General features: G+C 68.1%; 445 protein-coding genes, 4 tRNA genes, 9 pseudogenes and 4 riboswitches (2 of these 462 only partly in view). Of the genes and pseudogenes, 303 read left to right on the forward strand and 155 right to left on the reverse strand.

The annotated features are described in order from the left end of the window. Positions 1-70, reverse strand: partial view of a hypothetical protein gene (locus tag C6I20_RS16955; RefSeq protein ID WP_162891039.1) — the start only. 428 nt of this gene lie to the left of the window's left edge; 70 of the gene's 498 nt are visible here — the first part of the coding sequence; the start codon lies at positions 68-70; its stop codon lies beyond the left edge, outside the window. Between the two features lie 166 nt (positions 71-236). Continuing rightward, positions 237-3,470, reverse strand: coding sequence for a fused isobutyryl-CoA mutase/GTPase IcmF (gene icmF / locus C6I20_RS00275; RefSeq protein WP_118394135.1), 3,234 nt, complete (start codon positions 3,468-3,470; stop codon positions 237-239). Positions 3,471-3,582: 112 nt separating this feature from the next. Here icmF and C6I20_RS00280 point away from each other — a divergent pair, with 112 nt between their 5' ends. Next, entirely contained in the window at positions 3,583-4,086 is a 504-nt protein-coding gene (locus C6I20_RS00280; RefSeq protein WP_118394136.1) for a MarR family winged helix-turn-helix transcriptional regulator, read from the forward strand. A 15-nt stretch (positions 4,087-4,101) separates the two neighbouring features. On the opposite strand, the gene C6I20_RS00285 is transcribed toward C6I20_RS00280, so the two are convergent. Further along, positions 4,102-5,976, reverse strand: coding sequence for an acyl-CoA dehydrogenase (locus C6I20_RS00285; protein ID WP_118394137.1), 1,875 nt, complete (start codon positions 5,974-5,976; stop codon positions 4,102-4,104). A gap of 75 nt (positions 5,977-6,051) precedes the next feature. Next, a riboswitch (cobalamin riboswitch) is annotated at positions 6,052-6,188 on the forward strand. Positions 6,189-6,251: 63 nt separating this feature from the next. On the opposite strand from C6I20_RS00285, the gene C6I20_RS00290 reads away from it, so the two are divergent. From C6I20_RS00290 to C6I20_RS00325, 8 genes are read left to right on the forward strand one after another with little or no spacing between them, the layout of a single operon-like run. Beyond that, the gene (locus tag C6I20_RS00290) at positions 6,252-7,028 is read left to right on the forward strand and encodes a hypothetical protein (protein WP_118394138.1); all 777 of its coding nucleotides are present in this window, start codon (positions 6,252-6,254) and stop codon (positions 7,026-7,028) included. A gap of 56 nt (positions 7,029-7,084) precedes the next feature. Beyond that, positions 7,085-8,494, forward strand: a complete 1,410-nt coding sequence (locus C6I20_RS00295; RefSeq protein ID WP_162891040.1) for a prenyltransferase/squalene oxidase repeat-containing protein — start codon at positions 7,085-7,087, stop codon at positions 8,492-8,494. Positions 8,495-8,514: 20 nt separating this feature from the next. Then, on the forward strand, positions 8,515-9,576 hold the full coding sequence (locus tag C6I20_RS00300) for an energy-coupling factor transporter transmembrane component T (protein WP_256372168.1): 1,062 nt from the start codon (positions 8,515-8,517) through the stop codon (positions 9,574-9,576). Continuing rightward, positions 9,573-11,156 carry an ABC transporter ATP-binding protein gene (locus tag C6I20_RS00305; protein ID WP_118394140.1) on the forward strand — a complete coding sequence of 528 codons (1,584 nt, stop codon included), beginning with the start codon at positions 9,573-9,575 and terminating at the stop codon, positions 11,154-11,156. Before C6I20_RS00300 ends, C6I20_RS00305 begins: the two co-directional genes overlap by 4 nt. After that, positions 11,153-11,995 carry an ECF transporter S component gene (locus C6I20_RS00310; protein WP_254052192.1) on the forward strand — a complete coding sequence of 281 codons (843 nt, stop codon included), beginning with the start codon at positions 11,153-11,155 and terminating at the stop codon, positions 11,993-11,995. The genes C6I20_RS00305 and C6I20_RS00310 overlap by 4 nt, the downstream gene beginning before the upstream one ends. After that, positions 11,992-12,558 carry an antibiotic biosynthesis monooxygenase gene (locus C6I20_RS17265; RefSeq protein ID WP_118394142.1) on the forward strand — a complete coding sequence of 189 codons (567 nt, stop codon included), beginning with the start codon at positions 11,992-11,994 and terminating at the stop codon, positions 12,556-12,558. Before C6I20_RS00310 ends, C6I20_RS17265 begins: the two co-directional genes overlap by 4 nt. Next, positions 12,531-14,048, forward strand: a complete 1,518-nt coding sequence (locus tag C6I20_RS00320) for a cobyric acid synthase (RefSeq protein ID WP_371682651.1) — start codon at positions 12,531-12,533, stop codon at positions 14,046-14,048. Before C6I20_RS17265 ends, C6I20_RS00320 begins: the two co-directional genes overlap by 28 nt. Beyond that, on the forward strand, positions 14,045-14,785 hold the full coding sequence (locus tag C6I20_RS00325) for a cobalt-precorrin-6A reductase (protein WP_118394144.1): 741 nt from the start codon (positions 14,045-14,047) through the stop codon (positions 14,783-14,785). Before C6I20_RS00320 ends, C6I20_RS00325 begins: the two co-directional genes overlap by 4 nt. On the opposite strand, the gene C6I20_RS00330 is transcribed toward C6I20_RS00325, so the two are convergent. Continuing rightward, on the reverse strand, positions 14,733-15,683 hold the full coding sequence (locus C6I20_RS00330) for a cobalamin biosynthesis protein (RefSeq protein WP_118394145.1): 951 nt from the start codon (positions 15,681-15,683) through the stop codon (positions 14,733-14,735). The genes C6I20_RS00325 and C6I20_RS00330 overlap by 53 nt on opposite strands. A gap of 50 nt (positions 15,684-15,733) precedes the next feature. Here C6I20_RS00330 and cobU point away from each other — a divergent pair, with 50 nt between their 5' ends. After that, the gene (gene cobU / locus C6I20_RS00335; protein ID WP_118394146.1) at positions 15,734-16,264 is read left to right on the forward strand and encodes a bifunctional adenosylcobinamide kinase/adenosylcobinamide-phosphate guanylyltransferase; all 531 of its coding nucleotides are present in this window, start codon (positions 15,734-15,736) and stop codon (positions 16,262-16,264) included. Between the two features lie 131 nt (positions 16,265-16,395). On the opposite strand, the gene C6I20_RS00340 is transcribed toward cobU, so the two are convergent. The 12 genes and pseudogenes from C6I20_RS00340 to C6I20_RS17730 all read right to left on the reverse strand — a co-directional run bounded on the left by C6I20_RS00340 (position 16,396) and on the right by C6I20_RS17730 (position 27,633). Further along, on the reverse strand, positions 16,396-17,151 hold the full coding sequence (locus tag C6I20_RS00340; RefSeq protein WP_118394147.1) for an adenosylcobinamide-GDP ribazoletransferase: 756 nt from the start codon (positions 17,149-17,151) through the stop codon (positions 16,396-16,398). Further along, complete coding sequence (gene cobT / locus C6I20_RS00345; RefSeq protein WP_118394148.1) at positions 17,148-18,176, reverse strand: nicotinate-nucleotide--dimethylbenzimidazole phosphoribosyltransferase; 1,029 nt, start codon at positions 18,174-18,176, stop codon at positions 17,148-17,150. The genes C6I20_RS00340 and cobT overlap by 4 nt, the downstream gene beginning before the upstream one ends. Next, positions 18,173-19,036, reverse strand: a complete 864-nt coding sequence (locus C6I20_RS00350; RefSeq protein WP_118394149.1) for an energy-coupling factor ABC transporter ATP-binding protein — start codon at positions 19,034-19,036, stop codon at positions 18,173-18,175. The genes cobT and C6I20_RS00350 overlap by 4 nt, the downstream gene beginning before the upstream one ends. After that, the gene (gene cbiQ / locus C6I20_RS00355; protein WP_118394150.1) at positions 19,033-19,791 is read right to left on the reverse strand and encodes a cobalt ECF transporter T component CbiQ; all 759 of its coding nucleotides are present in this window, start codon (positions 19,789-19,791) and stop codon (positions 19,033-19,035) included. Before cbiQ ends, C6I20_RS00350 begins: the two co-directional genes overlap by 4 nt. Beyond that, positions 19,788-20,129, reverse strand: a complete 342-nt coding sequence (locus C6I20_RS00360; protein ID WP_118394151.1) for an energy-coupling factor ABC transporter substrate-binding protein — start codon at positions 20,127-20,129, stop codon at positions 19,788-19,790. Before C6I20_RS00360 ends, cbiQ begins: the two co-directional genes overlap by 4 nt. Position 20,130: 1 nt before the next feature. After that, complete coding sequence (locus tag C6I20_RS00365; RefSeq protein ID WP_118394152.1) at positions 20,131-20,826, reverse strand: energy-coupling factor ABC transporter permease; 696 nt, start codon at positions 20,824-20,826, stop codon at positions 20,131-20,133. 45 nt (positions 20,827-20,871) lie between these two features. Next, a riboswitch (cobalamin riboswitch) is annotated at positions 20,872-20,946 on the reverse strand. Between the two features lie 58 nt (positions 20,947-21,004). Continuing rightward, positions 21,005-21,466, reverse strand: a complete 462-nt coding sequence (locus C6I20_RS00370) for a histidine phosphatase family protein (RefSeq protein WP_118394153.1) — start codon at positions 21,464-21,466, stop codon at positions 21,005-21,007. After that, the gene (gene cobA / locus C6I20_RS00375) at positions 21,463-22,209 is read right to left on the reverse strand and encodes a uroporphyrinogen-III C-methyltransferase (protein WP_371682671.1); all 747 of its coding nucleotides are present in this window, start codon (positions 22,207-22,209) and stop codon (positions 21,463-21,465) included. Before cobA ends, C6I20_RS00370 begins: the two co-directional genes overlap by 4 nt. 42 nt (positions 22,210-22,251) lie before the next feature. After that, positions 22,252-22,527 (reverse strand): annotated as a pseudogene (locus tag C6I20_RS17775) (NAD(P)-dependent oxidoreductase); the annotation flags it as partial. Further along, the gene (locus C6I20_RS00380) at positions 22,446-24,935 is read right to left on the reverse strand and encodes a cobyrinate a,c-diamide synthase (protein ID WP_118394155.1); all 2,490 of its coding nucleotides are present in this window, start codon (positions 24,933-24,935) and stop codon (positions 22,446-22,448) included. The pseudogene C6I20_RS17775 and the gene C6I20_RS00380, both read right to left, overlap by 82 nt. Before the next feature lie 38 nt (positions 24,936-24,973). Then, positions 24,974-25,588, reverse strand: coding sequence for a cob(I)yrinic acid a,c-diamide adenosyltransferase (gene cobO, locus C6I20_RS00385; RefSeq protein ID WP_118394156.1), 615 nt, complete (start codon positions 25,586-25,588; stop codon positions 24,974-24,976). Then, complete coding sequence (locus C6I20_RS17730) at positions 25,588-27,633, reverse strand: magnesium chelatase subunit D family protein (protein ID WP_118394157.1); 2,046 nt, start codon at positions 27,631-27,633, stop codon at positions 25,588-25,590. The genes cobO and C6I20_RS17730 overlap by 1 nt, the downstream gene beginning before the upstream one ends. A 45-nt stretch (positions 27,634-27,678) precedes the next feature. Next, a riboswitch (cobalamin riboswitch) is annotated at positions 27,679-27,812 on the reverse strand. A gap of 129 nt (positions 27,813-27,941) precedes the next feature. On the opposite strand from C6I20_RS17730, the gene cbiE reads away from it, so the two are divergent. Next, on the forward strand, positions 27,942-29,933 hold the full coding sequence (cbiE, locus tag C6I20_RS17780; protein ID WP_371682652.1) for a precorrin-6y C5,15-methyltransferase (decarboxylating) subunit CbiE: 1,992 nt from the start codon (positions 27,942-27,944) through the stop codon (positions 29,931-29,933). Here the strand turns inward: cbiE and C6I20_RS17785 are convergent. The 6 genes and pseudogenes from C6I20_RS17785 to C6I20_RS00425 form a co-directional block, all read right to left on the reverse strand. After that, positions 29,885-31,403: pseudogene (locus C6I20_RS17785) on the reverse strand (precorrin-2 C(20)-methyltransferase). The gene cbiE and the pseudogene C6I20_RS17785 sit on opposite strands and share 49 nt — an antisense overlap. Beyond that, the gene (locus C6I20_RS00410) at positions 31,400-32,044 is read right to left on the reverse strand and encodes a precorrin-8X methylmutase (RefSeq protein ID WP_371682668.1); all 645 of its coding nucleotides are present in this window, start codon (positions 32,042-32,044) and stop codon (positions 31,400-31,402) included. Before C6I20_RS00410 ends, C6I20_RS17785 begins: the two are co-directional and overlap by 4 nt. A gap of 52 nt (positions 32,045-32,096) precedes the next feature. After that, positions 32,097-32,450, reverse strand: coding sequence for a hypothetical protein (locus C6I20_RS17280; protein WP_216822953.1), 354 nt, complete (start codon positions 32,448-32,450; stop codon positions 32,097-32,099). Then, entirely contained in the window at positions 32,390-32,923 is a 534-nt protein-coding gene (locus C6I20_RS17285) for a hypothetical protein (protein ID WP_216822945.1), read from the reverse strand. The genes C6I20_RS17280 and C6I20_RS17285 overlap by 61 nt, the downstream gene beginning before the upstream one ends. Before the next feature lie 38 nt (positions 32,924-32,961). Next, a complete protein-coding gene (locus tag C6I20_RS00420) occupies positions 32,962-33,348 on the reverse strand; it encodes a hypothetical protein (RefSeq protein ID WP_118394101.1) in 387 nt (128 codons plus the stop codon). Then, a complete protein-coding gene (locus tag C6I20_RS00425) occupies positions 33,345-33,806 on the reverse strand; it encodes a (2Fe-2S)-binding protein (RefSeq protein ID WP_118394159.1) in 462 nt (153 codons plus the stop codon). The genes C6I20_RS00420 and C6I20_RS00425 overlap by 4 nt, the downstream gene beginning before the upstream one ends. Positions 33,807-34,128: 322 nt before the next feature. Continuing rightward, a riboswitch (cobalamin riboswitch) is annotated at positions 34,129-34,259 on the forward strand. On the opposite strand from C6I20_RS00425, the pseudogene C6I20_RS17790 reads away from it, so the two are divergent. The 3 genes and pseudogenes from C6I20_RS17790 to cobF all read left to right on the forward strand — a co-directional run. After that, positions 34,255-35,652: pseudogene (locus C6I20_RS17790) on the forward strand (cobaltochelatase subunit CobN); the annotation flags it as partial. Its footprint overlaps the riboswitch before it by 5 nt. A gap of 107 nt (positions 35,653-35,759) precedes the next feature. Next, positions 35,760-37,881: pseudogene (locus C6I20_RS17795) on the forward strand (cobaltochelatase subunit CobN). Then, positions 37,881-38,651: a precorrin-6A synthase (deacetylating) gene (gene cobF / locus C6I20_RS00435; RefSeq protein ID WP_216822946.1), complete on the forward strand. Its 771-nt coding sequence runs from the start codon at positions 37,881-37,883 to the stop codon at positions 38,649-38,651. Before C6I20_RS17795 ends, cobF begins: the two are co-directional and overlap by 1 nt. 16 nt (positions 38,652-38,667) lie before the next feature. Here the strand turns inward: cobF and C6I20_RS00440 are convergent, their stop codons facing one another. Continuing rightward, positions 38,668-39,297 (reverse strand): class I SAM-dependent methyltransferase, encoded by a 630-nt coding sequence (locus C6I20_RS00440; RefSeq protein ID WP_118394160.1) that lies wholly within the window; start codon positions 39,295-39,297, stop codon positions 38,668-38,670. Next, on the reverse strand, positions 39,284-39,856 hold the full coding sequence (locus C6I20_RS00445) for a hypothetical protein (protein ID WP_162891041.1): 573 nt from the start codon (positions 39,854-39,856) through the stop codon (positions 39,284-39,286). Before C6I20_RS00445 ends, C6I20_RS00440 begins: the two co-directional genes overlap by 14 nt. Positions 39,857-39,887: 31 nt before the next feature. Between C6I20_RS00445 and C6I20_RS16960 the strand changes: the two genes are divergently transcribed. From C6I20_RS16960 to C6I20_RS00465, 4 genes are all read left to right on the forward strand, one after another. After that, positions 39,888-40,079: a hypothetical protein gene (locus tag C6I20_RS16960; RefSeq protein ID WP_162891042.1), complete on the forward strand. Its 192-nt coding sequence runs from the start codon at positions 39,888-39,890 to the stop codon at positions 40,077-40,079. 105 nt (positions 40,080-40,184) lie between these two features. After that, positions 40,185-40,532, forward strand: a complete 348-nt coding sequence (locus C6I20_RS16965) for a hypothetical protein (protein WP_162891043.1) — start codon at positions 40,185-40,187, stop codon at positions 40,530-40,532. Continuing rightward, entirely contained in the window at positions 40,457-41,488 is a 1,032-nt protein-coding gene (locus C6I20_RS00460) for an HNH endonuclease signature motif containing protein (protein ID WP_162891044.1), read from the forward strand. Before C6I20_RS16965 ends, C6I20_RS00460 begins: the two co-directional genes overlap by 76 nt. A 59-nt stretch (positions 41,489-41,547) precedes the next feature. Continuing rightward, positions 41,548-42,948: a recombinase family protein gene (locus tag C6I20_RS00465; protein WP_118394164.1), complete on the forward strand. Its 1,401-nt coding sequence runs from the start codon at positions 41,548-41,550 to the stop codon at positions 42,946-42,948. Between the two features lie 182 nt (positions 42,949-43,130). Here the strand turns inward: C6I20_RS00465 and C6I20_RS16970 are convergent, their stop codons facing one another. Next, positions 43,131-43,661 carry a hypothetical protein gene (locus C6I20_RS16970; protein WP_162891045.1) on the reverse strand — a complete coding sequence of 177 codons (531 nt, stop codon included), beginning with the start codon at positions 43,659-43,661 and terminating at the stop codon, positions 43,131-43,133. A gap of 1,361 nt (positions 43,662-45,022) precedes the next feature. On the opposite strand from C6I20_RS16970, the gene C6I20_RS00475 reads away from it, so the two are divergent. Beyond that, entirely contained in the window at positions 45,023-45,316 is a 294-nt protein-coding gene (locus C6I20_RS00475; RefSeq protein ID WP_118398383.1) for a putative quinol monooxygenase, read from the forward strand. Positions 45,317-45,449: 133 nt separating this feature from the next. On the opposite strand, the gene ligD is transcribed toward C6I20_RS00475, so the two are convergent. After that, positions 45,450-46,412, reverse strand: a complete 963-nt coding sequence (gene ligD / locus C6I20_RS00480) for a non-homologous end-joining DNA ligase (protein WP_118394166.1) — start codon at positions 46,410-46,412, stop codon at positions 45,450-45,452. A 25-nt stretch (positions 46,413-46,437) separates the two neighbouring features. Further along, the gene (locus C6I20_RS00485; protein ID WP_118394167.1) at positions 46,438-47,277 is read right to left on the reverse strand and encodes a hypothetical protein; all 840 of its coding nucleotides are present in this window, start codon (positions 47,275-47,277) and stop codon (positions 46,438-46,440) included. A gap of 45 nt (positions 47,278-47,322) precedes the next feature. Between C6I20_RS00485 and C6I20_RS00490 the strand changes: the two genes are divergently transcribed. After that, the gene (locus C6I20_RS00490) at positions 47,323-48,360 is read left to right on the forward strand and encodes an NADP-dependent oxidoreductase (protein WP_118394168.1); all 1,038 of its coding nucleotides are present in this window, start codon (positions 47,323-47,325) and stop codon (positions 48,358-48,360) included. Between the two features lie 25 nt (positions 48,361-48,385). Here the strand turns inward: C6I20_RS00490 and hrpB are convergent, their stop codons facing one another. Both hrpB and C6I20_RS00500 read right to left on the reverse strand, forming a co-directional pair. Then, positions 48,386-50,905, reverse strand: coding sequence for an ATP-dependent helicase HrpB (gene hrpB, locus C6I20_RS00495; protein ID WP_118394169.1), 2,520 nt, complete (start codon positions 50,903-50,905; stop codon positions 48,386-48,388). A gap of 38 nt (positions 50,906-50,943) precedes the next feature. Then, positions 50,944-52,158, reverse strand: coding sequence for a hypothetical protein (locus tag C6I20_RS00500; RefSeq protein WP_118394170.1), 1,215 nt, complete (start codon positions 52,156-52,158; stop codon positions 50,944-50,946). A 161-nt stretch (positions 52,159-52,319) separates the two neighbouring features. On the opposite strand from C6I20_RS00500, the gene C6I20_RS00505 reads away from it, so the two are divergent. The 7 genes from C6I20_RS00505 to C6I20_RS00535 are packed head-to-tail and all read left to right on the forward strand — an operon-like array spanning position 52,320 to position 59,345. Next, positions 52,320-53,513: an efflux RND transporter periplasmic adaptor subunit gene (locus C6I20_RS00505; RefSeq protein WP_118394171.1), complete on the forward strand. Its 1,194-nt coding sequence runs from the start codon at positions 52,320-52,322 to the stop codon at positions 53,511-53,513. Further along, positions 53,510-54,199, forward strand: coding sequence for an ABC transporter ATP-binding protein (locus tag C6I20_RS00510; RefSeq protein ID WP_118394172.1), 690 nt, complete (start codon positions 53,510-53,512; stop codon positions 54,197-54,199). Before C6I20_RS00505 ends, C6I20_RS00510 begins: the two co-directional genes overlap by 4 nt. Further along, complete coding sequence (locus C6I20_RS00515; protein ID WP_118394173.1) at positions 54,196-55,419, forward strand: ABC transporter permease; 1,224 nt, start codon at positions 54,196-54,198, stop codon at positions 55,417-55,419. Before C6I20_RS00510 ends, C6I20_RS00515 begins: the two co-directional genes overlap by 4 nt. Before the next feature lie 20 nt (positions 55,420-55,439). Further along, positions 55,440-56,258, forward strand: coding sequence for a DUF5666 domain-containing protein (locus C6I20_RS00520; RefSeq protein WP_118394174.1), 819 nt, complete (start codon positions 55,440-55,442; stop codon positions 56,256-56,258). Next, the gene (locus C6I20_RS00525; protein ID WP_118394175.1) at positions 56,255-57,937 is read left to right on the forward strand and encodes an HlyD family efflux transporter periplasmic adaptor subunit; all 1,683 of its coding nucleotides are present in this window, start codon (positions 56,255-56,257) and stop codon (positions 57,935-57,937) included. The genes C6I20_RS00520 and C6I20_RS00525 overlap by 4 nt, the downstream gene beginning before the upstream one ends. A 38-nt stretch (positions 57,938-57,975) precedes the next feature. Beyond that, a complete protein-coding gene (locus tag C6I20_RS00530) occupies positions 57,976-58,362 on the forward strand; it encodes a MerR family transcriptional regulator (protein WP_118394176.1) in 387 nt (128 codons plus the stop codon). Next, positions 58,359-59,345: an aldo/keto reductase gene (locus C6I20_RS00535; protein ID WP_118394177.1), complete on the forward strand. Its 987-nt coding sequence runs from the start codon at positions 58,359-58,361 to the stop codon at positions 59,343-59,345. Before C6I20_RS00530 ends, C6I20_RS00535 begins: the two co-directional genes overlap by 4 nt. Here the strand turns inward: C6I20_RS00535 and C6I20_RS00540 are convergent, their stop codons facing one another. Then, positions 59,346-59,981: a DUF2461 domain-containing protein gene (locus C6I20_RS00540; RefSeq protein ID WP_254052194.1), complete on the reverse strand. Its 636-nt coding sequence runs from the start codon at positions 59,979-59,981 to the stop codon at positions 59,346-59,348. 176 nt (positions 59,982-60,157) lie between these two features. On the opposite strand from C6I20_RS00540, the gene C6I20_RS00545 reads away from it, so the two are divergent. After that, positions 60,158-61,090, forward strand: a complete 933-nt coding sequence (locus C6I20_RS00545; RefSeq protein ID WP_118394178.1) for a DUF559 domain-containing protein — start codon at positions 60,158-60,160, stop codon at positions 61,088-61,090. 97 nt (positions 61,091-61,187) lie between these two features. Here C6I20_RS00545 and C6I20_RS00550 read toward each other — a convergent pair whose 3' ends face one another. Next, the gene (locus C6I20_RS00550; RefSeq protein WP_118394179.1) at positions 61,188-62,147 is read right to left on the reverse strand and encodes an NADPH:quinone oxidoreductase family protein; all 960 of its coding nucleotides are present in this window, start codon (positions 62,145-62,147) and stop codon (positions 61,188-61,190) included. A 99-nt stretch (positions 62,148-62,246) separates the two neighbouring features. On the opposite strand from C6I20_RS00550, the gene C6I20_RS00555 reads away from it, so the two are divergent. Continuing rightward, positions 62,247-64,766 carry an RNA helicase gene (locus C6I20_RS00555; protein WP_118394180.1) on the forward strand — a complete coding sequence of 840 codons (2,520 nt, stop codon included), beginning with the start codon at positions 62,247-62,249 and terminating at the stop codon, positions 64,764-64,766. Between the two features lie 11 nt (positions 64,767-64,777). On the opposite strand, the gene C6I20_RS00560 is transcribed toward C6I20_RS00555, so the two are convergent. Together C6I20_RS00560 and C6I20_RS00565 are read right to left on the reverse strand one after the other, a co-directional pair. After that, the gene (locus C6I20_RS00560) at positions 64,778-66,100 is read right to left on the reverse strand and encodes a cytochrome P450 (protein WP_118398390.1); all 1,323 of its coding nucleotides are present in this window, start codon (positions 66,098-66,100) and stop codon (positions 64,778-64,780) included. Positions 66,101-66,102: 2 nt separating this feature from the next. Next, positions 66,103-67,566, reverse strand: coding sequence for an NAD(P)/FAD-dependent oxidoreductase (locus C6I20_RS00565; protein ID WP_118394181.1), 1,464 nt, complete (start codon positions 67,564-67,566; stop codon positions 66,103-66,105). A 78-nt stretch (positions 67,567-67,644) separates the two neighbouring features. On the opposite strand from C6I20_RS00565, the gene C6I20_RS00570 reads away from it, so the two are divergent. Next, the gene (locus tag C6I20_RS00570) at positions 67,645-68,253 is read left to right on the forward strand and encodes a TetR/AcrR family transcriptional regulator (RefSeq protein ID WP_254052195.1); all 609 of its coding nucleotides are present in this window, start codon (positions 67,645-67,647) and stop codon (positions 68,251-68,253) included. A 31-nt stretch (positions 68,254-68,284) separates the two neighbouring features. Here the strand turns inward: C6I20_RS00570 and C6I20_RS00575 are convergent, their stop codons facing one another. Further along, positions 68,285-68,776, reverse strand: a complete 492-nt coding sequence (locus C6I20_RS00575) for an inorganic diphosphatase (protein ID WP_118394182.1) — start codon at positions 68,774-68,776, stop codon at positions 68,285-68,287. Positions 68,777-68,853: 77 nt separating this feature from the next. Between C6I20_RS00575 and dacB the strand changes: the two genes are divergently transcribed. The 11 genes from dacB (at position 68,854) to C6I20_RS00630 (ending at position 78,300) form a co-directional block, all read left to right on the forward strand. Further along, positions 68,854-70,263 (forward strand): D-alanyl-D-alanine carboxypeptidase/D-alanyl-D-alanine-endopeptidase, encoded by a 1,410-nt coding sequence (gene dacB / locus C6I20_RS00580; protein WP_118394183.1) that lies wholly within the window; start codon positions 68,854-68,856, stop codon positions 70,261-70,263. A gap of 40 nt (positions 70,264-70,303) precedes the next feature. Next, positions 70,304-71,350 (forward strand): zinc-dependent metalloprotease, encoded by a 1,047-nt coding sequence (locus tag C6I20_RS00585; protein ID WP_118394184.1) that lies wholly within the window; start codon positions 70,304-70,306, stop codon positions 71,348-71,350. 5 nt (positions 71,351-71,355) lie between these two features. Further along, positions 71,356-72,309, forward strand: coding sequence for a tRNA lysidine(34) synthetase TilS (gene tilS / locus C6I20_RS00590; RefSeq protein WP_118394185.1), 954 nt, complete (start codon positions 71,356-71,358; stop codon positions 72,307-72,309). Positions 72,310-72,313: 4 nt separating this feature from the next. After that, complete coding sequence (gene hpt / locus C6I20_RS00595; RefSeq protein WP_118394186.1) at positions 72,314-72,871, forward strand: hypoxanthine phosphoribosyltransferase; 558 nt, start codon at positions 72,314-72,316, stop codon at positions 72,869-72,871. Positions 72,872-73,003: 132 nt separating this feature from the next. After that, positions 73,004-75,013: an ATP-dependent zinc metalloprotease FtsH gene (gene ftsH / locus C6I20_RS00600; protein ID WP_118394187.1), complete on the forward strand. Its 2,010-nt coding sequence runs from the start codon at positions 73,004-73,006 to the stop codon at positions 75,011-75,013. After that, positions 75,010-75,576 carry a GTP cyclohydrolase I FolE gene (gene folE, locus C6I20_RS00605; protein ID WP_118394188.1) on the forward strand — a complete coding sequence of 189 codons (567 nt, stop codon included), beginning with the start codon at positions 75,010-75,012 and terminating at the stop codon, positions 75,574-75,576. Before ftsH ends, folE begins: the two co-directional genes overlap by 4 nt. A gap of 7 nt (positions 75,577-75,583) precedes the next feature. Continuing rightward, positions 75,584-76,414, forward strand: a complete 831-nt coding sequence (gene folP, locus C6I20_RS00610) for a dihydropteroate synthase (protein ID WP_174232960.1) — start codon at positions 75,584-75,586, stop codon at positions 76,412-76,414. After that, positions 76,411-76,845, forward strand: coding sequence for a nuclear transport factor 2 family protein (locus C6I20_RS00615; RefSeq protein WP_118394190.1), 435 nt, complete (start codon positions 76,411-76,413; stop codon positions 76,843-76,845). The genes folP (C6I20_RS00610) and C6I20_RS00615 overlap by 4 nt, the downstream gene beginning before the upstream one ends. Positions 76,846-76,848: 3 nt before the next feature. Next, on the forward strand, positions 76,849-77,223 hold the full coding sequence (folB, locus tag C6I20_RS00620) for a dihydroneopterin aldolase (protein ID WP_118394191.1): 375 nt from the start codon (positions 76,849-76,851) through the stop codon (positions 77,221-77,223). Next, positions 77,220-77,783: a 2-amino-4-hydroxy-6-hydroxymethyldihydropteridine diphosphokinase gene (gene folK, locus C6I20_RS00625; RefSeq protein ID WP_118394192.1), complete on the forward strand. Its 564-nt coding sequence runs from the start codon at positions 77,220-77,222 to the stop codon at positions 77,781-77,783. The genes folB and folK overlap by 4 nt, the downstream gene beginning before the upstream one ends. A 13-nt stretch (positions 77,784-77,796) precedes the next feature. Further along, entirely contained in the window at positions 77,797-78,300 is a 504-nt protein-coding gene (locus C6I20_RS00630) for a DUF3180 domain-containing protein (RefSeq protein ID WP_118394193.1), read from the forward strand. Positions 78,301-78,310: 10 nt separating this feature from the next. Here C6I20_RS00630 and C6I20_RS00635 read toward each other — a convergent pair whose 3' ends face one another. The 4 genes from C6I20_RS00635 to C6I20_RS16975 all read right to left on the reverse strand — a co-directional run bounded on the left by C6I20_RS00635 (position 78,311) and on the right by C6I20_RS16975 (position 83,678). Continuing rightward, positions 78,311-79,963, reverse strand: coding sequence for a DUF885 domain-containing protein (locus tag C6I20_RS00635; RefSeq protein WP_118394194.1), 1,653 nt, complete (start codon positions 79,961-79,963; stop codon positions 78,311-78,313). A 108-nt stretch (positions 79,964-80,071) separates the two neighbouring features. Next, on the reverse strand, positions 80,072-81,214 hold the full coding sequence (locus C6I20_RS00640; protein ID WP_118394195.1) for an NADH-quinone oxidoreductase subunit D: 1,143 nt from the start codon (positions 81,212-81,214) through the stop codon (positions 80,072-80,074). Beyond that, the gene (locus tag C6I20_RS00645) at positions 81,211-82,749 is read right to left on the reverse strand and encodes a polysaccharide pyruvyl transferase family protein (protein ID WP_118394196.1); all 1,539 of its coding nucleotides are present in this window, start codon (positions 82,747-82,749) and stop codon (positions 81,211-81,213) included. The genes C6I20_RS00640 and C6I20_RS00645 overlap by 4 nt, the downstream gene beginning before the upstream one ends. Then, positions 82,746-83,678: an SAM-dependent methyltransferase gene (locus C6I20_RS16975; protein ID WP_162891046.1), complete on the reverse strand. Its 933-nt coding sequence runs from the start codon at positions 83,676-83,678 to the stop codon at positions 82,746-82,748. Before C6I20_RS16975 ends, C6I20_RS00645 begins: the two co-directional genes overlap by 4 nt. Before the next feature lie 36 nt (positions 83,679-83,714). On the opposite strand from C6I20_RS16975, the gene C6I20_RS00650 reads away from it, so the two are divergent. From C6I20_RS00650 to C6I20_RS00680, 7 genes are all read left to right on the forward strand, one after another. Continuing rightward, positions 83,715-85,178, forward strand: a complete 1,464-nt coding sequence (locus tag C6I20_RS00650) for a glycosyltransferase family 2 protein (protein ID WP_162891047.1) — start codon at positions 83,715-83,717, stop codon at positions 85,176-85,178. After that, complete coding sequence (locus tag C6I20_RS00655) at positions 85,070-86,203, forward strand: Rossmann-like and DUF2520 domain-containing protein (RefSeq protein ID WP_256372160.1); 1,134 nt, start codon at positions 85,070-85,072, stop codon at positions 86,201-86,203. The genes C6I20_RS00650 and C6I20_RS00655 overlap by 109 nt, the downstream gene beginning before the upstream one ends. A 2-nt stretch (positions 86,204-86,205) precedes the next feature. Continuing rightward, positions 86,206-87,039: a pantoate--beta-alanine ligase gene (gene panC, locus C6I20_RS00660; protein WP_118394198.1), complete on the forward strand. Its 834-nt coding sequence runs from the start codon at positions 86,206-86,208 to the stop codon at positions 87,037-87,039. Between the two features lie 2 nt (positions 87,040-87,041). After that, a complete protein-coding gene (panD, locus tag C6I20_RS00665) occupies positions 87,042-87,476 on the forward strand; it encodes an aspartate 1-decarboxylase (protein ID WP_118394199.1) in 435 nt (144 codons plus the stop codon). 4 nt (positions 87,477-87,480) lie between these two features. Continuing rightward, a complete protein-coding gene (locus C6I20_RS00670) occupies positions 87,481-88,260 on the forward strand; it encodes a type III pantothenate kinase (protein ID WP_118394200.1) in 780 nt (259 codons plus the stop codon). Between the two features lie 123 nt (positions 88,261-88,383). Further along, entirely contained in the window at positions 88,384-89,841 is a 1,458-nt protein-coding gene (gene lysS, locus C6I20_RS00675) for a lysine--tRNA ligase (protein ID WP_118398396.1), read from the forward strand. A 144-nt stretch (positions 89,842-89,985) separates the two neighbouring features. Continuing rightward, complete coding sequence (locus C6I20_RS00680; protein WP_118394201.1) at positions 89,986-92,496, forward strand: ATP-dependent Clp protease ATP-binding subunit; 2,511 nt, start codon at positions 89,986-89,988, stop codon at positions 92,494-92,496. Positions 92,497-92,551: 55 nt separating this feature from the next. Here the strand turns inward: C6I20_RS00680 and C6I20_RS00685 are convergent, their stop codons facing one another. Beyond that, on the reverse strand, positions 92,552-92,878 hold the full coding sequence (locus C6I20_RS00685) for a multidrug efflux SMR transporter (protein WP_118394202.1): 327 nt from the start codon (positions 92,876-92,878) through the stop codon (positions 92,552-92,554). A gap of 68 nt (positions 92,879-92,946) precedes the next feature. Here C6I20_RS00685 and C6I20_RS00690 point away from each other — a divergent pair, with 68 nt between their 5' ends. Continuing rightward, a complete protein-coding gene (locus tag C6I20_RS00690; protein ID WP_118394203.1) occupies positions 92,947-93,486 on the forward strand; it encodes a TetR/AcrR family transcriptional regulator in 540 nt (179 codons plus the stop codon). 3 nt (positions 93,487-93,489) lie between these two features. On the opposite strand, the gene C6I20_RS00695 is transcribed toward C6I20_RS00690, so the two are convergent. Further along, entirely contained in the window at positions 93,490-94,386 is an 897-nt protein-coding gene (locus C6I20_RS00695) for an A/G-specific adenine glycosylase (RefSeq protein WP_118394204.1), read from the reverse strand. A 102-nt stretch (positions 94,387-94,488) separates the two neighbouring features. On the opposite strand from C6I20_RS00695, the gene C6I20_RS00700 reads away from it, so the two are divergent. Next, positions 94,489-95,178, forward strand: a complete 690-nt coding sequence (locus C6I20_RS00700; protein ID WP_162891048.1) for a hypothetical protein — start codon at positions 94,489-94,491, stop codon at positions 95,176-95,178. Between the two features lie 42 nt (positions 95,179-95,220). Continuing rightward, a pseudogene (locus C6I20_RS00705) lies at positions 95,221-95,493 on the forward strand (hypothetical protein); the annotation flags it as partial. Here the strand turns inward: C6I20_RS00705 and disA are convergent. Genes disA through C6I20_RS00730 form a run of 5 tightly spaced genes read right to left on the reverse strand, consistent with a single transcriptional unit; the run spans position 95,484 to position 100,299 of the window. Continuing rightward, a complete protein-coding gene (gene disA, locus C6I20_RS00710) occupies positions 95,484-96,593 on the reverse strand; it encodes a DNA integrity scanning diadenylate cyclase DisA (RefSeq protein ID WP_118394207.1) in 1,110 nt (369 codons plus the stop codon). The pseudogene C6I20_RS00705 and the gene disA sit on opposite strands and share 10 nt — an antisense overlap. Positions 96,594-96,632: 39 nt before the next feature. After that, positions 96,633-98,009, reverse strand: a complete 1,377-nt coding sequence (gene radA / locus C6I20_RS00715) for a DNA repair protein RadA (RefSeq protein ID WP_118394208.1) — start codon at positions 98,007-98,009, stop codon at positions 96,633-96,635. Positions 98,010-98,044: 35 nt separating this feature from the next. Continuing rightward, positions 98,045-98,830, reverse strand: a complete 786-nt coding sequence (locus C6I20_RS00720; protein ID WP_162891049.1) for an alpha/beta fold hydrolase — start codon at positions 98,828-98,830, stop codon at positions 98,045-98,047. Between the two features lie 43 nt (positions 98,831-98,873). After that, complete coding sequence (locus C6I20_RS00725; protein WP_118394210.1) at positions 98,874-99,512, reverse strand: VOC family protein; 639 nt, start codon at positions 99,510-99,512, stop codon at positions 98,874-98,876. 43 nt (positions 99,513-99,555) lie between these two features. Further along, on the reverse strand, positions 99,556-100,299 hold the full coding sequence (locus C6I20_RS00730; protein WP_118394211.1) for a hypothetical protein: 744 nt from the start codon (positions 100,297-100,299) through the stop codon (positions 99,556-99,558). Between the two features lie 62 nt (positions 100,300-100,361). Here C6I20_RS00730 and C6I20_RS00735 point away from each other — a divergent pair, with 62 nt between their 5' ends. From C6I20_RS00735 to C6I20_RS00745, 3 genes are all read left to right on the forward strand, one after another. Further along, positions 100,362-101,273, forward strand: a complete 912-nt coding sequence (locus C6I20_RS00735) for a Ppx/GppA phosphatase family protein (protein WP_118394212.1) — start codon at positions 100,362-100,364, stop codon at positions 101,271-101,273. A gap of 24 nt (positions 101,274-101,297) precedes the next feature. Beyond that, entirely contained in the window at positions 101,298-102,083 is a 786-nt protein-coding gene (locus C6I20_RS00740; protein WP_254052197.1) for a sugar phosphate isomerase/epimerase, read from the forward strand. Between the two features lie 274 nt (positions 102,084-102,357). Further along, a complete protein-coding gene (locus C6I20_RS00745; RefSeq protein ID WP_118394214.1) occupies positions 102,358-103,002 on the forward strand; it encodes a LysE family translocator in 645 nt (214 codons plus the stop codon). A gap of 5 nt (positions 103,003-103,007) precedes the next feature. Here the strand turns inward: C6I20_RS00745 and C6I20_RS00750 are convergent, their stop codons facing one another. Continuing rightward, entirely contained in the window at positions 103,008-103,961 is a 954-nt protein-coding gene (locus C6I20_RS00750; protein ID WP_118394215.1) for a bile acid:sodium symporter family protein, read from the reverse strand. A 38-nt stretch (positions 103,962-103,999) separates the two neighbouring features. Between C6I20_RS00750 and proC the strand changes: the two genes are divergently transcribed. The 6 genes from proC to C6I20_RS00780 all read left to right on the forward strand — a co-directional run bounded on the left by proC (position 104,000) and on the right by C6I20_RS00780 (position 108,892). Next, positions 104,000-104,806 (forward strand): pyrroline-5-carboxylate reductase, encoded by an 807-nt coding sequence (gene proC / locus C6I20_RS00755; RefSeq protein ID WP_118394216.1) that lies wholly within the window; start codon positions 104,000-104,002, stop codon positions 104,804-104,806. A gap of 9 nt (positions 104,807-104,815) precedes the next feature. Next, positions 104,816-105,991, forward strand: coding sequence for an acetoin utilization protein AcuC (locus C6I20_RS00760; protein ID WP_118394217.1), 1,176 nt, complete (start codon positions 104,816-104,818; stop codon positions 105,989-105,991). A gap of 159 nt (positions 105,992-106,150) precedes the next feature. Beyond that, complete coding sequence (locus C6I20_RS00765; protein WP_118398399.1) at positions 106,151-106,336, forward strand: helix-turn-helix domain-containing protein; 186 nt, start codon at positions 106,151-106,153, stop codon at positions 106,334-106,336. A gap of 202 nt (positions 106,337-106,538) precedes the next feature. Continuing rightward, a complete protein-coding gene (locus C6I20_RS00770) occupies positions 106,539-106,640 on the forward strand; it encodes a 30S ribosomal protein bS22 (RefSeq protein ID WP_019143756.1) in 102 nt (33 codons plus the stop codon). A 6-nt stretch (positions 106,641-106,646) separates the two neighbouring features. After that, complete coding sequence (locus C6I20_RS00775) at positions 106,647-107,630, forward strand: NAD-dependent epimerase/dehydratase family protein (protein ID WP_118394218.1); 984 nt, start codon at positions 106,647-106,649, stop codon at positions 107,628-107,630. After that, complete coding sequence (locus C6I20_RS00780; RefSeq protein ID WP_174232935.1) at positions 107,627-108,892, forward strand: lysophospholipid acyltransferase family protein; 1,266 nt, start codon at positions 107,627-107,629, stop codon at positions 108,890-108,892. Before C6I20_RS00775 ends, C6I20_RS00780 begins: the two co-directional genes overlap by 4 nt. A gap of 148 nt (positions 108,893-109,040) precedes the next feature. On the opposite strand, the gene C6I20_RS00785 is transcribed toward C6I20_RS00780, so the two are convergent. From C6I20_RS00785 to C6I20_RS00795, 3 genes are all read right to left on the reverse strand, one after another. After that, positions 109,041-110,093 (reverse strand): DUF5667 domain-containing protein, encoded by a 1,053-nt coding sequence (locus C6I20_RS00785; RefSeq protein ID WP_118394219.1) that lies wholly within the window; start codon positions 110,091-110,093, stop codon positions 109,041-109,043. A 97-nt stretch (positions 110,094-110,190) separates the two neighbouring features. After that, positions 110,191-110,895: a sigma-70 family RNA polymerase sigma factor gene (locus C6I20_RS00790; protein WP_118394220.1), complete on the reverse strand. Its 705-nt coding sequence runs from the start codon at positions 110,893-110,895 to the stop codon at positions 110,191-110,193. A 46-nt stretch (positions 110,896-110,941) separates the two neighbouring features. Continuing rightward, positions 110,942-111,826 (reverse strand): HAD family phosphatase, encoded by an 885-nt coding sequence (locus C6I20_RS00795; protein WP_118394221.1) that lies wholly within the window; start codon positions 111,824-111,826, stop codon positions 110,942-110,944. 52 nt (positions 111,827-111,878) lie between these two features. Between C6I20_RS00795 and C6I20_RS00800 the strand changes: the two genes are divergently transcribed. From C6I20_RS00800 to hemB, 7 genes are all read left to right on the forward strand, one after another. Next, positions 111,879-113,450, forward strand: coding sequence for a class I adenylate-forming enzyme family protein (locus tag C6I20_RS00800; protein WP_118394222.1), 1,572 nt, complete (start codon positions 111,879-111,881; stop codon positions 113,448-113,450). Further along, entirely contained in the window at positions 113,447-113,713 is a 267-nt protein-coding gene (locus tag C6I20_RS00805; protein WP_371682653.1) for a glutaredoxin family protein, read from the forward strand. The genes C6I20_RS00800 and C6I20_RS00805 overlap by 4 nt, the downstream gene beginning before the upstream one ends. A 118-nt stretch (positions 113,714-113,831) precedes the next feature. Then, positions 113,832-114,515, forward strand: a complete 684-nt coding sequence (locus C6I20_RS00810) for a redox-sensing transcriptional repressor Rex (RefSeq protein WP_118394224.1) — start codon at positions 113,832-113,834, stop codon at positions 114,513-114,515. Next, entirely contained in the window at positions 114,512-115,807 is a 1,296-nt protein-coding gene (locus C6I20_RS00815) for a glutamyl-tRNA reductase (protein WP_118394225.1), read from the forward strand. The genes C6I20_RS00810 and C6I20_RS00815 overlap by 4 nt, the downstream gene beginning before the upstream one ends. Continuing rightward, positions 115,804-116,727, forward strand: coding sequence for a hydroxymethylbilane synthase (hemC, locus tag C6I20_RS00820; protein WP_118394226.1), 924 nt, complete (start codon positions 115,804-115,806; stop codon positions 116,725-116,727). The genes C6I20_RS00815 and hemC overlap by 4 nt, the downstream gene beginning before the upstream one ends. Positions 116,728-116,773: 46 nt before the next feature. Then, positions 116,774-118,384: a uroporphyrinogen-III synthase gene (locus C6I20_RS00825; protein ID WP_118398405.1), complete on the forward strand. Its 1,611-nt coding sequence runs from the start codon at positions 116,774-116,776 to the stop codon at positions 118,382-118,384. 2 nt (positions 118,385-118,386) lie between these two features. Next, the gene (gene hemB / locus C6I20_RS00830; protein ID WP_118394227.1) at positions 118,387-119,364 is read left to right on the forward strand and encodes a porphobilinogen synthase; all 978 of its coding nucleotides are present in this window, start codon (positions 118,387-118,389) and stop codon (positions 119,362-119,364) included. Positions 119,365-119,428: 64 nt separating this feature from the next. Here hemB and C6I20_RS00835 read toward each other — a convergent pair whose 3' ends face one another. Next, a complete protein-coding gene (locus C6I20_RS00835; protein ID WP_162891050.1) occupies positions 119,429-120,640 on the reverse strand; it encodes a lytic transglycosylase domain-containing protein in 1,212 nt (403 codons plus the stop codon). Between the two features lie 176 nt (positions 120,641-120,816). On the opposite strand from C6I20_RS00835, the gene hemL reads away from it, so the two are divergent. The 8 genes from hemL to C6I20_RS00875 all read left to right on the forward strand — a co-directional run bounded on the left by hemL (position 120,817) and on the right by C6I20_RS00875 (position 128,813). Then, the gene (gene hemL, locus C6I20_RS00840) at positions 120,817-122,142 is read left to right on the forward strand and encodes a glutamate-1-semialdehyde 2,1-aminomutase (RefSeq protein WP_254052198.1); all 1,326 of its coding nucleotides are present in this window, start codon (positions 120,817-120,819) and stop codon (positions 122,140-122,142) included. Between the two features lie 10 nt (positions 122,143-122,152). After that, on the forward strand, positions 122,153-122,803 hold the full coding sequence (locus C6I20_RS00845) for a histidine phosphatase family protein (RefSeq protein ID WP_118394230.1): 651 nt from the start codon (positions 122,153-122,155) through the stop codon (positions 122,801-122,803). Beyond that, positions 122,800-123,405 carry a TlpA disulfide reductase family protein gene (locus tag C6I20_RS00850; RefSeq protein WP_118394231.1) on the forward strand — a complete coding sequence of 202 codons (606 nt, stop codon included), beginning with the start codon at positions 122,800-122,802 and terminating at the stop codon, positions 123,403-123,405. Before C6I20_RS00845 ends, C6I20_RS00850 begins: the two co-directional genes overlap by 4 nt. Further along, a complete protein-coding gene (locus C6I20_RS00855; RefSeq protein WP_118394232.1) occupies positions 123,402-124,154 on the forward strand; it encodes a cytochrome c biogenesis CcdA family protein in 753 nt (250 codons plus the stop codon). Before C6I20_RS00850 ends, C6I20_RS00855 begins: the two co-directional genes overlap by 4 nt. Further along, on the forward strand, positions 124,151-125,710 hold the full coding sequence (locus C6I20_RS00860) for a cytochrome c biogenesis protein ResB (RefSeq protein ID WP_118394233.1): 1,560 nt from the start codon (positions 124,151-124,153) through the stop codon (positions 125,708-125,710). The genes C6I20_RS00855 and C6I20_RS00860 overlap by 4 nt, the downstream gene beginning before the upstream one ends. After that, positions 125,707-126,648 (forward strand): c-type cytochrome biogenesis protein CcsB, encoded by a 942-nt coding sequence (gene ccsB, locus C6I20_RS00865; RefSeq protein WP_118394234.1) that lies wholly within the window; start codon positions 125,707-125,709, stop codon positions 126,646-126,648. Before C6I20_RS00860 ends, ccsB begins: the two co-directional genes overlap by 4 nt. A gap of 207 nt (positions 126,649-126,855) precedes the next feature. After that, positions 126,856-127,758 (forward strand): ABC transporter ATP-binding protein, encoded by a 903-nt coding sequence (locus C6I20_RS00870; protein ID WP_216822955.1) that lies wholly within the window; start codon positions 126,856-126,858, stop codon positions 127,756-127,758. Next, positions 127,755-128,813, forward strand: coding sequence for an ABC transporter permease (locus C6I20_RS00875; RefSeq protein WP_118394235.1), 1,059 nt, complete (start codon positions 127,755-127,757; stop codon positions 128,811-128,813). Before C6I20_RS00870 ends, C6I20_RS00875 begins: the two co-directional genes overlap by 4 nt. 25 nt (positions 128,814-128,838) lie before the next feature. Here C6I20_RS00875 and C6I20_RS00880 read toward each other — a convergent pair whose 3' ends face one another. Beyond that, a complete protein-coding gene (locus C6I20_RS00880; RefSeq protein WP_118394236.1) occupies positions 128,839-129,111 on the reverse strand; it encodes a PLDc N-terminal domain-containing protein in 273 nt (90 codons plus the stop codon). Between the two features lie 69 nt (positions 129,112-129,180). Between C6I20_RS00880 and C6I20_RS00885 the strand changes: the two genes are divergently transcribed. After that, entirely contained in the window at positions 129,181-129,447 is a 267-nt protein-coding gene (locus C6I20_RS00885; protein ID WP_118394237.1) for a DUF4229 domain-containing protein, read from the forward strand. Continuing rightward, positions 129,428-130,510 (forward strand): PLP-dependent cysteine synthase family protein, encoded by a 1,083-nt coding sequence (locus C6I20_RS00890; RefSeq protein WP_118394238.1) that lies wholly within the window; start codon positions 129,428-129,430, stop codon positions 130,508-130,510. The genes C6I20_RS00885 and C6I20_RS00890 overlap by 20 nt, the downstream gene beginning before the upstream one ends. Positions 130,511-130,615: 105 nt before the next feature. Here C6I20_RS00890 and C6I20_RS00895 read toward each other — a convergent pair whose 3' ends face one another. Next, the gene (locus tag C6I20_RS00895; RefSeq protein WP_371682654.1) at positions 130,616-131,179 is read right to left on the reverse strand and encodes a metallophosphoesterase family protein; all 564 of its coding nucleotides are present in this window, start codon (positions 131,177-131,179) and stop codon (positions 130,616-130,618) included. After that, a complete protein-coding gene (locus C6I20_RS00900; protein ID WP_118398414.1) occupies positions 131,112-132,017 on the reverse strand; it encodes a 1,4-dihydroxy-2-naphthoate polyprenyltransferase in 906 nt (301 codons plus the stop codon). The genes C6I20_RS00895 and C6I20_RS00900 overlap by 68 nt, the downstream gene beginning before the upstream one ends. Before the next feature lie 51 nt (positions 132,018-132,068). Between C6I20_RS00900 and C6I20_RS00905 the strand changes: the two genes are divergently transcribed. Both C6I20_RS00905 and C6I20_RS00910 read left to right on the forward strand, forming a co-directional pair. After that, a complete protein-coding gene (locus C6I20_RS00905) occupies positions 132,069-132,632 on the forward strand; it encodes a hypothetical protein (RefSeq protein WP_216822956.1) in 564 nt (187 codons plus the stop codon). Continuing rightward, positions 132,629-133,666, forward strand: a complete 1,038-nt coding sequence (locus tag C6I20_RS00910; protein WP_118394239.1) for an AMP-binding protein — start codon at positions 132,629-132,631, stop codon at positions 133,664-133,666. Before C6I20_RS00905 ends, C6I20_RS00910 begins: the two co-directional genes overlap by 4 nt. A 3-nt stretch (positions 133,667-133,669) precedes the next feature. On the opposite strand, the gene C6I20_RS00915 is transcribed toward C6I20_RS00910, so the two are convergent. Then, positions 133,670-134,329 (reverse strand): SDR family oxidoreductase, encoded by a 660-nt coding sequence (locus tag C6I20_RS00915; RefSeq protein WP_118394240.1) that lies wholly within the window; start codon positions 134,327-134,329, stop codon positions 133,670-133,672. A gap of 37 nt (positions 134,330-134,366) precedes the next feature. Between C6I20_RS00915 and C6I20_RS00920 the strand changes: the two genes are divergently transcribed. The 5 genes from C6I20_RS00920 (at position 134,367) to C6I20_RS00940 (ending at position 140,925) form a co-directional block, all read left to right on the forward strand. Beyond that, positions 134,367-135,311 (forward strand): o-succinylbenzoate synthase, encoded by a 945-nt coding sequence (locus tag C6I20_RS00920; RefSeq protein WP_118394241.1) that lies wholly within the window; start codon positions 134,367-134,369, stop codon positions 135,309-135,311. Next, positions 135,308-136,876, forward strand: coding sequence for a 2-succinyl-5-enolpyruvyl-6-hydroxy-3-cyclohexene-1-carboxylate synthase (gene menD / locus C6I20_RS00925; RefSeq protein ID WP_118394242.1), 1,569 nt, complete (start codon positions 135,308-135,310; stop codon positions 136,874-136,876). The genes C6I20_RS00920 and menD overlap by 4 nt, the downstream gene beginning before the upstream one ends. Before the next feature lie 69 nt (positions 136,877-136,945). Next, complete coding sequence (locus C6I20_RS00930) at positions 136,946-138,529, forward strand: GMC family oxidoreductase (RefSeq protein WP_118394243.1); 1,584 nt, start codon at positions 136,946-136,948, stop codon at positions 138,527-138,529. Beyond that, on the forward strand, positions 138,526-140,043 hold the full coding sequence (locus tag C6I20_RS00935) for an aldehyde dehydrogenase family protein (RefSeq protein ID WP_118394244.1): 1,518 nt from the start codon (positions 138,526-138,528) through the stop codon (positions 140,041-140,043). Before C6I20_RS00930 ends, C6I20_RS00935 begins: the two co-directional genes overlap by 4 nt. Before the next feature lie 123 nt (positions 140,044-140,166). Further along, positions 140,167-140,925, forward strand: a complete 759-nt coding sequence (locus C6I20_RS00940; protein ID WP_118398420.1) for an SGNH/GDSL hydrolase family protein — start codon at positions 140,167-140,169, stop codon at positions 140,923-140,925. 6 nt (positions 140,926-140,931) lie between these two features. On the opposite strand, the gene C6I20_RS00945 is transcribed toward C6I20_RS00940, so the two are convergent. Beyond that, positions 140,932-142,188, reverse strand: coding sequence for an isochorismate synthase MenF (locus C6I20_RS00945; protein WP_118394245.1), 1,257 nt, complete (start codon positions 142,186-142,188; stop codon positions 140,932-140,934). Between the two features lie 33 nt (positions 142,189-142,221). Between C6I20_RS00945 and C6I20_RS00950 the strand changes: the two genes are divergently transcribed. The 17 genes from C6I20_RS00950 to C6I20_RS01030 all read left to right on the forward strand — a co-directional run bounded on the left by C6I20_RS00950 (position 142,222) and on the right by C6I20_RS01030 (position 160,924). Then, positions 142,222-142,920, forward strand: a complete 699-nt coding sequence (locus C6I20_RS00950) for a demethylmenaquinone methyltransferase (protein ID WP_118394246.1) — start codon at positions 142,222-142,224, stop codon at positions 142,918-142,920. 172 nt (positions 142,921-143,092) lie between these two features. Beyond that, positions 143,093-144,241, forward strand: coding sequence for a HoxN/HupN/NixA family nickel/cobalt transporter (locus tag C6I20_RS00955; RefSeq protein ID WP_118394247.1), 1,149 nt, complete (start codon positions 143,093-143,095; stop codon positions 144,239-144,241). A gap of 122 nt (positions 144,242-144,363) precedes the next feature. Then, positions 144,364-144,723 carry an NADH-quinone oxidoreductase subunit A gene (locus C6I20_RS00960; RefSeq protein WP_118394248.1) on the forward strand — a complete coding sequence of 120 codons (360 nt, stop codon included), beginning with the start codon at positions 144,364-144,366 and terminating at the stop codon, positions 144,721-144,723. Positions 144,724-144,795: 72 nt separating this feature from the next. Next, positions 144,796-145,350, forward strand: a complete 555-nt coding sequence (locus C6I20_RS00965; RefSeq protein WP_118394249.1) for an NADH-quinone oxidoreductase subunit B family protein — start codon at positions 144,796-144,798, stop codon at positions 145,348-145,350. Further along, on the forward strand, positions 145,350-146,099 hold the full coding sequence (locus C6I20_RS00970) for an NADH-quinone oxidoreductase subunit C (RefSeq protein WP_118394250.1): 750 nt from the start codon (positions 145,350-145,352) through the stop codon (positions 146,097-146,099). The genes C6I20_RS00965 and C6I20_RS00970 overlap by 1 nt, the downstream gene beginning before the upstream one ends. After that, a complete protein-coding gene (locus C6I20_RS00975; protein ID WP_118394251.1) occupies positions 146,096-147,424 on the forward strand; it encodes an NADH-quinone oxidoreductase subunit D in 1,329 nt (442 codons plus the stop codon). The genes C6I20_RS00970 and C6I20_RS00975 overlap by 4 nt, the downstream gene beginning before the upstream one ends. Beyond that, complete coding sequence (nuoE, locus tag C6I20_RS00980; protein WP_118394252.1) at positions 147,424-148,212, forward strand: NADH-quinone oxidoreductase subunit NuoE; 789 nt, start codon at positions 147,424-147,426, stop codon at positions 148,210-148,212. The genes C6I20_RS00975 and nuoE overlap by 1 nt, the downstream gene beginning before the upstream one ends. Next, positions 148,205-149,530, forward strand: coding sequence for an NADH-quinone oxidoreductase subunit NuoF (gene nuoF / locus C6I20_RS00985; RefSeq protein ID WP_118394253.1), 1,326 nt, complete (start codon positions 148,205-148,207; stop codon positions 149,528-149,530). Before nuoE ends, nuoF begins: the two co-directional genes overlap by 8 nt. Then, entirely contained in the window at positions 149,527-151,941 is a 2,415-nt protein-coding gene (locus tag C6I20_RS00990) for an NADH-quinone oxidoreductase subunit G (RefSeq protein WP_118394254.1), read from the forward strand. Before nuoF ends, C6I20_RS00990 begins: the two co-directional genes overlap by 4 nt. Further along, entirely contained in the window at positions 151,938-153,179 is a 1,242-nt protein-coding gene (gene nuoH, locus C6I20_RS00995) for an NADH-quinone oxidoreductase subunit NuoH (protein ID WP_118394255.1), read from the forward strand. Before C6I20_RS00990 ends, nuoH begins: the two co-directional genes overlap by 4 nt. A 31-nt stretch (positions 153,180-153,210) precedes the next feature. Continuing rightward, a complete protein-coding gene (nuoI, locus tag C6I20_RS01000) occupies positions 153,211-153,801 on the forward strand; it encodes an NADH-quinone oxidoreductase subunit NuoI (RefSeq protein WP_118394256.1) in 591 nt (196 codons plus the stop codon). Then, positions 153,798-154,568, forward strand: coding sequence for an NADH-quinone oxidoreductase subunit J (locus C6I20_RS01005; protein ID WP_118394257.1), 771 nt, complete (start codon positions 153,798-153,800; stop codon positions 154,566-154,568). Before nuoI ends, C6I20_RS01005 begins: the two co-directional genes overlap by 4 nt. Then, a complete protein-coding gene (gene nuoK / locus C6I20_RS01010) occupies positions 154,565-154,858 on the forward strand; it encodes an NADH-quinone oxidoreductase subunit NuoK (protein ID WP_118394258.1) in 294 nt (97 codons plus the stop codon). Before C6I20_RS01005 ends, nuoK (C6I20_RS01010) begins: the two co-directional genes overlap by 4 nt. Before the next feature lie 11 nt (positions 154,859-154,869). Further along, entirely contained in the window at positions 154,870-156,747 is a 1,878-nt protein-coding gene (gene nuoL, locus C6I20_RS01015) for an NADH-quinone oxidoreductase subunit L (protein ID WP_118394259.1), read from the forward strand. Next, positions 156,744-158,291, forward strand: coding sequence for an NADH-quinone oxidoreductase subunit M (locus tag C6I20_RS01020; protein ID WP_118394260.1), 1,548 nt, complete (start codon positions 156,744-156,746; stop codon positions 158,289-158,291). The genes nuoL and C6I20_RS01020 overlap by 4 nt, the downstream gene beginning before the upstream one ends. After that, positions 158,288-159,910, forward strand: coding sequence for an NADH-quinone oxidoreductase subunit NuoN (gene nuoN, locus C6I20_RS01025; protein WP_118394261.1), 1,623 nt, complete (start codon positions 158,288-158,290; stop codon positions 159,908-159,910). Before C6I20_RS01020 ends, nuoN begins: the two co-directional genes overlap by 4 nt. Positions 159,911-159,934: 24 nt before the next feature. Further along, on the forward strand, positions 159,935-160,924 hold the full coding sequence (locus C6I20_RS01030) for a polyprenyl synthetase family protein (protein WP_118394262.1): 990 nt from the start codon (positions 159,935-159,937) through the stop codon (positions 160,922-160,924). Positions 160,925-160,957: 33 nt separating this feature from the next. Here C6I20_RS01030 and rarD read toward each other — a convergent pair whose 3' ends face one another. Beyond that, positions 160,958-161,863: an EamA family transporter RarD gene (gene rarD / locus C6I20_RS01035; protein ID WP_254052200.1), complete on the reverse strand. Its 906-nt coding sequence runs from the start codon at positions 161,861-161,863 to the stop codon at positions 160,958-160,960. A 106-nt stretch (positions 161,864-161,969) separates the two neighbouring features. Here rarD and C6I20_RS01040 point away from each other — a divergent pair, with 106 nt between their 5' ends. From C6I20_RS01040 to C6I20_RS01090, 11 genes are all read left to right on the forward strand, one after another. Next, positions 161,970-162,563, forward strand: a complete 594-nt coding sequence (locus C6I20_RS01040; protein ID WP_118394263.1) for a bifunctional 2-polyprenyl-6-hydroxyphenol methylase/3-demethylubiquinol 3-O-methyltransferase UbiG — start codon at positions 161,970-161,972, stop codon at positions 162,561-162,563. A 92-nt stretch (positions 162,564-162,655) separates the two neighbouring features. Next, positions 162,656-163,021 (forward strand): NADH-quinone oxidoreductase subunit A, encoded by a 366-nt coding sequence (locus C6I20_RS01045; RefSeq protein WP_118394264.1) that lies wholly within the window; start codon positions 162,656-162,658, stop codon positions 163,019-163,021. Between the two features lie 32 nt (positions 163,022-163,053). After that, positions 163,054-163,596 carry an NADH-quinone oxidoreductase subunit B gene (locus tag C6I20_RS01050; protein ID WP_118398426.1) on the forward strand — a complete coding sequence of 181 codons (543 nt, stop codon included), beginning with the start codon at positions 163,054-163,056 and terminating at the stop codon, positions 163,594-163,596. Next, entirely contained in the window at positions 163,593-164,129 is a 537-nt protein-coding gene (locus C6I20_RS01055) for an NADH-quinone oxidoreductase subunit C (RefSeq protein ID WP_118394265.1), read from the forward strand. Before C6I20_RS01050 ends, C6I20_RS01055 begins: the two co-directional genes overlap by 4 nt. Continuing rightward, entirely contained in the window at positions 164,122-165,090 is a 969-nt protein-coding gene (locus C6I20_RS01060; protein WP_118394266.1) for a complex I subunit 1 family protein, read from the forward strand. The genes C6I20_RS01055 and C6I20_RS01060 overlap by 8 nt, the downstream gene beginning before the upstream one ends. Continuing rightward, the gene (locus C6I20_RS17800) at positions 165,087-165,644 is read left to right on the forward strand and encodes an NADH-quinone oxidoreductase subunit I (protein ID WP_118394267.1); all 558 of its coding nucleotides are present in this window, start codon (positions 165,087-165,089) and stop codon (positions 165,642-165,644) included. Before C6I20_RS01060 ends, C6I20_RS17800 begins: the two co-directional genes overlap by 4 nt. Then, complete coding sequence (locus C6I20_RS01070) at positions 165,641-166,138, forward strand: NADH-quinone oxidoreductase subunit J (RefSeq protein WP_118394268.1); 498 nt, start codon at positions 165,641-165,643, stop codon at positions 166,136-166,138. The genes C6I20_RS17800 and C6I20_RS01070 overlap by 4 nt, the downstream gene beginning before the upstream one ends. Beyond that, positions 166,138-166,440 (forward strand): NADH-quinone oxidoreductase subunit NuoK, encoded by a 303-nt coding sequence (gene nuoK, locus C6I20_RS01075; protein ID WP_118394269.1) that lies wholly within the window; start codon positions 166,138-166,140, stop codon positions 166,438-166,440. The genes C6I20_RS01070 and nuoK (C6I20_RS01075) overlap by 1 nt, the downstream gene beginning before the upstream one ends. Beyond that, positions 166,437-168,116 (forward strand): NADH-quinone oxidoreductase subunit L, encoded by a 1,680-nt coding sequence (locus tag C6I20_RS01080; protein ID WP_118394270.1) that lies wholly within the window; start codon positions 166,437-166,439, stop codon positions 168,114-168,116. Before nuoK (C6I20_RS01075) ends, C6I20_RS01080 begins: the two co-directional genes overlap by 4 nt. Further along, positions 168,113-169,600 (forward strand): NuoM family protein, encoded by a 1,488-nt coding sequence (locus C6I20_RS01085; protein WP_118394271.1) that lies wholly within the window; start codon positions 168,113-168,115, stop codon positions 169,598-169,600. The genes C6I20_RS01080 and C6I20_RS01085 overlap by 4 nt, the downstream gene beginning before the upstream one ends. Beyond that, positions 169,597-170,997: an NADH-quinone oxidoreductase subunit N gene (locus C6I20_RS01090; RefSeq protein ID WP_118394272.1), complete on the forward strand. Its 1,401-nt coding sequence runs from the start codon at positions 169,597-169,599 to the stop codon at positions 170,995-170,997. The genes C6I20_RS01085 and C6I20_RS01090 overlap by 4 nt, the downstream gene beginning before the upstream one ends. An 85-nt stretch (positions 170,998-171,082) precedes the next feature. Here the strand turns inward: C6I20_RS01090 and C6I20_RS01095 are convergent, their stop codons facing one another. Beyond that, positions 171,083-171,574, reverse strand: a complete 492-nt coding sequence (locus C6I20_RS01095; protein WP_118394273.1) for a YajQ family cyclic di-GMP-binding protein — start codon at positions 171,572-171,574, stop codon at positions 171,083-171,085. A 180-nt stretch (positions 171,575-171,754) separates the two neighbouring features. Between C6I20_RS01095 and C6I20_RS01100 the strand changes: the two genes are divergently transcribed. From C6I20_RS01100 to C6I20_RS01135, 8 genes are read left to right on the forward strand one after another with little or no spacing between them, the layout of a single operon-like run. Beyond that, complete coding sequence (locus tag C6I20_RS01100) at positions 171,755-172,537, forward strand: ABC transporter permease (protein WP_118394274.1); 783 nt, start codon at positions 171,755-171,757, stop codon at positions 172,535-172,537. Further along, a complete protein-coding gene (locus tag C6I20_RS01105; protein WP_118394275.1) occupies positions 172,534-173,346 on the forward strand; it encodes an ABC transporter permease in 813 nt (270 codons plus the stop codon). The genes C6I20_RS01100 and C6I20_RS01105 overlap by 4 nt, the downstream gene beginning before the upstream one ends. Then, the gene (locus C6I20_RS01110; protein WP_118394276.1) at positions 173,343-174,503 is read left to right on the forward strand and encodes an MCE family protein; all 1,161 of its coding nucleotides are present in this window, start codon (positions 173,343-173,345) and stop codon (positions 174,501-174,503) included. The genes C6I20_RS01105 and C6I20_RS01110 overlap by 4 nt, the downstream gene beginning before the upstream one ends. After that, complete coding sequence (locus C6I20_RS01115; protein ID WP_118394277.1) at positions 174,500-175,558, forward strand: MCE family protein; 1,059 nt, start codon at positions 174,500-174,502, stop codon at positions 175,556-175,558. Before C6I20_RS01110 ends, C6I20_RS01115 begins: the two co-directional genes overlap by 4 nt. After that, positions 175,555-176,526: an MCE family protein gene (locus C6I20_RS01120; protein ID WP_162891051.1), complete on the forward strand. Its 972-nt coding sequence runs from the start codon at positions 175,555-175,557 to the stop codon at positions 176,524-176,526. Before C6I20_RS01115 ends, C6I20_RS01120 begins: the two co-directional genes overlap by 4 nt. After that, on the forward strand, positions 176,523-177,722 hold the full coding sequence (locus C6I20_RS01125; protein ID WP_162891052.1) for an MCE family protein: 1,200 nt from the start codon (positions 176,523-176,525) through the stop codon (positions 177,720-177,722). Before C6I20_RS01120 ends, C6I20_RS01125 begins: the two co-directional genes overlap by 4 nt. After that, positions 177,722-178,861, forward strand: coding sequence for an MCE family protein (locus C6I20_RS01130; RefSeq protein ID WP_162891053.1), 1,140 nt, complete (start codon positions 177,722-177,724; stop codon positions 178,859-178,861). The genes C6I20_RS01125 and C6I20_RS01130 overlap by 1 nt, the downstream gene beginning before the upstream one ends. Beyond that, the gene (locus tag C6I20_RS01135) at positions 178,858-180,048 is read left to right on the forward strand and encodes an MCE family protein (RefSeq protein ID WP_118394280.1); all 1,191 of its coding nucleotides are present in this window, start codon (positions 178,858-178,860) and stop codon (positions 180,046-180,048) included. Before C6I20_RS01130 ends, C6I20_RS01135 begins: the two co-directional genes overlap by 4 nt. 16 nt (positions 180,049-180,064) lie before the next feature. Here the strand turns inward: C6I20_RS01135 and C6I20_RS01140 are convergent, their stop codons facing one another. Genes C6I20_RS01140 through C6I20_RS01150 form a run of 3 tightly spaced genes read right to left on the reverse strand, consistent with a single transcriptional unit; the run spans position 180,065 to position 182,785 of the window. Next, on the reverse strand, positions 180,065-180,415 hold the full coding sequence (locus C6I20_RS01140) for a DoxX family protein (protein WP_118394281.1): 351 nt from the start codon (positions 180,413-180,415) through the stop codon (positions 180,065-180,067). Further along, on the reverse strand, positions 180,415-181,476 hold the full coding sequence (locus tag C6I20_RS01145; RefSeq protein WP_118394282.1) for a lipocalin-like domain-containing protein: 1,062 nt from the start codon (positions 181,474-181,476) through the stop codon (positions 180,415-180,417). Before C6I20_RS01145 ends, C6I20_RS01140 begins: the two co-directional genes overlap by 1 nt. A 34-nt stretch (positions 181,477-181,510) precedes the next feature. Continuing rightward, on the reverse strand, positions 181,511-182,785 hold the full coding sequence (locus C6I20_RS01150) for an oxygenase MpaB family protein (protein ID WP_254052201.1): 1,275 nt from the start codon (positions 182,783-182,785) through the stop codon (positions 181,511-181,513). A gap of 135 nt (positions 182,786-182,920) precedes the next feature. On the opposite strand from C6I20_RS01150, the gene C6I20_RS01155 reads away from it, so the two are divergent. The 3 genes from C6I20_RS01155 (at position 182,921) to C6I20_RS01165 (ending at position 185,127) form a co-directional block, all read left to right on the forward strand. After that, positions 182,921-183,505 (forward strand): TetR/AcrR family transcriptional regulator, encoded by a 585-nt coding sequence (locus C6I20_RS01155; RefSeq protein WP_216822957.1) that lies wholly within the window; start codon positions 182,921-182,923, stop codon positions 183,503-183,505. Between the two features lie 62 nt (positions 183,506-183,567). After that, positions 183,568-183,649, forward strand: a tRNA-Tyr gene (locus C6I20_RS01160). 455 nt (positions 183,650-184,104) lie between these two features. Continuing rightward, positions 184,105-185,127, forward strand: coding sequence for a Fic family protein (locus C6I20_RS01165; protein ID WP_216822958.1), 1,023 nt, complete (start codon positions 184,105-184,107; stop codon positions 185,125-185,127). Between the two features lie 272 nt (positions 185,128-185,399). Here C6I20_RS01165 and C6I20_RS01170 read toward each other — a convergent pair whose 3' ends face one another. Further along, positions 185,400-188,825, reverse strand: a complete 3,426-nt coding sequence (locus tag C6I20_RS01170; RefSeq protein ID WP_118394283.1) for a bifunctional proline dehydrogenase/L-glutamate gamma-semialdehyde dehydrogenase — start codon at positions 188,823-188,825, stop codon at positions 185,400-185,402. Positions 188,826-188,940: 115 nt separating this feature from the next. On the opposite strand from C6I20_RS01170, the gene C6I20_RS01175 reads away from it, so the two are divergent. Beyond that, positions 188,941-189,873, forward strand: a complete 933-nt coding sequence (locus tag C6I20_RS01175) for a LysR substrate-binding domain-containing protein (RefSeq protein ID WP_118398441.1) — start codon at positions 188,941-188,943, stop codon at positions 189,871-189,873. Between the two features lies 1 nt (position 189,874). Here C6I20_RS01175 and egtD read toward each other — a convergent pair whose 3' ends face one another. Both egtD and egtB read right to left on the reverse strand, forming a co-directional pair. Continuing rightward, entirely contained in the window at positions 189,875-190,852 is a 978-nt protein-coding gene (egtD, locus tag C6I20_RS01180; protein ID WP_118394284.1) for an L-histidine N(alpha)-methyltransferase, read from the reverse strand. Continuing rightward, the gene (egtB, locus tag C6I20_RS01185; RefSeq protein WP_118394285.1) at positions 190,849-192,135 is read right to left on the reverse strand and encodes an ergothioneine biosynthesis protein EgtB; all 1,287 of its coding nucleotides are present in this window, start codon (positions 192,133-192,135) and stop codon (positions 190,849-190,851) included. The genes egtD and egtB overlap by 4 nt, the downstream gene beginning before the upstream one ends. Before the next feature lie 295 nt (positions 192,136-192,430). On the opposite strand from egtB, the gene C6I20_RS01190 reads away from it, so the two are divergent. After that, a complete protein-coding gene (locus tag C6I20_RS01190; protein WP_118394286.1) occupies positions 192,431-192,655 on the forward strand; it encodes a tautomerase family protein in 225 nt (74 codons plus the stop codon). A gap of 48 nt (positions 192,656-192,703) precedes the next feature. Continuing rightward, positions 192,704-194,320 carry a helix-turn-helix transcriptional regulator gene (locus C6I20_RS01195; protein ID WP_162891054.1) on the forward strand — a complete coding sequence of 539 codons (1,617 nt, stop codon included), beginning with the start codon at positions 192,704-192,706 and terminating at the stop codon, positions 194,318-194,320. Positions 194,321-194,444: 124 nt separating this feature from the next. Here the strand turns inward: C6I20_RS01195 and C6I20_RS01200 are convergent, their stop codons facing one another. Further along, positions 194,445-197,429: an EAL domain-containing protein gene (locus tag C6I20_RS01200; RefSeq protein ID WP_118394288.1), complete on the reverse strand. Its 2,985-nt coding sequence runs from the start codon at positions 197,427-197,429 to the stop codon at positions 194,445-194,447. A 53-nt stretch (positions 197,430-197,482) separates the two neighbouring features. Then, positions 197,483-197,644: a hypothetical protein gene (locus tag C6I20_RS16980; protein ID WP_162891031.1), complete on the reverse strand. Its 162-nt coding sequence runs from the start codon at positions 197,642-197,644 to the stop codon at positions 197,483-197,485. Between the two features lie 89 nt (positions 197,645-197,733). Between C6I20_RS16980 and C6I20_RS01205 the strand changes: the two genes are divergently transcribed. From C6I20_RS01205 to C6I20_RS01230, 6 genes and pseudogenes are all read left to right on the forward strand, one after another. Continuing rightward, positions 197,734-198,645, forward strand: a complete 912-nt coding sequence (locus tag C6I20_RS01205; protein ID WP_118394289.1) for an alpha/beta fold hydrolase — start codon at positions 197,734-197,736, stop codon at positions 198,643-198,645. 4 nt (positions 198,646-198,649) lie between these two features. Next, on the forward strand, positions 198,650-199,675 hold the full coding sequence (locus C6I20_RS01210; RefSeq protein ID WP_118394290.1) for a quinone-dependent dihydroorotate dehydrogenase: 1,026 nt from the start codon (positions 198,650-198,652) through the stop codon (positions 199,673-199,675). Between the two features lie 60 nt (positions 199,676-199,735). Continuing rightward, positions 199,736-199,808, forward strand: a tRNA-Thr gene (locus C6I20_RS01215). Between the two features lie 28 nt (positions 199,809-199,836). Beyond that, positions 199,837-199,910, forward strand: a tRNA-Met gene (locus C6I20_RS01220). Between the two features lie 56 nt (positions 199,911-199,966). Beyond that, positions 199,967-200,137 (forward strand): 50S ribosomal protein L33, encoded by a 171-nt coding sequence (rpmG, locus tag C6I20_RS01225; RefSeq protein WP_056399328.1) that lies wholly within the window; start codon positions 199,967-199,969, stop codon positions 200,135-200,137. A 70-nt stretch (positions 200,138-200,207) separates the two neighbouring features. Next, positions 200,208-201,245, forward strand: a pseudogene (locus C6I20_RS01230) (UDP-N-acetylmuramate dehydrogenase); the annotation flags it as partial. 3 nt (positions 201,246-201,248) lie between these two features. Here the strand turns inward: C6I20_RS01230 and C6I20_RS01235 are convergent. Genes C6I20_RS01235 through C6I20_RS01255 form a run of 5 tightly spaced genes read right to left on the reverse strand, consistent with a single transcriptional unit; the run spans position 201,249 to position 204,968 of the window. Further along, positions 201,249-201,695, reverse strand: a complete 447-nt coding sequence (locus tag C6I20_RS01235) for a DUF4190 domain-containing protein (protein ID WP_118394292.1) — start codon at positions 201,693-201,695, stop codon at positions 201,249-201,251. Positions 201,696-201,744: 49 nt separating this feature from the next. Beyond that, positions 201,745-202,122 (reverse strand): DUF4190 domain-containing protein, encoded by a 378-nt coding sequence (locus tag C6I20_RS01240; protein ID WP_216822959.1) that lies wholly within the window; start codon positions 202,120-202,122, stop codon positions 201,745-201,747. Positions 202,123-202,148: 26 nt separating this feature from the next. After that, positions 202,149-202,496: a DUF4190 domain-containing protein gene (locus C6I20_RS01245; RefSeq protein WP_118394293.1), complete on the reverse strand. Its 348-nt coding sequence runs from the start codon at positions 202,494-202,496 to the stop codon at positions 202,149-202,151. Further along, on the reverse strand, positions 202,493-203,530 hold the full coding sequence (locus C6I20_RS01250) for an adenosine deaminase (protein WP_118394294.1): 1,038 nt from the start codon (positions 203,528-203,530) through the stop codon (positions 202,493-202,495). Before C6I20_RS01250 ends, C6I20_RS01245 begins: the two co-directional genes overlap by 4 nt. A gap of 43 nt (positions 203,531-203,573) precedes the next feature. Continuing rightward, the gene (locus C6I20_RS01255; RefSeq protein WP_118394295.1) at positions 203,574-204,968 is read right to left on the reverse strand and encodes an NAD-dependent malic enzyme; all 1,395 of its coding nucleotides are present in this window, start codon (positions 204,966-204,968) and stop codon (positions 203,574-203,576) included. Between the two features lie 155 nt (positions 204,969-205,123). Here C6I20_RS01255 and C6I20_RS01260 point away from each other — a divergent pair. The 21 genes from C6I20_RS01260 (at position 205,124) to C6I20_RS01365 (ending at position 229,505) form a co-directional block, all read left to right on the forward strand. Further along, positions 205,124-205,196: transfer RNA gene (locus C6I20_RS01260), tRNA-Trp, on the forward strand. 32 nt (positions 205,197-205,228) lie between these two features. Continuing rightward, a complete protein-coding gene (secE, locus tag C6I20_RS01265) occupies positions 205,229-205,450 on the forward strand; it encodes a preprotein translocase subunit SecE (RefSeq protein ID WP_118394296.1) in 222 nt (73 codons plus the stop codon). Between the two features lie 16 nt (positions 205,451-205,466). Next, complete coding sequence (gene nusG / locus C6I20_RS01270) at positions 205,467-206,327, forward strand: transcription termination/antitermination protein NusG (protein WP_254052202.1); 861 nt, start codon at positions 205,467-205,469, stop codon at positions 206,325-206,327. Between the two features lie 57 nt (positions 206,328-206,384). Next, the gene (rplK, locus tag C6I20_RS01275) at positions 206,385-206,813 is read left to right on the forward strand and encodes a 50S ribosomal protein L11 (protein ID WP_118394298.1); all 429 of its coding nucleotides are present in this window, start codon (positions 206,385-206,387) and stop codon (positions 206,811-206,813) included. Positions 206,814-206,949: 136 nt separating this feature from the next. Further along, a complete protein-coding gene (gene rplA, locus C6I20_RS01280; RefSeq protein WP_118394299.1) occupies positions 206,950-207,663 on the forward strand; it encodes a 50S ribosomal protein L1 in 714 nt (237 codons plus the stop codon). A 371-nt stretch (positions 207,664-208,034) separates the two neighbouring features. Then, complete coding sequence (locus C6I20_RS01290; protein ID WP_162891055.1) at positions 208,035-208,862, forward strand: hypothetical protein; 828 nt, start codon at positions 208,035-208,037, stop codon at positions 208,860-208,862. Positions 208,863-209,103: 241 nt separating this feature from the next. Beyond that, positions 209,104-209,766 carry a 50S ribosomal protein L10 gene (rplJ, locus tag C6I20_RS01295; RefSeq protein ID WP_118394302.1) on the forward strand — a complete coding sequence of 221 codons (663 nt, stop codon included), beginning with the start codon at positions 209,104-209,106 and terminating at the stop codon, positions 209,764-209,766. 54 nt (positions 209,767-209,820) lie between these two features. Beyond that, on the forward strand, positions 209,821-210,201 hold the full coding sequence (gene rplL / locus C6I20_RS01300) for a 50S ribosomal protein L7/L12 (RefSeq protein WP_118394303.1): 381 nt from the start codon (positions 209,821-209,823) through the stop codon (positions 210,199-210,201). Positions 210,202-210,477: 276 nt separating this feature from the next. After that, the gene (locus C6I20_RS01305) at positions 210,478-211,437 is read left to right on the forward strand and encodes an ABC transporter ATP-binding protein (RefSeq protein WP_118394304.1); all 960 of its coding nucleotides are present in this window, start codon (positions 210,478-210,480) and stop codon (positions 211,435-211,437) included. Continuing rightward, on the forward strand, positions 211,434-212,210 hold the full coding sequence (locus tag C6I20_RS01310) for an ABC transporter permease (protein WP_254052203.1): 777 nt from the start codon (positions 211,434-211,436) through the stop codon (positions 212,208-212,210). The genes C6I20_RS01305 and C6I20_RS01310 overlap by 4 nt, the downstream gene beginning before the upstream one ends. Positions 212,211-212,213: 3 nt before the next feature. Next, on the forward strand, positions 212,214-213,059 hold the full coding sequence (locus C6I20_RS01315) for an ABC transporter permease (RefSeq protein ID WP_118394306.1): 846 nt from the start codon (positions 212,214-212,216) through the stop codon (positions 213,057-213,059). Positions 213,060-213,061: 2 nt separating this feature from the next. Beyond that, on the forward strand, positions 213,062-214,501 hold the full coding sequence (locus C6I20_RS01320) for an MCE family protein (protein ID WP_118394307.1): 1,440 nt from the start codon (positions 213,062-213,064) through the stop codon (positions 214,499-214,501). After that, a complete protein-coding gene (locus C6I20_RS01325) occupies positions 214,498-215,604 on the forward strand; it encodes an MCE family protein (protein WP_118394308.1) in 1,107 nt (368 codons plus the stop codon). The genes C6I20_RS01320 and C6I20_RS01325 overlap by 4 nt, the downstream gene beginning before the upstream one ends. After that, complete coding sequence (locus tag C6I20_RS01330; protein ID WP_118394309.1) at positions 215,601-216,602, forward strand: MCE family protein; 1,002 nt, start codon at positions 215,601-215,603, stop codon at positions 216,600-216,602. The genes C6I20_RS01325 and C6I20_RS01330 overlap by 4 nt, the downstream gene beginning before the upstream one ends. Beyond that, positions 216,599-217,792: an MCE family protein gene (locus C6I20_RS01335; protein ID WP_118394310.1), complete on the forward strand. Its 1,194-nt coding sequence runs from the start codon at positions 216,599-216,601 to the stop codon at positions 217,790-217,792. Before C6I20_RS01330 ends, C6I20_RS01335 begins: the two co-directional genes overlap by 4 nt. Before the next feature lies 1 nt (position 217,793). Next, positions 217,794-219,137 (forward strand): MCE family protein, encoded by a 1,344-nt coding sequence (locus tag C6I20_RS01340; RefSeq protein ID WP_118394311.1) that lies wholly within the window; start codon positions 217,794-217,796, stop codon positions 219,135-219,137. Further along, positions 219,134-220,375, forward strand: a complete 1,242-nt coding sequence (locus tag C6I20_RS01345; protein WP_118394312.1) for an MCE family protein — start codon at positions 219,134-219,136, stop codon at positions 220,373-220,375. The genes C6I20_RS01340 and C6I20_RS01345 overlap by 4 nt, the downstream gene beginning before the upstream one ends. After that, positions 220,372-220,953: a hypothetical protein gene (locus C6I20_RS01350; RefSeq protein WP_118394313.1), complete on the forward strand. Its 582-nt coding sequence runs from the start codon at positions 220,372-220,374 to the stop codon at positions 220,951-220,953. The genes C6I20_RS01345 and C6I20_RS01350 overlap by 4 nt, the downstream gene beginning before the upstream one ends. After that, positions 220,950-221,849, forward strand: a complete 900-nt coding sequence (locus C6I20_RS01355; RefSeq protein ID WP_118394314.1) for a hypothetical protein — start codon at positions 220,950-220,952, stop codon at positions 221,847-221,849. The genes C6I20_RS01350 and C6I20_RS01355 overlap by 4 nt, the downstream gene beginning before the upstream one ends. Before the next feature lie 308 nt (positions 221,850-222,157). Continuing rightward, entirely contained in the window at positions 222,158-225,622 is a 3,465-nt protein-coding gene (gene rpoB / locus C6I20_RS01360; RefSeq protein ID WP_118394315.1) for a DNA-directed RNA polymerase subunit beta, read from the forward strand. 64 nt (positions 225,623-225,686) lie between these two features. After that, positions 225,687-229,505 carry a DNA-directed RNA polymerase subunit beta' gene (locus C6I20_RS01365; RefSeq protein WP_118394316.1) on the forward strand — a complete coding sequence of 1,273 codons (3,819 nt, stop codon included), beginning with the start codon at positions 225,687-225,689 and terminating at the stop codon, positions 229,503-229,505. A 66-nt stretch (positions 229,506-229,571) separates the two neighbouring features. Here C6I20_RS01365 and C6I20_RS01370 read toward each other — a convergent pair whose 3' ends face one another. Next, the gene (locus C6I20_RS01370; protein ID WP_162891057.1) at positions 229,572-230,123 is read right to left on the reverse strand and encodes a cutinase family protein; all 552 of its coding nucleotides are present in this window, start codon (positions 230,121-230,123) and stop codon (positions 229,572-229,574) included. 211 nt (positions 230,124-230,334) lie between these two features. Continuing rightward, complete coding sequence (locus C6I20_RS01375; protein WP_162891058.1) at positions 230,335-231,447, reverse strand: acyltransferase family protein; 1,113 nt, start codon at positions 231,445-231,447, stop codon at positions 230,335-230,337. Positions 231,448-231,508: 61 nt separating this feature from the next. Here C6I20_RS01375 and C6I20_RS01380 point away from each other — a divergent pair, with 61 nt between their 5' ends. Then, positions 231,509-231,985, forward strand: a complete 477-nt coding sequence (locus C6I20_RS01380) for an NUDIX hydrolase (RefSeq protein ID WP_118398444.1) — start codon at positions 231,509-231,511, stop codon at positions 231,983-231,985. On the opposite strand, the gene C6I20_RS01385 is transcribed toward C6I20_RS01380, so the two are convergent. Further along, positions 231,949-233,109 carry a hypothetical protein gene (locus tag C6I20_RS01385; RefSeq protein WP_118394319.1) on the reverse strand — a complete coding sequence of 387 codons (1,161 nt, stop codon included), beginning with the start codon at positions 233,107-233,109 and terminating at the stop codon, positions 231,949-231,951. The two genes, C6I20_RS01380 and C6I20_RS01385, sit on opposite strands and share 37 nt — an antisense overlap. 150 nt (positions 233,110-233,259) lie before the next feature. Here C6I20_RS01385 and C6I20_RS01390 point away from each other — a divergent pair, with 150 nt between their 5' ends. The 8 genes from C6I20_RS01390 (at position 233,260) to tuf (ending at position 243,374) form a co-directional block, all read left to right on the forward strand. Next, entirely contained in the window at positions 233,260-233,994 is a 735-nt protein-coding gene (locus tag C6I20_RS01390; RefSeq protein ID WP_118394320.1) for a GntR family transcriptional regulator, read from the forward strand. A gap of 42 nt (positions 233,995-234,036) precedes the next feature. After that, complete coding sequence (locus C6I20_RS01395) at positions 234,037-235,326, forward strand: hydroxyacid-oxoacid transhydrogenase (RefSeq protein ID WP_118394321.1); 1,290 nt, start codon at positions 234,037-234,039, stop codon at positions 235,324-235,326. Then, positions 235,323-238,154: an FAD-binding and (Fe-S)-binding domain-containing protein gene (locus C6I20_RS01400; RefSeq protein WP_254052204.1), complete on the forward strand. Its 2,832-nt coding sequence runs from the start codon at positions 235,323-235,325 to the stop codon at positions 238,152-238,154. Before C6I20_RS01395 ends, C6I20_RS01400 begins: the two co-directional genes overlap by 4 nt. Positions 238,155-238,170: 16 nt before the next feature. Next, complete coding sequence (locus tag C6I20_RS01405; protein WP_162891059.1) at positions 238,171-238,896, forward strand: maleylpyruvate isomerase family mycothiol-dependent enzyme; 726 nt, start codon at positions 238,171-238,173, stop codon at positions 238,894-238,896. Positions 238,897-239,074: 178 nt separating this feature from the next. Beyond that, on the forward strand, positions 239,075-239,449 hold the full coding sequence (rpsL, locus tag C6I20_RS01410; RefSeq protein ID WP_118394323.1) for a 30S ribosomal protein S12: 375 nt from the start codon (positions 239,075-239,077) through the stop codon (positions 239,447-239,449). After that, positions 239,449-239,919 carry a 30S ribosomal protein S7 gene (rpsG, locus tag C6I20_RS01415; protein WP_118394324.1) on the forward strand — a complete coding sequence of 157 codons (471 nt, stop codon included), beginning with the start codon at positions 239,449-239,451 and terminating at the stop codon, positions 239,917-239,919. The genes rpsL and rpsG overlap by 1 nt, the downstream gene beginning before the upstream one ends. A gap of 59 nt (positions 239,920-239,978) precedes the next feature. After that, positions 239,979-242,090, forward strand: coding sequence for an elongation factor G (gene fusA, locus C6I20_RS01420; protein ID WP_118394325.1), 2,112 nt, complete (start codon positions 239,979-239,981; stop codon positions 242,088-242,090). Between the two features lie 90 nt (positions 242,091-242,180). Further along, the gene (tuf, locus tag C6I20_RS01425; protein ID WP_118394326.1) at positions 242,181-243,374 is read left to right on the forward strand and encodes an elongation factor Tu; all 1,194 of its coding nucleotides are present in this window, start codon (positions 242,181-242,183) and stop codon (positions 243,372-243,374) included. A 102-nt stretch (positions 243,375-243,476) separates the two neighbouring features. On the opposite strand, the gene C6I20_RS01430 is transcribed toward tuf, so the two are convergent. Further along, a complete protein-coding gene (locus C6I20_RS01430; protein ID WP_118394327.1) occupies positions 243,477-244,088 on the reverse strand; it encodes an acyltransferase in 612 nt (203 codons plus the stop codon). 244 nt (positions 244,089-244,332) lie between these two features. Between C6I20_RS01430 and C6I20_RS01435 the strand changes: the two genes are divergently transcribed. Then, a complete protein-coding gene (locus C6I20_RS01435) occupies positions 244,333-245,247 on the forward strand; it encodes a cation diffusion facilitator family transporter (protein ID WP_118394328.1) in 915 nt (304 codons plus the stop codon). 13 nt (positions 245,248-245,260) lie between these two features. Here the strand turns inward: C6I20_RS01435 and C6I20_RS01440 are convergent, their stop codons facing one another. Genes C6I20_RS01440 through C6I20_RS01480 form a run of 9 tightly spaced genes read right to left on the reverse strand, consistent with a single transcriptional unit; the run spans position 245,261 to position 254,674 of the window. Beyond that, entirely contained in the window at positions 245,261-246,439 is a 1,179-nt protein-coding gene (locus C6I20_RS01440; protein WP_118394329.1) for an acyl-CoA dehydrogenase family protein, read from the reverse strand. 22 nt (positions 246,440-246,461) lie between these two features. Then, complete coding sequence (locus tag C6I20_RS01445; protein WP_118394330.1) at positions 246,462-247,556, reverse strand: MCE family protein; 1,095 nt, start codon at positions 247,554-247,556, stop codon at positions 246,462-246,464. Next, positions 247,553-248,662: an MlaD family protein gene (locus C6I20_RS01450; RefSeq protein WP_118394331.1), complete on the reverse strand. Its 1,110-nt coding sequence runs from the start codon at positions 248,660-248,662 to the stop codon at positions 247,553-247,555. The genes C6I20_RS01445 and C6I20_RS01450 overlap by 4 nt, the downstream gene beginning before the upstream one ends. Beyond that, positions 248,662-249,756 (reverse strand): MCE family protein, encoded by a 1,095-nt coding sequence (locus tag C6I20_RS01455; RefSeq protein ID WP_118394332.1) that lies wholly within the window; start codon positions 249,754-249,756, stop codon positions 248,662-248,664. The genes C6I20_RS01450 and C6I20_RS01455 overlap by 1 nt, the downstream gene beginning before the upstream one ends. Then, positions 249,753-250,724 carry an MCE family protein gene (locus C6I20_RS01460; protein ID WP_118394333.1) on the reverse strand — a complete coding sequence of 324 codons (972 nt, stop codon included), beginning with the start codon at positions 250,722-250,724 and terminating at the stop codon, positions 249,753-249,755. The genes C6I20_RS01455 and C6I20_RS01460 overlap by 4 nt, the downstream gene beginning before the upstream one ends. Next, positions 250,721-251,737 carry an MCE family protein gene (locus tag C6I20_RS01465; protein ID WP_118394334.1) on the reverse strand — a complete coding sequence of 339 codons (1,017 nt, stop codon included), beginning with the start codon at positions 251,735-251,737 and terminating at the stop codon, positions 250,721-250,723. Before C6I20_RS01465 ends, C6I20_RS01460 begins: the two co-directional genes overlap by 4 nt. Then, on the reverse strand, positions 251,734-253,011 hold the full coding sequence (locus C6I20_RS01470; protein WP_118394335.1) for an MCE family protein: 1,278 nt from the start codon (positions 253,009-253,011) through the stop codon (positions 251,734-251,736). Before C6I20_RS01470 ends, C6I20_RS01465 begins: the two co-directional genes overlap by 4 nt. Then, entirely contained in the window at positions 253,008-253,847 is an 840-nt protein-coding gene (locus tag C6I20_RS01475; protein ID WP_118394336.1) for an ABC transporter permease, read from the reverse strand. The genes C6I20_RS01470 and C6I20_RS01475 overlap by 4 nt, the downstream gene beginning before the upstream one ends. Further along, positions 253,844-254,674 (reverse strand): ABC transporter permease, encoded by an 831-nt coding sequence (locus tag C6I20_RS01480; RefSeq protein ID WP_118394337.1) that lies wholly within the window; start codon positions 254,672-254,674, stop codon positions 253,844-253,846. Before C6I20_RS01480 ends, C6I20_RS01475 begins: the two co-directional genes overlap by 4 nt. Before the next feature lie 190 nt (positions 254,675-254,864). Here C6I20_RS01480 and C6I20_RS01485 point away from each other — a divergent pair, with 190 nt between their 5' ends. The 25 genes and pseudogenes from C6I20_RS01485 to map all read left to right on the forward strand — a co-directional run bounded on the left by C6I20_RS01485 (position 254,865) and on the right by map (position 268,643). Beyond that, a complete protein-coding gene (locus C6I20_RS01485) occupies positions 254,865-255,584 on the forward strand; it encodes a MerR family transcriptional regulator (protein WP_162891060.1) in 720 nt (239 codons plus the stop codon). Between the two features lie 327 nt (positions 255,585-255,911). After that, a pseudogene (gene rpsJ / locus C6I20_RS01490) lies at positions 255,912-256,219 on the forward strand (30S ribosomal protein S10). A gap of 14 nt (positions 256,220-256,233) precedes the next feature. Then, positions 256,234-256,890: a 50S ribosomal protein L3 gene (rplC, locus tag C6I20_RS01495; RefSeq protein ID WP_118394339.1), complete on the forward strand. Its 657-nt coding sequence runs from the start codon at positions 256,234-256,236 to the stop codon at positions 256,888-256,890. 4 nt (positions 256,891-256,894) lie between these two features. Beyond that, the gene (gene rplD / locus C6I20_RS17805; protein ID WP_118394340.1) at positions 256,895-257,926 is read left to right on the forward strand and encodes a 50S ribosomal protein L4; all 1,032 of its coding nucleotides are present in this window, start codon (positions 256,895-256,897) and stop codon (positions 257,924-257,926) included. Further along, the gene (rplW, locus tag C6I20_RS01505) at positions 257,923-258,228 is read left to right on the forward strand and encodes a 50S ribosomal protein L23 (RefSeq protein ID WP_118394341.1); all 306 of its coding nucleotides are present in this window, start codon (positions 257,923-257,925) and stop codon (positions 258,226-258,228) included. Before rplD ends, rplW begins: the two co-directional genes overlap by 4 nt. Before the next feature lie 13 nt (positions 258,229-258,241). After that, positions 258,242-259,069 (forward strand): 50S ribosomal protein L2, encoded by an 828-nt coding sequence (gene rplB, locus C6I20_RS01510; protein ID WP_118394342.1) that lies wholly within the window; start codon positions 258,242-258,244, stop codon positions 259,067-259,069. A gap of 17 nt (positions 259,070-259,086) precedes the next feature. Next, positions 259,087-259,368 carry a 30S ribosomal protein S19 gene (rpsS, locus tag C6I20_RS01515; protein ID WP_118394343.1) on the forward strand — a complete coding sequence of 94 codons (282 nt, stop codon included), beginning with the start codon at positions 259,087-259,089 and terminating at the stop codon, positions 259,366-259,368. After that, entirely contained in the window at positions 259,365-259,823 is a 459-nt protein-coding gene (rplV, locus tag C6I20_RS01520; RefSeq protein WP_118394344.1) for a 50S ribosomal protein L22, read from the forward strand. The genes rpsS and rplV overlap by 4 nt, the downstream gene beginning before the upstream one ends. Further along, positions 259,823-260,674, forward strand: a complete 852-nt coding sequence (gene rpsC, locus C6I20_RS01525; RefSeq protein WP_118394345.1) for a 30S ribosomal protein S3 — start codon at positions 259,823-259,825, stop codon at positions 260,672-260,674. Before rplV ends, rpsC begins: the two co-directional genes overlap by 1 nt. After that, positions 260,674-261,093: a 50S ribosomal protein L16 gene (gene rplP / locus C6I20_RS01530; protein ID WP_118394346.1), complete on the forward strand. Its 420-nt coding sequence runs from the start codon at positions 260,674-260,676 to the stop codon at positions 261,091-261,093. The genes rpsC and rplP overlap by 1 nt, the downstream gene beginning before the upstream one ends. Beyond that, the gene (gene rpmC / locus C6I20_RS01535; RefSeq protein WP_118394347.1) at positions 261,093-261,317 is read left to right on the forward strand and encodes a 50S ribosomal protein L29; all 225 of its coding nucleotides are present in this window, start codon (positions 261,093-261,095) and stop codon (positions 261,315-261,317) included. The genes rplP and rpmC overlap by 1 nt, the downstream gene beginning before the upstream one ends. Next, entirely contained in the window at positions 261,314-261,601 is a 288-nt protein-coding gene (rpsQ, locus tag C6I20_RS01540; protein ID WP_118394348.1) for a 30S ribosomal protein S17, read from the forward strand. Before rpmC ends, rpsQ begins: the two co-directional genes overlap by 4 nt. A gap of 10 nt (positions 261,602-261,611) precedes the next feature. Then, positions 261,612-261,980, forward strand: coding sequence for a 50S ribosomal protein L14 (rplN, locus tag C6I20_RS01545; RefSeq protein ID WP_019143636.1), 369 nt, complete (start codon positions 261,612-261,614; stop codon positions 261,978-261,980). A 1-nt stretch (position 261,981) separates the two neighbouring features. Further along, a complete protein-coding gene (gene rplX, locus C6I20_RS01550; RefSeq protein WP_118394349.1) occupies positions 261,982-262,344 on the forward strand; it encodes a 50S ribosomal protein L24 in 363 nt (120 codons plus the stop codon). A gap of 2 nt (positions 262,345-262,346) precedes the next feature. Beyond that, a complete protein-coding gene (rplE, locus tag C6I20_RS01555; RefSeq protein WP_118394350.1) occupies positions 262,347-262,907 on the forward strand; it encodes a 50S ribosomal protein L5 in 561 nt (186 codons plus the stop codon). A 1-nt stretch (position 262,908) separates the two neighbouring features. Beyond that, positions 262,909-263,094, forward strand: a complete 186-nt coding sequence (locus C6I20_RS01560; protein WP_056209415.1) for a type Z 30S ribosomal protein S14 — start codon at positions 262,909-262,911, stop codon at positions 263,092-263,094. A 94-nt stretch (positions 263,095-263,188) separates the two neighbouring features. Then, the gene (gene rpsH / locus C6I20_RS01565) at positions 263,189-263,596 is read left to right on the forward strand and encodes a 30S ribosomal protein S8 (RefSeq protein ID WP_118394351.1); all 408 of its coding nucleotides are present in this window, start codon (positions 263,189-263,191) and stop codon (positions 263,594-263,596) included. A 15-nt stretch (positions 263,597-263,611) separates the two neighbouring features. Further along, entirely contained in the window at positions 263,612-264,154 is a 543-nt protein-coding gene (gene rplF, locus C6I20_RS01570) for a 50S ribosomal protein L6 (protein WP_118394352.1), read from the forward strand. Positions 264,155-264,156: 2 nt separating this feature from the next. Next, positions 264,157-264,540: a 50S ribosomal protein L18 gene (gene rplR / locus C6I20_RS01575; RefSeq protein ID WP_118394353.1), complete on the forward strand. Its 384-nt coding sequence runs from the start codon at positions 264,157-264,159 to the stop codon at positions 264,538-264,540. 28 nt (positions 264,541-264,568) lie between these two features. Continuing rightward, the gene (rpsE, locus tag C6I20_RS01580; protein WP_118394354.1) at positions 264,569-265,186 is read left to right on the forward strand and encodes a 30S ribosomal protein S5; all 618 of its coding nucleotides are present in this window, start codon (positions 264,569-264,571) and stop codon (positions 265,184-265,186) included. Beyond that, complete coding sequence (rpmD, locus tag C6I20_RS01585) at positions 265,186-265,368, forward strand: 50S ribosomal protein L30 (protein ID WP_118394355.1); 183 nt, start codon at positions 265,186-265,188, stop codon at positions 265,366-265,368. Before rpsE ends, rpmD begins: the two co-directional genes overlap by 1 nt. Before the next feature lies 1 nt (position 265,369). Next, positions 265,370-265,813 (forward strand): 50S ribosomal protein L15, encoded by a 444-nt coding sequence (gene rplO / locus C6I20_RS01590; RefSeq protein WP_118394356.1) that lies wholly within the window; start codon positions 265,370-265,372, stop codon positions 265,811-265,813. A 124-nt stretch (positions 265,814-265,937) separates the two neighbouring features. Further along, positions 265,938-267,242, forward strand: a complete 1,305-nt coding sequence (gene secY, locus C6I20_RS01595; RefSeq protein ID WP_118394357.1) for a preprotein translocase subunit SecY — start codon at positions 265,938-265,940, stop codon at positions 267,240-267,242. Continuing rightward, positions 267,242-267,805 carry an adenylate kinase gene (locus C6I20_RS01600; RefSeq protein ID WP_118394358.1) on the forward strand — a complete coding sequence of 188 codons (564 nt, stop codon included), beginning with the start codon at positions 267,242-267,244 and terminating at the stop codon, positions 267,803-267,805. Before secY ends, C6I20_RS01600 begins: the two co-directional genes overlap by 1 nt. 16 nt (positions 267,806-267,821) lie before the next feature. Continuing rightward, positions 267,822-268,643, forward strand: a complete 822-nt coding sequence (gene map / locus C6I20_RS01605; protein WP_174232936.1) for a type I methionyl aminopeptidase — start codon at positions 267,822-267,824, stop codon at positions 268,641-268,643. A gap of 7 nt (positions 268,644-268,650) precedes the next feature. On the opposite strand, the gene C6I20_RS01610 is transcribed toward map, so the two are convergent. Both C6I20_RS01610 and ddaH read right to left on the reverse strand, forming a co-directional pair. Beyond that, entirely contained in the window at positions 268,651-270,498 is a 1,848-nt protein-coding gene (locus C6I20_RS01610) for a CHAP domain-containing protein (RefSeq protein ID WP_162891061.1), read from the reverse strand. A gap of 90 nt (positions 270,499-270,588) precedes the next feature. Further along, entirely contained in the window at positions 270,589-271,446 is an 858-nt protein-coding gene (gene ddaH, locus C6I20_RS01615) for a dimethylargininase (RefSeq protein WP_254052205.1), read from the reverse strand. Positions 271,447-271,591: 145 nt separating this feature from the next. Between ddaH and C6I20_RS01620 the strand changes: the two genes are divergently transcribed. The 9 genes from C6I20_RS01620 (at position 271,592) to rplQ (ending at position 276,813) form a co-directional block, all read left to right on the forward strand. Next, positions 271,592-272,059, forward strand: coding sequence for an Lrp/AsnC family transcriptional regulator (locus C6I20_RS01620; protein ID WP_118394362.1), 468 nt, complete (start codon positions 271,592-271,594; stop codon positions 272,057-272,059). A gap of 64 nt (positions 272,060-272,123) precedes the next feature. Then, a complete protein-coding gene (locus C6I20_RS01625) occupies positions 272,124-273,029 on the forward strand; it encodes a serine hydrolase (protein WP_118394363.1) in 906 nt (301 codons plus the stop codon). A 140-nt stretch (positions 273,030-273,169) separates the two neighbouring features. After that, positions 273,170-273,391 carry a translation initiation factor IF-1 gene (gene infA, locus C6I20_RS01630; RefSeq protein ID WP_007078610.1) on the forward strand — a complete coding sequence of 74 codons (222 nt, stop codon included), beginning with the start codon at positions 273,170-273,172 and terminating at the stop codon, positions 273,389-273,391. A gap of 40 nt (positions 273,392-273,431) precedes the next feature. Then, positions 273,432-273,545 carry a 50S ribosomal protein L36 gene (rpmJ, locus tag C6I20_RS01635; RefSeq protein WP_118394364.1) on the forward strand — a complete coding sequence of 38 codons (114 nt, stop codon included), beginning with the start codon at positions 273,432-273,434 and terminating at the stop codon, positions 273,543-273,545. 176 nt (positions 273,546-273,721) lie between these two features. Continuing rightward, positions 273,722-274,090 carry a 30S ribosomal protein S13 gene (gene rpsM, locus C6I20_RS01640; RefSeq protein ID WP_118394365.1) on the forward strand — a complete coding sequence of 123 codons (369 nt, stop codon included), beginning with the start codon at positions 273,722-273,724 and terminating at the stop codon, positions 274,088-274,090. A 6-nt stretch (positions 274,091-274,096) separates the two neighbouring features. After that, positions 274,097-274,492 carry a 30S ribosomal protein S11 gene (rpsK, locus tag C6I20_RS01645; protein ID WP_118394366.1) on the forward strand — a complete coding sequence of 132 codons (396 nt, stop codon included), beginning with the start codon at positions 274,097-274,099 and terminating at the stop codon, positions 274,490-274,492. A 29-nt stretch (positions 274,493-274,521) separates the two neighbouring features. Beyond that, the gene (rpsD, locus tag C6I20_RS01650; protein ID WP_118394367.1) at positions 274,522-275,130 is read left to right on the forward strand and encodes a 30S ribosomal protein S4; all 609 of its coding nucleotides are present in this window, start codon (positions 274,522-274,524) and stop codon (positions 275,128-275,130) included. A gap of 73 nt (positions 275,131-275,203) precedes the next feature. Beyond that, positions 275,204-276,214: a DNA-directed RNA polymerase subunit alpha gene (locus C6I20_RS01655; RefSeq protein WP_118394368.1), complete on the forward strand. Its 1,011-nt coding sequence runs from the start codon at positions 275,204-275,206 to the stop codon at positions 276,212-276,214. Between the two features lie 50 nt (positions 276,215-276,264). Next, entirely contained in the window at positions 276,265-276,813 is a 549-nt protein-coding gene (gene rplQ / locus C6I20_RS01660; RefSeq protein ID WP_118394369.1) for a 50S ribosomal protein L17, read from the forward strand. Between the two features lie 78 nt (positions 276,814-276,891). Here rplQ and C6I20_RS01665 read toward each other — a convergent pair whose 3' ends face one another. The 4 genes from C6I20_RS01665 to C6I20_RS01675 form a co-directional block, all read right to left on the reverse strand. Then, positions 276,892-277,512, reverse strand: a complete 621-nt coding sequence (locus C6I20_RS01665) for a class I SAM-dependent methyltransferase (RefSeq protein WP_371682673.1) — start codon at positions 277,510-277,512, stop codon at positions 276,892-276,894. A 27-nt stretch (positions 277,513-277,539) separates the two neighbouring features. Next, on the reverse strand, positions 277,540-277,662 hold the full coding sequence (locus tag C6I20_RS17705) for a hypothetical protein (RefSeq protein WP_256372162.1): 123 nt from the start codon (positions 277,660-277,662) through the stop codon (positions 277,540-277,542). A gap of 82 nt (positions 277,663-277,744) precedes the next feature. Beyond that, entirely contained in the window at positions 277,745-278,542 is a 798-nt protein-coding gene (gene truA / locus C6I20_RS01670) for a tRNA pseudouridine(38-40) synthase TruA (protein WP_118394370.1), read from the reverse strand. Between the two features lie 74 nt (positions 278,543-278,616). Beyond that, positions 278,617-279,912: a citrate synthase gene (locus C6I20_RS01675; RefSeq protein ID WP_118394371.1), complete on the reverse strand. Its 1,296-nt coding sequence runs from the start codon at positions 279,910-279,912 to the stop codon at positions 278,617-278,619. Positions 279,913-280,154: 242 nt separating this feature from the next. On the opposite strand from C6I20_RS01675, the gene rplM reads away from it, so the two are divergent. From rplM to C6I20_RS01700, 5 genes are all read left to right on the forward strand, one after another. Further along, positions 280,155-280,598 carry a 50S ribosomal protein L13 gene (gene rplM, locus C6I20_RS01680; RefSeq protein WP_118394372.1) on the forward strand — a complete coding sequence of 148 codons (444 nt, stop codon included), beginning with the start codon at positions 280,155-280,157 and terminating at the stop codon, positions 280,596-280,598. 74 nt (positions 280,599-280,672) lie between these two features. Continuing rightward, positions 280,673-281,119 carry a 30S ribosomal protein S9 gene (rpsI, locus tag C6I20_RS01685; RefSeq protein WP_371682674.1) on the forward strand — a complete coding sequence of 149 codons (447 nt, stop codon included), beginning with the start codon at positions 280,673-280,675 and terminating at the stop codon, positions 281,117-281,119. 8 nt (positions 281,120-281,127) lie between these two features. Beyond that, the gene (gene glmM / locus C6I20_RS01690) at positions 281,128-282,474 is read left to right on the forward strand and encodes a phosphoglucosamine mutase (RefSeq protein WP_118394374.1); all 1,347 of its coding nucleotides are present in this window, start codon (positions 281,128-281,130) and stop codon (positions 282,472-282,474) included. A gap of 75 nt (positions 282,475-282,549) precedes the next feature. After that, positions 282,550-283,194, forward strand: a complete 645-nt coding sequence (locus tag C6I20_RS01695; RefSeq protein WP_118394375.1) for a maleylpyruvate isomerase family mycothiol-dependent enzyme — start codon at positions 282,550-282,552, stop codon at positions 283,192-283,194. Continuing rightward, complete coding sequence (locus C6I20_RS01700; protein WP_118394376.1) at positions 283,191-284,180, forward strand: GNAT family N-acetyltransferase; 990 nt, start codon at positions 283,191-283,193, stop codon at positions 284,178-284,180. Before C6I20_RS01695 ends, C6I20_RS01700 begins: the two co-directional genes overlap by 4 nt. Before the next feature lie 6 nt (positions 284,181-284,186). Here C6I20_RS01700 and coaA read toward each other — a convergent pair whose 3' ends face one another. Beyond that, positions 284,187-285,128, reverse strand: coding sequence for a type I pantothenate kinase (gene coaA / locus C6I20_RS01705; protein WP_118394377.1), 942 nt, complete (start codon positions 285,126-285,128; stop codon positions 284,187-284,189). 97 nt (positions 285,129-285,225) lie between these two features. Between coaA and glmS the strand changes: the two genes are divergently transcribed. From glmS to C6I20_RS01760, 11 genes are all read left to right on the forward strand, one after another. After that, complete coding sequence (glmS, locus tag C6I20_RS01710; RefSeq protein WP_118394378.1) at positions 285,226-287,070, forward strand: glutamine--fructose-6-phosphate transaminase (isomerizing); 1,845 nt, start codon at positions 285,226-285,228, stop codon at positions 287,068-287,070. After that, complete coding sequence (locus tag C6I20_RS01715) at positions 287,070-287,423, forward strand: holo-ACP synthase (protein ID WP_118394379.1); 354 nt, start codon at positions 287,070-287,072, stop codon at positions 287,421-287,423. Before glmS ends, C6I20_RS01715 begins: the two co-directional genes overlap by 1 nt. Next, entirely contained in the window at positions 287,417-288,814 is a 1,398-nt protein-coding gene (locus tag C6I20_RS01720) for a bifunctional ADP-dependent NAD(P)H-hydrate dehydratase/NAD(P)H-hydrate epimerase (protein ID WP_118394380.1), read from the forward strand. Before C6I20_RS01715 ends, C6I20_RS01720 begins: the two co-directional genes overlap by 7 nt. Further along, a complete protein-coding gene (gene alr / locus C6I20_RS01725) occupies positions 288,811-289,932 on the forward strand; it encodes an alanine racemase (RefSeq protein ID WP_118394381.1) in 1,122 nt (373 codons plus the stop codon). Before C6I20_RS01720 ends, alr begins: the two co-directional genes overlap by 4 nt. Beyond that, positions 289,929-290,906, forward strand: coding sequence for an alpha/beta fold hydrolase (locus tag C6I20_RS01730; RefSeq protein ID WP_118394382.1), 978 nt, complete (start codon positions 289,929-289,931; stop codon positions 290,904-290,906). Before alr ends, C6I20_RS01730 begins: the two co-directional genes overlap by 4 nt. Further along, positions 290,903-291,880 (forward strand): tRNA (adenosine(37)-N6)-threonylcarbamoyltransferase complex ATPase subunit type 1 TsaE, encoded by a 978-nt coding sequence (gene tsaE, locus C6I20_RS01735; protein WP_118394383.1) that lies wholly within the window; start codon positions 290,903-290,905, stop codon positions 291,878-291,880. Before C6I20_RS01730 ends, tsaE begins: the two co-directional genes overlap by 4 nt. Before the next feature lie 33 nt (positions 291,881-291,913). After that, the gene (gene tsaB / locus C6I20_RS01740) at positions 291,914-292,549 is read left to right on the forward strand and encodes a tRNA (adenosine(37)-N6)-threonylcarbamoyltransferase complex dimerization subunit type 1 TsaB (protein WP_118394384.1); all 636 of its coding nucleotides are present in this window, start codon (positions 291,914-291,916) and stop codon (positions 292,547-292,549) included. Then, positions 292,546-292,980: a GNAT family N-acetyltransferase gene (locus C6I20_RS01745; protein ID WP_118394385.1), complete on the forward strand. Its 435-nt coding sequence runs from the start codon at positions 292,546-292,548 to the stop codon at positions 292,978-292,980. The genes tsaB and C6I20_RS01745 overlap by 4 nt, the downstream gene beginning before the upstream one ends. 45 nt (positions 292,981-293,025) lie before the next feature. Then, positions 293,026-293,415, forward strand: coding sequence for a DUF5709 domain-containing protein (locus C6I20_RS01750; protein ID WP_118398453.1), 390 nt, complete (start codon positions 293,026-293,028; stop codon positions 293,413-293,415). 64 nt (positions 293,416-293,479) lie between these two features. Continuing rightward, positions 293,480-294,244, forward strand: coding sequence for a 1-acyl-sn-glycerol-3-phosphate acyltransferase (locus tag C6I20_RS01755; RefSeq protein WP_118394386.1), 765 nt, complete (start codon positions 293,480-293,482; stop codon positions 294,242-294,244). Continuing rightward, positions 294,241-294,543 carry a DUF427 domain-containing protein gene (locus tag C6I20_RS01760; RefSeq protein ID WP_118394387.1) on the forward strand — a complete coding sequence of 101 codons (303 nt, stop codon included), beginning with the start codon at positions 294,241-294,243 and terminating at the stop codon, positions 294,541-294,543. Before C6I20_RS01755 ends, C6I20_RS01760 begins: the two co-directional genes overlap by 4 nt. A gap of 17 nt (positions 294,544-294,560) precedes the next feature. On the opposite strand, the gene C6I20_RS01765 is transcribed toward C6I20_RS01760, so the two are convergent. Beyond that, on the reverse strand, positions 294,561-295,061 hold the full coding sequence (locus tag C6I20_RS01765) for a DUF664 domain-containing protein (RefSeq protein WP_118394388.1): 501 nt from the start codon (positions 295,059-295,061) through the stop codon (positions 294,561-294,563). A 63-nt stretch (positions 295,062-295,124) separates the two neighbouring features. On the opposite strand from C6I20_RS01765, the gene tsaD reads away from it, so the two are divergent. Beyond that, positions 295,125-296,165 (forward strand): tRNA (adenosine(37)-N6)-threonylcarbamoyltransferase complex transferase subunit TsaD, encoded by a 1,041-nt coding sequence (gene tsaD, locus C6I20_RS01770; protein ID WP_254052206.1) that lies wholly within the window; start codon positions 295,125-295,127, stop codon positions 296,163-296,165. A 43-nt stretch (positions 296,166-296,208) separates the two neighbouring features. On the opposite strand, the gene C6I20_RS01775 is transcribed toward tsaD, so the two are convergent. From C6I20_RS01775 to C6I20_RS01795, 5 genes are read right to left on the reverse strand one after another with little or no spacing between them, the layout of a single operon-like run. Further along, positions 296,209-296,892: a hypothetical protein gene (locus C6I20_RS01775; protein WP_162891062.1), complete on the reverse strand. Its 684-nt coding sequence runs from the start codon at positions 296,890-296,892 to the stop codon at positions 296,209-296,211. Positions 296,893-296,919: 27 nt separating this feature from the next. Beyond that, the gene (locus C6I20_RS01780) at positions 296,920-297,777 is read right to left on the reverse strand and encodes a biotin-dependent carboxyltransferase family protein (protein ID WP_118394390.1); all 858 of its coding nucleotides are present in this window, start codon (positions 297,775-297,777) and stop codon (positions 296,920-296,922) included. Then, a complete protein-coding gene (locus C6I20_RS01785; protein ID WP_118394391.1) occupies positions 297,774-298,358 on the reverse strand; it encodes an allophanate hydrolase subunit 1 in 585 nt (194 codons plus the stop codon). Before C6I20_RS01785 ends, C6I20_RS01780 begins: the two co-directional genes overlap by 4 nt. Continuing rightward, the gene (locus C6I20_RS01790; protein WP_118394392.1) at positions 298,355-299,071 is read right to left on the reverse strand and encodes a LamB/YcsF family protein; all 717 of its coding nucleotides are present in this window, start codon (positions 299,069-299,071) and stop codon (positions 298,355-298,357) included. Before C6I20_RS01790 ends, C6I20_RS01785 begins: the two co-directional genes overlap by 4 nt. A gap of 41 nt (positions 299,072-299,112) precedes the next feature. After that, entirely contained in the window at positions 299,113-300,267 is a 1,155-nt protein-coding gene (locus C6I20_RS01795) for a class I SAM-dependent methyltransferase (RefSeq protein WP_118394393.1), read from the reverse strand. Between the two features lie 234 nt (positions 300,268-300,501). Here C6I20_RS01795 and groES point away from each other — a divergent pair, with 234 nt between their 5' ends. The 3 genes from groES (at position 300,502) to C6I20_RS01810 (ending at position 303,992) form a co-directional block, all read left to right on the forward strand. Beyond that, positions 300,502-300,795, forward strand: coding sequence for a co-chaperone GroES (groES, locus tag C6I20_RS01800; protein WP_118394394.1), 294 nt, complete (start codon positions 300,502-300,504; stop codon positions 300,793-300,795). Positions 300,796-300,878: 83 nt separating this feature from the next. Next, positions 300,879-302,483 carry a chaperonin GroEL gene (groL, locus tag C6I20_RS01805; RefSeq protein ID WP_118394395.1) on the forward strand — a complete coding sequence of 535 codons (1,605 nt, stop codon included), beginning with the start codon at positions 300,879-300,881 and terminating at the stop codon, positions 302,481-302,483. 72 nt (positions 302,484-302,555) lie between these two features. Next, positions 302,556-303,992, forward strand: a complete 1,437-nt coding sequence (locus C6I20_RS01810; protein ID WP_118394396.1) for an RNB domain-containing ribonuclease — start codon at positions 302,556-302,558, stop codon at positions 303,990-303,992. Here the strand turns inward: C6I20_RS01810 and C6I20_RS01815 are convergent. After that, on the reverse strand, positions 303,989-304,594 hold the full coding sequence (locus tag C6I20_RS01815) for a TetR/AcrR family transcriptional regulator (protein WP_118394397.1): 606 nt from the start codon (positions 304,592-304,594) through the stop codon (positions 303,989-303,991). The two genes, C6I20_RS01810 and C6I20_RS01815, sit on opposite strands and share 4 nt — an antisense overlap. 108 nt (positions 304,595-304,702) lie before the next feature. On the opposite strand from C6I20_RS01815, the gene guaB reads away from it, so the two are divergent. From guaB to C6I20_RS01865, 10 genes are all read left to right on the forward strand, one after another. Then, positions 304,703-306,214, forward strand: coding sequence for an IMP dehydrogenase (guaB, locus tag C6I20_RS01820; RefSeq protein WP_118394398.1), 1,512 nt, complete (start codon positions 304,703-304,705; stop codon positions 306,212-306,214). 66 nt (positions 306,215-306,280) lie between these two features. Then, positions 306,281-307,402 (forward strand): NYN domain-containing protein, encoded by a 1,122-nt coding sequence (locus C6I20_RS01825; RefSeq protein WP_118394399.1) that lies wholly within the window; start codon positions 306,281-306,283, stop codon positions 307,400-307,402. A 26-nt stretch (positions 307,403-307,428) separates the two neighbouring features. Next, on the forward strand, positions 307,429-308,535 hold the full coding sequence (locus tag C6I20_RS01830; protein WP_118394400.1) for a GuaB3 family IMP dehydrogenase-related protein: 1,107 nt from the start codon (positions 307,429-307,431) through the stop codon (positions 308,533-308,535). Then, positions 308,532-308,999, forward strand: coding sequence for a GNAT family N-acetyltransferase (locus tag C6I20_RS01835; protein ID WP_118394401.1), 468 nt, complete (start codon positions 308,532-308,534; stop codon positions 308,997-308,999). Before C6I20_RS01830 ends, C6I20_RS01835 begins: the two co-directional genes overlap by 4 nt. Beyond that, positions 308,999-309,805, forward strand: coding sequence for an MOSC domain-containing protein (locus tag C6I20_RS01840; RefSeq protein WP_118394402.1), 807 nt, complete (start codon positions 308,999-309,001; stop codon positions 309,803-309,805). Before C6I20_RS01835 ends, C6I20_RS01840 begins: the two co-directional genes overlap by 1 nt. A gap of 107 nt (positions 309,806-309,912) precedes the next feature. Next, positions 309,913-311,037, forward strand: coding sequence for an iron uptake system protein EfeO (gene efeO, locus C6I20_RS01845; protein ID WP_118394403.1), 1,125 nt, complete (start codon positions 309,913-309,915; stop codon positions 311,035-311,037). Positions 311,038-311,055: 18 nt separating this feature from the next. After that, positions 311,056-312,336, forward strand: a complete 1,281-nt coding sequence (gene efeB / locus C6I20_RS01850; protein ID WP_118394404.1) for an iron uptake transporter deferrochelatase/peroxidase subunit — start codon at positions 311,056-311,058, stop codon at positions 312,334-312,336. A 60-nt stretch (positions 312,337-312,396) separates the two neighbouring features. After that, positions 312,397-314,127, forward strand: coding sequence for a GMC family oxidoreductase (locus tag C6I20_RS01855; RefSeq protein ID WP_118394405.1), 1,731 nt, complete (start codon positions 312,397-312,399; stop codon positions 314,125-314,127). Positions 314,128-314,410: 283 nt separating this feature from the next. Then, positions 314,411-315,970, forward strand: coding sequence for a glutamine-hydrolyzing GMP synthase (gene guaA / locus C6I20_RS01860; protein ID WP_254052208.1), 1,560 nt, complete (start codon positions 314,411-314,413; stop codon positions 315,968-315,970). Between the two features lie 127 nt (positions 315,971-316,097). Beyond that, a complete protein-coding gene (locus tag C6I20_RS01865; protein WP_254052209.1) occupies positions 316,098-316,577 on the forward strand; it encodes an SRPBCC family protein in 480 nt (159 codons plus the stop codon). Here C6I20_RS01865 and C6I20_RS01870 read toward each other — a convergent pair. Then, positions 316,574-316,876, reverse strand: a complete 303-nt coding sequence (locus C6I20_RS01870; protein ID WP_118394407.1) for a hypothetical protein — start codon at positions 316,874-316,876, stop codon at positions 316,574-316,576. The genes C6I20_RS01865 and C6I20_RS01870 overlap by 4 nt on opposite strands. A 296-nt stretch (positions 316,877-317,172) precedes the next feature. Between C6I20_RS01870 and C6I20_RS01875 the strand changes: the two genes are divergently transcribed. Next, positions 317,173-318,648: an FAD-dependent oxidoreductase gene (locus C6I20_RS01875; protein WP_216822961.1), complete on the forward strand. Its 1,476-nt coding sequence runs from the start codon at positions 317,173-317,175 to the stop codon at positions 318,646-318,648. Here C6I20_RS01875 and C6I20_RS01880 read toward each other — a convergent pair. Then, positions 318,645-318,857: a CDGSH iron-sulfur domain-containing protein gene (locus C6I20_RS01880; RefSeq protein WP_118398463.1), complete on the reverse strand. Its 213-nt coding sequence runs from the start codon at positions 318,855-318,857 to the stop codon at positions 318,645-318,647. The two genes, C6I20_RS01875 and C6I20_RS01880, sit on opposite strands and share 4 nt — an antisense overlap. Further along, positions 318,854-319,798, reverse strand: a complete 945-nt coding sequence (locus C6I20_RS01885) for an iron-containing redox enzyme family protein (RefSeq protein ID WP_118398466.1) — start codon at positions 319,796-319,798, stop codon at positions 318,854-318,856. The genes C6I20_RS01880 and C6I20_RS01885 overlap by 4 nt, the downstream gene beginning before the upstream one ends. A 275-nt stretch (positions 319,799-320,073) precedes the next feature. Between C6I20_RS01885 and C6I20_RS01890 the strand changes: the two genes are divergently transcribed. Next, complete coding sequence (locus C6I20_RS01890; RefSeq protein WP_118394409.1) at positions 320,074-321,570, forward strand: gamma-glutamyltransferase; 1,497 nt, start codon at positions 320,074-320,076, stop codon at positions 321,568-321,570. Between the two features lie 7 nt (positions 321,571-321,577). Beyond that, positions 321,578-322,594 (forward strand): glycerophosphodiester phosphodiesterase, encoded by a 1,017-nt coding sequence (locus C6I20_RS01895; RefSeq protein WP_254052210.1) that lies wholly within the window; start codon positions 321,578-321,580, stop codon positions 322,592-322,594. Here C6I20_RS01895 and C6I20_RS01900 read toward each other — a convergent pair. Genes C6I20_RS01900 through C6I20_RS01910 form a run of 3 tightly spaced genes read right to left on the reverse strand, consistent with a single transcriptional unit; the run spans position 322,545 to position 324,224 of the window. After that, positions 322,545-322,805, reverse strand: coding sequence for a PspC domain-containing protein (locus C6I20_RS01900; protein WP_118394411.1), 261 nt, complete (start codon positions 322,803-322,805; stop codon positions 322,545-322,547). The genes C6I20_RS01895 and C6I20_RS01900 overlap by 50 nt on opposite strands. Further along, positions 322,780-323,022 carry a hypothetical protein gene (locus C6I20_RS01905; protein WP_162891063.1) on the reverse strand — a complete coding sequence of 81 codons (243 nt, stop codon included), beginning with the start codon at positions 323,020-323,022 and terminating at the stop codon, positions 322,780-322,782. The genes C6I20_RS01900 and C6I20_RS01905 overlap by 26 nt, the downstream gene beginning before the upstream one ends. A gap of 29 nt (positions 323,023-323,051) precedes the next feature. After that, positions 323,052-324,224: a PspC domain-containing protein gene (locus tag C6I20_RS01910; protein ID WP_162891064.1), complete on the reverse strand. Its 1,173-nt coding sequence runs from the start codon at positions 324,222-324,224 to the stop codon at positions 323,052-323,054. A gap of 130 nt (positions 324,225-324,354) precedes the next feature. Between C6I20_RS01910 and C6I20_RS01915 the strand changes: the two genes are divergently transcribed. The 3 genes from C6I20_RS01915 to zwf all read left to right on the forward strand — a co-directional run bounded on the left by C6I20_RS01915 (position 324,355) and on the right by zwf (position 327,746). Beyond that, complete coding sequence (locus tag C6I20_RS01915) at positions 324,355-325,593, forward strand: ATP-binding protein (RefSeq protein WP_118394414.1); 1,239 nt, start codon at positions 324,355-324,357, stop codon at positions 325,591-325,593. Then, a complete protein-coding gene (locus C6I20_RS01920; RefSeq protein WP_118394415.1) occupies positions 325,590-326,231 on the forward strand; it encodes a response regulator transcription factor in 642 nt (213 codons plus the stop codon). Before C6I20_RS01915 ends, C6I20_RS01920 begins: the two co-directional genes overlap by 4 nt. A gap of 78 nt (positions 326,232-326,309) precedes the next feature. After that, positions 326,310-327,746 carry a glucose-6-phosphate dehydrogenase gene (gene zwf, locus C6I20_RS01925; RefSeq protein ID WP_118394416.1) on the forward strand — a complete coding sequence of 479 codons (1,437 nt, stop codon included), beginning with the start codon at positions 326,310-326,312 and terminating at the stop codon, positions 327,744-327,746. Positions 327,747-327,750: 4 nt separating this feature from the next. Here zwf and C6I20_RS16985 read toward each other — a convergent pair whose 3' ends face one another. The 3 genes from C6I20_RS16985 to C6I20_RS01935 are packed head-to-tail and all read right to left on the reverse strand — an operon-like array spanning position 327,751 to position 328,751. Further along, on the reverse strand, positions 327,751-327,912 hold the full coding sequence (locus C6I20_RS16985; RefSeq protein WP_162891065.1) for a hypothetical protein: 162 nt from the start codon (positions 327,910-327,912) through the stop codon (positions 327,751-327,753). Positions 327,913-327,945: 33 nt separating this feature from the next. Further along, positions 327,946-328,302, reverse strand: coding sequence for a GntR family transcriptional regulator (locus C6I20_RS01930; protein ID WP_118394417.1), 357 nt, complete (start codon positions 328,300-328,302; stop codon positions 327,946-327,948). Beyond that, complete coding sequence (locus tag C6I20_RS01935; protein ID WP_118394418.1) at positions 328,299-328,751, reverse strand: GNAT family N-acetyltransferase; 453 nt, start codon at positions 328,749-328,751, stop codon at positions 328,299-328,301. The genes C6I20_RS01930 and C6I20_RS01935 overlap by 4 nt, the downstream gene beginning before the upstream one ends. 71 nt (positions 328,752-328,822) lie before the next feature. On the opposite strand from C6I20_RS01935, the gene pcrA reads away from it, so the two are divergent. Together pcrA and C6I20_RS01950 are read left to right on the forward strand one after the other, a co-directional pair. Then, positions 328,823-331,171, forward strand: a complete 2,349-nt coding sequence (gene pcrA / locus C6I20_RS01940) for a DNA helicase PcrA (RefSeq protein WP_118394419.1) — start codon at positions 328,823-328,825, stop codon at positions 331,169-331,171. Between the two features lie 461 nt (positions 331,172-331,632). Beyond that, entirely contained in the window at positions 331,633-331,851 is a 219-nt protein-coding gene (locus C6I20_RS01950) for a hypothetical protein (protein WP_118394421.1), read from the forward strand. A 167-nt stretch (positions 331,852-332,018) separates the two neighbouring features. Here C6I20_RS01950 and C6I20_RS01955 read toward each other — a convergent pair whose 3' ends face one another. After that, positions 332,019-332,759 (reverse strand): M23 family metallopeptidase, encoded by a 741-nt coding sequence (locus C6I20_RS01955; protein WP_118394422.1) that lies wholly within the window; start codon positions 332,757-332,759, stop codon positions 332,019-332,021. A 217-nt stretch (positions 332,760-332,976) separates the two neighbouring features. On the opposite strand from C6I20_RS01955, the gene C6I20_RS17290 reads away from it, so the two are divergent. Next, complete coding sequence (locus C6I20_RS17290) at positions 332,977-333,261, forward strand: hypothetical protein (protein WP_216822962.1); 285 nt, start codon at positions 332,977-332,979, stop codon at positions 333,259-333,261. On the opposite strand, the gene C6I20_RS01965 is transcribed toward C6I20_RS17290, so the two are convergent. Beyond that, positions 333,218-334,108: an alpha/beta fold hydrolase gene (locus C6I20_RS01965; protein ID WP_118394423.1), complete on the reverse strand. Its 891-nt coding sequence runs from the start codon at positions 334,106-334,108 to the stop codon at positions 333,218-333,220. The genes C6I20_RS17290 and C6I20_RS01965 overlap by 44 nt on opposite strands. 140 nt (positions 334,109-334,248) lie before the next feature. Here C6I20_RS01965 and sucC point away from each other — a divergent pair, with 140 nt between their 5' ends. Together sucC and sucD are read left to right on the forward strand one after the other, a co-directional pair. After that, on the forward strand, positions 334,249-335,415 hold the full coding sequence (gene sucC / locus C6I20_RS01970; RefSeq protein ID WP_118394424.1) for an ADP-forming succinate--CoA ligase subunit beta: 1,167 nt from the start codon (positions 334,249-334,251) through the stop codon (positions 335,413-335,415). Between the two features lies 1 nt (position 335,416). Beyond that, positions 335,417-336,298, forward strand: coding sequence for a succinate--CoA ligase subunit alpha (sucD, locus tag C6I20_RS01975; RefSeq protein WP_118394425.1), 882 nt, complete (start codon positions 335,417-335,419; stop codon positions 336,296-336,298). A 61-nt stretch (positions 336,299-336,359) separates the two neighbouring features. Here sucD and C6I20_RS01980 read toward each other — a convergent pair whose 3' ends face one another. Further along, entirely contained in the window at positions 336,360-338,168 is a 1,809-nt protein-coding gene (locus C6I20_RS01980) for a hypothetical protein (protein WP_118394426.1), read from the reverse strand. Between the two features lie 68 nt (positions 338,169-338,236). Here C6I20_RS01980 and C6I20_RS16990 point away from each other — a divergent pair, with 68 nt between their 5' ends. The 3 genes from C6I20_RS16990 to purH are packed head-to-tail and all read left to right on the forward strand — an operon-like array spanning position 338,237 to position 341,539. Further along, entirely contained in the window at positions 338,237-339,451 is a 1,215-nt protein-coding gene (locus tag C6I20_RS16990; RefSeq protein ID WP_162891066.1) for a DUF6350 family protein, read from the forward strand. Continuing rightward, positions 339,354-339,989: a phosphoribosylglycinamide formyltransferase gene (gene purN / locus C6I20_RS01990; RefSeq protein WP_371682655.1), complete on the forward strand. Its 636-nt coding sequence runs from the start codon at positions 339,354-339,356 to the stop codon at positions 339,987-339,989. The genes C6I20_RS16990 and purN overlap by 98 nt, the downstream gene beginning before the upstream one ends. Then, the gene (purH, locus tag C6I20_RS01995; protein ID WP_118394429.1) at positions 339,986-341,539 is read left to right on the forward strand and encodes a bifunctional phosphoribosylaminoimidazolecarboxamide formyltransferase/IMP cyclohydrolase; all 1,554 of its coding nucleotides are present in this window, start codon (positions 339,986-339,988) and stop codon (positions 341,537-341,539) included. The genes purN and purH overlap by 4 nt, the downstream gene beginning before the upstream one ends. A 70-nt stretch (positions 341,540-341,609) precedes the next feature. Here the strand turns inward: purH and C6I20_RS02000 are convergent, their stop codons facing one another. Continuing rightward, positions 341,610-342,251, reverse strand: a complete 642-nt coding sequence (locus C6I20_RS02000) for a TetR/AcrR family transcriptional regulator (RefSeq protein WP_118394430.1) — start codon at positions 342,249-342,251, stop codon at positions 341,610-341,612. A gap of 66 nt (positions 342,252-342,317) precedes the next feature. Here C6I20_RS02000 and C6I20_RS02005 point away from each other — a divergent pair, with 66 nt between their 5' ends. Continuing rightward, positions 342,318-343,169: a bifunctional methylenetetrahydrofolate dehydrogenase/methenyltetrahydrofolate cyclohydrolase gene (locus tag C6I20_RS02005; protein ID WP_118394431.1), complete on the forward strand. Its 852-nt coding sequence runs from the start codon at positions 342,318-342,320 to the stop codon at positions 343,167-343,169. Further along, positions 343,166-343,441 carry a DUF3017 domain-containing protein gene (locus C6I20_RS02010; RefSeq protein ID WP_118394432.1) on the forward strand — a complete coding sequence of 92 codons (276 nt, stop codon included), beginning with the start codon at positions 343,166-343,168 and terminating at the stop codon, positions 343,439-343,441. Before C6I20_RS02005 ends, C6I20_RS02010 begins: the two co-directional genes overlap by 4 nt. A 69-nt stretch (positions 343,442-343,510) precedes the next feature. Here C6I20_RS02010 and C6I20_RS02015 read toward each other — a convergent pair whose 3' ends face one another. From C6I20_RS02015 to aqpZ, 4 genes are all read right to left on the reverse strand, one after another. Then, a complete protein-coding gene (locus tag C6I20_RS02015) occupies positions 343,511-344,500 on the reverse strand; it encodes a malate dehydrogenase (protein WP_118394433.1) in 990 nt (329 codons plus the stop codon). A gap of 108 nt (positions 344,501-344,608) precedes the next feature. Next, on the reverse strand, positions 344,609-346,111 hold the full coding sequence (locus tag C6I20_RS02020; RefSeq protein WP_118394434.1) for a catalase: 1,503 nt from the start codon (positions 346,109-346,111) through the stop codon (positions 344,609-344,611). 27 nt (positions 346,112-346,138) lie between these two features. Continuing rightward, positions 346,139-346,582 (reverse strand): Fur family transcriptional regulator, encoded by a 444-nt coding sequence (locus C6I20_RS02025; RefSeq protein ID WP_118394435.1) that lies wholly within the window; start codon positions 346,580-346,582, stop codon positions 346,139-346,141. Between the two features lie 66 nt (positions 346,583-346,648). Continuing rightward, positions 346,649-347,356, reverse strand: a complete 708-nt coding sequence (gene aqpZ / locus C6I20_RS02030; RefSeq protein WP_118394436.1) for an aquaporin Z — start codon at positions 347,354-347,356, stop codon at positions 346,649-346,651. Between the two features lie 136 nt (positions 347,357-347,492). Here aqpZ and C6I20_RS02035 point away from each other — a divergent pair, with 136 nt between their 5' ends. Next, positions 347,493-349,727, forward strand: coding sequence for an NADP-dependent isocitrate dehydrogenase (locus tag C6I20_RS02035; RefSeq protein ID WP_371682675.1), 2,235 nt, complete (start codon positions 347,493-347,495; stop codon positions 349,725-349,727). Between the two features lie 40 nt (positions 349,728-349,767). Here the strand turns inward: C6I20_RS02035 and C6I20_RS02040 are convergent, their stop codons facing one another. Further along, positions 349,768-350,151 carry a hypothetical protein gene (locus tag C6I20_RS02040; RefSeq protein WP_118394438.1) on the reverse strand — a complete coding sequence of 128 codons (384 nt, stop codon included), beginning with the start codon at positions 350,149-350,151 and terminating at the stop codon, positions 349,768-349,770. Positions 350,152-350,318: 167 nt separating this feature from the next. On the opposite strand from C6I20_RS02040, the gene C6I20_RS02045 reads away from it, so the two are divergent. Beyond that, a complete protein-coding gene (locus C6I20_RS02045; protein WP_254052211.1) occupies positions 350,319-351,494 on the forward strand; it encodes an MFS transporter in 1,176 nt (391 codons plus the stop codon). Here the strand turns inward: C6I20_RS02045 and C6I20_RS02050 are convergent. From C6I20_RS02050 to C6I20_RS02065, 4 genes are read right to left on the reverse strand one after another with little or no spacing between them, the layout of a single operon-like run. Beyond that, complete coding sequence (locus tag C6I20_RS02050) at positions 351,484-352,452, reverse strand: sulfate/molybdate ABC transporter ATP-binding protein (RefSeq protein ID WP_118394439.1); 969 nt, start codon at positions 352,450-352,452, stop codon at positions 351,484-351,486. The genes C6I20_RS02045 and C6I20_RS02050 overlap by 11 nt on opposite strands. Beyond that, positions 352,442-353,269: a sulfate ABC transporter permease gene (locus C6I20_RS02055; RefSeq protein ID WP_118394440.1), complete on the reverse strand. Its 828-nt coding sequence runs from the start codon at positions 353,267-353,269 to the stop codon at positions 352,442-352,444. Before C6I20_RS02055 ends, C6I20_RS02050 begins: the two co-directional genes overlap by 11 nt. Then, positions 353,262-354,098 carry a sulfate ABC transporter permease subunit CysT gene (gene cysT / locus C6I20_RS02060; RefSeq protein WP_118394441.1) on the reverse strand — a complete coding sequence of 279 codons (837 nt, stop codon included), beginning with the start codon at positions 354,096-354,098 and terminating at the stop codon, positions 353,262-353,264. Before cysT ends, C6I20_RS02055 begins: the two co-directional genes overlap by 8 nt. After that, complete coding sequence (locus C6I20_RS02065; protein ID WP_254052212.1) at positions 354,095-355,132, reverse strand: sulfate ABC transporter substrate-binding protein; 1,038 nt, start codon at positions 355,130-355,132, stop codon at positions 354,095-354,097. Before C6I20_RS02065 ends, cysT begins: the two co-directional genes overlap by 4 nt. 326 nt (positions 355,133-355,458) lie before the next feature. Here C6I20_RS02065 and C6I20_RS02070 point away from each other — a divergent pair, with 326 nt between their 5' ends. The 3 genes and pseudogenes from C6I20_RS02070 to C6I20_RS16995 all read left to right on the forward strand — a co-directional run. Beyond that, positions 355,459-355,839, forward strand: a complete 381-nt coding sequence (locus tag C6I20_RS02070) for a hypothetical protein (protein WP_162891067.1) — start codon at positions 355,459-355,461, stop codon at positions 355,837-355,839. Continuing rightward, positions 355,836-356,150: pseudogene (locus C6I20_RS17810) on the forward strand (DUF222 domain-containing protein); the annotation flags it as partial. The gene C6I20_RS02070 and the pseudogene C6I20_RS17810, both read left to right, overlap by 4 nt. Before the next feature lie 71 nt (positions 356,151-356,221). After that, positions 356,222-356,418: pseudogene (locus tag C6I20_RS16995) on the forward strand (polyphosphate kinase 2); the annotation flags it as partial. On the opposite strand, the gene purU reads toward C6I20_RS16995, so the two are convergent. The 5 genes from purU to galK all read right to left on the reverse strand — a co-directional run bounded on the left by purU (position 356,419) and on the right by galK (position 362,057). Further along, positions 356,419-357,264: a formyltetrahydrofolate deformylase gene (gene purU / locus C6I20_RS02080; RefSeq protein WP_118394444.1), complete on the reverse strand. Its 846-nt coding sequence runs from the start codon at positions 357,262-357,264 to the stop codon at positions 356,419-356,421. A 40-nt stretch (positions 357,265-357,304) separates the two neighbouring features. Continuing rightward, positions 357,305-358,822 carry an MFS transporter gene (locus C6I20_RS02085; RefSeq protein ID WP_118394445.1) on the reverse strand — a complete coding sequence of 506 codons (1,518 nt, stop codon included), beginning with the start codon at positions 358,820-358,822 and terminating at the stop codon, positions 357,305-357,307. Between the two features lie 141 nt (positions 358,823-358,963). Then, on the reverse strand, positions 358,964-360,094 hold the full coding sequence (locus C6I20_RS02090; protein ID WP_162891068.1) for a GNAT family N-acetyltransferase: 1,131 nt from the start codon (positions 360,092-360,094) through the stop codon (positions 358,964-358,966). Next, a complete protein-coding gene (locus tag C6I20_RS02095) occupies positions 360,091-360,939 on the reverse strand; it encodes a prephenate dehydratase (RefSeq protein WP_118394447.1) in 849 nt (282 codons plus the stop codon). Before C6I20_RS02095 ends, C6I20_RS02090 begins: the two co-directional genes overlap by 4 nt. Positions 360,940-360,959: 20 nt before the next feature. Next, positions 360,960-362,057, reverse strand: coding sequence for a galactokinase (galK, locus tag C6I20_RS02100; RefSeq protein ID WP_118394448.1), 1,098 nt, complete (start codon positions 362,055-362,057; stop codon positions 360,960-360,962). Positions 362,058-362,110: 53 nt separating this feature from the next. Between galK and trpS the strand changes: the two genes are divergently transcribed. Both trpS and C6I20_RS02110 read left to right on the forward strand, forming a co-directional pair. After that, the gene (gene trpS / locus C6I20_RS02105; protein ID WP_118394449.1) at positions 362,111-363,133 is read left to right on the forward strand and encodes a tryptophan--tRNA ligase; all 1,023 of its coding nucleotides are present in this window, start codon (positions 362,111-362,113) and stop codon (positions 363,131-363,133) included. Next, entirely contained in the window at positions 363,130-363,654 is a 525-nt protein-coding gene (locus C6I20_RS02110; protein WP_118394450.1) for a 2'-5' RNA ligase family protein, read from the forward strand. The genes trpS and C6I20_RS02110 overlap by 4 nt, the downstream gene beginning before the upstream one ends. 13 nt (positions 363,655-363,667) lie before the next feature. Here the strand turns inward: C6I20_RS02110 and C6I20_RS02115 are convergent, their stop codons facing one another. Next, the gene (locus tag C6I20_RS02115; RefSeq protein WP_118394451.1) at positions 363,668-364,573 is read right to left on the reverse strand and encodes a LysR substrate-binding domain-containing protein; all 906 of its coding nucleotides are present in this window, start codon (positions 364,571-364,573) and stop codon (positions 363,668-363,670) included. A gap of 86 nt (positions 364,574-364,659) precedes the next feature. Here C6I20_RS02115 and C6I20_RS02120 point away from each other — a divergent pair, with 86 nt between their 5' ends. From C6I20_RS02120 to C6I20_RS02195, 16 genes are all read left to right on the forward strand, one after another. Next, positions 364,660-365,382, forward strand: coding sequence for a succinate dehydrogenase cytochrome b subunit (locus C6I20_RS02120; protein ID WP_254052213.1), 723 nt, complete (start codon positions 364,660-364,662; stop codon positions 365,380-365,382). Between the two features lies 1 nt (position 365,383). Then, positions 365,384-367,336, forward strand: coding sequence for a fumarate reductase/succinate dehydrogenase flavoprotein subunit (locus C6I20_RS02125; RefSeq protein WP_118394452.1), 1,953 nt, complete (start codon positions 365,384-365,386; stop codon positions 367,334-367,336). Then, positions 367,333-368,079 (forward strand): succinate dehydrogenase/fumarate reductase iron-sulfur subunit, encoded by a 747-nt coding sequence (locus C6I20_RS02130; RefSeq protein WP_118394453.1) that lies wholly within the window; start codon positions 367,333-367,335, stop codon positions 368,077-368,079. Before C6I20_RS02125 ends, C6I20_RS02130 begins: the two co-directional genes overlap by 4 nt. Before the next feature lie 111 nt (positions 368,080-368,190). Continuing rightward, a complete protein-coding gene (locus C6I20_RS02135; RefSeq protein WP_118394454.1) occupies positions 368,191-368,601 on the forward strand; it encodes a MarR family winged helix-turn-helix transcriptional regulator in 411 nt (136 codons plus the stop codon). Then, positions 368,598-369,896, forward strand: coding sequence for an MFS transporter (locus C6I20_RS02140; RefSeq protein WP_118394455.1), 1,299 nt, complete (start codon positions 368,598-368,600; stop codon positions 369,894-369,896). Before C6I20_RS02135 ends, C6I20_RS02140 begins: the two co-directional genes overlap by 4 nt. Next, on the forward strand, positions 369,856-370,290 hold the full coding sequence (locus C6I20_RS02145) for an SRPBCC family protein (protein ID WP_118394456.1): 435 nt from the start codon (positions 369,856-369,858) through the stop codon (positions 370,288-370,290). The genes C6I20_RS02140 and C6I20_RS02145 overlap by 41 nt, the downstream gene beginning before the upstream one ends. Before the next feature lie 59 nt (positions 370,291-370,349). Further along, positions 370,350-371,522, forward strand: coding sequence for an amidohydrolase (locus C6I20_RS02150; protein ID WP_162891069.1), 1,173 nt, complete (start codon positions 370,350-370,352; stop codon positions 371,520-371,522). 137 nt (positions 371,523-371,659) lie between these two features. After that, entirely contained in the window at positions 371,660-372,733 is a 1,074-nt protein-coding gene (locus C6I20_RS02155; protein WP_254052214.1) for a BMP family protein, read from the forward strand. Between the two features lie 113 nt (positions 372,734-372,846). Next, complete coding sequence (locus tag C6I20_RS02160; protein WP_216822964.1) at positions 372,847-374,358, forward strand: ABC transporter ATP-binding protein; 1,512 nt, start codon at positions 372,847-372,849, stop codon at positions 374,356-374,358. Then, positions 374,355-375,446, forward strand: a complete 1,092-nt coding sequence (locus tag C6I20_RS02165; protein ID WP_118394458.1) for an ABC transporter permease — start codon at positions 374,355-374,357, stop codon at positions 375,444-375,446. Before C6I20_RS02160 ends, C6I20_RS02165 begins: the two co-directional genes overlap by 4 nt. Further along, a complete protein-coding gene (locus C6I20_RS02170) occupies positions 375,443-376,693 on the forward strand; it encodes an ABC transporter permease (protein WP_118394459.1) in 1,251 nt (416 codons plus the stop codon). Before C6I20_RS02165 ends, C6I20_RS02170 begins: the two co-directional genes overlap by 4 nt. Before the next feature lie 22 nt (positions 376,694-376,715). Beyond that, positions 376,716-377,135 (forward strand): cytidine deaminase, encoded by a 420-nt coding sequence (locus C6I20_RS02175; RefSeq protein WP_118394460.1) that lies wholly within the window; start codon positions 376,716-376,718, stop codon positions 377,133-377,135. Next, positions 377,132-378,319, forward strand: a complete 1,188-nt coding sequence (locus tag C6I20_RS02180) for a cytochrome P450 (RefSeq protein ID WP_118394461.1) — start codon at positions 377,132-377,134, stop codon at positions 378,317-378,319. Before C6I20_RS02175 ends, C6I20_RS02180 begins: the two co-directional genes overlap by 4 nt. Then, positions 378,316-379,599 carry a thymidine phosphorylase gene (locus C6I20_RS02185; protein ID WP_118394462.1) on the forward strand — a complete coding sequence of 428 codons (1,284 nt, stop codon included), beginning with the start codon at positions 378,316-378,318 and terminating at the stop codon, positions 379,597-379,599. Before C6I20_RS02180 ends, C6I20_RS02185 begins: the two co-directional genes overlap by 4 nt. A 10-nt stretch (positions 379,600-379,609) precedes the next feature. Beyond that, positions 379,610-380,065: a MaoC family dehydratase gene (locus C6I20_RS02190; protein WP_118394463.1), complete on the forward strand. Its 456-nt coding sequence runs from the start codon at positions 379,610-379,612 to the stop codon at positions 380,063-380,065. A 12-nt stretch (positions 380,066-380,077) separates the two neighbouring features. Further along, complete coding sequence (locus tag C6I20_RS02195) at positions 380,078-381,160, forward strand: adenosine deaminase (protein ID WP_118398484.1); 1,083 nt, start codon at positions 380,078-380,080, stop codon at positions 381,158-381,160. A gap of 73 nt (positions 381,161-381,233) precedes the next feature. Here the strand turns inward: C6I20_RS02195 and lon are convergent, their stop codons facing one another. Next, positions 381,234-383,558 (reverse strand): endopeptidase La, encoded by a 2,325-nt coding sequence (gene lon, locus C6I20_RS02200; protein WP_118394464.1) that lies wholly within the window; start codon positions 383,556-383,558, stop codon positions 381,234-381,236. Positions 383,559-383,706: 148 nt separating this feature from the next. Between lon and C6I20_RS02205 the strand changes: the two genes are divergently transcribed. Next, a complete protein-coding gene (locus C6I20_RS02205) occupies positions 383,707-385,887 on the forward strand; it encodes a thiamine pyrophosphate-dependent enzyme (protein ID WP_118398487.1) in 2,181 nt (726 codons plus the stop codon). Positions 385,888-385,890: 3 nt separating this feature from the next. Here the strand turns inward: C6I20_RS02205 and C6I20_RS02210 are convergent, their stop codons facing one another. The 4 genes from C6I20_RS02210 to deoC are packed head-to-tail and all read right to left on the reverse strand — an operon-like array spanning position 385,891 to position 389,697. Next, a complete protein-coding gene (locus C6I20_RS02210) occupies positions 385,891-386,451 on the reverse strand; it encodes an ATP-binding protein (RefSeq protein ID WP_254052215.1) in 561 nt (186 codons plus the stop codon). An 8-nt stretch (positions 386,452-386,459) separates the two neighbouring features. After that, positions 386,460-387,320 carry an aldehyde dehydrogenase family protein gene (locus C6I20_RS02215; protein WP_118394466.1) on the reverse strand — a complete coding sequence of 287 codons (861 nt, stop codon included), beginning with the start codon at positions 387,318-387,320 and terminating at the stop codon, positions 386,460-386,462. Beyond that, complete coding sequence (locus C6I20_RS02220) at positions 387,320-388,759, reverse strand: aldehyde dehydrogenase family protein (RefSeq protein WP_118394467.1); 1,440 nt, start codon at positions 388,757-388,759, stop codon at positions 387,320-387,322. Before C6I20_RS02220 ends, C6I20_RS02215 begins: the two co-directional genes overlap by 1 nt. Before the next feature lie 5 nt (positions 388,760-388,764). Further along, positions 388,765-389,697, reverse strand: a complete 933-nt coding sequence (gene deoC, locus C6I20_RS02225; RefSeq protein WP_118394468.1) for a deoxyribose-phosphate aldolase — start codon at positions 389,695-389,697, stop codon at positions 388,765-388,767. A gap of 275 nt (positions 389,698-389,972) precedes the next feature. Between deoC and C6I20_RS02230 the strand changes: the two genes are divergently transcribed. Beyond that, on the forward strand, positions 389,973-392,219 hold the full coding sequence (locus tag C6I20_RS02230; RefSeq protein ID WP_118394469.1) for a 5'-nucleotidase C-terminal domain-containing protein: 2,247 nt from the start codon (positions 389,973-389,975) through the stop codon (positions 392,217-392,219). A gap of 72 nt (positions 392,220-392,291) precedes the next feature. Here C6I20_RS02230 and C6I20_RS02235 read toward each other — a convergent pair whose 3' ends face one another. The 3 genes from C6I20_RS02235 to C6I20_RS02245 are packed head-to-tail and all read right to left on the reverse strand — an operon-like array spanning position 392,292 to position 395,498. Continuing rightward, positions 392,292-393,911 (reverse strand): phospho-sugar mutase, encoded by a 1,620-nt coding sequence (locus C6I20_RS02235; RefSeq protein WP_118394470.1) that lies wholly within the window; start codon positions 393,909-393,911, stop codon positions 392,292-392,294. 10 nt (positions 393,912-393,921) lie between these two features. After that, positions 393,922-394,707 (reverse strand): NAD(P)-dependent oxidoreductase, encoded by a 786-nt coding sequence (locus C6I20_RS02240; protein WP_118394471.1) that lies wholly within the window; start codon positions 394,705-394,707, stop codon positions 393,922-393,924. Beyond that, positions 394,707-395,498 carry a purine-nucleoside phosphorylase gene (locus tag C6I20_RS02245; protein WP_118394472.1) on the reverse strand — a complete coding sequence of 264 codons (792 nt, stop codon included), beginning with the start codon at positions 395,496-395,498 and terminating at the stop codon, positions 394,707-394,709. The genes C6I20_RS02240 and C6I20_RS02245 overlap by 1 nt, the downstream gene beginning before the upstream one ends. Before the next feature lie 74 nt (positions 395,499-395,572). Here C6I20_RS02245 and C6I20_RS02250 point away from each other — a divergent pair, with 74 nt between their 5' ends. The 5 genes from C6I20_RS02250 (at position 395,573) to C6I20_RS02270 (ending at position 401,566) form a co-directional block, all read left to right on the forward strand. Further along, complete coding sequence (locus tag C6I20_RS02250) at positions 395,573-396,943, forward strand: NAD(P)H-quinone dehydrogenase (RefSeq protein WP_118394473.1); 1,371 nt, start codon at positions 395,573-395,575, stop codon at positions 396,941-396,943. Between the two features lie 135 nt (positions 396,944-397,078). After that, complete coding sequence (locus C6I20_RS02255; protein ID WP_118394474.1) at positions 397,079-399,586, forward strand: fibronectin type III domain-containing protein; 2,508 nt, start codon at positions 397,079-397,081, stop codon at positions 399,584-399,586. Beyond that, a complete protein-coding gene (locus C6I20_RS02260) occupies positions 399,583-399,873 on the forward strand; it encodes a hypothetical protein (protein ID WP_118394475.1) in 291 nt (96 codons plus the stop codon). The genes C6I20_RS02255 and C6I20_RS02260 overlap by 4 nt, the downstream gene beginning before the upstream one ends. Beyond that, complete coding sequence (locus tag C6I20_RS02265) at positions 399,870-401,135, forward strand: SpoIID/LytB domain-containing protein (protein WP_118394476.1); 1,266 nt, start codon at positions 399,870-399,872, stop codon at positions 401,133-401,135. The genes C6I20_RS02260 and C6I20_RS02265 overlap by 4 nt, the downstream gene beginning before the upstream one ends. A 59-nt stretch (positions 401,136-401,194) precedes the next feature. Then, positions 401,195-401,566: a phage holin family protein gene (locus C6I20_RS02270; protein ID WP_118394477.1), complete on the forward strand. Its 372-nt coding sequence runs from the start codon at positions 401,195-401,197 to the stop codon at positions 401,564-401,566. Between the two features lie 83 nt (positions 401,567-401,649). Here the strand turns inward: C6I20_RS02270 and C6I20_RS02275 are convergent, their stop codons facing one another. Then, on the reverse strand, positions 401,650-403,428 hold the full coding sequence (locus C6I20_RS02275; protein ID WP_118394478.1) for a biotin carboxylase N-terminal domain-containing protein: 1,779 nt from the start codon (positions 403,426-403,428) through the stop codon (positions 401,650-401,652). 127 nt (positions 403,429-403,555) lie between these two features. Between C6I20_RS02275 and C6I20_RS02280 the strand changes: the two genes are divergently transcribed. Continuing rightward, positions 403,556-404,722: an acyl-CoA dehydrogenase family protein gene (locus C6I20_RS02280; protein WP_118394479.1), complete on the forward strand. Its 1,167-nt coding sequence runs from the start codon at positions 403,556-403,558 to the stop codon at positions 404,720-404,722. Positions 404,723-405,024: 302 nt separating this feature from the next. Here C6I20_RS02280 and C6I20_RS02290 read toward each other — a convergent pair whose 3' ends face one another. The 4 genes from C6I20_RS02290 to C6I20_RS02305 all read right to left on the reverse strand — a co-directional run bounded on the left by C6I20_RS02290 (position 405,025) and on the right by C6I20_RS02305 (position 408,119). Continuing rightward, the gene (locus C6I20_RS02290) at positions 405,025-405,618 is read right to left on the reverse strand and encodes a nucleoside triphosphate pyrophosphatase (protein WP_118394481.1); all 594 of its coding nucleotides are present in this window, start codon (positions 405,616-405,618) and stop codon (positions 405,025-405,027) included. Next, on the reverse strand, positions 405,618-406,274 hold the full coding sequence (locus C6I20_RS02295; RefSeq protein ID WP_118394482.1) for a hypothetical protein: 657 nt from the start codon (positions 406,272-406,274) through the stop codon (positions 405,618-405,620). The genes C6I20_RS02290 and C6I20_RS02295 overlap by 1 nt, the downstream gene beginning before the upstream one ends. A gap of 91 nt (positions 406,275-406,365) precedes the next feature. Beyond that, positions 406,366-406,626, reverse strand: coding sequence for an acyl-CoA carboxylase epsilon subunit (locus tag C6I20_RS02300; protein ID WP_216822965.1), 261 nt, complete (start codon positions 406,624-406,626; stop codon positions 406,366-406,368). After that, positions 406,623-408,119 carry an acyl-CoA carboxylase subunit beta gene (locus C6I20_RS02305; RefSeq protein WP_254052216.1) on the reverse strand — a complete coding sequence of 499 codons (1,497 nt, stop codon included), beginning with the start codon at positions 408,117-408,119 and terminating at the stop codon, positions 406,623-406,625. The genes C6I20_RS02300 and C6I20_RS02305 overlap by 4 nt, the downstream gene beginning before the upstream one ends. Positions 408,120-408,266: 147 nt before the next feature. Between C6I20_RS02305 and C6I20_RS02310 the strand changes: the two genes are divergently transcribed. From C6I20_RS02310 to purE, 5 genes are read left to right on the forward strand one after another with little or no spacing between them, the layout of a single operon-like run. Continuing rightward, the gene (locus C6I20_RS02310; protein ID WP_118398493.1) at positions 408,267-409,076 is read left to right on the forward strand and encodes a biotin--[acetyl-CoA-carboxylase] ligase; all 810 of its coding nucleotides are present in this window, start codon (positions 408,267-408,269) and stop codon (positions 409,074-409,076) included. Positions 409,077-409,088: 12 nt separating this feature from the next. Beyond that, the gene (locus C6I20_RS02315) at positions 409,089-409,601 is read left to right on the forward strand and encodes a PH domain-containing protein (protein ID WP_118394484.1); all 513 of its coding nucleotides are present in this window, start codon (positions 409,089-409,091) and stop codon (positions 409,599-409,601) included. Beyond that, positions 409,588-410,577 (forward strand): adenylate/guanylate cyclase domain-containing protein, encoded by a 990-nt coding sequence (locus C6I20_RS02320; RefSeq protein WP_118394485.1) that lies wholly within the window; start codon positions 409,588-409,590, stop codon positions 410,575-410,577. Before C6I20_RS02315 ends, C6I20_RS02320 begins: the two co-directional genes overlap by 14 nt. A gap of 9 nt (positions 410,578-410,586) precedes the next feature. Next, positions 410,587-411,714, forward strand: a complete 1,128-nt coding sequence (locus C6I20_RS02325; protein ID WP_118394486.1) for a 5-(carboxyamino)imidazole ribonucleotide synthase — start codon at positions 410,587-410,589, stop codon at positions 411,712-411,714. Beyond that, positions 411,707-412,222 carry a 5-(carboxyamino)imidazole ribonucleotide mutase gene (purE, locus tag C6I20_RS02330; RefSeq protein WP_118394487.1) on the forward strand — a complete coding sequence of 172 codons (516 nt, stop codon included), beginning with the start codon at positions 411,707-411,709 and terminating at the stop codon, positions 412,220-412,222. Before C6I20_RS02325 ends, purE begins: the two co-directional genes overlap by 8 nt. On the opposite strand, the gene C6I20_RS02335 is transcribed toward purE, so the two are convergent. Further along, the gene (locus C6I20_RS02335; protein ID WP_118394488.1) at positions 412,219-412,833 is read right to left on the reverse strand and encodes a pyridoxamine 5'-phosphate oxidase family protein; all 615 of its coding nucleotides are present in this window, start codon (positions 412,831-412,833) and stop codon (positions 412,219-412,221) included. The two genes, purE and C6I20_RS02335, sit on opposite strands and share 4 nt — an antisense overlap. A 10-nt stretch (positions 412,834-412,843) precedes the next feature. Beyond that, positions 412,844-413,437, reverse strand: coding sequence for a hypothetical protein (locus tag C6I20_RS02340; RefSeq protein ID WP_118394489.1), 594 nt, complete (start codon positions 413,435-413,437; stop codon positions 412,844-412,846). Between the two features lie 102 nt (positions 413,438-413,539). Between C6I20_RS02340 and C6I20_RS02345 the strand changes: the two genes are divergently transcribed. Next, positions 413,540-414,691: an acyl-CoA dehydrogenase family protein gene (locus tag C6I20_RS02345; protein WP_118394490.1), complete on the forward strand. Its 1,152-nt coding sequence runs from the start codon at positions 413,540-413,542 to the stop codon at positions 414,689-414,691. Positions 414,692-414,780: 89 nt separating this feature from the next. Here the strand turns inward: C6I20_RS02345 and C6I20_RS02350 are convergent, their stop codons facing one another. The 6 genes from C6I20_RS02350 to C6I20_RS02375 form a co-directional block, all read right to left on the reverse strand. Further along, complete coding sequence (locus C6I20_RS02350) at positions 414,781-415,743, reverse strand: EamA family transporter (protein WP_118394491.1); 963 nt, start codon at positions 415,741-415,743, stop codon at positions 414,781-414,783. A 77-nt stretch (positions 415,744-415,820) separates the two neighbouring features. Next, on the reverse strand, positions 415,821-416,585 hold the full coding sequence (locus C6I20_RS02355) for an SDR family oxidoreductase (protein WP_118394492.1): 765 nt from the start codon (positions 416,583-416,585) through the stop codon (positions 415,821-415,823). Beyond that, a complete protein-coding gene (locus C6I20_RS02360) occupies positions 416,582-417,397 on the reverse strand; it encodes an acyl-CoA dehydrogenase family protein (protein ID WP_118394493.1) in 816 nt (271 codons plus the stop codon). Before C6I20_RS02360 ends, C6I20_RS02355 begins: the two co-directional genes overlap by 4 nt. Then, positions 417,387-418,634, reverse strand: a complete 1,248-nt coding sequence (locus C6I20_RS02365; RefSeq protein WP_118394494.1) for a CaiB/BaiF CoA-transferase family protein — start codon at positions 418,632-418,634, stop codon at positions 417,387-417,389. The genes C6I20_RS02360 and C6I20_RS02365 overlap by 11 nt, the downstream gene beginning before the upstream one ends. After that, a complete protein-coding gene (locus C6I20_RS02370; RefSeq protein ID WP_216822966.1) occupies positions 418,631-419,764 on the reverse strand; it encodes an acyl-CoA dehydrogenase family protein in 1,134 nt (377 codons plus the stop codon). Before C6I20_RS02370 ends, C6I20_RS02365 begins: the two co-directional genes overlap by 4 nt. Continuing rightward, positions 419,757-420,539, reverse strand: coding sequence for an IclR family transcriptional regulator (locus C6I20_RS02375; protein ID WP_162891070.1), 783 nt, complete (start codon positions 420,537-420,539; stop codon positions 419,757-419,759). The genes C6I20_RS02370 and C6I20_RS02375 overlap by 8 nt, the downstream gene beginning before the upstream one ends. A 314-nt stretch (positions 420,540-420,853) precedes the next feature. Here C6I20_RS02375 and C6I20_RS02380 point away from each other — a divergent pair, with 314 nt between their 5' ends. From C6I20_RS02380 to C6I20_RS02430, 11 genes are all read left to right on the forward strand, one after another. Then, a complete protein-coding gene (locus tag C6I20_RS02380; RefSeq protein ID WP_216822967.1) occupies positions 420,854-421,498 on the forward strand; it encodes an ABC transporter permease in 645 nt (214 codons plus the stop codon). Then, a complete protein-coding gene (locus C6I20_RS02385) occupies positions 421,495-422,646 on the forward strand; it encodes an ABC transporter ATP-binding protein (RefSeq protein WP_118394497.1) in 1,152 nt (383 codons plus the stop codon). The genes C6I20_RS02380 and C6I20_RS02385 overlap by 4 nt, the downstream gene beginning before the upstream one ends. Continuing rightward, the gene (locus tag C6I20_RS02390; protein WP_162891071.1) at positions 422,627-423,421 is read left to right on the forward strand and encodes an ABC transporter permease; all 795 of its coding nucleotides are present in this window, start codon (positions 422,627-422,629) and stop codon (positions 423,419-423,421) included. The genes C6I20_RS02385 and C6I20_RS02390 overlap by 20 nt, the downstream gene beginning before the upstream one ends. A 43-nt stretch (positions 423,422-423,464) precedes the next feature. Next, positions 423,465-424,433: a glycine betaine ABC transporter substrate-binding protein gene (locus C6I20_RS02395; protein WP_118394499.1), complete on the forward strand. Its 969-nt coding sequence runs from the start codon at positions 423,465-423,467 to the stop codon at positions 424,431-424,433. A 48-nt stretch (positions 424,434-424,481) separates the two neighbouring features. Next, complete coding sequence (locus C6I20_RS02400; RefSeq protein ID WP_118394500.1) at positions 424,482-426,065, forward strand: thiamine pyrophosphate-binding protein; 1,584 nt, start codon at positions 424,482-424,484, stop codon at positions 426,063-426,065. Continuing rightward, on the forward strand, positions 426,062-427,510 hold the full coding sequence (locus C6I20_RS02405; RefSeq protein ID WP_118394501.1) for an aldehyde dehydrogenase family protein: 1,449 nt from the start codon (positions 426,062-426,064) through the stop codon (positions 427,508-427,510). Before C6I20_RS02400 ends, C6I20_RS02405 begins: the two co-directional genes overlap by 4 nt. Next, positions 427,510-428,649 carry a succinyldiaminopimelate transaminase gene (gene dapC / locus C6I20_RS02410; RefSeq protein ID WP_118394502.1) on the forward strand — a complete coding sequence of 380 codons (1,140 nt, stop codon included), beginning with the start codon at positions 427,510-427,512 and terminating at the stop codon, positions 428,647-428,649. Before C6I20_RS02405 ends, dapC begins: the two co-directional genes overlap by 1 nt. A 61-nt stretch (positions 428,650-428,710) precedes the next feature. Next, complete coding sequence (gene fabG / locus C6I20_RS02415; protein ID WP_118394503.1) at positions 428,711-429,451, forward strand: 3-oxoacyl-ACP reductase FabG; 741 nt, start codon at positions 428,711-428,713, stop codon at positions 429,449-429,451. A gap of 43 nt (positions 429,452-429,494) precedes the next feature. Continuing rightward, positions 429,495-430,703 carry an acetyl-CoA C-acetyltransferase gene (locus tag C6I20_RS02420; protein WP_118394504.1) on the forward strand — a complete coding sequence of 403 codons (1,209 nt, stop codon included), beginning with the start codon at positions 429,495-429,497 and terminating at the stop codon, positions 430,701-430,703. A gap of 64 nt (positions 430,704-430,767) precedes the next feature. Further along, positions 430,768-432,048, forward strand: coding sequence for a Glu/Leu/Phe/Val dehydrogenase (locus C6I20_RS02425; protein WP_216822968.1), 1,281 nt, complete (start codon positions 430,768-430,770; stop codon positions 432,046-432,048). Next, positions 432,045-433,049 carry a zinc-binding dehydrogenase gene (locus C6I20_RS02430; protein WP_216822969.1) on the forward strand — a complete coding sequence of 335 codons (1,005 nt, stop codon included), beginning with the start codon at positions 432,045-432,047 and terminating at the stop codon, positions 433,047-433,049. Before C6I20_RS02425 ends, C6I20_RS02430 begins: the two co-directional genes overlap by 4 nt. A gap of 42 nt (positions 433,050-433,091) precedes the next feature. Here the strand turns inward: C6I20_RS02430 and C6I20_RS02435 are convergent, their stop codons facing one another. Further along, positions 433,092-434,327 carry an NADH:flavin oxidoreductase/NADH oxidase family protein gene (locus C6I20_RS02435; protein WP_118394506.1) on the reverse strand — a complete coding sequence of 412 codons (1,236 nt, stop codon included), beginning with the start codon at positions 434,325-434,327 and terminating at the stop codon, positions 433,092-433,094. 159 nt (positions 434,328-434,486) lie between these two features. Here C6I20_RS02435 and C6I20_RS17815 point away from each other — a divergent pair, with 159 nt between their 5' ends. From C6I20_RS17815 to C6I20_RS02445, 3 genes are read left to right on the forward strand one after another with little or no spacing between them, the layout of a single operon-like run. Then, positions 434,487-434,588 carry a VOC family protein gene (locus tag C6I20_RS17815; RefSeq protein ID WP_162891399.1) on the forward strand — a complete coding sequence of 34 codons (102 nt, stop codon included), beginning with the start codon at positions 434,487-434,489 and terminating at the stop codon, positions 434,586-434,588. A gap of 36 nt (positions 434,589-434,624) precedes the next feature. Beyond that, entirely contained in the window at positions 434,625-435,686 is a 1,062-nt protein-coding gene (dapE, locus tag C6I20_RS02440; RefSeq protein WP_118394507.1) for a succinyl-diaminopimelate desuccinylase, read from the forward strand. Continuing rightward, positions 435,683-436,426, forward strand: a complete 744-nt coding sequence (locus C6I20_RS02445; RefSeq protein ID WP_118394508.1) for a TIGR00730 family Rossman fold protein — start codon at positions 435,683-435,685, stop codon at positions 436,424-436,426. The genes dapE and C6I20_RS02445 overlap by 4 nt, the downstream gene beginning before the upstream one ends. Here C6I20_RS02445 and folP (C6I20_RS02450) read toward each other — a convergent pair. After that, the gene (gene folP / locus C6I20_RS02450) at positions 436,423-437,340 is read right to left on the reverse strand and encodes a dihydropteroate synthase (RefSeq protein WP_118394509.1); all 918 of its coding nucleotides are present in this window, start codon (positions 437,338-437,340) and stop codon (positions 436,423-436,425) included. The two genes, C6I20_RS02445 and folP (C6I20_RS02450), sit on opposite strands and share 4 nt — an antisense overlap. Here folP (C6I20_RS02450) and C6I20_RS02455 point away from each other — a divergent pair. After that, entirely contained in the window at positions 437,312-437,878 is a 567-nt protein-coding gene (locus C6I20_RS02455; protein ID WP_305765009.1) for a DNA-3-methyladenine glycosylase I, read from the forward strand. The genes folP (C6I20_RS02450) and C6I20_RS02455 overlap by 29 nt on opposite strands. 92 nt (positions 437,879-437,970) lie before the next feature. Continuing rightward, the gene (locus tag C6I20_RS02460; RefSeq protein ID WP_162891072.1) at positions 437,971-438,567 is read left to right on the forward strand and encodes a hypothetical protein; all 597 of its coding nucleotides are present in this window, start codon (positions 437,971-437,973) and stop codon (positions 438,565-438,567) included. Positions 438,568-438,569: 2 nt separating this feature from the next. Here the strand turns inward: C6I20_RS02460 and C6I20_RS02465 are convergent, their stop codons facing one another. Next, positions 438,570-439,370 carry an enoyl-CoA hydratase-related protein gene (locus tag C6I20_RS02465; RefSeq protein ID WP_118394511.1) on the reverse strand — a complete coding sequence of 267 codons (801 nt, stop codon included), beginning with the start codon at positions 439,368-439,370 and terminating at the stop codon, positions 438,570-438,572. A 107-nt stretch (positions 439,371-439,477) separates the two neighbouring features. On the opposite strand from C6I20_RS02465, the gene C6I20_RS02470 reads away from it, so the two are divergent. Continuing rightward, on the forward strand, positions 439,478-439,639 hold the full coding sequence (locus C6I20_RS02470) for a DUF3117 domain-containing protein (RefSeq protein WP_082530405.1): 162 nt from the start codon (positions 439,478-439,480) through the stop codon (positions 439,637-439,639). Then, positions 439,639-440,004, forward strand: coding sequence for a hypothetical protein (locus C6I20_RS02475; RefSeq protein WP_118394512.1), 366 nt, complete (start codon positions 439,639-439,641; stop codon positions 440,002-440,004). Before C6I20_RS02470 ends, C6I20_RS02475 begins: the two co-directional genes overlap by 1 nt. 21 nt (positions 440,005-440,025) lie before the next feature. On the opposite strand, the gene C6I20_RS02480 is transcribed toward C6I20_RS02475, so the two are convergent. Next, complete coding sequence (locus C6I20_RS02480; RefSeq protein ID WP_118394513.1) at positions 440,026-440,652, reverse strand: O-methyltransferase; 627 nt, start codon at positions 440,650-440,652, stop codon at positions 440,026-440,028. A gap of 138 nt (positions 440,653-440,790) precedes the next feature. Between C6I20_RS02480 and sigE the strand changes: the two genes are divergently transcribed. From sigE to C6I20_RS02495, 3 genes are all read left to right on the forward strand, one after another. Then, positions 440,791-441,357 carry an RNA polymerase sigma factor SigE gene (gene sigE / locus C6I20_RS02485; RefSeq protein ID WP_118394514.1) on the forward strand — a complete coding sequence of 189 codons (567 nt, stop codon included), beginning with the start codon at positions 440,791-440,793 and terminating at the stop codon, positions 441,355-441,357. Continuing rightward, positions 441,357-442,199: an anti-sigma factor gene (locus C6I20_RS02490; protein ID WP_118394515.1), complete on the forward strand. Its 843-nt coding sequence runs from the start codon at positions 441,357-441,359 to the stop codon at positions 442,197-442,199. Before sigE ends, C6I20_RS02490 begins: the two co-directional genes overlap by 1 nt. Before the next feature lie 136 nt (positions 442,200-442,335). Beyond that, positions 442,336-445,956: a hypothetical protein gene (locus tag C6I20_RS02495; RefSeq protein WP_118394516.1), complete on the forward strand. Its 3,621-nt coding sequence runs from the start codon at positions 442,336-442,338 to the stop codon at positions 445,954-445,956. A 67-nt stretch (positions 445,957-446,023) separates the two neighbouring features. Here C6I20_RS02495 and C6I20_RS02500 read toward each other — a convergent pair whose 3' ends face one another. Continuing rightward, complete coding sequence (locus tag C6I20_RS02500; protein ID WP_118394517.1) at positions 446,024-446,344, reverse strand: sec-independent translocase; 321 nt, start codon at positions 446,342-446,344, stop codon at positions 446,024-446,026. Positions 446,345-446,353: 9 nt separating this feature from the next. Next, positions 446,354-447,493: an Mrp/NBP35 family ATP-binding protein gene (locus C6I20_RS02505; RefSeq protein WP_118394518.1), complete on the reverse strand. Its 1,140-nt coding sequence runs from the start codon at positions 447,491-447,493 to the stop codon at positions 446,354-446,356. Between the two features lie 79 nt (positions 447,494-447,572). Here C6I20_RS02505 and C6I20_RS02510 point away from each other — a divergent pair, with 79 nt between their 5' ends. Continuing rightward, on the forward strand, positions 447,573-449,255 hold the full coding sequence (locus C6I20_RS02510) for an ABC-F family ATP-binding cassette domain-containing protein (protein WP_118394519.1): 1,683 nt from the start codon (positions 447,573-447,575) through the stop codon (positions 449,253-449,255). 33 nt (positions 449,256-449,288) lie between these two features. Here C6I20_RS02510 and C6I20_RS02515 read toward each other — a convergent pair whose 3' ends face one another. Next, positions 449,289-449,795 (reverse strand): DUF1003 domain-containing protein, encoded by a 507-nt coding sequence (locus C6I20_RS02515; RefSeq protein ID WP_118394520.1) that lies wholly within the window; start codon positions 449,793-449,795, stop codon positions 449,289-449,291. Next, the gene (locus tag C6I20_RS02520) at positions 449,788-451,050 is read right to left on the reverse strand and encodes a magnesium transporter MgtE N-terminal domain-containing protein (protein WP_118394521.1); all 1,263 of its coding nucleotides are present in this window, start codon (positions 451,048-451,050) and stop codon (positions 449,788-449,790) included. The genes C6I20_RS02515 and C6I20_RS02520 overlap by 8 nt, the downstream gene beginning before the upstream one ends. Positions 451,051-451,153: 103 nt before the next feature. Between C6I20_RS02520 and C6I20_RS17565 the strand changes: the two genes are divergently transcribed. Next, the gene (locus C6I20_RS17565) at positions 451,154-451,669 is read left to right on the forward strand and encodes a hypothetical protein (RefSeq protein WP_254052218.1); all 516 of its coding nucleotides are present in this window, start codon (positions 451,154-451,156) and stop codon (positions 451,667-451,669) included. Here the strand turns inward: C6I20_RS17565 and C6I20_RS02530 are convergent. Next, a protein-coding gene (locus C6I20_RS02530) for an FdhF/YdeP family oxidoreductase (protein WP_118394522.1) crosses the window boundary here: on the reverse strand, positions 451,587-453,121 show its 3' portion. Its footprint extends 835 nt past the window's final position; only the last 1,535 of its 2,370 coding nucleotides appear in the window; its start codon lies beyond the right edge, outside the window; its stop codon occupies positions 451,587-451,589. The genes C6I20_RS17565 and C6I20_RS02530 overlap by 83 nt on opposite strands.

Consider the following 453,121-nt stretch of genomic DNA (forward strand, 5'->3'; position numbering starts at 1 on the left):
GCAGCAGTAGCGCAACCACGACGATCGCTGCCGCAATTGCCAGCCATACCCACCAGTCGACGTCGGACATGTCATCTCCTCCTCGGGGCGTGGAGGACCTGAGTGGCCCTCCCACACCGATCGCGTACCCATCACGCGTCGGATCATGCGAGAGCCACGCCAGCTCGATGAGCGACTGATGGGTGTGGGCGGGCGAACCGCGGCTTCGGGGGAGAGGAGCCGGGAGGCCTGGTGGGTCAGACGTTCCTGCGGTACTGGCCGCCGACCTCGAAGAACGCCTCGGTGACCTGCTGCAGCGAGCAGACCCGGGCGGCGTCCATCAGGACGGCGAACACGTTCTCGTCGTTGATCGTCGCGAGCCGCAGCCGCTGGATCGCCTCGGCGGCATCGTTGGCGTGCGACTCCTGGAAGCCGCGGACCCGCGTGAGCTGTGACTCCTTCTCGGCCTCGGTCGCGCGGGCCAGCTCGACGGTCGGCGGCTCGGTCTCGGACTCCGGCTTGCGGAACGTGTTGACGCCGATGATCGGCAGCGAGCCATCGTGCTTCTTGTGCTCGTAGAGCATCGACTCGTCCTGGATGCGCCCGCGCTGGTAGCCCGTCTCCATCGCACCGAGCACGCCGCCGCGCTCGTTGATCGCGTCGAACTCGGCCAGCACGGCCTTCTCGACGAGGTCGGTGAGCTCGTCGGTGATGAACGCGCCCTGCGTGGGGTTCTCGTTCATCGCCAGGCCCCACTCCTTGTTGATGATCATCTGGATCGCGAGGGCCCGGCGCACGGACTCCTCGGAAGGAGTCGTGACGGCTTCGTCGTACGCGTTGGTGTGCAGGCTGCTGGCGTTGTCGTAGATCGCGATGAGCGCCTGGAGCGTCGTGCGGATGTCGTTGAAGTCCATCTCCTGCGCGTGCAGCGAGCGGCCCGACGTCTGCACGTGGTACTTCATCTTCTGCGAGCGCTCGTTGGCGCCGTACTTCTCCTTCATCGCGATGGCCCAGATACGGCGCGCGACGCGGCCGAGGACGGAGTACTCGGGGTCCATGCCGTTGGAGAAGAAGAACGACAGGTTGGGCGCGAAGTCATCGATGTCCATGCCGCGGGCGAGATAGGACTCGATGTACGTGAAGCCGTTGGACAGCGTGAACGCGAGCTGGCTGATGGGGTTCGCCCCGGCCTCGGCGATGTGATAGCCCGAGATCGACACGGAGTAGAAGTTCCGCACCCCCTCGTCGATGAAGTACTGCTGGATGTCGCCCATCATCCGGAGCGAGAACTCGGTCGAGAACAGGCAGGTGTTCTGGCCCTGGTCCTCCTTGAGGATGTCCGCCTGAACCGTGCCGCGGACGTTCTGCAGCGCGTACGTCCGCAGGTCGGCGTGCTCGGTGTCGGACGGCTCGCGGCCCTCGCGCTCGCGGAAGGCATCGACCTGCTGGTCGATGACGGTGTTGAGGAAGAACGCCAGGACGGTCGGCGCGGGGCCGTTGATCGTCATCGACACCGAGGTCGACGGGGCGACCAGGTCGAAGCCGTCATACAGCGCCTTCATGTCATCGAGCGTCGCGACCGAGACGCCCGAGGTTCCGACCTTGCCGTAGACATCGGGGCGCGGGTCGGGATCGCGGCCGTACAGCGTGACCGAGTCGAATGCGGTCGACAGCCGGGTCGCGTCGCCGTCGTGCGACAGCAGCTTGAACCGGCGGTTGGTGCGGAACGGATCGCCCTCGCCGGCGAACATGCGTGCGGGGTCCTCGCCGTCGCGCTTGAACGGGAAGACGCCCGCCGTGAACGGGAAGTAGCCCGGCAGGTTCTCCTTGCGCCAGAAGCGCACAAGCTCACCGTGATCGGTCGTCTTCGGCAACGAGACGCGCGGGATCTTGTTGCCCGACAGCGACTCGCGGGTCAATTGGGTGTGGATCTCCCTGCCGCGGATGGTCGTGACCATCTCGTCGCCTGAATAGGACTCGACGACCGACGGCCACGCGTCGATCCGGTCGGTGATCTCGGCCGGCACGGCCTTGCGGGCTTCTGTCACCAACGCCTCGAGCTCGGCTTTCGAGTCGGTCGACAGGGCGTCCTCGCCGGCCACGAGATCGAGGCGCTGGGCCCGGCTCGCCGACTGCGCGAGCGACTCGGTGTCGGCGTGGAAGCCGCGGATCGTCTCGGTGATCTCGGAGAGGTAGCGCACGCGATCGGACGGGACGACCTGTCGGATGCCGCTGGAGTGCCGCACGTCGACGGGGGGCAGGATTCCTTCGACGATCGGCAGGCCCTGCTCGGCGAGGCTGTCGCGCAGGTGCTGGTACAGCGCTGTGACGCCGTCATCGTTGAAGGTTGCGGCGGAGGTGCCGAAGATCGGCATGTCCTCGGGCTTCTTGCCGAAGGCCTCGCGGTTGCGCACCATCTGGCGGCCGACGTCGCGCATGGCGTCCTTGGCCCCGCGGCGCTCGAACTTGTTGATCGCGACGGTGTTGGCGAAGTCGAGCATGTCGATCTTCTCCAGCTGTGACGCGGCACCGAACTCTGGCGTCATGACGTACATCGAGGCGTCGACGTACGGCACGATCGCGGCGTCGCCCTGGCCGATGCCGGGCGTCTCGACGATGACCAGGTCGAAGCCAGCGGCCTTGACGACCGCGATGACGTCCGCGAGTGACTCGGGCAGCTCGTGCGAGCCACGCGTCGCGAGCGAACGGAAGTAGGCTCGCTCGCCGTCCAGGGCATTCATCCGGATGCGGTCGCCGAGAAGTGCGCCGCCGCCCCGGCGACGGGTCGGGTCGACCGCGATCACCGCGATGCGCAGCTTGTCCTGCTGATCGACGCGGAAGCGGCGGACGAGCTCGTCGGTCAGCGAGGACTTGCCCGAGCCACCGGTGCCGGTGATCCCGAGCACGGGAGCGGTGTGTGCGTCGGCCGCTGCGCGGATGCGATCCAGCTGGTCGTCGGACAGCGCGCCAGCCTCGGCGTACGTGATGGCGCGGGAGACTGCCGAGCGATCGCCGGCGATGACGGCCTCGACGTCGAGCTCTCCGAGCTCCAGCAGGCTGAAGTCGCAGTCCTTGACGACCGTGTTGATCATGCCGACCAGGCCCAGGCGCTGACCGTCCTCGGGCGAGAAGATCGTGACACCGCTCTTGCGCAGCCGGGCGATCTCGTTCGGCACGATGACGCCACCGCCACCGCCGACGACGTGGATGTGGCCGGCGCCCTGCTCGCGCAGCGACTCCACGAGGTACTCGAAGTACTCGACATGGCCGCCCTGGTAGGACGAGACCGCGATGCCCTGGACGTCTTCCTCGATCGCCGCATCGACGACTTCCTTGACCGACCGGTTGTGTCCGAGGTGGACGACCTCGGCACCCTGGGACTGCAGGATCCGGCGCATGATGTTGATCGAGGCGTCGTGGCCGTCGAACAGGGCGGAGGCGGTGACGAACCGTACCGGGTTCGTCGGAGTGTGCAGGTCCTGCTGGTTCATGCGTCCTCGATCTCGGTCGTCGGGCGGTCGTGCGAATTCCCTAGGTCTTAAAATAGTCGGGCATCCAAGTAATTGCCAGTCCGAGTGATGCACGTCCCCTACGATGGTGCCCATGCCGCGCGACCCGAAGCTGCCGTTCGACCCGATCGAGCGCGCCTCCGAGCTCTGGACCAAGCACATCGGAGACCCGACCTCGATGCGTCTTGCGACCTCGATCATGCGGGTCCAACAACTGATCATCGCCGAGCTCGACGCGGCGCTCAAGCCCTATGGAATCACCTTCGCGCGCTACGAGGTGCTGGTTCTGCTGTCGTTCAGCTCGACCGGCCGGTTGCCGCTCAGCAAGATCGGCGAGCGGCTCATGGTGCACCCCACCTCCGTGACCAACGCGATGGACCGGCTCGAGGGCCAGGGCCTGGTCAAGCGGGTCGCCGACAGCACCGACCGGCGACGTACGTTCGCCGAGCTCACACCCGAGGGTGAAGCAGTCCTGGCCAAGGCGACCGACACGATCATGTCGATCGACTTCGCGGTCAAGGGTCTCGACGCCTCCGAGCAGGACAAGACGTACGAGCTGCTGCGCAGCCTGCGGCTCTCCGCGGGCGACTTCGACTGACGGCCCGGCGGCTGCTCAGTCGACGAGCATCGCCGCGCCGAGAGTCTCCTCCGGGACGCCGAATCCCTCGATCAGGGTCAGGGTGTGTGGGCGCAGCTTTTCCAGCAGCTCGTTGACCAATGTGGTCACGGTCTTGGCCCGCGTGTCGGCCAGCCGGTTGTGGCCCATGAACCACGCGAGGTCCTCCTCGATCGAGGTCAGCGCGTACAGCGAGCACACGTCGCGGAGCAGCTCCTGGGCCTCCGGGCTCTCGCAGCGGGCGATTCCGGCGGTGAACGCCTCGAGCACGATGCGCTCGATGTGGACCCGCCCCGCACGGATGACGTGGTCCTGGGCGGAGTTGAACACCGTGAAGGCCTCGGCCTTGTCGCTCCCCGCGCGGCGCAGGCGACGGGCGGCGGTCTCGAGCACGTGCTCCTCACGGTCCTCGAACAGGCTGAGCTGGGTGCCGCGGTCGAGCAGGTCGTGGTCATCGTCACTCTTGCCGGGGCGGGCATCGATCAGTCGCTGGATCAGCTGCGACGCGGCGGTGCGCTCCTTGACGACATCGGCGACCGTGCTGGCCGCGAAACGTACGAGCCCGACCGGATCGAGTCCACCGACCTCGGCGGCGTACGCCGTGAGCAGCTCCTTGGCCACGAGTTGGAACAGCACGTGGTTGTCACCCTCGAACGTCGTGAAAACGTCGGTGTCGCCCTTGAGCGTCGTGAGCCGGTTCTCGGCAAGGTAGCCCGCGCCGCCGCAGGCCTCGCGGGCCTCCTGGATGGCCTTGGTCGCATGCCACGTCTGGGCTGCCTTGAGGCCTGCGGCCCGGCTCTCGAGCTCACGCTGCTGGTGCGGCGGGGGCGGCTCCTCCGAGCTCTGGATGCGGTCCATGCGCGCCACGAGCTGGTTCTGGGCGAAGCGATAGGCGTACGACCGGGCGATCAGCGGCAGAAGGCGTCGCTGGTGCATCCGGTAGTCCATCAGCAGCACCTCCTGACCTGGCTCGGAGCTGAACTGGCGCCGCTTCAGGGCGTAGCGGCCGGCGATGCTGAGGGCCACCTCGGTTGCCGCGCTGGCCGAGCCGCCCACGCTGACCCGGCCTCGCACCAGCGTGCCGAGCATCGTGAAGAAGCGGGCGTTCGCGTTGTCGATCGGCGAGGAGTAGGTGCCTCCCTCATCGACGTGGCCGTACTTGTTGAGCAGGTTCTCGCGCGGGATGCGCACCTGGTCGAAGACGAGGCGACCGTTGTCGACCGCGCCGAGGCCACCCTTGTGCTTGTCGTCCGACGTCGTGACGCCGGGAAGGTCGTTGCCCTTGTCGTCCCGCAGCGGCACGAGGAAGCAGTGGACGCCGTGGTTCTCACCCTTCGTGACGAGCTGGGCGAACACAGCCCCGACCTGCGCGTGCGCGGCGGCTCCGCCGATGTAGTCCTTGCGCGAGGAGGGTGTCGGCGAGTGGATCACGAACTCCTCGGTCGCCGGATCGAAGGTCGCGGTGGTCTCCAGACTCTGCACGTCGCTGCCGTGGCCGGTCTCGGTCATCGCGAAGCAACCGAGGATGTCCAGGTTGATCAGCCCGGGGATGTACGCCTGGTGGTGCTTGTCGGTGCCGAGGTTCTCGATCGCCCCGCCGAACAGGCCCCACTGCACGCCGGCCTTGACCATCAGCGAGAGGTCGAACTGCGCCAGCATCTCGATGCCGGTCACCGCCATGCCGGGATCGCCCGTGCCGCGTTGGCACCGGCGGGATCGGCACGAGCTGCTGCGGACCCGTGCCCGGGCCTGGTCGAGCGTCAGGTCGTGGTCGAAGGCCAGATCCAGGGCTGCGAGGTCCTTGCGGGACTGCTCGCGCACGTGGCGCCACTTGCCGTCGAGAGCGATGCGGACGTCGTCACTGAGTGCCATGGAGAAACCGTACTCGGATCGCGGGCTCGCGGCAGGGGATGCGCACCGTATCGCTCCGGAGGGCGTCGAAGTGTTAGATTTCACCTGCCATTCGGCACAACTCCATTCGCCCGCATGCCAGGGAAAGCCGGTCAAATTCCGGCGCTGACCCGCAACCGTAGGCCACCGAGAGGTGGTGAGCCGGAGCACCTGCTGTGGGAGACACCAATCCACGCTGTCGAGGAACAACACGTGACGGGCATCGAGCCTCTCCGTGCTGCAGCGAGAAGGAATCCATGCTGACGCGTATCCGGCGTATCCGGCGTATCCGGCGTATCCGGCGTGTGCTGCTGGCTCCGATCGTGATGCTCCCGGTCGCCGTCCTGGTCTCCGTCGTGCCGGCCAGCCCTGCGGCCGCCGCCGCGTGCTCGTCGGGCACGGGAGTCACCGTGGTCGTGGGATCGAACGTGCAGTGTGTGGGAGGCGGCGGCCGCTCGGCTGGGTCGGCACTGTCCGCCCGCCACTCGGTGACCCGGGTGCAACGCCAGCCCGGGTTCATCTGCCAGGTGGACGGCTATCCGTCCAGCTCCTGCGTCAACACGCCACCGGCCGATGCGTACTGGGGGGTGTTCTGGTCCGACGGCAAGTCCGGCCGGTGGTCATACGCCTCGGTCGGCGTCGACTCGCTCAACATCCCCGCGGGAGGTTGGGTCGGGCTCGCCTTCCAGACCTCGTCGTCGCGCACCTCGCCGGGCGCGACTCCCTACGTCAAGCCGGCGCCGCGCACGACGTCCCCACCGGCGAAGTCGCCCTCGACTCAGCAGTCGGCCACGCCGGGCAAAACCGCCCCGCCGGCTTCCACGGCCACGCCGAAGGCTGGTTCCACGTCTTCGTCCACGCCGGCACCGACGGCGACCGCTGACGCTGCGGACGAGCCGGTGAGGTCCGCGTCGCAGACCGTGCAGCGCGGGTCCGGGACCGCGGGCTGGGTCGCGGCCGCACTCGCCGTCAGCCTCCTGATCGGGATGTGGACGCTCCTGTGGCGGCGCCGCGCCCGAGCGGGGTCGAGCTGATGACCGCGCCGGCAGCACTGCTCCTCCCGACAGTTCGTCCCGACCAGAAAGCCCTCATGTCCCGTCGCATCGTCCGTCGCCTGCTCGCCCTCACCGTCGCGATCCCGCTGGCCGTCCTGACGGTCTCCCCGGCCGCGGCGGCTCCCACGCCAGCCGCCAGCTCGGCCGCCGCGTGGTTGAGCGGCGAGCTCACCGGCGGGCTCGCCCACAATCCCAACTACGGGGGGTTCGACGACTACGGCCTGAGTCTGGACATCTTCTTCGCACTCGACTCACTGGGTGCCGAGCAGGGAGCCGCGGCCTCGATCCTCGATGCCGTCGCGAGCAATCCGGCGGCGTACATCGGCTACGAACCGTCCATCTACGCGGGGGCGCTCGGCAAGCTCGCGACGGCGGTCGACCTCGGGGGCCGGGACCCACGTGCGTTCGGAGGAGCCGACCTGATCGACCGGGCGGAGAAGCGGGTCATGCTCGACGGACCGGCCGCGGGCCGGGCCACGGATGCCTTCGACCCTGAGGACCCGTGGGGCGGCGACTACTCCAACTCGATCGGACAGGCGTGGGTCGTCCGTGCCCTGGCCGCAGCCGACAGTCCGCTCGCCGACGATGTCACCGACTACCTGATCAAGCAGCAGTGCGACGACGGGTCGGTGCGCGTCACGATGAGCGACGACCCGTGCACTGCGGGCTCGGGGACCGTCGATGGCACAGCCTTCGCCGTCCAGGCCCTTGCGGTCGCCGACGAGAAGGGTCAGGCCGGTCTCGCCGACAGCATCAGCGCGGGTGTCACCTGGTTGCTGGGTCAGCAGAAGTCCGACGGCTCATTCGACGACGAGGGCAGCGCCAACACCAACAGCACCGGGCTGGCGGCGGCGACGCTGGCTCAGGTTGGCCAGAAGACCAGCGCCCAGAAGGCTGCGGCGTGGATCCTGAGCCGCCAGGTCACCACCAAGAACTCCTCCGGCACTGCGCTCAAGAAGCAGATCGGGGCGATCGCCTTCGACCAGGCCGCGCTGACCGCCGGCAAGGCTGACGGGATCACCGATGCCACGAGCGACCAGTGGAGACGCGCCTCTGCCCAGGCTGCGATCGGCCTGAACATCGCGATCCCCGCGACCCCGGACGACTCGACCGCGGGCGGGTCGACGACGGGCGGGTCGACCGCGGGCGGTTCGGCGTCGAGCGACTCGTCCACCAGTGGAGGCACAACGACGGGCGGCCCGGCGGCGGCCGGTGTCGCGGTGGGAGCGGCGGCCGAGCCCGAGCCCACGCCGACCCCGACGCCCGAGCCGACCGCCACGCCGACCCCGGTCGACGACAGCGCGGACACCGTTGTCGCGGAGCCGACCAGCGCATCGACGGATGGCTCGATGACGGGCTGGATCGTGGCCGGCATCGCCGCGGTGCTCATGCTCGGCACCGCCGGAGCGGTCGGGATCGGCCGGCTGCGAGGCGGAGGCGTCTGATAGCCGTCCACCCGCGTGACCTGCACCCGGGGGCTTGGTGGATCTGGGCTCTCGGGCTGTCGGCTGCCGTCTCACGCCTGACCAATCCGTGGCTCGTGGCACTCATCGTGCTGGTCGCGGGATTCGTGGTGCTGGCGCGGCGGACGGATGCGCCGTGGGCGTTGTCGTTCCGGTTCTACCTCTACCTCGGTCTGCTGATCATCGTGATCCGGGTCGTGTTTCGGATCGTGTTCGGCGGAGCTGGCGGCGGGCACGTCCTGTTCACGCTGCCCGAGGTCCCGCTCCCGGACTTCGCCGCAGGCCTGCGACTGTTCGGCCCCGTGACGTCGGAGTCGCTGCTCGCCGGGCTCTACGACGGTATGCGCCTGGCCGGGATCATCATTTGCGTCGGCGCTGCTAATGCGCTGGCCAACCCCAAGCGCCTGCTCAAGTCGATGCCGCCGGCGCTGTACGAGATCGGGACCGCGGTCGTCGTGGCGATGTCGGTGTTCCCCCAGCTCGCCGAGAGCATCCAGCGGGTGCGGCGGGCGCGCCGGCTGCGCGGCGACCCCGGCTCGGGGATCGGTGCCCTGCGTCGTCTGGTCGTGCCCGTCCTGGAGGACGCGCTCGAGCGTTCGATGGCGCTGGCCGCCGGCATGGACGCCCGGGGCTACGGGCGCACCGGAAGCGCGACCCGCCAGGAGCGGCGGCTGACCGGCGGGCTGATGCTGGCGGGACTGCTCGGGCTGTGCGTCGGCACCTACGGTCTGCTCGACTCGACCGCACCGAAGCTGCTGACCTGGCCGATGCTGGTGCTGGGGGTCGGACTCTCCGTGCTGGGATTTGTGACCGCGGGCCGGCGGGTGCAGCGCACGCGCTATCGCCCCGACCGCTGGCGGGCGGGTGAGGCGGTGTGTGTCGTGTCGGGCGTCGCCACGGTCGTGTTGACGTACGTTGTAGCGAACCGTCAGCCCGAGGTCGTCAATCCTGGCCTGTCGGCGTTGCCGCCGCTGTCGATCTCGGCGCTGCTGGCTGTCATGATCGGGATCGTGCCGGCCTTCCTGACGCCGCCTCCCGCCCTGGAGTCGGAGGTGGTCCGATGATCGAGCTGCGTGGCGTGTCGTTCCAGTACGACGGGGCCTCCCGTCCGGTTCTGCGCGGCGTCGACCTGACGCTCCCCGAGGCCGAGCTCGTGCTGGTCGCGGGTCGCACCGGATCGGGCAAGTCGACGCTGCTGGGGATGTTCAACGGACTGGTGCCGCACTTCAGCGGGGGGACACTCGAGGGTCATGTGCTGGTCGACGGCGAGGACATCCGTCGCCGGCCACCGCGAGAGCTTGCGGACGTGATCGGCTACGTCGGCCAGGACCCGCTCGCCGGATTCGTCAGCGACATCGTCGAGGACGAGCTCGCGTACGGCATGGAGCAGCTGGGCCTCGACGCGCGGACGATGCGTCGCCGGGTCGAGGAGACCCTTGACCTGCTCGGCATCGCCGCGCTTCGGTCGCGGCCGCTCCGGACGTTGTCGGGCGGACAGCAGCAGCGGGTCGCGATCGGCGCGGTGCTGACGATGCACCCGCGGGTTCTGGTGCTCGACGAGCCGACGTCTGCGCTCGACCCGACTGCCGCCGAGGAGGTGCTCGCGACGTTGGCGCGACTGGTCGACGACCTCGGCCTGACGGTCGTGCTGGCCGAGCACCGCCTGGAGCGGGTCATCCCGTTCGCGGACCGACTGGTGCTGGTCGAGGGCGGCCGGGTGCGCGATGGCGCGCCGGTCGACCTGCTTGTCGACTCCGAGGTCGCCCCACCGCTGATCGAGCTGGGCCGGCTCGCCGGATGGACCCCTTTGCCGCTCTCGGTGCGCGAGGCGCGTCGGGCCCGTGGATCGCTCGGGGAGCTGACACTGGACCCCACCCCGCTGCCCGACGCCGACGAGCCGGCCCTCAGCGCGACCGGCATCTCCGTGGCGTACGGCACGACGATCGCGGTGAAGGAGGTCGACATCGTGGTACCGGCGGGCCGGGTCGTGGCGCTGATGGGACGTAACGGCTCGGGCAAGTCCTCGCTGCTGTGGGCGTTGCAGGGCACGGGGCGTCGTCGCGCCGGGACCGTCGATGTCGACGGCTCCGATCCGGCGAAGCTGTCCAGCGACGACGCCCGGGCACTCGTCGGACTCGTGCCGCAGACGGCGAGCGATCTGCTCTACCTGGAGTCGGTCGACGAGGAGTGTGCAGCGGCGGACGCGCAGACCTCGGTCGAGTCAGGATCGTGCCGCGGCATCCTCGACCGGTTGGCACCGGGCGTCCACGGCGCGTCCCACCCCCGGGACCTCTCGGAGGGTCAGCGACTCGCGCTCGTCCTGTCGATCGTCCTGACTGCCGAGCCGCGCGTCATCGCGCTGGACGAGCCGACCCGCGGGCTGGACTACACGGCCAAGCGTGAGCTCAGCCAGATCCTGCGTGACCTCGCCGCCAAGGGCCACGGCGTCCTGCTGGCGACCCATGATGTCGAGTTCGTGGCGCAGGTCGTCGACTCGTGCGTCGTGCTCGCCGAGGGCGAGGTCGTGTCGTCCGGCCCAACCGCCCGGGTGCTCGCGGAGTCGCCCGCGTTCGCGCCGCAGATGTCCAAGATCCTGGGCCCGGGCTGGCTGACCGTCGATCAGGTTGCCGAGGCGATGGCATGAGCATGACCCAGCAACGCAACGCTGCGGTGCCGATCAGCCGCCGGTCCATTGCGGTCCTGCTCGTCGCGTCGCTCGCCGGCCTGATGATGTTCGCCTGGCCGCTGCTGCTCAACCCCGACCCGGCCTCGGCGCGGGTCGATCCGCCGTTCTTCTTCCTCCTGCTCCTGCCGCTCGTCGTGGGCGTCGTGGTTGCCGAGCTGACCGAGGGCGGTATGGACTCCAAGGCGCTCGCGATGCTCGGTGTGCTCACCGCGATCAACGCCGCGCTGCGCGGGCTCGGCGCGGGCGTTGCTGGCGTCGAGATGGTGTTCTTCCTGCTGATCATCGCGGGCCGGGTGTTTGGCGCCGGCTTCGGTTTCGTGCTCGGCTGCACCTCGCTGTTCGCCTCGTCGCTGCTCACCTCGGGCGTGGGTCCGTGGCTGCCGTTCCAGATGCTGGCCTCGGCCTGGATCGGGATGGGCGCAGGGCTCCTGCCACGCCGGATCTCCGGGCGGCTCGAGATCGCGATGCTCGTGGCGTACGGCATCGTCGCGGCCTATGCCTTCGGCATCTTGATGAACCTGTCGGGCTGGCCGTTCATCCTGGGCATCGAGCTGCCGGGACATGAGGGCTCGCTGTCGTACGTCGCCGGCGGGCCCCTGCTGGACAACGTGCACCGCTTCGGGATCTACACGCTCCTGACCTCGACCGGCAGCTGGGACACCGGCCGAGCGATCACCAACTCGATCGCGCTCGTCGTGCTCGGGCCGGCGGTCCTGGCCACGCTGCGCCGCGCCGCCCGGCGAGCCCGGTACGGCCCGGTGGCCACGGCATCGCCCGGCCCTACGCTGGAACCATGACCGGACCCGTCACCGTCTCGATCACCCGACAGGTCGATCCCTCCCAGGCGGACCAGATGCTGGCCTGGCTGCGGGCCGGCATAGAGCTGGCGGAGCGGTTCGACGGATTCCTCGGATCCGGGTGGGTGCGCCCCGACGTGGCCTCGACGCAATGGCACATGCTCTATCGCTTCGCATCGCAGGAGGCACTCGAGGCATGGGAGCTGTCGGCCCAGCGACGCTGGTGGCTGGACTCCGCCCAGGGTTTCGTCGACGAGTCGTCCCGCGAGCACCGCACCGGCATCGAGGGCTGGTTCGACGAGCCGACCAGCGTCGACGTGCAGGACCTGCGGGCGCCGGCCGTCGCTCCACCGCGGTGGAAGCAGATGTGCGCGATCTTTCTGGTGTTCTTCCCGCTGAGCGTCGCCGCGAACTACGCCGGCAAGGACCTCGCGGCCGACTGGTGGCTGCCACTGCGGGTGCTCGCGACGGTTGCGGTCATGACGCCGGTCATGACGTATCTCGCACTACCGTGGATCACCCGCCTGCTGCAACCGTGGCTCAACGCGGCGCGCCGCCCGTGAGCGGCTCGCTCCTGGTGGCCGGCACGACGTCAGACGCCGGCAAGAGCATCGTCACGACCGGGTTGTGCCGGGCGTTTGCCCGCCGCGGACTCAAGGTCGCGCCGTACAAGGCGCAGAACATGTCGAACAACTCGATGGTCTGTCAGGGGCCGGACGGGATCGCGGCGGAGATCGGTCGGGCGCAGTGGATCCAGGCGCTCGCGGCTCGCGCCACGCCCGAGGCCGCGATGAACCCTGTCCTGCTCAAGCCCGGCGGTGACCGCGCGAGCCACGTCGTCGTGATGGGCCAACCGGCCGGGGAGATCTCGTCGGCGGAGTTCATCGGTGGCCGGACCCACCTCGCGTCGGCGGCCCACGCGGCGTACGACGACCTGGCCGCCCGCTTCGAGATCGTCGTGAGCGAGGGCGCCGGCAGCCCGACCGAGATCAACCTGCGGGCCGGCGACTACGTCAACATGGGTCTGGCCCGGCACGCCGACATCCCGACGATCGTGGTCGGCGACATCGACCGGGGCGGGGTGTTCGCCGCGATGTACGGCACGGTCGCGCTGCTCGAACCGGCCGACCAGCGGCTCATCGCCGGCTTCGTGGTCAACAAGTTCCGCGGCGACGAGTCACTCCTGGCTCCGGGACTCGACCGGTTGGCCGAGCTGACCGGGCGACGGGTCTTTGGGGTTCTCCCTTGGAGCCCTGACCTCTGGCTGGACTCCGAGGACGCGCTGGACCTGCAGGGCCGTCGATCGGCCGACCGCGAAGCGGGTCTGCGGGTCGCGGTCGTCAGGCTGCCGCGGATCAGCAACTTCACCGATGTCGATGCTCTGGGCCTCGAGCCCGACGTCGACGTCGTGTTCGCGAGCCGTCCCCAGGACCTCGACGGCGCTGACGTCATCGTGCTGCCGGGCACGCGGGCCACGATCTCGGACCTGGCCTGGCTGCGATCGCGGGGGCTCGACCGGGCGATCGTCCGGCACGCGGGTGCTGGACGTGCGGTGCTCGGCATCTGCGGTGGCTTCCAGATGCTGGGCCGGACCGTGAGCGATCCTGACGGGGTTGAGGGCTCGGCCGACGCCTCGGTCGACGGCCTCGGCCTGCTCGACGTCACGACGTCGTTCGCTGCCGACAAGGTGCTTCGCCTGCCGACCGGCACAGCGCTGGGCACCGAAGTGTCGGGCTACGAGATCCATCACGGCCGGATCACGCCCGGGGGTGACGAGTCATTCCTCGGTGGGGCCCGCTCGACCAACGTTTTCGGCACGATGTGGCACGGCAGCCTGGAGTCCGACGAGTTCCGCCGCGCGCTGCTGGGCGAGGCGGCCTCGCTGGCCGGTCGGTCGTACGAGCCCTCTGACGTGAGCTTCGCGCAGCGACGCGAGGCACGGCTGGACCTGCTCGGCGACCTGATGGAGCGTCACCTCGACGTAGACGCCCTGCTCACGCTGTCCACCGCCGGGGCGCCGACTGGCCTGACTGTCCTGCCCCCGGGCGCATGACCGTCCTGGTGCTCGGCGGGACGGCCGAGGCGCGCGAGCTGGCGGTGCTGCTGCAGGACGCCCAGGTCCGGTTCCTGTCGTCGTTGGCGGGTCGGGTCGCGCGACCCCGGCTGCCGGTCGGTGCGGTCCAGATCGGTGGGTTCGGCGGGGTGCCGGGCCTGCGGTCGTACCTCATGGAGATGCGCATCGCAGCGGTCGTTGACGCGACCCACCCGTTCGCGACGGGCATGAGCGCGAACGCGCTGGCTGCGTGCACCGCGGACGGCATCCCGCTGCTCCGGCTCGAGCGCCCGGGCTGGGCCGGAGCGGTCGGCGCAGACCGTTGGCACTGGGTCGACGACCACGACGCGGCGGCTGCCCTGACGGCGACGCTCGGGCGCCGGCCCTTCCTCACAGTGGGGCGGCAGTCGTTGGGTCGGTTCGTCGGGCCGCTGGCCGAGCAACGGGCGCTGGTCCGCGTGGTCGACGAGCCAGACCTCGCGCTCCCGGAGCCATGGACGTTGCTGCTGAGTCGCGGGCCGTACGACCTGGCTGGTGAGCGCGCGCTGATGGCCGATGTCGACGTGCTGGTCACCAAGGACTCCGGGGGCAGCCACACCTGGGCCAAGATGCAGGTCGCCGACGAGACGGATCTGCCGGTCGTGATCGTCCGCCGTCAGGCCACGGCGGCCGGGGCCGAGGTCGTCAGCGACCCGAGCGCCGCGGCCGCGTGGGTCGTCGCGCGATCAGGACGCTGACCGCGAGAGCGCCGAGGCCTACCGCGTCGGCCAGACGTACCGCCCGGTCGATGTCGTCGGGCAGGGCGACGGGTCCGTCGCCGAGCGTCGGCCGGTGCTCGACCCGGTCCCCGTACGTGTTGGTGCCGCCGAGCTGGACGCCGAGGGCGCCGGCGAATGCCGCCTCGACCGGGCCGGCATTCGGGCTGGGGTGCCGGCGGGCGTCGCGGGTCCAGATGCGCAGGGCCTCGGTGGGACGACCGCCGACGAGGGGGGCGAAGGTCGCGGCGAGGAGCGCGGCGAACCGGGCTGGCACGAGATTGAGCACGTCGTCGAGCCGCGCCGAGGCCCAGCCGAACTCACGGTGGCGGGGGCTCAGGTGGCCGACCATCGCGTCGAGCGTGTTGGCCGCGCGATAGGCCAGCAGCCCGCCGGTGCCGCCGAGCGCCCCGGCCAGCAGGGGTGCCACGACGGCGTCCGAGGTGTTCTCCGCGACCGACTCGACGGTCGCTCGGGAGATCTCGCGGACGTCCAGGTGCGAGGGATCGCGACCGACCAGATGGGTGAGCTGCTGGCGGGCTGCGGGCAGGTCGTCGGCGTCGAGCCAGCACTGCACCTGGGTTGCCTCCCGCCCGAGTGAGCGCCCGCCGAGCACCGACCAGGTCGCGGCGGCCGTGACGACTGTCCGGAGGAGGGGCCGGGCCGTGGTCGTCCGATCCGTGAGCAGCCCGGCCACGGCCGGGAGCCCGACGAGGGCGGCGGTGTAGGCGACCCCTCGACCGCGGTCGTCACGATGCACCCGGCGCTCGACGGCGTACGCGATGGTGCCGAAGCCGGCGACGGGATGGAACCGCGAGGGATCGCCGAAGGCCCGGTCCGCGGCGAAACCGAGGACGAGTCCTGCCGCGCGTGCGCGCATCGGGCCTCCTGAGTGGGTCGGTAGGGTGAGATTGACACTAACGAGGTGCGATGAAGGTCCTGATCACGGGCGGCGTCCGTTCCGGTAAGTCATTCCATGCCGAGTCGCTGTTGCTGGCCGAGCCGCGGGTCACGTATGTCGCGCCCGGTCCTCCGGCCGATGCCGACGCCGATCCAGAGTGGGCCGCACGGATCACGATCCACCAGGATCGCCGCCCTTCGCACTGGACCACGGTCGAGACGACCGACCTCGCCACGGCCATATCGGAGGCAGAGGGGGCCGTGCTGATCGACTGTCTCGGCACCTGGGTCACGGCGATGATCGACGAGCTCGACGGCTGGGCCTCGGTCCGCGAGGACTGGGAGCCCGTGCTGTTCGAGCGGCTCGACGAGGCCCTGGCGGCGATCTCGGCGCACGACGGCACGGTCGTCGCGGTGACCAACGAGGTCGGCATGAGCGTCGTCCCCGAACGCCGCTCCGGGCGAGTCTTCCGTGACGTGCTCGGCACCGTCAACCAACGCGTCGCCGAGGAGTGCGAAGACGTCCTGCTGGTCGTTGCTGGACGTGTGCTCAAGCTCTGACCACCCCTGCAGCGGTTTACCAGGTTCTCCAGGTAACTCATCACTTATCCAGGCTGACGACGACTCCTCCGGGTGAATTTGCCCGGGGAAGAGAGGGTTTACCAGGTTCTCCTGGTAAACCGCGGATGTCGTCAAGAGGCGGCGACAAGCAGGGCCGCGAGGCTGATCTCGACGCAGGCGCCGAAGATGTCACCCGTCACCCCGCCGAGGCGGCTCATGGCGCGACGGATCACGGCGGTCACGATGAGCAGCGCAACGCCGGCGCACACGAGCCCGCGCCACCACGGCTCGTCGACCAGCACGAACGCGCCGCACATCAGGGCCGTCAGAACGGTCCACGACGCCACCGTCACCACGGGGTGGATGCTCTCGACGTACGTCGCCCCGAGGCCGTCGCTGCGGGCGCCGGGCACACCGCGCATGCACGTCACGACGACGGCCCCGCGCGAGACGCACACCAGCAGGGCGGCGAGCCAGGGCCCGTTCGGCATCGCGGCGATCGACACCAGCGCGCCGGCCTGCGCGCCGAGCACCACGACGAGCGCACCCGCTCCGGCCGGGCCTGTGTCGCCGGTCTTCATGACCGCGAGGGAGCGCTCGCGGTCGTACGACGCGGTGAGGCCGTCGGCGGTGTCGGCGAGTCCGTCAAGGTGGAACGCCCGACTGCCCAGAGCCAGCGCACCGACAGCGACCGCGGCGACGCCGAGGGGAGCCAGCGACAGCTCGCGCCCGCCCCACAGGACGAGCGCGACGAGGAGGCCGAGCGGCACGACGGCCAGCGGTGCCAGCACCATCGACGGACCGGTGATCTCCCGGGCGGCGCTGCGCGGGGGCTTGACCGGGATCGCGGTCAGGGTGCCGACAGCGAAACGCCAGGACTCGATCATGCGAGCTCGGAGAGCAGCAGGACGTCAGCGAGCAGCAGGGCCGCCGAGCGGATCAGCGGCACCGCCGCGACAGCGCCGCTTCCCTCACCGAGCCGCATCCCCAGATCGAGGACGGGCTCAAGACCCAGCTTGTCCAGCGCCAGTATCTGCGCGGGCTCGGTCGAGCGGTGCCCGGCGGCGAACCACGCAGCGGCCCCGGGCGCGAGTCGGTCCGCGACGACTGCGGCGGCGACCGAGATGACGCCGTCAAGCAGCACCGGGACGCCGGCGCGAGCGGCTGCGGCCATGAATCCTGCGGCCGCGGCCAGATCGGCACTGCCCAGAGCCGTCAGCATCTCGACCGGGTCGGCCGACCGGTCGCCGGCGCGGTCGAGGGCTTGCTGGACGATCGCGACCTTGTGATCGAGCGCTCGCTCGTCGATCCCGGTGCCGCGGCCCGTGACCTCGACGGCCGGGAGCCCCAGCGATGCGGCAATCAGGGCCGCGGCGGGAGTCGTGTTGCCGATGCCCATGTCGCCACTGATCAGCAGCTGTGCGCCCGCCGCGATCTCCTCGGCGGCGATCGATTGGCCTGCTGCGATGGCCTGGCGGGTCTCGTCGGGCGTGAGCGCATCCTCGAGGTGGATCGCGCCACTGCCGCGGCGCACCTTGTACGCCGTGACCTCGGGGGCCACACCGTGCAGGTCGTCATCGACGGCGATGTCGAGGACCCGGACGGTCACGCCGTGCTGGGCAGCGAGCACCGAGACACCGGCCCGGCCGGCGAGGAACGTGCGCACCATCGCCGGGGTGATCTCCTTGGGGAAGGCCGACACGCCGTGGTCGGCGACACCGTGGTCGCCTGCGAAGATCACGGCTCTGACCCGGTCGACCGGCGCAGGCGGGACTTGGCCCTGCGTCGCGGCAACCCAGACGGCCAGGTCGCCGAGTCGTCCGAGGGCGCCGGGCGGGGTCGCGAGGCCGGCGAGACGTTCCGCGGCGGCATCGCGTAGGGACTTCGAGGGGGGTGTCACGGGGGTGGTCATGTGCGCTCCTGGTGGGATGGGCGGGCCGACGCGTGCTCGCGCACCGCGGCATGGATCTCGGCCAGTGACGTGGCGCGGGTCTCGGTCGTCACGAGGCCGTCTGCGGCGAGACGACGGCTCAGGTCGAGCGGCCAGGGCATCCGCAGTCGGGCCGACTGCAGCAGCTCGGCATCTCCGAGCAGCTCGACCGGATCGCCCTGGACGATCATCCGGTCGTGCGCAACGGCGACGGAGTCCGCCCACGCGACCGCGAGCGAGACGTCATGGGTCGACAGGACGACCGTCGTGTCGTGCTGCTCGAGCCGCTCCAGCGCGACCATCAGCTCGTCGACGCCGGCCGGGTCGAGCCCGGCTGTCGGCTCGTCGAGCAGCAGCACGCACGGGCGCATCGCCACCGCGCCGGCCGTCGCGACGCGCTTGCGCTCGCCGTACGAGAGCTGGTGGGTCGGCCGGCGGCGCAGGTGCTCGATGCCCAGCAGGGACAGGGCCTCGTCGACACGGGAGCGGACCTCTGCGTCATCGAGACCCAGATTCATCGGACCGAAGGAGACGTCCTGGAAGACATCTGCGGAGAACAGCTGGTCGTCGGGATCCTGCAGGACCAGTTGCACTTCTTGGCGGTGGCGCCGTAGTCCCTTGCGGTCGTACGAGATCGGCTTGTCGTCGAGCAGGACCTGGCCGGCATCGGGACGGAGGCTGCCGGCCAGGCAACGCAGAATCGTGGTCTTGCCCGAGCCGTTGGCCCCCAGGAGGGCCAGGCGCGTCGCCGGAGCGATCTCGAGGGTCGTGCCCGCCAGGACGGTGCCGGTCCCGGTGTAGGCCACCGTCACGGCATCGGCGCGCAGGCTGCGATGGCTCATGCGGCGATGCCCGTGGTGAGGGCGGCGAGCGACACGAGGGCGACGAGCGTTGCGCCGCCCGCGACGAGGAACGCCGGAGAGCTTGGCGTCGGATCGTCGAGCGTGCGCAACGATGCCGTCAGCTCTCGGCCTGCGAGCCCCTGCTCGAGCCGTCGGGCGCGGGACCACGACCTGGTCAGGATGGCGGCGGTCAGCATCCCGGCTGAACGCAGCGATCGCCGCAGCGAGCTGTAGCCCAGCCGCGCGGCCTGTGATTCTCGAATCGTCCCGACCGAGTCGAGCAGAATGAACAGCATCCGGTAGATGAGCCCCGCGACCTCGACGCACGCCTCCGGCAGACGCAATCGGCGCAGGCCGGCCAGCAGGTCGACCATCGGGGTCGTCATCGCGAGGAGCAGCATCGCCGATGTGCCGGCGATCGCGTGGCCGGCCACACCGAGGGCACGATGCGTGCTCTCGGCGGTCACGGTGAGTCCCAGCCCGTCGCCCGTTGTGAGCACGACGGCCACCGAGATGCACCCGATCACGATGAACAGTGCCGGTCCCCGCAGGGCTCGGGCCACGAGTCCTGCGGGCGTGCCCGCCCGGGTGACGAGCAGCCCCAGGGCGACCGCAGCAACCAGCGGGCTGGTCGGCCAGGGCGGCAGCACCGCGGCCGTCAGCAGCAGTCCGAGGCTCAGGCACGCCTTGTCACGCACCGCGCGTTCGCGCCACCGGCTCGACCAGGCGGCATCGTCGATCGCGAGGCCCTTCATGGTTGGCCGGGCGTGGGCGAGGACGCTCGGGCGATGATCGCCTCGGCCCGCCGTCGACCTCGCAGCGCGCCGAGGCAGTAGCCGAGCGCCATCCCGCCGAGTGCGGCCTGGATCGCGAACAGCCCCGACTCGACCTCGCCGGATGAGGGGGTGAAGACCGAAGTGAACCACGGCTCGTAGTCGGGGTTGTCCTTCTCGATCTGCGAAGTTGCCGCGCTGTCGCTGCCGACGAAACGGTCGCCGGAGACGCTGCGACGTGAGTCCAGGACGAGGGCAACACCGACGATCGCGACGATCCCGGTGATCAGCAGCATCGTGATGGCTGTGGAGCGACGCATGTCAGGCCCCCGTCGTTTCGGTCGGGCTGGGCGCTGGCGCCTTGAGCACACCGAGCCGGATGAGCTCAGGTGCTGCGAGGTCGCGCAGCAGGCGGAAGACCAGCACGCCGAGCAGGCCCTCGGCGATCGCCAGCGGGATCTGGGTGACGGCGAAGATCGACAGGAACTTGGTCGCTGCGCCGAGCACCCCACTGCTGGGGTCGGGGAAGGCCAGAGCCAGTTGCATCGACGTGACGCAGTACGTCGACAGGTCGGCCAGGGCCATGGCCGCGAAGACCGACGCCGACAGGCCACCGCCGATCAGCCCGACGAGCCGGTAGGCGCCGTAGCCGACCCACGGGCCGACGACCGCCATCGAGAAGGCGTTCGCCCCCAGGGTCGTGATGCCGCCGTGGCCCAGGAGGAGGGCCTGGAACAGCAGGACGACCGTGCCCAGGAAGGCCATGACGGGGGGTTTGAAGAGCACCGCCCCGAAGCCCGTCCCGGTGGGGTGGCTCGAGCTGCCCGTGACGGACGGGAGCTTGATGGCCGACAGGACGAAGGTGAACGCCCCGGCGGCTCCGAGCAACAGCTTGGTCTCGGGATCGTCCCGCACCTGGCGGACGACGGACCGGCCGCCGTGGATGACGAACGGGGCTGCGGCCAGGGTCCAGACTGCGGCGTGGACCGGGGGCAGGAAGCCTTCGGCGATGTGCATGTAACTCTCCTAGGATGACGCGTCCAGATGAGCGAGGCAGCGGTGAAGTCTCTGACTTCCGGATCGTGATTCGACCCGGTCACAGTGGCGCGACCGTCCCGGATTTTCGCCGGGTTCCTTGCACCGTTGCCTTGAGCTCGCTCAGTTTGGCACAGAGTTGAGGGTGGGAACGGGGTGTTCATGTGGCCGGCAGGCGGACGGTCACCTCCTGGTTGTCCGGGTCGATGTGTGTGATCGAGCCGTTGGCAGGGAGCTCGGGGCGTTGCCCGCTGAGCAGGCCCACGGCGAGGCCGATCGTGTCGCCGTGGCTGACCACGACGGTGTGGTCGGGGAGGTCGCGGTCCAGGATTTGTCGCACCCTGACGAGCACTCCGACCATCGACTCCTCGAGCCCCTTCTCCAGCAGCATGGCGTCCTCCTCGACCTCGAGCCCCAGGCGTGCGGCGATGATGTCGGCGGTCTCGCGCGCTCGGACGGCGGGCGAGGTCAGGACGCGTACGACGCCGTGCCCCACCAGTGCCTCGGCGGCATCGGTGGCCTGTTCACGACCCAGCTCGGTCAGCGGAGGACTCAGCTCGTGGCCCTGCATGCGGTCGATGACGTTCCACGTGGACTGGCCGTGGCGTACCCAGAAGATCATGCGCGGTGTCCATCCGTGAGGCCGGCAATCTGCGCCACGTCGCCGATGACAGCGACGGCGGGCGGTTTGATGCCGGCTGTGGTGTCGGCGATCGTTCCGAGGGTCGCCCGGACGACGTGCTGACTGGGCAACGAGCCGTCGGCGACCACCGCCGCGGGTGTGTCGGCGGGGAGTCCACCGGACACCAGCGCGGCGCAGATCGCGCCGAGCGTACGGACGCCCATCAGCACGACGATCGTCGTGCCGGACGCGGCGAGCGCGGCGTAGTCGATCGTGGATTCGGGGTGCCCGGGCGGGACGTGGCCCGAGACGACAGTGAATCCCTGGGTCAGGCCGCGATGCGTGACGGGGATGCCGGCCAGGGCTGGCGCGGCGATCGCCGAGGTCACTCCGGGGATCACGCGAGTCTGGATGCCCGCGTCATGACAGGCCAGCAGCTCTTCGCCGCCACGCCCGAACACGAAGTTGTCGCCGCCCTTGAGCCGCACGACGTGCCGGCCGGACTTGGCCTGCTCGACCAGGATCTGGTTGATGTCGGCCTGGCTCGTCGAACGTCCGCCGGGGATCTTGGCGACGTCGACGACCTCGACGTCCGGGCGGGCCCAGGCCAGCGCCGCCAGCGGGGCGAGTCGGTCGGTCACGATGACGTCGGCGGTCTCGATCGCGGCCCGCCCGGCAACCGTGATGAGGCCCGGATCGCCGGGCCCGCCGCCCACCAGCGTCACGCTGCCGGTGCCCAGGATGCGACGCTCGTCGGGGTCCACGACCTGCTGGGTCAGCACGATGCCGGCGCGACTCACGTCGGCCAGCTCGACCTCACGGGCGTGCCACGTGATCAGTCCACGATCGGCCAGATCCTCCAACGACGCGGTCACGCGCGATGCCACCACCGTGACAACGGCGCGGGCATCCAGCAGGGCAGCGGCCTGACCCGCGGCACGGGCGTCGCCGCCGACCACGAGTGCCGGGGTCCCGGGGGTCACGTCCATGGCTCCTCGATCCTGAGCGTCGCGAGCAGCTTGCGGGTCGTCTCGGGTCGACGGACCGCGATGCGTATCCATGAGTCGTCGAGACCGGGGAACGTGTCGGCCCGACGTACGGCATAGCCGACTTCCCGGAGCCGGTCGTGGGCGCCGAGACCGACCCTGGCGAGGACGAACGGGGCCGCCGGTGTGACGTGCTGGACGCCGAGCTCGGTCAGACCGTCGGTCAGGACCGCGCGGTGCTGGACGATGCGGGTCGTGCGTCGCGCGGCCTCCGCGAGTGCCTCGGGCGTCGACGTCGCGAGCATCGCTGCCAGAGCGGTCGACGAGACCGACCACGGCGGCTGGTGCCGGCGCAGGTCAGCGAGCAGGTCGGGAGCACCCAGGACGTAGCCGGCCCGGATACCCGGGATCGACCAGAGCTTGGTCAGGCTGCGGACGACCAGGAGGCCGGGCAGGGGAGCGCCGGCGACCGAGTGGCGTTCACCCGGTACGGAGTCCATGAAGGCCTCGTCGACCACGACGACCCGTCCTGGCCGGAGCAGCTGCCGCACGGTCTGCTCGGCGTGCAGCACGCTGGTCGGGTTGGTCGGGTTGCCCAGGACGACCAGGTCCGCGTCCTCGGGCACCGCGGCCGGATCGAGCACGAAACCGTTGCCGGCATCGGTCAGGACGTGCTCCGGCGTGTGACCTGCTGCGGCAAGCGCCACGTCGGGCTCGGTGAACTGTGGATGCACCACGAACGGGCGGCGCCAGTCCCTGGCCCGGGCGATCAGCCCGAAGGCCTCGGCCGCGCCCGCCGTGGCGAGGGCCTCGTCCGGCCGGCGGCCGTGGCGCCGGGCAATGGCGTGCTCGGCGTCGATCGGGTCCGGATAGGCGCCGATGTCGTCGAGGCTCGCGCGCAGTGCGGTGTCGAGCCAGTCCGGACGGGGTCCATCGTGGATGTTGACCGCGAAGTCCACGAGCCCCTCGGCCAGCTCCCGATCCCCATGCCACGTCCAGGCCTCCGGCCTGGTGCCGGACTTCGTCCGCCCTGCGCTCCGCGCAGACGTGTGACCTCGCTCTGCTCGGCCCTTCGTCCGCCCTGCGCTCCGCGCAGACGTGTGACCTCGCTCTGCTCGGCCCTTCGGCTCGCTGTGCGCCGTGGTCGTTGTTGGGTGGTAGGCGTGGACGGCTTCGGCGAAGCGTTGGGCCATCTGCGGGTGGCCGGCCCAGTGCGTGTGGACGTACGACGCGTGCAGCGTCGCGGTGCCGAATCCGTGCGGCTTCCCGTCGACGAGCCACGCGGGGTCGCCGGCGGCGGGAGTGACGGTCGTCCGGTGGAACTCGTGCCCTGTCACCCGGGTCCCCGCGACGCCGGTGAGCTGGTCGGCGGGCACGATCGCGGTCCGGTACGACAGGGTCAGCTTCGGCGTCATGATCGCGTCGGCGTCGAGCGCTCCGACCATCGGCATGCCGTCGACGGTGCGGCACAGGTAGAGCAGTCCGGCGCACTCGGCGTGGGTCGGCATGCCCGACGTGACAGCAACGCGGAGCGCTTCCCGAAGGGGCGCGTTGGCGGCCAGCCCCGCGGCGTGGACCTCGGGAAACCCGCCACCGAGATACAGGCCGGCGGTGCCGTCGGGCAGCGCCTCGTCGGTGAGCGGGTCGAACGTCACGACGTCGCAGCCGGCGGCACGCAGGAGCTCCTCGGTCTCGGCGTAGCGGAAGGTGAAGGCCCGTCCGCCAGCCATGGCGACCACAGGGCGGGATTCCTGGGGCTCGCCGACAGGACTGATCTCGCGCCCGGCGTCCCACGGCTCGGCGTCGAGGGCGGGAGCCGTGCGGGCCAGGGCGAGCAGCTCGACCAGATCGATCTTCTCGGCGATCTGCGCGGCCAGCCGGTCGAGTGCGTGGGCGGCATCGTCTCGTTCGTCGGCCGGCACGAGGCCGAGATGCCGGGACGGCGCGACGATCCCGTCGTCGCGCTGGAGCACCCCGAGAACCGGGAGGCCGGTGGACTCCAGCGCGCTGACGACCTCGGTCGCGTGGCGTTCGGAGCCGGCCTTGTTGAGGATCACGCCGACGATGCGGACCGACGGGTCGAACGCGACCATGCCCTGCACGAGTGCGGCGATCGACCGCGAGGCGTGCGAGATGTCGACGACGAGCACGACCGGCGTACGCGTGACGGTCGCGACGTGAGCGGTCGAGGCGAATCCCTCTCCACCGATCTGCCCGTCGTACAGCCCCATGACGCCTTCGATGATCGCCAGGTCGGCGCCGCCGGCACCGTGGAGCAGAAGCGGGACGAGTCGCTGCTCACCGACCAGGTGCGGGTCGAGGTTGCGGCCGGGCTTGCCGGTCGCGAGCGCGTGATATCCCGGGTCGATGTAGTCGGGTCCGACCTTGTGGCCCGAGACGTCGTGGCCGGCCCGGGACAGCGCTGCCATCAGGCCCGTGGCGACCGTCGTCTTGCCGTGGCCCGATGCCGGAGCGGCGATCATGAGCCGCGGCAGACTGGTCGTGGCCGAACGACCCTCGCCTACCACTCGATGCCTCGCTGACCCTTCTGCCCGTTGTCGAACGGGTGCTTGACGTGGGTCATCTCGGTGACGAGATCGGCGATCTCGATGAGTCGCGGGTCTGCGTGACGGCCCGTGATGACGACGTACTGGCGACCGGGGCGGTTGGTCAGGGCCTCGACGACGTCCTCGACGTCGATCCAGCCCCACTTGGTGAGGTAGGTGAACTCGTCCAGCACGTAGAGGTCGTGGGTCTCGGTGGCGAGGCGGCGCTTGACCTCGGCCCAGCCCTCGGCGGCATCGGCGGCGTGGTCCTCGTCGGTGCCCTCCTTGCGTGACCACGACCAGCCGGAGCCCATCTTGTGCCACTCGACGGGCCCGCCCTCGCCGGTCTCGGTGTGCAGCTCGCCGAGGCGCTCGAGGACGGTCTGCTCGCCGATGCGCCACTTGGCGGACTTGACGAACTGGAAGACCCCGACGTTCCAGCCCTGGTTCCACGACCGGATCGCGAGGCCGAACGCAGCGGTCGACTTGCCCTTGCCGTTGCCGGTGTGGACCATCACGAGCGGGCGGTTGCGACGCTGCCGGGTGGTGAGACCGTCGTCGGGGACCGTGAGCGGCTGACCCTGAGGCATCAGGCGGCTCCCTTGACGACGTCGGTCAGCGCGCTCGCGCTCACCTCTCCCAGCGGTACGTACTCGGCCAGCAGATGATCGGCGAGCCGGCGGGCCAGACCCATCCGGAACGAGCCGGTCTCGCAGTCGATGACCAGGGCAGCCACGCCGGTCGCGCCGAGGTGTGCGGCGACCCGGTGCGCGCGGGCCACGGCGTCGTCGCCGTACGTCGCGCGGCCGTCGGTGATGACGACCAGCAGCGGACGACGTCGCGGATCGCGTACGCGTTCGAGCCGGAGGACGTCGGCGGTCTTGAGCAGCGCCTCGGCCAGCGGCGTACGTCCACCGGCGGGCAGCTCGGCCAGCCGGGTGGCGGCGATGTCGATCGAGCCGGTCGGAGGCAGCGCCAGCTCGGCTCCGTCCTGGCGGAAGGTGATGAGTCCGACCTTGTCGCGGCGCTGGTAGGCGTCCATCAGCAGCGACAGGATCGCGGTCTTGACCTGCTCCATGCGCTTGCGGGCGGCCATTGATCCGGACGCATCGACGCAGAACAGGATCAGGTTGGACTCGTGACCTTCCTTGACCGCGAGCCGCAGGTCGTCGGCGCGGAACGCGAGACCCTGGCCCGTACGTCCGCGGGTTCGCTGGTGCGGGGCAGCAGCGCGGATCGTCTCCATGAGGTGGATCGAGCCGCCCTGGCCCGCACGCCGTTCGGCGCCGATTCGTCTGCCGGAATCGGTGATCGCGCGCGACCGTCGTCCGGACTCCCCGGCCCCCGTGCCGCCAACTGTGAACAGCCGTGGCCGGTAGGGCTGCTCGGCGCCGACCGTCGTCGTCTGACCTTCGCCCTGAGTGTGACGTTCGCGGGGCAAATCGTCTTCGGCATCCGCGTTGACGTCGCTCTCGGCCGGACCTGAGCCTGGCTCGGAGGGTGGCTCGGACCCGGAGGTCTGGGACTCGGACGTCGAGGGGGCTTCGGAGCCCGGAGCTTCGGAGGAGTCGGCTTCGGGGGTGTGGGTCTCGTCCTCCGGGTCACCCTCTGGCGGGGGCGGGGGTTCGTCGTCGCCGAGGATCGCGTCGAGCAGGTCCTCGTCGATGCCGGGTGCGTCGAACGGGTTGCGACGGCGACGGTGCGGCAGGGCCAGACGAGCCGCGGCACGCACGTCCTCACGCCGTACGTCGGTCCGCCCGTGCCACGCGGCGTGCGCGGCGGCGGCGCGGGCCGTGACGATGTCCGCGCGCATGCCGTCGACCTCGAACGCGGCGCAGATCTCGGCGATCTTGAGCAGCGCCCAGTCGCTCAGGTGGACCTGCTCGACGAGTTTCTGCGCCGACTGGATGCGGTCGGTCAGGGCTGCCTCGTCCTCGGCGAAGCGCTCGCCGAACGCGTCGGGATCGGTCTCGTACGCCAGTCGTCGGCGGACGACCTCGACCCGGGTCTGCGGATCTCGTGGCGCGGCGACCTCGACGGTCAGCCCGAACCGGTCGAGCAGTTGTGGTCGGAGCTCGCCCTCCTCGGGGTTCATGGTGCCGACCAGGACGAACCGGGCGGCGTGCTCGACCGAGACGCCGTCGCGCTCGACCGTCGAGCGGCCCATCGCGGCGGCGTCGAGCAGCAGGTCGACCAGGTGATCGTGCAGCAGGTTGACCTCGTCGACGTAGAGGATGCCGCGGTGCGCGCGGGCCAGCAGCCCGGGCTCGTACTCGGTGACGCCCTCGGACAGTGCCTTCTCGAGGTGCAGCGATCCCAGCACCCGGTCCTCGGTCGCGCCGACCGGCAGCTCGACCAGGCGCACGGGCCGGGTCTCGACCTCGGCGTCAGCGGCGAACGGTCCGTCGGGCGACAGCGGGCTGCGCTCGCGAGGGTCGGTCGAGAACCGGTCACCCGCGATGACATCGATCGGCGGCAGGACTGCGGCCAGCGCGCGGACCATGGTCGACTTCGCGGTGCCCTTCTCGCCGCGCACCAGGACTCCACCGATGGCCGGCGAGATCGTGGACAGGGTCAGGGCCAGCGCCATGTCGTCGGAACCGACGACGGCGCAAAACGGATAGTGCTGTGGCATGTGGGGCTCCCGCTCGACTGCCGACGTACGGCGGACGCGGCTGCGCCCACCTGTCAGGCGCGAGGCCGGTCTTCGGACTTCCCAGATCTAGGTCTGGGTCACCGCAGCGGGCCCTGTGCCGGATTCTCACCGGCTTCCCGATTCTCCCCTTGCGGGGCACCTCGAGCCTTGTGGTCGCAAGAGTAGCGGCCCGCCTCGGCGGCCGATCGGCCCGTCTCGTCCGGGCGAGCCATCGCCCACGTCGGCAGGCGGACCGGTCGCCGGGTGGCGGTCATGGTCACCCGGCGCGGCAGATATCGTCACCCACCATGAGCACTCAGGTCACGGTCGTCGGTATCGGCGCTGACGGATGGTCCGGCCTGGTGGCCCATGCCCGCGAGCTGGTCGAGGCCGCGGACGCCGTCCTCGGCGGCGGGCGGCACCTCGCGATGCTTCCTGAGCGTGGTGACCAGATCCGCGAAGCGTGGCCGTCGCCGCTGCGCGACGCGCTCCCGGCCCTGCTGGAACGCTTCGACGGTCAGCGCGTCGTCGCGCTCGCCTCGGGCGATCCGCTGGTGTCGGGCATCGCCACGACGCTCGTCGAGGTGCTCGGCGCCGACGCCGTCGAGGTTGTCCCGGCCCTCTCGTCGGTCGCCCTGGCTCGTGCCCGGATGCGCTGGTCGGCCGAGTCGACCGAGGTCGTGACACTGGTCGGCCGGGACCCGCACCTGGTCGCCCGCTCGCTGGCGCCGGGGCTGCGGCTGCTGGTCCTTTCGTCGGACGAGACGACCCCGGGCGAGGTCGCGTCGCTGCTGACCTCGGCCGGATACGGCGGGAGCCCCATGAGCGTCCTGGCCGATCTCGGCTCGGCGGCGGAGTCGCGTACGGACGGGATCGCCGCGGCGTGGGGCAGCCAGCCGGTGCCCGCGCTCAACGTCATAGCGGTCGAGCTGGTCAGCTCCGGCGCCCGCGCGCTGGGCTTCACCGCGGGCCTGCCCGACGACGCCTACGACCACGACGGCCAGATCACCAAGCGCGATGTCCGCGCCTCGGCGATGGCCCGGCTCGTGCCGATGCCCGGCCAGCTCCTGTGGGACGTCGGCGCCGGCGCAGGCTCGGTGGCGATCGAGTGGATGCGTGCACACCCGACCTGCCGGGCGGTCGCGGTCGAGGCGAAGGACGACCGAGCTGCACGCATCACCGGAAACGCCGAGACCCTCGGCGTTCCTGCACTGCGGGTCGTGACGGGCCGCGCCCCCGAGGCGCTGGAGGGCCTGGACGCGCCCCACGCGATCTTCGTCGGCGGGGCTCGACCGTCGACGGCGTCCTCGAAGCCTGCTGGGAGGCGTTACGTCCCGGGGACGGCTCGTGGTGCACGGCGTGACCCTGCAGACCGAGTCCGTCCTCGCGCTGCGCTTCGCGCGCCACGGCGGCGAGCTGACCAGGCTGCACGTCGAGCACGCGGCACCGATCGGCACGTTCACCGGGTGGACACCCGCGCGTGCCGTCACGCAGTGGGCCGTGACCAAGAGCGACAACCAGGAGGCCGGCGCATGACCGTTCACTTCGTCGGTGCCGGACCGGGCGCAGCGGACCTCCTGACGTTGCGTGCCGTGGCACTGCTCAACGTCGCCGACGTGTGCGTCTACGCCGGCACGTACCTCGACCACGCAGTGCTGAGCCACTGCCCCGAGGGCGTGCAGCTGGTCGACACACAGGACCTCGATCTCGACCAGATCATCGCGCGCATCGTCAACGCGCACGCCGCGGGCCTGGAGGTCGTACGCCTGTGCAGCGGCGACCCGTCGGTCTACTCGGCGTTGCACGAGCAGGCCCGCCGGCTCGACGCGCACGGCGTGCCGTGGGACGTGACGCCCGGCGTCCCGGCGTACGCCGCCGCGGCAGCCCGCCTCGGTGCTGAGCTGACGGTCCCGGAGGTCGTGCAGTCGGTCGTGCTGACCCGCACGCAGGCGCGATCGACCGCGATGCCGGACGGCGAGGCGCTGGCGGGATTCGCGGCGACCGGCGCGACCCTCGTGCTGCACCTCGCGATAACCCGCACCCGGGCGCTCGCCGCCGAGCTCGCCGAGTCGTACGGCGCGGACTGCCCGGTCGCGGTGGTCGGCAACGCGAGCCGGCCGACCGAGGTCGTGCTGCGCGGCACGCTCGGCGACATCGCCGACCAGGTCGAGGCCGCCGGACTGCGGCAGGCTGCCGTCATCCTGGTCGGCAAGGCGCTGGCCGAGGACGTACGCGGTGGTGAGTCCTACCTCTACGACCCCGCGCGTGACCGCTCGGCGAAGCGTGGCGTCCAGACCTGACCTGCCCCGGTCACCCGGGTGCCGGACGCGCCGATGATCAGCAGGCACTTCATGTCGATCGAGCTGGCGTCCAGATCGGCCAGCGTCGTGACGGTCAGTGACTCCTCGGCCCGGCCGACGTCGCGCCCGATCACCACGACGGTGTCCGGCGAGCGGTGCTGGAGCAGCAGCGCCTGCGCATCGGCGACCTGGGTCGTGCGCGAGCGCGAGGCTGGGTTGTAGATCGCCAGCACCAGATCAGCCTCGGCGACGGCGCGCAGCCGCTGCTCGACGAGTGACCACGGCTTGAGCCGGTCCGACAGGCTCATGACCGCGAAGTCACCGCCGATCGGAGCGCCGGCACGGGCCGCGACGACCTGCACCGCGGACATTCCGGGCACGACCCGGATCGGCACGCCGGCGTACGCCTCGTCCTCGGCGGCCTCGAACACGGCTGCCGCCATGCCGAAGATGCCGGCGTCGCCACCCGACACGACCGCGACCCGCTCGCCCGCGAGTGCCAGGTCGAGCGCGAGTCGGGCCCGGTCGACCTCGACGGTGTTGCCCGAGGCATGCCGGGTCAGGCCCTCGCGCTGCGGGACCCGGTTGACGTACGGCCCGTAGCCGACCACGTGCTGCACGTCCGCGAGCACCTCGGCGACCTCGGGCGTGATCCACCGGTCGGGACCGGGTCCGAGCCCGACGACCAGCAGCTCGGCGGGGACTCGGACTCGGTCAGGACGCGCTCGGGAGGGCCGGCTTGGTGTCGCCGGGCACGACGATCAGCGAGAAGTACGGCACCGAGTCGGCTTCGACGTCGGCGACCGGGAGCCAGCGCTCCTGCGGCATCGAGGCCCGCTCGACGTACAGCGCGCCGTCGAGCCGGCCGGCCTGCCGAAGGGCCGAGACGACGGCCGGGAACGTGCGGCCGAGCTTCATGATGATCGCGCCGTCGGTGTCGGCGAGGCGACGAGCGAGCTCGGCCTCGGGCAGCGTTCCGGGCAGGATCGTCAGGACGTCGGTCAGTCGCACCAAGGGCGAGGCGACGGTCGCGGTGGCGGCGGCGAACGCCGGGATACCGGGCACGACCTCGGTCTCGAAGCGGTCCGCGAGCCGGTCGTGCATGTACATGTACGAGCCGTAGAACAGCGGATCGCCCTCGGCGAGGATCACGACGGTCCGGCCGACCTCGAGGTGGGTCGCGAGCCGCGCCGCGCACTCCTCGTAGAACTCGGCCATCGCGCCGGCATAGCCGCCGGGGTGCTCGGTCGTCCCGGTTGTCACGGGATATTGCAGGACTTCCTCGATCACGCCGTCGGGGAACTGTGCCGCGGCGATTCGGCGGGCGTTCGACGACTTGCCGACGCCCTGGTGATACGCCACCACATCGGCCGAGCCGATCAGCCGGGCCGCCTTGAGGGTCATGAGCTCGGGATCGCCGGGACCGACCCCGACGCCGTAGAGCCGTCCCGCGCCGGGCCGGCTGGTCATTCGCGCTCCTGGGCGAGCGCGTTGAGCGCCGACGCGGCCATCGCGGACCCGCCGCGGCGTCCGTGCACCGTGAGGTACGGGATGTCCAGTGCGAACGTGGCGAGCGCCTGCTTGGACTCGGCCGCGCCGATGAAGCCGACCGGGGTGCCGATGATGGCGGCCGGGCGGGGCGCGCCGTCGAGCAGCAGCTCGAGCAGGTGGAACAGCGCGGTCGGCGCGTTGCCGAAGGCGACCACAGCGCCGTCGAGCCGGTCGGCCCACAGCGAGACCGCAGCGGCGGAACGGGTCGTCTCCCACTCCTGGGCCAGCGCCGGCACCCGCTCGTCGCGCAGCAGGCACAGCACCTCGTTGTCCTTCGGCAGCCGCGCCCGGGTGACTCCGGAGGCGACCATCGTGGCGTCGGTCAGGATCGGGGCGCCGGACTCGAGCGCTCCGCGGGCGGCGGCGACGAGATCGGGATGGATGTCCAGGTCGCGGGTCAGGTCGACCTGGCCGCACGCGTGCACCATGCGCACCGCGACCTTCTCGGCGTCTGCGGGCAGGTGGACCAGCTCGGCCTCGCTGCGGATCGTGGCGAAGGAGTCGACATAGATCGCGGGGCCGTCGTCGACGTACTCGAAGTGGCGGGTCGGACGCTTGATGCTCACTGGCTCTCCAGGTCGGGGATGGCGATGCTGCGCCATGGCGTCACGATCACCTCGGTGCCGGCGCGATCGAGGACTTCCGTGGCGATCTCGGGGTGATGAGGCCTTCCGGCACCGCGAGGTGCTCGGTCAGCCGCTCATCGTCCTGCGCGATGATGCCGTACGGCAGCGGGAGGGCCGTGACGTGGGTGCGCAGATCGCGGGCGAAGTGGGTGCCCAGCAGCTCCGCCCCGGAGTCGGGCAGCTCGTCGACGTGCCACAGGGCGGTGTCGCCCTCGCCCCGCCGGTCCAGGAAGTCCCGGGCGTACGCCAGCAGCGTCTCGGGCGCCCGGTCCAGCGGGGTCAGCGGACCCCAGTGCTGTGATCCGATGCGCAGCTGGACGGTCTCGTGATCGACCGCCATGAGGCCCAGGTCGAGTGATCGTTGGGCGACATCCCCGCGCCCGTCGTCGAGGACGAACAAGAATCGGCCGGCGAGGTCGCCGAAGGCCGGGTCGTCGCACAGCAGTCGGTCCAGCTCGCGCGCCGTCGACCGCAGATCGGCCTGGCCCCCACCCGTCCGGTCAACGGCGACACCATGATGTTGCGCACCAGCTCGTGGCTCGGCGACGGGAGCAGCCCGGTCGCGGTCAGCGCCGAGACGAGCTCGTCGGGGACGGATCCGTCGGTGTGCGCGATGCCGCGCAGCTGAAGGTTGGTGCGCTTGGTCAGGTGGATCGTCCCGTCGGCGAATCGGTCCGCGATCTCGACGAGCGCGCGCAAGGCGGTGGTCGGCAGCACGCCGCCGATCAGCCGGACGCGGATGAGTGCGCCGTCGTCGGCGATCCACGGCCGCAGCACACCCGGGCAGCGGTCATGGTGGGAACGTTTCGTCACCGGGTCATCGTGACACGAGCGTCTCCGCCGACCGCGGGCTAGCGCTGCGCCCGACGGCGGGCGCGATCGAGACGCGCCTTGACCCGTTTGGCCTCGAACTCGCTCGACGGGACCACCGCGTCGAGGTTCGCGTCCTTGAGCAGGGTGGGGAGCCCGATGTCGACCGACGGGAAGGCCTCGACCGGCTCGCCCCGTGAAAGCACGATCCACACCGGCTCGCCACCGTGCTGCTGGCGGAGTACGGCGCCGTCGAGGACGGTCGCCGCCTTGGCGAACGCCTTGCGCCGCTGCAGCTGTGACTGCGCGGTCTTGGCCGCCGTCTCGGCCGCCGGCTTGCCGGCCCGCTCCCAGGCGACCTTTGCGTGCGGGCCGTACTTCGCCGCGAGTCGGGCGCCGTTCTTGGCCGTGGGTCCGATCCAGCTCATCGTGGTCCTCCCGGAGTCTGTGGCCCCATGCTGCCACGCGGAGCAGGCGACGGGGCGCGGTCGAGCACGCAGTCGCCACACACGCCGGCGCTGGGCAGGCGGTAGAACAGGCAGCACGACCGCCGGACGAATCCCGGCCGTACGCCGTGCAGGTCGCCGGTTCCGTGCAGCACGCCCTGGTCCAGCAGCCCGCCGATGATCCGCCCGCCGGCGGCGGCCCGGTCGGGTCGTGCGGCAGCGAGCATCGTCTGGGCGCCCGAAAGGCTCGACGCGACATTGCCCCACAGCACCTGGGTCGAGAGCGCGAACGTCGACGCGAACGCCGCCAGGATGGGGGCGACGATGGGCGCGAGGATTCGGCGGTCGAGCTCGTGTGCGAGGTCGGCGGAGGAGGCGCCAGTGCCGGTGGAGGTGCTGGCGAGCGGCCAGGGTCCCCCGGTGACGGGTTGCCACCACATGTTGCCGAGTCGCAGGTCCGGGACCCGGCGGGCGAGTGCCGCGCAGCCGAAGGCGGGGACACCAGTCGGGCGGCCAGACCGAGGAACACGATCGACGCGGTGGCCCGCTCCTCGACCTCCTCGACCGGCACGCCGGACCGATCGGCGAGCAGTTTGCGGGTCGTCACGACGCGCTCGATCAGCACGTCGGGCCGTTCGGCCAGCTCGGCGAGGGGACGCCAGCCCGAGCCTGCCGACCACCGGCCCATGCCGAAGAACGGACCGAGCTGCGCGGCGAGGTCCAGAGCGGCGTCGTCCATGCCCGCGATTATCCCTGCTCGACTCCCAGTACGCTGACCGTGTTCGCCTCGCCGCGAGCTTCAGGAACCCGGTGCGAGTCCGGGGCGGTTCCGCCACTGTGTACGCCGAGCGAGCTCGGCCAGCCAGACACTGACCGCGGCGAGTCCCAATGTTGGGGCGTGAAACCCCCTGGAGGAGCTCGCATGACGCGCATCGCCCTGCTGTCCACGTCCGACACCGATCTGCTGTCGGCCCGCGCGAGCGGTGCGGACTACACGTACGCCAACCCGGCCCGACCCGGGCACCAGGAGATGGCCGCGGCGATCGAGGCCGCAGACCTCGTGGTGGCCCGCATCCTCGGATCACCGCAGGACCTGTGCGAGGGCTTCGCCCGCATCCGCGCGACCGGCAAGCCCATGATCGTGCTGGGCGGCGAGCAGTCGCCGAACGCCGAGCTGATGGAGCAGTCGACCGTGCCGATCGGCATCTGCGCCGACGCCCACGTCTACCTCGCGGAGGGCGGCCCGGCCAACCTGGCCCAGCTGCACGCGTTCCTCTCCGACACCGTCCTGCTGACCGGCGAGGGCTTCGAGCCGCCGGCCGTGCTGCCGGAGTGGGGGTCGCCGAGCGTCCGGTCGTGGCGCCCGATCTGCCGAGGATCGGAGTCCTGTACTACCGGGCGCACGAGGCTTCTGGCAACAACGGCTTCGCGCACTCCCTCGCCGACGCGATCGATGCGACCGGCGAGGCGGTCGGCGTGCCGATCTTCAGCTCGTCGCTGCGGGCCGCGCCGGACGACCTGTTCGTCGAGCTCGCAAACCTCGACGCCCTGATCGTCACGGTGCTCGCCGCCGGCGGCACCAAGCCCGGCACCGTGAGCGCCGGCGGCGACGACGAGGCGTGGGACGTCGAACGCATGAAGGCGCTCGACATCCCGATCCTGCAGGGCCTGTGCCTGACGTCGAGCCGCGCCGACTGGGAGGCATCCGACGACGGCGTGACCCCGCTGGACTCGGCCAGCCAGATCGCGATCCCGGAGTTCGACGGCCGCCTCATCACGGCACCGTTCTCGTTCAAGGAGATCGACCGCGACGGCCTGCCGCGCTACGTCGCCGACGCCGAGCGGTGTGAGCGGGTCGCCGGCATCGCGGTCGCCCACGCCCGCCTGCGCCACGTGGCGCCCGCTGACCGCAAGATCGCGATCATGCTGTCGGCCTACCCGACCAAGCACTCGCGCGTCGGCAACGCGGTGGGTCTCGACACCCCGGTCTCGGCCGTACGCCTGCTGCGCGCGATGCGCCACGCGGGCTACGACCTCGGCGCCCCCGGCGACATCCCCGGGCTCGACCTCGAGGACGACACCGAGGCCGGCAACGCCCTGATCCACGCCCTGATCGCCGCGGGCGGCCAGGACGAGGAGTGGCTGACCAACGCCCAGCTGAGCGACAGCCACGTGCGGATCGACGCCGACGACTATCGCGCGTGGACCGCGCACCTACCCGCCTCGTTGACCGACGCCATGACGCAGACGTGGGGCCCCGCGCCCGGCGAGCTGTTCGTCAATGACGCGCAGGAGATCGTGCTGGCGACGATCACGGCGGGCAACCTGGTGATCCTGATCCAGCCGCCCCGCGCTTCGGTGAGAACCCCGTCGCGATCTACCACGATCCCGACATGGCGCCGTCGCACCACTACCTCGCGGCGTACCGCTGGCTGGAGAACCAGCCGGAGCGTGGCGGCTTCGGCGCCCACGCCGTCGTGCACCTGGGCAAGCACGGGTCGATGGAGTGGCTGCCGGGCAAGAATGCCGCGCTTTCGGCCGCGTGCGCGACCGATGCCGCGATCGGCAACCTGCCGTTGATCTACCCGTTCCTGATCAACGATCCGGGCGAGGGGGCGCAGGCCAAGCGCCGCGCGCACGCCACGATCATCGACCACCTGATCCCGCCGATGGCGCGGGCCGAGTCGTACGGCGACATCGCCCGGCTCGAGCAGCTGCTCGACGAGTACGCCAACATCGCCGCGATGGACCCGGCCAAGCTGCCGGCGATCCGCGCCCAGATCTGGACCCACATGCGGGCCGCCCAGATGCACCAGGACCTCGGCCTGGAGGAGCGCCCCGACGACGAGGAGTTCGACGACTTCATCCTGCACGTCGACGGCTGGCTGTGCGAGATCAAGGACGCCCAGATCCGCGACGGTCTGCACATCCTCGGTCAGGCGCCCGAGGGCGAGGCGCGGGTCAACCTCGTGCTCGCGATCCTGCGCGCGACGCAGATCTGGGGTGGCGAGACCGGCTCGCTCCCGGGGCTGCGCGCTGCATTGGGGCTCAAGGAGGGCGAGTCCGCCACGGCGGTTGACGCGATCGAGGTCGAGGCCAAGGCTCTGGTGCAGGCCATGGAAGACGGCGGCTGGGATGCGGCAACCGCATCGACCCTCCATGACGACGCAGCCGTGATCGGCATCCTGGAGTTCGCCGCGACCGAGGTCGTGCCGCGGCTCGCCAAGACGTCCGACGAGCTCGACGCGATCCTGCACGCGCTGGACGGCGGCTTCATCCCGGCGGGACCCTCCGGCTCGCCGCTGCGGGCCTGGTCAACGTGCTGCCGACCGGCCGCAACTTCTACACCGTCGACCCCAAGGCCGTGCCGTCGCGACTGGCCTGGGAGACCGGCCGGGCGATGGCCGACTCCCTGATCGAGCGGCACCTGGCCGACACAGGGAGTACCCGCGCTCGGTGGGCCTCTCGGTGTGGGGCACGTCCGCGATGCGCACATCGGGCGACGACATCGCCGAGGTGCTCGCACTGATCGGCGCCGAGCCGGAGTGGGACGAGGCCTCGCGACGTGTCAACGGACTGCGGATCGTGCCGCTCGACGAGCTGGGACGCCCGCGCATCGACGTCACGGTGCGCATCTCGGGCTTCTTCCGCGACGCGTTCCCCCACGTCATCGCGATCCTCGACGACGCGATCCGTCAGGTCGCCGACCTCGACGAGCCCGATGACCGCAACTACGTACGCGCCCACGCGCAGCGCGATCTCGCCGAGCACGGTGACGAACGCCGGGCCACGACCCGCATCTTCGGCTCGAAGCCCGGCTCGTACGGCGCGGGCATCCTGCAGGTCATCGAGGCCGGCAACTGGCGCGACGACAACGACCTCGCCGAGGTCTACACGGCGTGGGGCGGCTTTGCGTACGGCCGCGACCTCGACGGTGCACCCGCCGCCGACGACATGCGCGCCAACTACCGCCGCATCGCCGTCGCGGCCAAGAACATCGACACCCGCGAGCACGACATCGCCGACTCTGACGACTACTTCCAGTACCACGGCGGCATGGTCGCGACGGTCCGCGCGCTGACCGGCGCGGAGCCCAGGGCGTACGTCGGGGACTCGACGACGCCCGACGCCGTGCGGACGAGGACCCTGCAGGAGGAGACCACGCGGGTCTTCCGTGCCCGCGTCGTCAACCCGCGCTGGATCGGAGCGATGCAGCGGCACGGCTACAAGGGTGCGTTCGAGCTCGCCGCGACGGTCGACTACCTGTATGGCTTTGATGCGACGACGGGTGTCGTGCACGACTGGATGTACGAGACGCTGGCCAAGGAGTACGTCCTGGACGAGGCCAACCAAGCCTTCATGAAGGACGCCAACCCGTGGGCGCTGCGCGGCATCATCGAGCGGCTCAACGAAGCGGCCGACCGCGACCTGTGGGCCGACCCGGATCCCGAGGTTCTCGCCGCGATGCAGCAGGTCTACCTCGACGTCGAGGGCGATCTGGAGGATCGCGGCTGATGCGCAGGATCCGGGTCATCGGCATCGGCTCGGGCGGTCTCGACCAGGTCACCGTCGAAGCCGTGCGCGCGATGAACGAGGTCGCCTACTTCCTGGTCACGGACAAGCGGGGCAAGGACGGCGCGCCGGACCCGCTGGTCGTGGCACGCGGCGAGATCCTCGCGCGGCACCTCGACCACGAGCCCGTGCTCGTCATCGTCGACGACCCCGAACGGGACCGCAGCGCCGACGGCACAAGGAGCGCGGCCGACTACGACCGCGCCGTCAGCGACTGGCACGCGGCGCGCACCGACGCGTGGGAGCAGGCCCTGCTCGATCACGACGGCGACGCCGGATTCCTGGTCTGGGGCGACCCGGCCTTCTACGACTCCGCCATCCGGATGCTCGACCGGGTCCTGGCCCGTGGACGGGTCGAAGGCGAGGTCGACGTGCTGCCCGGCATCTCGAGCCTGCAGGTGCTCGCTGCCCGTCACCGCATCGTGCTGCACGAGGTCGGCCAGCCCGTGCATGTGACAACAGGCCGCCGGCTGGCCGAAGCGGTCGAGCAGGGTCAGCCCAATATCGCGGTGATGCTCAACCGCTCGCTGGAGCCGCTCGATGACCTGCCGGACTGGCAGATCTGGTGGGGCGCCAACCTCGGCACGGAGCACGAGCGGCTCGTCGCTGGCCGGGTCGATGACGTGCGCGCCGAGCTCGAGCGGGCCCGGGCCGAGGTCAAGGCTGCTGCGGGCTGGGTCATGGACGCCTACCTGCTGCGTCGCCCGTCCTGACCGACGGCGAGGACCATCAGGGCTGCGCAGTCCCGGTGACGAACCAGCCGAATGGTCGGGACGGCCACAACCCGGAGGCGTAGCGCTGCTTCAGGTCCGGAACGGTGAATCCGGCTTCTGCGAGCAGTCCGGGGATGTCGCGGTTCAGGTGGCACCCACCCGCTGCGCGACCCCACGTGGGCTGGATCGTGTGCTGGATGCGGGCGATCCGCTTCGTGGGAGCGAGTGAGTGCTCCACGAAGTGCAGGGTGCCGCCGGGTCGAAGCACCCGCCGGGTCTCGGCCAGGGCGTCGGCGAGGTGCGGGATGGTGCACATCGTCCACGTGGAGACGACGGCGTCGACACTGGCGTCGGGGAGATCCAGACGGGCGCCGTCCAGGCCGATGCGGTCCACCGGACGTCCGAACTCGATGATGCGATCCTGGGCGATCTCCCACGCCCGGTCGGACGGTTCGACGGCGAGGACGCGCGTGACGCCGTCACCGTAGTGGCCCAGGTTGGTACCCGAGCCGAAGCCGATCTCGAGCACCTCGCCGGAGAGCTCGCCGCACACGCGTTCGCGCCAGCCCCCGGTCATCCGGTCTCCGAGGACGATGTCGATCAGTCGGGGGAGGACGTGCTCGTCCCAGCGCTCAGCAAGGTTCATGGGTCAGTCTCGCGTACGACGATGCGCACCCGCGTGCGAGGATCGGCGGATGACCGCCCGACCTGTCGTGATCCTGGATGACGTGGCGCTCCCGGGTGGCCCCGTCGACGACGCGCTGTTGGGTCCGTTGCTGCTGGCGCAGGGGATGGACGGAGCGGACGAGATCGTCCGGATCCACCGGCCCGAGCCGACCGCGGCCTTCAGCCGGCGGGACTCGCGTCTGCCGGGCTTCGAGCGAGCGGCGGAGGGTTGTCGCGCCGCGGGCTTCACGCCCGTGATCCGTCCGCAGGGGGGCAAACTGGCGGCGTACCACCGAGGCAGCGTCGTGATCGATCACGTGGTCCGGGTCGCCGATCCCACGACGGGCCTGAAGGGCCGGTTCGAGCGGTTCTCCCGCCTGCACGCCGACGTCCTGACCGGCTTCGGTCTGGATGCACGGATCGGCGAGCTGGCGGGGAGTACTGCCCGGGGAGTTCAGCATCAACGCGGCCGGCACCACGAAGATCGTCGGCTCGGCCCAGCGCATCACCCGCGACGGCTGGCTGTTCAGCACAATCATCCAAGTCTCAGACTCGGCCTCGATCCGGGCCGTGCTCACCAGGGCGTACGTCGACATCGGTTACGACCTCGATCCGTCGACGATCGGATCGATCGAGGACTACCGGTCCGGGGTCACGTCCGAGGCGGTCCAGACGGCTCTGATTGAGGCGTACGGCGCCGGAGCCGTGCGTGCACCGCTCTCACAGAGCATCCTCCAGTCACTGTCGACCGGGTCTCCTTGAGCCTGACATTTCTGCTGTCATCCCAGTGAAATAGTTGGGTCGAGCGCTTGATTTTCACGGGTCGAATCGGTTAGAATCGAACATACGTTCTAGTCGACTCCGGAGGTGGTCACCGTGCTGGTCGAGCAGCTCTCCTCGGTCTCCGACGACCTCGCCGGGCTGGAGCCGTGGCGTTCCACGGGCGCCGAGGTGCGTGAGCTGGTGACCTCGGTCCAACGAGCCAGGACCTGCCTGGACGCGGCGATGTCCCGGCTGTCCGGTGCCGCCGATGACATGGGGCTGCCGACCGATGACGGCGCGACGTCGATCACGACCTGGTTGGCCAACCTGACCGGGATGTCCAGGGCGAGGCTGCCAGGCTGGCCGGGCTGGCACGGGTGTCCACCGATCACACCGAGACCACCCGGGCCGCATGGGCCGCGGGTCGGTTGTCGACCGACCAGGCCAGCGTGATCATGAAGGCCATCGATGCGCTGCCCGACTGGGTCGACGACGAGCCGCGCGCCGACGCCGAGGCCCATCTGATCGCCCTGGCCGCCGAGCACAACCTCGACGACCTCAAGCGACTGGCCAACCATGTGCTGGAGGTCATCGATCCCGACGGCGCCGACGAGGTCCTCGGCGAGAAGCTTCGCCGTGAGGAACAGCGCGCCTGGGGTGCGACCAGGCTGTCGATGAGCCGCCGGGGTGATGGCACCACGAAGGGGTCGTTCACGGTCCCGGACCACGACGCCGACACGCTCCGCGCCGCGATCGAGGGCATCATTGCCCCGCGCCGCAACCGGGCCAACGCCGATCGGCACGGCCTGGACGTCGGCGACTTCGCGGCGCTGCCGCGGGACCACAAGATGGGGCTGGCGTTCATCGAGCTCGTCGGGCACCTGCCCACCGAAGCGCTTCCCAAAGCCGGCGGACTGGCCGCGACCGTTGCCGTCACGATCGACATCGACGACCTGCGCACCGGACAGGGCACCGCGACCAGCACGTCAGGCACGACGATGTCCGCGACCCAGGCCCAGCGGTTGGCCTGCAATGCCCAGCTCGTCGCCCTCTACCTAGACAGCGAGTCCCGCGTCATCGATCACGGCATGACGAGGCGGCTGTTCGACCGGCACCAACGCCTCGCCCTGGCCGTCCGTGACGGTGGCTGCGTCTGGTCGGGATGCGACCGGCCGCCGGCCTGGTGCGAGGCGCACCACCTCGACTTCTGGTCCGAGGACGGGCCGACCGACCTGGACAACGCAGCCCTGTTCTGCCACTTCCACCACTTCATGCTCCACGAAGGCCAATGGACCGCCCGCATGGCGAACGACGGCATTGTCGAAGTGATCCCACCGGTCAGGGTCGACCCACACCAGGCACCCCGACGCCACGCCAGATTCACCCGACGACAACCCCGCGCCGCATGACCAAGACCCGAGCCAGGTGAACACAAGCCGGCTTAACAGCAGTTTGTTAATGTACCTAGATGATTCGCACGGCGATGTACGCACGCATTTCTCAGGACCGGCACGGCGACGGTCTGAGCATTGAGCGACAGCGTGCTGATTGTGAGAAGGTTGCGGCCGATCGCCAGTGGGCGATCACGGGCGAATACGTGGACAACGACATTTCGGCCTATTCCGGCAAACTGCGTCCGGGCTTCGAGGCAATGTTGGCCGACATCGAGGCGGGCCAGTTCGATGCAGTGGTGGCGTATCACCAAGATCGGCTAACGCGACGCCCTGCGGAGTTTGAGACGTTCTTGGCAACTTGTCAGCGTGCGGGAGTGAAGTTGTTTGCGACGGCTCGAGGCGACACGAACATTGGCGAGGGTGACGGCATCATGACGGCCCGCATTTATGCAGCGGTCGCAGCCAATCAGTCAGATGCGGCATCGCGCAGGATCAAACGCAAGAACGAAGAACGAGCAGCAGCGGGCATGCCTCATGTGACGGGCCAGCGTGCGTATGGGTACGAGTTGGACAAGATGACAGTAGTTGAGTCAGAGGCGATCGTGATCCGCAAATTGGTGTCGAAGTTTCTGGCTGGGGACTCGCTGATCTCGCTGGCGCGTTGGTTGCAGGCCGAGGGGATCAAGACCGCGACGGGCAAGCACGAGTGGCGCGTGCCCACTGTTCGGAACTTGTTGTGGACTGGTCGGATCGCTGGCCTGTTGGAACGCAATGGGGAGTTGGTTGGCCCGGGGAAGTGGCCAGCGATCATCACTGTGGCGCAGCACGAGCAGATTCGTCATCGCCTGACCCAGAACGCTCAGACCAAGCGGCGCAGCCCGAGGCGGTATCTGCTGGCTGGAAAGGTCTACTGCGGTGCATGCGGCACGAAGATGGTTTCCTCACCTGACGGCGACCGAACCCGCTACGGGTGCCGCAAGGGTCCCGATCATGGCGGGTGCAACAAGGTGTTCATCGCTGGTGGTGCACTCGATGATCTGATCGCTGATGCGGTGTTGACGCGGTTGGACGCTCCTGAGTTGGCAAAGGCGCTGGCTGAGCAGCCCGACGATGATGCTGAGGCAGTGGCGCTGACCCGACAAATCGTGGCCGACACCGAGCATAAGAATCAGCTGGCACAAGCGTTCGGACAACGCTTGATCGACCAAAGCGATTGGTTCAACGCATTGAAGCCGATAGTGGAACGGTTGGAGGTAGCCAAGATGCGTTTGGGCCGACTGAACTCCCACAACGGTTTAGCTCAGCACGTCGGCAACGGTGCCAAGCTGCGCGAGGCTTGGACCACGCCGGAGATGACGTTGCAGACCCAAGCCGCGATTGTGGCATCGATCTTGGACCGAGTGATCATCCTGCCTGCTACGCAGCGATCGAACCGGTTGGACGTGAGCCGAGTTCGGCCGGTTTGGTCGCTATGAGGCGCGTCGGGCGCGGTCCGTGCTCGGCGCTGGCGCGCCTTGCGCGCGGTCCGTACCCGCCCCGCCCAGTAGCCGGCCGACCCGTGACAGAACCTCGAGGTCACTGACCACAACCGCAACGCCAGAAGCCAGGCAGGACGCTTCGAGCCAAGCCATGAACACGTCATCTGGGATACGCCGCTCTAGTCCCATTGGTACGACCTCGCTGGAGGCGCGAGCCAATTGGAGGCGTCGTCCGACGACCATCGAAAGATCGGTCGTGAACCGATAAAGTCACACGCAGCATCCAGCGCCTGACCCTCGTGCGTCCCCGTGAACTCAACCGCTCGGGGGTGGAACCCTTGGGCAACCTCATATCGGTGCAGACCACCGAGGTCCGGTCGGTCAAAAGTCTTGGCGAGATACTTCGACAGATAGCCAGCTGCAATCCGGGAGGCTTCGACCTCCGGAGCACCATGGCGGATTCCCGAGTGCCGATTGATGAACACATGGCCGTGCCCCCACACCCGCCGTATCAACGTTTGGCGAACGAATCGACCCACACCGAGATGCAGGTGCAGCCTTTCCTCGTCCTTGTGCCATTCCGGCACCCAGACGTACGGGAGAGGCCTGCCACCGAGTTCGCGCCGGATCGATCGGATGAATTGCGCAACGTCGTCCCGTGCTTGACGCGGATCGAGGCAAAACGGCGGCGCATGCGTCAGCGTGACCATCCGGTCGAGTCGATTTGCCACTGCATACCGGCGCAATTTTGCTCTGGCACGGCGAGCAGCCTCGGCTCGTGCCCGCTGCGGATCTGCGGCGTAGCCCGGCGGAACGTACATGCGAGGTGACCGAAGCGACGGACGGAACACGCACGACGCTTCAAGTGCGTCGGGATACAACACAAGACGCCAACCGGCGTCAGGGGTGAACAACTTGGAATTGGGAAGCACAAGAACCTGCCATTTGGCGCGTCGGGATAGGACCCGATCTGCGAAAAAGCTCTTCGCTTTGCCAATGGCGGCGCGCCGCCCCGCATCTATTTAAATACCGACTGGCCTCTGCCCCCGCGTGGGGCCCGCGTCGCTCCGAGGAAGAACTTCATTTTTAGGTTGGTGTGCTCGGCTGGATCGTCAGCCGATGTCGGTTTCCACTACCCAAGCTAGCCGACCGGCCCGACAAAATGGCGATACGAGTTACGTTGCTTTATCAAGTCAAGAGCGGCCCTCCGGGCCGCCAAGCGGGCCTACGGCCCGCCGGACGCGCGACGTCACGAATGCCGCCCCTCCAAACGCCGCAAACCCCGGCGGCGTTCGGAGCCTCTGCGACACCCCCCGCACACCCGCACCGCCGCGCGCCCGGAACCGCTGTGGTCGGGTCACAGACGCGGGCTTGACGACACGGCTGGAATGCAATCGACGGATCTCGAATCGACGCCTGTTGCCAGGTGTCCTTGCGGGAACTAGTCCTCGCTCAAGCCAGGGGTGGAGCAGACCGCAATCAGTAGCCCATCTGAGGCTTGGAATCGAGCGATTGTCTGCTGCCAAGGCTCAGTCCGGGTGGGATGGACGAGGGTGTAGCCGCGACCTACCAGTTCCTGGGCGGCACCTTCGACGTCTGCTACCTCGAATTCGATTGTTGCCTGAGGAACGGGGTGCGAATCGGGCCACGCATCTTTGCCAAAGCAGGACTGTGCGGCGTCACTGAGAGGCCAGACTCCCAGGTGCTTTGCTCCTGGGATCGACTCTGAGTAAACGTACTCTGAGTCAGGCATTCCTGGCGGAGGCTGCAACGGTAGGCCCAGTGCCTCCACGAACAAGTCCTTCTCGGCCCCAGGATCAGTGGTAATGACGGAGAAGCCGGCAACGAAGAGGATGTCCATTTTCTAAATATAGGTCCCACGCAGACCGCGGCACCGACGTCCTTGGTCCGCCTTAGATCCCTGGAGCGGCCTGCGATCGAACGAGGGACGATTTCCACTAGGTGTATTGGGAGTTTGCAGGCTTGGCGATCAGATACTGGGCCCACGCGCCTGGTCGGGCGCGGCGCGACTCACCGAACACTCTTTGGCTCCGCAGCTAGAGTGCACTCGATGATCATCATTGCCGGACATATCCGTGTTGCCGCCGCCGAACGGAACCGCTATCTGAGTGCGGTGGAGGGTGTGGCCGCTCAGGCCCGAGCGACGACGGGATGCCACGACTTCATTCAATCGGCAGACCCAATCGAACCTGAGCGGATCAACATCTACGAACGCTGGGAAAGTGATGAGGATCTGATTTCATTCCGGACCTCCGGCAACGATGAGAACGAACCGCCAAGTCTGCCCGACGTTCTTGGTGCTGAGGTTTCGAAGTACCGGATCTCTTCCGTCGAAAGCCCGTAGCCCATCACACGCCACCAGGTGTATTGGGAGTTTGCGGGCTTAGCCGTGAACTGGGCCAGTCGGCGGTCGCACATTCGGCCATTCGGCGCCTGAAGGCCGACTCACTCACCGCTGACTGTTGGCGGCAAGAGCCTCAGTCGGGATCCACCGGCGGCTCGGCGCCCTCGTGCTCGTCGCGGTCGGCCCACTCCAGCAGCGGCACGAGGTCGAACACCGCCTCGTCGATCCCGGCGTGCAGGTCACCGATCTCGGCGAACCGGCCCGGCACGGTCGCGATCGTGAAGTCGTGCGGATCGACGTCGTCGACCTCGTCCCAGCGGATCGGTGTCGAGACCCGACCGTCGGGGGCTCCGCGCACCGAGTACGCCGCCGCGATCGTGTGGTCGCGGGCGTTCTGGTTGTAGTCGACGAACAGCTTGGCCGGGTCGCGATCCTTGCGCCACCACGTCGTCGTGACGTCATCGGGGGCCCGCCGCTCGACCTCGCGCGCGAAGGCCAGCGCCGCCCGGCGTACGTCGTGGAACCCGTGGTCCGGCGCGATCCGCACGTAGACGTGCATCCCGGATCCACCGGACGTCTTCGGGAAGCCCGTCGCGCCGAGCTCTGCGAGCACCTCCTCGGCGACCCGGGCGACCCGACGCACCGTCGCGAAGTCGCACTCCGGGCCCGGGTCGAGGTCGATGCGCCACTCGTCGGGCTTCTCGACGTCGGCGCGCCTGCTGTTCCACGGGTGGAACTCGACGGTCGACATCTGCACGGCCCAGACGACCGCAGCGAGCTCCGTCACACACAGCTCGTCAGCGGTCCGGTCGTAGCGGGGGAACGTCACCCGCACGGTCTCCAGCCACGGGGGCGCGCCGCTGGGCACCCGCTTCTGGTGCACCTTGTCGCCGCTCAGTCCTTTGGGGAAGCGGTGCAGCATGCACGGCCGCTCCAACAGCGCGTTGACGATGCCGTCGCCCACCGCGAGGTAGTAGTCGACGAGGTCAAGCTTGGTCCAGCCGTGATCAGGGAAGTAGACCCGGTCGGGGCTGCTGACGCGAACCACACGGGAGTCGACCTCGATCTCCACGGCGGGAGCGGACGCCTGGGCCATGTACCAACGGTAGGCCCACGATCGCCTAGGGGCGAGGTACGCCGGTGGGATTGGGGAAGACCGCGGCCCCGGATGCCTCGAGCGCCCGGGCGAGCTCAAGCAGCGGCTGCTCGATGGTGATCGTGCGCCCCGTCGCCTCGCGGTCCAGCCCGGCCGCGCAGACGCGGTCGGTGGCGTCCTCGATCTGCTGACGGGCCGAGCGTCCGCTCTCGGTGATCGTGCCGTCGGCGTCGACCCAGCCGCGGGTCGCGAGCCGGCTGGTCGCGGCGGCCCAGTCGTCCTCGGTCCAACCGCGCATGCCCCGCTGCTGCTCCCCGACCAGCCCGGCCGCGATCGCCAGGGCGTTGGCGGTCACGCCGTCCAGGCCTGCAGCGGTCAGGACCGCGATGTGGCAGTCGCCGCGGTACTCCCGGATGACCGTCGCGGCGTGCCACAGCAGGCCCGCGTCGTCAGCGGGTTCCGGCAGCGAGAAGTGGGCCGCGGCGAGCGGCTTGCCGGCGAAGTCGATGCCGCGGGTGATCAGCGACAGCTCCTTGGCCAGGCGGGCGGTGTCGGCCTCAGCCAGGGCGGGGGCCAGCGCGTCGCGGGCGATGTCGTACCGGACGGCGAGGATGTCGTCGCGGGAGGCGAGCCCCCAGGCGTCCGGCAGGGCACGGCCGACGATGCTCGGCGAGAAACCGTGGAACGTCGCGACGACGAGCGCCGGAGGCGGCGTGCCGAGGGCCGCGGAGCGAGACGCCATGTAGCCCATCCAGTAGCCCTTGAGTCCGATCGCCGCGAAGCGCTCCTTGGCATCCGGGGCGAAGTAGACGACGTCGTGGATGGCCTCGATCGAACGCCAGAAGGTCGGGGTGGTCTCGGTCATGCCGCCACGGTATCGGTGTGGTTCCCGCCAGTAGGCTCGACGGTGATGACTGACACCACGCAGAACACCCGAATCCTGCTCGCCTCGCGCCCCCACGGCGAGCCCACCTCCGACAACTTCCGCATCGAGACCGCTCCGATGCCGCAGCCCGCCGACGGCGAGGTCCTGCTCCGCACCGTCTACATGTCGCTCGATCCCTACATGCGTGGCCGCATGAACGACGCGAAGTCGTACGCGGCTCCGGTCGAGCTCGGCTCGGTCATGGAGGGCGGCACGGTCGCCGAGGTTGTGGAGTCCCGCGACCCGTCGCTGCAGGCCGGCGACATCGTCCTGTCCCACCTGGGTTGGCAGTCGCACGGTGTGCAGCAGGCCAAGCACGTCCGCAAGCTCGACGCCGACCGTGCCCCGATCTCCACGGCCGTCGGTGTCCTGGGCATGCCGGGCTTCACGGCGTACGCGGGTCTGCTCGAGATCGGCAAGCCGCAGCCCGGTGAGACTGTTGTCGTCGCCGCTGCGGCCGGACCCGTCGGCTCGGCCGTCGGCCAGATCGCCCGCATCAAGGGCGCTCGTGCGGTCGGCATCGCCGGCGGACCCGAGAAGGTCGCCTGGCTCAAGGAGCTCGGCTTCGACGTCGCCCTCGACCACCGCTCACCGACCTTCAAGGAAGACCTCAAGGCCGCAGTGCCCGACGGCATCGACGTGTACTTCGAGAATGTCGGCGGACACGTGTGGGACGCGGTCCTGCCGCTGCTCAACACGTACGCCCGGGTGCCGGTCTGCGGCCTAGTCGCGCACTACAACGAGACCGCGCTGCCCGACGGACCGGACCGTTCGGCCCGGCTGATGTCCTCGATCCTGACCAAGAGCATCACGGTCCGCGGATTCATCCAGACCGAGTTCGTCAAGAGCCACTACAAGCAGTTCCAGGCCGACGCGGCCGAGTGGATCGCCGACGGCAGCCTGCGCTACCGCGAGGACATCGTCGAGGGTCTGGAGAATGCGCCCGACGCCTTCTTCGGCATGCTCACCGGCAAGAACTTCGGCAAGCTCCTGGTGCAGGTCGGGGCCGACCCGACCCGCTGAGACGAACGGTGCTGCTGCGGCAGACTCAGGTGGGGCCCGGTCGTCGGCGACCGGGCCCCGTCGTCGGTGGCGCCGACCACGGATCCTCCGGCCAGGCGTGCTTGGGATAGCGGCCGCGTAGCTCGGCCCGTACCTGTTGGTACGGCCCCGACCAGAACGACTCGAGGTCGGCCGTGACGGCGGCCGGGCGACGCGCCGGCGTGAGCAGGTGCAGCAGCACCGGGACCCGGCCGTCGCCGATGCGTGGCGTCGCCGACCAGCCGAACGCCTCCTGGATGCGGACCGACAGCACCGGCTGCTCGCTCCCGGTGGCGCCGTACTCGACGCGCACCGCGGAGCCGCTCGGCACCGTGAGCCGCTCGGGCGCGAGCTCGTCGAGGCGGCCCGCGGCGGGCCAGGGCAGCAGGCGACGCAGGGCCGACAGCATGTCGATGCGCCGCAGGTCGCGCGTGCTCCGGACCCGGGCGAGCTCGCCGCCGAGCCAGGTCTGGATCGAGTCGAGCAGCGCCGCGTCGCTGACATCGGGCCACGGTTCGCCCAGCGCGTGGTGCAGGAAGCCGAGCCGGGCGCGCAGGGCGGTCGCGGCCTCGCTCCACGGCAGCATCGCGAGACCGTCGGTGGCCAGCGCATCCTGCACCGCGGCAGCCACCTGGTCGGGAGCCGGATCGGTGATCGGCGCGGACGAGAGCTCGACCGCGCCGAGCCGAGTGACACGACGAGCGACGAGCCTGCCTTCGGTCCAGGTGACCTCGTCGACCTCGCGCCACAGGCTTGCGGCGGCTTCCAGGGCAAGGTCCTCGTCGAGGGGAGCGGCCGACCGGATCTGGGCGTCGGTGGCCCGGGGGCGCCGCTCAGCGTCGGCGATCGCGATCCACGAGACCCCCGTCAGCGCGGGATCGCCGCGCCGGAACGACGCGCCGGTCCCGCCCACCATCAGATAGGCCGATCCGCCCGGCCGAAGGCGTGCGATGCGACCGGGATGGGCCAGCGCGACGACGGCACCCACGGCCAGGTCGTCGGTCAGCTCGGTACGGTCGACCCGTTGCACCGAACGTTCGAGACGTCCGGCGGTGTCCTTCCACGATCCCGTGCCCTGACCACCCCGGCGCATGGCCCGGAGCGCCGCGACGAGATCGCCTCCCGGGGCGCGGACCTCGTCGGCCAGCAGGGCGACGACCTCGGCCGATCGACGGGACCCGACCAGCGCGGCGCCGTCGAGCAGGGCCCGGGCCAGTCGAGGGTCGACCGGGACCCGGGCCATCTGCCGGCCACGGTCGGTGATCGCGCCGGACTCCTCGACGGCGCCGAGCCCCAGCAGTGTCTGGCGTGCCGCGGCCATCGAGGCGACCGGCGGTGGATCGAGCAGGGCAAGGCCCTCGCCGTCAGGCGCTCCCCACGCAGCGAGCTCGAGTCCGAAGGCGGTCAGGTCGGCGACCAGGATCTCCGGCGCCGGATGGTCCGGCAGGTGCGCGTGGTCCGCGCGAGCCCAGCACCGGTGCACCGCACCAGGTGCTTCGCGGCCGGCCCGTCCGGCCCGCTGCTCGGCCGATGCCTTGCTGACGCGGACCGTCACGAGGGCCGGCAGGCCGCGGCGCTGGTCGGTGCGCGGCTCGCGCGACAGGCCTGCGTCGACCACGATCCGTACGCCGGGGACGGTCAGGGACGACTCCGCCACCGCGGTCGACACCACGATGCGGCGACGCGCACCCCGCGACAGGGCGAGGTCCTGCTCACGGGTCGGGAGGCGACCGTGCAGGGGCAGTACGTCGACGTCATCGACACCCGACAACCTGCGCACGAGTCCTGCGACCTCACCGACACCGGGCATGAACGCCAGCAGGTCGCCCTCGTTGGTCGCGAGCGCATGCCGCACGGTCGCGGCGACATGGTCCAGGAAGCGCGGGGGGACACCCCGCTCGTCGGTCGGCAGGACGCCGGGTGGCGGCGGCGCCCAATGTGTCGTGATGTCGTACAGGCTCCCGGGCACGGCGACGATCGGGACCGGCCGCTCGCCACCCAGCACGGCGGCCGTCCGTTCGGCCTCGATCGTGGCCGACATCGCGACGAGGCGCAGGTCCTCGCGCAAGGTGGCACGTACGTCGAGCAGGAAGGCCAGGGTCAGGTCGGCGTCGAGCTGACGTTCGTGCACCTCGTCGAGGATCACCGCATCGACGCCCGCGAGCTCGGGGTCGCGTTGCAACCGCCGCAGCAGCACCCCGGTCGTCACGAACTCGATCCGCGTGTCCGCCCCGACCTGGCGATCGCCGCGGACGCTGTACCCGACGGTGTTCCCGACCGGCTCGCCCAGCAGGCCCGCAAGCCGGCGCGCTGCCGCGCGTGCGGCAATGCGCCGTGGTTGGGTGACCACGACACGGCCGGCCACCTGGGCTGCCACGGCCGGCGGGACCATGGTCGTCTTGCCGGTGCCCGGCGGAGCCTGCACCACGACCACGCCGTCGCCGGACAGCGCTGCCTGCACGGCAGCGAGTCCGGCGACGACCGGGAGATTGGGTGGCTGGGCCAGCAGACGCTCGATCGGATCCATGGCCACCGACCCAGTCTGACCCGCCGGGACGGCGCTGCCTACTGCAGCGTCATCTTGGGCTCGCCGAGTGAGGTGAGGCCGGTGCCGGTCCGCACGCAGCTACCGCTCTTCGGCGTACCGGAGTTGTAGGCCTGGCGCACGCACGACCGGGTGGCCATCTGGCCCCAGTAGTTGGGGTGCAACGACTCCTGGATGTAGTACGGGCTGCTGCCCGAGGTCGTGACGGTCCGGATCTGGTTGACCCACTCCGTCCGGTCGACGGCCGTGGGCGCGGTCCAGTTGGCAAGCCCGACCTCCTCGTACAGGCCGACGCCGCTCTCGCACAGCCGGCGACCGTTGAACGTCGACGTCAGGTTGAGCGTCCTGGCGTTGGTGATGCCGGCCTGGCTGATCGCACCGGTCACGGTGTTGTTGATCGTCGGGAGTGCCGTGGAGTTGGCCCAGTTGGCGTCTGCGTCCCAGAAGCCGCAGCCGCCCGTGCTCTGCCGGGTGTATCCGCTCTGGCTGTAGCGGAAGCCCGAGGCATTGGGGATCGGCGAGGGGTAGTTCTGCACCAGCAGGGTCCACGAGCTGTCGGCATAGCCGGCATTGCGCATCGCGGTGCGGATGTTGGCGTAAGCGGTGGCGATCCTGGTCTTGACCGCGGCGACGTTGCTGCTGGTGAAGTTGGCCTTGACGCTGTTGTCGTCGTAGCAGTAGTCCTTCCACCATGACGGCGAGCCGAGGAAGTCCACGACGCACGACTGCACGACGTCGGCGAAGTTGAAGTCGTTGCCGCCGATCGAGACCGTGACCATCTTGACGCTATGGGTCGCCGCGAACTGCTGCAGCATCTTGGCCTGGCCGAGCTTGCCGCCCCCGTTGTCGTAGAAGTCCAGACCCGGCTTGAACTCGCTGCCGTTGGTCGTTGCCGCTGTCGCGCCGGAGCACGCGAGGTTGAGCCCCTGGACTCCACCGCCGAGGTAGATCTCGGCGGACTTGCTGCGGTGGCACCGGTTGATCTGCTCGGCATTGTTGGCGGCGTTGTCGAAGTACGCCGTGCTGCCCAGCCGGTCGGCTCGGGACGCGCTGTTGTTGGACGAACCGGCCCAGCGGCCGGCCTCCCCGGAGATGTACGAGTCGCCGACCGACACGACGTACGGCGTGCCGGATCCGGGGCCGTCGGCCTGCGCGGCGGACGGGATGAAGGTCGAAGCGGCGAGTGCGAGACTCACTGCTGCGACGAGTGGGCGTGCTCGGGTGAACAGCGACATTGCGGTGCCTCCTAGGCGGACGTGCTCCCTCCGACCCAGCGGGCCCGGACCGAACCTAGTGGTGCAGGTCACACCGTGTATATAGCGCGATGGCACGAATTCACAGGTTCCACACATGTTCGGGCCAGCGGAGTCACTGACCGGCCCCCGAACATCAGGGTGTGTCCCTATCGTTGAGTCCTCGTCATCTCGCCTCCCGGCTCCGGCCGAGATCTCGGCGCCAATACATCGCCACCGGCATCGCGGTGGTCCTCGTGCTGGGTGGTGCGGGTTACTGGGGATTCGGTCGAGCCGACAGCGCCGTTGCGAACTCGGTCATCGCGACCGTCGCGACCGGCACCTTCCAGCAGACCGTCACGGGCTCGGGCACGATCCAGCCGGCGCGGCAGGACGATCTCGCCTTCGGTGTCTCCGGCCGGGTGACCAGCGTGCGGGTCGAGGCTGGCGACAAGGTCGGCAAGGGCGACGTCGTGGCCAAGCTCGACACCGTGTCGCTGGACGCCGCGCTTGCCTCGGCGGAGGCTCAGCTCGAGGCCGCAGTGACCACTGCGGCGAACGACGGCAGCGAGTCGAGCACCCAGCGGGCGGCCAACGATGCAAGCCTGGCCAGCACACGAGCCGACGTGGCGCAGGCCGAGGACGACCTTGCTTCCGCGACGCTGCGCGCGACGTTCGCCGGGACGGTCGCCAGCGTCGACGTCGCGGTGGGTGATCAGACCAGCGGTTCCTCGTCATCGACCTCGGGCTCAGGAGGCTCTGCCCAAGGTGCGGCGACGACGACCTCGACCGCCGCCGTCACGGTCATCGACCCGACGACGTTCGTGGTCGAGGCGGAGGTCGCCGCGGCCGACGTGACGAGCGTCAAGAAGGGCCTGCAGGTCACCATCACGCCGACCGGGGCGACCGAGCCGGTCTTCGGCACGGTCGAGGACGTCGGGCTGATCGCGACGACGAACAACTCCGGGGTTGCTGCGTTCTCCGTGACGGTCGCGGTGACGGGGGAGCAGAAGGATCTCTACCCCGGGACGACCGCTGACATATCGATCATCGTCAAGCAGGTCGACGACATCGTGACGGTGCCGACGCAGGCGCTCACGACGACGGACGGTAAGACGTACGTCACGAAGGTCGACGGCTCATCGAGGAAGAAGACCGCTGTCACGGTCGGCGAGACCTATGGCGCATCGACCGAGGTGAAGACCGGCCTGGTGGTCGGCGACCAGGTCGAGATCACCAGCATCGCAGTCAACCGCGTGGGCAACACCGCGGGCGGGGGAGGAGCCGGAACTGGCCAGCGAGGTCAAGGCGGCGGGGACTTCCCGGCCGGTGGCCGCCCCGGCGGAGCCGGCCAGTGAGCGCGATCATCGAGCTCTCGCAGGTCTGGAAGTCCTACGAGACCGGGGCGGTACGCGTCGACGCACTGCGTGGGATCGACGCCACGATCGGCGAGGGAGAGTACGTCTCCGTGATCGGGCCGTCGGGTTCCGGCAAATCGACGCTGATGCACATCCTGGGTTGTCTCGACACACCCACCAGCGGTGAGTACCACCTGGCCGGCCAGGACGTGTCGACGATGACCGAGGCCGAGCTCGCCGAAATCCGCAACCGGCGGATCGGGTTCGTGTTCCAGCAGTTCAACCTGCTCGCGAGCATGGCGGCCTGGCGGAACGTCGAGCTGCCGCTGGTCTACGCCGGTGTCCCGCGACCTGAGCGCCGCGAACGAGCACTGGCCGCCCTGGCCAGGGTCGGTCTCGCCGAACGGGCTGACCACAAGCCCGGTGAGCTCTCCGGAGGCCAGCAGCAGCGGGTCGCGGTCGCACGTGCCCTCGTCACCGAACCGGCTCTGATCCTCGCGGACGAGCCGACCGGCAACCTCGACTCGGACTCGACCCGCGACATCCTCGAGCTGTTCGACGAGCTGTCGTCCGTTGGCCGGACCATCGTGCTCATCACTCACGAGCACGACGTCGCGGCTCGGGCTGGCAGGCAGCTTGTTGTCCGCGACGGGGAGATCATGCCGATGACGGTGGGTGCGTCATGAATTGGCACGAGACAGTCCGCACGGGGGCCGAGGCCGTTCAGGCGCACCGCCTGCGATCCGTCCTCACGATGCTCGGCATCATCATCGGTGTCTCGTCGGTCATCCTGACGGTCGGGCTCGGCCAGGGCGCGCAGGACGAGGTCAAGTCGCAGATCGACTCGCTGGGCAGCAACCTGCTCGTCGTGTCGCCCGGCAGCACGACGTCGTCCACGGGGGTCCGTGGTGGCTTCGGCTCGGCGTCGACGCTGACGATGTCGGACGCCCTGGCCATCGACGACTCCTCGGTCGCACCCGACGTCAAGCGGGTCGCGCCGGTGACGACGTCTTCGGTCGCCCTGGTCAACGGCACGACCAACTGGACCACCTCGCTGGTCGGGTCGACCGTCGACTGGCTTGAGGTGCGCAACCGCACGCTGTCCAGCGGACGTTTCCTGACCGCGGGCGAGGTGGAGTCGAGTGCGCCGGTCGTGGTGCTGGGCGCCGACACCGCTGGCAAGCTGTTCACCAGCTCGCCGGTAGGCGAGACGGTTGCGATCAACGGCACCGCGCTGACTGTGATCGGGGTGCTCGCGACCTCGGGCTCTTCCTCCGCAGACACCAGCCAGGACGACACCGCGGTCACCTCGCTGGGCACCGCGGGCTCGGTCGCCGGCACCGGCGGGGTGTCCATCTCCTCGATCTATGTCGAGGGGGTGTCCGAGCAGACCCTCGGTGCGGCATACCAGGAGATCAACGCCCTGCTGCTGAACCTGCACGGCGTCCAGAGCGAGGACGCGGATTTCACGATCACCAGCCAGGAAGCGTTGATCGAGACGGCGAACTCGACCAACCGCACCCTCACGGTCCTGCTCGGCGGGGTCGCCGGAATCTCCCTGCTCGTCGGGGGGATCGGCGTCATGAACATCATGCTGGTCTCGGTGACCGAGCGGATCCGCGAGATCGGACTGCGCAAGGCGCTCGGCGCGACACCCCAATCGATCCGACGACAGTTCCTCGTCGAGGCTTCGATGCTGGGCTTCGCAGGCGGGATCTTGGGAGTCCTGCTCGGCGTCGCCGGGGCGTACGCGCTTCCACCCCTGATCGACCAACCGGTATCGATCTCGCTGCTGGCGACCTTCACGGCACTTCTCACAGCCCTCGCGCTCGGCATCGGCTTCGGGGTCTACCCCGCCAGCCGCGCCGCGCGTCTCACCCCCATCCAAGCGCTTCGCAGCGAATGAACCCCACCAGGAGTTACCCCATGAGACGTACCATCGCCAGCTCTGTCCTGCTTTGCACGATCGGACTCGCCGCAGCAGGATGCGGAGGGTCCGACTCCACGAGCGCAGCCGCCGACGACCAGCAGGCCGCGGGTCAGGGCGCCGCTCGCGGCGCAGGCCAGGGTGGGTCGGGCCTGGTCAACGCGGTTTCTGGCAGCACGGCCCAGGTACAGGGCCGGACTTCGCAGGTCGCGGTCTCGTGGACCGACAGCACGACGTTCACCCAGCAGGTCAGCGCCGAGGCGGCGGACGTGACAGTCGGATCGTGCGTCGTCGTCTCCGCCAGCGAGTCCACCGACGCCGCATCGACCGACACCATCGCGGCAGCCACCGTGCGGGTCACCGAGGCCGTCGACGGCTCGTGCACCGTGGCAGGCGGGACGGGCGGACGCGCCGGAGGTGGTCAGCAGGGCGCGCAGGGTGAGGATTCGGCAGATCGACCCACCGACCGACCGACCGACCGGCCGAACGGCGCTGCCGGCGGACGTGCCGGTGGTGGCCTCGCCTCGGGTGAGGTCACGGCGGTCTCCGACACGGGCTTCACGGTGGCGTCGCGGCAGCCGGGGTCGGATGGTGCGGCGACACCTGTCACGGTGACGACCTCGTCCGACACGAAGTACACCGCGACGGCGGCCGCCAAGGCCTCCGACGTCAAGGTCGGCATGTGCGTCACGAGCCTGGGCGAGACTGACGACACCGGCGCGCTCACCGCGACCAGCATCGCCGTTGCGGATGCCGTCGACGGCGAGTGCGCCGTCGCCGGCGGCGGTCGGCCGGGTCAGACGGCGGACCAGTCATGAGGGGCCGCGCGCTGACCGCGATCGCGGTGGCCGGTGCGGTCCTCCTCGCAGGAGGTGGGGTCGCCTACGCGCAGGTGCAGGGTGGCTCCGGCTCGTACCGCACGGCGACCGCCGCTGCCGGTGATGTGGACCGGACGATCGAGCTGTCGGGCACGATCTCGGCCTCGGCCCGGCGGGACCTGTCCTTCGGTGTCGCCGGCACGATCGCCGATGTCTCCGTCGCGGCTGGAGACACGGTCCGGTCCGGCGCCGATCTCGCGAGCCTCGATCCGACCGCCTTGGAAGCATCGGTCACCCGGGCGAAAGCCGCCCTGGCGAAGGCTCTGGCCCAGCTGGAGTCCGACCAGACGAGTCAGTCCGAGACCGTCTCGGCCAGCGTCGCGACGACGAGTCAGAGCTCCGGCTCCAGCGCGTCGAAGGACTCGGCTGCGGCCGCCCCGGCGAGCCCTGCGTCGCCGTCGCCAGCCCTGAAGCAGGCCCTGGCCCAGCTCGCGGTGCAGCAGCAGGCGGTGACCGAGGCGAAGACAGCGGCCACCTCGGCCATCTCTGCCGCGAAGGAGGCGCTGGTCGCCCAGGTTGCGGCGTGCGAGATCTCGACGACCGAGGACTCGACAGATCCTGATTCGTCGGAGGACTCGACGGATGCCGGCAGTGGGGACGGGACCGAGGCGGACGCCACCGCAGCACTCCCCACCGAGTGCACTGCGGCCCTCGACGCGGTCCAGGCGGCGCAAGACGTCGTGGCGGATCGGCAAGACGACCTCCAGGCGGCGCTGGAGAGCCTCTCCAAGACTCTGACCGATGCAATGGCTGCCGTGCAGGACTCCTCGAAGTCGGCTGGCTCCTCGAGCACCCCGTCGGCCGGTGCGTCTGCGAGTGCCGATGTCTCGGGTGCGGACACCTCGAGAGCGTCCAGCGACTCCTCGTCCGCAGGAGGTGGCGGATCCGGTGGTGCGGTCGTCACGGCGGCCACCCTGGCGCGGGACCAGGCCGCGATCGACACCTCGCGGGCCGCCCTGACGGAGGCCGAGCGGTCGCTCGAAGCGGCCACGATGACGGCGCCGTTCGCGGGCCGGGTCCTGTCGGTCTCGGTCGAGAAGGGTGACGCCACCGGAGCGAGTGACGTCGTGATCGTGATCGTGGGCAACGGTGACACGACCGCGACCACGACGGTCACGACCGACCAGATCCCGGACGTCGCCAAGGGGCAGGCCGCTCTGGTGACGCCCGCGGGTGCGACGGAGCCCGTGGAGGGCACCGTGACGTCGATCGGCCTGTTGCCGGACAGCAGCAGCGACACGACGACCTATCCGGTCACGATCGACCTGACCGGCACGGTGGCTGCCCCCGAAGGGTCGACTGCCGGCATCGCACTGGTCACCGGAACGGCGAAGGGTGTCGTGACGGTCCCGTCGTCGGCGGTGTCGACCGTGCGGGGCACGGCGGTGACGGTCCTGAGCGATGGTGAGCCGGTTCGTACGACCGTGACGGTCGGCGTCGTCGGATCTGCGCGGACCGAGATCACCTCCGGTCTGAAGGCGGGGCAGGAGATCGTGCTGGCGGATCTTGACGTCGCGTTGCCGTCGGGTGACGGGGCGACGACGCTGCCCGGCGCAGGCGGGGGTCGCGGAGGTCCGGGCGGTGCCGGTGGTGCCGGCGGGGGAGGCCGCGGCAGATGACTTGACCTGGAGCGCGCTCCAGGGGTCATGCTGGGTGCATGACAGTGACAGACGTCCCCGCTGGGGGGCTGACCATCAGCGGCGCCGCCGAGATGAGCGGATTGAGCGTCGACACCCTGCGCTACTACGAGAAGGAAGGTCTGTCGCTGCACCGGCCCGAGCGATCGGCGTCGGGCCAGCGGCGCTACACCGAGGCCGACGTCCGCTGGCTCGGCACTCTCGTGATGCTGCGCAGGACCGGGATGCCGATCCGTGACATCCGCCGGTTCGTCGACCTCTACCGGGTCGACGACAGTGAGCCGGAGCGGCTCGCGATCCTGCAGGCACATCGCGAGCACGTGCTCGAGCAGCTCGCCGAGGTGCAGACGCACCTCGCGGCGATCAACCGCAAGATCGACTACTACCAGGATCAGGTGAACCAATGAAGAGCACGACATGGGGCAGTCAGGGACTCGAGGCGTCGGTCCAGGGGCTGGGCGCGAGGGGGATGTCGGCGTTCTACGGTGAGCGCGATGACGTCGAGTCCGCCGCGACGCTGAACCGGGCCCTCGATCTGGGGATCACCCTGATCGACACCGCCGAGATCTACGGTCCGTGGACCAACGAGATTCTGATCGCCTCGGCGATCGGGCACCGGCGCGACGAGTTCGCGATCGCGACGAAGTTCGCCTCCGAGATCTCCGAGGCGGGTGAGCGGGGACCGGTCAACGGGAGCCCGGCCTACGCGCGGACTGCGCTCGAGCGTTCGCTGCGCCACCTCGGCATGGAGACCATCGACCTGTACTACCTGCACCGGATCGACCCCCATGTGCCGATCGAGGAGACGATCGGGGCGATGGCCGAGTTCGTCACGGAGGGCAAGGTTCGCTATCTGGGTGTCTCCGAGGCGGCACCCGACACGATCCGTCGTGCCCACGCAACGCACCCACTGACCGCGGTGCAGACCGAGTACTCGCTGTTCGAGCGGAGCCCCGAGGTCAACGGTGTGCTCGACACGACGCGTGAGCTCGGCATCGAGTTCGTCGCGTACTCCCCGCTGGGGCGCGGACTCCTGACCGGCGCGATCGCCTCGGCCGACGAGCTCGCGGCTGACGACTTCCGCAGGGCTAGCCCGCGATTCGCCGACGGCAACATGGCCCAGAACCTCGCCGTGGTCCAGCAGGTCAGGGCGCTCGCCGAGGCCAAGGGGGTCACGCCGGCCCAGCTTGCGCTGGCCTGGCTGGCGCACCAGGACGGGGTCGTGTCGATACCAGGAACGAAGCGGCGCAAGTACCTCGAGGAGAACGCCGCGGCCGTCGACGTGGACCTGTCCGGCGACGAGCTGGCGGCCCTGGCTGATGCGGCGCCGGTCGGAGTGAGCGCGGGTGAGCGCTATCCCGAGGCGGGCATGAAGCAGGTCCACATCTGATCAGCCCTTGGCGTGGCGCAGGACCCAGTCGACGAAGGGGCCTGCGTCGCGCCAGTCGGCGCGCACCCGGTCCAGCAGCTCCGGGGTGTGGATGATCGGCTCGAAGCCGTAGTCCTTGGACAGATTCATCGACTTGTGCCGCAGGAGCGCGATGCGCGGATGGTCGACGTCGTAGCCGCGGGGCGCGGTCTTGAGCCTGTCGCCGCCGAGCTCCCACCCGTGGGCCTGCATCGTGGCCAGGATCTCCTCGAGCTCGCCGCCGCGCCGCTTCTCGACGATCGCGTCGCGGATGCTGGCCAGGCGCGCAGGGGACGCGTCGTAGTAGCCGACCCCGACCCGCACACCGGGCGCCCCGACCTGCACGTAGTAGCCCGTCGACGGGCCCTTCGGCACGAATGCGCCCTGATGTGTCTTGTAGGGCGTCTTGTCCTTGGCGAACCGCACGTCGCGGTAGGGGCGGAAGATCTTCGGGTCCCCGAACTCGTCAGCGAGTGCCGTGGTCAACGCCTTCATGGGGGCGGCGACCGCGGCATCGTACGTCGGCTTGTGGGCCTCCCAGAACAGCTTCGTGTTGTCCATCTCGAGATCGTCGTAGAAGTCGAGGGCAGCCTCGGGGAAGCCAGTGAAGTCGGGCACATTGTCGAGGATACGGACCCCCGACCCGCCCTCCCCAAGATGTGGGCACTTCCCGGGTTTTGGGGGCGACCGTTTCCCCGAGACGTGCCCGCATCTGCGGTTGTGCACACATCTGGAGGCGCTGGTAGGTCGTCAACAGGCTGGGCCGGGCAGGCTGGTTCCGTACGCCCTGGCGGGTGACGGTCGACGTCATGTACGCGATCCCGCCCCATCTGCTCGACGGCCCGTTCAGGGTTGCGGACGCCGTGGGTTCCGGACTGCCGGAGGACGTGCTCCGCGGGGCGCGATTCACCCGCCTGCTCAGAGGCGTCTACGTCCGGGCTGGTCACCCGATGAACCTGCCCACCTGGCTCCGGGCTGCGCTTCTCGTCCTGCCCGCCGACGCCGTCGTGAGCCACGTGACGGCGATGCATCTCTACGGACTCGACGTCGGGCCAGCCTGGCCGCTCCACTTCTCGACGAATGGATCCACCCACACGCGGCACCAGCAGCTGCGACTTCATCGTCGCAAAGGACGGCTGACACCCCACGACATCCGCGGCCTGCCGGTCACGGGACCCGATCGGACGTTGGTCGACATTGCCACGAAGGTCGGGCTCGTCGAGCTGATCCAGGCGATCGAATGGATGCTGCACCAACGCCTCACGACGCTCGACGAGCTGGTCTCGTACGCGCACGCCCGGCACCTCGACGGCGTGCGACGCGTGCGCAGGTTGCTTCCCCTGGTGAGGGTGGGGGTGGAGTCGCCACTTGAGACCGTTGTGCGTCTCATGATCGTGTTCGCGCGGCTGCCCGAGCCGGAGTGCAACGTGCAGATCCGGTCTACCGATGGTCGGTTCCTGGCGCGCGGCGATCTGGTCTACCTGCGCTGGAAGGTCTTGGTCGAGTACGACGGCTGGCAGCACGAGCGCGATGGGGGTCAGCGGCAGCACGACCGCGAGCGGCGCGAACGACTCGAGGCAGAGGGCTGGCGCGTCATCGTGGTGACCGCCGAGGACCTGAAGGACAAGGCCGAGGTCGTCCGGCGGATCCATGCTGCGCTGGCGCAGCGCGGCTATGCGGGCTCGGCGCCGGTGCTCAGCATCATGTGGACCCGCTGGTTCGCTTGACCCACCGCACGATGTGGGCACATCCCAGATGTGGGCACTTCCCGGGTATTCCGCGCGGCGGAATCCCCGGCTTGTGCCCACATCTTGCGGAGGGCGGTCAGGGGACGAGCAGGACCTTGCCGGTGGCGCGGCGCTCGTCGAGCGTCAGCAGCGCTTGGGCGGTCTCCTCGAGCGGGAACGTCGGGCCGACGACAGGCTGCAGTGCTCCGCTCTCCAGGTGCGGGACGAGCGCGGCCCACTCCTTGGCGATGTGACCGGGACGCTTGAACACGTAGGCCCCCCATCCGACGCCGACGACCGAGACGTTGTTGAGCAGCAGCCGGTTGACCTTGACCGTCGGGATCTCGCCGGCCGTGAAGCCGATGACCAGCAGGCGTCCGTCGTCGTCCAGACAGCGCAGCGAGTCGGTGAACCGGTCGCCGCCCACGGGGTCGACGACGATGTCGACGCTGCCGGTCTCCTTGACGGCGTCCTTGAAGCCCTCGGCCAGCACGAACTCATCCGCTCCGGCCGCGAGCGCGATGGCGCCCTTCTCGGCGGTCGAGGTCACGGCGACGACCCGGCCGGCACCGAACGCCTTGGCGACCTGGATCGCGGCGGTGCCGATGCCTCCGGCCGCACCGTGCACGAGCACGGACTCGCCAGCCTGCATGTTCCCACGCTCGATCAGGGCGAAGTACGCAGTGCCGTAGTTGAAGATGATCGAAGCGCCCTGCTCGTACGAGATGGCGTCGGGCAGCGGGAATGTCATGTCCGCCGGTGCCAGCGCCTCCTCGGCGAAGCCGCCGAGCATGCACAGTGCGGCAACCCGGTCACCCGGCGCGAACCCGGATCCGTCCGGCGCGCTGATGACCTCGCCGGCGATCTCGGCACCCGGCGTGAACGGGAGATCTGGCTTGAGCTGGTAGAGCCCACGGCTCTGCAGCACCTCGGGAAACGCGACGCCGGCGGCGCGCACGCGGATCAAGACCTGGTCGGGACCGGCCTCGGGAGACGGGAGGTCGACGACCTCGACTGCGGAGGGACCTTCGAGCGTGGTGATCTGGACTGCCTTCATGTCCGCGACCCTAGCGCACCAACTAAGCGGATGCTTAGTTGCGAGGTTCTGCGCCGATGCCCGCGGCGTGGCTCACGACCCGCAGGGGACAATGCAGGGATGCGCCTCATCGACCTCCTGCCGTCCGGCACGACGACCGACGAGGATGTCGTCTACGACGCGATCACTCAGTGGGTCGACGACCGCGGACTGACCCTCTATCCCGCGCAGGACGAGGCGATTCTGGAGTGCGTCGCCGGGTCCAACGTGATCCTCGCGACGCCGACCGGGTCAGGCAAGAGCCTCGTCGCAACCGGGGCGATGGCCGCCGCGCTCGCACGGGGGGAGTGCAGCGTCTACACCGCGCCGATCAAGGCGTTGGTGAGTGAAAAGTTCTTCGACCTGTGCGAGATATTCGGTGCAGACAACGTCGGCATGGTGACGGGTGACGCCGCGGTCAACGCCGACGCCCCGATCATCGCCGCCACCGCCGAGATCCTCGCCAACATGGCCCTGCGCGAAGGTGCCAGTGCCGACATCGGGCTCGTCGTGATGGATGAGTTCCACTTCTATGCCGACCCTGATCGCGGCTGGGCCTGGCAGGTCCCGCTGATCGAGCTGCCGCGCGCACAGTTCCTGCTGATGTCGGCGACGCTCGGCGACACGACGAAGCTCGAGGCCGATCTGGCCAGGCGTACGGGCCGCGAGACCACGGTCGTCGCCTCGAGCGAGCGGCCCGTGCCGCTGGTCAGCGAGTACGTCACCTCGCCCGTGCAGGAGACCCTCGAGCAGCTGATTGAGACGGGTCAGACGCCGGTGTACGTCGTGCACTTCACCCAGCTCTCGGCCCTCGAGCGCGCGCAGGCGCTGACGAGCATCAAGGTCGCGACCCGCGAGGAACGCGACCTGATCGCCGAAGCGCTGGGCGACTTCCGGTTCTCGTCGGCATTCGGCAAGACACTCTCTCGGCTCATCCGGATGGGCGTCGGCGTCCACCACGCGGGCATGCTGCCCCGCTATCGCCGGCTCGTCGAGACGCTGACCCAGCGGGGCCTGCTCAAGGTCGTGTGCGGCACGGACACCCTCGGCGTGGGCATCAACGTCCCGATCCGGACCGTCCTGTTCAGTGGGCTCTCGAAGTACGACGGCACCCGGCAGCGGCAGCTCCAGGTGCGCGAGTTTCAGCAGATCGCCGGCCGGGCCGGTCGCGCCGGCTACGACACGATCGGTCACGTCGTCGTCGAGGCGCCCGAGCACGACATCGAGAACGCCCGACTGGTGCGCAAGGCCGGTGACGACCCGAAAAAGCTGCGCAGGGTCAACCGCAAGAAGGCCCCTGAAGGATTCGTCTCGTGGGGTCAGGGCACCTTCGAGAAGCTGTCGACCGGCACACCTGAGTCGCTCGTGTCCCGCATGAAGGTCAGCCACGCGATGGTGCTCGACGTCATCTCCCGACCCGGTGACGCGCGGGCTTCGCTCGAACGGCTCCTGCGCGAGAGTGGCGAGACCGAGGAGTCGCAGGATCGGATGCTCGCCGAGGTCGACGAGATCATTGCGGCGTTGCTGGCCGGGGAGGTCGTCGAGAGCATCGACCCACCCGACGCGGAGGGCCGTACGCTCCAGCTGACGATCGACCTGCAGGCCAACTTCGCCCTCAACCAGCCGCTGTCACCGTTCGCGGTCGCCGCGTTCGAGCTGTTCGACCGGGAGTCGCCGACGTACGCGCTCGACATCGTCTCGGTCGTCGAGTCGACGCTGGATGATCCGCGTCCGATCGTCAATGCTCAGCGGCATCGCGCGCGGGGCGAGGCGATCAACGAGATGAAGATGGACGGCATCGAGTACGACGAGCGGATGGAGCTGCTCGAGGAGATCACGCACCCCAAGCCACTGGAGGAGATGCTGACCGCGGCGTACGAGACGTATCGCGGTGGTCATCCGTGGGTTGCTGACCACGAGCTCCGGCCCAAGTCGGTCGTCCGCGAGATGTGGGAGCGGGCGATGACGTTCTCCGAGCTGATCGGCGACTATCAGCTCGCGCGATCCGAAGGGATGGTCCTGCGCTACCTCTCGGACGTCTACAAGACCCTGGGGCGGACGGTCCCCGAGCGAGTCCGCAATGATGAGCTGGAGGACCTGACCGAGTGGCTCGGCGAGCTCGTACGGCAGACCGACTCGAGCCTCCTGGACGAGTGGGAAGAGCTCATCAATCCCACGACTGACCCGGCCGAGGTCCGCGCCAAGGCCGACGGCAACGCTCCCCCGAGGCCCGTCACGGGCAACGCGCGGGCGTTCCGCGTCCTGGTCCGCAATGCGATGTTCCGCCGGGTCGAGCTCGCGGCCTTCGGCCGGTGGACCGCGCTGGCCGAGCTCGACGGCGAGGACGGCTGGGACGCCGCCGCGTGGATGGAGGCGATGGCGGCCTATCGCGAGGAGTACGACTCGATCGGCACCGGCCCGGGCTCGCGTGGCCCGGACCTGTTCATGGTCGAGGAGGGCGCGACAACCTGGACCGTCCGGCAGACCTTCGACGACCCCGAGGGTGACCGGGACTGGGGCATCACGGCCCAGGTCGACCTGGCCGAGAGCGACGAGATCGGCGAAGCCGCCGTCACGGTCCTCGAAGTCGGCCCGCGCTGATCACATCCCACTCAGCGGGAAGTGAGCTGCAGCGGGGCCTTGTCACCGGGCACGTTGGTGATGTTGCGCAGGTAGTTGGGGGCAGGCTTGGTCGCCGACACCTCGTAGCGCTGCAGCACCTCGCGCAGCACGACGGTGCCTTCCATCAGCGAGAACGCCGCACCGATGCACCGGCGCACGCCGCCGCCGAACGGCAGCCACATGTTGGGTGAGATCTTCTCGTCGATGAAGCGCTCCGGGATGTACTCGTGCGCGTCGGCCCAGTTCTCGTCGCGGCTGTGGGCCAGCATGATCGACGGCGCGACGGTGACGCCCCGGGGCAGCAGCCGGCCACCGACGACCTGGTCGCTCTTGAGAGTCCGGGCCACGAAGTCGATGATCGGGTGCACCCGCATGGCTTCCTTGAGGCAGGCCTCGAGGTACGCGTCGTCGCCGGTGTCCGCGGCGACCAGCGCCTTGGCCAGGACGTCCGGATGGCGACCGAGCTCGTGCAGCGTCCAGGACAGCGCAGACGCGGTGGTCTCGTGCCCCGCGAGCAGCAGCGTGATGAGCTGGTCGCGCAGCTCCTCGTCGGTCAGCGGCTGCTCGCCCGTCCCGTCCTCGGACGGCTCGGCGCCGACGCGCAGCAGACGTGACAGGACGTCGTCGCGACCCTCGAGGTCGTGTGCCTGGCGCCGTTCGGCGATCTCGGCGTAGAGCAGCTTGTCGACCTCGACCTGATTCTTGAAGTACGTGCTCCACGGCGGGAACTTGGTCAGCATCGGATACGACCAGGCCAGCAGCGTCTTGGCGCCGATGTTGACCATCGTGTTGACCTTGGGCCGCAGCACTGCGAGGCGTTCCTCATCGGTGACGCCGAACACGACCTGCAGGATGATGTCGAGCGTGACGGCATTCATCCGATCGAGCGTGACCAGCGTGTCTCCGTCGCGCCAGGAGTCGATCTCGACCTTGGCGATGGCCTCGACCAGCGGGCGGTAGCCCCGCATCGACGGGCCGGTGAAGGCGGGCATCAACAGCTTGCGAGCCCGCGCGTGCTCGGCGTCGTCGGTGAGCAGGACCGAGTGCTTGCCCATGACCGGCTTGAGGATCGCATTCGCCTCGCCCGCATGGAACTGTGACGGGTCGGAGGCGAAGATCTCCTTGACGTCGACGGGGTCGCTGAAGATCACGAGCGTCTCCGGACCGGGCAGGAGCCGCATCGAGAACGTGTCGCCGTACTTCGCATGCAGCTTGGGCATGTCGGAGTAACGGTTGCGCAGGAACTTCCAGGTCGTGAGCCACGGTGGCGTGGTCGGACCGTCGGGGATGTCGTACGCGGGGGAGTCGCTCATGGTCAGGCCGCCCGTTCCCACGCGAAGTCGGGCGCGTTGATCTTGCGGGTCTCCCACCAGTACTGGAAGGTGAACTTGGGCCAGATCGTGCGGTTCTTGCCCTGGCTGTCGAGGTACCACGACGTGCACCCACCCTGCGTCCAGATGCCCTTCTCGACGAGCTTTTGGATCTCGACGTTGAAGGCGGTCTGGGCCTCCTTGGTGGGCTCGGCGGCGACCGCGCCGCGGCGATCCATCTCGTCGAGCATCAAGATGATGAACTTGGTCTGCTGCTCGATCATGAAGACCACCGAGTTGTGGCCGAGAGCTGTGTTGGGGCCGAGCATGAAGTACAGGTTCGGGAAGCCGTTGATCGTCATGCCCATGTACGTCTCGACGCCGTTGTCGCGGAACTGCGTCGCGAGGTCGACGCCGTCCTTGCCCTTGATGTCGAGGTAGTCGAAGGCATCGATGACGTGGAAGCCCGTGCCGTAGATGATCACGTCGGCCTCGTGCTTGACGCCGTTGCTGTCGATCACACCGTCGCTCAGGATCTCCCGGACGCCGTCGGTGTTGAGCTCGACGTTGTCCCGCATGAACGTCGGGTAGTACGTGTTGGACTGCAGGACGCGCTTGCAGCCCAGCCGGTAGTCCGGCGTCAGCTTGGCCCGCAGCTCGGGGTCCGGGATCGAGGTGGCGAGGTAGCGCTTGACGATCTTCTCGGCGAACGGCAGCACGTTGAGGTGGCCGTTGAACGCGATCGCGCGAGCCTCGAGCGTCCAGTAGAGGGCGTTGCGGTACGCCCGCTGCGCTCCCGGGATCGTCCCGAAGGCCTTCTTGCGCCACTCGGGCGTCGGCTTGTCCTTCTTGGGCAGCACCCAGGCCGGTGTGCGCTGGAAGACCGTGAGCTGGTCGACCTCCTGCGCGATGATCGGGACGAACTGGATCGCGCTGGCGCCCGTGCCGATCACGACGACCTTCTTGCCCTTGAGGTCGACAGAGTGGTCCCACTCGGCGGAGTGGAACCTGGGTCCCTCGAAGGAGTCCGCGCCGGCAATCTCCGGGACATTGGGGATGTGGAGCCCGCCGACGCCCGCGACGATCACCCGCGCCTGGTAGTCCTCACCGTTCGTGCGGATGGTCCACAGCTTCTGGTCCTCGTCCCACGTCGCGCCCGTGACCTCGACGCCGAAGCTGATGTAGGGGCGGATGCCCTGCTCGTCGGCAACCTTGCGCATGTACGACCAGATCTCCTCCTGGCCGGAGAAGCTCTTGCTCCAGTCGGTGTTGAGCTCGTACGAGAACGAGTACATGTGGCTGGGGACGTCGCACTCGCAGCCGGGGTAGGTGTTGTCGCGCCACGTGCCGCCGACGTCGTGGGCCTTCTCGAGGACGACGAAGTCCTCACGCCCGGCCTTGCGGAGCTTCATGGCGGCGCCCATGCCGGAGAAGCCGGTGCCGATGATGACGATGTCCTTTTTGATCACCTTTCAGATACTATCGGTATCTGAGCATGATGCAAGACTGTTTCGGACCAAGTGGTCCGACGGGCGAGGGAGTGGCGAGTGACGGTGGACGGCGTGCGGATCAGCAGGGCGGAGCGTCAGGCGCAGACGCGCGAGAGCCTGATTGCTGTCGCCCGGGAGATGTTCTTGTCGGATGGCTACGCAGCGACCTCGCTGGACAAGGTCGCGGTGCGCGCCGGCTTCTCCAAGGGCGCGGTCTACTCCAACTTCGCCGGCAAGGAACAGCTCTGCATGGCGGTGCTCGACAGCATTCACGAGGAGCAGATCGAAGGCGTCGTCATGGCGTTCACCGCCGACACCGATCTCGACGGGCGGATCGAGGCCTTCGCGGCCTGGGCCAGAGAAGGCCTGGGCCAGCCGCGCTGGACGGCCCTCGAGGTGGAATTCGGCGCGATCGCGCGGCAGAGCCCCTACGTCGCGACCGAGCTGGTCAAGCGGCACCGCGAGATCCGCGCGGCGATCGCCGACCTCGTCCGCCAGGTGACGGCGGAGGCCGGTCTGGGTGACTCGGTCGACGCTGACCACGCCGCGACGGCACTGCTGAGCCTGGGCATCGGTCTGGGGACGCTACGGTCGCTGGACAGCACGATCGACGTCGGAGTGTTCGCCGACACGATGCGCGCGCTCCTCAAGAGCTCGACCGGCTGACCAGAGGCCGGCGGCCGAGCGGTGGCGTGACTCAGTAGCCGCCGTTGGCCTTGAAGCGGTCGTACGAGGCCTGGATCTCGGCCTCGGCCTCGATGCGACCGGTCCAAGTGGATCCCTCGACCGACTTGCCGGGCTCGAGGTCCTTGTAGACCGTGAAGAAGTGCTCGATCTCGAGCCGGTCGAACTCGGGCACGTGGTGGATGTCGCGCAGGTGCTCCTGGCGAGGATCCTTGGCGGGGACACACAGGACCTTGTCGTCGCCGCCGGCCTCGTCGGTCATGCGGAACATGCCGATCGTGCGGCACGAGATGACGCAACCCGGGAACGTCGGCTCGGACAGCAGGACGAGCGCGTCAAGCGGATCGCTGTCCATGCCGAGGCTGTCGTCGATGAAGCCGTAGTCGGCCGGGTACTGCGTGGCGGTGAACAGCGTGCGGTCGAGGCGAATGCGATGCGACGCGTGGTCGACCTCGTACTTGTTGCGGCTGCCCTTGGGGATCTCCACGGTGACGTCGAAAATCACTGGTGCCTCCGGCGGTTGAATTTTGGCTGCGCGTGCCATGCGGCACCGCGCGATGTGTTCTCTATAGTCTGGCCCATGTGGCCGCTCCGAATGAAACCAGGGTCTCGCGGCCCCGCGGTGGCATCCTCATCCCGGCCGTCGTGCTGGCTCTTGTCGTGGCGCTCGGCATCGTGCTGTGGCAGCGCGGCTCCCTCAACGCCCTGATCTGCGACGGCGACTGCGGGCCGTCCAACGTCATCCCTCCCGCAATGCTCACGACGGACTCGACCCCTGACCCTGAGGTGGTGGTGCAGGCCAGCGCCGGTGATCTCGATCCGGCCAAGGTCGCGGCAGCGATCAAGTCCGGGCTGGGCGCACCCGTGCTCGGATCCCGGGTGGGCTATTCCGCGATCTCTCCGGCAGACGGACGCGAGATCGCGTCATCGGGCACGACGGCCTACATCCCGGCCTCGACGACCAAGGTGCTCACGAGCTTCGCCGCGCTGTCCCTGATCGACCCGCAGACGACTTTCGCGACCCGTGTCATGCAGCAGGGCGACCGCATCGTGCTGGTCGGCGGTGGCGATCCCTATCTGGTGACGAAGATCAGCAAGAAGCCCGATCGGGCGGTCAAGGCCGACCTGACGACGCTGGCCCGACAGGTGGCCGCAGCGTTGAAGGAGTCGGGTTCGACGACCGTCCGGCTGGGGTTCGACGAGTCGTTGTTCACCGGACCGGCAGCGAGCCCCACGTGGGAGCCGTCCTACGTCAGCGAGAACATCGCGACCCCCGTGAGCGCACTCTGGGTCGACCAGGGGGTCGAGGGCGGGGTGCGCGCGAAGGAGCCGGCCGCGGCCGCGGCCAGGAAGTTCGCTGGGCTGCTGTCCGACCGAGGGATCACGGTGTCGGGTGATCCGGTGGCCGCCGAGGCTCCCGCCGGTGCCGCCACGATCGGCGTGGCAGACAGCGCGACCGTGGCAAGGATCGTCGAGCGGCTGGTGCGCACCAGCGACAACGAGGCCGCCGAGGTCATGCTGCGCCAGCTGGCCCTGGCGGCCGACCAGCCCGCGACGTTCGACGGTGGCACGGCCGCGGTGACGAACGTCCTGGAGGCTGCCGACGTCGACACAGCAGGTCTCGTGCTCCGCGACGGCAGCGGCCTGTCCCGGTCCAATCGCATCGCGCCGCGAACCCTGGCCGAGACGATCAACGTCGCGGCGACGACAACCCGCACATCAGGACTGCTCCCGGACCTGCCGGTCAGCGGCTTCACCGGCACCCTGGTCGACCGATTCGCGCGGCTCACGACGTCGTTGGGCACGGTCCGGGCCAAGACCGGGACCCTGTCCGGCGTGCACTCGTTGGCCGGTTTCGCTCTCGACTCCGGCGGGCGTCCGGTCGTGTTCGCGCTGATGGCCGATCGCACCGACCGGGCCGAGCCGTTGGCGGCCCAGGCCGCGCTGGACCGCGTCGCGGCGTCGATCGCGGCATGTGACTGCGGGGCCTGAGTCAGCCTCGCGGCTACCGCTCAGGCCGTAGGTTGGTCGCATGATCGATTGGAAGTTCGCTCTCTCGACGGCGACGAAGCTGTCGAAGCCAGGCCCCGTCGTGTCGGAGGCCGAGGTCGCCGAGGCGGTGGCGGAGCTCCGGGAGGGAGCTGCCCGGTCCGAGGCGCCGGTCCGCGAGTTCAGCGATCTGCACGCCACGTCCGCCACGGCACCGGTTCTCGTGATCGATCGGCCGCGTTGGATCGAGGCCAACCTCGACACGTTCCGGCTCGTCATGGACCCCGTGGCAGCCAAGCTCGCCGAGTCCAACAAGATGCCGACCGGGATGGCCCGGACGGTCGGCGAGAAGATCAGCGGTGCCGAGCTCGGCGCCCTGATGTCATTCATGTCCTCCAAGGTGCTGGGACAGTTCGACCCGTTCTGGAGCGGCCCCGATGGGGAAGCCGGCAGGTTGCTGCTGGTCGCGCCCAACATCGTGCAGGCCGAGCGCCAGCTCGACGTCGATCCCCACGACTTCCGTCTCTGGGTGTGCCTGCACGAGGAGACGCACCGGGTGCAGTTCACGGCTGTTGACTGGATGCGGGGCCACCTGCGGTCGTTGCTCGACGAGTTCGTGGACGCGACCGACCTCGACGCCTCCGCGTTGTCGTCGCTGGTCACCGAGGGGCTGGGCGAAGCGATCCGGATCGTCCGGGGTGACTCCGAGGCCTCATTGGCCGAGCTGTTCCAAAATGACAAGCAGCGCGAGATCGTCGACAGGATGACCGGCATCATGTCGCTGCTGGAGGGCCATGCCGATGTCGTGATGGATGGGGTCGGGCCCGAGGTCATCCCGACCGTGGCGGACATCCGCCGCAAATTCACCCAGCGGCGCAAGAGCGCCGGAGGCCTCGACCTCGTCCTGCGGCGGCTGCTTGGTCTCGACGCCAAGATGCGGCAGTACCGCGACGGTGCCGTGTTCGTGCGCGAGGTCAACGAAGTCGTGGGCCTCTCGGGATTCAACGCGGTCTGGGCCGAGCCCGCCAACCTGCCGACCGCCACGGAGATCCTCGATCCTGCGTCGTGGGTCTCCCGCGTGCACGGCTAGATCGTATGGGCGGCGCTCTGGACCGCGCGGTCGCGACGGGTCGCAACCTGGTGCGTGCCGCGCTGCTCGACCTCGGACCCGGCAGCCGGCTCGTCGTCGGGGTCTCGGGCGGGGCCGACTCGCTGGCGCTGGCGGCCGTGACGGCGTTCGTGGCCGATCGGGCGTCGTACGAGCTGATCGCCGTGATCGTCGACCACCAGCTCCAGTCCGGATCGGGCCAGGTGGCTGCCACAGCCGCTGGCCAGCTCCGCGACCTCGGTGTCGAGACCGAGGTCGTGCGTGTCGACGTCGGTCGGCACGGCGGTCCTGAGGCCGCGGCCCGGCGAGCTCGGCACGAGGCGCTGCAGCGTTCGGCGCCCGATGCGGTTCTGCTCGGGCACACGCTTGACGACCAGGCAGAGACCGTGCTGCTCGGACTGGGCAGGGGATCGGGACCGCGCTCGATCGCCGGGATGCCGCCGAGCGACGGGATGACCCGCCGGCCGTTCCTGGCGCTGCGCCGCGCCGATACCGAACGCATCTGCCGTGCGCATGGCCTGCAGTGGTGGACCGATCCGCACAACTCCGATCCGGCCTACCGCCGGTCCCGCATCCGCGCCGAGGTCATGCCGGTCCTCGAGGATGTCCTGGGCGGCGGGGTCGCCGAGGCCCTCGCACGTACGGCCGAGCAGGTGCGGGCCGACGGTGCGTACCTCGACGCGCTCGCAGCGGACGTCAGCTGCCCGCTCGAGGTCTCGACGCTCCTGGCCCTCGCGCCGGCGATCCGTTCGAGGGCCCTGCGCCGCACCGCGCTCGAAGCAGGCGTCGACGGCTCCGCGTTGACCTCGACGCATCTCGGCGAGCTCGACCGACTCGTCACCGACTGGCGCGGGCAGCAGCGGATTGAGCTGCCCGGCGGGCTCGCGTGCGTACGGGTGGGGGATGTCCTGTCGTACGTCAGGACCCCTGTGGGAGGCTGAACCCGTGGACCAGACACATGTCGCAGACGACCTCGAGCTCGACCAGACCCTGTTCACGGAAGAGCAGATCGTCTCCCGACTCAAGGAGATGGCCGTTCAGATCGAGATCGACTACGCGGGCAAGGACATCCTGCTCGTCGGAGTCCTCAAGGGCGCGGTGATGGTCATGGCCGATCTTGCCCGCAGCCTGGACCGGCATGTCGAGATGGACTGGATGGCGGTGTCGTCCTACGGGTCGGGCACCAAGTCGTCCGGGGTGGTGCGGATCCTCAAGGATCTCGACACCGATCTGGAGGGTCGGCACGTCCTGATCGTCGAGGACATCATCGACACCGGACTCACGCTGTCCTGGCTCATCACCAACCTGCGGTCGCGCGGCCCGGCGTCCGTCGAGATCGCGACGCTGCTGCGCAAGCCCGACGCGCAGCAGATGGACGTCGAGGTCAAGTACGTCGGTTTCGACATCCCCAACGCATTCGTCGTGGGCTACGGACTGGACTTCAACGAGAAGTACCGCAACCTGCGCTGCATCGGCACCCTCGCGCCACACGTCTACTCCTGACACGGCTGTCCCTGCACTGATTTTGGGGAACCATCGAGCCCGGACAACTCGTTCCACAGGTGGACGGTGCTGCGTGTACCGTCTCCTTACCGACAAGCGCACAGGAGGAGTGGACCCGCTCCACGCCCGTACATGAATTTCAAACGCCTCATCAAGGGCCCCTGGCTCTGGATCTTCGTCATCACCCTTGTCGTGATCGCGATCGTGACCGCTTCCTCGAGCGCCGACGGCTACAAGACCGTCAAGACCGCCACCATGGTCAGCTACCTGGAGGACGGCAAGGTCAAGGATGTCACCTTCATCGACGGTGACCAGCAGATCCAGGCGACGCTCACCGACGGCAAGAAGGTCAAGAGCAAGTACCTCGGCGAGCAGGGTGCGCGACTCGTTGAGCAGGCTGAGACGGCGGTGGCGGACAAGAAGCTCAAGACCTTCGACGTCGAGGTTCCCAAGTCCAACCCGTTCCTGAGCCTGCTGATCGGCATCCTCCCGGTCATCCTGATCTTCGTCCTGATCATCTACATGATGAACAACGCGGCGGGCGGCGGCGGCCGGGTCATGCAGTTCGCCAAGTCCAAGGCCAAGCTCATGACCAAGGACACGCCCAAGACCACGTTCTCCGACGTCGCAGGCTGCGACGAGGCGATCGAGGAGCTGAGCGAGATCAAGGAGTTCCTCCAGGAACCCGCGAAGTTCCAGGCGGTCGGGGCCAAGATCCCCAAGGGCGTCCTGCTCTACGGCCCTCCCGGCACCGGCAAGACGCTGCTCGCGCGCGCGGTCGCGGGTGAGGCGGGCGTCCCGTTCTACTCGATCTCCGGCTCGGACTTCGTCGAGATGTTCGTCGGCGTCGGCGCCAGCCGGGTCCGCGACCTGTTCGAGCAGGCCAAGGAGAACGCCCCGGCGATCGTCTTCATCGACGAGATCGACGCTGTCGGCCGGCACCGTGGCACCGGCATGGGTGGCGGCCACGACGAGCGTGAGCAGACCCTCAACCAGCTGCTCGTCGAGATGGACGGCTTCGACGTCCGTGGCGGGGTCATCCTGATCGCGGCGACCAACCGTCCCGACGTCCTGGATCCTGCGCTGCTGCGCCCGGGTCGTTTCGACCGGCAGATCGGCGTCGAGGCGCCCGACCTGGCCGGACGCACCCAGATCCTCAAGGTCCACTCGCGCGGCAAGCCCATCGCACCGGGCGTCGACCTGGAGGCCGTCGGCAGGCGTACGCCCGGATTCTCCGGCGCGGACCTGGCCAACGTGCTCAACGAGGCCGCTCTGCTGACCGCCCGCAACGGCGCCAAGACGATCGACAACGCCGCGCTGGACGAGGCGATCGACCGGGTCATTTCCGGCCCGCAGAAGCGCAGCCGGCTGATGAACGAGAACGAACGGCGCATCACGGCCTACCACGAGGGCGGCCATGCCCTCGTTGCCGCGGCGCTCCCGCAGAGCGATCCCGTGCACAAGATCACGATCCTGCCGCGGGGCCGGGCGCTGGGCTACACCATGGTGCTGCCCGACGAGGACAAGTACTCCCAGACGCGCGCCGAGCTGCTCGACAAGCTCGCCTACATGATGGGTGGCCGCGCGGCCGAGGAGCTGGTCTTCCACGACCCGACCACGGGTGCCGGCAACGACATCGAGAAGGCCACCGGCCTGGCCCGCGCGATGGTGACGCAGTACGGCATGACCGAGCGGCTCGGCGCGGTGCGTCTCGGCGAGAACGAGGGTCAACCGTTCCTCGGCCGCGACATCGGGCACGCCCGCAACTACTCCGAGGCCGTTGCGGCCGTGGTCGACGAGGAGATCAACAAGCTGATCTCGTTCGCCCACCAGGAGGCGTTCGACATCCTCAACGAGAACCGGCACGTGCTGGATGCCCTGGTCACTGAGCTGTTGGAGAAGGAGACGCTCGACAAGGCGCAGGTCGCCGAGATCTTCAAGCCGTTGCAGCGCCGCGCGATCCGCCCGGCCTGGACCGGTTCTGACACCCGCGTGCCGGACACCCGTCCGCCCGTCGACACGATCGCCGGTCGGTCCTACAGCGGACAGAACGGCACGCCCATCGTGGTCGGACCCGACGCAGGTGTCGACGCTCCGCCGCCGGCCGGGCCTGACGTCCACGGTGACCCGGGGCTTTCGTGACGGTTGACCGGCCGCGCGCCGAGGCGGCGATCCGGGAGCTGTTGATCGCGGTCGGGGAGGATCCCGACCGCGAGGGCCTGCGGGACACCCCGGCGCGCGTCGCCAAGTCGTACGAGGAGCTGCTCGCCGGGCTCGACCAGAGTCCGGAGGACGTCCTGACCGCGGTCTTCGAGGTTGGTCACGACGAGCTCGTGCTGGTCAAGGACATCGAGATGTGGTCGATGTGCGAGCACCACCTGGTGCCGTTCTTCGGTGTCGCCCACGTGGGCTACATCCCGACCGACGGCGGCCGGGTGACGGGCCTGTCCAAGCTCGCGCGGGTCGTCGACGTGTACGCCCGTCGCCCGCAGGTGCAGGAGCGGCTCACGACGCAGATCGCGGACGCGCTCATCACCCACCTCAATCCCCGCGGCGTCATCGTCGTGATCGAGGCCGAGCACCTGTGCATGACGATGCGGGGTGTCCGCAAGGGCGGCGCGAGGACCGTCACGAGTGCCGTGCGCGGTCAGCTGCGCGATCCGGCGACCCGCGCGGAGGCCATGGGCCTCATCACGGCACGCTAGTGGTGTGATGCTTGGACTGCCTGACGACCGCTGCCTCGTGATGGGGGTCGTCAACGTGACGCCTGACTCGTTCTCGGACGGGGGCAGGTGGCTCGACGCGGACACCGCGATCCGGCACGGCATCGATCTGGTCTCCGAGGGCGCCGACCTGGTTGATGTCGGGGGCGAGTCGACAAGACCCGGGGCGATCAGGATCGATGGCGATGAGGAGCTGCGCCGGGTCATCCCGGTCATCCGCGGCCTGGTCGCGGAGGGCATCGCGGTGTCGGTCGACACGATGCGGGCATCGACTGCGCGCGAGTCGCTGGAGGCCGGCGCGTCGATCGTCAACGATGTCTCCGGAGGGCGGGCCGATCCCGACATGATGGCGCTGGCGGCGCAGACCGGATCACCGATCGTGTTGATGCACTGGCGCGAGCACTCCGCCGTGATGCAACAGCACACGCACTACGACGACCTCGTCGAGGACATCACCCGGGAACTCGTGGTGCAGGTCAACGCGGCGGTGCACGCCGGCGTCGACCCCGAGCGGATCATCCTCGATCCCGGCCTGGGCTTCTCCAAGACGGGTGACCAGAACTGGACGGTCCTGGCACGCCTGGATGCCTTCGTGGCGCTGCGCCACCCGCTGCTCGTGGCCGCGTCCCGCAAACGATTCCTGGGTGAGTTGCTGTCCGATGGTGACGAGCTGCGGCCCACCGACCGCCGTGACGATGGAACCGCCGCGATCACCACGCTGGCCGCCCGGGCGGGGGCCTGGTGCGTGCGCGTTCACGACCCTGCAGCCTCGGCCGATGCCGTACGCGTGGTCGCTCGACTCGGTCGCGAGGCGCGATGAACGCGACCGTGCTCGCCGTCCATGGGGCGTTCTACGACGCCGTGGAGACCGGCGACGTCGACCTGATGGCCTCGCTCTGGGTCGACGACGCAGAAACGTCATGCGTCCACCCCGGCGCGCTTCCCCTCCGCGGGACGGCGCAGGTCCTGCGCTCGTGGACCGTGCTGATGGCCAATGTCGGCTACATCCAGTTCTTCCTGACCGACATCCAGGTCGTGACCTTCCCGCGTGGCGCGGACGAGCCCACGACCGCGTTGGTCAGCTGCACCGAGAACATCCTCTCCGGCGAGGGGTTGGTCTCTCCCGAGGCATTCTCGGGGGGCAAGGCGGTGTGCACCAGCATCTTGGTCAGCCGGCCGGGCGGGTGGAAGTTCTGGTCCCGCCACGCCTCGCCGATCGCCGAGCTCATCGTCCCTGACACGAAGGACTGATCCATGATTCCCGACGGACTCGACCGCATCGACCTGCGCGGGATCTCCGCCCATGGGCATCACGGGGTGTTTCCGGAGGAGCGCCGCGACGGGCAGAAGTTCATCCTCGACGTGAGCCTCGGGCTGGACCTTGGACCCGCCGCGCGTGAGCACGACCTGACCAAGACGGTGCACTACGGAGTCCTGGCACAGCAGGTGCATGACGCCATCGTGGGGGAGCCGGTCGACCTGATTGAGACGTTGGCGCTTCGTGTGGTGGACTTGTGCCTGGCCGAAGAGTCGGTCCGATGGGCTAGCGTGACGGTGCACAAGCCGGAGGCGCCCATCAAGGTGGCGTTCGACGATGTCGCCGTGACGATAGAGCGGAGCAAACTGTGACCGAAGCGCCAACACCGTACGTCCTGGACGCGGACACCATGACCGGCGGGATGCGACCCATCCGCCAGGCGGTCCTGTCGCTCGGCTCCAACCTGGGCGATCGGCACGGCAAGCTTCAGGGTGGAGTCTCGGCACTCGAGGACACCCCTGAGGTCACCGTCGTCGCAATCTCCTCGGTCTACGAGACCGATCCGCTGGAGGCCACCGCGCAGTCCGGCAAGTTCCTCAACGCCGTCGTGCTGATCGACACGACCCTGACGGTCCACACGCTGCTGGACCGCGCGCTCGCGATCGAGGACGCATTCGGTCGCGAACGCTCCGAGCAGGGTGCGCCTCGCACGCTCGACGTCGACCTGATCGTGGTCGGACCCCGTGTCGCCGACGACGAGTCGCTCAAGCTGCCGCACCCCCGTGCGCACGAGCGTGGATTCGTGCTCGTCCCGTGGCTCGAGATCGACCCCGAGGGCGAGATCCCCGGCAAGGGCTTCGTCGCCGATCTGCTGACCGGAGTCGACACCTCGGGTGTCCACAAGCGCGAGGACCTCGAGATCATCCTGTGATCACCTCACCCTCATGAATCGGGTACGTCCGACCTCGGCGGTGCTGATCGCGGCGCTGATCGGAACCGGTCTGGTCGTCGGCCGGCTGGTGCCACCGCTGATCGTCCGTTTCGACGGCAGTGTGCCGCGGTTGAGCTGGGCGGCGCCGTTGACGCTGTTCCTGGCCGCCGTGCTGGTCGGTACGCTGGCCTGGAACACCTGGCAGAGCCTGCACAAGAAGCAGCAGCGGATGACGGCGGACCATGGGATCAGGATGTTGGCGGTCGCCAAGTCGTCCGCCGTCGTCGGATCCCTCGTGGCGGGTCTCTACGGCGGGTTCGCGCTTGCGTTCGTCGAGGCGTTGGACTCGCCACTGGGCCGGGAGCGGGTCGTCCGTGGTGGTGCCGCGGCGATTGCCAGCGTCCTGCTCCTGATCGCCGCCGTGCTGCTCGAGCGGGCCTGTCGGCTCCCCGGCGACGACGATGAGGGCAAGGGCGGCAAGGTGTCCAAGGGCCCCCCCGACCCGACGCCCGCCTGACCCGACCGGGTCAGGCCAGCAACGACTGACGCAGCGTGTCGAGGCCGATGCTGCCGACCGACAGGGCGCGGCGGTGGAACTCCTTGAGATCAGGGCCATTGGCGGCGACGTACGCGTCGCGGAGCTGTTCCCACATGCGTTGTCCGACCTTGTACGACGGGGCCTGGCCGGGCCAGCCCAGATAGCGGTTGGCCTCGAAACGGATGAAGGGCTCGTTCATGTTGACGTGCTGGGACAGGAAGCCGAAAGCGTCGTCGCCGGTCCACGTGCCGGATCCGTCCGGCTTGGGCTTGCCGAGGTGCACGCCGAGGTCGACCACGACCCGGGCTGCGCGCATCCGCTGCCCGTCCAGCATCCCGAGCCGGTCGGCCGGGTTGTCGAGGTAGCCCAGGTCCGCCATCAACCGCTCGGCGTACAGAGCCCAGCCCTCCCCGTGTCCAGAGTTCCAGTTGATCCGGCGCCAGCCGTTGAGCTCGGCCCGGTTGTACGTGGCGAGACCCAGCTGGAGGTGGTGCCCCGGCACACCCTCGTGATAAACCGTCGTGAGCTCGCGCCAGGTGTCGAACTCGGTGATGCCCTGCGGGACGCTCCACCACATGCGGCCGGCGCGCTGGAAGTCGTCGCTGGGCGGGGTGTAGTAGATGCCGCCCTCCTGGGTCGGCGCGATCATGCACTCGAGCCGACGCATCGGCTCGGGGATGTCGAAGTGCGTACGCCCCAGGTCCGCGACGGCTCGGTCGCTGGTCTCCTGCATCCAGGCCTGCAGGGCCTCGGTGCTGTGCAGCTTGTGTGCCGGATCGGTGTCGAGGTGGGCGATCGCCTCGGCGACCGTCGCGCCGGGCTTGATCTGGTCGGCGATCGACTCCTGCTCCCGGACCATCCGGGCGAGCTCCTCGAGCCCCCACTCGTACGTCTCGTCAAGATCGATCTCGGCTCCGACGAAGTGGCGTGACGCGATGGCGTAGTGCTCGCGACCGACGCCGTCGGCGACCGGGGCGCGCGGCGCCAGCTCGCGCTCCAGGAAGTCGGCCAGGACCGCGTACGCCTCGCTGGCCGCCTGCGCGCCCGACTCGAGGTCCGTCCGGAGGGCCGGCGGCACGTCCGCGCGGGCCGCCAATGCCGTGAAGAAGCTGTCGGCTCCGGCCTGCTTGCGGGCCTGGGCCGCGACCTCGCGCACCTGGCGGAGCGCGGGTGTGTTCTTGGCCGCGATGCCGATCCGTAGCGAGTCGAGGTAGCCGGCCATCGCATCGGGCAGGTTGTGCATGCGGCGCGCGACGTGTGACCAGTCGTCCTCGGTCTCGGTGTCCATCAGGTCGAAGATGTCGCGGAGGTCCTGACCCGGCGAGGCGATGACGTTGAGGTCGCGCTGCCAGAAGCCGGCCTCGACCTGCTCGATGTCGAGCTCGATGGTGCGGATCAGCTCGGCCCTCGTGACGGAGTCGACCGCGTCTACCGGGTCCGTCCTGCGTACGCGCGCCAGCATCGACCGGGCCGCGTCGACCGCCTGGCCTACGCCGTCGGGGGAGCGATCGGTGTAGTCGGACTCGCGTCCGGGGCGGCCGAGGTGGACGTGCAGCTCAGGCTGGAGGTCGAGCAGGTCGTCGAGCCACTCCTCGGCGAGATCATCCATGGGGGTCGGGATGCGGGGAGTGGTGTCGGCCATACCCCAACCCTACGACTCCCCCGGTCCCCGCTGGGCCTGACGTTTCTGTTGCAACACGCCGGTGTGCCCCCGCAGAAACGTCAGGCTCAGCGGCGAGGTGAGGTGTGGCTACTTGTCGATGTCGCCGACGACGAAGAACATCGAGCCGAGGATCGCGACGAGATCGGCCACGACGGTGCCGCTGACGATCTCGGGCAGCACCGCGACGTTGTTGAACGAGGCAGAGCGCAGCTTGAGCCGCCAGGGAGTCTTCTCTCCGCGGGAGACCAGGTAGTAGCCGTTGAGCCCCAGCGGGTTCTCGGTCCACACGTATGTCGACCCCTCCGGCGCCTTGAGGATCTTGGGCAGGCGCACGTTGACCGGTCCCGGCGCGATGTCGGCCAGCCGGGCGATACACGCATCGGCCAGGTCGAGAGAGACCTTGGTCTGCTCGAGCAGTACCGCGAATCGCGCGTAGCAGTCGCCGTCGGTCCTCACCGGCACCCGCAGGACGTCCTGCAGCTCGCCGTACGCGAGGTACGGCTCGTCGCGCCGCAGGTCCAGGTCGAGACCGGAGGCGCGGGCGATCGGCCCGGAGACGCCGTAGGCGTGCACGAGGTCGGCGGAGAGCACGCCGATCCCCTGGGTGCGGGCGCGGAAGATCTCGTTGCCGAAGATCAGGTCCTCGAGCTCGTCCAGGCGGGTCCGGACCGTCGCGATCGCCGCCGAGGCTCGTCCCGTCCAGCCGGCCGGGATGTCCTCCTTGAGGCCGCCGACCCGGTTGAACATGTAGTGCATCCGACCACCGGAGACCTCCTCCATGACCTCCTGGATGGTCTCCCGCTCGCGGAACGCATAGAAGATCGGTGTGATCGCGCCGAGCTCGAGCGGATAGGAACCCAGGAACATCAGGTGGTTGAGCACCCGGTTGAGCTCGGCCAGCAGCGTACGGATCCAGGTCGCCCGTTCAGGGACCTCCATGCCGAGCATGTCCTCGACCGCCAGGACGACGCCGAGCTCGGAGGAGAAGGCGCTGAGCCAGTCGTGCCGGTTGGCCAGAACGATGATCTGTCGGTAGTCGCGGACCTCGAAGAGCTTCTCGACGCCACGGTGCATGTAGCCGATGATCGGCTCGCAGGCCATGACCCGCTCGCCGTCCAGGGTCAGCCGCAGGCGAAGAACGCCATGGGTCGCCGGGTGCTGCGGACCGATGTTGAGCACCATGTCGGTCGTCGCGAAGCCGGCGCCGACGCTGGCGGTCACCTCGGTCATGCGCGCCGGAGTGCCGAGACGACAGCGCGCTTGATTCGGGCGAGCAGCCCCGCGAGCGTCCTGTGCTCGACCTTGGTCAGGTGCAGGCGCAACGCGGCGATATCGGCCGAATGCTTGGTGATCTGGTCCTTCTGCTTCGCGATCTGAGTCTTCTGGCTGGCGATCAGTGCCTTGTGGTCCGAGAGCCGGGCGTCGGTTGCCCGAACCCGACGATCGTGGAGGCTCCCACCGCCGCGCCACTCCGGATAGGGGGAGGGGTGCTGGTAGGCCTGTTCGTGGCGGGTGATGTCAAGCACCATTCCCTCCCGCAGCCACTGCAGCCGCGAGGCGATCTCCCCGCCGTCAGGGGCGACCAGCGGACGAACGGGCGCTGGGAACCTTGCAGCCGTGAGGCGTTCGTCGAATTCGCCGGTTCCTGCGCCGTCCTGCCAGATGTGCGCGAGCCGGTTGCGCTCGAGGAATGCGGTGTAGCGGTCGAACCTCTCGGGCATCGCGGCGTTGAACTTGCTCATGTCGGTCGACTCGTACAACTCCTCAGCACGGAGGTCTGCGGTGAACTCGGGCATCAGCGTGAACGGCATCTGGTGGTACTCGGCCAGTTCGATTGTGCGGGAGTCGTGCGCGAGCAGCAGGGCTGGCGTTCCGCCGAGCAGCGCGGCGACGTTGCCGTGAAACCGGGTGCCGTACGCGAAGTCATGGTCCGCGAGGAAGTCATACCAGGTCCAGGTGTCGAGGAACAGCCGCATCCGGTCGGCCTGGTAGATCGGGTGGTTGAGGTGGACCGGCACGAGCGGATCGTGGACGTGTGGAAATGGGACCCCCCACAGCATCAGCCGTAGGTCGTTGCTGTCCTGTCCGATGTAGGTCAGGTGGGGGTGGCGCTCTGTCTGGGCGGTCGCGAACGCGCCGATACCGGGCACCTCGGGCGTCAGGTTGAGGGCCAGCCGACTGTCTTGCGTGATCGCGTCAACCTTCTTGTCGACCGTGAAGTCGCGACCGTGCAGAAACAGCGATGGGCAGCCGATGACGTCGACAGCCTCGTCAGCGAAGCCGAGCCCGCGCAGGTATGACCGGGTGAACTCGCCGCGTACCCCGATCGAGGCCGAGCGGTCGAGCACGAGGCTGACGAACTTCTTGACTGAGTCAGAGATTGGTTCGAGTGACTCGGCACCCAGGCCGTGTGCGGCCTGCGCCCCGATGCCGGTGACGGTGACGGGGATCGTGAGCTGTTGGAGCAACTCGCTCAGCCGGTCGAGCCGCGGTGCGAACTCGGGGCGGAAGGCGTTGGCCATGGGGATGACCAGATGGTCGAACTCGGAGTTGATCCGCTCCGCGTCCCCCTCCTGGGGCGGCTGGCGTTCGGACAGCGTCCCGTTGGAGACCAGCTCGGCGCCATCGATCGACAGAGCCTTCCACACCGAGTGCTGGAACAGGTAGTTGCCGCTGTTGCTGTTGAAGACGTCCTGGGTCAACGTCGATTCGGCTGCGACAGCGGTGAAGGGGTCCTTGCCGGATCGGATCAGCAACCGAGTCATGGGCTCAGTGTTCCACGTCCGAGCGGACCTGTGACCAACCACCAGAAGTCGCCGAGACCGCCGCTCGCGAGGAGCTCGCCGGCCTCTCCGGCGGCGGCGAGTCGGCGCAGGTAGGCCGAGGGATCGGTCCGGGCCAGGTCGAGCGGTGGTCGACCGGCATCCACACCCAGCCCGGCCAGCACGTCGCGCTGGCGGTGCAGGGTCGCTCCCGCGGCGTGAGCCACCGCGTCGACAGCGACGTGCGCCGTGACGTCACGACTGCCATCGGGCACGACGTCGACCTCGCGTCCCGCGGCGTACGAGCGGAGCGTCCCGAACGGGGGGCGGTCCGCGCGCCGGTGGCCGTAGTCGATCGCGACCGCGGTGCCGTCGACCCGCGCCACGGCATCGGCCCACGCGGCGTCTCTCGTCGCGCCGATCTCGGCTCGCTCTCCCGGCTCGGACAGCGGCCACCACGTGCGGAGCCACTCCGAGTCGCACTCACCGCCGAACGTCTCGGCACCTGTGTCAGGGTCGACCAGGACGTGGCGCACTCGACCGTCCTGGGCCATCTCGACCACATCACACGGGATGTTGTCGAGCCACTCGTTTGCGATCAGCAGACCCTCGATTCGATCGGGGAGGGACGGCAGCCAGGAGATCGAAGACGGCAGGGTCTCCGGCCGGTCGGCGACCTCGACGCCGATCAGGCGCACGTCCGCGCCGACCAACGGCAGCAGGGCGGTCAGCAGCTCGCCGCCTCCGGCGCCCAGGTCGACGACCGTGCGCGCACGGGTGCGCGCGATCAGCTCGGCGACGGCCGCGGCGAATCCGCCGAGGTGCGCGCTGGTTCGGAAGTGTTCCGCCGGTCGCGAGGTGCGGAAGAAGCCGTCGTCGGCATACAGGGCCAGGTCCCACGCCTCGCGCCACGGGAGCGGTCGCTTCGTCATGGGATCAACCTAGAGACTCGTCGTTATGCTCAAGAGGTGGCACGACTCCGAAGGCGCGTCCGGCGCGCCATCGCGCGGCCGCTGGACCGTTGGAGGCAACGATCCGGGCCGCTGCTCAGCATCGTCGTGCCGGTGCTCGACGGAGCCGCGACGCTCGACGAGTGTCTGCTGTCGGCCCGGCGCCAGGACCATCGTCGGGTCGAGATCATCGTGATCGACGACGGCTCGACCGATGACAGCCTGGAGCGGGCTCGTGCCCATGCCCGCGCAGATCGGCGGGTGGCAGTCCTCAGCCAGCCTCATGCGGGCGTCGGCGAGGCGAGACGTGCCGGGGTCGAGCGGGCCACGGGAGCGTTCCTGACATTTCTGGATGCCGACGACACTGTGACCCGCCGCGGGCTGCGCGCCGCGATGGAGGTGCTCGAGTGGACCGGCTCGGACGTTGCGGTGATGCCCTACCAACGGCAGGAGGGTGCCGTGATCGCGCCGCCCGATCCGTGGATCGAGACGCTGCACGCCCGCCCGGCCCGTCACGTCACGCTCCAGGAGCGCCCGGACCTGCTGCTCAACGAGATCGCGTGCGGCAAGATCTTCCGTCGTGCGTTCTGGGTCTCCGCAGGGCTCTCGTTCCCGACGGTGCTGCTGGCGGGTGACCAGTGCGTCACGGCGAAGGCCTACCGCGACGCACACGGCATCGACATCTCCGAGGTCGTCGGATACACGTGGCGCCGACAGGAGACCTCGATGTCGCAGGGCCAGGTGACCGCCGAAGCGGTGGGCGCTCGACTTGATGCCATCGATGCCGTCCTGGCGCTGCTCGAACCGATCCCGCAGATCAGGGCCGAGCGCGCGCTGCAGTACCTCCGCCACAACGTCGCGGGCGCCGTGCTGATTCTCGAGCAAGCTGACGATGACTACCTCGAGGCGCTGGTCCGGCGCGTGCCGGCGATCGTCGAGGCTGCGCCATCGGATCGTTACGAGACCGAGGTCCCCGCCGAGTACCGAGTGCTCTACGCCCTGCTGGCCGTTGGAGACCGGGCCACGATCCGGCGGTACGTCCAGGCCGAGGGGATGCAGCCCGAGATGCACCCGACCGGCATCGAACCGGCCGGCCTGACGGCGTACCTCCCCGGCTGGGGTCACGACCCGGTGCCGCCCGAGGCCTATGTCCTGACTGCCGGACAGGCCGAGGTGCAGGCGGTCGTGCGGACCGTCCACCAGGACGGGACCAACCTCGTGCTCGGCGTCGAAGCCTGGTTTCCCGGTGTCGACCTGGTCGAGCCCCTGCTGTCGGTCAAGACCGACGGGGACCTCGTCGACGTCGTGCAGTGGGGCGAGCCGCATGTGTCGACGTCCCGCCAGGGTGCGCAGAGGCGCTATCCCGGATCGGGGTGGTCCGTGACGCTCAGCGGCGTGGCGCGGCGTGCGCCACGGCAGATCACCGTGACGCTGACGGACGGGGCGCGGGAGGGGACGACGACGACGCGGATCCCGGCCTGACTCCGCCGGTATGTGATCCTCGGCACACCTCGAAGCACTGTCGCCGATTCGTGCCGACGGTAGGCTGGACTCGTCAGTTTGTCTGGTACCCGCTTGCGGGACTGGAACGAAAGGCATCACACATGACGCATCTGTCCTTGGGCGTGATCGGAGCCGGAAGAGTCGGCGCGGTTCTCGCAGCACGATTCCGTACGGCCGGCTACCCGCTGGTGGGCGTCAGCGGACGCTCGCCTGCCTCCCTGCTCCGCATCAGCAACCTCCTGCCGGACGTGGACGTGCTGACCCCGACCGAGCTGGCCCGGGCGAGCGACATCCTTGTGCTCGCGGTGCCCGATGACGACCTGATTGCGGTCGCCGAGGAGTTGGCCGCCTCAGGTGCCGTGCGACCCGGCCAGTACGTCCTGCACACCAGCGGCCGCCACGGTCTGGACGCCCTCGCGTCCCTGACCCGGCTCGGCGCGCGTCCCATCGCGTTCCACCCCGCTATGACCTTCTCGGGCACGCCGGTCGACCTGGATCGTTCGCCGGTCTTCGGGCTGACCGCCGACCCGGCCGAGCGCCCGCTCGCCGAAGAGCTCGTCGCTGCGCTCGGCGGCACCCCGATGTGGGTCGCCGAGGCCGATCGCGCGCTCTATCACGCAGCGCTGGCGCACGGAGCCAACCACCTGGTCACGCTGGTCGCGCAGTCGATGGACCTCCTGCGCACGGCCGGGGCCGACGATCCCGCAGCCGTTCTGCGCCCCCTGCTGGCCGCGGCTCTCGACAATGTCCTGGCCTATGGTGACGCGGCCCTGACCGGCCCTGTCGTTCGCGGTGACATCACCACGATCCGCGCCCACGTCGACGCGCTCGCCGCGGCGGACGTCGATGACGCAACCGTCGACGCCTACCTCGAGCTGGCCCGTGCGACTGCGGGTCGGGCCGAGGTCGACGGCCGGCTCGCCGCGAGTCAGGCCAGCACAATCCGCCAGGTCCTCGACGAGGCCGACTGGGACACGCTCGCCGAGATCGCCGCCGGGATCTGACCGTGACCGGTCCGATCATCGCGCGTACGCGCGCCGAGCTCCTGGCTGCCCATGGTGGCTCGAGCGTCTCGTTCGTGCCGACCATGGGGGCGCTGCACGACGGGCACCTCCAGCTGCTCGAGCACGCGCGTCCGCTCGGCGAGACGCTGGTTGCCTCGATCTTCGTCAACCCGACGCAGTTCGCGCCGGATGAGGATTTCGACGCCTATCCGCGCACGTTTGACGCCGACCTCGATGTCTGCGCGCGGGCCGGGGTCGACGTGGTCTTCGCACCCTCGGTCCCGACGATGTACCCGGCCGGCCCCGGCGACAGCATCTCGGTCGATCCGGGGCCCCTCGGCACCGTGCTCGAGGGCTCGGCTCGGCCGACCCACTTCCGCGGCGTGCTGACCGTCGTCGCGAAGCTCTTCGGACTGGTGCGACCGGATGTCGCGGTGTTCGGCGAGAAGGACTACCAACAGCTAACCCTCATCCGGCACCTGTCGCGCGAGCTCGCGCTGGGTGTCGACATCGTCGGCTGCCCGACCGTGCGCGAGCCGGATGGCCTGGCGATGAGCTCACGCAACCGCTACCTGTCGGAGGACGACCGGAAGCGTGCGGCCTACGTCTCTGCTGCCCTGCGCGCCGGTGTCTCGGCCGGGCCGCGCGGCGCCGAGTCCGTGCTCGTCGCCGCGGCGGCGGTGCTCGAGACCGCCGGGATCAACCCGGACTATCTCGTCGTCACCGACCCCGACCTCGGCCCGGCGAGGCCCGGCGCCGAGGCCCGGTTGCTCGTCGCCGCCCGGGTCGGCACCCCACGCCTGCTCGACAACACGTCCCTCACGCTAGGAGCCTGACCATGATCCGCACCATGATGAAGTCCAAGATCCACCGCGCGACCGTGACCCAGGCCGACTTGCACTACGTCGGCTCGGTGACGGTCGACCGGGACCTGCTCGACGCTGCGGACCTGCTGCCCGGCGAGCTCGTGCACATCGTCGACATCGACAACGGCGCACGTCTGGAGACCTACACGATCGCGGGCGAGCGGGGCAGTGGCGTCATCGGCATCAACGGAGCCGCCGCGCACCTGGTCCACCCCGGGGACCTGGTGATCCTGATCGCGTACGCGCAGCTGACCGATGCCGAGGCCCGGAAGCTCGAGCCCAGCGTCGTGTTCGTCGACGCGGACAACAAGGTCATCGGCACCGGCAACGACCCCGCTGAGGCGCTCCCAGGCAGTGGGCTGACCCGGGGCGACATCGTCAACAACCCGCTCGTGGCCGCCCGGTGACCCCATGACCCTGCTCTGTCTGGACGTCAGCAACAGCCACACGACGATCGGCGCCTTCCATGATGCGGACCTGATCGCGCACTGGCAGGTCTCCTCGGACGAGCGGCGCACCGCAGATGAGTGGCAGATGCTCGTCACCGGGCTCGTGAGTCAGGCCGGCATCGGCCGGGTCGTGGCGGTCAGCCTGTGCTGCACCGTGCCGGCGATCCTGGTCGAGCTGCGCGCCATGCAGGAGCGCTACTGGGCCGATCTCCCGGTCGCGATCGTGGGCCCCGGTGTCAAGACCGGCGTCCCGATCCACACCGACAACCCCCGCGAGGTCGGTGCCGACCGGATCGTCAACGCCCTGGCAGCCGTAGAGCTCTACGGCGGACCGGCCATCGTGGTCGACCTCAACGGCACCGCGACAATCTTCGACGTCGTCGATGAGTCCAACCGCTACATCGGCGGTGCCATCGCGCCCGGCGTCGAGCTCTCCCTCGACGCGCTGGCCCGCCGCGGCGCGCAGCTGCGGAGCGTCGAGCTGGCCCTCCCGCGCGACGTCGTGGGCAAGAACACCGTTGAGGCGCTGCAGTCCGGTGTGGTCTACGGCTTCGCCGGCCTGGTCGACGGGATGGTGACCCGCATCATCGACTCTCTCGACGTAGACCCCGACCACGTCACGGTGATCGCGACGGGGTCCTTCCCGGACGCGGTCGTCGACAACTGCTCGACCATCACGGCCCGCGATCCGTGGCTGACGCTGACGGGCCTCCGGCTGATCCACGAGAAGAACCACGACTGAGCCCGGGCGCCAGCCCGGCGATGGACGGTGGGCCGACTCGCGGTCATCGAGGCGCCGATAGGCTTGACCCTTGTGAGCGACGCGACTGCAACCCCGAGCCCCGAGGACGACCTGCCTGAGCAGATGCGGGTGCGGCTGGAGAAGCGGCAGCAGCTCGTCGACCGCGGCGAGGAGCCGTACCCGGTCGTGGTCGACCGCACCCACACGCTGAAGCAGATCGCCACGGCGTACGACGCCGAGACGCTGGGCACCGACACCCAGACCGGTGATGCCGTGTCGGTCGCAGGTCGGGTGATCTTCGTGCGAGGCACCGGCAAGCTCGTGTTCGTCGTGCTGCGTGAGGGCGACGGCACCGAGCTCCAGGCGATGTTGTCGCTCGCGGGAATCGGCGAGGAACGGCTGGCCCAGTTCAAGGCATCGGTCGACATCGGCGACCACCTTGCCGTCACGGGAGAGGTCATCACGAGCAAGCGCGGCGAGCTCTCCGTCATGGCGACGTCGTGGCAACTCGCGGCCAAGACGGTGCGGCCGCTGCCCAACGAGCACTCGCCGCTGTCCGACGAGGCCCGCAGCCGCATGCGCTACGTCGACCTGATCGTGCGGCCCGAGGCGCGCGACAACGTGCGGGTCAAGGCCAAGGTCCTGCAGTCCCTGCGATCGACCCTGGATGCCCACGAGTTCATCGAGGTCGACACCCCGGTTCTGCAGCACACCAACGGTGGCGCCGCGGCCCGCCCGTTCCAGACCCACACCAATGCCTTCGACGAGGACATGCTGCTGCGGATCGCGATCGAGCTCGACCTCAAGCGTGCGCTGGTCGGCGGCGTCGACCGGGTCTACGAGATCGGCAAGACGTTCCGTAACGAGGGCGTCGACAACACCCATAATCCCGAATTCATGATGCTCGAGGCCTATCAGGCCTATGGCTCGTACGACACCATGGCCGAGCTGACTCGCAGCCTGGTCGTCAACGCCGCCCGCGCGATCGGCAAGACCGTCGTGGAGGGGCGGGACGGCTCGCCGATCGACCTCGAGGGCCCATGGCGGCACGCGACGGTCCACGAGCTGGTCTCCGACGCCACGGGCGCCACGGTCGACAACGACACCCCCGTCGAGACCTTGCTGGCCCTGGCCGCGCAGCACGAGGTTGCTCTGCAGCCGCACTGGGTCGCCGGTGACATCGTGCTCGAGCTCTACGAAAAGCTCGTCGAGCACACGCTGATCCAGCCGACGTTCGTTCGCGACTATCCCGAGGCCGTGCGCCCGCTGGCCAAGAAGCACCGCACGAAGCCGGGGCTCGTGGAGGCGTGGGACCTGATCATCAACGGCGTCGAGCTGGCCCCGGCGTACTCCGAGCTCAACGACCCGGTGATCCAGCGTGAGCGGCTCGAGGAGCAGTCGCGGCTGGCGGCTGCCGGCGATCCCGAGGCAATGGACGTCGATGAGGACTTCCTCCGTGCGTTGGAGTTCGGCATGCCCCCCGCGGGTGGCATGGGGATGGGCGTCGACCGCCTCGTCATGCTGTTGCAGGGCATCGGTATCCGCGAGGCGATTCTCTTCCCGCTGTCCCGCGCCGAGTGACCTGACCCGGGCGGTCTTTCTGCCCACAGCGAACGAGGGAACGTCCTGCGCGTGGTGTCGGTTGAGTTACACATATGGACATCGGTGCATGCGAATTTCCATACCTGACTAAACTGAACCGATAGTCCAGCAGAGGGGGACGCCATGTTCGAAAGATTTACCGACCGTGCTCGTCGCGTGGTCGTGCTTGCCCAAGAAGAGGCACGCATGCTCAGCCACAACTACATCGGCACGGAGCACATCCTCCTGGGCCTGATCCACGAGGGCGAGGGTGTTGCCGCCAAGGCTCTGGAGAGCCTCGACATCTCGCTCGAGGCCGTCCGTGGCCAGGTCGAGGACATCATCGGCCAGGGACAGCAGGCCCCGAGCGGGCACATCCCCTTCACGCCGCGCGCCAAAAAGGTGCTGGAGCTCAGCCTCCGCGAGGCGCTGCAGCTGGGCCACAACTACATCGGCACCGAGCACATCCTGCTCGGTCTGATCCGTGAGGGCGAGGGAGTTGCCGCCCAGGTCCTGGTCAAGCTCGGAGCCGACCTCAACCGCGTGCGCCAGCAGGTCATCACGCTCGTCAGCGGCTTCCAGGGCAAGGAGGCGGAGGCAGCGGGCGCGCCCAGCGAGTCCGCACCGAGCACCTCGGCGGTGCTGGACCAGTTCGGTCGCAACCTGACGCAGGCTGCCCGCGAGGGCAAGCTCGACCCGGTCATCGGCCGGGACGACGAGGCCGAGCGCGTCATGCAGACCCTGTCCCGACGCACCAAGAACAACCCGGTGCTCGTCGGCGAGCCCGGCGTCGGCAAGACCGCCGTCGTCGAGAGCCTGGCCCAGGACATCGTCCGCGGCGATGTGCCCGAGACGCTCAAGGACAAGCAGATCTACACGCTTGACCTCGGTGCGCTCGTGGCCGGCTCGCGTTACCGCGGTGACTTCGAGGAACGCCTCAAGAAGGTCCTCAAGGAGATCCGCACCCGCGGCGACATCATCTTGTTCATCGACGAGATCCACACCTTGGTGGGTGCCGGAGCCGCCGAGGGCGCGATCGACGCTGCCAGCATCCTCAAGCCGATGTTGGCCCGTGGTGAGCTGCAGACCATCGGTGCCACGACGCTCGATGAATACCGCAAGCACTTCGAGAAGGATGCGGCCCTCAACCGTCGCTTCCAGCCGATCCTCGTCGAGGAGCCGTCGGTGCTCGACACCGTCGAGATCCTCAAGGGTCTGCGCGATCGCTACGAGGCGCACCACCGTGTCTCGATCACCGACGAGGCCCTCGTGGCCGCGGCGACGATGGGCGACCGCTACGTCTCCGACCGGTTCCTGCCGGACAAGGCGATCGACCTGGTCGACGAGGCCGGCGCCCGCCTGCGCATCCGCCGCATGGCGACCCCGCCGGAGCTCAAGGAGTTCGACGAGAAGATCTCCGACGTCCGCCGCCGCAAGGAGGGGGCCATCGACGCACAGGACTTCGAAGCCGCTGCCGCGCTGCGCGACGAGGAGAAGAAGCTCATCAACGCCAAGGGCGAGCGTGAGAAGGCCTGGAAGTCCGGCGACCTCGACACCGTTGCGGTGGTCGACGAGCAGCTCATCGCGGAGGTCCTGGCCAAGGCCACGGGCATCCCGGTCGGCCAGCTCAGCGAGGCCGAGTCCAGCCGTCTGCTCAACATGGAGGAAGAGCTCCACAAGCGCGTCATCGGTCAGGATCAGGCCATCAAGGCGCTGTCGCGGGCGATCCGTCGCACGCGAGCAGGCCTGAAGGACCCCAAGCGTCCCGGTGGATCGTTCATCTTCGCCGGGCCCTCGGGTGTCGGCAAGACGTGGCTGTCCAAGGCGCTGGCGAACTTCCTGTTCGGCGACGAAGACTCGCTGATCCAGCTCGACATGTCCGAGTACAGCGAGAAGCACACCGTCTCGCGCCTGTTCGGCTCGCCTCCCGGCTACGTCGGCTACGAAGAGGGTGGCCAGCTCACCGAGAAGGTGCGCCGCAAGCCGTTCTCGGTCGTGCTGTTCGACGAGATCGAGAAGGCTCACCCCGACATCTTCAACTCGCTGTTGCAGATCCTCGAGGAGGGCCACCTCACCGACGGCCAAGGTCGAGTCATCAACTTCAAGAACACCGTCATCATCATGACCACCAACCTTGGTGCGCGTGAGATCTCCAAGGGCGTCAACCTGGGCTTCAGCCAGGCCGGCGACGTCGCGGGGTCCTACAACAAGATGAAGGAACGTGTCTCGATCGAGCTCAAGCAGCACTTCCGGCCTGAGTTCCTCAACCGAGTCGACGAGATCATCGTCTTCCCGCCGTTGACCGAGGACGAGATCCTGCAGATGGTCGACATGATGATCGACTCGCTCGAGAAGCGTCTGGCCGAGAAGGACATGACGATCGAGCTCACGACCGAGGCGAAAGATCTGCTCTCCAAGCGTGGCTTCGACAAGACCATGGGTGCTCGACCGCTTCGCCGCACGGTGCAGCGCGAGATCGAGGACGTCATGGCCGAGAAGCTGCTCTATGGCGAGATCCGTCCCGGCCAGCTCGTGCTGGTTGGCGTCGAGGGTGAAGGTGTCGACGCGGTCTTCACGTTCGAGGGCCGCGCCAAGGCCGAGCTCGAGCTGGAGATGCCCGACGTCCCGCCGGCCGTCGAGGCCGGCGCCGAGTAGGCACGCACGGCACGACGAAGCCCCCGTAGCGCCCGCTGCGGGGGCTTCGTCGTGCTCAGTGCGACGTCTGGACGTTCAGCAGCACGACCCCGGAGATGATCAGCGCGATCGCTGCGACTTTGGCCGGACTGACCGGCTCGTCGAGGAACACCACACCGACCACCGCGATGGCCGCGGTTCCGAGTCCGGCCCAGATCGCGTACGTGATCGAAACCGGGATCTGCTTGACGACGAGGGTCAACAACCAGATCGACACGGCGTATCCGCCGACGACGACCGCGGTCCATCCCGGATTGCTGAATCCTTCGGCACGGGGGAGCGCGGCGGTGGCGAAGACCTCGGTGGCGATCGCGACCAGCAGCAGAGCTGCGGCGACGTACATGATGTGATCCCAGACTTTCTGTAGCGCTTGCTACGCACTGGAGCGTAGCAGATGCTACGTTTGGTGCGATGACCAAGAAGGAGCAGCTGACCGAGGCCGCGACCGACTATGCCCTCGAGCGCGGGCTGATCGGGTTGAGCCTGCGGCCCATGGCGGCTCAGGTGGGCACGAGCGATCGCATGCTGATCTATCACTTCGGCTCCAAGGACGAGCTCGTGGCGGCGGTGCTGGATGCCTCCAACGCACGCTCAATGGCATATATCCGGGCCATGCCCCCGGCCGGGTCGCTTCGGCAGGCGATCCTCGATCTCTGGTCGTCCTACACGCAGGACGTGGAGGTCCAGCGCTGCCAGCGGATGTACGTCGAAGCCGCCGCGCTGGGCCTGCTGGGACGTGAGCCGTACGCCTCCTTGATCAGGGCATCCAACATCCTCTGGATCAAGACCCTGGCGGACTATCTGGCGCGCTCGGGGGTGCCAGGGGACCGGACTACGCGGATCGCGACCCTGGTCGACGCGACGTTCAACGGGGTGTTCCTCGACCGTCCGCTCGACGGGGACGCCGAGTCTCGCCGGATCATCGAGGACCTCGCAGACGCTCTGACCTGAGCCTCAACCGGGCAGGGCGTAGCGATCCCCCGGGAGCGGCTCCACCAACCCGTCGGCGACGAGCCCGTCCAGAGCGCGCCCCCGCTGCGGTGCATCGGGCCAGACGTCGTCGAGCGCCGCCCGGGGGACCGGCTCCGACGACTCGCGCAGCACCGCCATGAGCGAGCCGCGGCACTGTCGGTCGGTGCCGTCCCATCCCTGACCGGGCCGGGCCGGGCCGTCGTACGCCGGATAGCCTGCGGCACGCCAGCGGCACTGGTCCGCGACGGGGCACTCGCCGCACCGCGGTGTCCGGGCCGTACAGACCAGTGCCCCGAGCTCCATCGTGGCTGCCGCCCAACGATCCGCACCGTGCAGGGGCAGCAGGTCGGCGCCGAGATCGCGCTCGGCACGGCTGACGGACGGGGCCGGGAACTGCTCGCCGGTCACGACCCGCGCGAGGACCCGACGGACGTTGGTGTCGAGCACGACGTGGCGTCCACCGAATGCGAACGACGAGACGGCCGCGGCTGTGTAGGAGCCGACTCCGGGCAGGGCCAGCAGGTCCTCGATCGACTCTGGCACCTGACCGCCGTGCCGGTCGACGATCGTGACGGCTGCGGCGTGCAAGCGAAGTGCCCGCCGTGGATAGCCGAGCCTGCCCCAGGCGCGAAGGGCATCCCCCGTGGTGGCAGCCGCGAGCAGAGCAGGGGTGGGCCAGCGCTCGACCCAGGCCGCGTAGACCGGGAGGACCCGCGAGACGGGGGTCTGCTGCAGCATGAACTCTGAGACCATCACATCCCACGGCGACTCGGTGCGCCGCCATGGCAGGTCCCGGGCAGCGGTGTCGAACCAGCTGGTCACGTCTTCGTGCAGTCGCGCCCGATCGGCGATCGGGACGCGGGTGGCGGGAGGGCTCATGGCGTCTCGATCCTCCCACGCAGGCGGTGGCGGCCCGGTGTCACCAGCCGCGACACCCGCATCGTCCGCCGGGGCGAACGATCGGCCGGATATCGTGTTGTCGTGAGCCAGCGACGGTTGCCCGCCGAGATCTACTGGCGACGGCGGCTCCTCCTGCTGGCGGTGCTGATCGGCCTGGTGTGGGTCGTGCTCCGGCTTGTGGGCGGGGACGACAAGCCGGATGCGGCCCCGGGGCCCGTGGCGACGACCACCGCGAGCGCAGCGCCGGCCGCCGCGCCGCTGACAGATGGCACGATCGAGGTGACTCTGGTCAGTGCGAGCCGATCCTGCGACCCGGAAAAGATCCGGATGAGCCCCACCGTCGGCTCCGGTCAGCTCACCCGCGGGCCGGTCGAAATCGGTCTCGTGGTCAGCTCGACGGAGAAGACCGCGTGCACCCTGACCCCAGAGGACGCCGATCTGGTGGCGGTCATCAGTGCCAACAAGACGGCGATCTGGGACTCAACCCTCTGCAAGGTTTCGCTGCTGGAGGATCCTGTGGCGATCTCGCCTCGCTGGTCCTCCCTGGTCACGGCGACGTGGTCGGGCCGAGGCTCGGGCACGAGCTGCTCCGACAAGGAGGGCTATGCCAGTCCCGGTGGCTACACCGTGCAGGTGGGAACCCTGGGAGGCGAGCCGGGCAAGGCGACGTTCACCCTCAAGGCCCGTCCGACGCCGAAACCGACGAAGACAACGCCCACACCGACCAAGAAGACCCCGACCGCCAAGAACACCACCAAGCCCAACGACTAGTGATGACCGGGCGACTCATCGTCCTCAACGGGCCCTCCCAGTGCGGGCAAGAGCACGCTGGCGCGGGCCCTGGAGGCGGCCCTGCCGGATCCGTTCTTGTTCTTCGGTCTGGACTTCTTCCTGCTCGGTGACGTCCTTCCACGCACGGCTGGGCGAGAGGTTCGTGACCGGGCCAGGCTCCGCCCGAACGTCCACGACGGCTTCTACCGCTGCGTCCGGGCGCTCGCCGTGGGCGGCAACGACGTCGATGGTGGAGCGCTGCTGGAGACGACTGTCTCGAGTGTGGTCGAGGCGTGGCAGCAGCGTCAGACGTAGCGCTCGAGGATGCTCGACTCGGCCAGACGGGAGAGTCCCTCGCGGACGCCCCGGGCACGTAGGTCGCCGACTCCCTCGACAGTCTGCAGATCATCGATGCTTGCCGCCAACAGCTTCTGGAGTGAGCCGAAGTGCTCGATCAGGCGGTCAACCACCGTGATCGGCAGCCGGGGGATGCGGGCCAGGAGCCGATATCCGCGCGGTGCCAACGGGCTGTCCAGCGTCTCGCCGCTGCCGATGCGCAGGGCCCGTGCGACTCCGCCCAGATCAACCAGGTCGGTGGACTCGATTGCGGCCAACTCGGCCAGCACGGCCTCGGGAGTGCGTCCACGGCGTCCGCTGGGCATGTAGTCCCGGATGATGAGGCCGCGCTCGGCATCCACGCCGCTGATGAGCTCTTCGAGCTGCAGGGCCAGCAGGCGACCATCGGAGCCGAGCTCTAGGACGTAGGTGTCGATCTCACGGGCGATCCGGCTGACCATTTCGAGGCGTTGGGCTACCGCCGAGACGTCGCGGACCGTGACGAGGTCCTCGATCTCCAGGGCCGAGAGCGCGTCGGAGACCTCGTCGAGCCGGTTGCGATAACGCTCAAGGGTCTGCAGGGCCTGGTTGGCGCGGCCGAGCACTGCGCCGGTGTCCTCCAGGACGTGCCGCAGGTCTTCGAGGTAGAGCGCGATGATGTGCATCGAGGCCGACACCGAGATCACCGGCACTCCGGTCTGCCGGGCGACGCGGTCGGCGGTGCGGTGTCGTGTGCCGGTCTCCTGCGTCGTGATGGAGGGATCCGGCATCAGGTGGACGCCGGCCATCAGGATCCGGGTGGCGTCGCGGTCGAGGATGATCGCGCCGTCCATCTTGGCCAGCTCGCGCAGCCCCGTCGCGGTGAAGGGGACGTCGAGGGCGAAGCCGCCGGTGGACATCGCCTCGATCTGGCGCTCATTGCCGACCACGATCAGGGCTCCCGTGCGTCCACGCAGGATGCGTTCGAGACCTTCGCGGAGGGAGGTGCCGGGCGCGATCGAGGTCAGCGTGGCGCGCAGACGTGCCGAAGCATCCGCTGCCGCTGCGGCCGCGGCTGACCGCTCAGCGACTGTTGCCATGCTCAACCCCTTGATCCCGAGATCCCAGTGTAAGCGGACTCACGAGGTTGCTGTGACACCCAGACAGGCCATCGCAGATCGAATATCACTGACCGCGGTGATCGTCATGCTGCTCGTGAACCCGTCAAGACCCTCTGAGCCCGCGGGCACCACAGCGCGACGAAAACCGATCCGCTCGGCCTCGCGGAGCCGGGCGGCGAGATTGCTGACCTTGCGGACCTCGCCGGCCAGGCCCACCTCCCCGATCGCGACCAGATCGGCCGGCACCGCGGCCTCGCGCTCGGCCGATGCCGTGGCGATTGCCACGGCCAGGTCGACAGACGGTTCGACGAGCCGGGCGCCACCGACCGTGGCGGTGTAGACGTCGAGCTGTCCGAGATTGATCTTGCAGTGCTTGGTGAGGACCGCGAGGATCATCGCAACCCTGGACGAGTCGAGGCCGCTGGACGTGCGGCGAGGAGAGGGAGTCGATGATGCCACGGTCAGCGCCTGGACCTCGGCAAGCAGGGGCCGGCGGCCCTCCATCGTCACCGTGACGCAGGTGCCGGGGACGGGTTGCTCGTGGCGGGAGACGAACAGACCGGTCGGGTCGGGCACCTCGACGATGCCATCGTCGACGAGATCGAAGCAGCCGATCTCGTCGACCGGGCCGAACCGGTTCTTGACCGCCCGGAGCAGCCGCAGGCGTGAGCTGCGATCGCCCTCGAACTGCAGGACGACGTCGACTAGGTGTTCCAGGACACGAGGGCCGGCGACCGAGCCGTCCTTGGTCACGTGCCCGACCAGCAGGGTCGCGATGTTGTCGCGCTTGGCGCGTTGGATGACCGCGGACGCGACCTCGCGGACTTGCGTGACGCCGCCCGGTACACCGTCTACGTCGGCCGATCCGATGGTCTGGACCGAGTCGACGATCAGGAGCCCCGGCTTGACGGTCTCGACATGGGTCAGCACGGCACCGAGGTCGGTCTCGGCGGCGAGGTAGAGATTGTCGTCGACTGCCCCTGTGCGCTCGGCACGCAGCCGGACCTGGGCGGCGGACTCCTCACCCGAGACGTAGAGCGTGCGGCGCCCGGCCCTGGCCCAGCGGGCGGCCACCTCGAGCAGCAGGGTCGACTTGCCGACTCCGGGCTCGCCAGCAAGCAGCAGCACTGCGCCGGGCACGACACCACCGCCCAGGACCCGGTCGAGCTCGCCGATGCCTGAGGTCGTGGAGCGCGCGGACTCGATGCGGACCTGGCTGATCGGCACGGCCGGCGTGACGACAGCGGCAGCCTGGGTGCGACCCGTCCGCACCGGCGCGGCCACGTCGACCGTGCCCCAGGCCTGGCACTCGCCGCATCGACCGACCCACTTGCTGGTCGTCCACCCGCAATCCGCGCAGACATAGCCGGGGCGGACGGTCTTGGTGGTCGCCATGTCGCCAGCCTAGGGGAGCCGTCTGACAGTCCAGGTCAGGCAAGCAGGAACGGCAGCATTCCCGGCACGACGACCTCGGGGCCGGCGTCGTGGCGGGCGCCGACCAAGTGCTCAAGACGGCCGTCGGGCAGCGCGGCGACGAGCTGGTCGGCGGCATCGAGCATGAACTCGAGATCGGCACCGCCCACGAGCACGAGGGTCGGGACGGAGACCCGGCTGGCGAGGTCGCGCGGCACGACCCCTCCGATCGCGTCCCCCATCGCCGCGGAGTCGTACGCCAGGGACGACCCCACTGCCTCCATCGCCGGCCATCCCGGTCCGTTGCGCATTCCGGTGATCGCCTGTTCCGGCAGCCCGACCTTCTGCATGAATGCTGCGACGGCATCGCCCGGACGATCGTCCGCGAGGGTCTCGTGCAGGTGGACGTGCCAGTCACGCGCCGCCTGCTCCATGCTCGGAGTGCTGTAGGGCGCGTCGTGCATCACGAGTCGGGTGACACCGATTTCGGCGGCGGTGGCGTGCAGGGCAAGCGCGGCACCTGAAGAATGCCCGTAGAGCGCTGCTGACCCGCCCGCTGCGGCGACAAGCGCTTCGACGTCCTCGACCTCGCGTTCGACGGCGTACGGCGGGGGCGCCGCCATGTCGTCGCTGTCACCGCGACCCCGACGGTCGACGGCGAAGACCGTGAAATGCGCAGACAGCGTCTCGGCCAGCGAGGCGAGGATGCCGCGCGTGCAGGTGGCGCCCGGCAGCAGGATCAGCGCCGGGCCGGAGCCGATCCGGTCGTACGCGATCGCGGTGCCGTCCGCTGAGGTCGCCATCTCCATACGATCGACTGTAGGCCGACCTGACGGTGCCGACCAGTCAGATGCGGATGTCGCCCGCGGGTGTGGAGAACTGGGCGGCGATGATGCCGGGTGTCCCGTGGGGTGCGACCCAACGGACCTCGATGTCGTCGAGGGCCTCGACTGCGGGCTCGCCCAGGTAGTCGGCGAGCCGCTTGGGGTCGCCGGCGATCTCCAACGCGGTCAGCGTGATCTCGGAGGGGGCGCCCTGCGAGGGGTGCTCCTTGGCGTCGATGTCCCAGTTGATCACGAAGGGCAGCTGGGGATCGGCCTTCATCCCGCTCGTGCCGATCTGACGCCACTCGAGGTTGAAGCCGTCAGGACGGCGACGGTTGCCCGGGACGGCGTGCCGGCCCATGCGGTGCTCGACCTCGCTCATGTCGTCGACTGACACGCACCAGCCGAGCCAGCCACCGCCAGCGTCCGACCGCTGGCGCACGGCCTGCCCGAAGGCGGCCTTGTCGGCGGCAGGGTGGTCCAGCACCTCCACGACCTCGAGGTACTGGGCGTTCTTGAGCGGAAGGATCATGTTGCGGGTGCCGAACCGTGGGTGGGCACCGCCATCGATGAACTTGGCGTCGAGCAGCCGGCCGAGCTCTGCAGTCGTGCCAGCAAGGCCGTCTGGGCCGACGGCGAAGGAGACGTGGTCGAGGTGCATACCGCATTGTTGCCTGCGTCACGATTCGACCGGGGCAGGGGGGTCAGCGGTGAGGGTCGGCCACGTGTGGTGTATTGGCGCCGCCGACCTCGTGATCCCTGCAATGGCGGGCCAGCTCGGCATATCCGGCCTCGCCCATGAGCTCAGTCAGCTCGTCGCGGTTGGAGACGTAGACCGGCTCCGTGCCGACGTGTGCCTCGGTGTTGGACGAGCAGTACCAGTCGAGGTCGGCGCCGCCGGGACCCCAGCCCGCTCGGGTGTACTCGCCGATCTGTGTCTCGGTGTACGTCGTGCCGTCGCCACGGTCGACCTCGCGGAACTGTCGGCGCAGCGGCAGCTGCCAGCACACGTCGGGCTTGGTGGTGTGTGGCTTGACGTCCTGCTCGAGGGCGAAGCCGTGCAAGGCGCAGCCGTAGCCGCCCTCGAAGCCGCGTGAGTTGTGGAAGATGCACGCGCCCTGGAACGCCCGGGTCTTGAGGTCGCCCTCGTCGTCCTTCTCGGTCCAGCCGCCGCGGTGGCCCTCGTCATGGCGCTCCCAGTGGGCAGGGGTCAGCTTCTCCATGACCGCCTCGACCCGCTTGGCGTCGTCGTCGTCGGCGAAGTGGGCCCCGAGGGTGCAGCAACCGGCTTCGGGGCTCGATTCGTAGATGCCCGGGCAACCCTCGCCGAAGATGCAGGTCCACCGGGACGTGAGCCAGGTCAGGTCGCAGCGGAAGACCTCGGCAGGGTCTGCGGGATTGGCGAACTCCACGAACGAACGGGGGAATCCGAGCTCGACTTCAGGCACCGGGTGAGTCTAGACGGCGTTGCCGAGCGTTCCGGCAGATCCGGCGGTGCGAGAATGTGCGCATGCGCATGGGCGTCCTCGACATCGGATCCAACACCGGTCATCTATTGGTGGTGGACGCCTTTCGTGGTGGCCCGCCCGTGCCGGCCTACTCCTACAAGGAACCGCTGCGGCTCGCCGAGCACCTCGATGCGGACCAGGCGGTCACCCCGGAGGGTGTGTCCAGGCTGGTGAAGTACGTCGTGGATGCGCGAGGGGCGGCCGAGGACAAGGGCTGCACCACGATCCTCGCGTTCGCGACCTCAGCCGTACGAGATGCGGTCAACGCCGACGACGTCATCGCCGAGGTCAACCAGGCCAGTGGGCTGGACCTGCAGGTCCTGTCGGGCGCGGACGAGGCCCGCGTGACCTTCTTGGCAGTGCGCCGGTGGTTCGGTTGGTCCGCAGGCCGGCTCGGTGTCTTCGACATCGGTGGTGGCTCCCTGGAGATCGCCGCTGGCGCCGACGAGGTTCCCGACGTGGCCCAGTCGATGGCCCTCGGCGCCGGACGGCTCACCCGAGAGTGGTTCGAGGCGGATCGCACTCAGGCCGAGGTCCGCCTGCACGTGCGCTCGACGATCGCGGACGAGGCGGGCGCGGTCCTGCGTGGAGGAGCATTCCATCGGGCGGTCGCGACCAGCAAGACATTCCGCTCCCTGGCCCGAATCTGCGGAGCCCCCTCCTCCAACGAGGGTCAGTACGTCCGACGGATCCTGCGCAAGCAGGACCTCGCCGCGCTGGTCAAGGAGCTCGCGACGATGTCGACGGACGCCATCGCCCAGCTCCCGGGTGTCTCGCCGGACCGGGCACACCAGATCCGCGCGGGCGCCATCGTGGCCGAGGCGACGATGGACCTGTTCGACCTGACCGAGCTGGAGATCTGTCCCTGGGCCATGCGCGAGGGCGTCCTGCTGGAGTATCTGGACGGTCTCTAGAGGGTCCGGACTAGCCTAGAGGACGTGTCCCGTCCCCTTCGCGTCTCGATGTCGACGTCCTCGGTCTATCCGGGGTCGACCGCGAGCGGGTTCGAGCTCGCCGCCCGGCTCGGCTACGACGGTGTCGAGGTGATGGTCGGTATCGACGACGTCAGCGCCGACATCACCGCGATCAAGGCGCTGAGCGCATTCCACGAGATCCCGGTGGTCTCGATCCATGCGCCGTGCCTGCTGGTGACGCAACGTGTCTGGGGCAGCGACCCGTGGGGAAAGTTGCACCGCAGCGCCGATATGGCGCACGAGGTCGGTGCCTCCGTCATCGTCGTGCACCCACCATTTCGCTGGCAGCGTGACTACGCGCGGGGGTTCGTCGAGGGCATCGCCGACCTCGAAGCGCAGCACGGCATCACGTACGCCGTCGAGAACATGTACCCCTGGCGCACCGGCAAGCGGGAGTTTCAGGCGTACGCGCCGGGCTGGGACCCGCTCGAGCAGGACTACGCCCACGTCACGGTCGACCTGTCGCACAGCTCGACCGCGGGGGAGGATCCCGTGCAGATGGCCAAGGCGCTGGGCGACCGGCTCGCGCACGTCCACATCGCCGACGGTTCGGGCTCGGCCAAGGACGAGCACCTGATCCCGGGTCGGGGGACGCAGCCGTGCGCAGAGTTCCTGTCCCACGTGGCGGCGTCGGACTTCGACGGCGAGATCGTGGTCGAGATCAATACCCGCAAGGCCAGGGACCAGGGTGATCGCGAGGCCGACCTGATGGAGGCGCTGGCGTTCACACGCCTCCACGCGGTGGTCTGAGCACGAGTTCTCCCGGCTGATCGAAGCACCGCACGGCGTCGTTGGCGGGACCTCGATCGATCGCCCCAGCAGGTTTGCGCCGGGCTGCTGGCTCTCGGAGGGGCCCTGTTCGTGGCCGAGAAGGTGTTCGGCGACCGGGACCGTCCCCGGGACCGTCCCCGGGAGCGGGAGCGGAAGCGGGAGCCAGGCACGCCGGCACTCGGCAGCGGACCGGCCTGACGGAACAGCCGCTGACAGATCTGGACGCCCTGCCTCGACGCACTACGATTCGGGCATGATCACCGTCGACCAGCTCGTCACGTTCGGGCTCGCAGCGTTCATCCTGATCGCGATTCCGGGTCCCAGCGTGGTGTTCGTGATCGGTCGAGCGCTTTCGTACGGGCGTGGAGTCGCCCTGTTCACGGTGCTGGGCAATTCCCTCGGCCTGCTGATGATCGTGCTGCTCGTGGCGCTCGGGCTCGGGGTCGTGGTGCAGGAGTCGATCCTTGTGTTCACGATCCTCAAGTTCGCGGGGGCTGCGTATCTGGTGTGGCTCGGCGTCCAGGCGATCCGCCATCGTAAGGCGTTCAGCGTGAGTGACTCAGGGATCGGCGCGGTCGCCCCGCTGGGCTGGTCTGTCGTCGTGCGGCAGGGCTTTGTCGTCGGTGTCTCCAACCCCAAGGGCTTCATGATCTTCGGGGCCGTGCTGCCGCAGTTCATCGTCCGAGACAGCGGTCACGTGCAGACCCAGATGCTGCTGCTCGGACTCATCGCGGTCGCGATCGGCGTGCTGTCGGACAGTCTTTGGGCGGTCATCGCGAGCCAGCTGCGCTCCTGGTTCAACGGCTCACCGAGGCGCGGCGAGGCGCTCGGCGCGGGGGGCGGGACGTCGATGATCGGGCTCGGCGTCGGGCTGGCGGTCACCGGCAACCACCACTGACGCCGTCACGCGGGCTTGGTGCGGGCGAGGCGACCGGCGATCACGGCGCCCGTGATGATCTGCATCTGGTGGTAGAGCATCAGCGGCAGGACGATCAGCGCGACGTCGCCCCCGGCGAACAGGACCGAGGCGATCGGCAGACCGCTCGCGAGGCTCTTGTTGGAGCCGCAGAACAGGATCGGTATCCGGTCGGCGCGGGCGAAGCCGAGAGCCCGACCGATCAGCACGGTCCAGCCCATCGCGATACCGAGCAGCATCGCGCACACCGCCGCGACCGCGAGCACCGACCAGATCGTCAGCGATGACCAGACATCGGCCTCGGCACCCTCGCTGAAAGCGACGAACACGACGAGCACGATGCTGCTGCGGTCATACAGCCGGAGCCGAATGTCGTGCCGGGCGACGACGTCGCCGATCAGCGGGCGGAGGAGTTGCCCGAGCACGAACGGGGCAAACAGCTGCAGCACGATGCGGAGCACCGCGCCGGCGTCGACCCGGGCGTCGGAGGTCATCAGCAGGGCCACGAGCGCCGGAGTCAGGAAGACTCCGATCAGGTTCGACATCGAGGCGCTGACCACGGCGCCGGCGACGTTGCCGCCGGCGATCCGGGTGTAGACGACGCACGACTGGACGGTCGACGGCACCAGGCATAGCAGCAGCACTCCGGCGGCCAGCCCCGGTGTCAGGAAGCCGGGCTCGAGCAGCTGTGCACCCAGTCCCAGCACCGGAAACACCACGAAGGTCGTGCCGAGCACCACCGCGTGAAGGCGCCAGTGCCGGATCCCGGCGAGGGTCTCTCCGGTCGACAGTCGGGCGCCGTACAGGAAGAACAGCAGTCCGATCGCGACCATGGATGCCAGCTTGAGCGCGTCGAGGCCGTTCCCCGTGGCGGGCACGAACGAAGCGACCACCGCCGCGACCAGCAGCGCGATGATGAACGGATCGGGTCGCAGGCGCACCCCCCGACTCTAGGTCGTGGCGATCTAGACTCGGCGGCATGACTCAACGGATCGCAATCCTCGGTGCCGGTGTGATGGGCGAGACCCTCCTGGCGGCCATCCTCAGTGCAGGTCACACGACCGCGGACGTGGTGATCTCGGAGAAGCGCGAAGAGCGCGCCACGGAGCTCCGTGACACGTACGGCGTGGCAGTGACCGGAAACGCCGACGCCGTGCGGGATGCCGATGTGGTCCTGCTGGTCGTCAAGCCGCAGGACGTGCCGGCGCTGCTCGCCGAGATCGCCGACGCGGTACGTCCTGGCGCGACGGTCGTGTCGCTGGCCGCCGGGGTCCGCATCGACACCATGACCGCGGCACTGCCTGCCGGTGTCGCGGTGATCCGCGCGATGCCCAACACGCCCGCTCTGGTGGGGGAGGGCATGTTCGGCATCTCGCCGGGACCGGGCGCCAGTGACGATCAGGTTGCCGCAGTCGTGGCACTGCTGGAGTCCGGCGGCCGGGTCGTCGTGGTCGACGAGTCGCAGCAGGACGCTGTCACCGCGGTGTCGGGATCCGGACCGGCGTACGTCTTCTACCTGGCCGAGGCGATGATCGCCGGCGGGATCGCCCAAGGCCTCGATGCGACCACCGCGCGCCTGCTGGTGCAACAGACCCTGGTGGGGTCGGCCAAGCTGCTGGCCGAATCCGACGAGACGGCCGAGGAGCTCAGGCGGCGGGTGACGTCCCCGAACGGCACGACGCACGCCGCGATCGAGACCTTTGACGAGCTCGGGGTGAACGATGCTGTGATCGCCGGTGTCGCCGCAGCGGCAGCCCGATCGATCGAGCTCTCCGGCCCGGCATAGGCTCGAGTCATGACCGACCGCGCCTGCGTCGTCTTCGACGAGCACCTGACCGAGTACAACTTCGGTCACTCGCACCCCATGGCGCCGGTCCGCATCGAGCTCACGATGGGCCTCGCTCGGGAGCTGGGCATCGTCGACGGCCTCGACGTCGTGGGTGCGTCGGCGGCGACCGACGATGAGCTCAACTTGATCCACACGGCCAACTACATCGAGCGCGTGCGCAAGCTCAGCGACCACCCGACCCACGCGGACTCGACGATCGGACTGGGCACCGAGGACAACCCGGTGTTCGCCCACATGCACGAGGCCAGCGCCCTGATCGCCGGTGCGAGCGTCGAGGCGGCCAGACGAGTGTGGACCGGCGCAGCACCGCGGGCGGTCAACATCAGCGGCGGACTGCACCACGCGATGCCGGGCAATGCCAGCGGCTTCTGCATCTACAACGACGTCGCCCTCGCGATCCGCTGGCTCCTGGACAACGGTGCGCAGCGGGTCGCCTACGTCGACGTGGACGCGCACCACGGTGACGGCGTGCAGAAGATGTTCTGGAATGATCCGCGGGTCCTCACGATCTCGATCCACGAGGGACCGCAGACGCTGTTCCCCGGCACGGGCTTCTCGAGCGAGACCGGCGGCGAGGGCGCCGAGGGCTCCGCGGTCAACATGCCGTTGCCTCCGGGCACCTCCGACGCGGGCTGGCTGCGGGCGTTCCACGCGATCGTGCCGCCGCTCGTGCGGGAGTTCAAACCCGACATCCTGGTGACGCAGCACGGCTGCGACTCCCACATGGACGATCCGCTGACCAACCTGATGCTCAGCGTCGACGGTCAGCGGGCGTCCTACCTCGCGCTGCGGGATCTCGCCACCGAGGTGTGCGACGGCAAGTGGGTGGCGACCGGCGGCGGGGGCTATGCCGTGATGGACGTCGTCCCGCGGGCGTGGGCCCACCTGCTCGCGATCATCGCCGGGGCGCCGCTTGATCCGTCGTCGCTCACCCCCGAGAGGTGGCGCGCCCACATCGAGCAGCTGCAGGGATTGCCCGGTCCGCAGCGCATGACCGACGGTCGGACCACCGCCTACCGTGGGTGGGAGCAGGGCTATGACCCGGACAGCTGGCTCGACCGTTCGATCCAAGCCACCCGGGTCGCGGCGTTCCCGCTGAACGGGCTTGATCCACAGCCGTGATGGCCGTCATCGACGTATGAGACGGCCGGGCCGAGAGATTTTCCGTATCTACTGTCCCTGAAGCCTCAGGAGGCACTAGTCTCGACCAAGGCACGCGCGCTGTTTCTCCGGTGGGGAAGCCGGAGAGCGCGCGTGCCCCTCAGGAAGCAGGTGGTGTCGATGGCATCCGGACCAACGTTCTTGACCGTCGCAGAAGTGGCGGGTCAGATGCGGGTGTCGAAGATGACGGTCTACCGGCTCGTGCATTCCGGCGAGCTCGAGGCTGTCCGAGTGGGACGATCGTTCAGGGTGCCCGCGCACGCCGTCGAGGAGTTCCTCGGCAAGTCCTACTTCCAGGCCGGCTGACCGAGGTCATCGTCGACGCTCGCCCCCCCGGTCTCGCTTCTGGTCGGCGAGAAGTCGGCCCTGTGCTGACGTGTACGCTGGTCACAGCCAAGACCGGGGATCGAGGCCGCGCCAAGCGGACCACGTCGATCGTCGATCAGGCCACCAGTCTCAGCATGCACCTGCCACGCTCGCGTGGACAACAAGAATTGAGTAGTGACCTGTGGGTTCAGTCATCAAGAAGCGGCGCAAGCGGATGTCGAAGAAGAAGCACCGCAAGATGCTCAAGCGCACTCGAGTGCAGCGTCGTCGTCTCGGCAAGTAGCAGCACATGAGCCGGTCTGTCCTCGTCACCGGTGTCGCCGGGTCGTTCGCGTCTTTGTTTGCGCGTCGACTTGCCGATCTCGGCGAGGAGGCCGGCATCAGCAAGGTCGTCGGCATCGACACGGTGTTGCCAGCGGGTGACATCGGCCGGGTCAAATTCGTCCGGGCCGACATCCGCACGCCCGTCGTCGGCAAGGTCATCGCGGTCGAGGACGTCGACACCGTCGTGCACCTCGACCTGCACCCTCCGTCGCGTGGCCGGACCACGGGCGGCAAGGAGCTCAACGTCATCGGCACGATGCAGCTGTTGGCCGCGTGCCAGCGTGCGGCGACGGTCAAGAAGTTCGTCCTGGGCTCGTCGAGCGCCGTCTACGGGGCCTCGCCCCGCGACCCGGCCATGTTCACCGAATCAAGCCTGGCCCGGGGCGGAGTGCGGAGCGGCTTCCCCAAGGACGTCGTCGAGGTCGAGTCGTACGTCCGGGGGTTCGCGCGGCGCCGTCCTGAGGTCATCATCACGATCCTGCGGGCTGCCCAGATCCTCAGCACCGAGATCACGACGCCGCTCGGCACCTATTTCACCAGCCCGGTGCTGCCTGCCGCGATGGGTTTCGACCCGCGCCTGCAGTTCACCAACCTCGAGGATGCCGTCGAGGTCCTGCGACTGGCGATCCTCAACGATCGCCCGGGTACGTTCAACATCGCCGGCGAAGGTGTCGTGCTGCTGAGTCAGGCCGCGCGCCGGCTCGGCCGTCCGATCATTCCCTTGCCGCCGCTGGGGTACGCCACGGCCGCGCGCCGGGTGCTGCGCGCCGCAGGTTCGGACATCACGCCGGACCTGCACCGCCTGCTGACGTACGGCCGGGTGCTGGACACCGCTGCTCTCCGCGACATCTTCGGCTACGACGTGCGGCACTCCTCGTTGGACACCTTCGAGGAGTTTCGCCGGTCGGTCCGGCCCGGAGTCATGGCAGTGATGGGGGGACGATCATGACCGACGAGCGCAAGAGCATCGGTTCGGGCGGCAAGGCGGGACGGGGCAACCGGGAGACATCGCCGTCGGCGGCAGCGCGCTCGCTGGCCGGCGGGTCCGCGGTCAGGAAGCCAGTGGTCAAGGCCAAGCCGGCAGCCCAGCCCGATCCCGCACCGGTTAAGAAGACCACCGCCAAGAAGGCTGTGCCGACCAGCAAGACCGCACCGGCCAAGAAGGCCGCGGCGAAGAAGGCGACAGGCCCCGCACGCAGCGCTCCGGAAAAGCCCCGTCTTCGCGCCGTCACGGACGAGGACGCCGCAGCGGCTGCCGCGGCCGCCGCCGAGGAGGCTGCCAGTCGCACCCGCACGGCCGGTGCCGCGCCGTTGTCCGCCGGGATCCCGATCGACGAGATCCTCGTGGCCGTCGTGCAGGCCGCGCAGCGGATCCTCGGCACCGACTGGGAGTCGCGCATTGCGACCCTGCTCGCCACGATCCGCAAGCGGATGAACGGTGACTACGAGGTTGACGAGTTCGGCTTCGACCCGCAGATCACCGAGGTCCTGATCGCCGCGGTTGAGCCGCTGGCCGAGAAGTGGTTCCGGCTCGAGGTCCGCGGCATCGAGAACATCCCGGCCGAGGGCGGGGCGCTGCTGGTTGCCAATCACTCCGGGACGGTCCCGCTCGACGGCATGATCACGGGCTATGCGGTCAAGAAGTACGCGGGACGCAATCTGCGGCCCCTGGGGGCCGACCTGGTGTTCTCGTTGCCGTTCGTGGGCCAGGTGGCCCGCAAGGTCGGCGCGACCCTGGCTTGTACCGAGGACGCCGAGCGGCTGCTTGCGACCGGCGAGCTCGCCGGCGTGTGGCCGGAGGGCTTCAAGGGCATCGGCAAGCCGTTCGCCGAGCGCTACAAGCTGCAGCGCTTCGGTCGAGGTGGATTCGTGTCGTCCGCGATGCGTGCCCAGGTGCCGATCGTGCCGGTGTCGATCGTCGGCGCCGAGGAGATCTACCCGCTGGTCGGCAACGTTCCGTCACTGGCTCGTTTGCTGGGCCTGCCGTACCTGCCGATCACGCCGTTCTTCCCGCTGCTCGGGCCGCTGGGCCTGATCCCGTTGCCGAGCAAGTGGATCATCGAGTTCGGCGAGCCGATCCGCACCGATGCCTACGACCCCGAGTCCGCCGACGACCCGATGCTGCTGTTCAACGTCACGGACCAGGTGCGCGAGACGATCCAGCAGACGCTGTACGGCCTTTTGGTGGACCGGGGCAACGCGTTCTTCTGAGTACCGACCACGCGACGCGAGGGAGTGTCTTCGAGCGCTCGCGACGCGCGAACGTGCCATGCGGGACGGTAGTCGGACCAGTGACCCGAATCGCTCGGCGGCGCAGCCTCAGGTGATCACCGGGCCGAGCGGGGCAAAGCCGCTCGAGCTACTTTCCGCCGCCAAGCAGACCGTTGAGCAGGCCGGGCACGAGCCCCTCCTGGTCGTCGTCGCCGAGCAACGCGCCGACGACCGGATCCGTGATGTCGGCGAGCGACGGGGGCTTGGTCGGCAACGGCGAAGCGAGGATCGGCTTCGGGGTGGGCGTAGAGGTCGGCGTGGAGCCCGTGCCGGCCTTCGTGCCGTTGGCCGCAGAGTCCGAGGGGGTCGACTTGTCGGTGCTGTCGCTCGCCGAGCCGCTGGTGCCCTTGGCGAGGCCCGACACGGCCGCGACGAGCTGCTGCACATCGCTGCTCGTGCAGGCGGAACACAGCGAGGATGCTTGGGTGGCCAGGTTGCTGATCGCGGCGGTGGCGGCGTCGAACGAGTCGTCGGCTCCGGTCGGGAGCACCGTGGACAGGGTCGACAGGTCGGCGGTCGCCTTGGCGGCGAAGTCGTTGACCGTCCGGATCGACTTCTCGTCGCCGCTGTCGGTGAAGTCGCTGAACAGTGAGGTGGAGCCCGACTCGGCCTGCGAGGAGAAGTCGTCGAGAGCCTTGGCGACCCGTTCGTCGGTGCTGCTGTCAGCGCTCAGCTTCTGCGCCTCGGCGAGACGTTCGGAGGCCTGCGCGAGCTGGAACGAGCCGCGTGACTCGTCGCTGCGGTGCAGGGCGAGCTCGACGGACTCGACGCTCCGCTTGACCGGGTAGAGCATCTCGCCGGGCACGGCCGACGCGCTGGAGGCAACCAGGCCGACGACGCCGGCGGAGGCGACGAGGGTCGCGGTGAGTGCGGCGACCCGACGTCGGACGGGGTGGCCCTCGCGGGCCGGCGTGGTCGCGGTGCGTGAAGCGGGCGGTGTCGCGACCAGGACCGTCTCGGCCTCGGTCATGAGCTGCTGGCGGAGGGCATCGCGGAAGTGCGGCGACGGCTCGATCGCGGCAGACGCGCACAGCTGCTCGGCGAATCGCACCAGATCGGCGATGTGCTCGTCGCGGGGCGCGCGACCACTCCAGGCCTCGTCGAAGGACTGGGCGTCGTCGTTGTCGCGACGGCCGATCATGGCATGTTCCTCACTGCAGTGGATGTTACGGAGATACCAACGATTCCTGTGCGCGGGAGGTTACGGTGAAATGACAGGACAAATGTTTCGCGAACAGTCATCGTGCGTCCTCCGGCATCGTCTTGGCGAGGCTCCGGACGGCACGCAGCTGGAGCTGCTTGATGGCACCTTCGCTCCGCCCGAGCGAAGCCGCGGTCTGGGCGATCGACATGCCCTGGATGAACCGCATCAGGATGCAGTCGCGCTGCTCGTTGGGTAGCGAGTTGACTGCCTCGAACAACATCTCGTTGGAGATCAGCGCCAGGACTTCTTCCTCAGGGCTGGCGACGGTGACCTTGCCCTCGGGGATCGTCTCGGACACGATCTCGAGCCTGGCGCGGCTGGACTTGAAGTGATCGGCGACGAGATTGCGCGCAATCGTGGTCAACCAGGCGCCGAAATCCTTGCCCTGCCAGTTGAAACGCTGGATCGCGCGGAGCCCCCGAACGAACGTCTCGCTGGTCAGGTCCTCGGCGAGCTGCTGCGATCCGACCCGATAGTAGACAAACCGAAAGACCCCGGTGACGTAGTGGTCGTACAGCTGGCCGAACGCCTCGCCGTCGCCTTCCTTGGCGAGGTCGACGAGTGCGCGCAGACGAGTCGCCTCGGGGTCGTGCTCGTCGCGCGGGCTGGGGCTGTTGCCGCTGGACGGTGCGTAGGCCGGGGAGTCCGCGACGGCCAGGGCGATGAGCAGCGATCGGTTGTCAGGGGTCGCAAGGGCCAGCGACAGCGCGACGCGCAACGCAGATGTGGCACTCCTCACAGGCCCTCCCTGATCACCGGAAGCCTAACCTGCGCGGTGGCCTGTGTCAGTGCCTTTGTTTTTTTCTGTGACGGAGCGCACGCCACGTCCCAGCGGCCGCGACTGCCGCCACGGCGCCCTTTCCGCCGACCAGGGCGACCTTGCGCCCGGTGCGATAGTCGCGGATCCGCCAGCCGCTGGACTTGGCATGGGCGCGGAGAGCCGAGTCGGGATTGACTGCACAGGGATGGCCCACGAGGGACAGCATCGGCAGGTCGTTGCTGGAGTCGGAGTAGGCGTAGCAGTCCGCCAGGGTCAGGCCCTCACGCTCAGCGATCTCCTTGATCGCCGTGGCCTTGCCCTCGCCGTGCATCATCTCGCCGACGAGCTCGCCGGTGTAGACGCCGTCGACATGCGCCGAGACGGTGCCAAGGGCGCCGGTCAGACCGAGCCGACGTGCGATGACGCTCGCGATCTCGACGGGCGCGGCGGTGACCAGCCAGACTCGCTGACCGCGATCGAGGTGCCATTGAGCGATCGCCCGGGTGCCGGGCCAGATCTTGTGCGCCATGTTCTCGTCGAAGATCTCCTCACCGATCTCCTCGAGCTCGCGGACCTGGTGCCCGGCGATGAAGGCGAGCGCCGAGGATCGCGCCTTGGCGATGTGCTCGGGGTCCTCGACGCCGGCGACCCGGAAGTACATCTGCTGCCACGTGGCCTTGAGGATGTCGCGGGTCGTGAAGAACTTGCGACGATGCAGTCCACGAGCCAGGTGGAAGATCGAGGCGCCTTGCATGATCGTGTTGTCGACGTCGAAGAACGCTGCGCCGGTCAGGTCGGGCTGCGTCGTGAGAGCGGTCTCCATCTCCGAGGCCGAGGCAGAGGCCTGGCCGGGAAGGACCGATCGCGACTGCAGATTGCGCGGTTGATCGGGTCGTGCGTCCCGGGGCATGTAACCGAGACTAACGCCCTCGGTGCGCCGTGGCGTGTGGTTGACTCGGGTCGTGACGGTCAATGTCAGCGACTACCTCCGCGCGGCCGCTTCCCATGATCCGGGCGGCGTCGCCCTGGTCGAGCATCGCACCGCACGCCGAGAGGTCACGTGGCGCGAGTTCGACGAGGCTGCCGACGCCGTGGCGCGCGGGCTGACCGCCCGAGGGCTTGTTGCCGGGCAGCGCGTCGCGATCGTCATGGCGAACCGCATTGACCTGCCGATCGCGTACTTCGGCATCCTGCGCGGCGGGATGGTCGCGGTGCCGATCAACCCGCGATCCACGACACGGGAGATCGGTCGCATGCTGGCGGACTCGCTGGCCCGGGTTGTGCTTTGCGACGAGGCCGGCGTGACCCAGGTGCGGGAAGCCGTGACGGACGAACACCAGATCAGCGTGATAGTCGACGGAGCGGATCCGGGACCGGGGGAGTCTGGTTTCGAAGCCTTCCTCGCGGACGCGACCGGTGCGGCGCCGGCGGCACCAGCTGATGCCGAGGCGCTCGCCGTCGTCCTCTACACGTCCGGCACGAGCGGCAAGCCGCGCGGCGCCATGCTGACCCACCGTGCGCTGATCGCCAACATCGAGCAGGTCGCCCGGCTCGATCCTCCCGCCATGACGTCGGACGACGTGTGTCTCGGGCTGCTGCCGATGTTCCACATCTATGGGCTCAACTGCGTGCTGGGCCAGGCCGTGCGGCAGGGCGCCCGCGTGGTCCTGGTCGACGGTTTCGACCCCGGCGGCCTGCTGGACCAGATCGTCGCCGAGGGCATCACCAACATCCCCCTGGCCCCGCCGGTTGTGGCGGCCTGGGCGGGCCGCGACGACCTGCGGGACAAGCTCGCGCTCGTCACCACGATCCTGTCTGGCGCCTCCGCGCTGGATCCCGAGCTCGCCGAGACCTTCCTGGCATCGTCGGGCAAGTACATCGAGCAGGGCTACGGACTGACCGAGACCGCCCCGGTCATCGCCACGACGTTCGGCTCCCCCCGCGATGCGAGCACCTCGCCCAAGTCGGGTTCGGTCGGTCGTGCGCTCCCGGGCATCGACGTGCGAATCGTCGAGGCCAATGGCGAGGACTCGCGCGCCGGCGACCCCGCCGAGATCTGGGTCAGGGGCGACAATCTCTTCTCCGGGTACTGGCCCGATGGGGTCGACGGCCCCCGCGACGACGGCTGGTACCCCACGGGAGACATCGGACTGCTCGACGAGGACGGCGACCTCACCCTCGTCGACCGGCTGCGTGAGCTCGTCATCGTCTCGGGATTCAACGTCTATCCCTTCGAGGTCGAGGACGTCATCGCCGAGGTCCCGGGGGTTGCGCAGGTCGCGGTCGTCGGGCTGCCCGACGAGGAGACCGGGGAAGCGGTCGTGGCCTTCGTCGTGCCCGACCGGCCAGGCGCCGACGAGAGCGTCTTGCTGGAGTCCGTCGAGGCGCACTGCCGCACGCGTCTCGCCCGGTTCAAGCAGCCGCGACGCATCGTCGTGGTCCACGGGTTGCCGCACTCGGCCACCGGCAAGGTCGCGAAGGGCCGTCTGCGCGCCCTCGCCCGCAGCGAGACGCTGGGTCTCGACGCATCGTGATCCGGCACGCTGAGGATGCCCGGGTCGTCGTCTACTCCCGGCCTGGATGCCACTTGTGCGAGGTTGCCGAGTCGCTGGTCGACGAGATCTGCGTCGAGACGGGTGACTCGTGGGTGGGAGTCGACATCACGACCGACGAAGACCTGACCTCGAGGTTCACCGAGCAGGTGCCGGTGACGTTCGTCGATGGGGCGCAGCACGACTTCTGGCGGGTCGACCCCGTACGCCTGCGAGCAGCGCTGGCCCGCGCTCCACGAGTGTGACGTGGGCCACGACGCAATGTCTCGATTTTGTTAACGCGTTCACAAACTCTTAAACTGGCGTTGCGTCGCACGCCAGTCCCGACAGGGATAATCCCCGGTCGTGCAGCGCAGGAGCACTGTGACCTTACTTCGCACCCCCCATGCGGACGGAACCGCCCGTGGCATCCCTGATGCAACGGTCGCCCGGCTGCCGCTCTACCTGCGCGCGCTCAATGCGCTGACCGAGCAGGGCGTCGGGACGTGCTCGTCCAATGACCTCGCCGAGAGCGCCGGCGTCAACCCGGCCAAGCTCCGCAAGGACCTGTCGCACCTCGGCTCGTACGGCACCCGCGGCGTCGGCTACGACGTCGAGTACCTGCGCTACCAGATCGCGCGCGAGATCGGCCAGACCCAGGACTGGGACGTCGTCATCGTCGGCGTCGGCAATCTCGGGTCGGCGCTCTCGGCGTACCAGGGGTTCAGCACCCGCGGCATCCGGGTGGCTGCCCTGGTCGACTCGGATCCGCAGCGCATCGGCACGACCATCTCGGGCATCACGGTCTCCTCCCTGGACGATCTCGCTGCGGTCGTGCGTGAGCGGGCCATCTCGATCGGCATCATCGCGACACCGGGCGAGGCCGCCCAGCACGTCGCGGACCACCTCGTCGCTGCCGGCATCACCAGCATCCTGAACTTCGCACCCGCCCTGGTGCAGGTTCCCGACGGCGTCGACGTGCGCAAGGTCGATCTGTCGATCGAGCTGCAGATCCTCGCCTACCACGAGCAGCGCAAGGCCGGCGCGCAGACGAGGGGTACCGCATGAGCGTCCTGGTCGTGGGCATGTCCCACAAGTCGGCGCCGATCGACGTGCTCGAGCGCGTCTCGCTCGACACCGATGCATCGGTCAAGTTGTCCCACCTCGTGCTCGAGACGCCGTTCGTCACCGAGTCGGTTGTCATCTCGACGTGCAACCGGGTCGAGATCTACGTCGAGGCCGAGCGCTTCCACGGTGCGGTCGAAGAGGTGTCCCGGCTGCTCGCCGAGCACTCCGGTCTGGAGCGTGAGGACTTCGTCCGTCACGTCTACGTGCACTTCGACGAGGCCGCCGTCGCGCACCTGTTCGGCGTTGCCTCCGGCATGGACTCGATGATCCTCGGTGAGAGCCAGATCCTCGGCCAGGTCCGCGATGCGCTGCACGGCGCGCAGGCCGAGTCGACCGTCGGGTCTGCGCTCAACGCGCTGTTCCAGCAGGCCCTGCGGATCGGCAAGCGGGGACACGCCGAGACCGGCATCGACCTGCTCGCACCGTCGATCGTCACGGCCGGGCTCGATGCCGCCGGTCCAGTCGTCGATGCCGAGGACTCGCGATTCCTGGTCGCGGGCGCCGGCACGATGGCCAGCCTCGCGGTGCGCACCCTGATCGGTCGCGGCGTCGCACCCCACCGCATCATGGTCGCCAACCGGACGTTCCAGCGTGCGTACGCGCTGGTCGCCACCTTCGGCGTCAGCGCCGTGCGCTGGGAGGCCATGGACGTAGAGCTGGCCGCCGCCGACGTCCTGATCAGCTGCACGGGCGCCACGGGCGTCGTGTTCGACCGCGATCGCATCGCCGCTGCGTCAGCCGGCCGGCCGATGGCCCTGATCGACCTCGCCCTGCCTCGGGACGTCCACCCCGAGGTGCGCGAGCTGGATGGTGTCGACCTGATCGACCTGGTCGTGCTTGCCCGGCTCGGGGAGAACACCGAGCTCGCCGCCGATATCGCCCAGGTCCGCTCGATCGTGGAGGACGAGGTCCGTACCTTCCTGGCCGCCAAGGCCGCTTCGCACATCACGCCGACCGTCGTCGCCCTGCGCACGATGGCGACCGACGTCGTCGCGGCCGAGCTCGCCCGCATCGAGACCCGGCTCCCGGACCTGACCAAGGACGAGCTCGCCAGCGTGCGCAAGGCCTTGCATCGCGTCGCCGAGAAGCTCATCCATGCGCCGACGGTCCGGGTGCAGCAACTCATCGACGGTCCCGCGGGCCTGACGTACGCGGATGCCCTGGCCGATCTGTTCGCACTGGACCAGTCCGCGGTCGACGCCGTGACGCGAGTCAAGGGGGAGTCGTCGTGAAGGCGCTTCGCCTGGGCACCCGTGCCTCCGCCCTGGCGACGACCCAGTCGGGCCTGATCGCCGACCGGCTCCGCGCGACCGGCGTCGAGGTCGAGCTTGTCACGATCTCGACCGAGGGCGACCGCAACCAGCAGCCGCTGGTCGAGTTCGGTGGACAGGGCGTCTTCGTGGCCGCGCTGCGTGAGGCGCTGGTCCGCGGCGAGGTCGACCTCGCGGTCCATTCACTCAAGGACCTGCCGACGACTCCGGACCCGCGCCTTGCGCTGGCCGCGATCCCGGCGCGTGAGGACCCGCGCGACGCGCTGGTCGCACGCGACGGTCTGACCCTGGGCGAGCTGCCGCAGGGCGCGCGCGTCGGCACCGGCTCGCCGCGCCGCGAGGCGCAGCTCAACGCGCTGGGACTGGGCGTCGAGGTCGTGCCGATCCGCGGCAACGTCGGCACCCGCATCGGCAAGGTCACCTCCGGCGAGTACGACGCCGTCCTGCTGGCCCGTGCCGGTCTGCTGCGGCTGGGCCGCGCTGACGAGGCGACCGAGGTCATCGATCCCCTCCAGATGCTTCCCGCCCCCGGGCAGGGAGCGCTTGCCTGCGAATGTCGCGCCGACGACATCGCCACGATTCAACTTCTCAGTGGGCTCGACGACAGCGACACCCGTGCTGCCGTCACCGCTGAGCGCAGCCTCCTCGCCACCCTCGAGGCCGGTTGCAGTGCACCTGTCGGGGCCCTCGCCGAAGTCGCCGAAGGCGACGACGGTGACGAGCTCTGGCTCCGTGCCGTGGTCGGAAGCACATCCGGCTCGCCCACCATCCGACTGTCCGCGACCGGCTTGCCATCCGAAGCCGCCGCGGTCGGGGAGCGTCTCGCTGCCGAGATGCTCGCCGAAGGCGCAGGCGCCCTCGTGGCCGTCGTCACCTCATAACCCCAGGCAGATCGAGAAAAGGACCACCGTGACCATCACCACTGCGATGCGAGATGCACCGTCCACGGCTCGACCGAGCGCGAACAAGGCCACTCGTGGCCACGTGAGCTTCGTCGGCGCGGGGCCGGGAGATGCCAGTCTGTTGACGGTGCGCGCCGCCGAGCTGCTGGCTCAGGCCGACATTGTCATCACGGAGCTGCCCGAGCATGCCGCACTCGTCACCAACGGCGCCGACATTGTCGACGGCGGGGTCGGTGAGGACGGCGAGACGCTGACCCACGCGGCTCGCGCACGGCTCGTGGTCAGGCATGCCAAGACCGGCGCGCACGTCGTGCGGCTGATCACTGGCGATCCGTTCACGTACGCCACGGCACCCGAGGAGGCGGCCGCGTGCAGCAAGGCCGGCATCGGCTTCGAGATCGTGCCCGGCATCTCCTCGGTCTCGGCGGTGCCTGCGTATGCCGGTGTGCCGCTGACCAACCGGACGCACCGCGAGTACTCCGTCGTGAGCGTCGGGGATGCCTCGATCAACTGGTCGGACCACTCAGGCCAGGAGACCCTGGTCCTGCTGTCCGCCGTGGCCCGGATCGGAGAGGTCGCCAGCGGCCTCGTCGCCGCCGGACGCTCGGCCGAGACCCCCGTCGCGATGACCCGCGTCGGCACGACGACCGAGCAGACCACGGTCGTCTCGACGCTCGCCGACATCGCCGCCGACGCGAAGGCCGCGGGCATGACCGCGCCGGCTATCACGGTGGTCGGCCAGGTCGTCACGATGCGCGAGGCGCTGTCGTGGTTCGAGACCAAGCCGCTGTACGGCTGGCGCATCCTGGTGCCACGCACCAAGGAGCAGTCCGCCGGACTCGCCGCCCGACTGCGTGGCTTCGGTGCGCTGTCGGAGGAGGTCCCGACCATCTCGGTCGAGCCGCCGCGCAACCCGCAGCAGATGGACAAGGCCGTCCGCGGCCTGGTCGAGGGCCGCTACGAATGGATCGCCTTCACCAGCGTCAACGCGGTCAAGGCCGTGCGGGAGAAGTTCGAGGAGTACGGGCTCGACGCCCGCGCTTTCTCGGGCCTCAAGATCGCCGCTGTCGGTGACAAGACCGCCGAGGCGATCGCGACGTGGGGCATCCGGTCCGACCTGATCCCCACGGGTGAGCAGTCGGCGCGTGGGCTCCTCGAGGACTGGCCGCCGTACGACGACCTGCTCGACCCGATCAACCGGGTCTTCCTGCCTCGAGCCGACATCGCGACCGAGACGCTCGTGGCCGGACTCGTCGATCTGGGCTGGGAGGTCGATGACGTCACGGCCTACCGCACCGTCCGGGCGGCGCCGCCGCCAGCCCCGACACGCGAGGCGATCAAGACCGGCAAGTTCGACGCGGTCATGTTCACCTCGTCGTCCACGGTCCGCAACCTTGTGGGCATCGCCGGAAAGCCACACACGTCGACGATCATCGCGTGTATCGGCCCGGCAACCGCCAAGACCGCCGAGGAGCACGGCCTGCGGGTCGATGTCATCGCCGATTCCCCGTCCGTCGAGGTCCTGGCCGATGCACTCGCCGAGTTCGGGGCAGCGCGTCGTCTGGCGTTCCTTGAAGCTGGCGAGCCGGTGACCAAGCCCTCGCAGAAGCGTCCGTCGACGCGCCGCAAGGCCTGATCATGTCGTTTCCTGCCGACCGTCCTCGTCGCCTGCGCCAGTCGCCGGCGATGAGGCGGCTGGTGGCCGAGACGCACGTCCAGCCGTCTCAGCTGATCCTCCCGATGTTCGTCGCGGAGGGCATCAGCGAGCCGCGACCGATCAGCAGCATGCCCGGCGTCGTCCAGCACACCCGCGAGTCCGCACGCAAGGCGTACGCCGAGGCGGCTGCGCTGGGCCTCGGTGGTGTCATGTTGTTCGGCGTTCCTGAGCACAAGGATCCGCAGGGTTCGGGCGCGCTTGATCCGCAGGGCATCCTCAATGTCGCGCTGGGTGACGCCCGTGCGGAGGTCGGCGACGACCTGCTCGTGATGTCGGACCTGTGCCTCGACGAGTTCACCGACCACGGCCACTGCGGCGTGCTCGACGCGCAGGGCCGGGTCGACAACGACGCAACGGTCCAGATCTACGCGCAGATGGGCGTCGTGCAGGCCGAGTCCGGCGCACACGTCGTCGGGCCCAGCGGCATGATGGACGGCCAGGTCGGCGCAATCCGCTCGGCGCTCGACGCCGCGGGTCACGGCGAGACTGTGATCCTGGCGTACGCGGCCAAGTACTCCTCGGCCTTCTACGGCCCGTTCCGGGAGGCCGTGGGCTCATCGCTCCAGGGCGACCGCAAGACCTACCAGCAGGACCCCGCCAACGCCCGCGAGGCGATCCGGGAGGTGCTCCTGGACATCCAGGAGGGCGCCGACATCGTGATGGTCAAGCCCGCGCTGTCCTACCTCGACCTGATCGCGGACGTGCGCGCGACGGTCAACGTGCCGGTCGCGGCGTACAACATCTCTGGTGAGCTCGCGATGGTCGAGGCCGCTGCGGCCAACGGCTGGATCGACCGTGAGCGCACGATCGACGAGATCATCACGTCGATCCGCCGGGCTGGGGCGGACATCGTCCTGACCTACTGGGCGGTCGAGCTCGCGACCCGCCTGCGCCGCTGAGCTCAGCACGACAACGCACGAAGGGCCGGTCCGTGAGGACCGGCCCTTCGTGCGTCGGATGGAGTCAGCTGAGCAACGAGGTGATGCAGCTCGTGAGCTTGGTCAGGTTGAGCAACGAGATGCCCTCAGCCAGGCACTGCGCCTTGGCCTGGGCCCAGGTCAGCGTCGCGGACCCGCCGCTCGTGCTGCCGCCGCTGGTGCCGCCGCCGCCAGTCGTCGTGCCGCCGCCGGTCAGGTCGCCGACGAGGCCGCCAACCAGTCCGGTCACGCCACCGGTCGTGCCGCTGCTGGTGCCGCCACCGGTCGTGCCGCCGCCGGTGCCGCCACCGGTCGTGCCGCCGCCGGTGCCGCCGCCGGTCGTGCCACCTGCGCCCGGCTTGGGCTTCGGCTTGGGCTCGTTGGCCTTCTGCTCTGCCTTCTTGGCCTTGTCGCGCTGCGTTGACGTCAGCGTCTGGTCATTCGACGAGGACGTCAGGACCGATGCGGTCGAGTAGCCGTTGGGGGACTGGGTGAAGTCGCCCTGCGCGTACTTGGCCGAGATCGAGAGGACCAGGTCGACGTAGGAGTCGGAGTGGTTGTAGCGCTTGACCGCAGAAGCCGCGCCCGACCGGCTCGACAGGTCGTCGGTGCCGGCGCACAGGTAGATGCCTGCCGAGGTCGCAGCATCGTCGATGTCCTGCGGGTTCTTCTTGCCGTCGTTGTCGGAGTCGACACCGACGGACTTCCAGGTGCCGGGGATGAACTGCATCGGGCCGACCGCGCGGTCGTAGACCGGGTCCTTGTCGAGCGCGCCGCTGTCCGTGTCGGAGATCTTGGCGCGCCCGTTCTTGCCGTCGAGCGCGACGCCGTAGATGCCGGGCGTCGCGACTCCGTCGGCGTTTAGCGAGTTGCCGTTGGTGCGGCCGTGATTGGACTCGACGCGGCCGATCGCGGCGACGAGGTTCCACGGGAGGTTGCAGGACTGGTCGGCCTTGCCCAGGAGGGTCTCGGCGCGGCGGTAGGCGTACAGCGCGGAGGACGGGATGCCATTGGTCGACAGCGTCGAGACGGTGCCGGCGAGACCAGCCTTCTCATCGATGCCAGCGGGGGTCGGCTGCACACTGGCGGGCTGCTCGAACGCGGTCGCCGGTACGGCCGGGATGTCCGATGTCGAGCTGTCGCCTGCGGCGGTCGCGAGCTGCGCATTGGAGAGCGCGGCTCCCCAGGCACCGACCAGAACGGCCATCGGGACCAGCGCGCTGGCCTTCTGCCAACGCGTGAGCTTGCGAGCTCCCATAAGACGTGCCCTCCATGCTGTCGCGGTGTCGCGACATAAGCGTAAACCGATGTTACAGCAGCCCCAGTGTGGCCGCATAGTCAACGAACACCCACACAACGATTCCGGACACCTCCAAGTTACGGTCCGATGACGCCGCCGACCAACCGGAAATGCCATTGAGGACAATGGATGGTGTGACTCCGAACCCCGCATCGCAACGACTGTTCGCCCGCGCACGTGATGTCTCGCCCGGCGGGGTCAACTCGCCGGTGCGTGCCTTTCGCGCGGTCGGCGGGACGCCGATCTTCATGCGGTCCGGTTCGGGCGCCTGGCTCACCGACGTCGACGACAACCGCTACGTCGACCTGGTCGGCTCGTGGGGGCCCATGCTGCTGGGCCACGCGCACCCGGAGGTCCTGGCTGCGGTCGCCGACGCCGTGGGTCGGGGCACCTCGTTCGGGACGCCGAGCGAGCCCGAGGTGCTGCTGGCCGAGGAGATCGTTGGTCGAACTCCGGTTGAGTCGGTGCGGATGGTCTCATCCGGCACCGAGGCCACGATGTCGGCGATCCGGCTGGCCCGCGGTTTCACCGGCCGCGACAAGATCGTGAAGTTCGCCGGTTGCTACCACGGTCATGTGGATGCGTTGCTGGCCGAAGCCGGCTCGGGCGTCGTGACGCTGGGCCTGCCCGAGACGCCCGGTGTGCCTGCGCATGTCACGGCCGACACGATCGTCCTGCCGTTCAACGACCGCGATGCCGTGGAAGCGGCGTTCGCCGAGTACGGCGACCAGATCGCCTGCCTCATCACGGAGGCCGCCGCGGGGAACATGGGCGTCGTCCCCCCCGAGCCCGGGTTCAACGCATTCCTCGCCGAGACGTGCACGCGCAACGGCGCACTGTTCATCAGCGACGAGGTCATGACGGGATTCCGAGTGACCCGCTCGGGCCACTGGGGCCTCGACGGGGAGCCCGAGGGCTGGCGCCCAGACCTCCTGACGTTCGGCAAGGTCATGGGTGGTGGATTCCCCGCCGCCGCATTCGGCGGTCGGCGTGACGTCATGGAGATGCTGGCCCCCGTCGGGCCGGTCTACCAGGCCGGAACGCTCTCGGGCAATCCGATCGCCACGACTGCGGGCCTGGTGACCCTGCAGCTCGCGGACGCCGCGGCGTACGCCCGGCTCGACGACGCCTCGGCCCAGCTGCAGGGGCTGGTGGCCGGTGCGCTGGATGCAGCCGGTGTCCCGCACGTCCTGCAGAACGCCGGCAACATGTTCAGCGTGTTCTGGGGCGTCGACGCGCCGGTGACCAGCTTCGCCGGCGCGCAGGGCCAGGAGACGTGGCGCTACACGCCGTTCTTCCACGCGATGTTGGACGCCGGGGTCTACCTCCCGCCAAGCGCATTCGAGAGCTGGTTCGTCTCGGCGGCGCACGACTCGGAGGCACTCTCTAGAATTGCCGAAGCGCTCCCCGGAGCCGCCCGCGCAGCCGCCCAGGCCGTCAGCCCTGATCGAAAGACGTAGAGGAAGCCGAATGAGCACTCGCACGACGATCCACCTCATGCGCCATGGCGAGGTCCACAACCCGCTGGGTGTTCTCTACGGACGCATTGCCGGCTACAACCTCTCCGAACTGGGTCACGAGATGGCCGCCAAGGTCGCCGAATCACTCAAGGGCAACGACATCACCCACCTCGTCGCCTCACCACTGGAGCGCGCACAGCAGACAGCCAAGCCGATCTCGGAGATCCTCAAGCTGGACATCACGACCGACGAGCGGGTCATCGAGGCCGGCAACCGGTTCGAGGGCAAGACCTTCGGCGTGGGCGACGGCGCCCTGAAACGTCCCCAGAACTGGTGGCTCCTGCGCAACCCGCTCCGCCCCTCGTGGGGTGAGCCGTACAAGGAGATCGCAGCGCGGATGCGGGCCGCGGTCGACGACGCCCGGGACGCCGCACGGGGCCACGAGGCGGTCATCGTCTCGCACCAGCTCCCGGTCTGGACCGCGCGCCGCTCCTACGAGCGCGCCCGCTTCGCGCATGACCCGCGCAAACGCCAGTGCTCGCTGGCCAGCCTGACGACCCTGACGTTCGACGACGACGCCTTCGTCGGCCTGACGTACAGCGAGCCGGCCGGCGACCTGATCCCGGAGGCCCTGCGCAACAAGTTCGTCGGAGGCGCATGAGGCGCCTGCGTCACCGCGCGGCTCGCCACGTCCCCGTCGTGCTGGCAGCCGCGGCGCTGCTCGTGCTGACGGCGTGCGGCGGTGGCCGTGACCGCACGACCGACGGCTATGTCGGGGCGGACGGCAGCAAGGGCGGACTCGTGGTCCTGGTCGACGCGGCAGATCGGAAGCCCGCGCCGGTCCTGACCGGTGAAGGGCTTGACGGCCGACCGCTGTCGACCGCTGACTTCGCCGGCAAGACCTTGGTCATCAACCTCTGGGGGCCGTGGTGCCCGCCGTGCCGTGCCGAGGCGCCTGCGCTCAAGGAGGTCTCCGAGGAGTACGCCGATAGGGACGTGCAGTTCATCGGCCTGCTGACCAAGACCCCTGACCCGTCGAGCGCGATCGCGTTCAACCGGCGCCAGGGCATCACGTACCCCAGCTTCCTCGACCAGGGCGGCAGCCTCGAGCTGGGATTCGTCAAGAGCCTGCCGACGCAGGCCATCCCCACAACCTGGGTCATCGACTCCAAGGGCAGAGTCGCCGCCCGCATCATGGATCCCAAGCTGCGTGCCTCGACGCTGGCCGGTGTCATCGACGACGTGCAGAAGAGCGTGTCGTGACGGACTGGTTCAGCGAGACGATCCTCTCGGGCAATCTGCTCCTCGCCGTACCCGTCGCGGTCCTGGCCGGACTGATCTCGTTCTTCTCACCATGCGTCGTGCCACTGCTGCCGGGCTACCTCTCCTACGTCTCGGGTGTCGCCGCCCAGGATCTGGAGACGGCTCGCCGCGGTCGGCTGCTCGCCGGGGCGTTGCTGTTCGTGCTCGGCTTCACGACGGTGTTCGTCCTGGGCGGTGCGCTGTTCGGCTCGGTCGGCCTCGAGCTGCAGAAGTACCAACGGGAGCTCTCGGTCGTCACCGGAATCCTCGTCATCGTGCTGGGCCTGGTCTTCATCGGCTTCGTGCCGTTCATGCAGCGGGAGTCCCGCGTGCACGCCGTGCCGACCGTCGGGCTGGCGATCGCGCCGGTGCTCGGGGTGTTCTTCGGGCTGGGCTGGACGCCATGCATCGGCCCGACCCTCGCCGCGGTCCTCGGCCTGTCCTTTGCGGCCGATGATGCATCGGCGGCACGAGGTGCCTTCCTGGCCTTCACCTACTGCCTCGGCCTGGGCATCCCGTTCGTCCTGGCGGCACTCGGCTTCGGCCGATTCATGCACGCCCTGTCATGGTTCAAGCGCAACCAGCGCCTCGTCTCGATCACCGGCGGTGCCCTGCTGATTGCCGTCGGCCTGATGCTGGTCACCGGCCTGTGGGATCACCTGGTCGGCGAGATGCAGACCTGGGTCACCGGATTCGAGGCACCCGTATGAGCACCAACGCCGTCAGTGAGCTGGGCCGCCGGGCGATGACTCGGTGGTTCTGGCGCCAGCTGACCTCGATGCGTACGGCGCTGTTCCTGCTGCTCCTGCTCGCGATCGCAGCTGTCCCTGGATCGCTCGTACCGCAGCGCGGGGTCGATGCCCGCGCCGTCGAGCGCTACTTCATCGACCACCCCGGCAGTGCGCCGACGCTCGACAAACTGGGATTCTTCAGCGTCTATGCCTCACCGTGGTTCAGCGCGATCTACCTGCTGCTGATGATCTCTCTGGTCGGCTGCATCATCCCGCGGTCGTTCGTCTACTTCCGGGCGCTGCGGGCCAGGCCGCCCAAGGCTCCGCGCAACTTCGCCCGCCTGCCCGCTTCGGCATCGTTTGACACCTCAGCCACGATCGAGGAGGTCGTCGCCGCGGGTCGCGGGGCGCTCGGTCGCGCCCGGGTCGACGTCGTGGATCGCGAGGCGGGTGTCGCGGAGGTGAGCGCCGAGAAGGGCTACCTGCGCGAAGCCGGCAACCTGATCTTCCACATCAGCGTCGTGGTCGTGCTGGTCGGCGTGGCCTTCGGGACGTTGTTCGGCTCCCGTGGCTCCGCGATCGTGACGGAGGGGCAGGGCTTCTCCAACTCGCTGACGCAGTACGACGAGTTCGGGTCCGGGGCGTTGTTCGACGCGGGTCAGCTGCCGCCGTTCTCCCTCAAGCTCGACGACCTCACGGCGAAGTTCCAGCCGCTTGGCAGCCAGCAGGCCGGGGCGCCGCGACTGTTCCGTGCGCAGGGCACCTACACCTCGGAGCCGGGATCTGATCGCCGCCCGTTCGACATCACGGTCAACCACCCGCTCGAGATCAACGGCACGTCGGTGTACCTCGTGGGCCAGGGCTACTCGCCGGTCATCAAGGTCACCGATGCCCAGGGCGACGTCGTGTTCAACGAAGCTGTGCCGTTCCTCCCGAGCGACTCGACGTACACCTCCAACGGCGTCATCAAGGTCGCCGACTCCGAGCCCGAGCAGCTCGGCTTCCAGGGCTTCTTCCTGCCGACCGCGGCAACGGGTGCCGATGGTGCCTCGATCTCGATCTTCCCGGCCGCCGCCAACCCGCTGCTCGGGCTGTTCGTCTGGCACGGCGACCTGGGCCTGGACGACGGCACTCCGCAATCGGTCTACATCCTCGACAAGACCGCGATGGAGCAGTACCTCGCGCCGACCGGCAAGGGCTACCGGATCAGCCTCTCGCCGGGGCAGGCCCAGGACCTTCCGGACGGCGGCACGATCGAGTTCGTGGCGCTCAAGCAGTTCGCCCGGTTCCAGATCAGCTCGTCGCCCTTGGTCAAGGTGCCCTTGATCGGGATCATCGCTGGGCTGGTGGGCCTGATGGCCTCGCTCTCGGTCAAGCCTCGGCGGACCTGGATCCGCGCGCGTCGGGATGGCTCACGTACCGTGGTGGACGTCGCCGTTCTCGATCGCGTGCCCCGTGATGACCTGCCGGCCGACCTGGACGATTTTCTCAAGCGGTTCCGTGAAGCGCTCGGGGACATAGAGGAGAGAGCATGACGCTCGCGCAGTACGAACAGTTCTCCAACTACGCCGTCGCGTCGGCCACGGGCATCCTTGCCCTGGCATTCGTCATGTACGTCGCGCAATGGGGATTCGCCCGCAACGTCGCCCCGGATCGTGAGCTCGTGGGCGCCAGCACATCGTTGCCCGAGTCGTCTGCCGCGCAGGAGATCGGCGTCGAGCGCAGCAACATGGCCGGCAGCATCGGCTTCTCCCTCACCGGACTATCGTGGCTCGTGCTGCTCGTCGGCGTCGTCGCCCGCGGCCTGTCCGCGCAGCGGGTGCCATGGGGCAACATGTACGAGTTCGGCTGCGCAGCAGTCCTGGTCGCGCTGACGGCGTACATCGTGCTGGTCCGCATGTGGGCGATCGACTGGGTCGGCCCGATCATCACGGGCTTCGGCACCGTCGTGCTGGGCCTCTCGGCGTTGGTCTTCGTGCCGTCCGGTCCGCTCGTCCCGGCCCTGCACTCGTACTGGCTGGTCATCCACGTGCTCGGTGCGATGATCTCGGGCTCGGCGTTCCTCGTCGGTGCCGCGGCGTCGGTGCTCTACCTGGTCAAGTCCCGGGCCGAGCGCAACACCGCGGCCGAGGACCGTGTGGGCTTCCTGTGGCGCATCCCGCCGTCGGCCAAGATCGACCAGGTCGCCTACCGTGTGCACGCTTTTGCCTTCCCGATCTGGACCTTCGCGGCTCTCATCGCGGGCCCGATCTGGGCGCAGTACGCGTGGGGCCGCTACTGGGGCTGGGACCCCAAGGAGGTCTGGGCGTTCATCACCTGGGTCGTCTACGCCGGCTACCTGCATGCGCGGGCCACCGCCGGGTGGAAGGGAAAGGCCGCCGCGATCCTGGCGCTCGTCGGCTTCGCCACGTTCGTGTTCAACTTCGTGGGCATCAATCTCTTCGTCGCGGGGATGCACTCGTACGCCAAGTAGGGCGCGCGGCTCATACCTCGCCGCTTCACCGGCTCGTTCCTCGCCGGTGCCGGGCTTCGCCCGGGCGCCTGCCGTTGCTCGCTGCGCTCGCTCGGCCCCGCGACTGAGTTCGGGACGGTCGGGGGCGCGTGCCTCCACTTTGGGGGATGAAAATCGTGGGTCGCGCATGGTGGTGTCTGGCTCTCACCTTTGGATAGGGTCGGCTCCGTGGGAGCACAGATCACGGCCGACGGCCTTGTCATGTCTTACGGCGATGTTCGCGCTGTCGACGGAGTCAGCTTCTCCGTCGCGGCAGGGGAGTTCTTTGGGCTCCTGGGGCCCAACGGGGCCGGCAAGACCACGACGCTCGAGATGGTCGAAGGGCTGCGCAAGCCGCAGGCTGGCCAGGTCCGCATCGACGGTCACGAGCCGTGGAAGCGCGAGCCGGCCCTGCAGCGCCGGATGGGCGTACAGCTGCAGTCGTCGGCCTTCTTCGAACGCCTGACCGCGCGCGAGCAGCTCGACACCTTCGGCGCGCTCTACGGTGTCGCGGCCGAGCGCACTGACGAGATGCTCGAGCAGGTCGGCCTGACCGACAAGGCCGGCACCCGCACCGAGGACCTCTCCGGTGGTCAGAAGCAGCGCCTCTCGATCGCCTGCGCGCTGGTGCACGACCCTGATGTCGTGTTCCTCGACGAGCCGACCGCGGCGCTCGACCCGCAGGCCCGCCGCAACCTCTGGGACGTGCTGCGCGGGCTCAACGAGTCGGGCCGGACCGTGGTCCTCACGACGCACTACATGGACGAGGCCGAGGCCCTGTGCGACCGGGTCGCGATCATGGACTCGGGCCGGATCCTCGAGCTGGACACCCCGGCCGCCCTGGTCCGCGCCCTCGACGCGCCGGTCCGGATCAGCCTCGCGCCCGGCACGCTCTCGATCGATGCTGCCCGCGCCCTCGCCGGCACGGACGTCGTGAGCGCCCAGGACTCGGCCCTCACGATCACGACCCGCGATCCGGCGCGCATCCTGACCGCGCTGGCCGACGAGGACGCGCTCGCTGGCCTGAGCGTCAAAGGCGCTTCGCTCGAGGACGTCTTCCTGGAGCTGACCGGACGGGAGTACCGCGCATGACCGCGTTCCGCAGCCTGGCCCGGGCGATGCTGAAGGGCTTCTTTCGAGACCGGATGGCGTTCTTCTTCGCGGTGATCTTCCCGCTGATGTTCCTCGTGCTGTTCGGTGGGCTGCTCGGCGGCTCGGGCGGCTCACGGACGGACATCGAGCAGGTCGGACCGGTGCCGGTGCTCGATGATGCGCCGAAGGAGGTGCGCGCCTACCTGGACGAGAGCCTGACGATCCACCGCTCGACCGATCAGGAGGCCGCGATCCGCAAGGTGCGCAAGGGTGAGACCGACGCGATGATCATGCAGCGCGGCGACACCCTCGTCGTCCGGTTCTCCCGCGCCGACCAGGTCAAGGCCGCGACGGTGCAGGGGACGTTCCAGGCGGTCGTGCAGTCGGCCAACATCGCCGCGACCGGGCAGCAGCCGACGTTCACCCTCGAGGCCGACCAGGTCGAGGACGAGTCGCTCTCGGCGATCCAGTTCTACACACCTGGCCTGATGGGATGGGCCATCGCGTCCGGCGCGACGTTCGGTGCCGCGACCAACCTCGTCGTGTGGCGCAAGAACGGGCTGCTGCGGCGGCTGCGTCTGGCGCCGATCCCGACGTGGGCCGTGGTCCTCGCCCGCATCGCGGTCAGCATGGCCATCGCGGCGGTGCAGGCGGCGATCTTCATCGGGGTCGGCGCAGCATTCTTCGGGCTAACGCTCTCCGGCTGGTGGCCGATGATCATCCCCTTGCTCGCGGCGGGGACCTTGGCCTTCATGGCGCTCGGCCTGCTCGCCGGCGCGGTGTCCAAGAGCGAGGAGGCGGCAGTCGGCATCGCCAACTTCGTCGTGCTGCCGATGGCGTTCCTGTCAGGGTCGTTCTTCCCGCTCGACGGTGCACCGTCCTGGGTTGCTGCGGTGAGCCAGATCCTGCCGCTCAAGCACCTCAACGACGGGATGCTCGACACCATGGTGCGCGGCGAGGGTCCGTCTGCGGCGCTCGCGCCGATCCTGATCCTGCTGGGCTTCGCCGTGGTCGTCTCCGCGATCGCCAGCAGGCTGTTCCGCTGGGACACCTGACCGGGCTGGGTCGACCCAGCCGGGGTCACAGACCGCGCAGGTAGTCCGGGTCGTCGTCGGGGCCCATCGGTCCCCCGGGCTTGGGCGGCTTCCCCGTCTGCGGCTTGCCCATCCCGGGGAGCTGACGCTTGCGTCCGAGCAGCAACCACAGCACGGGTCCGATGCCAACGATCAGCAGCACGACGAACCACAGCGGCTTGGGGACATATCGCACGCGATCGCGGGGCGTGGCGATCAGGTCGAACAGGGCATACACGAACAGTGCGATCCCAATGACCACGAGGATGAACTTGCCCATGGCCCAACGTTACCGGGCGGTCCGCAACCAGCCTGCCACCGGAAGCCGACGAACGATTAGGCTGCCGCCATGAAGGCTTTCTGGTCCTACACGTTGGCGCGCCTCGCTCTGTTCGGAACAACTTTCGGTGTCGTCTGGTTGATCGCCTCGTTCTTCGTCGAGTGGGGCAATGCCACGACGTTGTTCGTGCTGCTGATCGCGCTCGTGTTGTCGTCGGTGATCTCGATCTTCGCCCTCGCCGGGCTGCGCGACAATCTCGCGCAGAACGTGCAGGAGCGTGCCGCGCGGATGACCAAGCGGGTCGAGGAGTCGCGCAATGCCGAAGACGTCGACTGAGAGTCGCGCCTGGATCGCCGAGGCCATCCGCCGGGTCGACGCCGACGCCAACCGCAGTGCCGACACGCACCTGCATGTCCTGCCGATCCCGGTGCCGGGCATCGAGCTCTATCTCAAGGACGAGTCGGTGCACCCCACCGGCAGTCTCAAGCACCGGCTGGCCAGGTCGCTGTTCCTCTACGCGCTGTGCAATGGCTGGATCCACGGTGGATCGACCGTCATCGAGGCGTCCAGCGGCTCGACCGCGGTCAGCGAGGCGTACTTCGCCCGGCTCGTCGGTCTGCCTTTCGTCGCGGTCATGCCGGCCTCGACGAGCCCGGAAAAGATCGCACTGATCGAGTTCTACGGCGGGCGCTGCCACCTTGTCGACGATCCCGGCACGGTCTACGACGTCGCCCGTGAGCTCGCCGACAAGTGCGGCGGCCATTACATGGACCAGTTCACGTACGCCGAACGGGCGACGGACTGGCGGGGCAACAACAACATCGCCGAGTCGATCTTCGAGCAGCTCTCCGCCGAGCCCCACCCGTGTCCCAGCCTGATCGTGGTCGGTGCAGGCACGGGCGGGACGTCCGCGACGATCGGCCGGTTCGTTCGCTACCGCCGGTTCAACACCCGCATCGTGGTGGCCGACCCGGAAAACTCCGCGTTCTACGGCGGCTGGGAGTCTGACAGCTCCGACGTCACGACCGACAAGCCATCGCGCATCGAGGGCATCGGCCGGATGCGCATTGAGGGGTCTTTCGTCGGCGGGGTCATCGACGACATGGTCCGTGTGCCGGACGCCGCCTCGATCGCTGCGATGCGGTGGGTCTCGGGCATCCTCGGCCGGCCGGTCGGCGGATCGACCGGCACCAACATCTGGGCCTCTTTGCAGAAGATCGGCGAGATGCGCGAGGCCGGCGAGAGCGGCAGCGTCGTGACGCTCCTGTGCGACGGTGGCGAGCGCTACGCCAACACGTACTACGACGACACCTGGTTGGCCGAGCGCGGCATCGACGTCACGCCGTACGCCGCTGCGCTCGCCGAGTTCGACCGCACCGGCACCCTCCCTAGGGTCTGACCCACCAGCCCTCCCCAATTCCCCAAGATGTGGGCACATCCCGGGTTTTTGCCGCGCTGGAATGCCCGCCAAGCGCCCACATCTTGGGCGGTGGGGACGGGCTGGTCAGGTGACTGGGATGATCTCGGCGGAGCGGATCGTGCCGGCATCGATCAGGATCCGGCCGATCGTGCCGCGAGGCTGCCGCCGCTTGTCGGTCGGCGAACCGGGGTTGAAGAGGCGCTGTCCGTCCGTCTCGGTGTCCCACGGGATGTGGGAGTGGCCGAAGACCACGAGATCCGCAGCAGGGAACAGTCGACGCATGCGGCTCGCCCGGCCCTCCTTGGATCCGCTGTCGTGGATCATGGCGACGCGGACGCCGTCGAGGTCGATCTCCAGCGTCTCTGGTGCACCCCACGCCGCGACGTCGTCGCCGTCGTTGTTGCCGCGCACCACGTGGACCGGGGCGAAGGCCGCCAGCTCGTCGAGCACCGACGGCAGGCACACATCGCCTGCGTGCAGGATCACGTCGACGTCGACGAGCTGCTCCGCGACCGCGGCCGGCATCGACTTCCAGAACCGGGGGGCGTGAGTGTCGGACACGACCGCGACCCGCAGCACGTCAGGCCCCGATGACCAGGCCGAGCCCCAGCCCGGCGGCGTAGACGAGCTCGGCCAGGCCGGTGTCACGCAGCACCGGGATCAGCGCCATTCCGGACGAGCCGGAGGCAACGGTCTGTCGGGCGCGTACCGCAAATGGCACCATCAGGAGCCCCAGCAGCGCCCACGGCGTGAACGCCGACGCCCAGATCAGGGTCATGAGCGCCACGGCCAGCAGCAGAGTGAAGAATCGTCGCGTCCGGCGATCGCCCATCACGACGGCGAGGGTGCGCTTGCCGGTCACCGAGTCGGTCGGGATGTCGCGCAGGTTGTTGGCGACCAGGATCGCGCAGGCCAGCGCGCCGACGCCGATCGACGCCGCGAAGGCTGGCCAGGTGAGCTCTTCGACCTGGACGTACGACGTGCCGAGCACGGCGACGAGCCCGAAGAACACGAATACGCTGACCTCGCCGAGGGCGCGGTAGCCGTACGGCGAGGGCCCGCCGGTGTACGTCCAGGCCGCGCCGATCGCCGCGATCCCGACCAGTAGGAGCCACCAGCTGGTCGTCGCCGCGAGGACCAGGCCGAGAGCTCCGCCGAGGCCGAAGAACGCGAACGCGACGAGCTTGACCGAGCGGGCCGGCACGAGTCCTGAGCCCACGAGCCGCAGCGGTCCGACCCGGTCGTCATCGGTGCCCTTGATGCCGTCGGAGTAGTCGTTGGCGTAGTTGACGCCGATCTGCAGGGCCAGCGAGACCCCGAGCGCTAGCAGCGCCTTCCACCACACGAACGAGTCCGCGTAGGTCGCGGCACCGGTTCCGGCGAGCACGGGGGGGACGGCGGCTGGGAGGGTGCGCGGGCGGGCGCCGGCGATCCACAACTGGGCGGGGGACGGGGCGGGTGCGTTCACGATCGACCAGTCTGCCATCTGCTCACGCACATCTTGTCTGCCACGGTCTGTCAAGGTATTGTTGACAGTATGGACATCCCCGACGGCGAGTTCTCGGACCTGATCGCTCGGGCTATCGCGCGCCTCGATCCGACGATCGAGCGACGCCTCGACAGCGACCCGGAGGCGCACCTCGAGCTGGCCGTCCTGACCAACCGCACGTACGAGGAGACCGGCCGGTTGCTGCGGTCGGCGGTGACGTCGGCCCGCGCCGCTGGCTCGAGCTGGGAGGCCGTCGGATCGGCGCTCGGCATGTCCCGGCAGGCGGCCCAGCAACGGTTCGGCCATGTCCCCGCGACGCCGTCCCCCTGCACAGCGGAGTGCCGCCAGCTGGTGGGCCTCACGGCATTCAACGAGATCGACCAGCTCAACGCATGGGGTCGGCACGGCTGGCACTCGGTCGGCTACGGGCCGATGTTCCACGACGTCGAGAAGTCGTCGACGCAGTGGGAGCACAAGCGTGCTGTGATCGGCAGCCGCAAGGCGCGCGACCTCGAGGTCAAGGGCTGGGAGCGCATCGGCTCGATGTGGTTCCCCTGGACGTACTTCAAGCGGCCGGTGGATCTGCCGCCCGAGCCTGGCGAGCCGGCATGACGGCGGGCCTGCGCCCGGTCGGCGGGTCGCCCCGCGAGGTTTTCGACCTGGTCCAGGCCTGGGTGCGCGACGGCGGCGCCCCGTTGGTCGTCCGTACGTCCGGCAGCACGGGCGAGCCCAAGGACGTCGTGCTGTCTCGTGACGCGGTGCTTGCCTCGGCGCGTGCGAGCCTGGAACGGCTCGGCGGGGCGGGGGGCTGGTTGCAGGCGATCCCGGTCACCGGCATCGGCGGTCTGCAGGTCCTGGTGCGCTCAGCGCTGGCGGGACTCGAGCCGGTCCACGCCGATCAGCACGCTGCTCTGGCCGAGGCCGTTGCTGCAATCCCCGGACCGCGTCGCTATGCCTCCCTCGTCCCGACCCAGGTGCACCGACTCGTCGACGCGGGCGACATCGGCGTCCTGGCTCCGCTCGACGCGCTGCTGATCGGTGGCGCCGCGGTGGCACCGGACCTGCTCGAGGCGCTGCGGGCAGCCGGGGTGCGGGTCGTCCGGACGTACGGGATGAGCGAGACCAGCGGCGGCTGTGTCTACGACGGACTGCCGCTGGACGACGTCCGGGTCCGGATCGACGATGCGGGGCAGGTGCACGTCGCTGGCCCCGTCCTGTTCGACGGTTACGCCGACCCGGCCGCGACCGAGCGGGTGCTGCGCGATGGCTGGTTCGCGACCGCTGATGTCGGCGAGATCGGTGCCGACGGCCGGCTCCGCATCACGGGTCGTCGCGATGACGTCGTGATCAGCGGTGGCGTCAACGTGCCGCTACCCGCTGTCACTGCCGCGCTCCGGGCCCACGAGGGCGTGCGCGATGGCGTGGCGATCGGGGTGCCCGACGACGAGTGGGGCGCGCGGGTCGTGGCCTTCCTCGTGCCCGATGATGCCGTGTGCCTCGACGGGCTGCGGCTCGACGAGGTACGCGACGGCATCGAGGAGGCCGGCCTGCCGCGCAGCTGGGCGCCCCGCGAGGTCGTCCTGCTCGACGCGCTGCCCCTGCTGCCCGGCGGCAAGGTCGACCGGCAGGCGCTCGGCTCGAGGTAGCGGCTAGGCGACGGCTCCGGCGATGGCGTCGGCGATCGTGGTGGCGCCGCTGACGGCCTCCCACTGGCGTCCGATCGTGGCCGGCTCGTCGATCACTGCGGCGATCAGAGCAGCGACGTCGGCGCGGGGGATCTGGTCCCGGTCGACGGTCTCGCCGAGCGCGACGTGCCCGGTCGGCTCGTCATCGGTCAGCCCACCCGGACGGACGATGGTCCAGTCCAGGTCGCTGGCCCGGAGCGCGATGTCGGCGTCGCGCTTGGCCTCGACGTAGGTGGACCAGGCCTCCTCCACGTCGTCGCCGATCGGCTGGGCGACACCGATCGCCGAGATCTGCACGAATCGGGTGGCGCCGGCCGCGGTCGCGCCCTCGATCGACTTGAGCGAGCCGCCCAGATCGACCGTGCGCTTGCGCTCGACGTTGCCGTCGGCCCCGCCACCGGCGGCGAACACGACGCAGCCGGCGCCGGTGAACGCCTCGGCGAAGGTGGCCGCATCGTCCTGCTCGATGTCGAGGATGCGCACCTCGGCGCCGAGACGCTCGAGCTCTGCGGTGTAGTCCGGGTTGCGCACCAGCGCGACGGGCTGGTGTCCGGAGTCGGCGAGAAGGGGGATCAGGAGGCGGGCGATCTTTCCGTGGCCTCCGACTATCGCAATTCGGGTCATACCTCGACGGTACGGGCCTGGCGGTAAGTTGCCACTCGTGCAGTTCCACACCTACGCCATCGCGATGCCCACGCGTTTTCGCGGCATCGACCGACGCGAGGGGATGTTGGTCGAGGGCTCCGCGGGCTGGGCCGAGTTCAGCCCGTTCCTCGACTACGACGCCCGCGAGAGCGCTCCGTGGCTTGCCGCCGCGCTGGACTCCGCCGAGCGCGAGTGGCCCGCGCCGCTGCGCACGCGGGTTGCAGTCAACTGCACGGTCCCCGCGGTCGACCCTGAGCACGCGTACCGGATCGTCAGTCGCAGCGGGTGCCGGACCGCCAAGGTCAAGGTCGCCGAGCGCGGCCAGACCCTGGCCGACGACATCGCCCGGGTCGAAGCCGTTCGGGACGCGCTCGGTCCGGGCGGGCATGTCCGTGTCGATGCCAACGGCGGCTGGTCCGTCGACGAGGCGGTTGCGGCGATCGCGGCACTCACCGCGGCCGCCAACGGCCTGGAGTACGTCGAGCAACCCTGCGCCGCGGTCGAGGAGCTCGCGATGGTGCGTCGCCGGATCGATGTGCCGATCGCCGCCGACGAGTCGATCCGCCGCGCCGAGGATCCGTTGCGGGTCGTCGAGCTCGAGGCCGCCGACATCGCGGTCCTCAAGGTCGCGCCGCTCGGTGGCGTCCACGCCTGCCTGCGGATCGCCGAGCAGATCGGGCTGCCTGTCGTGGTGTCCAGCGCGGTCGAGACCTCGATCGGGCTGGCCGCCGGACTGGCTCTGGCCGCGGCCCTGCCCGAGCTGCCGTATGCCTGCGGGCTCGCCACGACGTCCCTGCTCGACGGAGATGTCGTCGCTGACGCACTGGCCCCGGTCGACGGCTTCCTCCCGGTCGGTCGCCAGGTGCTCGACCCCGGCGCATATGCCGCGGTCGCTGCGGACGGCCAGACTGACGCCCGTTGGCAGGCCCGGCTGTCCGCGGTTCGAGCGGTGCTGGCATGAGCTCGACACGCGTGTCGCGACAGCTCGTGCGCAGGATGGTCGACTTCGGGGTGCGGGAGGCCGTGCTCTCGCCGGGATCTCGATCGGGTCCCCTCGCCCTGGCCCTGGTGGAGGCGGACGACCACGGGCTGCTCCGCCTGCACGTACGGGTCGACGAGCGCGAGGCCGCGTTCCTCGCGCTTGGCATGGCCAAGGCGTCGCGCCGACCTGTGCCGGTCATCACGACCTCGGGCACCGCGGTGGCCAACCTGCACCCCGCGATGCTCGAGGCGTCGCACGCCGCCGTGCCGCTGATCGCCGTCACGGCCGACCGCCCGGCCCGCCTCCGCGGCACGGGCGCCAACCAGACCACCGAGCAGCGCAGGATTTTCCCGGGCGTGCGGTTCATCGAAGACGCTGACGCCATCATCGCCCTGATGGCGCGGGATCGGCCCGGTCACCTCAACCTCGAGCTCGACGAGCCGCTGATCGAGCCGGATGACCTCGATCTCGGGGGAGGGCGGCCCGCGAGGTGGGAGCCGGGGCCGGAGCTGCCAGTCTCACCGCCGCTGCCGATCGGCCCGCGCACCGTCGTGGTCGCCGGCGACGACGCCCGACAGCCGGCACGGATCCTGGCCCGGGATGCGGGCTGGCCGCTGCTCGCCGAGCCGACGTCGGGATCGCGCAATGGCGAGGCCCTGGTCGCGTACCGCGCGCTCCTGGCCCACTCGCCGCTCACCGCACAGATCGAGCGGGTCGTGAGCTTCGGGCACGCGACGCTGTCGCGTCCGGTCACGCGGCTCCTCGCGCGGACCGACATCGAGATCGTGCACGTCGGCACGCAGGAGACCTTCCCCCTGCCGGCCGGCTCCAACGTCCGGTTCACCGCTGGTCTCGAGCCGGGCCCCGCGGACGATCCGGCGTGGCTGGAGTCATGGCACGCGGCCGACGCCCTGGCCACTGCCGCGATCGATGCGCTGACCCCCCGCACGCCGTACGAGGTCGCCCGCGCGGTCAGCGCTGCCGTGCCGCCCGGTGGCCTGCTGTTCGCTGGCTCCTCCAGCCCGATCCGCGACCTCGACCTCGTCGCCCGCCCATACCCGGTCGGCGAGAAAAGGCTCATCATCGCCAACCGTGGGCTCGCCGGCATCGACGGCACGCTGTCCAGCGCGATCGGCGCGGCGCTGGCCCGACCGTCCAGCCGGGCCATCGCGTATGTCGGCGACCTGACCTTCCTGCACGGCAGCAACGGTTTGCTGATCGGGCCGGGGGAGCAGCGGCCCGATCTCACGATCGTGGTCGCGTCGGACGACGGCGGCAGCATCTTCGCGACGCTCGAACAGGGGGCGCCGGAGTACGCCGGGTCCTTCGAGCGGGTCTACGCGACCCCGACGGGCGCCGACATCGGCGCGCTGTGCGCGGGCTACCGGGTCGCGCACCGCATCGCGACACCCCGAGAGCTTCCCGCCGCGCTGGAGGAGTCGGTCACCGGCATCCGGGTTCTCGAGGTGCCGCTCGACCGGACAGGCCGTCGCGGACTCGTCGCTCGCGTCGATGCGGACGTCGCCGCAGCGATCGGACTCTGACACCGGTTGTGTCACGGTCGTACCGGCGGTAGGTTTGTGGTCCACGTCACTTGCCGCTGAAAGGGAGTCATGGCCGACGAGAGCTTCGACTACATAGTCATCGGATCCGGGAGCGCGGGTGGTGTGGTCGCCGCGCGCCTGACCGAGGATCCCCAGGTCAGCGTCCTGCTGCTCGAGGCCGGTCCGGCGGACGACGACGAGATGATCCACATGCCGCTGGGTTTTTCGACGCTGTTCAAGACCAAGTGGGACTGGAACTACGAGACGACGCCGCAGAAGCACCTCGGCGGACGTCGCGCCTACTGGCCGCGCATGAAGGCCCTCGGCGGCTGCTCGTCGATGAACGCGATGATCTACATCCGCGGCAACCACGCCGACTACGACGAGTGGCGCGACGCCTATGGCGCCAACGGGTGGGGCTTCGACGACGTGCTGCCCTACTTCAAGAAGGCCGAGGGCAACACCCGCCTCGGTGATCCCTTCCACGGCACGGACGGACCCCTGCACGTCGAGGACCGCCGCTACAACCATGAGCTCAGCACGGCATTCGTCGAGTCGGGCGTCTCCGCCGGGCTCAAGCGCAACGACGACTTCAACGGCGCCGGACAGGAGGGCGCCGGGCTCTACCAGGTCACCTGCAAGAAGGGCCATCGCTGGTCGGTCGCCGACGCGTACATCCATCCGGCCGAGAACCGCCCCAACCTGACGATCCGCACCGAGTCGTTCGTGACCAAGATCCTGCTCGACGGGAACCGGGCGACCGGCGTCGCCTACACCCGAGGCGGCGAGCCGCTCGTGGCCCGCGCCAATGCCGAGGTCGTGCTGAGCGGCGGCGCGGTCAACAGCCCGCAGCTGCTGATGCTGTCGGGCATCGGGCCGGGGTCGCACCTGCGCGAGATGGGCATCGACGTTGCCGTCGAGTCCTCGGGCGTCGGCCAGAACCTGCAGGACCAACCCGTGTCCGGGATTTTCAGCTACACCAAGGACACGACCGACATGGCCGAGATGTTGGGCCTGGGCAACCTGGTCAAGTGGCGCGCCACCGGCCGCGGCCCGCTGAGCTCCAACATCGCCGAGGCCGGTGCTTTCTACACCTCGCGTGAGGACCTCGACGTCCCCGACATCCAGCTGCACATGGTGCCGACGGGCTTCTACGACAATGGCATGCACGAGCCTGTGCGCCGCGCGCTGACCACGGCTGTGACCCTGGTCAACGTCCAGAGCAAGGGTCACGTCAAGCTGCGGTCCGCCGACCCGACCTGGCACCCCGAGATCGACCCGGGCTACTTCGACGACCGGGCCGACCTCGACGCGATGATCAGCGGATTCCGCCGCGCGTACGACATCATCGCGCAGGGCCCCCTCGCGAAGTTCGTCGACGAGCCGTGGAATCCCCGGTCGGCGAATCCGTCGGACGATGAGATCATTGAAAGTATCGGCCAGCTCGGCCAGACGCTCTACCACCCGGTCGCGACCTGCGCGATGGGCACGATCGAGGGCAGTGTCGTCGATCCTGAGCTCAAGGTCCACGGCGTCGATGGCCTCCGGGTCGCCGACGCCTCGGTCATGCCGAGGGTTCCCCGCGGCAACACCAATGCACCCACCATCATGATCGGCGAGAAGTGCGCCGACCTCATCAAGGAGTCCCGATGACCGCCACGATCGAAACCCCCACGTCCAAGGACGCGCCGGTCCAGACGTTCGATTCGCTCGATCCGTCGAACGGTGACGTCGTCGGGTCCCACCCGATCGCGTCGAAGGCCGACGTCGACGCCGCAGTCGCCCGTTCCCGCGAGGCGGCCGACTGGTGGGGCAACCTGAGCTTCGCCGAGCGGGGTGAGTACCTGCTGACCTGGCGCAGCGTCATCACCCGCCGGATCGCCCAGCTTGCCGACCTCTCGCACCGCGAGACCGGCAAGCCGCACGGTGACGCCCAGCTCGAGATCATCCTCGCGATCGACCACGTCGCGTGGGCCGCCAAGCACGCCAAGAAGGTCCTCGGTCCGCACAAGGTCAAGTCGGGCCTGCTGATGGCCAACCAGGCCTCGACCGTGGAGTACAACGCCCTCGGTGTCGTCGGTGTGATCGGCCCCTGGAACTACCCGGTCTTCACCCCGATGGGCTCGATCGCGTACGCCCTGGCGGCCGGCAACACCGTCGTGTTCAAGCCCAGCGAGTACACCCCCGGTGTTGGTCAGTGGCTCGCCGACACGTTCACCGAGGTCGTCCACGGACGCCCCGTCCTGCAGACCATCACGGGGCTCGGCGCGACCGGCAACGCTCTGTGCACTGCGGACGTTGACAAGCTTGCCTTCACGGGCTCGGGCGCGACGGGCAAGAAGGTCATGGCCGCATGCTCGGAGAACCTCACCCCGGTCATCATCGAGGCCGGTGGCAAGGACTCCTTGATCGTCGACGAGGACGCCGACATCGCGAAGGCTGCCGAGGCGGCACTGTGGGGCGGGATGGCCAACGCCGGTCAGACCTGCATCGGCACCGAGCGGGTCTACGTCCACGAGAAGGTCTTTGACTCGTTCATGACCGAGATCCTCGATCAGGCCAAGGATCTCCGTGCCGGCGCCGACGCGGGCGCCAAGATTGGCCCGATCACGATGCCGTCGCAGCTCAAGGTCATCAAGAGCCACCTCGACGACGCAGTTGCCAAGGGCGCCAACGTCGTTCTGGGTGGCCCTGACGCGGTCGGCGAGCGGTTCGTCCAGCCGACGATCCTGACCCACGTGCCGGAGAACTCGACCGAGATCACCGAGGAGACCTTCGGGCCGACGCTGGCGATCAACCCGGTCAAGAGCATGGCCGAGGCAGTCACGCTGACCAACGCCACGGCCTACGGCCTGGCCGGCGCGGTGTTCTCCAAGAAGCAGGGCATGGAGATCGCCAAGCAGATCCGTTCGGGCATGACCTCGGTCAACTCGGTCATCGCGTTCGCGGGCGTGCCGACCTTGCCGTTCGGCGGCGTGGGCCAGTCCGGCTTCGGCCGCATCCACGGGCCTGACGGCCTCAAGGAATTCACCTACGCCAAGGCCATCACGCGGCAGAAGTTCAAGCCGGTCATGATGCTGACGTCATTCAGCCGCGACGCCAAGACCGACGGCAAGGTCGCGACCCTCATCACCCTGATGCACGGTGGCAAGAAGACCCTGAAGTAGCTCGCCCTGCCGGACCCGCTTGCCGGATCACGATGCGAAGTTGTCATCGGTTCGGCAAGCGGGTTCGGCAATTGCGCGCCGTCGGGGATTGCTGGGTGGGTGACGGTCGGTAGCCTGATCTCCGTGACTCTGCACCGATACGTCGCGCTCGGCGATTCGTTCACCGAAGGCGTCGGCGACCACGAAACCTCCCTGCCCAATGGCGTCCGCGGCTGGGCCGATCGCGTCGCGGAGGTGCTGGCCGGCGACGACTTTGCCTACGCCAACCTCGCGATCCGCGGCCGTAAGCTGCTGCAGATCCTGGCCGAGCAGATCGAGCCCACGCTGGAGATGCAGCCGGACCTGGTCAGCATCTACGCCGGAGCCAACGACGTCCTGCGCCCACGTGTCGACATCGACCGTCTGGTCGAGGCGTACGACGTGGCGCTCGGGCGACTGACCAGCGCGGGTGCACGCGTCGTCGTGTTCACGGCGTACGACCCGGGCGGCTCCCCGGTGTTCGGCGCTCTGCGTGGCCGGTTCGCGATCTACAACGAGCTGGTCCGCGAGGTCGCGGAGCGCCACGACGCGACCCTCATCGACTTCTGGCGCCTGCGCGACTACCGCGACGACCGGATGTGGGACGTCGATCGCATGCACATGTCGAGCGCCGGACACCAGCGGATGGCCATCGCGGTCCTGGACGCGCTCGGGATCCCGCATGACCTGGCCCTGCCCGACCTCGGCACGCGGCAGACGCTCACGGCGGGTGAGCGCCGCTCGGCCAACGTCGAGTGGGCCAAGGCGCACGCCGCGCCGTGGGTCAAGCGCCGCCTCACGGGCACGTCGTCGGGCGACAGCCTCAGTGCTCGCTGGCCCGATCTCGCGCCCGTACGTCGCTGATCGGAGTCAGTCGCGCGGTGTGAGTGCGTCGCGCACCGGGATGAGCTTGGCGTTGGACTCGGCAAGCTCATCGGCGGGGACCGAGTCAGCCACGATGCCGCAGCCCGCGAACAGTCGGACCGTCGACCCGTCACCCTCGACCTGGGCCGCGCGCAGACCGATGCCCCACTCGCCATCGCCCGATGCGCCGATCCAGCCGACCGGGCCGGCGTAGCGACCGCGGTCGAGCAGCTCGATCTCGGCGATCAGTCGTACCGCCGCAGCGGTCGGAGTGCCGCCGACTGCGGCCGAGGGGTGCAGCGAGGCGGCCAGGGTGAGCGCACTGGCGTCGTCGCGCATGACGCCGGTGACGTCCGTCGCGAGGTGCATGACGTTGGGCAGGTGCAGCACGAAAGGCGTCTCTGGCACGTTCATGCTCGTGCAGTGCGGCGCCAGCGCGTCGGCGACCGAACGGACGGCGTACTCGTGTTCCTCGAGGTCTTTGCTCGACCGCGCCAGCGAGCCGGCCAGAGCAAGGTCGTGCGCATCGTCACCGGTGCGTCGAATCGTGCCGGCGAGCACGCGGGAGGTGACCAGGCCGCGCTCCAGGCGCACCAGCATCTCGGGCGTCGAGCCGAGGAAGCCGTCGACGTGGAAGGTCCAACAGCTGGGGTAGTCCGCCGCCAGCCGGATCAGCGGTGAGCGTACGTCCAGCGGCGCGTCGAGCCGGGCGACGAGGTCACGCGCGAGCACGACCTTGTCGAGCCCGCCGGCCTCGATGCGGCGGACGGCCTCGGCGACGAGCGACTGCCACGTGACGCTGTCGACCGGGCCATCGGCGAAGGTCGTGCCGGTCGGATCAGCGGGTGTGCTGGTCGTCAGGGTCGGCGCGTTGCTGATGCCCAGGCCGATCACGGTGACCCAGGCGACGCCATCGCGGCGACCGATCACGACCTCCGGCACGATCAGCGCGCTGCCGTCGGCGTCGTCGGTGAAGGTGAAGGTGCCGAACGCGACCAGGCCGGAACCGGGGACGTCGACGTCGTCGCGCACCACGGCGTGCGATGCGAGCTCATGCCACCAGTCCGAGGCCTCGATGAAACGACCGGCTCCGGAGGTCTGGAACTCGGCGGCGCGGCCCCAGCCGACGATGCCGTCACCACCGTGGACCCACGCCAGCGCATCGGCCTCGGGAAGGAGTGCGAGCAGCTCGCCGGGGTCGTCGACCGGCGTGGATCGGACCAGAAGCGGTCCGATCGCTGCGTCGGCAGCTGGGTTGCTCACAAGCAATGAGCCTACCCGTGGCAAGGTAGGGAGGTGAGCCGAGCCGGTCTGGACAAGCAACCACACGACGTCGCGAAGATGTTCGACGGGGTCGCCGAGAAGTACGACATCACCAACGATGTGCTGTCGATGGGGCAGGACCGCCGCTGGCGCAAGCGCGTCGTCGAGCTCGTCGCTCCGATGCCCGGTGAGATGATCCTGGATCTCGCCGCGGGCACCGGCACCTCCAGCGAGCCGTTCGCGACGGCCGGAGCAACGGTCGTGCCGTGCGACTTCTCGATCGGCATGCTGGAGGTCGGCAAGCGCGCACGCCCCGGGCTGGGCTTCACGGCCGGCGACGGCATGCTGCTGCCGTTCGCGGACGACACCTTCGACGCCGTCACGATCTCGTTCGGGCTGCGCAACATCGTCGACCCCATCGAGGGGCTCCGCGAGATGCTCCGGGTGACCAGGCCCGGCGGACGCATCGTGGTGTGCGAGTTCAGCACCCCCACGTGGGGGCCGTTCGACGCGGTCTACACCAACTACCTGATGCGGGCCCTGCCCAGCATCGCCCGGACTGTGTCGTCCAACCCCGAGTCGTACGTCTACCTCGCCGAGTCGATCCGCGAGTGGCCCGACCAGAAGGGGCTCGCCCTGCGCATGGTCGAGGCCGGCTGGGGCAAGGTCGACTGGCACAACCTGTCGGCCGGGATCGTCGCACTGCACCACTCGGTCAAGCCCGCGCGCTGACCCTCGGCCGGCCCGGGTGGGCGGTGCGTCAGTCGGCTTTCCGGGCCGGGAAGGCCGACTATCTCACCGGTCACCGGATCGATGGGCGAGGCAGGCACCGCCCAGACATGTTGCAACCGGTTCGCTGTTGGGTGAAGGTGGAAACCGCAGGGTTGGTCGCGGAGGGGGCCCCATGACGATGGACGGTGCTCGCACGGCGCCGGTGCGGGGGCTGACGCGTTCCGAGACCAGGTCGGTCGTCGCGATGGCGGCTTTCGTGCTGCTCCTGCACCTGGTCGGGTGGGGTCTGCTGCTGGTCATCGCGGCGCAGAGCCTGCAGCTGGGCAGTCCGGGGGTGTTCGGGGTCGGCCTCGGTGTGACGGCATACGCCCTGGGCATGCGGCACGCCTTCGACGCCGATCACATCGCCGCGATCGACAACACGACCCGCAAGCTCCTGGCGGACGGCCGTGCGCGCGACCGGCCGCTCTCGGTCGGCTTCTGGTTCTCCCTGGGGCACTCCTCGGTCGTGTTCGGGCTGTGCGTGCTGCTGGCTCTCGGCGTACGGTCGCTCGGCGGACCGATCGGCGATGAGTCGTCGGCGCTCCAGCAGACGACCGGGGTCGTCGGCACCGCCGTGTCGGGCGTCTTCCTGCTCGCTCTCGGCACGATCAACGCGGTCGTCCTGCTGGGGATCGTGCGGGTGTTCCGCGACATGCGACACGGCCGGTTCGACGAGGTCCAGCTCGAGGAGCACCTCGACAACCGGGGCCTGCTCAACCGGCTCCTCGGCGGCCTCACCCGGACGGTCCGCAGGCCGCGGCACGTCTACCCCGTCGGACTGCTGTTCGGTCTGGGCTTCGACACCGCGACCGAGGTCTCGCTGCTGGTCCTCGCCGCGGGAGCCGCGACCTTCGATCTGCCCTGGTACGCCCTGCTGGTGCTACCAATCCTGTTCGCGGCCGGGATGAGCCTGCTCGACAGCCTCGACGGCATCCTGATGGGACTCGCGTACGACTGGGCCCTGCTGCGGCCGGTCCGCCGGGTCTACTTCAACATGACCGTGACAGGCCTGTCGGTCGTCGTGGCTCTGGCCATCGGAGGCATCGAGATCATCGGGCTGCTGGGCGACGAGGCCGGGGTCGGCGGTGGCCCGATCGGCTGGATCAGCGGACTGGACCTCGATCAGGTGGGCTACGCGATCGTCGCCTTGTTCGTCCTGACGTGGGTCGTCGCCCTGGTGATCTGGCGATGGGGCCGGATCGAGGACCGCTGGACCCGCGGGCTCGCAGCGTCGGTCGAGCGGGAGTCGACCGCATCGCACGCTCGGCGTGCAGGTTAGTGTGACCTCAGTTACAAGCCGCATCACGCGGGCGTAGGGTGAGATCGTGATCACGTTGTGAAGAGATTCACAAGCGCACGAATAACTAGCCTGATCTGTTCGTACGAAGCCTGGGAGGCACCGTGACGGCCTATACGCCGATCCTCGTGCTGGGAGCCATCGCTGCCGCATTCGCAGTCGGCAGCATCGCGATGGCGCCGCTCACCGGCCCCAAGCGATACAACCGCGCGAAGCTGGACCGCTATGAGTCCGGCATCGAGCCGAGCCCGCTGCCCGAGGGTGGCGGCAAGGTGTCGATCCGCTACTTCATCATTGCGATGCTGTTCATCGTGTTCGACATCGAGATCATCTTCCTCTACCCGTTCGCGGTCGCCTTCGACTCGCTCGGCTGGTTCGGTCTGATCGAGATGTTCGTGTTCATGCTGACGGTGTTCATCGCCTATGCCTACGTCTGGCGCCGTGGAGGCCTCGAATGGGACTGAGCGAAGCGAAGTCCCCAACAAAGATGGCACGTCGCGGGACCCGCGTCGGCCCGGAGCGAAGCGAGGACCGACGTGGGAATTGAAGAAAAGCTGCCATCGGGAGTTCTGCTCTCGACCGTCGAAGGCCTGGCGGGCTACATGCGCAAGGCCTCGTTCTGGCCCGCGACGTTCGGCCTTGCGTGCTGCGCGATCGAGATGATGACCTTCGGTGCACCGCGATTCGACTCCGCGCGCTTCGGCATGGAGGTCTTCCGCCCCTCGCCGCGTCAGGCCGACCTGATGATCGTCGCGGGTCGGGTCAGCAACAAGATGGCTCCGGTCCTGCGCCAGATCTACGACCAGATGGCCGGCCCCAAGTACGTCCTCGCGATGGGCGTCTGCGCCAGCTCGGGCGGCATGTTCAACAACTATGCGATCGTGCAGGGCGTCGACCATGTCGTCCCCGTCGACATGTACCTGCCGGGCTGCCCGCCGCGCCCCGAGATGCTGATCGACGCGATCCTCAAGCTGCACGACCAGATCCAGCACCAGAAGCTGGGCGTCAACCGGCTCAACGAAATCAAGCAGGACGAGAAGGTCGCGATGCTCGCCACGCCGACCTCCGCGATGAAGGGCCTGATGCGCTGATGGTCGATGCCAAGGGCAACAAGGACGAGAAGGATGCGGGCACCAAGACGCAGGACGGCTCGCACGAGACCCAGGCCGAGTTGGTGCGTGCCGGCACCACGCAGCTCGAGGTCGTCGAGGTCCGCGAAGGCGCGTTCGGTGCCCACGGCACCGGCGACACCAGCGGCTTCGGCGGGCTGACCCGGCCGGTCATGATGCCCGGGGCGAGCCAGCAGCCCTACGGAGGCTGGTACGACGAGGTCGCCGACCAGCTCGCGACGATCACCGAGATCGAGGGCGCGATCGAGAAGGTCGTCGTCGACCGCGGCGAGATCACGTTCTACGTCCGGCGTCAGCTCCTGCTCGAGACCGTGACCCACCTGCGCAACGACCCGGTCCTGCGGTTCGAGTTCTGCTCCAGCCTCAGCGGCGTCCACTTCCCGCACGAGACGGGCCGCGAGCTGCATGTCGCCTACCACCTGCTGTCGATGACCCACAACCGGCGGATCCGCCTGGAGGTCACGGCACCCGAGGAGGATCCGCACATCCCCAGCGTCGTCAGCATCTACCCGACGGCGGACTGGCAGGAGCGGGAGGCCTGGGACTTCTTCGGGATCATCTTCGACGGCCACCCCGGTCTGACCCGCATCCTGATGCCGGACGACTGGCCCGGACACCCCCAGCGCAAGGACTACCCACTGGGTGGAATTCCCGTGGAGTACAAGGGCGGGACGATCGCCCCACCGGACCAGCGGAGGAGCTATTCATGAGCGCGACAACTGATCCTTACGCCGGCACCACAGACTCCAGCGAGGGCACGGTCTTCACCGTCACCGGCCAGGACTGGGACACGATCGACGCCGCGGCGGTCGAGGGTGACCACCTGGTCATCAACATGGGGCCGCAGCACCCGTCAACCCACGGCGTGCTCCGGCTCGTGCTCGAGATCGACGGCGAGACCGTCCGTGACGCGCGGGCTGGCATCGGCTACCTGCACACCGGCATCGAGAAGAACATGGAGTTCCGCACCTGGACCCAGGGCGTGACGTTCTGCACCCGGATGGACTACGTCGCGCCGTTCTCCAACGAGGCCGCGTACGTCATGGCGGTCGAGCGGCTGCTCGACATCGAGGTGCCCGAGAAGGCGCAGGCGATGCGTGTCCTGTTGCTCGAGCTCAACCGGATCTCCTCGCACCTGGTCTGTCTCGCGACGGGTGGCATGGAGATCGGCGCACTGACGGTCATGACGTGTGGCTTCCGCGACCGCGAGCTGATCCTTGACCTGTTCGAGATGATCACCGGCCTGCGCATGAACCACGCGTTCTTCCGCCCCGGTGGCGTTGCCCAGGACCTGCCCGACGGCGCGATCGAAAAGATCCGCTCGACCGTGCGGCTGCTCAAGAAGCGCCTGCCCGAGTACGCGGCGCTGTGCAACGCCAACCCGATCTTCAAGGCCCGGCTGAAGGGCGTGGGCCACCTTGACCTCGCAGGCTGCCTGGCACTGGGTCTGACCGGTCCGGTGCTCCGCGCGACCGGCTACGACTGGGACCTGCGCAAGAAGCAGCCCTACTGGGGCTACGAGACGTACGACTTCGACGTCGTGACGCGCGACGAGCCGGACGCCTACGGCCGGTTCCGGGTGCGTCTGGACGAGATGTGGGAGTCCATCAAGATTGTCGAGCAGGCCACCGAGCGTCTCGCCGGCATGGAGGGTCAGCCCGTCATGGTCGCCGACAAGAAGATCGCCTGGCCCTCGCAGCTCAGTGTCGGCTCGGACGGTCAGGGCAACTCCGCCGAGCACATCAAGCACATCATGGGTGAGTCGATGGAAGCGTTGATCCACCACTTCAAGATCGTGACGGAAGGCTTCCGGGTGCCTGCCGGCCAGGCCTACGCCAGCATCGAGTCGCCGCGTGGTGAGATCGGCTGCCACGCAGTGTCCGACGGAGGCACGCGCCCCTATCGGGCCCACTTCCGCGACCCGTCGTTCATCAACCTCCAGGGCACCTCGGTCATGAGCGAGGGCGGCATGCTCTCGGACGTCATCGTCGCGATCGCCAGCATCGACCCCGTCATGGGTGGAGTTGATCGCTGATGACACTCACCGAGACCACGATCGGCGAGCTCATGGAGCTCGCGGGCCGCTACCCGCAGGCGCGTAGCGCGCTGCTACCGATGCTGCACCTGATCCAGTCGGCCGAGGGCAACGTCACCAATGAGGGCATCGAGATCTGCGCCGACATCCTCGGCATCAGCGCCGCGGAGGTCTCGGGCGTCTCGACGTTCTACACGATGTACAAGCGCCGCCCCATGGGTGAGCACCACGTGGGCGTCTGCACCAACACGCTGTGCGCCGTGATGGGTGGCGACCTGATCTTCGAACGACTCAAGGGACACCTCGACGTCGGCAACGACGAGACCACCGAGGACGGCAAGGTCACCCTCGAGCACATCGAGTGCAATGCGGCCTGCGACTTCGCTCCGGTCATGACGGTCAACTGGGAGTTCTTCGACAACCAGACGCCCGAGTCGGCCGTCGAGGTCGTCGACAAGCTGCGAGCCGGTGAGCCGGTCCAGGCCACCCGTGGCGCGACGATCACGTCGTGGCGCGAGGCCGAACGGGTGCTTGCGGGCTTTGAGGACGGCCTCGCCGACGAGGGGCCGGCCGCCGCCGGACCGTCGCTGGCAGGGCTCGAGATCGCCGCGGCGAATGGATGGGCGGCGCCGTCGATCCAGGACGCCAAGGAGGCACCCGCCACGGGTGAACCGGTCGCGGGAACCAAGCAGGGCGCCGCGGAGCAGGCGGACACCGCACGAGCGGAGTCCGAGACCACGGCCGAGGAGTCTCCCGCGGAGACGGCCAAGGAGGGCAAGGATGACTGACATGCTCACCCCGGTGCTCAGCGCCGACTGGGGCACCGATCGCGCCTGGACCCTCGAGGCGTACAAGAACGCCGGTGGCTATGGCGCGCTAGAGACCGCGCTCAAGATGGCGCCCGACGACGTCATCGCGATGGTCAAGGAGTCCGGCCTCCGCGGACGTGGCGGTGCGGGATTCCCGACCGGCATGAAGTGGAGCTTCATCCCGCAGGCCCCCGAGACGGTGGCGGGCAAGAAGCCCAAGTACCTCGTGGTCAACGCCGATGAGTCCGAGCCGGGCACCTGCAAGGACATCCCGCTCATGATGGCGACACCGCACACCCTGATCGAGGGCGTCATCATCGCGGCCCACGCGATCCGCGCCAAGACCGCGTTCATCTACGTTCGTGGCGAGGTTCTGCACGTCGTCCGCCGGCTCCGCGCCGCCGCCCGCGAGGCCGCCGAGGCGGGCTACCTGGGCACCGACATTCTCGGTTCGGGGATCGACGTCGAGCTGATCATCCACGCCGGCGCCGGCGCCTACATCTGCGGCGAGGAGACTGCGCTCCTGGACTCGCTGGAAGGCCGACGGGGCCAGCCCCGGCTGCGCCCACCGTTCCCCGCGGTCGAGGGCCTGTACGCCTCGCCGACCGTCGTCAACAACGTCGAGTCGATCGCCTCGGTCCCGGCGATCATCCGCAACGGCATCGACTGGTTCGGCTCGATGGGCACCGAGAAGTCCAAGGGCTTCACGCTGTACTCCCTGTCCGGGCACGTCAATCGTCCCGGACAGTACGAGGCGCCGCTCGGGATCACGCTGCGCCAGCTGCTGGACCTCGGCGGCGGACTCCGTCCCGGCGCCGAGCTCAAGTTCTGGACGCCCGGGGGTTCCTCGACGCCGATCCTGACCGCCGAGCACCTCGATGTCCCGCTGGACTACGAGGCTGTCGGCGCGGCCGGGTCGATGCTGGGCACCAAGGCGCTGCAGATCTTCGACCAGTCGACATCGGTCGTGCGCTGCGTCCTGCGTTGGACCGAGTTCTACAAGCACGAGTCGTGCGGCAAGTGCACGCCATGCCGCGAGGGGACGTTCTGGCTCGTCCAGGTTCTGGAGCGGCTCGACCGAGGGCAGGGACGAGAAGGCGACATCGAGCTGCTGATCGACCTCTGCGAGAACATCCTCGGTCGCGCCTTCTGCGCGCTGGGCGATGGCGCGACCAGCCCCATCACCTCGGCGATCCAGCACTTCCGCGAGGAGTTCGAAGCCGGCATGCACACTCCATCGAGCGAGTTGTTCCCCCCGGCGGCATCCACCCTGTTCCCCCAGGAGGTCTCCGTATGACCCTCGAGGCCACTCCCGACACGCAGGCACCCGTCGAGCTCGTCACGCTGACGATCGACGACGTCGAGGTCAGCGTCCCCAAGGGCACGCTGGTGATTCGCGCCGCCGAGCTGATCGGCACCGAGATCCCGCGGTTCTGCGACCACCCGCTCCTCGACCCGGTCGGCGCCTGCCGCCAATGCCTCGTCGACATCACTGATGCCGGCAACGGCGGGGGATTCCCCAAGCCGCAGGCCTCGTGCACGATTGAGGTCGCCGCGGGCATGGTCGTCAAGACCCAGGTCACGTCGCCGATCGCCGAGAAGGCGCAGCGCGGCAACATGGAATTCCTGCTGATCAACCATCCGCTGGACTGCCCGGTCTGCGACAAGGGTGGCGAGTGCCCGCTGCAGAACCAGGCCATGACCCACGGTCAGGGCGAGACCCGGTTCACCGAGACCAAGCGGACCTTCCCCAAGCCCATCAAGGTCTCCGAGCAGGTGCTGCTCGACCGCGAGCGCTGCGTGCTGTGCGCCCGGTGCACGCGATTCTCCGAGCAGATCGCCGGTGACCCGTTCATCGCCCTGCTCGAGCGCGGCTCCGACCAGCAGGTCGGCATCTACGAGGAGGAGCCGTTCAGCTCCTACTTCTCCGGCAACACGATCCAGATCTGCCCGGTCGGCGCGCTGACCAGCGCGGACTACCGGTTCCGCTCGCGTCCGTTCGACCTGGTCTCGACCCCGTCGATCGCCGAGCACGACGCGAGCGGCTCAGCGATCCGGGTCGACCACCGCCGCGGCAAGGTCATGCGCCGGCTCGCCGGCAACGATCCCGAGGTCAACGAGGAGTGGATCACCGACAAGGACCGGTTCGCCTTCACCTACGCCACGGTCGGCGACCGCATCACGACCCCGCTGGTCCGCGACGCCGTCTCCGGGGAGCTCGAGCCGGCCTCCTGGCCGGCCGCCCTCGCCGCCGCGGCGCAGGGCCTGGCTGCCGCCGAGGGCAAGGTCGGTGTGCTGCCCGGTGGACGTCTGACCGCCGAGGACGCGTTCGCGTACAGCAAGTTCGCCCGCACCGTCCTGCGCACCAACGACATCGACTTCCGTGCGCGCGCGCACTCCGACGAGGAGGCGCAGTTCCTGGCCTCACGCGTCGTCGCGACGTCGCTCGACGTGACCTACGCGGACCTGGAGCACGCATCGACCGTCGTCCTGGTCGGCTTCGAGCCCGAGGACGAGGCCGGCAGCATCTTCCTGCGCCTGCGCAGGGCCTCGCTGGCCGGTCGTCGGATCGTATCCATCGCGAGCCACACGACGCGTGGTCTGACCAAGATGTCCGGCGAGCTCGTGCCGACCCTGCCCGGTGGCGAGCCCGCCGCCCTCGAGTCGATCGACGTCGACGCCGACGCGATCTTCCTGGTTGGCGAGCGTCTCGCCTCCGTCAAGGGTGGCTTCAGCGCACTCGTTGCCGCAGCCGAACGGACCGGCGCCCGCATTGCGTGGATCCCGCGCCGTGCCGGAGATCGCGGCTCGGTCGAGGCTGGCTGCCTGCCCGAGCTGTTGCCCGGCGGTCGTCCGCTCGGCAACGTCGAGGCCCGCACGGACCTCGCTGCGGCGTGGGGCGTGCGCACGATCCCGGCCCGACGAGGACGCAACACCACCGCGATCTTCCAGGATGCGCGTCTCGGCACGGTTCGTGCACTGCTGATCGGTGGTGTCGAGATCGACGACCTTCCTGATCCGGCCGCGGCCCGTGCGGGACTCGACAAGGTCGGCTTCGTGGTCAGCCTGGAGGTCCGCCGCAGCGACGTCACGGCGGTCGCCGACGTCGTGCTGCCGATCGCCCCGGTCGTCGAGAAGCCCGGCATGTTCGTCAACTGGGAGGGCCGGGTCAGGACCTTCGGCGCCGTGCTCAACGAGCCCGGCTCGCTGACCGACATCCGTGTCCTCGCTGGCATCGCTGAGGAGATGGGCACGCCGCTCGGTTTCCGCACGGTCGCCCAGGCCCGTCAAGCGATGACCGAGCTCGGTCCGTGGGACGGTGAGCGGGCTGCTGCGCCGACCGTCGCCGCCGGCAAGCCTGCCGCGGCCAAGCGGACCGTGGTGCTGGACACCTGGCGTCTGCTCGTCGACGACGGGCGAGGCCAGGACGGCCAGCTCGAGTTCAAGGCAACCGCGCGCCCTGCCGTGCTGCGGGCCAACGCCGCGACGCTCAAGGCCTTCGACGTCGAACCCGGCGGCGCCGCGACGTTGTCGACCGAGGTGGGCAGTGCGAGCTTCCCGACCGAGGTCGCCGACCTGCCCGATGGTGTCGTGTGGGCCCCGGCCAACTCCGGGGTGAGCCTGCGGGCTGCCCTGGGTGCCGGCTTCGGTGACCGCGTCACGCTGAGTCCGTCCGCAGAGCCGGGCAACGTCGGAGGAGCACGATGAGCGACATCTTCGGCAACGAACCGTTCTGGGTGATCTTGCTCAAGTCGGTCCTGATCTTCGTGGTGCTGGTCGTCTACACGCTGTTCAACATCTGGTTCGAGCGGCGCGTCGTCGCCAAGATGCAGCACCGCATCGGACCCAACCGCAACGGGCCGTTCGGCCTCCTGCAGAGCCTCGCCGATGGCGTCAAGCTCGCGCTCAAGGAGGACATCGTCGTCAAGGCGGCGGACAAGTTCGTCTACATCCTCGCGCCGATCCTTGCGACGATCCCGGCCTTCCTGGCGTGGGCGGTCATCCCGTTCGGCCCCCAGGTCACGATCCCCTTCACCGACCAGAAGACCGTCCTCCAGCTCACGGACCTGCCGGTCGCAGTGCTCTACATCCTTGCGGTGACCTCGATCGGCATCTACGGCATCGTGCTCGCCGGCTGGGCCTCGGGCTCGATCTACGCCCTGCTGGGTGGCCTGCGCTCAAGCGCGCAGATGATCTCGTACGAAGTTGCGATGGGTCTGTCGTTCGTCTCGGTGTTCATGTACGCCGGCTCGATGTCGACCTCGGAGATCGTGTCTGCGCAGACCGACATGTGGTACTTCCTGCCGCTGTTCCCGTCGTTTGTGATCTACGTCATCGCGATGGTCGGCGAGACCAACCGCGCGCCCTTCGACCTCCCCGAGGCCGAGGGCGAGCTGGTCGGTGGATTCCACACCGAGTACTCATCTCTGAAGTTCGCACTGTTCTTCCTCGCCGAGTACGTCAACATGGTGACGGTCTCCGCGCTCGCGACGACGCTGTTCCTCGGCGGCTGGCGAGCACCGTTCGGCATCGCCCAGGTCTGGGAAGGCGCCAACACCGGCTACTGGCCGCTGTTGTGGTTCTTCGGCAAGACCTTGGCCTTCATCTTCATGTTCGTGTGGCTGCGTGGCACGCTCCCGCGTCTGCGCTACGACCAGTTCATGAACTTCGGCTGGAAGGTCCTGATCCCCGTCTCGCTGGCGTGGATCGTGGCGGTCGCCTTCATCCGCAAGCTCAAGAGCGAGGACATGCTGGGCCAGCAGACCCTGTTGTGGGTCGCGATCGTGGCCGGTGTGCTGGTCCTGCTGACCTTCTTGATCCCGGAGAAGAAGGAGCCCGAGCCGGACCCCGGTGCGGTCTCCGAGCCCGACGAAGAGTTCGATGCCTTCGCGGGGGGCTATCCCGTCCCGCCCATCACCGAGCCACCCACCAGGAGCGCCCGATGAGTGAGCCACAGCGAATGAATCAGGTGACGACATGAGCAATCCCATCCGCGAGACGCTCTGGGACCCGATCGCTGGTTTCGGCGTGACGTTCCGGACCATGTTCCGCAAGCCCGTCACCGAGCAGTACCCCGAGGTGAAGGTCCCGACCGCACCCCGGTTCCACGGCCGGCACCAGCTCAACCGGTGGCCCGACGGGCTGGAGAAGTGCATCGGCTGTGAGCTGTGCGCGTGGGCCTGTCCCGCGGACGCGATCTACGTCGAGGGTGCCTCCAACACCGAGGGCGATCGGCACAGCCCGGGTGAGCGCTACGGCAGCGTCTACCAGATCAACTACCTGCGCTGCATCCTGTGCGGACTGTGCATCGAGGCGTGCCCGACCCGGGCGCTGACGATGACCAACGAGTACGAGCTGGCCGACAACAACCGCGAAGACCTGATCTACGAGAAGAACGACCTGCTGGCACCGCTGCTGCCGGGCATGGTCGAGCCGCCGCACGAGATGATGATCAGCGACGACCACCAGGACTACTACCGGGGCAAATCGCTGCCGATCTTCCCGGTCGAGTCGACGGGCGTCGCTCCGACGGGCTCAACGGACGTCGAGCCGGGGGTGGACCGATGACGACATTCTGGTTGCTGGCCCCGATCATGGTGATCGCGGCGCTGGGGTTGATCTTCTCCCGCAAGGCCGTCCACGCCGCGCTCAGTCTTGCGGTCGTGATGATCAGCCTCGCGGTGCTCTACGCGGCACTGGACGCGCCCTTCCTCTTCGCGGTGCAGATCATCGTCTACACCGGCGCGATCATGATGCTGTTCCTGTTCGTGCTGATGCTGGTCGGCGTCGACGCCTCGGAGTCGCTCAAGGAGACGATCGCCGGACAGCGTCTGGCCGCGGCAGTGATCGGACTGATCTTCGGTGTCACGATCGTGCTCGCGGTCGGCCAGACCGTCTCCGGCGCCGTGACAGGCCTGCAGGCCGCCAACGGCAACGGCAACCCGTACGGCCTCAGTGAGCTGCTGTTCGGCAAGTACGTCCTGGCTTTCGAGTTCACCAGCGCTCTGCTGATCACCGCCGCCCTCGGCGCAATGGTGCTGGCCCACAAGGAACGCCTGACGCCGCGACACTCGCAGGCTGACATCGCCGCACGCCGGATGCGCGAGTACGCCGAGTCCGGCCGCCACCCCGGCCCGTTGCCGACGCCGGGCGTGTTCGCCCGGCACAACGCGGTCGACACCCCAGCTCTGCTGCCGGACGGCACGCCGTTGGCGTCCTCGATCTCCTCGAGCCTGGTGGCCCGTGGACAGGTTCGAGGCGGCTTCGACGAGGACGTAGACAAGGTCGTCAACCAGCTCGAGGACGAAGAAGAGTCGTTCGGAGGAGAAAAGTGAACGAGTACATCACTCTCTCGCTGATCCTCTTCACGATCGGTGCGGTAGGCGTCCTGGTGCGCCGCAACGCGATCGTCGTCTTCATGTGCATCGAGCTGATGCTCAACGCGACGAACCTCGCGTTCGTCAGCTTCTCCCGGCAGCACGGCAACCTTGACGGGCAGGTGGCCGCCTTCTTCGTGATGGTGGTCGCGGCTGCCGAGGTCGTCGTCGGTCTGTCCATCATCGTGTCCATCTATCGCACGCGTCGTTCGACCTCGGTCGACGAGGCGAGCCTGCTGAAGTCCTAAGGGGTCACACGATGTTCGATCTCCAGTGGCTGCTCATCGCCATCCCGCTGGCCAGCGGCGCCGGACTTCTCGTCTGGGGCAAGGAAGCCGACCGCTTCGGTCACCTGATCGGCACGGCAGCCTCGGCGCTGTCGTTCCTGTTCGGCGCGGTGCTGTTCATCTCGCTGCTCGGCAAGGGCGTTGACGACAGGTCGCAGTCGACCCGGCTGTTCACCTGGATCGACGCGGGCTCGTTCCACGTCGACATGGGTTTCACCTTCGACCAGCTGTCGGGCTTGTTCGTCCTGCTGATCACGGGCGTCGGCACCCTGATCCACGTCTACTCGATCGGCTACATGGAGCACGACGAGCGCCGTCGGCGTTTCTTCGCGTTCCTCAACATCTTCATCGCCGCGATGCTGACCCTGGTCCTCGCCTCGGACTACCTCGTGCTGTTCCTCGGGTGGGAGGGCGTCGGACTTGCGTCGTACCTGCTGATCGGGTTCTGGCAGCACAAGGACTCCGCTGCTGCGGCCGCCAAGAAGGCCTTCGTCGTCAACCGGGTCGGTGACCTCGGCATGGCGCTGGCCATCATGCTGATGTTCGCCCAGTTCGGCACTTCCTCGATCGACGCCGTCAACGGCGCGATCACCAACGCCTCCGGCTCGGTCGCCACCGCGCTGGGCCTGCTCCTGCTGCTCGGCGCGTGCGGCAAGTCCGCCCAGGTCCCGCTGCAGAGCTGGCTGCTCGACGCGATGGAGGGCCCGACCCCGGTCTCGGCCCTGATCCACGCGGCGACGATGGTCACCGCAGGTGTCTACCTCGTGGTCCGCTCCGGCGCGATCTTCGATGCCTCGGACACTGCTCGGACCGCTGTCATCGTGGTCGGCCTCGTGACGCTGCTGGTCGGCGCCTGGATCGGCTGCGCCAAGGACGACATCAAGAAGGCCCTCGCCGGATCCACGATGAGTCAGATCGGCTACATGATGCTGGCGGCGGGCCTCGGCCCGGCCGGCTACGCGTTCGCGATCTTCCACCTCATCACGCACGGCTTCTTCAAGGCCAACATGTTCCTCGGTGCCGGCTCGGTCATGCACGGCATGAACGACGATGTCGACATGCGGCACTACGGCGCACTGCGAAAGGCCATGCCGGTCACGTTCGCGACCTTTGGGCTCGGCTACCTCGCGATCATCGGATTCCCGGGGTTCTCGGGCTTCTGGTCCAAGGACAAGATCATCGAGACAGCCTTCGGGGAGAACGTCTGGGTCGGCCTGGGTGCGCTGCTCGGTGCGGGTGTCACGGCGTTCTACATGACGCGACTCATGATGATGACCTTCTTCGGCGACAAGCGCTGGAAGGAAGACGTCCACCCGCACGAGTCGCCCAAGGTCATGACGTACCCCCTGATCGCGCTGGGTGCACTGTCCCTGCTCGGTGGTCTGCTGCTCGTCAGCGACTGGATCGTCGAGTGGCTCGAACCGCTGACGGGTCATGCCGAGCACCACGAGCTGGCTATCCCCGAGATCGCCCTGACCGGCATCATCACCCTCGTCGCCGCGACGGGTGTGGCGTTGGGCTACCTGCTCTACGGCACCCGCGAGATCGCACCGGAGACACCTGCCGACGGCGATGTCTCGGTGTTCGCCCGTGCCGGCCGGCACGAGCTGTACGGCAACCAGCTCAACGATGCCGTGGTCGTTCGACCGACCCGTCACCTCACCAGGTTCCTGGTGTGGTTCGACGGCAAGGGCATCGACGGCTTCGTGACCGGTCTGGCCGACCGGCTCGGTGACACCTCGCAGTTCCTGCGCAAGCCGCAGACCGGCTATGTCCGTTCCTACGCACTCACGATGTTCGGCGGCGTCGCCCTCCTCGTGCTTGCCCTCCTGGCGGTGACCCTCGCATGATCCTCTCGATCCTCGCCGCGACTCCGATCGCGGGAGCGTTGATTCTCGCGCTCCTGCCTCGTGAGGCCGCGCCCCATCATCGGGCGAAGTTCGTCGCACTCGGCGTCTCCCTGATCACCCTGGCCATCTCGCTGGTCGTGATGGCTCGCTTCGACCAAGGCGCTGGCGGCTACCAGCTGACCGAGCAGCACACCTGGATCAAGGTCTTCGGGGCCTACTACTCGCTCGGGGTCAATGGCATCGGCATCACGCTGATCCTGCTGACCACGATCCTGACCCCGATCGTGATCCTTGCAGCGTTCGGCGATCGGCTGCCTGACCCCAAGAGCACCAACGCGTACTTCGCATGGATGCTCGCGGTCGAGGGCCTGGCGATCGGCGCGTTCGCCGCCACTGATGCGTTCTTGTTCTACGTCCTGTTCGAGGCGACGCTGATCCCGCTGTACTTCCTGATCGGCTCGTTCGGCGGCCCCAACCGGTCGTACGCCGCGGTCAAGTTCTTGATCTACAACTTGGTCGGCGGCTTGCTGATGCTGGCCTCGATCGTGGGTCTGTACGTCGTGAGCGCCCGCCAGGGCGACGCGTCGTTCCTGCTCAGCGATCTGCAGAACCTCGACTTCAGCACCAACACCGAGCGGTTGCTGTTCCTCGGCTTCATGGCCGCGTTCGCGATCAAGGCGCCGCTGTGGCCGCTCCACACGTGGTTGCCCGATGCCGCCGGTCAGGCGACGCCCGGCACCTCGGTGCTGATGGTCAGCGTGATCGACAAGATCGGCACGTTCGGCATGATCCGTTGGTGCCTCGGGCTGTTCCCGGGTGCCTCCGACTGGGCCAGTCCCGTCGTCATCGTGCTCGCGGTCATCAGCATCCTCTACGGCGCGCTGCTCGCGATCGGTCAGGACGACATCCGGCGGCTCATCGCCTTCACCTCGGTGTCGCACTTCGGCTTCATCATCCTGGGCATCTTCGCGTTCACCACGACCTCGATGGCCGGCTCGACGCTCTACATGTTCAACCATGGTCTCTCGACCGCAGTGCTGTTCCTCGTCACCGGCATGATGATTGCGCGGCGTGGCTCGGCACGGATCTCGGACTTCGGCGGCGTGCAGAAGATCGCCCCGATCATGTCAGGCGTCCTGCTGATCGCGGGCCTCTCGAGTCTCTCGCTGCCGGGTCTCGCGCCATTCGTCTCGGAGTTCCTGGTGCTGGCCGGCACCTTCACGGTGTCGATCCCGGCGGCCGCGTTCGCGACGCTCGGCATCGTCCTGGCGGCGCTCTACATCCTGATCATGTACCAGCGCGTCATGACCGGTCCGCTCCGTGAAGGCAACGAGGGCGTGCACGACCTCGGTCACCGCGAGATGGCGTCGTTGACTCCAGCGATCATCCTGATCGTCGGCCTCGGCTTCTTCCCACAACCACTGCTCAACGTCATCAACCCGGCGATCGACGACGTCGTCAGCCACATCGGCCAGGGTGACCCAGCTCCGAAGACCCCGACCTCCATCGGGGACGCCGGCACGACCGAAGGGGGCCACGAATGATCGCCTCGTACGTCACCGCGACCGACATGCCCCCCATCTCGGCGCCGCACATCGAGTACGCCCTGCTCGCGCCCTTGTTCATCATCGCCGGCGCCGCGGTGCTCGGCGTGGTCGTGGAGGCCTTCTGGCCGCGATCGACCAGGTTCCTCGCCCAGACGATCCTTGCGGTCGTCGCCATCATCGCGGCTTTCGGTGACACCATCTGGGTCTTCCAGGACCTCGACGTCATCGAGGGTGGCCGGTTGGCGCGTGGCACGGTTGCCGCCGAGGGCTCCCTCGCGATCGACGGCCCGGGAGTCTTCGCGTGGGGCATCCTGCTGATCTTCGGACTCATGAGCATGCTGCTGTTCGCTGAGCGCCGACTCGAGGGTGGCCTCAGTGCATTCACCGGCCGCGCCGCCGACGCCCCGGGATCCGCTGCCGAGGCCGAGGCGGTCAAGAACCGCGTCGAGCACACCGAGGTCTTCCCGCTCGCGCTGTTCGCGCTGGTGGGCATGATGCTGTTCGCGACGTCGAACGACCTGCTGACGATGTTCGTCGCACTCGAGGTCCTGAGCCTGCCGCTCTACCTGCTGTGCGGCCTGGCCCGCCGCCGCCGCCTGCTGAGCCAGGAGGCCGCGCTCAAGTACTTCCTGCTCGGCGCCTTCTCATCGGTGTTCTTCCTGTACGGCATCGCGCTGGCCTATGGATTCGCCGGCAGCTTCCGGCTCTCGGACATCGACCTCGCGGTGACGAACCGCACCGGTGGCGAGAACATGCTGCTCGCCGCGATCGCCCTGATGGCGGTCGGCCTGCTGTTCAAGATCGGCGCGGCCCCGTTCCACACCTGGACGCCCGACGTCTACCAGGGCGCACCGACCCCCGTCACGGCGTTCATGGCCGCCGGCACCAAGGCTGCGGCGTTCATCGCGCTCCTCCGGGTGTTCTTCGTGGCCTTCGGCGGGTCGTCATGGGACTGGCGACCGATCATCGTCGTCATCGCGATCATCACGATGTTCCTCGGCGCGGTCGTCTCGATCTCGCAGACCGACGTCAAGCGCATGCTGGCGTACTCCTCGATCGCCCATGCGGGCTTCCTGCTCGTCGGCTTCGTCGGCGCCTACGCCGGCGCTGCCGACTCGAACCGGGTCACCTCGGTCTCCAGCATCCTGTTCTACCTCACGGTCTACGGGATCTCCTCGATCGGCGCGTTCGCGATCGTTACCCTCGTGCGCGACTCCGGAGGCGAGACGACCCACTTGTCCAAGTGGGCCGGTCTCGGCAAGAAGTCGCCACTGCTCGCAGGCTCGTTCGCCCTGTTCATGCTGTCGTTCGCGGGTATTCCGCTCACGGGTGGCTTCATCGGCAAGTGGACGGTCTTCAGCGCAGCATGGTCCGGCGGCTTCTGGTGGCTCGTCGTGATCGGCGTGCTCGTGAGTGCGCTCGCGGCCTACTTCTACGTGCGTGTCATCGTCCTGATGTTCTTCACCGACCCGGTCGGGGACGGCCCGACCGTCGCGGTCCCGAGCATCCTGACTACCGTGGTCATCGCCGTCGCTGTGGTGGTCACGTTCGGACTCGGTATCATTCCGGGACCGGTGCTTGATCTTGCTCAGCACGCGGGCGCCTTCGTGCGTTGATCCGTTCCCCCTGAGGAGTTCTGCGTGTCGCAACTGGGTGTGTCGTTCACCGACGTCGCCCTGGAGGGGCGCGTCCAGACCGGGATCGAGGCCGTCGAGGCACAGCTGGCGGCCGCGGTCGACAGTCCCGAGACCTTCGTTGCCGAGGCCGCGGCGCACCTGCTCAATGCGGGCGGCAAACGGTTCCGGCCGTTGCTGGTGATGCTGTGCGCCGAGTTCGGCGAGTCGACGCACCCTGATGTCGCGCGCTCGGCTGTGGTCGTCGAGCTGACCCACCTCGCGACGCTCTATCACGATGACGTCATGGACGAGGCGGACAAACGACGTGGAGCACCCAGCGCCAACGCGCGATGGGACAACTCGGTTGCGATCCTGGTGGGTGACTACCTCTTCGCGCAGGCGTCCGACCTGGTCTCCGACCTGGGCACGGATGCCGTCCGGATCCAGGCGCGCACGTTCTCGCGGCTCGTCAAGGGCCAGATCCGCGAGACGCTCGGACCAGCGGCCGATGATGATGCCCTGGAGCACTATCTCTCGGTCGTCGCCGACAAGACCGGCTCCCTGATCGCCACGGCCGCGTTGTTCGGCGCCAAGATGGCGGGCGCGTCGGTCGACGTGCAGGAGACCTTGACCGAGTTCGGTGAGCGGATCGGTGCGGCATTCCAGCTCAGCGACGACATCATCGACATCGCCAGCGAAACAGGTGACTCGGGCAAGACCCCCGGCACCGACCTGCGCGAGGGTGTCCCGACCCTGCCGACCCTGATCGCGCTGCGCTCGACCGATCGCGACAGCGAGCGTCTGCGGAGTCTGCTGTCCCGTCCGCTCAGCGACGATGCGGAGCTCGACGAGGCGCTGCGACTCCTGCGGGTTCATCCGGCGATGCGCGAGGCGCGGACGTACGTCCAGGCCGAGGCCGATGCTGCCAACGCGCTGCTGGCCAAGCTGCCCGACGTGCCCGCGCGCGCCGCGCTGCAGGCACTCTGCGACACCGTCGCGACCCGACTGGGCTAGGCAACGTTCCTCGCTGCGGTTGGACTGGCGTCGTCAGACCGGGGCCGCTTCGGTTGGGAGCAGTCTCCGACGGCCGCGGATCGCGTCGATCGTGAAGATCACCAGTGCCGACCACACCAGGACGAAGCCGACCCAGCGAGCCGTGCTCATGGCCTCACCGAAGATCGTCAGTCCCACGATGAACTGGATGATCGGGCCGAGGTACTGCAGGAGGCCGATCGTGGTCAGTGACAGGCGGGTGGCGGCGGCGCCGAACAGCAGGAGCGGGATCGCCGTCACGACACCGGTCCCGATCAGCAGGGCGACATTGCCCGGCCCGGCGTGGCCGAAGGTCAGCTCGCTGCGCAACTGCAGCACGGCGAGGAAGGCCAGCGCGACGGGGAACAGGATCAGCGTCTCCATGCCGAGTCCCTCGAAGGCACCCAGATTGGCCTTCTTCTTCAAGAAGCCGTACGACGCGAACGAGAACGCGACCAGCAGGGCGACCCACGGAAGACGTCCGTAGTCGACGGTCAGGACCACGACCGCGATGATGCCGATCCCGACGGCGGCCCACTGTGCCGGCCGCAGGGTCTCTTTCAGCACGAACACGCCCAGCAGCACCGTGACGAGCGGGTTGATGAAGTAGCCCAGCGACGTCTCGATGACATGGCCGTTCGTCACGCCGTAGATGAAGCCGCCCCAGTTGAGCGCGATCGTGATCGAGGCGAAGGTCAGGATCACCATGAGCCGGCGGTCGCGGGCGATCGCGCGGAACCTGGACCAGCGACCCAGCACGCCGATCAGGATCATCACGAAGACCATCGACCACACGAACCGGTGGGCCAGGATCTCGAGCGATCCGGCGGGGTCGAGCAGCGGCCAGTAGAGGGGGAAGAAGCCCCAGCAGAGATAGGCGCCGACGCCCAGGACCACGCCGCCGCGGGAGTCGTTCTTCACCAGATGAGACTACGCCTGCTGGCCGGTCGGCCGACTCCGGCTCGGTCGATGGCGCCGGACGTGTCAGGATTTCGTGCAGAGCTGATCGTCGCGCGATGATGGGGTCATGGCCGATCGACCGCGGTGGTTCACCGAGACCAAGGACGGCCACTCGCAGTGGTACGTCCGACGCTTCCGCAAGCTGGCAGCGGACGGAGCGGACCTGGCGGGGGAGGCCAGGCTGATCGACGCGCTGATCGCCCCCGGCTCGCGGGTGCTGGACGCCGGTTGCGGACCGGGACGCGTCGGCGCCGAGCTGCACGCACGCGGCCACATCGTGGTCGGCGTCGACGCCGATGAGGTCCTGATCTCCGCGGCGAACGAGGATCATCCCGGTCCGGCGTGGCAGGTCGCGGACCTGACCGAGCTCGACCTCGACGAGGACCCGTTCGACGTCGCCGTTGTGGCCGGCAACGTCATGGTCTTCCTGGCCGCCGGCACCGAGCAGGATGTCCTCGAGCGGCTGTCGTCGCACGTGCGCAGCGGCGGCCGGATCGTGCTGGGTTTCGCCCTGGACCGGTCGTACGCGCTCGAGGCCTTCGACCGGGACGTCGCGGGTGCCGGGCTGGTGGTCGAGCAGCGGTTCGCGACCTGGGACCTCGAGCCATTCGGCGACGAGGCCGACTTTGCCGTGACGGTGCTGCGGGTGCCGGAGCGCTAGTGTCGACGTCTCATCCCCGTGATCGGGCGGTCTGTGGCGGGGCGCGGGGCCGAGACCCACACGGCGGGGCCGAAGTTCCCTAGAGTGTCCCCATGGGTGCCTACCTCGACGACTATGCGGCGGTGGGCCTCATCATTGTGGTGGGGATGGGGCTGGCCGCCGCGATGCTCGGGGCCAACCGGCTGATGCGTCCGCGGGTTGCCGCGCGGGAGAAGTACCTGACCTACGAGTCTGGCGTCGATCCGGTCGGCGAGGGCTGGTCGCAGTCCACCGTCCGTTACTACGTCTACGCCTTCCTCTACGTGATCTTCGCGGTCGACGCGGTCTACCTGTTTCCGTGGGCCGTCGTGCTCGAGGACATCGGCCGGGCCGCCGCGGCCGAGATGGCCATCTTCGTCGGGATCCTCGTCGTGGGCCTCGTGTACGCCTGGCGCAAGGGGGTGCTCTCGTGGACCTAGATCCGGCGAACCCCGGGCGGGTGGACCTCCCGATGCCGACCCTGGCGACCCCGACCCTGGGGCTGGGGTCTCAGATCGCGCCCAAGCCCGCGCGCTACCTGCTCAACTGGGGACGCAAGTACTCCCTGTGGGTCTTCAACTTCGGTCTGGCCTGCTGCGCGATCGAGTTCATCGCGACCTCGATGTCGCGCCACGACTTCATCCGACTGGGTGTCATCCCGTTCGCGCCGGGTCCGCGGCAGGCCGACCTGATGGTCGTGTCGGGCACCGTGACCGACAAGATGGCCCCGGCGATCAAGCGGCTGTACGACCAGATGCCCGAGCCCAAGTACGTCATCAGCTTCGGCTCGTGCGCCAACTCCGGCGGCCCCTACTGGGACTCCTACTCCGTGACCAAGGGCGTCGACCAGATCATCCCGGTCGACGTCTACGTCCCGGGGTGCCCGCCGAGGCCCGAGGCGCTGCTCAACGGCATCGTCACGCTGCAGGACAAGATCGCCGGCGAGAACCTGGCCGACCGCTATCGCCGTCCGACGACGTCACTGCTGTCGCCGCGCATCGAGGCGCCCGAGTGACCCTCGAGACCAATGACTTCGGGCCGCCGCACCGGGTCGTCGAGCCCGATCGGTGGCATGACGCCGTGGCGGCGCTCCGGCGTGACGGCTACACGTACTTCGACTGGTTGTCCGCGGTCGACGAGCACCCCGAGGGCTTCAGGCTCGTGCTGCACGTCGCGAGGATCAAGCCACTCGACCACCTGCTGCTCGTGACGTACCTCGACCGCGAGAGCTCGGCGATCGCGTCGATCCGCGACGTCTACGCCGGCGCCGGGTGGCACGAGCGCGAGACCCACGAGATGTTCGGCATCGACTTCCTGTCGGTCGGCACAGGACAGGCGCAGCTCCTGGAGCCGCTGCTGCTCCCAGACGGCTTCGAGGGGCATCCCCTGCGCAAGGAGTTCGTGCTGGCGTCCCGTGTTGCGAAGCCGTGGCCGGGAGCCAAGGAGCCCGGCGAGAGCGACGCCGAGTCGACGCACTCTCCGAGTCGCCGGCGGATCCGGCCGCCGGGCGTGCCCGAGCCGGGCGAGTGGGGTCCCGCGCATGAGTGACCTGCTCGAGGTGGTCGTGCGTTGTCTGGTGGTCGTCGGCGCATTCATGACCCTGCCGCTACTCGTGGGTCAGATGGAGCACAAGGCCATGGCGCACATGCAGAGCCGGATCGGCCCGATGTCCGCGGGCGGATTCCACGGCTGGGCCCAGCTGGTCGCGGACGGCGTCAAGTTCGTCCAGAAGGAGAGCATCACGCCGGTCGCCGCCGATCGTCGGGTCTTCCAGCTGGCTCCCGCCGTCGCGCTCGTGCCGTACCTGGTGGCGATGCTCGCGATCCCCCTCGGCCCATTCTTCGGGCAGGGCAACCTGATCGGCCAGGATCTCGACCTGGGCCTGTTCTTCGTGCTCGCAGCGATGAGCGTCGGCGTGCTCGGCACCCTGATGGCTGGCCTGGGCAGCGGCAACAAGTACTCCTACCTTGGCGGCATGCGCGTCGCGGCCCAGCTCATGTCGTACGAGCTGCCGATGGTGCTGGCCGCGGCCAGCGTCGCGATGGCGGCCGGCACGCTGTCGCTGATCGGCATCGCGGAGGCGTGGGAGCCGTGGTGGCTGCTCGCCCAGCTACCCGGCCTGATCGTGTTCTTCGTCGCGGGGCTCGCCGAGCTGCAGCGTCCACCCTTCGATGCCCCGATGGCCGATGCCGAGCTCGTCATGGGCCCCCTGACCGAGTACGGCGGCATGCGGTTCGCGATGTTCCTGCTGGCGGAGTACGCCGGGATCGTCGTGCTGTCCGGACTCACGGCGGTCCTGTTCCTCGGCGGCTGGGCCGGGCCGTGGTCGGACCAGCTCGGCTGGATCTGGACGCTGCTCAAGATCGCCGGCGTCTCGTTCCTGGTGATCTGGGCTCGCGTCGCGTACCCACGGCTCCGCGAGGACCAGGTCAACGCGCTCGCGTGGAAGGTGCTCGTGCCGCTCGCGCTGGCGCAGCTGACCCTCACGACGGTGCTGGTGGTCGCATGACCTACGGAAAGGGCCTCCTGCAGGGGCTCGCGGTGACGTGGCGCAACCTGACGCGGCGCACCGTCACGGCCCGCTATCCAGACGTCGAGCCGAACCTGCCCCCGCGCAGTCGCGGAGTCATCGCCCTGCAGGAGGAGAACTGCACCTCGTGCATGCTGTGCGCCCGGGAGTGCCCGTCGTGGTGCATCACGATCGACTCGCACAAGGAAACCATCCCGGCGACGACCGAGGGCGGCCGTGACCGCAGCCAGAACGTGCTCGACCAGTTCGACATCGACTACTCGCTCTGCATGTATTGCAGCATCTGCATCGAGGTGTGCCCGTTCGACGCGTTGCACTGGTCGCCGGAGTTCGCCTACGCCGAGGGCGACATGACCGATCTGACGCACGACATGAACCGCCTCCGTGAGTGGATGTGGACCGTCCCGCCGCCGCAGGCGCTGGATTCCCACGCGGAGCCGGCCAAGGAGGTCGCGGCGTACGAGCGATCACAGGTCGTCGAGCCGCCGCCGGCTCCGGGCCCACCGGCTCAAGGGCCGGAGGTGGCCGAGTGAGCGCCACCGAGGTCATCTTCCTGCTGTTCGCCGCAGTGGCCATCGGGTCGGCGCTGCTCGCGATGACGAGTCGACAGCTGGTCCACTCGGCGCTGTGGCTCGTGGTGACCCTCGGCGCCGTCGCAGGCTGCTTCGTCCTGCTGACTGCCGAGTTCGTCGCCTGGGTGCAGGTGCTGGTCTACGTCGGCTCGGTCGTCGTCCTGGTGATCTTTGCGCTGATGCTGACCCGCCAGCAGTCCACGATCTCAGCCGAGGTCACCAGCAACAGGTGGACCGCGGCCGTGTTGGGACTGGTCGCTTCGGTGGGTCTCGGCGCCACAGTGGTCTCCGGATTCCACGGCGAACGGATCGAGGGCAGGCGGATCGGCACGGCCGAGTCGATCGGTGACGCACTGTTCAACGACTGGGTCCTCCCGTTCGAGATCCTCAGTGGGGTCCTGCTCGCTGCGCTCGTCGGCGCGATCGTCATCTCCCGCGCGGGCGCTGATCGCTGATGCCCCTGCTCTATCCGTTGGTGCTGGCCGCCGCCCTGTTCGGCATCGGGCTCTACGGTGTCCTTGCCCGCCGCAACGCCGTGCTGATGCTGCTGGGGGTCGAGCTCATGCTCAACGCCGTCAACCTCAACCTGGTCGCCTTCGACGCGTGGTTCGCCGATGTGATGCACACCGGACAGGTGCTGACCCTGTTCACGATCACGATCGCCGCAGCGGAGATCGGCCTCGGTCTCGCGATCGTACTGTCCCTGTTCCGCGCCGTGCGGACCGTGGACGTCGACCGGGTGGGGGCCGACCGTTGAGGCGCTACTGGCCGTACGCAGCGGTGACCGCCGTGCTCGCCGTGCTCGTCGCGGTCTGGGCCATCCCGCATCTCGGCGACGCTAGCCCGAGCACGCGCGTCTGGGTCGAGGGCGACGAGCTGCTGGGCGTCTCGCTCGCGACCCACGTCGACTCGCTCGCCGCCCAGGTCCTGCTGCTCGCGGCCGGTGTCGGGCTGCTCGTGCAGATCTACTCGACGGCGTACCTCGCGAACCACCCGCGCTACCGCTCGTACGCGCTCATCATCGTGCTGTTCCTGCTCGGCATGATCGCGGTTGTCGTGGCCGACGACCTGTTCGTGCTGCTGGTGGGCTGGGAGGTCATGGGCCTGTGCTCGTACCTCCTGATCGGGCACGAGTGGGAGACGCCGCTGGCTCGCTCGGGTGCCGCCAAGGCGTTCCTGATGACTCGTGTCGCCGATCTGGGCCTGTTGGTCGCGATCCTGGTGATCGGGCAGACCTACGGCACGTACCGGATCAGCGAGGTGCTGGCTCAAGGCCCGAAGAATGCGACGGCGATCGGCCTGCTGGTGCTGATCGCTGTGATCGGCAAGTCTGCGCAGTTCCCGCTGCACACGTGGCTGCCCGATGCGATGCCCGGCCCCACCCCGATCACGGCCCTGATCCACGCCGCGACGATGGTCGCGGCCGGTGTCTACCTGATCGCCCGCCTGCTGCCGATCCTGTCCGCGTCGACGCTGGTCATGGTCCTGCTCGCGGTCGTCGCAGCGATCACGATGCTGCTGGGAGCGGTCTTCGCGCTGGCACAGAACGACCTCAAGCGGGCTCTGGCGTGGTCGACCGTCAGCCAGCTCGCCTTCATGTTCGCGGCGCTCGCAACCGGCGACGCGGACGCGGGCACCGACCACCTGCTGTCGCACGGCGCGTTCAAGGCCCTGCTGTTCCTCGGCTGCGGCTGCCTGATGCACGCGGTCGGCTCCAGCGCGCTCTCGGCGATGGGCGGGCTGCGCGGCCGCCTCCCGGTGACGTTCTGGACCATGACGATCGGCTTCGCGGCACTGGCCGGGGTCGTCCCAACAGTCGGCTTCTTCACCAAGGACGGCGTGCTCGACGCCCTGCATCGGGCCGGTGACGGCGAGGGACCACTGCCGGGCGGCTGGGCGTACGCCGTGCTCGGCGTGGCGTTGCTGACCTCGCTGCTCACCGCGATGTACGCGACCAGGCTCTGGTTGACGACGTTCTTCGGCGCGCCGGTCGAAGGTCACGAGGCGCCGCGCACCATGACCGTGCCGCTCGTGCTGCTTGCGGCGGCGACCCTCGCGCTGTCGATCGGCCAGCCCCTCCACCTTGGGATCGGGGTGCTGTCGACCGTGATCTCAGCGGCCGGTATCAGTCTGGTGGTGTGGCTGTGGCACAGCGGGGGCAGCGCCGAGATCCTCGTCCCGCTGCTGCCGGTCGAGCGTCGGCTGGACGCCCCGTACGCTCGCTGGCTGCCTGCCCTCGTGGGCTCGTCGGCCCGCGCGGTCGTCGAGCTCGATCGCGACGCCGTCGACGCCTACCCGCGCGCCTCGGCGGCGCTGGCCGAGCGGGCCTCTCAGGCGCTCGGGCTGGTGCAGTCGCGCAACGTGCAGCGCTATGCCACGGTCATTGCGGCTGGCGTCATCGTCCTCACCGCCGCGGCGGTGATCTGGACGTGATAGTTGCCGCCCTCGCCGCGCCCTTCGCGGTCGGCCTGCTCCTGATGCTCCTGCGCAAGCACACCCCCGGACGGGCAGCCGCCTGGCTCGGCAGCGCGACGATGACGCTGTCCCTGGTCCTGCTCGCGCTGGTCTGGGAGGGGCGCTCCGTGGTCTCCGGCGAGGTCGACGAGGGGTGGATCGAGCCGCTGGGTGCCAGGTTGCACCTCGGCGTCACGGCGCTGTCCTGGCCGTTCGTGCTGATGACCGCATTCCTCGGGGTGCTGTGCTGCGTATGGCTCGTGGCGGACGGCACCTCGCCCGCTCTCGTGGGGCTGGTGCTGGTGATCAGCGCGTCGTCGCTGGGCGTCTTCCTGTCGCTCGACCTGCTGCTGTTCTTCGTGTTCTTCGAGCTGGCCCTGATCCCGATGTGGTTCGTCATCGCGTGGTGGGGGAGCTCCGACCACAGCCCGTCGGACCGGAGTGATGGTCAGTCGAGCTCCAGGAACGTTGCCAGGGTTGCGGCGACCAGGTTCCTGCTGTTCACCGTCACGGGGTCCGCGCTGCTGCTGGTCGGCATCGTGATCGTCGCCCGCGATGCCGGTTCGCTGCAGATCCGCGACATCGCCGGAACCTCTGCGGCCGCGACGATCCTGATTGTTCTGGGCTTCGCGGTCAAGACGCCCCTGGTGCCGCTGCACACCTGGCTGCCGGACGCGCACGGCACGGCGCCCACGGTGGGATCGGTGCTGCTCGCCGGGGTCTTCCTCAAGCTTGGCACCTATGGGCTGCTCCTACTTGGGTCGCGCATGATGGCCGAGCCGTTCGGGGACGTTGCGCCCTACCTCGCGGGCGCCGGAGTCGTGGGCATCGTCTGGTCGGCGCTGGCCTGCTACGTCCAGGATGATCTCAAGCGGCTGATCGCGTACTCCAGCATCGGCCACATGGGCTTCGTCGTGCTGGCCATCTCGACCCAGAGCCGGATCGGGCTGGCGGCAGCGGTGTTCGGCTCGATCGCCCATGGTCTGGTTACTGGATTGTTGTTCTTCAGCGCCGGTGCGATGAAGGACCGCTTCGGCACGGCGTCGATGCGGGCGATCGGGCGCGGGCTCTACGGGCGTACGCCGTGGCTCGCCGCGGTCTTCGTGCTCGCGGCGGTCGCGAGCCTGGGCCTGCCCGGCCTGGCCGGCTTCTGGGGTGAGCTGCTGTCGCTCCGCGCGGCCTACGAGGTCGGCGACGTGCTGTCCAAGCCGCAGGCCTGGACCGCTCTCGGTCTAGCGGTGCTCGGCGTGGCACTCACCACGGCCTACTTCGTCCGGGCGATCCGGCTGCTCGCGCAGGGAGAGCCTGTGCCGCACGATGCCGACCGCGACCTGGGCGTTCGTGAGGCCCTGGTCGCGGCAGCCCTGGTCCTGCCGATCCTCGTGCTGGGGGTTGCGCCGGGCGTCCTGGTAGGCCTGTACGACGCTCCGGCCGGGTCCGCGGGGCAGGCGGTGGCGCCGTGAACATCCCCGTCGAGTGGTCTGTCGTCGGCCCGGCCGTCATCGTCGCGATCGGCGCCCTGGTGGCCCTGCTGGTCGACGCCTTCTACCCCCGTCGCACGTGGCTCGGCTCGGGCCTGCCGGCCAGCGCGGCCCTCGTGGTCGCTGGGCTCGAGCTGCTGCACGGCGAGATGTCGAGCTATTCGCTCGCGTTGTCGTTGATCGTGCTGGTCGGGACCCTGTTCGTGGTCGTCGCGTCGAACGTCATGAACTTCGAGAATGCGATGCCGCCGGGGGAGTACCACTTCCTGGTGCTCAGCGCCGGCGCCGGCGCGCTGATGATGGTTGCCGCGCGCGATCTGGTGACGCTGGTCGTCGCGCTCGAGCTGCTGTCCCTGCCCTCGATCGCGCTGGTTGGTCTGCGGCAGGGCGACCGACGCGCGATCGCTTCGGCGTGGACGTTCTTCCTGGCATCGGTCGTCTCGACCGCGATCACCCTGATGGGGGTATCGCTGCTGTACGGCGTGGCCGGCACGCTGGACTACGCGGGTCTGGACGCCGGGTTGCGGGACACCGCGATGCCGGACGGCGTCGTCGCGGTCGCCGTCGTGCTGACCGTCGTGGGCCTGCTGTTCAAGCTCGGTGCCGTGCCGTTCCACGTCTGGATCCCCGACACCTACGTCGGCGCTCCGGTCATGGTGGCCGGATTCCTGTCCTCGGTCTCCAAGGCGGCCTCGCTCGGTGCGATCCTGGTGCTGCTGGCCACGGCGCTGCCCCATGCGTACGACACGTGGCAGCCACTCATGGCGGTCGTCGCGGCAGTGACCATGACGGTCGGCAACCTCGGTGCGCTGCGGCAGGCCAATGCGGTCGGCATGCTGGCCTGGTCGTCCGTCGCGCAGGCTGGCTTCCTGATCGCGCCGGCGGCTGCGCTGCTGACGACCGACGGGCTCAGCGCCCCAGTGCAGTACCTCGCGGTGTACGCCTTGGCCAACCTGGTGGCGTTCGCGGCCCTGGCGGTCGTGCTGCGGCTGCGGGGGAGCACCGACTACGACGACCTGCGTGGCCTGGCGCGTACTGACCCGCCGACTGGTGTCCCGCTGGTGCTGGCCGCGCTGACGCTGGCTGGCTTCCCGCCGGCGATCATCGGCCTGGTCACCAAGTACGTCGTGTTCCGGCCCGTCGTCGAGGGCGACCACATCTGGCTGGCCGTCGTCATGGCGGTCAACGTCATGCTGGGCCTGGCGTACTACCTGCGGTTCATCGCGGTGCTGGTGGGCCGGCCCGACGTCGACGACCCCTACGTCAGCCCGTCCCCGCCGGTCTCGATCCGGATCGCCAAGTCCGCGGCCCTGATCGGCGCCGCGACTCTCGTCGTGCTGAGCGCGTGGCCCGACCTCCTCCTCTCACATCTGCCGTAACCCCCGCTGAGCCTGACGTTTCTGCGGCGAATCGCCGCTCGGGCACAGCAGAAACGTCAGGCTCAGCGGGGAGGTGAGGTGAGGATCAGCGGTAGTTGGTGAACTGGACCGCGAAGTCCAGATCGGCCCCCCTGACCAGCGCGATGATCTCCTGCAGATCGTCGCGCTTCTTGCTGCTGACCCGCAGCTCGTCGCCCTGGATCTGCACCTTGGCGCCCTTGGGCCCCTCATCGCGGATCAGCTTGGAGACCTTCTTGGCCTGGTCCTGGCTGATGCCCTCAGTGATCGTCGAGCTGATGCGGACGTCCTTGCCGGACTGGCGGGGCTCGCCCTCCTCGAGGGTCTTGAGCGAGATGCCGCGCTTGATCAGCTTGTCCTTGAAGACATCGAGGATCGCGAGGGCGCGCTCGTCGGCGTTGGCCTTGATCTCGATGCCGAACTCGCCGCTCCAGTCGATCTCCGCGCCGGTGTTCTTGAAGTCGTACCGCGTCGCGATCTCCTTCGCGGCCTGGTTGAGCGCGTTGTCGACCTCCTGGCGATCGATCTTGTTGACGATGTCGAATGACGAGTCGGCCATGGGTGCTCCTAAGGGTCTGGGACCCACCAGCCTACGAGCCTGCGCTCTCTTCATGGAACGGCGATCAACATACCTTAGGGTATGGTACCTTCTCGCGAGTGTGCGGACGGTCACATGCGGGTCGTGACCTGATGGCCCCACGACTCGTTCACCCGACGTGATGAGCGCCCCAGGAGGATCATGACCACCGTCGCCAGCCGCGGTCGTGCTGCGCTCGACGAGATCGGTGAGTTCTTCCTGTTCGTCCTCGATGTGCTCGCTTCGTTCCGCCGTCGACCGTTCCGGTGGGACGAGGCGGTCCAGCAGGGGTGGACCCTGGCGAGCGTCGTGATCATCCCGACCGCACTGGTCTCGATCCCGCTCGGTGCCGTCGTGGCGCTCCAGATCGGCAGCCTGACCCAGCAGCTGGGTGCGCAGAGCTTTGCCGGGGCAACCTCGGTCGTCGCGATCGTGCGGGAAGGTGCACCCATCGCGACGGCGCTGCTGCTCGCCGGGGCCGGTGGCTCGGCGATCTGTGCCGACTTCGGCTCGCGGACGATCCGTGAGGAGATCGACGCGCTCAAGGTGCTGGGGGTCAACATCAACGCTCGTCTGGTCCTGCCCCGACTCGTCGCGGCCATGGTCGTCGGCGTGCTGGTGACCGGATTCGTGATGGGCGTCGGGATCGCCGGCGGCTACTTCTTCAACGTCGTGCTGCAGGGTGGGACCAGCGGCGTGTACGTCGAGAGCTTCAAGACGCTCGCGACAATTCCCGATCTCGCCTCGGCCCTGGCCAAGGGCATGGTGTTCGGCGCGATTGCCGCACTCGTCGGATCGTTCAAGGGCCTGCGGGTCAAGGGCGGGCCAAAGGGAGTCGGCGACGCGGTCAACGAGACCGTAGTGATGACCTTCCTGCTGCTGTTCACGGTCAACTACGTCATGACGACGGCGTACCTCCAGCTCTTCCCCCAGGGCACACGATGAGCATCCTGTCGCCAGCCGCCGGGTTGGAGGAGCTGGGGCACCAGCTGCGGTTCTACGGCCAGTCGCTGCGCTGGGCCCCGCGCACCATCACCCGCTACCGCCGGGAGGTGCTCTCGGTCCTGTCGGACATTGCCTTCGGCACGGGTGGGCTGGCGATCGTCGGCGGCACGGTGGGCGTCATGTTCGCCCTGTCGTACGCCGTCGGCGCCGAGATCGGGCTGCAGAGCCACGCCTCGCTGGACCAGATCGGTGCCGCCAACTTCACGGCGTTCCTGTCGGCCTACTTCAACACCCGAGAAGCCGCGCCGCTGATAGCCGGCGTAGCCCTCGCGGCCACGATCGGCTGCGGCTTCACCGCGCAGCTCGGTGCGATGCGGATCAGCGAGGAGGTTGACGCGCTCGAGGTCATGGGTATCCAGTCGATTCCGTTCCTCGTGACCTCCCGGATGGTCGCCGCAGTGATCGGCGTCGTGCCGCTGTACGCCGTGGGGCTGTTCGCGTCGTACCTCGCGACGCGCTTCGTGACGACCGGCTACTTCGGGCAGTCCGCTGGCACGTACGACCACTACTTCATGCAGTACCTCGCGCCGGTCGACGTGCTCTGGTCATTCGCCAAGGTCATCGTGTTCGCGATCGCGATCATCCTGATCCACTGCTACTACGGCTACTTCGCCTCCGGCGGCCCGTCCGGCGTCGGCCTCGCGGTCGGTCGCGCGATCCGTACCTCGATCGTCGTGCTCGTCACGACCGACTTCTTCATCAGCTTCGCGGTCTGGGGCTCCAGCACGACCGTCAGGATCACCGGATGACGCGTGCGGAGTCGCGCCGCGAGGCAGTCGGGCTCCAGCTCACAGGGCTGGTGTACGTCCTGGTGATCGGCGCACTGATCTGGCTGTCGATCGCGATCTACGCCAAGACGTTCACCGATCACGTCACGATCGAGCTGCGTGCCGAGCGGGCCGGACAGCAGCTCAACGTGGGCGGCGACGTCCGGATGAACGGGGCGATCGTGGGTCGTGTCGCCAAGGTCGAGCCGGGTCGACCGGGCGCTCACATCGCCCTGCAGATCGACCACGAGGCGGCTGACCAGATCCCGTCGGACGTCACCGGCAGGATCCTGCCCACGACCTTGTTCGGGCAGAAGTTCGTCGAGCTCAGCTCCGCGGCCGATCCAACCGACGACCACCTCGAGGACGGCACGATCATCCAGCAGGACACCTCGGCGGAAGCCGTCGAGATCACCCAGGTGCTGGACAACCTCGATCCCCTCTTGACCGCGGTCCGCCCCGAGCGACTGGCCGCGACGCTCGGGGCCCTCTCGACCGGGCTCGAGGGACGCGGCGCCACGCTCGGCCGGCTGATCGACGACTCGGGGAGCTATCTGACCTCGCTCAACCAGCTGACTCCCGATCTGGAGCGCGACCTGGGCCTCCTGCGGGACGTCAGCGGTCAGTACGCCGACGCGGCGCCGGACCTGCTGGCGCTCGCGCGGAGCGCCTCGGTCACGACGTCGACGATCGTGGCGCGGCAGGGCGACCTCCGTGACTTCTACGTCAACGTCTCGGGTGCCGCAGCCGCCGGGGATGATCTGCTGCGAGCCAACCGCGAGAACCTGGTCGAGGCCGCGCGGCTGGCCCGCCCCACGCTCGAGCTGCTCGAGGAGTACGCACCCGAGGTCGGGTGCGTACTCGACGGCTTCCTAGCGGTGGCCGCCCAGACCACGGCCCAGATCTCGGGAGTGCTGTTCAAGGGTCAGTTCACCCTCGGCGCCCAGGTCCCGGGCTACTCGACGTCCGACACGCTCGAGTTCGGCGACATCGGCACCGGTCCGGCGTGCCGCGGCCTGCCGAACGCGCCGATCCCCTATCCGGGCGTGACGCTGAACGACGGCTACTCACACCCGCCGGCGAATGATCTGCTCCCGATCCTGCTCGGCCCCGACGCAAGGGCTCCGGTGCTGCCATGAGCAACCGGCACGCGACCCGCGATGCGGGCATCAAACTGTTGCTGCTGGCGGTCCTCTCGATCGCGGTCACGATCACGATCGCCGCGACGATCCGCCCGCTGGGGTCTGGCTCGCCCACGCGGACGTACGCCGCGGAGTTCACCTCGGCGAGCCGGGTTCGACCCGGTGACGACGTCCGTGTCGCGGGAGTGCCGGTCGGCCGTGTCTCCGCCGTCGCGGTCACCTCCCGTGCGACGGCGCGGGTGTCGCTGGAGGTCGAGCGCGACGTCGCACTGTCGACCGCCACCCGGGTCGAGATCCGCTACCTCAACCTGGTCGGCGACCGCTACGTCGCACTGGTCGATCCCGGCACGGTCGACGAGCCGCAGCGCGCCGCCGCGACGATCGGTGTCGCGCGGACACAGCCCGCGCTCGACCTCAACGTGCTGCTGAACGGCTTCAAGCCGTTGTTTGCGGCGCTCAGCCCCGAAGACGTCAACAACCTGGCGCTCGACATCGTCCAGACGCTCCAGGGTGATGGCTCGACCGTACGTGACCTGATCACGCACACGGCGTCCCTCACGACGAGCCTGGCCGAGCGGGACGACGTCATCACCAGCGTCATCACGAACCTCAACACGACGGTCGGCCTGGTCGCCGACCGGCACACTCAGCTCGAGCAGCTCATCGGCGGGCTCGACGACTTCGTCAGCGGGCTGTCGCGCGACCGCAAGGTCGTGGGTGCGGCGATCGAGCACGTCGACTCCATGACGGAGCTGTCCGCGGACCTGCTTGCAGACTCGCGTCCGGCGCTCAAGACCGACATCGCCCACCTTCGGACGATCGCCGAGACGCTCAACGAGCCGGCGAACCGCAAGCTCGTGGAACACACGCTCGACCACGTCCCGGACAAGCTCGACCGGCTCACGCGCACCGCGTCGTACGGCTCGTGGTTCAACTACTACGTGTGCGGCGTGAGCTTCAAGGTCTCGACCAAGACCGGGATCGACGCGGGCCTGGCGCGACTGTTCAACGACATCCGGCTCACCGACACGGCCGAGAGGTGCCAGTCGTGAACGACCGTTCGACGCGGAACCCGACCATCGCCGCCGTGATCGGCATCCTGCTGATCGCCCTGGCACTGCTGCTGGTGCTCCGGCTGGACCGGCTTCCCTTCGTCTCCGGCGGGGGACGTGAGCTGAGCGCCGAGTTCAGCGACTCCAGCGGGCTCGAGCGCGGTGACCGGGTCGAGGTCGCGGGCGTCAACGTCGGCGAGGTGCAGGACGTCGTGATGGGTCGAGCGCACGTCATCGTCCGGTTCACGATCGACCCGGCGATCCGGCTCGGCTCGACCACCACCGCGTCGATCCGGGTCGGCAACCTGCTGGGCAGCAAGTTCGTGGAGATCGTGCCCCAGGGCACGGGAGCGCTCGCTTCGGGTGCCATCCCGGTCGCGCGGACCACGCCGGCATACGACATCGTCACGGCGTTCGGCGAGCTGACCGACACCGTCGAGCAGATCGACACCGACCAGCTCGGGACGGCGCTGGACACGATCGCCACGACCTTCGAGGGATCGTCCGAGGACGTGCACGCGGCGATCCGTGGGCTGTCCCAGATCACTCGCACGATCGCGTCGCGGGACGAGGAGGTCGGGATGCTGCTGGGGCGCAGCCAGACGTTGACGGCCTCGCTGGACGGCAGCAAGGCCGACCTGACCCACCTTGTGGTCCAGGCCAACGCGCTGCTGGCCGAGGTCGATCGGAGACGCGATGCCCTGCGCGGTCTGGTGATCCATTCGCGCCAGCTGTCCGAGGAGCTGCGCGGACTGGTCAAGGACAACCAGAAGCAGATCGGTCCGGCCCTCGACGAGCTCGAGCAGGTGACCGAGCTGCTCGCCGAGCGTCAGGACCAGCTCGGCGACACGGTGCACGCCGTCGCCAAGTTCGCCCGGGTCTTCAGCAACACGATCGGCAGTGGCCCATGGTTCGACTCCACGATCGGCAACGGGCCCAACAATCTCGAGCTGGGACCGAAACCATGACGATGCTCTCCGGGCGCGCCACTCCCCGTGTTGCCGCAGCGGTCGTGGGCTTGCTGCTCGTGGCAGCCCTCGTCACGATGACGCGCGGCGAGGCGACCCGCACCGTGAGCGCGGTGTTCCCGCGGACGGTGAGCCTGTTCGAGGGATCCGACGTACGCATCATGGGCATCCGCGTCGGCACGGTCACCGCGATCACCCCGCAGGGCACGTCGGTCCGCGTCGACATGGAGTACGCCCGCAAGTACGACGTCCCGGCCGACGCCAAGGCGGTCATCGTGTCGCCCTCGGTGATCTCGGACCGCTTCGTCCAGCTCACCCCGGCCTACGTCGGCGGTGAGCGTCTTGCCGAGGGGGCGGTGATCGCCCAGGAGGACACCGCGGTGCCGGTCGAGCTGGATCGCACCTTCGAGGCGACCCAGCAGCTCATGGACGCCCTCGGCCCCAGCGGCGCCAACCGGCACGGGGCGCTGTCCGGACTGCTCTCGGTGCTCGCCGACACCCTCGACGGGCAAGGAGCCGAGCTCAACGGCGCGATCACGGGCGTGTCGGACGTGGTGGGGACGCTCGGCGACCACGCTGATGACATCAGCGGCTCGATCACGCACCTCAGCAGCCTCAGCTCACGCCTGGCCGACTACGACTCGGACATCGAGGGCCTCAACACGCGGCTGGCATCGGTCTCCTCCTCGTTGGCCGACAACCAGGACAACATCTCGATCCTGCTGGCCAGCCTGGCGAAGTCCCTGGGTGAGGTCGGGACGTTCGTCGAGGACAATCGCGAGTCGCTCTCGGCCAACGTGGAGTCGCTGTCCCGTGTCGCGACGGCGCTCGACGACGAGCGCATCGCGCTGACCCAGATCGTCGACATCGCACCGCTGGCCTTCACCAACCTGGTCAACACGTACGATCCGGCGACCAAGGCCGTGCGCACCCGGGCCAACTTCGCCGAGGTCCTGCGCCGTGCTGACCTGGCGATCTGCAGCGCGATCCCGGCTGCGGCCGGTGACTCCGCAGACACCGCCTGCGACCTGCTCAGGTCGATCGTCGTGGCCCTGCCCGACCAGGGTGGCATCGGTCTGCCGGCGACGCCGAGCGCCGACCCGACGGATCCGTCCCAGCTGCCGCAGCTCATCGCGGGACTGAGCGGCACCGAGGACCTGCTCGGCGGCATCGCCGGTGTGGTCGGAGGGCGATGATGCGCAATCTACTGGCTGCCGTCCTCGCCGCGCTGCTGCTCGGCGGCTGCGGCTATTCGGGCCTCGGGCAGTTGCCCCTGCCGGGTGGTCCCGACACCGGCAAGGACTCGTACGTCGTCACGGCGGACTTCTCCGACGTGCTCAACCTGGCCCGCCAGTCGACTGTCAAGGCCGACGGTGTGACGATCGGCCGGGTCGAGCGGATCGAGCGGCGTGGTTGGAAGGCGCGGGCGGTGCTGCGAATCCGTGGAGACGTCGCGCTGCCGGCCGAGACCGTGGCGCACATCGGGCAGACCAGCCTGCTCGGAGAGAAGTTCGTCGACCTCCAGGCCCCAGCCGGGCCGGCGGACGGTCCAGTGCTCAAGGATGGTTCGGCCATTTCCATCGGCAGCACGAGCCGGGGGGCTGAGGTCGAGGAGGTCCTCGGTGCGCTGTCCCTGCTGCTCAACGGTGGCGGAGTTGCCCAGCTCAAGTCGATCTCCCAGGAGCTCCACCAGGCGCTGGACCCGGACACCGTCGACGCTGCACGGTTCCTCCAGCAGCTCGACCGCTTCGTCGGCACCCTGGATCGCAACCGCACCACGATCATCGAGACCCTCGAGAACGTCGACGCGCTGACCCGCACGATCAACGCGGACCGCCGGACCGTCGACCAGGCCCTGGATGACCTCGGTCCCGGCTTCCGTGTCCTCGCCGGGCAGCAGGAGGAGCTCACGTCGATGCTGGGGCACCTCGACTCGTTCAGCACCGTGGCGTCCGATGTGGTCCGGCAATCCGGCGCCGACCTGACCGCCGATCTGGATGCGCTGCGTCCCACCCTGGCCCAGCTCGCCGCGGCGGGCGACTCCCTGCCCCAGGCGCTCGAGGTGATCCTGACCTTCCCGTTCCCGGACGCGGTCCTCAACGCCGTCAAGGGCGACTACGTGAATCTCGACGTCGAGATCGACCTGTCCGCCCTGGACATCCTCAAGAACGTCACCGGCGGCATCGTCGACCCGTACATCCTGCCGCTGCCGTTCGACGACGTCGACGAGCCGCTGCTCGTGCCTGGTCTCCCGGCCGCGTCGACGACGGAAGCGCCCATCGTCCCGTCGGTCGACGGCGGCCTGCTGGGCCTGCTGCTGGGTGGCGTGCGATGAGGCGGGCGACCAGGCTCAGGCTGCTGGCCTTCCTGCTGATCGGTGCCGTCGCGGTCGTCCACGCGGGTGTCCGCTATGCGGGCCTCGGCAGCCTCGTGCGCTCCGACTCGTACGAAGTGACCGTGCGGCTGGCCGACAGCGGGGGGCTCTTCGACCGCGCCGAGGTCACCTATCGCGGGGTGACGGTCGGCCGGGTCACCGATGTGAGGTTCCGGCGCGACGGGGTGGACGCAGTGCTCGCGATCGAGCGGGACCGGCGGATCCCGTCGGACCTGGCCGTCGAGGTGCACAACCGCTCGGCGGTCGGCGAGCAGTACATCGACCTGGTGCCGGCGAGCACCGGCGCGCCCTACCTGGCTGCGGGCGACGTCGTGCAGGAGAGCGTGACCTCGACACCTATCGACGAGAACGACCTGCTGGTCTCGATCGACCGCTTCGTGCGGTCGGTCGACACCGACGACCTGGCGACGGTCATCGACGAGACCGGGATCGCGTTCGAGGGCGTCGGTGACGACCTCCAACGACTGATCGACGGCGGTGCAGCCCTCGTGGATGCCGCTGCCCGGTCGCTGCCCGCTACGCGTGAGCTGCTGCAGAGTGGCCGCGTCGTGCTGGAGACCCAGGACGACCAGGCGCAGCTGATCTCGGGCTACCTCGGGGACCTCGCCGGCGTCAGCGGAGTGCTGAGCGATCAGGACGGCGACCTCCGGGTGATCCTGCGGGACGGGAGCTTGGCCGCCGGACAGCTCAAGATCCTGGCCGATGACCTCGCCCCGTCGCTGGAGCCCCTGCTCGCCGATCTGGTCGACCTGGGTGACATCGCCTACCGTCGCCAGGACGGCATCGAGGAGACGCTCGTGGCGCTGCCGTGGGCACTGGCCAGCGCCCAGACGCCAGGACGGGAGGGCCGGGCGCACTTCGGCCTCGCGCTCGCACAGGACCCCGCCGTCTGCCAGGAGGGCTACGTGCCGGTCAGCGAGTGGCGGGCCGCGCGAGACACGACACATGTCCCGGCCCCCGACAGCCTGGGCTGCGACGAGGCAGCACCGTCGGTGCCACGCGGCTCGCCGGCTGTCATCGGCCGCACGGGCGCTGGCGACCTCGGACGGTCCGCTGCGATGGGCAGCACCAGCGGGTCGAGCCGGTCGTGGAGGACGATGTTCACGGTCCCCCTTCTGGGGGACTAGCCTCCGACGGCGGCCCTCAGGACGTGCTGAGCAGCACTGCTGTGACCACGGCGCCGGCCGAGCACACGATCGCCGGGGCGGCTACGAGCCACGTGTCGCCGGCGCGCCGGTGGGCCATGATCGCGCCCGCGGTCAGCGCGGCCAGGCACCCGGCCGCCAGGACGCCGAGCCACGGGACCGCGAGGCCGATCAGCAGCCCCGCGACGCCCGCGAGCTCGAGGATGCCGACCAGCCTGAACGCCCGAAGGGTCAGCCCGAGCCGGGCCGCGGTCTCGGGGTGCGGCGGCCTGAAAAGGATCATCTCCACCCCGGCCTTGGCGAAGACCGCGGACGCCAGCAGGGTCAGGACGATCCGTGCGACGTCCATCAGCTCAGGGCGACCATCTCGTGCAGCGTCGATCCGGTGCGTGTGATGGTCTCGCCGTCCTCGACCACGGTCAGGGTGTACGTCGAGTCGAAGCGGAAGTAGCCCGGTCGGCCGACCAGGGCGTGCACGATCGGCTTGACCATGCGTGAGCGCGCGACCGGAACCTCGTCCAGCAGGTCCTGCGCATCGATGATGAGCTGGACGTCCAGGCGCAGGTCGACCCGGCCCGGGACCTGCAGTCGGATCCACGTCGGATAGGTGCGGTTGGCCGCCGGGTGGAAGACCAGCGGGCCCTCGGTCAGCTCGACCTCACCGGTGCTGAGCACGATCTCGTCGCCCTTCGCGAGCATCATCGGCCGGGACATGTGCCGGCCCAACCGCTTCTGCGTCAGGACTGTCGCGAAGATCAGCGAGTAGTCGTCGAGGTACAGCCGGCCCCAGTGCCAGCGGTCGATGATCCGCTTCATGTCTCCGACGCCCCAGTTGTGATCGGCGTACCCGATGCCGGTCACGACGGTCGTCTCGCCGGCGATCGTGATGGAGCCGGTGACCTGCTCGCGAGGTCCGCCGACGCACCAGCCGAAGTGGTCGGTGCCGCCGTAGAAGGTGTCGCCGCGGCCGGGCATCCAGCTCGGCAGCTCATTGCGGAACGTCAGGTCGAAGGCCACGTCCTCCTCGGCGAGGTGGATCCGGAACACCGGAAGGTCGTCCTCGCCGGTGTCCTGGACCGCGGTGTTCGCCCCGATGCGCACGTCGGCGCGCTGGGCCGAGAACGTTGCCTGGTCCTTGGGATAGGACTTGCGGATCTGTCGGCGGGATCCGTCGGGGCCGTAGATCAGGATCTCGACCGAAGGATCGCAGCTCGCGCGTTCCTCGGGCCGGCGCTTGGTGAAGAAGGCGATCACGGTGTGGCCGCTGTCGAGCCGGGCGTCGAAGTACCAGTGCTCGAACGCCTTCTTGCTGGTCGAGACGTGCAGGGCGTTGTCGGCGGGCGTGACCCGGGTCAGGACGGCGTCCTTGCTGCCCGGGCCGTTCCAGCCTTCGACGATCGTGGGACTCATGCGGGTGCTCCTGTGGGTGGTGAGGGTCGGGGTATCAGCGGCGCAGCGAGCTGCTGGCGTCGAACTCGGCCTGGCGGCCTTCCATCTGGGCCGCGTGCCAGCTCTTGCGATGGCGGTCCATGGTCCGCAGGTGGAGCTGCTTGAGGCCGGGGAGCCGGCGCAGCAGCTCGGTCGCGGTGACGAGTGGAAGGCGGGCGATCGGGATCAGGATCCACGGGAAGGCCCGCGGCATGTCGTACAGCTTGCGGGTGCCGGGCGCCATCCACAGCGCGCAGTACGCCGAGTAGATGCGGAAGTTGTAGGCGGCGCGCAGGTGCTTGAGGCCCCGCTGCCCGGTGCGTGGCGCGAACGCGGCAGGGAACGACTCGATGAGCTCCTTGCCGGCCGCGCCGGAGTCGTACGACCGTGCGGCGGTCGTCATCGCGATCGCCTGGAGCTGCTCGCGGATCGTCGTGGTCGGCCACTGGGGCTGCACGCCGAGCAAGTGCCCCATGTAGCGGTTGAAGTGGATCAGCGCCCGCATCTCCTTGGGTGTCGTCTGGTAGCCCAGGAGCCACAGGGACATCGCGGGAGCCACGGCCCCGCCGATCTGGGTCATCTGCTCGTACGTCTGGCTGATCGGCAGACCCCATGCCTCGTGGTCCCACTCGGGGTGGTCGCCGACGCGCTTGCGCACCGCGACGTGCATGACCCTGACCTGCATCGCGGTCTTGCGGGCCTGTGAGCCGACCTCGAACAGCGCGCCCGGCTCCGAGACGTCGATCCAGAACTTGCAGGTCTCCAGGAAGCGGCGCAGGGCGTTGTCGCCGGCGTAGCCTCCGGCGAGCGACAGCGGCATGGCGACGGCGCCCTCGGTGTAGATCTCCAGGGTGATCGCCCCGGCGACGCTGTAGAGCATCGTGCCCCAGCGACGCCACACCCGAGCGCCCTGCTCGACCAGGTCGCGATCGACCCAGTCCGGGACGGTCTCGAGCTCGGTGAACAAGGTCTTCATCGACTCCGGAGCATCCGGGATCGAGTCGATGCCGTGGTCGAGCGCCTCGTCGAGCATCGCCCGTCCGCGCTGGTGGCCGATCTCGCCGAAGAAGACGTCGGCGACGTACTTCTCCGCGACGGGATCGCCGACGTACATGTCATCGCACAGCAGCTGGGCCTGCTCGTCGGTCGGGAACAGGTCGTGCCGGAGGACCTTCTTGACGAACCGTTCGCGCCGGCGCCACTCGGGGCGCTGCTTGTTCTCCCAGTACGGGAACGCGGTGGGGGTGCGCGGTGCGGTCGGTGCCGGTGGGGTTGTGTCGTGCAGCGTCACGCGTTCTCCTGGGTCGTACGGTCGCTCGTCGCGATCACCGTACCCTACGGTATGGTTTGGGCGCTGGACAATGGTTGTCGCGTGCCGCCCCCTCGGTAGGCTGGCAGCCCAACCGGTCGCGGAAAGGGCTCACCCATGGCGGCATCGCCACGTACCACCGCGGGATCCAAGCGCCTGTCGCTCGACGACTGGACGATCCGGGCCCTCGATCTGTTGAAGGCCGAAGGGGTCGGTGCGCTCAAGATCAGCCGGCTCTGCAGCGAGCTGGGCGTCACGAAGGGCAGCTTCTACTGGCACTTCGCGGACGTCGAGGGACTCAAGGAGGCCGTCGCGGAGCGCTGGTGCTCGCAGACCCGCGAGGCGCTGGGGCAGCTCTCGGTGCTCGACGACCTCCCGCCGCTCGAACGGCTGCGGATCATGAGCTTGCGGCTGGTCGATGACGACTCCTGGAGCGTCGAGCGGGCTCTGCGTGACTGGGCCCGCAGCGATCCGTTGGTTGCCGGGGTCATTGCCGAGTCCGACCAGTTCGTGTTCGAGCTCGTCCAGGGAGCGATCGCCGAGCTGGGCCACGATGCTGCGAGTGCGCGCATGCGGGCGGGGCTGCTGGTCTACGCCGGAATCGGTTTTGCCCACGGACAGTCGGCCTTGCCCAAGCCCACGGCCGATGACATCGAGGACCTGCTCGACTTCCTGGCGGGTGAGCGCGGCGCCGACCGCTGACCAGTTTGGTGTCGCGCCATGGTCCTGCGATAGTCTTGCTTGTCGTTGCTCCGGCAACACCTGGCAGGTTGCCCGAGTGGCCAAAGGGATCTGACTGTAAATCAGACGGCAACGCCTACGCAGGTTCGAACCCTGCACCTGCCACAGCACGGAGAAGTGCCCCTGAACTGCGGAAACGCGAGTCAGGGGCACTTCTCATTTTTCGTCAGCCAACGGGATTCGGACATTTCGGCGAAAAGGCTCTGACCTGCGGCGATGCGCGGAATGCGGGCTGTCAAGCGATTGCGCGTTGTGAGATGTCCTTTGGCGCGATCACTTGTCGCTCAGACCGCAGGGGAACGGGCGGAACCCTATCGATCTTGGCGGCAGGTCCAAGACCGACGAAGTCGCGGCGGGGCCACTTGAAGTGGAAAGTGCAGGCATGAAGCAATGTCGAGGCGGTACGTCAATCCGCCGCGTACGGGCCCAAGTTGTTGTGTTGTACTAATTGCTCGTAGGGCGCGACAACTTTCTGCTACGCTTTCCAAGTTGTTGTGTTGCATTTAATTGCGGCATAACGCGACAACTTGTGCCAGACCGCATAACAAGGAGGTCAGCCTGTGGCCCGCGGACGTCCAACACGACAGAGCATCTACGATCATCTCGAGGAAGCGATCGACGACCTCCGCAGTCGCTTTGGCGGCCTGCCTGTCCCCGCAGAGGCCGAAGAGATCTGGGACGACCTGTGGCACCAGGAGGCGCACCACTCCACAGCCCTCGAAGGCAATACGCTGATCCTCAATGAGGTCCGCAAGCTCCTCGACGAAGGTCGCACGGTCGGCGACAAGGAACTCAAGGAGTACATGGAAGTCCTGGGCTACGCCAACGCCGCCAAGTGGGTCTATGGCCAAGCTCTCGAGCCAGGCGACTGGACAGCCGGCGATCTGCTCAGCCTCCAAGAGGTTCGCACCGTTCACTACGAGGCGATGACTCCCGTCTGGAACGTCGCGCCACATCCGCACGCGACACCAGCCGAGACTCCCGGCAACTGGCGGCAGCACGACATCGCGCCATTCCCTGACGGTATGACGCCGCCGCCGTTCCCCGACGTTGACCACCGGATGGCCGACTGGGTCGCAGACGTAAACAAGCTCCGAGACGACAGCGATGTCGCGTTCCCCGAGCGCCTCGCCAAGACTCACAACGAATTTGAGAAGATCCACCCTTACCTGGACGGAAACGGTCGCTCGGGTCGGCTGCTTCTGAATCTGCTCTTGGTTCGTCTGGGCTACCCGCCGGCGATCGTGTTCAAGAACGAGCGGACGAAGTACCTGAATGCGATGCGCAAGGCGGACAAGGGCGAGTACGGCCCGCTCGGCGAGGTCATCGCGCGCGCTGTCGCCAACAACCTCTACAAGTTCGTCGTACCAGCCGTCGCCGGCCCGGCCCGCCTTGTGCCGCTTGCGAGCCTGGTCGACGCGAAGGCTGGCCTGACCGCAACCGCCCTTCGTGCTGCCGCAGAGCGAGGCCGACTACGCGCGCAAAAGTCCGATAACGGCAAATGGCAGAGCTCGAAGAGCTGGGTCGCCGACTACCAGAAGAACAAGCACAAGCGACCCGCCAAGGCGAGGAAACCAGACTGACGTCCTGGAGAAGTTGGGGGCGGTGACGTTGCTGATCGGATGCACGACTGGCGTCGACCGTGCCCGACTGACCTCGAGAATCTTGGGGGAATCCCGGGGCAAGTTCGGCCCGTTGCGGTAACGCTGCAGGTCAGAGGAGTGGTCGGTGCAGGCTGTAAATCAGACGGCAACACCTACGCAGGTTCGAACCCTGCACCTGCCACAGCACGACATGAGCCCCTCACCAGCGTCACGCTGGTGAGGGGCTTGTCGTCTCCCTGCCCATGGTCGGGTCAGAGCGCGCCCGCGGCGAGGTCGTGCGGAGTGCCGAACCGGTGGGCCGTGATGCTGACGGCCTGCTCGCGCAGGAACGGCAGGAGCTCGAGCCGGCCTGACTCCGTGACGGGATGGGCATGCACCGCGATGTCGGGGCGTCCGGCCACCTGACGCAGCACCGTGGACTGGTCGGCGCCGACGATCCGGACCCGGGCTGGAGCGCCGGCGGCGATGTCGGTGGACCACTCCGCGTCCGTCTGGACCGTCGCCTCCCAGCCGAGACTGTTCACCAGGGCGGACGTCGAGTCGGTCGGGACTGACACGAGGATGGGCGAGCCGGCCCGCTTCGCGGCACCGAGCACGCGCACCAGGTCGTACGTCGCGCCGCCCTGGGCCAGGCGCACGTGCACCGGCACCGGCCGGTAGCGGAGCACGTTGCGCTCGGCGCTCAGACCGCTGGCATCGACGGCTCGGCCGAGCTCGTCGTCCCAGGCGGTCGCGTCCGAGGCGAATGATCGCCGCAGCCGGGTGACCTCCTCGGCGTCGAGCGTCGACTCCGCAGCCGAGAGCAGCAGCTCGACCTCCGGGCCGAGCGGCCGGTCCGCCGTCGAGGGACGCGTGGACCAGTCGCCAAGACCCAGCAGATAGTTGGGACCGCCGGCCTTGAAGCCTGCGCCGACGGACGACTTCTTCCAGCCGCCGAACGGCTGTCGCTGCACGATGGCGCCGGTGATCCCACGGTTAACGTAGAGGTTGCCTGCCTCGACCCGGTCGAGCCACGTCGTGAGCTCGACAGGATCCAGCGAGTGCAGGCCGGCTGTGAGGCCGTAGTCGACATCGTTCTGGATCGCGATCGCCTCCTCGAGCGTTTCGGCGGTCATGACTCCCAGCACGGGCCCGAAGAACTCGGTCAGGTGGACGTGGGAACCGCGCTTGACGCCCGCACGGACCCCCGGCGACCAGAGTCGTCCCTCGGTGTCGAGTCGTTGGGGCTCGACGAGCCAGGTCTCGCCGGGCGCGAGTGTCGTGAGTGCTCCGAGCAGCTTGCCGGCCGCCGGCTCGATGACGGGGCCGACCTGGGTTGCAGCATCCTGGGGCCAGCCGACGGTCAGTGACGTGACGGCATCGACGAGCTGGTCGTGGAACCGCCTGGACGTCGCGACGGAGCCCACCAGGATGACCAGCGACGCGGCCGAGCACTTCTGTCCGGCGTGGCCGAATGCGGAGTGTGCGACGTCCTTCGCGGCGAGGTCAAGATCTGCCGAGGGGGTCACGACGATCGCGTTCTTGCCGCTGGTCTCGGCCAGCAGGGGAAGATCGGCACGGAACGACCGGAAGAGCGCCGCGGTCTCGTAGCCGCCGGTCAGGATGACCCGGTCGACCCGGGGATCCGAGACGAGCCGGCGGCCCAGCTCGTTCTCCTCGACGTGGACGAGGTGCAGCGCGTCGCGGGGGACTCCGGCCTCCCAGAGTGCCTCGACCATGACCGAGCCGCAGCGCGCGGCCTGTGAGGCCGGCTTGATGACGACGGCCGAGCCGGCCGCGAGAGCCGCCAGTGTGGAGCCCGCGGGGATCGCGACCGGGAAGTTCCACGGCGGCGTCACGACAGTCAGCGTCGAGGGAGCGAAGGTCGCACCATCGAGACCGTCGAGCTCGCCCGCACGCTCGGCGTAGTAGCGGGCGAAGTCGATCGCCTCGGAGATCTCCGGGTCGGACTGGTCCAGCGTCTTGCCGGTCTCGGCAGCCATGACCTCGGCGAGGTCGGCGCGGTGCACCTCCAGGGTGTGGGCTGCGCGGCGGATGACGGCTCCGCGCTGGCTGCCGGTCAATCGACCCCACGCGAGGCCGCCGGCGAGCGCCGAGGTTAGCAGATCGTCGAGTGCGGCAGGGTCGGTGACGGTGTGCTCTGCGACGGTGGCTGCGCCGAGGTCGGAGCCGGGTACGCGGGCGAGGATCTGGTCGGCCCAGCGGCGGTTGGCAGGCAGCGACGAGTCGGTGTCGTCGGTGTTATGGAAGCCGGGGCGCGCGTCCTCGACAGCAGCGGCGAGACGGTCCTGTGTGCGGTTCGGCGGCGGGACCGAGTCATCGAGGGCAGCGAGCGAGGCCAGGAAGCGGTCCTTCTCCCGCTCGAACAACGCCGGCTCGTCGTGCAGGTCGAAGACCGCCGACATGAAGTTGTCGTGGCTCGCACCCTCTTCGAGACGCCGGATCAGATACGCGATCGCGACGTCGAACTCCCGCGGATGGACGACCGGCGTGTAGAGCAGCAGCGTGCCGACGTCCCGGCGGACGACCTCGGCCTGCCCGGGGGCCATCCCGAGCAGCATCTCGATCTCCATGCCGTGGCGAACGCCTCGCTGGCCGGCGAGCAGCCACGCGTGGGCGAGGTCGAACAGGTTGTGACCCGCGACCCCGATCCGCACGTTCTCGACCCGGTCGGGCTGCAGGGCGTACGAGATGACCCGCTTGTAGTTGGTGTCGGACTCCTGCTTGGAGCCCCAGGTCGCCAGCGGCCAGCCGCGGAGCGAGGACTCGACGCGCTCCATCGGCAGGTTCGCGCCCTTCACGATGCGGACCTTGATCCCGGCACCTCCGCGAGCGCGGCGGGCGGCGGCCCACTCCTGGAGGCGGATCATCGCGCTGACGGCATCGGGGAGGTAGGCCTGCAGCACGATCCCGGCCTCGAGGTTGAGCAGGTCAGGGGAGTCCAGGATCGTCGTGAACACCGCGATCGTCAGGTCGAGGTCGCGGTACTCCTCCATGTCGAGGTTGATGAACTTCGGGGTGGGCGCGGCCGCCGCCTGCTCGAACAGCGGAGTCAGACGGGCGACGACGTCGGCCACGGCCCGGTCGAACGCCCACTCCGAGTGGGGGGCCACGGTGGAGGAGACCTTGATCGAGACGTAGTCGACATCGGCCCGCGCCAGCAGGGCGTGGGTGCCGGCGAGCCGGCGGTCAGCCTCGCGCTCACCGAGGACCGCCTCGCCCAGCAGGTTGAGGTTGAGCTGCGCGTTCCTGCCGCGAATCGCGGCGATGGCCTTGCCCAGGCGTCGATCCCGCGCGTCGACGATCAGGTGCCCGACCATCGACCGCAGGGCGCGGCGCACGACGGGGATCACGAGACGCGGCAGCACGAGGCCGACCGCGCTGCCCGCGCGCACGGCTGCACGCAGGTGCCAGGGGAGGAAGGCCGGGATGTCCTTGGCGAGATCGGCAAAGTTGCGGGCGGCGATCTTGGTGTCCTCGGGGCGGATGACCCCGTCGATGAAGCCGACCGTGAAAGGAAGCCCCCGTGGGTCCTTCAGCACGCCCGCGAGCTGAGTGGCCGATCGGTCCGCCGGCACCGCAGCGGCGTCGGTGAGCCAACGCCGCACGAGCGCGACGGTCTCGTCGGCGAGATCGGTCGACGAGAGGGAGGGTGCGGACGCGGGCTGGTCGGGCATCGGTCGTCCTTCGGATGGGGTGCTGGATCTCCAGTTTGTGCGCCAACTCAGATAAGGTAAAGCGATCATTAGTGACGTGTAATCATAGGTTCTACTTAACTTTGAAGGAGTGGTCTTGCTCGAGCTCCGACGTCTCAGGCTCCTGCGCGAGCTCCAGGTCCGCGGCACCCTCGCCGAGGTGGCGTCCGCGCTGCACCAGAGCCCGTCCTCGGTGTCCCAGCAGCTCACGCTGCTCGAGCGCGAGGTGGGAGTCGAGCTGTTGCGCAAGGTGGGCCGTCGGGTCCAGCTGACCCCGCAGGCCGAGATCCTCGTGGCGCACGTGACGGTCATACTCGATCGTCTGGAGCAGGCGGAGTCAGAGCTCAATGCGTCTATGGCCGAGGCCACCGGCCAGGTCCGGCTGGCGGTCTTCCAGTCAGCCGCGCTGGCCCTGATGCCCGCGACCCTGGCGCGGCTGGCCAGGGACCATCCGTTGCTGCGCGTCACGATGAGTCAGCAGGAGCCCGGCGCCGCACTGCACGACACGTGGGCGCGCGACTTCGACGTCGTGGTCGCCGAGCAGTATCCGGACCACGCGGCCCCGTGGTACCCCGGTCTCGACCGGGTCGACCTGACCTCTGATGCGATCCGGCTGGCCGTCCCGGGCTCGGGTGCACCGTTCGGCGACATCCGGTCGCTCGAGGAAGCAGCGCGTGCGCCGTGGGTCATGGAGCCGGCGGGTGTGGCGTCGAGGCACTGGGCCGAGCAGGCCTGCCGGCAGGCGGGCTTCGAGCCCGACGTCCGGTTCGAGACCGCCGATCTGCAGGCGCACGTCCGCCTCGTCGAGTCGGGCAATGCGGTGGCCCTGCTCCCGGACCTGGTGTGGATCGGCCGACCACGGATGAGCCTGCGCCTGATCGACCTCCCGCAGGCACCCCGCCGGACGATCTTCACCTCGACGAGGGCTTCGGCGGTCGACAGCCCGGGGGTCCGGGCCTGCCGGGTCGCCCTCGCCGGTGCGGTGTCCGACCTCGGGCCCGAGGTCGGTGGGACTGCGGCGAGCCGGTGACCTATGCCGTGCGGCGGGCCAGGGTCAGTGCGAAGTCGCCGTCGCTCCACAGGTGGTCGACCGCGAAGCCTGCCGCGGCGAGCTCGGTGCGCAGGCCGTCGGGGCGGAACTTGGTCGAGATCTCGACCCGGATCTCCTCTCCGCTGGCCAGGTCGAGCACGACGTCGGCGCCGGGAATCGTGACGCGCTGAGGCATCTCGGCGCGCACCCGCAGGTCCATTCGCTCCATATGCGGATCCCAGAACGGGACGTAGCTGAACGCGTCGACGTCAAAGTCGGCGCCGAGCTCGCGGTTGACGACGTGCAGGCTGTTGAGGACGAAGTCGGCGGTGATGCCGCGAGCGTCGTTGTAGGCCGCGATGAGCCGGTCGCTGCTCTTGACCAGGTCGGTGCCGAGCAGGAGCCAGTCGCCGACCTCGAGCGAGTCGGCGAGCGCTCCGAGGAAGGCCGCACGCTCCTCGACGTAGAGGTTGCCGATCGTGCCGCCCAGGAACGCGACGATCTTGCGACCGCCGGTGGGGAGGTGGCCCAGGTGCAGGGTGAAGTCGCCCACGATGGCCTCGACCTGGAGCCCCGGGTAGCGGACCGACAGGTCGTCCGCGGCTGTCCGCAGCGTGGCCTCGGAGACGTCGACCGGCACGAACCGCTGCAGGGCGCCGGCGCGGTCGAACGCATCGAGCAGCGTCCGGGTCTTGTCGCTCGTGCCGCTGCCGAGCTCGACGACGGTGTCTGCGCCGGTGATCGTCACGATCTCCTCGGCGTGGGCTCCGATCAGGGCCCGCTCGGACTCGGTCGGGTAGTACTCGACCAGGTGCGTGATCTCGGTGAACAGATCGGAACCGCGGTCGTCGTAGAGCCACTTCGGTGGCAACGTGCGGGGATGGCTGGCCAACCCACGACGAACGTCCTCGACGAGGCTGCCGGACGCCCAGTCGGGATCCAGCAGCACCGACACAACGGGCGTGCGGATCGCGGTCATGCCGGCACTCCGCCGTCGGCCAGACGCACGCCTGACATGGCCCAGCGGGATCCCGGCGGGAAGAAGTTGCGATAGCTCAACCGGTTGTGGCCCGGCGGGGTCAGCGCGCAACCGCCACGCAGCACCATCTGGTTGGACATGAACTTGCCGTTGTACTCGCCGATCGCGCCCTCGGCCGGGTGGAACCCCGGATAGGGCAGGTACGCCGAGGAGGTCCACTCCCAGCAGTCTCCGTAGACCTGGCGGAGGTGACCGGTCGCCGGTCCGGCGGGACGGGCGTGGAACGTCTCCCGGTCCGCGATGTTGCCGGTGGCTGCTTCGTCGGCCTGGCCGTCGGCGACCACAGCGTGCTCCCACTCGGCCTCGGTCGGCAGCCGCTTGCCGGCCCAGGTGGCGTAGGCATCGGCCTCGTAGTGGCTGACGTGTGTCGCGGGCAGGCCCGGGTTGATCGGATGTGTGCCGTTGAGGGTGTGCTCGTGCCAGATGCCATCGAGCTCGACCCAGTAGAACGGCGCCCGCCACTGCTCGCTCCCCACGCGGGCCCACCCATCGGACAGCCACAGCTCGGGACGCTGGTAGCCGTGATCGGCCATGAAACGCAGCCACTCGCCGTTGGTCACGAGCCGGTCGGCGATCCGGTACGGCTCGAGCCACTCGCGGTGGCGGGGGAGCTCGTTGTCAAAGCTGAACCCCGGTCCGGCGTGGCCGATCTCGACCAGGCCGCCTTCGACGTCGACCCAGCCGAGCCGGTCGGGCTCGGACGGCGCGAGCGGCCGCCCGGCGTAGACCGGTTGCAGGGGGTTGACCGACAGGACGTGCTTGATGTCCATCAGCAACAGCTCCTGGTGCTGCTGCTCGTGGTGGAAGCCGAGCTCGATCGTCGGGGTGATCTTGTCGAGCGTGCCCCCGTCGAGGGAGGACAGCAGGTCCTGCAGGCGGTGGTCGACGTTGTCGCGGTAGATCCCGACGTCGTGCGCTCCCGGGCGGGTGATGAATCCACGCTCGGCGCGCCCGTAGCGGGGGCCGACGGCCTCGTAATAGCTGTTGAAGAGGAACCAGTACTTGTCCTGGAACGGGCGGAACGACTGCTCGACCTCGGACAGCACGAACGTCTCGAAGAACCACGTGACGTGGGCCCGGTGCCACTTGGTCGGGGACACGTCGGGCATCGACTGCACGGTCTGGTCCTCGGGGGACAGTGGCGCGGCAAGGGTCTCGGTGTCGGATCGGACGTCCTGGAAGCGGGCCAGCAGACTGGTGGCTTCCCAATGCGTCCGGGTCATGGCGGTGCTCCTCGCGTCGGCGTGCTGACCAGCCTAGGCAGGGGGTGCGACACCTGCACGCTCACTGAGCCCACGTCAGCAGCTGTTCGTGTGATCGAGGCGCAGCCCCCGGATGTCGGTATTGTCGGGCGATGGGAGACCGCGACGGCACGGCCGGCGACCTCATGGCCCGAACGGGCCATGACGGCCCGACGCGTCAATGGCCTGCGCGGTCGATGCGCGACGGCATCCACAAGGCGCAGTCTGAGGTATCGCGTCCCACTCCGGGGGCGCATGCCGAGGAAGGGAACTCACCATGCCGCTCATCGAGGTCAGTGTCATCAAGGACGTCTTCACGCCCGACCAGAAGCGCGACATCATCGCCAGGCTCACCGACGCGCTGGTCGAGATCGAGGGCGAGAACGTGCGGCCCGTCACCTGGTGCGTCGTCCGGGAGGTTGCCAGCGGCGACTGGGGCATTGCCGGCAACGCGCTCACCACGGCCGACGTGCACGCCCTGGCCGCTGGGGCCGGGGTCTGAGCCTTGTCCGCCCCAGCGGCGGGCCTGTCGGCCGGTGGGGTGGTGGTCATGACGTCCGACGACATGGCCACCGCCGCCACCGCAATGCAGGCCGGTCGCTGGGCCGAGGCCGTGACTGCGTTCGGGCGGGTCATCACCGAGACGGACGATCCGTGGGCCCACGACGGACTGGCCCAGGCGGGCTGGTGGATCGACGACGCGGACATGGCGTTGGTCTCGCGTGAAGCCGCCTACCGGGGCTTTCGGGCCGTCGGCGACGACCGCGCTGCGGGGCGTGCGGCGGCGACCCTCGGTTACGACTCGATCCTGTTCGGACGAGGAGTCGCGGTCGGTCGCGGTTGGCTGGCGAGGTCTGTCGACCTGCTCGCTGGCCGGCCGGACGCTCCGGAGGCCGGTTGGCTGGCGGTGCGGCTGGCGGAGGTCTCGCTCCACGCCGACCACGACGCACGGACCGGGCTGCAGCACGCTCGTGTGGCCGAGGAGATCGGCCGGGCCACGGGCGACCACGACTTGACGTTCGTCGGGCAGGGTCTTGCCGGGCTGGCGCTCGTCCGCCTCGGCCGGGTGGCCGAAGGGATGGCGCTCCTCGATGGCGCGGCGGGAGCCGCGACGGCGGGCGACGTCGACGACCTGATGTGGATGGGCAAGATCTGCTGCTGGCTCATCAACGCCTGCCAGGAGGCCGGCGACCTGACCAGGGCGTCGACGTGGTGTTCGCGGGTCGAGGAGATCTGCCGGCGCCAGGACCTAGCGCCGCTGTTCTCGGTCTGTCGCATCCAGTACGCATCGGTCCAGATGGCGCAGGGTGACTGCGTCGGGGCCGAGTCGACGCTCGAGGACGTCATGGCACAGCTTGAGTCCTCGAAGCGGTCCGCTCGGCTGGAAGCGGTCGCGCAGCTGGGCGAGCTGCGGCGGCGGCAGGGCCGGTACGCCGAGGCGGAGATCTTGCTGGAGCAGGCGGGCTTCCACCCGGGTGCCGTGATCAGCTTGACCCGTCTCCGGCTCGAAGAGGGGGACGCGACGCAGGCCTGGTCGACCGTCAGCGAGCTGCTCCGCGCGCTGCCCGACGACCACCAGCTGGAGCGGGCCGAGGTCCTCGCCGCCGTCGTCGAGGCCGGTGCCGCCGCAGGCGAGATCGAGCCCGCCCGCCGGGCCGTGGCCGAGCTGAGGCAGACGGCCGACAGGGTGTGCACCGAAGCCGTCCTGGCCATTGCGGCTGCCGCTGAGGCCCGGATAGCGGATCGATCCGCTGCGCAAGCCGCCTGGCAGGACGCGATCCGCCACTCCGTGGCCGCCGGGCTGCCTTTCGATGAGGCCGACCATCGGCTCGACCTCGCCGAGATCCTGGTCGATACGGGCGCGATCAAGGAGGCCCGCCATCAGGCCGCGCTGGCCCTCGAACGGGTCCTGCCCCTCGGCGACGGACTCGCCATTGCCCGGGCCCGGACGATCCTCGGCGGTGCCGCGACCGGCGTGCCGCTGACCGAGCGCCAGATCGAGGTCCTGCGCCTCGTGGCCAGGGGACTGTCCAATGCCGAGATCGCCACAGAGCTCGTCTTGAGCGAGCACACCGTCCACCGACACATTGCCAACATCTACGACTCTCTTGACATCCGGTCGCGCGCCGCTGCAGCGGCGTACGCCGTTGGTCAGGGGCTGGGCTGAGGAGCCGTCACGAGCGGCAACCCAGCTTCGGCGTTCGTCCTGAGCAGGGGTCGCGTCGGTCGTCCGTGACGCCCGGCTTGGGACGCAAGCCCGCAAGTCCTGACCGCGCGAGCCAGCCGGGGGGTCAGGACTTTGCCGGCAGCGGGGTGAGGAACCGTGCCACGAACTCCTCGAAGGCGACGGGCTCGCCGATCAGGTGCCCCTGGGCGAGGTCGACGCCCTCGGCACGGACGACCTCGAGGGTCGCCGACTCGGCGACGAATTCCGCCACGGTGCGCTTGCCGAGCTCGTGGGCGATCCCGACGATCGATCGTAGGATGCTGCGGTCGACGTCGGAGGTGTGACAGTGAGTGATGAATTCGCCGTCGATCTTGATGTAGTCGAACAGCAGGTGCTTGACGTAGTAGAACGAGCCGAATCCGGCGCCGAAGTCGTCGAGGGCGAACTGGCAGCCCAACGCGGTCATGCGCTCGGCGAACTCCCGGGCAGCATCGATGTCGGCCACAGCTGCGGTCTCGGTGACCTCCAGGATCAGCGTCGACGGATCAACGCCGTGGTGGTCGAGCGCCGTCACGATGGCCCGCTCGATCAGCGGGCTTCCGATCGACAGGCCGGAGAGGTTGACCTCGAGCGTGAAGCTCGGATCGAGCTGCTGGAGTCGCGCCAGCAGCGCGACGCTGTGCTCGACGACCCAGGCATCGACGGCCGGCATCAGTCCGGTCCGTTCGGCAATGTGCAGGAAGCGGGACGGCATCACCAGCTCGTCGCTGTCGGACAGCCGGACGAGTGCCTCCGCGGATCGGACCTGGTTGGTCTGCAGATCCATGATCGGCTGCAGGTGGAGGGTGAAGTCGCCGTTGTCCACGGCCCGTTCGATGCGGGCCTTCCACTCCAGCCTCGCGCCGGTCCGGGACTGGTTGCCGGGTGTCTCCTCCATGACGGCGACGCCGTTGCGACCCGAGTCCTTGGCGTCGTACATCGTCAGGTCCGCTAGGGCAAGGATGTCCCCACCATGCTCGGCCGCCGCCTTGACCGTCGCGACGCCGATGCTCGCGGTCACGCGGCTCATCGTGCCGTCGAGCGTGCGGGCGTGATCGCGGATGCGGTCCACGATGCCTTGGGCGACCACGGTGGCTGCTGCGCGATCGGCCCGGGTGAGCAGGATCGCGAACTCGTCGCCGCCCAGACGGGCCACGACGTCGGTGCTCCGGACGCCGCTGCGCAGCAGCGCGGCGGTTGATGCGATGAGAGCGTCGCCGACGTTGTGTCCCAGGGTGTCGTTGACCTCCTTGAAGTGGTCGAGGTCGAGGAGCAGCACGGCGCCCGAGGGGCCATGGCGTTCACAGTCGTCGAGGTGGTTCTGCAGCTCCTGGTTGAACCGGCGGCGGTTGACCAATCCGGTCAAGGCGTCATGGTCGGCCAGGTGCGCGAGCTGTTGCTCGTAGCGGTAGCGCTCCGACACGTCGACGATGTTGGTGAGGATGACGTCTGCAGCCCCCTCGGTGCCTTCCAGGACGCGGCTGCTGACGACGACGTGAAGGGTCTCTCCGGGCAGGTTCCGCATGGTCCACTCGGTCTCGACCCGTGCGCCGCGTTGCGCGATGGTGTTGGCGACGTGTCTGCTGATCTGGTCGTCGTACGCCGCCGCGAAGTCGTTGAGGGGTGTGCCCGTGACGGTGGCGTGCGACGTACCGATCATCGACTCGAGAGCGGCATTGATCTGGATGAGCTCACCGGACAGTGACAGCACTGCCACGCCGTGGGGTGCGTCGGTGAAGATGCGCTCCGCGCGCTCCTTGGCCTGGACGAGCTCGCGCTCGTGGGCGCGGTCGCGGCTCACGTCGCGAGCGAGGATCAAGGCTCGTGGGCATGCGCCGTCCGCGGGCAGCGGGGTGACGACGACCTCGTGCTCGTCGCCGGTGTTGCTCGAGTGCAGCTCGGCGCTGCCTTCCGTGCCGTCGACGGCCTGCGTCACCAGCCGTGCCAGTAGCGCGAAGTTGTCCGGATTGGAGACATCCGACAGATTCCGGCCCTCGGTACCCTGCAGGCCCTGGCGCATTGCGCCCGCGCCGGCGACGACCTGGATCGTGAAGTTCTCGTCGACCATGACCACGGTCATGTCGGGGAGGTGTTCCATCAGCAGCCGCCAGCGGGTCTCCGCCTCGGCCAGCGTGCGTTCGGACTCCACGCCGGCCGTGACGTCGATCGCCACACCGAGGTAGCCCGTGACGTCGCCTTCGGGGTTGCGCAGCTCGGTGATCACCAGCCGGACGTAGACCGGCTCGCCGTCGGCCCGCACATACGTCCAGATACGGCTGGGCGCATTGCGTCGCGCGAGCTCGACAAAGACCCCGAATCCCGGCTCCACCCCCAGCTCGGCGGCTACTTCCACCACTTCGGCGGGGTCGTGGAAATGATCCGGACCGTGGCGGTCGACGAGGTCGGCCTCGGCATACCCGAGGAGCGCCTCGGCGCCGCTGCTGAACGAGCGGATCGTCCCGTCGAGGTCGGTCGAGATGATGCTGGTGAGTCGCGCTGCACGCAGGATGCCGTCCAGCTCGGCCAATGACCACCGCTCCCGCGCGGTCTCCTGAGCAAGCCGGCGGACCATCCGTTGGACGACGGGCGCGACGAGCACCGCGAACGCCGTCCACAGCAGCCCGCGTCGCCAGTCGTTGGCGGGATAGTCCGGCCCGCCGATCAGCAGGATCGGCCCCAGGAACATGGCGGCGGTCAGCACGCCGGTTGCGACCAGGTCGCGTCTGGTCCCGGTCATGGCCATCCACAGGATGGGGAGAATGACGAGGGGCGCCAGGGCGGACGTCGCGCCGCCCGACATGTCTCGAGCAAGCGCCAGGACGAGGAAGAACAGCAGCGGGCCGGCCGGGTCGACCCACGTCCGGTGATCGCGGCGGGTGCTGGCCCACACGAGGCCCAGGGTGACCATGAACAGCCCGAAGATGAACAGCGGCTCACCATCGCCGTACTCGTACGGCGGGAGCAGCGAGCCGAGGAGGCCGAGGGTTGCGACGGCGAAGAACGGCGCGGCGACTCGAAGGGTCGGACGCTCCGGCGTGTAGCGCCAGTCGGGGGCGTGCGGTGCCGTCATTCAGCAATGCTCCTGTCGAGTGGGAAGCCTAGGCGCGATCGAGGTCAGGGGACTCACAGTGGAGCACGCGCACCGGCCGCGAGCACGGACTCCGCGGCCGCAGGATGGTGGGCGTCCTTGCCGCCTCCGCAGACCGTCTCACCTGCGCCTGGCCGGCGGGCGACGTCGACCGTCAGGTCCCGATTGATGCCCCCGACGACCAGCACACTGCCCATGCGCCCACGGTCTCACACGGGAGCGGGCCGGGGCCGGGCTCGCCGCGCAGTCCGATCACGCCGTCCGGCCCGTCGTGCGATCATCGGGCATGCCGGAACAGCGACTGTCACCGTCCGTGTGCGACTGGCGGGACGGTGGTCGTCGGGTGGACGTGATCGGTCGGTCGGTCTTCGTCCACGAATCCGGCGTCAGTGAGATTCCGATCGTGCTGATCCACGGCTTCCCCGGTTCGTCGCACGACTGGGCGGGCCTCGTCCCGCACCTTCGCGGCCGGTTGATCGCGATGGACCTGCCGGGCTACGGCTTCTCGGACAAGTCGGCCGCGGCGTCATACTCGCTGTTCGAGCAGGCCGATGTGGTCGAGGCGCTCCTGGCTGCGCTCGGGGTCGAGCGGTGCATCATCGTGGCCCACGACATGGGCGACACCGTCACCGCCGAGCTCGCCGCGCGAGCCAATGCGGGCCGGCTGGGGTTCGCGATCGACCAGATTGTCCTGACCAACGGCTCGATCTTCATCGACCTGGCCAGGCTGACCCGCGGCCAGCGGCTGACCCTGCGGCTGCCGGGTCGGGCACTCCCGTTCCCGATGCCGGGACCGGTGCTGAGGCGAAGTCTGATGGAGAGCTTCACCGCGACCGCACCGCCTCCGTCCGGAGCGATCGAGGACCTCGTCGCGATGATCCGGCACGGGCGCGGCGATCGACTGCTGCCCAGACTGATCCGCTACATCCAGGAGCGACGCGTGCACCAGCCCGCCTGGACAGCGGGGCTCGTCGACTTCGCCGGTCCGCTCACGTTGATCTGGGGTGAGGAGGACCCGATCGCAGTGCCGGCGATGACCCGACGGCTCGTGTCGTTGCGACCGAGCACGTCCCTCGTGATGCTGCCCGGTGTCGGTCACTGGCCGGCGATCGAGGCCCCGGAGGAGCTGGGTGCACAGGTGCGGGCCGCGCTCGGACTCCCGCCCGCCCCGGCCCCACGAGCGGCACCGATACCCTGACCAGGTGGTATATCGCGCCTTCTTCGCCGCCGTGTTCAGCTCGATGGATCCCGAGAAGGCGCACGAGCGTGGCTTCGCCGCGATTCGCGTCGGCCGGTTCGTGACCCGGCTGGCCTTCCCGCAGACGTACGCCCCCCGGACCGTCATGGGCATCGAGTTCCCCAACGCGTTCGGTCTGGCCGCCGGTTTCGACAAGAACGCCAAGGCCGTCCCCGGCCTGCTCGCACTGGGCTTCGGGCACGTGGAAATCGGCACCGTGACGGCACGAGCCCAACCGGGCAACCCGCGACCACGGCTGTTCCGTCTCGTCGCGGACCGTGCAGTCATCAACCGGATGGGCTTCAACAACGACGGAGCCGCCGAGGTCGCCTCGCGGCTGCACCGACTGCGCGGGACAGATGCCGGACGGGACGCCGTGATCGGTGTGAACATCGGCAAGACCAAGATCGTCGAGGCCGAGCACGCAGTCGCCGACTACGTCGAGAGCGCTCGGCTGCTGGTGCCGTACGCGAGCTATCTCGTCGTCAACGTCTCCTCGCCGAACACCCCGGGGCTGCGTGACCTGCAGGCCGTCGCCGAGCTCAGGCCACTGCTCGCCGCGGTCAAGGAGGTCGCCGAGGCGGCACCGGGCGGGCGGGTGCCGCTGCTGGTCAAGATCGCTCCGGATCTCGCCGACGCCGACGTCGACGCGGTGGCGGACCTGGCCCTCGAGCTGGGTCTTGACGGCATCAGCGCGACCAACACGACGATCGCTCGACCTGACTCGTTGCTCGCCGACCGCGCTGTCATCGACGCCGCGGGTGCCGGGGGGCTGTCGGGTCCGGTGCTCGCCGAGCGGGCGACCGAGGTGCTCGTACGCCTGCGCGCCCGGGTCGGCGACCGGCTGGCGATCATCGCCGTCGGGGGAGTGACGACACCCGCGGACGTGCGCGCTCGGCTGGCCGCGGGGGCCGACATCGTGCAGGGCTACACCGGCTTCATCTATCAAGGCCCCGCGTGGCCGTCGAGGCTCGCTGCCGCTGCAACCTGAGGGTCAACCACCCCGATTTCGCATCGGGGCCAATGACCTTGTATCTTTGGTTGTCGGCTTGCCCCCTTAGCTCAGTCGGTAGAGCGCTTCCATGGTAAGGAAGAGGTCTTCGGTTCGATTCCGTAAGGGGGCTCTGGGAAACGAGGAGACTCGGGACCCGTGGCGGGGTAGCTCAGGTGGTTAGAGCACACGGCTCATAATCGTGGTGTCGCGAGTTCGAGTCTCGCTCCCGCTACCGCACAACTGCACACGCAAGACCTTCAGCATCACCGATCCAGAAGAGGCACCCTCGTGGCCAGCAAGAGCTCAGACGTTCGTCCCAAGATCACCTTGGCCTGCACCGAGTGCAAGGAACGCAACTACATCACGAAGAAGAACCGTCGCAACGACCCCGATCGTCTCGACCTGAAGAAGTTCTGCCCGCGCTGCAAGGCCCACCAGGTGCACCGCGAGACTCGCTGACCCCTGCTTCTGCTCGACGGCTCCCCCTGCTTCGGCAGGAGGGAGCCTTCGTCGTTCCCGCTCGAACCACGCTGCTAGCGTCGCGACCATGGACCTTGCCGAGCTGACGACTCTCCGGCTGGGCGGCCCGGCCCGCACCGTCATCGACGCGACCTCGGAGCAGCAGCTGCTCGACGCTGTGCGAGTCGCTGACGAGGTCGGTGACCCCGTGCTGGTCGTCGCGGGTGGCAGCAACCTCGTGGTCGCCGACGAGGGGTTCCCCGGCACTGTCGTCCGGGTGCTGAACCGGGGCATCGAGGTCGACTCCGATGCGTGCAGCGGTGCCATGGTCACGGTCGCGGCCGGGGAGCCGTGGGATGGGGTCGTCGCCCGGGCGGTCGAACAGGGGTGGGTCGGTGTCGAGGCACTGTCAGGCATTCCCGGCTCCGCCGGCGCGACCCCGATCCAGAACGTCGGCGCGTACGGCCAGGAGGTCGCTCAGACGATCGCGATGGTGCGGGCCTACGACCGCTTCGAGCGCAAGGTCCGCACGATCCATGCCGCCGACTGCGGCTTCGGCTACCGGCACAGCCGGTTCAAGGCCGAGCCCCAGCGCTGGCTCGTCCTGTCGGTGGCCTACCAGTTCCGCCTGGGCAGCCTCGGCGCACCGATCGCGTACGCCGAGCTGGCCCGCAGCCTCGGCGTGGAGATCGGTCAGCGGGCGCCGTCCGCCGAGGTGCGCGAAGCCGTCCTCGCCCTGAGGCGGGGCAAGGGCATGGTGCTCGATGCGGACGACCACGACACCTGGAGTGCCGGCTCGTTCTTCACCAATCCGCTGTTGCGCGTCGAGCAGGCCGACGCACTGCCGGCCGAGGCGCCACGATTCCCCCAACCGGACGGCACCGTCAAGACCAGCGCGGCCTGGTTGATCGACCATGCCGGATTCGGCAAGGGTTTCGGCGCTGACACGGTGTCGCTGTCCACCAAGCACGCGCTGGCGATCACCAATCGCGGTGGAGCGACGACGGCCGATCTGCTGGCGTTGGCCAGGCAGATCCGCAGCGGGGTGCGAGACGCGTACGGCGTCACGCTCGCCAACGAGCCGGTGCTCGTCGGCTGCGAGCTCTAGCGACTACGGCAGGATGCCGACCAGGCTGCTGTAGTTGTACTCGTACGTGCCGTCCTCGAAACCACCGTTGACGGCGATGACGATCATCAGGGCGATGAATGCCAGCGCGAGGACGAGCAGGCCCGTTCCGATGATGCCCATGATCATGCCGGCCTTGGCCTCCGAGCGGCCGCCGTACTTTCCTGCGCTGGCGTCGATCTCCTTGACCGCCTTGCGCCCCAGGATCCACGCGATCGGTGCGACGAAGAACGTCACGCAGACCGCAAACCCGGTCAGGCCCACGACCCCCAGGACCATGGCGGTCGTCGCCTGCGGATGGTTCGGCGGCGGCGGCGTGTACACCGGATAGCCCGGCGGCGGCTGCTGCGAGGGATAGGCGTTCCCCCAGTTGGGCGGCGGCTGGTGGCCGGGTGGGGTCGCTCCGGGCTGGGTGCCGTACTGGTCGCTCATGCGCGCGAGCCTTTCACATCGTTGTCGCGGGTGAGGTTGCCCGGCCCGATCAGATGAAGAAGAGTGACGCGAACAGGGGCACGACGATGACCAACGTCAGGCCGAGGATCGACGTGCCGATGATTCCGAGGATCTTGCCGGCGTTGGCCTCCGAGCGGCCGCCGTAGCCGCCCTGACTGGCGTCGATCTCCCGGACCGCGCGGCTGCCGGTGACCCAGGCAAAGGGCGCGATCACACCGCACACCACGAGACCGAGAATTCCGAGAATCAGGGCCGTCGTGGACTGCGGGTGCTTCGGCGGGACCCCGTAGTACGGCGGCGGGACCTGGCTCGGCTGAGGCGCTGGGTACGCGCTGCCCCAGTTGGGCGGCGGCTGGTAGCCCGGGGGCGGGGTGGGCCCGGGGAAGTCGTCGTTCTGGTCGCTCATGCGGCCAGCCTCGCACAGCCGACCGCTCAGGTGCCGTAGCCCGCGTCGTATCGCGACACGAGCAGCGCCAGCGACGCGACCACGAGCAGCAGCAGGAGCAGGACGCCCAGCAGGACCGTGCCGATGATGCCCAGCACCAGACCAGCCTTGGCCGCTCCGCCGCTGTCCCACCGCGTCGGCTCGCGCTCAGCCTCGCGCCGGGCGACGGCCCCGTAGTACCAGGCGAGCGGGCACACGGCGACAGGGACGACAAGCACGAAGAAGCCAGCGACACCCAGAATGCCGAGCACCAGAGCCGTCGTGGCCTTGGGATGCGGCCGCGGGAGCGGCGGCGGTGCGGGATACACCGAGGGATACGCGTACGGCGACGTCATCGGGCATCGCCCAGATCGGCGGGCTCCGCCGCCAGCCAGTCGTCGATGCGGGTGAGGGTCGCGCCCACGATGTCCGACGGGGCGTACGACCGTCGGATCGACATCCGTGCCAGCTCGGCCAGCTCGACGTCGCTGAAGTCCTGGGCCGCGCGAAGCACCGCGTACTGCCCGGCGAGGCGCGACCCGAACAGCAGCGGGTCGTCGGACCCCAGCGCGACGTCGATGCCAGCCTCGGTGAGCTGTCGGACCGGGACCTCTTCGAGCGTGCTGAAGACGCCAAGGGACACGTTGGACGTGGGGCACACCTCGAGCGCGACTCCGCTGGCAGCGATCCGATCCAGCACCGTGGCGCTCTCCGCGGCGCGCACGCCGTGGCCGAGGCGCTGCGGGTGCAGGTGATCCAGGCACTGAGTGATGTGGGCGGGGCCGCGCAGCTCCCCGCCGTGCGGCACGAGCGCAAGGCCGGCTCGATCCGCGATGGCGAACGCGGGACCAAAGGTCGACGTGTCGCCGCGGCGCTCGTCGTTCGACAGCCCGAAGCCGATGACGCCTCGGCCGGCGTACTGAGCGGCGAGGCGGGCCAGCGTGCGCGCATCCATCGGGTGGCGCGTGCGATTGGCCGCGACGACGACTCCCATGCCGATCCCGGCGCGCTGCGAGGCATCGCGTGCGGCGTCGAGGACCAGGTCCGTGAATGCCGTGATGCCACCGAACCGGGCGGCGTAGCCGGAGGGGTCGACCTGGATCTCGGTCCACGTGGATCCGTCCGCGGCGTCATCCTGGGCCGCCTCGAGCACCAGCCGGCGCACATCGTCCTCGGTCCGCAGCACCGAGCGCGCCACGTCGTACAGGCGTTGGAACCGGAACCAGCCCTTCTCGTCAGCCGTGCTGAGGTGCGGCGGCCAGTCCTCGACGAGTGATGACGGAAGCCGGATGCCGTCACGCTCGGCGAGTTCGAGCAGGGTCCCGTGCCGCATCGAGCCGGTGAAGTGCAGGTGGAGGTGGGCCTTGGGGAGCGTAGTCAGCGATCTCATCTGTCTCGGACCGGTCGCCACGGCGCCATCATTCCACCTACCGTCAGGCGTCTGCGGCCTCGGCTGCCTTTCGCACCGCCGCGGCGACCCGCTTGTGCACCTCGGGGTGGAAGACGCTCGGGACGATGTAGTTCGCATTGAGCTCGTCGGTGGTCACCGATCCGGCGATCGCCTCGGCGGCGGCCAGCAGGATGTCCATCCCGATACCGTGGCTCTGCGCGTCGAGCAGGCCGCGGAAGATGCCGGGGAACGCGAGCACGTTGTTGATCTGGTTGGGGTGGTCCGACCGGCCGGTCGCGACGACCTTGGCATGGCGGCGGGCGATGCTCGGATCGACCTCGGGATCGGGATTGGCCAGCGCGAAGACGATCGAGTCGTCCGCCATCGACTCGATGTCCTCGGCGGTCAGGATGTTGGGTGCGCTGACCCCGATGAACACGTCGGCCTGGGGGAGGGACGCCTTGAGCGTGCCTGCCACTCCCTGCGGGTTGGTGTGCTCGGCGATCCATCGCAGCGAGTCGTCGAGGTCCTCGCGACCCGTCTCTACGACGCCGTTGATGTCACAGACGACGACATCGCCCGCGCCGGCGTGGAGCAGGACCTTCAGAACCGCTGTGCCGGCGGCTCCTGCGCCCGACAGCATGATGCGCGCGTCGCCGATGTCCTTGCCGACGACCTTGAGCGCATTGCGGAGGGCGGCGAGCACCACGACCGCCGTCCCGTGCTGGTCGTCGTGGAAGACCGGGATGTCGAGTCGCTCGCGCAGCCGGGCCTCGATCTCGAAGCACCGAGGGGCCGAGATGTCCTCGAGGTTGATCCCCGCGAACCCGGGGGAGATCGCGGCGACGGTCTCGACGATCTGGTCGACGTCCTGGGTGTCCAGCACGATGGGCCAGGCATCGATGTCGGCGAATCCCTTGAACAGGGCGGCCTTGCCCTCCATGACCGGGAGCGCCGCGTACGGCCCGATGTTGCCCAGGCCCAGCACGGCAGAGCCGTCACTGACGACCGCGACACTGTTTCGCTTGACCGTGAGCCGGCGGGCGTCCTCCTTGTCCGCTGCGATCGCCAGGCAGATACGGGCGACGCCGGGGGTGTAGATCATCGACAGGTCGTCCCGGTTGCGCAGCGGGTGCTTGGTGGCGGTCTCGATCACCCCGCCCAGGTGCATCAGGAAGGTTCGGTCGGACACCTTGTGGACGTCGACGTCGCTGATCGCCTCGAGAGCCTTGACGATCAGGGCCGCGTGGTCGGTGTCGGTGGCGGCGCAGGTCAGGTCGAACGTGAGTGCGTCACCGCCGGAGGCCGTGACATCGAGCGCCGTGACGATCCCGCCCGTGCGCTCGACCGTCGTGGTGAGCTCGCTGACCGCAGATCCGCCGGACGGCACCTCGAGCCGGATCGTGATCGAGTACGAGATGCTGGGTGAAGGTGCCATGAATCCATCCTAAACGTGAGGGGGCCTCAGGTTTTCGCGATACCCGGCTCGGTTCGACGGAGGCAGGGCCCAACCCGTACACTTGAACCACCGGTGAAATTTCACTCTAGATCGTCATGCCCTGAATTGGGTCGGGCGTGGAGCGGAATTGTCTGAGGGCACTAGCTCAACTGGTAGAGCATCGGTCTCCAAAACCGAAGGTTGGGGGTTCAAGTCCCTCGTGCCCTGCGAAACACGACAACGACGAACGAAGGAGTACCGTGAGCGACCGTCACGAGCTGGCCGGCACGTCCGGTAAACGCACGTCGCCGATCACGTTCTACCGACAGGTGATCGCCGAGCTCCGCAAGGTGGTCTGGCCGACCCGCCCCCAGGTGGTCAACTACTTCTGGGTCGTTCTCGTGTTCGTGCTCGTCATGATGGCCATCGTGGCCGGACTCGACTACGGGTTCGGCAAGGCCGCTTTCTGGATTTTCGCGTAGCAACCAAAGGACGACTGTGACTCAAGGTATCGACCCTGCGACCAGCTCAGTGACCGACGAGGTCTCCGAGCTCGAGTCGGCGACCGCTCCGGCGGACGACGCCGGGATCGACGCGGCCGCTGCACCCGAGGCTGATGTTGCCGAGGACGCCGCGGCGGACGTCGACGACGACGCGAGCGCGGACGACGCCTCGGTGGAAGAAGTCCCGACCGACGAGACCGAGACCGAAGCCGAGGCGGACGAGCCTGCCGAGGACGAGCCGGTCGCGGACGCACTCCAGGAGTTCAAGGACCGGCTCTACAGCCAGTTCGGCGACTGGTACGTCGTGCACACCTACTCCGGCATGGAGAAGCGCGTGAAGTCCAACCTGGAGAACCGGGTGACCTCGCTCAACGCCGAGGACTACATCTTCGAGGTCGTCGTACCGACCGAAGAGGTCGCCGAGATCAAGAATGGTCAGCGCAAGCTGGTCAAGCGCACGGTGCTTCCGGGCTACGTCCTGGTCCGCATGGACCTCACCGACGAGTCGTGGGGCGTCGTTCGCCACACGCCGTCAGTCACCGGCTTCGTGGGCAACTCCCACCAGCCCGTACCCCTCAGTCTTGCCGAGGTGGAGAGCATGCTCGCCCCGGCAGTGGAGGCGGAGGTCGCGTCCGCGGCCGAAACCCCCGATCAGCAGCAGGCAAAGGCCTCCAAGGTCGAGTTCTCCGACTTCATCGCCGGCGACTCCGTCATGGTTGTCGATGGACCGTTTGCCACGCTGCACGCGACCATCACCGAGATCAACATCGATGCACAGAGGGTCAAGGCCCTCGTGGAGATCTTCGGCCGCGAAACCCCGGTCGAGCTCAGCTTCACCCAGATCCAGAAGGTCTGAGCCAACCGGTTCACGCACACACCCCGCACAACAATTCAGTAGTCAAGGACCCGAGAAATGCCTCCCAAGAAGAAAGTCGCAGCCATCGTCAAGGTGCAGCTGCAGGCCGGTATGGCCAACCCGGCGCCGCCAGTCGGCACCGCGCTCGGCCCCCACGGCGTCAACATCATGGAATTCTGCAAGGCCTACAACACGGCCACAGAAGCCATGCGTGGAAACGTCGTACCGGTCGAGATCACGATCTACGAAGACCGCACCTTCAGCTTCATCACCAAGACGCCTCCGGCGGCTGAGCTGATCAAGAAGGCCGCTGGTCTGAAGAAGGGCTCGCCCGTCCCGCACAAGGACAAGGTCGGCAAGATCTCCAAGGACCAGATCCGTGAGATCGCGACGACCAAGCTGCCCGACCTCAACGCGACGGACATCGACGCGGCCATGAAGATCGTCGAGGGCACTGCGCGCTCGATGGGCGTCACGACCGACTGAAGGTCCGGAGTCTGAGAATCGGACGCGCAGCGTCCGGCGATCAGGCACCCAGTACATCAATCTGCACCACTAGTGGCAGGGCCGGCTGGGCCCGTATCGACCACGACTGGTTCACCTCGAAGAAAGAAGACCAGAGATGGCACAGCACAGCAAGGCGTACCGCGAGGTCGCCGACAAGATCGACAAGGACAACCTCTACACACCCCTCCAGGCCACGAAGCTGGCCAAGGAGTCGGGGAGCAAGAAGTACGACTCGACCGTGGATGTCTCCATGCGTCTGGGCGTCGATCCCCGCAAGGCCGACCAGATGGTGCGCGGCACCGTCAACCTCCCCCACGGCACGGGCAAGACCTCACGGGTCCTGGTCTTCGCCACCGGCGCCAACGCCGACGCCGCGCGTGAGGCCGGAGCCGACTTCGTCGGAGCCGACGAGCTGGTAGACAAGGTCAATGAGGGCTGGCTCGACTTCGACGCCGTCGTCGCGACGCCGGACATGATGGGCAAGGTCGGTCGCCTCGGCCGCGTCCTCGGTCCGCGCAATCTGATGCCCAACCCGAAGACGGGCACTGTCACGACCGATGTGGCCAAGGCCGTTTCGGACATCCAGGGCGGCAAGATCGAGTTCCGCGTCGATCGCCACGCCAACCTGCACTTCGTGATTGGCAAGGCGTCGTTCAGCGCCGAGCAGCTCGCCGAGAACTACGGCGCTGCGCTCGACGAGGTCCTGCGTCTCAAGCCGTCGAGCTCGAAGGGTCGCTACGTCAAGAAGATCACGGTCTCCACGACCAACGGTCCTGGCGTGCCGGTCGATCCCAACCGCACCAAGGCCTACTCGGTCGACGAGGCCTGAGCAACAGCCTCACCTGCACTGGCCCCACGCCGACCTCGAGGTCGGTGTGGGGCCAGTTCTGTGTTCAAGCGACGAAGTCACGAACCAGGTGAGCCGAGCCGGGCCGCTCGCGACGACGTTCTCCATCTCGTGGTCAGCGACGACGGCCACTCGATCGGCCCATGGACCCCGGGCGTGGGACTTGCGTCGATGCGTGAGCGTGCCGAGCAGGTCGGGGGAACACTGACCGCCGCGCCGCATGGTCGCGGCGGCTGCGTCGAGGTGTGGGTCCCACTCAATCCTGCTGGTGATCCGGAAAGCACCGTCGCCTGACCCGCAGGCACTCGGGCGCGAGTTTTTGCGCGGACGGGCCCGCCTCCTATGCTCGTCCCATGATGATGACTCGGAAGACAACTTCGCTGGTGGCCGCGGTCCTGCTGGCGGCGCTCTCGCTGTCGGCGTGCGGCGACAAGGACGACAAGGCCGCGGGTACGTCGGCCGATCCCAAGGCCAGCTCGGCCAACACGTCGAAAGACCTGACGCAGGCGAGCTTCATGTCGGTCGTGACTGCGGCACAGAGCAAGGCCAGGACGAGTCACGTCTCGATGGACGTGGGCTTCGGCGGACAGAGCATCAAGGCCGAGGGTGATGTCGAGATCGGCGCGAGCGCCGCTGACACCGCGATGAGCATGACGATGGACATGGGGTCCGCCGTCGGCAACATGGAGTTGCGGCTCGTGGACCAGGTCTTCTACCTCAACTTCGGTCCGATGACGCAGAACAAGTTCGCCAAGATCGACCTGACCGACGACTCGAATGCGGCGGGCCAGCAGTACGGGCAGCTGCTCGACCAGATGGATCCGTCCAAGCAGCTCGAGGCCTTCAACGAGGCCATGACGTCGTTCGAGAAGAAGGGCAGCCCCAAGAAGATCGACGGAGTTGACGCGCAGCCCTACGAGCTCGTGCTCGACACCGCCAAGATTGCCTCGGTCGCCGAGCTGCCGGGCGGAGCCGCCGACTCGATGCCGAAGACGCTGACCTACACGATGTTCCTGGGTCCGGACAACCTGCCGCGACGCATGTCCACCGAAGTTTCCGGCTCCGCCATCACGGTGGACTACTCCAAATGGGGCGAGACGGTCGAGATCAAGGCGCCCTCGGCAGCCGAGATCTCCGACCAGGATCTGGGCAAGCTGATGAGCGGAGAGCTCGCCGGCTGACGCCCGCCGTCCGGTGGCGATTTGGCCGCCACCGGACGGTGCCCTAGTCTTGAACTACCGAAGACCGCTGGTCAGTGATTCGTAGAGTCGCACCAAGCGCCCGGAAGGGCGGCCCGCGCAGGTTGCAGATGTTGTTCCATCAGACGTCCCGCGCCTCGCGCCGGGACGTTTTTTCGTGTCGGGCCCGTGTACGCACATGGGGTCGCAGTCTTCGTACGACCCATGTGCTGGAAGGAGACCCATGGCAAACCCGGACAAGACAGCCGCCGTTGCCGCGCTCGCAGATCATTTCCGCGAGTCCAACGGTGCTGTTCTCACCGAGTACCGCGGTCTCACCGTGAAGCAGCTGCAGGAACTGCGGCGAACTCTCGGTGCGAACGTGCGCTATGCCGTCGCCAAGAACACGCTGACCAAGATCGCTGCCAAGGACGCGGGGGTGGAGCTCGATGCCGATCTCCTCACCGGTCCGACTGCCATTGCCTTCATCAAGGGCGATGCGGTGGACGCGGCCAAGGGTCTGCGTGACTTCGCGAAGGCGAACTCGCCACTCATCATCAAGGGAGGCTTCCTTGACGGGAAGATCCTCACTGCTGAAGAGATCAACAAGCTGGCCGACCTCGAGTCGCGCGAGGTTCTCCTCGCCAAGCTCGCAGGTGGCATGAAGGCCAGCCTGACGAACGCCGCGTCGCTGTTCAACGCCCCGCTGTCGCAGGCCGCCCGAGTATTCGGTGCACTGCAGGCGAAGGCCGAGAGCGACCCGTCGGTTCTGGCAGCAGGCCCCGAGCCTGTCGCCCCGGTCGAGGAGGCCCCCGCGGCCGAATCGGCTGCAGAAACCCCGGCCGAGGCACCCGCCGACGCCGCACCTGTCGACGCGTCTGCCGACGCCGAGACGACCGAGGGCTGAAAGCCCGATTCACATCGGGACCCCCTCGGGGTCTCATAACGGAAGGACGCCACCATGGCGAAGCTCAGCACTGGCGATCTGCTGGATGCATTCAAGGAAATGACCCTCATCGAGCTCTCTGAGTTCGTGAAGGAGTTCGAGGACACGTTCGACGTCACCGCGGCTGCTCCGGCTGCTGCGGCTGCCGCTCCGGCTGCCGCTGCCGCTGAAGAGGCTGCAGAGCAGGACGAGTTCGACGTCATCCTTGAGGGTGCCGGCGAGAAGAAGATCCAGGTCATCAAGGAAGTTCGTACCATCACCGGTCTCGGACTCAAGGAGGCCAAGGACCTCGTCGAAGGCGCCCCGAAGCCCGTCCTCGAGAAGGCCAACAAGGAAGCTGCCGAGAAGGCGAAGGATGCCCTCGAGGCAGCCGGCGCCAGCGTCACCGTCAAGTGACAACTCGCTGAATCCGTCCACAGGCGCCTCTCCCTACGGGGAGAGGCGCCTGTGGCATTTCCAGGTGGCGCGCATCACGTTTGTCACTCAGAGTTACCTGAGGTATGTTTCAGCGGATCCTTAGGTTGTTACCTGTGAGTCACAAGTACCTCGAGCGTCCCGTAACCTGCGTTGACGATTCTCGTTAGTACCTGTGTCTACGGTCACACAGACCTAGGATGAGGGAGCCCTGTCGGAAGTCGCCGGCAGGTCACGGAGAGCAAGGAGGGGGCGTCCGTGGGCGTTGAAGTCGTCGTCGAAGGCCTGACCAAGAAGTTCGGTAGTTCGTTGATCTGGAAGGACGTCTCGCTGACGTTGCCAGCCGGGGAGATCTCCGTGATGCTGGGCCCTTCGGGCACGGGCAAGTCGGTGTTCCTGAAGACCCTGATCGGTCTGCTCAAGCCCAATGAGGGGCATGTGTGGATCGAGGGCACGGACATCGCGAACTGCAAGGAAAAAGAGCTCTACGAGATCCGCAAGCTGTTCGGGGTGCTGTTCCAGGACGGCGCGATGTTCGGCTCGATGGACCTGTTCGACAACGTGGCGTTCCCGTTGCGCGAGCACACCAACAAAAAAGAGTCCGAGATCCGCACCATCGTGATGGACAAGATGGAGCTGACCGGTCTGGTGGGCGCCGAGAACAAGCTGCCCGGCGAGATCTCCGGTGGTATGCGCAAGCGTGCTGGCCTGGCCCGCGCGCTGGTGCTGGATCCGGAGATCCTGCTGATCGATGAGCCGGACTCTGGCCTCGACCCGGTCCGCACCTCGTACATCAACCAGTTGTTCATCGATCTGAACGCGCAGATCGACGCGACGTTCCTGATCGTGACGCACGACGTCAACACCGCTCGCACGGTCCCGGACAACATCGGTCTGCTGTATCACCGGCACCTGGCGATGTTCGGCCCGCGCGAGATGCTGCTGACCTCGGATGAGCCGGTCGTGGCGCAGTTCCTCAACGCCCAGACCGTCGGCCCGATCGGCATGTCCGAGGAGAAGGACGCCGATGAGCTGGCAAGCGAGCAGGGCATCGAGATGCCGCCGCTTCCGCCCGTCCCGATGCAGCTCGAGCCCTCCGACGGTCGTCCTCGTCGTGCCCAGCGTGAAGCTGGCGCATGGTGCCGCGACAATGGCGTCACCGCACCCGCCGGTTCCTTCGGAGAGAGCATGCCGTTGGCCGCCGGCGGTATCGCGTGAGCGCAGCCGTCGTCGTCGGCCCCGCGAGGGTAGCCGGCAATCTCTTCGCGTTCGCGCTCGACGTCCTGGTGGCGTTGTTCCGGCGACCGTTCCAGCTCAAGGAGTTCCTGCTCCAGTCCTGGTTCATCGTCAAGGTCACGATCGTCCCCACGGCCTTCGTCGCGATCCCGTTCGGCGCGGTCATCGCGCTGCAGGTCGGTGGCCTCATCAAGCAGTTCGGCGCGCAGTCATTCACCGGATCGGCTGCCGTGCTCGCCGTGGTTCGCGAGGCCGGACCGATCGCCACTGCTCTCCTGATCGCGGGTGCCGCCGGCTCCGCGATCGCGGCGGATTTCGGCGCCCGCCGCATTCGTGAAGAACTCGACGCGATGATGGTGCTCGGCATCGATCCCATCCAGCGCCTCGTCGTGCCGCGCGTGCTCGCGGTGATGCTCGTCGCGGTGTTCCTCAACGGACTGGTGACGGTCGTCGGTGTCGCGGGCGGCTACGTGTTCAATGTCGTGCTGCAGGACGGCACGCCAGGTGCCTATTTAGCGTCCTTCACCGCACTGGCTCAATTACCTGACATGTATCAAGGCATGGTCAAAGCCGTGATATTCGGCTTCATCGCTGCGATCGTCGCGTCCTACAAGGGCATGAACGCCAAGGGCGGTCCGAAGGGTGTCGGCGACGCGGTCAACGAGGCCGTCGTCATCACGTTCACCCTGCTGTTCATCGTCAACTTCTTCATCTCGGCCATCTACATCCAACTCGTACCGCCGAAGGGGATGTGACCCATGGCCGGCAAGACAGCTCTGTCCACTCTCACCGACCTGCCCGGCAAGGCCGGTGGCGCACTCGACGACCTCGGTCGTCAGATGCTCTTCTACATCCGTGTCGTGGCTTCGATCCCCCGCACGATCGCCAACTACGGCAAGGAGATCGTGCGGCTCTTGGCCGAGGTCGCCCTTGGCTCGGGCTCGCTGGCGGTCATCGGCGGCACGGTCGGCGTCATTGCCGCGATGTGCTTCTTCACCGGCACCGAGGTCGGCATCCAGGGTTATGCGGCCCTCGACCAGCTCGGCACCGCCGCGCTGACCGGTTTCATCTCTGCCTACTTCAACACGCGTGAGATTGCGCCGATCGTCGCGGGCATCGCACTGGCCGCGACCGTCGGCTGCGGCTTCACCGCCCAGCTCGGCGCGATGCGGATCAGCGAGGAGGTCGACGCGCTCGAGGTCATGGCGATTCCTTCGCTGCCATTCCTCGTGACCACGCGCGTTATCGCCGGACTCATCGCGGTCGTCCCGCTCTACATCGTCGGACTGCTGTCGTCCTACTTCGCGACCAGATTGACGATCACCAAGATCAACGGGCAGAGCACCGGCACCTACGATCACTACTTCACGACGTTCCTGCCACCGGGTGACGTGCTGTGGTCATTCGCCAAGGTGCTGATCTTCGCGATCGTCGTGATCTTGATCCACTGCTACTACGGCTACTACGCCAGCGGTGGACCCGCCGGCGTGGGCGTGGCCGTGGGCCTGGCCATCCGCACCTCCATCGTCGCCATCAACGTGGTCGACCTGCTCGCCTCGATGGCGATCTGGGGCACGAACGTGACCGTCAGATTGGCAGGTTGATCATGGCTCGTACTCCTGTTCTCGAACGCTCGATGTCCCTCAAGGTGCTCGGCGCCGGATTCATCGCGCTGGTCCTGCTGGTCGTCTGGGTCACGTACGCCTTCTTCACGAAGGCCTTCGTCGACTACGACCCGGTGTTCCTCACGACCGACACGACCGGCGTCAACCTGCCGCAGAACGCCGACGTCAAGCTCCGCGGCGTCATCGTCGGCGAGGTCCGCAAGGTCTCGCCGGACGGTGACGGCGTCAAGCTGCTGCTGGCCATGAACCCCAAGTTGATCGGTGACGTCCCTCAGGGCGTCACGGCCCAGCTGATTCCCAAGACCCTGTTCGGAGAGAAGTACGTCGCGCTCCTCCCGCCCGAGCAGGACATCACGGGTGGCGCGATGCTGCGCGCCGGCGACACGATCACCAAGGCCAATGTCCCGATCGAGGTCGAGACGTTGCTCAACGACCTCTACCCGTTGCTCAACGCGGTCGACCCGGCCAGCCTCTCCTACACGCTGAGCGCGGTCTCGACGGCGCTCGAGGGTCGAGGCACCCAGCTGGGCGAGACGCTGGTCCAGGCCAACAGCTACCTGCGCAAGACCAACCCCGACATCCCCCAGCTCATCACCGACCTGACGAAGCTCGGCACGGTCGCCGACGGCTACGCCAATGCGATGCCAGATCTGGGTCGCCTGCTGCGCAACACCGTCGTGACCGGCAACACGATCGTGGCCAAGAAGTCGCAGCTCACGGCCTTCTTCGACGAGGGGACCCGGTTGTCCAACACCTTGACCGAGTTCACCAAGGACAACGGCGAGAACCTCAAGACTCTGGCCAAGGACGGACGCCCCGTGCTCGAGACCGTCGGCGAGTACTCCTCGACCTTCCCGTGCTTCCTGGGTGCGATGAGTCAGATCATCCCGCGCCTGGACAGCGCCTATCGCGAAGGCATGCTGCACATCAATGTCGAGATCATCTCCCAGCCCGATGCCTACGACGAGAACGAGAAGCTTGATGTGTCCAAGGCTGACTTCGACGCGGCATCACAGGGCGCTGCGGCCACGAGCGGCAAGGACATCCGTGCCGACAACGCCGCCAAGCCGACCTGTCTGGACCTCAACGCGATGAACAAGAGCGAGGCCGCAAAGGACAAGTTCTCCTCGCAGGACAACCCCTTCACGGTTTCCGCCGACGTCTTCAAGCTCATCGGCATCAAGCGGTCGCACGCCAAGTTCGGCAAGGAGTCTGACTACGCCAACCGCTCGGCCGCCTCCAGCGTCTCGCTCGAGGGTCTCGTGCAGCCGAGCGTCGACGGAATCGACTCGGCGCAGGAGCGCGGTGAGCTCAATGTGCTGCTCGGCTCCACGCTCGGAATGACGCCCTCGGACGTTCCCGACGTCGGGTCGCTGCTGATCAGCTCGATCCTCCGTGGATCGGCGGTGAACCTCAAATGAAGCAGATCGATCGCGAGTCCATGAGCGCCCTGGTCAAGCTGGGGTTCTTCTTCGCCTTCACAGGCCTCTCAACGTTGGTTCTCGCGCTGACGCTCGGCAATGGCTCGTTCGGTGACCGCAAGGAGTACAAGGCGGTCTTCAGCGACGTCACCGGCATGGCGAAGGGCGATGACATCCGCATCGCCGGCGTGGCGGTCGGGTCGGTCAAGAAGGTCGAGCTCATCAAGCGCGACACGGCTCTGGTGACGTTCGGCGTCGACTCGGACGTCCCGCTGACAGCCAACACCAACGCCACGATCAAGTTCCGCAACCTGGTCGGCCAGCGCTACATCGCGTTGACCCAGGGCGCCGACGGTGCCAAATCGACTCTCAAGCCCGGTTCGACGATCCCCGCGAGCCGCACGCAGGAAGCCCTCGACCTCAATGTCCTGCTCAACGGCTTCAAGCCGGTCTTCCAGGCGCTGTCGCCGGCCGACACCAACAAGTTCGCCTACGAGATCGTGCAGACGCTGCAGGGCGAGACGGGCAACGTGCAGAACCTGTTGGCCAGCACGTCATCGTTGACCAACACCCTGGCGGGCCGCGACCAGCTGATCGGAGACGTCATCACCAACCTCAGTGAGGTGCTCGACACCGTCGGGAGCCGTGATCGCGAGCTGACCGACACGATCGACACGCTGCAGCAGTTCGTGACCGGCCTCAAGGACGATCGCAATGCGATTCTCGACTCGGTCGACTCGATCTCGGACCTGACCGATGAGACCTCCGACCTGCTCGTGCAGGGCCGGCCGGCGCTCAGCGAGGACATCAAGCAGCTCAACAACCTGACCAAGAACCTCAGCAAGAAGAAGAACCTCGCGACGATCGAGACGGCGATCAAGATCTTGCCGATCAAGATCCAGAAGATCGGCAACCTGGCCTCCTCCGGCAGCGAGTTCAACTTCTTCCTGTGCAACCTTCGCGGCAGCATCACGATCCCCGAGATCAAGGTCGGCGATGTCGTGCTCCTGCCCGAGACGCCGATCAACCTGACCGGCGCCGACGGGCTCGATGTCGGACCCGAGCGCTGCGACCAGCCTGCCTACCCGGGGGATGCCAAATGAGGCCCTTCCGCGAACGCAACCCCGTCATCATCGGCGTCGTCGGCATCTCGTTGATCGTGCTGATGATGCTGGCCGCCTTCCGTGCCGACCGACTTCCGATCATCGGCAGCGGCGACACCTATCACGCGGACTTTGCCGAGATCGGCGCCCTCAAGGCCGGCAATGAGGTCCGGGTGGCAGGCGTGTCGATCGGCAACGTCAAGGGCATCGAGCTCAAGGGCGACAAGGTTCGGGTCACCTTCAAGATCGACAAGGGCAACAAGTTCGGCACCGAGACCGGCGCCGACATCCGGATCCGTACGCTCCTCGGCGCCGAGTTCCTCGCGCTGACACCTGCTGGCCCGGGTCAGCTGCCCAAGGGCAGCACGATCCCGCTGGAGCGCACGATCGCGCCGTACGACGTCGTGCAGGCGTTCTCCGAGCTCAGCAAGACGACCGACCAGATCGACATCCCCCAGCTGGGCGAGGCGCTCGACACCCTCGCGGACGTGGCGGCGAGCACCCCTGAGGAGTTCCGGGGCGCGATTACCGGCGTATCCAACCTCTCGCGCAATCTCGCCGCGCGTGATGACGAGATCAACACCCTGCTGGTCAGCCTCAAGAAGGTCTCCGGGGTTCTCAACTCGCGCAACGACGAACTCGTCACCCTGTTCAAGGACTCCGATGTCCTGTTCGACGCGATCAGCGCTCGACGTGACTCGATCCACCGGCTCCTCGTCTCAACCCAGTCGATCTCGACACAGCTGCGAGGACTCGTCAAGGACACGCGTGCCGACCTGTTGCCTGCTCTCAAGCAGCTCGACGTCGTCACCACGATGCTGCGCCGCAACGAGGCGAGCCTCGACGAGGCGCTGCGGACCTTCCCGACGTTCCTCAACGTGTTCTCCAACGCCCTCGGCACCGGCCCGTGGTTCGACACCTTCCTGGGCGGCACGACCGGCGCCACTGCCGTGATCAGTCAGCAACTGCAGGACGCACTGAGGGGGGGCACGCCGTGAGTCCCTCAGGATTCGCTCAGAGGTTCGCCGGCATCTCCAAGGTCATGACGGCGTTCGTGGTGCTCGCACTGCTCGCCGCGGTCGCCCTCGTGCTCAACAACGGTGACGGCAAGCGCTACATGACGATCGACTTCGAGCAGACCAACTCGGTCTACGAGGGATCTGACGTCAAGGTCCTCGGCGTTCCGGTCGGCAAGGTCGAGACCCTGACGCCGCGCGGCGACGTCGTGCGGGCCACGGTCTCCTATGACGGCAAGTACCGGCTGCCCAATGACGTCAAGGCCGTCGTGGTGTCGCCTTCGATCGTCGGAGATCGATTCGTGCAGCTCGCCCCGGCCTACAGCGGGTCGGGCGCGGTGCTCAAGGACAAGGCCTTCATCCCGGTCGACCGCACCGCGGTGCCGATCGAGCTCGACGCGGTCTACCAGTCGCTCGACGATCTCTCCATCGCGCTCGGCCCCAAGGGTGCGAACAAGGACGGTTCACTCAGCAGTCTCGTCGACGGTACGGCCAAGCAGCTCGACGGCCAGGGCGCCCAGCTCAACGAGACGATCCAGAACTTCAGCAAGCTCAGCACGACGCTGTCCAACAACAAGGATGAGCTGTTCGGCAGCCTCCGCGAGGTGAGGGACTTCGTGAGCCTGCTCAAGACCAATGACTCCGCAGTCCGCTCGTTCAACGACAGCACGGCGAAGGTCTCGACGGTGCTCGCCGGTGAGCGTGACGATCTCAAGGAGACGCTCCGCGCGCTGAGCCTGGCGCTGGTCGACGTCAACTCACTGGTCAAGGAGAACCGCGGCAAGCTGCGCAGCAACATCGACAACATTGCCTCGCTCGCCGCGCTGCTTGCCAAGCACGAAAAGGACCTCGAGGAGATCACGATCGGCGGCCCCACCGCCCTGACCAACGTCTCGCTGGCCTACAACGGGACATCCGGCACGCTGGACACCCGGGCTGACATCAATGAGATCTTCAGTGGTGCGCTCAGCAATCCCGCGAGCCTGGTGTGCAACCTGCTCGGCGAGACGATCGACGACGCTGGACTCTGCGCCTCCCTGAGCGGTGTGCTGGGTGGGGTGCTCGACGGTCTGCCGGAGGCGCCGTTGCCGCGCACCGCGGCCTCGTCGTCGGGTACGGCGGTCCCCGAGCGGGTCAACACGTCGGTCGCCGACATGCTGGCGGTGAACTGACATGAGCACCAAGCTCCTGCGTGTCGCCGCGATCGCCACCGGCGCGGCCGTGCTGCTCAGCGGCTGCGGCTTCTCGCCGTACAAGCTGCCGTTGCCCGGCGGCGCCGATCTCGGCAGCGACCCCTACACCGTCAAGGTCCAGTTCCGCGATGTGCTCGACCTGGTGCCACAGAGCGCCGTACGGGTCAATGACCTGGCGGTCGGCAAGGTCACGGACATCAAGCTCAGTGGCTGGACCGCGATCGTCACGGTCAAGATCAACGGCGACATCAAGCTCCCCGACAATGCCGAGGCGACAATCCGTCAGACCAGCCTGCTGGGCGAGAAGTTCGTCTCGCTGGCGCCCCCGTCCACGGGCGCTGCCGGCAAGCTTGGCAACGGCGACATGATCCCCCTGGAGCGTGCCGGCCGTAACCCCGAGATCGAGGAAGTCCTCGGCGCGGCCTCCCTGCTGTTCAACGGTGGCGGCCTCGAGAAGACCAACACGATCGTTCGTGAGCTCAACAACGCGCTCGGCGGCAAGGAGCCGGAGATCAAGGAGCTCATCCAGTCGACGACCTCCTTCATCTCCCAGCTCGACGACAACAAGGACGCGCTCCTCACCTCGCTGGAGAAGGTCAACCGGCTCGCAGTGGCGACCAACGACCAGAAGGACGCGATCACCGGAGCACTCGACGATCTCCCGGCTGCCCTCCGCGTCGTCAACGACCAGCGGGACGATCTGGTCAAGCTGCTCGAGTCGCTGTCCCGGCTGAGCGACGTCGCCACCGGAGTCATCCGAGACTCCAAGGCGGACACGGTCGCCAACCTGCGCGCACTCGTGCCGACCTTGACCAACCTGACCAAGGCCGGCGACGATCTGGCCTTCGCCACCAAGGCGCTCCTGACCTACCCGTTCTCGGACGGCTTCCTCGCCAACACCTACGCCAAGGCGTCGGGCCGCTGTGAGGACGGTGACCCCGGAGCCAAGGAGGGCGCCTGCTTCGGCGACTTCGCCAACCTGTCAGTGAGCCTCAACATCGGCGCGGAGCAGCTCCAGAACATCCTGGACGGCTACTTGCCGGAGGCAGGCGCCGAGGTTCCGGGCGGCTCGGCGGACGCACCCGCGTCGCCGGCCGACGAGCTCGTCGACCTCGTCGCCGGACTCGTGCCCGCCAGTGGGGCTCCCGAGCTCCCGGGCGTGACGCCGAGCAAGACCGCTGCCACACCGAGCCCCACGTCCACCAGTGCGACGACCAAGCCGGGTGGCATCTGCTCGCTGCTGGGCACGTGCCGCACCGCGGTCGCAAGCTCGGCGGACGATGATCTCGCACGACTTCTCGTGGAACCGGTGGTGGCACCATGATCTCCAGACTCACCAAGATCCAACTGGTGATCTTCGCGCTCGTGACGGTCCTCGGCGGTGCGTTCGTCGGCGGCCGGTACGCGCAGATCGATCGACTCGTTGTGGATCGCAGCTTCGAGGTCACAGCCCAGTTCAAGGACTCCGGTGGCATCTTCGCCGGCGCCCAGGTGACCTACCGCGGTATCCCGGTCGGCAAGGTCGGCAAGCTGACCTTCAAGGACTCGGGAGTGCAGGCGACCCTCGACATCGAGAACAGTGCCCCCAAGATCCCTGAGGACGTCTTGGCGATCGTGGCCAACAAGTCCGCGATCGGCGAGCAGTTCATCGACCTGCAGCCCCGTGTCAACGCCGCTCCCTACCTGAAGCCGGGATCGGCCATCGCGATCACCGACACCCGCATCCCGATCGACACCGCGACGCTGCTGGTCGACTTCAACAGCCTGGTCAAGTCGGTCGACACAGAGAACCTGCGTACCGTGGTCAACGAGCTCGGTCAGGCGTTCGAGGGCACGGGCCGCGATCTCGGCACGATCCTGGACACCTCGTCGGAGTTCATCCAGGCCGCCGATGACAACATCTCGGTGACGCGGTCCCTGATCAATGATTCGTCCTCGGTCCTGCAGACGCAGATCGACAAGCAGGGCCAGCTCGGGACCTTCTCCAAGAACCTCGCGCTGCTGTCCGACAGCCTGGTCGACGCCGACCCTGACCTGCGTCGGCTCTTTGACAAGGGCAGCGACAGCGCCCGGACCCTCCGCAAGGTGGTCGATGAGAACTCGGTTGACCTCGGCAATGCGGTGCGCGACTTCGTGACGGCCAACAAGCCGCTGTCCGAGAACGTCCTGGGTCTGCAGGCGATCTTCATCATGTACCCGTACCTGCTGGAGGGTTCGTTCTCGGTCGTCGATCCCGCCGTCAAGAACGGCGAAGAGACCGGCGACTACAACGCCACCTTCGGCCTGGTGCTGACCGACACCACCGCAACGTGCACGTATGCCAACGAAGACGGTGACTCCTCGGGCTACCGGGAGCGTCGTCCCGAGGCCGCGATCAGTGACCGTGCATTCGACACAGGTACGGACTGTAAGGTCGCCAACAACAACATCGCACGGCAGGCGTCCAAGTCGAAGCTCCAACGATCGGCCGCCGCTGGCACCGGGGCATTCATCTCGGACGCACCCGTGCCCACCGGAAAGGACTCCTTTAAGTGGCTTCTGCTCGGCCCGGCCCAACAGTGACCGAACGATCCAGTCGCCCCAGAGTCTTCACCCTCCTCGTAGTCGTCACGGCGCTCGGCCTGGTCCTGGCGGCCGTCGGCGGTGCCCTGTGGGTCCTTGGGCCCTCGGGCGCGAGCGACGACTCCGGCGACCGCAACACCATCACCTCACGTGCCAATGACTTCGCAGTCGCCTACAACACGTACGACGTCTCGGACCTCCCGGACTATCAGAAAAGGCTCAAAGGTCTGCTGACCCCGGCATACGACGAGCAGTTCGTCCAGGTGACTGATGCGGTGTTCAAGGCGCTGGAGGAGAAGAAGCAGAGCAGCGGTGGGGCCAAGGTGCTCGGCGTCGCCGTCGAGAGCATTGACAAGGATTCCGCCGAGGCGTTGGTTGCGGTGGATGCCAAGATCACGAACACCGACAACGAGGCCGAGGTCCTGAGGCACTTCCGCTGGAAGATCTCGTTCACCAAGACCAAGGGGGAGTGGCTCGTGTCCAACTTCCAGAGCGTGGCGCCTGTCGACGCACAGGCGACGCCCGTGCCCTCCGCCACTCCGAGCCCCGCGGCAACCGACGGCGGTGACGCCAAATGAGCGACTCCAACGGCCCCGTCCGCCGGCGACGCATCGCCGGCGAGAGCAAGCCCGCCGCACCGGCGAAGAAGTCGACCGCCAAGAACAAGGCGGTCAAGAGGCCGGCCGCGAAGGCTCCGGCGGCCAAGAAGTCCCCGGTCGTGCCCAAGGCTCCGGCGGCCAAGAAGTCCCCGGTCGTGCCCAAGGCTCCGGCGGCCAAGAAGGCTCCGGCGGCCAAGAAGGCTCCCGCGTCGAACACGGATGCCGTGTCGTCGGCCCCGGTCGCTGCCGAGACATCTGCCGTGACACTCGCGAAGTCCACCGCCGCTGCGAAGGTTGCGCGGGCCACTCGCCCTCCGGCCGCGCCGACACCCCCCCTTGCCTCGCAATCGGTCCAGGCAGATCCCGCGAGCACTCGGAATCTTCGCCGGTTGGTCCCGATGGTGCTCCTGGCGGTCGTCGCGCTGGTCGCCGGCGTCCTGCTGATGGTCCAGGGCGTCAGGCAGATCAGTGGTGGTGGGGCCGATCTGGGGCCGTCCCAGCAGCAGGCGTCATCGGCTGCGGGCACCGCGGCCGAGACGATCTTCTCCTTCCGTTACGACAAGCTCGACGAGCACCTGACGGCTTCCAAGACGCTCATGACCCCGAAGTTCGCCAAGGAGTTCGACAAGATCGCGCCAGCGCTCACCGAGCTCGCGCCGCAGCGGGAGATCGTCGTCGAGGCAGTCACGCGCAATGCGGCCGCGATGAGCTGTGGAGATGAGTGCTCGGACACCAAGGCCAACATCCTGGTGTTCGTCGACCAGGCCCGTCTGGTCGGTGGCAGCAAGGAGCCGACGGTCTTCGCCAATCGGATCTCGGTCTCGATGATCAAGACCGCAGACGGCTGGTTCGTCGACAACATCCGCGCGCTGTAGGTCCGGCCCCCGGCCAGACTGCCGGTGGCCCGTGTCCGGGCCGCCCCAGCTCGGCATACCACCGAAACGCGCCGCGCAACTTGCGGAGAGTTTCGGCGTTGAAATGTCGACCGTGGCCACAAAAGCCGAATAGACTCCCCCAAGCAGCGGGCTTTGTCAAGACCCGCCCTTGCTTCGCTGTGTCCTGCGGGTTACACTGAACTTTCGCGCTCGTTCTGTCTGCCCAAGTCCCCCTGACCGGGGTCGATTGGCGTGCGCGCAGCACGATCCCCGAGCCACCCGCCTGCGAGCCCTTGGAAGGACCCCTCTTGGCCGCCTCGCGCACCTCCGCATCTGTTCAGCCCCGTCGCATCTCGTTTGCCAAAATTGCAGAACCCCTCGAGGTACCAGAGCTTCTCGCTCTGCAGACCGACAGTTTCGCCTGGTTGATCGGCGACGACTCCTGGAAGGCCGGTGTCGAGGAAGCCCTCGCTGGCGGCCGTACAGACATCTCGACGAAGTCAGGTCTGGAGGAGATCTTCGAAGAGATCTCCCCCATCGAGGACTTCTCCGAGACGATGAGCCTGTCGTTCCGCGATCACCGCTTCGAGCCGCCCAAGTACTCCGTCGAGGACTGCAAGGACCGCGACGTCACGTACGCTGCTCCGCTGTTCGTGACCGCCGAGTTCATGAACAACGAGACTGGCGAGATCAAGAGCCAGACCGTCTTCATGGGCGACTTCCCGCTGATGACGGACAAAGGCACGTTCATCATCAACGGCACCGAGCGCGTTGTCGTTTCACAGCTCGTCCGCTCACCGGGCGTCTACTTCGAGCGGGTCCCGGACAAGACGTCCGACAAGGACATCTACACCGCCAAGGTCATCCCCTCGCGTGGCGCGTGGCTCGAGTTCGAGATCGACAAGCGCGATCTCGTCGGCGTCCGTCTGGACCGCAAGCGCAAGCAGAGCGTCACCGTCCTGCTGAAGGCGCTGGGCTGGTCCGAGGCGCAGATCCTCGAGGAGCTCGGCCAGTACGAGTCGATCCGCCTGACGCTCGAGAAGGACAACACCACGACCCAGGACGAGGCGCTCCTGGACATCTACCGCAAGCTGCGTCCGGGCGAACCGCCGAGCCGCGAAGCCGCTCAGACGTTGTTGGACAACTACTACTTCAACGCCAAGCGCTACGACACGGCCAAGGTTGGTCGCTACAAGATCAACAAGAAGCTCGGCGTCGAAGAGGCCTTCGACCAGCAGACTCTGACGATCGACGACATCGTGTCGACGATCAAGTACATCGTCGCGCTGCACGCCGGCGATGCCGAGTTGACGACTGCTGCGGGTCAGACCATTGTCGAGGCCGACGACATCGACCACTTTGGCAACCGTCGCATGCGTTCGGTCGGCGAACTCATCCAGAACCAGCTCCGTACGGGCCTGGCGCGGATGGAGCGTGTCGTCCGCGAGCGTATGACGACCCAGGACGTCGAGGCCATCACGCCGCAGACCCTGATCAACATTCGACCCGTCGTCGCGGCGCTCAAGGAGTTCTTCGGCACTTCGCAGCTGTCGCAGTTCATGGATCAGAACAACCCGCTCGCGGGCCTGACCCACAAGCGTCGTCTCTCGGCCCTCGGACCGGGTGGTCTGTCACGTGAACGCGCCGGCTACGAAGTTCGCGACGTCCACCCGTCGCACTACGGCCGCATGTGCCCGATCGAGACCCCGGAAGGCCCGAACATCGGCCTGATCGGCTCGCTCGCGTCCTACGGTCGGATCAACTCCTTCGGCTTCGTCGAGACGCCCTACCGCAAGGTCGTCAAGGGCACGGTCACCGAGCAGATCGACTACTTGTCCGCGACGGACGAGGATCGTTACATCATCGCGCAGGCGAACTCGATCCTCACCGAGAAGTTCACCTTCGCCGAGGACATGGTGCTGGTTCGTCAGAAGGGTGGCGAGGCAGAGCTTCGTCCCGCCGACGACGTCGACTACATGGATGTCTCGCCCCGCCAGATGGTGTCGGTCGCGACAGCCCTGATCCCGTTCCTCGAGCACGACGATGCCAACCGCGCCCTGATGGGCTCGAACATGCAGCGTCAGGCCGTCCCGCTGATCCGCAACGACGCCCCGCTCGTCGGCACCGGCATGGAGTTCCGTGCCGCGGTCGACGCTGGCGATGTCACGGTTGCCAAGGTCGCCGGTGTGGTCAACGAGGTGTCCGCGGACGCCATCGAGATCATGCAGGACGATGGCGCGTACTTCACGTACCGCCTGGCCAAGTTCCGTCGCTCCAACCAGGGCACCTGCACCAACCAGCGTCCGCTGGTCTCGCACGGTCAGCGTGTCGAGGTCGGCACGCCCCTGGCCGATGGTCCGTGCACCGACGAGGGCGAGATGGCCCTCGGCACGAACCTGCTCGTGGCGTTCATGCCGTGGCAGGGTCACAACTACGAGGACGCGATCATCCTCAGCCAGCGTGTCGTCCAGGACGACGTGTTGACCTCGATCCACATCGAGGAGCATGAGGTCGATGCTCGCGACACCAAGCTCGGCCCCGAGGAGATCACCCGCGACATCCCGAACGTCAGCGAAGAAATGCTGGCGGACCTGGACGAGCGTGGAATCATCCGGATCGGTGCGGAGGTCGGCAACGGCGACGTGCTGGTCGGCAAGGTCACGCCCAAGGGTGAGACCGAGCTGACCCCGGAGGAGCGTCTGCTCCGTGCGATCTTCGGCGAGAAGGCGCGCGAGGTGCGCGACACCTCGCTCAAGGTCCCGCACGGCGAGTCCGGCACCGTCATCGGCGTCCGGGTGTTCGACTCGGCCGAGGGCGACGAGCTCTCACCGGGTGTCAACCAGCTGGTCCGCGTCTACGTGGCGCAGAAGCGCAAGATCTCCAACGGTGACAAGCTCGCCGGTCGCCACGGCAACAAGGGCGTCATCTCCAAGATCCTGCCCGTCGAGGACATGCCCTTCATGGAGGACGGCACGCCAGTCGACATCGTCCTCAACCCGCTCGGCATCCCCGGCCGGATGAACGTCGGACAGGTCCTGGAGACCCACCTCGGGTGGGTTGCCAAGACCGGCTGGCAGATTCCGGACGAGGAGCAGGACGAGTGGGCCGAGACGTTGCGCAAGATCGGTGCTGACAAGGCCGAGCCTGCGACCAACATCGCGACCCCCGTCTTCGATGGCGCCCGTGAGGACGAGATCCAGGGCCTGCTGGCCTCGACTCTGCCCAACCGGGACGGCGAGCGCATGGTCAAGCGTGACGGCAAGGCGATGCTGTTCGACGGTCGTTCCGGCGAGCAGTTCCCCGACCCGGTCTCGGTCGGCTACATGTACCTCCTCAAGCTGCACCACCTGGTCGACGACAAGATCCACGCACGTTCCACGGGTCCGTACTCGATGATCACGCAGCAGCCGCTGGGTGGTAAGGCGCAGTTCGGTGGACAGCGTTTCGGTGAGATGGAGGTGTGGGCCCTCGAGGCCTACGGAGCGGCGTACGCGCTGCAGGAGCTCCTGACCATCAAGTCCGACGACATCCTCGGACGCGTCAAGGTCTACGAAGCCATCGTCAAGGGCGAGAACGTACCCGAACCCGGTATCCCGGAGTCGTTCAAGGTTCTCGTCAAGGAGATGCAGTCCCTGTGTCTCAACGTCGAGGTGCTCTCCAGCGACGGATCTGCCGTCGAGATGCGCGATGCGGAAGAGGATCTCTTCCGTGCCGCCGAAGAACTCGGCATCGACCTGTCCCGGCGTGAGCCCTCCAGCGTCGAGGAGGTCTGAGCCCACCCGGCTCAGACCCTCCCCGACCACCTGCAAGAACATCTGAAAGGGAAAGAAGACCAACGTGCTTGACGTGAACTTCTTCGATCAAATCCGGATCGGTCTCGCGACCGCCGACGACATCCGCGGATGGTCGTTCGGCGAGGTCAAGAAGCCTGAGACGATCAACTACCGCACGCTCAAGCCCGAGCGTGACGGACTCTTCTGCGAGAAGATCTTCGGTCCCACCCGGGATTGGGAGTGCTACTGCGGCAAGTACAAGCGCGTTCGCTTCAAGGGCATCATCTGCGAGCGTTGCGGCGTCGAGGTCACGCGGTCCAAGGTGCGCCGTGAGCGCATGGGCCACATCGAGCTTGCCGCTCCCGTCACGCACATCTGGTACTTCAAGGGCGTCCCGAGCCGGCTGGGCTATCTGCTCGACCTGGCTCCCAAGGACCTCGAGAAGGTCATCTACTTCGCGGCCTACATGATCACGCGGGTCGACGAGGATGCGCGTCACAAGGATCTGTCGAGCCTCGAGACCAAGATCGATCTGGAGCGTCAGCAGCTCGAGGGACGTCGCGACAACGAGGTCAACGAGCGCATGCAGAAGCTCGAGGAAGACCTCAAGGCACTCGAGGACGAGGGCGCCAAGGCCGACGCCAAGCGCAAGGTCAAGGACGCCGCCGAGCGTGAGGCCAAGCAGCGTCGCGACCGCACGCAGCGCGAGATCGATCGCCTCGACGAGGTGTGGAGCCGATTCAAGAGCCTCAAGGTCCAGGACCTCGAGGGTGACGAACTGCTCTACCGCGAGATGACGTATCGCTTCGGCAAGTACTTCGATGGCTACATGGGCGCCACGGCGATCCAGAAGCGCCTGCAGGACTTCGACCTCGAGGCCGAGGCCGAGCTGCTGCGCGAGATCATCGCGACCGGCAAGGGACAGAAGAAGACCCGTGCGCTCAAGCGCCTCAAGGTCGTCTCGGCATTCCTCGGAAGCAGCAATGCTCCCGCTGGCATGGTCCTGGATGCCGTCCCGGTCATCCCGCCGGAACTGCGCCCGATGGTGCAGCTCGATGGTGGACGCTTCGCGACGAGCGACCTGAACGATCTCTACCGCCGCGTGATCAACCGCAACAACCGGCTCAAGCGTCTGCTTGACCTCGGTGCTCCGGAGATCATCGTCAACAACGAGAAGCGCATGCTGCAGGAGGCCGTCGACTCGCTGTTCGACAACGGCCGCCGTGGTCGTCCGGTCACCGGACCGGGCAACCGTCCGCTCAAGTCGATCTCGGACATGCTCAAGGGCAAGCAGGGTCGATTCCGTCAGAACCTGCTCGGCAAGCGCGTCGACTACTCCGGCCGTTCGGTTATCATCGTCGGCCCGCAGCTCAAGCTGCACCAGTGTGGTCTGCCCAAGCAGATGGCACTCGAGCTGTTCAAGCCGTTCGTGATGAAGCGTCTGGTTGATCTCAACCACGCGCAGAACATCAAGAGCGCCAAGCGCATGGTCGAGCGGGCTCGCCCGGTCGTGTGGGACGTCCTCGAAGAGGTCATCACCGAGCACCCCGTGCTGCTCAACCGTGCACCCACACTGCACCGTCTGGGCATTCAGGCGTTCGAGCCGCAGCTCATCGAGGGCAAGGCCATCCAGATCCACCCGCTCGTCTGCTCGGCGTTCAACGCCGACTTCGACGGTGACCAGATGGCCGTGCACCTGCCGCTGAGCGCGGAGGCGCAGGCCGAGGCCCGCGTCCTGATGCTGTCGACCAACAACATCCTGAAGCCGTCCGACGGTCGCCCGGTCACGATGCCGACCCAGGACATGATCATCGGCTTGTACTTCTTGACGCTCGAGCGTTCGGGACACATCGGTGAGGGACGTGCCTTCAGCTCGGTCTCCGAGGCCATGATGGCCTTCGAGCGTCACGAGATCTCGCTGCAGGCTCACGTCAAGATTCGCATCGAGGGCACGACCAACGAGACGACCCTGGGTCGCGCAATCTTCAACGAGGCGCTCCCGGACGACTACCCGTTCGTCAACCACCAGGTCGGCAAGAAGGAGCTCGGTGTCATCGTCAACGACCTCGCCGAGCGCTACTCCAAGGTCGACGTGGCCAACGCGCTCGACAACCTCAAGGACACCGGCTTCCACTGGGGCACCCGCTCCGGCGTGACGGTCTCGATCGAGGACGTCGTGACGCCCCCGCGCAAGCAGGAGATCCTTTCCGGCTACGAGGCGCAGGCCGCCAAGGTCCAGACGCAGTTCGACCGTGGTCTGATCACTGCGGACGAGCGTCGTCAGGAGCTCATCGAGATCTGGACGCAGGCCACGGCCGACGTCACGGAGGAGATGCTGAAGGGCTTCACGGAGGACAACCCCATCTGGATGATGGTTGACTCCGGTGCTCGCGGAAACATGATGCAGGTGCGTCAGATCGCCGGCATGCGTGGTCTGGTGGCCAACCCCAAGGGCGAGATCATCCCGCGCCCCATCAAGGCCAACTTCCGCGAGGGTCTGTCGGTGGTCGAGTACTTCATCGCCACCCACGGCGCCCGCAAGGGACTCGCCGACACGGCTCTGCGTACGGCTGACTCGGGCTACCTGACGCGTCGGCTTGTCGACGTCAGCCAGGACGTCATCATCCGCGAGGAGGACTGCGGAACCGAGCGTGGACTCCGTCAGGTCATCGCGACCAAGAACGACGAGGGTCGCGCGGTCCCCGATGAGAACGTCGAAACTTCGGCGTACTCCCGCACGGCAGCAGCCGATGTCACAGACGACAAGGGCACGGTGCTCGCAGCTGCTGGCAGCGAGCTCGGCGACGTCGAGATCGGTCGCCTCATCGCGGCCGGCATCGAGGAGATCAAGGTCCGTACGGTCCTGACCTGCGAGGCCAAGGCGGGTACGTGTGCCAAGTGCTACGGCCGCTCGCTGGCGACCGGCAAGCTCGTCGACATCGGTGAGGCCGTCGGCACCATCGCGGCCCAGTCGATCGGTGAGCCCGGCACGCAGCTGACCATGCGTACCTTCCACACCGGTGGTGTGGCCGGAGACGACATCACGCACGGTCTCCCGCGCGTCGTGGAGCTCTTCGAGGCACGTCAGCCCAAGGGTCGTGCGCCGATCACTGAGTCTGCTGGTCGGGTCGAGATCGATGACTCGGACAAGACCCGCAAGCTCGTCGTGACGCCGGACGATGGTTCCGAGGTGCTGGAGTACCCCGTGACCAAGCGTTCGCGTCTGCTGATCGCCGATGGCGATCACGTCGAGGTCGGCCAGCAGCTGACGCACGGTACGCCGGATCCGCAGGAAGTCCTGCGCATCCTGGGTGTGCGTCGCGCGCAGGAGCACCTCGTGGACGAGGTCCAGGCGGTCTACCGCTCGCAGGGTGTGGCCATCCACGACAAGCACATCGAGATCATCGTGCGCCAGATGCTCCGTCGCGTGACGGTCATCGAGCAGGGTGCGTCGAACCTCATCCCCGGTGACCTGGTCGATCGGGCCAAGTTCGAGGAGGAGAACCGACGCGTCGTCGCCGAGGGTGGCAACCCCGCTTCGGGTCGTCCGGTCCTGATGGGTATCACGAAGGCCTCGCTGGCCGTCGAGTCGTGGCTGTCGGCCGCCTCCTTCCAGGAGACGACCCGCGTCCTGACCGACGCAGCCATCCACGGCAAGTCCGATGCGCTCCGTGGTCTGAAGGAGAACATCATCATCGGCAAGCTCATCCCGGCAGGTACTGGTCTCGACCGGTACAAGAACATCCGGGTCGAGCCGACCGAAGAGGCCCGTCAGGCCGCCTACGCCGTCACAGGCTACGGCGACTACGACTACGGCTTCGGTGCTCCGGACTCCGCTCCGGTGCAGCTCGATGACTTCGACTTCACGTCGTTCGAGAAGTAGCTCCTGAGGCGGCCTAGCCGCTCCAGACACGATGAAGCCCCCGGCCGATGGTCGGGGGCTTCATCGTTAGATGCCGGTACGGCGAACTATGGCCGCCATTCGCTGGCCCGTTTCCTGTGCATGGGCAGGGTCCTCGTAGAACTTTCGGTGCTTCTCCGAGGGCCCGTCGGTTGTGTCGCCCGGTGGCTGACCACAGATGGCGTCACCGGCGACGCAGAACGTGATGGCGATGTCCTGCAGCGACGGGTCGAGGACGGGCCCGGCGCCTAGCTTGCCGGCCCCCGGCGCCGTTGTGCCGTACGTCCAGGACTGGATCGAGTCGTCGGGGTTGCGTCGGGAGTCGGCGATCAACGCGATCAGGCGGATCCGTCGCAGCGTCTGCGCGGTGGGGCCTGCGGCGAGCTTGTGCAAGACCTCGGCGCCCTGGCTGACCCCGACGAGAGCGAACTTCGTCTGCGGGCAGGACCGTCCGAGGTCGTCGAGACGGGTAGCGGTACGGGTCTGCCCGTCCTCGACGTTGGCCTGGTGGCGTGCGTCGCTGACCCCGCTCTCGGCCCGGTAGGGGATCCCTTCGATTCGCACCGTGGCGTCGGAGGAGCGGTGCAGCTCGGTGGCCATTGCCTTGACTGACGCCATCACCTCGCGGCCCGCGCCGTGGTCGCTGGTCAGGGGCTGTCCCGAGCCGCGCAGGGAGAGCGCGACCAGATCGGCACATCTGGTGTCGACGAGCAGTGGCCCGGGGGAGCGTGCCGGGCTGGCTGCATCCGTGCGCGTGTTGGCGCACCCGGCCGCCGCAGGAGGGCGACCGCCGTGGCGGCGATGCGCCCGGTCAAGGGGTACCGGCGGGACGCTTCCCGGTCGGCTCAGGTGTCTGGCCGGCAGACGGCGTGGTAGGGCTCGGCTTCGGGATGTCGCGGAACAGCCAGGTCAGCTTCGGCTCGAACACGGGACGGAAGACGACCGAGACGGGCTTGGTCATCAGCAGGTTGGCCACGACAAGCGCAGCGAACGTGGTGGCGACGACCGCAGCGAAGCCGAACCGGGACATGTCGTCGAACAGGTCGAACTGCAGCTTCAGGAAGATGATCAGGTAGCCGTGCAGCAGGTAGCAGTAGAAGGTGCGTCCACCCAGTGCCGTCGTGATCGAACGTCGCCGGGGGACCAATGACAACGCCGCGAAGGTCAGCAGGAAGCCGATGGCCAGGAGTTCGGCACGCTGTGACATGCCCTCGATCGCGGTCGCGCCGAGCGGGTCCTCGTCGTAGCGCTGCTTCCAGAGCAGCCAATCGATCTGCCAGTTCTTGGAGTAGGTGTAGCAGATCAGCAGCGCGGAGCCGAGCACCGCGACGGACGCAGCACGGATGCGGGGGTCTGCGAGTCGCTCGAAACGTTCCCGGGTCATGTGCAGGCCCACGACGTAGAAGGGCAGGAAGCCCAAGATCTTGGGCAGGGCCAGCACATTTGGTACTTCGATCAGCCCGACCAGCAACGAGATCAGGATCGACGTCGTGATGGGGTAGCGCAGCGCGCGCCAGATCGGGGTCGTCAAGCGCCACACGAAAAGTGCCGCCAGGAACCAGGCGAGCCACTGGGGTGAGAGGAGCAGCAGAGGACTGGGCTCGCCCGTGTAGTGACGGGTGATCAGCTGCAGGCTGGTCTCGACCAGGAGATACGGCACCACCAGCGTGCTGACGATCCGGCGGACCTGGCGGGCGTCGCCCATGTAGCGGCGAGCCGTGTAGCCCGAGATCAGGATGAAGAACGGCATGTGGAACGAGTAGATCCACACGTAGACACCGCGGGCCGAATCCATGTCGGTGAACTGCGTCAGCGAGTGGCCGATCACGACCAGCAGCATGACCCAGTAGCGGGCATTGTCGAGGTAGGCCACCCGCTCCTTGGTTGGCGAGGTGGTGACGGGCAACGGTTCAAGAGCACTCATTGTGCTTGACTCTATAAGCAGTTCCTGAACATGGCCTGACTCAATCTGAGATGGAGCATCTGTGGTCGAACCGTCCCGCACCCAGCGCCTCGGCGCGTACGCCGTCGTGGTCGACCAGGACCGCATCCTGCTGACCCGCATCTCACCGATCGGCTTTCCGGTGGGGGCATGGACCCTGCCCGGCGGAGGAGTGGATCATGGTGAGTCGCCCCACGCCGCGGTGCGTCGCGAGCTGTGGGAGGAAGCGGGGCTTGAGGCGATGAGCGTCCGGCTGGTCGACGTGCACGACGTGCACACCGTCGCGCTGGGACGAGGGGACCAGTACGAGGACTACCACGGTGTCCACCTGCTCTACGCGGTCGAGGTCGACACTGCTCAGGTTCCGCGCGTCACCGACGTGGGTGGCACGACCGATCTGGTGCAGTGGGTACCGATCGAGCAGATTGACTCTTCGCTCGGCCCGGTGCTCCCGATGGTCAGGCACACCATCGAGCGCCTCGATCAATTCGCCGCGGGGTGGTCCAGCAGGATCGTGTAGTTGCCGCGCGCCGACAGGACGTACGTCGCCTGGGCCGTGCCGCCACCCTTGGTCGGGGTCGTGTAAGTCGTGCTGACCTCGTTGAGGTCCTCCACGATGTCCTTGGTGATCGTCTTGCCCTTGGGCCGCTTGCTCTCGACGAACTGCTCGGCGGTCTGGTCGGCGCTGACCGCGCGGGTGAAGGTCGTCACGGCGAAGTCCGGGTGATATCCGCTCAACAGGATCGTGGCTGTCGTCGGAGCGATCCAGCCATCGAGCAGCGGCTCGGTGCTGGGTGCGTCCTCGTCCATCTTGGGCCAGATGAGTCCGGACTTCTCATCGGTGGAGTCGGTGTCCTCGACGCCGTCCAGCGAACCTGCCTCCGACGCCAGCTGACCCTTGCGGGGCTCGCCAACGTACTCCACCGTGACCACCATGACCGGGCGCGTCAGGTTCGATGGCCCGGAGGTGCGGGTCTTGATGTTGCCGGGGTCGACGTCCATCGTGATCCGAAGATTGCGGTCGTCCTCGGTGATGCCGTGCGCAGACATCTCGCAGCGGGTGATCCGGCGCAGCGTGGACTTGCAGTACGCCGAGAGGTCGTTGGTCACGATGGTGGAAGCCGGCAGGCGGGCCGCGATCTGGGCCAGCATGCGTCGCACGACGTCGGTGGGGTCGCCGTCGATCCGCATGAGCGAGACCGTCGAGTCGGGCTTGGGCGGATCGTCCAGCAGCTTGAAGGTGTCGTCGCTGGGGCGGGCCTCAGGGGTCGGCGTCGGCGTGGGAGTCGGTGTCGGGGGCGTGCCTTCGGTCGCGTTCTCGTCGGCCTCGGCGGCCGCCTTGTCGCGCGCCTCGGCGTCCTTTTGTGCCTGGGCGGCCAACAATTCGGGCTGGTAGACCGAAATGAGTCGGGCGCTGCGGTAGCGGATCAGCGGCCCGACCTGGGTCGCGCCTGGAGGCACCTGCAGGCCGAACGCGATGGGGCTCTCGGGGGCGGATTCGTGCTCCGTGACGTTGGGTGCGGCGGTCGTGGCACCGGACTCCGTGGGATCCGCGGGGGTGCCCGCGGAGCCCTGGCCGTCGCAGGACGCGATCAGTGCCAGCGCAGCGACTGACACCGCCGCGCGGAAAAGGCGAGACTTCATGCATTCCCCTCGTCGGTGTCCCGGGCGGGACAAAACTGGCGGGCGATCGAGCAACGCCGACTCGACGGGGCCTCGTGCACCAGCCCACACGATATCGTTCCCGGCCAAGGGCCCGTGGCACCTGGTCCGACTCGGGAGAGGAGCGAGTTCATGGCGCAGCGCACGACGACGACAGATCGAGTGTTCGCGGCGCTCCGGGAGTCGATCGTGACGGGGGAGTTCCCGGCCGGTTCGCTCCATTCGATCTACCGTCTGGCTGAGCTTCTGGACGTCTCCCGCACCCCTGTCCGCGAGGCCGTCCTCCGGCTGGCCGACATTGGACTGGTCTCGGTCGAGCGCAATCGCGGTGTGCGAATTCGCGGTGTGACGGTTGGCGACGTGCGGTCGGTGTTCGAGCTCCGCCTGATGATCGAGGTGCCAGCGACGGCGTACGCGGCGGGGCACGCGACGGCGCAGGACGTCGAGGCGCTCGAGGAGGCTCTGGTGGGTATGCGGGCGGGTGCCGACGCGCTCGACGAGGTCCGATTCACCGGCCACGACAGGACGCTGCACCACCGGATCGCCGCGGTGCTGGGCAACCCACGGCTGCAGCAGGAGGTCGCCGCGCTGCGCGACTCGATCCAGACCCGGGGAGCCTCGACGCTGCACCGATCGCGTGGCATGACAGAGATCCTGGAGGAGCACGTCCCGATCGTCGAGGCGATCGCCTCGAAGAACCCGGCCGCGGCGGCGGCTCGGATGGAGGAGCATCTCGTCAACACCGCGACCCTGCTCATGGCGCAGGCCGCGACTCCCGACGACCCGGCCCCGGGTGCAGGCTGGGCCAACCGTCTGCAGGAGCACCTGTATCTCCCCGAAGAGACCGCCCGCACTCGTCAGCAGTAGCATGCTAGTTACCGCGACGCACCGACCCGAAGGAGCAGCACCGTGTCGAGCTTCCACCCCACTCACCCCGAAACCGTCTTCACGTACGGTGCACCGGGCCTGAAGTTCGGCGTCGGGGCGCGGCACGAGCTCGGCCACGACCTCGCCCAGCTCGATGCGAAGCGGGTCCTGATCGTGACGGACCCCGGTGTTGCCGCGACCGGAGCCCCGGCAGAGATCGCAGCATCGCTTCGGGCCGCCTCGATCGAGGCCGTCGTCTTCGACCGGTCGCGGGTCGAACCGACCGACGAGAGCCTCGAGGCGGCGATCGAGTTCGGCCGGTCGGAGGGCCCGTTCGACGCGATCGTCGCGTGCGGCGGCGGAAGCAGCATCGACACCGCCAAGGCGGTCAACCTGTTGCTGACCAACGAGGGCGAGCTGATGGACTACGTCAACGCGCCGGTCGGCCGCGCGCGGGCGCCGCGTCATCGGCTGCTGCCGCTGATCGCTGTCCCGACCACGACCGGGACGGGCAGCGAGAGCACCACGATCTGCGTCCTGGACGTCGTCAGTCAGCACGTCAAGACCGGCATCTCCCACGCCCGGCTGCGACCGACCCTCGCGGTCGTGGACCCCGAGCTCACGCTGACCCAGCCCGCCGGGGTGACGGCGGCCTCGGGGCTGGACATCCTGTGCCACGCTCTCGAGAGCTACACGGCGCGACCGTTCGGCTCGTACGAGCACAAGCAGGCCCACGAGCGGGTGCCGTACTGCGGGGCCAACCCGATCGCCGACATGTGGTCGGAGAAGGCGCTCAGCCTGATGGCGAGCTCGTTCCGAACGGCTGTCCAGAACGGCGACGACCTCGCTGCCCGCACAGAGGTCGCGATGGCCGCGACGTTCGCCGGCCTGGGCTTCGGGAACGCCGGGGTGCACATCCCGCACGCCAACGCATACCCGATCGCCGGACAGGTCCGGGACTTCCAACCGGCCGGGTACGACGTCGACCACGCGATGGTGCCCCACGGCATGGCCGTCTCGCTGACCGCTCCGGCGGCTTTCCGCCACACGTTCCAGGCATCGCCCGAGCGACACATCCGCGCGGCCGAGCTGCTTGCCCCGGGCGCGGACCGACCTGCCGATCCGGCCGAGTTCCTCCCGCAGGTGCTCGCCGGGATCATGCGTGAGGTGGGCATCCCTGCTGGCATCGGCGCAGTGGGCTTCGGCACGGCAGACATCGACGCTCTCGTCGAGGGCACGATGAAGCAGCAGCGGTTGCTGGCGACGGCGCCGCTGGAGGTCACCGCAGAGGCGGTGGCGATGATCCTCGACCAGTCGATCGAGCTGTGGTGAGCAGCCTTCCGGGCAGCGAGTCGCGATCCATGGCGACCGCGGAGATCACCCACACGCTGCGGCGACTCGGAGTCACCGATGTCGACGACTCGACGTTGACGCGGGCGCTCTACAGCACCGACGCCTCGCTCTACCGGGTCGTGCCACGCGTCGTGGTTCGTCCCCGCAGCGTCGAGGAGGTGCTCGCGACGATCGAGGCGTGCCGGCTGACCGGGACTCCGGTCACCTCCCGTGGCGCCGGCACCTCGATCGCCGGAAATGCGGTCGGGACGGGTGTCGTGATCGACTTCACCCGCCACCTCAACCGGGTCCACGAAATCGATGTCGACGCGCGGACAGCGCGAGTTGATCCCGGCACGGTCCACGCGGTCCTGCAAAAGGCAGCGACACCCCTGGGCCTGCGGTTTGGACCGGATCCGTCGACGCACACGCGGTGCAGCGTCGGTGGCATGATCGGCAACAATGCCTGCGGCTCGCGGGCCCTGGCATACGGGCGCATGGCGGACAACGTCGTGGCTCTCGACGTCGTGACGATGGCGGGGGAGTCGCTCTCCCTGCACGCCGGCGGCTCGACGACGTCGCCGACACTGGACCGCCTGCGTGGCGTCGTCCAGGAGGGCCTCGGCACGATCCGGACCGAGTTCGGGACGTTCGGCCGCCAGGTCTCCGGATACAGCCTGGAGCACCTGCTGCCCGAACGAGGCTTTGACGTGGCCACGTTCATGGCCGGCACCGAGGGCACCCTGGCCACCATGACCTCCGCGACGGTGCGGCTGGTCCAGGACCCACCCCACCGGCAGATCCTGGTCCTCGGCTACGGCTCGATGGCTGAGGCCGCAGACGACGTCCCGGCGCTGCTGCAGCACCGCCCGACGGCATGCGAGGGGCTGGACTCGCGCATCGTCGAGGTGTTCCGGGCCCATCGCGGTGCCGTGCCCGATCTGCCAGCCGGTCAGGGTTGGCTATTCGTCGAAATGTCCGGTGTCGACGCGGCATCGGTGTCCGACACGGTCCACCGGGCGCGCGCCGACTCGTCGGCGATCGCCGCCCGCATCGTCACCGACGTCGCCGAGCAGGCTGTGCTGTGGCGCATTCGGGAGGAAGGCGCGGGACTGGCAACGCGGACCCTGCCCGGCAAGGCGCTGTCCGGCTGGGAGGACGCCGCGGTGCCGCCCGAGCGGCTCGGCGCCTACCTGCGCGAGTTCGAGGCCCTGCTGACCTCGCACGGCCTGGACGGTGTGCCGTACGGCCACTTCGGTGACGGATGCATCCACGTACGCATCGACTTCCCGCTCGACGAGCCCGGAGGGCACGGTGTGTTCCGCACGTTCCTGCACGAAGCCGCGACCCTGGTGGCCTCGCACGGCGGCTCGCTCTCGGGGGAGCATGGTGACGGTCGGGCCAGATCCGAGCTGCTGCCGCTGATGTACTCGGCTGAGGCGATCGACCTGTTCGGCCAGGTCAAGGCGGTCTTCGACCCCGACGATTTGCTCAACCCCGGCGTGCTCGTCCGTCCCCGGCCGGTCGACGCGGACCTGCGTGGCCCGGAATCGTCGATCGACCGGCTGGACGGGCGACTCGGTCTGCGCCTGCTCCACGACGAGGGGGATTTCGGCAAGGCCGTGCACCGGTGCACGGGCGTCGGCAAGTGCATCGCGGACAACACGGGTTCCAATGGCGTGATGTGCCCGTCCTTCCAGGCGACCCGCGACGAGAAGGACTCGACCCGCGGTCGCGCCCGAGTCCTTCAGGAGATGATCGACGGCCGGCTCGTGACCGGAGGGTTCCGCGCCCCGGAAGTCCACGAGGCGCTGGACCTGTGCCTGTCGTGCAAGGGCTGCGCCACGGACTGTCCGACCGGCACCGACATGGCGACCTACAAGTCCGAGGTCCTCCACCAGGCCTACCGCGGGCGCATCCGCCCCCGCAGCCACTACATCCTGGGGCGGCTGCCGTTCTGGGCGCGGGTCATGTCGCCGATCGCGGGGCTCGCGAATCTTGGCCTGCGCACGCCCGGTGCGCGCTCGCTGGCCCGCTGGGTCGCGGGCGTCGACCAGCGGCGCAGTCTGCCGACGTTCGCCCGCAGGACCCTGAGCCGCTGGGCCCGCCGGCGCCGGTCCGACACGGCGGGTCGTCCGCGCGTGCTGCTCTGGGCGGACTCGTTCACGGAGTTCTTCGACACCGAGGGTGGCAAGGCTGCGGTCCGCGTCCTCGAGGACGCGGGCTATCACGTCGAGCTGCTGGCCCGCTCGGCCTGCTGCGGCCTGACCTGGATCACGACCGGACAGCTCGACAAGGCCCGCTCGATCGTGGGCGAAACCGTGGCGCAGCTGCACCCCTACGTCGCGAGCGGGGTACCGATCGTGGGGCTCGAGCCTTCATGTCTCGCGGTACTTCGGTCGGACGCCGTGGAACTGCTGGACGATCCGCGTGCCGTGGATGTCGCGCGTGGAGTCTTCACACTGTCGGAGCTCCTGCAGCGGACCGAGGGGTGGCAGGCTCCGGACCTGGCGGGCACCACACTTGTCGTCCAACCGCACTGTCACCAGGCGTCGGTCATGGGCTTCGAAGCGGACCTCGCAGTCATGGCCTCGACCGGGGCCACGATCGAGCGGCTCTCCGGCTGTTGCGGTCTTGCTGGCAACTTCGGCGTCGAAAAGGGACACTACGAGGTGTCGGTGGCCGTCGCGGAGCTGCAGCTGCTCCCGGCGGTTCGTAACGCTCCACCCGGAGCGGTCGTTGTCGCTGACGGATTCTCGTGCAGGACCCAGCTCGATGACCTCGCTGGCGTCGGCGCGCTCCATCTCGCCCAGATACTCGATCGCTGACCGGAGACGACACGCAATGGATCACACTCTTGAGCTGGGCACCGCGATGTCGCGATTCGCGGACTTCGCCGGCCTCGGCACGGGGGACGAGCCCATTCCGACCTGCGAGGGCTGGACGATGCGCGATCTCGTCACGCACCTCGGGACGGTCCACCGTTGGGCCGCCGGGATCGTCCTGACCGGTCAGCGGGTCGCATCGCCGACTCCGGTCGTGACCGAGCCCGTCGCGGACTGGTACGCCGGCAACGCGACGGCCCTCCTGGGCGCGTTTCAGGCCGTCAGCCTCGCTGAGCCGATCCCCAACTTCACCCACAACGGCGAGACCGTCGCCTTCTGGCCGCGTCGTCAGCTGCACGAGGCCACGGTGCACGGTGTCGACGCCGCCCAGGCGCTTGGCTTTGACGAGTCCAGCTGGATCGTCGATCCGGCGGTCGCGGCCGATGGCATCGACGAGGTGCTGCAGGCGTTCTTCCCGCGGCTGACCGCCCAGGGCAGGCGACCGGACGTGCGCTCGCGCATCCGGCTGGTCGCCACCGACGTCCAGCAGTCGTGGATCATCGGCCCCCGCAGCGGCGAGGCCGGTCCGCCCTTGCAGCTGCACTCCTCGCTCGAGGCGGACACCGTGGTCAGCGGCACGGCCTCAGACCTGTACCTCGGACTCTGGGGGCGGGCGGGCTCAGACCGGCTGGAGTTCGACGGTGTCGACGGTCGGATCCTTCTTGACGGCCCCACGACGCTGTAGCGCTGGGCGACCCCGCAGACCGGGCGCACTCCGGTGATTTGGAATCATCCGCGGCTGCCCGGTAGTATTAACCGCTGTGCCTGAACTCATCAGGCCGGTGCACGCATCCCGTCGGACAGTACGGCGGCGAGTGCATCACGACTCATGGCTCACACCAGTCAGAAGAAGGAAGTTTGTAGTGCCCACGATTAACCAGCTGGTCCGCAAGGGCCGCACGCGCAAGGTCGTCAAGACGACGACTCCCGCGCTCAAGGGTTCACCTCAGCGACGCGGCGTCTGCACCCGCGTCTACACCACCACTCCGAAGAAGCCGAACTCCGCGCTCCGCAAGGTTGCCCGAGTCAAGCTCTCGAGTGGCACCGAGGTCACTGCATATATTCCGGGTGAGGGCCACAACCTCCAGGAGCACTCGATCGTGCTCGTTCGCGGTGGTCGTGTGAAGGATCTCCCCGGTGTGCGCTACAAGATCATCCGTGGCGCCCTCGACACGCAGTCCGTCAAGGGTCGCAAGCAGGCTCGCAGCCTGTACGGCGCCAAGAAGGAGAAGAAGTAATGCCTCGTAAGGGCCCGGCGCCGAAGCGCGTCGTCGAGACTGACCCCGTCTACGGAAGCCAGCTCGTCACCTCACTCATCAACAAGGTCCTGGTCGACGGCAAGAAGCAGGTCGCCCAGCGCATCGTCTACACCGCCCTCGAGGGCACGCGTGAGAAGTCCGGCACCGATCCGGTCATCACGCTCAAGCGCGCGCTCGACAACGTCAAGCCGTCGATCGAGGTCAAGAGCCGTCGCGTCGGTGGCGCCACGTACCAGGTCCCGATCGAGGTCCGCGCGGTTCGCCAGAACACCCTGGCCCTGCGCTGGCTCGTCAGCTTCGCTGGTGCCCGCCGTGAGAAGACCATGGCTGAGCGCCTCATGAACGAGCTGCTCGACGCCTCCAACGGTCTCGGTGGCGCTGTCAAGAAGCGCGAAGACACGCACAAGATGGCTGAAGCCAACAAGGCATTCGCCCACTACCGCTGGTAGTCCCGGACGTCTCGTCCTCATCACCTTCACCCGCACCAAAGAGGAAGCAGTAACCACTCGTGGCAACAGATATCACCACCGACCTGAGCAGGGTCCGCAACATCGGCATCATGGCGCACATCGATGCCGGCAAGACCACGACGACCGAACGCATCCTCTTCTACACCGGTATCAACTACAAGATCGGTGAGGTTCACGACGGCGGCGCCACGATGGACTGGATGGAGCAGGAGCAGGAGCGCGGCATCACGATCACGTCCGCCGCGACAACCTGCTGGTGGAAGGACAACCAGATCAACATCATCGACACCCCCCGGCACGTCGACTTCACCGTCGAGGTCGAGCGCAACTTGCGCGTCCTCGATGGTGCCGTCGCCGTGTTCGACGGTGTTGCCGGTGTCGAGCCGCAGTCCGAGACGGTCTGGCGCCAGGCCGACAAGTACGGCGTCCCGCGCATGTGCTTCGTCAACAAGCTCGACCGCACGGGTGCCAGCTTCGACTACTGCGTCAAGACCATCCGTGAGCGCCTCGGCGCGACGGCCCTCGTGCTGCAGGTCCCGATCGGCGCCGAGGGCGACTTCATCGGTGTCGTCGACCTGGTCGCCAACCGTGCACTCGTGTGGCGCGGCGAGACCGCGATCGGCGAGGACTACGCAGTCGAGGACATCCCGGCCGATCTGGTCGACAAGTCGGCCGAGGCCCGCGCCGAGATGATCGAGACGCTCGCCGACCACGACGACGAGTTCGCCGAGGCCTACCTCGACGGCGCCGAGATCACCCCTGAGCTGCTCAAGCCGGCGATTCGTCGCGCGACGCTGGACGCCAAGCTCAACCCGGTGCTGTGTGGCACGGCGTTCAAGAACAAGGGCGTCCAGCCCCTGCTCGACGCGGTCATCGACTACCTGCCGTCGCCGATCGACGTTGGCGCCATCACCGGCCTCGACCCGCGTGACGAGTCCAAGAGCGACACCCGCGAGCCCAACGAGAGCGAGCCGTTTGCGGCCCTCGCATTCAAGATCGCCTCAGACCCGCACCTCGGCAAGCTGACCTACCTGCGCGTCTACTCGGGTCGCCTCGAGTCCGGCAGCACGGTCATCAACGTGACCAAGGGCCGCAAGGAGCGGATCGGCAAGATCTACCAGATGCACGCCAACAAGCGTGCCGAGATCGCGTCGGTCGGCGCCGGCCAGATCGTGGCCGTCATGGGCCTCAAGGACACCACGACCGGTGAGACCCTGTCGGATCCGCAGAAGCAGATCGTGCTGGAGTCGATGACGTTCCCCGCGCCGGTCATCCAGGTCGCGATCGAGCCCAAGACCAAGAGCGACCAGGAGAAGCTCGGCACCGCGATCCAGCGGCTCGCCGAGGAAGACCCGACGTTCCAGGTCCACACCGACGAAGAGACCGGCCAGACGATCATCGCCGGCATGGGCGAGCTGCACCTCGACATCCTGGTCGACCGCATGAAGCGGGAGTTCAACGTCGAGGCAAACGTCGGCAAGCCGCAGGTCGCGTACCGCGAGACGATCAAGCGCAAGGTCGAGAACGTCAGCTACACCCACAAGAAGCAGACGGGTGGATCGGGCCAGTTCGCCAAGGTCATCATCAGCATCGAGCCGACCGGGCCGCTGTCCGGTGGGCAGGGTGGCTACGAGTTCAACAACGCCGTCTCCGGCGGTCGCATCCCTCGCGAATACATCCCCTCGGTCGACCAGGGTGCGCAGGACGCCATGCAGTTCGGTGTTCTCGCCGGCTACCAGATGGTCGACGTCAAGGTCACCTTGGAGGACGGCGCGTACCACGACGTCGACTCCTCGGAGCTCGCCTTCAAGCTCGCCGGTTCCATGGCGTTCAAGGAGGCAGCACGCAAGGCCGATCCAGTGATCCTCGAGCCCGTGTTCGCGGTCGAGGTCACCACGCCCGAGGACTACATGGGCGACGTGATCGGCGACATCAACTCTCGCCGTGGCCAGGTTCAGGCCATGGAAGAGGGCATGGGCGGCGTCAAGGTCATCAAGGCCATCGTCCCCCTGTCCGAGATGTTCGGGTACGTCGGCGACCTGAGGTCCAAGACCTCAGGCCGTGCGTCATACTCGATGCAGTTCGACTCCTACGCGGAGGTTCCCAAGAACGTCGCGGAAGAGATCATCAAAAAGCCCCGCGGCGAGTAGCAGCGGTCCATCTCATAAGATGGCCTGAGGCTCTCGTCCAGCGAGACCCAACGGCGTTCAACAGCAACCAATTCTAAGAAGGAGCCCCAAGTGGCTAAGGCGAAGTTCGAGCGGACCAAGCCGCACATGAACATCGGCACCATCGGTCACATCGACCACGGTAAGACGACTCTTACCGCGGCGATCACCAAGGTGCTGCACGACAAGTTCCCCGATCTGAACGAGGCCTCGGCCTTCGATCAGATCGATAAGGCGCCTGAGGAGAAGCAGCGCGGCATCACGATCTCGATCTCGCACGTTGAGTACCAGACCGAGAACCGTCACTACGCGCACGTCGACTGCCCGGGTCACGCTGACTACGTCAAGAACATGATCACTGGTGCGGCACAGATGGACGGCGCGATCCTCGTGGTCGCCGCCACCGACGGGCCCATGCCCCAGACGCGTGAGCACGTGCTGCTCGCCCGTCAGGTAGGCGTGCCCGCGATGGTCGTCGCACTCAACAAGTGCGACATGGTTGATGACGAAGAGATCCTCGAGCTCGTCGAGCTCGAGGTCCGTGAGCTCCTGAGCGATCAGGACTTCGACGGTGACAACGTCCCCGTCGTCAAGGTCGCCGCTCACCCGGCGCTCCAGGGCGATGCCAAGTGGGGCGAGTCGATCCTCGAGTTGATGCAGGCCGTCGACGACTATATCCCGATGCCTCCGCGTGAGACGGACAAGCCGTTCCTCATGCCGGTCGAGGACGTCTTCACGATCACTGGTCGTGGAACCGTCATCACGGGTCGTATCGAGCGCGGCATCATCAAGGTGACCGACACCGTCGACATCATCGGCATCCGCGAGACCAAGCAGACGACGACCGTCACGGGCATCGAGATGTTCCGCAAGCTGCTCGACGAGGGACAGGCTGGCGAGAACGTCGGACTGCTGCTTCGCGGCACCAAGCGCGAAGACGTCGAGCGCGGCATGGTCATCATCGCGCCCGGCTCCACGACTCCCCACACGGAGTTCGAGGGCCAGGTCTACATCCTGTCGAAGGAAGAGGGCGGCCGTCACACGCCGTTCTTCAACAACTACCGTCCGCAGTTCTACTTCCGCACGACGGACGTCACCGGCGTCGTCACGCTGCCTGAGGGCACCGAGATGGTCATGCCTGGTGACAACACCGAGATGTCGGTCGCGCTGATCCAGCCGATCGCCATGGAGGAAGGCCTGCGCTTCGCCATTCGTGAGGGTGGTCGCACGGTCGGCGCCGGACGCGTCACGAAGATCAACAAGTGAGCTTCTAGCTCCACTGGCCCTGGGCCCCGCTCCTGCTTCGGCAGGGTCGGGGCCCTTTGCTGTCCCGGGGCACAGGGCCCGGCGGCATGGTGGAAGCGCAGGTCAGCCCTGGCCCATGTGCCCTTCGCGATGGAAGAACTTCAGCCGCTCCGGCAGGGGACGGACCGCCTCGGCCGGGTTGCCGCGGTAGAAGGTCAGCTCCTCTGTCAGCTTGGTCGTGACGACTGAGCCGGCGGATACGACGGATCGTGCTGGCACGGTCGTGCCGTTTTGCAGGATGCAGCCCGACATGACAGCGGAATGAGCGCCGATCGCGACCGGCGCGGTGACGAAACGATCGCGCACCAGGTCGAGGCTGTGAGTCAGGATCTGCGAGCGGAATCCGGCGAACGAGGCATAGTCCCCGATCTCGACGCGGTCGGAGCAGTCGATCTCGTGGGCAACCGTCACCATCGCGTAGCGGCCCATGACGAGCGCAGCCTCCCGCCGCGGCGAGTGGCGGAACACCGCGTCGCCCGCTGGGACGCCGAGGATGTGGTTGCGGCTCCCGATACTGGCACCTTCGCCGAGCTCGAGCCGTTCGAGGTGGCGGATCACGTTGAACGGGCCGATGCTGGACCCGGCCCCGAGCGTGACGTGCGTTGCGGAAATGATGCTGCGCCCGATGAAGGCAGTCGGTGCGACGTCCCAGCCGAGCAGACGGCGGGCGACCACACGTCGCAGGGACGACGGCAAGAGAGGGATGAGTACTGACAGAACGAGACGCATGGATTCCCTTGGGTGGCTGGCGACGGTGGTGCGAAGTCTATCGACGGGCGACCCGGCAGCCCGGCGGACGCGATCAGCGCACCGATGTCCCGGCGCGATCTGGCGACGGCGGCTCGCGAGACTCCACCGGACGACACTGTTGGCGGACACGCGTTCGCTGTTTTGCCGGCATCGTCCTAGCCTTGGTGCCATGGGACACGATCACGCGCACGGCGCCGGCGTCAAGCACCGCGGGCGACTGGCGCTGGTCCTGGGCCTGACCGGTGCAGTCCTGGTCGTCGAGGCGGTCGTCGCCGTGATCACCGGGAGCCTGGCCTTGCTGGCCGATGCCGGTCACATGCTCGGTGACTCGTTCGGCATCGTGATGGCGCTGGCCGCGATCACGGTGGCCCAGCGCGGGGGAGGCCCGGGCTCGCGCCGGTCGTTCGGCTACTCGCGCACCGAGGTGCTGGCCGCGGGTCTCAATGGCATCGTGCTGCTCGGGCTGGCCGGTTGGGTCGCCTTCCGCGCGATCGGACGATTCGGGGACACGCCGGAGCTCGAGGGTGGGCTGATCGTGATCGCGGGCTGCGTCGGTCTGGTCGTCAACGTGATCGGGCTGCTGCTGCTGCGCGGTGGAGCGCAGGAGAGCATCAACGTCCGCGGCGCCTACCTCGAGGTCCTCGGTGACGCGCTCGGCTCGGTCGCGGTCATCGTGTCCGCGACCGTGATCCTGCTGACCGGGTGGTACGCCGCCGACGCGGTGGCGTCGCTGGTAATCGCCGCGATGATCGTCCCGCGCGCCATCTCCTTGCTGCGCGACGTGGCCGAGGTGCTGCTGGAGTCGACTCCCAAGGATGTCGACCTGATCGAGCTGCGGCAGCACATCGTGGAGATGGATGGGGTCAGGGACGTCCATGACCTGCACGTCTGGACCATCACGTCCGGCATGCCGATCATGAGCGCACACGTCGTCGTCGAGGACTGGGTCACCGGGATGGACGAGGCGCACGCGGTCCTGGACCGACTCCGCGGCTGCCTCTCGGACCACTTCGACGTCGAGCACTCGACGTTCCAGATCGAGCCTGCCGGCCACGTGGACTCCGAGCAGCAGGTCCACCACTGAGCTGGCGATCGGCTCAATAGCTTCGGGGCAGGCCCAGCATCTGCGTGCCGATGTGCGCCAGGATGAGCTCTTCGGCGACGGGGATGTTCTTGCCGATACGGGCATCGCGGAACAGCCGCTCGACGGGGAACTCCTTGGAGTACGCCATGCCGCCGAAGGTCTGGAAGGCCTGGTTGGCAGCTTCCCACGCGACCTGTGCCCCGGTCAGCTTGGCCACATTGGTCTCGTTGCCGCATGGCAGACCCTGGTCGAACAGCCAGGCCGCCTTGTAGGTCATGAGCCGCCCCAGCTCGGTCTTGGCCTTGATCTGGGCGAGGGGGAACTGGATTGCCTGGTTCGCGCCGATCGGCCGGCCGAACACCTCGCGCTGCCTGGCGTAGTCACACGCCAGGTCCAGGGCAGCATCCGCGGCGCCCACGCCACCGGAGGCGGCCAGGATGCGCTCAGGGTTGAGCACGTCCCACAGGACCGCGAAGCCCTGGTCGACCTCGCCGATGACCCGGTGGGCTGGCACGCGGACGTCGTCGAAGAACACCTGGCTGGACGTCACGATGTTGCCGCCGAGCTTCGGGATCGGCTGGTAGGTCAGGGTGCCCTCGGCCAGTGCCTCCTTGACGTCGACGAGGAACAGGGTGAATCCCGCCGTGCGGGGCCTGGCGTCCGCGGCGGGGATCGTCCGGGTGATCGCGATCATCCAGTCGGCTCGGTCGACCCCTGAGATCCAGATCTTCTGACCCTTGATCAAGAAGTCGTCCCCGTCGCGCCGGGCCTGGGTCGTGATCGCGAGGGCGTTGCTGCCCGCATCGGGCTCGGTCAGTGCCATGCAGAACTGCGTCGCCCCGGTGGCGAGGCCCGGCAGGATCTCCCGCTTCTGCTCCGGGGTGCCGTGCCGGGTCAACGTCATGGCCCCGAAGCCCGGCGTCAGGATGTAGAGGAAGGTGCCCTGGGTGCCGCCGCTGGCCGCGAGTGTCTCGTTCGCGACCGCGAGCTCGAGCAGCCCCTGACCGCCGCCGCCGTACTCCTCGGGCACGCACAGCCCGAGCCATCCGCCGTCGCCCAGCGCAGCCCACGCCTCGTCGGGGAAGCGATGCTGCTCGTCGCAGTCGGACCAGTACGCGTGATCGAACCGCTCGACGGCGCGCTGGACTCCTTCGCGTACGGCGAGGGCGGTGTCGGGCAGGGTGAAGTCCATCGGGTTCCCTTCGGGTCGTGGTTCAGTTGGCCGGGCGTGGTGCGTACTGGGAGCCGCGCTGCTGGATCAAAGGACTCTCCACGGTGCAGTGGGCGTCCGTGCGGGCGGGGTGCCGGGTCGTGTCGTACGGACTGCGCTTGGGGAGTCCGTAGTCGCACAGATCGCTCGGGTTGGGCACCATCAGAACGTGCCCGGTGCCGTCGCGGGTCGACTCCGACATCGCGACAGCCTGAGGTGGAGCCCACGTCAGCCAGTGGTCGAAGCCGGGCAGGCGGTCGGTCCCGAGCTGTCCGAATGCGGTCCACGCCCGTGCCGTCCGGCCGATGTCGGGGGTGATGTCCGCGATCAGGTCGCCCAGGCTCGAAGCGAGCACGTTGACCTCGTCGATCAGCGAGCGCAGCGTCGGGTCTGACTTCTTGACGCTTGCCGTCACGAGATCAAGATCGTGCGCGAAGCTGCGGATGTCGTGACCCGTGTCGACCACAGTGCGCAATGGTGCCTGCGACTGCTCCATCAGGTGGCGGAGCCGCGGCTGCAGGCGCGCGAGCAGAGACACGGCGTGGTCCATTCGCTGGCCGAGCAGGACCAGGTCGGTGCCGGAGTCGAAGGCGTCGCCCAACTCAGTCGTGATGGTCTGGAGATCGTCAGGGTCGATCAGGTCCGCGACATCGTTGACATCGGTCAACAGCTTGTCGAAGCGGATAGGCACCCGGGTGTCGGCTCGGCCCACCGTGTCTCCGTCCTGGAGGTACGGCCCGTGATCGACCCTGGGCCGGAAGTCCAGATACTGCTCGCCGATCGCCGACAGGTTGGCCGCGACCGCCTCGGTGTCGGTCGGAATCCGCGTGTCGCCGTCCAGGCGCACTGTCGCCCGGACGCCATCGTCCTCGAGTCGCACGTCCCGCACCTCACCGATCGAGTTTCCGCGATATGTCACGTTCGCCCCGGGGTAGAGGCCGCCACCGGACGGCAGGTCGACCGTCACGGTCCGCGTCGCGGAGAGCAGGCGGGACCCGATCACCGAGTCGCCGAGGTAGGCCACTCCCAGGATCGCAATGACGATCAGGACAATCTCGGCCAGGCGGACGTTGCGCCTTTCGATCGTGGGGCGCCTCACCGCGAGCCCCCTCCCGTCGGGTTGCCCAGGAGAGAGCCGAGCAGCGCATTCGGGTCGCCCACGTCCGGCACCAAGCCACCGATCAGGTCGGGCAGTGTGGGCATTGTTGTCGCGGTGGGTGCCGAGAGGTCGGGCGGCAGGTCCACACCATCAGCGACGTGCAACGTGCCGATGGCGGTCAGGTCGAAGTTGGCGAAGTCCCCGGGTGTTGCCCGGTCGAGGGCATCCCCGAACGCTGTGATTCCGGTCAGCAGCGGGGCGAGCCTGTCCTGCTCGTGGATGACCTCGTCGAGAACCACCCCGGCATCCTTGAGCTGCTGGCCCAGTGTGACTCGCAGCTCGGTGATCACGCCGCTGCTGCGATCGCCCAGTCTGGTCATGGCCGCGAGCATCTCCATCGCTGCGTCCTGGCGGGCCGCGAGGCGCTCGACGGCCGGGGTGAGCTGCTGGACCGACGTCGTGATCGAGCCGGCGTCGTCGGAGAGCCCCGCGGACAGCCGGTCCATCGCATCGAGGGCGCCATCGAGGTCGTCGCGATGTGAATTGGTCGTCGTCACGAGCGTGTCGAGCTCCCCCAAGAGGTGTCGAACCGAGCCGGAGTTGCCGTCCATCGCGGTGACGAGCTCGTCGACGACGACCTTCAGATCGGCGTAGCTGCCGCCAGTCACGGCGACAGAGAGATTGGTCAGCAGATCGGTCGTGTCGGCGGCCGTCCCGGTGAGATCGATATTGATGACGTCGCCCGGCACAATGATTCCGCTGGAGTCCTCGGGTGGATCGAGCGCCACGAACGCTTCCCCGACCGGCGCGGTCAGTCGCACCTCGGCCCGGGTGCCGGTCGGGAGCCGGGTGTCCTTGGTCAGTCGCAGCGTGACGTGCGCGGTGTAGTCGACGGCGACGACCGACACGACGTCGCCGACGACCCGTCCGTCGAGCTTGACCGGGGCCTGGCGCGGCAGGTTGAGTGCGCTGTCGAACACGGCCTCGATCTGGTAGGTCGGTCCGGACACCTTGCTGGGCACCGGGACGTCGGAGAGGTCCGCGCCGCAGCCGCCCACGAGAGCGATCATGGAGGCGATCACGATGGCCGTGCTCAGGCGCCGCATCAGAAATCCTCCGGAACGGCCGCAAGGAACGCCGAGAAGATGGGGTCGAGCAGTCCTGATCCGTCCGCGGCGATCAGCTCGTCGCACAGCTGGGGCTGCTTGAGGTACTCCTTGCAGACGTCGTTGCGGCTCAGCGCACTCGTGACGAGCGAGCGGCGCATGTCCAGGCGCACGCGCAACAGTCGGGACGACGGGTCGAACGCCCGGCTGATGTTCTCTGCCACGAGTGGCATCACGTCGAATGTCTCGGCGAGGCTGTCGCGTTGGCTCTCGATGGTCGTGAGGACATCGGCCGCCCGGGCCACGTCCTCCGTGACCAGTGCGCGGTTGTCCTTGACAAAGGCCGTCATGCGGGTGCTCAGCCGGTCAAGCGTTGCGAGCGTGGCCGAGAGGTCGTCGCGCTGGTCGGCCAGCAACGCGGCGCTGTCGGCGACATTGCCGTTGAGGCGACGGATCGTGGTGTCACGGGTGGCCAACAGGGTCACGAGCGAGTCGAGGTCGTCGACGATCCCGTCCAGATCGGCGTCCTTGCCGTCGACCGTGCCGAGCGCGTCGGATGCCGCCTGCAGTGCGGCCCCGATCTTGTGCCCGTTGCCGTCGAGCTGCTCGGCTCCCACACGCAGCAGGTCGCCAACGTCCTTGCCGTCCGTGGTTGTGTCCTTCAGGGCCACCACGAGATCGTCGACCGAGGCCAGGATGTCGTCGACGTTGGCGGGGGAGCGGGTGCGCTCCACCGGGATGATCGCGCCGTCCCGGAGCGTCGGTCCCGAAGCCCATGCGGGGGTCAGCTCGACGAACCGATCAGTCACCAGCGAGGACTGCATGATCAGGGCACCGGCGTCCGCAGCGATGGATGCCTGGTCGACCCGGATCGTCACGTCGACGCGTGATCCCCGTGGCTCGATCGCGGTCACGGTGCCGATCCGTACGCCGATCGTCTGGACGTCGTTGCCGACGTACAGGCCTGTGGTGTCGGTGAACTGGATCGTCAGCGTCGTGTGGTCGTCGGGAGCCCGCAGGATGAGCGCGCCCGAGACCACGAGCAGCCCGATGACGACCGCGGCGATCAACCCCACCACGCTGCCCCGGGTCATCCGAGACACTCCGAGGGCCTGGCGAAGACGCAGACCAGGTTGTCGGGCAGCAGGAAGTAGGGCGCACCGACCTCGAGCCAGGGCCCGTTGCCGGTCGCGTTGGCGAAGTAGCGTGCCAGCGGGGCAAGACCCAGCAGGGTCGCGTCCAGGTCGTCGGCCCGGCTGTCCAGCGTGCGGAGGGTCTTCCGGAAGTCCTTGAGCATCGTGCGGACCTGGTCATCGTTGCGATCCGCGAGCGAGTCGAGGTCGCGCACGACCTGCTGGCCACGGGTCAGCAGGCTACGGATCGTGTCGCGGCGCCGTTGCACCATCGTGGCGACGACGTCTGCGTCGACCAGGAGGTCGTCGAGCTGTTCCTGCTGGGCCCGGACGACACCGGTCACCTGGCGGGTGTGGGTCAGCAGCCGGTCGATCTGCTGATCCTTGTCGCCGATGACCTTGGACAGCGCAGTGACGCTGGTGAGCGCCCGGTCGGTGATCTGCGGATCGTTGTCGAGCTCGGTCGCCAAGGTCGTGATCATCGCGTCGATCGCGTCCATGTCGAGCGCGTCCAGGGTGTCGTTGGCGCGTGCGACGACCTGCGACACGGTGTACGCCGGCGTGGTCCGGGCGACCGGGATCGTGGTGCCGGCGGCGAGTGTGGTGCCTCGGCCCGCCTCGACCTCGAGGTAGTTCTGGCCCAGGAGGGATGCCATCTTGACTGCTGCCCGGGCGTCCCGGTGCAGGGTGACGCCCTGATCGACGTCGAAGCGGACGACGGCCGTGGCGCCCTTGAGCTCGATGTCGGTCACCGAGCCGCTCGGGATTCCGGCGATGCGGACATCGTCGCCGACCTTGAGCCCCGAGGCGTGTGTGAAGGCGGCACCGTACGAGCTGGCGGCCGGTTGGAGCTGGTTCCAAGCAACCACCGCGAGCAGGGCCAGCGAGGTGAGCACGATGACGGCCTTGATGCCGGCCGCCCGCGTCATCGGCAGACCTTGGAGTGGGGCGGAGAGTCGCCATCGAACGTGGTGACACCCTTGATAGCGATCTTGAGCGTGCAGACATACGTGTTGAGCCAGCTGCCGTAGCTCATCGACCGGGCGTATCCGGCGAGCAGGTTGGGAGCATCCTCAAGGGCTTGACCGAGCTCGCCGTCGTGCCGGACCAGCGTGCCGCCGAGCTCGGTCATCTTGGCAAGGTCGGCGGTCAACGGATCGGCGGTGTCGTCCAGCATGCCCCCCAGTGCAGCGGTCAGCCCGTCCATGCTTCGCAGCGACGCGTCGATGTCGTCGCTGTCGTCGGCGAGCCGACCGACCAGCGAGTGCAACGAGGTGATGATGTTGCTGAGGTCCTCGCGGTGGTCCGACGCCGAGGCCATGACGGTCGTGACGTTGTCGACGACCCGGGAGATGACCTCGTCGCGCTCGGCGAGGTGGGACGTGAGATCGGCGGTCTGGGCCGTGAGGTGCCGCAACGTCGACCCTTCGCCCTGGAGCGACTTGACCACCTCGGTCGCCAGCAGGTTGACGTCATCGGGGTCGAGCGCATCGAACAACGGCTTGAACGCGTTGAACAGCGCAGTCAGGTCGAGGGCGGCTCGGGTGTGGTCGGTGCCGATGACGCTGCCCTCGGGGAGCCGCGCGCCCGGCTGCGCGCCGGCCTCCAGTGCGAGGTAGCGCTGGCCGAGCAGGTTGAGGTACGACACTCGGACGATCGTGTCGGAGCGTACGGACTGATCCGCCGCGACCGAGAAGTAGACCCGGGCCAGGCCATCGTGCAGCTCGCGCCCCTCGATGCGCCCGACGTGGACACCCGCGATGCGGACCTCGTCGCCGGGCTTGATGCCCGACGAGTCGACGAACTCCGCGACGTACTGTCGCTTGGCTCCGGACGACTGCTGGGCCAGGGTGTTGCCGACCATGCTGGTGAGCAGGATCGAGACCGCCGCGAAGAGGAGAATGCCGATGACCTCGCCCGGGTGGCGGCGCAGGACGCTCATCGGCTGCTCCCCGTCAGGGATCCGCCGAGGTCCTGCAGCAACTCGAACAGGTCGCCGACCAGTCCTGCGCCGTCGACAGGTGAGGCGGTGTAGTTCGGCGCGCGTGTCAGGGGCGACACGCCGTCGGTGTCGAGATCGGCGTCAGGTTGCTGGTTGAGCTGCGCAAGCAGGTCTTCGACCCGACCAGCTACATCCGCGAGATCTGGGTCATTCGCGGTCGATGGACTGGTCGCTCCGGGGATCGGGTTCCCACAGTTGGAGCCGGTCATCGTGCCGTAGCGGGGACAATCGCCGGCGTTGTAGGGGCTCATCGGGTCAACGCCGACGGTGCCCTCCATCTGGATCGCGTTGTCGTCGATCGCGTTGGCACCGTTGTGGAGCACAGTCGGGACGTCATGCAGGATCTGACGGATGTCGTCGTGGTGGCGGGCCGCGGTGGCAGTCAATGGAGCGAGGGTCCGGCTGAGCGTGACGACAGCGTCGCCGTGCCCGTCCACAAGCGTGTACGACTCGTCGGCGAGGTCGCGGGTCGCCAGCAGCATCCGGCCCAGCGCGGGGTCCATCTCGACGATGGTTCCGGCAGTCGTACGGAAGCTCGCCAGGGCCGACACGAGATCCGGCTCGGCGTCGGCGAGAACATCGGCCGCGTCCGTCCCGAGTCGGAGGGTCTCGAAGAACACCCCGGAGTCGGCGTTGAGCGTCGTGACGTAGGAGTCCGTGCGGCGGATGAAGTCGGCGATATCGTCGCCGTGGCCCTCGATTGGGGGGGCGACGGTGTTCAGGACCCGGTTGATCCGTTCGACGTCGACCGACGTGATGAGTCGCCTGGCGTCGTCGAACGTGTCCATCAGCCGAAGTGTGTCGATCGATCGGTCGGCCTGCAGCACATCGCCCGACCTCACGTGTGTCGCCTCGGTTCGGTGGTGGCCCAGCAGCTCGACGTACTCCGATCCGAAGATCGTGTTGGGCAGGATTCGCGCCGTGGCACCGCTCGGGATCGAGGTCGCGTGGCCCGCGTCAACCAGGAGATCGACGCGATAGCCGTCACCGTGCTCGCCGACCCTGAGCACGCGACCGACGATGATGCCGTGGAAGCGCACCTTGGCGCCGGGGCCCAACGAGTCGCCGAGCTCGTCGATCGCGACCGACACCTTCACGTCCTTGCTGACGATCCCGAAGTAGGACAGGCCGAGCCAGCCTCCGGCGCCGACGAGCAGGGTCAGTGCGACGACGGCAAGCAGGGCGCGCTGTGCGGGAGTGGGGTCCTGGCTCATCCGGAGATCGTCACCTGTTGGCCGGGGCCCCACAGCGCCAGTGTCAGGAGGATGTCGACGACCGTGATCGCGATGATGCTCGTCCGGATCGCGCGGCCTGTCGCGCGGCCGACACCCTCGGGGCCGCCCGTCGCGTGGAAGCCGTGATAGCAGTGCACGAGAGTCACCATGGTCGTGAGGACGACGACCTTGACGGCCGAGTAGAGCACGTCCCGCAGTGACACGAAGCTGGTGAAGTAGTGCTCGTACGTGCCGGCCGACTGGTGGTAGAAGACCGTGACGACCCAGTCGGTCGCGACGTAGGTGCCAACCAGGCCCAGGAGGTACAGCGGAAGCACCATGACGAGGGACGCCACGATGCGGGTCGACACGAGATAGGGGATGGGGCGGATCGACATGGACTCCAGCGCGTCGATCTCCTCGCTGATCCGCATCGCCCCGAGTCGAGAGGTGAAGCCGCAGCCGATACGAGCGGCGAAGGCCAGCGCCACGACGATCGGGGCGAGCTCACGCGTGTTGGCGTAGCCGGAGATGAAGCCGGTCAGGGGTGCGAGGCCGATGATGTCGAGCCCGTTGTGACCCTCGAGGCCAACCTCGGTGCCGGTCAGGGTTGCCAGCAGGAACACCACGCCGACCGCGCCGCCTCCCACCACGAGCAGCCCGCCACCCAGGCTCACCTCGGCGAGTTGGCGACCGATCTGGGCCGGATGGTTGCGGATCGCGACGGGGATCCGGGCGATCGCGACGAGGTGAAACCACAGCTGGTCTCCCAGTCGCACCAACGCGCCGAACGGCCAGGAAGGGGGCCGGACGTCGGGGCTCGCCTGGATCGTCATGCCACGCCGCCGGGGAAGAGTTGGGCGTAGGCCTGTGAGATCACGAAGTTGGCGCCGAACAGTGCGACGAAGTTGACCACGACGGCCGAGGTCACGGCATCACTGACGCCCGAGGGCCCGTTCTTGGCGGTGATGCCCTTGTGGGACGCAACGACCGCGCAGAGCACTCCGAAGATCGCGGCCTTGACCAGCGACAGGATCAGGTCCGAGGGCCGTGCCAGGGTTCCGACCGAGGCGAGGTAGCCACCCGCCGACAGGTCCATCGCCACGACGCTGACCAGCAGCGTGGTCATGATCGAGAAGAACATCACGACGCCGTTGAGCAGCACCGCCACGGTGACGGTGGCCATGACGCGGGGCAGCACGATCCGCTCGACGACCCGGACGCCCATGACCTCCAACGCGTCGAGCTCCTCACGGATGCGACGGGAACCCAGCTCCGAGCAGATGGCCGACCCGGCGACGCCGGCGAGCATCAGCGCCGTGATCATCGGGGCGGCCTGACGGACCACGGCGAGAGTGTTGCCGGCGCCGGTGAAGCCGGAGGCGCCGACCTCCTGCGCGAGCACGCCGACCTGTAGCGCCAGAATCACGCCGAACGGGATCGAGACCGCAAGCGACGGAAGGGTGCAGACCTTGATCGTGAACCACGTCTGGCGGAGGTACTCCTCGAACGGGAACCTCCCCGCGAGAAGGCTGCGAGGGATCGACCGGAGAACCTCGACGGCGAGCCAGACAGGTGCCAGCAGATCAACGATCGCACCCTGGGGGGACAGCGCGGCCCTGGGCCTCCTGGCGGGCTCGGTCTCTACCGCTCGTGCAGACACCTACACCTCCGGTTCGCGCCAGGAAGACCCTGGACACCATGTGACGCGGCGACTGTAACAGTGAAAATGTCGAGGTCGTCAAGCACCATAACGAGGCAGACGTGACCGGGGTCACGCTTTGGGCGGCACGACTTTGCCGCAATTCCAGATCGGATTGCGCTAACTCAATGACAGTAATAATGTCAGGATTGTGTCCGTTCTTTCCGACGAGGATTCGTCCCCCCTGCTGACGGTCGACGAGCTCGCCGCCGAAGCGGGGCTCACGGTCCGCACACTCCGTTACTACGCGAGCATGGGTCTCGTGCCTCCAGCGGTACGCCGAGGCAGGGTTGCGCTGTACGGGCGCGACCACGCCGCTCGACTGGGACTGGTCCGAGCGCTGCAGGATCACGGATTCACGATGTCCGCGATCGAGAAGGCCATGGCACGGATCCCGGCGTCCGCGGGCGTCGAGGACCTCGCGGTACAGAGGGCCGTGCTGACGTCCTGGGCACCTGCAGGACCCGAGGTGCTGGATCGTCGTCAGCTCGACGACCGCGCCGGTCGGGCGCTCGACGAGGAGCAGGTGGCGCTGCTGATCGAGACCGGCGTCCTGGAACGGGTCGGCCGCACGTACTCGCCGCTGCCGGGCTTCGAGATGAGCATCGAGCTGCTTGACGTCGAGGTCCCCGCCGACGGCATCCGCGAGGCCGCCGACGCGATCGAGCGGCACATGGGGGCCCTCACCGACGAGCTCACCGAGATCCTCAGGCGGCGGGTGCTCGAGCCGTACCGGGCGATTCCGCGCACCGACGAGCAGTCCGACCGCCTGGAGGTCACGATGCAGCGACTGCGCGCCCTGACCCTGCAAGCCGTTGTGAGCGGGTTCCAGCGGGCCACAAATGCCGTGATCTCGAGGTCGCTGCGATGACCGGGTCCGCACCGGCCCGATTTGTGTTTACCACGGCGCTTCTGTCAGAATAGTTCGGTTGCTCCGGCTCGATCGCTGGGGCGCCGACGTCCGGCCTCTCACGCCGACCAAGACGCCGGTGCCGAAACTGAGATCGAGCTTGTCCCGCTGCTCACAGTATTGATCGTGAGCGTGGGTCCAACCACCTAACTCGACAAGTGTGTGACGTATGCGCCCGTAGGGCCGCGACACGCCCGACCTCGGGGGTCGGCGGGAGGAAGAGCCATCTCCCTCGAACCCGGGGCGAGATGACAGCGAAGCGGAACGAAGAAAAGGACTAACGAGAGCATGGCGGGACAAAAAATCCGTATCCGGCTCAAGGCCTACGACCACGAGGTCATTGACTCGTCGGCGCGCAAGATCGTGGACACCGTGACACGCACGGGTGCCAAGGTCGCAGGTCCGGTGCCGTTGCCCACCGAGAAGAACGTGTTCTGCGTGATCCGTTCGCCCACAAGTACAAGGACAGCCGCGAGCACTTCGAGATGCGCACACACAAGCGCCTCATCGACATCATTGACCCGACGCCGAAGACAGTTGACTCGCTCATGCGACTCGACCTGCCTGCCGGCGTCGACATCGAGATCAAGCTCTGAGGGGGACTGCGACCATGAGCATCAGCAGCACAGCTACCACGCGCGGCCTCCTCGGCCGCAAGCTCGGCATGACCCAGGTCTGGGATGCCGACAACAAGATCATTCCCGTCACCGTGATCGCTGCCGACACCAACGTCGTCACGCAGATCCGTACGCGTGAGACCGACGGCTACTCCGCCGTCCAGCTTGGCTTCGGCGAGATCGACGGCCGCAAGGTCAACAAGCCGATCACGGGTCACCTCGAGAAGGCCGGCGTGACTCCTCGCCGCCACATCGTGGAGATCCGCACCGAAGCCATCTCGGACTACACGCTGGGTCAGGAGGTCTCCCCGGAGATCTTCGCCGCGGGCGACGTCGTCGACGTCACCGCGACCAGCAAGGGCAAGGGCTTCGCCGGTGTCATGAAGCGTCACGGCTTCCACGGCGTGGGCGCTTCGCACGGCTCGCACCGCAACCACCGCAAGCCCGGCTCGATCGGCGCCTGCGCCACTCCGGGTCGCGTCTTCAAGGGTCTGCGCATGGCCGGTCACATGGGCGCCGAGCAGGTCACGACGCAGAACCTCAAGGTTCACGCCGTCGACCTCGACAAGGGCGTCATCCTCATCAAGGGCGCCGTACCTGGCCCCAAGGGCGCACTCGTCGTCATCCGCTCTGCCGTGAAGGGAGCCTGAACCCATGGCAAAGACCATTGACGCTCAGCTGCCCGTCGACATCTTCGACGTGCAGGTCAACATCCCGCTGATCCACCAGGTCGTCGTGGCGCAGCTCGCCGCGGCTCGCCAGGGCACGCACAGCACCAAGTCGCGTGGCGAGGTGTCCGGTGGTGGCAAGAAGCCGCACCGCCAGAAGGGCACAGGTCGCGCCCGTCAGGGCTCGATCCGCGCACCCCAGTACAAGGGTGGTGGCATCGTCCACGGCCCGACGCCGCGCTCGTACGACCAGCGCACGCCCAAGAAGATGAAGGCCGCCGCCCTGCGCGGTGCCCTCTCGGACCGGGCTCGCTCGGGTCGTCTGCACGTAGTCGACAGCATCGTGCCCGGCAACCAGCCGTCCACGAAGATCGCGCTGGCGACACTGCGTGACCTCACGCCGCGTCCCCGCGTGCTGATCGTGGTTGACCGCGCCGACACGCAGACGGCGATGAGCCTTCGCAACGTCGGTGAGATCGTCATCCTGACGTTCGACCAGCTCAACACCTACGATGTGCTGCTCAGCGACGACCTGATCTTCACGCAGGCCGCATTCGACGGCTTCGTCGCCGCTCGTTCGGCCGAGGGTGTCGAGACGATCGCCTTGAGCAAGGCAGCGACCGAGGTCGACGCCCGCGACAAGGCCAAGCCGGCCGCAAAGAAGGCGCCGGCCAAGAAGGCGCCGGCCAAGAAGGCCGCTGCAGACAAGGCACCTGCTGCCGCGAAGCTCGTCGAGGCCCCGGCCGCCGACGAGCCCGCGACGAAGGCGCCGGCCACGACTGACGGCCCCACCGTTCCGGACAACGCGACGGCGACCCAGCCGTACGGCCCCGGGTCGAAGGCCCCGCTGAAGAGCGGCAACGCTCCCAAGGGCTTCGCGATCAAGGGCAACGCCGACTCAGGGCTCTTCCACACCGAAGACAGCCAGTGGTACGAGCAGACCGTCGCCGAGGTGTGGTTCGACTCCGTCGAAGCCGCCACGGCTGCCGGGTTCAAGCCCGTTGGAGGAGACAAGTGAGCACGATCCACAAGGACCACCGCGACATCTTGATCGCGCCGGTCGTGAGCGAGAAGAGCTACGGCCTCCTCGACGACAACAAGTACACGTTCGTCGTGCACCCCGACGCGAACAAGACCGAGATCAAGATTGCCGTCGAGAAGATCTTCGGCGTCAAGGTGACCGCGGTCAACACGCTCAACCGCAAGGGCAAGACTCGCCGCACCAAGTCGGGGCTGGGCAAGCGCAAGGACACGAAGCGAGCAATCGTCAGTGTCGCCGCCGGCCAGAGCATCGACATCTTCTCGAGCCCGAGCGACTGAGGACTGAGGACATATGGCTATTCGTAAATACAAGCCGACAACGCCGGGCCGTCGTGGCTCCAGCGTTGCCGACTTCGCCGAGATCACCCGCACCACGTCGGAGAAGTCGCTGACCGAGCCGCTGCCCAAGAAGGGCGGCCGCAACAACCAGGGACGCATCACGACGCGTCACCAGGGTGGCGGACACAAGCGCGCCTACCGCATCATCGACTTCCGTCGCTACGACAAGGACGGCGTGCCGGCCAAGGTCGCTCACATCGAGTACGACCCCAACCGCACCGCTCGCATCGCGCTGCTGCACTACGCCGATGGCGAGAAGCGCTACATCATCGCTCCCGAGGGCCTGAAGCAGGGCATGAGTGTCGAGTCCGGTGTCGGCTCCGACATCAAGGTCGGCAACAACCTGCCGCTGCGCAACATCCCCGTCGGCACGCTGATCAACGGCATCGAGCTCCGCCCCGGCGGTGGCGCCAAGATGGGCCGTTCCGCAGGCACCAAGGTGCAGCTCGTCGCCAAGGAAGGCAACAAGGCGCAACTGCGTCTGCCGTCCGGCGAGATGCGCTACGTCGATGTCCGCTGCCGCGCCACGATCGGTGAGGTCGGCAACGCCGAGCAGTCCAACATCAACTGGGGGAAGGCCGGACGCAACCGCTGGAAGGGCAAGCGCCCGACCGTCCGCGGTGTCGCGATGAACCCGGTCGACCACCCGCACGGTGGTGGTGAGGGCAAGACGTCCGGTGGACGTCACCCCGTCTCCCCGTGGGGCAAGCCGGAAGGCCGCACGCGCAAGCGCAAGGCCAGCGACCAGATGATCGTCCGCCGCCGCAAGTCCGGCCGCTGAGAAGGGTTTGTAAACACATGCCACGCAGTTTGAAGAAGGGTCCGTTCGTTGACGGACACCTCGAGAAGAAGGTCGACGCGCAGAACACTGCGGAGACCCACACCGTGATCAAGACCTGGTCGCGTCGCTCGATGATCCTGCCGTCCTTCATCGGACACACGATCGCCGTGCACGACGGCCGCAAGCACGTTCCCGTGTTCATCACCGATTCGATGGTGGGTCACAAGCTGGGCGAGTTCGCCCCGACCCGCACGTTCCGTGGGCACGAGAAGGATGACCGGAAGGCGAAGAGGCGATGAGTGCAGCAACCCGTGAAAGCGTGAGCGCTCGGCGCGAGCGTCTGCTGGGTGACGAGCCCGGTGCGTTCGCCGTCGCGCGTTTCGTCCGTGTCACCGCACAGAAGTCACGACGCATCGCGGATCTGATCCGTGGGCAGTCCGTCGACAACGCGCTGGCGACGCTGCAGTTCGCGCCGCAGGCCGTTGCCGAGAACTTCTACAAGCTCGTCGACAGTGCCGCGTCCAACGCGGAGACCACTGAAGGCCTCGACCGCTCCTCGCTGATCATCACCGTGGTGCAGGTCGACGAGGGCCCGACGATGAAGCGTTGGCGCCCGCGCGCCAAGGGTGCGGCCAACCGCATCCTCAAGCGCAGCAGCCACCTGACCGTGGTCGTGCAGCCCGCCGAGGTCGTTCAGGCCCGGGTGGACGCGGCCAACATCAAGAACTCCAAGAAGAAGGGCGGGGCCCGATAGTGGGACAGAAAATCAACCCGCACGGGTTCCGACTGGGCATCTCGACGGATCACAAGAGCCGTTGGTACGCCGACAAGCTCTACAAGAGCTACGTCGGTGAAGACGTGCAGATCCGCAAGATGCTCACCAAGGGCATGGACCGCGCCGGCATCAGCCGGGTAGAGATCGAGCGCACGCGTGACCGCGTCCGTGTCGATATCCACACGGCCCGTCCTGGCATCGTCATCGGACGCCGTGGCGCCGAGGCCGACCGCATCCGCGGCGACCTTGAGAAGCTCACGGGCAAGCAGGTGCAGCTCAACATCCTCGAGGTCAAGAACCCCGAGATGGACGCGCAGCTGGTCGCCCAGGGCGTTGCTGAGCAGCTCTCCGGCCGTGTGCAGTTCCGTCGCGCGATGCGCAAGGCGATGCAGACGACGATGCGCAGCGGTGCCAAGGGCATCCGTATCCAGTGCTCGGGTCGCCTTGGCGGCGCCGAGATGTCCCGCTCGGAGTTCTACCGCGAGGGCCGCGTGCCCCTGCACACGCTCCGCGCCGACGTGGACTACGGCTTCTACGAGGCCAAGACGACTTTCGGTCGCATCGGCGTGAAGGTCTGGATCTACAAGGGCGAGGTTGCGGGCACCCGCGCCGAGCGCGAGGCCGAGGCGGCCAAGCGTGCGGCTGCTCCGGGCAGCAACCGACGTCCCGCGCGTGGCGGAGCCGCAGGTGGCGCTCGTCGCCCCGAGCGTCCTGCCCGTGAGGACGCCGCTCCCGCCGCCGAGGCACCTGCCACGGCGCCGGTCGTCGAGGCGCCTGCAGCAGCCGCTGCAGCGCCCGCCGCTGCAGCACCCGAAGGAGGGGAGAGCTGATGTTGATGCCCCGCAGGGTCAAGTACCGCAAGCAGCACCACCCCACGCGCCGCGGTGCGGCGAAGGGTGGCACCGAGCTGGCGTTCGGTGACTACGGCATTCAGTGCGTGACCGCCGCCTACGTGACCAACCGTCAGATCGAGTCCGCTCGTATCGCCATGACGCGTCACATGAAGCGTGGCGGCAAGGTCTGGATCAACATCTACCCGGACCGCCCGCTCACCAAGAAGCCTGCCGAGACCCGCATGGGTTCCGGTAAGGGTTCGCCCGAGTGGTGGGTCGCCAACGTCAAGCCCGGCCGCGTGATGTTCGAGCTGTCCGGTGTCGACGAGAAGACCGCCCGCGAGGCCACGCGCCTCGCGATCCACAAACTGCCCATGAAGGCACGATTCATCTCCCGAGAGACAGGTGAGCTGTGATGGCGCAGCACACAACCGCAGCAGAGCTGCGTAGCGTCGCCGCCGATGACCTGGCGTCGAAGCTGGCGGAGGCCAAGGAAGAGCTGTTCAACCTGCGCTTCCAGAACGCCACCGGTCAGCTCGACAACACCGCCCGGCTCCGGGCAGTGCGCAAGGACATCGCCCGTATCTACACCGTCATGCGCGAGCGCGAGCTCGGCATCGTCGAGGAGGTCCAGGCATGACCGACAAGAACACTAAGGACGAGGCAGTGACTGACCGCAGCGCGCGCAAGACCCGTGAGGGTCTTGTCGTCAGCGACAAGATGGACAAGACCGTCGTGGTCAACGTCGAGGATCGCGTCAAGCACGCGCTCTACGGCAAGGTCCTGCGTCGCAACATCAAGCTCAAGGCTCACGACGAGGCGAATGACGCCGGCATCGGTGACCGTGTCCTGATCATGGAGACACGTCCACTGTCCGCCACCAAGCGTTGGCGCGTCATCGAGATCCTCGAGAAGGCCAAGTAGGAGACGACGGATGATTCAACAGGAGTCGCGACTCAAGGTCGCCGACAACACCGGTGCGAAGGAGATCCTTTGCATCCGAGTGCTCGGTGGCTCCGGTCGGCGCTATGCCGGCATTGGTGACACCATCGTCGCCACCGTCAAGGACGCCATCCCCGGCGGAAACGTCAAGAAGGGTGATGTCGTCAAGGCTGTCATCGTGCGCACCGTCAAGGAGCGCCGTCGGCCTGATGGCTCGTACATCAAGTTCGACGAGAACGCAGCCGTCATTCTCAAGGCGGACGGAGACCCGCGCGGAACGCGCATCTTCGGACCCGTCGGCCGTGAACTTCGCGACAAGAAGTTCATGCGCATCATTTCGCTCGCACCGGAGGTGCTCTGAGATGGCCCGCAAAGGCACCATCAGCATTCGCAAGGGTGACCAGGTCAAGGTCATCGCTGGCAAGGACAAGGGTGTGACCGGTTCGGTCATCGAGGTCCTCGCCGAGCGCAACCGCGTCATCGTCGAAGGCGTCAACCGCGTCAAGCGCCACACCAAGGCCGACCAGGCCGGTGGCGCGAACTGGGGTGGCATCATCACCAGCGAGGCGCCGATCCACATCTCGAACGTCATGCTGCTGGCCGACAAGACGCCCACGCGTGTCGGCTACCGCCGTGACGAGGTCACCAAGAGCCGTCCCGATGGCTCGACCTACACGGCACAGCGCAGCGTGCGCATCGCCAAGAAGACCGGAAAGGAGATCTGAGCATGAGTGAAACTACGGCGGCCCCCCGCCTCAAGGCGCGGTACCGCGAGGAGATCCTCCCGGCCCTTCGCGAGCAGTTCGACTACTCGAACGTCATGCAGGTGCCCGGCCTGACCAAGATCGTCGTCAACATGGGTGTCGGCGAGGCCGCCCGCGACGGCAAGCTGATCGAGGGCGCGATTCGCGACCTCACCGCTATCACGGGTCAGAAGCCGCAGGTCACCAAGGCGCGCAAGTCCATCGCCCAGTTCAAGCTGCGTGAGGGCATGCCGATCGGCACGCACGTCACGCTGCGCGGCGACCGCATGTGGGAGTTCCTCGATCGTCTACTGACGCTCGCGCTGCCCCGCATCCGCGACTTCCGTGGGCTCTCGCCCAAGCAGTTCGACGGCCGCGGCAACTACACGTTCGGTCTGACCGAGCAGGTCATGTTCCACGAGATCGATCAGGACAAGATTGATCGGTCGCGCGGCATGGACATCACGATCGTGACCACGGCCACCAACGATGACGAGGGTCGCGCGCTGCTCAAGCTGCTCGGCTTCCCGTACAAGGAGAACTGACATGGCGAAGACTGGACTCAAGGTCAAGGCCGCTCGTAAGCCCAAGTTCGCAGTTCGCGGCTACACCCGTTGCCAGCGCTGCGGCCGGCCCCGGTCGGTCTACAAGAAGTTCGGCCTGTGCCGCATCTGCCTTCGCGAGATGGCTCACCGCGGCGAGCTGCCCGGCATCACGAAGAGCTCCTGGTAATCCACTACCTCTGATACGACGCAGGTCCCTTCCCACTCGAGTCACTCGGCTCGAGGACGAAACGGAAACCGCGACGAGAAACGGAACACAAGCAATGACAATGACCGATCCGATCGCAGACATGCTCACGCGTGTCCGCAACGGCAATCAGGCGTACCACGACAGCGTGTCGATGCCCTACTCCAAGCTCAAGGCCGGCGTAGCCGAGATCCTCAAGCAGGAGGGCTACATCACGAGCATCGAGGTCGCGGACCCCAAGGAGGGCGAGGTGAGCAAGTCGCTCACCATCACCCTCAAGTACGGCCCGCACCGCGAGCGCTCGATCGCCGGCATCCGCCGCATCAGCAAGCCGGGACTGCGCGTCTACGCGAAGTCCACCGGGCTGCCCAAGGTTCTCGGCGGACTGGGCGTGGCGATCATCTCCACGAGCCAGGGCCTGCTGACGGACCGCCAGGCCAACCAGAAGGGCGTAGGCGGAGAAGTCCTCGCCTACGTCTGGTGAGAGGGGTCTGAACACATGTCACGCATTGGCAAGCACCCCGTAGTCATCCCGTCCGGCGTCGAAGTGACGATCGAGGGCCAGGACGTTCGCGTCAAGGGCCCCAAGGGCGAGCTGACCCACACCGTCGCAGAGCCGATCACGGTCGCCAAGTCCGATGACGGCACCCTCGCGGTCGAGCGTCCTGATGACGAGCGCAAGAGCAAGGCGCTTCACGGCCTCTCGCGCACCCTGATCAACAACATGGTCGTGGGCGTCACTGAGGGCTATGAGAAGAAGCTCGAGATCGTCGGCGTTGGTTACCGCGTCCTGGCGAAGGGCCCGGCTGCTCTCGAGTTCGCGCTCGGCTTCAGCCACCCGGTCCCGATCCAGGCTCCTGAGGGCATCACCTTCACGGTCGAGTCACCCACCAAGTTCGCCGTGCACGGCATCGACAAGCAGGCCGTCGGTGAGGTCGCAGCGAACATCCGCAAGATCCGTAAGCCCGAGCCTTACAAGGGCAAGGGCGTCCGCTACGCCGGCGAGCATGTCCGCCGCAAGGTCGGAAAGGCTGGTAAGTAGTCATGGCTATCTCGATCAATCACCGCAAGCACACTGCGCCCCGCACTGCTTCGCGTCTGCGTCGTCAGGTGCGAGGACGCAAGAAGCTCGAAGGTTCGGCGGAGCGTCCGCGCCTCGTCATCACCCGTTCGAGCAAGCACATGGTCGCTCAGATCGTCGACGACCTCGAGGGCCGCACGCTGGCCTCCGCGTCGACGATGGAAGCCGACCTGCGCTCGTCCGACGATGACAAGACCGCCAAGGCCCGCAAGGTCGGCGAGCTCGTCGCCGACCGTGCCAAGGCTGCCGGTGTCGCCACCGTGGTCTTCGACCGCGCGGGCAACAAGTACGCCGGTCGTGTCGCAGCCCTGGCTGACGGCGCGCGCGAGGGCGGACTGGAGTTCTGATGATCATCAATAACCAGAGGAGTGCCGCATGAGCGGGCAGCAGCGCCGCGGAGGCGGAGGCGGACGGGGTCGTGGAAACGACCGCGGAGCCGAGAAGTCGCAGTACATCGAGAAGGTCGTCACGATCAACCGTGTCGCCAAGGTCGTCAAGGGTGGTCGTCGCTTCAGCTTCACCGCCCTGGTGATCGTCGGCGATGGCGATGGTCAGGTCGGCATCGGCTATGGCAAGGCCAAGGAAGTCCCGACCGCGATCGCGAAGGGTGTCGAAGAGGCCAAGAAGTCCTTCTTCCGCGTCCCCCGCATCCAGGGCACGATCCCGCACCCGGTGCAGGGCGAGAAGGCGGCTGGCGTCGTGTTCCTGCGTCCGGCATCGCCCGGTACCGGCGTCATCGCCGGTGGCCCGGTTCGCGCCGTGCTCGAGGCGGCAGGCGTCCACGACGTCCTGTCCAAGTCGCTCGGTTCGTCCAACGCGATCAACATCGTCCACGCGACTGTGGCGGCCCTGCGGCTGCTCGAGTCGCCGGAGATGGTGGCAGCGCGTCGCGGCCTGACGGTCGAGCAGGTCGCTCCGGCGGCGCTGCTTCGTGCCGGCAAGGAAGGCATCGCGGAGGCCAAGGCCAAGGCAGACGCGGGAGTGGGTGCGTGATGGCAAAGATCCAGGTCACGCAGACCAAGTCCGGCATCGGCCGCAAGCCCAATCACCGTCAGACCCTGCGCACGCTCGGTCTGAAGCGCATCGGCGACGTTGTCGTCAAGGAAGATCGTCCCGAGTTCCGTGGCATGGCTGAGTCCGTGTCGCACCTCGTGGATGTCAAGGAGGTTGACTGACATGGCGCTCAAGCTGCACCACCTGCGTCCCGCGCCGGGAGCCAAGACTGCCAAGACCCGCGTGGGTCGAGGCGAGGGCTCGAAGGGCAAGACCGCCGGTCGAGGCATGAAGGGAACCAAGGCTCGTTACCAGGTTCCCATCGGCTTCGAGGGTGGCCAGGTCCCGATCCACATGCGTCTGCCGAAGCTCAAGGGATTCAAGAACCCCTTCCGCGAGGAGTACCAGGTCGTCAACCTCGATCGGCTCGAGGAGCTCTACCCCAAGGGCGGTGACATCGACATCGCGTCGCTGGTCGCCAACGGCGCGGTCCGCAAGGGTCGCCCGGTCAAGGTCCTCGGGCAGGGTGACATCACAGTCAAGGTCCAGATCACGGCGAATAAGTTCTCCGGGTCCGCCAAGACCAAGATCGAAGCAGCCGGAGGCAGCGTCACCATTCTTGGTTGATGCTGTCCGGGGCAGGACGCACGTCCTGCCCCGGCTGTCTCGGTGACTGTTAGAGTCACACTGCGGGCGAGAGCCCGCTTTTGTCCGTCATCATGACGCACTTCGGTGCACGAGGAGGATCGCGGTGCTCAGCGCCTTCGTCCATGCATTCAGGACGCCCGAACTGCGGAAGAAGATCCTCTTCGTCCTGTTCGTCATCGTGCTGTTCCGGCTGGGCTCGACCATGCCGGCCCCCGGCATCAACGTCGCCAACGTCCAGGACTCGGTCCAGGCCGCCTCGACGGGCGACAACAGCAGCCTGTTCGCGCTGATCAACGTCTTCTCCGGTGGTGCGCTGCTCCAGCTGACGGTGTTTGCGCTCGGCATCATGCCGTACATCACCGCGAGCATCATCCTGCAGCTGCTCGTCGTCGTGATCCCGCGGCTGGAAGCCCTCAAAAAGGAGGGCCAGTCCGGACAGACGAAGATCACGCAGTACACCCGATACCTCACGCTGGGTCTGGCGATCCTGCAGGCGACCGGCATCGTGGCGCTCGCGCGCAGCGGCAACCTGTTCGGTGGCGCCGAGACCGGACCGCTGCTCTACAACCCCGACAGCATCCTGTCCTTCCTGCTGATCGTGCTCACGATGGTCGCCGGTACGGCCGTCATCATGTGGCTCGGCGAGCTCATCACCGACCGCGGCATCGGCAACGGCATGTCGATCCTGATCTTCACGCAGGTCGTCGCCACGTTCCCCGGTGCGCTGTGGCTCATCAAGCAGCAGAAGGGCTGGGCCACGTTCATCATTGTCGTGCTGATCGGCCTGGTCATCGTCGCGGCAGTCATCTTCATCGAGCAGGCGCAGCGCCGCATCCCGGTGCAGTACGCCAAGCGCATGGTCGGCCGACGGATGTTCGGCGGATCTTCGACGTACATCCCGCTCAAGGTCAACCAGGCCGGCATCATCCCGGTGATCTTCGCCTCGAGCCTGATGTACCTACCGGCGCTCGCGTCCCAGTTCAACTCCAGCGCGCCGTGGGCCTCATGGGTCAATGACAACTTCGTGCGCGGTGACCACCCGCTCTACATGCTGTCGTTCTTCTCGCTGATCGTGTTCTTCACGTACTTCTACGTGTCGATCACCTTCAACCCCGAGGAGGTCGCCGACAACATGAAGAAGTACGGCGGGTTCATCCCCGGCATCCGCGCGGGCCGTCCGACGCAGGAGTATCTGGCGTACGTCCTGAGCCGCATCACGGCGCCGGGCGCGCTCTACCTGGGTCTGATCGCGCTGATCCCGATGATCGCGATCTCGGTGCTCAACGCCAGCCAGAACTTCCCGTTCGGTGGCACGACGATCCTCATCATCGTCGGAGTGGGTCTGGACACGGTCAAGCAGATCGAGAGCCAGCTTCAGCAGCGGAACTACGAAGGGTTCCTCAAGTAATGCGTCTTTTGATCATGGGCCCGCCCGGCGCGGGCAAGGGCACACAGGCCGTCGAGCTGGCAGGCCGCATCGGCGGCGCGCACATCTCGACCGGCGACATCTTCGGGGCGAACGTGCAGCAGCAGACCGAGCTGGGTCAGACGGCTCAACGGTTCATGGATGCCGGCGAGTACGTTCCAGACGAGGTCACCAATGCGATGGTGGAGGCCCGGCTGGCACAGGACGATGCGCGCGCTGCGTTCATCCTCGACGGCTACCCGCGCACGGTCGATCAGGTCGACACCCTCGACCGGATCCTCAGCGGACTCGGCACCCAGCTCGACGGCGTGCTGGAGCTCGTCGTCGATCCCGAGGAGCTCATCCAGAGGTTGCTCAAGCGGGCCGAGACCAGCGGTCGCGCGGATGACACCGAAGACGTCATCCGTCACCGCCAGTCGGTCTACACCGCGGAGACCAAGCCCCTGCTCGAGGTTTACGGCTCACGTGGACTCGTGATCGAGGTCGACGGCATGGGCGAGGTCGACGAGGTCACTCGACGGATCGACGCGGCTCTCCCTTCCTGAGGGCGGACCCATCACAATGTTTGACCGCGGGATCGAGATCAAGACGCCCGGGCAGATCGAGTCGATGCGCGCTGCCGGCCTGGTGGTGGGACAGACGCTGGAGTTGCTCCGTGGCTCTGCCGTCGCGGGTGTCACGACGGGCGATCTGGACGGCATCGCGCGCGACCACATTCGCTCCTGCGGTGCGACGTCGAACTTCTTGGGCTACCACGGCTTCCGGGGGGTCATCTGCACGTCGGTCAACGACGAGGTCGTGCATGGAATCCCAGGCAAGCGAGTACTCCGCGACGGCGACGTCATCTCGATCGACTGTGGCGCGATCATCGACGGCTGGCACGGTGACGCCGCGACGAGCGTCGCGATTGGCCAGGTGCCCGACGATGTCACCGAGCTGATGCGGGTCACCGAGCAGGCGTTGTGGCGTGGCATCGCAGCGGCGGCGCTCGGGGGCCGGGTCTCCGACATCAGTCATGCGGTCGAGACGACGGTCGATGCTGCCGGTGACTACGGAATTGTGGAGGGATACACGGGCCACGGTATCGGCTCGGCGATGCACCAGCCGCCGAACGTCGCGAACTACGGGCGACCGGGGCGCGGTCCCAAACTGGTCAAGGGGCTGGTCCTGGCCGTCGAGCCGATGGTGAGTCTTGGCACTGCGCAGACGCGGACGCTCTCCGACGACTGGACCGTCGTCACGACTGATGGCTCGCGCGCGGCTCACTACGAGCACACCTTCACATTGACCGACACCGGCACGTGGGTGCTGACGGCGCTCGACGGCGGCGAGAGCATGTTGGCCGAGCTCGGCGTGCCCTACGGCGGTCCGAGCGGCGCCTAGCCGCAGGTCACTTCTTGATCGTGGTCTTGACGGTGGTCTTCGCGGACGTGATCTTCGAGGTCCCGGCGTAGGTGAATGTGTAGGTGCTGGCGCCCGCCGGCTGCTTGGTCAGCGTGACGGTCCCCTTGCCGCGGCTGATGGAGAACTTGACCGTGCCCCCGCCGCGACGGGTGACAGCGATGGAGGCGGACGGGTCGGCGAGTCCTGTGACGGGCAGCCGCACGACGAACCGGACTGTGCGGCTGGACGGTGTGGCTGTGGCTGTGGCCTTGATCTTGGCTGTGGCCTTGGCCGGCCCGACCGCGGATGACGTGAGCGTGCGGCGGGTGTATCCGTCGGCCGTCCAGGTCACCTTTGCTGACAGCTTCTTGCCCAGGTCGGACTGGGTGACCTTGTGCTTCAGTGCAGTGGCCCCCGAGATTGCGACACCATTGCGCAGCCACTGCACGCGCACGGTGGATTGCGGGACCTTCCGTGTCCCGACATCGACCGCTGGGGTCGAGCCGAGTCGGGTCGACCCGGTGATCTTCGGCGCCGACGCGGGGAGCGTCCCGTAGGCCGTCTTGGCTGTCGGCGCGGAGGTTGCCGATGTCGTCAGATATCCACTTCGACGTGCGGTGACACGCACGGAGACCGGCCGGGTGCGGTCAGCCGGCGTCGGCTTGTAGGTCGCGCCGGTGGCGCCGGCGATGGCGGTGCCGTCGACGAGCCACTGGTAGTCGTATGCCAGGGAGCTCACCGACCACGAACCCGGACGGGCGGTCAGTGTCGCGCCGACGGCCGGTGTGCCGATGATGGTGGGGTTGGCAGTCGAGGTCACGTTGCCGGGCAGGACGGTGACCGGCGCCGGTGAGGTCGCAGCAGTGGATCGGTAGCCCGCCAGTGCGCTGGTCATGGCGACCGTGACCGCGCGGCCATTGTCCTCGGGACGCGGTGTGAAGGTCGGCGACGCCGCTCCGGAGACAGGGGACCCGGCGACGGACCACTGATAGGAGTACGTCGACGGAGTCGGCGTCCACGTGCCGGGTCGCGCGATGAGCGGCTCGTCGACCCGTCCTGTCCCGTCGACGGTCGGCACGCCGGGAGTGAGCTCGCCGGGCTCGACTTCCTCGGATGCCGAGGTGGCGGTGCCGGGGGAGTAGCCGGGTCTTGACGCAGTGACCTGCAGCGAAAGTGCCTTGCCGGCGACGGACGGGGTCGGGGTGTACGACTTGGTGGTCGCGCCGCTGATGCTGGTGCCATCAGCCGTCCACTGATAGGCGTAGCTGTTGCCCATGACGGTCCATTTGCCGACCGACGGAGCCAGGGCGACACCGACCTGGGGGGTGCTGCGGATCGTCGGTCTGGTGGTGTTCTCCAAAACCCGGTCGGAGAAGTGGATGAAGCCGTCTGGCCAGCCTGACCCGGACTTGGTGATCTTGCGCCAGTCGAATGCGCCGCTCCAGTTCGATTCCGACACCCAGATCTCGGTGGGGGAGACGATCTTCTCGACGTACGCGACGTGGTGCCCCGTGCGACCCCACCAAGCGACCGAACCGACCGCTGGTGTGCTGTCCGTGATGGAGGCCATCGCAAAGCCCCAGTCCTGGGCGTTGCCGACGCCGGACTTCGGGCGGACGTTCGGCATGCCGTTGCTCACCAGTCGGTACGCGACGTAGTTGGTGCAGTTGGTCCCGGTGTACATCCGCCAGTAGCTCGTGGACTTGTGGGTCGAGTAGCCGGCGTTCGAGTAGCCCTTGTCGGCGCACGACGTGTAGCCGCTGCACAGCACCGTCGAGCTGGCCCGGGCCGCGCCGACAGGGGTCAGCAGGGCGACGAGGAATACCACGAGAAGCCCAGCCCGAGTGCGCGACACGCCGTTACCCTACGGGACTGGTGGGGCTGGTGTGATTGAAATCAATCAATTCTTCGCACGATGGAGCTCCACCGCCCCCTGGTCTCACGACTAGCGGTGGAGCTCCATGGTGCAGCACTTCACGCTGCCACCGGACTTCATGTACTCGTCCAGATCGATCGGCACCGGCGTGTAGCCGCGGGTGCGGAGTGCCTCGGCCAGCTCGGCGGCGGCCGCAGGAAGGATGACGTGGTGGCCGTCGCTGACCGCGTTGAGGCCGAGCACGAGCGCGTCCGACTCCGAGCAGATGATGGCGTCGGGGAACAGATCGCGCAGTGTGCGCTGGCTGTGCTGGCTGAAGGCTCCGGGGTAGTAGGCGATCTCCGCGGGGGCCGAGCCGTTGCCGTCGTCGAGCACTGCGATCGCGACATCGAGGTGGTAGAACCGGGGGTCGACCAGCTCGAGCGAGACGACGGGTCGGTCGACGGCGTCGGCTGCCTCGATGTGGGCGGCCAGCGAGGTCCGGAAGCCGGTTCCCGCGAGGATCATCGTGCCCAGGGCGAGGAAGTCCCCCTCGCCCTCGTTGGTGTGCTCGGGCTCGACCACGGTGACGCCGGACTGGCGCAGCCAGGCGGCGTAGGCCGCGCCCTCGGCGGCACGCTCGGCGAAGCGGAACTTCGCGCCGTACGCCCGTCCGCCCACCGTCAGCCCGCCGTTGGCCGCAAAGACCATGTCAGGCTGTCCCGGCATCGGATCGACGACGTCAACACGGTGACCCAGGCTCAGATAGGTGTTGCGGAGGACCTCCCACTGCAACCTGGCGCGCTCCACGTCGACCGGGTTGGTGATGTCCATCCACGGGTTGATCGCGTAGGTCACCGAGAAGTGGGTCGGTGCGCACATCAGGTAGTGACGGGTTCGCGGCTCGGGGGCGTGGATAGGTGCTGGGCGGGTGTCGAGAACGGTCAACGTGATGCCTCCGGGAGGTGATTCGTACGCAATGAATCCATGCTAGATCGGTGCGGATGGGCGCCACGAATCGGAAACTGCCTATTGGACGGTGTTTTCTTGCATGATTTCGGCTTGTCCAGAGTTTTCTTGCAATACTTGCCCGATGGACGATCTAGACCGCAAGCTCATCGGCTGCCTGTTGGAGGACGGTCGCGCCGGCTATGCCGCGATCGGAGACCGGATCGGTCTGTCGGCACCGGCAGTCAAGCGCCGGATGGACCGGCTCCTGGACGATGGAGTGATCAGCGGCTTCACCGCAGTGCTGGATCCGGATCTGGTCGGTTGGGCCACGGAGGCTTACGTCGAGGTGCACTGCAAGGGGGCGATCTCCCCCGACGAGCTACGGGCCGCGTTCAGCCGGGTCCCGGAGGTCCACACCGCGGCGACCGTTTCGGGTGCCGCCGATGCCCTCCTTCACATCGTGGCTCGGGATGTCCGCGACCTGGAGCGCGCGCTCGAACGAGTCCGCGACGAGGTCGCCAACGTCGACCACACTTCGACCGCGATCGTCCTGTCCCGGTTGATCGACCGATACGGCCCCGGGCAGCCGGAGTTCAACCCGCCCGACTGAGGTCACAGGCCCGCGACAGGTCGGGCAGGGCGGAGGCTCAGCCCTGCTCCCTAGCGTGCGGAGCATGCCCTCGCTCTCATCGCCGTCCCGATCCGAAAGCCGCGCGTCCGCCCTGCGCCGTTGGCCGACGATGGTCGTTGGGTGGGTGCTCTCGATCGTCCTAGGACTGGCCGTGGTCTGGCCCGCCGAGCAGGCGGCGGCACCTGGGACTGCCATGGTTGCGTCGGTCGCGAGTCCGGCCGACGTCGTCCCAGCGGACGCCACTACGCCTTCTCTCTCTGGGCTCGACGCGATCGACGCCGACGGAAAGTTCGCGGTCGCGGTGCTCGACATCGACTCGGGGGAGTCGCTGACCTATGGCGAGGAAGCCTTCGACACCGCGAGCATCGTCAAGGTCGACATTCTCGCGGCGCTGCTCTGGCAGCACCAGCAGGCGGGGACGTCTCTCAGCGCGACGGAGCGCGCGCAGGCCGCCGCGATGATCCAGTACAGCGACAACGCCTCCGCTACGGCGCTCTTCAACGCCGTCGGCGGCCGGTCGGGTCTGGAGCTGTTCAATGAGTCGATCGGCCTGGAGGACACCGTGGTCGGCTCAAACGGCAGCTGGGGTCTCACCCAGACGACAGCGACGGATCAGATCCGTCTCCTGCAGGTCGTGTTCGGCGCCGAGTCGGTGCTGACTGCTGACTCCCAGGCGTACGAGCAGTCGCTGATGTCCGGAGTCGTCCACGAGCAGGTCTTGGGGGTGTCCGCCGCTGCTGACGACCCCGACGATGCTGCGCTCAAGGTCGGCTATCTCCAACGATCGGCCACCGGACTCTGGGACGTGACGAGCATCGGTCAGATCAAGGCAGATGGGCGGACCTACCTCGTGGCGGTGCTGACGGACGGCAGTCCTAGCCTCGAGTCAGGCGTCGATCTGGCCGATCAGGTCGCCCGGGCCGCGGTCTCCGCGCTGACCGCGATTTGAGTCTGCCGCCCCCGTGGGCGTAGAATCGAGAGTCGGCCCTTTCAGGTCCGCATTTCCATGTCCTACTTCCGTTCAGGCGGCAGGGCCGGGGTGCGCCAGGACAGGCCAACCGGTCAGACACGCGACACAAAGAAGAGGTTATGGCGAAAAAAGAAGGCGTCATCGAGATGGAAGGCGCCGTAGTAGAGGCACTTCCGAACGCGATGTTCCGTGTGGAGCTGGCCAACGGCCACAAGGTTCTCGCGCACATCAGCGGCAAGATGCGTCAGCACTACATCCGTATCCTCCCCGAGGATCGCGTTGTGGTGGAGCTCTCGCCGTACGACCTCTCCCGCGGTCGCATCGTCTACCGCTACAAGTAAACACACGTACACACGTTCAGATCCCAAAGAGAGAATCTCGATGAAGGTCAACCCGAGCGTGAAGAAGATCTGTGACAAGTGCAAGGTGATTCGTCGCCACGGCCGCGTCATGGTCCTCTGCGAAAACCCGCGTCACAAGCAACGCCAGGGCTGAACAGACTTCTTCACCACAGCAACGCGAAACATCTGATCGCTCCCGCCACACGCACGACCGTGGCGGGTCACCTCCGGAAGCGTAGGCCGGAGCCCGACTCAGGATCGTCCAAGATCCTGGAGGCAGTTGGGATGCATCAGGTGGCCACACCTCGCAGTACGGAAGGAAATGCCTAGATGGCACGCCTCATGGGAGTGGATCTCCCGCGCGAGAAGCGCATCGAGATCGCACTCACGTATGTATTCGGGATCGGCCGCACGCGCGCCACCCAGACCCTCGACGCAACCGGCATCAGCCCGGACAAGCGCGTCCACGAACTCGATGACGACGACCTCGTCGCGATGCGTGATCACATCGAGGCGAACTACCAGACCGAGGGCGACCTGCGTCGTACGGTCACGGGTGACATTCGCCGCAAGATGGAGATCGGCAGCTACCAGGGTCGACGTCACCGTGCGCACCTGCCCGTTCGCGGCCAGCGCACCAAGACCAATGCGCGTACCCGCAAGGGACCCAAGCGCACCGTCGCCGGAAAGAAGAAGTGATAGCGCATGCCTCCTAAGACAGCTGGCAAGAAGGTTCGCCGCAAGGAGAAGAAGAACGTCGTTCAGGGCGAAGCCCACATCAAGAGCACGTTCAACAACACCCACGTCACCATCACGGACCCCTCGGGTGCCGTGATCGCCTGGGCCTCCGGCGGAACCGTCGGATTCAAGGGCTCGCGCAAGTCGACTCCGTTCGCAGCCGGCATGGCTGCCGAGTCGGCCGGTCGTCAGGCGATGGAGCACGGGATGAAGAAGGTCGACGTCTTCGTGAAGGGCCCCGGTTCGGGCCGCGAGACGGCGATCCGGTCGCTGAGCGGAGTCGGCCTCGAGGTCGGCACCATCTCCGACGTGACGCCCAGCCCGCACAACGGCTGCCGTCCTCCCAAGCACCGTCGTCTCTGACACCCACACCTTTCTAGGAGTTATCAACCATGGCCCGTTACACCGGACCTCTCACCAAGAAGTCGCGCCGTCTCGGCATCGACCTCGTCGGTGGTGACGCTGCATTCGAAAAGCGTCCTTACCCTCCCGGCCAGCACGGCCGCGCGCGCGTCAAGGAGTCGGAGTACCGCAACCAGCTGCTCGAGAAGCAGAAGGCGCGTTACACCTACGGAGTGCTCGAGAAGCAGTTCCGCAAGTACTACGAGCTCGCATCGCGTCGTCCCGGCAAGACCGGTGACAACCTGCTGCAGATCCTCGAGTCGCGCCTCGACAACGTCGTCTACCGTGCCGGGTTCGCCCGTACGCGTCGGCACGCTCGCCAGCTCGTCAACCACGGTCACTTCGTGGTCAACGGCGTCAAGACCGACATCCCGTCGTTCCAGGTGAGCAAGCACGACATCATCGACGTCAAGACCCGGTCGCTCGAGACCACACCGTTCATCGTGGCGCGCGAGTCCCACGACCGCGACACGGTGCCGGCTTGGCTCGACGCCTCGCCCGACCGTGGCCGCATCCTCGTCCACAGCCAGCCTGTGCGCGAGCAGATCACGGTGCCGATCAACGAGCAGCTGATCGTGGAGTTCTACTCCAAGATCTGACCTGGTCCACTCTCACCACCAAGAAAACATGACCCGGACCTTCAAATAGAGGTTGGTTCGGAAAGGAAGAAACATGCTCATCGCCCAGCGCCCCGCCCTGTCCGAAGAGGTCGTCGACGAATTCCGTTCGCGGTTCGTCATCGAGCCTCTGGAGCCCGGCTTCGGCTACACCCTCGGCAACTCGCTGCGTCGTACGCTGCTGTCGTCGATCCCGGGTGCGGCCGTCACGTCGATCAAGATCGACGGTGTCCTGCACGAGTTCTCGACCGTCCCCGGCGTGACCGAGGACGTCACCGAGATCATCCTGAACCTCAAGGAGCTCGTGGTCTCCTCGGAGAACGACGAGCCCGTCGTCATGTACCTCCGCAAGGATGGTGCGGGCGAGGTGACCGCAGCCGACATCCAGCCCCCGGCCGGAGTCGAGGTCCACAACCCGGACCTGCACATCGCCACGCTCAACGCCAAGGGCAAGATCGAGATCGAGCTCGTTGTCGAGCGCGGCCGCGGTTACGTCTCGGCGGTTCAGAACAAGTCCGGCGACGAAGAGATCGGCCGCATGCCGGTCGACTCGATCTACTCGCCGGTCCTGAAGGTGACCTACAAGGTCGAGGCAACTCGAGTCGAGCAGCGCACCGACTTCGACAAGCTCGTCATCGACGTCGAGACCAAGAAGTCGATGCTGCCGCGTGACGCGATCGCGTCGGCCGGTTCCACCCTGGTGGAGCTGTTCGGTCTGGCTCGTGAGCTCAACGTCGAGGCCGAGGGCATCGACATCGGTCCGTCGCCGGTCGACGAGCAGCTCGCTGCCGACCTGGCTCTGCCGATCGAGGACCTCAACTTCACGGTCCGTTCGTACAACTGCCTCAAGCGCGAGGGCATCCACACCGTGGGTGAGCTCATCACGCGCTCGGAGCAGGACCTGCTCGACATTCGCAACTTCGGTTCGAAGTCGATCGACGAGGTCAAGGCCAAGCTCGCCGAGATGGGCCTCGCGCTGAAGGACAGCCCCGCTGGTTTCGACCCGTCGGCCGTCATCGATGCGTATGACGACGACGCCAGCTTCGCCGAGGACGAGCAGTACTGAGTACTGCCCGACCTTGACGGCCCAGCCCGATTGATTTTGGAGAATAGACAATGCCCACCCCCACTAAGGGACCTCGCCTCGGCGGCAGCCCAGCGCACCAGCGCCTGATCCTGGCCAACCTCGCACAGAACCTGTTCGAGCACGGCAAGATCACGACGACCGAAGCCAAGGCTCGCCGTCTGCGTCCGTACGCGGAGTCGCTCATCACGAAGGCCAAGCTCGACACGGTGGCCAACCGCCGCCTCGTCGTCAAGGTCATCCGCGACAAGAGCATCCTGCACACGCTGTTCACGGAGATCGGGCCCGCCATGGCGACCCGTCCCGGCGGCTACACACGCATCACGAAGATTGCGCCGCGCAAGGGCGACAACGCCCCCATGGCCGTCATCGAGATCGTCGAGGCCAAGCAGTTCGGCGCACAGAACCAGACTCCGAAGAAGGCCAAGGCTGCCAAGCCCGTCGCCGTCGAGGAGAAGCCGGCCGACGATGTCGCGCCCGAGGACGACCTGGGCACCGACGTGCCCGTCGACGCCACGGACGACGCAGCAGAGGCCGCTGACGCGGTCGAGGCTCCGGCCGTCGAGGACGACGCCAAGTAGAACCCGCACCATCAGGAAGGCCCGTCACCGTGAGGTGGCGGGCCTTCTGCGTTCTCGGGCGGTCCCCACGTGAGCCGGTCAGTGTGAGACAGGTCGCCGGATGTGCAGGATCCGGAATCCCTTCTCGCTGGAGAGTCGTTCGGTGGGCCAGCCCTGCTCAACGAGCCACCGCTGGAGGGAGTCGGCGCCGAGGTTCTTGCCGACGATCAGCCGGGCCGTGCCGTCGGGGGCGAGGCGGGGCAGCCAGCGCAGCAGCAGGGCGTGCAGGGCGTCCTTGCCGATGCGGATCGGTGGGTTGGACCAGATCTCGTCGAAGGACACGTCGTCGGGCACCGCGTCGGGGAGCGTGGCGTGGACCGTCACGCCCTGCCGTGCGGCGTTCAGCGCAGTCAGCTCGAGGGCGCGCTCGTTGGTGTCGATGGCCCAGACGACCGAGCCTGTGCCGGCCAGCGCGCAAGCAATCGGGCCCCAGCCGCAGCCGAGGTCAAGAACCACGCCCCCACGCGGCGGTGTGCTGTTGCGGAGCAGGACGGCGGTGGCCTTGTCGAGGCCATCCGTGGCGAACACGCCGCTGGCGGTCGTGAACGTCATGTCCTGTCCCCAGATGTGGGTCCGGATCTCCTGCCGCTTGTCCGGTGTCGCTGGTGTCGCGTCGAAGTAGTGATCAGGCACGGTGACATCCTCGCAGTTCGCGGCCAGCAGGAGGATTCGCGCGAGCAACGGTGCTCATCGCGGGCGACCGATCAGCTTGCCCGCAACCTTGAGGGAGGGCGTCCGGTAGGAGGTGGACTCCTCGACCTCGGGCAGGGTCATGGCGTACGCCACGACGTCCTCCCAGCTGGCGGCCATGCCGAGGATTCTGTCATGCAGGGGGGAGCAGGTCGGGTGGAGTGCCGGGAGAGTGGCCACGGGTCCGGACTGCGCAGGGCGTTCAGGTTCGCAGGGCCCGGTGACTGCGTGACTCGATGTTCCGTGCTGTCAGGGCGGCGCCCTCGGGGTAGGTGACTTCTTCCAGCACGAGACCGTGCGGGGGCATGACGTTGACCCGGCTGTCCCGACCCGGGTGGGCGAGCACCTCGACGGCCCACTCCGGCCCGAACCGGTGGTCGCCCGCCGCGACCAGCACGCCCATCAGGGCGCGCACCATCGAGTGGCAGAAGGCGTCAGCTCGCACCGTGGTGACCAACACGTCGTCGATCCGCACGGTGCTGAGCTCACGGAGTGTGCGGACCGTCGTGGCGCCCTCGCGCCGGCGGCAGAAGGGCGCGAAGTCGTGCAGACCCAGCAGGTACTCGGAGGTGGCGTTCATGGCGTCGACATCGAGCCGCTTCTGCCAGCGGACGACCGCGTGGCGCACCAGCGGGTCGGGGCCGACGCGGCCGTCGACAATGCGGTACGAGTAGCGGCGTTCGATGGCGGAGAACCGTGCGTCAAAGCCCTCCGGCGCGGCCGTGACCGACCGGATCTGGATGTCGTCGGGGAGCAGGCGGCGGAGCCTGCGCTCGAGGTAGTAGGGGGCGATGCCGTCGAGATCGACGTGGGCCACCTGGCCCCGCGCGTGGACCCCCGCGTCGGTGCGCCCGGCCACCGTCAGGGTCGCGGTCTCGGGCAGACGCAGGATCAGCGCGATAGCGGCCTCGATGTCCCCCTGGACCGTTCGGTGGCCCGGCTGGGCCGCCCACCCCCGGAATCCCGTGCCGTCGTACGAGAGGTCGATTCGCAGGCGCACCCCGCAACATTATCGGCTCGGCGGCGGACGACGAAGGCCCCCACCGCAATGGGTGGGGGCCTTCGTCTGGCGAACTACTTCCAGCGCTCCTGCGCCGACACGAAGTCGAGGCGGCGGTCGCCGGTGTAGATCTGCTTGGGTCGCGCGATCTTCTGCTCCTTGTCGTCCACCAGCTCGACCCACTGGGCGAGCCAGCCGGCCGTGCGGGGGATCGCAAACAGGACCGTGAACATCTCGGGCGGGAACTGCAGCGCCTCGTAGATCAGTCCGGAGTAGAAGTCGACGTTGGGATAGAGCTTGCGACTGATGAAGTAGTCGTCCTCCAACGCGATGCGCTCAAGTTCCTGGGCGATCTCCAGCAGCGGGTTGACGCCGGTGACCGCGAAGACGTCGTCCACGGCCTTCTTGATGATCGTGGCGCGCGGGTCGAAGTTCTTGTAGACCCGGTGCCCGAAGCCCATGAGCTTCTCTTCGCCCTTCTTGACGCCCTCGATGAACGCAGGGATCTTGTCGGGCGTGCCGATGCGCTTGAGCATCTTGAGGACGGCTTCGTTGGCGCCGCCGTGCAGCGGTCCGTACAGCGCCGCGACACCCGAGCTGACGGCCGAGTAGGGGTCAACCTGGCTGGACCCGACGGATCGGACCGCGTTGGTCGAGCAGTTCTGCTCGTGATCGGCGTGCAGGATGAACAGCACCTCGAGCGCCTTGGCCAGCCGCGGGTCGGGGTTGTACTTCTGCTCGCTCATCTTGAACAGCATCGAGAGGAAGTTCTCGGTGTAGGTCAGATCGTTGTCGGGGTAGACGTAGGGCTTGCCCTGCGCGTGACGGAACGACCATGCGCCGAGGGTCGGCATCTTGGCGATCAACCGCACGATCTGGTCGTGCCTGATGTCGGGGTCGTGGATGTTGCGCGCCTCGGGGTAGAACGTCGACAGCGCGCCGACGCTCGACAACAACATCCCCATGGGGTGCGCGTCATAACGGAAGCCCTGCAGCTGCGACTTGAGGTTCTCGTGCACGAACGTGTGGAAGGTGATCTCGTGCACCCACTGCTCGTGCTGCTTCTCAGTCGGCAGCTCGCCGTGGATCAGCAAGTAGGCGACCTCGAGGAACGTCGACTTCTCCGCGAGTTGCTCGATGGGATAGCCGCGGTACTCGAGGATCCCCTTGTCGCCGTCGATGTATGTGACGGAACTTCGGGTCGAAGCGGTGTTGGTGAAACCGGGGTCGTACAGCGCCAGGCCGGGATCGTCCGCGGACTTTCCGATCTGGTTGAAGTCACTCGCACGGACTGTGCCGTCGGTGATCGGGAGCTCATACTCCTCGCCCGTCCGGTTGTCGCGGACGGTCAATGTGTGGTTCTCGGTCACGATGGGTCTCCTGTGACGGCGGACAATGCCCTGCTGCGGGGTGGTGCAGACATCAACCAACTTAGTGCCGCTGGGCAATTCGCACGATGCGGGGTCCGACTGACGGGACTCGTTTTGACCCAAGTGGCCGCTGGCGGTTAACCTTGTGTGTCGTGTCTCCGTTTGGCCACTGCCGCGGGATCGACCACTTGCAGCATCCGCTCAATCATCAGCCACACCCCCCAGAACGAGAAGGTCACGCCGTGCGCACGTTCAGCCCCAAGCCGTCTGACATCACCCGTCAGTGGCACGTCATCGACGCCGAGGACATTGTCCTGGGCCGTCTCGCCGTCCAGGCTGCGACGCTGCTCCGCGGCAAGCACAAGCCGACCTATGCACCTCACGTGGACGGTGGCGACTTCGTCATCATCGTCAACGCCGAGAAGGTGGCCCTGTCGGGCAACAAGCGCACCGACAAGCTCGCCTACCGCCACAGTGGTTACCCGGGTGGACTCAAGTCCATCGCTTACGGTGACCTGCTCAACAAGGATGCGCGCAAGGCGATCGAGAAGTCGGTCCGAGGCATGCTCCCCAAGAACCGTCTGGGTGATCAGCTGATCACGAAGCTCAAGGTCTACTCCGGCCCTGAGCACCCGCACACCGCCCAGAAGCCCCAGCCGTTCGAGATCACGCAGATCTCCCAGTAAAGAAGAGAAGCAGGCGCATCGTGGCTGAGACCACCACCCAGACCGAGACCGAGTTCGAGACCAACGCCGAAGGTGTGGCATACACCTCCGAGACCGTTGGGTCGTCCGAGACCGCAGGCAAGCCCGCGACGATTGCTCCGGGCGCAGCCACAGGCCGCCGCAAGGAGGCCATCGCTCGTGTCCGCATCGTGCCGGGCACCGGTGTGTGGACCGTCAACGGCAAGCCGCTCGAGGAGTACCTCCCCAACAAGCTGCACCAGCAGATTGCCAAGGAAGCCTTCGCCGAGACCGGTCTGCAGGACCGCTTCGACGTCGTTGCCCGAGTCACCGGCGGCGGCATGACCGGCCAGGCCGGCGCGCTTCGCCTCGGTGTGGCTCGCTCGCTGAACCAGATCGACGAAGAGGCCAACCGTCCCGGACTCAAGAAGGCCGGACTCCTGACGCGCGACTCGCGCATCAAGGAGCGCAAGAAGGCTGGACTCAAGAAGGCTCGTAAGGCTCCGCAGTACAGCAAGCGCTGATTCCTGCTGTGGGCCGGATCTTTGGCACCGATGGCGTTCGCGGACTCGCGAATCGCGATCTGACTGCCGAGCTCGCCGTCGACCTCGCGGTCGCCGCGGCCCACGTGCTGGGAGAGGTCGGTGCATTCGCCGACCAGCGCCCGACAGCAGTCGTTGCCCGCGATCCCCGCGCCTCAGGAGAATTCCTGGAGGCCGCGGTGGTCGCGGGTCTTGCGTCTGCGGGGGTGGATGTCCACCGGCTCGGCGTCGTGCCGACGCCGGGCGCGGCCTATCTGACGTCCTACCTCAAGGCCGACATGGGCGTCATGATCTCGGCCAGCCACAACCCCATGCCCGACAACGGAATCAAGTTCCTCGCCCGCGGTGGTCTCAAGCTCGACGACAACCTCGAGGTGCTGATCGAGAACCGGCTGGAGGAGCCGTGGGCCAGACCCACCGGCGCTGACGTCGGTCGCATCGGCGACAGCCACGCGGGTGTCGGTGCGTACGTCAAGCACCTGATTGAGGCTGCGCCCGGCCCGCTCGACGGGCTGCGCATCGTGCTGGACTGTGCCAACGGTGCGGCCTACGAGGTCGGACCTCAGGTGTTCGAGCAGCTCGGCGCCGAGGTCCATGCGATCCACGCCGAGCCCGACGGTCTCAACATCAACCAGGACTGCGGCTCGACCCACATGGGCGATCTGCAGAAGGCTGTCATCGCCCACAGTGCGGATGCAGGCTTCGCGTTCGACGGCGACGCGGATCGCTGCCTCGCGGTCGACCACACCGGCGCGGTCGTCGACGGCGACCAGATCCTGGCGATCCTTGGCATCGCGGCGCGCGATGCAGGACGACTGGCCCAGGACACTGTGGTCGCGACCGTCATGAGCAATCTCGGCTTCGTCCAGGCGCTGCAGGCCGCCGGCATCACCGTGATCCAGACCGCGGTCGGTGACCGCTACGTCCTGGAGACGATGCGGTCGGGCTCGTTCAACGTCGGTGGTGAGCAGTCGGGTCATGTCATCATGGGCGACTACGCCACAACGGGCGACGGAGTGCTGACCGCGGTGCACCTGGCATCTCGCATCCGTGAGACCGGACGAACCCTCGAAGATCTCGCGGCCGTCATGACCCGTCTGCCGCAGGTGCTGGTCAACGTCCCCAACGTCGACAAGGCACGGGCCGACAGCGATCCTGTGCTGCAGGGCGAGATCGCGATCGCGAACGCCCGACTCGGCAACTGTGGCCGGGTACTTCTGCGTCAGTCCGGCACCGAGCCGTTGGTGCGTGTCATGGTCGAGGCAGCGACGCACGACGAGGCCGAGCAGGTCGCCGAGCACCTGGCCGGGGTCGTGCGGACGACCCTCGCCCTCTGACGCAGCTTCTCGCGGGCCCGCGGCCCAGCCCCATTGGACCTGTCCGACGGACGATGCTGCTGATTGGATGGTCGCATGGACCGACTGACACGCGAGGGAGTCTGGACCGTCGTCCACCAGGAGCGACGAGCGCTGGTCGCCGACCTCGAAGATCTGCCGCCGGATCGGTGGGACACAGCGTCGCTGTGTGTGGACTGGACCATCCACGACGTCGTGGCGCACCTCGTCGACACTGCGAAGACGACTCGTCTCGGCTTCGTGACCGGGATGGTGCGCGCGGGCTTTGACTTCGATCGGCAGAACGCGGTCGGGGTGAGGCGGGAGCGAAGCCGCGAAGCGGTGCGCACGCTCGAAGGGCTTCGGTCGGCGATACCAAGGACAACGGGCCCGCCTGCTCCTCTGGCCACACGGCTGGTCGAGGCGTTCCTCCATGGTGAGGACATCCGCCAACCGCTCGGGATCAGCCGGACCTATCCGCCGGCGCCTGTGGTCACCGCACTGCGTCATCAGCTCAGGACGTCGGTCTCGATGGGCGGGGGACGGGAGCACGCCGCGGGCCTGCGGTTGACGGCCACTGACTTCGACTTCGACCACGGGACAGGGGAAGAAGTCGGTGGGCGGGCAATCGATCTGCTGTTGGCGATCTCAGGACGGCCTGTGCCGCCGGGGAGTCTTGCGGGAGATGGCGTGGACCGGCTACGCCAGCGGTCCGGCTCATGAGCGCGACGTCTGTCATCGAGCCTGTCGATCCTCGGGACGAAGCCGTCTTCCTGGCCTGTCACGCCGTGTACGCGGCTGCGCATGGCGAGGAGTGGGACCGCCCGTACACGGCACGTGAGCTGCGGGCCGAGCTGGTCGAGGCTGGGCCCTACGTCGACAAACTGGTCGTGGCGGCACGCGACGAGGCCGGGACCGTCGTGGCGATGGGCTGGCTCGAGATGCCCCAGCGGGACAACCGTTCGCTCGGCTACGTCGACGTCGCGGTGCATCCCGATCATCGGCGGCGAGGACACGGCTCGAGGGTGCTCTCGGCCCTGCAGGGGCTCGCGGAGTCGGCCGGTCGTGACACGTTGTTCGCCGAGGCCCGTTGGGATGTCGCCCAGGAGGGGGCCGGCCACACTGCTTTCGCGGAGGCGCACGGATTCCACCGTGACATGGTCGACGCCCAACGGGTCCTGACACTTCCCGCGGACCTGCCGGAGGCGCCGGTCCAGGACGGCTATGCGCTCCAGGCGTGGCGCGAGGAATGCCCTGAGCGATGGTTGGAGCAGCACGCGCGCCTGTTGTCGCTGATCGTCCAGGAGGCGCCCTCGGGTGACTACCCGCTCGAGAACGAGTACTTCGACGCAGCGCGGATCCGCTCCGACGAGCGCCTGCTGATGGCCCAGGGCAGGGTCATGCAGACTGTGGCGGCCGAGTCGCCCGACGGAGAGCTCGTGGGTCACACCCAGCTCGTGTTCTCGCAGACCGATGCGGAGAACGCCTACCAGTGGGACACGCTGGTCCTGCCCGAGCATCGCGGTCACGGTCTGGGACTGTCGCTCAAGGTCGCGGCGATGCGCGCGGCCAGCGACCTGCTGATGGAGCGCCGGTTCGTCCACACGTACAACGCGGCGAGAAATGGTCCGATGATCGCGGTCAACGACGCGATGGGCTACCGGCTGGTGGCGTACGTCGGGGAGTACATCCGGGAGGCTGGCACCTGACTCCGCTCAGAGCTTGCGGAGGCGGACCCAGTCGACCGAGTGATCGGCACCCTTGCGGAGGACCAACGACGCGCGGCCGCGCGTCGTGGCGATGTTCTCCCTGAGGTTGGGCCAGTTGATGGTGTCCCACAGGTGGCCGGCGCGGGCAACTGCCTCGTCGTCGGTGAGGGCGCTGTAGCGGTGGAAGTATGACTCCGGATCGGCGAACGCGGTCTTGCGCAGGCTCAGGAACCGGTCGATGTACCAGCGACGGAGGTCCTTGCCGGAAGCGTCGACGTAGATCGAGAAGTCGAAGAAGTCGCTGACCGCGAGCCCGGGGCTGCCATCGCCGCGTGGCCTGGCCGGCGCGAGGACGTTGAGGCCCTCGACGATCACGATGTCGGGCTTCTTGAGCGTCACGACCTCGTCGGTGCGGTCGTAGGTCAGGTGGGAGTAGATCGGCGCGGTCACGACCTCGACCCCGGACTTGACCTCCATCACGAAGCGCAGCAGCGCCTTGCGATCGTACGACTCGGGGAATCCCTTGCGATCGAGCAGGCCGCGACGCTCGAGCTCGTCATTGGGGAACAGGAAGCCGTCGGTCGTCACGAGCTCGACGACCGGGTGCTGGGGGGAGTGGGACAACAGCTCCTTGAGCAGGCGGGCCGTGGTCGACTTGCCGACCGCCACTGATCCGGCAATGCCGATGACGAACGGGGTGCGCCGAGTCTGCGGCTCGTGAAGAAACGCCTCGGTGGCCTGGTAGAGCGCGCCGGCGAGACGGACCCGCATGCTGATGAGCTGGGTCATCGGCAGGTAGACCTGCCGGACCTCTTCGAGGTCGAGCTCGTCGCCCAGCCCTCGTACCCGCTCGATCTCGGCCGGCTGGAGCGGCTGCGGAGCGTCTCCTGCCAGCTCGGCCCACGCAGCGCGCTCGAGCTCGACATACGGTGACTGGTCGCGTGCCATCCCACTATTGTCCCGGTTGCCTCGTCGGGGTCGTGCACTCGGTCCCCCGAAGCTCTCGGTGCAAGGCCCACCGATCAGTCGCTAGTACCCTGAACCCATGTGCGGAATTGTCGGATACGTCGGTCAGCGTTCAGCTCTCGATGTCGTGATGGGTGGACTGCGGCGGCTGGAGTACCGGGGGTACGACTCAGGCGGCGTCGCGCTCGTGCACGAAGGGACGATCGTCTCGGCCAAGAAGGCCGGCAAGCTGATCAACCTCGACGCCGAGCTGGCGGCCCGACCATTGCCCGTCGCCCACACCGGGATCGGGCACACCCGCTGGGCCACGCACGGTGCCCCCAACGACACCAATGCGCACCCGCACCTCGACGAGACCGGGCGCATCGCCGTGGTCCACAACGGCATCATCGAGAACTTTGCCGCGCTGCGTGCCGAGCTCGAGGCGAACGGCCACGAGCTGCTCTCCGAGACCGACACCGAGGTCGTTGCGCACCTCCTGCACGACGAGCTGGAGGACGTCGACGACCTCTCCGACGCAGTCCGCGCGGTGTGCCGCCGCCTTCGCGGGGCCTTCACGCTGGTGATCTGTGATGCGCGTCAGCCCGATGTGGTCGTCGGCGCGCGCCGCAACTCGCCCCTGGTCGTCGGTCGCGGTGAGGGAGAGAACTTCCTCGGCTCCGACGTCTCGGCGTTCATCGAGTTCACGCGCAACGCGATCGAGCTGGGTCAGGACCAGGTCGTCACGATCACGCCGGACGACATCGTGGTCACCGACTTCGACGGCAACCCGGCTGAGACCAACGAGTATCACGTCGACTGGGACGTCTCGGCGGCCGAGAAGGGCGGCTACGAGTGGTTCATGCTCAAGGAGATCGCCGAGCAGCCGCGGGCCGTCGGCGACACCCTGCTGGGCCGCCACTCCGCTGACGGCCTCCTGCAGCTCGACGAGATGCGGCTGTCCGATGACGAGCTCCGTGAGGTCGACCGCATCATCATCGTCGCGTGCGGCACGGCGGCGTACGCGGGCCTGGTCGCCAAGTATGCGATCGAGCACTGGACCCGCATCCCGTGCGAGGTCGAGCTGGCCTCGGAGTTCCGCTATCGCGACCCGATCATCGACCGCTCGACGCTCGTCGTGTCGATCAGCCAGTCCGGCGAGACGATGGACACCCTGATGGCGGTCCGGTACGCGCGTCAGCAGAAGGCGCGGGTGCTGTCGATCTGCAACACCAACGGCTCGACGATCCCGCGGGAGTCCGACGCCGTGATCTACACGCATGCCGGGCCCGAGATCGCGGTGGCCTCGACCAAGGGTTTCCTCGCACAGATCGTCGCCTGCTACCTCCTGGCGCTGTATCTCGCGCAGGTCAAGGGCACCAAGTACGGCGACGAGATCGCCGGCATCATCGCCGAGATCGAGCAGATTCCTGCGGCGATCCAGCGGCTGCTCGACGAGGGCGAGCAGGTCCGCAAGCTGGCCGCCGAGCTCTCGGGCTCTCGATCGATCCTGTTCCTCGGTCGTCACGCAGGTTTCCCAGTTGCCCTCGAGGGTGCGCTCAAGCTCAAGGAGCTGGCCTACATCCACGCCGAAGGCTTCGCCGCGGGCGAGCTCAAGCACGGGCCGATCGCCGTGATCGAGGAAGGGCTGCCGGTCTTCGTGGTGGTGCCGCCCAAGGGTCGCGACCAGCTGCAGGAGAAGACCGTCAGCTCGATCCAGGAGATCCGCGCCCGCGGCGCCCTCACGATCGTGCTGGCCGAGGACGGCGATGACGACGTCGTGCCGTACGCGGATCACCTGATCCGGCTGCCCAAGGTGCCGACCCTGCTGCAACCACTGGTTGCGGTGGTCCCGCTGCAGATCTTCGCCTGCGAGTTCGCCAACCAGCTCGGGCACGACGTCGACCAGCCGCGCAACCTGGCCAAGTCCGTCACGGTTGAGTGATGGCCATCCTGGGCATCGGGGTCGACGTCGTGGACCTCGCCCGTTTCACCGCGACCCTCGAACGCACGCCAACAATGCGCAACAGGCTGTTCACGAGCAGTGAGATCGACCTGCCGATCGAGTCGTTGGCCGGACGGTTCGCTGCCAAGGAGGCGTTCGTCAAGGCCTTGCGAGCGCCGGCGGGGATGTCCTGGCAGGACATCGAGATCGTCAACGACCCCCAGGGGGCCCCGGAGTTCCGGCTTCATGGGGCTGCGCTCGACCGGGTGGCCGAGCTCGGCATCACGGCGACACATCTGTCGATCTCGCACGACACCAGCGTGGCCACGGCCTTCGTGGTGGCTGAATGCTGACGGCGCACCGCGTCAGCGACATCCGCGCCGCCGAGGACTCCCTTGCGGCGACGCTGCCCGAGGGTGAGCTGATGCGGCTGGCGGCTCGTGGGCTCGCCGACCACCTCGGGCGCATCCCACCCGGTGACCTGGTCCTGGTGCTGATCGGTCCGGGCAACAACGGCGGGGACGCCTTGTTCGCGGCCGAGCACCTGCTCGACCGTGGGGTCCGCGTCGACGTCTGTCTGCTCGACGCGACCACCGTGCACGCGCCCGGACTTGCAGCGGCCGCTGCGGCGGGTGCGCAGGTCGTCGACGCGCCGGGGAGCCAGCGCTGGTGCCTTGATGCGATGTTCGGCATCGGCGGCCGCAGCGGGCTGTCCGGCCGGGCCGCGGAGTGGGCCGCCTGGCTCGCCGAGCAGCGACCCTTCACGATCTCCGTCGACGTCCCGTCCGGCGTCGACGTTGATGGCGCGACGCTGCCAGCCTCGTACGTCACGGCGGACCTCACGGTGACCTTCGGCACCCGCAAGGCGGCGCTGCTGGTCGACCCGGCCGCGGCCGCCGCGGGCACCGTGTCCCTGGTCGACATCGGCCTCGCACCGCACCTTCGGACCCCGGCGCTCGAGGCGCTCGAGGCGACCGACGGGCATCTGCTCGACCAGGCCGTGCCGGGGGCTGACTCGCACAAGTACTCGCGCGGTGTCCTGGGCATTGCCGCCGGTTCTGCGCAGTACGCCGGGGCGGCCCACCTGTGCGTCGCCGGCGCCCAGGCCGGACCGGCTGGGATGATCCGGTTCGTGGGCCTGCCCGAGCTGGGCCGCCGGATCGTCGATCGGGCACCCGAGGTCGTGACCGGCCGTGGCCGGGTGCAGGCCTGGGTCGTCGGACCCGGCAGCGGCGACGACGCCGCCGCCCAGCTCGCGATGGCGCTGGAGGACGGCGTCCCGCTGGTGGTCGACGCGAGTGCGCTGCGGCACATCCCCGACCGGTTCGATGTGCCTGCCCTGCTGACCCCCCATGCCGGCGAGCTCGCCCAGATGCTCGCCACCACGCGCGCGGCGGTCGAGGCCGATCCACTGGCGCACGCCATGGCTGCCGCCGAGCGGTGGAACGCGACGGTGTTGCTGAAGGGCCGCCGGACGCTGATCGCACAGACCGGCGCACCGACCAGGGTCAACCTCAGCGGCTCGTCGTGGCTCGCCACTGCTGGTGCCGGTGATGTGCTCGCGGGGTTCGCCGGATCGTTGCTCGCGGCAGGCCTCGACCCGCTCGACGCCGGTTCCGTCGCGGCCTACCTGCACGGCACGGCCGCCGTCCACGCCAACCCCGACGGCCCGATCGTGGCGACCGACGTGGCGTACGAGCTGCCCGCCACGGTCGCCGCGTTCGTGCGGGGTGATCTCGCGTGACGGCTCACCAGGCCGAGGCGATCATCGACCTCGACGCGTTCCGTGCCAACATCGCTGCCCTGCAGGCGTGCGCCCCCACCTCGGCGCTCATGACGGTCGTCAAGGCCGATGCGTACGGGCACGGGATGGCGCCGATGGCGCGCGCCGCCCGACAGGCAGGCTCGGCGTGGCTCGGGGTGGCCACGATCGACGAGGCGCTCGCGGTGCGTCGCGCGGGCGACACCGGTGACGTGCTGTGTTGGCTCGCGGCGCCCGGTGCTGACTTCGCGTCGCCGATCGATGCCGGTATCCATGTGACCGCGTCCTCGGTCGATCAGCTGGCCGAGATCCTTGCCGCGCCCTCGTCCTCACGACCCAAGGTCCAGGTCAAGGTCGACACCGGGCTCTCGCGCAACGGAGCGCTCGGCGAGCAGTGGAGCCGGCTCGTCGAGGCGGCCGCTGCAGCACAGTCGGCCGGCGCGGCAGAGATCACCGGCGTGTGGTCACACCTGGCGTGCGCCGACCAGCCGGAGCACCCGGCCAACGACGCCCAGGAAGCAGTCTTCGTGGCGGCGGTGGCGGAGCTGGCGGCCGCAGGGGTTCAGCCGGCACTACGTCACCTGAGCAACTCGGCGGCGACCCTCGTCCGTCCCTCGTCGCACTTCGACCTGGTCCGAGTCGGCATCGCGTCGTACGGCATTCGCCCCGACCCCGGGATGACCTACACGACCGAGCTCACCCCGGTCATGACTCTCCAGGGCCGCCTCGCCGCGGTCAAGCGCGTCCCGGCGGGGGCCGGCGTGTCCTACGGCCACCAGTGGACCGCAGATCGGGAAACCACGCTCGGCCTGGTCCCGTTGGGCTACGGCGAGGGAATCGCCAGGACAGCCTCCAACCGCGCCGAGGTCGGCTTCGCCGGCGGACGCGTGCCGATGCGCGGCGTGGTCTGCATGGACCAGTTCGTCGTCGACCTGGGTGATGCGGCTGCGAGGCGGGGCGATGTCGTGACATTGTTCGGACCCGGTGCCGACGGTGAACCCCTCGCCGAGGACTGGGCCTCAGCGGCAGGCACCATTGCGTACGAGGTCGTGACGAGACTGGGCGGACGCATCCACCGCACGTATCGAGGAGACGCATGAGCCGCACAGCCAAGTTCGCGACCACAGCCGGGGCCTTCGTGGCAGCCGGGGCTGTCGCGACCCTGTTCAACGGCCGGCAGCGGAACCAACGTCGGATACGGCGCGGCGAGGACGTCGTGTTCGGCTCGGTGCACAGCGATCGCCGGCACGTCGTGGCGACCGACGGGATCACACTCAACGTCGAGATCGATGATGCCCAGAACGCCACGCCGACGATCGTGTTCGTGCACGGCTGGGTCGAGTCGCTCGACGTGTGGCACTACCAGCGGCTCGCCCTCCGGGGCTCGGTGCGCATGGTGTTCGTCGACCTGCGGTCGCACGGCCTGTCGGGCCGCTCCTTCCGCGACAGCTCGTCGATCCCGCACCTCGGGGACGACCTGCGCGCCGTGATCGCCGAGCTGGTGCCCCGTGGACCGATCGTGCTGGTCGGCCACTCGATGGGCGGCATGACGATCATGGAGCTCGCAGCGAGCGATCCCGAGTTGTTCGGCGATCGGGTCAAGGGGGTCGTGCTGATCGGCACGAGCGCCGGACGGTTGATGCGCAGCAGCCCGGGCCTGCGTCACCTGATCCCGCTGCTGCGGATCGCGTCGCCCGTCCTGGACTGGGGCCGCGCCTTCAACAGCTATTCGGTCATCCGCCGCTGGGGACTCGGGCCGCACGCACAGGAACGGCACGTCGACATGACCAACGAGATGATCCTCAAGGCGCCGACGCACGTCCTGATGGACTTCTACCCCAACTTCGTGTCGCTCGACCTGACCGTGGGCCTCGAGGCGATCGGCAAGGCCCGGACCGTGGTAGTCGGCGGCACGGCGGACATGTTGACCCCGGTCAAGCACAGCCGGCGCCTCGCCGACCTGATTCCGGGCGCGAAGCTCGTGATCCTGGACGACGTCGGCCACATGGTCATGTTCGAGGAGCACGAGAAGGTCACCAAGACCATCGAGGACATGCTCGAGGCGGTCACATGACCGGCAATGCGCTCAACGTCATCGACGCCGGGCCGGAGCACGCGGGTGTCATCGTGGACATCATCCATCGCTCATTCGGCGCGCGGCCCAAGCTCGAGCCCCCGTCGAAGGCGCTCGACGAGACCGTCGAGTCCGTCGCCGAGCAGCTCGCGAACGCCGGTGGCCTGCTGGTCGAGCGTCGCGGACTGCCGATGGGCGCGATGCTGTTCGACGAATCACGTCCCGGACAGTTGGGCCTGCGACGGGTGTGCGTCGATCCCGACATCCAGGCGCGCGGCGTTGCGTCGGCGATGCTGGGCGTCGCGGAGGACACCGCCGAGGAGCGCGGTAAGGACGGCATCTGGCTCGACGTCCGCGAGGAGCTGCCCGACACCGTGCAGTTCTGGTCTCGACGGCTCTATCACCCGGTCGGCCGGGACGAGCCGTTCATCGAGTTCGGCAAGACCTTGTGGCTCGCTCGTGAGGTGCCGACGCCGGGCGAGATGCACACCCTGGCGGCCCGGCTCGCGACGCTGCTGAAGCCCGGCGACCTGTTGGTGCTGTCGGGCGACCTCGGCGCGGGCAAGACGACGTTCACGCAGGGACTGGGCGAGGCGCTGGGCGTACGCGGGCCGATCACGTCGCCGACCTTCGTCATCGCGCGGACCCATCCGTCCCTCGTGGACGGCCCTCCGCTGGTCCACGTCGACGCCTACCGGTTGGGCGATGCCGCCGAGCTCGACGACATCGACCTCGATGCCACGACCGACGAGGCCGTGACGGTCGTCGAGTGGGGCGAGGGGATGGCCGAGCAGCTCGCCGACAGCTGGCTCCACATCCGTATCGAGGTGCGCGGTGCGCGCCCGATCGACCCGCTGGGCACCTCACACGAGGGCGATCTGGTCGACGAGGCTGAGCCGCGTGTCGTCACGGTCAAGCCGCACGGCCCCCGCTGGGTCGGTGTGCCCCTCCGTTCGACCCTGCTCGCCCCCTGACCGTGACCCCTATCGCAGCGTTAGGGTGCTGACGTGCTGCTGCTCGCGTTCGACACCGCCCCCCCGATCATCACCGTCGCCGTCCATGACGGGGACCGAGTCGTGGGTCAGGCGGCCGGCGAGGGTGCGATGGCGCACGGCGAGCTGCTGGCGCCGGCGATCCGCGATGCCGTTGCCCAGGCCGGCGCGACGATGGCGGACCTGACCGATGTCGCGGTCGGGGTCGGCCCCGGACCGTTCACGGGCCTCCGGGTGGGGGTCGTCACCGCACTGACCCTCGGCTCGACGCTAGGTCTGACGACTCACGGCGTGTGCTCGCTGGACATCGTCGCGGCGGACGTGCAGGTCGCGGGGGAGTTCCTCGTGGCGACCGACGCTCGCCGCAAGGAGGTCTACTGGGCGCGCTACGGCGGCGACCACGTACGCCTCGACGGTCCACACGTCGCGATCCCCGCGGACCTGGCCCGGCAGCACCCTGACCTGCCGACGTACGGCCGAGGTGGGCAGCTCTACGCCGAGGTCCTGCGGTCGGCCGGCGACGCCAGTGATCCTCGTGCGGCGGCCCTGGCCCGGATCGTGGTCTCCGGATCGGCGCGCGAGCTGCCGCTGGAGCCGCTCTACCTGCGCCGGCCGGACGCCGTACCGCAGGTGCTCCCCAAGCGCGCATGATCCGCGTCGCGACCCCCGCCGACGTCGACCCGATCGCGGCGATCGAGGTCGCGTGCTTCGGGCGCGCGGCGTGGAGCGCGGCTCTCGTCGCCGATGAGGTCGGCAGCGATCGCCATGTCGTCCTGGTGACGGCCGGCGGCGATGCGTACGGCGCCATCTCACTGGCCGGCGAGATCGCAGATCTCGACCGCATCGCGGTGCTCCCGGGCTCACGCAGCCGCGGCCTCGCGACCGAGCTGCTCAACGGCCTCGTCGACAGTGCCCGCGATCTCGGTGCGGGCCGCATGCTGCTGGAGGTCGCGGCGGACAACGTCGTGGCGATAGCGCTGTACGAGGCAGCGGGCTTCGACACCATCAGCACACGCGCCCAGTACTACCCGGGCGGTATCGACGCGCTCGTCATGGAGCTCGCGATTCACGAGTGGCGCTGACGCACGTGGCGTGCCGCCCTCGGGGTGACGTGCAAGGCTGGGTCCATGACGCAGACACCTGATGACGTGAGTGGCGATGACTACCCGGACCAGGAAGCACTGGTCGACGACGTCGACGAGATGATGGACACGAGCTACTCGCCGCCGGAGAGCTACCGCGGTGAGGGTTTCGGGACCACCGCCGACGAGGCCCTGCAGGGTGAGTCGCTCAACGAACGACTGCGCCAGGAGGAGCCCGACGTCGATCCGTACGCCGAGCAGGGCGAGGACCTGGACGACGGCGAGGTCGGCACGGCGCGCGCGGGTCGTCTGGTCGATCCCGACGAGGGCTCCGGCGAGGACACCGAGAGCGACCTCGTGGGTGACGACGTCGGCATCGACGGCGCGGCTGCCAGCGCCGAGGAGGCCGCGGTCCACATCGTGGCGGAGGACTGATCGGCCGGAGTGAGCCTGCTCTCTCTCAGCCTGTGCGCCGACAGAGTTGCTCTAGTCTGACCTGATGCGCGACTACACGTATCCGGCCACGATCCTCACGGCCAAGACCTTGTTCAAGGCGCTTGGGATGAAGTTCCAGACCTCCGGCACCGAGCACATCCCACGCACTGGGGGAGCGATCCTCGCGGCCAACCACATCGGCTACGTCGATTTCGTCTTCGACGGCTTCGCGGCTCAGCCCAGCAAGCGACTCGTCCGCTTCATGGCCAAGAAGGACGCCTTCGAGCACAAGATCTCCGGCCCGCTGATGCGGTCGTTCCACCACATCTCGGTCGACCGCGACAACGGCCAGGCGTCGTACGACCAAGCCGTGGAGTACGCCCGCAACGGCGAGATCGTCGGCATCTTCCCCGAGGCCACGATCAGCCGCTCCTTCGAGATCAAGGAGCTCAAGACCGGTGCGGTGCGCATGGCGGCAGAGGCCGGCGTGCCCTTGATCCCGATGGTCACGTGGGGCACCCAGCTCCTCAAGACCAAGGATCACGAGGCCGACCTCAAGGGCCGGGGCAAGACGATCGGGTTGCACGTCGGGGAGCCGCTGGAGGTCACGGGCGAGGACCCGATCGCGGAGACAGCGCTCCTGCGCCAGGCGATGAGCGCGCTGCTCGACAAGGCGATCGCCGACTACCCCGTGAGCCCCGAGGGCCAGTGGTGGGCGCCGGCTCGGCACGGTGGCACCGCGCCGACCTTGGCAGAGGCTGCGAAACTCGATGAGGAAGAACTCATCGCTCGCGCGGCCAAGCGAGCTGCGAAGAAGGAGCAGTCATGAAGGCAGTCATCGGAAGCACCGTCGTCGCTGAGGCGGCGACGGAAGACCTCGTCAAGATCGAGGGCAACTGGTACTTCCCGCCGTCGAGCCTGACCGAGGGTGCGTACGAGAAGAGCCCCACGGCGTACCACTGCCCGTGGAAGGGCGACACGCAGTACTGGAACGTCGGCATGGGTGACGACGTCCTCGCCGACGGCGGCTGGTCCTATCCCGCGCCGATCCCGAGCTCGTTCGACCGAGTGGGCCAGGACTACACCGGATACGTCGCGTTCGACCGACGCGTCACCATCTCGGAGTAACCACCAGCGGGAGGTGGCTAGTCGCCGACGGAGCCGTCGGCCATCTCGCGCAGCAGGTCGAGGTGGCCGTTGTGTCGAGCGGTCTCCTCGATCAGGTGTGCAACGACCCACCGCACGGTGGGATGAAAGTCCGTGAGCGGCTGCTCGGTCTCGGCGTCGAACGACAGGTCCGCCAGCAGGCTGCGGGTCAGCTGGACCTGCGTGCTGTAGCCGTCGATGATCTCCTGGATCGGCAGGACGAGCCCCTGCTCGAGCTCGCCGTCAGGGTGCTCGTCGGTCCATGGCGCCCGATCGGCGCGGCCCAGCGTGATGACCTCGACCCAGTAGTGCTCGGTCCAGCGCAGGTGGTTGAGCAGCGACGCGGGGTTGGTCAGCGGTGAGGTCGCGACCGGCGCGGTCCGCGCGAGCTCCTGGCTGAGCCCACGCACCTTGAACAGCGCGGTCTGCTGGACGTACTCCAGCAGCTGCATCTGGACCGATCGCTCGTCGCCGGCGGGGGGAGTGTCTGTGCGAACCATGTCTCCACCCTGCCACGCCGGTCGGCCGCCGGATCCATTGCGCGACCCTGCCACAATGAACGCGTGAGCGAACCCCTGGTGATGGGCATCGAGTCGTCGTGCGACGAGACGGGCGTCGGCATCGTACGAGGCACCGAGCTGCTGGCCCACGCACTCTCCTCGAGCATGGAGCAGCACGCCCGCTTCGGTGGCGTCGTGCCCGAGGTCGCGAGCCGGGCCCACCTCGAGGCGATGGTCCCGACGCTCGAGCAGGCGTACGCCGAGTCCGGCATCCGCGTGCAGGACGTCGATGCGATCGCCGTGACGAGCGGCCCGGGCCTGACCGGTGCGCTGCTGGTGGGTGTCGCCGCGGCCAAGGCCCTGGCGCTGGCCCACGACAAGCCGCTCTACGGCGTCAACCACCTCGCGGCACACGTCGCGGTCGACCAGCTCGAGCACGGGCGATTCGACGAGCGGGTCGCGGCCCTGCTGGTCAGCGGTGGGCACACCGAGATCCTGCTGGTCGACGACATCGTCACCGACATCACGTTGCTGGGCCAGACGATCGACGACGCCGCCGGCGAGGCCTTCGACAAGGTCGCCCGCCTGCTGGGCCTGCCGTATCCCGGCGGTCCGCACATCGACCGGGTCGCGGTCGACGGGGATCCGACGACGATCAAGTTCCCGCGGGGCCTGACGGGTCGCGATCTGGACAAGCACCGCTACGACTTCTCGTTCTCGGGCCTCAAGAGCGCCGTCGCGCGTCACGTGCAGCACGAGGACCGCATGGGTCGCACCTTCGCCGTCGCCGACATTGCGGCATCGTTCCAGGACTCGGTATGTGACGTCCTGACGAGCAAGGCGATCGCCGCCTGCATCGACTATGACGTCAAGACGCTGATCATCGGCGGTGGGGTGGCCGCCAACGGTCGACTGCGGCACTTCGCCGAGGAGCGCGCGGCCAAGGCCGGCATCCAGATCCGGGTGCCACGCATGGGCCTGTGCACCGACAATGGGGCGATGGTCGCGGCGCTCGGTGCCGAGGTCGTACGTCGTGGCATCGCACCCTCCTCGTTGGACCTGCCGGTCGACTCCGGGATGCCTGTGACGCAGGTCGTCGCTTAGTCAGCTCCACCGAGCCGGAGGGGTCGGGCCACGAGGACCCTGGCTAGTCCAGGAGAACGTCGAGCGCATCGCTCAGCACCTGCTCGGGTGAAGTGCCGCGCAGACGGGCAGCGTCGATGATCCGCGCCTGGGTAGCCGGGGTGAGCAGAACTGTCGAGCCGTCGTTGCGACGGCCCGGGCCGAAGGCGCGGACGGCCGCCAGGATCACGGTGCCGAGGACGTCGAGGATCGCCACGACACCAAAGATCCGCCAGTACGTGTCTCCGCGGTCGGCATCACTGGCGATCGGCAGGACGATCATCGCGGCGATTATCGTGATCGTCGCGAGCGTGGCCAGCAGCCCGGGACCGATGCGCTGGTGGCCGGCGAGGGCCAAAAGGAGGCAGACCTGAGCGATCGAGGCCGCCACGGTCAGGCCGATGCCGAACGTCCGCCAGAGCCAGTCACCCCCGTCGTACCCGCCCCACGCCAGCACCAGTGCGATGCCGAACGGCACGACCGACGCCACCCCGCCGACCATGCCGATGTAAACCAACGGCCGCCCGGACACCGCGAGGTAGCAGAGCACCGCGATCGACTCGACCCCCACGATGACGGTCGTGAGGAGGACTCTCTCCTCGGTCCCTCCAAAGGAGCCGCCGCCGACCAGGGCGATGATCCCCATGAGGGCCGCGATGGAGAACGACACGATGACGACCTTGGTGACGATGCTGCGCAGATCCGACATGTCGAGCATCATGTCGGTTGCTCCGCCTCAGGGCAACGAGACGCCGCGGAACCGGATGATGCGTCCCGGCTGTGCCTGCGCGAGCCGGTCGGTGTGCCGGTCGAGCACGACCGCGATGACCGGATAGCCGCCCGTGACCGGATGGTCGGGGCCGAGCACGATGGGTTGTCCGTCAGCGGACACCTGGATGCTTCCGCGTAGGCACGGCTCGCTGGGCAGCTCGTCAGTGCGTGAACGGACCAGGCGCGGCCCGGTGAGGCGTACGCCGACCCGGCTGGAGGTCGGGCTGACCTGCCACGCGGACTCCAGCAGCGAACGGACGGCGGCGGCGGTGAACCAGTCGTCCCGTGGGCCGACGGCCACGTCGAGCACCAGGTCACCGGCATGCCCGAGTGCGGGTAGGTCCTCGAGATCAGGCGTGGGCAACCGAGGCCCGGTCACGAGCCGATCGCCGGCAACGACCGGGCCCGGACCGAGGCCGGCCAGAGTGTCGGTCGAGGCCGAGCCGAGCTCATGGGCCACGACGAAGCCTCCTGCTACGCCGACGTACGTCCGCAGGCTCCCGGTGGGCGCGCCCAGCCGTAGCCGCCGACCGGGTCGGAGCGAGACCGCCCGTCCGTACGCGACGGGGTCGCCGTCGATCGTGATGGGACCGACGGCGCCGGTGACCGCGACCAGCACGCTGTCCTCAGCGCGCAGGACGAGGCCGCCACCGAGCAGCTCGAGCGCAGCGGCGTCGGGCTGGTTGCCGAGCAGCAGGTTGACCTGCCGCAGGGCAGTACGGTCGAAGGCGCCGGACGGGCTCACCCCGAGGTGGCCGTGGCCGGGGCGTCCGCGGTCCTGGAGAAGCGCGAGCGGCCCGGTTTCCTCGACCACGAGCGTCATCGAGCGGCCACGAATCGCACGGTCATGCCAGCGGTCAGCAGGGCCGGCCGCTGGCGCGTGACGTCCCACATCTGCACGCCAGTGCGGCCGATCAGCTGCCAGCCGCCCGGCGACTCTCGCGGGTAGACGCCGCTGAACTCGCCGGCCAGCCCGACCGCACCGGCCGGGACCCGCGATCGGGGTGCGTCGCGGCGGGGGACGTGCAGCCGTGGATCGCCGTCGACGAGGTAGGAGAACCCGGGTGCGAACCCGCCGAAGGCGACGGTCCACGGGGTCGCGCCGTGCGCCTCGACGACCTCCGCCGTACTGAGCCCGGTGAATCGGGCGACCTCGTCAAGATCCGGCCCGTCATACACGACCGGGATGTCGACCTGCTCGGGATCGGCGCGACCTGGCTGGTCCGTGGGTGTCGTGCGACCCACCAGGACGCGCAGGTCCGACGGCGTGCCGCGAAGCAGGACGGTCCGCGCCCCGAGGACGGCCTCCGCGTGGTCGTGCAATGCCGTGAACCAGGACTGCGCCTCGGCGAGCGACTCGCAGTCCAGCAACAGGGCGGTGTCGCCATATGGCACGGCCTTCACGGTCGGAGGCTCGCCAGCTCGGCCCCGGCGGCCTCGAGGCCCGAGCGGACGGCTCTGGCCAGGTCGAGCGCGCCGGGGCTGTCGCTGTGGACGCAGACGGATCCAACGCTGGCCATCAGCCGGACTGCCTGGGCGGCGACGGTGTCGGGGTCGTCGAGGACTGCGCCGGGCTCGGTGCGCGGCACGAGTCGACCGTGCGGAGTGTAGGCGCGATCGGCGAAACCCTCACGCACAACCGGAACGCCGGAGGCCTCGGCGACTGCCAGCGAGATGGCACCTGGCAGACCCAGCAGCGGCAGCGGCTCGGCGAGTGCGAGCATCGCGTCGACGACCGCGCGGGCCTGGCCGGCGTCGTGCGCGATCGTGTTGTAGAGAGCGCCGTGCGGCTTGACGTAGGCAACCCGTCCGCCGACGGATCCGGCGATCCGGTCGAGCAGCAGGATCTGCTCCAGAACCTCGGTCGTCAGCGCGTGGGAGGGCAGCGCGAGGTCTCGTCGGCCGAAGTTGTCACGGTCCGGATAGCCGACCTGCGCGCCGATCGCTACCCCCCGCTGCACGGCCGCCACACACGTCGCCCGCATCAGGTCAGGATCACCCGCATACGCGCCGCAGCACACGTTGGCGCTCGTGACGATGTCGAGGAGGGCGACGTCCTGGCCGGACTCCCAACGCGGCCACGACTCACCGAGATCAGCGTTGAGATCGATCCGCATGCACCGAGCCTAGCCCCGCTGGCGGGTGGGGTGGGAGTCGTTCAGAGCCGTTCGACCAGGAAGGCTCGGCCATCGCCCAGGACCCGCGTCATGATGACCGTCGCTGAGTTGGGCCCCTTGAGCTTGAGCCGCCGGATGACCTCCTCGGGCACGATGTCCACGCCACGCTTCTTGATCGTCAGCGTCCCGACCCGCCTGACCTGCAGCGCGGCCTTGAGCGGCTTCTCGCGAAACGGCAGCTCGTCGATGATCCGGAAGCCGCGTGCCAGCGGGGTGGGATGGGCGCCCTCGGACGCGACGTAGGCGATGTGGGCGTCGGGGAGCCAGCCGCCCAGCGTCGCCGCGAGCTCGCTGACCAGGCCCGACCGAATCACGGCGTCGTCCGGTTCGTAGAGGTAGGGACCGACATCGGCCACCGCGACCGGCTCCCCGGTGGCGACCAGTCCCGAACCGGACGGGAGGACCGTGGCCCGTCGGGTCGCCGAAGCAAACGGCGCGCCCCACAGGCAGGCCTCGACCAGGCTCCCGCGGTCGCTGACCCACTCGGCCTCGACGCCGTGTGGAACGGCGTCATGGGCCAGCCCGGGCATGAGCTTGGCGACGGCGCGGCCGGCGAGCAGGTGCCGCACCCAGTCCCACGGCGGCTGCAGGTCAGCGGTCGAGAAGGTGCGCCCACGGCCGTCGCGCCGGGCCGGATCCACGAACGCAACCTCCTCGGGCCCGATCGTCGTCTCCCGCACGTCCTCGCACACGACATGGCCGACCAGCTCGAGCGCACGAAGGTTGGCCTCGGCTATCGCCGCGCGCACGGGGGCCAGCTCGACCCCTCGGACCCGCAGACCAGCCCGAGCCAGGGCGATCAGGTCTCCTCCGATGCCACAGCCCAGGTCGACAACTTCCGTGGCGCCGTGCGCCGCGAGTCGCGTCGCGCGGTGGTCGGCGACGGACATCCGCGTCGACTGTTCCAGGGCATCGTGGGTGAAGTACATGCTTGCGGCGTCGTCGCCGAACTTGGCGACCGCCTTGCTGCGCAGGTGGTTCTGGGTCACGGCCGCCGCCACGAGTCCGGGCACGTACGTCTTGCGGAGCCGGGTACCGAGCGCAAGGTCCGACTCGACCCCGGCACGTGCGGAGATCTCGGCAAGAAGCAGCTGGCCTGCCGGGGAGAGCAGCTGCTCGAACGTCTCAAGATCCATGAGGTGACCATAGCGAGGAGCGAAGCGACGGGAACCGCACCGCGTGAAGCGCAGAGAAGTACGCGCTGGGGAGCGTGCCGGATTAGCAGTCCCTTGGGTCGAGTGCCAGCGGCGTGCTAGATTTCGTATTGGCACTCTCGCTATGAGAGTGCCAAGCATCGGTGAGTACGACCCCCGCGACGGCGTGCCCACCAGCGTCCACTGTTCCACCCGCCTGAAAGGGGAGGTCGACACGTGTCGGTCACCATCAAGCCGCTCGAAGACCGTCTGGTCATCCAGGCCGTCGAAGCCGAGCAGACCACTGCATCAGGTCTGGTTATCCCGGACACCGCCAAGGAGAAGCCGCAGGAAGGCAATGTCATTGCCGTCGGACCCGGTCGGGTCGACGACAACGGCAACCGCGTTCCGATCGATGTCGCCGTCGGCGACAAGGTCATCTTCAGCAAGTACGGCGGCACCGAGGTCAAGTACGACGGCCAGGAGTACCTCATCCTGTCCGCTCGTGACGTCCTCGCTGTCGTTTCGTGATCTGATGCCCCGGCGCCCCCACAGTGGGGCGCCGGGGCCTCTCACGTTTCCAGTCGCACCCACATTTTTCGAAAGAAGCTGACATGCCCAAGATCCTCGAATTCGACGAGAACGCCCGCCGCTCGCTCGAGCGCGGCGTCGACAAGCTCGCCAACACCGTCAAGGTCACGCTCGGCCCCAAGGGTCGCTACGTCGTGCTGGACAAGAAGTGGGGCGCCCCCACGATCACCAACGACGGTGTGACCGTCGCCCGTGAGATTGAGCTCGACGACCCGTTCGAGAACCTCGGCGCCCAGCTGGCCAAGGAAGTCGCCACCAAGACCAACGACGTCGCCGGTGACGGCACGACGACCGCGACCGTGCTCGCCCAGGCGATGGTCCACGAGGGCCTGCGCGCCGTCGCGGCCGGCGCCAACCCGGTCGGCCTCAAGAAGGGCATCGAGGCTGCTGTTGCAGCAGTCGTCGAGCAGCTCCACTCCGTCGCTCGCGACGTCGACGACATCAAGGACATGACCGACGTCGCGACGGTCTCGTCGCGCGACGCCGTCATCGGCGCCTTGATCGCCGAGGCCTTCGACAAGGTGGGCAAGGACGGCGTGATCACCGTCGAGGAGTCCAACACGATGGGCACCGAACTGGAGTTCACCGAGGGCATGCAGTTCGACAAGGGCTACCTGTCGCCGTACATGGTGACCGACACCGAGCGCATGGAGACGGTCCTTGACGATCCGTACATCCTGGTCAACCAGGGCAAGATCTCCTCGGTCAGCGATCTGCTGCCGATCCTGGAGAAGGTCGTCCAGGCCGGTAAGCCGCTGTTCATCATCTCCGAGGACGTCGACGGCGAAGCGCTCTCGACCCTCGTGGTCAACAAGATCCGTGGCACCTTCACCTCGGCTGCCGTCAAGGCGCCGGCTTTCGGTGACCGTCGCAAGGCCATGCTGCAGGACATCGCGACCCTCACCGGAGCGCAGGTCGTGACGCCCGACGTCGGCCTCAAGCTCGACCAGATCGGCCTCGAGGTGCTCGGCACGGCTCGCCGCGTCGTCATCACGAAGGACAACACGACGATCATCGACGGCGGCGGCGACAAGGCCGAGGTCGACGGACGTGTCAGCCAGATCAAGGCCGAGATCGACTCCAGCGACTCCGACTGGGATCGCGAGAAGCTCCAGGAGCGCCTCGCCAAGCTCGCCGGCGGCGTCTGTGTCATCAAGGTTGGCGCGGCCACCGAGGTCGAGCTCAAGGAGAAGAAGCACCGCATCGAGGACGCCGTCTCGGCGACTCGTGCAGCGATCGAAGAGGGCATCGTCGCCGGCGGCGGCTCGGCTCTCGTCCACGCTGTGTCGGTGCTCAACGACAACCTGGGCCTCACCGGCGACGAGGCTGTCGGTGTCCGCATCGTCCGAATCGGCGCGGATGCCCCGCTGGAGTGGATCGCCCGCAACGGCGGCGTCTCCGGCGAGGTCGTCGTCAACAAGGTGCGCGAGAGCGGCCAGGGCTACAACGCGGCCACCGAGGAGTACGGCGACCTCGTCGCGCAGGGTGTCCTCGACCCGGTCAAGGTCACGCGCTCTGCGCTCGCCAACGCCGCGTCGATCACCGCGATGCTGCTGACGACCGAGACGCTGATCGTCGAGAAGCCCGCCGAAGAAGCAGAGGGCGCGCACGCCGGTCACAACCACTGACCTGCGTACGTCGTGAGGCGGGCCGTCCCTTCGGGGACGGCCCGCCTTTCTCGTTCCGGATACATTCGAGCGATGACCGCCACCACGCACGACTTCGACGGCGTACGTGCGGAGCTCGAGCTCCCGCCCGCGGCCGAGACCGACCGCTTCCCGCCGGACGTCCTCGCCGAGGCGAAGCTGATCGCCGCAGCGCCGCGTGACGACCTCGAGGACGCGACCGCCGTTCCGTTCGTGACGATCGACCCGACGGGCGCCATGGACCTGGACCAGGCGGTTTTTCTGGAGCGCGTGGGCGCCGGCTTCAGGGTCCACTATGCGATCGCCGATCTGGGCACGGCGATCCCGCCGGGCGGCGCGGTCGACATCGAGGCGCGACGCCGCGGCCAGACGATCTACCTCCCGGACGGTCGTGTCCCGCTGCACCCGCCCGTCCTGTCCGAGGGCGAGCTGAGCCTGCTGGCGGACGTGGACCGCGCTGCTGCGGTCTGGACCATCGAGGTGGGTGCCGATGGCGCTGCTGGCACGGCGTCCGTACGCCGCGCGCTGGTGCGATCGGTCGCGCAGCTGGACTACGAAGGGGTCCAGGCGTCGTTCGACGCCGGCACGCCGCATCCCTCGATCGAGCCATTGGCCGATCTGGGCAGGCTCCGGCTCCAGGTCCGGGTCGACTGCGGCGCGATCGAGCTGGCGCTACCGGAGCAGGAGGTCGAGCAGGTCGACGGTGGCTGGAAGGTCGTGATGCGGATCCGTACCGACGTGGATGCGTGGAACGCGGAGATCTCACTCCTGACCGGGATGTCCGCTGCGCAGCTCATGATCGAGGCGCAGATCGGACTGCTCCGAACCCTGCCGCGCGCGGACCACCGGGCCGGAATCGACTTCCTCCGCACAGCCAGAGCGCTGGGGGTGCCGGTGCCTGACGGTGCGACGCCGGCGCAGGTCATCGCAGGCCTCGACCCTGGCCGGCCCGCCGCGATCGCCGTGATGACCGACGCGACCCGCCTGCTCCGTGGCGCCGGCTACGAAGCATTCGACGGTTCACCGCCCGAACAGGCTGACCACGCCGGGATCGGCGGCCCCTACGCCCACGTCACGGCACCATTGCGCCGGTTGGCCGACCGATTCGGCACCGAGGTCTGCCTGGCTCTGTGCGCTGGCCGTCCGGTGCCCGAGTGGGTACGCGATGCGCTGCCCGCGCTCCCGGACATCATGCGGACCTCGGACCGGCACGCCTCCGCGGCTGATCGGGCGTGCATCGACCAGGCCGAGGTGTGGATGCTCGAGGGTCGGGTGGGGGAGACCTTCGAGGGCGTCGTGGTGCACGCGGACGACAAGGGTGGCGAGGTCATGCTGGTCGACCCGCCCGTGATCGCGCGGTGCGTCGGGCCGGGTCTGGAGGAGGGTGCGGAGGTCAGCGTGAAGTTGAGCCGTCTGGAGCCTCAGGAGCGGGAGATCGAGTTCACCCACGGCGGTGGACGCCCGACCTCGCCCGAAGCCGGCCTCAGCTAGGAAGAAAGGCGTCGGTGCTCAAGGCCGTCGAGCACGATGTCGAGCTTGCGGGCGTACCAACCGCGTCCACGCCAGACCTCTTCGGTGTCGTACGCCTTGAGGACCGGCAGCCGGGGACCGTTCTCGTGCTGCGCCTCGATCTTCTGGAGGCGTCGCATCTCGGCCGATGCCGTCAGGGCGAGGGTGATGACGAACTCCACCGATACGGCGGCGTCCTCGAGCACGAAGTCCTGGCTCTGAAGCGTCTCGATGTAGGACTGGATCCGGTCCTCGACCGAGCGAGGGGATCGCGGCGCGCTCAGGGCCGCCGAGTCAAGACCGTGGTGGTCCTGGCACATCTGCCAGATCGTCTCACCGATGCCGCGGAGCAGATCTCGCCACGGCAGTCCGGCGTCGGGCCAGTCGGCGCCCAGGATCGCCAGGTCGAGCGCACGGACGAGTAGATCGTCTCGATCCTCGACATATCGGTAGAGGCCGGAGTGGGCCACACCGAGCCGTCGGGCTACCGACGGCATGCTGAAAGTGGCGACCCCATCGTCGAGGGCGGCTTGTGCGATGACCTCGACTGTGAGGCCCCGTGGGCGTCCTGGCTTGCGGTCCATCCGACGATCATACCTGCGGTACGGGTCACGACCGGTAGCATTTACTACTCAGTCAGCCTGCGGACGCGCGCTGGTCGGTCGACTTCGTTCGGGCGATACCATTGCGGCATGGAGCAGACGGGTATTCCTGACAAGTTCGCATCCCTCGGACTCACGTACGACGATGTGCTCCTGCTGCCGGGTGAGACTGATGTGATCCCCAGCGAGGTCGACACCACGGCGCGCCTGACCCGGGGCCTCAACCTGCGTATTCCGCTGCTGTCGAGCGCGATGGACACTGTCACCGAGTCGCGCATGGCGATCGCCATGGCACGCGAGGGCGGTATCGGCATCCTGCACCGCAACCTGTCGATCGAGGACCAGTCCTATCAGGTCGACCTGGTCAAGCGGACCCAGACCGGCATGATCCCCAACCCGGTCACGATCAACCCCAAGGCAACACTCGAGGAGCTCGACGAGATCTGCGGCGAGTACCGCGTCTCGGGCCTGCCCGTCGTCGATGCAGACAACAAGCTCCTCGGCATCATCACCAACCGCGACCTGCGATTCGTGCCGGTCGCCGAGTGGGCAACCCGCACGGTGCACGAGATCATGACGCCGATGCCGCTCATCACGGGTCCCGTCGGCATCAGCCGTGAAGACGCGTCATCCCTGTTGCGGGCGCACAAGCGCGAGCGGCTCCCGATCGTCGATGCCGAGGGGCACCTCGCCGGGCTCATCACGGTCAAGGACTTCGTCAAGTCCGAGCAGTACCCGCTGGCCAGCAAGGCCGAAGACGGCCGATTGCTCGTGGGTGCTGCGGTCGGCTTCTTCGGCGACTCGTGGGAGCGCGCCAACTCGCTGCGTGAGGCCGGGGTCGACGTCATCGTGGTCGACACGGCCCACGGCCATGCCCGTCTGCTGCTGGACATGGTGCGCCGGATCAAGGGCGACCGTGCCTTCGACAGCGTGGAGATCATCGGCGGAAACATCGCCACCCGAGCCGGCGCGCAGGCCCTGATCGACGCCGGCGTTGACGCCGTCAAGGTTGGTGTCGGCCCGGGCTCGATCTGTACGACGCGTGTCGTTGCAGGCGTCGGCGTACCGCAGATCACGGCAGTCTACGAGGCCTCGCTGGCCTGCGAGCCCGCTGGCGTACCCCTGATCGCCGACGGAGGCCTGCAGTACTCCGGCGACATCGCCAAGGCGCTGGTCGCCGGCGCAGACACCGTCATGGTCGGCTCCCTGCTGGCCGGCTGCGAGGAGAGCCCCGGCGAGCTGATCTTCATGAACGGCAAGCAGTACAAGAGCTATCGCGGCATGGGCTCGATCGGCGCGATGGCCTCGCGCGGCAAGCAGTCGTACTCCAAAGATCGCTACTTCCAGGCCGACGTCGTCAGCGACGACAAGATCGTCCCCGAGGGCATCGAGGGACAGGTCGCCTACCGCGGTCCGCTGTCAGCGGTCTCGCACCAGCTGATCGGCGGCCTGCACCAGTCCATGTTCTACGTCGGGTCGCGCACGGTCCGCGAGCTCAAGGAACGCGGCAGGTTCGTCCGGATCACCACGGCGGGGCTCAAGGAGAGCCACCCGCACGACATCCAGATGACCGCAGAGGCCCCCAACTACGCATCCCGCTAGACCGAAGGTCGCGCCGCCGAGCGTGGTGCGGTCCACGGCAGGTTCGTCCACCGTTAGCCTCGTGACGTGACCAATCGCAACGTTGCCGTATTTATCGACGCCGAGAACCTGTTCAAGGGCTACGGCAAGCTCCAGATCCCCGATGTGTCGATGGACGACATCCTCGACCAGCTGGAGAAGGCCGCCTCCCGGGAGGCCGGCGCCGGCAGTATCGCGCTGTCCCGGGCCTACGCCGACTGGGGCGCCCTCGGCATCGACGACTACCGTCGCGACGTCGAGCGCAGCGGGGTCGAGCCGATCCAGGTCTTCTCGGTCGGCAAGGCCGACAAGAACGCCGCCGACATCGTGCTGGTCGTGGACTGCCTGCGCGCGGCCGCCGACCTGGAGCACCTCGAGGTCTTCATCATCGTGTCCGCGGACGGCGACTTCGTCCCGCTCGTCCGGCGACTGCACGAGCTCGACAAGTACGTCATCGGCGCGACGCTGGCAGAGCACCCGGTGAACTCGGTGCTCGAGAAGGAGGTCGACCAGTACGTCGCCCTCAAGGCTAAGCCGATCCCGCCGGCCGCGGCGCTCCAGGCGATCTTCTCCGCCGATCCGGTGTCGTCGATGGCAGCCCCGGCGAAGAAGGCCGCCAAGAAGCCCGCCAAGAAGGCCGCGGCCGTCGCGGAGCGGCCGCAGAAGCAGGAGCAGCCCAAGCGGCAGCAGACGCCCAAGCAGGAGCAGCCCAAGAAGCAGGCGCCGAAGCAGGAGCAGCCCAAGAAGCAGACCGGCGGCAGGAACCAGGAGTCGGCCAAGAAGCCGGGCAAGGCCAGCTGGCACGAGATGGCCAAGGACATCTCGGTCGTCCACGCTGGTCCGGCGAAGTCCCCCGAGGACTACAAGACGATCGTCAAGCAGGTCCTGTCGGACTCGAAGGTCCGGAGCTTCTCGGACAAGCTCGCCAACGAGGGCGGCACCCTGCCGATCCTCGCGATGGCGATCAAGGCGGCCGCTCCACAGCTCAGCCCGTCGGATGCGCGGGTGAGCACCTTGTCGAGGGCGCTGCGGTTCGCGCTGGCCGGCACCCAGTACGCCCTGGCCCGCGAGAGCGATGACGTGCAGCCCGTCCTGGTACGCCGCGCGGCCAATCCGGCCGGCATGTTGTCCGACCTCTCGTTGGACGACATCGAGCGAGGCGTCCAGTAGTCCGCGAGCACCACTAGGCTGTACGCATGGCAGACATCGAGATCGGCACGGCCAAACGGGGACGCCGCGCGTACTCCTTCGACGACATCGCGATCGTGCCGAGTCGGCGCACGCGTGACCCCGAAGAGGTCTCGACGGCGTGGCAGATCGACGCCTACCGTTTCGAGCTCCCGGTCATCGCCGCCCCGATGGACTCGGTCATGAGCCCCGAGACCGCGATCGCCCTCGGCAAGCACGGTGGCCTGGGTGTCCTCGACCTCGAGGGACTGTGGACCCGCTACGAAAATCCGGAGAAGCTGCTCGACGAGGTCGCCGGCATCGAGGGTGCCCTGGCGACCAAGCGGCTCCAGGAGATCTACGCCGAGCCGATCAAGGCCGAGCTCATCACAGCCCGCCTGCAGCAGATGCGATCATCCGGTGTCACGGTGGCCGGGTCCTTGTCCCCCCAGCGAACTAAGCAGTTCGCCGATGTCGTGGTCGATGCCGGCGTCGACCTGTTCGTCATCCGTGGCACGACCGTCTCGGCCGAGCACGTCTCGGGCCAGACCGAGCCGCTCAACCTCAAGGAGTTCATCTACGAGCTCGACGTCCCGGTCATCGTGGGCGGCTGCGCGACCTACCAGGCCGCCCTGCACCTGATGCGCACCGGAGCGGCCGGGGTGCTGGTCGGCTTCGGTGGTGGCGCCGCGCACACGACCCGTAGTGTGCTGGGCATCTCGGTGCCGATGGCGTCTGCTGTGGCTGATGTCGCGGCAGCGCGCCGGGACTACCTCGACGAGTCCGGCGGCCGCTACGTCCATGTCATCGCCGACGGCTCGATCGGCCGCAGTGGCGACATCGCGAAGGCGATCGCGTGCGGTGCCGACGCCGTCATGATCGGCTCGCCCTTCGCCCGCGCCGTGGAGGCGCCGGGTCGTGGCTTCCACTGGGGGGCCGAGGCGTGGCACCCCGACCTGCCGCGTGGCGCCCGGGTCGAGATGGGCACGGTCGGCGATCTCGAGTCGGTGCTGTTCGGGCCGTCGTCGGTGCCGGACGGCACGATGAACCTGATCGGTGCGCTGCGCCGTGCGATGGCGACGACCGGCTACACCGATCTCAAGGAGTTCCAGCGGGTCGAGGTCGTCGTCGGTTGACCGGCGCACACGTCCTCGAGCGCGTCCCGTTCGAGCACCCCGATGCTGTGGCGCTGCGTGAGGAGCATGTGGCTGCCGGCAACCAGCTCTATGCCTCCGACCCCGCGGCGGTGCACCGCTCGGGCGCCGAGGGCATGGATCCGGCCTCGATCGTCGCGACCGTCGTGGCGCGTTCTGAGTCCGGCCCGATCGGCCACGCGTGCCTGCGCCGGCTCGGCGACGAGCTAGAGATCAAGCGCATGTACGTCGTCCCGGGCAACCGGGGCTCGGGGGTCGCCGACGCGCTGTTGGCCGCCATGGAGGGTGCCGCCCGTCACGAGGGCGCCCGACGGGTCGTGATCCACACTGGCGACCGGCAGCACGCTGCGCTGAAGTTCTATGACCGGCACGGCTACACCTCGATCCCGGTCTACCCGCCGTACGAGGTGGCCGCCTACTCGCTCTGCTTCGAGAAGCTGCTCTGATGCAGGTCGGGTCGATTCACATCTATCCGATCAAGGCCACCGCTGCGGTCACGCTGCCGGCCTCGTCGGTCGAGCTCGCCGGGCTGCGTCACGACCGTCGGTGGGCCGTGGTCGACCCGCTCGGCACTCGGCTCAACGCAACGACGCACGACCGTCTGCTGACCGTGACGGCCACACCCGATGCCGAGGGCGGGCTGACGCTCACCAGGGTCGGTGCGGTGCCATGGCACGTGCCGGTTCCGCGCGGCGGCCCGGAGGTCGCGGTCGACGTCTCGCGACTGCCGACCATGATCGATGCCGGTGACGAGGCTGCGCTATGGCTCAGCGCGGTCGTGGGTGAGCCGGTTCGCCTGGTGTGGCAGGACGACCCGGCGCGGCGGCCAATCTCCACGAAGCATGGCGGGCGAGATGCAGAGCCACTCAGTCTTGCCGACACCGGCCCGTTGCTGGTGACGACCAGCGTCTCACTGGCCCAGCTGGATGCGTGGGTCGCGCAGGACCACGGGCCCGAGCCGATGGACATGCGCCGGTTCCGGCCCAACATCGTGATCGAGGGTTCGGATCTGGCGTTCGCCGAGGACAGCTGGCGGCAGATCCGCATCGGCGATGTGTCGTTCCGATTCGCCGAGCACTGCGACCGCTGTCTCGTCACGACGATCGACCCGACGACGTTGGCGCACGGCAAGGAGCCGATCCGGACCTTGGCCCGCCACCGCAAGTGGGACGGCAAGACGTGGTTCGGCATTCGGCTCGTCCCCTTGGGGACCGGCACGGTCGCAGTGGGTGACCCGGTCGTCGCGTTTTGACGATCACGTCACACCGCTTCCCGCTGGCCTTGCGAGTCAGGCATGCCTTAGCATGGTGAGGCTAGCCTAATCAGTTGGGCCGCCCCCCCAGATCTAAGGAATCCTGCATGAAGCAGTTCATGACGCTCGGCCTCGTCGCGGCAGCCGCCCTGACCCTCAGCGCCTGCGCCGAGGACACCGCATCCACCGGCGCCCTGACGGTCAAGGCCGCGGACTCGTCGTGCAAGATCTCTGCAACCGAGCTCGAGGCGGGTCCGTCGACCTTCCAGGTGACCAACACCGGTAGCAAGGTGACCGAGTTCTACATCTACGCCGAGGGTGATCGAATCCTGGGTGAGGTCGAGAACATCGGACCGGGTCTTTCTCGCAACCTGGTCATCGACCTGCCCAAGGGCACGTACGAAGGCGCCTGCAAGCCCGGGATGGTCGGCGATGGCATCCGGCAGAAGATCACCGTGACGGGTGAGGCCGCCAAGCAGCTCTCGGACTCGCAGGAGCTCACCGCCGCCGCGACGTCGTACGAGCGCTACGTCGAGTCGCAGGCCGGGGCGCTGATCACCAGGACCACCGAGTTCGTCACGGCGGTCAAGGCCGGCGACGTCGCCGAGGCCAAGCGGCTCTACCCGATCGCGCGGACCTACTGGGAGCGGATCGAGCCGGTGGCCGAGAAGTTCGGTGACCTCGATCCGCTGACCGACGGCCGTGAGCCGGACGCCAAGGCCGAAGGCCGTGACTTCACCGGGTGGCACCGGATCGAGAAGCAGCTGTGGGTCGAGAACAACACCAAGGGCATGGACAAGTACGCCGACGACCTGCTGAGCAACGTCAAGAAGATCGTCGCGCTCGGCAAGGATTCTCCGCTGACCGCGCTCGAGCTCGCGCAGGGCTCCAAGGCGTTGCTCGACGAAGTGGCGACCGGCAAGATCACCGGTGAGGAAGACATCTTCAGCCACACCGACCTGTGGGACTTCAAGGCCAACATCGAGGGCTCGCAGGCGGCGATCTCCGCGCTGCGCCCGGTGCTGGTGAAGCAGGACCCGGCGCTGGTCAAGCAGCTCGACGCCGACTTCAAGGCGCTCGATGCCGATCTCGACCAGTACCAGAACGCCAGCGGTGACTGGCTGTCGTACGACAAGCTGACGGCGGCGCAGGTCAAGCGGCTCTCCGATCTGGTGGCCGCGCTCAGCGAGCCCATCAGCAAGGTCGCGGCCGTGGTCGCGAAGTCCGCGTAGCGTGGCCCGGTGCCTGAAATGAAACAGCCCGGTTCCGGTCTCTCCCGCAGGAAGCTGCTGGGAGCCGCTGGCGTCGGCGCACTCGCTGCCGGCGCTGTCGGGGCAGGGGCAGGCTACGCGGTCGGCAACGATCCGGCACCGGTCGTGGCGGACCCCGATGCGGTTCCGTTCCCGTTCGAGGGAGACCACCAGGCCGGCATCGTGACACCGGCCCAGGATCGGCTCTACTTCGCGGCGTTGGACATGACCAGTGATCGGCGTGAGGACCTCATCTCGCTGCTCAAGGACTGGACCGTCGCGGCCCGCCAGATGAGCCAGGGCAATGACGTCGGTCAGTTCGGTGCGGTCTCCGGATCGCCGCTGGCTCCGCCGGAGGACACCGGCGAGGCGCTCGGCCTCGCGCCCTCGGGCCTGACGATAACCGTGGGCTTCGGACGTAGCCTGTTCGTCGACGACGACGGCAAGGTCCGGTTCGGGCTGGAGGGCCAGCTGCCCGACCGGCTGAAGGATCTTCCCCTCTTCTCCGGTGACCAGCTCAACGAGGCGATCAGCGGGGGAGACCTCGCGATCCAGGCCTGCGCCAACGACCCGCAGGTCGCGGTCCACGCCGTGCGCAACCTCGTCCGCATCGCCTTCGGACGCGCCTCGGTGCGCTATTCGCAGATGGGCTTCGGCCGCACTTCCTCGACGTCGGCGGCGCAGGTCACGGCCCGCAACCTGTTCGGCTTCAAGGACGGCACGGCCAACATCAAGGTCGAGGAGAAGAACGATGTCTCCGACTTCGTCTGGGTGCACGAGGAGGACGGCCCGGAGTGGCTCGTCGGAGGTTCCTACCTGGTGAGTCGCAAGATCGCGATGCGCGTCGAGATCTGGGACCGGGAGTCGCTGGAGGGTCAGGAAGTCATCTTCGGTCGGGACAAGCGCTCCGGTGGGCCGCTCTCGGGTGGCGATGAGTTCGAGGAGCCCGACTTCGACGCCAAGGGTGAGGGCGGCGAGCTGGCGATCGCGGAGAAGTCGCACGTGCGGCTGGCCCACCCGGACTTCAACAAGGGTGCCAAGCTGTTGCGGCGCGGCTACAACTACGTCGACGGCTCCGATGGTCTGGGCCAGCTGTCGGCCGGCCTGTTCTTCCTGGCGTACCAACGTGACCCCCAGCAGTTCGTCCAGATCCAGAAATCGCTGGCCGGCCAGCTCAACGACGGCCTCAACGAATACATCGTGCACGTCAGCTCGGGGCTGTTCGCCTGTCCGCCTGGCGTCGGCCGTAAGGGTTTCTGGGGCGAGGGTCTGTTCGGCTGAGGAGACGCGCTTCGTTACTCATCGGTAGCCACGTGACATGCGCGATGTCATACTCGGGGTATGACCGCGAGCCGCGCGGCGCTTGGAGGAGGACACCCCGTGCCTGAGTTCGACCACGACGTTGTTGTCATCGGTTCCGGTTTCGGTGGGAGCGTCTCGGCGCTGCGGCTGACTGAGAAGGGCTACAAGGTCGCCGTGCTCGAGGCCGGCAAGCGCTTCGAGGACAAGGACTTCGCCGCGAGCTCCTGGCGGCTGCGTAAGTTCCTCTGGATGCCGCAGATCGGGTGCTACGGCATCCAGCGCATCGACAAGCTCAAGGACGTCCTGATCCTCTCCGGGGCAGGAGTCGGCGGGGGATCGCTGGTCTACGCCAACACGCTCTACGAGCCGCTCGACCCGTTCTACCGCGACACCGCGTGGGGCCACATCACTGACTGGAAGTCCGAGCTGGCGCCGTACTACGACCAGGCCAAGCGGATGCTGGGCGTCACGGTCTACCCGTATGTGTCGCCCGCGGACGAGATCGTCAAAAAGGTCGCCGAGCAGATGGGCGTCGGCGGCACGTTCCACCACACCCCAGTCGGCGTCTACTTCGGCCAGCCGGGCGAGAAGGTGGCCGACCCGTACTTCGGCGGTGCCGGGCCTGAGCGCAATGCCTGCCTCAACTGCGGCGAGTGCATGACCGGCTGCCGGCACAACGCCAAGAACACCCTGGTCAAGAACTACCTCCACCTGGCCGAGTCCGCGGGCGCCGAGGTCCACCCGATGACGACCGTCACGGCCGTGCGCCCGCTGCCGGGTGGTGGCTACGAGATCGAGACCCGCCGGACCAACCGTCGCTTCCGCCCGCACCAGAAGATCACCGCGGAGCAGGTCGTCTTCTCGGCCAGCACGATGGGCACCCAGAAGCTACTGCACAAGATGAAGGACCAGGGTCACCTGTCGGGTGTCTCGGACCGACTCGGGCTGCTGACCCGAACGAACTCCGAAGCACTCCTGGGCTCGATAGCCGACGGCAAGGACGTCGACTACAGCCAGGGTGTGGCGATCACGTCGTCGTTCCACCCCGACGAGTTCACCCACATCGAGCCGACCCGGTACGGCAAGGGATCCAACGCGATGTCGCTGATGCAGACCGTCCTGACGGATGGCAGCACCGACACCCCGCGGTGGCGCGTGTGGCTCAAGCAGGTGTGGAAGCAGAAGCGCAACCTGCTCAAGCTGTACGACCTGCGTCACTGGTCGGAGCGCACGATCATCGCGCTGGTCATGCAGACGCACGACAACTCGATCACGACCTACACCAAGCGCGGCATCACCGGGAAGCGCAAGCTGACTTCCAAGCAGGGGCATGGCGCTCCCAACCCGGCGTTCATCGAGCCCGGCCACCGTGCCGTGCAGATGATGGCCGACGAGATGGGTGGCACCGCCGGCGGGACGATCGGCGAGCCGTTCAACGTCCCTCTCACGGCCCACTTCATGGGTGGCTGCGCGATCGGGGACTCGCCCGAGAGCGGTGTCATCGACCCTTACCAGCGGCTGTACGGCCACCCGGGTCTTCACGTCGCGGACGGCTCGGCCATCACGGCCAACTTGGGCGTCAATCCGTCTCTGACGATCACGGCCCAGACCGAGCGAGTCATGTCGTACTGGCCCAACAAGGGCGAGACGGACGTGCGTCCGGCCGTTGGGGAGGCGTACCGGCAGATGGATCCGATCGCGCCGAAGAGCCCCGTGGTGCCAGCAGACGCCCCCGCCGCTCTCCGCCTGCCCATCGTCGGAGTGAGCTAGCAGCCCCCGAGGGGGCGGTGGATCGCTCGGCTGTCCGGGCTCGGATACACGAACGGCACACCGCTTCTTGGCCGGATGGGCGAGTGGCTCACCGCCTGAAAAGGTCCCGGAATGCACAGAGCCCGACCGGGAGGGAGCTCACGGGTCGGGCCCTGTTGTGCCACGAGGAGCAGCACAGGATCCAACGGGAGGGAGTGTTGTTGGATCCACCCTGTAAAACGAGTCCATCCAGACATGGTTACGACGTTCTGGAACATATTTTTCGGCCGATAGGATGGGCCGGGTGACCCCTGATCGTGACCTTGTCCTCGTTGTCGACTTCGGGGCGCAGTACGCCCAACTGATTGCGCGTCGCGTGCGTGAGGCTCGGGTGTATTCCGAGATCGTCCCGCACACCATGCCGATCGCGGAGATGATGGCCAAGCAGCCTGCGGCGATCATCCTGTCGGGCGGGCCGTCATCGGTCTACGAGCCCGGTGCGCCGAGCCTCGACGCGACGTTGTTCGACGCCGAGGTCCCGGTGTTTGGCATCTGCTACGGCTTCATGGCAATGGCCCAGGCGTTGGGCGGCAACGTCGCCCACACGGGTCAGCGTGAGTACGGCCGCACGGCCGTCAGTGTGCTCGAGCCCGGCACGCTGCTCGCCGGGATGCCCGAGACCCTGACCTCCTGGATGTCGCACGGCGACGAGGTCGTCGCAGCCCCCGAGGGATTCACCGTCAATGCCAACTCACCGCGCGCAACGGTCGCGGCATTCGAGAACACCGACCGCAGGCTTGCCGGCGTCCAGTGGCACCCCGAAGTGCTGCACAGTGAGCAGGGCCAGCAGATCCTGGAAGCCTTCCTCGTCGACATCGCCGGCTGCCGGCAGACCTGGACCAGCAGCAACATCGTCGAGGAGCAGGTTGCGCTGATCCGTGCCGAGGTCGGTGACGCGCGGGTGATCTGTGGTCTTTCCGGTGGCGTCGACTCGGCCGTGGCCGCAGCACTCGTGCAGCAGGCCATCGGCGACCAGCTGACCTGTGTGTTCGTCGATCACGGTCTGCTGCGTGAGGGCGAGGCCGAGCAGGTCGAGACCGACTACGTCAAGGCCACCGGTGTCGATCTGAAGGTCGTCGAGGCCAGCGAGCAGTTCCTGGGCTTCCTCGCCGGGGTCTCGGACCCCGAGGACAAGCGCAAGATCATCGGTCGCGAGTTCATCCGCACTTTCGAGCAGGCCGAGCGTGAGGTGCTCGCGACGCCGGGCACCCCGGTCCGCTTCCTGGTGCAGGGCACGCTCTATCCCGATGTGGTCGAGTCCGGCGGTGGGGAGGGTGCGGCCAACATCAAGAGCCACCACAACGTCGGTGGGCTGCCCGAAGACCTCGAGTTCAGCCTGATCGAGCCGCTCCGCACCTTGTTCAAGGACGAGGTGCGCGACGTCGGCCGTCAGCTGGGCCTGCCCGAGGGCATCGTCGGGCGCCACCCGTTCCCCGGACCGGGGCTCGCGATCCGCATCGTCGGCGCCGTTGACGCCGAACGCCTGCGAATCCTCCGTGAGGCCGACGCGATAGTCCGCGAGGAGACCACGGCGGCCGGGCTCGACGGCGAGATCTGGCAGTTCCCGGTCGTGCTCCTGGCGGACGTCCGGTCGGTGGGTGTGCAGGGCGACGCCCGGACGTACGGGCACCCGATCGTGCTGCGCCCGGTCTCCAGCGAAGACGCCATGACGGCGGACTGGAGCCGGCTGCCCTACGAGGTCCTGGAGCGGATCTCGACTCGCATCACCAACGAGGTCGACGAGGTCAACCGGGTCGTCCTGGACATCACGAGCAAGCCGCCGGGCACGATCGAGTGGGAGTGACCTCGCTCGCTCGTCGTTGGGCCGAACACGAGCAGGCGAGCCGGGCGTGCAGCGGCCGACGCCTCCCACGCGCCAGGATCTGACCGCGCGGCGATGGTTTGCCGCACCGCGGCGGGGGGTAGACCGGATGCATGCAGACAACACGTGGGCGGCACGCGGCATGACGACCAACCGGCGCACGATCGCCGCGACCCCCGGCGAGGTGTGGGACGTGCTCGCCGATGGCTGGCTCTATCCGTTGTGGGTCGTCGGCGCGACGCGGATCCGGGACGTCGACGACGACTGGCCGACCAAGGGCAGCCGCATTCACCACTCGGTCGGCGCGTGGCCGGTCATGATCGACGACCACACCCGGGTGCTGGACGTCGTGCCGGGGCGTTCGCTGACACTGCGGGCGCGGGCCTGGCCGATGGGTGAGGCAGACGTCGTGCTCCGGCTCAGCGACGTCGGGGTGGAGACCGAGGTCACGATCGAGGAAGAGGTCGTGTCCGGACCCGGCACCCTCATACCGTCACCTGTCACGGCCCTTTCGCTCAAGTGGCGCAACGTCGAGACGCTCCGACGATTGGCCTTCGTCGTCGAGGGTCGTCGCGGGACGCCCAGCTAGTCGAGCCGATCGAGGTCCGCCTCGGCGGCCTCGAGTGCCTGCTGAGTCACTCGTTCCCCCTCCTCGGCCTCACTCCTCGCGCGGTCGGCCCGCTTCGACGCGGTCTCGGCCGCAGAGATCTTGTGCAGGATCGACGTGGCCTGCTTGCGTAGGTGCTCGAGCTCCTCCTGCAGCTCGCCGTGCTCGGCCGCGCAGGTCTGGAGCTCTTCGGTGGCGGCTCGCGCGCGACGGCGTGCCTGGGTGACCTTGGCTTCGGCAGCCTCGCGGCGCTTGCGCTCCAACGGTGTCGGACTGGGCATCTCGCAGCTGCTCGCCGAGCTCGACGATCTCCTCGACGAGGTCGGGGCGTTCCCTGGCCAGGGCGTTGACCGCCCAGGCCGCGGCGCTGGGTCTGCGGAGCGCCTTGACCTGCGCGGCCAGCTCCTTGTCGCCCGCTGCGGCGGCGCGCTTCGCCCGTTCAGCAATGAAGTCGCCGAGCGGCACGGCGTAGAGATCCCTCACGATGGCTCGCAGCTCGGGCATGTGCCCAGCGTATGGCCGCCCCACGATCGACGTCACAGTTTGTTGCTGGCCACGGACGGGTACGAGGCCAGGCGTGACCTCCCTGTGGCTCGACCGGACCGACCAGACCATGAGCGATCCGCTGCCAGTGGACGGACGGATCGATGACATCGTCGTTGGCGCGGGCCTGACCGGCCTGACCACGGCGCTGCTCCTGGCCCGCGCTGGCCGGAGGGTCGCGGTCCTCGAGGCCCGCACGATCGGCGCCGTGGCGACCGGCAACACGACCGCGAAGCTGTCGCTGCTGCAGGGCACCAAGCTGTCCAAGATCCTGAGCCGGCAGTCCCACCGGGTGGCCCAGGCGTACGTCGACAGCAACCTCGAGGGTCAACAGTGGCTGTTGCGGTTCTGTGCGGACCACGGCGTGGCCACGCAGACCCGGGATGCAGTGACATACGCCGCCCAGCGCGATCAGGTCGAGTCGGCCAGAGACGAGCTCGACGCGGCCAAGTCCCTCGGACTTGGCGCGCGCTGGACCGACGAGCTGTCCGTGTCGTTCCCGCACCGTGGTGGGGTGGTGCTGCCCGACCAAGCGCAGTTCGACCCGGTCGAGGTCCTGCTGGCCCTCTCCGAACAGGTCCGGGCGCACGGCGGCACGATCCACGAGGGGCATCGCGTCGTGAGCGCCTCGAAGATCGGCCGACCGACGGTGCAGCTCGACGACGGGGCGAGCCTGGGCGCGGAGCAGGTCGTGCTGGCGACCGGCACCCCGATCCTGGATCGCGGGCTCTACTTCGCCAGGCTTGAGCCGCTGCGCTCGTACGCGCTGGCCTTCGACGTCGACGAGGCGCCGCAGGCGATGTACCTGTCCGCGGGTGCGCCGAGCCGGTCGATCCGCGATGCCCCTCGGGGCCGGTCGACCAAGCTCCTGATCGGCGGCGCGGGCCACACTGTCGGTCGTACCCGCTCCGAAGCGGCCCATGTCGACGAGCTGCGTGAGTGGACCGCGAAGTACTTCCCCGGTGCGGTCGAGACGCATGTGTGGTCGGCGCAGGACTATCAGTCCCACGACGCGGTCCCGTACGTCGGCGCTCTGCCACGGGGTGGCGGCCGGTTCCACGTCGCGACCGGATTCGACAAGTGGGGGATGACCAACGGGGTCGCCGCGGCCCGCAGCATCTCGGCTCGAATCCTGGGCGATCCGCAGCCGTGGGCCAAGCCGCTCGGCCGACGCATCCCGCGTCCGGCCGGTGTAGTGCAGGGCTTGTTGACGAATGTGGGCGTGGGGGTCGCGCTGGCCAAGGGCGTCGTGGCCGCGGAGTCACGCCCCATGCCTTCGGAGCCGTCCGAAGGTTCCGGTGAGATCGGTCGGGACGGAGTGGTGCCGACGGGCGTCTCGACCGTCAACGGCCGGACCTGCGCCGTCCGCGCACTTTGCACCCACCTCGGCGGGATCCTGGCCTGGAATGACCAGGAGCGGTCATGGGACTGCCCGCTGCATGGCTCGCGGTTCTCCCCCGAGGGAGATGTCCTCGAGGGCCCGGCGACCCGTCCGCTGGCGCGGCCCTAGGGCCTGGCGCGGTCGGGAAGGATCTTGTGGGTGCCGTCACACCACGGTTGGCTTCCGGACTTGCCGCACCGGCACACCGCGCTGACCGGGCGTCGGGTCGGGTGCGCCACGCCGTCGGAGTCCTCGATGAGGTGATCGCCCCGGATCAGCATGGGTCCGCCCGGGCACAGGATCACGTCAGGGTGCTCGAATCCGTGGTCGCCGCTCATGCGGCCCACTGCGCAAGCATCCGCCGGGCATAGCGATCGGCGAGGTCCAGGCACGTGAACGCCCCGAATACGACGTCGTCGACCAACTGTGGCTCCAGCTTGACCAGCGATCCGCAAATTGTCCGCACGGCGAGCTGCTCGTGCACGGCATCAGCCTCGACGTGTTCTTGGTAGTACGCCACGATCTCCGGTGGGAAGTCGAGTCGGGACAGGCCCTGCGCCATCCGTCGGGACGGCAGCGAGCTGGTCGTCTCAAAGGCCGCGAGATGACCCAGCGCCGCGGCCCGCAGCCGGCGATGCAGCCCGAACAACGACATCGCATTGTTCTCCTGCAGCGTCTCGACCGGGACGTCGTCGATGTACGCGCCATAATCCGACCGGAGGCCGGAGGCGTCGAGCCCGAGCGCGAAGAGGTGGGAGTGCAGCCGGTTGGGGTCGCCGCCGCCGTACTCGTCGTACTGCAGCTCCATGAGCGCGGCCTTCGGCACCGTCGGGAGCCGGGGCACGACCCAGGCAACCGGATCGGACTCCTTGAGATGGTAGATCGAGCGGTGCCGGAGCAGCTCGAGCACCTGGTCCCGGTCGGCGTGCCGGTGCACGTGAGCCGCGAGCGAGGGTCCGTCGTGGTCCTCGACGTACGAGAACAGGGCCTCCGCGAACGGGCCGTCCAGCGTCGTGGCTCGGTGCCGCTCACGCAGCAGACGCTCGAAGCCGGTCTCGAGATCACGCCGTAGGCCCAGGATCTCGGGTCGCCACTCCATCGAGTCGTCGACGTCCTCGAAGCCGGCGTAGTGCAGCTCATACATCGTCCACAGCGCAATCTGAGCGTCATCGTCGTCGGTGGGCCGGAGGTCGGACAGTGCCGAGACGTTCTCGTCAGGGTGACGCAGCGCGACGAACAGCGCTTGGCTCAGGTCACCGCGGGCCTTGGGGAGCAGCATCGAAGTCCTCGTCGTGACAACCACCAGCAGTGGACCGGTCGTGGTGGGGCGGTGGATCGGGTCGCCTCTCACGTACCCCGCGAGGGGCGTCGCAAACGTCTCGACCTCGCAGATCGGCCTCGGTTCGGCACTGTGTCCGGAGGGATTCTCACAGCTTTACCCACAGATTGTGGAGTAGTCCTTTCGAACTATTCGGATAGTCATTTGTGACCCAGGTCACACCTGCTCGCTCGGCCCGAGACGAAGTTGGACGGCTCCCCGGGTAGCCTGCGGTCATGCCGGATGTTGCGCTTGCCGCGCCCAATGAGGCCGCGGCCGATGCCGGTGAGCAGGTGGCCCGCGCCGGTGGAAACGCGGTCGACGCGGCTCTCGCTGCGGCGCTGGTCACGATGGTCAACGAGGTTGGCATCGTGTCGTTGAGCTCCGGCGGTTTCATCACGGTCCAGCCGCCCGATGGCAGCCCGCCGCAAACCGTCGACGGCTGGATGGACATGCCTGGTCGGGGCCAGGACCTTGGCGGTGGCACGTGGGACATCGACACTGAGTACGGGGGCGGAGTCACCGTCACGATCGGCCCGGGTGCAATCGCCGCGCACGGGTCGCTCGCCGCGTTCGGGGAAGCGCACGGGCGATGGGGCAGCGTGCCGTGGCGGGAGATTGTGGCACCCGCGATCGCCGTCGCCCGCGGAGGGTTCCGACTGGGCTCCGCATCGCGCTATTACCTGGAGTACGTCCACACCGACATCTTCGGGTGGGACTCGCAGAGTTACGCCGCCGTGCACGACGCGGACGGCGAGCTCGAGACCGGGCTCGTCGTGCTGCCCGACCTGGCCGAGTCCCTCGAGCTGATCGCGACAGAGGGCCCTGCCGCGCTGCACACGGGCGACCTCGCAAAGCTCATCAGCGACGACGTGATCGGCCGGGGCGGCATCCTTGGCCGCGCAGACCTCGCGGCCTACCAGCCAGTCGTCCGCCCGGCCCTGCAGACGACGGTGGGTGACTGGACCTTTGGGACCAACCCCCCGCCATCGGTCGGCGGGGTGTGCGTCACGGCGATGCTGCGGCTGCTGGAGGGGCGTCCCTACGCACAGTGGGACGCCGAGGACGTCGCACACCTCATCCGGGTGCAACGGGCGGTGCTGGGACACCGGCTCTCGGTGCTCGATCACACGGACGACCTCGAGCGCGACGCCGCGGCATTCCTCGAGCTGATCGACCGCGACCACCTGGCCGTGCTCGAGTCGGGTTCGACCGCCCACGTCTCGGCGACCGACAGCGATGGTGGTGCGTGCTCTGTGACGGTGTCCTCGGGCTACAGCGCGGGCATGATCGCCAAGGGCACCGGCATCTGGCTCAACAACTGCCTCGGCGAGCAGGAGCTCAACGCCGGCGGGCTGCACGGGCTGGCGCCGGGCACCCGTCTGCTCTCCAACATGGCTCCGACCGTGGGTCGTCATGTCGACGGCTCAGCGCTCGCGATCGGCTCACCGGGTGCCGACCGGATCACGACCGCGATCGTGCAGGCGCTCGCCGGATTCGTCGGCGGCATGGGGCTGCAGCAGGCGATCAACCATCCGCGCGTGCACGTCCACCGTGCAGGTCGGTCCGACGAGGTCGTCAAGACAGAGACGGACCTGACGATGTACTACGGCGGGGTGGCCGCGACGCTGCGCCGCTCCGACGGTCGGCTTTTCGCCGCTGCCGATCCGCGACGTGATGGGGCCGTCCGTCTGGTGCCTGCTGACACGGATACGGGACCAGATGCGGTTTGATGGGGGTGTGTCCCGGACACCCCCCGTCATCATCGCCCACCGCGGAGTGCCCGGTGAGCGGCTTGAGCACACACGCCCGTCGTACCTGTTGGCAATCGAACAGGGCGCGGACTACATCGAGCCGGATGTCGTCAGCACCAAAGATGGTGTCCTGGTCGTCCGCCACGAAAACGAGATCGGTGGGACGACGGACGTTGCGGAGCATCCAGAATTCGCCGAGCGCAAGGTCTCAAAGTTCATCGATGGTGTGCCGTGCACCGGATGGTTCACCGAAGACTTCACGCTTGCGGAGATCAAGACACTGCGGGTGTGCGAGCGGCTTCCGGCCTTGCGGCCGCAGAACATCCGGCTGGAGCACACGCAGCGGATCCTGACCTTCGACGAGGTCCTGGTGATTGCCCAGGAGGCGACCAGGTGGCGGGAGACCCCGGTCGGCGTCTACGTCGAGACCAAGCACCCGACGTACTTTGCTGGGATTGGCCTGGACCTCAACGACCTGCTGGTCACCGCTCTGGAGCGCCGCGGGGTCAATCGGGCCGGGAGTCCGATCATGATCCAGTCGATGGAGGTCGGCAACCTGCGGCGCCTGCGTGACCGAACCCCCTTGCCACTGATCCAGCTGATGAATCGCAAGGGCGCTCCGTACGATCTGGTCGCAGCGCGCGATCCGCGCACGTACGCGACTCTCAGCTCTCCGGCGGAGCTGGCGGAGATCGCGACCTACGCGAACGGAATCGGACCCAACAAGAGTCAGATCATCGCCCGGGACAAGCGATCCCGACTGGCTGGGGAGACGCGGCTTGTCGGGCATGCCCATGACGTCGGACTGATGGTCCACATCTGGACCATGCGCAACGAGAACAACTTCCTCCCGACCGACCTGCGGACCAGCAGCAACAAGGCCGCCCACGGCAATGCCGTGGGCGAGTACCTTGCGTTCTTCGACGCGGGGGTCGACGGGCTGTTCTCCGACTTCACGCAGACGGCGGTCCAGGCTCGTGCGACGTGGCTGGCGCGTCAGTAGACGGGGTGGTCCACGGCTGCCACTGCTTCGGTGCGCGCGGCATGAGGATCCAGGCCACGACGTAGGCCACGATGAGCGAGCCGGCACCCAGCACCGTGACGATGACGAGCAGCAGTCGGATCAGGTTGACATCGAGATCGGTGTACGCGGCGATGCCTCCGCACACGCCGCCGATCCACTTCTCGTCACGACTGCGAGTGAGCTTCTTCATCTTGGGGTCCTTCCGGGGTGGGTTCGTCGATGGTCTCGTGGTTCGGTGTGGGCGCGGCGGTTGCGGGACGGCTCCTCCACAGCGTGGCGGCGACGCCGACAAGCCCCAGGAAGATCAGGACGCCAGAGGTGAGCAGACTGAGCTGGCGAGTCGTGAGCAGATCCTGCTTCCAGACCGCCCAGTTTCCGACGACGGCCAGGAAGAACAGCCCGAACACGAGCCCTTCCCAGCGGAACGAGTGTCTGGTCATTTGCGGATCACCTCGATGTTGCCGATTCGTTGGTGGATGTCGATCGTCAGTGCAGGGCCGGAGTCGGCAGGATGGGCAAGCCGGTTCCTGGTGCCCTCGGCCTGCCGGTCGAAGATGACGACCTGTCCGGCACCGAGCTGAGACGTGACCTCGACGTTCAGGCCGGCGGGCACCATGACCTTGGTCTGCCCGACGCCAGCTCGGATGCTGACGGTGCGGCCCAGCAGTGCATCAGGGTCCGCCACGTCGGTCAGGTCCAGCTCGAGCAGACCCACGCCATGCTTGTACGTGCCGTCGACCTGGCCGGCGTCGAGGGGCGTGGGGTAGTCGGCGCCGATGCGGCCGCTCGGGATGAGTGAGCCGATCGCCAGGGCGGCTGCGAGCAGGATGCCGATGGCGATCAGTGGGCCGCCGTGCCCGAGCACCGTGCTGACCAGCAGCCCGATCGCCACGACGCCCAGAGCTACCGCGACGTATGTCGGCCAGGGCGCGCTCTCGTGGTACTCGGCGTAGATCCGGGTCGAGGCGAGCGCGATGGCTGCTAGGGACAACGTCAGCCAGGTCAACGCCCATGACTGGTCCCGCGGGGGACGGGCATAGGACCCTCCGACCATCGGTGGCCTGCGCGCGAGCTGCGGTTCGTGCGCCGGGGTCTGGGTCCGCGCGCCGACGGGCTGGGCATGCTGCGCGTAGTAGGCGGCGAGCTCGGCCGCGGCGGCCCGGCGGCGCCGGGGCCGCACCGCGAACAGGTAGTAGATCGCGGCTGCTGGCACGAGAAGCCATGGGAATCCCCACCACGCGTAGCCGTTGTCGCCCACGATCGCGATGACCGCGAGCACGGCGGCCCCGACCATGCCGGCGATCCGAACCTGCTCTTCGTTCTTGTCGAGCTTGAACCAGTCGGCGGCGATGCTGCGCTCCTCGCCCTCGGCCGGCAGCAGGAACCAGGCCGCGACGTAGAGGATCAGACCCGCGAAGCCGACCACCGTGAGCACCGCGATGACGACCCGAACGATGACGGGGTCGATGTTGAGGTACTTGGCGGCCCCGGATGCCACACCGCCGAGCATGCGGTCGTCCGTCGACCGCTTCATGTCGGTGATGGTGCGGAGCCGCTGCGGCTCGAAGCCGTCGTCCGGCTCGGGTGGGAGGGTGCGTTCTGCGTTCATGGCTCCATCGTGTCCGAGGCCCGGCGCGAGGGCCATCGGGTTCGACCCTGAACCGGCGCTGACCCAGGTCAGGGTCGCCGGGGGCCGTTCCTGATGGCGCACGACCGCGCGCACGTGTGACGATCGGGGGGTGACCGAATACCGACGCGCCTACCGACCCGCCGATCGTCGGCTCGTGGGCGGTGTCGCGACGGGGGTGGCCGAGCACTTCGCCGTGCCGGTCATCTACGTCCGGCTGGCGTTCATCGTCGCGACCTGGTTCCACGGCGTCGGCGTCATCGGCTATCTGCTGCTGTGGCGGTTCCTCCCGCTGCGCCGGCCCGACCTGCCACCGGGACTGGAGTCGGCGACCAGACGAGGGCTGCGCACCAGCGGTCGTCCGGGCGCGTTCGAGATCGCCCAGACCCTGGCCCTCGGGGCAGTCGGTGTGGGAGTCCTGGTCGCGATCCAGGCGACCGGTCGGGGCATCGCCGGGGGAGCATTCGCGCCATTGCTGATCGGTGTGGTGGGTCTTGCGGTGATCTGGCGCCAGTTCGACGATGCGGCGTTGAGTCGCTGGATGCGGCAGACGCGTGGCTGGGCGTTCGCGGCCCGAATCGCTGCCGGTGCAGCGCTGGTCGCGACCGCAGGGATCTACTTCATCACCCAGGAGCGCGGCTGGAGCGCCCTCGTCGACGTCGGCTCGGCCGCCGCCATCGCGGTCGTCGGGCTCCTGCTGATCCTCGGGCCGTGGATCACCAAGCTGCTGAGTGACCTGTCGGAAGAACGTCGCGAGCGGGTGCGGTCGCAAGAACGCGCCGACGTCGCCGCGCACCTGCACGACTCGGTGCTGCAGACCCTGGCCCTCCTGCAGAAGAACGCCGGTGACTCAGCGGCTGTGGCGACGCTCGCTCGGCGACAGGAGCGCGAGCTGAGGGCGTGGCTGTATGGCACGGACGAGCAGCCCGGCGACTCGCTGGTCGCTTCCCTGCGAGCCTCCGCGGCGGACGTCGAGGACACTCACCGCGTCCCGGTCGAGGTCATCGCGGTCGGTGACGCCCCCTTGGACCCCGACGTCACGGCGATCGTCAGGGCCGCGCGTGAGGCCATGATCAATGCCGCCAAGCACGCGCATGTCGACCGCATCGACGTCTACTCCGAGACCGACGGACGCACCGTTGAGGTCTTCGTCCGGGACCGGGGGGTCGGCTTCGACCCGGAGGTGATCGCCGAGGATCGCATGGGTGTGCGAGGCTCGATCGTCGACCGGGTCGAGCGGCACGGCGGCACAGCGTCCATCCGCAGCGCTCCGGGCGGGGGCACCGAGGTCGCTCTCAGCGTGCCCGTTCGAACCGCTGACCCGGCCCCGACAGAAGAGGTGAGTCCATGACGACACTGCGCGTCGCGATCGTCGACGACCATGCGATGTTCCGCACGGGCGTCCGGGCCGAGATCCACGGACCGGCGGACGTCGTTGCCGAGGCCGAGGACGTCGACAGCGCGGTCAAGGTCATCGCCGAGACCAAGCCTGACGTCGTGCTGCTCGATGTGCACATGCCCGGTGGCGGGGGGCTCGAGGTGATCCGCCGCCTGCACCTGCGGCACCCCGACATCAAGTTCCTCGCCCTGTCGGTCAGCGATGCGGCCGAGGACGTCATCGGCATCATCCGTGCGGGCGCTCGCGGCTACGTCACCAAGAACATCTCCGGCCCTGAGCTGCTTGATGCGATCAACCGGGTCGCCGCAGGTGACGCGGTCTTCTCCCCACGGCTGGCCGGGTTCGTCCTTGATGCGTTCGCTGGAACCATCGAGGTCGCCCAGATTGACGAGGAGATCGACCGACTCACCGAGCGCGAGCGCGAGGTCATGCGCTTGATCGCCCGCGGCTACGCGTACAAGGAGGTCGCCAAGGAGCTCTTCATCTCGATCAAGACCGTCGAGACGCATGTCTCCAGCGTCCTGCGCAAGCTGCAGCTCTCCAGCCGGCACGAGCTCACGCGTTGGGCCAACGATCGCCGGTTGATCTGAGCGTCCGAGTCCGCAGCGAGACTTGACCCGGCGCCGGGAATTCACCTCAAGGCAATCAGACGGGTCTAGCCTGAGCAGATGGACGAGCCACATCTGATCGTGCTCTTCGGCGCCACGGGCGATCTGGCCCGCCGCAAGTTGCTGCCGGGCATCATGCACCTGCTCCAGTCCGGACTGGTGTCGGACTCCCGCATCATCGGCGTCTCGCTCGACGACTTCGATGACGAGGCGTTCCGCGACTTCGCCGGCGAGGCGTACCGGGAGTTCAGCACCCGTGAGGTCGATGAGGAGAAGTGGCGTGGGTTCGCCCCCAAGCTGTCATATGTCAACGTCAAGGCCGGTCCCGAGGCTCTGGCGGCGGCTGCATCGGTTCTGGAGGCCGAGCTCGGCGGCAGCCCGCGCCGACTGCACTACCTGAGCGTCCCGCCCAAGGCGGCGCTCGACGTCGTGCACACCCTTGCTGCGGCGGACCTGGTCGAGCGGTCCCGCATCATCATGGAGAAGCCTTTCGGCACCGATCTGGTCAGCGCGAAGGCGCTCAACTCGCAGCTCCACGAGGTCTTCGCGGAGGACCAGATCTTTCGCATCGACCACTTTCTGGGCAAGGAAGCAGCGCTCAACATCCTGGCGTTCCGCTTCGCGAACGGCCTGTTCGAGCCGATCTGGAACCGCAACTTCATCGACCACGTCCAGATCGACGTGCCCGAGACACTCTCCGTGGAGGGCCGATCAGGGTTCTACGAGGGCACCGGCGCGTTCAAGGACATGGTCGTGACGCACCTGTTCCAGGTCTTGGCGTTCATGGCGATGGAACCGCCGACGTCGCTGGACTCGGACTCGATCAGCGAGGAGAAGAACAAGGTCTTCCGCTCGATGCTTCCGCTCGAACCGCACAACGTCGTCCGCGGCCAGTACCAGGGCTACCGGGACGAGGAGGGGGTCCCCTCGGACTCCGAGACCGAGACGTTCGTCGCGCTGCGGGCCGAGATCGACAACTGGCGTTGGGCCGGGGTGCCATTCTTCCTGCGCACGGGCAAAAACCTCGCAGAGGGTGCGCGAATCATCTCGATCGCCTTCCGGGAGCCGCCCAAGAGCATGTTCCCGGCCGGCTCGGGGGTCGGCCTCGCCGGACCCGACCACCTGACGTTCGACCTGGCGGACTCCTCGCGGATGTCGCTGTCGTTCTACGGCAAGCGACCGGGTCCGGGCATGCGGCTCGACAAGCTCAGCATGCAGTTCGCGATGCAGGAGACCGAGCGGGCGGGCGAGGTTCTCGAGGCGTACGAGCGACTGATCTACGACGCGATGCGGGGTGAGCGGACACTGTTCACGACCGCGGAAGGCATCGAGCGGCTGTGGGAGATCTCCGAGCCGCTGCTGGCAGATGTGCCGCCCGTGCGGCCATACTCCGGCGGCACCTGGGGGCCCAACTCGGTCCATCAGCTCATCGCGCCGCGGGCCTGGCGGCTGCCGTTCGAGCGCACGTGGCGCAAGCCCAACACCATGGCGGAGTGACGAGCTAGGAGTCGGTGTCGCGGTTCAGCTTGTCCTGAATGTCGTGCCCGGGCAGCCGGGGCGGTGGCTGGTCGGAATGGTCTGGAGAGCCATAGCCGCTGAGCGCCAAGCCCATCAGGCCGAGGCCGACGATGAACAGCAGCAGGAGCACGAGGTGAAAGGGCACGTGCCTACGGTATCCCCGGCGCGCAACGGCCGATCAGTCGCGCCAGTGTCGCTCGACGAGCCGGAGTGCCTCGTCGGCCGAGAGGCCCTGACGGCGGGCGAGCTGGGCGTACGTGGACGCCGCCTCATCGGCCTCGGCATCATGCATCCGCCGGCTGGCGATGAAGGTGCCCGCCCGACCGCGGGTCTCGGTGATGCCGTCAGTCTCGAGCGCGCGGTAGGCCTTGGCGACGGTGTTGGTTGCGAGATCGAGCTCGGCAGCCAGCGCCCGGACGGTCGGCAGCTTGTGACCGGCCTGCAGGGTGCCGTCGGAGGCCTGCCCGGCGATCTGGCGACGTACCTGCTCGAATGGAGGCTCGGTGCTCAGATTGTCGACGGTCACGATGCTCATGTGGGTTCCTGTCGCTCGAGGTGGACGATCGCGAACGCGCGGCCGACGACGTCGGTGGGGTCGCGACGAGTCTCGCCGAAGCCCTGCGAACGGTAGAAGCCGAGTCCGACCGCGTTTCCGGCGTAGACCTCGACGCTGCGCGGCCCGGCCCCATTGGCGACCCGGGTCAGCAGCGCGGGGCCGACGCCCCTGCCCTGCGCCTCTGGATCGATGTAGAGCAGCTCGACGTGGTCGTCGCGGGCGCCGACGAAACCGACCGGGCGGCCGTCGATCGCGGCGAGCCACACGTCCATCGAGGGCAGGAGCAGGTCGCGGATGCGGGGCCGCAGGTCGGCGAGGTGCTCGTCGTCCAGGAACGGGTGGGTCGGCCGGGCGGCGCGCTCCCAGACGTCGGTGAGCGTGTCGAAGTCGGCCTCGCCGGCTGACCGGATGGAGATGGCGCTGTCCATGGCTCGGGAGTCTACGTCCGTGGCGTCCGGCGCGATCGGTGTCTGCGCCGGCGACTAGGCTGGGAGGCACGATGACTTTGCCGTTCCCCGTCCCCTCGGCCGCTCCCGCCAGGACCGCAGACCAGCTGCGCCCGCGCTCCGAGACCCTGCTCGAAGGGCTCAACGAGGCGCAGCAGGCCGCGGTTTCCCACCCCGGCGGACCACTTCTGGTGGTGGCCGGCGCGGGCTCGGGCAAGACCCGCGTCCTGACTCGCCGCATCGCGTGGCTGATCGCCGCCCGGGGAGCTCACCCCGGCTCGATCCTCGCGATTACGTTCACCAACAAAGCCGCGGCCGAGATGCGGTCGCGGGTCGCCGATCTGGTGGGCCCACGCGCCCGCATGATGTGGGTCTCGACGTTCCACTCCGCCTGCGTGCGCATCCTGCGGCGTGAGGCGGACAAGTTCGGGTTCACCTCGACGTTCACGATCTACGACGCGGCCGACCAGCGCCGGCTCATGACGCTGATCTGTCGCGACATGGATCTCGATCCCAAGCGGATCAATCCTCGGGCCGTGCTCAACTGGATCTCCAACCTCAAGAACGAGCTGGTCGACCACGAGGCTGCAGCGGGCCGGGCGCAAAATCCCACTGAGGAGATCTACGCCGAGGCCTATCAGGCGTACCAGCAGCGCCTGCAGGCAGCCAACGCGATGGACTTCGACGACCTGATCATGAACACGGTCCACCTGTTCCAGGCCTGGCCGGACGTGTGCGAGACGTACCGGCGCAGGTTCCGCCACATCCTGGTCGACGAGTACCAGGACACCAACCACGCGCAGTACCAGTTGATCAAGGAGCTGACCGACGACGACTCCGACCTGCTCGTGGTCGGCGACTCGGACCAGTCGATCTATGCCTTCCGGGGCGCCAACATCCGCAACATCCTGGAATTTGAGGATGACTTCCCCAACGCCGCCACGATCCTGCTCGAGCAGAACTACCGCTCGACCCAGACGATCCTGTCCGCGGCCAATGCGGTCATCAGCCGCAACCAGGGCCGCAAGGACAAGCAGCTGTGGTCGGCCGAGGGCGATGGCGAGAAGATCGTCGGCTACGTGGGCGACGACGAGCGCGACGAGGCGCAGTTCATCGCCGACGAGATCGACCGGCTGACCGACGACGACCGGGCCACGGCCAAGGACGTCGCGATCTTCTACCGCACCAACGCGCAGAGCAGAGTCTTCGAGGAAGTGTTCATGCGCGTGGGCCTGCCCTATCGCGTGGTCGGCGGTGTTCGGTTCTACGAGCGCAAAGAGATCAAGGACGCGTTGGCGTACGTCCGGGTGCTGGTCAACCCGCGCGACACGGTCTCGTTGCGGCGGATCATCAACGAGCCCAAGCGCGGTATCGGCGAGCGCGCTGAGGCATCGATCCAGCGGCTCGCGACCGGCGAGGGCATCAGCTTCTGGGAGGCGCTGACCCGCGCCGAGGAGGCGACTGACCTGGCGACGCGCTCGCGCAGCGCGATCCAGGCCTTCACCGCCATGATGTCCGAGCTCATGACGATGGCAGAGTCCGGCGCCCCGGCCGATGCGGTGCTTGAGGCTGCGCTGACTCGTAGTGGTTGCCTCTCGGCGCTCGAGCAGAGCACCGATCCGCAGGACGAGACCCGGGTCGAGAACCTCGCCGAGCTTGTCGCGGTGGCCCGGGAGTTCGTCGTGGGTGCCAGCACGGTCTCCGACGAGCCCGAGGTCGACGAGGATCCCTCGGTCGAGGTCGACGCGATCTCCGATGACCCTGATCTGGCGGTCGGCTCGCTCGCGGCCTTCCTCGAGCAGGTCGCGCTGGTCGCCGATGCTGACCAGATCCCCGACGAGGGCGATGGCGTCGTGACGTTGATGACGCTGCACACCGCCAAGGGACTGGAGTTTCCGGTCGTATTCCTCACGGGCCTCGAGGACGGGGTCTTTCCGCACATGCGGTCGCTCGCCGATACCAAGGAGCTCGAGGAGGAGCGCCGGCTGGCGTACGTCGGCATCACGCGGGCTCGCACCCGTCTCTACGTCACACGCGCTTCGACCCGTTCGGCGTGGGGCGCACCGTCCTACAACCCCCCGTCACGCTTCCTGGACGAGTTGCCCGAGGTGCTGGTCGACTGGCGCCGCCTCGCATCTCCGCCCACGCAGTGGACGCCCAGCTCACCCTCGGCCTCGGCCCAGTCGTCGTTCCGGTCGTCCAACGTCGCGGCCCGGTCCAAGCGGGCGATCCGCGAAGTCATCGCACTGTCGCCCGGTGATCGGGTCAGTCACGACAGCTTCGGTCTGGGCACGGTGGTGTCGGTGGACGGCCAGGGCGACAAGATGCAGGCCTCGGTCGACTTCGGCTCGCAGGGCGTCAAGCGTCTTCTCCTACGCTACGCGCCGGTCGAGAAGCTCTGACCCAACCTCCCACCCCGCGGTTAGTGACGTTTTGCCCCGTCTCGGACTCTGGAACGGTCGAAACCGTCACAAATCGCGAAGGGTGCGGATGCGGGCACGGTCGTAGACCGGGACGGGGCCGACATAGCCAGCATGGGTGAGAGCCTCCCAGACCCGTGCCGCCACCGAGGTGGGATGCGCCATGTCGTCAGCGGTGATGATGATGACTCGCCAACCGGCCGCTTCGAGACGTTCGCGCCGAAGGATGTCGTCAGTGCGCGGTTGGTCTCCGGCTCGGGAAGGCGGCAGGTACCAGCGTCAGTGAGCGTCCGGCCGGGCCCAAGGATGCGCACTCCGCGCAGCACGCGGGGATACAGGGTCCCGATCCGCCGGTGCAGGGCGATGCTCTTCAGCCGGGCCTGGGCGGTCGAGTTGGTCGAGTAGTGCCGGGTCGCGCTGGTGCCCACCGTCACGCCATACCAGTGGAGCGCCAGCGTGTGGCTCAGGCAGACGTCGTCCGGAAGGGCCAGGAGATCAGCCGCGACCGGCACCGTGAGGGTCAGTTCGAGGTCGGCCGCGGCGTAGACGCCGCGATGGATCTTGACGAATCGTCGTCCCTGCAGGATGCGGCGGGGCAGTCGCAGGCGAGCGCCTCGGAGGCGGTGAATGCGCGTCCGCAGATCGTATCGGGGAGCGCCTGACGGGGTGCCATGCCCCGACGTTGCCGAAGCCGGGACAAAAGGTTCCACCGTCACCGCAGCAGATGTGGAGAAGGGAGGGCCCAGAAGACCCTGTGGACACCGCGATTTGTGGCGTGTTCCACCGTTTCGCAACCGGCGACGGTTGAAACCGTCACAAATCGCGAAGGTTAGGGGCGGATGCCGTGCTGAATCAGTACGGGCTCGGGGTTGACCGGGCCACCACCGCTGGGGTGGACCTCGAGGTGCAGGTGCGGGCCGGTCACGTTGCCGGTCGACCCGGTGTAGCCAATCGTCTGGCCGGGATCGACACGGTCGCCGGCCTTGACCACGATGCGGCTCTGGTGGGCGTACCAGATATCGGTGCCGTCGCTCAACGTCACGACGGTGCGGTTGCCGTAGGCGCCCTCGTAACCGGCCGACTTCACGACTCCGGAGGCGACCGACACGATCGTCGAGCCGGAGGGGCCGGCGAGGTCGAGGCCCGTATGGGTCGTGGACCATAGTCCGCTGCGCTGGCCGAATCGTGCCGTCAGGTGGTAGCCGGTGACCGGGAGGACCCACTGGTTCTTGCGCAGGAGGTCGGACTGCTTGTCGACCTTCTTGGCCAGATCTGCCTGGGCCTGGAGCACCTGCTCGGCCTGGAGCTTGGCCTGCTTCTTGACCAGCGACCGGTTGAAGTCGCGGCTCACGTCGACCTGGCCGCCGGAGGTGGAGTCATCGGGACCGATGTAGCTCTGCGAGATGGTCTGATACTTGCTGCTGGACAGCGAGTTGGCGTCTGTCGTGTTGCCGAGGACAGTGGCGCAGAAAGCGGCGAGAACCAGCACGAACGCTCCGGCCATGGCCGGGGTGGGACGGATTCCGCGTTTGCGGGTCTGGCGGCGCGGGGCAGTCCGCTTGCCGGCCATCTTCCGCGAGCTCTCCTGGCGTACATCCAATCGGCGTTTTGGCGCAGATGAACTCACGCGAAAACCTCCAGAAGGATGGCGACAGGACTTCCTGAGCCTAGCCGAACAGAGCAAGCGAGTGAAACCAAATCGACCCGCGGATCTCGAATTGCGGAGAGCCGCGCCTCAGATGTCGACAAAGTGTGACGACCTTCACCCGTGTGGGAGCATCGTCGCCATGGTCAGGGAGCGCATCGTGCTGGGGGCGACCGGCGGCGACGCGGCAGCCCGAGAGGCAGCTCGACGCTTGCGTGACGAGGGCCTGGAGGTCGTGTACGTCGGAGGTCGCCAGACGCCCGAGCAACTCGTCCGCACCGCGATCGCCGAGGATGCGACGGCGCTCGTGGTCGATGCCGATGCCGAGGGGCTGAGCCAGATCGCCGACCTGTGCGAAGCTCTCGGGATAGCCGAGCTGGTCGTCACGCTTCTTGACGATCCTCGAGCCGCGCCTCGATGTCGGTGACGAAGGCGCGGACGGCGTCTGCGACGAGCCCGGGCTGGGACTGAACGACCCAGTGCCCCGCCACGACATCGACACGTCGTACGTCCGGCGCGAACTCGGCGACGTCGGCGTAGATCGCCGGCGAGAGGAACGAGTCCTTGGTCGGCACCACCAGCTGGACCGGGACGGCCGTGGTGCCTCGGGTGAAGCTCAGGCCGTTGGCACGGTAGAGGTTGACGCCGTGGCGGAAGTCTTCATCGAACGTCCGGCCCCAGTGACCGTCACCGAGCTTCTGCCCGTGCGCGAGCAGAGCACGGATGCGGCCGCCGAAGCGTCGGGCGATGAGCTCAGGCAGAAGCGGGGTCTGGAACGCCACGACGTACCAGGAGTGCGCGACCTGCCGCCCGACGGCGCCGAAGTGTCGATGCGCGATGCCGTCACGCAGGAAGTGCCCGAACAGGTCGAGCCCCGGGCCGCTGATCGAGGTGTAGGAGAGGATCCGTCCGGTCAGTCGGGCGTCTGTGGCCTCGCGCATGACCGCCCCCCACAACTGCACCGACCCCCAGTCGTGGCCCACGAGGTGAACCGCTCCGCCATCGGGCTGCACGTGTTCGATGACCGCGGCGAGATCGCCGATCAGCTTGCTCATCCGATACCCCGAGCGAGAGGTGGGGGCCGTGGACCCGCCGGCACCCCGCACGTCGTACGTCACGACCCGGAAGTCCGGCGCCAGCAACGGGACCACCCGGTCCCAGACCTGCTGGTTGTCGGGGAAGCCGTGGACCAGGATCGCGACCGGAGCGTCGTCTCGTCCCTCGACCCGGACACTCAGCTGGACGTCGGACGACGAGATGGTCTGGATGGTCAACGAATTCCTCGGGGGAAGGGTGTGACGAAGCCAACGCGCGTGAAGGACGGGTTACGGGCTAGAGTCGCAAAGGCTCGATTACTGTCGGCCGTCGGCCGGCTCCCGAGCGTATCGGACGTCAACAGAGGACGGACTCCACCGTGGATTTGATGGAATACCAGGCGAAGGAGCTCTTCGCGAAGCACGATGTACCGGTCACCACCGGCATTGTCGCCAACACCCCGGACGAGGCGAGGGCCGCTGCAGAGCAGCTCGGCGTCGTCGTCGTCAAGGCGCAGGTCAAGGCCGGCGGACGCGGCAAGGCTGGCGGCGTCAAGCTGGCCAAGACACCAGATGAGGCGTTCGAGCATGCTTCGAACATCCTCGGCATGGAGATCAAGGGCCTGACGGTCAACCGGGTGCTCATTGCTCCGGCCGCGAGCATCGTCGAGGAGTACTACTTCTCGTTCCTGCTCGACCGCGCCAACCGCAGCTACCTGTGCATTGCCAGCGTCGAGGGTGGTGTCGAGATCGAAGAGGTCGCCAAGACCAACCCCGACGCGGTCAAGCAGATCCCGATCGACGCCGGCACCGGTGTCGACGAGGCCAAGGCGCGCTCGATCGTCGCCGAGGCAGGCTTCCCCGAGGTCCTCACCGAGCAGGCCGTCAAGACGGTCATGACGCTGTGGAAGACCTTCGTGGAAGAGGACGCCACGCTGGTCGAGGTCAACCCGCTCGCTCGCCTCGAGGGAGACATCCTCGAGGCGCTCGACGGCAAGGTCTCCCTGGACGAGAACGCCGAGTTCCGTCACGCGGACCACGCAGCGTTCGAGGACAAGGACGCGGCCGACCCGCTCGAGGCCAAGGCCAAGGCCAAGGGGCTCAACTACGTCAAGCTCGACGGTGCTGTCGGCATCATCGGCAACGGCGCCGGCCTGGTCATGTCGACCCTGGACGTCGTCGCGTACGCCGGTGAGGCGCACGGCGGCGTCAAGCCCGCCAACTTCCTGGACATCGGCGGGGGAGCGTCGGCGCAGGTCATGGCCGACGGTCTCGACGTCATCCTGAACGATGAGCAGGTCAAGTCCGTGTTCGTCAACGTCTTCGGCGGGATCACGTCGTGCGACGCGGTCGCCAACGGCATCGTCGGCGCGCTGGACATCCTCGGCGACGAGGCCTCCAAGCCGCTCGTCGTCCGTCTCGACGGCAACAATGTCGAGGAGGGGCGCCGGATCCTCAACGAGCGCAACCACCCGCTCGTGACCCTGGTGGACACGATGGACGGCGCGGCTGACCGCGCCGCCGAGCTCGCGAACGAAGGAGCCTGACATGTCGATCTTCCTGAACAAGGACTCCAAGGTCATCGTCCAGGGCATCACCGGCGGCGAAGGCACCAAGCACACCGCCCTGATGCTCAAGGCCGGCACCAACGTCGTCGGTGGCGTCAACGCCCGCAAGGCCGGCACGACAGTCACCCACGGTGACGTCGAGCTCCCGGTCTTCGGGACCGTTGCCGAAGCGATCGAGAAGACCGGCGCCGACGTGTCGGTCGTCTTCGTGCCGCCGGCGTTCACCAAGGACGCCGTCATCGAGGCCATCGACGCCGGGATCGGCCTGCTGGTGATCATCACCGAGGGCGTGCCGATCCAGGACAGCGCCGAGTTCTGGGCCTACGCCCAGGGCAAGCAGACACGGATCATCGGTCCGAACTGCCCCGGCATCATCACGCCGGGCGAGGCGCTCGCGGGCATCACGCCGGCGACGATCTCCGGCAGCGGTCCGATCGGTCTGGTCTCGAAGTCGGGCACCCTGACCTACCAGATGATGTTCGAGCTGCGGGACCTCGGCTTCACGACGGCCATCGGCATCGGCGGCGACCCGATCATCGGGACGACGCACATCGACGCCCTCGAGGCGTTCGAAGCTGATCCCGACACCAAGGCGATCGTGATGATCGGCGAGATCGGTGGTGACGCCGAGGAGAAGGCTGCTGAGTACATCAAGGCGCACGTCACCAAGCCGGTCGTCGGCTACGTCGCGGGCTTCACCGCCCCCGAGGGCAAGACGATGGGCCACGCCGGCGCGATCGTCGCCGACGGTGCGGGCACCGCGCAGGGCAAGAAGGAAGCCCTCGAGGCTGCAGGCGTCAAGGTCGGCAAGACGCCGTCCGAGACTGCCGAGCTGATGCGGGAGATCCTCAAGGGTCTCTGACCCCGTACGACAGGAAGCCCCCTTCGCCTTCGGGCGGAGGGGGCTTCGTCGTCAGCAGGGACTACTCGGCGTACTTCAGCCGCGTCGCGGCCCGGGTGGCCAGCGCGGCGAACGTCGACTGCTTGATGTCGTACGAGCCGGCCGGGGTGAAGGTCACCTGCGCGACTTCAGAGCCGCGGCGGATCAGTGCCGTCCGGTAGTAGGTGCGCTTGCCCTTGTTGATCTCCAGGCCCACGCGCCACACGTCGCCGGAGAACTCCGGACCCTCGAAAGACTCCTTCTGGTCGATCTTGGCCGAGAGGTTGTCGTCGGAACAGGAATTCATCCGCTGGCTGACCTTCTTGACGAACGCCTTGGCCTTCTTGGCCGACGCGAAGCGTCCGACGGTCTCGGCGACGCCGAACTGGTCGGGCAGGGTGGTGGCCTGATAGAGCACGTAGATCCGCGCGTCGCTCTCGGCGTCCGCGCCGGCGAAGTCCGCCTTGTCGCACTGAGTGGCTGCAGGGTTGGTCTTGGCCGACACCGGGGCCGCCGCCCAGACCTTGTCGACGTCGCCGATCGGTGGCAGGTCGACGATGCCCAGGAAGCCGGGCGCATCGGTCGTGGGTGGCGGGTCGGTCCGCATGACCTGGATCGTGTCGGTGCACTTGCCGCCGCTGTCCTTGCACACCTTGGCGACCGAGTCGTTGAGCGTGCGCGCGAAGGCCTGCACCGTGGGGCCTTCCTTGCCGTCCGCTTCGTGGACCAGGGTGCTGGTGATGGTCCCGGAGTGGCTGAAGCCGACCGTGAAGGTGCGCTGCGGGGAGCGGTGCGAGCGGAGCTTGAGGATCTGGAAGTCGCCGAAGGGGCGCTGCACGGTGTAGGCCGAGACGAGCTGGACGCGTGGGTGCTCGCAGTCGGAGTACCACTGGACGAGCCGGTCGTACGCCTGCGAGGCGATCTCGGCGCTTCGAGAGACCTCGATCGACTGGGCCACCCGCTCGTTGGTGGTCCCGGTGGCCGTAAAGGTGCGCACGAAGACCTTGAGCGGGTCCTTGTCGGCATAGCGCTTGGTCGGGCAGGTGGCGTACGGCGTGGTGTTGTCGACGTTCTCGTCGGTGCCGTCGATCTTCCAGCGGCTCTCGGGGTCGAGGGCGCTGACCTGGGCGGCGGTCAGCAGGTTGCCCGCGTCGATCTTCTCCGCGTCGAGGATCACGTCCGACTGCTCGGCGCCGATCTTCTCGCGGTGCGGAAGGCTGCTTCCGCTGGCCAGGGCGTCGCCGTCGGTCACGACGAATCCGCCGCCCAGGATGATCGCGATCGCCGCGGCGACAAGCAGGACCGTGTTGCGCTGGCGTCCACGCTTGGCGGCGTTGCGCACTGTCCCTGCGGGAGGTATGGCAAGCGACGCGGTCGCCGATCCGAGGGCATGCATGCGTCGCTCGATGACGTCGATGCCTTGCCGGAGCGAGGCCTCGAGGCTCGACAGCGCCGTCGTGACGCTCTCGATGCCTTCCTCGGCCGGGACGCCGACCTCGCGAGAGGCCTCTTCGAGGTCGGTGTTGCCGAGCGTCATGAGGACGATCAGACGACGGTCGTCAATGCTCAGCTCGCCGAGGGCCTCGAGCAGCTGGGTGTCACCGTCCTCCTCGTGCTTGCGCCGCAGCGGGTGGGTGCCTCGGCTGAGGGCCGTGAGCTTCCAGGCCTCGTTGCGTACGTAGCTGAGCGGGTGAAGGTCGCGGATCTTGGACCAGTCACGCCAGGCGCGGCGGTAGGCGTCGACGGTCGCCTCGAACGCGACCTGCCGATCTCCGCAGACCGCATAGGTGACTTCGACCGCCTTGGAGAAGGTCACCGTGTAAAAGCTGTTGAACTCATCGACTCGAGTCATGTCCCAGCCTCCTTCGACGTCCGGCGTGCCTGTCCACAACGCCGTAACTTTACAGGTTGGATGAAGGGGTGCCCCCGTCCGTCGAGCCCTCCTACCTCCGACCCGCGTTCCTGACTGCCGCTCTGGGGGCAGTTCTGTCGCTCTTGGTCTCCGCCGGGTTTGTGCTCGTCTCGGGCGGTTCGAGCGGTTCGTCACTGATCTCGCTCGCGCGGGCGACAGCCCGGACCTGGCTCGTCGCAGTCGGCTCGGGGATCGATGCCGGCTCGGTCTCGTTCGGGCTGGTGCCGATCGGCGCGACTCTGCTCTGCGTCGTCCTGGTCGCCCGCGCAGCCGCGTGGGTCGTGGGGGAGCCGCTCGACGACTTGGCCGCCTACACGGCGACGACCGCTGGGGCGTACGGCGTCATCGCCGTCATCGCCTCGGCGGCCTCGGCGTCCGGAGACGTGTCGACCTCGGTCGTGCGAGCTGCTGTCGGCGCCTTCCTGGTCGGCGGGCTCGGCGCCGCGTGGGGCGTCACGCGGCGGCACGGGCAGGCCGAACGCTTCTGGTTCACGGTCTCGGACGACGTGCGCCTCGCGACCCGGGCCGCAGTGCCAGGGGTCGTGGTGGTGCTGGCCTCGGCCGCCGCGATCGTCATCGTGCAGCTCGCGCGCAACGTGGACCGCGCTGGCGACATCTGGGCGCGGCTCGATCCGGGCACGGGTGGCGGCGTCGCGCTACTTGCCGGCTGCCTCCTGGCCGTGCCGACGTTGGTCTTGTGGACGGCGTCGGTGCTGATCGGGCCTGGTTTCATGCTCGGCACCGACACCTCGGTCGACCTGTCCGGATCGCAGCTCGGCAACGTCCCCGGATTCCCGATGCTGGCGGCGCTGCCCAGCCCGGGCTCGTTCCCTGCCTGGGTGGCTGTGCTGGGTGTCGTGCCTCTTCTCGCCGGGATGGTGGCGGGCTGGCGAGTCGCCCCTGGTCGTCGCGACGGTGTCACGGCACGCGTGGCGCTGGGTGCCGCGGCCGGAGCGATTGCAGGCTTCGTGCTGGGCGTGCTCGTCGGTGTGTCCGGAGGAGCTGTCGGCCCGGGCCGCATGGCCGACGCCGGACCATCTGTCCTCACCCCGCTGTTGGTGGCGGTGCCCGTCATGGCGGTGGGCGGCGCGCTCGGCGCTGCCTTGGCCCACTATCGTGGAGACCGTGCCTCACAGCCAGCGGACGCCAGCTCGACTGGTCGTCCTAGTCTCTGGCGGCGGCACCAACCTGCAGGCGCTGCTCGACGCGGCAGCAAGTCCTGACTACGGCGCCGAGATCGTCGCGGTCGGGTCGGACCGGCACGGGATCGAGGGCCTGGCCCGTGCAGAGCGGCACGGCGTGGAGACTTTCGTTCTTCCGGTCTCCTCGTTTGACGACCGGGCGGCATGGGACGTGGCGCTGGCCGAGGCTGTCACGGTGTACGAGCCCGACCTCGTCGTACTTGCGGGTTTCATGAAGTTGACCGGCCCGGCCTTCCTGGCTTTGTTCGGCGGCCGCACGCTCAACACGCACCCGGCGCTGTCGCCGGCCTTTCCGGGCATGCACGGGCCTCGTGACGCCCTGGCGTACGGCGTCAAGGTCAGCGGCGCGACGTTGTTCGTCGTCGACGAAGGGGTCGACACCGGCCCGATCGTCGCGCAGGTCGCGGTCCCGGTGCTCGACGACGACGACGAGTCGACCCTGCACGAACGCATCAAGACCAGCGAGCGGGCCATGCTCGTCGAATGGGTCGGCAAGCTGGCACGCGAAGACTTCCACCTCGATGACCGGGCCGTACGGCCCGGAGGAGCGAATCCATGACCGAATCACCCCGTCCACTCAAGCGAGCCCTCGTCTCGGTCTATGACAAGACTGGTCTCGAGGACCTGGCCCGCGATCTGCATGCCGCCGGCGTCTCGATCGTCTCGACCGGCTCGACTGCCAAGACCATCGAATCCGCTGGGGTGCCAGTGACCCCGGTCGAGGAGCTCACAGGCTTCCCCGAGTGCCTCGATGGGCGGGTCAAGACGCTGCACCCGCGGGTGCACGCCGGGATCCTGGCCGACCTTCGCCTCGATGACCACGTCCGGCAGCTCGCCGAGCTGGAGATCGAGCCGTTCGACCTGGTGATCGTCAACCTCTATCCGTTCCTCGAGACCGTGAAGTCCGGCGCCACGCCTGACGAGTGCGTCGAGCAGATCGACATCGGCGGACCGTCGATGGTTCGCGCGGCGGCCAAGAATCACCCGAGTGTCGCTGTGGTCGTCTCGCCCGGGGCGTACGACGACGTACGGGCCGCCATCGCCGCTGGCGGCTTCACGTTGACCCAGCGCAAGCGGCTCGCCGGCCAGGCGTTCGCCCACACCGCGGCGTACGACGTCGCGGTCGCGTCGTGGTTCGCCAACGCGTACGCCCCCGCAGAGGACAACTGGCCCGAGTTCGCTGCCGAGGCGTGGCAGAAGTCAGCAGTCCTGCGCTACGGCGAGAACCCGCACCAGCAGGCCGCGCTCTACACCGACGGTTCCGGTGGGCTCGCCGAGGCGGAGCAGCTGCACGGCAAAGCGATGTCGTACAACAACTACCTCGACACCGACGCCGCCCGCCGCGCCGCCTATGACTTCGACCTGCCCGCCGTGGCCATCATCAAGCACGCCAATCCGTGTGGTGTCGCGGTTGGCGCTGACGTCGCCGAGGCACACGCTCGGGCGCACGCCTGCGACCCTGTGTCGGCCTTCGGCGGTGTGATCGCGACCAACCGTCCGGTCAGCGTCGCGATGGCCGAGCAGGTCGCCGAGGTGTTCACCGAGGTCATCGTGGCCCCGGACTTCGAGCCGGGTGCCGTCGAGGTGCTGCAGGGCAAGAAGAACATCCGCGTCCTGCGCTGCGCCGACGGCGACCGCACGATGGGCGAGTTTCGACAGATCAGCGGCGGGGTGGTCGTGCAGATGCGTGACCACGTCGACGCTGAGGGCGATGTGCCTTCGACCTGGACCCTGGTTGCTGGCGAGCCCGCCGACGAGGCGACCCTCGCCGATCTTGAGTTCGCGTGGACCGCGTGCCGTTCGGTCAAGTCCAACGCGATCTTGCTGGCCAAGGACGGCGCCTCAGTCGGCGTCGGCATGGGTCAGGTCAACCGGGTCGACTCGTGCAAGCTCGCGGTCGAACGGGCGGGCTCCGAGCGGGCTACTGGCTCGGTTGCGGCCTCGGACGCGTTCTTCCCGTTCGCTGACGGCCTACAGGTGCTGCTGGACGCGGGCGTCTCGGCAGTCGTGCAACCGGGCGGCTCGGTTCGTGACGACGAGTCGATCGCGGCGGCCAGCGCTGCCGGCGTGACGATGTACTTCACCGGAACGCGCCACTTCTTCCACTGACCGTTCGCCCCACCCTGAGCCTGACGTTTCTGCTCACCCGCCCCGGCGTGTTGCCGCAGGAACGTCAGGCTCAGCGGGGGCGGAGGTTTTTGAGGGCGTGGTCGGCCACTTCGGGGCCGAGCACGTGCGCGGCGAGCAGGTTGCGGATGGCCGCTGTGAGCAGCTGGGCCTCCGCCGGATCGGTGTAGCGGCCGGACTGGCGTCGCATCGCGGTGCCGGTCAGCAGCGCGACGATCGTTGCGGCCAGTGGTGCGGGGTCGGCCAGGCCCATCCGAGCGAGCATCGTGGCGGCGAGCGCCTCAAAGGCCTCCACCGAACGCAGTGAGCTCTCACGCAGCTCGGGCGTACGTGCCGCGGCGAGGAAGATCGACAGCTCAAGCGCTGCGACGTCGGGCCCGCGGACCGAGAAGACGTGTGAGAGGAACTGCTCCGTGTCGTCCAGGCTCAAGGACGTGTCGAGGCCGACCTGGGCCAACGCCTCCAGCTCACGGGTCCAGCTCTCCAGATGGGCGCCGAGTGCGTCGCGGATCAGCTCGTCGATCGACTCGAAGTAGTACGTCGTGGTCGCCGGGGGCAGCCCGGCACGGGCCGCGACGGCGCGGTGCGTGATCGCCCGCGAACCACCCTCGGCGAACAGCTCGATCGCCGCGGCCAGCAGCTCGTCGCGCCTCAGGCGGCTGCGTTCCTGCGACAACTGCGCACGAATGGCCATGCAACGAGTGTATGACGGCCGGACCGCCGGCCTTCCGCTCAGCGCGGGCGTGAAACACTCGTCGTTGTGACGGCGCAGATTCTCGACGGCAAGGCGGCAGCGTCCGCGATCAAAGGTGAGTTGCGCGTACGCGTGGCAGCCCTCCGGGACAAGGGCGTCGTGCCCGGGCTCGGCACGATCCTGGTCGGCAACGACCCGGGTAGCCAGTGGTACGTCGCGGGCAAGCACCGCGACTGTGCCGAGGTCGGCATCGAGTCGTTGCGCATCGACCTCCCGGACACCGCGACGCAGGCCGAGGTCGAGGCCGCCGTCGACCAGCTCAACGCTGACCCGACGTGCACGGGCTACATCGTCCAGCTGCCGCTGCCCAAGGGGCTGGACGAGAACGCCGTGATCGGCCGGATCGACCCGGCCAAGGACGCCGACGGCCTGCACCCGACCAACCTTGGTTGGCTCGTGCTGGGCAAGGAGGCGCCCCTGCCGTGCACGCCGCGGGGCATCATCGAGCTCTTGCGCCGCCACGATGTGCCGATCGCCGGCCAGCACGTCGTCGTCGTGGGTCGTGGCATCACGGTCGGCAGGCCCATGGGCCTGCTGCTGACTCGGCGCAGTGAGAACGCCACCGTGACGCTGTGCCACACCGGTACGCGTGACCTCGCCGCCGAAGTCATTCGCGCCGACATCGTGATCGCCGCGGCTGGAGTGCCCGGCATCATCCGTGCCGACATGGTCAAGCCCGGCGCCGCCCTGCTGGACGTCGGCGTGAGTCGTGACGAGAACGGCATCGTCGGCGATGTCGACCCCGCCGCGTACGACGTGGCCGGTTGGATCTCGCCGAACCCCGGGGGAGTGGGCCCCATGACGCGCGCGATGCTGCTGGCCAATGTCGTCGAGACGACTGAGCGGCTGAACCCGTGATCGGACCGCGCAGCCGGGGATCGCAGCTCTACCTGCTGCACCTGCTTGCGGTCCTCGTCGGCCTGGTCCTCGTCGTGGCCGGGCCATGGCGAGTCGGGATCATCCTGATCGGCGTCGCCTTCGTGGTGGGCGCCGTGGCGCGGTCGTTCGTCCCGATCAGCCACACCGGGATGCTGCGCGTCCGCGGCAAGGCCTTCGACGTGTTCTGGATGACGACGCTGGGCGTCGCGCTGGTTGTGCTCGCGATTGTGATCCCCGGACAGTCCGGCTGAACGAAGAAGTGGCCCCGGGCCCACGCCGGACAGAGGTCCGACGCGGAGCCGAGGCCACCGGGATCTGACTCAGATCAGTCCGAGCTCCCTGACCGCGTCGCGCTCCTCGGTCAGCTCGGCAGCGGTCGCATCCATGCGGCCACGCGAGAAGTCGTCGATCTCGAGACCCTGGACGATCTCCCAGTCGCCGTTCTTCGTCGTGACGGGGTAGGAGTAGATCAGGCCCTCGGGAACGCCGTACGACCCATCGGACACGACCGCCATGGAGGCCCAGTCGCCCTCAGGCGTGCCGTGCAGCCAGTCGCGGGCGGCGTCGATCGTCGCTGAGGCGGCCGAGGCAGCCGATGACGAGCCCCGCGCTTCGATGATCGCCGCGCCGCGCTTGGCGACGGTCGGGATGAAGTCGTTCTCGATCCAGGCCTGGTCTCCCACGGTCTCGGCGGCATTCCGGCCGGCGATCTCGGCGTGGAAGAGGTCGGGGTACTGCGTCGCGGAGTGGTTGCCCCAGATCGTCATCTTGGTGATGTCGGTGACGGAGGCGCCGGTCTTGGCCGCGAGCTGCGAGATGGCCCGGTTGTGGTCGAGGCGGGTCAGTGCGCTGAACCGCTCCTTGGGGATGTCGGGGGCGTTGGTCATCGCGATCAGCGCGTTGGTGTTCGCCGGGTTGCCGGTGACGCCGATGCGGACGTTGTCGGCGGCGACGGCGTTGAGTGCCTTGCCCTGGGCGGTGAAGATCGCACCGTTGGCTTCCAGCAGATCGCCGCGCTCCATGCCGGGACCGCGGGGGCGGGCGCCGACGAGCAGCGCGAGATTGACGCCGTCAAAGATCGTGTTGGCGTCGTCACCGATCTCGACTCCGGCGAGGGTCGGGAACGCGCAGTCGTCGAGCTCCATGACGACACCCTCGAGCGCCTTGAGCGCGGGGGTGATCTCGAGCAGCTGGAGCTGGATCGGGGTGTTAGGGCCGAGCAGGGCGCCGCTGGCGAGGCGGAAGAGAAGGCTGTAGCCAATCTGGCCGGCTGCGCCGGTGACGGCGACCTTGACGGGGGGTGTGCTCACGGGGTGCTCCTTGGACGGTGCGGAAATCTGGGAGATACCTTTCGAAACTAGCGCAGCCGCCCCCGGGGATCTCCCCGGGGGCGGCTGCGCACTACCTGTTTGTCGAGGTCAGTCGTTGGCCGCGCCCATGCCGGGTGCGGTCATGGTGCCGGACGTGCGCACGGCGTCCTCGATCCGCTTGCCGGTGTCGGCGTCGACGCTCTTCCAGTAGGCGAAGGCGCGTTCGAGCACGTCACCGGTGACGCCGCCGAGCGCGCCACTGACGGTCTCGACGAAAGCGTCGCGCTGAGCGTCGTTCCACACCTCGCGGACGAGCGTGCCGGCCTGGCCGAAGTCGTCGTCCTCGGCGTGCAGGACGTACGCGCTGCGCACGATCTCGGTGTCGGTCTCCCAGCCGTCCTCCGCGGGCCCGGTCGTGTCGGACCAGCCGCGGCCTTCGCTGTTGGGGGCGTACACGGGCGCGGCACCGGAGTGCTCGTAGGCCATCTGGCCGTCGAACAGGTAGCTGTCGACCCGGACTCCGTCCTTGGGACGGTTGACCGGCAGCTGGTGGAAGTTGGTGCCGATGCGGTTGCGCTGGGCGTCGTTGTAGGCGAACGCACGACCCAGCAGCATCTTGTCGGGCGAGAGGCCGATGCCGGGCACGGTGTTGCCGGGGGAGAAGGCCGCCTGCTCGATCTGAGCGAAGAAGTTGTCGGGGTTGCGGTTGAGGGTGAACTTCCCGACCGGGATCAGCGGGTAGTCAGCGTGCGGCCACACCTTGGTCAGGTCGAACGGGTTGAACCGGTAGTCCGCGGCATCGGCGAACGGCATGATCTGCACCGACACCTTCCAGCTCGGGAAGTCGCCCTTCTTGATGGCCTCGAACAGGTCCTCGCGGTGGAAGTCGGCGTTCTCGCCGGCGACCTTGGCCGCCTCCTCGTTGCTGAAGAACTCCATGCCCTGCTCGGTGTGGAAGTGGTACTTGACCCAGAACTTCTCGCCGGCGGCATTGACCCACATGTACGTGTGCGAGCCGTAGCCGTTCTGGTGTCGCCACGTGCGGGGCAGGCCACGCTCGCCCATCAGGTACGTGACCTGGTGGGCCGACTCCGGGTTGAGCGTCCAGAAATCCCACTGCATCTGGCCCGAGCGAAGGCCCGAGTCGGGCAGGCGCTTCTGGCTACGGATGAAGTGCGGGAACTTCATCGAGTCGCGCAGGAAGAAGACCGGGGTGTTGTTGCCGACGAGGTCGTAGTTGCCCTCGTCGGTGTAGAACTTCATCGAGAACCCGCGCACGTCGCGCCAGGTGTCGGGGCTGCCGAGCTCGCCGGCGACGGTCGAGAAGCGGAGCAGGAGGTCGGTGTTCGCGCCGGGCTGGAACAGCGAGGCCTTGGTGTACTGGGAGACGTCCTCGGTCACCTCCATGGTGCCGAAGGCGCCGGCACCCTTGGCGTGCGGGCGACGCTCAGGAACGTTCTCCCGGTTGAAGTGCGCCATCTGCTCGAGGAAGTGCACGTCGTGCAGCAGCAGCGGTCCGTTGGCGCCGACGCTAAGAGTGTTGCGGTCGCTGGGCGCAGGTGCGCCGACTCCGGTGGTCGAGCCCGTGGAGGGGCGAGGTGTCTCGGTCATGAGTTCTCCTTCAGTGGGTGTGCGGTTTCAGTGACCGGACTGACATGTGGGGCACAGGCCCCAGAACGTCACTTCGGCCTGGTCGATGGCAAATCCGTGTGACTGCGATGGAGTGAGGCACGGGGCCTCGCCCGTCGCGCAGTCGACATCCTCGACGGCACTGCATGAGGTGCAGACGAGGTGGTGGTGGTTGTCGCCGGTGCGCCGTTCGTACAACGCCGACGATCCGGCCGGCTCGATGCGGCGCAGCAGGCCCGCGTCGGTCAGCGAGCCGAGCACTCCGTAGACCGCCTGCACCGAGGTCGTCGGCAGGTCGTCGAGGACCGTCCGGAAGATCGTGTCGGCGCCCGAGTGGGGCTGTGTCGTCAGGGCGGCCAGGACCGCAACCCGCGGGGTTGTGACCCTCAGCCCGGCCCGTTGCAACTCAGCGCGCAGCTCGGCCGGATCGGCGGAGAGCTGGGTCGGGGACATGACTCCGACACTAGTCGTTCTTTTGAATCAGTCAAGACAGCAGCATTCGTGATCTGGGTCCACTCGTCAGTCGTGATCCTCGCCGACGATCAGTACGTGGGTGATGCCGGCGATCGCTGCGCCGATGACCGGCGCGAGGATGAACACCCAGACCTGGGAGAGCGCATCGTTGCCAGCGAACCAGGCAACACCCAGCGACCGCGCCGGGTTGACCGACGTACCGTCGACCGGAATCGAGATCAGATGGATCAGGGTCAGCGCGAGGCCGATCGCCAGGCCGGAGAAGCCGACCGCGGCCCTCTTCGCGGTCGCGCCGAAGATCACGTACAGGAAGAACGCGGTCAGCACGATCTCGGTGATGATCACCGCGAGCAGGCTGTAGCCGCCAGGTGACCGGTCGCCGTACCCGTTCGTGCCGAAGCCGCTGGCCCGGGCGTCGAAGGCGTCGGCGCCGGATGCGATCGCGAGAATGACCGCGCCAGCGACTGTCGCGCCGACGATTTGCGCTGCGAAGTAGCCGGGCGCGTCCTTCCAGTCGAAGCGTCTGGCCGTGGCCAGGCCCACGGTCACCGCGGGGTTGAAGTGGCCGCCGGAGATGTGGCCGAAGGCGTAGGCGCCGGTCACCACGGTCAGGCCGAAGGCCAGGGCGATACCGAGCGTGCCGACCCCGCTGCTGCTTCCGGCGAGCACTGCCGTGCCGACTCCGCCGAGCACGAGCCAGAACGTGCCGAGCGTCTCGGCGCCGAGGCGGTGGGACATCGTGGGAGCGGACATGGGAGCCTCCTGCATGGGTGTGACCTGCATCACAGGCTAGGGGTTTGCTGCGCAGGTGTGGGGGAGGCTGGGACGAATCGAGTCGGTGAGATATCTTGATGTCAAAACAATCTTGTGGAAACCACCCGTAGGAGTCATCCCACTCATGGCCAAGATCATCTACACCCACACTGACGAAGCGCCGATGCTGGCCACGTACTCCTTCCTCCCGGTCATCGAGGCGTACGCCTCGACCGCCGGCGTCGAGGTCGAGACCCGGGACATCTCCCTGGCCGGTCGCATCATCTCGCTGTTCGGCGATCACCTGACCGCCGAGCAGCAGGTCGACGATGCGCTCGCCGAGCTCGGTCAGCTGGCCAAGCAGCCCGAGGCCAACATCATCAAGCTGCCCAACGTCAGCGCCTCGATCCCGCAGCTCAAGTCGGCTGTCGCCGAGCTGCAGTCCCAGGGGTATGCGCTTCCGGACTACCCCGACGACCCCCAGACCGACGCGGAGCGTGACGCTCGGTCCCGCTACGACAAGGTCAAGGGCAGCGCCGTCAACCCGGTCCTGCGTGAGGGCAACTCGGACCGACGTGCCCCGGCCTCGGTCAAGAACTACGCGCGCAAGCACCCGCACTCGATGGGTGCGTGGAGCAGCGACTCCAAGACCAACGTTGCGACGATGGCACAAGACGACTTCCGCGCGAACGAGAAGTCGGTCGTGATCGAGTCCGACGGCACGATCGCGATCCTGCTGATCGGTGACGATGGCTCGACCGCGACGTTGAAGGATGCCTTCCCGGTGCTGGCCGGCGAGATCATCGACGGCACCGTGATGCGGGCCGCCGCGCTCGACGCGTTCCTGACCGAGCAGATCGCCCGGGCGAAGTCCGAGGGTGTCCTGTTCTCGGTGCACCTCAAGGCCACCATGATGAAGGTCTCGGATCCGGTCATCTTCGGCCACGTCGTCAAGGCGTTCTTCCCCGCTGTGTTCGAGCAGTACGGTGCGGATCTCGAGGCGGCCGGACTCAGCCCGAGCAACGGCCTCGGCGGCATCCTTGCGGGTCTCGACGCGCTTCCCAACGGTGCCGAGATCAAGGCCGCGTTCGAGCGCGGCATCGCCGACGGCCCCGCCCTGGCGATGGTCGACTCCGACAAGGGCATCACCAACCTGCACGTGCCGAGTGACGTCATCGTCGACGCGTCGATGCCCGCCATGATCCGCACCTCGGGCCACATGTGGGGGCCCGACGGCGATGAGGCCGACACGCTTGCGGTCATCCCGGACAGCTCGTACGCCGGCGTCTATCAGACCGTCATCGACGATTGCCGGGTCAACGGCGCGTACGACCCCACCACGATGGGCTCGGTGCCCAACGTCGGACTCATGGCGCAGGCGGCCGAGGAGTACGGCAGCCACGACAAGACTTTCGAGATCCAGACCGGCGGCACCGTCCAGGTGGTCGATGGTGCCGGGCGCGTGCTGATCGAGCACTCGGTCGAGCCGGGCGACGTCTGGCGCGCCTGCCAGACCAAGGACGTGCCGATCCGCGATTGGGTCAAGCTCGCCGTGACTCGTGCCCGCGCTTCCGCGACGCCCGCGGTGTTCTGGCTCGACCCGACCCGCGCCCACGACGTCAACCTGCGCGCCAAGGTCGAGGCGTACCTGCCCGATCACGACACCGAGGGCCTGACGATCGAGGTCATGTCACCGGCGGACGCGACGCAGTACTCGATCGATCGCATCCGGCGGGGCGAGGACACGATCTCGGTCACCGGCAACGTGCTCCGTGACTACAACACCGATCTGTTCCCGATCCTCGAGCTCGGCACGAGCGCGAAGATGCTCTCGATCGTCCCGCTGATCAACGGCGGAGGGCTGTTCGAGACCGGCGCCGGCGGGTCGGCGCCCAAGCACGTCCAGCAGCTCATCAAGGAGAACCACCTCCGCTGGGACAGCCTGGGGGAGTTCCTTGCCCTCGCCTCGAGCTTTGAGCACATGGCGACCACGACCGGCAACGCCCGCGCGCAGATCCTGGCCGACACCCTCGACCGGGCCACCGGCACGTTCCTGGACGAGAACAAGTCGCCCAGCCGCAAGGTCGGCGAGATCGACAACCGCGGAAGCCACTACTACCTCGCGCTCTACTGGGCGCAGGAGCTGGCCAAGCAGACCGAGGACGCCGAGCTGGCGGCCGGATTCGCCGAGGTCGCCGAGGCGCTGACCTCGAACGAGGACACCATTAACGGCGAGCTGCTCTCGGTGCAGGGAAGCCCCGCCGACATCGGCGGCTACTTCCGTCCGGACGACGCCAAGGTCAACGCCGTGATGCGGCCGTCCGGGACGTTCACCGAGGTGCTCCAGGGCCTCGTCGCACGGCTGGGCTGAACCACGGCTCGTCTCCGAGCCTCCTGACGGCGTGCAGCCGTCAGGAGGACCGGGGAGCGACGATGTAGGTGGTGGTGAGCTCGCCACCGACGTCGGAGCTGCTCATCAGCACATCCCAGCGGTCGGACTGCAGCGAGGCCGTGGCGTCGGCGCCGACCTCCGACGAATACTGGACCGTGAACCCCTTGCCCGTGAGCAGTGCGATGGCTGCGTCGTTGGGGTCCGCGGAGTCTGGTGTGATGAGGACCGATCGGCGCCCTGAGGCGCACGCCCCGAGCAGCGTGGCCTGCCTCGCCACGACATCCGACGACACCCGGCCGATGTCCTCGAGGATCCGCACGGCGGCCTCGCCGATGCCGACGCGGATGGCTGACCTCGACCAGGAGGTCCTCGCGGCGCTGGTCGAGCGTTCCTGGTTGGCCAATCACTCGGGCTGACGACGGCCCAGAATGTCCCGGGGCCTCCTCGCGCAGCTACTGCGCGTGGCGCCAAGGGGTGAGTCGCCTCACGTCGGGAACAACACGCCGGAGCCGATAGATTGAGCACCTAGTGACAACTCTCGAATCTCCGCCCGCGGCCAGCACGAAGCACGTGACCTTGGCCCTGCTCGCCCTGGCGTTGGGTGGCTTTGCGATCGGCACTACCGAGTTCATGACGATGGGCCTGCTGCCCGACATCGCCGATGGCATCGGTCAGTCGATTCCCGCTACGGGCCACATCATCACGGCGTACGCCTTCGGCGTCGTGGTCGGTGCCCCGATCATCGTGTCGCTGGGCGCGCGTCTGCCCAAGCGCGAGCTCGCGATCGGGCTGATCCTGGCGCTTGGTGTCGGCAACGCTTTGACGGCGGTCGCGCAGGGCTACGTGCCCGTGCTCCTGGCCCGCTTCGTTGCGGGGCTCCCGCACGGGGCGTACTTCGGTGTCGCCTCTCTGCTGGCTGCCTCGCTCGTACGTCCTGAGCTGCGCGGGCGCGCGGTCAGCTCGGTAATGCTCGGGCTGTCCGTCGCGACAGTCGTGGGAGTCCCGGCGAGCACGCTGCTCGGGCAGGGACTCGGCTGGCGCAGCGCGTACTGGGCGGTGCTGGGTATCGCGATCGCTGCTGCAGCAATGATCGCGCTGTTCGTGCCGCACTCGGCTCCGGACAAGAGTGCCTCGCTGCGCCGCGAGCTGGCGGCGCTCAGACGTCCGCAGGTGCTGTTCGCGGTGTCGGCCGGGATGGTCGGCTTCGGTGGGCTGTTCGCGATGTACAGCTACATCGCGCCGATCATCACCGACGTCACGGAGCTCTCCAGGAGCTGGATCGCGGTCGGCCTGCTGGCGTTCGGCATCGGATCGGTCCTCGGCTCGTGGGTCGCCGGCGTCATGGCCGACTGGAATGTCGAGCGCTCGGTGCTGCTGGGCTTCGCCGCGACGATCGTCGTGCTCGCGGTGTTCTACGGCGTTGCCTCGTTCGCCGTCCCGATGTTGGTGCTGGTGTTCTGCGTCGGCGCCCTCGGCTCGATCGTCGCGATCAATCTGCAGATCCGACTGATGGATGCCGCCGGCGATGCACAGATGCTGGGCGCCGCCCTCAACCACTCGGCGCTCAACGTCGCGAACGGTCTCGGCGCGTTCTTCGGTGCGGTCATCATTGAGGCCGGACACGGTTATCGCGCGACGAGCCTGGTCGGGGTCGTCCTGGCGAGCCTGGGCCTGCTGATCTTCGCGGTCGGGCTGACGGTCCAGCGCCGGTCCGCCGAGACCGCGCGGGCGGTCGTCAGCGGCTGACCTGCTCGGCTCCCACACGCGGGCGGAGCCAGACCAGGTCGCCCAGGTGGAGCTGCAGCGCCGTGGCCTCGGCCCGGGTGATCACGACTTGGACGGGGTCGGGGTGGAGCACGTCGTCGGGCGTCACCTCGAGCCTGATCTCGAAGCCGACCCGGGTCCATCGGGTGATCGGGCCGGAGGCGGTAGCGGCGTGCTCGTAGCGGGTGATGTCGATGTCGTGGGGTCGAATCAGTCGGTCTCGGAGGCGCGTGACGGGGCCGAGGAACGACAGGACGAAGTCGCTGGCGGGTCGGTCGTACAAGTCGTCGGGCGAGCCGATCTGCTCGATGCGTCCCTCGTTGATCACGACCAGGCTGTCCGAGACCTCCAGGGCCTCCTCCTGGTCGTGCGTCACGAAAACCGTCGTCACGTGCACCTCGTCGTGCAGTCGGCGTAGCCAGTTCCGCAGCTCCTTGCGCACCTTGGCGTCCAGTGCACCGAAGGGCTCGTCGAGCAGCAGCACGCTCGGCTCGATCGCGAGAGCTCGGGCCAGGGCCATCCGTTGGCGCTGGCCGCCCGACAGCTGCGCCGGCAGCCGGTCGGCGAACTGCTCGAGGTGCACGAGTTCGAGCAGGTCGTCGACCCGGCGTCGCACCTCGTCCTTGGGCGTCTTGCGGATCTCCAACCCGAAGGCGATGTTCTTGGCGACCGTCATGTGCTTGAACGCGGCGTAGTGCTGAAACACGAACCCGACGTTGCGCTTCTGGGCGGGGACGTTGGTGGTGTCGCGGCCCTCGATCACGATGCTGCCACTGTGGGAGGACTCGAGCCCGGCGATGATCCGGAGCAGGGTCGACTTGCCGCCGCCGCTGGGTCCGAGAAGCGCCGTGAGCTGTCCGCTGGGAATGCTGAGGTTGATGTCCTGCAGCGCGACGAAGTCGCCGAATGCCTTGTTGATCCCGCGGATCTCAATCCCCATCGGTCTCGTCCTTGGGTCGGAGGATGGTCACAACGACGAGCGCCGCGACCGCGATCAGTGCAAGCAGGAACGACGTTGCGTACGCCGATCCCTGCTCGAAGTCCTGGTACTTCTCCTCGACGACGAGCGTCGCGGTCTGGGTCTGCTGGGCGATATTGCCGGAGATGACCTTGACCGCGCCGAATTCTCCGAGCGAGCGGGCCAGGCTCAGCACGACGCCGTAGATCAGGGCCCACTTGATCGAGGGGAGCGTGATCCGGCGGAAGGTCTGGAGGGGCCCGGCCCCGAGGCTGCGAGCGGCCTGTTCCTGCTCGGTGCCGATCTCCTGCAGGACGGGCACGAGCTCGCGCACGACCAGCGGCAGGCTCACGAAGGCCGTGGCCAAGATGATGCCCGGCGGGGCGAACGCGATCTGGATGCCGGCGCGGTCGAGCTCGGGTCCGAGCAGGCCATTGGTGCTGCCGTAGGCCAGGAGAAGCGCGAGCCCCACGACGACGGGCGAAACCGACAACGGCAGATCGATCAGGGCCGACAGGACCCCGCGGCCGGGGGAGTCGTATCGCACCATCAGCAGCGAGATCCCGACGCCGAATACTGTATTGATCGCGACGGCCCACAGCGCGACGTAGATCGTGAGCTGCAGTGCGAACGTCACCTCGGGGTCGGACAGCGCGCCCCGGAGGTTGCCCAGCCCGCCGTCGAAGGTTGTGACGACGACGAGTGACACTGGCCAGACGATCAGGAAGAAAAGGTACGCGGCGACAATCGCGCGTCGGACGTACGTCCCGGCCGTCGGGGTCGCGATCCGGCTAGCCACGATGGGCCGCCACCCGGGTCAGGACCTGCAGCAGCACGATCGCCAGCAGCGCGATGACGAGCAGGATCACCGCGACCGACGCGGCCGCGGCCGCGTCGCCGTTCTCGATGTACGTCAGGATGCGGACCGACGCCACCTCGGTCTGGTTTGGCAGATTGCCTGACAGCAGCACCAGCGAGCCGTACTCACTGATGCCCCGGGCGAACGAGAGCGCGGCTCCGGCGGTGATGGCAGGGGCGAGCGCTGGCAGAATGATGCGGCGCAGCGTCGTGGCGCGGCTCGCGCCGAGGGATGCCGCGGCCTCCTCGACATCGAGGTCGAGCTCCATCAGGACGGGCTGCACGGTGCGGATCACGAACGGCAGCGTCACGAACAGCAGCGCCAGAAAGACCGATCGCCCGGTGCTGGCGACGTTGATGCCGAGCGGGCTGGACGGGCCGTACAGGCTCAGCAGCACCAGGCCGGCGACGATCGTCGGTAGCGCGAACGGGATGTCGATGATGACCTCGAGCAGTCGCTTGCCGGGGAACGTGTCACGGACGAGCACCCACGCGATCAGTGTGCCCATCACGACGTTGATCAGCGTGACGTAGGTCGCCTGGGTCACGGTGAGCCGGAGAGCAGCCGCGGTCTGGGGGTCTGTGAGGGTGTCCCGGAAGGTCTGCCAGCCGCCGTCGACCGATTGGATCACGACGAGGGCCAGCGGGATCAGCACGAGCAGGCTGAACCAGCTCAGCGCGAGGCCCAGGCCGAGGGCCGAGGTCCGGGTCAGCGAGGAGTGCGTACGGGTGCGCCGCGTGCGCGTCTGCCCGCGGGCGAGCGTCGTCATGACTTCCCGGACTGCGCGACGATCCGGGTGATGATGCCGTCGTCGCCGAAGAAGGTCGCATTGGCGGCGTGCCAGCCGCCGAAGGTCTCATCGATCGTGGACAGCTTGTCGATCGCGGGGAACGGATCCCGGGGGTCGTTCGCGCCCTTGACATCCGAGGTGTCGACTCCGGCGACCGAGGCCAACGGTCGGAAGCCGTGCGCGGCGTAGATGCCCTGACCCGTCGCGCTGAGCGCGAAGTCCAGGAAGTCCTGTGCTGCTGGGGCAGCGTTCGTTGTCACCGCGCCGGGATTCTCGATCAGCAGGTTGTCGCTCGGGACGAGGTAGTCGAGTTCCTCGCCACTTTGTCGGGCGAGGATCGCCTCGTTCTCGTACGACAGCAGCACGTCTCCGGTCCCGCTCGTGAATGCCGTGGTCGCGTCGCGCCCGCTGCCGGGCAACGCGGCGACGTTCGCAAACAGCCTCGTGAGGTACGTGCGTGCGTCGGCCCGGCTGCCGCCGCCTGCGATCACCGACTGATAGGCCGCGAGGATGTTCCACCTGGCCGAGCCGGAGGATCCCGGATTGGGCGTCACGACGTCGATGCCCGGCTTGGCGAGGTCGGCGAAGGAGGTGATGTGCAGGGGATTGCCCTTGCGTACGACGATGGCCACGACCGAGGTGCTGATGATGCCTTGGTTGGTGCCGTCGTTCCAGGTGTCGGCCACGAGTCCTTGGTCGACCAGACGGGTCACGTCGGGGGTCAGGGAAAAGTGCACGAAGTCGGCCCTGAGCCCGTTGGCCACGGCCCGGCTCTGGTCACCGGAGGCCCCCAACGACTCCCGCCACGCGACCTGGTCGCCGGTCTGGCGGTCGGCGAACGCCTTCTCGAGCGCCCTGTCTGCGGCCTTGGGGACCGAGTAGGCGACCAGCGACAGCGTCGTCGACGAGGTGCCCTGGTCGGTGCTCCCGCTGGTAGGGGCGCACGCGGTCAGGACGGCGACGGCGGCCGAGGTGGCGAGGATCCTGATCGGTCGGGCGCGTCTGGTCAGCACGGAGAGCTCCTGGTCGTGGGACGCGAGGCTGACGCGTCGAACCTCAACCTAGGGACGAAATCTGGCCGTGCTTCGAGGTTCCATGATGTGGGACGTGTGATCGGGCGGTGAGAATTACTGCTTCTCACCCGCTGCCGACAGGGGGCTCGGCCGAGCCTCAACCGAGGTCGCCGTATCGGTCCGCGGAGTCGTTTGAGCTGCCTCCGAGGGCGTCTCCAGGCCGGAAGCAGGGGGGCTTCTCGTTACGTGGTTCTGACTGGAATCGTCGTGAATAGATCCAGACCTGGCTGTTGTGGCGGGACACGTCCTCGACTAGAAGCGAATGTATGTGCGAGGCGCTGCACCGGTCGTCGTCACGAGATCCAGACGCCCTCGCCCGGGCTGCTGCGGTGCTCGACTCCATGTCATTGAGCACCTACGACGAGCTGCCCGTGAACGAGCAGATCGCGGCGTGCGAGACGCAACTGCTCGACGATGCGCAGACGATGACCCTCAAGGGCCTTTCCCGTCGTGCGGACCGGATCACCGACACCTTCGCGCCCGACGACGTCGACGCTCACGAGGACGCGATCCTTGAGAATCGGGAGACCGCGGCGCGCAGGGCCTCGTACTTCTGGATGGCAGACCGCAAGGACGGCACCTTCAAGGGGGAGTTGGTCATCCCCGAGGCGCAGGCGGCAATGTTGAATAGCTGCTCGAGGCGATGAACGCTCCTCAGGTCAAGAACCCCGAGGATGATCCTGCTGCCGCGGTCTTCGACGCACGCCCCACCTACGGTCAGCAGCTGGCTGAAGCCTTCTGCGCCTTCATCGAGCATCTGCCTGGCGACAAGCTTCCCCAGACGGCCGGGGTCGGGGTGACGCTCGCCATCAGCATTGATCTGAAGAGCCTGATCGACGGAATCAGGGCCGGCACTCTGTCAACCGGATGCCGGGTCGCCGCCGGCAAGGTGCGGCGGATGGCGTGCGAACAAGGACTGCTGCCGATGGTCTTCAACGGGACCTCCCTCCCCCTCGGCTGCGGGCGCAAGGAACGCTGCTTCAACCGTGAGCAGCGTCGAGCGATGGACCAGCGCGACGGCGGCATCCCGTCGACACGTGGTGCGAGGGATACCCCCGCACGACCGACGTATGGCGCTGCGGGACTACGACCCGCAGAAGCGGTTCCTCCAGATCGAGCTGCTCAAGCCGCAGAACTGGATCAACGGCACCGGCGGCCGGCTCGTCGTGGTGTTCGAGGGTCGGGACGCCGCTGGCAAGGGTGGGACGATCAGTCGGTTCACGGAGCTAGTCGAAGACCACGGTCCGGGGGCCGTTCATCAGCACCCGCGACTCGGCATGCAGCTGGACGGCGCGCGACAGCGTCTGCGCCTCGACGTCGCGACCGATCCGGGCCAGGTCGCCGGCGGTCATCCGATGGTCGACCCGCAGGACGCCCTGGTCGATGATCGGGCCCTCGTCCAGGGCCGCGGTGACGTAGTGGGCCGTGGCGCCGATGAGCTTGACGCCCCGGTCGTGAGCCTGCTGATACGGGCGCGCGCCCTTGAAGCTCGGCAGGAAGCTGTGGTGGATGTTGATGGCCCGGCCCTCGAGCGTGCGGCACGTGTCGTCGGTGATGATCTGCATGTAGCGCGCGAGCACCACCAGATCGACGTCGAGCTCGTCGACGAGCTCGAGCAGGCGGGCCTCAGCCTTGGCCTTGTCGTCCACCGGCACGTGATGAAAGGGGACGTCGTACGCACCGGCCAGTCGTTCGAGATCGCGATGGTTGGACACCACGGCGGGGATCTGGATGTTGAGGCCACCGGCGCTCTGCCGATACAACAGGTCGTTGAGGCAGTGACCCTCGCGCGACACCATGACCAGGGTCCGAGTCGGCGTCTCGGCGGCGACCAACCGGAATGCCATGTGGTGCTCGTCCGCGAGAATCGCGAACCGCTCGCCGAGCGCAGCGGCCGAGGTCTCGACCGGCATCGTGAAGTGGACCCGCAGGAAGAACTCTGCGTCGCTGGTGTCGGAGAACTGTTGGCTGTCAAGGATGTTGCCGCCGGAACCGGCGATCCAGCCGCTCACGGCATAGACCAGCCCGGGTCGGTCAGGGCAGGACAGGGTCAGGACGAAGGACGAAGGCACCCGCCCACTCTAGATGTGCGCGGGTGTCGTCGGTCCGGTGCTACTTGGCGGTGACGGGCGCGGCGACGGGTGGGCCCTCGCGACGGCCTTCGTGGGACGGCGCTGCGAAGAACAGCACCGCGACGATGCCGATCGCGAACGCGAAGACCGGCAGCAGCAGCGACTGGGCCATCGCATCGGCGAACGGCCCCTGGACCTGGGCCGGCATCGGGCCCTTCTGTGAGAAGAAGTCGCCCGAGGAACCGCCGAGCGCGTTGGCCGCCAGCCGCGCTTCGATGAGCGAGGCGATCGCGGCACTGCCGAGCACCGCGCCAATCTGGCGGGTCGTGTTGTAGACGCCGGCGCCGGCGCCCGCCGAGGCCATCGGCAGGTTGCGGGTGGCGGTTGCGCTGAGCGGCGCCCACAGGCAGGCGTTGGAGACGCCGAACAGCGCCATCGGCAGCAGCAGCTGCCACACGGGGGTGGTCGGGGTCAGAATCAGTGACAGCCACAGCATCGCGATCGCCGCAGTGCTGAAGCCCACGAGGGTGATGTTGCGCGGATGCGCCCGGTCGACGAGCTTGCCGACGAACGGCGAGAGCACCATCAGCACGACGGCCATCGGCACCATGAGGAGCGCGGCCTGCGTGGGGCTCCAGCCGCGTACGCCCTGGGCGTAGAACTGGATCGGCAGGGACATCGCGGTGATCGCGAGCGACACCAGGGCGATGCCACCGTTGCCGAGCGAGAAGTTGCGGTCGCGGAACAGTCCGAGCGGCACGAGGGGCTCGCGCTTGATCCGGCTCTGCCACCAGATGAAGGCCGCGAAGAGCAGGAGTCCCAGCGAGATCAGCAGCGGCACGCTGATGATGCCCGTGATCGTGCCCCAGTGGTACTTCTCGCCCTCCTGGATGCCGAAGACGATCAGGAACATGCCGAGCCCGCTCAGGGCGACGCCCAGGAGGTCGAAGGTGTGGGGGTGCGTCTTCAGCACGGGCACGAGTCGGACCGCCACGATGAAGCCGACGATGCCGACCGGGACGTTGATGAAGAAGATCCACTCCCAGCCGAGGCTGTCGACGAGGACTCCACCCAGAATCGGGCCGACGAGTGTTGCGACGCCGGCGGTCGCTCCCCACAGGGCCATCGCGCTGCCGCGCTTGGCCGGAGGGAACGTGCGGGTGATGACGGCCATGGTCTGGGGCGTGATCAGCGAAGCGCCGATGCCCTGCACGACCCGAGCCACGATCAGCATCTCGATCGAGCCGGTCAGCCCGCACCACAATGAGGCCAGGGTGAAGATCGTGAGCCCGACGAGGTAGACCCGCTTGGGCCCGAACTGGTCACCGAGCCGGCCGGTGACCAGAAGGGGCACGGCGTACGCCAGCAGGTAGGCACTGGTGACCCAGATGACGGCGTTGGCGTCGGCGTTGAGATCGCGAGCGATCGCCGGTGTCGCGACGAACACGATCGTGTTGTCGACCAGGATCATGAAGAAGCCGATGACCATGGCCCAGAGTGCGGGCCATGGCTTGTAGCCTTCGGGCAGATCGGTCTTCTGGCCTTGGGGGGATGCCATGTGTGTTCCTTGCGTGCAGGGGAATGAAGGCGCGTCAGGTGGCGGAGCGCAACGCCGTGAGCAGCTGGTCGTTCAAGTATGACCCGCAAGATGGTCGTGTCGTGCAACCAGTCTGGCGACTAGGGCTGACAGGTCCGTGGTTCAGCGCAAGAGCTCGTAGCCGTGCAGGTCGTCGTACGACCCGTCGCCCAGTCGCTCGGCAGCACGCTGCGTGCCGTAGCGGGTGAATCCCGCGGCCTGCGCGATGGCGTTGCTGGCGGCGTTGTCGGCCGCGGCGTAGAGCACCAGCCGGCGACGATCGAGGCCATCGGCGTCGAAGGCATGGCGAACGACCATCTGGGTCGCCTCTGTCATGGCCCCGCGACCACGGGCGGCGGGGTGGGCCCAGTAGCCGATCTCGCCGGCCGTCGGGTTGACGCCCGCAAGGTCCATGACGGCAATGTTGCCCATCAGCTCGTCGGTCTCGAGGTCGGCGACGGCCCACGTGGCCTTGGCTCCGATCGCCGCCTGCCACGTGCAGTCCGCGACGTAGCTGCGGGCGACTGCGGGCGTGTAGGGATGGGGTAGCCCGGTGAGGAAGCGCTGGGAGAGCGGATCGCTGCAGGCCTCGACGATGCGCGGCAGGTCGGCATCGGTGAACGGACGCAGCCGCAGCCGACCGGACTCCAGCACGGGCGACTCGGCCCAGCGGGTCTGCGGCACCGGGATGTCACCGAAGCGGATCGATCCGGTCCATGCGTCGAGCACCCGGCCGCGCTCGTGGAGCATCCCTGGGGTGAGGCCGTGCAGCGAGAACCCCGTCTGGTGGGCGACCCGCAACGAGGCTGTGTTGCCGACGTGCGAGCGCCAGTGGACGATCTCGATGCCGCCCTCGTTGAGCGCCCAGTCGACGGCCAGGCGAACCGCGCGCGCCATCAGCCCGCGGCCGCGGGCCCACGGGTGCAGAGCGAAGCCGATATCCGCGATGGGGGACTGCCGGACGTCGATGTTGCCGGCGAACCGGGCGCGACCGGTATCGTCCTCGGCCTCGATCGCCCAGCCGCGATGCGTCCCGTCGTCCCAGCCGCGCGGGATGATGTTGAACGCGAACTGCTCGCTCATCTCGCGAGTGTGTGGAGTCGGGATCGCGGTCCAGCGGATCATCTCTGCGTCATTGGCCATCTGGAGCATCGAGTCGATGTCGGCCGGGACATGCGCGCGCAGGGTCACGACCCCATCGCTCAGGACGGGCACCGTGAGCGGCCACTTCATCCCGACGGGCGGCCTGCTCACGGGGCCAACGATCGGAACGGGTCGGCGGGGTACACCCCGAGAATCTTGACCTCGGTCGTGAAGAAGGTGAGCTCCTCGAGCGCGCGGGCGAGGCCCGGGTCGTCCGGGTGGCCGTCGACCTCGGCGAGGAACTGGGTCGCCGTGAACCAGCCGTCGACCATGTAGCTCTCGAGCTTGGTCATGTTGACGCCGTTGGTGGCGAACCCGCCGAGTGCCTTGTAGAGAGCGGCCGGAAGGTTGCGGACGTTGAAGATGAAGCTCGTGACGGTCGGGCCGTTGCCTGCGGCTGCCCGGGCAGGCTCGGGGGAGAGCACGACGAACCGGGTCGTGTTGTGGTCCTCATCCTCAATGTCGGTCGCCAGGACGTCGAGCCCGTAGATCTCGGCGGCCAGGGGAGGCGAGATCGCGGCCTGGCTGGGGTCGTTCGCGTCGGCGATCTCTCGCGCAGCGCCGGCGGTGTCGCCGGAGATGATCGGGGTGAGCCCGAACCGGCGGATGCTCTTGCGGCACTGGCCGAGAGCGTGCACATGGCTGTGCACGGTCTTGATCGTGTCGAGGCTCGAGCCCGGCACGCCGAGCAGGCTGAACTGGATCCGCAGGAAGTGCTCGGCGATGATGTGCAACCCCGAGGTCGGCAGGAAGTGGTGGATGTCGGCGACCCGTCCGGCGATCGAGTTGTCGATCGGGATCATGGCCAGATCGGCGTCACCGCCGGCCACCGCAGCGAAGACGTCCTCGAACGATGCGCACGCCACGGCTTCCCAGTCGGGATAGTGCTCACGCGCGACGATGTGGGAGTTGGCGCCGGGCTCGCCCTGGTATGCGATCCGGTTCTGGGTGCTCACGGGTCCAGTCTTCCAGAGAGTCAGGTGACGCGGTGTGCGCCGTCGGCTGCGTGGACGACGAAGGTCTGTGGGGGCTTCCACTGGTGCGACGCGTAGCGCGCCTCGACGCGTTCGCGCACCGCCGACAGCCGGTCGATCGGGAGCAGGGCGATCGCGCTGCCGCCGAATCCGCCGCCGGTCATCCGGGCGCCGAGGGCCCCGGCCTCGAGGGCCGCCTCGACCGCGACGTCGAGCTCGGGGCAGCTGACCTGGAAGTCGTCGCGCAGCGAAGCGTGCGAAGCAGTCAGGATCGTGCCGAGCTGGGCCCAGGCTCGCCGGTTGATCGCACTGACGGCGCCGCGCACCCGTGCGGTCTCGGTCAGCACATGGCGGGTGCGGGCCTTGAGGGTGTCGTCGGTCAGCCGGACCGTCGCGTCCAGTGTCGCGTCGCTCAGCCACTCCAGCCCGAGCTCGGCGGCGGCACGCTCGCACTCGTCGCGCCGCGCTGCGTACTCGCCGTCGGCCAGGGCGTGGTGCGCGCCGGTGTTGATGACCAGCATGGTCAGCCCGTCCTCTTCCCAGGTCACCGGGACGGTCGTGGTCGTTGGGGGTGACACCGAGGTGTCCATCAGGACTGCGTGGTCTACCTCGCCGAGGAGCACTGTGAGTTGGTCCATCATGCCGACCGGAGCGCCGGCGAAGTCGGTTTCCGCGCGTTGCGCCAGCTGGGCGATCCGGGTGCGGTCGAGCCCGAGCCCGAACAGCTCGTTCAACGCTGCGCCGATACCGCAGGTCAGGGCCGCAGACGAAGACAGGCCGGCGCCCGATGGCAGGCGCGATTCGACGACGATGTCAGCGCCGGGAATGTCGTGCCCGGCCTGCGTCATGCTCCAGACCATGCCGGCGCCGTACGTCGCCCAGCCCTCGACCTCGCCGGGCTGGACGCCGGTCCCGAAGCTCACCTTGGTCGACCCCGGCAGGTCCGACCACAGATTGACGACGGCGTCGTCCCTGGACCGGACCTTGATCGTCAGGGATCGGTCGATCGCGATCGGCAGGACGGGCCCGCCGTTGTAGTCGAGGTGCTCACCGATCAGGTTCACCCGGCCGGGGACTTCCCACCGGTGTACGTCAGTCACGGGTCGACCCTATCGAGAAGGCCTTGTCATCGACGATCGGCGCGGCTGGCAGAATGCCCTCCATGTCCGCTGACCGTCGTCCCCGCGTGCTGTCCGGAGCCCAACCGACTGCCGACTCGTACCACCTCGGCAACTATTTCGGCGCCTTCAAGCAGTGGGTCGGCCTGCAGGACGAGTTCGAGGCGTTCTACTTCGTCCCGGACCTGCACGCCATCACGGTGGAGTATGAGCCGGCGATGCTGCGTGAACGCACCTACATCGCCGCAGCACAGCTGCTCGCCGCCGGAGTCGACCCGGAGCGGAGTGCGCTGTTCGTCCAGAGCCACGTGCCCGAGCACGCGCAGCTTGCCTGGGTGCTGGGCGGCATCACGGGATTTGGCGAGGCCAGCCGCATGACCCAGTTCAAGGACAAGTCGGCCCGGAGCGGGTCCGACTCCTCGAGCGTCGGGCTGTTCACGTACCCGATCCTCATGGCCGCCGACATCTTGATCTACCAGGCCGACCGGGTCCCGGTCGGCGAGGACCAGCGCCAGCACGTCGAGCTGACCCGCAACCTTGCGCAGCGCTTCAATCATCGCTTCGGCGAGACGTTCACGGTGCCGGAGGCGCACATCGTCAAGGCATCGGCCAAGATCTACGACCTGCAGGACCCGACATCGAAGATGAGCGGCTCCAACCAGTCGCACGCTGGTGTTGTCGACCTGACCGACACACCCAAGCAGGTCGCCAAGAAGCTGCGCTCGGCCGTGACCGACTCCGGCACCGAGATCAGGTTCGACCCGGAGTCCAAGCCCGGAATCTCCAACCTGCTGTCCATGTATTCCGCGCTCACCGACGAGCCGATCGAGTCGATCGTCAAGGACTTCGAGGGCAAGCAGTACGGCCACCTCAAGGTCGCCCTGGGTGACCTGCTGGCGGACTTCGTGGGCCAGTTCGGTGACCGTACGCGTGAGCTGCTCGACGACCGGGCCGAGCTCGACCGCATCCTGGCCGCGGGTGCTGACCGGGCCCGCGAGGTCGCCAGCGTGACCCTCGACCTGGTCTACGAGCGCTCCGGGTTCGTGCGTCGCGCATGAGCGAGCACCAGCTGCTGATCGGGATCTCGATCCCGGTGCCGGAGCCATTCGGCAGCCAGCTCCAGGACGAGCGGGCCGGCTTCGGGGATCCGATGGCCAGCACCGTCCCCAGCCACATCACCCTGATTCCGCCGGTGCCGTGCGAGCCGGACGGGCTTGTCGACGTCGCGACGGCGTTGGAGCGGGCGTCAGCGACGATGTCGCCGTACTCGATGCGGCTCCGCGGGACCGGCACCTTCCGGCCGGTGTCGCCGGTCGTGTTCGTCACGGTCAGTGAGGGCATCTCGCAGACCGAGCTGCTGGCGGGATGCATCCGCCGCACGCTCGACGTGCCGGAGCCGGACTTCCCGTTCCATCCCCATGTCACGGTCGCGCACAACCTGGACGACACCGGGTTGGACCGCGCCTACGACGCGCTCGGTGACTTTGACTGCACCTTCACGGTCGACTCATTCGCCCTCTACCTCCATGACGAGGTCGAGGGCTGGGTGCCGCAGCGCGACTTCCTGCTGGGTCAGTAGTCGCTCAGCGAGGTCAGACGACCTCCAGGCCGCCGCCGGCGAACGTCGTGAGGTGCTCGAGCAGCTCAGCCTTGAACGCGCGCGCGGCGAGTGGGAGCGCCTCCGAGCTGCGGTGGGCCAGTGCGATGACCCGGTCCAGTGGAGGGTCATCCAGCGGCGTGGCCTGCAGCAGTGGGCGGGTCGCCAGCACCATGCTCGGCACGACCGCGTGCCCGAGGCCGGCCTGCACGAAGCTCAGCACGGCGCTCATCTCGCCGCCTTCGACCGCGAGCCGAGGCTCGAATCCAGCCGCCTCGCACGCGCGGAACGTGACGTCGCGCAGGTCGTAGCCCTCGCGGAACATCACGAGGGGCAGGTCTTGCAGGTCGGCGACGCCCATGCTCGCGGGCATTGCCGCGTCGGCCCGGCTGGCGAGCACGAGTCGCTCGCGCAGGACCGGTGTCGTCTCGATGTCCGGATCGTGGGTGTGCAGCGGCACGATCAGCAGTGCCACGTCGAGCCGACCTTGAGACAGCTCCTGGGTGAGGACCTGCGATCCGGCCTCCTGGACCTCCAGGTCGATGTCGGGGTGCGAGTCGTGGAACCGGGTCAGTGCCTCCGGCAGCAATCCGTCGCACAGCGAGGGTGTCGCGCCGAGTCGTACCCGCCCGCGCCGCAGGCTGGCGACCTCGTGGACGGTGCGCTCTGCGCTTTCTACGTCGATCAGAATGCGCTGCGCGTGGGGGAGCAGGGCTTCACCGGCGCTCGTCAGCTCGATCGCGCCGCGGTTGCGCACGAACAGTGGCGTGCCGAGGGAGTTCTCCAGGACCCGGATCTGCTTGGACAGGCTGGGCTGGGACACGCCGGTCACCTCCGCGGCCCTGGTGAAGTGCCGGGTTCGGGCCACGGCGACGAAATAGGTCAGCTGCTGGATCTGCACGCCGCCATTCTTCCATAGCCAACGGCTATGAACCCTGCCCTCACTATGACTTAGCGCATATCGACTTCGCGTTCTAGTGTGTGCGGGTGGCGACTACCCAAAATCTGAAGCGCGCGTCGGCGAAGCAATCGACCGTCGCGCTCAAGTATTCGATGGCGGTGTCAGGGCTCATCATGGTGGGCTACCTGATCCTGCACATGTACGGCAACCTCAAGGCCTTCGCGGGTCCCGACTCGTTCAACGAGTACGCCGAGCACCTCCGGACGATCGGCACGCCGATCCTCCCGCACGAGGGTCTGCTCTGGATCGTCCGCGTCGTGCTCCTTGCGGCTGTCCTGATGCACGCCTATGCGGCGATCACGCTGTGGCGGCGCAACAAGAAGGCGGCCGGCTACGTCGGCAACACGCGCTACCAGACCAAGCAGAACAAGGCCGGGATCCAGCGCAGCTATGCCTCGTTCACGATGCGCTGGGGCGGGGTGACTATCGCGCTGTTCATCGTCTTCCACATCCTCAACCTGACGACGAACGACATCCACCCCGGTGGCCGGGCGGACACCGCCTACGGCAAGCTCCACAACACCTTCGAGAACCCCTGGGTCTGGATCGCGTACGTCGTCGCCATGATCGCGGTGGGGTTCCACCTGTGGCACGGGTTCTGGAGCGCTTTCACGACGCTGGGTCAGAACCACAGCCCGACCCGCTCGGCGTCGGTGTGGAACACCGCGGCGATCGTGATCGCCGTGGTCCTGACGATCGGCTTCCTCGCGCCGCCGACCGCGATCCTCTTCTTCGGTCTGGGAGGCTGACATGGCTGAAACGAACGTTCCCGAGCAGTTCCACGCCGTCGGCGCGGACATCGCCGACACCAAGGCGCCCGCAGGCCCGATCGAAAAGCGCTGGGACGAGCGCAAGTTCAGCGCCAAGCTGGTCAACCCGGCGAACCGTCGCAAGCTCAGCGTCATCGTGGTCGGCACGGGTCTCGCCGGCGCCTCGGCCGCCGCGACCCTCGGCGAGGGCGGCTATCACGTCAAGAGCTTCTGCTACCAGGACAGCCCGCGGCGGGCCCACTCGATCGCTGCGCAGGGCGGCATCAACGCCGCCAAGAACTACCGCAACGACGGCGACAGCATCTACCGGCTGTTCTACGACACGGTCAAGGGTGGCGACTTCCGCTCGCGCGAGTCGAACTCCTACCGTCTCGCGCAGGTCTCGGTCGACATCATCGACCAGTGCGTCGCGCAGGGCGTGCCATTCGCCCGCGAGTACGGGGGATTGCTCGACAACCGCTCCTTCGGTGGCGTCCAGGTCTCGCGTACCTTCTACGCCCGCGGCCAGACCGGCCAGCAGCTGCTGATCGGTGCCTACCAGGCGCTGGAGCGCCAGGTGGCTGCCGGCACCGTCGAGGTCAACACGCGCCACGAGATGCTCGAGCTGATCATGGTGGATGGCAAGGCCCGCGGCATCGTCGCCCGTGACATGGTCACCGGCGAGATCGAGACGCACACCGCCGACGTCGTCGTGCTCGCCACGGGTGGCTACGGCAATGTCTACTTCTTGTCGACCAACGCGATGGGTTGCAACACGACGGCGACGTGGCGTGCGCACCGCCAGGGTGCCTACTTCGGCAACCCCTGCTACACGCAGATCCACCCGACCTGCATCCCGGTCTCGGGTGACTACCAGTCCAAGCTGACCCTGATGTCGGAGTCGCTGCGCAACGACGGTCGCATCTGGGTGCCCAAGAAGGGCGGCGACGAGCGTTCGCCCGACCAGATTCCCGAGGACGAGCGCGACTACTACCTCGAGCGCATCTATCCTGCGTTCGGCAACCTGGTGCCCCGCGACATCGCCTCGCGTGCCGCGAAGTACCAGTGTGACGACGGCAAGGGTGTCGGCCCCGGCGGGCTGGGTGTCTACCTCGACTTCGCCGACGCAATCAAGCGCCTCGGGCTCGACACGGTGGTCGCCAAGTACGGCAACCTGTTCGACATGTACGCCCAGATCACGGGCGAGGACCCCTACAAGACGCCGATGCGCATCTACCCGGCGGTCCACTACACGATGGGTGGCCTGTGGGTCGACTACGACCTGCAGAGCAACCTCGAGGGGCTCTTCGTCACGGGTGAGGCCAACTTCTCCGACCAGGGTGCCAACCGGCTGGGCGCCTCGGCGCTGATGCAGGGTCTGGCCGACGGTTACTTCGTCCTGCCCAACACGGTGGCCAACTACCTCGCCGACGGCCCGTTCGAGCCGGTCGGTGACGACCACCCGGAGGTCGTCGCGGCCAAGCAGGCCGTTGTCGACCGGATCGAGATGTTCCTGGCGATCGACGGCAACCGCACGGTCGACTCCTACCACAAGGAGCTCGGCCACATCATGTGGGAATACTGCGGCATGGAGCGCTCGGAGGAGGGTCTGACGAAGGCGATCGGCCTGATCCGCGAGCTCAAGGCCGACTTCTACCAGAACGTCAAGGTCTCGGGCACCAACGAGGAGCTCAACCAGACGCTCGAACGGGCCGGTCGGGTTGCCGACTTCTTCGAGCTCGGCGAGCTGATGTGCATCGACGCGCTGCACCGCCGCGAGTCGTGTGGCGGTCACTTCCGCGCCGAGAGCCAGACTGAGGACGGCGAGGCGTTGCGTAACGACGACGAGTTCGCCTACGTCGCTGCGTGGGAGTTCGGTGGCGACACCCCGGTCCTGCACAAGGAAGTGTTGGAGTACGAGTACGTCGAGATGAAGGCCAGGAGCTACAAGTGAACATCACCGTGCGGGTTTGGCGTCAGAAGAATGCCGACGACAAGGGCAAGATGGTCACGTACGGCGTCGAGGACGTCAGCGAGCACATGTCGTTCCTCGAGATGCTCGACGTCCTCAACGAGCAGCTCACGCTCGCTGGCGACGACCCCATCGCGTTCGACCACGACTGCCGCGAAGGCATCTGTGGTGCATGCGGTGTGGTGATCAACGGGCAGGCCCACGGGCCGCAGGTCACCACGACCTGTCAGCTGCACATGCGTAGCTTCGAGGACGGTGCCGTCATCGACATCGAGCCGTGGCGAGCCGGCGCGTTCCCGGTTATCAAGGACCTCGTCGTCGACCGTGGTGCGTTCGACCGCATCATTCAGGCGGGTGGCTTCGTCAGCGCCCCCACCGGCTCGGCACCGGAGGCCAACAACCTCCCCGTGCCGAAGGACGATGCGGACCACGCGTTCGAGTCGGCGGCGTGCATCGGATGTGGCGCGTGCGTCGCGGCGTGCCCCAACGGCTCGGGCATGTTGTTCACTGCCGCCAAGATCACGCACCTGGGCCTGCTCCCGCAGGGGCAGCCCGAGCGTGACTCGCGGGTCATCGGCATGGTCGAGCAGCACGACCACGAGGGATTCGGTGGGTGCACCAACATCGGCGAGTGCACGGCGGCTTGCCCCAAGGGCATCCCGCTGGACACCATCAGCCAGCTCAACCGCGATCTCCTCGGAGCGCTCGCCAAGGGCAAGGCCTGACGGTCCCTGATGTGAGGCCTTGCCGGGCGCCCTGGTGATCCAGGGCAGTCGGCAAGGCCTCCTTCTTTGTCGTCTTTTTGATTAGCATAGGTAATTTGCTATGTTAACGATATGGCCACAGACTCGCATCAGCTTGCCCGCTCGGTGGCCCGTTTGAACCGCCGGCTCCGGCAGGAGCGGCAGACCGATCTGACGCCGACCCAGCTTTCGGTGCTCGGCGCGGTGGTCAAGATCGGGCCGGCCACTCCCAGCGCGATCGCCGCCCACGAACGGGTCCAGCCTCCGTCGATCACCCGCACCCTGACGTGCCTGGTCGATGAGGGACTCGCGACTCGCTCGCCGCACCCCGACGATGGCAGGCAGGTCCTGATCGCGGTCTCCGCCGCAGGCGACGCGGTCCTCGCCGCCGAGCGTGAGCGCCGCGACGAGTGGCTCGCGCAGCGACTCGCCGAGCTCGCGACGCGCGAACGCGAGATCCTGAGGGAGGCGACTGAGCTGCTCGACCGGCTGGCGCGCTCGTGAGTCCCACGTTCCGCTCCCTGAGGCTGCGCAACTACCGGGTCTACGCCGTGGGGTCGTTGATCTCCAACATCGGTACGTGGATGCAGAACACCGCCCAGGCATGGCTCGTGCTGGTCCTCACCGACAGCGGGTCGGCCCTCGGCATCACGGTTGCGCTTCAGCTGCTCCCGACGTTGCTCCTGTCCCCGGTGGGTGGCGTGATCGCCGATCGCTTTCCCAAGCGGACAGTTCTGAGGATCATGCAGGTCGCCATGGCGGTGCCGGCGGCCGTGCTCGGGGTCCTGGCCGTCACAGGGGTCGTCCAGACATGGCACGTCTACGTCCTGGCGTTCGTGTTCGGCATCGGGCGGGCGCTCGAGGCGCCTGCGCGGCAGGCCTTCGTGTCCGAGATGGTCGACCGCGCCGACCTCGGCAACGCGGTCGCGCTCAACTCCGCGTCGTTCAACTCAGGTCGACTGATCGGGCCAGGCCTGGCAGGCCTGATGATCGCGGCATTCGGGGCGGGAGCCGTGGGCACGGGCTGGGTCATCCTGATCAACGCGGCCAGCTATGTGGCGGCGTACGTTGCGCTGCAGATGCTCGACACCGACCAGCTCCGGCCGTCGGTGGTCATCACTCAGCGCCGAGGCGCGGTCCTCGACGGGATCAGGTACGTCCGCTCACGTCCCGACCTGGTGCTGGTGCTGGCGTGCGTGTTCTTCATCGGCGGATTCGGGATGAACTTCCAGATCACGAGTGCGCTCATGGCCACGGACGAGTTCGGCCAGGGTGCGGGAGAGTTCGGCCTGCTGGGCTCGGTCCTGGCGATCGGGTCGCTGGCCGGTGCGTTGCTGGCGGCCCGTCGTGCCAGGCCGCGCCTGCGGACGGTGGTGCTGTCAGGGCTCGTCTTCGCGGTGCTCCAGATCGCCTCGGGCCTCATGCCGACCTTCCTGACGTACGCGCTGGTCCTCCCGTTCATCGGACTGACGATCCTGACGATGGCCACGACGGCGAACGCCTTGATCCAGCTCACGACGACCCCGGAGATGCGAGGGCGGGTCGCTGCGCTGTACCTCATGGTCTTCCTGGGCAGCGTGCCGTTCGCTGCGCCGATCGTGGGATGGATCGGGCAGGAGCACGGAGCGCGCGTCGCCCTGGTGTCGACGGGCGCCCTGGCCGGCCTCGGCATCATGGCGGTCCTCACGTGGTACCTGCGCCACCAGAAGATGTCCCGCGGCGAGTTGCGGTCCGCCGTGGGCGACATACCGTGGATACATGCACGTCGAGCGAACCTTCACGGTGTCCAGGTCCATTGAGGACGTCTTCGACTACCTCAGCAACTTCGAGAACACCAACGAGTGGGATCCCGGGACGGTCGAGACCACCCGGACCGGCGGCGACGGCGGGCTCGGCACGACGTATGCCAACACGTCGGAGTTCATGGGACGGAAGACCGAGCTGACCTACGAGACGATCGGCTTCGATCGTCCGACCTTCTTCTCGGCGCGTGGCAAGAACAAGACCGCGACGGCGACGGACTCGATGACGTTCACGCGCGACGGCGACCGCACCCAGATTCACTACCGCGCCGACTTCCAGTTCCACGGTCTCGTCGGTCTCGTCGCTCCCTTGTTCGTCAAGCCCAAGCTCGACTCGCTGGCGGACGAGACCGTCGAGCAGATCCGCGGCGCCCTGGAGCCGGCCGCCTAGACAGGCTCCAACCCGGCGTGGTCGGGCCGGGTGCTCCTGATCAGGGATATCCTGGTCGGATGCCGCTGTCCCTGTCCCAACGCCTCGCGCGATCGATCGAGGTCGTCACGCCCGACCTGATCGAGGTGCGCCGCGAGCTGCACGCATTCCCCGAGCTCTCGTGGCACGAGGAGCGTACGACCGATCTGGTCGCGACCTGGATGGACAAGCACGGGATCGCGTACGAACGTTTCGAGGGCACGGGCCTGATGGCCGAGATCGGCCCTGACGGCGGTCCGATCGTCGCCCTGCGCGCCGATCTCGACGGCCTGCCGGTCGCCGACACCTCGCAGGACCCGTGGAAGTCGACCGTCCCGGGTGTCTCGCACTCATGCGGTCACGACGTTCACGTTGCGGCCCTGCTGGGCGCAGCGGTCGCGCTCGCCGAGGCGCACGCGGATCACGAGTTGCCCGTACGAGTCCGCCTGATCTTCCAGCCGGCCGAGGAGGTCATGCCCGGCGGTGCCCTCAAGCTGCTGTCCGCTGGCGCCCTGCGCGGGGTGTCGCGCATCTTCGCACTGCACTGCGATCCCTCGCTCGACGTCGGCCACGTCGGGCTGCGCGAAGGCCCCATCACGGGCGCGACCGACCACATCCAGATCCAGTTGAGCGGTCGTGGTGGGCACACTTCTCGTCCGCATCTGACCGAGGACCTGACGTTCGCCCTCGGCAGCCTGCTGATCCAGCTTCCGGCGGTGCTGTCGAGACGATTCGACCCCCGCGCAGGCGTCAGCATGGTGTGGGGACAGGTCCACTCCGGCGACGCGGCCAACGTGATCCCGTCGACCGGCGAGCTCGGCGGCACGTTGCGGATGCTCGACGCTGCGGCGTGGCACCAGGCCGAGCACATGGTCCGTGGGCTGATCAGCGACATCATCCAGCCGTTCGGGGTGACGGCCGACGTGACCTACACCAGGGGTGTCCCGCCGGTGGTCAACGACTTCGCGGCGACCGAGATCATGCGTCGCGCGGTGACCGAGGCAACCGGCCCCCGCGGGGTCGCGACGACTGCACAGAGCCTCGGCGGCGAGGACTTCGCCTGGTACGTCGAGTCGGTGCCCGGAGCGATGGGCAGGCTCGGCACGCGCACGCCGGACGGTCCCACCTATGACCTGCACCAGGGCAACCTGCGGATCGACGAACGGGCGATCGCGATCGGCGCGACAGTCCTCGCGTGTGCCGCCGTGCTCTGAGGGCCCCGCGCTCTGTGACAAATCGGTTACGACTCCTCCGAATGTGGGTGACACCCTCCCGGACGACCCCGACGGATACTAGGGTCTGAAGACGTGCCGGGATCCCGGCTGTGTTTCGAGGAGGAATTTTGCGTCGATTGACCAAGCTTTCGGCTGTCGCCGCCGTTGCCGCGCTCGCTCTTGCGGGCTGCGGAAGCAGCGACAGCAGCGATGGTGGCTCGGGCGACCAGTCCAGCGCCACCAAGGACGTCTGCAAGACCGCCAAGGGCGATGGGCCCAAGATCGGTCTGGCGTACGACGTCGGCGGCCGCGGCGACCAGTCGTTCAACGACTCGGCGTACGCCGGTCTGGAGAAGGCCGTCTCGGACTTCGACGCGACCTGCATCGAGGGCGAGGCCACCGATGGTGAGGCCGAGTCGGCTCGCGAGGACCGTCTGCGTAACTTCGCCGAGAACGGTGCCACGGCAATCGTGGGCGTCGGCTTCGCCTACAGCGAGTCGGTCAACAAGGTTGCCCCGGACTTCCCCGAGGTCAACTTCGGCGTGATCGACGGCTTCGACCCCGACGACAAGGCCAATGACAACGTCGCCTACCTCGGTTTCGCCGAGGAGCAGGGCTCCTACCTCGTCGGCGTCGCCGCTGCCGAGAAGAGCGAGTCCGGCACGATCGGCTTCGTCGGTGGTGTCCACAACGACCTGATCAAGAAGTTCGAGGCGGGCTACGTCGCGGGCGCCAAGGCCGCCAAGCCTGACATCAAGGTTGAGGTTGCGTACATCCAGGAGTCCGACCTCAAGGGCTTCGGCGATCCGGCCGGTGGCAAGGCTGCCGCGACGGGCGAGTTCGACAAGGGCGCCGACGTGGTCTACCACGCAGCCGGCGGCTCGGGCTCGGGCGTGTTCGACGCAGCGGTCGACGCAGGCGACGGCAAGTGGGCCATCGGTGTCGACTCCGACCAGTACCTCACGGCCACGGATGCGCAGAAGGCGCACATCCTGACGTCGATGCTCAAGCGCGTCGACACCGCGACGTACGACTTCGTCAAGTCGGTCGACGCCGGCGAGGCGCTGACGAGTTACCAGAGCTACGACCTCAAGGCGGACGGCGTCGGCTACTCGACGTCGGGCGGTTTCGTGGACGACATCTCCGGTGACATCGACGGCTACAAGGCCAAGATCATCAGCGGCGACATCAAGGTCCCGACCGCTCCGTAAGGACCAGTCGAAATCTGTACCGACGAACCTGGGCTGGGCGCGGTAGCGTTCAGCCCAGGTTCGTACGCTTTTGTCACGAATCAGTGCTGTGAAGTGCTGCGGGAGGAGTGTCCGTGCCGTCTGATGTGGATGCGGTGAAGCTGCGGGGGATCGGCAAACGGTTCCCCGGCGTCATTGCCAATCATGATGTCGATCTGACGATTCGGTCGGGCACCGTGCACGCCCTGATCGGCGAGAACGGCGCCGGCAAGTCGACGCTGATGAAGATCCTCTACGGCGTTCAACGCGCCGACGACGGCACGATCGAGATCAACGGCGAGAAGCTCGTGCTGAAGTCGCCGACCGATGCGATCGACCACGGCATCGGCATGGTCTTCCAGCACTTCATGCTGGCGGACAACCTGACGGTGCTCGAGAACATCGTCCTGGGCGCCGAGAAGCTGCACGGTATCGGTGAGCAGGCGCGGACCGAGATCAGCCGCATCTCCGAGAAGTACGGATTCGGGCTCGAGCCGGACGCGCTGGTCGAGAACCTCGGTGTGGCCGACCGCCAACGCCTGGAGATCACCAAGGTGCTCTACCGAGGCGCCAGCATCATCATCCTGGACGAGCCCACCGCGGTCCTCGTGCCGCAGGAGGTCGACGCGCTGTTCGTCAACCTGCGTGAGCTGCGCAACGCGGGCAACTCGGTGCTGTTCATCTCGCACAAACTCGACGAGGTGCTCGCGATCGCCGACGACATCACCGTCATGCGGCGTGGCACGACGGTCGGCACCGCCGATCCGACGACCGCGACCAAACGCGGACTCGCCGAGCTGATGGTCGGCTCCGAGCTCCCCTCGCCGGCGACCGCCGACTCGACCGTGACGGACGTCGTGGAGCTCGAGCTCACCGACGTCACGCTGACCGACGAGTTCGGTCGCAACCTGCTGACCAGCCTCTCCCTGCAGATCCATCGCGGTGAGGTGCTCGGCGTCGCGGGTGTCGAGGGCAATGGCCAGGCCGAGCTCGTCGAGACCATCATGGGCATGCGCATCCCGACCCACGGGCGCATCGCGCTCAGCAACCAGGACGTCACCCACTGGCACACGCGCAAGCTGCGTGAGGCCGGGATCGGCTACATACCCGAGGACCGGCACCGGCACGGGCTGCTGTTGGACTCCCCGTTGTGGGAGAACCGCATGCTGGGCCACCAGACCGAGGCGCCGAACGCCAAGGGGCCGTGGATCAACCGGTCGGGTGCCCGCAAGGACACGACCAGGATCATGAGCGACTACGACGTGCGCCCCCCCGGGATCGACACGCCGGCGCGCGCGCTGTCCGGCGGCAACCAGCAGAAGTTCATCGTGGGTCGCGAGATGAGCGGCAACCCCGTGCTGCTGATCGCGTCGCACCCGACCCGCGGCGTCGACGTCGGCGCACAGGCCGCGATCTGGGACCACATCAAGCGTGCACGGGCCGACGGCCTCGCGGTGCTGCTGATCTCGGCCGACCTCGACGAGCTGATCGGTCTGTCCGACACGATCCAGGTCATCCTCCGCGGCAACTTCGTCGGCACCTTCGATCCGTCCTCGGTGACACCGCAGGAGCTCGGTACGGCCATGACCGGAGGTTCGGCGGCATGAACAACTCTCGTCTTCGCAGGATCGGGCTGGCGCTGCTGGCGCCGGCCATCGCGGTCGTGGTCAGCGTCGTCGTGACCTCGGTGGTCATCGCGGCCGCCGGCAGTGCGCCGGGCGACTTCTGGACCGCGATGTTCAGCAACCCGCTGCCCCGGATCCGGGTCAACATCCTCAACCAGACCGCGATCATCTACACCGCTGCGGTCGCCGCGGCGATCGGCTTCCGCATGGGGCTGTTCAACATCGGGCTCGAAGGTCAGTACACGATCGCGTCGTTCGCGGCGGCATCGTTTGCCGGGGCCGCCTATCTCGGTGGCTTCCTCAACGTCGCGGTCGCGATCATCATCGCGATCGCGGTCGGTGCCGCATGGTCGGGCATCGCCGGCCTGCTCAAGACCACCCGCGGTATCAGCGAGGTCATCTCGACGATCATGCTCAACGCGATCGCCGTGACCCTGGTGGGCTACCTCCTGGACCGCTACGGCGTGCACGAGGGCAACACGGTCCGGACCAATCGGCTGCCCGACAGCAGCACCCTGACCGGGTTCACGCCCTACCAGCCACGCGATGGCCAGGTCTGGGCGTTGTCTATCATCGCGGTGGTCGTGGGGGTCGGCTTCTGGGTCCTGCTCAACAAGACCCGCTTCGGCTTCGACCTGCGGGCCAGCGGCCAGTCGCAGACAGCCGCACTCGCCTCCGGCATCAACCCCAAGCGGATGATCCTGACCTCGATGCTGCTCTCCGGCGGCGTGGCCGGCCTGATCTGGCTGCCCGCGTTGTTCGGCGGTGCCGGGTCGTACGGCACGTCGTTCCAGGTCGGGCTCGGCTTCACCGGTATCGCCGTGGCGCTGCTGGGCCGCAACCAGCCACTCGGCATGCTGTTCGGCGCCGTGCTGTTTGCCTTCTTGTCAGCGCAGTCCAACACCCTGACGTTCAGCACCGACATCTCGCCGAGCATCGTGCAGATCACCCAGGGCGTCGCGGTGCTCGCCGTGGTCATCGCCTACGAGGTCGTCCGCCGTTGGCGCGCACGGCTCGAGCAGCACGTCGTCAGTGACGAGCCCGAGACAGTCACGGAGGCCACCGCATGACAACCACCAACACCGCGCCCAGCGCGGCTGCCGGGATCATCGCGAAGCTGACCCGCGGCTGGTTCTACCTGGCGCTGGTCGGCATCGCGATCGTGTCGCTGGTGCGGATCGTGACCGACACCAACGACCTGGACTCGGCCGGCACGATCCGTGCCGCGATCATCGCGACCTGTCCGATCCTGATGGCCGCACTCGGTGGACTCTGGGCCGAGCGGGCCGGCGTCGTCAACATCGGCCTCGAGGGTCAGATGATCCTGGGCACCTGGGGCGCAGCCTTCTTCACCTACCACTCCGGCAGCGCCTGGGTCGGCGTGCTCGGAGCGGCTCTTCTCGGCCTGATCGGCGGGCTGCTGCACGCCGTCGCTACCGTGACCTTCGGCGTCGACCACATCGTGTCCGGCGTCGCGATCAACCTGATCGGTGCGGGTGCGGCGACGTACCTCGCCGAGGCGATCTTCCCCGACTACAAGGGGGGTGGCCCGCGCCAGCTGGTCGGCCTCGAGGGTCCGGCGAACATCACGATCCCAGGTGTCTCCGATGCTGCGCTGAACGTGGCGGCACACCACTGGTTCTTCGTGTCCGACGTGGCCTCGGTCGTTGCGGCGCTCACCACGAACATCTCCTCGCTGAGCCTGGTGGTCTTCGCACTGGTCGCGGTGTCGGCGGTGGTGCTGTGGCGCACGGCGTTCGGGCTGCGACTGCGGTCCTGCGGTGAGAACCCGCAGGCCGCGGAGACGCTCGGCGTCAACGTCTATCTCTACAAGTACATCGCGGTGCTGGTCTCGGGTGCGCTGGCTGGCATCGGTGGCGGATTCCTGGCCCTGGTGTCGTCCAGCGGATATAGCGCCAACCAGACCGGCGGGCGCGGATACATCGGCCTGGCAGCCATGATCTTTGGCAACTGGCGACCCGGCGGCCTGCTGGCCGGTGCGCTGACCTTCGGCTACACCGACTCGCTGCGGCTGCGTGACACCGCTGCGGTGCACGCGCTGCTCCTGCTGGTGGCCCTGGGGCTGCTGGTCCTGGCGGCGCTGCGGGTGAGCCGCAAGCAGATCGAGAGCGCGATCGTCATGGGTTCATTCGGCATCGCGATCCTGGCCTGGTTCCTGCTGACCGACTCGGTGCCGCGCCAGTTCACGGTCATGACGCCGTACGTCACAACACTGTTCGTGCTCGGTCTGGGTGCACAACGACTACGCATGCCGGCCGCCGATGGCCAGCGATATCGAAGGGGCGAGGCCGGATGACGCGCAGCACGGGTGCGCACTGATGGCACTGGGGATCTCGGGCGCAGATGACCCGATCGACTGGGACTCGCTGACCAAGTACGCCGTCGAGGTCATGGGTCGCGCCTACGCGCCCTATTCCAGCTTCAAGGTCGGCGCTGCCGGGCTGGTTGACGACGGCCGCGTCGTGCTCGGTTGCAACGTCGAGAACGCGTCGTACGGTCTGTCGCTGTGCGCCGAGTGCGGCATGGTCTCGGCCCTGCACTCCACGGGCGGCGGCCGACTCATCGCGGTAGCCTGCGTCGACGGCAACGGCACAGCCTTGATGCCGTGCGGTCGGTGCCGCCAGCTCCTGTGGGAGAACGGCGGGCCCACGATGCAGCTCATGACGCCGTCCGGCGTGAAGACCATGACCGAAGTCCTTCCCGACGCGTTCGGCGCGTCAGACCTGGAGAACCGTTGACGCGTTACGCCGTCCAGCTCGACCCCGGCAGTCCCGACTTCCTACGCGATCCCTATCCCGTACTGGCCGCGCTGCGCGCCAATGGGCCGGTCCTGTGGCACGAACCCATGGGCAGGTGGCTCGCCACGACGCACGACTCGGTCGGTCAGGTGTTGCGCAACCGCTCCTTCGGCCGGCTGTGGACCGACTGGGAACCGGCCTCGCAGATGGAGCCTTTCAACGCCCTGCACCGCAACCAGATGATGGAGAACGAGCCTCCGGCGCACACCCGGTTGCGGCGTCTCGTGGCGGGCGCTTTCGGTCGCGGCCACGTCGAGCGCATGCGGCCCCGGATCGAGCAGCTCGCCGCGGAGATGGTTGACCGGCTGGACGACCGGTTCGATGTGCTCGGCGACTACGCCGAGCCGATGCCGGTGTTCGTGATCGCCGACCTGCTGGGCGTGCCGCGTGAGGATCACGAGCGACTGCGAGCCTGGTCTCAGGCCATCGTGCACATGTACGAACCGAATGTGGGCGCCGCGACCAAGGCCGCCGCGATCGAGGCGAGCACGGCCTTTTCGGGGTACGTCGCTGACGTCGTGGCCGATCGTCGCACCCATCCCGGTGACGACCTGATCAGCGATCTCCTCGCCGAGCGTGACGGGGGTGCCCAGCTCAGCGACGACGAGCTGATCGCCTCGGTGGTCCTGCTGCTCAACGCGGGTCATGAGGCGTCCGTCAACGTGTTCGGCAACGGTTTCCACGCCCTGCTGGAGCACCCTGACCAGATGGCCCGGCTGACGTCGGGGGAGGTGCCGATCGACATCGCCCTGGAAGAGCTGATCCGTTTCGACGCGCCCCTTCAGCTGTTCGAGCGCACCGCGACGAAGGATGTCGAGGTCAGCGGTCAGGTCATCGCGGCCGGGCAGAAGATCGCCTGTCTGATGGGATCGGCCAACCGCGACGCCGACGTGTTCGTCGACGCCGACCGGTTCGACGTCGGTCGCGACCCCAACCCTCATGTCGGCTTCGGCATGGGCCTGCACTTCTGTCTCGGCGCCCCGTTGGCGCGGCTCGAGCTGCAGATCAGCCTGAAGACACTGCTCGACCGCTTCCCTCGGCTTCGGCTCGCGGAAGAGGCGCCGCGCCGCCCGACCTGGGTGCTGCGTGGCTTCGAGCGCATCGACACGGAGGTTTCGCCATGACCGAGCTGTTCGACGCCGTGGAAGTCATCGCGGCCAAGCGGGACCGGCACGAGCTCGAGGACGCACAGATCGACTGGGTCGTCGACGCGTACACGCGGGGCATCGTGGCGGACGAGCAGATGTCGGCCCTCGCGATGGCGATCCTGCTCAATGGCATGAACCGCCGCGAGATCAGCCGCTGGACCCACGCCATGATCGCAAGTGGCGAGCGGATGGACTTCTCGGCACTGTCCTGGAGCACTGCCGACAAGCACTCGACCGGCGGTGTCGGGGACAAGATCACGCTGCCACTGGCGCCTCTGGTCGCCGCCTGCGGCATCGCCGTGCCGCAGCTCTCCGGGCGCGGGCTCGGTCACACCGGTGGGACGCTCGACAAGCTCGAGTCGATCCCGGGTTGGCGGGCCAACCTGAGCAACGCCGAGATGATGGCCCAGCTCGAGGACGTCGGCGCCGTGATCTGCGCGGCCGGACCGGGACTCGCGCCGGCGGACAAGAAGCTCTACGCGCTGCGGGACGTGACCGGCACGGTCGAGGCGATCCCCTTGATCGCGAGCTCGATCATGAGCAAGAAGATCGCCGAGGGCACGGGCGCGCTGGTCCTGGACGTCAAGGCCGGGTCGGGTGCGTTCATGAAGACCCAGGAGCAGGCCCGTGAGCTGGCCCGGATCATGGTGGACCTGGGCAATGATGCGGGCGTCAAGACGGTCGCGTTGCTGACCGACATGTCGACCCCGCTCGGCCTGACCGCGGGCAATGCCTGCGAGGTGGCCGAGTCGGTCGAGGTGCTGGCCGGTGGCGGCCCACGGGACGTCGTAGAGCTCACGGTCGAGCTGGCCCGCGAGATGCTCGCTGCAGCCGGCAAGGACGACGTCGACCCCGCTGACGTGCTCGCGTCTGGTGCTGCGATGGATGTCTGGAAGCGGATGATTGCGGCGCAGGGCGGCGATCCCGATGCGGCCCTGCCGACCTCCAAGGAGTCGCATGTTGTCACCGCAGGCTCGACGGGCACCCTGGCCCGCCTGGACGCGCTGAGCGTCGGTGTGGCGGCCTGGCGGCTCGGGGCCGGACGATCCAGGCCGGGTGAGCAGGTGCAGGCCGCGGCCGGCGTCGTGATGCATGCCAAGCCCGGCGACCGGGTCACCGAGGGCCAGCCGTTGCTGACGCTGCACACCGACACGCCCGAGCGGTTCGAGCGCGCGATTGCAGCGTTGGACGGCGGGTACGACATCGGTAGCGGTGAATCGGACACCATGTCCGTCGTCATCGACCGCATTCGTTAGGGTTGGTCCAATGCGCATCCTGAACGACAGCACGGAGATCGCGGCGGCCGCCGGAGAAGAGCTCGGGGTCAGCGAGTGGGTGGCGATCACGCAGGAGCGGATCGACTTGTTCGCCGATGCGACCGGTGACCGACAGTGGATCCACGTCGACCCCGAACGTGCGGCGGACGGCCCGTTCGGTGCGACCGTGGCGCACGGCTTTTTGACGCTGTCGATGCTTCCGTTCCTCGGCGCTCAGGTCTATGCGTTCGCCGGCAACCTGGCCCGGGTCAACTACGGCCTCAACAAGGTGCGCTTCGTGTCGCCGGTTCTCGTCGGCTCCAAGGTCCGCAACCGGGTCGAGCTCGTCGCGGTCGAGGAGATCGAGAAGGGGCAGCGCGCCACGCTGCGCCACACCGTCGAGATCAAGGGCCAGGACAAGCCGGCCTGTGTCGCCGAGACCGTCGTGCTTCTCGTGGCGTCGTGACACGATGACGTGGTGAGAGCCACTTCTGAACAGATCGCCCTGGCCCCCAAGGCCGCCCTGCACGAGCACCTCGACGGGGGTGTCAGGCCGGCCACGATCGTCGAGATCGCTGCCGAGATCGGCCACGACCTGCCTGCCGGTGATGCCGAGTCGCTCGGCGCATGGTTCGAGGAGTCCTCGAGCTCGGGCTCCCTCGAGCGTTATCTCGAGACCTTCGTGCACACGGTCGCGGTCATGCAGCGCTCGCAGGACCTGGCCCGCGTCGCGCGTGAGGCTGTTCTTGACCTGGCCGCGGATGGCTGCGTCTACGTCGAGCTGCGCTGGGCGCCTGAGCAACACCTTTCCGCCGGTCTGTCGCTGCGCGAGACCGTCGATGCCGTGCAGTCCGGCATCGTCGCCGGTCGCGAGGAGTCCGCCGCACTGGGTCGACCCATCGTTGTCGGACAGCTGCTGACCGCCATGCGGCACGCCAAGCGTGGCCTGGAAATCGCCGAGATCGCGGTCGAGTACCGCGATCGTGGCGTCGCGGGCTTCGACATTGCCGGCGCTGAGGACGGTTTTCCGCCGATCCTGCACCTCGAGGCATTCGAGTACCTGCGCCGCGAGAACGCACACTTCACGATCCACGCGGGCGAGGCGTTCGGTCTCCCGTCGATCTGGCAGGCCATCCAGCGCTGCGGTGCCGAACGACTGGGTCACGGCGTGCGCATCGTCGACGACATCGACTTCGACGCACCCGGTGGGCCGCGACTGGGACGTCTGGCGGCGTACATCCGGGACCGGCGCATCCCGCTCGAGATGTGCCCGTCGTCCAACCTGCAGACCAACGCAGTGCCGGACATGCACTCGATCGCCGATCACCCGATCGGCAAGCTCAAGGATCTCGGCTTCCGGGTGACGGTCAACTGCGACAACCGGCTGATGAGCGGCACCTCGATGTCGCGGGAGTTCCAGCTGCTCGTCGATGCCTTCGACTACGACGTCGATGACCTGCGCTGGTTCACTGTCAACGCCATGAAGAGCGCCTTCCTGCCGTTCGATCAGCGGCTCGTCCTGATCAACGATGTGATCAAGCCCGCCTACGCAGCTCTCTAGCCCGCGCTGAGCCTGACATTTCGGTCCCGACACGCCGTGCGGGTGGACAGAAACGTCAGGCTCAGCGGGTGGGTCAGGCGGCGGCGGTGACCTCCTCGGCCGGCTCGAGGGCCAGCGTCAGGATCTCGGCCACATCGGCGACCGGCCGGACGTCGAGCTGGGCCAGCACCTCGTCGGGCACGTCGACCAGGTCGACCTCGTTGCGCGCCGGGATGAACACGGTCGTGAGCCCGGCACGCTGGGCGGCCATGAGCTTCTGCTTGACCCCGCCGATCGGCAGGACCCGGCCGTTGAGCGTGACCTCCCCGGTCATGCCCACGTCGGCCCGCACGTTGCGGCCCAGCGCCAGTGACACCAGCGCCGTGACCATCGTGACGCCCGCCGACGGACCGTCCTTGGGCACTGCTCCGGCCGGCACGTGGAGGTGGATCGACCGCTCCAGCGTCTCGGCATCGATCCCGATCTCCGCGGCGTGCGACCGGACGTACGTCAGGGCGATCTGAGCCGACTCCTTCATCACGTCACCCAGCTGGCCGGTGATCACGAGCCCGCGCTCACCGGCGTACGCGCTGGCCTCGATGAACAGCACGTCGCCGCCCAGTCCCGTCACCGCGAGCCCCGTCGAGACGCCCGGGACCGCCGTGCGCTCCTCCGACTCAGGGATGAACCGTGGCCTGCCGATGAAGTCGACGAGGGTCTTCTCGTCGACGACGACGGGCTGGGCCACGTCGGGGTCGGTCAGCCTGGTCGTGACCTTGCGGAACACCTTGGCCAGCAACCGCTCCATCTGTCGCACACCGGCCTCCCGGGTGTACGACGCCGCGATCTCGCGTAACGCCTCGTCGGTGACCTCGACCTCGTCGGTGGTCAGCGCGGCCTGCTCGAGCTGGCGCGGCGCGAGGTAGCGCCGGGCGATCTGCACCTTGTCGTCCTCGGTGTAGCCGTCGAGCTGCACCAGCTCCATGCGGTCCAGCAGCGCCTGCGGGATCGTCTCGATCACGTTGGCGGTCGCCAGGAAGAGCACGTCCGACAGGTCTAGGTCGAGATCGAGGTAGTGATCACGGAATGTGTGGTTCTGCGCCGGATCCAGCACCTCGAGCAGGGCGGCCGCAGGGTCGCCGCGGTAGTCGGCGCCGACCTTGTCGATCTCGTCGAGCAGCACGACGGGATTCATCGATCCTGCCTCGCCGAGGGCACGCACCAGACGGCCCGGCAGCGCACCGACGTACGTGCGGCGGTGGCCGCGAATCTCGGCCTCGTCGCGTACGCCACCGAGCGCGACGCGGACGAAGTTGCGACCCAGCGCCCTGGCGACGCTCTCGCCCAGGGACGTCTTGCCGACGCCGGGCGGGCCGACCAGCGCCATGACGGCGCCGGACCCCCGGCCGCCGACGACCTCCATGCCACGATCGGCGCGACGGGCGCGGACCGCGAGGTACTCCACGATCCGGTCCTTGACGTCGTCGAGCCCGTGGTGATCGGCGTCCAGCACGGTGCGGGCCGTCGCGATGTCGGTGGCGTCATGGGTCTTGACTCCCCACGGGAGCTCGAGCACCGTGTCGAGCCACGTACGGATGTAGCCGGCCTCGGGATTCTGGTCGCTGCCGCGCTCCAGCTTGCCCACCTCGCGCATGGCTGCCTTGCGGACGTCCTCGGGCAGGTCGGCCTCCTCTACTCGGGCCCGGTAGTCCTGGGTGCCCTCGGGCTCGTCGTCGCCGAGTTCCTTGCGGATCGTCGCAAGCTGTTGGCGCAGCACGAACTCGCGCTGGTTCTTGTCGATGCTGTCCTGGACGGACTCGGAGATCTTCTCGTTGACCTCGGCCTCGGCGAGGTACGCCCGGGCCCACTCGATCAGAAGACTCAGCCGCAGCGCGACCTCGGGGGTCTCGAGCAGCTGTCGCTTCTGCTCCTGCTCGAGGTACGACGCGTAGCCCGCGGTGTCGGCCAGGGCCCCCGGATCGGTCATGCGCTGCACGGAGTCGACGACCTGCCACGCGTTGCGCTTCTGCAGGATCGTCACAAGCATGCCCTTGTACTCGGCGGCCAGCTCCCGTACGGCGTCGGTCACGGGCGCATCGTCGATCAGCTCGGCCTCGACCCACAGGGCCGCGCCGGGACCGGTCACGCCGCCCTGGATGTGCGCGCGCTGACCGGCCTTGATCACGGCGCCGGGCTCGCCGCTGGGGAGGCGGCCGACCTGTTGGATCGTCGCGATCACGCCGTGCGTGGCGTAGCGGTCCTCGAGGCGCGGGGCGACCAGCAGCCGGTCGTCATTGCTGGTGCGTGCGGCGTCGACGGCGGCGCGGGCCGCGTCGTCGAGCTCGATGGGAACGACCATGCCGGGCAGGACGACGACGTCCTGGAGTGCCAGCACGGGAAATGTCTGGAGTGTGCTCACGGGTCTCTCCTCAGAGTTGAGTCTGACGGGCTCAACCGGGTCGGGTGAGAAGTTGTTCCAAGACCCGCAAAGTGTTCGCTGAGGGCGCACGTGGGCGCGGTCGACGCGCTACCGTGGCCTCGGGATGCCTGCGGGTGAGGATGAGTACATGCCAGAGTCGATCGACGACCATGTAGTGCGGACGCTGCGCGCGTGGCCGTCACGGCCGGCCGAAGCCGTCGAGGAGATTGCTGATCCCGGCCGTCTGCTCGCGTTGCTGGACGCGCAGCTGCAGAGCAGGCACCTCGACCTGACGATCCGTTGGTTGCAGTCCCAAGGTGAGGCGTTCTACACGATCGCCTCGGCGGGCCACGAGAGCAATGCTGCCGTCGCGATGGCCCTGCGTCCGACCGATCCGGCACTCCTGCACTACCGGTCGGGTGGCTTCTACGCGGCCCGCGCGGCGCAGGTGCCTGCCTCGACCGCGATCGACGACGTGCTGCGCAGCGCGATGGCTTCGGCCGACGACCCGATCTCCGGCGGCCGACACAAGGTCTTCGGACACGCCGGGATGAGCGTCATCCCGCAGACGTCCACGATCGGCTCGCACCTGCCGCGTGCGTTCGGCTTGGCGTTCGCACTGGGCTTGGCCGCCCGGTCCGACGTCCAGCCGCAGTGGCCGCTGGACTCGGTCGTCGTGTGCAGCTTCGGGGATGCCTCGTCGAACCACTCGACCGCAGTGGGAGCGCTCAACGCGTCGTCGTACTGCGCGCACCAAGGCGTGCCGCTGCCGGTCCTCTACGTCTGCGAGGACAATGGCATCGGCATCAGCACACGGTCGCCCGCCGGCTGGGTCGAGCGGTCGTTGGCATCGTGGCCCGGCCTCGAGCACGCCGTCGCCGATGGCACCCGACCCACGGAGCTCCTTGACACGGCGGCCCGCCTGGCTGAGGTGGTGCGCACCGAGCGTCGTCCTGCGGTGCTGCACCTGCGCACCGTGCGGTTCATGGGGCATGCCGGCTCGGACGCCGAGATCGCCTACCGCTCGCAGCGGGAGATCGAGGAGGAGTACGCGCAGGACCCCATCCTGGCCACCGCCGGAGCCCTGATCGACGCGGGAGTGCTGACCCCGGTCGAGGTGCTTGCGAGGTACGCCGAGGTGCGGGTCGAGGTGGCTGAGCGTGCCAAGGACCTGATCGGGACGCGACGGCTCGACACCCGCGAGGCTGTCACGTCGCCCATCGCGATGCGTCGACCTCGGGCCGACGTCCTGGCCCCCGTGGACCGCCGCGAGCAGACGTTCGGGACCAGGCTGCCCGAGGACGGGACGCCGCTGACCCTCGCCCAGACCATCAATGCGACGCTCAAGGACGTACTGGCGGCGCGACCCGAGGCGCTGGTCTTCGGTGAGGACATCGGGCGCAAGGGCGGGGTCTACGGCGTGACGCGGGGCCTGCGCAAGGCATTCGGTGCCACGCAGGTCTTCGACACGCTGCTGGACGAGCAGACGATCCTGGGCACCGCGCTGGGCGCCGGGCTGGCCGGCTTCCTGCCGATCCCGGAGATCCAGTACCTCGCCTACCTGCACAATGCCGAGGACCAGCTGCGGGGCGAGGCGGCGACGTTGAGGTTCTTCTCCAACGGTCAGTACGAGAACGGCATGGTCGTGCGCGTTGCCGGGCTGGCGTACCAGAAGGGCTTTGGTGGTCACTTCCACAACGACAACTCGATTGCGGTCCTGAGGGACATCCCCGGACTCGTGCTGGCTGTGCCGAGCCATCCCGCGAGCGCGCCGGGCCTCCTGCGGGAGTGCCTAGCCCTGGCGGACGAGGGACGAGTCTGCGTGTTCCTCGAGCCGATCGCGCTCTACCACGAGCGTGACCTGCACGCCGGCGACGCCGGATGGACCGCGACCTATGCCGCGCCCGCACGCTGGCCTGCCGAGGCGGCCTACGAGCTGGGCCGGGTCCGGACGTACGGCGAGGGGCGTGACGTCCTGCTCGTGACCTTCGGCAACGGGGTGCGGATGAGCCTGCGGGCCGCCACGCAGCTTGCCGACGAGGGTGTCGGTTGCACGGTGCTGGACCTGCAGTGGTTGGCGCCGCTGCCCCGTGAGGAGCTGTTGCGCGCCACCGAGGGATTCGCTGCGGTCGTCGTGGTCGACGAGACCCGCGAGAGCGGTGGAGTGTCGGAGTCGGTCGTCACGGCGCTGGTCGACGGCGGCTACCCCGGTCGGATCCGGCGGGTCACGAGCGCCGACAGCTTCATCCCGCTCGGTCCCGCGGCCGATCAGGTCCTGCTCGCGGAGTCGGATGTCGTCGAGGCCGTACGGGCGCTCCAGCCGGAGTGACGGTCAGAGAGCGCGCAGGAGGGTGCGCGCCTCGCGCGGCGTCATGGCCACACATCCGTGCGCGACGGCGTCGGCGACGATGCTGGGCTCGTTGCGCATGAGCCGCCAACCTCGGCGCACCAGCACCCACGGCGCCTTGCGGCCCTCGCGCAGATCACGCACCAGGCGCAGGCCGAAGGTCAGCATCCGGTTGCGATGCAGGCAGATCGCCGCGTCGAGGATCCCGGCCTCACGGCAGGCGTCCACGATGACCGGTGCGAACAACCCCTCGGCGATGAACCGGCCCTGTGGCGCCGACAGCGTCTGGGTGCCAGTACGTGCGCTGATCGCGATGTCGTAGACCGGCACCTCGGTCGTGCCGGCCGCGCACAGGTCGGTGATGGTGCCGACCGCGTCGACCGAGCTCCACGAGTCCGGGTCGTCCCAGTCCACGATGCCGAGCGTCGAGCGCGGCATGTCCGGCTCGTCGCCGTCGCGGTAGAAGTCGTCGAGCCGCAAGACCGGCCACCCCAGTCGGGCGGACAGGTGCGACTTACCGGACCCCGAGGGCCCGGCCAGAATCACGACGCCCACTACACGCCGATCGGGTGCCAGACGGTCTTCGTCTCGACGAGGGCCTCGAGACGCGCGAGGGTCGGCTCGGCGAGCCAGTCAACGGCGGCAGTCGGTCGCAGCACACGCTTCAGGTTGTCCGCGGCCGCGACCTCGAGCGAGGCCGCCAGGTCCGGATCGTCAACACCCGCGAGATCAAGGGCATTGACGTCCATGTGCGAGGCCAGCCACGGCGCGATCTCCGCCGGGCGTCCGGTCAGGATGTTGACGACACCACCGGGCAGGTCCGAGGTTGCCATGCACTCCGACAGCGTGACGGCCGGCACGGGGAACTTCTCGCTCGCGACGACCACGACGGTGTTGCCCGTTGCGATGGCCGGCGCGATGACCGACACGAGCCCGAGCAGCGGCCCGGACGGTGCGACGGTCGCGACGACGCCGGTCGGCTCGGGTGTCGAGAGGTTGAAGTACGGTCCCGAGACGGCATTGGCGTTGCCCAGCACCTGGACGTACTTGTCGGCCCAACCGGCGTACCAGACGACCCGGTCGATCGCGGCGTCCACGTACGTGACGGCCTTCTTGTCACTCAGACCCTCGGCGGCGCGAAGCTGCTCGATGAACTGGTCCCGGCGTCCCTCCATGACCTCGGCGAGCCGGTAGATGACCTGGCCGCGGTTGTACGGTGTCCGGGTTGACCAGCCGCCGAATGCCTTGCGTGCGGCGACCACGGCGTCGCGGGCGTCCTTGCGCGAGGCCAGAGCCATGTTGCCCAGCGAGCCGCCCTTGGCGTCGAGCGCCTCGAACGTGCGGCCGGACTCCGAGCGGGGGAACGACCCACCGATGTAGAGCTTGTGCGTCTTGCGGACGTCCACGCGAGTCATCAGACAGCTCCCTTGAGGTACGCGGCGAGGCCGTGGCGTCCGCCCTCGCGACCGTAGCCCGACTCCTTGTAGCCGCCGAACGGCGATGCGGGGTCGAACGTGTTGAACGTGTTGGCCCAGACCACGCCGGCGCGCAGCTGATTGGCTATCGACAGGATCCGTGAGCCCTTCTCGGTCCAGACTCCGGCGGACAGCCCGTACGGCGTGTTGTTGGCCTTCTCGACTGCCTCGGCCGGGGTGCGGAACGTCAGCACCGACAGCACGGGGCCGAAAATCTCCTCGCGGGCGATGCGGTGGGCCTGTGTGACGCCCGTGAAGATCGTCGGTGCAAACCAGAATCCGCTGTCGGGGATCTCGCACGGTGCCGACCAGCGCTCGGCGCCCTCAGCGTCGCCGACCTCGGACAGCTCGTTGATCCGGGCCAGCTGCTCGGCGGAGTTGATCGCACCGATGTCGGTGTTCTTGTCCAGTGGATCGCCCAGCCGCAAGGTCGACATCCGCCGCTTGAGCCGTTCGATGACCTCGTCGTAGACGTTCTCCTGCACCAGTAGCCGGGAGCCGGCGCAGCACACGTGGCCCTGGTTGAAGAAGATGCCGCCGACAATGCCCTCGATGGCCTGGTCGAGCGGGGCATCGTCGAACACGATGTTGGCGGCCTTGCCGCCGAGCTCGAGGGTGACCTTCTTGGAGGTGCCGGCGACCGAGCGGGCGATGGCCTTGCCGACCGCGGTCGAGCCGGTGAACGCGACCTTGTCGACGTCAGGGTGCTCGACGAGCGCCTGCCCCGTGGGACCGGCGCCGGTGATGATGTTGACGACGCCCCGCGGCAGCTCGGCCTGCTGGCAGACCTCGGCGAACAGCAGCGCCGTGAGAGGGGTGGTTTCGGCTGGCTTGAGGACGACGGTGTTGCCGGCAGCCAGGGCCGGCGCGATCTTCCATGCCAGCATCATGATCGGGAAGTTCCAAGGGATCACCTGACCCGCGACACCGAGCGCCCGCGGATCGGGACCGAGCCCGGCGTGACCCAGCTTGTCGGCCCACCCTGCGTAGTAGAAGAACCACTGGGAGACCAGTGGGAGATCGACGTCGCGCGACTCCTTGATCGGCTTGCCGTTGTCGAGCGACTCCAGCACCGCGAACTCGCGCGAACGCTCGGCCATGATGCGGGCGATGCGGTAGAGATACTTCGCCCGCTCGCTGCCGGGCATCTGTGACCAGACCGTGTCGTACGCGCGGCGGGCCGCCTTGACCGCACGGTCGACGTCGTCGGCGGTCGCCTCGGTGACCTCGGCGAGGACCTCCTCCGAGGACGGGCTGATCGACTTGAACGATCCGCCCTTGCCGTCGACGAACTCGCCGCCGATGAACAGTCCGTAGGAGCTCTTGAGGTCGACGATCGCGCGGGACTCCGGCGCGGGTGCGTATTCGAACTTGGTCATGGCAATCAGTCCAACGTCACGTAGTCGGGGCCGGAGTAGCGGCCGGTGGCAATCTTCTGGCGCTGCAGCAGCAGGTCGTTGAGCAGGCTCGATGCGCCGAACCGGAACCAGTCGGGGTCGAGCCAGTCCTCGCCGGCGATCTCGTTGACCAGCACGAGGTGCTTGATGGCGTCCTTGGAGGTGCGGATGCCACCGGCCGGCTTGACGCCAACCTGCCGCCCGGTGTCGGCACGGAAGTCGCGCACGGCCTCGAGCATCAGCAGGCAGACCGGCAGGGTCGCGGCCGGTTGGATCTTGCCGGTGCTGGTCTTGATGAAGTCGGCACCGGCCTGCATCGCGAGCCACGAGGCCCGGCGCACGTTGTCGTACGTCTGCAGCTCGCCGGTCTCGAGGATGACCTTGAGGTGGGCGTGCGTGCCGTCTGGCCGGGCGCAGGCCTCCTTGATCGCGACGATCTCATCGAAGATCTGCTGGTACTCACCCGTCAGGAAGGCGCCGCGGTCGATGACCATGTCGATCTCGTCCGCGCCCGCCTCCACGGCGTCGTGCGTGTCGGCGAGCTTGATGTCGAGCGCGGCACGCCCCGAGGGGAACGCCGTGGCGACGCTGGCGACGTTGACGCCGGAGTCGCCGAGCGTCTCCTTGGCGATCGCGACCATGTCGGGATAGACGCACACCGCGGCGGCTGCCGGGCAGCTCCCGTCGGTGGGGTCGGGGCGCATCGCCTTGTTGGCCAGCGCGCGGACCTTGCCGGGTGTGTCAGAGCCCTCGAGGGTCGTGAGGTCGACCATCGAGATCGCGAGGTCGATCGCCCAGGCCTTGGCGGTCGTCTTGATCGACCTGGTCCCGAGCGCGGCGGCCCGCGCTTCGAGCCCGACCTGGTCGACGCCCGGCAGCCCGCCGAGAGTCTTGCGCAGAGACGCGGTGGCGCCAGTCACGGATGACCTCCTGGATCAGCGCGGCCACGTCGTCGGGGCCGCATCGGTCAAGATTAGACCCCCGCGAGTTGCCACGCGAAACCCTGCGCGGCTCTGAGCGCGCGGCCGGCGGAGGTTTACCCATTTGTCACCCCGTGGTGGTCCGAATCTCCTTGACGCTTCGACCGCACACGGTGTTTTGTTCCTAGCAACGGTTTCCTGAGAATTTCTCAGGGCCTACGTCGGGGGACGGACTACGAGGTTCTTCTCCGATCGTTCTTGGAGAGGAACTTCCTGTGATTCACGTGTCCCGTCGCCTGCTCGCAGCTGCCACGGCAGCTCTGCTGGGTGCACCCCTGCTGGCCATCGCGCCGGCCCACGCAGCAGACCCGGTCGTCCTGAACCTGATCGGGATCAACGACTTCCACGGACGGATCGACAGCAACACGGTCAAGTTCGCCGGAACGGTCGAACAGGTGCGCAGGGCTGGTGGCGATGCGAACTCGTTGCTGATCTCGGCAGGCGACAACGTCAGTGCCTCGCTCTTCGCCTCGGCGGTCCAGGGCGACCTCCCGACGATCGACGTCCTCAACGCACTGAACCTGGACGCCTCGGCGGCCGGCAACCACGAGCTCGACCAGGGCGCCGACGACCTGACCGGCCGGCTGAGCAACGCTGCCGACTTCCCATTCCTGTCGGCCAACATCTTCAAGGCCGACAGCACGCCGCTGCTCGACAAGTACAAGATCTTCACGATCGACGGGGTCGACGTCGCGGTCGTCGGCGCGATCACCGAGGAGACCTCGGCTCTGGTCAGCCCGGCAGGCATCCAGGGCCTGACCTTTGCCGATCCCACCGAGTCGATCAACGACACGGTCGACGAGCTCGAAGCGCTGCCCGACGCGCCAGACGTCATCGTCGCCTCGATCCACGAGGGGGCACCGGACGGCACCAAGACGTATGAGCAGAACGTCGCCGCCAGTCCCGTGTTCAAGAGCATCGTGGAGAACACCGACCCACGTGTCGATGCGATCTTCATGGGCCACACCCATCAGGCGTACGCGTATGACGCTCCGATCCCCAACAGCGGCGGTGAGACACGACCGGTCCTGCAGACCGGCAGCTACGGCTCGAATGTCGGCAACATCCAGCTGACCTTCGACAAGGACTCCGGCACCGTCACGAGCCACACCCAGGCCAACGTCGCCCGGGTCTCCACGCCCGATGCCGACCTCGTCGCGGACTACCCACGGGTCGCGACGGTCAAGCCGATCGTGGACGATGCCCTGGCGTTCGCCGCGGTCAAGGGCAATGAGCCGGTCGGCAAGCAGACCGCCGACATCACGACGGCCTTCTCCGGCGGTGCACGTGACGACCGCGCCAGCGAGTCGACGCTCGGCAACCTCGTGGCCGACTCGCTGCTTGCCTCGGTCAAGGACGCGCCAGCTGGCGCCGACATCGGTGTCACCAACCCGGGAGGCCTGCGCGCCGACCTGCTCTACGCCGGGACGGGCGGCACCAATGGCGATGGGGTCATCACGTACGCCGAGGCCAACTCGGTCCTCCCGTTCGTCAACAACCTCAGCACCGTCACGCTGAGTGGCGCGAACTTCAAGCAGGTGCTCGAGCAGCAGTGGCAGCGCGACGCCGCCGGAAACGTCCCCTCGCGCGCATACCTGCAGCTGGGGATCTCCAAGAACGTCAGCTACACGTTCGACCCGGCTCGCCCGGAGGGCGACCGCATCACCTCGATCACGGTCGACGGGGCGCCGTACGACCCGAGCGCGTCCTACAAGATCGCCGTGCCGTCGTTCCTGACCTCCGGTGGCGACAACTTCCGGGCGTTCACGCTCGGCACTTCGGTCGACAGCGGGCTCGTCGACTACCAGGCGTTCATCGACTACCTCGGCGGCAACAACCCGGTCTCGCCGGACTTCGCCCGCCGCGCGGTGCAGGTTGACGGGCTGGGCGCGAAGTACGACGCCGGCGACACTGTCTCGTTGACGCTTCCCGCGGTCGACCTGACGTCGAAGGGCGGCGCACCGACCACCTCGGTCACGGCGACGCTGCTGACAGAGTCGGACGAGATCGACCTCGGCACCTTCCCGGCCTCGGCGGGCAAAGCCGATGTGTCGTTCACGATCCCGGCCGGAGTGACCGGCTCGGCCCGGGTCAGGATCGACGGGACGCCGACCGGAATGTCGTCGATCCTGCCGCCGTTCGAGGTCGCCAAGGCCAAGGCCGTCGCGAAGGTCGACGCCTACGCGTTCCCGATCGTCCTCGAGGGCTCCCGGGCGCTGGTGGGCTTTTCCGTGCGGGGCAAGGACGGACGTCCGACCGGCACCGTCAGGGTCCTCGACGGGGACGATGTCCTCGGTGAGGAGTCTTTGCGGCGGGGGCTGGGCCTGATAGTGGCCGACACCCGCTTGCTGTCCGCCGGGCGCCACACGCTGACGGTGTCCTACGAGGGCGATGACACGTACGCCCCGGCTGACGATCAGGTGCGGGTCACGGTCCTGCGCTTCCCGGGCTTCCACCGATGAGACGGCGGGGCGTGCTGCTCGCCGCTGGGCTCCGCAACGGCGTGTCGTGACAGGAACGCCAGGCCCAGTGGTTCAGATGCCGAGAGCTTGGGCGAGGTCCTTCTTGATGGCGGCGATCGTGATGTCGGCGCTGCCACGTGCGGCGTCGATCGTGTCCGTCACCGGGACGACAACCTCGATGTAGCACTTGAGCTTGGGCTCGGTGCCGGACGGACGACAGATGATTCGGGTGTCGCCGTCGAGGCCAAGCCGAATGCCGTCGGTCGGCGGCAGGCCGTGATAGCCGTCGGCGAGATCGTCGACCGACGTTACGGCCAGCCCGCCCAACGACGACGGGGGAGAGGTCCGCAGCGTCTCCATCGCTCGGGAGATGATCGTGAGATCTTCGACCCGCACCGAAAGCTGCGATGTCGCGTGCAGGCCGTGCTCGCGATAGATGTCGTCGAGCCGGTCGAGCAGGCTGTGACCCTCGGCCTTGAGCCCGGCCGCGAGCTCGAGGACCGTGATGATCGCCGAGACGCCGTCCTTGTCGCGCGCGATGTCCGGCGCGACGCTGTAGCCCAACGCCTCCTCATAGCCGAACACCAGCGTCGGGATCTTGCCGAGCCACTTGAAGCCCGTCAGCGTCTGCTCCCACGGCTGGTCGTACGCGGCAGCCTGCCGGCCCAGCAGGTCCGAGGACACGATCGAGGCGGCATACGTGCCCTCCAGGCCCTTGCGCAGCAGGAAGTCGCCCAGCAGTGCGCCGACCTGATCGCCCGACAGCATCCGGTACGCCTCACCGTCTCGCACACCCACGGCGCAACGGTCTGCGTCGGGATCGTTCGCCACGATCAGGTCCGCCTCGGCCTCGGAGGCCAGCTTGAGCGAGAGGTCCATCGCGCCGGGTTCCTCGGGGTTGGGGAACGCGACGGTCGGGAAGTCAGGATCGGGTTCGCCCTGCTCGCGCACGACGTGCAGCGGCGGGAAGCCGGCCCGAGCGACGGCCTCGACCATGGTGTCGCGACCGACACCGTGCATCGGCGTGTAGACCGCAATGATGTCGCGTGGGCCGTCGGCAGGAAGGGCGACGACCGCCTCGACGTAGGACTCGGCGACCTCGGGTCCGAGCAGCTCGTACGCATCGCTGCGTGGCATCTGATCGACCCGGCCAACCGCGTCGATCGCGGCGGAGATGTCGGCGTCCGCCGGCGGCACGATCTGGCTGGAGTCCTCGAGGTAGACCTTGTAGCCGTTGTCCTCGGGCGGATTGTGCGACGCCGTGACCATGACGCCGGCGCTGCAGCCGAGGTGCCGGATCGCGAAGGCGAGGACGGGCGTCGGGAGGTGGGTCGGGAGCAGGAGGGCGTGCACGCCGGCGCCTTCCATGATCTCGGCGGTGTCGCGCGCGAACACGGCGGAGTTGTGCCGCGCGTCGTAGCCGACGACGACGCTGGGCCGCTCGCCGTGCTCGAGCAGGTAGGCCGCGAGGCCCGAGGCGGCCTGGCCCACGATGACCCGATTCATCCGGTTGGGGCCTGCGCCCAACGCGCCACGCAGGCCCGCGGTGCCGAACTGCAGCCGCTCGCGGAACCGGTCGGTCAGACCCTCGCGGTCGCCGGAGTCGAGGAGGGCCTGGAGCTCCTCGCGGGTCGCCGGGTCGGGGTCCTGGCTGAGCCAGTCGTTGGCGCGGTCGAGCAGTTCGTCGGTCATGCTGTTCCTCTCAGAAGGCTGGTCGTGGCTTGAGGTGGGTGGCGTCCGGTCCGCCGACGTACGCGGCCTCCGCTCGGTCCTCGTCACGATTTGGCACTCGTCCGCCGTGGGTCTCGGCATCGTCGAGCGGGTCGTAGCCGATCGCCCGGCCCGGCTCGAGGTCCCACCAGCCCCGGGTGTTGGCCGAGACCCCGTAGATCGTGTGGAGGCCCGGCTGGCGTGACCTGACCGCCGCATCGACCATGCGGACCGCGTCGTCGGGTGACAGCCAGGTCGACAGGCTCCGTGCCGTCGTGGGGGCCCCGCCGAAGGTCCCGATGCGCGCGGCCGTGATGTCGAGGTCGTAGCGATCGGCATAGAGGCTCAGCAGCGCTTCGGCGGAGACCTTGGCCACGCCGTAGAACGTGTCGGGCCGCGGGCGGACGTCGGTCGTCAGCAGCTCGCTGCGAGGGGTACGCCCGACGGCGTGGTTGCTGCTGGCGTAGACCATCCTGCTGACGCGGTGCGTGAGCATCGCCTCGAGCAGCCGCGCAGTGGTGTGCACGTGTGACTCCAGGGCTGCGGGCAGCGAGTCCTCGTGGGGAGTGCCGGCGAGGTGGACCACCGCGTCGACGCCGGCCACGGCCTCGTCGGCGACCGCCGGATCGAGGCAGTCACCGCTCAACCAGCCGAGGGTGAAGTTGTGGTCGGCCTGGGGGATCAGATCGAGTCCGCGCAGCTCGTGACCCAGCGCGGGGAGTCCCCGTGACAGCACGCTGCCGATCGATCCGGCGGCGCCTGTCACGAGGAGCTTCATCAGACCCTCGGCAACACGTCGCAGAGCAGGGCGCCCATGCGCACCGCGGCGGACTTGCCGGCAACCAGGACTTCTTCGTGGTTGAGCGGTTCACCGGTCATGCCCGCGGCCGCGTTCGTCACGAGTGAGATGCCGAGGATCTCCATGCCGGCGGCACGGGCTGCAATAGCCTCGAGCGTCGTCGACATGCCGACCAGGTCGCCGCCGATCGCGCGGATCATGCCGATCTCGGCGGGTGTCTCGTAGTGGGGTCCGGGAAGCTGGACGTAGACACCCTCGTCGAGGCTTGGATCTGCCTGCTTGCACAGGGCGCGCAGCCGGGCGGAGTAGAGATCGGTGAGGTCGACAAAGTTGGCGCCCACGAGCGGCGAGGTCGCGGTCATGTTGATGTGATCGCTGATCAGCACCGGAGTGCCGGGGGACCAGGCTGGATTCAGGCCTCCACAGCCATTCGTCAGCACGAGTGTCTTGACCCCCGCGGCGGCCGCGGTGCGTACGCCATGCACGACCGCAGCGACACCCTTGCCCTCGTAGTAGTGGGTGCGGCCGAGGAAGATCAGCAGTCGGCGGTCGCCGAGCCTCACCGAGCGCACGGTCCCGCCGTGTCCTTGGACTGCCGGTGCGCTGAAGCCCGGGAGGTCCGCGAGGGGGATCTCGTGCTCCGGCTCGCCGAGGGCGTCCGCTGCAGGCAACCAGCCCGACCCCATCACCAGCGCGATGTCGTGATCGGCGCCTCCCGTCCGTTCGCGGAGTGCGTCGGCTGCTTGCTTGGCCAGTTCCTGAGTGCTCACCTCCGGTACATTACGACAGTTCGGGCGACCCCGACCGGTGGCGACGCGCTCAGCGGCAGTGGGACACTGGACGCGTGACTCATGTGACGATAATCGGCGGCGGACCGGGTGGATACGAAGCGGCCCTGGTGGCCTCCAGACTCGGTGCGGAGGTCACTCTCGTCGAGCGGGATGGTCTCGGTGGGTCCACGGTCCTGACCGACTGCGTCCCGAGCAAGACACTCATCGCGACGTCGGACCTGTTGACGGAGGTCGGCACGGCGGCGGAGCTCGGTGTGCAGGTGCCCAAGGCCGTGCGCGCCGACATTGCCGCGGTCAACTCGCGGGTCCTGGCGCTGGCTCAGGCGCAGTCGAACGACATCGCCCACCGACTCACGGTCAGCAACATCTCGATGATCGCCGGGACGGCGACGATCGAGTCCGCCGGAGTCGTTGTTGCGGAGACCGCCGAGGGCCAGGTGCGGATCGAGACGGACTCGATCCTGATTGCGACCGGCGCGCACCCGAGGGTCAGCGCAGATGCGCAGCCCGACGGCGAGCGCATCCTCACGTGGGAGCAGGTCTACGGCCTGACCGAGCTGCCAGAGCACATGATCGTGGTCGGCTCGGGCGTCACGGGCGCGGAGTTCGCGAGCGCCTACAACGGGCTTGGCGCGCCGGTCACCCTCGTCTCGAGCCGCGACCGCGTGCTCCCCGGCGAGGACGTCGACGCGGCCAACGTGATCGAGGACGTCTTCACCCGCCGTGGCATGACCGTCATGGGCAACTCGCGGATGGCCTCGGTCGAGCGGACAGCCGATGGCGTCCGGGTCACGCTGACCGACGGTCGTACGGTCGTCGGGTCGCACTGCCTGTTGGCGCTCGGCTCGATCCCCAACACCGAGGGCCTCGGCCTCGAGGCCATCGGTGTTGAGGTGGACGAGGCCGGATTCATCCGGGTCGACCGGGTGTCCCGCACGTCGGTGCGTGGCATCTACTCGGCTGGCGACTGCACGGGCGTGTTCATGCTGGCCTCCGTCGCGGCCCAGCAGGGCCGCATTGCAATGTCGCACCTGCTCGGCGACGCGGTGCACCCGCTGGACCTGGGCAAGGTCTCCAGCAACGTCTTCACCTCGCCCGAGATCGCGACGGTCGGGATGTCGCAGCAGCAGATGGAAGAGTCCGACCTGCAGATCGACGTCGCGATGATGCCACTCGCGTCCAATGCGCGGGCCAAGATGCAGGGTCTCCATGACGGCTTCGTCAAGCTGTTCGTACGCCGGGGGGTGGGCATCGTCGTGGGTGGTGTGGTGGTCGGTCCCAAGGCCAGCGAGCTGATCCACGCGGTCTCGCTCGCGGTGTCGGCCTCGCTGACCGCCGATCAGGTCGCGGACGCCTTCACGGTGTATCCATCGCTGTCCGGGTCGGTCGCCGAGGCGGCGCGCCGCCTGCACCCGGTGGTCTGACCTGAGGTCGGTTTCGAATTACACGCTTGTGGTTATGTGACTCTTGTGGTGCATGGGACGAAAGTCGTGTCTAATTCACACTGACCCAGTGAGAGCCTTCCCCGCTCGCTCGTCGATCTGAATGGATTTTTCGCCATGAACATCACCCGCTTTGTGACCCGTGGCGTGATCCCACTGTCAGCCCTCGCGCTCCTCTCGACTGCGCTCGTCCTGGGGGTTCAGAGCCCGTCGGTTGCCCCCGTCGAGACCCGCGGAACGCCGGCCGTCGTGCGTGATCACTCGGTTCCCGTCACCGTGGCTGCTGACCGGGTGCACGTCGCACCCCAGGCGCACGATCATGACGAGGAAGCCGACTCCGGCGTCACCGGCCCCGATGTCGACACCGTGGTTGCCGAGCTGCCCGAGACCGTGGTCGAGCCCTTCTCGATGCTCGGTGTCACGTGGAAGAGCGGGCTGGTCCTGGCCGACACGGTCGTCCAGGCGCGCTGGCGTGCGGACGGCACCTGGACGGCATGGTCGGATCTGGACATCGAGCCGTACGAAGAGGGCACGCCGGGCACCGAGCCCGTATGGGTCGGCCGGGCCGACGCCGCGGCCATCCGCGTGCTCTCGTCGGCGGACGCCGAACCCGCCGGTGTCGCGCTGTCGACGATCGACCCCGGCAAGAGCCCGACCCTGACGCCGACTGCCGAGACGGTGGCGACCACCAGCGGAGTCTCCCAGCCGACCGTCATCACCCGGTCGCAGTGGGGTGCGAAGGAGGGCTCGTCCTGCGACAGCCCGATCTACGGGTCGTCGACCAAGGGCGTCGTCGTCCACCACACGGCGGGAAGCAACTCGTATTCCAAGTCGCAGTCGGCCTCGATCGTCAAGTCCACGCAGGCGTATCACACCAACAGTCGCAACTGGTGCGACATCGGCTACAACTTCCTGGTCGACAAGTACGGCCAGGTGTTTGAGGGGCGCAAGGGCGGCGTGACCAAGAGCGTCCGCGCAGCTCACTCCGGAAACGGCACGGTCAACGAGCAGACGGCCGGCATCTCGCTCATGGGCACGTTCGAGACGACCGCACCGAGCAACGAGATGAAGGCGGCGCTGGTCAAGCTGGCCGCATGGAAGTTGGCCCTGCATGGCGATCCTGCCAAGGGGACGTACAGCATCGGCGGGGTCACCCTCAATCGGATCGCCGGGCACCGCAACGTGGTCAGCACGGCCTGCCCCGGTGCCAAGGTCTACGCCTGGTTGACCTCGACTAGCTCGACCGGGCTGCGCTCCCAGGTGGAGAAGGCGATGGAGGAGGGTGGCTCTGCCGAGCCGCTACCTACCCCCACCGGTCTGACCGCTACGGGCCAGACGCTGTCCAGCGTCTCCCTGGACTGGTCCGATGTTGAGGGCGCAGAGAAGTACCACGTCAAGGCCTCCACGTCCTCGTCGATGTCGAGTCCGACGTATGGGAAGTTCACTGAGAGCAAGGGGACCGTGACGGGTCTGACGCCGGGCAAGAAGTACTACTTCAGCGTGGTCGTGGTCGATCCGGAGCGCAACGTGCGGCTCAGCGAGTACTCGGGTGCGCCGTACCCGACTGCCGAGACCCCGGCTGCCACGACACCGACGGGCCTGAAGGCGACGTCGGCCACGTCCACGTCATTGTCGTTCGACTGGGATGACGTGGTGGGTGCGGAGAAGTATCACGTCAAGGTCTCGACGTCCTCGACGCTTTCTCCCCCGACGTTCGGGAAGTTCACTGAGAGCAAGGGGACCGTGACGGGTCTGACGCCGGGCAAGAAGTACTACTTCGCCGTCGTGGTGGTCGATCCGGAGCGCAACGTGCGGCTCAGCGACTACACGAGTTCGCCCTACCCGAGTGAAGTCCTTCCGCTGAAGGATCCGGCTGCCGGCAAGATGTCGACACCGACAGGACTCGAGGCGACGTCGGCCACGTCCACGTCATTGTCGTTCGACTGGGATGACGTGGTGGGTGCGGAGAAGTATCACGTCAAGGTCTCGACGTCCTCGACGCTTTCGAGTCCGACGTTCGGGAAGTTCACTGAGAGCAAGGGGACCGTGACGGGTCTGACGCCGGGCAAGAAGTACTACTTCGCTGTCGTGGTGGTCGATCCGGAGCGCAACGTGCGGCTCAGCGACTACACGAGTTCGCCCTACCCGTCGGCCGTCACCCCAACCGGCAAGCTGCCGACGCCGACCGGCTTGAAGGCGACGGCGGCCACGTCCACGTCATTGTCGTTCGACTGGGATGACGTGGTGGGTGCGGAGAAGTATCACGTCAAGGTCTCGACGTCCTCGACGCTTTCTCCCCCGACGTTCGGGAAGTTCACTGAGAGCAAGGGGACCGTGACGGGTCTGACGCCGGGCAAGAAGTACTACTTCGCTGTCGTGGTGGTCGATCCGGAGCGCAACGTGCGGCTCAGCGACTACACGAGTTCGCCCTACCCGTCGGCCGTCACCCCAACCGGCAAGATGTCGACACCGACAGGACTCGAGGCGACGGCGGCCACGTCCACGTCATTGTCGTTCGACTGGGATGACGTGGTGGGTGCGGAGAAGTATCACGTCAAGGTCTCGACGTCCTCGACGCTTTCTCCCCGACGTTCGGGAAGTTCACTGAGAGCAAGGGGACCGTGACGGGTCTGACGCCGGGCAAGAAGTACTACTTTGCCGTCGTGGTGGTCGATCCGGAGCGCAACGTGCGGCTCAGCGACTACACGAGTTCGCCCTACCCGTCGGCCGTCACCCCAACCGGCAAGCTGCCGACGCCGACCGGCTTGAAGGCGACGGCGGCCACGTCCACGTCATTGTCGTTCGACTGGGATGACGTGGTGGGTGCGGAGAAGTATCACGTCAAGGTCTCGACGTCCTCGACGCTTTCTCCCCGACGTTCGGGAAGTTCACTGAGAGCAAGGGGACCGTGACGGGTCTGACGCCGGGCAAGAAGTACTACTTCGCTGTCGTGGTGGTCGATCCGGAGCGCAACGTGCGGCTCAGCGACTACACGAGTTCGCCCTACCCGAGTCGGAGCACGAACACGAGCACGAGCTCGGCCGGCAACACCGTGACCGTCCCCTCCTCGCGCACCATCTCGTTCGAGGGACACGGCTACGGCCACGGCACTGGAATGAGCCAGTACGGCGCCGAGGGAGCCGCGCAGGACGGCGAGAAGTACACCGCCATCCTGTCGCACTACTACCCCGGCACGTCGCTCTCGACCAAGTCCGGCGACATCCGTGTCCTGATCTCCGCCGACACGACCGACGGGGTCCTGGTCAAGGCGGAGTCCGGCCTCAAACTGCATGACATCTCGGGCAAGCGCACGATCGCCCTGCCCACCACGATCGGTGGCAAGACCGTCGATCGGTGGCACATCATCCGGACGGACAGCTCCGCCTCGCGGTCGAAGTTGCAATATCGGACGACCGGTTCCTACACCAACTACATCTACGGCGGGTCGGCGCTCACCTGGAGCGGCGACGGAGAGTTCACGGGCCCGTCGACCATCAGCCTGATCCTGCCCAGCGGCAGCACAATGAACCTGCGTGGAGATGTGCGGTCGGCCAAGCCGTCATCAGGCTCCGGGTCGCGCAACACGGTCAACGCCCTCCCGATCGAGGATTACGTACGTGGAGTGATCGCGGCCGAGATGCCGAACAGCTGGCACGCCGAGGCGCTCAAGGCCCAGGCCGTCGCGGCCCGGACGTACGGCGTCCGTAGCATGAGCAGCTCGCGCTACTACGACATCTGTTCCACGACGGCGTGCCAGGTCTACGGCGGGCAGTCCCGCGAGACGTCCAGCACTGACAGCGCCGTCAAGGGCACGGCGGGCAAGATCCTGACCTACCAGGGTTCGCCCGCTTTCACCCAGTTCTCGTCCTCCTCGGGCGGATACACCAACAACGGCAGCCAGCCGTACCTCAAGGCCGTCAGCGATCCCTGGGACGACTGGTCCGGCAACAAGAACCACTCGTGGAAGATCTCGGTGTCTGCCTCAAAGATCGAGAAGGCGTACTCGTCCATCGGCACCCTGAAGTCCCTGCAGGTCACGAAGCGCAACGGTCTCGGCGACATGGGTGGGCGCGTGTCCTCCCTCAAGCTCGTCGGGTCGAAGTCGACCAAGACCATCTCCGGCACGGATGCCCGGTGGGCGTTCGGTCTGAGATCTGACTGGTTCGGGTTCTGATCGTCGGAGCATCCCGGCGCGGCGCCGGAAGCTCGCGCCGGGTCTGGGATACTCGGCGCATGCCTGCGCTCGCCAAGTCGATACTGATCTCTGCCGCGGCCAACGCTGCCTCCTTGGCGTTCGCGGCCTGGATCTTCGACCAGTTCAACATCCGGTTCGCGTGGTTCCTCGTCGCGATCGTCCTGTTCACCGCCCTGACGGTCGCGCTGCGCGGGATCGTGGTCAACACGGTCAACCGGTTCGCCCGCGGCTACACGATCCTTGGCGGGCTGGTGCTGACCGCACTCGGTCTGCTGCTGACCGATCTGGTGGTCCCGACGACGGGCTTCTCGATCGAGGGTGTCGGCACCTGGATCGGCGTCACGCTGATCGTGTGGGCCGCAGGCGTCGCGTACGGCGAGGTCGACAGCTCTCCGCCACCGCAGCGCTAGTCGGGCGACAGTGGCGGTTGAGCCTGCCGACATGACGCATTCCGACCGCGTCCTGTCGACAGGCTCAATATCCGTGCGGGGCCCTACTCGGCTGCGGGCGCATCCTTGATCTCGGCGATGACCTCGCCGGACGTCACAGTCGCGCCGACCTCGGTCGTGAGCCCGGTGATGACGCCGTCCTTGTGCGCGTTGATGGGCTGTTCCATCTTCATCGCCTCGACGACGATGATCTGATCCCCGGCAGCGACGGTTTGCCCCTCGGTGACGGTGACTTTGACGACGGTGCCCTGCATCGGAGCGGTCAGCGAGTCGCCGCTGGCCGCTGCGCCGGCGGACTTGCCGCCCTTGCGCTTGGCCTTCTTGGGGCCAGCCGCAGCGGCGGAGGCGCCGAGGCCACCGGGCAGGACGACCTCGACCCGCTTGCCGCCGACCTCGACGACGACGCGCTCACGGTCGGCGGGCTCGTCGGTCTCGGTGGCGCCGGCGTAGGGCTCGAGCTCGTTGACGTAGTCGGTCTCGATCCAGGTCGTGTAGACCCCGAACGTGCCGTCCGCAGCAGTGAACGCCGGATCATCGACGACCGAGCGGTGGAACGGGATGACCGTCGGCATGCCGTCGACGACGAACTCGTCGAGGGCGCGTCGCGACCGGGCGAGGACCTGTTCACGGCTGGTGCCGGTGATGATGAGCTTGGCGACCAGCGAGTCGAACGATCCGGGGATCGTCTCGCCCTCCTCGTAGCCGCCGTCCAGGCGTACGCCGGGGCCCGACGGGGGAGCCCACTTGGTCAGGGTGCCGGGGGCGGGCAGGAATCCGCGGCCGCCATCCTCGGCGTTGATGCGGAACTCCATCGAGTGCCCGCGGATCTCGGGATCGCCGTAGCCGAGCTCTTCGCCGGCGGCGATGCGGAACATCTCGCGGACCAGGTCGATGCCCGTGACCTCCTCGGAGACCGGGTGCTCGACCTGCAGGCGGGTGTTGACCTCCAGGAAGCTGATCGTGCCGTCGCGGGCCACGAGGAACTCGCAGGTGCCTGCGCCGACATAGCCGGCCTCCTTGAGGATCGCCTTGGAAGACGTGTAGAGCCGCTCGATCTGGTCGTCGGTCAGGAACGGCGCGGGCGCCTCCTCGACGAGCTTCTGGTGGCGGCGCTGCAGCGAGCAGTCGCGGGTCGAGATGACCACGACGTTGCCGTGGGAATCGGCCAGGCACTGGGTCTCGACGTGGCGCGGCTTGTCGAGGAACTTCTCGACGAGGCACTCGCCGCGACCGAAGGCGCTGATGGCCTCGCGGACGGCCGACTCGTACAGCTCGGGGATCTCCTCGATCGTCCGGGCAACCTTGAGACCGCGACCGCCGCCGCCGAAGACGGCCTTGATCGCGACCGGAAGGCCGTTGGCCTGGGCGAACTCGACGACCTCGTCGGCGTGCTTGACGGCGTCCTTGGTGCCGGGCGCGAGAGGCGCGTCTGCCTTCAGGGCGAGCTGCTTGGCCTTGGCCTTGTCGCCGAGGTTCTCGATCGCGTGCGGCGGGGGCCCGATCCAGATCAGCCCGGCGTCGATGACGGCCTGGGCGAACTCGGCGTTCTCGGCGAGGAAGCCGTAGCCGGGGTGCACGCTGTCCGCGCCGGACTTGTCGGCGATCGCGAGGATCTTCTCGATCGACAGGTACGACTCCGCGGGCGTGGAGCCCTCGAGGGAGTACGCCTCGTCGGCCAACCGGACGAACACGGCATCGCGGTCAGGCTCGGCATAGACAGCGACGCTGCCGATCCCGGAATCCTTGCACGCACGGATGATGCGCACCGCGATCTCACCGCGGTTGGCGATCAGGACCTTGGCCAGGGGCTTGCTCACTGAAATGCTCTCCTCGTTCAGGACACTTGTGCCTGCCGAAGTCTAGGGCCTCGTGATCCGCGCGCCCGTATGAGGTTGGTTACCCGCCGGTGTTCGATTGTGCCGGCAGGTTAACGGTTGTTAACATCGGCTCATGAACTTTGCCCTCTCCAGTGAGCACGAGACCTTCCGCCGCAGCGTGCGCGAGTTCGCTGAGGCCGAGGTTGCCCCGCACGTGGCGCAGTGGGACAAGGACCACCACTTCCCGGTCGACCTCGTGCACAAGATGGGCGACCTGGGCCTCTTCGGGCTCACCGCCCCGGAAGAGTTCGGCGGCGCCGATGGTGACTTCACGAGCCTGTGTGTCGCGATCGAGGAGCTCGGCCGGGTCGATCAGTCGGTCGGGATCACGCTCGAGGCCGGCGTCGGACTCGGCATCACGCCGATCCTGGAGTACGGCACGCAGGAGCAGAAGGAGCAGTGGCTCCCCGAGCTCGTCGCGGGTCAGAAGCTGGCCGGCTTCGGGCTCACCGAGCCGGGTGCCGGCTCGGACGCCAGCGCGACCAAGACCAAGGCCGTCGTCGACGGTGAGGAGTGGGTCGTCAACGGGTCGAAGCAGTTCATCACGAACTCCGGCAGCGAGATCACCTCGCTGGTGACCGTGACGGCCCGCACCGGGACGCGCGACAACGGCAGCCCCGAGATCTCCGCGATCGTGCTTCCCGCCGGCACGCCGGGCTTCGTCGCCGAGGCGCCGTACGACAAGCTCGGCTGGCACATCTCGGACACCCACCCGCTGTCATTCACCGATGCCCGGGTCCCGGTCGACAACCTGCTCGGTGACCGTGGCCGCGGCTACGCGCAGTTTCTCGCGACGCTCGACGACGGTCGCGTGGCGATTGCCGCGCTAGCGGTCGGCTGCATCCAGGCCTGCCTCGACCTCTGCGTGGAGTACGCCGGGGACCGCACGACGTTCGGCGTGCCGATCGGCGCCAAGCAGGGCGTTGCGTTCCAGATCGCCGATCTCGCTGTGATGGCCCAGGCCGGGCGCGCGCTGACCTACCAGGCGGCCGCGATGAAGGATGGCGGCGCGTCCTCCAAGGACTTCAAGCAGGCCGCCTCGATTGCCAAGCTCTACACCTCGGAGGCCGCGGTCACCGCGACCCGCATCGCAACCCAGGTCTTCGGTGGCTACGGCTTCATGGAGGAGTACCCCGTCGCGCGCTTCTACCGCGATGCCAAGATCCTGGAGATCGGCGAGGGGACGTCTGAGGTCCAGCGCATGCTGATAGCGCGCGGACTGGGACTCCCGGTCGAGTGACGCACCACTAGGTCGCAGGGCGCCAACCGATCAGACCTACAGGTTGGTCATCTTGGTGCACGGGAGTGGAATGTGCTTGACCTCGGCGCCGAAATCGACCTGAGCGGACTGTGTGCCTTGCAGGCTCACGATTCGACCGAGTCCGAAGGTGTCGTGCGAGACGCGGGCTCCCACTTCATACACTTCGGCAGCGATCTCCGGCTTCGCCTGGAAGGGACTGGACGGGTGGTAGCGGCGTCGCCGCGGTGAGGTTGCCATCGTGAGTCCAGTGTCCCACTGTTTCGGGCCCGAGACTAACGAAATCATCCTTCGGACGGCCGCCAGAGGTCGGTCCAGGCGATACCGAGGTCGCCGACGAGCTCGCGCAGCAGAGGCAGCGACAACCCGACCACGTTGTGGTGGTCGCCCTCGATACCGGTGATGAAGGCCCCACCGAGCCCGTCGATCGTGAATGCCCCAGCGACTGCGAGGGGCTCGCCGGTCGCGACGTAGGCGTCGATCTCTGCATCGCTGATGTCCGCGAAGTGCACGACGGTCGAGGCCGTCTCGACGAATTCCCGACCCGCGCGACGTACGCAGTGCCCGCTGTGCAGGACACCGCTGCGCCCGCGCATGCGACGCCACCGACCGGCGGCCTCGACCGGGCCGGCTGGCTTGCCGAAGATCTCGCCCTCGAACGCCAGGACTGAGTCACAGCCGATCACCAGGGCGTCGGCGTCAACCTGCTCCGCGACGGCGCGGCACTTGAGCTGCGCGAGTGCCGCTGCGAGGTTGGCGGCGTCGGCTGAGGCGATGCGGTCCTCGTCGACGCCGGACACAATGACCTCGGGGTCGATGCCGGCGGACCGCAGCGTCGCGAGACGCGCGGGGGAGGCCGAGGCCAGGATGACCCTCATCAAAGCGCCGCCTCGTCGTAGCGAGTGCGCACGACCTCGAGCCTCGGCTCCGCGAGCAGCTCGGTGAGCAACGCGTCGGATCCGGCCACCCCGGTCCAGGTGCCCTCGATGTTGGTCGTCACGAACCAGGCGTGATCGGTCGGCCACATCAGGTTCGGGCTGTTGATGTCGCGCGGCACCCCCTGGCCGTACGGCGCGGCGCCCCAGTGTCCGGCCTCGGCGAGCCGACCGGCGAACAGGAACTGGTCGCCGAGCAGCGGGCCGTCCATGACGTGCGGGGGGAAGGCCGGGGGCACAGGGGGTGGCGGCTTCTCCTGGGTGAAGATGCGCCCGGGCCACCGCGGTGGCCCGGAGAATGTCGTCAGGAAGCCGACCGCGTCGCCGCCGTGGATGTCGCCGTAGCCTTCCCACAGTCCGAAGAAGCAGGCGTCTGGCGTCGTGGTGTGTCGAGCCAGCACGTCGCAGAGCGCACGCAGGAGGCTGTCGCGCAGGTGGCCCTCGTCGCGCTCCGCGTCGCCCGGGTTCTGCTCCGCGTGGAGCACCCGTGCGTAGGCGTCGAATCCAGACGGCCCCAATGTGGACCGCAGAGTCAGCGGCGCCTGATCGGCCAGGAACCAGTCGGCGGCGGTGAGGTCGGCCAACGGAATGAGGGTCATCCGCGCACTCCCCAAGATGTGGGCACTTTCCGGGCATTTCGGGCGACGGAACGCCCGGGAGGTGCCCACATCTTGTTGGATGTCGGCATCGTCAGGCGCCGTACGCCGATCGGCGCCACTGGTCCGGGCCGAATCGGTGCGGGGCGCGGGCCTGGCGGGTCGGGTGGCCCCACTGCGAACGAATCCTTGGCTTGGTCCCGGCAGCAGCGTTGGCTGCGGCGGCGTTGCGAGCGGCCACCACTGCGACGAGGGCGGCCAGCTCCTCGGCGGTCAGGTCGCCCTTGACGACGCGCAGCATCGGCTCGGGCTCGGCCGGAGAGCTCGCGGCGTCCTCTGTCGGGTCGGGGCTCACAGCGGGATGTTCCCATGCTTCTTGGGCGGCAGCGTCTCACGCTTGGTCTTGAGCAGTCGCAGCGCCTTGACGACCTCGGCGCGGGTCTGGCTGGGCTCGATGACTGCGTCGATGTAGCCGCGTTCGGCCGCGAGATACGGGTTGCACAGCTCGTCTTCGTACGCCGTCATGAGCTCGGCGCGGGTCGCGGCGGGATCCTCGGATGCGGCGATCTCCTTGCGGTACAGGATGCCGACCGCGCCGGACGCGCCGACGACGGCAATCTGCGCCGAGGGCCAGGCGATGTTGATGTCGGCGCCCAGGTGCTTGGAGCCCATGACGTCGTACGCGCCGCCGTAGGCCTTGCGGGTGATGACCGTGACGAGGGGGACGGTCGCCTCGGCGTAGGCGTAGATGAGCTTGGCGCCGCGGCGGATGATGCCGTCCCACTCCTGGCCGGTGCCGGGCAGGAAGCCGGGAACGTCGACCAGGGTCAGCACGGGGATGTTGAACGCGTCGCACGTGCGCACGAATCGGGCCGCCTTCTCCGAGGCGTCGATGTCCAGGCAGCCGGCCAGCTGCATGGGCTGGTTCGCGACGACGCCGACGGAGCGGCCCTCGACGCGGCCGTAGCCGATCAGGATGTTGGGCGCGAACAGCGGCATGACCTCGAGGAAGTCGCCGTCGTCGACGATCGACTCGATCACGGTGTGCATGTCGTACGGCTGGTTGGCCGAGTCCGGGATCAGGGTGTCCAGCGCCAGGTCGGTCTCGGACGGCTCGAGGTCGGCGATCTCGTCGTACGGCTCGGGCTCCTCCATGTTGTTCTGCGGCAGGTAGGAGATCAGCGCCTTGACGTACTCGATGGCGTCTTCCTCGTCGGCGCCCATGTAGTGGGCGTTGCCGGACTTGGTGTTGTGCGTTCGCGCGCCACCCAGGTCCTCCATCGTGACGTCCTCGCCCGTGACGGTCTTGATGATGTCGGGGCCGGTGATGAACATGTTGGAGGTCTTGTCGACCATCACGACGAAGTCGGTTACGGCGGGGGAGTAGACGTGCCCACCAGCGTTGGTGCCCATGATCAGCGAGATCTGCGGGATCACACCCGAGGCGTGCACGTTGCGCTTGAAGATCTCGCCGTACAGGCCGAGCGAGACGACACCCTCCTGGATGCGGGCGCCGGCGCCCTCGTTGACCCCGATGATCGGGCAGCCGGACTTGATCGCGAGGTCCATGACCTTGGTGATCTTCTCGCCGTAGACCTGCCCGAGGCTGCCGCCGAAGATCGAGAAGTCCTGGCTGAACACGCACACCTGGCGGCCATCCATCGTGCCGTAGCCGGTGATGACGCCATCACCCAGCGGGCGGTTGCTCTCCAGCCCGAATGCCGTGCTGCGATGCCGTGCCAGCGCGTCGAGCTCGACGAACGAGCCGTCATCGAGCAGCTGCTCGACTCGCTCGCGTGCGCTCTGGCGCCCCTTGGCGTGCTGCTTCTCCGCAGCCCGCTCGGCCATGTCGACCGTGGCCTCGGCGCGGCGACGCTGGAAGTCGGCCAGCTTGCCGGCAGTCGTGTGGAGCTCGGGATGGACTTCGATCTCGTGTTCGGTCAGGGGGGTCAGCGTAACGATTGGAGGTTGCGACCGATATGTGAGGCTGTTCTCATGGCCTATCGAGACCTGGACCGCCCGCCGCTGGACGCTGCTGTGCTGCGTACAGCCCTGGTCGGCCCGGACACGTTCTGGACCGATGTCGTGGTGACCGCCGAGACCGGCAGCACGAATGCCGACGTCGCCGCTGCGGCCCGCGCGGGAGGCCCGGAGGGCACGATCCACACGACCGACCTGCAGACCGCAGGACGCGGTCGGATGGACCGGGTATGGGAGTCACCGGCCGGCTCGGGGCTCATCGTGTCGGTGCTGCTGCGGCCAGCAGAAGTGCCGGCAGGGCGCTGGGTGTGGCTGCCGCTGCTGGTCGGTCTCGCGGTCGACGCGACGGCGCGCGAGTGTGGAGTCGGCTCCGGGCTCAAGTGGCCCAATGACGTACTGGTCGACGGTCGCAAGCTCGCCGGGATCCTGCTCGAACGCGTCGACACCCCGTTGGGTGCCGCCGCGATCATCGGGGTGGGCCTGAATGTGTCGATGCGGAGCGACGAGCTGCCGGTCGAGACCGCGACATCGCTCGCGCTCGAGGGCGCGGCCGAGACCGACCGGACGGTCGTCCTGCGGGTGTTCCTGCGCAACCTCGAGGCGCTCTATCGAGCCTGGTCGGCATCCGGCGGCGACCCCGCGGCAGGCATCCGCGACTCGTACGTCAGACGGTGCGTCACGCTCGGCACGAGGGTCCGGGTGAGCCTGCCAGACGGCAGCTCGCTGGAGGGCCAGGCGACCGGGATCGACGAATTGGGGCGACTCCTCGTCGACGGCTCCGCGATCAGCGCAGGCGATATCACCCACGTCCGACCGGCGACGTGAGAAAATCAGCACATGAGCCTCCCCCGCAAGCTGATGATCGACGGCGAACAGACTGTCACCGACACCCGCACCCACATCAAGGTCCTGCTGGTCCCGTTCCTGATCCTGCTCGTCGTGGCCGGGGCCGGAGGCTTCCTGATCAACACGGTCGGCGGCTCGGGCAGCGGAATCCCGCGCTGGATCGTGGTCGCGGGGATGGTAATCCTGATCCTGTGGGGATCGGTGCTGCCGTTTCTCAAGTGGCTCACGTGGACCTACACGCTGACCAACAAGCGCATCGTCGAGCAGAAGGGCCTGCTGACCCGTACGGGCCGGGTCATTCCCCTGAGCCGCGTCAACGACGTCGCGTTCGAGAAGAACCTCAACGACCGCATCCTCGGCTGCGGCACCCTGATCATCCACGACGCCAGCGAGCAGGCTGGGCTGCAGCTGCGGGACATCCCGCACATCGAGGCATTCCACCGCACAGTCTCCAATCTGGTCTTCCAGACGCACGACAACTCCTCGAGCGATGAATCGATCTGACCTCCGCGACGACCTCGCCCGACTGATCCTCGGCGGCGAGCTCAACCTCACCAGCACGGAGGTCGCGGACAAGGGTGGGCTGAGCCTCGAGGACGGCAAACGGCTCTGGCGCGCGCTCGGCTTCCCCGACACCGGCGACGCCATTGCGTACGGGGGCCCTGACGTCGAGGCGGTCGCAACGGTTGCGGCGGCGATCGAGACCGGGGTCCTCGATGAAGAGAGCATCTTCCGGCTGACCCGCGCGCTCGGCACCACGATGTCGCGTCTTGCCGACTGGCAGGTGTCGACGCTCGTCGAGCAGGTCGAGCACGATGTCCAGGGCGGCAAGTCCGCGAGCAGGCTGGAGGCAGCGGTCGGCTTGGCGACGGGCGTCGCCCGGGGGTTCGAGCAGCTGATGATCTATGCCTGGCGCAGACACCTGGCCGCTGCGGCGGCCCGCATCGAGGCGCTCGGCGCCGCCGACGAGGAGCTGCTGTCGACGGTCGTGACGGTGGGGTTCGCGGATCTGTCCCGCTTCACCCTGTTGTCCAATGAGCTCGACGACTCGACGCTCGGGGCGTTGGTCGAAAACTTCGAGACCCGCTGCAGCGACATCGTCACGGCCCACGGGGGGCGGGTCATCAAGACCTTGGGGGACGCGGTCCTGTTCGTGACGGCGGACGCCAAGGAGGGCACGCGCACGGCGCTCGACCTGGTCAGGCAGATTGCCTCCCGCGACGACATGCCCGACATCTGTGTGGGCCTGGCGACCGGGTCGGCGATCAGCAGGTTGGGTGACGTCTTCGGTCCGTCGGTCAACCTGGCCGCAAGGCTCTCGCACGTTGCCCGCAGCAACCGGGTGCTGATCGACGAGGCGACAGCCGCGGCGCTCGACGACGAGTTCGACACCCGCACGCTCCCCCCGCGACCCCTGCGGGGGTTCGGCAACGTCTCGCCGATCACGGTGAGCGAACGCCGCGGCTTCCGCTCCCGATAGGCTGGTGGCGTGTCCTCACCCCAGCTCGCGGTCATCGGCGGCGGCCAGCTGGCCCGCATGATGCAGCAGGCCGCGATCGGCCTCGACGTCCACATCCGGTTGCTCGCCGAAGGGCCCGAGGTGTCTGCCGCGCAGGTCGTGCCCGACCACGTCGTCGGCGACTACACCGATCTCGACACCCTCCGTGCAGTCGTCTCGAGCGCTCCTGTTGTGACATTCGATCACGAGCACGTGCCACCGGAGCACCTGCGCGCCCTCGAGGCCGAGGGTCATGCCTGTCGCCCGGGCCCGCACGCGCTGCTGTTCGCGCAGGACAAGGGCCACATGCGGGCACGTCTGTCCGAGATGGGCATCCCGTGCCCACGCCACCGGATGGTCGCCAAGGCGGACGAGCTCCTGAGCTTCGGCTTCCCGGCCGTGGTCAAGACCACGCGCGGCGGATACGACGGCAAGGGCGTGTGGGTCGTGCGCTCGGCTGCCGATGCGGAGGAGGCGTTCGCGTCGGGTCGTGGGCTGCTGGCCGAGGAGCTCGTCGACTTTCGTCGTGAGCTGTCGGCTCTCGTCGCCCGGTCGCCGTCCGGCGAGGTGCGCGCCTACCCCGTTGTCGAGTCGCGCCAGGCCAACGGCGTGTGCGCCGAGGTCGTCGCTCCGGCACCCGACCTCGATCCCGTCCTCGAGGCGCAGGCCCGCGGGATGGCCGAGCAGATCGCGACCGAGCTCGACGTCACGGGAATTCTGGCAGTCGAGCTGTTTGAAACCACCGATGGTCGGCTGCTGGTCAACGAGCTCGCGATGCGGCCGCACAACACGGGCCACTGGTCGATCGACGGCGCCGTCACGAGCCAGTTCGAAAACCACCTGCGGGCCGTTCTCGACCTGCCGCTCGGCCCGACCGAGTCGCGTGCCCCGTGGTCGGTCATGGTCAACGTCCTGGGAGGTGCCGTGGACGACCTCAAGGCACAGCGGGCGATCGTCCTCGGCGCAGAGCCGGGCGTCAAGATCCACCTCTACGGCAAGGCCGTCAAAGCCGGACGCAAGGTCGGGCACGTCACGGCGTACGGAAGCGATCTCGACGATGTGCTCCTCCGGGCTCGTCGTGCCGCAGCACTGATGACCGATGGAGTGACTCATGACTGAACAGGCCCGTGTTGGCATCGTGATGGGTTCGGACTCCGACTGGCCGACGATGGAGGCGGCCGCGACGGCGCTGGCCGAGTTCGACATCGTGTACGAGGCCGATGTGGTCTCGGCGCACCGGATGCCCGACGAGATGCTGGCCTACGGTCGGGAGGCGCACGGCCGCGGCATCCAGGTCATCATCGCCGGCGCCGGGGGAGCGGCCCACCTGCCGGGGATGCTGGCCGCAGTCACCCCGCTGCCGGTCATCGGGGTGCCGGTGGCGCTGAAGTATCTGGACGGGATGGACTCGCTGCTGTCGATCGTGCAGATGCCGGCCGGCGTGCCGGTCGCGACTGTGTCGATCGGCAACGCCCGCAACGCGGGACTGCTGGCTGTGCGGATCCTCGCCACAGGTGATGCCGCGCTGACGCAGAAGATGGTCGACTTCCAGGCCGCGCTGGCGGACAGCGCCCGAGCCAAGGGCGAGAAGATCCGCAACCCCGGGCGTCCGGCCGGCTTCCGCTAGTACAGCCCAGCGGAGTACTGCTCGCCGTAGTAGGTCTCAAGATCGGCGAGTGAGTCGTTGGGACGCTCCAGGGTCTTGGCGATCTGCGCCCGGCTCGGCACGGCTTCCGGTGCCCACGACTCCGGGTCCCAGAGGCCGGACCGCAGGAACGCCTTGGCGCAGTGGAAGAAGATCTGCTCGACCGCGATCTCGAGGATCACTGCGGGTCGGTGCCCCCGGACGACCATCTGGTCGGCGTACGGCGCGTCTGCCAGCAGCGATGCGCGGCCGTTGACCCGCAGTGTGTCGTCACGGCCCGGCACCAGGAAGATCAGGCCGACCCGCGGATTCTGCAGGATGTTGGCGAACCCGTCGGCCCGCTTGTTGCCGGGCCGCTCAGGTATGGCCAGGGTGGTGTCGTCGACGACGTGGGCGAAGCCGGCGGGATCGCCCTTGGGAGAGACGTCGCAGGCTCCCGAGGCGTCCGAGGTCGCGACGAGGCAGAAGGGCGAGGCCGCGAGCCAGGCGCGGTGCGGTGCGGAGAAGTGGTCGCGGTCCTTGTCCAGGACCCGCTGCAGCGGCGCGCCGAGGAGGTCGCGCAGGGCCGCCTCCGTGACGATCGGTGTGCGCATGAGCGCCAACCTACTCCCGAACGTACGACGTCAGTGCGGTCAGCGTGGGCTCGGCGGGTGCAGAGGCGAACCCGAAGCGGACGGCAGGGGTGACGGGGGGGAGCGCGCCGAGCTCCTCGCCCTCCCAAGTCGCCCGCGCGTCGATGAGCCGGTGCACATCACGCGCGGCATACCACTCGGTCCGGCCGCCGCCGGCCGATCCGTAGGTCTGCACGCCGGGCATCAGCCGGCCAGCAATCGGGTTGCAGGCCCTGGCCCACGTCGCGGAGCGACGCATAGGGGATGGGACGAGACCCAGGAACGGGCTGACCCAGAGCCGACGACCGGGCGTGAATCGCAATTGGAGGGACCGGGTGTGCACCGACCACTCGTCGCCGACCTCGACCGACACCGGCTCGATTCGCACCTCGTCGAACTCGTACGTCGAGGCGACGAAGTCTGCGACGTCCTGCGGGGGGGCGAGCAGGGTCCGGTGCCCGGCGGTGTCCTCGACCATGACGTCGGCGAAGGAGCCGAACGGGCTCTCGGCCCAGACGCCGGCCACAATCCGCACGCCCGACGACGTGCCGAGGCCCGCAATGTGGCCGGTGAAGGAATCGGTCATGGGACAAGTGTGTCCGATGCCACGAAAGCGGGCATGGCATCGGTTGGGTGATCGCGCTAGAATTACTAGGTCGTCCAACTATCTGGAGTCCACGTGTCTGACATGTTCGTCCTGTCCGAAGAGCACCGCGCCATCCGTGAGGCCGTCCGTGCCGTCGCCGAGGCCAAGATCGCCCCGTTCGCCGCCGAGGTCGACGAGGATGCGCGCTGGCCCCGTGAGGCTGCTGCAGCACTGCTGGCGGCTGACTTCCACGCGCCACACGTGCCGGAGGAGTACGGCGGAGCAGGTGCTGATGCCCTGGCAACCGTCCTGGTCATCGAGGAGATCGCGCGCGTCTGCGTGTCCAGCTCGCTGATCCCCGCGGTCAACAAGTTGGGCTCCCTGCCGATCATGATCAGCGGCGACGAGCAGCTCAAGAAGAACTATCTGTCACGGCTCGCGCACGGCGAGGGCTTCTCCTACTGCCTGTCTGAGCCGGATGCCGGCAGTGATGCGGCCAACCAGAAGACCCGCGCCGTCCGCAGCGGCGACGAGTGGGTGCTCAACGGCGTCAAGCGCTGGATCTCCAATGCGGGCGAGTCCGAGTTCTACACTGTCCTGGCTGTGACGGATCCGGACAAGCGCACGAAGGGCATCTCGGCATTCGTCGTCGAGAAGTCCGACGAGGGCGTCTCGTTCGGTGCGCCGGAGAAGAAGCTCGGCATCAAGGGGTCGCCGACCCGTGAGGTCTACCTCGACAACGTCCGCATCTCGGGTGACCGGATGATCGGCGCCGAGGGCACCGGATTCGCGACCGCGATGAAGACGCTCGACCACACCCGCGTCACGATCGCGGCGCAGGCCGTCGGCGTCGCGCAGGGTGCGCTGGACTATGCGCTGGGCTACGTCCAGGAGCGCAAGCAGTTCGGCAAGAAGATCGCCGAGTTCCAGGGCATCGAGTTCATGCTCGCCGACATGGGCATGAAGATCGAGGCGGCCCGTCAGCTGACCTACGCCGCGGCCGGCCGGTCCGAGCGTGGCGACAAGGACCTGACGTTCTTCGGCGCTGCGGCCAAGGCTTTCGCCTCTGACACGGCCATGCAGGTCACGACCGATGCGGTTCAGCTGCTCGGCGGCTACGGCTTCACCCGCGACTACCCCGTCGAGCGGATGATGCGTGACGCCAAGATCACCCAGATCTACGAAGGCACCAACCAGGTGCAGCGCGTCGTGATGGGCCGCCAGCTCCTCGCTGGGGTGCAGTCCAAGCTCTGAGCCCTGGTCGTCGAGCAGGTCGAGACCCTAGCGGTTTCGACCGGCTCGTCCGGTGTGGGCCGTGCTCTTTGAGCCGGTCGGAACGACACTCAGCTCGACCGCTCGAGCGTTGGCGCGTCCCGGCGGGGAGTCGTGCGCTTGCGCTGGCGGCGACGCGTCATGGGCATGGTCAGGAAGGCTCCGAAGCCGACCATCGCGGCCGCGAGCAGCAGCTGGAGCGACAGGCCCTCGCTGAGTGCGACGGCGCCGACGCATGCCGCGACGAGCGGGTTGATGAATGCGTGCGACGTGGCGATCAACGGATCGCGGTTCCTGAGCAGCCAGGAGTACGTCGTCAGGCCGGTCAGCGAGACGATCGTGAGGTAGACGAACGCGATCAGGCTGGCGTTCGAAACGTCCGGGACGGGCAGGTCGACGTGCTCGGAGCGGGCCAGCGCGACCGCGATCAGCCCGATTCCTGACGTCACCTGACCGATCCCGCCGGCGACTCCGTAGTGGTGCGGAATGTGTCCGCTATATGAGGTGAACCAGGAGCCGAATGCCCAGGTCCCGGCCGCAGCGAGGGCGAGCAGGACACCGGTGGTGTCGGGAGCGATAGCCGATCCGCTCAGCGTGACGACCCCCGTCAGCCCCAGTGCCAGACCGATCGAGACGCGCAGGCTGGGCAGGCTACGACTTGTCGCGGACAGCAGAATCGTGGCCCAGATCGGCGCGGTCGCCAGATAGCTTGCGACCGCGCCCGACGGCAGCCGCTGTGCGGCACCGGCGACGAGCGCGGCGGTGCAGAAGCACAGGAAGAACCCGGTCGTGGCAGCGGCGCTGAACTGCCTGCGGGTCAGCTGCCGGGTCGTCGCTCGGCCGCGCGCCGACAGCTGGCTGATGAGGAGCAGCGAAACGCCTGCCGCGAGCAGGCGACCGCCGGTCGCGAGGAAGGGTGGAAGTCCTTGTCCGCCCGGCGGGGTCAGCATCAGGCCGATGGCCGGGTAGGTCGTGCCCCAGACGACGTACACGACCAGGCAGGCCAGGAGCGTGCGGATCGCATGCTTGCTCATCGTGACGGGTCCCCTTGGGATCAAGTCGAGTGGATCTGACCGCCCCGACGTTCAGCCCGTGGACGGAGCGGTGGTTTTCAGGTGCCGACCGGCTCGGCCTGGTGCATCGACATGCCGAGTGATCGTCCGCCGTCGACCGTCAGCACGGCTCCGGTCGTGTAGGCGCTGCGATCGCCCTGGAGGAAGACCACGGACTCCGCGATCTCCTCGGCCTGGGCGAATCGGCCCAGGGGGATCATCTGGCTCATGCGCTCGGCGGCGCCGGGGGCGGACAGGATGTTCGACACGGCCGACTCGGTCGCGACGAAGCCCGGCGCGACGGCGTTGACGCGAATTCCGTCCGGACCCCACTCGCGGGCGACCGACTTGGTGAAGGCCAGCATCCCGGCCTTGGCTGCGGCCGAGTGCGCCACGCGGGGTGCTCCGGTCCAGGCGTACGTCGTGATGATGTTGCAGATCGCGCCGGACTTCTGTTCGGCCATGAGCCGGCGAGCCAGTGCCGTGCTGAAGTTGAAGGTGCCGTAGAGGGAGATCTCGACGACGGCCCGGAAGCCGTTGAGGGAGAGCTCGACGGTCGGCTTCGCGAAGTTGCCGGCGGCGTTGTTGACCACGCCGTCGACCTCCGGCAGCTCGTCGACCAGCTGGTTGACCGCGTCGTTGTCCCGCACGTCGAGCGCTGCAGTGCGGCAGTTGACCCCGAGCGCGCGGATCTGAGTGGCCGCCATGACGAGCTTTTCCTCGTTGCGTGCGACCAGCACCAGATCGTGGCCGTCCTGCGCCATTCGCCGCGCGATCGCGAGGCCGATCCCAGCCGATCCGCCGGTCACGATGTGGGTCGTCATGCCGCCACCGCGATCTCCTGGTCGATCCAGCCGCTCACGAAGCTGCCGAGCGCCTTGGTGCGGCGGGAGTATCGCTGCATCGGGAACTCGAGCGTGTAGCCGATGGCGCCGAAGACCAGGTTGCAGTGATTCATGACGTCCCACGTACGGGATGACGCGTGGGCGATCGAGGGCAGACCATGGGCGCCCTGGACGGCGGAGAGCCGGAGCGCGTCCGAGATCGTGGCGGCATCGGCCAGTCGCTGCTGGACCGGAGAGAGGTGGGCGAGCGTACGCCCGAAGATCTCTCGCTGGCGGGCGTGGTCGAGCGCGAGGTCCAGCGCGCCGACCGTCAGTCCGGCGAAGTATCCGACGACAGACGCCTCCCAGGCTGCGAGCCGGGCGGCCGAGTCGTCGACCGGCACGGCCGGCGCGAGCGACTCGACCGCATGCACTCCGAGGGAGTCGATGAACTTCACCGGGGTCGAAGCCTCGACAAGAGCCAGCTCGTACCCCGATGCGGTGGGTGTGGCGACTCGTGTCCCCACCTCGCCGTACATCGCCAGGTTCTTCACGACCGGGCTGCCGCCCAGGATCGGGATCAGGAAGTGAGGTGAGGTGGCCGCCCGGCCGAGCTCGAGGGCGGCTGCACCGACGAACGGGAGCAGCTCGCTGTCGTCGAGCAGGTCGTCCCAGCCCAGACGGGTCAGGCCCGAGGAGAGTGGCTCGTTCCGGTCACTGACGTGCGTGCCGGGACGCCAGTCGTCGTGGGCGGCGTTCTCCTGCACCATCTTGCGGACGGACGACGCGAATGCTTCGACCTCAGATGACATGGGTGTACTCCTTGGACGATGTGATTTCGGTGTGCAGCTCGATGGTGTGCTCACCCAGGCGAGGGGCCGGGCGAGTCGCGTGGCTTGGTCGGCCGTCGATCTTGAACGGCGATCCGAACACGTCGACGACGCCCGATTGGGACTGCTCGACGGTGCGTACGAGGCCGTTGGCGCGGACCTGCTCGTCGTCGAAGAGCTGATGCAGCAGGCGCACCTCTCCGGCAGGGACGGAGGCCTTGCTGAACTTGTCGATCCAGTGCGCCGCGGGCGCGGTGCGGAACTTCTCGGAGAACGATGTCGCAACCGCTTCGCGAAGGGCCCGTTCGGCCGAGTCAACCGGGACGGCCTGGGGATTCTCGACCCAAGGGTCGTCAGCCCCGAGGACTCCCAGCACACGCTTGCGCTGAGGCGTCGTGAGGCACGCGAGGGCGAAGAAGCCGTCCGAGGCCTCGTAGCAGCGGTAGTAGGGCTCCATCGCAGCAGCGTCACGGATATTGCTGCTGACCCGAGCGAGGTCATGGTGCTGGGCGATCTCGTGATTGTCGACGTGAGGCTCGTCGGCACTGTCGATCCTGACCAGGTCCTGGATCTGGGTCAGCAACGATGCTGCGAGCAGGGACACCTCGAAGTGCTGACCGTCGGGGGACGAGCGGTTCGCCAGACCGGCCACGACGCTGATGCATGCCACGAGGCCCGAGGTGATGTCGGCGAACGGGATGCCGCCACTGCGACGAGGGACCTCGTCGTGCGGGTCGGCATCGGCCATCAGCAGCCCCGAATACGCCTGGGCGATCAGGTCGTAGCCGACCTGTGCGGACTTGGGGCCGTCGCTGCCGAACGCCGTCACAGCGGTGACGACGGCACGGGGATTGGTCTGCCGGATCGTGTCGCTGTCCAGACCGAATCCGGCGGCACGTTCTGCCGGCATGTTGTGCACGACGACGTCACCGGTGGCGATGAGCTGCTGGGCGAACGCCCGCCCGGACTCGGACTTGAGATCGCAGACGACCGACCGCTTGCCCTGGTTCAACGCGTAGAGGCGCGCGCTCGCACCGTCACCGAGCGGCTCGTAGTGGCGATAGGCGTCACCGGCGGGGGACTCGACCTTGATGACGTCTGCGCCGAGGTTGGCCAGCAGCAGCGTGCACAGCGGCCCCGCGACGAACTGGGAGAAGTCGATCACGCGGATTCCGGCCAGCGGGCGAGTATCGGCCCCGGGCTCGAGAGGAGTATTCATCGGGGCAGCCCCATGCCCTGCTGGGCGATGACCTTGCGTTGGACGTCGCACGAACCGCCGGCGATCAGCATCGAGACCGACGCGCGCTGGAATGCCGCAAGACGGCCCCCGGAGACGTCCGAGGGGCCGCGGTCGACCAGGCCCGAGACGCCCAGGACGTCCAGCGAGAGCGCGGCGGACTTCTCCATCGCGAGGGCGACCGAGAGCTTGCACATCGACGAGACCCGGCTGACCTTCTCTCCACGGTTAATCAGGCGAGTTGCCTCGTGCCCGAGCCGGCGGCAGGCCTGCAGCTCTCCGCGCAGCGCGAGCAGACGCTTGCGCTGTTCGGGGCTTGCCATGGGTTCGATCTGGTCCAGGACCCAGAAGGCGACCCCGACCTTCTCGCTCGTCACGCGCTCGAAGTCCAGCGAGCCCATCAGGACGGTCCAGCCGTCGTTGACCTCACCGATCATGTTCTCGGCCGGAACGTGGACGTCGGTCAGGATGACCTCGCCGAACGTCGTGCCACCAAGCGTGTGGTGGACGTCGACCTTGACGCCTGGTGCATGCATGTCCAGGAGCATCACGGACAGCCCCTTGTGGCGCGGGAGATCGGGATCGGTCCTGACCGCGAGGTACATCCAGTCGGCGACCTCGGCGCTGGAGGTCCAGATTTTGTGTCCGTTGACGACCCAGTCGGCGCCCGAACGGGTTGCCTTGGTGCGAAGCGAGGCGAGGTCCGAGCCTGCACTCGGCTCGGAGAAGCCCTGGCAGAACATGATGCGGCCGGCGACCATGTCCGGAACGAATCGATCGATCAGCTCGGGCGAACCGAACTTCAAGATGGCCTGGCCGATGGTCTTGACCGTCAGCAGGTAGCTGCACAGGGGGAGCCAGTTGTAGCCCAGCACCTCCTCGATGTTGACCACGTCGATCGGGTCCATCGCCCGCCCGCCGAGCGCTTCGGGCCAGCCGAGACCGATGATGCCGGCCGAACCCATCCGCTCGTAGACGTAGCGGGAGTCGGTGTCAGCGGGGGAGCCGTTGTACAGCGCCTCGCCACGGTCGAACAGCTCGGTCGAGAGCTGTTGTGCCCAGGCGTCGACTTCGGCGGCGACGTCGTCCATCCGTGCTGCGGTGTCAATCATGGTGCTTGTCTCCAAGGTGGTTCGGGTTCTGAATGGGGTCGGTCAGTGCGCGGACGATCTCCTCGGCCCGCTCGGGGGAGCAGCGCGCATTCGGCACGGCGATGGACAGCGCCATGGGTGCGCCGCCAGGGCCAGTGCCGAGGGGGGTTGCGAAACCGCTCAGGCCCTCCTCGTACTCGTCGATCGAGCGGGAGATTCCAGTCGCACGAATTCTCTCGAGCTCGGGCTGCAACTCCTCCCACCGACGAATCGTGTGGGCGGTCCGGCCTTCGTACGGGCCGGTGCCGAGTCGGTCGAGCACCACGCGGTCGTCGAGCTGTGACAGCAGGCTCTTGCCGATCGCGGTGCAGTGCGCGAGGGCGCGTGATCCGACGGCGGTCTGTGTCGACAGGACCTTGGTGCTGGGGATCGCGTCGAGGTACAGCGCCTGGGTGCCGTCGAGGATCGCGATGTTGACGTCCTCGTCGAAGGTGGCGTTGAGGCGACCCATCCACCGGCGCGTGTCCTCGGTGAGGCCGGTGTTCGACCGACCTGCCAGCCGCATGATCTGGGGGCCGAGCCGGAGCTGCCGGGTGCGGGCGTCCTGCTCGAGGTAGTGGTCGAGGCTCAGGGTGCGGCACAGTCGCCCCACGGTCGGCAACGGGATGCCCAGCAGCTCGGCGATCTCGGCCTGCATCAGGACAGGGCGCTCGGCGCTGAACAGCGAGAGAATCGCCAGTCCACGGCGGAGCGTCTTGGCTCCGCCAGTGTCAGTGGGTGAAATATCGTTTTGCACAGCAACAGTCTCGGTGAGCTCCATCTACCTGTCAACCCCCTTCGCGAAGTAGATCTGTGTCGAGCGTTCCCGCTGCGATATCCCTTGCGGGTGCGGGAAATGTCCGGGCGAGGGTCGTTAGAGACATCAACATTCAGGCGCTGAAGCGTAGGTGTCGGACTGTCATCAAATGAAACTGACATTTACCTATTGACCGCTATGACTTCCATCACCTAGTGTCGGCTCATCGACGCAGGTCTTGGTTGAAGTTGCCGGCACAAGGCGATCCCAGACAGCCCGCATCGCACATCACTCACCTTCTGAGAGGAGCGACCATGAGCTATTCGGAATACTGGTCGTACTTCGGCTCCGGCCTGATCCAACAGTTCGGCGAACACATCGTCGTCGTGCTGCTCGCGACCCTGTTGGGCAGCGTTCTGGGCGTCGGCGTGGGAGTCTTCGCCCACAAACGGCCTCGCCTCAGCGCGGTCGCCATCAAGGCCAGCGGTGTGCTGCTGACCATCCCTTCACTCGCGCTCTACGTGTTGCTGATCAGTGTGATCGGTCTCGGCTGGCCCCCCGTGCTGGTGGCGCTGACGCTGTACTCCTTGCTGCCGATCGTGCAGAACACGATCGTGGGGCTCAACGGAGTCGACAGCTCGGTCGTCGAAGCAGCCTCGGCCATGGGCATGAACAGTCGCCAGAGCCTGGTCAAGGTCGAGTTCCCGATGGCCTGGCCGATCATCCTGACCGGCATCCGCGTTGCAGCGCTCCTCCTGGTCAGCACCGCAGCCATCGGGGCCATCGTGCGAGGTCCAGGCCTGGGCCGTGCGATCTATGACGGTCTCAACACGATTGGTTCTCCGACCGCGCTCTACCAGGCGGTCTCCGGGATCGTCGGGGTCGCCATCGTGGGCCTGATCCTCAACCTCACCTTCATTTTCCTTGGCAAGCTGACAACCTCTAGGGGCCTCTCGTGACTGACTCATTCATCCACCTGCAGAACCTGACGAAGACGTTCCCGAACACCTCGGCGCCCGCCGTTGACGATCTGGACCTCAAGGTCCGCAAGGGCGAGATCGTGATGCTCGTCGGCCCATCGGGTTGTGGCAAGACGACCACGATGAAGATGATCAACCGTCTCGTCGAGCCGACGTCCGGCAAGATCATCATCGACGGCCAGGACGTCACCGACGCCGATCCCACCGAGTTGCGCCGCAGTATCGGCTATGTGATCCAGCAGGGCGGGCTCTTCCCGCACTGGCGCGTCGGCGACAACGTCGCCGCCGTGCTGAAGCTCCTCAAGTGGCCCACGGCCAAGATCCCGGCCCGCGTCGACGAGATGCTGGAGCTGGTCGGACTGGACCCCTCTCTCTACCGTGATCGCTACCCCAAGCAGCTCTCCGGAGGCCAGCGCCAGCGCGTCGGAGTGGCTCGTGCCCTCGCCGCCGATCCCATGATCATGCTGCTGGACGAGCCGTTCGGCGCAGTCGACCCGATCGCCCGCGAGAAGCTCCAGGACGAGTTCCTCCGTCTCCAGCAGGACATCTGCAAGACCATCGTCTTCGTCACTCACGACCTCAGTGAAGCCATCAAGATGGGTGACCGTATCGCCATCGTGCGCGAGCGGTCGGCGGTTGCTCAGTTCGACACTCCGGCACACATCCTGGCGAACCCGGCGAACGACTTCGTGCGGGACTTCCTCGGTGACAACGCCGAGACCCGCGCGCTCTCCTTGGTGCACGTACGCCCGGAGATGCTGACCGACCTGCCGACCGTGACTGCACAGACCGGTCAGGAGGTGAGCAGCGCCGCCGGCGGTGCGCCGACCGTGGTGCTCACCGAGGGACGGCCCGTGGGCTGGCTCCTGGCCGACGGTGGAACCCCGCGGTTCGTGCCGACCGCACCGCTGACGCTTGGCGCGGGCTCCTATCTCTCGGATGCGCTGGGCCAGATGATGAGAACAGGCGCTCCGGCGGCGATCGTTGCCGACGCCGATGGTCGTCTCGCCGGGTGCGTGGAGTTCGCCTCCATCACCCGGGCCGTGGCGGCATCGTCGGGACTGGTCTCGGCTGCAGGTGCCCCCCTCACGGCTGAGGCGGTGGGACATGTCGACCGCCGCCACTGAGCTGCCGCGCCAGACCCGACCTGAGCAGGCAGTGGACTCGCCCCTGAGTCGTCGCCTGCCGCGGAGGATGGTCCTGACTACGCCGCTGGTGGTCCTGGCGGTCGCGATCGCACTGTATGGGTGGGTCAAGACCCGCGACCTGGACAGTGTCGAGTCGCGGATCCTCACCAACGGACAGATCCTCACGGCGCTGCGCCAGCACCTCGTGCTGGTCGGTGTCTCCACATTCGTCGTCCTGCTCATCGCGATCCCGCTGGGCGTCCTGTTGACCAGGCCGGCTGCGCGCCGGATTGCGCCGTTGGCGCAGGCCGCCGTGGTGGCCGCGCAGTCGGTGCCGAGCTTCGGGCTGATCGTCGTGTTCGCGCTGACCCTCGGCCTGGGCGCGAAGTATGCGATATACGCCCTCATCATCAGCGCGCTTCTCCCCGTCCTCAGCAACACGATCGCCGGTCTGGAACAGATCGACGGCGAGCTGAAGGAGGCCGCGTGCGGGATCGGGCTCACCCGCCGTCAGATCTTGTTCAAGGTCGAGCTTCCCCTCGCGGTCCCGGTCATGCTCGCGGGTCTTCGCACCGCAATCGTCTGGAACGTGGGCACCGCCACGGTCGCCGCGTTCGCCGGAGCAGGTGGTCTGGGATCGATCATCCTGGTCGGTCTCATCCAGGACCGCGACGTCGTCACGATCGTCGGCGCGGCCCTCACCGCCCTGCTGGCTGTCTTGTTGGACCACGTGGCTCGCCTGGGCCAAGACTTCCTCACCCCCAAGGGTCTCTGAACCCGCCGTTTCCCACCCTCCCCCGTAGCACGAAAGGCAATTCATGAAGATCACCTCCGTCAGCCGCCTCACCGGCCTGACCGCCCTGCTCGCCGCGTCCGCACTCGCACTCTCGGCCTGTGGTGGTGGAGATGCCACAGCCAAGGGATCCGAGGGTTCGCTGGCCTCGACCGTCGACCTGAAGGGGGTCGACATCACGATCGGCTCCAAGGAGTACCCCGAGCAGAAGATCCTCGGCGAGATCCTGATCCAGACCCTCGAAGCCTCGGGTGCGACGGTCAAGGACAAGACGGGTCTGGCGGGCACGAACGTTGCACGCGCCGCGCTCGAGAGCGGTCAGATCGACGCCTACTACGAGTACACCGGTACGGCCTGGCTGACGGTGTTCAAGAAGACCGACGCGATCGGGGACCCGAACGAGCTGTTCGACGCGGTCGAGACGGAAGACGCGGGCAACGGCATCTCCTGGTTCGCCCGCGCCCCGTTCAACAACACCTACGGTGTCGGCGCCAGCCCGAACGCCGCCGACACCGGCGTGACGTCGATGTCGGAGTACGCCGAGCTGACTCGCACCAACCCGGACCAGGCGACCCTGTGCGCCAGCGCCGAGTTCAAGACGCGCGACGACGGCCTTCCCGGCCTCGAGAAGCACTATGGCTTCACGCAGCCCAAGGGCACGGTGTACCCCGTCGAGCAGACCGTCATCTACCAGGCCGTGAAGCAGAAGAAGTGCAACTTCATGTACCTCGTCAGCACCGATGCGCGCCTGGCCAAGAACAAGATCACGGTCCTGGACGACGACAAGACGTTCTTCCCGATCTACAACCCTGCGGTCAACATGCGCACGGACGTCTATGACGCCAACGCCGCCAAGTACGACAAGCTCTTCGACGCCGTCGCGGCCCTCCTGACCCAGGACGAGATCCTCGAGCTCAACGGCAAGGTGGAGCTGGACGGACTGCCGGCAGGCCCCGTGGTCACGAAGTTCCTCAAGGCCAAGAAGATCATCTGATCTCCCTCACCCACCACCGCTCCACATCATCGAACTGAGGACCACACCATGGCAATCATGACCGGCGGCGAGGCTGTCGCACGCAGCCTCGCTGCACACGGCGCCGACGTCGTATTCGGGATCCCGGGCAATCACAACCTGCCGATCTATGAACACCTGGCCAGCAACGACATCCGCCACTTCCTGTCTCGTCACGAGCAGGGCTGCGGATTTGGCGCGGACGGTTACGCCCGCGTGACCGGGAGGCCGGGCATCGCGCTGGTGACGGCCGGTCCGGCGGTGCTGAACACCCTTGCGGCGCTCAGTCAGTCGTACGCCGACTCGGTCCCGGTCCTGATGGTGTCGCCGGGCATGCCCCTGCGCCACCCGTTCGGTGGCAACGGGCACCTCCACGAGGTCAAGGACCAACAGGCCGCGGTGGACGCCGTGGTGTCGGTCAGTCATCGGGTCAGCTCGGTCGACGAGATCGGCGATGCGATTACCCAGGCCTACTCCGACATGACCGCGGGCCGCCCCAGGCCTGTGCACGTGGAGATCCCGATCGATGTCCTCGACGAGGTTGCCGACACCGAGGTCGGTATGCCGTTGGCGCTCCCGACCGTGAGCGCTCCCCAGGGAGAGCTCACGAGGGCGGCGGCAGTGCTAGCCGAGAGCTCTCGGCCTGGGATCGTAGTGGGTGGCGGGGCGCGTGCCGCGTCCGCCGAAGTTCTCGCGCTCGCCGAGAAGCTCGGAGCCTCGGTCGTCACGACAACCAACGGCAAGGGCATCCTGCCAGAGGACCACCGGCTGTCCCTCGGAGCCGGAGCCCACCTGGCGTCCGTTGGCGAGTGGGTCCGCTCGCGGGACGTGCTGCTCGCGGTCGGCACCGACTTCGGTCCGTCGGACCTCTGGAACGGACCGTGGACGATCGACGGAACCTTGGTGCGGATCGACATCGACCCCCGCCAGATCGGCGTCAACGTCCGCCCCGACATTGCGCTGGTCAGCGATGCCGCGGCGGCGCTCGGCTCGCTGGTGGACCTGATCGGTGACCGGCACGAGACGAGCGACGGCGAAGCCCTCGCCTGGGCCGCACGTGCCCACGAGGAGTCTGCGTCCGAGGGCGCGCTCTGGGCGGACGAGATGAAGGCGATGTCTGACGTCCTCGACCGCAACGCGATCGTCGCGGGCGACTCGGCCGCCGTCTGCTACTACGGTCTGCGGGCCAATCTGCCGCTCCACACGCCGGGCGCGTTCCTGTACCCGACCGGCAGCGGCACGCTCGGCTACGGGCTGCCCGCGGCCATCGGCGCCAAGGTCGCTGCCCCGGACCGGCAGGTCGTCGCGGTGATGGGTGACGGTGGCGTGATGTTCACGCTCCCGGAGATCGCCGCAGCCGCAGCAGAGGGGATGGCCCTGCCGCTGATCGTGATCGACAACGGTGGCTACGGCCAGATCCGCAAGAACATGAACCTGCGCGGCTACGACCCGCTCGGTGTCGATTTCCCGTCGCCGGACTTCGCCGCTGCCGGACGTGCCCTGGGCTGCTACGGCATGTCGATCGAGAGCCCGGAGCAGCTCTCCGAGGAGCTTGCCAAGGCCCTCGTCGCCGACCGCCCCACCGTGCTGCACGTCAAGGAGGGTCGAGCGTGACTCGAGCCGAGTGGTCGCGTGACACGATCTACGTCGGTGGGGAGTGGATCACCCCTGGCGGGCTGGTCTGTGATGTCGAGAACCCGGCGACCGAGCAGGTCGTCGGCACGATTCGGACGGCAACGGCGCACGATGCCGCCAACGCCGTGCTGGCAGCCAGGCTCGCGAACCAGGCTTGGAGCCAGACCACGCCGGCATATCGCCGGGGCCTTCTGCTGGATCTCTCGGTTGCCCTGCGCAGCCGTGAGGAGATCATCGTCGAGACGCTCGTCGCTGAGGTCGGGGCGCCGGCAGACATCGCTCTCTCGTCTCACCTCGGGCAGGCCCTGGCAGTGCTGGACCAGTACGCCGACCTCCTGAGCACCTTCTCGTTCAGCGAAGTGGTTGGCCACACGCGGGTGCTGCGTGAGCCCGCGGGGGTGGTTGCCGCGATCACGCCGTGGAACTACCCGCTCTACCAGCTCATGGCCAAGGTCGCGCCTGCGCTGGCGGCGGGTTGCCCCGTCGTGGCAAAGCCGGCCGAGCTGACCCCGTTGTCGGCGTTCCTGCTGGCCGACGCGTTGGAGGAGATCGGTCTGCCCGCGGGCGTGTTCAACCTCGTCCCCGGAAGCGGGTCGGAGGTCGGCGGCGTCCTGTCCAGCCATCCCGACGTCGATGTCGTGTCCTTCACCGGCTCGGTCGGTGTGGGTCGCATCGTCGCAGCGACAGCATCGGACACCGTCAAGCGGGTGTGCCTGGAGCTGGGAGGCAAATCGGCCAGCATCGTGCTGCCGAGCGCAGACCTTGAGCGCGCCGTCACGGCGACCGTCGAGAACGTCATGTTCAACAGCGGCCAGACCTGTGCGGCGTGGACCAGGTTGTTGGTCCCACAGGACCGGCTCGACGAGGCCCTGGTGACGGCGGCTTCGGTCGCAGACTCCCTGGTCGTGGGTGACCCGCTGGCAGACGGAACGTATCTTGGCCCGGTCATCTCCGCGAAGCAACGCGATTCGGTCCTGGCCTTCATCGACGGAGCCGTCGCCGACGGTGGATCCGTCGTTGCCGGTGGCACGACCCGCCCCGACGATCTTGACACGGGTCACTACCTCCGACCGACGGTGATTGCCGGGCTGCCGGCGACATCGCGCGTCGCGCAGGAGGAGGTGTTCGGTCCGGTGCTCGTGGTCCTGCCCTACGACGACGTCGACGACGCGGTCGCGATCGCCAACGACTCGGCGTACGGGCTCGGGGGAGCTGTGTGGGCGGACGACGTTGACGAGGCGTTCGCGGTGGCGCAGCGACTCCGCACAGGGCGGGTCGACATCAACGGCGCCGAGTGGAACCCCGCGGCTCCGTTCGGTGGCTACAAGCAGTCGGGCAACGGCCGCGAGATGGGTCAGTGGGGGCTCGACGAGTTCCTCGAGGTCAAGGCCGTCCAGATGCCGGCCGCGAAAGGATCAGCATGATGAGCACTGCCACTCCGCGATGGGCCGCGACTACAGCGGACCGGCTGCTGCCGGAGTTCCCGTGGAACCGTCTGGCACCCCTGTGGGAAGCCGCACGTCGGCACCCGGACGGCGTCATCGACCTGTCCATCGGCGCCCCCGTCGACCCGACTCCCGACGTGATCCGCCGCGCCCTCGTGGCGGCAGTGGATGCGCCGGGCTACCCGTCGACCGAGGGTCCGGTCGCACTCAGGGCGGCGATCGTCGACTATCTAGCCAGACGCGCAGGTGTGCAGTGTCTCGACGTCGACATGGTGCTCCCGACGATTGGCTCCAAGGAGGTCATCTCGCAGCTCCCGGCATTCCTGGGACTCGGCGCCGATGACGTCATCGCGATCCCTGACCTGGGCTACCCGACGTACGAGATCGGTGCGCTTTCCACGGGGACCCGCATGGTGCGATACGTCGACCCGCGCGATGTCGACACCGAGGGGGTCGCAGTGCTGTGGATCAACTCACCCAGCAATCCCGAGGGGCGGATCCTCTCCAGCGACGACCTCCGGATGATCCTCGAGCGCGCCCGCAGGACCGGAACCCTGGTCGTGAGCGATGAGTGCTACCTGGAGTTCGGCTGGACCAGCGAGCCGACCTCGATCCTGCACCCCGACGTGTGCGGCAACGACACGGTCGGCATCCTGATCTGCAGCTCGCTGTCGAAGCGCTCCAACCTGGCCGGCTATCGGGCTGGGTTCCTCGCCGGTGACGGTGAGCTGCTGGCCCGGTTGCTGGAGTACCGCAAGCACATGGGCCAGATGGTTCCGACGCCCGTCCAGGCGGCCATGACCGCAGCCCTGGAGGACGACGCGCACGTCGCGCTCCAGCGGGAGATCTACCTCCAGCGACGCGCCGCCATGCGGCCCTCACTCGAGGCGGCTGGCTTCGTCATCGATCACTCCGACGGCGGCCTCTACTTCTGGGTGCGCCGTGAGGGCGAGACCTGCTGGCAGATCGCCGAGTGGATGGCCGACCGCGGGATCATCGCGGTGCCGGGAGAGATCTACGGCGAGTCCGGACGCGATCACGTCAGATTGACCATCACGACGGGCGACAACGATGTCGCTCGTGCGTCCCAGCGACTCATGCAGCACGCGTCGCGCTGATCTGCCGATCCCGGCGGGACAACACAGAGACAACCACACGAGACTCAGGAGAACGGGCGACATGGGAATTTTGGACGGCAGGACAGCCATCATCACCGGCGGTGCGCAGGGCATCGGCTTCGCGATGGCGACCGCCTTCGTCGCCGAGGGGGCGCGGGTCGTGCTGGGCGATCTCGACGAGGCGGCGAACGAGCAGGCGGTCCAGGCGCTGGGCGGAGCATCGGTCGCGGCCGCCGCGAGGTGCGACGTCACGGTCTCCGAGGAAGTCGACGGTCTCATGCAGGCCGCGCTGGACGTGTTCGGATCGGTCGACGTCATGGTCAACAACGCCGGCATCACCCGGGACGCCACGATGCGGACGATGACCGAGGACCACTTCGACCAGGTCATCAACGTGCACCTCAAGGGCTGCTGGAACGGCACCCGCAAGGCGGCAGCGATCATGCGCGAGCAGAAGAGCGGCTCGATCGTCAACATCTCCTCTCTGTCCGGCAAGATCGGGATGGTCGGTCAGACCAACTACTCGGCCGCCAAGGCCGGGATCGTGGGAATGTCCAAGGCCGCAGCCAAGGAGCTGGCCCACCACGGCGTGCGGGTCAACGCGATCCAGCCTGGTCTTATTCGTTCGGCGATGACTGAGGCGGTACCTCAGAAGGCCTGGGACCAGAAGATGTCAGAGATCCCGATGGGTCGAGCCGGCGAGCCGGCCGAGGTCGCGTCAGCTGCCCTGTTCCTCGCCTCGGACCTGTCGTCGTACATGACCGGCACGGTGCTCGAGGTCACCGGCGGCCGATTCATGTAGCCGGGCGCCCACCCCAACCCCCACCCCTGAAAAGAGCCTTGTGATGCGCGACGTCGTTGTGTGCGAGCCTGTCCGGTCGCCGATCGGTCGGTACGGCGGAATGTTCAAGAGTCTGAGCGCCGTGGATCTCGGCGTGGCGGTCCTGAACGGACTGCTCGAACGGACCGGGTTGGACCCCGAGCTGATCGAGGACGTGATCCTGGGACACTGCAATCCCAACAGCGAGGCGCCTGCGATCGGGCGAGTCGTGGCGTTGGACGCGGGGCTACCGGTCACAGTCCCGGGACAGCAGATCGATCGCCGGTGCGGTTCGGGTCTGCAGGCCGTGATCAACGCCGCGATGCAGGTGCAGACCGGCGCTCACGAGCTGGTCGTCGCAGGAGGTGCCGAGAGCATGAGTAATGCCGCTTTCTACTCCCTCGACATGCGGTGGGGAGCGCCACGCGGGGTCACGGTGCACGACGGTCTGGCACGCGCCCGCACGACGGCCGGGGGCCGGACGCACCCTGTGCCCGGAGGCATGCTGGAGACGGCCGAGAACCTGCGGCGCGACTACGCGATCAGCAGGGATGAGCAGGACGCCCTGGCCGTGGAGTCCCACCGTCGGGCCGTCGCCGCCCAGGAGTCAGGCGTGCATGCCGAGGAGATCGTGCCGATCACGGTCCGCGCCCGCGACGGCGAGGTCGTGAAGGACACCGACGAGCACCCACGCCCGGGGACGACGATGGACAGCCTGAGCAGGCTCAAGCCGATCATGGCCGGCAGCGTGCCGGGAGCCACCGTCACAGCCGGCAACGCGAGCGGCCAGAACGACGCCGCGGCGATGTGCATCGTCACGACGCCTGAGCGGGCCGAGCAGCTGGGCCTCGTGCCGCTGGTGCGCCTGGTCTCGTGGGGCGTCGCTGGCGTTGCTCCCTCGCACATGGGGATCGGCCCGGTCCCCGCCACCGCAACCGCGCTGGCACGAGCAGGTCTGCGCCTTGCGGACATCGATCTGATCGAGCTCAACGAGGCCTTCGCCGCCCAGGCGCTCGCGGTCATGCGCGAGTGGGAGTTCTCGCCGGCTGACCAGCAACGCACCAACGTCCACGGCTCGGGGATCTCGCTGGGACACCCGGTCGGCGCCACCGGCGGTCGGATGCTCGCCAGCCTGTCCCGAGAGATGCATCGGCGGGAGGCCCGGTACGGCCTGGAGACGATGTGCATCGGCGGCGGGCAGGGGATCGCCGCGGTCTTCGAGCGTCTCGCTTGACCGACCGTCGGTGCCCCGCCACCTCGCCCAGCCGCCCACCGAACGTCCCGAACGGAACATGATTGTGACCGAGCTCGACACCCTTCCAACCACACCCTTGGCGACGACGCCACTGGCCGATGCCCGCGACGCCCTGCGCGCGGCGGTCGATCATCTGGGCTATGAGAACAGCGTCTACGAGATGCTCGCGGTCGCACGCCGAGAGCTAACGGTCAGCATCCCGCTGCGGCGCGACGACGGGTCCGTCGAGATCCTGATCGGGCACCGGGTGCAGCACAACTTCTCGCGCGGTCCCGGCAAGGGCGGGCTGCGGTACGACCCGGCCGTCACGCTCGACGAGGTGCGTGCGCTCGCGATGCTCATGACCTGGAAGTGCGCGCTCCTCGACGTCCCCTACGGCGGTGCCAAGGGCGGTATTCGCATCGACCCGCGGAACTACAGCAAGGCTGAGCTCGAACGGGTGACCCGGCGCTACACGAGCGAGATCTCTCCGCTCCTGGGTCCTGAGATCGACATCCCCGCCCCCGACGTGGGGACCGATGAGCAGACCATGGCCTGGATGATGGACACCTATTCGGTCAATCGCGGACACACCGTCCTCGGCGTCGTGACCGGCAAGCCGGTGTCCTTGGGTGGTTCCCTGGGCCGAGCCAGCGCTACCTCTCGGGGCGTTGCCCACATCGCGCTCGCGGCGATGAGCAGCCGCGGTATCGCGCCACACGGTGCCTCGGCTGCAATCCAGGGCTTCGGAAAGGTCGGCAGGGGAGCGGCGCGCTTCCTCGCCGAGGCAGGCTTGCGGGTGACCGCCGTGAGCGACCAGTACGGGGCCATCGAGTGTGGTGCCGGACTCAACGTGGCCGCGCTGGAGGTGCACGTCGACCGCACCGGCTCGGTCGTCGGATTCGCCGGGTCGACGGCACTGGCCGACAAGGACGACTTGCTGTTCAGCGAGGTCGACGTTCTCGTACCGGCCGCGCTCGAGGGCGTCATCAACGCCGAGACCGCGAGCAGGGTGCACGCCGAGATTGTCGTGGAGGGCGCAAACGGGCCGACCACACCGGAGGCAGATGCGATCCTCGCGGAGCGTGGCTGCCTGGTGGTTCCGGACATCCTCGCCAACGCCGGTGGCGTGGTCGTGTCCTACTTCGAGTGGGTCCAGGCCAACCAGGCCTACTGGTGGAGCGCCGATGAGGTCGAGCAGCGCCTGGCCGAGCGCATGACGGCCGCGTGGTGGCGAGTCGCCGAGCATGCGACATACAGACAGCTCAGCCTGCGAGACTCCGCGACCTCTCTGGCGGTCCAGACCGTTGCGGCGTCGCACCGCATGCGCGGACTCTATCCGTGAGTCGCACCATGTGGTCTCAACGACTGGTGGCACCCTCGACCTTCGAGCTGACCGAAGTGCCCCGCCCGAGCGTCGCGGACCTGCGCGAGGGAGAGGTGCTGCTCCGCGTCGCCGCCGGAGGCATCTGCGGCAGCGATCTTCCGCACTTCGCCGGCCGGGTTTCCGGCAGCCTCGCTGTCGACGCGGAGCGTCATGCGGCAGCAGTCCCCGGCTATCCGCTCCACGAGGTCGTCGGCACCGTGATCGGGTCGCAGTGCCGCGACCTGGCCGTTGGTGCCGAGGTGGTCGGCTGGGCCTCCGGCACCAATGCCCTTTCCGAGTACGTCGTGGTCGTCGGCTCGGGTGTCTGCGCGTACGACGCAGCCGCGTTGACGCCGACCGAGGCCGTGACGCTCCAGCCGCTCGCCTGCGTGCTGTTCACGCTTGCCCAGCTCGGCCCGCTGGCCGGAAAGCGGGTCGCGGTGGTGGGGCAGGGGCCGATCGGCGTGCTGTTCAGCCATGCCCTGCGCACCGCCGGCGCGGGTGAGGTGATCGGCGTCGACGTCCTGTCGCACCCCGATCTGCTGAGCACGTTCGGCGTCGACCAGTTCGTGCACAGCACGTCGGACCGATGGGCCGCGACGATCCAGGACGAGGAACGCCCTGATGTCGTCATCGAAGCAGTGGGGCACCAGGTCGGGACGCTGACCGACGCCATCGAGGCGATCGCCCCCGATGGAACCATTTACTACTTCGGCGTCACCGATGACGCCGTCTACCCCGTGGCCCTCACGTCGATGCTCCGCAAGAACCTGACCCTGAAGTCCGGATACGTGCGTCCGCCGTCTCGTCGCGAGGCCCTGCTAGCGGCGGCGGAATATCTGGCGGCCCACCCCGGCCTGGCTGGCCGGTACGTGACCGATGTGTTCGGACACATGGACGCGGAGCTCGCCTTCCGCCGCGCCGCGCATCCCGTAGCTGGCCAGCACAAGATCGTTGTGTCGATGTCGATGTCGACCTGACCGGCGGGCCGTGCTCATTGAGCCTGCCGAAGGGTGTGGCGCTCAGGTGCGCTTGCGGCGGAGGACGTCCGAGCCGTTGCGGCGCACCATTGACACCGTGGTCTTCCACGACGGGCGCTTCAGGTCAGGCGGCTTGCCGGCGCCCACCCGATGCAGCTGATCGGTGTGCCACTGCAGGTCGATGAGTCCGTCGAGAGCCTTGGTGTTGGTGACCTTGCCAATCAGCGCGGCGCCAGTGATTTGGCGGCGGTACGAGTCGAGCGTGTCGACGACCTCACCGCGAATTTGTGCCGGCGCATCGGGCGTCGTGGCGGCCGGCCGGCCGAGACCGATCATGCTGCAGTCTCCCGAGTCGAGCGCCGCCTCCATCGCCAGGCGGGAGCGGAAGCCGCCCGTGACGGCCAGCGGAACATCGGGGGCGACCTCGCGCACCGTGGCGGCGTACTCGAGGAAGTAGGCCTCCCGGAGGACGGTCGAATCGCGCGCGCCCATCATCGCCGGCGCCTCGTAGGAGCCGCCACTGATCTCGATCATGTCGATGCCCTCCTTCGCCAGTCGCACGACGACATCGCGAGATTCCTCGTGGCTGAATCCGCCGCGCTGGAAGTCGGCCGAGTTGAGCTTGATGCCGACGGCGAACGTCGGCGCAACCGTGGATCGGATGCGGCGCAGGATCTCGACGACGAACCGCATGCGCTTCTCGGGTGTCCCGCCCCATTCGTCCTCGCGCTGGTTGGACAGCGGGGAGAGGAACTGCGCGACCAGGTAGCCGTGGGCGCCGTGGATCTGCACGCCGTCGAAGCCGGCCCGCTCGGCCACTGCGGCGGCCGTGGCGAAGCGCTCGATGATGTCCTCGATCTGGGCCGGAGTGAGCTCGGCCGGCATCTTCGCGCCGGGGACCTTGAGGGCGATCGGACTGGGTGCGACCGGCTGGGTGCGACCGAGTGGGTTCGACTGACGTCCGGGGTGGTTGATCTGCATCCAGATCGGTACGCCGGCCGTGCGGGTCGACCCCGCCCATCGGGTGAGCGCCTCGAGATCACGGTCGTCCTCGATGGCGACGTTGCCGGACTCGCCGAGCTGGTTGCGGTCGATCATGACGTTGCCGGTCACGATCAGCCCGTATCCACCGTCGGCCCACGTGGCGAAGAGCCGTTCGAGCTCGGGAGTGGGGGCGTGGCTGCGATCGCCCATCGCCTCGCTGAGTGCCGACTTCATGAAGCGGTTGGGCAGCACCTGCCCGCACGGGAGGGTGAGCGGGCTGTTGAGCATCGACATGTGACGTCCTGAAGATCTGAGATTCCATCGGTATCTGAGTGGTCCAGCCTACGGGGTGACGCCTTGGACGTCATGGCGATTGCAGAGTTCGTGCCAGACAACGCTGCGCTTCAAGGCGTTGTGCATCGACGCCACTGATGTGTCGGCGATCGAGGGCTTCTGGGCACGGGTCTTGGGCTACGAGTCCGAGACCTTGGGGGCGGGTGGACGGTCATGGCCGATCCCGAGGGCAATGAGTTCTGCGTCTTCCCGACCGACTGACGACGGGCCTGCGCCACCGCGTGGCAGAGTGAACCTGTGCCCACACTCGACCTGACCACCGACGTCGTGAGCCTCACCGCCGCGCTCGTCGACATCGCCTCGGAGAGCCTGCACGAGCAGGTCATCGCCGACGCCGTCGAGACAGCGCTGGACGCGCTGCCACACCTCGACGTCGTCCGAGATGGCCACACGATCGTCGCTCGCACGTCACTTGGACGTTCCGATCGAGTCGTTATCGCTGGGCATCTTGACACTGTGCCCGTGAACGGCAACATGCCGTCCCGGCTCGATGGAGACCTCCTCCACGGACTGGGCACCTGTGACATGAAGGGCGGCGTGGCGATCGCACTCCTGCTAGCCGCCTCGGTGCCGGCGCCGGTCCGCGACGTGACCTACGTGTTCTACGACGCCGAGGAGATCGCCGCCGAGTTCAACGGACTCGGCCGCATCGCGCGAGAGCGTCCCGAGCTGCTGGCTGCCGATTTCGCGATCCTGATGGAGCCGTCGAACGCCGGCGTCGAGGCGGGCTGCCAAGGCACGATGCGGGTCGACATCCGCACCGCGGGGGAACGGGCGCACTCGGCCCGTTCCTGGATGGGCAGCAACGCGATCCACGCGCTGGCTCCCGTGCTCGACGCCCTCAACGCCTATCTGCCGCGGGAGGTCGACATCGATGGCCTGACGTACCGCGAGGGCCTCAACGCGGTGGGGATCAGCGGGGGTGTTGCCGGCAACGTCGTGCCCGACGAGGCCATCGTGACGGTCAACTTCCGCTTCGCCCCTGACCGCTCCGAGGAGCAGGCGCACCGGCACCTCCAGGAGACCTTCGAAGGCTTCGGCCTGACCGTGACCGACTCGGCGCCGGGCGCTCTTCCGGGGCTGAGCCATCCCGCGGCTGCCGCATTCGTCGAGGCGGTCGGTGCCGAGGTCCATCCCAAGTTCGGTTGGACCGACGTCGCGCAGTTCACCCTGCTGGGCATCCCGGCAGTCAACTACGGGCCTGGTGATCCACTGTTCGCCCACAAGGCCGATGAGCACGTCCCCCTCGAGCACCTGCACCGGGTGCACGATCGACTCAGGAAGTGGCTGACCCCATGAGCAATCCCCTCGCCCCCCGACCCGACCTGCACCACAAGGGCCCCGTCCGGCTGAAGCGCGCACAACGGCCCGACAGCACGACCGACCAGCGACTGCTGGACTCGCGTGGTGCGACCGACTGGGTGCACACCGACCCGTGGCGGGTCCTGCGCATCCAGTCCGAGTTCGTCGAGGGCTTCGGCGGTCTGGCCGAGCTCGGACCCGCGGTGAGCATCTTCGGTTCGGCCCGCACCCAGACCAGCGACCCGATGTACGACGCGGCCCGGCAGATATCCGAGAAGCTGTGCGGCGAGGGCTACGCGATCATCACCGGCGGGGGACCCGGCGCGATGGAGGCGGCCAACCGGGGCGCGAGCGAGTGCGGTGGTGTCTCGGTCGGGCTCGGCATCGAGCTCCCGCACGAGCAGGGCATGAACGAGTGGGTCGACCTGGGCATCAACTTCCGCTACTTCTTCGTCCGCAAGACGATGTTCGTCAAGTACGCGCAGGGCTATGTCGTGCTCCCGGGCGGCTTCGGCACGATGGATGAGCTGTTCGAGGCACTGACTCTGGCGCAGACGCAGAAGATCACCTCGTTCCCGATCGTCCTGTTCGGCACCGAGTACTGGGGCGGGCTGATCGACTGGTTGCGCACCACGATGCTCGCCGACGGCAAGATCGGTCAGAAGGACCTGGACATGCTGCACCTGACCGACGACGTCGACGAGGCAGTCGCCTGGTTCGTGGCCCAGGACATCTAGGCGAGTCCGCGCCGGGAGACGGCAGGTGGGCGATCGCCGCGGATCGAGGCGACGAGATCGAGCACCTGACGGGTCTCGGCCACGTTGTGCGCACGGAAGACGCGAGCGCCCTGCCACGCCGAGACTGCCGTGGCCGCGAGGGTGCCGGGCAGGCGGTGGTCCTTGTCCAGGTCCAGCGTCTCGCCGACGAAGTCCTTGTTGGACAGCGCCACGAGCACGGGCCATCCGGTCGCTACGAGTTCGTCGAGCCGCCGGGTGAGCTCGAGGCTCTGCCGGGTGTTCTTGCCGAAGTCGTGCGTCGGGTCGATCAGGATGCCGTCCGGACGAACGCCTGCCGCGACGGCGCGATCGGCCAGTGCGGTCACCGTGGCGATGACGTCGGCGACGACGTCATCGTACGCCGAGCGGTGCGGGTCGGTCCGGGGGGCGATGCCACCGGTATGGCTGCACACCAGTCCGGCTCCGTGCTGGGCTGCGACGGCGGCGAGCTCGGGGTCGTGGCCCGACCAGGTGTCGTTGATCAGGTCTGCGCCGAGTCGACACAGCTCATCGGCGACCTCGCTGCGCCAGGTGTCGACGCTGATCACCAGGTCGGGATATCGGGACCGTGCCTCCGCGACCAGGTCGGCCGTGCGGCGCAGCTCCTCGGTCGCATCGACCTGCGGTCCGTAGCCGGCCCTGACACCACCGATGTCGACGATGTCGGCACCGTCGCGCACGGCCTCCGCGAGCCGCTCGAGCGCCGGCTCGAGGTCGAACGTGGCGCCGTTGTCGTAGAACGAGTCGGGTGTGCGGTTGATGATCGCCATCAGCGCCAGATCGGTGGGCGCGAACGATCTTGTGCCCAGGCGCACGGTGTCCGGGGCAGGTGGCAGAGTCACACCCGTGAGCGTAACCACTGGACCCGATGCCATCGTCAGATGTCCGTGGGGCGACGATCCGGCGATGATCAGCTATCACGACACCGAGTGGGGTCGCGAGCTGCGCGGCGACCGTGAACTGTTCGAACGGATGTCTCTCGAGGCCTTCCAGTCGGGTCTCTCGTGGGCCATCATCCTGCGCAAGCGTGAGCACTTCCGCGAGGCCTTTGCCGGCTTTGATCCCGCCGCCGTGGCGGCATTCGGTGACGCTGACGTCGCCCGTCTGCTCGGTGACGCCGGCATCGTCCGCAACCGGCTCAAGATCGAGGCGACGATCAGCAATGCCCGCACCCTGCTCGCGCTCGACGAGTCGTTCAGCGACCTGCTCTGGTCGTTCGCGCCTGCGCCGGCTCCGGCGCCGACGTCGTACGCCGACGTTCCGGCGACGACGGAGGAGTCGATCGCGATGGCCAAGGCGCTCAAGCGGCGGGGCTTCCGATTCGTCGGTCCGACCACGGCATACGCCCTGATGCAGGCCACCGGGATGGTCAACGACCACCTGGCCGGGTGCGTAGCCCGCACCCGTTCCTGAGGCCTGCGCTCGACCTCATGTGTCACACCCGTCCCAACCTCGACAGGCGTGGCTCCACTGAATCGGGGCTCCGGCAGCCTACGATCCGTGGCATGGCATCAACTCGAAGAATCCCCCGGTCCCGCAGGGCACTCGGCGCCACGGCGCTGCTGATCTCGGCCGTTCTGGTGGCGGTTGTGGGCATCGCGGTGTCGACCGTGCCCGTCCTGATCGCAGCGACGGCCTATTCCGTCCTCTCGGGGGTGGTCGCAGCCCGGTTGCTGTCGACCGAGCTGATCCTGCGCCGCCGCGAGTGGGCGCTCGAACGTTCCGGCATGATCGATGACAACCGGGAGGTTGCCGTCACCCGGTCTCGCGAGCACATCGCGTTCGCCGAGCAGATGGGATCGCGCGTCCGACTGCGCGATGCTCAGCTCGCCACCCTGCGAGACTCGCTGGTCACCGCCGAGATCCAGATGGCACGCGCTCGCGAGCGGCTGTCGGAGGAGCGGGCACGCAGCCAGGCGCTGCAGGCCGACGTCGACTCCGCGCAGTCCGACCTCGAGTCGGCACGCGTCGACCTGCGTAACGCCAGTGACGCCCTCGCCGCGAGCGAGAGCGCCGAGCTGCAGGCCCGCGCCGAGATCCTGGCGTGGGAAGAGTCTGCCTCCGAGGCAGCCCGCATGCAGAGCGACCGCAAGCTCGCCTGAGGCTAGCGGCCGGTGAAGACCGGCTTCTCCTTGGCCAGGAAGGCCTGCACCGCCGCGAGATGATCCGCCGACGCTCCCGTCAGCGCCATCTTCTGGGCCTCGTGCTCGAGCGAGGACGGCAGGTCGTGCGTCGCGGAGAAGGCGAGCGCGCGCTTGATCGAGGCCAGCGCCAGGGTGGGGCCGTCGGCCAGCGACCTGGCCAGCGTGGCGATCTCGGCCTCGAATGCGTCATCGTCCACGACCGTGGTCGCCAGGCCCAGGGCGTACGCCTCGTCGGCGGGGATCGTGCGCGGCTGCATCAGCAGTTCCGTCGCCTTGCCGTGGCCGACCAGGCGGGGGAGCGTCCAGGACGCGCCGGTGTCACAGGACAGCGCGATGCCGGCGAACGCCAGGTTGAATCCGGCCGATCGACGCAGGATGCGGAAGTCGGCGGCGAACGCCAGCGACGAACCGGCGCCGGCCGCGATGCCGTTGACCGCGGCGATCACGGGCTTGGGCATCGTCGCGATGGCGGTCACGGTGGGGTTGTAGTGCTCCATGACGGTGTCACCGAGGGAGGGCGAGTCGCCGGTCAGCTCGGCGACATGCTCCTTGAGGTCCTGGCCCACGCAGAAAGCCCGCCCGGTGCCGGTGAGGACCACGCAGCGCACGGCGCTGTCAGCGGCCGCTGCGTGCATCGCATCCCGCAGCGCGACCTTCGTGGATAGTGTCAGGCTGTTCATCGCGTCGGGCCGGTTGAGCGTCACCGTGGCGACGCCATCGGCCACGTCGTAGGTGACGGGCGGTGTGCTGAGATTGCTCATGGGTGCCTCCAGTGGGGACTGCGGTCGGACGCGCTCGGGCCATAGGCGATAATAGGGGGCACGCTTCCCGCTGGATCGGCGGGAGCAACAGATCGAGAGGGGTACTGATGGCGGCCATGAAGCCACGGACCGGAGACGGCCCGATGGAGGTCACCAAGGAGGGACGTTGCATCGTGATGCGCGTTCCACTCGAGGGCGGCGGACGACTTGTTGTCGAGCTGAACAACGAGGAAGCGGCGACCTTGGGCGATCAGCTCAAAGCGGTCTGATGTACGGCCTGACCGTTCGCTGGTCACTGGCCGACGCTCCCAAGGGGACGGTCAAGGCTCTGCGTGCCTACGTGGAGGAGGAGTCGTTCGCCCGGTTCGCCGGGCTGGACGGTCTGCGCTTCAAGACGTGGCGCGTCCGCAAGGGCGAGTGGTTCGAGGGCAACTACGTGTTCGTCTCGACCGAGGCCCGGAAGGCCTTTCAAGCCGACTTCGAGCAGGCCGCGGCGGACTCTGCGGGCTCCAAGATCATCGGCAGTGCGCCGGTCACGATCGAGGCCTGCGAGATCGTCGCGGTCGTGCGCGGGCCGGCAGGCTTCCGGTCGTCGTCGAGTTTCGAGCACGAGAAGAAGGACCCGGAGGACTGACTCCCGCGCTGGGGTGGTGGGTCAGAGCAGCTGGGCGGCCAGCAGGCCGTCTCCCACCGGAAGCAGCACGCTGCGCAGTCGCTCGTCGTTCCTGACGCGCTGCACGACCTCGCGGATCGCGGCCGTCTCCGGATCGCGCTGCGCGGGGTCGGCGACGCGATCGTGCCACAGCGCGTTGTCGAACACGATGATTCCGCCGGGCCGCACGAGGCGCATCGACTGTTCGAGGTATTCGCCGTACTCAACCTTGTCGCCGTCGAGGAACACGACGTCGTAGCCAGCGTCGGTCAGCCTGGGCATGACGTCGAGGCCAGATCCGGCGATGAGCCGGAAGCGCTGCGGTGCGTAGCCGGCGTCGGTGAAGGTCTCTCGGGCGAGCCGTTGGTGCTCGGCCTCGAGATCGACCGAGGTCAGCACGCCGTCGGGTTGCATGCCGCGCATGAGCCACAAGCCTGAGACGCCCGTGCCGGTGCCGATCTCGGCAACCGCCTTGGCCTGCACTGCCGAGGCGAGGAACGACAGTGCCGCACCCGCTCCCGGTCCGACCGGCACGACGCCGACCTCGTCGGCGCGCACTCTCGCAGCGGCGAGATGCTCGTCCTCGCTCAGGAAGTCCTCGGCATAGGCCAGGCTGGCTGCGGTGGTGATGGTCGGCTCCTCGGTCGGGGTGGTGAAGCAAATCCTATCGGCGAGCGAGCCGTGTAGCCGGGAGGCTCCGCTGATGAATCTGGGGAACAGTCAGGTGATTCAGTGCGTTCTCTCAGGTACAAGGGCAACGATCTACTCATGAAGGTAGAGGACGTGGACACGGCAACGCTCAACTGGGACGACATCGTGGCGGATCACTCCGCCCGTGTCTACCGGCTCGCGTACCGTCTGACCGGCAACCGCCAGGATGCCGAGGACCTGACACAGGACGTGTTCATCCGCGTCTTCCGCTCGCTCGACAGCTACGAGCCCGGCAACTTCCCGGGCTGGCTGCACCGCATCACGACCAACCTGTTCCTCGATCGCGTGCGTCGCAAGTCGCGTCTGCGCATGGACGGCTTCTATGAAGGCGCCGAGGACAAGCTGCTGAGCTCGGAGATCCTGCCCGAGTCCGCGGTGCACGATGCCAACTTCGATCCAGACATCGAGCTCGCACTGGGATCATTGTCCGATGAGTTCCGGGTGGCCGTCGTGCTGTGCGACATCGAAGGGCTGTCGTACGAGGAAATCTCCGACGTCCTGGGCATCAAGCTGGGCACGGTCCGGTCCCGCATCCACCGCGGTCGGACACAGCTGCGTGAGTCGCTCGCGCATCGCGCCCCCCGTCAGGGACGCACCCGATTCGTGGGACCGATCGGGGTCTGATGACTCATCTGGGTGCAGACGTTGCTGCGTTCGTCGACGGGCAGCTCTCCGAGCCCGCGACGCGCGAGGCGATGTCGCACCTGCAGGAGTGCGATGGCTGCGCGAAGGCGGTGCGCCAGCAGCGGCTGCTCAAGTCACGTATGTCGACGGTTGCCAGTCCCGAACCGCCCCCGGCCTTGCTGGCCTCGCTGTCCGGGCTGGCGCACTCGCCGGTTGCACATCACGGCCGGTGGGAGCGGGTGCGTCGCTCGGCGTCGTTCCGGGCCGGCATCGTGCTGGTCAGCGCTTCCGTGGCGGTGGTTGCCACCGCATATGCCGTCGGCGGCGCGGAACGGCGCCTCGGCGACGAGGTCGCTCCGCCGTTCCAGCGCTATGCCGCCGACTTCCGCGGACCCGCGACGGTGCAGGCCAGCAACGTGATCTCCGAGACCAGGCTGGACGAGCTGGACGGTGCGGGCTGGCCGTGCCACGTGACTCTCGCCGGTGACCTGCATCGCACCTCGGGGACGTACGCCGATCGGGGGGCGGTCGTGGCGCTGAGCTATTCCAACGACGACGCTAGGCTCAACCTGTTCGAGCAGAACGGATCGCTCGATCTGGACAGCGTCAAGGGTTTCGAACCCACCCGCATGGGCGGCTCGGAGGTCTTCGTGCGCGACGGGACGCCGTTGGTCGTGACGTGGGACGACGATGGCGTGGTCTACACCGTCGTCACAGATGCCGATGAGGAGCGAGTCGTGCAGGCCGTGTCACAGCTGCCCCGCGGCGCGTACGACCGGACACCGCCTGAGCGGATCCGGGGCGGGCTCCACCGGATGTCGGCCTGGCTCGGCGCGGCCTGAACGGCGCCTACCAGAAGTGGCATCCCAGCGGTAGATCCAAAGTGACTACCCAAAGATGATCCGTAACACATTCGACTTCTGACAGTTGTCTCGGTCAACTGCACACAGGTGTGCGCTGACCCTCTCAGGAGCCCGGATGACGAACGTCGAATTGCCCCGACACCGCTCGGATCGGCGGCGGCCACGCCGGCGCATCGCGGCGCTTGCCGCGGTCAGCGGGCTAGCCCTCGGCACCTTGTCGTTCGCCGGGGCGCAGGGAGCGATCAGCACCCTGACGAACGGACAGACGATCTCGGGCATCGTGGCGGTCAACGATTCCCGCGGCGGCGAGGAGAACTGCACCTTCAGCGATCCCAGCAAGTCGCGTCTCTCGGTCACTCGTGTCACCGACGGCGCTGTGGTGCACACCGCCAGCCGCAGCGGAGCCGGTGCCCTGAGCAGCTCGTGGAACACCGTGGGCCAGCCCCTGGGTCAGTATCGCGTCCGTTCCTGGGCGACGGACGGCAAGAAGTCTGGCTTCGGCAACCTCGGGTGCACAACCCAGTCCGAGGTCCAGCTGTCAGACCTGACGGTCAGGCTCGAGAACAAGGCCGCGGTCGCTGTCACGACGCCGGCCCACGTCGTGACGGGTGAGTCGTTGCCGGTCACCGTCACCACCAGCGTGCACGCCGACGGCATCAGCAACCTGGCACTTGGCGGCCGCTCGGTCACGGTGACGGTGCCCGGCGTCGGAGAAGACACCGTCGTCACCGACGCAGACGGTCGTGCGACGACGTCATTGGACCTTCCTGATCTGGATGCTGGCGCCCTGACGGTGACCGCGGCTGTGGCCGACGACGCGACCTACGTGGGGGAGAGTGGCACCGCGACCACGACCCTCGACCTGCGCACCTCAGGGACGACGTACATCGGATCCACCCGGGCACAACCAGGCGCGAGCACGACCCTCAAGGCTCGTCTCGTCGATCGCACACCGGGCAGCGCGCGCAATGGCCGCCCGATCGCCGACGCGCCCGTGACACTGCGGCTTGCGGACGACGCCGGCGACAGCACGACCGGCACCAGCGGCACGGCTGCTCGCAGCGTCCCGGTCGCAGGCCAGAGCCGCACCGAGACCGCCGCTGCGACCTACGCGGGCGACTCGGTCTGGACGCCCAGCAAGGACTCGGTCACGTTCTACGTCGGTGATGCCGCCGCGACGACCGCACCGGTCGAGCACGGCCTGGTCGGCGGTCTGACCCGCACACTGGGTGGCCTCCTGCAGGACCTCGGCGTGTTCATCGCCCAGCCGATCGGCACGACTCCCGTCGCCGGTCTGTCGGTCGACGAGCTCTTCGCCACGCTCGGCAGCCTGCTGGGCGAGCTCGGCAACGACGTCGGCAAGTCCGGCGACCCGATCGACGCGACCGTCGACGGTCTGCTGGCCGGCCTGGCCAAGGACTCCCCGCTGGGCGCGCTCGTCGACACCGCGCGCTTCACGTGGCGCAGCGTCTACATGGATCCGGACGGCGCGGCCCGCGCCAAGGAGTTCGGTGCGACGATCGGTATCCCTCAGCCGCTCGACGTGACCGGCGACGGTCGGCCCGACCTGCTTGCCCTGGTCGACCTGACCGGCGAGGGCGGAAACATCGTCCCGCGGATCCAGGTCACGAAGACCAACGGCGCGCCAGCCAGCCTGCCGCTGAGCCTGCAGGCGTTGCTGACGCTGCCGAACGATCCCACGACGTACCGATTCGGCTATGACACCCGCACGAGCACGGCTCCTCCCGGATTCTCTGCGCTCATCCTGTTGGGCGACGGCGGAGCCGGGCTCGAGGTAGCCGCGAGCGGCGATGCCGCAGTGGCAGTCACGGGCGCCATCACTCCGGACAACGGTCTCGCGGCGGTGCCGCCCAGCGGCTCCGGCGACCCGGCCGACCTCGACGGCGATCCGCTCGAGGTCCCGAGCGGACTGGCGCCGGAGGAGCAGCGGTTCGGTGTCTCGTTCGACCGGGCGCCGGCAAGTGCACGCATCGCGCTTGACCTGTCGGGAGGTTCGGTCGACTCGCAGAACATCGCGGCAACGTTCACGACCGACGCACCGACCACGGTCGGGGTGGAGCTGGCCGACGACTCGGGCGGCGACCAGATCTTCCTCGCGGATGCATCGTTCGCCAAGATCGACGGCACCCTGGCACTGGCGCTCAAGGGCACCGAGGCCAGTGGCCTGACTGCATCGCTGCACGGTGACGCCGGGCTCGACCAGGTCAACGTACGGGCTCGTACGCTCGACGCCGGACGGACCGCGAGCGACATCATCCTCGGTCTGGAGGACGTTCCCGACACGATCGACTTCGCCCTGGGTGCCGAGGGCGCGGGCAGCCTGACCGCCAGCGGCGCGATCGGTGTCTTCGGTGCCGGCTACAGCAGCGGCGGCGAGATCGTGACATTGGACGACGCGGCCTACCTGCGACTGCTGACGCAGGGTGATCACCAGTCGGTCGCCGTGCGTCTGCCCGGGTTCGAGGGTATGTCGCTGGATCTGCAGGACACCGTCGCGCTCAACCTGACGATGGCTCCGACCCCGCTGCGTGCCCTGGTCGAGCAGGAGTCGCTGACCCTGGACGCCAAGATCCTCGACGCACCACACGAGCTGGGTCTTGCGCTGTCACCTGATGGCGCAGTACGGGTCGAGGGATCCTCCGCGATCGACCAGGTCCTCATCAACGCCGAGGATGAGTCAGGAAGCCTGTTGGGTGCGACCCACCTCGACGTCGCGCTGACGGACATCCCGCATGTGCTCTCAGTCGAGGTCGGCGACGCCGGTGTCGGCTTTGACACCGCCGGCGAGCCGGTCGGGCTCGTCGAGGTCGACGCCCACTCGGGCAACCCGATCTCGATTCCCGGTGACGGCGATGGTCTGGTCATGGACCAGACGGGAGACTCCACCCGTCTGGCTGCACGGATCAGCGGGCTGCGCAAGATCTCCGCGGAGCTCGACTCGACGCCCGAGCTACTCCTGGACACCGTCGCTGGCAAGATCTTCACGGTCCGGCTGGACGACGGTGCTGACAGCGTCAACGCGACGATCGATCACCTCGTGCCCAACATGCGGCTCGGTCTGGTGGACGACGGGTCTGGTGCACAACGACTCGACTACTCGGCAGCGGAGTCGACCAACAGCCTGACATTCGATCTGGGTGGTCTCAGTGGATCGATCGCCGGACCGTTGCCGGCGCAGCTGCGGGTCTGCATGGCCGACGACGAGGCGTGCCTGCCCGGCGTCGGCATCGAGGACCCGGCGTTGGGCTCGGTGCAGTTCGTCGCCAGCGAATACACGACGCTGAATCTCGTGGACTCAGCCGGTGGCCTGTCGGCACAGAACCTGCGGTTGCAGCGCCTCGACCTGACCGGCAACCTCGACACCGAGGACGGCGGCCCGATCTACCTCAACACCACGGAGTTCGACGGTGCATGTGGTTTCGACGGCTGCGAGCACCCGATCCTGGGTGGCAAGATCAACGCCGACCTGGGCACGGCGCAGCTGGAGTTCACACCTGGCAACGGCTTCTCGGCCGTTGACGCGGTGACTGACCTGGTGCCGACCAAGCTCTTCGGTCAGACGACCGGGGTCAAGGCGACGGGTGGCACCGGCATCGTGCGGTGCGTGTCCGCGACGGCGCTCAAGGTCACGGTCAAGGTCATCGGCATACCGATCACGCTGAACCTGCGTGATGCGATCTGCGACGTGCCCAACCGGGTCCCGCGCACACCGTAACCCCATCAGCAGCACGAAGGCCGACCGTCGATGACGGTCGGCCTTCGTGTCTGTCCGGCGGGTTCGGCTAGGTCGACTCGGGGTCGTACGGTGGCGTCTCGCCGGGACGCAGGATCCGGCTCTCCTTGGTGGCGGCCGGAGTCGTGTCGTCGTCGTCGAGGAAGTTGCGGCGCACGATCTCGCGCGGATCGAGGTCGCGGAGGTTGAGACCAGACAGGTCCTCGCCGAGCTCGCGTCCGAGGTCGTTCTTGGCGTTGTCGGCCATCTGGCGGAGCGTTCGCACGAAACCACCGGCCTGCTTGGCCAGCTCGGGCAGCTTGTCCGGGCCGAACACGAGCATGGCGACGACCAGGACGACCCCGATCTCTGGCAGCCCCATGCCGAGCATGTGGCCTGCCTACAGCCGTCCGGCCGGGGCGAGGCCCAGCTGCATGCCGGCGAGGCCACGGGAACGGCCGCTGAGCTGATCGGCGGCAGCCTGCAGGATCGTGGCCGCCACGGACTCCGGGTCGGCCTCGATGATCGGGTTGCCGATGTCGCCGCCCTCGCGGAGCTCCTGGTCGAGCGGGATCTGGCCCAGCATCGGCACGTCGTAGCCGAACCGGGCGCTGAGTGCCTCGGCGACCCGAGCGGCTCCGCCGGATCCGAAGATCTCCATGCGGTCGCCGTTGGGGAGCTGGAGGTAGGACATGTTCTCGATGACGCCCACCACGCGCTGGTGCATCATCGAGGCCATCGTGCCAGCACGTTCGGCGATGTCGGCGGCAGCGGGCTGCGGGGTCGTGACGACGAGGACCTCGGCGTTGGGCAGGTGCTGGCCCAGGCTGATCGCGACATCGCCGGTGCCGGGCGGGAGGTCGAGCAGCAGAGCGTCCAGGTCACCCCAGTAGACATCGCTGAGCATCTGCACGAGTGCACGGTCGAGCATCGGGCCGCGCCACGCGACGACCTGGTCCTTGCGCGGCTTGAGCATCCCGATGCTGATGACCTTGAGGCCCTTGACGGGAACCGGCATGATCATGTCCTCGACCTGGGTCGGGCGCAGGTCGCCCACGCCGAGCATGTCGGGGATCGAGTGACCGTAGATGTCGGCGTCGATGATGCCGACCTTGAGGCCGCGCTTGACCATCGCGAGTGCCAGGTTGACCGTGACGGTCGACTTGCCGACTCCGCCCTTGCCCGAGGCGATCGCGTAGACCTTGGTCAGCGAACCAGCCTGGGCGAACGGGATCTCCTTCTCCGTGCGACCCCCGCGCAACATCTCCTGCATGCTCTTGCGCTGCTCGTCGGTCATGACGCCCATGTCGACGACGACGGCGTGCGCCGGTGCGACGGTCGCGACCGCAGCGGTGATGTCGCGGTTGAGGGTGTCCTTGAGTGGGCAGCCGGAGACGGTCAGCAGCAGGTGGACCGTGATCTGCGCTTCTTCGATCACGACCCCGTCGACCATGCCGAGCTCGGTGATCGGTCGTTTGATCTCCGGGTCGATGACCTTCGTGAGGGCTTCCAGGACTTGCTCTTCGGTGACCGCAGACATGCCCCCATGGTACGTGGGCGCGCCGCGTGCCCGTCCCCGAGTGTGACCTAAGCGTTGAGGTCGATGGAAGGATGAACGCGTGGGACATCTCGACATCAGCTCCGTCAGCTTCACACTGTCCGACGGACGACCCCTGCTCGACGAGATCAGCCTGCGCGTCGGCGAGGGAATGAAGGTTGCGCTGATCGGTCCCAACGGCAGCGGCAAGACGACTTTGACCCGGATCGTGACGGGAGACCTGCAGCCTCACGGGGGCGCGGTGACGGCCTCCGGCGGTCTGGGGGTCATGCGCCAGTTCGTGGGATCGATGCGGGACGAGTCGACGGTCCGCGACCTGCTGATCTCGGTCGCGCCGCCGCCCGTGCGGCATGCTGCCGCCGAGGTCGACCGCACCGAGCTGCTGATGATGGAGCGTGACGACGAGGCCGACCAGATGGCGTACGCACAGGCGCTGGTCGACTGGGGCGACGCCGGCGGCTACGAGCACGAGTCGACGTGGGACATGTGCACCATGGCTGCCCTCGGAGTGCCATTCCAGCAGGCGCAGTGGCGGGCCGTCACGACGTTGTCCGGCGGTGAGCAGAAGCGGCTCGTGCTGGAGGCGTTGCTGCGGGGGCCCGAGCAGGTCCTGCTGCTTGACGAGCCCGACAACTACCTCGACGTGCCGGCCAAGCGGTGGCTCGAGGAGCAACTCGTCGAGTCGCCCAAGACCGTGCTGTTCGTGAGTCACGATCGTGAGCTGATCGAGCGTGTAGCCGGACGGATCGCGACGCTCGAGCCCGGCGCGGCTGGAAGCTCGCTATGGGTCCATCCCGGGCGTTTCTCGACGTACCTCCAGGCGCGGATCGACCGCAACGCCAAGCTCGAGGAGCGGCGGCTCCGCTGGGACGAGGAGCGGGCCAAGCTCAAGGCGCTGGTGCTGATGTATCGGCAGAAGGCGGCCTACAACTCCGACATGGCTGCCCGCTACCAGGCCGCGCAGACCCGGCTCGAGCGGTTCGAGCGCGAGGGTCCTCCCGAGGCCGTCCCGATCGCCCAGAACCTTCGGATGCGGCTCGAGGGGGGCCGCACGGCCAAGCGGGCGGTGACTGCCGAGCAGGTTGAGCTGACCGGGCTCATGAAACCGTTCGACCTGGAGATCTGGTTCGGCGAGCGGGTCGCGGTGCTGGGCAGCAACGGCTCTGGCAAGTCGCACTTCCTGCGGCTCCTTGCGGCCGGCGGGTCTCGCCCGGACGTCGAGCACGAACCAGTCGGTGACGTGATCCCGCCGCCGGTCGACCACACAGGCATGGCCAAGCTCGGCTCCCGCGTACGACCGGGTTGGTTCGCGCAGACGCATGAGCACCCGTCGTTGCTGGGCCGTACCTTGCTGGAGATCCTGCACCACGGTGACGGTCACCGGCGGGGGATGGGCCACGAGGGATCGGCCAAGGCGCTGGACCGCTACGGGCTCGCCAAGGCCGGCGACCAGGTCTTCGAGCAGCTGTCGGGAGGCCAGCAGGCGCGGTTCCAGATCCTGCTGCTCGAGCTGTCCCACGCGACGGTGCTGCTGCTGGACGAGCCGACCGACAACCTCGACCTGCACTCCGCCGAAGCCCTCGAGCAGGCCCTGTCGACGTTCGAGGGCACCGTCGTCGCGGTGACGCACGATCGGTGGTTTGCCCGGGGCTTTGATCGGTTCCTGGTGTTCGGCGCCGATGGTCAGGTCTACGAGTCCGACGAGCCGGTGTGGGACGAGACGCGGGTCCGTCGGAAGCGGTGAGCCGCTGCCACGGGCTGCGTGACGCTGGTCGGGTCAGGCCTTGTCGCCCTCGGACTCGGCACGTTCGTCAAGGTCGGACACCAGATTGCGCAGCTCGCCGCGAATGAAGTCGCGGGTCGCGACCTCGCCGAGGCCGAGCCGCAGACTGGCAACCTCACGAGCGAGGAACTCCATGTCGGCATTGGCCTGCGCCGTGGCATCGCGCTCCTGCTCCTGCGTGACCCGATCGCGGGCCTCCTGGCGGTTCTGTGCCAGCAGGATCAGCGGCGCGGCGTAGGACGCTTGGAGGGAGAGGATCAGCGTGAGGAAGATGAACGGATAGGCGTCCCAGCGGTCGCGCTCTGGCCCGTACGGCACGTTCCACAGGATCCAGACCACGACGAAGACCGTCATCCAGGCGATGAACCGGGCCGTGCCGAGGAATCGGGCCGTGGACTCGGCGAATCGGCCGAACCGTTCGGGATCGGGGTCACGGCGGGGGCGGGGGCGGAACAGCCGGCGTACCTCCCGCGGCTGGTCGAGCCGGGCGCGCTCAGCCATGGGCGACCACCTCCGTCTCCTGGTCGTCCTGCTCTCGCCAGCCTTCAGGGAGCAGGTGATCGAGAACATCGTCGATGGTCACCGCCCCCAGTAGATGGGCGTTGTCGTCGACGACCGGCAGCGCGACCATGTTGTACGCCGCGAGCAGGTTGGCGACGTGCTCGAGGGAGGCATCTGCTCGCGGCCAGTCGATGTCCTTGTCGACGATCGCGCCGACCAGCGTCGACGGCGGCTCGCGCAGCAGCGCCTGGAAGTGCACGATGCCGAGGAACTTGCCGGTCGGGGTCTCCAGCGGCGGGCGGCAGATGTAGACCATCGACGCCAGCGCGGGGATCAGGTCTGGGTTGCGGATGCGTGCCAGCGCGTCGGCGATCGTCGCGTCGGGGGGGAGCACGACAGGCTCCGTCGTCATCATGCCGCCGGCGGTCCGCTCCTCGTACGTGAGCAGGCGGCGCACGTCCTCGGCGTCGTCGGGCTCCATGCGGCCGAGCAGCTGCTCGGCGGTCGCGGGCGGCAGCTCGCCGAGCAGGTCCGCCGCGTCGTCGGGGTCCATCTCCGACAGCACGTCGGAGGCGCGATCGGGGTCGAGCACGCCGAGGATCTCGACTTGGTACTTCTCCGGCAGCTCCTCGAGCACGTCGGCCAGTCGCTCGTCGTCGAGCTCGGTCACGACTTCCATGCGTCGCTTGGGCGACAGGTCGCGCAGGGCGTTGGCGAGGTCGGCCGCCCGCATCTCATCCATCGTGGCGAGCAGGTGGGTCGCGCCCTGACCGGTCTCCTCGGTCGTGAGGCCCGTGACCTCGTCCCACTCCAGGACCTGGTGCGGGCCGCGACGGCCGAAGCGCTTGCCGCCACCTTGCACCGCGATCGCGCTGATGTACCAGTCGCGACGGGGGTCCTGCTCCATCGCGATGTCGTAGACCGTGCCGCCGGAGGAGTCGGGCAGCTCGACCGTGCGGTCGAACAGCTCGTGGATCGCGAGCGTCTCGGTGCGCCGCTGCACGAACTTGCGCACGTTGAGCACACCCGTCGTGATGATCTGTCCGGAGTCCAGCGACGTGACCCGGGTGATCGGCAGGAACACCCGGCGGCGTCCAAGCACCTCGATGACGATGCCGAGCACCCGTGGGCGGTGCTTGGCGGACCGCACGGCGACCACGACGTCGCGCAGCTTGCCGACCTGGTCGCCCGCGGGATCGAAGACCGCTTGGCCCACGATGCGGGACAGGAAGATACGACCGGGGGTAGCGCTCACGCTCGAACTCTACCGGGCTGCCCGGCGTGCGACCGGTCATCAACCGACTTGCCGTGACACCTACGTCTGACGTCCTTTTGGGGGACCATGTCACTTGCTCTGCTTGATCGGCAGCACCCCATCGCGAAGCCCGACTTCAACGGTCGGCGCGATCCACGGCCGGCTGCTGACCGCGTGGGCCGCCGCCGGTGTCGCCGGCCCGCTGATCGTCAATCGGATCCTCGACGCGCAGGGCAAGCCGGGCAGGCTCACCGCCGCCGACTACCGACCGGCGCTGTTGATGATGGTCGGGGTCCTGATGGTCGGCTTCGTTGCCAACCTCGCGATCCGTCCGGTGGACGAGCGCTTCCACGAGCCACGGATCGACGCAACTTCGACGGCCGAGACGCAGGCTGCTGCAGCCGATCACGATGTCCCGGTGGCCCCGGCAGGACCGCTGATCGTCTCGGCTTGGGTGCTGGTCGCGATCCCGCTGGCGTACGGAATCTACGAGACCGTCGTCAAGGCTGCCGACCTGTTCTGGTCGGCGGCGCGGCTCATGACAGGTGTGTCGGTTGCGGACGCGCCTTGTGCCCCTCGTCCGCTCCGGTGGAGGCCTGGCTGTCGTACGACCCGGTGATCGTCCGGTCCTGGCGCGCGGGCGTCAGGCTGATGATGATCGACTTGGAGGTCGGGCAGTTGCTGCCGGTCGCGGTCGAGTCCAGCGGCACGAGCGGGTTGGTCTCGGGGTAGTAGGCCGCGGCCGATCCGCGCGGGGTGTCGTACGGGACGATCCGGAAGTCCGGTGCGACCCGGTCGATGTCGTCGTCGTCCCACCGGGTGCTCAGGTCGACCATGTCGCCGGCGGTGAAACCGAGGTGGGCGATGTCGTCGGGGTGCATGAACACGACCCGGCGGCCGCCCTCGATCCCGCGATAGCGGTCGCTGAACCCGTAGATCGTGGTGTTGAACTGGTCGTGGCTGCGCAGAGTCTGCAGGAGGATGTGGCCCTCGGGCACCTGCAGGACATCGATCGGCGAGCAGACGAACTCTGCAGAGCCCGACCGGGTCTCGAAGGTCCTTGAGTCCCGCGGCGGGTGGGGGAGCACGAAGCCGCCGGGCCGGTCTACCTTGGCGGTGTACTCCTCGCAGCCCGCCACGACCCGCGAGATGTGGTCGCGGGCGACGTCGTAGTCATCGCGCATCGCGGCCCAGTCGATGCCGTGCCGGTCGCCCAGCGTGGCCTCGGCGATGCCGCACAGGATCGCGGTCTCGGACCGCAGGTGCGGGCTGGCCGGCTCGAGCACGCCGCGGGAAGCGTGCACGGCGCACACCGAGTCCTCGACCGAGATGAACTGCTCCTTGCCCCCACGGACGTCTTTCTCGGTACGCCCCAGGGTCGGCAGGATCAGCGCAGTATCTCCACACACCAGGTGCGAGCGGTTGAGCTTGGTCGAGACCTGGACCGTCAGCCGGGTGCTGGCCAGCGCCTTCGCGGTGACTGCGGTGTCGGGTGCAGCCAGCACGAAGTTGCCGCCCAGCCCCATGAAGACGTGCGCCTTGCCGTCGCGCATCGCTCGCACACTGTTGACGGTGTCGTGGCCGTGCTCGCGGGGCGGGTCGAAGCCGAACTCGGCCTGCAGGGAGTCCAGGAATGTGTCGGGGACCCGCTCCCAGATGCCCATCGTCCGGTCGCCCTGCACGTTGGAGTGGCCGCGGATCGGGAACAGGCCGGCGCCAGGCTTGCCGATGTCACCGCGGGCGAAGGCCACGTTGCAGACCTCCTTGATCGTGGCGACGGCATTGCGGTGCTGCGTCAGGCCCATGGCCCAGCAGTAGATGGTCTTGTCCGAGGCGCGGATCATCTCGGCCGCCTCCGTGATCTGGGCGCGCGACAACCCGGTCGCCTTCTCGACGGTCGTCCAGTCGACTGCTGCGACGTGCTGGGCCCACTCGTGGAATCCGGTCGTGTGGCGGTCGATGAACTCGTGGTCGAGGGCGTCCCACTCGACCAACAGCGAGCCCAGGGCCTGGAACAGCGCGAGATCACCATTGAGTCGGATCGGCAGGTGCAGGTCGGCGATCTCGGTGC

Origin of the sequence: Aeromicrobium sp. A1-2 (genome assembly GCF_003443875.1) — a bacterium.
Taxonomy (GTDB): domain Bacteria; phylum Actinomycetota; class Actinomycetes; order Propionibacteriales; family Nocardioidaceae; genus Aeromicrobium.

Excerpts from the sequence above, each read along its gene's own strand:
- icmF (WP_118394135.1), bottom strand. The coding sequence starts at position 3,470 with ATGAACCAGCAGGACCTGCACACTCCGACGAACCCGGTACGGTTCGTC.
- C6I20_RS00280 (WP_118394136.1), top strand. The coding sequence starts at position 3,583 with ATGCCGCGCGACCCGAAGCTGCCGTTCGACCCGATCGAGCGCGCCTCC.
- C6I20_RS00285 (WP_118394137.1), bottom strand. The coding sequence starts at position 5,976 with ATGGCACTCAGTGACGACGTCCGCATCGCTCTCGACGGCAAGTGGCGC.
- C6I20_RS00290 (WP_118394138.1), top strand. The coding sequence starts at position 6,252 with ATGCTGACGCGTATCCGGCGTATCCGGCGTATCCGGCGTATCCGGCGT.
- C6I20_RS00295 (WP_162891040.1), top strand. The coding sequence starts at position 7,085 with ATGTCCCGTCGCATCGTCCGTCGCCTGCTCGCCCTCACCGTCGCGATC.
- C6I20_RS00305 (WP_118394140.1), top strand. The coding sequence starts at position 9,573 with ATGATCGAGCTGCGTGGCGTGTCGTTCCAGTACGACGGGGCCTCCCGT.
- C6I20_RS00310 (WP_254052192.1), top strand. The coding sequence starts at position 11,153 with ATGAGCATGACCCAGCAACGCAACGCTGCGGTGCCGATCAGCCGCCGG.
- C6I20_RS17265 (WP_118394142.1), top strand. The coding sequence starts at position 11,992 with ATGACCGGACCCGTCACCGTCTCGATCACCCGACAGGTCGATCCCTCC.
- C6I20_RS00325 (WP_118394144.1), top strand. The coding sequence starts at position 14,045 with ATGACCGTCCTGGTGCTCGGCGGGACGGCCGAGGCGCGCGAGCTGGCG.
- C6I20_RS00330 (WP_118394145.1), bottom strand. The coding sequence starts at position 15,683 with ATGCGCGCACGCGCGGCAGGACTCGTCCTCGGTTTCGCCGCGGACCGG.
- cobU (WP_118394146.1), top strand. The coding sequence starts at position 15,734 with ATGAAGGTCCTGATCACGGGCGGCGTCCGTTCCGGTAAGTCATTCCAT.
- C6I20_RS00340 (WP_118394147.1), bottom strand. The coding sequence starts at position 17,151 with ATGATCGAGTCCTGGCGTTTCGCTGTCGGCACCCTGACCGCGATCCCG.
- cobT (WP_118394148.1), bottom strand. The coding sequence starts at position 18,176 with ATGACCACCCCCGTGACACCCCCCTCGAAGTCCCTACGCGATGCCGCC.
- C6I20_RS00350 (WP_118394149.1), bottom strand. The coding sequence starts at position 19,036 with ATGAGCCATCGCAGCCTGCGCGCCGATGCCGTGACGGTGGCCTACACC.
- cbiQ (WP_118394150.1), bottom strand. The coding sequence starts at position 19,791 with ATGAAGGGCCTCGCGATCGACGATGCCGCCTGGTCGAGCCGGTGGCGC.
- C6I20_RS00360 (WP_118394151.1), bottom strand. The coding sequence starts at position 20,129 with ATGCGTCGCTCCACAGCCATCACGATGCTGCTGATCACCGGGATCGTC.
- C6I20_RS00365 (WP_118394152.1), bottom strand. The coding sequence starts at position 20,826 with ATGCACATCGCCGAAGGCTTCCTGCCCCCGGTCCACGCCGCAGTCTGG.
- C6I20_RS00370 (WP_118394153.1), bottom strand. The coding sequence starts at position 21,466 with ATGATCTTCTGGGTACGCCACGGCCAGTCCACGTGGAACGTCATCGAC.
- C6I20_RS00380 (WP_118394155.1), bottom strand. The coding sequence starts at position 24,935 with ATGATCGCCGCTCCGGCATCGGGCCACGGCAAGACGACGGTCGCCACG.
- cobO (WP_118394156.1), bottom strand. The coding sequence starts at position 25,588 with ATGCCTCAGGGTCAGCCGCTCACGGTCCCCGACGACGGTCTCACCACC.
- C6I20_RS17730 (WP_118394157.1), bottom strand. The coding sequence starts at position 27,633 with ATGCCACAGCACTATCCGTTTTGCGCCGTCGTCGGTTCCGACGACATG.
- cbiE (WP_371682652.1), top strand. The coding sequence starts at position 27,942 with ATGAGCACTCAGGTCACGGTCGTCGGTATCGGCGCTGACGGATGGTCC.
- C6I20_RS17280 (WP_216822953.1), bottom strand. The coding sequence starts at position 32,450 with ATGGCGGTCGATCACGAGACCGTCCAGCTGCGCATCGGATCACAGCAC.
- C6I20_RS00420 (WP_118394101.1), bottom strand. The coding sequence starts at position 33,348 with ATGAGCTGGATCGGACCCACGGCCAAGAACGGCGCCCGACTCGCGGCG.
- C6I20_RS00425 (WP_118394159.1), bottom strand. The coding sequence starts at position 33,806 with ATGTGGTGGCAACCCGTCACCGGGGGACCCTGGCCGCTCGCCAGCACC.
- cobF (WP_216822946.1), top strand. The coding sequence starts at position 37,881 with ATGCGCAGGATCCGGGTCATCGGCATCGGCTCGGGCGGTCTCGACCAG.
- C6I20_RS00440 (WP_118394160.1), bottom strand. The coding sequence starts at position 39,297 with ATGAACCTTGCTGAGCGCTGGGACGAGCACGTCCTCCCCCGACTGATC.
- C6I20_RS00445 (WP_162891041.1), bottom strand. The coding sequence starts at position 39,856 with ATGATTGTGCTGAACAGCCAGCCGTCGCGGGTGATGCGCTGGGCCGAG.
- C6I20_RS00465 (WP_118394164.1), top strand. The coding sequence starts at position 41,548 with ATGATTCGCACGGCGATGTACGCACGCATTTCTCAGGACCGGCACGGC.
- C6I20_RS16970 (WP_162891045.1), bottom strand. The coding sequence starts at position 43,661 with ATGGTCACGCTGACGCATGCGCCGCCGTTTTGCCTCGATCCGCGTCAA.
- C6I20_RS00475 (WP_118398383.1), top strand. The coding sequence starts at position 45,023 with ATGATCATCATTGCCGGACATATCCGTGTTGCCGCCGCCGAACGGAAC.
- ligD (WP_118394166.1), bottom strand. The coding sequence starts at position 46,412 with ATGGCCCAGGCGTCCGCTCCCGCCGTGGAGATCGAGGTCGACTCCCGT.
- C6I20_RS00485 (WP_118394167.1), bottom strand. The coding sequence starts at position 47,277 with ATGACCGAGACCACCCCGACCTTCTGGCGTTCGATCGAGGCCATCCAC.
- C6I20_RS00490 (WP_118394168.1), top strand. The coding sequence starts at position 47,323 with ATGACTGACACCACGCAGAACACCCGAATCCTGCTCGCCTCGCGCCCC.
- hrpB (WP_118394169.1), bottom strand. The coding sequence starts at position 50,905 with ATGGATCCGATCGAGCGTCTGCTGGCCCAGCCACCCAATCTCCCGGTC.
- C6I20_RS00500 (WP_118394170.1), bottom strand. The coding sequence starts at position 52,158 with ATGTCGCTGTTCACCCGAGCACGCCCACTCGTCGCAGCAGTGAGTCTC.
- C6I20_RS00515 (WP_118394173.1), top strand. The coding sequence starts at position 54,196 with ATGAATTGGCACGAGACAGTCCGCACGGGGGCCGAGGCCGTTCAGGCG.
- C6I20_RS00520 (WP_118394174.1), top strand. The coding sequence starts at position 55,440 with ATGAGACGTACCATCGCCAGCTCTGTCCTGCTTTGCACGATCGGACTC.
- C6I20_RS00525 (WP_118394175.1), top strand. The coding sequence starts at position 56,255 with ATGAGGGGCCGCGCGCTGACCGCGATCGCGGTGGCCGGTGCGGTCCTC.
- C6I20_RS00530 (WP_118394176.1), top strand. The coding sequence starts at position 57,976 with ATGACAGTGACAGACGTCCCCGCTGGGGGGCTGACCATCAGCGGCGCC.
- C6I20_RS00535 (WP_118394177.1), top strand. The coding sequence starts at position 58,359 with ATGAAGAGCACGACATGGGGCAGTCAGGGACTCGAGGCGTCGGTCCAG.
- C6I20_RS00550 (WP_118394179.1), bottom strand. The coding sequence starts at position 62,147 with ATGAAGGCAGTCCAGATCACCACGCTCGAAGGTCCCTCCGCAGTCGAG.
- C6I20_RS00555 (WP_118394180.1), top strand. The coding sequence starts at position 62,247 with ATGCGCCTCATCGACCTCCTGCCGTCCGGCACGACGACCGACGAGGAT.
- C6I20_RS00560 (WP_118398390.1), bottom strand. The coding sequence starts at position 66,100 with ATGAGCGACTCCCCCGCGTACGACATCCCCGACGGTCCGACCACGCCA.
- C6I20_RS00585 (WP_118394184.1), top strand. The coding sequence starts at position 70,304 with ATGATCGATTGGAAGTTCGCTCTCTCGACGGCGACGAAGCTGTCGAAG.
- tilS (WP_118394185.1), top strand. The coding sequence starts at position 71,356 with ATGGGCGGCGCTCTGGACCGCGCGGTCGCGACGGGTCGCAACCTGGTG.
- ftsH (WP_118394187.1), top strand. The coding sequence starts at position 73,004 with ATGAATTTCAAACGCCTCATCAAGGGCCCCTGGCTCTGGATCTTCGTC.
- folP (WP_174232960.1), top strand. The coding sequence starts at position 75,584 with ATGCTTGGACTGCCTGACGACCGCTGCCTCGTGATGGGGGTCGTCAAC.
- C6I20_RS00615 (WP_118394190.1), top strand. The coding sequence starts at position 76,411 with ATGAACGCGACCGTGCTCGCCGTCCATGGGGCGTTCTACGACGCCGTG.
- folB (WP_118394191.1), top strand. The coding sequence starts at position 76,849 with ATGATTCCCGACGGACTCGACCGCATCGACCTGCGCGGGATCTCCGCC.
- C6I20_RS00630 (WP_118394193.1), top strand. The coding sequence starts at position 77,797 with ATGAATCGGGTACGTCCGACCTCGGCGGTGCTGATCGCGGCGCTGATC.
- C6I20_RS00635 (WP_118394194.1), bottom strand. The coding sequence starts at position 79,963 with ATGGCCGACACCACTCCCCGCATCCCGACCCCCATGGATGATCTCGCC.
- C6I20_RS00640 (WP_118394195.1), bottom strand. The coding sequence starts at position 81,214 with ATGACCGAGGTGACCGCCAGCGTCGGCGCCGGCTTCGCGACGACCGAC.
- C6I20_RS00645 (WP_118394196.1), bottom strand. The coding sequence starts at position 82,749 with ATGACTCGGTTGCTGATCCGATCCGGCAAGGACCCCTTCACCGCTGTC.
- C6I20_RS16975 (WP_162891046.1), bottom strand. The coding sequence starts at position 83,678 with ATGACGAAGCGACCGCTCCCGTGGCGCGAGGCGTGGGACCTGGCCCTG.
- panD (WP_118394199.1), top strand. The coding sequence starts at position 87,042 with ATGATCCGCACCATGATGAAGTCCAAGATCCACCGCGCGACCGTGACC.
- C6I20_RS00670 (WP_118394200.1), top strand. The coding sequence starts at position 87,481 with ATGACCCTGCTCTGTCTGGACGTCAGCAACAGCCACACGACGATCGGC.
- lysS (WP_118398396.1), top strand. The coding sequence starts at position 88,384 with ATGCGGGTGCGGCTGGAGAAGCGGCAGCAGCTCGTCGACCGCGGCGAG.
- C6I20_RS00680 (WP_118394201.1), top strand. The coding sequence starts at position 89,986 with ATGTTCGAAAGATTTACCGACCGTGCTCGTCGCGTGGTCGTGCTTGCC.
- C6I20_RS00685 (WP_118394202.1), bottom strand. The coding sequence starts at position 92,878 with ATGTACGTCGCCGCAGCTCTGCTGCTGGTCGCGATCGCCACCGAGGTC.
- C6I20_RS00690 (WP_118394203.1), top strand. The coding sequence starts at position 92,947 with ATGACCAAGAAGGAGCAGCTGACCGAGGCCGCGACCGACTATGCCCTC.
- C6I20_RS00695 (WP_118394204.1), bottom strand. The coding sequence starts at position 94,386 with ATGAGCCCTCCCGCCACCCGCGTCCCGATCGCCGATCGGGCGCGACTG.
- disA (WP_118394207.1), bottom strand. The coding sequence starts at position 96,593 with ATGGCAACAGTCGCTGAGCGGTCAGCCGCGGCCGCAGCGGCAGCGGAT.
- radA (WP_118394208.1), bottom strand. The coding sequence starts at position 98,009 with ATGGCGACCACCAAGACCGTCCGCCCCGGCTATGTCTGCGCGGATTGC.
- C6I20_RS00720 (WP_162891049.1), bottom strand. The coding sequence starts at position 98,830 with ATGGCGACCTCAGCGGACGGCACCGCGATCGCGTACGACCGGATCGGC.
- C6I20_RS00725 (WP_118394210.1), bottom strand. The coding sequence starts at position 99,512 with ATGCACCTCGACCACGTCTCCTTCGCCGTCGGCCCAGACGGCCTTGCT.
- C6I20_RS00735 (WP_118394212.1), top strand. The coding sequence starts at position 100,362 with ATGCGCATGGGCGTCCTCGACATCGGATCCAACACCGGTCATCTATTG.
- C6I20_RS00745 (WP_118394214.1), top strand. The coding sequence starts at position 102,358 with ATGATCACCGTCGACCAGCTCGTCACGTTCGGGCTCGCAGCGTTCATC.
- proC (WP_118394216.1), top strand. The coding sequence starts at position 104,000 with ATGACTCAACGGATCGCAATCCTCGGTGCCGGTGTGATGGGCGAGACC.
- C6I20_RS00760 (WP_118394217.1), top strand. The coding sequence starts at position 104,816 with ATGACCGACCGCGCCTGCGTCGTCTTCGACGAGCACCTGACCGAGTAC.
- C6I20_RS00765 (WP_118398399.1), top strand. The coding sequence starts at position 106,151 with ATGGCATCCGGACCAACGTTCTTGACCGTCGCAGAAGTGGCGGGTCAG.
- C6I20_RS00775 (WP_118394218.1), top strand. The coding sequence starts at position 106,647 with ATGAGCCGGTCTGTCCTCGTCACCGGTGTCGCCGGGTCGTTCGCGTCT.
- C6I20_RS00780 (WP_174232935.1), top strand. The coding sequence starts at position 107,627 with ATGACCGACGAGCGCAAGAGCATCGGTTCGGGCGGCAAGGCGGGACGG.
- C6I20_RS00785 (WP_118394219.1), bottom strand. The coding sequence starts at position 110,093 with ATGATCGGCCGTCGCGACAACGACGACGCCCAGTCCTTCGACGAGGCC.
- C6I20_RS00795 (WP_118394221.1), bottom strand. The coding sequence starts at position 111,826 with ATGCCCCGGGACGCACGACCCGATCAACCGCGCAATCTGCAGTCGCGA.
- C6I20_RS00815 (WP_118394225.1), top strand. The coding sequence starts at position 114,512 with ATGAGCGTCCTGGTCGTGGGCATGTCCCACAAGTCGGCGCCGATCGAC.
- C6I20_RS00825 (WP_118398405.1), top strand. The coding sequence starts at position 116,774 with ATGCGAGATGCACCGTCCACGGCTCGACCGAGCGCGAACAAGGCCACT.
- hemB (WP_118394227.1), top strand. The coding sequence starts at position 118,387 with ATGTCGTTTCCTGCCGACCGTCCTCGTCGCCTGCGCCAGTCGCCGGCG.
- C6I20_RS00835 (WP_162891050.1), bottom strand. The coding sequence starts at position 120,640 with ATGGGAGCTCGCAAGCTCACGCGTTGGCAGAAGGCCAGCGCGCTGGTC.
- C6I20_RS00845 (WP_118394230.1), top strand. The coding sequence starts at position 122,153 with ATGAGCACTCGCACGACGATCCACCTCATGCGCCATGGCGAGGTCCAC.
- C6I20_RS00850 (WP_118394231.1), top strand. The coding sequence starts at position 122,800 with ATGAGGCGCCTGCGTCACCGCGCGGCTCGCCACGTCCCCGTCGTGCTG.
- C6I20_RS00860 (WP_118394233.1), top strand. The coding sequence starts at position 124,151 with ATGAGCACCAACGCCGTCAGTGAGCTGGGCCGCCGGGCGATGACTCGG.
- ccsB (WP_118394234.1), top strand. The coding sequence starts at position 125,707 with ATGACGCTCGCGCAGTACGAACAGTTCTCCAACTACGCCGTCGCGTCG.
- C6I20_RS00875 (WP_118394235.1), top strand. The coding sequence starts at position 127,755 with ATGACCGCGTTCCGCAGCCTGGCCCGGGCGATGCTGAAGGGCTTCTTT.
- C6I20_RS00880 (WP_118394236.1), bottom strand. The coding sequence starts at position 129,111 with ATGGGCAAGTTCATCCTCGTGGTCATTGGGATCGCACTGTTCGTGTAT.
- C6I20_RS00885 (WP_118394237.1), top strand. The coding sequence starts at position 129,181 with ATGAAGGCTTTCTGGTCCTACACGTTGGCGCGCCTCGCTCTGTTCGGA.
- C6I20_RS00890 (WP_118394238.1), top strand. The coding sequence starts at position 129,428 with ATGCCGAAGACGTCGACTGAGAGTCGCGCCTGGATCGCCGAGGCCATC.
- C6I20_RS00900 (WP_118398414.1), bottom strand. The coding sequence starts at position 132,017 with ATGGCAGACTGGTCGATCGTGAACGCACCCGCCCCGTCCCCCGCCCAG.
- C6I20_RS00905 (WP_216822956.1), top strand. The coding sequence starts at position 132,069 with ATGGACATCCCCGACGGCGAGTTCTCGGACCTGATCGCTCGGGCTATC.
- C6I20_RS00910 (WP_118394239.1), top strand. The coding sequence starts at position 132,629 with ATGACGGCGGGCCTGCGCCCGGTCGGCGGGTCGCCCCGCGAGGTTTTC.
- C6I20_RS00915 (WP_118394240.1), bottom strand. The coding sequence starts at position 134,329 with ATGACCCGAATTGCGATAGTCGGAGGCCACGGAAAGATCGCCCGCCTC.
- menD (WP_118394242.1), top strand. The coding sequence starts at position 135,308 with ATGAGCTCGACACGCGTGTCGCGACAGCTCGTGCGCAGGATGGTCGAC.
- C6I20_RS00930 (WP_118394243.1), top strand. The coding sequence starts at position 136,946 with ATGGCCGACGAGAGCTTCGACTACATAGTCATCGGATCCGGGAGCGCG.
- C6I20_RS00935 (WP_118394244.1), top strand. The coding sequence starts at position 138,526 with ATGACCGCCACGATCGAAACCCCCACGTCCAAGGACGCGCCGGTCCAG.
- C6I20_RS00955 (WP_118394247.1), top strand. The coding sequence starts at position 143,093 with ATGACGATGGACGGTGCTCGCACGGCGCCGGTGCGGGGGCTGACGCGT.
- C6I20_RS00970 (WP_118394250.1), top strand. The coding sequence starts at position 145,350 with ATGGTCGATGCCAAGGGCAACAAGGACGAGAAGGATGCGGGCACCAAG.
- C6I20_RS00975 (WP_118394251.1), top strand. The coding sequence starts at position 146,096 with ATGAGCGCGACAACTGATCCTTACGCCGGCACCACAGACTCCAGCGAG.
- nuoE (WP_118394252.1), top strand. The coding sequence starts at position 147,424 with ATGACACTCACCGAGACCACGATCGGCGAGCTCATGGAGCTCGCGGGC.
- nuoF (WP_118394253.1), top strand. The coding sequence starts at position 148,205 with ATGACTGACATGCTCACCCCGGTGCTCAGCGCCGACTGGGGCACCGAT.
- C6I20_RS00990 (WP_118394254.1), top strand. The coding sequence starts at position 149,527 with ATGACCCTCGAGGCCACTCCCGACACGCAGGCACCCGTCGAGCTCGTC.
- nuoH (WP_118394255.1), top strand. The coding sequence starts at position 151,938 with ATGAGCGACATCTTCGGCAACGAACCGTTCTGGGTGATCTTGCTCAAG.
- nuoI (WP_118394256.1), top strand. The coding sequence starts at position 153,211 with ATGAGCAATCCCATCCGCGAGACGCTCTGGGACCCGATCGCTGGTTTC.
- C6I20_RS01005 (WP_118394257.1), top strand. The coding sequence starts at position 153,798 with ATGACGACATTCTGGTTGCTGGCCCCGATCATGGTGATCGCGGCGCTG.
- nuoL (WP_118394259.1), top strand. The coding sequence starts at position 154,870 with ATGTTCGATCTCCAGTGGCTGCTCATCGCCATCCCGCTGGCCAGCGGC.
- C6I20_RS01020 (WP_118394260.1), top strand. The coding sequence starts at position 156,744 with ATGATCCTCTCGATCCTCGCCGCGACTCCGATCGCGGGAGCGTTGATT.
- nuoN (WP_118394261.1), top strand. The coding sequence starts at position 158,288 with ATGATCGCCTCGTACGTCACCGCGACCGACATGCCCCCCATCTCGGCG.
- C6I20_RS01040 (WP_118394263.1), top strand. The coding sequence starts at position 161,970 with ATGGCCGATCGACCGCGGTGGTTCACCGAGACCAAGGACGGCCACTCG.
- C6I20_RS01045 (WP_118394264.1), top strand. The coding sequence starts at position 162,656 with ATGGGTGCCTACCTCGACGACTATGCGGCGGTGGGCCTCATCATTGTG.
- C6I20_RS01050 (WP_118398426.1), top strand. The coding sequence starts at position 163,054 with ATGCCGACCCTGGCGACCCCGACCCTGGGGCTGGGGTCTCAGATCGCG.
- C6I20_RS01060 (WP_118394266.1), top strand. The coding sequence starts at position 164,122 with ATGAGTGACCTGCTCGAGGTGGTCGTGCGTTGTCTGGTGGTCGTCGGC.
- C6I20_RS17800 (WP_118394267.1), top strand. The coding sequence starts at position 165,087 with ATGACCTACGGAAAGGGCCTCCTGCAGGGGCTCGCGGTGACGTGGCGC.
- nuoK (WP_118394269.1), top strand. The coding sequence starts at position 166,138 with ATGCCCCTGCTCTATCCGTTGGTGCTGGCCGCCGCCCTGTTCGGCATC.
- C6I20_RS01095 (WP_118394273.1), bottom strand. The coding sequence starts at position 171,574 with ATGGCCGACTCGTCATTCGACATCGTCAACAAGATCGATCGCCAGGAG.
- C6I20_RS01100 (WP_118394274.1), top strand. The coding sequence starts at position 171,755 with ATGACCACCGTCGCCAGCCGCGGTCGTGCTGCGCTCGACGAGATCGGT.
- C6I20_RS01105 (WP_118394275.1), top strand. The coding sequence starts at position 172,534 with ATGAGCATCCTGTCGCCAGCCGCCGGGTTGGAGGAGCTGGGGCACCAG.
- C6I20_RS01110 (WP_118394276.1), top strand. The coding sequence starts at position 173,343 with ATGACGCGTGCGGAGTCGCGCCGCGAGGCAGTCGGGCTCCAGCTCACA.
- C6I20_RS01115 (WP_118394277.1), top strand. The coding sequence starts at position 174,500 with ATGAGCAACCGGCACGCGACCCGCGATGCGGGCATCAAACTGTTGCTG.
- C6I20_RS01125 (WP_162891052.1), top strand. The coding sequence starts at position 176,523 with ATGACGATGCTCTCCGGGCGCGCCACTCCCCGTGTTGCCGCAGCGGTC.
- C6I20_RS01130 (WP_162891053.1), top strand. The coding sequence starts at position 177,722 with ATGCGCAATCTACTGGCTGCCGTCCTCGCCGCGCTGCTGCTCGGCGGC.
- C6I20_RS01135 (WP_118394280.1), top strand. The coding sequence starts at position 178,858 with ATGAGGCGGGCGACCAGGCTCAGGCTGCTGGCCTTCCTGCTGATCGGT.
- C6I20_RS01140 (WP_118394281.1), bottom strand. The coding sequence starts at position 180,415 with ATGGACGTCGCACGGATCGTCCTGACCCTGCTGGCGTCCGCGGTCTTC.
- C6I20_RS01145 (WP_118394282.1), bottom strand. The coding sequence starts at position 181,476 with ATGAGTCCCACGATCGTCGAAGGCTGGAACGGCCCGGGCAGCAAGGAC.
- C6I20_RS01155 (WP_216822957.1), top strand. The coding sequence starts at position 182,921 with ATGGCGGCATCGCCACGTACCACCGCGGGATCCAAGCGCCTGTCGCTC.
- C6I20_RS01170 (WP_118394283.1), bottom strand. The coding sequence starts at position 188,825 with ATGCCCGACCAGCCCGCGTCCGCACCCTCCCTCTCGTCGACCGATCTC.
- egtD (WP_118394284.1), bottom strand. The coding sequence starts at position 190,852 with ATGACCGCGATCCGCACGCCCGTTGTGTCGGTGCTGCTGGATCCCGAC.
- egtB (WP_118394285.1), bottom strand. The coding sequence starts at position 192,135 with ATGACCCGGACGCATTGGGAAGCCACCAGTCTGCTGGCCCGCTTCCAG.
- C6I20_RS01190 (WP_118394286.1), top strand. The coding sequence starts at position 192,431 with ATGCCGCTCATCGAGGTCAGTGTCATCAAGGACGTCTTCACGCCCGAC.
- C6I20_RS01195 (WP_162891054.1), top strand. The coding sequence starts at position 192,704 with ATGACGTCCGACGACATGGCCACCGCCGCCACCGCAATGCAGGCCGGT.
- C6I20_RS01200 (WP_118394288.1), bottom strand. The coding sequence starts at position 197,429 with ATGACGGCACCGCACGCCCCCGACTGGCGCTACACGCCGGAGCGTCCG.
- C6I20_RS16980 (WP_162891031.1), bottom strand. The coding sequence starts at position 197,644 with ATGGGCAGTGTGCTGGTCGTCGGGGGCATCAATCGGGACCTGACGGTC.
- C6I20_RS01205 (WP_118394289.1), top strand. The coding sequence starts at position 197,734 with ATGCCGGAACAGCGACTGTCACCGTCCGTGTGCGACTGGCGGGACGGT.
- C6I20_RS01235 (WP_118394292.1), bottom strand. The coding sequence starts at position 201,695 with ATGAGCGACCAGTACGGCACCCAGCCCGGAGCGACCCCACCCGGCCAC.
- C6I20_RS01240 (WP_216822959.1), bottom strand. The coding sequence starts at position 202,122 with ATGAGCGACCAGAACGACGACTTCCCCGGGCCCACCCCGCCCCCGGGC.
- C6I20_RS01245 (WP_118394293.1), bottom strand. The coding sequence starts at position 202,496 with ATGACGTCGCCGTACGCGTATCCCTCGGTGTATCCCGCACCGCCGCCG.
- C6I20_RS01250 (WP_118394294.1), bottom strand. The coding sequence starts at position 203,530 with ATGAGATCGCTGACTACGCTCCCCAAGGCCCACCTCCACCTGCACTTC.
- C6I20_RS01255 (WP_118394295.1), bottom strand. The coding sequence starts at position 204,968 with ATGGCACCTTCACCCAGCATCTCGTACTCGATCACGATCCGGCTCGAG.
- rplK (WP_118394298.1), top strand. The coding sequence starts at position 206,385 with ATGCCTCCCAAGAAGAAAGTCGCAGCCATCGTCAAGGTGCAGCTGCAG.
- rplA (WP_118394299.1), top strand. The coding sequence starts at position 206,950 with ATGGCACAGCACAGCAAGGCGTACCGCGAGGTCGCCGACAAGATCGAC.
- C6I20_RS01290 (WP_162891055.1), top strand. The coding sequence starts at position 208,035 with ATGATGATGACTCGGAAGACAACTTCGCTGGTGGCCGCGGTCCTGCTG.
- rplJ (WP_118394302.1), top strand. The coding sequence starts at position 209,104 with ATGGCAAACCCGGACAAGACAGCCGCCGTTGCCGCGCTCGCAGATCAT.
- rplL (WP_118394303.1), top strand. The coding sequence starts at position 209,821 with ATGGCGAAGCTCAGCACTGGCGATCTGCTGGATGCATTCAAGGAAATG.
- C6I20_RS01315 (WP_118394306.1), top strand. The coding sequence starts at position 212,214 with ATGGCCGGCAAGACAGCTCTGTCCACTCTCACCGACCTGCCCGGCAAG.
- C6I20_RS01320 (WP_118394307.1), top strand. The coding sequence starts at position 213,062 with ATGGCTCGTACTCCTGTTCTCGAACGCTCGATGTCCCTCAAGGTGCTC.
- C6I20_RS01325 (WP_118394308.1), top strand. The coding sequence starts at position 214,498 with ATGAAGCAGATCGATCGCGAGTCCATGAGCGCCCTGGTCAAGCTGGGG.
- C6I20_RS01330 (WP_118394309.1), top strand. The coding sequence starts at position 215,601 with ATGAGGCCCTTCCGCGAACGCAACCCCGTCATCATCGGCGTCGTCGGC.
- C6I20_RS01340 (WP_118394311.1), top strand. The coding sequence starts at position 217,794 with ATGAGCACCAAGCTCCTGCGTGTCGCCGCGATCGCCACCGGCGCGGCC.
- C6I20_RS01345 (WP_118394312.1), top strand. The coding sequence starts at position 219,134 with ATGATCTCCAGACTCACCAAGATCCAACTGGTGATCTTCGCGCTCGTG.
- C6I20_RS01355 (WP_118394314.1), top strand. The coding sequence starts at position 220,950 with ATGAGCGACTCCAACGGCCCCGTCCGCCGGCGACGCATCGCCGGCGAG.
- C6I20_RS01370 (WP_162891057.1), bottom strand. The coding sequence starts at position 230,123 with ATGGCCACCGAGCTGCACCGCTCCTCCGACGCCACGGTGCGAATCGAA.
- C6I20_RS01375 (WP_162891058.1), bottom strand. The coding sequence starts at position 231,447 with ATGAGTGCTCTTGAACCGTTGCCCGTCACCACCTCGCCAACCAAGGAG.
- C6I20_RS01385 (WP_118394319.1), bottom strand. The coding sequence starts at position 233,109 with ATGAAGTCTCGCCTTTTCCGCGCGGCGGTGTCAGTCGCTGCGCTGGCA.
- C6I20_RS01390 (WP_118394320.1), top strand. The coding sequence starts at position 233,260 with ATGGCGCAGCGCACGACGACGACAGATCGAGTGTTCGCGGCGCTCCGG.
- C6I20_RS01405 (WP_162891059.1), top strand. The coding sequence starts at position 238,171 with ATGGATCACACTCTTGAGCTGGGCACCGCGATGTCGCGATTCGCGGAC.
- rpsG (WP_118394324.1), top strand. The coding sequence starts at position 239,449 with ATGCCTCGTAAGGGCCCGGCGCCGAAGCGCGTCGTCGAGACTGACCCC.
- C6I20_RS01435 (WP_118394328.1), top strand. The coding sequence starts at position 244,333 with ATGGGACACGATCACGCGCACGGCGCCGGCGTCAAGCACCGCGGGCGA.
- C6I20_RS01440 (WP_118394329.1), bottom strand. The coding sequence starts at position 246,439 with ATGGACTTCACCCTGCCCGACACCGCCCTCGCCGTACGCGAAGGAGTC.
- C6I20_RS01450 (WP_118394331.1), bottom strand. The coding sequence starts at position 248,662 with ATGCGGCGCCTGAGCACGGCCATCGTGATCGCCTCCATGATCGCTCTC.
- C6I20_RS01455 (WP_118394332.1), bottom strand. The coding sequence starts at position 249,756 with ATGACCCGGGGCAGCGTGGTGGGGTTGATCGCCGCGGTCGTCATCGGG.
- C6I20_RS01460 (WP_118394333.1), bottom strand. The coding sequence starts at position 250,724 with ATGACGCGGGCGGCCGGCATCAAGGCCGTCATCGTGCTCACCTCGCTG.
- C6I20_RS01465 (WP_118394334.1), bottom strand. The coding sequence starts at position 251,737 with ATGAGCGTCCTGCGCCGCCACCCGGGCGAGGTCATCGGCATTCTCCTC.
- C6I20_RS01470 (WP_118394335.1), bottom strand. The coding sequence starts at position 253,011 with ATGAGCCAGGACCCCACTCCCGCACAGCGCGCCCTGCTTGCCGTCGTC.
- C6I20_RS01475 (WP_118394336.1), bottom strand. The coding sequence starts at position 253,847 with ATGACGATCCAGGCGAGCCCCGACGTCCGGCCCCCTTCCTGGCCGTTC.
- rplC (WP_118394339.1), top strand. The coding sequence starts at position 256,234 with ATGAGCATCAGCAGCACAGCTACCACGCGCGGCCTCCTCGGCCGCAAG.
- rplD (WP_118394340.1), top strand. The coding sequence starts at position 256,895 with ATGGCAAAGACCATTGACGCTCAGCTGCCCGTCGACATCTTCGACGTG.
- rplB (WP_118394342.1), top strand. The coding sequence starts at position 258,242 with ATGGCTATTCGTAAATACAAGCCGACAACGCCGGGCCGTCGTGGCTCC.
- rpsS (WP_118394343.1), top strand. The coding sequence starts at position 259,087 with ATGCCACGCAGTTTGAAGAAGGGTCCGTTCGTTGACGGACACCTCGAG.
- rplV (WP_118394344.1), top strand. The coding sequence starts at position 259,365 with ATGAGTGCAGCAACCCGTGAAAGCGTGAGCGCTCGGCGCGAGCGTCTG.
- rplP (WP_118394346.1), top strand. The coding sequence starts at position 260,674 with ATGTTGATGCCCCGCAGGGTCAAGTACCGCAAGCAGCACCACCCCACG.
- rpmC (WP_118394347.1), top strand. The coding sequence starts at position 261,093 with ATGGCGCAGCACACAACCGCAGCAGAGCTGCGTAGCGTCGCCGCCGAT.
- rpsQ (WP_118394348.1), top strand. The coding sequence starts at position 261,314 with ATGACCGACAAGAACACTAAGGACGAGGCAGTGACTGACCGCAGCGCG.
- rplN (WP_019143636.1), top strand. The coding sequence starts at position 261,612 with ATGATTCAACAGGAGTCGCGACTCAAGGTCGCCGACAACACCGGTGCG.
- rplX (WP_118394349.1), top strand. The coding sequence starts at position 261,982 with ATGGCCCGCAAAGGCACCATCAGCATTCGCAAGGGTGACCAGGTCAAG.
- rplE (WP_118394350.1), top strand. The coding sequence starts at position 262,347 with ATGAGTGAAACTACGGCGGCCCCCCGCCTCAAGGCGCGGTACCGCGAG.
- C6I20_RS01560 (WP_056209415.1), top strand. The coding sequence starts at position 262,909 with ATGGCGAAGACTGGACTCAAGGTCAAGGCCGCTCGTAAGCCCAAGTTC.
- rpsH (WP_118394351.1), top strand. The coding sequence starts at position 263,189 with ATGACAATGACCGATCCGATCGCAGACATGCTCACGCGTGTCCGCAAC.
- rplF (WP_118394352.1), top strand. The coding sequence starts at position 263,612 with ATGTCACGCATTGGCAAGCACCCCGTAGTCATCCCGTCCGGCGTCGAA.
- rplR (WP_118394353.1), top strand. The coding sequence starts at position 264,157 with ATGGCTATCTCGATCAATCACCGCAAGCACACTGCGCCCCGCACTGCT.
- rpsE (WP_118394354.1), top strand. The coding sequence starts at position 264,569 with ATGAGCGGGCAGCAGCGCCGCGGAGGCGGAGGCGGACGGGGTCGTGGA.
- rpmD (WP_118394355.1), top strand. The coding sequence starts at position 265,186 with ATGGCAAAGATCCAGGTCACGCAGACCAAGTCCGGCATCGGCCGCAAG.
- rplO (WP_118394356.1), top strand. The coding sequence starts at position 265,370 with ATGGCGCTCAAGCTGCACCACCTGCGTCCCGCGCCGGGAGCCAAGACT.
- C6I20_RS01600 (WP_118394358.1), top strand. The coding sequence starts at position 267,242 with ATGCGTCTTTTGATCATGGGCCCGCCCGGCGCGGGCAAGGGCACACAG.
- map (WP_174232936.1), top strand. The coding sequence starts at position 267,822 with ATGTTTGACCGCGGGATCGAGATCAAGACGCCCGGGCAGATCGAGTCG.
- C6I20_RS01620 (WP_118394362.1), top strand. The coding sequence starts at position 271,592 with ATGGACGATCTAGACCGCAAGCTCATCGGCTGCCTGTTGGAGGACGGT.
- C6I20_RS01625 (WP_118394363.1), top strand. The coding sequence starts at position 272,124 with ATGCCCTCGCTCTCATCGCCGTCCCGATCCGAAAGCCGCGCGTCCGCC.
- infA (WP_007078610.1), top strand. The coding sequence starts at position 273,170 with ATGGCGAAAAAAGAAGGCGTCATCGAGATGGAAGGCGCCGTAGTAGAG.
- rpmJ (WP_118394364.1), top strand. The coding sequence starts at position 273,432 with ATGAAGGTCAACCCGAGCGTGAAGAAGATCTGTGACAAGTGCAAGGTG.
- rpsM (WP_118394365.1), top strand. The coding sequence starts at position 273,722 with ATGGCACGCCTCATGGGAGTGGATCTCCCGCGCGAGAAGCGCATCGAG.
- rpsK (WP_118394366.1), top strand. The coding sequence starts at position 274,097 with ATGCCTCCTAAGACAGCTGGCAAGAAGGTTCGCCGCAAGGAGAAGAAG.
- rpsD (WP_118394367.1), top strand. The coding sequence starts at position 274,522 with ATGGCCCGTTACACCGGACCTCTCACCAAGAAGTCGCGCCGTCTCGGC.
- C6I20_RS01655 (WP_118394368.1), top strand. The coding sequence starts at position 275,204 with ATGCTCATCGCCCAGCGCCCCGCCCTGTCCGAAGAGGTCGTCGACGAA.
- rplQ (WP_118394369.1), top strand. The coding sequence starts at position 276,265 with ATGCCCACCCCCACTAAGGGACCTCGCCTCGGCGGCAGCCCAGCGCAC.
- C6I20_RS17705 (WP_256372162.1), bottom strand. The coding sequence starts at position 277,662 with ATGGCCGCCAGCTGGGAGGACGTCGTGGCGTACGCCATGACCCTGCCC.
- C6I20_RS01695 (WP_118394375.1), top strand. The coding sequence starts at position 282,550 with ATGGACCGACTGACACGCGAGGGAGTCTGGACCGTCGTCCACCAGGAG.
- C6I20_RS01700 (WP_118394376.1), top strand. The coding sequence starts at position 283,191 with ATGAGCGCGACGTCTGTCATCGAGCCTGTCGATCCTCGGGACGAAGCC.
- coaA (WP_118394377.1), bottom strand. The coding sequence starts at position 285,128 with ATGGCACGCGACCAGTCACCGTATGTCGAGCTCGAGCGCGCTGCGTGG.
- glmS (WP_118394378.1), top strand. The coding sequence starts at position 285,226 with ATGTGCGGAATTGTCGGATACGTCGGTCAGCGTTCAGCTCTCGATGTC.
- C6I20_RS01715 (WP_118394379.1), top strand. The coding sequence starts at position 287,070 with ATGGCCATCCTGGGCATCGGGGTCGACGTCGTGGACCTCGCCCGTTTC.
- C6I20_RS01720 (WP_118394380.1), top strand. The coding sequence starts at position 287,417 with ATGCTGACGGCGCACCGCGTCAGCGACATCCGCGCCGCCGAGGACTCC.
- C6I20_RS01730 (WP_118394382.1), top strand. The coding sequence starts at position 289,929 with ATGAGCCGCACAGCCAAGTTCGCGACCACAGCCGGGGCCTTCGTGGCA.
- tsaE (WP_118394383.1), top strand. The coding sequence starts at position 290,903 with ATGACCGGCAATGCGCTCAACGTCATCGACGCCGGGCCGGAGCACGCG.
- C6I20_RS01745 (WP_118394385.1), top strand. The coding sequence starts at position 292,546 with ATGATCCGCGTCGCGACCCCCGCCGACGTCGACCCGATCGCGGCGATC.
- C6I20_RS01750 (WP_118398453.1), top strand. The coding sequence starts at position 293,026 with ATGACGCAGACACCTGATGACGTGAGTGGCGATGACTACCCGGACCAG.
- C6I20_RS01755 (WP_118394386.1), top strand. The coding sequence starts at position 293,480 with ATGCGCGACTACACGTATCCGGCCACGATCCTCACGGCCAAGACCTTG.
- C6I20_RS01760 (WP_118394387.1), top strand. The coding sequence starts at position 294,241 with ATGAAGGCAGTCATCGGAAGCACCGTCGTCGCTGAGGCGGCGACGGAA.
- C6I20_RS01765 (WP_118394388.1), bottom strand. The coding sequence starts at position 295,061 with ATGGTTCGCACAGACACTCCCCCCGCCGGCGACGAGCGATCGGTCCAG.
- C6I20_RS01775 (WP_162891062.1), bottom strand. The coding sequence starts at position 296,892 with ATGTCGGATCTGCGCAGCATCGTCACCAAGGTCGTCATCGTGTCGTTC.
- C6I20_RS01780 (WP_118394390.1), bottom strand. The coding sequence starts at position 297,777 with ATGACGCTCGTGGTCGAGGAAACCGGGCCGCTCGCGCTTCTCCAGGAC.
- C6I20_RS01790 (WP_118394392.1), bottom strand. The coding sequence starts at position 299,071 with ATGCGGATCGATCTCAACGCTGATCTCGGTGAGTCGTGGCCGCGTTGG.
- C6I20_RS01795 (WP_118394393.1), bottom strand. The coding sequence starts at position 300,267 with ATGGATCTTGAGACGTTCGAGCAGCTGCTCTCCCCGGCAGGCCAGCTG.
- groL (WP_118394395.1), top strand. The coding sequence starts at position 300,879 with ATGCCCAAGATCCTCGAATTCGACGAGAACGCCCGCCGCTCGCTCGAG.
- C6I20_RS01810 (WP_118394396.1), top strand. The coding sequence starts at position 302,556 with ATGACCGCCACCACGCACGACTTCGACGGCGTACGTGCGGAGCTCGAG.
- C6I20_RS01815 (WP_118394397.1), bottom strand. The coding sequence starts at position 304,594 with ATGGACCGCAAGCCAGGACGCCCACGGGGCCTCACAGTCGAGGTCATC.
- guaB (WP_118394398.1), top strand. The coding sequence starts at position 304,703 with ATGGAGCAGACGGGTATTCCTGACAAGTTCGCATCCCTCGGACTCACG.
- C6I20_RS01830 (WP_118394400.1), top strand. The coding sequence starts at position 307,429 with ATGGCAGACATCGAGATCGGCACGGCCAAACGGGGACGCCGCGCGTAC.
- C6I20_RS01840 (WP_118394402.1), top strand. The coding sequence starts at position 308,999 with ATGCAGGTCGGGTCGATTCACATCTATCCGATCAAGGCCACCGCTGCG.
- efeO (WP_118394403.1), top strand. The coding sequence starts at position 309,913 with ATGAAGCAGTTCATGACGCTCGGCCTCGTCGCGGCAGCCGCCCTGACC.
- efeB (WP_118394404.1), top strand. The coding sequence starts at position 311,056 with ATGAAACAGCCCGGTTCCGGTCTCTCCCGCAGGAAGCTGCTGGGAGCC.
- C6I20_RS01855 (WP_118394405.1), top strand. The coding sequence starts at position 312,397 with ATGACCGCGAGCCGCGCGGCGCTTGGAGGAGGACACCCCGTGCCTGAG.
- C6I20_RS01865 (WP_254052209.1), top strand. The coding sequence starts at position 316,098 with ATGCATGCAGACAACACGTGGGCGGCACGCGGCATGACGACCAACCGG.
- C6I20_RS01870 (WP_118394407.1), bottom strand. The coding sequence starts at position 316,876 with ATGCCCAGTCCGACACCGTTGGAGCGCAAGCGCCGCGAGGCTGCCGAA.
- C6I20_RS01880 (WP_118398463.1), bottom strand. The coding sequence starts at position 318,857 with ATGAGCGGCGACCACGGATTCGAGCACCCTGACGTGATCCTGTGCCCG.
- C6I20_RS01885 (WP_118398466.1), bottom strand. The coding sequence starts at position 319,798 with ATGCTGCTCCCCAAGGCCCGCGGTGACCTGAGCCAAGCGCTGTTCGTC.
- C6I20_RS01890 (WP_118394409.1), top strand. The coding sequence starts at position 320,074 with ATGCCGGATGTTGCGCTTGCCGCGCCCAATGAGGCCGCGGCCGATGCC.
- C6I20_RS01900 (WP_118394411.1), bottom strand. The coding sequence starts at position 322,805 with ATGAAGAAGCTCACTCGCAGTCGTGACGAGAAGTGGATCGGCGGCGTG.
- C6I20_RS01910 (WP_162891064.1), bottom strand. The coding sequence starts at position 324,224 with ATGAACGCAGAACGCACCCTCCCACCCGAGCCGGACGACGGCTTCGAG.
- C6I20_RS01920 (WP_118394415.1), top strand. The coding sequence starts at position 325,590 with ATGACGACACTGCGCGTCGCGATCGTCGACGACCATGCGATGTTCCGC.
- zwf (WP_118394416.1), top strand. The coding sequence starts at position 326,310 with ATGGACGAGCCACATCTGATCGTGCTCTTCGGCGCCACGGGCGATCTG.
- C6I20_RS01930 (WP_118394417.1), bottom strand. The coding sequence starts at position 328,302 with ATGAGCATCGTGACCGTCGACAATCTGAGCACCGAGCCTCCATTCGAG.
- C6I20_RS01935 (WP_118394418.1), bottom strand. The coding sequence starts at position 328,751 with ATGGACAGCGCCATCTCCATCCGGTCAGCCGGCGAGGCCGACTTCGAC.
- pcrA (WP_118394419.1), top strand. The coding sequence starts at position 328,823 with ATGACTTTGCCGTTCCCCGTCCCCTCGGCCGCTCCCGCCAGGACCGCA.
- C6I20_RS01955 (WP_118394422.1), bottom strand. The coding sequence starts at position 332,759 with ATGGCCGGCAAGCGGACTGCCCCGCGCCGCCAGACCCGCAAACGCGGA.
- C6I20_RS17290 (WP_216822962.1), top strand. The coding sequence starts at position 332,977 with ATGGTCAGGGAGCGCATCGTGCTGGGGGCGACCGGCGGCGACGCGGCA.
- sucD (WP_118394425.1), top strand. The coding sequence starts at position 335,417 with ATGTCGATCTTCCTGAACAAGGACTCCAAGGTCATCGTCCAGGGCATC.
- C6I20_RS01980 (WP_118394426.1), bottom strand. The coding sequence starts at position 338,168 with ATGACTCGAGTCGATGAGTTCAACAGCTTTTACACGGTGACCTTCTCC.
- purH (WP_118394429.1), top strand. The coding sequence starts at position 339,986 with ATGACCGAATCACCCCGTCCACTCAAGCGAGCCCTCGTCTCGGTCTAT.
- C6I20_RS02000 (WP_118394430.1), bottom strand. The coding sequence starts at position 342,251 with ATGGCCATTCGTGCGCAGTTGTCGCAGGAACGCAGCCGCCTGAGGCGC.
- C6I20_RS02020 (WP_118394434.1), bottom strand. The coding sequence starts at position 346,111 with ATGACCGAGACACCTCGCCCCTCCACGGGCTCGACCACCGGAGTCGGC.
- C6I20_RS02025 (WP_118394435.1), bottom strand. The coding sequence starts at position 346,582 with ATGTCCCCGACCCAGCTCTCCGCCGATCCGGCCGAGCTGCGCGCTGAG.
- aqpZ (WP_118394436.1), bottom strand. The coding sequence starts at position 347,356 with ATGTCCGCTCCCACGATGTCCCACCGCCTCGGCGCCGAGACGCTCGGC.
- C6I20_RS02050 (WP_118394439.1), bottom strand. The coding sequence starts at position 352,452 with ATGGGGATTGAGATCCGCGGGATCAACAAGGCATTCGGCGACTTCGTC.
- cysT (WP_118394441.1), bottom strand. The coding sequence starts at position 354,098 with ATGACGACGCTCGCCCGCGGGCAGACGCGCACGCGGCGCACCCGTACG.
- C6I20_RS02070 (WP_162891067.1), top strand. The coding sequence starts at position 355,459 with ATGTGCGAGGCGCTGCACCGGTCGTCGTCACGAGATCCAGACGCCCTC.
- C6I20_RS02085 (WP_118394445.1), bottom strand. The coding sequence starts at position 358,822 with ATGGCATCCCCCCAAGGCCAGAAGACCGATCTGCCCGAAGGCTACAAG.
- trpS (WP_118394449.1), top strand. The coding sequence starts at position 362,111 with ATGCCCTCCATGTCCGCTGACCGTCGTCCCCGCGTGCTGTCCGGAGCC.
- C6I20_RS02110 (WP_118394450.1), top strand. The coding sequence starts at position 363,130 with ATGAGCGAGCACCAGCTGCTGATCGGGATCTCGATCCCGGTGCCGGAG.
- C6I20_RS02125 (WP_118394452.1), top strand. The coding sequence starts at position 365,384 with ATGGCTGAAACGAACGTTCCCGAGCAGTTCCACGCCGTCGGCGCGGAC.
- C6I20_RS02135 (WP_118394454.1), top strand. The coding sequence starts at position 368,191 with ATGGCCACAGACTCGCATCAGCTTGCCCGCTCGGTGGCCCGTTTGAAC.
- C6I20_RS02145 (WP_118394456.1), top strand. The coding sequence starts at position 369,856 with ATGCACGTCGAGCGAACCTTCACGGTGTCCAGGTCCATTGAGGACGTC.
- C6I20_RS02150 (WP_162891069.1), top strand. The coding sequence starts at position 370,350 with ATGCCGCTGTCCCTGTCCCAACGCCTCGCGCGATCGATCGAGGTCGTC.
- C6I20_RS02165 (WP_118394458.1), top strand. The coding sequence starts at position 374,355 with ATGAACAACTCTCGTCTTCGCAGGATCGGGCTGGCGCTGCTGGCGCCG.
- C6I20_RS02170 (WP_118394459.1), top strand. The coding sequence starts at position 375,443 with ATGACAACCACCAACACCGCGCCCAGCGCGGCTGCCGGGATCATCGCG.
- C6I20_RS02175 (WP_118394460.1), top strand. The coding sequence starts at position 376,716 with ATGGCACTGGGGATCTCGGGCGCAGATGACCCGATCGACTGGGACTCG.
- C6I20_RS02185 (WP_118394462.1), top strand. The coding sequence starts at position 378,316 with ATGACCGAGCTGTTCGACGCCGTGGAAGTCATCGCGGCCAAGCGGGAC.
- C6I20_RS02190 (WP_118394463.1), top strand. The coding sequence starts at position 379,610 with ATGCGCATCCTGAACGACAGCACGGAGATCGCGGCGGCCGCCGGAGAA.
- C6I20_RS02205 (WP_118398487.1), top strand. The coding sequence starts at position 383,707 with ATGCCAGAGTCGATCGACGACCATGTAGTGCGGACGCTGCGCGCGTGG.
- C6I20_RS02215 (WP_118394466.1), bottom strand. The coding sequence starts at position 387,320 with ATGACTCGCGTGGACGTCCGCAAGACGCACAAGCTCTACATCGGTGGG.
- C6I20_RS02220 (WP_118394467.1), bottom strand. The coding sequence starts at position 388,759 with ATGACCAAGTTCGAATACGCACCCGCGCCGGAGTCCCGCGCGATCGTC.
- C6I20_RS02235 (WP_118394470.1), bottom strand. The coding sequence starts at position 393,911 with ATGACCGACGAACTGCTCGACCGCGCCAACGACTGGCTCAGCCAGGAC.
- C6I20_RS02240 (WP_118394471.1), bottom strand. The coding sequence starts at position 394,707 with ATGAAGCTCCTCGTGACAGGCGCCGCCGGATCGATCGGCAGCGTGCTG.
- C6I20_RS02255 (WP_118394474.1), top strand. The coding sequence starts at position 397,079 with ATGAACATCACCCGCTTTGTGACCCGTGGCGTGATCCCACTGTCAGCC.
- C6I20_RS02270 (WP_118394477.1), top strand. The coding sequence starts at position 401,195 with ATGCCTGCGCTCGCCAAGTCGATACTGATCTCTGCCGCGGCCAACGCT.
- C6I20_RS02280 (WP_118394479.1), top strand. The coding sequence starts at position 403,556 with ATGAACTTTGCCCTCTCCAGTGAGCACGAGACCTTCCGCCGCAGCGTG.
- C6I20_RS02290 (WP_118394481.1), bottom strand. The coding sequence starts at position 405,618 with ATGAGGGTCATCCTGGCCTCGGCCTCCCCCGCGCGTCTCGCGACGCTG.
- C6I20_RS02295 (WP_118394482.1), bottom strand. The coding sequence starts at position 406,274 with ATGACCCTCATTCCGTTGGCCGACCTCACCGCCGCCGACTGGTTCCTG.
- C6I20_RS02305 (WP_254052216.1), bottom strand. The coding sequence starts at position 408,119 with ATGGCCGAGCGGGCTGCGGAGAAGCAGCACGCCAAGGGGCGCCAGAGC.
- C6I20_RS02310 (WP_118398493.1), top strand. The coding sequence starts at position 408,267 with ATGGCCTATCGAGACCTGGACCGCCCGCCGCTGGACGCTGCTGTGCTG.
- C6I20_RS02315 (WP_118394484.1), top strand. The coding sequence starts at position 409,089 with ATGAGCCTCCCCCGCAAGCTGATGATCGACGGCGAACAGACTGTCACC.
- C6I20_RS02320 (WP_118394485.1), top strand. The coding sequence starts at position 409,588 with ATGAATCGATCTGACCTCCGCGACGACCTCGCCCGACTGATCCTCGGC.
- purE (WP_118394487.1), top strand. The coding sequence starts at position 411,707 with ATGACTGAACAGGCCCGTGTTGGCATCGTGATGGGTTCGGACTCCGAC.
- C6I20_RS02335 (WP_118394488.1), bottom strand. The coding sequence starts at position 412,833 with ATGCGCACACCGATCGTCACGGAGGCGGCCCTGCGCGACCTCCTCGGC.
- C6I20_RS02340 (WP_118394489.1), bottom strand. The coding sequence starts at position 413,437 with ATGACCGATTCCTTCACCGGCCACATTGCGGGCCTCGGCACGTCGTCG.
- C6I20_RS02345 (WP_118394490.1), top strand. The coding sequence starts at position 413,540 with ATGTTCGTCCTGTCCGAAGAGCACCGCGCCATCCGTGAGGCCGTCCGT.
- C6I20_RS02350 (WP_118394491.1), bottom strand. The coding sequence starts at position 415,743 with ATGAGCAAGCATGCGATCCGCACGCTCCTGGCCTGCCTGGTCGTGTAC.
- C6I20_RS02355 (WP_118394492.1), bottom strand. The coding sequence starts at position 416,585 with ATGACGACCCACATCGTGACCGGCGGATCGGCTGGGATCGGCCTCGCG.
- C6I20_RS02360 (WP_118394493.1), bottom strand. The coding sequence starts at position 417,397 with ATGTCATCTGAGGTCGAAGCATTCGCGTCGTCCGTCCGCAAGATGGTG.
- C6I20_RS02365 (WP_118394494.1), bottom strand. The coding sequence starts at position 418,634 with ATGAATACTCCTCTCGAGCCCGGGGCCGATACTCGCCCGCTGGCCGGA.
- C6I20_RS02370 (WP_216822966.1), bottom strand. The coding sequence starts at position 419,764 with ATGATTGACACCGCAGCACGGATGGACGACGTCGCCGCCGAAGTCGAC.
- C6I20_RS02380 (WP_216822967.1), top strand. The coding sequence starts at position 420,854 with ATGAGCTATTCGGAATACTGGTCGTACTTCGGCTCCGGCCTGATCCAA.
- C6I20_RS02390 (WP_162891071.1), top strand. The coding sequence starts at position 422,627 with ATGTCGACCGCCGCCACTGAGCTGCCGCGCCAGACCCGACCTGAGCAG.
- C6I20_RS02395 (WP_118394499.1), top strand. The coding sequence starts at position 423,465 with ATGAAGATCACCTCCGTCAGCCGCCTCACCGGCCTGACCGCCCTGCTC.
- C6I20_RS02400 (WP_118394500.1), top strand. The coding sequence starts at position 424,482 with ATGGCAATCATGACCGGCGGCGAGGCTGTCGCACGCAGCCTCGCTGCA.
- dapC (WP_118394502.1), top strand. The coding sequence starts at position 427,510 with ATGAGCACTGCCACTCCGCGATGGGCCGCGACTACAGCGGACCGGCTG.
- fabG (WP_118394503.1), top strand. The coding sequence starts at position 428,711 with ATGGGAATTTTGGACGGCAGGACAGCCATCATCACCGGCGGTGCGCAG.
- C6I20_RS02420 (WP_118394504.1), top strand. The coding sequence starts at position 429,495 with ATGCGCGACGTCGTTGTGTGCGAGCCTGTCCGGTCGCCGATCGGTCGG.
- C6I20_RS02435 (WP_118394506.1), bottom strand. The coding sequence starts at position 434,327 with ATGTCGATGCTCAACAGCCCGCTCACCCTCCCGTGCGGGCAGGTGCTG.
- C6I20_RS02445 (WP_118394508.1), top strand. The coding sequence starts at position 435,683 with ATGAGCAATCCCCTCGCCCCCCGACCCGACCTGCACCACAAGGGCCCC.
- folP (WP_118394509.1), bottom strand. The coding sequence starts at position 437,340 with ATGGCATCGGGTCCAGTGGTTACGCTCACGGGTGTGACTCTGCCACCT.
- C6I20_RS02460 (WP_162891072.1), top strand. The coding sequence starts at position 437,971 with ATGGCATCAACTCGAAGAATCCCCCGGTCCCGCAGGGCACTCGGCGCC.
- C6I20_RS02465 (WP_118394511.1), bottom strand. The coding sequence starts at position 439,370 with ATGAGCAATCTCAGCACACCGCCCGTCACCTACGACGTGGCCGATGGC.
- C6I20_RS02470 (WP_082530405.1), top strand. The coding sequence starts at position 439,478 with ATGGCGGCCATGAAGCCACGGACCGGAGACGGCCCGATGGAGGTCACC.
- C6I20_RS02475 (WP_118394512.1), top strand. The coding sequence starts at position 439,639 with ATGTACGGCCTGACCGTTCGCTGGTCACTGGCCGACGCTCCCAAGGGG.
- sigE (WP_118394514.1), top strand. The coding sequence starts at position 440,791 with ATGAAGGTAGAGGACGTGGACACGGCAACGCTCAACTGGGACGACATC.
- C6I20_RS02490 (WP_118394515.1), top strand. The coding sequence starts at position 441,357 with ATGACTCATCTGGGTGCAGACGTTGCTGCGTTCGTCGACGGGCAGCTC.
- C6I20_RS02495 (WP_118394516.1), top strand. The coding sequence starts at position 442,336 with ATGACGAACGTCGAATTGCCCCGACACCGCTCGGATCGGCGGCGGCCA.
- C6I20_RS02500 (WP_118394517.1), bottom strand. The coding sequence starts at position 446,344 with ATGCTCGGCATGGGGCTGCCAGAGATCGGGGTCGTCCTGGTCGTCGCC.
- C6I20_RS02505 (WP_118394518.1), bottom strand. The coding sequence starts at position 447,493 with ATGTCTGCGGTCACCGAAGAGCAAGTCCTGGAAGCCCTCACGAAGGTC.
- C6I20_RS02515 (WP_118394520.1), bottom strand. The coding sequence starts at position 449,795 with ATGGCTGAGCGCGCCCGGCTCGACCAGCCGCGGGAGGTACGCCGGCTG.